Annotated in this window: 391 protein-coding genes, 8 tRNA genes, 3 rRNA genes, 3 pseudogenes and 1 riboswitch (2 of these 406 running past the window's edge); of the genes and pseudogenes, 166 read left to right on the forward strand and 239 right to left on the reverse strand. The window is 64.1% G+C overall.

Annotation, left to right across the window (positions count from 1 at the left end; genetic code table 11):
* Both K5H97_RS26325 and K5H97_RS26330 read left to right on the forward strand, forming a co-directional pair.
* On the forward strand, positions 1-2,125 hold the 3' portion of the coding sequence (locus K5H97_RS26325; protein WP_028690296.1) for a TonB-dependent siderophore receptor. Its footprint begins 104 nt before the window's first position; only the last 2,125 of its 2,229 coding nucleotides appear in the window; the start codon falls outside the window, past its left edge; the stop codon is at positions 2,123-2,125.
* Between the two features lie 68 nt (positions 2,126-2,193).
* Positions 2,194-3,084 (forward strand): alpha/beta hydrolase, encoded by an 891-nt coding sequence (locus K5H97_RS26330; RefSeq protein WP_028690295.1) that lies wholly within the window; start codon positions 2,194-2,196, stop codon positions 3,082-3,084.
* Between the two features lie 4 nt (positions 3,085-3,088).
* Here K5H97_RS26330 and K5H97_RS26335 read toward each other — a convergent pair whose 3' ends face one another.
* The 3 genes and pseudogenes from K5H97_RS26335 to K5H97_RS26345 form a co-directional block, all read right to left on the reverse strand.
* Positions 3,089-3,886 carry a nucleotidyltransferase domain-containing protein gene (locus K5H97_RS26335; RefSeq protein ID WP_028690294.1) on the reverse strand — a complete coding sequence of 266 codons (798 nt, stop codon included), beginning with the start codon at positions 3,884-3,886 and terminating at the stop codon, positions 3,089-3,091.
* A 39-nt stretch (positions 3,887-3,925) separates the two neighbouring features.
* Positions 3,926-5,131 (reverse strand): RtcB family protein, encoded by a 1,206-nt coding sequence (locus K5H97_RS26340; RefSeq protein ID WP_028690293.1) that lies wholly within the window; start codon positions 5,129-5,131, stop codon positions 3,926-3,928.
* A 39-nt stretch (positions 5,132-5,170) separates the two neighbouring features.
* Positions 5,171-6,079: pseudogene (locus tag K5H97_RS26345) on the reverse strand (slipin family protein); the annotation flags it as partial.
* A gap of 1,226 nt (positions 6,080-7,305) precedes the next feature.
* On the opposite strand from K5H97_RS26345, the gene rtcR reads away from it, so the two are divergent.
* Positions 7,306-8,889 carry an RNA repair transcriptional activator RtcR gene (gene rtcR / locus K5H97_RS26350; RefSeq protein ID WP_028690292.1) on the forward strand — a complete coding sequence of 528 codons (1,584 nt, stop codon included), beginning with the start codon at positions 7,306-7,308 and terminating at the stop codon, positions 8,887-8,889.
* 36 nt (positions 8,890-8,925) lie between these two features.
* Positions 8,926-9,067, forward strand: a riboswitch (FMN riboswitch).
* 80 nt (positions 9,068-9,147) lie between these two features.
* The gene (ribB, locus tag K5H97_RS26355; RefSeq protein ID WP_028690291.1) at positions 9,148-9,798 is read left to right on the forward strand and encodes a 3,4-dihydroxy-2-butanone-4-phosphate synthase; all 651 of its coding nucleotides are present in this window, start codon (positions 9,148-9,150) and stop codon (positions 9,796-9,798) included.
* A 63-nt stretch (positions 9,799-9,861) separates the two neighbouring features.
* On the opposite strand, the gene K5H97_RS26360 is transcribed toward ribB, so the two are convergent.
* From K5H97_RS26360 to K5H97_RS26370, 3 genes are read right to left on the reverse strand one after another with little or no spacing between them, the layout of a single operon-like run.
* Positions 9,862-11,055: an SGNH/GDSL hydrolase family protein gene (locus tag K5H97_RS26360; RefSeq protein ID WP_028690290.1), complete on the reverse strand. Its 1,194-nt coding sequence runs from the start codon at positions 11,053-11,055 to the stop codon at positions 9,862-9,864.
* Position 11,056: 1 nt separating this feature from the next.
* Positions 11,057-12,193, reverse strand: a complete 1,137-nt coding sequence (locus tag K5H97_RS26365) for an SGNH/GDSL hydrolase family protein (protein WP_028690289.1) — start codon at positions 12,191-12,193, stop codon at positions 11,057-11,059.
* Positions 12,180-13,595: an MBOAT family O-acyltransferase gene (locus K5H97_RS26370; RefSeq protein ID WP_051555648.1), complete on the reverse strand. Its 1,416-nt coding sequence runs from the start codon at positions 13,593-13,595 to the stop codon at positions 12,180-12,182. The genes K5H97_RS26365 and K5H97_RS26370 overlap by 14 nt, the downstream gene beginning before the upstream one ends.
* Before the next feature lie 220 nt (positions 13,596-13,815).
* Here K5H97_RS26370 and K5H97_RS26375 point away from each other — a divergent pair, with 220 nt between their 5' ends.
* From K5H97_RS26375 to K5H97_RS26390, 4 genes are all read left to right on the forward strand, one after another.
* The gene (locus K5H97_RS26375) at positions 13,816-14,058 is read left to right on the forward strand and encodes an exodeoxyribonuclease VII small subunit (RefSeq protein WP_028690287.1); all 243 of its coding nucleotides are present in this window, start codon (positions 13,816-13,818) and stop codon (positions 14,056-14,058) included.
* Positions 14,055-14,942: a (2E,6E)-farnesyl diphosphate synthase gene (ispA, locus tag K5H97_RS26380; RefSeq protein ID WP_028690286.1), complete on the forward strand. Its 888-nt coding sequence runs from the start codon at positions 14,055-14,057 to the stop codon at positions 14,940-14,942. The genes K5H97_RS26375 and ispA overlap by 4 nt, the downstream gene beginning before the upstream one ends.
* Before the next feature lie 235 nt (positions 14,943-15,177).
* Positions 15,178-17,073 (forward strand): 1-deoxy-D-xylulose-5-phosphate synthase, encoded by a 1,896-nt coding sequence (dxs, locus tag K5H97_RS26385; protein WP_028690285.1) that lies wholly within the window; start codon positions 15,178-15,180, stop codon positions 17,071-17,073.
* Positions 17,074-17,149: 76 nt separating this feature from the next.
* Complete coding sequence (locus K5H97_RS26390) at positions 17,150-19,039, forward strand: TonB-dependent receptor plug domain-containing protein (RefSeq protein ID WP_139121028.1); 1,890 nt, start codon at positions 17,150-17,152, stop codon at positions 19,037-19,039.
* Here K5H97_RS26390 and K5H97_RS26395 read toward each other — a convergent pair.
* The 12 genes from K5H97_RS26395 to nrdR form a co-directional block, all read right to left on the reverse strand.
* The gene (locus tag K5H97_RS26395) at positions 19,017-19,829 is read right to left on the reverse strand and encodes a cobalamin-binding protein (RefSeq protein WP_028690283.1); all 813 of its coding nucleotides are present in this window, start codon (positions 19,827-19,829) and stop codon (positions 19,017-19,019) included. The two genes, K5H97_RS26390 and K5H97_RS26395, sit on opposite strands and share 23 nt — an antisense overlap.
* A complete protein-coding gene (locus K5H97_RS26400; RefSeq protein WP_028690282.1) occupies positions 19,829-20,248 on the reverse strand; it encodes a hypothetical protein in 420 nt (139 codons plus the stop codon). Before K5H97_RS26400 ends, K5H97_RS26395 begins: the two co-directional genes overlap by 1 nt.
* Positions 20,245-20,862, reverse strand: coding sequence for a GTP cyclohydrolase II (ribA, locus tag K5H97_RS26405; RefSeq protein ID WP_028690281.1), 618 nt, complete (start codon positions 20,860-20,862; stop codon positions 20,245-20,247). The genes K5H97_RS26400 and ribA overlap by 4 nt, the downstream gene beginning before the upstream one ends.
* A 144-nt stretch (positions 20,863-21,006) precedes the next feature.
* On the reverse strand, positions 21,007-21,744 hold the full coding sequence (locus tag K5H97_RS26410) for a substrate-binding periplasmic protein (protein WP_028690280.1): 738 nt from the start codon (positions 21,742-21,744) through the stop codon (positions 21,007-21,009).
* A gap of 16 nt (positions 21,745-21,760) precedes the next feature.
* Entirely contained in the window at positions 21,761-22,264 is a 504-nt protein-coding gene (locus tag K5H97_RS26415; protein ID WP_023632630.1) for a phosphatidylglycerophosphatase A family protein, read from the reverse strand.
* Positions 22,261-23,217, reverse strand: coding sequence for a thiamine-phosphate kinase (gene thiL / locus K5H97_RS26420; protein WP_028690279.1), 957 nt, complete (start codon positions 23,215-23,217; stop codon positions 22,261-22,263). Before thiL ends, K5H97_RS26415 begins: the two co-directional genes overlap by 4 nt.
* 18 nt (positions 23,218-23,235) lie before the next feature.
* Positions 23,236-23,736 carry a transcription antitermination factor NusB gene (nusB, locus tag K5H97_RS26425; RefSeq protein WP_028690278.1) on the reverse strand — a complete coding sequence of 167 codons (501 nt, stop codon included), beginning with the start codon at positions 23,734-23,736 and terminating at the stop codon, positions 23,236-23,238.
* Positions 23,733-24,209, reverse strand: a complete 477-nt coding sequence (ribH, locus tag K5H97_RS26430; RefSeq protein ID WP_003255395.1) for a 6,7-dimethyl-8-ribityllumazine synthase — start codon at positions 24,207-24,209, stop codon at positions 23,733-23,735. The genes nusB and ribH overlap by 4 nt, the downstream gene beginning before the upstream one ends.
* A gap of 91 nt (positions 24,210-24,300) precedes the next feature.
* Positions 24,301-25,392 carry a bifunctional 3,4-dihydroxy-2-butanone-4-phosphate synthase/GTP cyclohydrolase II gene (gene ribBA / locus K5H97_RS26435; protein WP_028690277.1) on the reverse strand — a complete coding sequence of 364 codons (1,092 nt, stop codon included), beginning with the start codon at positions 25,390-25,392 and terminating at the stop codon, positions 24,301-24,303.
* Positions 25,393-25,410: 18 nt separating this feature from the next.
* Positions 25,411-26,076: a riboflavin synthase gene (locus K5H97_RS26440; protein ID WP_028690276.1), complete on the reverse strand. Its 666-nt coding sequence runs from the start codon at positions 26,074-26,076 to the stop codon at positions 25,411-25,413.
* Between the two features lie 41 nt (positions 26,077-26,117).
* Positions 26,118-27,245 (reverse strand): bifunctional diaminohydroxyphosphoribosylaminopyrimidine deaminase/5-amino-6-(5-phosphoribosylamino)uracil reductase RibD, encoded by a 1,128-nt coding sequence (gene ribD / locus K5H97_RS26445; RefSeq protein WP_028690275.1) that lies wholly within the window; start codon positions 27,243-27,245, stop codon positions 26,118-26,120.
* Positions 27,246-27,247: 2 nt separating this feature from the next.
* Positions 27,248-27,712: a transcriptional regulator NrdR gene (gene nrdR / locus K5H97_RS26450; RefSeq protein ID WP_009685710.1), complete on the reverse strand. Its 465-nt coding sequence runs from the start codon at positions 27,710-27,712 to the stop codon at positions 27,248-27,250.
* A 105-nt stretch (positions 27,713-27,817) separates the two neighbouring features.
* On the opposite strand from nrdR, the gene K5H97_RS26455 reads away from it, so the two are divergent.
* The 3 genes from K5H97_RS26455 to trxA (K5H97_RS26465) are packed head-to-tail and all read left to right on the forward strand — an operon-like array spanning position 27,818 to position 29,834.
* Positions 27,818-28,270 (forward strand): YbaY family lipoprotein, encoded by a 453-nt coding sequence (locus K5H97_RS26455; RefSeq protein WP_028690274.1) that lies wholly within the window; start codon positions 27,818-27,820, stop codon positions 28,268-28,270.
* The gene (locus tag K5H97_RS26460; protein ID WP_028690273.1) at positions 28,271-28,930 is read left to right on the forward strand and encodes a class I SAM-dependent methyltransferase; all 660 of its coding nucleotides are present in this window, start codon (positions 28,271-28,273) and stop codon (positions 28,928-28,930) included.
* Positions 28,931-28,961: 31 nt separating this feature from the next.
* The gene (trxA, locus tag K5H97_RS26465) at positions 28,962-29,834 is read left to right on the forward strand and encodes a thioredoxin (RefSeq protein WP_028690272.1); all 873 of its coding nucleotides are present in this window, start codon (positions 28,962-28,964) and stop codon (positions 29,832-29,834) included.
* A 26-nt stretch (positions 29,835-29,860) separates the two neighbouring features.
* Here trxA (K5H97_RS26465) and K5H97_RS26470 read toward each other — a convergent pair whose 3' ends face one another.
* On the reverse strand, positions 29,861-30,205 hold the full coding sequence (locus K5H97_RS26470; protein ID WP_028690271.1) for a hypothetical protein: 345 nt from the start codon (positions 30,203-30,205) through the stop codon (positions 29,861-29,863).
* A 135-nt stretch (positions 30,206-30,340) separates the two neighbouring features.
* Here K5H97_RS26470 and K5H97_RS26475 point away from each other — a divergent pair, with 135 nt between their 5' ends.
* The 5 genes from K5H97_RS26475 to K5H97_RS26495 all read left to right on the forward strand — a co-directional run bounded on the left by K5H97_RS26475 (position 30,341) and on the right by K5H97_RS26495 (position 34,276).
* Positions 30,341-30,922, forward strand: coding sequence for a DUF2796 domain-containing protein (locus tag K5H97_RS26475; RefSeq protein ID WP_028690270.1), 582 nt, complete (start codon positions 30,341-30,343; stop codon positions 30,920-30,922).
* Complete coding sequence (locus K5H97_RS26480; RefSeq protein WP_028690269.1) at positions 30,923-31,633, forward strand: ABC transporter ATP-binding protein; 711 nt, start codon at positions 30,923-30,925, stop codon at positions 31,631-31,633.
* Entirely contained in the window at positions 31,633-32,898 is a 1,266-nt protein-coding gene (locus K5H97_RS26485) for an ABC transporter permease (protein ID WP_028690268.1), read from the forward strand. The genes K5H97_RS26480 and K5H97_RS26485 overlap by 1 nt, the downstream gene beginning before the upstream one ends.
* Positions 32,899-32,997: 99 nt before the next feature.
* The gene (locus K5H97_RS26490) at positions 32,998-33,483 is read left to right on the forward strand and encodes a DUF3299 domain-containing protein (protein WP_036985990.1); all 486 of its coding nucleotides are present in this window, start codon (positions 32,998-33,000) and stop codon (positions 33,481-33,483) included.
* 109 nt (positions 33,484-33,592) lie between these two features.
* Positions 33,593-34,276, forward strand: a complete 684-nt coding sequence (locus tag K5H97_RS26495; RefSeq protein ID WP_028690266.1) for an OmpW/AlkL family protein — start codon at positions 33,593-33,595, stop codon at positions 34,274-34,276.
* Here the strand turns inward: K5H97_RS26495 and K5H97_RS26500 are convergent.
* Positions 34,264-35,484, reverse strand: a complete 1,221-nt coding sequence (locus K5H97_RS26500) for an MFS transporter (protein ID WP_028690265.1) — start codon at positions 35,482-35,484, stop codon at positions 34,264-34,266. The genes K5H97_RS26495 and K5H97_RS26500 overlap by 13 nt on opposite strands.
* 104 nt (positions 35,485-35,588) lie before the next feature.
* Between K5H97_RS26500 and K5H97_RS26505 the strand changes: the two genes are divergently transcribed.
* Positions 35,589-36,029, forward strand: a complete 441-nt coding sequence (locus K5H97_RS26505; protein WP_028690264.1) for a winged helix-turn-helix transcriptional regulator — start codon at positions 35,589-35,591, stop codon at positions 36,027-36,029.
* Between the two features lie 74 nt (positions 36,030-36,103).
* Here K5H97_RS26505 and K5H97_RS26510 read toward each other — a convergent pair whose 3' ends face one another.
* Both K5H97_RS26510 and K5H97_RS26515 read right to left on the reverse strand, forming a co-directional pair.
* On the reverse strand, positions 36,104-37,036 hold the full coding sequence (locus tag K5H97_RS26510; protein WP_028690263.1) for an NAD-dependent epimerase/dehydratase family protein: 933 nt from the start codon (positions 37,034-37,036) through the stop codon (positions 36,104-36,106).
* Positions 37,029-37,913, reverse strand: coding sequence for a sugar nucleotide-binding protein (locus K5H97_RS26515; RefSeq protein WP_028690262.1), 885 nt, complete (start codon positions 37,911-37,913; stop codon positions 37,029-37,031). The genes K5H97_RS26510 and K5H97_RS26515 overlap by 8 nt, the downstream gene beginning before the upstream one ends.
* Before the next feature lie 182 nt (positions 37,914-38,095).
* On the opposite strand from K5H97_RS26515, the gene K5H97_RS26520 reads away from it, so the two are divergent.
* Positions 38,096-38,935, forward strand: a complete 840-nt coding sequence (locus tag K5H97_RS26520; protein ID WP_028690261.1) for an alpha/beta hydrolase — start codon at positions 38,096-38,098, stop codon at positions 38,933-38,935.
* 39 nt (positions 38,936-38,974) lie between these two features.
* On the opposite strand, the gene K5H97_RS26525 is transcribed toward K5H97_RS26520, so the two are convergent.
* Complete coding sequence (locus tag K5H97_RS26525; protein ID WP_028690260.1) at positions 38,975-39,787, reverse strand: helix-turn-helix domain-containing protein; 813 nt, start codon at positions 39,785-39,787, stop codon at positions 38,975-38,977.
* Between the two features lie 181 nt (positions 39,788-39,968).
* Here K5H97_RS26525 and K5H97_RS26530 point away from each other — a divergent pair, with 181 nt between their 5' ends.
* Positions 39,969-41,411, forward strand: a complete 1,443-nt coding sequence (locus K5H97_RS26530; RefSeq protein ID WP_028690259.1) for an alanine/glycine:cation symporter family protein — start codon at positions 39,969-39,971, stop codon at positions 41,409-41,411.
* Positions 41,412-41,486: 75 nt separating this feature from the next.
* Positions 41,487-42,476 carry an asparaginase gene (locus K5H97_RS26535; protein ID WP_028690258.1) on the forward strand — a complete coding sequence of 330 codons (990 nt, stop codon included), beginning with the start codon at positions 41,487-41,489 and terminating at the stop codon, positions 42,474-42,476.
* A 95-nt stretch (positions 42,477-42,571) separates the two neighbouring features.
* Here the strand turns inward: K5H97_RS26535 and K5H97_RS26540 are convergent.
* The 8 genes from K5H97_RS26540 to K5H97_RS26575 form a co-directional block, all read right to left on the reverse strand.
* Positions 42,572-42,667, reverse strand: a tRNA-Sec gene (locus K5H97_RS26540).
* Between the two features lie 18 nt (positions 42,668-42,685).
* Positions 42,686-44,596 (reverse strand): selenocysteine-specific translation elongation factor, encoded by a 1,911-nt coding sequence (selB, locus tag K5H97_RS26545; RefSeq protein WP_028690257.1) that lies wholly within the window; start codon positions 44,594-44,596, stop codon positions 42,686-42,688.
* Entirely contained in the window at positions 44,593-46,020 is a 1,428-nt protein-coding gene (gene selA / locus K5H97_RS26550; protein ID WP_028690256.1) for an L-seryl-tRNA(Sec) selenium transferase, read from the reverse strand. Before selA ends, selB begins: the two co-directional genes overlap by 4 nt.
* Before the next feature lie 133 nt (positions 46,021-46,153).
* Positions 46,154-47,074, reverse strand: coding sequence for a formate dehydrogenase accessory protein FdhE (fdhE, locus tag K5H97_RS26555; protein WP_028690255.1), 921 nt, complete (start codon positions 47,072-47,074; stop codon positions 46,154-46,156).
* 4 nt (positions 47,075-47,078) lie between these two features.
* Complete coding sequence (locus K5H97_RS26560) at positions 47,079-47,735, reverse strand: formate dehydrogenase subunit gamma (protein ID WP_028690254.1); 657 nt, start codon at positions 47,733-47,735, stop codon at positions 47,079-47,081.
* Positions 47,732-48,682 (reverse strand): formate dehydrogenase subunit beta, encoded by a 951-nt coding sequence (gene fdxH, locus K5H97_RS26565; RefSeq protein ID WP_028690253.1) that lies wholly within the window; start codon positions 48,680-48,682, stop codon positions 47,732-47,734. Before fdxH ends, K5H97_RS26560 begins: the two co-directional genes overlap by 4 nt.
* A complete protein-coding gene (gene fdnG / locus K5H97_RS26570) occupies positions 48,682-51,750 on the reverse strand; it encodes a formate dehydrogenase-N subunit alpha (protein ID WP_139121029.1) in 3,069 nt (1,022 codons plus the stop codon). The genes fdxH and fdnG overlap by 1 nt, the downstream gene beginning before the upstream one ends.
* Positions 51,751-51,903: 153 nt before the next feature.
* The gene (locus tag K5H97_RS26575; RefSeq protein ID WP_028690250.1) at positions 51,904-52,773 is read right to left on the reverse strand and encodes a DMT family transporter; all 870 of its coding nucleotides are present in this window, start codon (positions 52,771-52,773) and stop codon (positions 51,904-51,906) included.
* 171 nt (positions 52,774-52,944) lie between these two features.
* Between K5H97_RS26575 and K5H97_RS26580 the strand changes: the two genes are divergently transcribed.
* Positions 52,945-53,442, forward strand: coding sequence for a GlcG/HbpS family heme-binding protein (locus K5H97_RS26580; RefSeq protein ID WP_081791553.1), 498 nt, complete (start codon positions 52,945-52,947; stop codon positions 53,440-53,442).
* A gap of 410 nt (positions 53,443-53,852) precedes the next feature.
* On the opposite strand, the gene K5H97_RS26585 is transcribed toward K5H97_RS26580, so the two are convergent.
* The 4 genes and pseudogenes from K5H97_RS26585 to tnpB all read right to left on the reverse strand — a co-directional run bounded on the left by K5H97_RS26585 (position 53,853) and on the right by tnpB (position 59,397).
* Complete coding sequence (locus tag K5H97_RS26585; protein WP_028690248.1) at positions 53,853-56,792, reverse strand: DEAD/DEAH box helicase; 2,940 nt, start codon at positions 56,790-56,792, stop codon at positions 53,853-53,855.
* A 385-nt stretch (positions 56,793-57,177) separates the two neighbouring features.
* A pseudogene (locus K5H97_RS29810) lies at positions 57,178-57,408 on the reverse strand (transposase); the annotation flags it as partial.
* Between the two features lie 44 nt (positions 57,409-57,452).
* Positions 57,453-59,018, reverse strand: coding sequence for an IS66 family transposase (gene tnpC / locus K5H97_RS26595; RefSeq protein ID WP_028692322.1), 1,566 nt, complete (start codon positions 59,016-59,018; stop codon positions 57,453-57,455).
* Between the two features lie 19 nt (positions 59,019-59,037).
* A complete protein-coding gene (gene tnpB, locus K5H97_RS26600; RefSeq protein WP_003460146.1) occupies positions 59,038-59,397 on the reverse strand; it encodes an IS66 family insertion sequence element accessory protein TnpB in 360 nt (119 codons plus the stop codon).
* 727 nt (positions 59,398-60,124) lie between these two features.
* Here tnpB and K5H97_RS26605 point away from each other — a divergent pair.
* Positions 60,125-60,718, forward strand: a complete 594-nt coding sequence (locus K5H97_RS26605) for a hypothetical protein (protein WP_211258411.1) — start codon at positions 60,125-60,127, stop codon at positions 60,716-60,718.
* Positions 60,719-60,815: 97 nt separating this feature from the next.
* Here K5H97_RS26605 and K5H97_RS26610 read toward each other — a convergent pair whose 3' ends face one another.
* The 8 genes from K5H97_RS26610 to K5H97_RS26645 all read right to left on the reverse strand — a co-directional run bounded on the left by K5H97_RS26610 (position 60,816) and on the right by K5H97_RS26645 (position 69,731).
* A complete protein-coding gene (locus K5H97_RS26610) occupies positions 60,816-61,307 on the reverse strand; it encodes a hypothetical protein (protein WP_155952671.1) in 492 nt (163 codons plus the stop codon).
* Between the two features lie 45 nt (positions 61,308-61,352).
* Positions 61,353-62,402 carry a hypothetical protein gene (locus tag K5H97_RS26615; protein ID WP_155952670.1) on the reverse strand — a complete coding sequence of 350 codons (1,050 nt, stop codon included), beginning with the start codon at positions 62,400-62,402 and terminating at the stop codon, positions 61,353-61,355.
* Between the two features lie 86 nt (positions 62,403-62,488).
* On the reverse strand, positions 62,489-62,929 hold the full coding sequence (locus tag K5H97_RS26620) for a hypothetical protein (protein ID WP_081791552.1): 441 nt from the start codon (positions 62,927-62,929) through the stop codon (positions 62,489-62,491).
* A 2-nt stretch (positions 62,930-62,931) separates the two neighbouring features.
* A complete protein-coding gene (locus tag K5H97_RS26625) occupies positions 62,932-64,923 on the reverse strand; it encodes an integrase (protein WP_028690246.1) in 1,992 nt (663 codons plus the stop codon).
* Positions 64,916-66,430 carry a site-specific integrase gene (locus K5H97_RS26630; protein WP_028690245.1) on the reverse strand — a complete coding sequence of 505 codons (1,515 nt, stop codon included), beginning with the start codon at positions 66,428-66,430 and terminating at the stop codon, positions 64,916-64,918. Before K5H97_RS26630 ends, K5H97_RS26625 begins: the two co-directional genes overlap by 8 nt.
* Positions 66,423-67,640: a tyrosine-type recombinase/integrase gene (locus K5H97_RS26635; protein WP_028690244.1), complete on the reverse strand. Its 1,218-nt coding sequence runs from the start codon at positions 67,638-67,640 to the stop codon at positions 66,423-66,425. The genes K5H97_RS26630 and K5H97_RS26635 overlap by 8 nt, the downstream gene beginning before the upstream one ends.
* A 141-nt stretch (positions 67,641-67,781) precedes the next feature.
* Entirely contained in the window at positions 67,782-68,327 is a 546-nt protein-coding gene (locus K5H97_RS26640; RefSeq protein ID WP_028690243.1) for a single-stranded DNA-binding protein, read from the reverse strand.
* Positions 68,328-68,336: 9 nt separating this feature from the next.
* Complete coding sequence (locus K5H97_RS26645) at positions 68,337-69,731, reverse strand: MFS transporter (RefSeq protein ID WP_028690242.1); 1,395 nt, start codon at positions 69,729-69,731, stop codon at positions 68,337-68,339.
* Between the two features lie 129 nt (positions 69,732-69,860).
* Between K5H97_RS26645 and uvrA the strand changes: the two genes are divergently transcribed.
* A complete protein-coding gene (gene uvrA / locus K5H97_RS26650; RefSeq protein ID WP_028690241.1) occupies positions 69,861-72,695 on the forward strand; it encodes an excinuclease ABC subunit UvrA in 2,835 nt (944 codons plus the stop codon).
* A gap of 70 nt (positions 72,696-72,765) precedes the next feature.
* Here uvrA and bfr read toward each other — a convergent pair whose 3' ends face one another.
* From bfr to tyrS, 56 genes are all read right to left on the reverse strand, one after another.
* Positions 72,766-73,230 (reverse strand): bacterioferritin, encoded by a 465-nt coding sequence (gene bfr / locus K5H97_RS26655; protein ID WP_028690240.1) that lies wholly within the window; start codon positions 73,228-73,230, stop codon positions 72,766-72,768.
* Between the two features lie 163 nt (positions 73,231-73,393).
* A complete protein-coding gene (locus tag K5H97_RS26660) occupies positions 73,394-74,833 on the reverse strand; it encodes a catalase (RefSeq protein WP_028690239.1) in 1,440 nt (479 codons plus the stop codon).
* Between the two features lie 170 nt (positions 74,834-75,003).
* Positions 75,004-75,390: a 50S ribosomal protein L17 gene (rplQ, locus tag K5H97_RS26665; RefSeq protein WP_003255451.1), complete on the reverse strand. Its 387-nt coding sequence runs from the start codon at positions 75,388-75,390 to the stop codon at positions 75,004-75,006.
* A 42-nt stretch (positions 75,391-75,432) separates the two neighbouring features.
* A complete protein-coding gene (locus tag K5H97_RS26670) occupies positions 75,433-76,434 on the reverse strand; it encodes a DNA-directed RNA polymerase subunit alpha (protein WP_003255452.1) in 1,002 nt (333 codons plus the stop codon).
* Between the two features lie 22 nt (positions 76,435-76,456).
* Complete coding sequence (gene rpsD / locus K5H97_RS26675) at positions 76,457-77,077, reverse strand: 30S ribosomal protein S4 (RefSeq protein WP_023629185.1); 621 nt, start codon at positions 77,075-77,077, stop codon at positions 76,457-76,459.
* Positions 77,078-77,092: 15 nt separating this feature from the next.
* Positions 77,093-77,482, reverse strand: coding sequence for a 30S ribosomal protein S11 (gene rpsK / locus K5H97_RS26680; RefSeq protein WP_003255454.1), 390 nt, complete (start codon positions 77,480-77,482; stop codon positions 77,093-77,095).
* A gap of 18 nt (positions 77,483-77,500) precedes the next feature.
* Positions 77,501-77,857: a 30S ribosomal protein S13 gene (gene rpsM / locus K5H97_RS26685; RefSeq protein WP_003255457.1), complete on the reverse strand. Its 357-nt coding sequence runs from the start codon at positions 77,855-77,857 to the stop codon at positions 77,501-77,503.
* A gap of 131 nt (positions 77,858-77,988) precedes the next feature.
* On the reverse strand, positions 77,989-78,105 hold the full coding sequence (gene rpmJ, locus K5H97_RS26690; protein ID WP_011531897.1) for a 50S ribosomal protein L36: 117 nt from the start codon (positions 78,103-78,105) through the stop codon (positions 77,989-77,991).
* Positions 78,106-78,135: 30 nt separating this feature from the next.
* Positions 78,136-79,467, reverse strand: a complete 1,332-nt coding sequence (gene secY, locus K5H97_RS26695) for a preprotein translocase subunit SecY (RefSeq protein ID WP_003257108.1) — start codon at positions 79,465-79,467, stop codon at positions 78,136-78,138.
* Positions 79,468-79,902, reverse strand: coding sequence for a 50S ribosomal protein L15 (rplO, locus tag K5H97_RS26700; protein WP_011531896.1), 435 nt, complete (start codon positions 79,900-79,902; stop codon positions 79,468-79,470).
* 3 nt (positions 79,903-79,905) lie between these two features.
* A complete protein-coding gene (rpmD, locus tag K5H97_RS26705) occupies positions 79,906-80,082 on the reverse strand; it encodes a 50S ribosomal protein L30 (RefSeq protein ID WP_028690238.1) in 177 nt (58 codons plus the stop codon).
* A 2-nt stretch (positions 80,083-80,084) separates the two neighbouring features.
* A complete protein-coding gene (gene rpsE, locus K5H97_RS26710; RefSeq protein WP_023629184.1) occupies positions 80,085-80,585 on the reverse strand; it encodes a 30S ribosomal protein S5 in 501 nt (166 codons plus the stop codon).
* Positions 80,586-80,588: 3 nt separating this feature from the next.
* Positions 80,589-80,939: a 50S ribosomal protein L18 gene (gene rplR / locus K5H97_RS26715; RefSeq protein ID WP_011531893.1), complete on the reverse strand. Its 351-nt coding sequence runs from the start codon at positions 80,937-80,939 to the stop codon at positions 80,589-80,591.
* A 10-nt stretch (positions 80,940-80,949) separates the two neighbouring features.
* The gene (rplF, locus tag K5H97_RS26720; RefSeq protein ID WP_028690237.1) at positions 80,950-81,483 is read right to left on the reverse strand and encodes a 50S ribosomal protein L6; all 534 of its coding nucleotides are present in this window, start codon (positions 81,481-81,483) and stop codon (positions 80,950-80,952) included.
* Positions 81,484-81,495: 12 nt separating this feature from the next.
* Complete coding sequence (gene rpsH, locus K5H97_RS26725; RefSeq protein WP_028690236.1) at positions 81,496-81,888, reverse strand: 30S ribosomal protein S8; 393 nt, start codon at positions 81,886-81,888, stop codon at positions 81,496-81,498.
* 209 nt (positions 81,889-82,097) lie between these two features.
* Positions 82,098-82,403 carry a 30S ribosomal protein S14 gene (rpsN, locus tag K5H97_RS26730; protein ID WP_011531890.1) on the reverse strand — a complete coding sequence of 102 codons (306 nt, stop codon included), beginning with the start codon at positions 82,401-82,403 and terminating at the stop codon, positions 82,098-82,100.
* Between the two features lie 13 nt (positions 82,404-82,416).
* Positions 82,417-82,956, reverse strand: a complete 540-nt coding sequence (rplE, locus tag K5H97_RS26735) for a 50S ribosomal protein L5 (protein WP_012316517.1) — start codon at positions 82,954-82,956, stop codon at positions 82,417-82,419.
* A 20-nt stretch (positions 82,957-82,976) separates the two neighbouring features.
* Complete coding sequence (rplX, locus tag K5H97_RS26740; RefSeq protein ID WP_003255476.1) at positions 82,977-83,291, reverse strand: 50S ribosomal protein L24; 315 nt, start codon at positions 83,289-83,291, stop codon at positions 82,977-82,979.
* Positions 83,292-83,302: 11 nt separating this feature from the next.
* Positions 83,303-83,671 carry a 50S ribosomal protein L14 gene (rplN, locus tag K5H97_RS26745; RefSeq protein WP_008089810.1) on the reverse strand — a complete coding sequence of 123 codons (369 nt, stop codon included), beginning with the start codon at positions 83,669-83,671 and terminating at the stop codon, positions 83,303-83,305.
* 23 nt (positions 83,672-83,694) lie between these two features.
* On the reverse strand, positions 83,695-83,961 hold the full coding sequence (gene rpsQ, locus K5H97_RS26750) for a 30S ribosomal protein S17 (protein WP_003255478.1): 267 nt from the start codon (positions 83,959-83,961) through the stop codon (positions 83,695-83,697).
* A gap of 2 nt (positions 83,962-83,963) precedes the next feature.
* Entirely contained in the window at positions 83,964-84,155 is a 192-nt protein-coding gene (gene rpmC, locus K5H97_RS26755; RefSeq protein ID WP_002555481.1) for a 50S ribosomal protein L29, read from the reverse strand.
* Positions 84,155-84,568 carry a 50S ribosomal protein L16 gene (gene rplP, locus K5H97_RS26760; RefSeq protein WP_009397508.1) on the reverse strand — a complete coding sequence of 138 codons (414 nt, stop codon included), beginning with the start codon at positions 84,566-84,568 and terminating at the stop codon, positions 84,155-84,157. Before rplP ends, rpmC begins: the two co-directional genes overlap by 1 nt.
* A gap of 12 nt (positions 84,569-84,580) precedes the next feature.
* Positions 84,581-85,267, reverse strand: a complete 687-nt coding sequence (rpsC, locus tag K5H97_RS26765; protein ID WP_011531889.1) for a 30S ribosomal protein S3 — start codon at positions 85,265-85,267, stop codon at positions 84,581-84,583.
* A gap of 13 nt (positions 85,268-85,280) precedes the next feature.
* Entirely contained in the window at positions 85,281-85,613 is a 333-nt protein-coding gene (rplV, locus tag K5H97_RS26770; RefSeq protein WP_003103908.1) for a 50S ribosomal protein L22, read from the reverse strand.
* Between the two features lie 11 nt (positions 85,614-85,624).
* A complete protein-coding gene (rpsS, locus tag K5H97_RS26775; protein WP_003255482.1) occupies positions 85,625-85,900 on the reverse strand; it encodes a 30S ribosomal protein S19 in 276 nt (91 codons plus the stop codon).
* Between the two features lie 16 nt (positions 85,901-85,916).
* Complete coding sequence (gene rplB, locus K5H97_RS26780; protein WP_027915105.1) at positions 85,917-86,741, reverse strand: 50S ribosomal protein L2; 825 nt, start codon at positions 86,739-86,741, stop codon at positions 85,917-85,919.
* Between the two features lie 14 nt (positions 86,742-86,755).
* Positions 86,756-87,055, reverse strand: coding sequence for a 50S ribosomal protein L23 (gene rplW, locus K5H97_RS26785; RefSeq protein ID WP_003255484.1), 300 nt, complete (start codon positions 87,053-87,055; stop codon positions 86,756-86,758).
* Positions 87,052-87,654 carry a 50S ribosomal protein L4 gene (gene rplD, locus K5H97_RS26790; protein WP_008089819.1) on the reverse strand — a complete coding sequence of 201 codons (603 nt, stop codon included), beginning with the start codon at positions 87,652-87,654 and terminating at the stop codon, positions 87,052-87,054. The genes rplW and rplD overlap by 4 nt, the downstream gene beginning before the upstream one ends.
* Positions 87,655-87,666: 12 nt before the next feature.
* A complete protein-coding gene (gene rplC, locus K5H97_RS26795) occupies positions 87,667-88,302 on the reverse strand; it encodes a 50S ribosomal protein L3 (RefSeq protein ID WP_011531887.1) in 636 nt (211 codons plus the stop codon).
* 80 nt (positions 88,303-88,382) lie between these two features.
* Positions 88,383-88,694, reverse strand: coding sequence for a 30S ribosomal protein S10 (gene rpsJ / locus K5H97_RS26800; protein WP_003103876.1), 312 nt, complete (start codon positions 88,692-88,694; stop codon positions 88,383-88,385).
* 141 nt (positions 88,695-88,835) lie between these two features.
* Complete coding sequence (tuf, locus tag K5H97_RS26805; RefSeq protein WP_182323863.1) at positions 88,836-90,029, reverse strand: elongation factor Tu; 1,194 nt, start codon at positions 90,027-90,029, stop codon at positions 88,836-88,838.
* Between the two features lie 27 nt (positions 90,030-90,056).
* The gene (fusA, locus tag K5H97_RS26810) at positions 90,057-92,204 is read right to left on the reverse strand and encodes an elongation factor G (RefSeq protein ID WP_028692257.1); all 2,148 of its coding nucleotides are present in this window, start codon (positions 92,202-92,204) and stop codon (positions 90,057-90,059) included.
* Positions 92,205-92,234: 30 nt separating this feature from the next.
* On the reverse strand, positions 92,235-92,705 hold the full coding sequence (gene rpsG, locus K5H97_RS26815; protein ID WP_003246741.1) for a 30S ribosomal protein S7: 471 nt from the start codon (positions 92,703-92,705) through the stop codon (positions 92,235-92,237).
* A 106-nt stretch (positions 92,706-92,811) separates the two neighbouring features.
* The gene (gene rpsL / locus K5H97_RS26820; RefSeq protein WP_003255492.1) at positions 92,812-93,183 is read right to left on the reverse strand and encodes a 30S ribosomal protein S12; all 372 of its coding nucleotides are present in this window, start codon (positions 93,181-93,183) and stop codon (positions 92,812-92,814) included.
* 211 nt (positions 93,184-93,394) lie between these two features.
* The gene (rpoC, locus tag K5H97_RS26825; protein ID WP_028692258.1) at positions 93,395-97,594 is read right to left on the reverse strand and encodes a DNA-directed RNA polymerase subunit beta'; all 4,200 of its coding nucleotides are present in this window, start codon (positions 97,592-97,594) and stop codon (positions 93,395-93,397) included.
* A 63-nt stretch (positions 97,595-97,657) separates the two neighbouring features.
* Complete coding sequence (gene rpoB, locus K5H97_RS26830) at positions 97,658-101,731, reverse strand: DNA-directed RNA polymerase subunit beta (protein ID WP_028692259.1); 4,074 nt, start codon at positions 101,729-101,731, stop codon at positions 97,658-97,660.
* Positions 101,732-101,950: 219 nt separating this feature from the next.
* Positions 101,951-102,319, reverse strand: a complete 369-nt coding sequence (rplL, locus tag K5H97_RS26835; RefSeq protein WP_011531883.1) for a 50S ribosomal protein L7/L12 — start codon at positions 102,317-102,319, stop codon at positions 101,951-101,953.
* Positions 102,320-102,397: 78 nt separating this feature from the next.
* Positions 102,398-102,898, reverse strand: a complete 501-nt coding sequence (gene rplJ, locus K5H97_RS26840) for a 50S ribosomal protein L10 (RefSeq protein ID WP_003257082.1) — start codon at positions 102,896-102,898, stop codon at positions 102,398-102,400.
* Positions 102,899-103,096: 198 nt separating this feature from the next.
* Complete coding sequence (gene rplA / locus K5H97_RS26845) at positions 103,097-103,792, reverse strand: 50S ribosomal protein L1 (protein WP_028692260.1); 696 nt, start codon at positions 103,790-103,792, stop codon at positions 103,097-103,099.
* The gene (gene rplK, locus K5H97_RS26850; protein WP_028692261.1) at positions 103,792-104,223 is read right to left on the reverse strand and encodes a 50S ribosomal protein L11; all 432 of its coding nucleotides are present in this window, start codon (positions 104,221-104,223) and stop codon (positions 103,792-103,794) included. Before rplK ends, rplA begins: the two co-directional genes overlap by 1 nt.
* Positions 104,224-104,342: 119 nt before the next feature.
* Positions 104,343-104,876: a transcription termination/antitermination protein NusG gene (gene nusG, locus K5H97_RS26855; RefSeq protein WP_011531880.1), complete on the reverse strand. Its 534-nt coding sequence runs from the start codon at positions 104,874-104,876 to the stop codon at positions 104,343-104,345.
* 9 nt (positions 104,877-104,885) lie between these two features.
* A complete protein-coding gene (secE, locus tag K5H97_RS26860) occupies positions 104,886-105,254 on the reverse strand; it encodes a preprotein translocase subunit SecE (RefSeq protein WP_011531879.1) in 369 nt (122 codons plus the stop codon).
* A 43-nt stretch (positions 105,255-105,297) separates the two neighbouring features.
* Positions 105,298-105,373 (reverse strand) — tRNA-Trp (locus K5H97_RS26865).
* Positions 105,374-105,427: 54 nt separating this feature from the next.
* Complete coding sequence (gene tuf, locus K5H97_RS26870; protein WP_182323863.1) at positions 105,428-106,621, reverse strand: elongation factor Tu; 1,194 nt, start codon at positions 106,619-106,621, stop codon at positions 105,428-105,430.
* A 79-nt stretch (positions 106,622-106,700) separates the two neighbouring features.
* A tRNA-Thr gene (locus K5H97_RS26875) sits at positions 106,701-106,776 on the reverse strand.
* 28 nt (positions 106,777-106,804) lie between these two features.
* A tRNA-Gly gene (locus K5H97_RS26880) sits at positions 106,805-106,878 on the reverse strand.
* Positions 106,879-106,902: 24 nt separating this feature from the next.
* Positions 106,903-106,986: transfer RNA gene (locus tag K5H97_RS26885), tRNA-Tyr, on the reverse strand.
* A 152-nt stretch (positions 106,987-107,138) separates the two neighbouring features.
* On the reverse strand, positions 107,139-107,564 hold the full coding sequence (locus K5H97_RS26890; protein ID WP_028692319.1) for a hypothetical protein: 426 nt from the start codon (positions 107,562-107,564) through the stop codon (positions 107,139-107,141).
* 2 nt (positions 107,565-107,566) lie between these two features.
* Positions 107,567-108,322, reverse strand: a complete 756-nt coding sequence (locus K5H97_RS26895) for a pantothenate kinase (RefSeq protein WP_028692320.1) — start codon at positions 108,320-108,322, stop codon at positions 107,567-107,569.
* The gene (gene birA, locus K5H97_RS26900; RefSeq protein ID WP_028692321.1) at positions 108,312-109,271 is read right to left on the reverse strand and encodes a bifunctional biotin--[acetyl-CoA-carboxylase] ligase/biotin operon repressor BirA; all 960 of its coding nucleotides are present in this window, start codon (positions 109,269-109,271) and stop codon (positions 108,312-108,314) included. The genes K5H97_RS26895 and birA overlap by 11 nt, the downstream gene beginning before the upstream one ends.
* Positions 109,272-109,457: 186 nt before the next feature.
* Positions 109,458-109,573 (reverse strand): 5S ribosomal RNA (rrf, locus tag K5H97_RS26905).
* Between the two features lie 129 nt (positions 109,574-109,702).
* Positions 109,703-112,595 (reverse strand): 23S ribosomal RNA (locus tag K5H97_RS26910).
* A 245-nt stretch (positions 112,596-112,840) separates the two neighbouring features.
* Positions 112,841-112,916, reverse strand: a tRNA-Ala gene (locus tag K5H97_RS26915).
* 24 nt (positions 112,917-112,940) lie between these two features.
* A tRNA-Ile gene (locus K5H97_RS26920) sits at positions 112,941-113,017 on the reverse strand.
* Between the two features lie 86 nt (positions 113,018-113,103).
* A 16S ribosomal RNA gene (locus K5H97_RS26925) occupies positions 113,104-114,640 on the reverse strand.
* Together the 16S, 23S and 5S rRNA genes with 2 tRNA genes alongside form the textbook arrangement of a ribosomal RNA operon.
* A 605-nt stretch (positions 114,641-115,245) precedes the next feature.
* Entirely contained in the window at positions 115,246-116,445 is a 1,200-nt protein-coding gene (gene tyrS, locus K5H97_RS26930) for a tyrosine--tRNA ligase (RefSeq protein WP_028688997.1), read from the reverse strand.
* A 213-nt stretch (positions 116,446-116,658) separates the two neighbouring features.
* On the opposite strand from tyrS, the gene K5H97_RS26935 reads away from it, so the two are divergent.
* Both K5H97_RS26935 and K5H97_RS26940 read left to right on the forward strand, forming a co-directional pair.
* Positions 116,659-118,068 carry a peptidoglycan DD-metalloendopeptidase family protein gene (locus K5H97_RS26935; RefSeq protein ID WP_028688998.1) on the forward strand — a complete coding sequence of 470 codons (1,410 nt, stop codon included), beginning with the start codon at positions 116,659-116,661 and terminating at the stop codon, positions 118,066-118,068.
* Position 118,069: 1 nt separating this feature from the next.
* A complete protein-coding gene (locus tag K5H97_RS26940) occupies positions 118,070-119,161 on the forward strand; it encodes an anhydro-N-acetylmuramic acid kinase (protein ID WP_028688999.1) in 1,092 nt (363 codons plus the stop codon).
* A 60-nt stretch (positions 119,162-119,221) separates the two neighbouring features.
* Here K5H97_RS26940 and erpA read toward each other — a convergent pair whose 3' ends face one another.
* Positions 119,222-119,572 (reverse strand): iron-sulfur cluster insertion protein ErpA, encoded by a 351-nt coding sequence (gene erpA / locus K5H97_RS26945; RefSeq protein ID WP_028689000.1) that lies wholly within the window; start codon positions 119,570-119,572, stop codon positions 119,222-119,224.
* 145 nt (positions 119,573-119,717) lie between these two features.
* On the reverse strand, positions 119,718-120,752 hold the full coding sequence (gene argC / locus K5H97_RS26950; RefSeq protein WP_028689001.1) for an N-acetyl-gamma-glutamyl-phosphate reductase: 1,035 nt from the start codon (positions 120,750-120,752) through the stop codon (positions 119,718-119,720).
* A 140-nt stretch (positions 120,753-120,892) separates the two neighbouring features.
* Here argC and hemJ point away from each other — a divergent pair, with 140 nt between their 5' ends.
* From hemJ to K5H97_RS26985, 7 genes are all read left to right on the forward strand, one after another.
* Complete coding sequence (hemJ, locus tag K5H97_RS26955; protein ID WP_028689002.1) at positions 120,893-121,318, forward strand: protoporphyrinogen oxidase HemJ; 426 nt, start codon at positions 120,893-120,895, stop codon at positions 121,316-121,318.
* Between the two features lie 30 nt (positions 121,319-121,348).
* A complete protein-coding gene (locus K5H97_RS26960; RefSeq protein ID WP_028689003.1) occupies positions 121,349-122,305 on the forward strand; it encodes an NAD(P)H-dependent flavin oxidoreductase in 957 nt (318 codons plus the stop codon).
* Positions 122,306-122,356: 51 nt separating this feature from the next.
* Entirely contained in the window at positions 122,357-123,139 is a 783-nt protein-coding gene (locus K5H97_RS26965) for an SDR family NAD(P)-dependent oxidoreductase (RefSeq protein WP_028689004.1), read from the forward strand.
* Positions 123,140-123,203: 64 nt separating this feature from the next.
* Positions 123,204-123,542 (forward strand): histidine triad nucleotide-binding protein, encoded by a 339-nt coding sequence (locus tag K5H97_RS26970; protein ID WP_028689005.1) that lies wholly within the window; start codon positions 123,204-123,206, stop codon positions 123,540-123,542.
* 66 nt (positions 123,543-123,608) lie between these two features.
* Positions 123,609-124,256: a 2-polyprenyl-3-methyl-6-methoxy-1,4-benzoquinone monooxygenase gene (coq7, locus tag K5H97_RS26975; RefSeq protein WP_028689006.1), complete on the forward strand. Its 648-nt coding sequence runs from the start codon at positions 123,609-123,611 to the stop codon at positions 124,254-124,256.
* A gap of 10 nt (positions 124,257-124,266) precedes the next feature.
* Complete coding sequence (locus K5H97_RS26980; RefSeq protein ID WP_028689007.1) at positions 124,267-125,304, forward strand: hypothetical protein; 1,038 nt, start codon at positions 124,267-124,269, stop codon at positions 125,302-125,304.
* Between the two features lie 2 nt (positions 125,305-125,306).
* On the forward strand, positions 125,307-125,732 hold the full coding sequence (locus K5H97_RS26985; RefSeq protein WP_036985793.1) for a hypothetical protein: 426 nt from the start codon (positions 125,307-125,309) through the stop codon (positions 125,730-125,732).
* Between the two features lie 20 nt (positions 125,733-125,752).
* On the opposite strand, the gene K5H97_RS26990 is transcribed toward K5H97_RS26985, so the two are convergent.
* On the reverse strand, positions 125,753-126,175 hold the full coding sequence (locus K5H97_RS26990) for an OsmC family protein (protein WP_028689009.1): 423 nt from the start codon (positions 126,173-126,175) through the stop codon (positions 125,753-125,755).
* A gap of 189 nt (positions 126,176-126,364) precedes the next feature.
* On the opposite strand from K5H97_RS26990, the gene crp reads away from it, so the two are divergent.
* Positions 126,365-127,009, forward strand: a complete 645-nt coding sequence (gene crp, locus K5H97_RS26995) for a cAMP-activated global transcriptional regulator CRP (protein WP_028689010.1) — start codon at positions 126,365-126,367, stop codon at positions 127,007-127,009.
* A gap of 152 nt (positions 127,010-127,161) precedes the next feature.
* Here crp and K5H97_RS27000 read toward each other — a convergent pair whose 3' ends face one another.
* The 4 genes from K5H97_RS27000 to K5H97_RS27015 form a co-directional block, all read right to left on the reverse strand.
* Positions 127,162-127,866, reverse strand: a complete 705-nt coding sequence (locus K5H97_RS27000; protein WP_028689011.1) for a lipoate--protein ligase family protein — start codon at positions 127,864-127,866, stop codon at positions 127,162-127,164.
* 126 nt (positions 127,867-127,992) lie between these two features.
* Entirely contained in the window at positions 127,993-128,826 is an 834-nt protein-coding gene (gene trpC, locus K5H97_RS27005) for an indole-3-glycerol phosphate synthase TrpC (RefSeq protein WP_028689012.1), read from the reverse strand.
* Positions 128,823-129,872, reverse strand: a complete 1,050-nt coding sequence (gene trpD, locus K5H97_RS27010) for an anthranilate phosphoribosyltransferase (protein WP_028689013.1) — start codon at positions 129,870-129,872, stop codon at positions 128,823-128,825. The genes trpC and trpD overlap by 4 nt, the downstream gene beginning before the upstream one ends.
* 9 nt (positions 129,873-129,881) lie before the next feature.
* Entirely contained in the window at positions 129,882-130,475 is a 594-nt protein-coding gene (locus K5H97_RS27015; RefSeq protein WP_028689014.1) for an aminodeoxychorismate/anthranilate synthase component II, read from the reverse strand.
* Between the two features lie 377 nt (positions 130,476-130,852).
* On the opposite strand from K5H97_RS27015, the gene estP reads away from it, so the two are divergent.
* A complete protein-coding gene (estP, locus tag K5H97_RS27020; RefSeq protein ID WP_028689015.1) occupies positions 130,853-132,757 on the forward strand; it encodes an esterase EstP in 1,905 nt (634 codons plus the stop codon).
* 33 nt (positions 132,758-132,790) lie between these two features.
* Here the strand turns inward: estP and trpE are convergent, their stop codons facing one another.
* The 9 genes from trpE to K5H97_RS27065 form a co-directional block, all read right to left on the reverse strand.
* Complete coding sequence (gene trpE, locus K5H97_RS27025; RefSeq protein WP_028689016.1) at positions 132,791-134,269, reverse strand: anthranilate synthase component I; 1,479 nt, start codon at positions 134,267-134,269, stop codon at positions 132,791-132,793.
* A 70-nt stretch (positions 134,270-134,339) separates the two neighbouring features.
* Entirely contained in the window at positions 134,340-135,158 is an 819-nt protein-coding gene (locus K5H97_RS27030) for a phosphoglycolate phosphatase (protein ID WP_028689017.1), read from the reverse strand.
* A complete protein-coding gene (gene rpe, locus K5H97_RS27035) occupies positions 135,155-135,829 on the reverse strand; it encodes a ribulose-phosphate 3-epimerase (RefSeq protein ID WP_028689018.1) in 675 nt (224 codons plus the stop codon). The genes K5H97_RS27030 and rpe overlap by 4 nt, the downstream gene beginning before the upstream one ends.
* A 118-nt stretch (positions 135,830-135,947) precedes the next feature.
* Positions 135,948-136,775: an ABC transporter permease gene (locus K5H97_RS27040; RefSeq protein ID WP_028689019.1), complete on the reverse strand. Its 828-nt coding sequence runs from the start codon at positions 136,773-136,775 to the stop codon at positions 135,948-135,950.
* Positions 136,776-136,786: 11 nt separating this feature from the next.
* On the reverse strand, positions 136,787-138,034 hold the full coding sequence (locus K5H97_RS27045) for an ABC transporter permease (protein ID WP_028689020.1): 1,248 nt from the start codon (positions 138,032-138,034) through the stop codon (positions 136,787-136,789).
* Positions 138,035-138,198: 164 nt separating this feature from the next.
* Positions 138,199-139,233 carry an ABC transporter substrate-binding protein gene (locus tag K5H97_RS27050; RefSeq protein ID WP_028689021.1) on the reverse strand — a complete coding sequence of 345 codons (1,035 nt, stop codon included), beginning with the start codon at positions 139,231-139,233 and terminating at the stop codon, positions 138,199-138,201.
* Between the two features lie 40 nt (positions 139,234-139,273).
* On the reverse strand, positions 139,274-140,386 hold the full coding sequence (locus K5H97_RS27055) for an ABC transporter ATP-binding protein (RefSeq protein ID WP_028689022.1): 1,113 nt from the start codon (positions 140,384-140,386) through the stop codon (positions 139,274-139,276).
* Between the two features lie 321 nt (positions 140,387-140,707).
* On the reverse strand, positions 140,708-141,340 hold the full coding sequence (locus K5H97_RS27060; protein WP_175406173.1) for a response regulator: 633 nt from the start codon (positions 141,338-141,340) through the stop codon (positions 140,708-140,710).
* A gap of 9 nt (positions 141,341-141,349) precedes the next feature.
* Positions 141,350-143,737: a PAS domain-containing sensor histidine kinase gene (locus K5H97_RS27065; RefSeq protein WP_028689024.1), complete on the reverse strand. Its 2,388-nt coding sequence runs from the start codon at positions 143,735-143,737 to the stop codon at positions 141,350-141,352.
* Between the two features lie 95 nt (positions 143,738-143,832).
* Here K5H97_RS27065 and K5H97_RS27070 point away from each other — a divergent pair, with 95 nt between their 5' ends.
* Entirely contained in the window at positions 143,833-144,831 is a 999-nt protein-coding gene (locus K5H97_RS27070) for an alpha/beta hydrolase family protein (protein WP_028689025.1), read from the forward strand.
* Positions 144,832-144,894: 63 nt separating this feature from the next.
* Here the strand turns inward: K5H97_RS27070 and K5H97_RS27075 are convergent, their stop codons facing one another.
* From K5H97_RS27075 to K5H97_RS27085, 3 genes are read right to left on the reverse strand one after another with little or no spacing between them, the layout of a single operon-like run.
* Positions 144,895-145,659, reverse strand: coding sequence for a TerB family tellurite resistance protein (locus K5H97_RS27075; protein ID WP_028689026.1), 765 nt, complete (start codon positions 145,657-145,659; stop codon positions 144,895-144,897).
* Position 145,660: 1 nt separating this feature from the next.
* Complete coding sequence (gene murU, locus K5H97_RS27080; protein WP_028689027.1) at positions 145,661-146,332, reverse strand: N-acetylmuramate alpha-1-phosphate uridylyltransferase MurU; 672 nt, start codon at positions 146,330-146,332, stop codon at positions 145,661-145,663.
* On the reverse strand, positions 146,329-147,348 hold the full coding sequence (locus K5H97_RS27085) for an aminoglycoside phosphotransferase family protein (RefSeq protein ID WP_028689028.1): 1,020 nt from the start codon (positions 147,346-147,348) through the stop codon (positions 146,329-146,331). The genes murU and K5H97_RS27085 overlap by 4 nt, the downstream gene beginning before the upstream one ends.
* Before the next feature lie 132 nt (positions 147,349-147,480).
* On the opposite strand from K5H97_RS27085, the gene K5H97_RS27090 reads away from it, so the two are divergent.
* The 11 genes from K5H97_RS27090 to K5H97_RS27140 all read left to right on the forward strand — a co-directional run bounded on the left by K5H97_RS27090 (position 147,481) and on the right by K5H97_RS27140 (position 161,393).
* On the forward strand, positions 147,481-150,294 hold the full coding sequence (locus tag K5H97_RS27090; RefSeq protein ID WP_028689029.1) for an LPS-assembly protein LptD: 2,814 nt from the start codon (positions 147,481-147,483) through the stop codon (positions 150,292-150,294).
* Positions 150,275-151,594, forward strand: a complete 1,320-nt coding sequence (locus K5H97_RS27095) for a peptidylprolyl isomerase (protein ID WP_028689030.1) — start codon at positions 150,275-150,277, stop codon at positions 151,592-151,594. The genes K5H97_RS27090 and K5H97_RS27095 overlap by 20 nt, the downstream gene beginning before the upstream one ends.
* Positions 151,591-152,580, forward strand: coding sequence for a 4-hydroxythreonine-4-phosphate dehydrogenase PdxA (pdxA, locus tag K5H97_RS27100; protein ID WP_028689031.1), 990 nt, complete (start codon positions 151,591-151,593; stop codon positions 152,578-152,580). Before K5H97_RS27095 ends, pdxA begins: the two co-directional genes overlap by 4 nt.
* Positions 152,577-153,377 (forward strand): 16S rRNA (adenine(1518)-N(6)/adenine(1519)-N(6))-dimethyltransferase RsmA, encoded by an 801-nt coding sequence (gene rsmA, locus K5H97_RS27105; protein WP_028689032.1) that lies wholly within the window; start codon positions 152,577-152,579, stop codon positions 153,375-153,377. Before pdxA ends, rsmA begins: the two co-directional genes overlap by 4 nt.
* Positions 153,378-153,493: 116 nt before the next feature.
* Positions 153,494-153,874, forward strand: a complete 381-nt coding sequence (gene apaG, locus K5H97_RS27110) for a Co2+/Mg2+ efflux protein ApaG (RefSeq protein WP_028689033.1) — start codon at positions 153,494-153,496, stop codon at positions 153,872-153,874.
* Positions 153,874-154,731 (forward strand): symmetrical bis(5'-nucleosyl)-tetraphosphatase, encoded by an 858-nt coding sequence (locus K5H97_RS27115; RefSeq protein ID WP_028689034.1) that lies wholly within the window; start codon positions 153,874-153,876, stop codon positions 154,729-154,731. Before apaG ends, K5H97_RS27115 begins: the two co-directional genes overlap by 1 nt.
* Positions 154,732-154,744: 13 nt before the next feature.
* The gene (gene glpE, locus K5H97_RS27120; protein ID WP_028689035.1) at positions 154,745-155,074 is read left to right on the forward strand and encodes a thiosulfate sulfurtransferase GlpE; all 330 of its coding nucleotides are present in this window, start codon (positions 154,745-154,747) and stop codon (positions 155,072-155,074) included.
* 282 nt (positions 155,075-155,356) lie between these two features.
* Positions 155,357-157,279 (forward strand): PrkA family serine protein kinase, encoded by a 1,923-nt coding sequence (locus tag K5H97_RS27125; RefSeq protein WP_028689036.1) that lies wholly within the window; start codon positions 155,357-155,359, stop codon positions 157,277-157,279.
* A 119-nt stretch (positions 157,280-157,398) separates the two neighbouring features.
* Positions 157,399-158,670: a YeaH/YhbH family protein gene (locus K5H97_RS27130; RefSeq protein ID WP_028689037.1), complete on the forward strand. Its 1,272-nt coding sequence runs from the start codon at positions 157,399-157,401 to the stop codon at positions 158,668-158,670.
* Positions 158,667-160,235 (forward strand): SpoVR family protein, encoded by a 1,569-nt coding sequence (locus tag K5H97_RS27135; protein WP_028689038.1) that lies wholly within the window; start codon positions 158,667-158,669, stop codon positions 160,233-160,235. Before K5H97_RS27130 ends, K5H97_RS27135 begins: the two co-directional genes overlap by 4 nt.
* A 60-nt stretch (positions 160,236-160,295) precedes the next feature.
* Positions 160,296-161,393 (forward strand): hypothetical protein, encoded by a 1,098-nt coding sequence (locus tag K5H97_RS27140; protein ID WP_028689039.1) that lies wholly within the window; start codon positions 160,296-160,298, stop codon positions 161,391-161,393.
* Between the two features lie 63 nt (positions 161,394-161,456).
* On the opposite strand, the gene folK is transcribed toward K5H97_RS27140, so the two are convergent.
* Positions 161,457-161,966: a 2-amino-4-hydroxy-6-hydroxymethyldihydropteridine diphosphokinase gene (folK, locus tag K5H97_RS27145; RefSeq protein ID WP_028689040.1), complete on the reverse strand. Its 510-nt coding sequence runs from the start codon at positions 161,964-161,966 to the stop codon at positions 161,457-161,459.
* A complete protein-coding gene (folB, locus tag K5H97_RS27150; RefSeq protein WP_028689041.1) occupies positions 161,957-162,313 on the reverse strand; it encodes a dihydroneopterin aldolase in 357 nt (118 codons plus the stop codon). Before folB ends, folK begins: the two co-directional genes overlap by 10 nt.
* 74 nt (positions 162,314-162,387) lie before the next feature.
* Between folB and plsY the strand changes: the two genes are divergently transcribed.
* Positions 162,388-162,957: a glycerol-3-phosphate 1-O-acyltransferase PlsY gene (plsY, locus tag K5H97_RS27155; protein WP_028689042.1), complete on the forward strand. Its 570-nt coding sequence runs from the start codon at positions 162,388-162,390 to the stop codon at positions 162,955-162,957.
* Between the two features lie 24 nt (positions 162,958-162,981).
* Here the strand turns inward: plsY and tsaD are convergent, their stop codons facing one another.
* Positions 162,982-164,007 carry a tRNA (adenosine(37)-N6)-threonylcarbamoyltransferase complex transferase subunit TsaD gene (gene tsaD / locus K5H97_RS27160; RefSeq protein WP_028689043.1) on the reverse strand — a complete coding sequence of 342 codons (1,026 nt, stop codon included), beginning with the start codon at positions 164,005-164,007 and terminating at the stop codon, positions 162,982-162,984.
* A gap of 205 nt (positions 164,008-164,212) precedes the next feature.
* On the opposite strand from tsaD, the gene rpsU reads away from it, so the two are divergent.
* The 9 genes from rpsU to K5H97_RS27205 all read left to right on the forward strand — a co-directional run bounded on the left by rpsU (position 164,213) and on the right by K5H97_RS27205 (position 175,279).
* Positions 164,213-164,428, forward strand: coding sequence for a 30S ribosomal protein S21 (rpsU, locus tag K5H97_RS27165; protein ID WP_003255575.1), 216 nt, complete (start codon positions 164,213-164,215; stop codon positions 164,426-164,428).
* Between the two features lie 281 nt (positions 164,429-164,709).
* Complete coding sequence (gene dnaG, locus K5H97_RS27170; RefSeq protein ID WP_028689044.1) at positions 164,710-166,698, forward strand: DNA primase; 1,989 nt, start codon at positions 164,710-164,712, stop codon at positions 166,696-166,698.
* A gap of 67 nt (positions 166,699-166,765) precedes the next feature.
* Positions 166,766-168,616, forward strand: a complete 1,851-nt coding sequence (rpoD, locus tag K5H97_RS27175) for an RNA polymerase sigma factor RpoD (RefSeq protein WP_028689045.1) — start codon at positions 166,766-166,768, stop codon at positions 168,614-168,616.
* Between the two features lie 120 nt (positions 168,617-168,736).
* Entirely contained in the window at positions 168,737-172,480 is a 3,744-nt protein-coding gene (locus K5H97_RS27180; protein WP_028689046.1) for an EAL domain-containing protein, read from the forward strand.
* 17 nt (positions 172,481-172,497) lie between these two features.
* Positions 172,498-172,574: transfer RNA gene (locus tag K5H97_RS27185), tRNA-Ile, on the forward strand.
* Between the two features lie 227 nt (positions 172,575-172,801).
* Entirely contained in the window at positions 172,802-173,176 is a 375-nt protein-coding gene (locus K5H97_RS27190; RefSeq protein ID WP_028689047.1) for a hypothetical protein, read from the forward strand.
* 183 nt (positions 173,177-173,359) lie between these two features.
* A complete protein-coding gene (locus tag K5H97_RS27195; protein ID WP_028689048.1) occupies positions 173,360-174,061 on the forward strand; it encodes a hypothetical protein in 702 nt (233 codons plus the stop codon).
* Positions 174,058-174,690: a hypothetical protein gene (locus K5H97_RS27200; protein ID WP_028689049.1), complete on the forward strand. Its 633-nt coding sequence runs from the start codon at positions 174,058-174,060 to the stop codon at positions 174,688-174,690. The genes K5H97_RS27195 and K5H97_RS27200 overlap by 4 nt, the downstream gene beginning before the upstream one ends.
* Positions 174,691-174,817: 127 nt before the next feature.
* A complete protein-coding gene (locus tag K5H97_RS27205; RefSeq protein WP_028689050.1) occupies positions 174,818-175,279 on the forward strand; it encodes an Lrp/AsnC family transcriptional regulator in 462 nt (153 codons plus the stop codon).
* A 15-nt stretch (positions 175,280-175,294) separates the two neighbouring features.
* Here K5H97_RS27205 and K5H97_RS27210 read toward each other — a convergent pair whose 3' ends face one another.
* A complete protein-coding gene (locus K5H97_RS27210; protein WP_028689051.1) occupies positions 175,295-175,585 on the reverse strand; it encodes a DUF3077 domain-containing protein in 291 nt (96 codons plus the stop codon).
* Between the two features lie 637 nt (positions 175,586-176,222).
* Between K5H97_RS27210 and K5H97_RS27215 the strand changes: the two genes are divergently transcribed.
* From K5H97_RS27215 to K5H97_RS27255, 9 genes are all read left to right on the forward strand, one after another.
* Positions 176,223-177,905, forward strand: coding sequence for a flavin monoamine oxidase family protein (locus K5H97_RS27215; protein WP_028689052.1), 1,683 nt, complete (start codon positions 176,223-176,225; stop codon positions 177,903-177,905).
* A 16-nt stretch (positions 177,906-177,921) separates the two neighbouring features.
* Positions 177,922-178,704 (forward strand): carbon-nitrogen hydrolase family protein, encoded by a 783-nt coding sequence (locus tag K5H97_RS27220; RefSeq protein ID WP_028689053.1) that lies wholly within the window; start codon positions 177,922-177,924, stop codon positions 178,702-178,704.
* A 52-nt stretch (positions 178,705-178,756) separates the two neighbouring features.
* Positions 178,757-181,072, forward strand: a complete 2,316-nt coding sequence (gene pqqF / locus K5H97_RS27225) for a pyrroloquinoline quinone biosynthesis protein PqqF (RefSeq protein ID WP_028689054.1) — start codon at positions 178,757-178,759, stop codon at positions 181,070-181,072.
* Between the two features lie 171 nt (positions 181,073-181,243).
* Positions 181,244-181,315, forward strand: a complete 72-nt coding sequence (gene pqqA, locus K5H97_RS27230) for a pyrroloquinoline quinone precursor peptide PqqA (protein ID WP_003243383.1) — start codon at positions 181,244-181,246, stop codon at positions 181,313-181,315.
* Between the two features lie 91 nt (positions 181,316-181,406).
* A complete protein-coding gene (gene pqqB / locus K5H97_RS27235; RefSeq protein WP_028689055.1) occupies positions 181,407-182,318 on the forward strand; it encodes a pyrroloquinoline quinone biosynthesis protein PqqB in 912 nt (303 codons plus the stop codon).
* A 27-nt stretch (positions 182,319-182,345) separates the two neighbouring features.
* Positions 182,346-183,083 carry a pyrroloquinoline-quinone synthase PqqC gene (pqqC, locus tag K5H97_RS27240; protein ID WP_211258408.1) on the forward strand — a complete coding sequence of 246 codons (738 nt, stop codon included), beginning with the start codon at positions 182,346-182,348 and terminating at the stop codon, positions 183,081-183,083.
* Entirely contained in the window at positions 183,080-183,355 is a 276-nt protein-coding gene (gene pqqD, locus K5H97_RS27245) for a pyrroloquinoline quinone biosynthesis peptide chaperone PqqD (RefSeq protein ID WP_028689057.1), read from the forward strand. Before pqqC ends, pqqD begins: the two co-directional genes overlap by 4 nt.
* Entirely contained in the window at positions 183,327-184,475 is a 1,149-nt protein-coding gene (pqqE, locus tag K5H97_RS27250; RefSeq protein ID WP_028689058.1) for a pyrroloquinoline quinone biosynthesis protein PqqE, read from the forward strand. Before pqqD ends, pqqE begins: the two co-directional genes overlap by 29 nt.
* Entirely contained in the window at positions 184,456-186,267 is a 1,812-nt protein-coding gene (locus K5H97_RS27255; RefSeq protein ID WP_028689059.1) for a S9 family peptidase, read from the forward strand. Before pqqE ends, K5H97_RS27255 begins: the two co-directional genes overlap by 20 nt.
* A gap of 66 nt (positions 186,268-186,333) precedes the next feature.
* Here the strand turns inward: K5H97_RS27255 and K5H97_RS27260 are convergent, their stop codons facing one another.
* Positions 186,334-186,492 (reverse strand): YqaE/Pmp3 family membrane protein, encoded by a 159-nt coding sequence (locus K5H97_RS27260; RefSeq protein ID WP_009681539.1) that lies wholly within the window; start codon positions 186,490-186,492, stop codon positions 186,334-186,336.
* Positions 186,493-186,649: 157 nt separating this feature from the next.
* Positions 186,650-187,927, reverse strand: a complete 1,278-nt coding sequence (locus tag K5H97_RS27265) for an aspartate aminotransferase family protein (protein WP_028689060.1) — start codon at positions 187,925-187,927, stop codon at positions 186,650-186,652.
* A gap of 208 nt (positions 187,928-188,135) precedes the next feature.
* Between K5H97_RS27265 and K5H97_RS27270 the strand changes: the two genes are divergently transcribed.
* Complete coding sequence (locus K5H97_RS27270) at positions 188,136-189,059, forward strand: LysR family transcriptional regulator (protein ID WP_028689061.1); 924 nt, start codon at positions 188,136-188,138, stop codon at positions 189,057-189,059.
* A gap of 385 nt (positions 189,060-189,444) precedes the next feature.
* On the opposite strand, the gene K5H97_RS27275 is transcribed toward K5H97_RS27270, so the two are convergent.
* The 9 genes from K5H97_RS27275 to bioB form a co-directional block, all read right to left on the reverse strand.
* The gene (locus tag K5H97_RS27275) at positions 189,445-191,223 is read right to left on the reverse strand and encodes an acyl-CoA dehydrogenase C-terminal domain-containing protein (RefSeq protein WP_028689062.1); all 1,779 of its coding nucleotides are present in this window, start codon (positions 191,221-191,223) and stop codon (positions 189,445-189,447) included.
* 135 nt (positions 191,224-191,358) lie between these two features.
* Positions 191,359-192,642 (reverse strand): GGDEF domain-containing protein, encoded by a 1,284-nt coding sequence (locus K5H97_RS27280; protein WP_028689063.1) that lies wholly within the window; start codon positions 192,640-192,642, stop codon positions 191,359-191,361.
* Between the two features lie 378 nt (positions 192,643-193,020).
* Positions 193,021-194,826: a phenylacyl-CoA dehydrogenase gene (locus tag K5H97_RS27285; protein ID WP_028689064.1), complete on the reverse strand. Its 1,806-nt coding sequence runs from the start codon at positions 194,824-194,826 to the stop codon at positions 193,021-193,023.
* A 250-nt stretch (positions 194,827-195,076) separates the two neighbouring features.
* The gene (locus K5H97_RS27290; protein ID WP_028689065.1) at positions 195,077-195,373 is read right to left on the reverse strand and encodes a hypothetical protein; all 297 of its coding nucleotides are present in this window, start codon (positions 195,371-195,373) and stop codon (positions 195,077-195,079) included.
* A 109-nt stretch (positions 195,374-195,482) separates the two neighbouring features.
* Entirely contained in the window at positions 195,483-196,163 is a 681-nt protein-coding gene (gene bioD, locus K5H97_RS27295) for a dethiobiotin synthase (RefSeq protein ID WP_028689066.1), read from the reverse strand.
* Position 196,164: 1 nt separating this feature from the next.
* Complete coding sequence (bioC, locus tag K5H97_RS27300) at positions 196,165-196,989, reverse strand: malonyl-ACP O-methyltransferase BioC (RefSeq protein ID WP_028689067.1); 825 nt, start codon at positions 196,987-196,989, stop codon at positions 196,165-196,167.
* The gene (locus tag K5H97_RS27305; RefSeq protein WP_028689068.1) at positions 196,982-197,713 is read right to left on the reverse strand and encodes an alpha/beta fold hydrolase; all 732 of its coding nucleotides are present in this window, start codon (positions 197,711-197,713) and stop codon (positions 196,982-196,984) included. Before K5H97_RS27305 ends, bioC begins: the two co-directional genes overlap by 8 nt.
* On the reverse strand, positions 197,706-198,878 hold the full coding sequence (bioF, locus tag K5H97_RS27310; protein WP_028689069.1) for an 8-amino-7-oxononanoate synthase: 1,173 nt from the start codon (positions 198,876-198,878) through the stop codon (positions 197,706-197,708). The genes K5H97_RS27305 and bioF overlap by 8 nt, the downstream gene beginning before the upstream one ends.
* 2 nt (positions 198,879-198,880) lie before the next feature.
* Entirely contained in the window at positions 198,881-199,939 is a 1,059-nt protein-coding gene (gene bioB, locus K5H97_RS27315) for a biotin synthase BioB (protein ID WP_028689070.1), read from the reverse strand.
* A 90-nt stretch (positions 199,940-200,029) separates the two neighbouring features.
* Between bioB and K5H97_RS27320 the strand changes: the two genes are divergently transcribed.
* From K5H97_RS27320 to rarD, 4 genes are all read left to right on the forward strand, one after another.
* On the forward strand, positions 200,030-200,767 hold the full coding sequence (locus K5H97_RS27320; RefSeq protein ID WP_028689071.1) for a ComF family protein: 738 nt from the start codon (positions 200,030-200,032) through the stop codon (positions 200,765-200,767).
* 57 nt (positions 200,768-200,824) lie between these two features.
* Positions 200,825-201,589, forward strand: coding sequence for a TOBE domain-containing protein (locus K5H97_RS27325; protein WP_028689072.1), 765 nt, complete (start codon positions 200,825-200,827; stop codon positions 201,587-201,589).
* A gap of 80 nt (positions 201,590-201,669) precedes the next feature.
* A complete protein-coding gene (locus tag K5H97_RS27330) occupies positions 201,670-202,644 on the forward strand; it encodes a serine/threonine protein kinase (protein WP_028689073.1) in 975 nt (324 codons plus the stop codon).
* Positions 202,645-202,708: 64 nt separating this feature from the next.
* The gene (gene rarD / locus K5H97_RS27335) at positions 202,709-203,596 is read left to right on the forward strand and encodes an EamA family transporter RarD (RefSeq protein ID WP_028689074.1); all 888 of its coding nucleotides are present in this window, start codon (positions 202,709-202,711) and stop codon (positions 203,594-203,596) included.
* A gap of 248 nt (positions 203,597-203,844) precedes the next feature.
* Here rarD and K5H97_RS27340 read toward each other — a convergent pair whose 3' ends face one another.
* Entirely contained in the window at positions 203,845-204,363 is a 519-nt protein-coding gene (locus K5H97_RS27340) for a glycine cleavage system protein R (RefSeq protein ID WP_028689075.1), read from the reverse strand.
* 460 nt (positions 204,364-204,823) lie between these two features.
* Between K5H97_RS27340 and K5H97_RS27345 the strand changes: the two genes are divergently transcribed.
* The gene (locus tag K5H97_RS27345) at positions 204,824-207,001 is read left to right on the forward strand and encodes a malate synthase G (RefSeq protein ID WP_028689076.1); all 2,178 of its coding nucleotides are present in this window, start codon (positions 204,824-204,826) and stop codon (positions 206,999-207,001) included.
* Positions 207,002-207,079: 78 nt separating this feature from the next.
* Here K5H97_RS27345 and K5H97_RS27350 read toward each other — a convergent pair whose 3' ends face one another.
* Complete coding sequence (locus K5H97_RS27350) at positions 207,080-207,529, reverse strand: response regulator (protein WP_028689077.1); 450 nt, start codon at positions 207,527-207,529, stop codon at positions 207,080-207,082.
* A gap of 225 nt (positions 207,530-207,754) precedes the next feature.
* On the opposite strand from K5H97_RS27350, the gene K5H97_RS27355 reads away from it, so the two are divergent.
* The 8 genes from K5H97_RS27355 (at position 207,755) to K5H97_RS27385 (ending at position 218,827) form a co-directional block, all read left to right on the forward strand.
* Entirely contained in the window at positions 207,755-209,692 is a 1,938-nt protein-coding gene (locus K5H97_RS27355; RefSeq protein WP_028689078.1) for a putative nucleotidyltransferase substrate binding domain-containing protein, read from the forward strand.
* Positions 209,689-210,399 carry a 3'-5' exonuclease gene (locus K5H97_RS27360; protein ID WP_028689079.1) on the forward strand — a complete coding sequence of 237 codons (711 nt, stop codon included), beginning with the start codon at positions 209,689-209,691 and terminating at the stop codon, positions 210,397-210,399. Before K5H97_RS27355 ends, K5H97_RS27360 begins: the two co-directional genes overlap by 4 nt.
* A 166-nt stretch (positions 210,400-210,565) precedes the next feature.
* Positions 210,566-211,084, forward strand: coding sequence for an RNA polymerase sigma factor (locus K5H97_RS27365; RefSeq protein WP_028689080.1), 519 nt, complete (start codon positions 210,566-210,568; stop codon positions 211,082-211,084).
* Complete coding sequence (locus K5H97_RS27370; protein WP_028689081.1) at positions 211,081-212,025, forward strand: FecR domain-containing protein; 945 nt, start codon at positions 211,081-211,083, stop codon at positions 212,023-212,025. The genes K5H97_RS27365 and K5H97_RS27370 overlap by 4 nt, the downstream gene beginning before the upstream one ends.
* Before the next feature lie 149 nt (positions 212,026-212,174).
* Positions 212,175-214,607 (forward strand): TonB-dependent siderophore receptor, encoded by a 2,433-nt coding sequence (locus tag K5H97_RS27375; RefSeq protein WP_028689082.1) that lies wholly within the window; start codon positions 212,175-212,177, stop codon positions 214,605-214,607.
* 74 nt (positions 214,608-214,681) lie between these two features.
* Positions 214,682-215,794, forward strand: a complete 1,113-nt coding sequence (locus K5H97_RS27380; RefSeq protein ID WP_028689083.1) for a PepSY-associated TM helix domain-containing protein — start codon at positions 214,682-214,684, stop codon at positions 215,792-215,794.
* Positions 215,791-215,967, forward strand: coding sequence for a DUF4175 domain-containing protein (locus K5H97_RS29815; RefSeq protein ID WP_139121049.1), 177 nt, complete (start codon positions 215,791-215,793; stop codon positions 215,965-215,967). The genes K5H97_RS27380 and K5H97_RS29815 overlap by 4 nt, the downstream gene beginning before the upstream one ends.
* A gap of 73 nt (positions 215,968-216,040) precedes the next feature.
* A complete protein-coding gene (locus tag K5H97_RS27385; protein ID WP_028689084.1) occupies positions 216,041-218,827 on the forward strand; it encodes a dermonecrotic toxin domain-containing protein in 2,787 nt (928 codons plus the stop codon).
* Here K5H97_RS27385 and K5H97_RS27390 read toward each other — a convergent pair.
* The 8 genes from K5H97_RS27390 to glnE all read right to left on the reverse strand — a co-directional run bounded on the left by K5H97_RS27390 (position 218,800) and on the right by glnE (position 228,919).
* Positions 218,800-220,242 (reverse strand): lipopolysaccharide kinase InaA family protein, encoded by a 1,443-nt coding sequence (locus tag K5H97_RS27390; protein WP_028689085.1) that lies wholly within the window; start codon positions 220,240-220,242, stop codon positions 218,800-218,802. The two genes, K5H97_RS27385 and K5H97_RS27390, sit on opposite strands and share 28 nt — an antisense overlap.
* Positions 220,242-220,994, reverse strand: coding sequence for a lipopolysaccharide kinase InaA family protein (locus K5H97_RS27395; RefSeq protein WP_028689086.1), 753 nt, complete (start codon positions 220,992-220,994; stop codon positions 220,242-220,244). Before K5H97_RS27395 ends, K5H97_RS27390 begins: the two co-directional genes overlap by 1 nt.
* A complete protein-coding gene (locus tag K5H97_RS27400) occupies positions 220,991-221,725 on the reverse strand; it encodes a lipopolysaccharide kinase InaA family protein (RefSeq protein WP_028689087.1) in 735 nt (244 codons plus the stop codon). The genes K5H97_RS27395 and K5H97_RS27400 overlap by 4 nt, the downstream gene beginning before the upstream one ends.
* The gene (gene rfaP, locus K5H97_RS27405; RefSeq protein WP_028689088.1) at positions 221,725-222,531 is read right to left on the reverse strand and encodes a lipopolysaccharide core heptose(I) kinase RfaP; all 807 of its coding nucleotides are present in this window, start codon (positions 222,529-222,531) and stop codon (positions 221,725-221,727) included. Before rfaP ends, K5H97_RS27400 begins: the two co-directional genes overlap by 1 nt.
* The gene (locus K5H97_RS27410; RefSeq protein ID WP_028689089.1) at positions 222,528-223,652 is read right to left on the reverse strand and encodes a glycosyltransferase family 4 protein; all 1,125 of its coding nucleotides are present in this window, start codon (positions 223,650-223,652) and stop codon (positions 222,528-222,530) included. The genes rfaP and K5H97_RS27410 overlap by 4 nt, the downstream gene beginning before the upstream one ends.
* Positions 223,652-224,710, reverse strand: coding sequence for a lipopolysaccharide heptosyltransferase I (gene waaC / locus K5H97_RS27415; RefSeq protein ID WP_028689090.1), 1,059 nt, complete (start codon positions 224,708-224,710; stop codon positions 223,652-223,654). The genes K5H97_RS27410 and waaC overlap by 1 nt, the downstream gene beginning before the upstream one ends.
* Positions 224,711-225,760: a lipopolysaccharide heptosyltransferase II gene (gene waaF / locus K5H97_RS27420; protein WP_028689091.1), complete on the reverse strand. Its 1,050-nt coding sequence runs from the start codon at positions 225,758-225,760 to the stop codon at positions 224,711-224,713.
* Between the two features lie 225 nt (positions 225,761-225,985).
* Positions 225,986-228,919, reverse strand: coding sequence for a bifunctional [glutamate--ammonia ligase]-adenylyl-L-tyrosine phosphorylase/[glutamate--ammonia-ligase] adenylyltransferase (glnE, locus tag K5H97_RS27425; protein WP_028689092.1), 2,934 nt, complete (start codon positions 228,917-228,919; stop codon positions 225,986-225,988).
* Positions 228,920-229,302: 383 nt separating this feature from the next.
* Here glnE and aceE point away from each other — a divergent pair, with 383 nt between their 5' ends.
* The 5 genes from aceE to K5H97_RS27450 all read left to right on the forward strand — a co-directional run bounded on the left by aceE (position 229,303) and on the right by K5H97_RS27450 (position 238,019).
* Positions 229,303-231,948 carry a pyruvate dehydrogenase (acetyl-transferring), homodimeric type gene (aceE, locus tag K5H97_RS27430; protein ID WP_028689093.1) on the forward strand — a complete coding sequence of 882 codons (2,646 nt, stop codon included), beginning with the start codon at positions 229,303-229,305 and terminating at the stop codon, positions 231,946-231,948.
* A 13-nt stretch (positions 231,949-231,961) separates the two neighbouring features.
* Positions 231,962-233,587, forward strand: coding sequence for a dihydrolipoyllysine-residue acetyltransferase (aceF, locus tag K5H97_RS27435; protein WP_028689094.1), 1,626 nt, complete (start codon positions 231,962-231,964; stop codon positions 233,585-233,587).
* A gap of 301 nt (positions 233,588-233,888) precedes the next feature.
* On the forward strand, positions 233,889-236,582 hold the full coding sequence (locus K5H97_RS27440; RefSeq protein WP_028689095.1) for a putative bifunctional diguanylate cyclase/phosphodiesterase: 2,694 nt from the start codon (positions 233,889-233,891) through the stop codon (positions 236,580-236,582).
* A gap of 150 nt (positions 236,583-236,732) precedes the next feature.
* On the forward strand, positions 236,733-237,401 hold the full coding sequence (gene msrA, locus K5H97_RS27445; protein WP_028689096.1) for a peptide-methionine (S)-S-oxide reductase MsrA: 669 nt from the start codon (positions 236,733-236,735) through the stop codon (positions 237,399-237,401).
* 3 nt (positions 237,402-237,404) lie between these two features.
* Entirely contained in the window at positions 237,405-238,019 is a 615-nt protein-coding gene (locus K5H97_RS27450) for a glutathione S-transferase (protein ID WP_028689097.1), read from the forward strand.
* 188 nt (positions 238,020-238,207) lie between these two features.
* On the opposite strand, the gene creD is transcribed toward K5H97_RS27450, so the two are convergent.
* From creD to rloA2, 4 genes are all read right to left on the reverse strand, one after another.
* Positions 238,208-239,536, reverse strand: a complete 1,329-nt coding sequence (gene creD, locus K5H97_RS27455) for a cell envelope integrity protein CreD (protein WP_028689098.1) — start codon at positions 239,534-239,536, stop codon at positions 238,208-238,210.
* 206 nt (positions 239,537-239,742) lie between these two features.
* Positions 239,743-241,176, reverse strand: coding sequence for a two-component system sensor histidine kinase CreC (creC, locus tag K5H97_RS27460; protein WP_028689099.1), 1,434 nt, complete (start codon positions 241,174-241,176; stop codon positions 239,743-239,745).
* Positions 241,176-241,856 carry a two-component system response regulator CreB gene (gene creB, locus K5H97_RS27465; protein WP_028689100.1) on the reverse strand — a complete coding sequence of 227 codons (681 nt, stop codon included), beginning with the start codon at positions 241,854-241,856 and terminating at the stop codon, positions 241,176-241,178. The genes creC and creB overlap by 1 nt, the downstream gene beginning before the upstream one ends.
* A gap of 108 nt (positions 241,857-241,964) precedes the next feature.
* Positions 241,965-242,465, reverse strand: coding sequence for a retropepsin-like aspartic peptidase RloA2 (gene rloA2, locus K5H97_RS27470; RefSeq protein ID WP_028689101.1), 501 nt, complete (start codon positions 242,463-242,465; stop codon positions 241,965-241,967).
* 182 nt (positions 242,466-242,647) lie between these two features.
* Between rloA2 and K5H97_RS27475 the strand changes: the two genes are divergently transcribed.
* On the forward strand, positions 242,648-243,535 hold the full coding sequence (locus K5H97_RS27475; RefSeq protein ID WP_028689102.1) for an acyltransferase: 888 nt from the start codon (positions 242,648-242,650) through the stop codon (positions 243,533-243,535).
* A 70-nt stretch (positions 243,536-243,605) separates the two neighbouring features.
* Here the strand turns inward: K5H97_RS27475 and K5H97_RS27480 are convergent, their stop codons facing one another.
* The 11 genes from K5H97_RS27480 to pilM all read right to left on the reverse strand — a co-directional run bounded on the left by K5H97_RS27480 (position 243,606) and on the right by pilM (position 258,585).
* Positions 243,606-243,953 carry a YgiW/YdeI family stress tolerance OB fold protein gene (locus K5H97_RS27480; RefSeq protein ID WP_028689103.1) on the reverse strand — a complete coding sequence of 116 codons (348 nt, stop codon included), beginning with the start codon at positions 243,951-243,953 and terminating at the stop codon, positions 243,606-243,608.
* Between the two features lie 115 nt (positions 243,954-244,068).
* Entirely contained in the window at positions 244,069-245,133 is a 1,065-nt protein-coding gene (gene hemE, locus K5H97_RS27485) for a uroporphyrinogen decarboxylase (protein ID WP_028689104.1), read from the reverse strand.
* A gap of 151 nt (positions 245,134-245,284) precedes the next feature.
* Positions 245,285-246,703, reverse strand: coding sequence for an FAD-dependent oxidoreductase (locus tag K5H97_RS27490; protein ID WP_028689105.1), 1,419 nt, complete (start codon positions 246,701-246,703; stop codon positions 245,285-245,287).
* A 106-nt stretch (positions 246,704-246,809) separates the two neighbouring features.
* Complete coding sequence (gene gltB / locus K5H97_RS27495; protein ID WP_028689106.1) at positions 246,810-251,255, reverse strand: glutamate synthase large subunit; 4,446 nt, start codon at positions 251,253-251,255, stop codon at positions 246,810-246,812.
* Between the two features lie 374 nt (positions 251,256-251,629).
* Positions 251,630-253,249 carry an AAA family ATPase gene (locus K5H97_RS27500; RefSeq protein WP_028689107.1) on the reverse strand — a complete coding sequence of 540 codons (1,620 nt, stop codon included), beginning with the start codon at positions 253,247-253,249 and terminating at the stop codon, positions 251,630-251,632.
* 15 nt (positions 253,250-253,264) lie between these two features.
* Entirely contained in the window at positions 253,265-254,362 is a 1,098-nt protein-coding gene (gene aroB, locus K5H97_RS27505; protein WP_028689108.1) for a 3-dehydroquinate synthase, read from the reverse strand.
* Positions 254,363-254,457: 95 nt separating this feature from the next.
* Positions 254,458-254,976 carry a shikimate kinase AroK gene (aroK, locus tag K5H97_RS27510; RefSeq protein ID WP_028689109.1) on the reverse strand — a complete coding sequence of 173 codons (519 nt, stop codon included), beginning with the start codon at positions 254,974-254,976 and terminating at the stop codon, positions 254,458-254,460.
* Between the two features lie 4 nt (positions 254,977-254,980).
* Positions 254,981-256,186, reverse strand: coding sequence for a type IV pilus secretin PilQ (locus K5H97_RS27515; RefSeq protein ID WP_088852014.1), 1,206 nt, complete (start codon positions 256,184-256,186; stop codon positions 254,981-254,983).
* Entirely contained in the window at positions 256,143-257,156 is a 1,014-nt protein-coding gene (locus K5H97_RS27520; RefSeq protein ID WP_051555621.1) for a pilus assembly protein PilP, read from the reverse strand. The genes K5H97_RS27515 and K5H97_RS27520 overlap by 44 nt, the downstream gene beginning before the upstream one ends.
* Positions 257,153-257,692: a PilN domain-containing protein gene (locus tag K5H97_RS27525; protein ID WP_028689111.1), complete on the reverse strand. Its 540-nt coding sequence runs from the start codon at positions 257,690-257,692 to the stop codon at positions 257,153-257,155. Before K5H97_RS27525 ends, K5H97_RS27520 begins: the two co-directional genes overlap by 4 nt.
* Positions 257,689-258,585, reverse strand: coding sequence for a type IV pilus biogenesis protein PilM (gene pilM / locus K5H97_RS27530; protein ID WP_028689112.1), 897 nt, complete (start codon positions 258,583-258,585; stop codon positions 257,689-257,691). The genes K5H97_RS27525 and pilM overlap by 4 nt, the downstream gene beginning before the upstream one ends.
* Positions 258,586-258,754: 169 nt before the next feature.
* Here pilM and K5H97_RS27535 point away from each other — a divergent pair, with 169 nt between their 5' ends.
* Positions 258,755-261,205 (forward strand): penicillin-binding protein 1A, encoded by a 2,451-nt coding sequence (locus K5H97_RS27535; protein WP_371349763.1) that lies wholly within the window; start codon positions 258,755-258,757, stop codon positions 261,203-261,205.
* 95 nt (positions 261,206-261,300) lie between these two features.
* Here K5H97_RS27535 and K5H97_RS27540 read toward each other — a convergent pair whose 3' ends face one another.
* From K5H97_RS27540 to rpmE, 3 genes are all read right to left on the reverse strand, one after another.
* Positions 261,301-262,569: a malic enzyme-like NAD(P)-binding protein gene (locus K5H97_RS27540; protein ID WP_028689114.1), complete on the reverse strand. Its 1,269-nt coding sequence runs from the start codon at positions 262,567-262,569 to the stop codon at positions 261,301-261,303.
* A 179-nt stretch (positions 262,570-262,748) separates the two neighbouring features.
* The gene (locus K5H97_RS27545; RefSeq protein WP_028689115.1) at positions 262,749-263,570 is read right to left on the reverse strand and encodes a thermonuclease family protein; all 822 of its coding nucleotides are present in this window, start codon (positions 263,568-263,570) and stop codon (positions 262,749-262,751) included.
* A gap of 2 nt (positions 263,571-263,572) precedes the next feature.
* On the reverse strand, positions 263,573-263,788 hold the full coding sequence (rpmE, locus tag K5H97_RS27550; protein ID WP_011531746.1) for a 50S ribosomal protein L31: 216 nt from the start codon (positions 263,786-263,788) through the stop codon (positions 263,573-263,575).
* Positions 263,789-263,957: 169 nt separating this feature from the next.
* On the opposite strand from rpmE, the gene K5H97_RS27555 reads away from it, so the two are divergent.
* The 3 genes from K5H97_RS27555 (at position 263,958) to K5H97_RS27565 (ending at position 268,774) form a co-directional block, all read left to right on the forward strand.
* Positions 263,958-266,177, forward strand: coding sequence for a primosomal protein N' (locus K5H97_RS27555; protein ID WP_028689116.1), 2,220 nt, complete (start codon positions 263,958-263,960; stop codon positions 266,175-266,177).
* A 154-nt stretch (positions 266,178-266,331) separates the two neighbouring features.
* Entirely contained in the window at positions 266,332-268,068 is a 1,737-nt protein-coding gene (argS, locus tag K5H97_RS27560; protein ID WP_028689117.1) for an arginine--tRNA ligase, read from the forward strand.
* 1 nt (position 268,069) lies between these two features.
* Positions 268,070-268,774, forward strand: coding sequence for an SPOR domain-containing protein (locus tag K5H97_RS27565; protein ID WP_028689118.1), 705 nt, complete (start codon positions 268,070-268,072; stop codon positions 268,772-268,774).
* A gap of 40 nt (positions 268,775-268,814) precedes the next feature.
* Here K5H97_RS27565 and K5H97_RS27570 read toward each other — a convergent pair whose 3' ends face one another.
* The gene (locus tag K5H97_RS27570; RefSeq protein ID WP_028689119.1) at positions 268,815-269,240 is read right to left on the reverse strand and encodes an NINE protein; all 426 of its coding nucleotides are present in this window, start codon (positions 269,238-269,240) and stop codon (positions 268,815-268,817) included.
* Positions 269,241-269,397: 157 nt separating this feature from the next.
* On the opposite strand from K5H97_RS27570, the gene K5H97_RS27575 reads away from it, so the two are divergent.
* Positions 269,398-270,048 (forward strand): C40 family peptidase, encoded by a 651-nt coding sequence (locus K5H97_RS27575; RefSeq protein WP_028689120.1) that lies wholly within the window; start codon positions 269,398-269,400, stop codon positions 270,046-270,048.
* Between the two features lie 39 nt (positions 270,049-270,087).
* Here K5H97_RS27575 and K5H97_RS27580 read toward each other — a convergent pair whose 3' ends face one another.
* Positions 270,088-271,092 (reverse strand): type IV pilus twitching motility protein PilT, encoded by a 1,005-nt coding sequence (locus tag K5H97_RS27580; RefSeq protein ID WP_028689121.1) that lies wholly within the window; start codon positions 271,090-271,092, stop codon positions 270,088-270,090.
* A gap of 65 nt (positions 271,093-271,157) precedes the next feature.
* Here K5H97_RS27580 and K5H97_RS27585 point away from each other — a divergent pair, with 65 nt between their 5' ends.
* From K5H97_RS27585 to K5H97_RS27625, 9 genes are all read left to right on the forward strand, one after another.
* Entirely contained in the window at positions 271,158-271,844 is a 687-nt protein-coding gene (locus K5H97_RS27585; protein WP_028689122.1) for a YggS family pyridoxal phosphate-dependent enzyme, read from the forward strand.
* A 38-nt stretch (positions 271,845-271,882) separates the two neighbouring features.
* Entirely contained in the window at positions 271,883-272,701 is an 819-nt protein-coding gene (gene proC / locus K5H97_RS27590) for a pyrroline-5-carboxylate reductase (protein WP_028689123.1), read from the forward strand.
* Positions 272,702-272,711: 10 nt separating this feature from the next.
* Positions 272,712-273,302, forward strand: coding sequence for a YggT family protein (locus tag K5H97_RS27595; RefSeq protein ID WP_028689124.1), 591 nt, complete (start codon positions 272,712-272,714; stop codon positions 273,300-273,302).
* 88 nt (positions 273,303-273,390) lie between these two features.
* Positions 273,391-274,530 carry a homoserine O-succinyltransferase MetX gene (metX, locus tag K5H97_RS27600; RefSeq protein ID WP_028689125.1) on the forward strand — a complete coding sequence of 380 codons (1,140 nt, stop codon included), beginning with the start codon at positions 273,391-273,393 and terminating at the stop codon, positions 274,528-274,530.
* Between the two features lie 7 nt (positions 274,531-274,537).
* The gene (gene metW / locus K5H97_RS27605; RefSeq protein WP_011531735.1) at positions 274,538-275,158 is read left to right on the forward strand and encodes a methionine biosynthesis protein MetW; all 621 of its coding nucleotides are present in this window, start codon (positions 274,538-274,540) and stop codon (positions 275,156-275,158) included.
* Between the two features lie 25 nt (positions 275,159-275,183).
* Positions 275,184-275,618, forward strand: a complete 435-nt coding sequence (locus K5H97_RS27610) for a DUF4426 domain-containing protein (RefSeq protein ID WP_028689126.1) — start codon at positions 275,184-275,186, stop codon at positions 275,616-275,618.
* Entirely contained in the window at positions 275,615-276,211 is a 597-nt protein-coding gene (gene rdgB / locus K5H97_RS27615; RefSeq protein WP_028689127.1) for an RdgB/HAM1 family non-canonical purine NTP pyrophosphatase, read from the forward strand. Before K5H97_RS27610 ends, rdgB begins: the two co-directional genes overlap by 4 nt.
* On the forward strand, positions 276,208-277,386 hold the full coding sequence (gene hemW, locus K5H97_RS27620; RefSeq protein WP_051555622.1) for a radical SAM family heme chaperone HemW: 1,179 nt from the start codon (positions 276,208-276,210) through the stop codon (positions 277,384-277,386). The genes rdgB and hemW overlap by 4 nt, the downstream gene beginning before the upstream one ends.
* 9 nt (positions 277,387-277,395) lie before the next feature.
* Positions 277,396-277,722 (forward strand): DUF3392 family protein, encoded by a 327-nt coding sequence (locus K5H97_RS27625; RefSeq protein WP_011531731.1) that lies wholly within the window; start codon positions 277,396-277,398, stop codon positions 277,720-277,722.
* A 328-nt stretch (positions 277,723-278,050) separates the two neighbouring features.
* On the opposite strand, the gene trmB is transcribed toward K5H97_RS27625, so the two are convergent.
* The 4 genes from trmB to K5H97_RS27645 all read right to left on the reverse strand — a co-directional run bounded on the left by trmB (position 278,051) and on the right by K5H97_RS27645 (position 280,323).
* Entirely contained in the window at positions 278,051-278,773 is a 723-nt protein-coding gene (trmB, locus tag K5H97_RS27630; protein WP_028689129.1) for a tRNA (guanosine(46)-N7)-methyltransferase TrmB, read from the reverse strand.
* A 9-nt stretch (positions 278,774-278,782) separates the two neighbouring features.
* Positions 278,783-279,595 (reverse strand): thiazole synthase, encoded by an 813-nt coding sequence (locus K5H97_RS27635; protein WP_028689130.1) that lies wholly within the window; start codon positions 279,593-279,595, stop codon positions 278,783-278,785.
* A 53-nt stretch (positions 279,596-279,648) separates the two neighbouring features.
* Positions 279,649-279,849: a sulfur carrier protein ThiS gene (thiS, locus tag K5H97_RS27640; protein ID WP_028689131.1), complete on the reverse strand. Its 201-nt coding sequence runs from the start codon at positions 279,847-279,849 to the stop codon at positions 279,649-279,651.
* Between the two features lie 102 nt (positions 279,850-279,951).
* Positions 279,952-280,323: a DUF423 domain-containing protein gene (locus K5H97_RS27645; protein ID WP_028689132.1), complete on the reverse strand. Its 372-nt coding sequence runs from the start codon at positions 280,321-280,323 to the stop codon at positions 279,952-279,954.
* Positions 280,324-280,387: 64 nt separating this feature from the next.
* On the opposite strand from K5H97_RS27645, the gene mtgA reads away from it, so the two are divergent.
* Positions 280,388-281,098, forward strand: a complete 711-nt coding sequence (mtgA, locus tag K5H97_RS27650) for a monofunctional biosynthetic peptidoglycan transglycosylase (protein WP_028689133.1) — start codon at positions 280,388-280,390, stop codon at positions 281,096-281,098.
* Positions 281,099-281,182: 84 nt separating this feature from the next.
* On the opposite strand, the gene rpoH is transcribed toward mtgA, so the two are convergent.
* The 4 genes from rpoH to ftsY all read right to left on the reverse strand — a co-directional run bounded on the left by rpoH (position 281,183) and on the right by ftsY (position 285,422).
* A complete protein-coding gene (gene rpoH / locus K5H97_RS27655; RefSeq protein ID WP_028689134.1) occupies positions 281,183-282,037 on the reverse strand; it encodes an RNA polymerase sigma factor RpoH in 855 nt (284 codons plus the stop codon).
* Positions 282,038-282,148: 111 nt separating this feature from the next.
* The gene (gene ftsX, locus K5H97_RS27660; RefSeq protein ID WP_028689135.1) at positions 282,149-283,177 is read right to left on the reverse strand and encodes a permease-like cell division protein FtsX; all 1,029 of its coding nucleotides are present in this window, start codon (positions 283,175-283,177) and stop codon (positions 282,149-282,151) included.
* Complete coding sequence (gene ftsE, locus K5H97_RS27665; protein WP_011531723.1) at positions 283,174-283,845, reverse strand: cell division ATP-binding protein FtsE; 672 nt, start codon at positions 283,843-283,845, stop codon at positions 283,174-283,176. The genes ftsX and ftsE overlap by 4 nt, the downstream gene beginning before the upstream one ends.
* Positions 283,842-285,422, reverse strand: coding sequence for a signal recognition particle-docking protein FtsY (gene ftsY / locus K5H97_RS27670; RefSeq protein WP_028689136.1), 1,581 nt, complete (start codon positions 285,420-285,422; stop codon positions 283,842-283,844). The genes ftsE and ftsY overlap by 4 nt, the downstream gene beginning before the upstream one ends.
* A gap of 234 nt (positions 285,423-285,656) precedes the next feature.
* Between ftsY and K5H97_RS27675 the strand changes: the two genes are divergently transcribed.
* Genes K5H97_RS27675 through K5H97_RS27690 form a run of 4 tightly spaced genes read left to right on the forward strand, consistent with a single transcriptional unit; the run spans position 285,657 to position 290,165 of the window.
* Positions 285,657-287,012: a M16 family metallopeptidase gene (locus tag K5H97_RS27675; protein ID WP_028689137.1), complete on the forward strand. Its 1,356-nt coding sequence runs from the start codon at positions 285,657-285,659 to the stop codon at positions 287,010-287,012.
* Positions 287,005-288,498: a M16 family metallopeptidase gene (locus K5H97_RS27680; RefSeq protein WP_028689138.1), complete on the forward strand. Its 1,494-nt coding sequence runs from the start codon at positions 287,005-287,007 to the stop codon at positions 288,496-288,498. The genes K5H97_RS27675 and K5H97_RS27680 overlap by 8 nt, the downstream gene beginning before the upstream one ends.
* Positions 288,498-289,112: a 16S rRNA (guanine(966)-N(2))-methyltransferase RsmD gene (rsmD, locus tag K5H97_RS27685; RefSeq protein ID WP_028689139.1), complete on the forward strand. Its 615-nt coding sequence runs from the start codon at positions 288,498-288,500 to the stop codon at positions 289,110-289,112. Before K5H97_RS27680 ends, rsmD begins: the two co-directional genes overlap by 1 nt.
* 60 nt (positions 289,113-289,172) lie before the next feature.
* Positions 289,173-290,165 (forward strand): hydrolase, encoded by a 993-nt coding sequence (locus K5H97_RS27690; RefSeq protein WP_028689140.1) that lies wholly within the window; start codon positions 289,173-289,175, stop codon positions 290,163-290,165.
* An 89-nt stretch (positions 290,166-290,254) separates the two neighbouring features.
* Here the strand turns inward: K5H97_RS27690 and K5H97_RS27695 are convergent, their stop codons facing one another.
* Both K5H97_RS27695 and K5H97_RS27700 read right to left on the reverse strand, forming a co-directional pair.
* Positions 290,255-291,109, reverse strand: a complete 855-nt coding sequence (locus K5H97_RS27695; RefSeq protein ID WP_028689141.1) for a sulfurtransferase — start codon at positions 291,107-291,109, stop codon at positions 290,255-290,257.
* Positions 291,110-291,144: 35 nt separating this feature from the next.
* Complete coding sequence (locus tag K5H97_RS27700) at positions 291,145-291,810, reverse strand: TetR/AcrR family transcriptional regulator (RefSeq protein ID WP_028689142.1); 666 nt, start codon at positions 291,808-291,810, stop codon at positions 291,145-291,147.
* 143 nt (positions 291,811-291,953) lie between these two features.
* Between K5H97_RS27700 and K5H97_RS27705 the strand changes: the two genes are divergently transcribed.
* From K5H97_RS27705 to ggt, 6 genes are all read left to right on the forward strand, one after another.
* A complete protein-coding gene (locus K5H97_RS27705) occupies positions 291,954-293,384 on the forward strand; it encodes a coniferyl aldehyde dehydrogenase (protein WP_028689143.1) in 1,431 nt (476 codons plus the stop codon).
* 12 nt (positions 293,385-293,396) lie between these two features.
* Positions 293,397-293,882 carry a hypothetical protein gene (locus K5H97_RS27710; protein WP_028689144.1) on the forward strand — a complete coding sequence of 162 codons (486 nt, stop codon included), beginning with the start codon at positions 293,397-293,399 and terminating at the stop codon, positions 293,880-293,882.
* 23 nt (positions 293,883-293,905) lie between these two features.
* On the forward strand, positions 293,906-295,504 hold the full coding sequence (locus K5H97_RS27715) for a GMC family oxidoreductase (protein WP_028689145.1): 1,599 nt from the start codon (positions 293,906-293,908) through the stop codon (positions 295,502-295,504).
* A 111-nt stretch (positions 295,505-295,615) separates the two neighbouring features.
* Entirely contained in the window at positions 295,616-296,095 is a 480-nt protein-coding gene (gene coaD / locus K5H97_RS27720; RefSeq protein ID WP_028689146.1) for a pantetheine-phosphate adenylyltransferase, read from the forward strand.
* Between the two features lie 109 nt (positions 296,096-296,204).
* Positions 296,205-296,456 carry a YfhL family 4Fe-4S dicluster ferredoxin gene (locus tag K5H97_RS27725; protein WP_011531711.1) on the forward strand — a complete coding sequence of 84 codons (252 nt, stop codon included), beginning with the start codon at positions 296,205-296,207 and terminating at the stop codon, positions 296,454-296,456.
* On the forward strand, positions 296,456-298,138 hold the full coding sequence (gene ggt, locus K5H97_RS27730) for a gamma-glutamyltransferase (RefSeq protein WP_028689147.1): 1,683 nt from the start codon (positions 296,456-296,458) through the stop codon (positions 298,136-298,138). Before K5H97_RS27725 ends, ggt begins: the two co-directional genes overlap by 1 nt.
* Before the next feature lie 60 nt (positions 298,139-298,198).
* On the opposite strand, the gene mutM is transcribed toward ggt, so the two are convergent.
* Together mutM and K5H97_RS27740 are read right to left on the reverse strand one after the other, a co-directional pair.
* A complete protein-coding gene (gene mutM / locus K5H97_RS27735; protein WP_028689148.1) occupies positions 298,199-299,011 on the reverse strand; it encodes a bifunctional DNA-formamidopyrimidine glycosylase/DNA-(apurinic or apyrimidinic site) lyase in 813 nt (270 codons plus the stop codon).
* A 3-nt stretch (positions 299,012-299,014) separates the two neighbouring features.
* Positions 299,015-299,833, reverse strand: coding sequence for an HDOD domain-containing protein (locus K5H97_RS27740; RefSeq protein ID WP_172402408.1), 819 nt, complete (start codon positions 299,831-299,833; stop codon positions 299,015-299,017).
* A 231-nt stretch (positions 299,834-300,064) separates the two neighbouring features.
* Here K5H97_RS27740 and K5H97_RS27745 point away from each other — a divergent pair, with 231 nt between their 5' ends.
* The gene (locus K5H97_RS27745; RefSeq protein ID WP_028689150.1) at positions 300,065-301,261 is read left to right on the forward strand and encodes a class I SAM-dependent rRNA methyltransferase; all 1,197 of its coding nucleotides are present in this window, start codon (positions 300,065-300,067) and stop codon (positions 301,259-301,261) included.
* Between the two features lie 70 nt (positions 301,262-301,331).
* Here the strand turns inward: K5H97_RS27745 and K5H97_RS27750 are convergent, their stop codons facing one another.
* Entirely contained in the window at positions 301,332-303,008 is a 1,677-nt protein-coding gene (locus tag K5H97_RS27750) for a DUF4153 domain-containing protein (RefSeq protein WP_028689151.1), read from the reverse strand.
* A 317-nt stretch (positions 303,009-303,325) separates the two neighbouring features.
* Here K5H97_RS27750 and ilvD point away from each other — a divergent pair, with 317 nt between their 5' ends.
* On the forward strand, positions 303,326-305,167 hold the full coding sequence (gene ilvD, locus K5H97_RS27755) for a dihydroxy-acid dehydratase (protein WP_028689152.1): 1,842 nt from the start codon (positions 303,326-303,328) through the stop codon (positions 305,165-305,167).
* 76 nt (positions 305,168-305,243) lie between these two features.
* Here the strand turns inward: ilvD and K5H97_RS27760 are convergent, their stop codons facing one another.
* Positions 305,244-306,299 (reverse strand): HAD family hydrolase, encoded by a 1,056-nt coding sequence (locus K5H97_RS27760; RefSeq protein WP_197866524.1) that lies wholly within the window; start codon positions 306,297-306,299, stop codon positions 305,244-305,246.
* Positions 306,300-306,546: 247 nt separating this feature from the next.
* Here K5H97_RS27760 and K5H97_RS27765 point away from each other — a divergent pair, with 247 nt between their 5' ends.
* Positions 306,547-307,938: an L-cystine transporter gene (locus tag K5H97_RS27765; protein WP_028689154.1), complete on the forward strand. Its 1,392-nt coding sequence runs from the start codon at positions 306,547-306,549 to the stop codon at positions 307,936-307,938.
* A 34-nt stretch (positions 307,939-307,972) separates the two neighbouring features.
* Here K5H97_RS27765 and K5H97_RS27770 read toward each other — a convergent pair whose 3' ends face one another.
* Positions 307,973-308,491: a dihydrofolate reductase gene (locus tag K5H97_RS27770; protein WP_028689155.1), complete on the reverse strand. Its 519-nt coding sequence runs from the start codon at positions 308,489-308,491 to the stop codon at positions 307,973-307,975.
* Positions 308,492-308,545: 54 nt separating this feature from the next.
* On the opposite strand from K5H97_RS27770, the gene K5H97_RS27775 reads away from it, so the two are divergent.
* Together K5H97_RS27775 and K5H97_RS27780 are read left to right on the forward strand one after the other, a co-directional pair.
* Entirely contained in the window at positions 308,546-309,937 is a 1,392-nt protein-coding gene (locus K5H97_RS27775; RefSeq protein WP_036985800.1) for a DUF2868 domain-containing protein, read from the forward strand.
* Positions 309,930-311,294 carry a GTPase/DUF3482 domain-containing protein gene (locus K5H97_RS27780; RefSeq protein ID WP_028689157.1) on the forward strand — a complete coding sequence of 455 codons (1,365 nt, stop codon included), beginning with the start codon at positions 309,930-309,932 and terminating at the stop codon, positions 311,292-311,294. The genes K5H97_RS27775 and K5H97_RS27780 overlap by 8 nt, the downstream gene beginning before the upstream one ends.
* Before the next feature lie 9 nt (positions 311,295-311,303).
* On the opposite strand, the gene K5H97_RS27785 is transcribed toward K5H97_RS27780, so the two are convergent.
* The 14 genes from K5H97_RS27785 to tagH all read right to left on the reverse strand — a co-directional run bounded on the left by K5H97_RS27785 (position 311,304) and on the right by tagH (position 329,833).
* Complete coding sequence (locus K5H97_RS27785) at positions 311,304-311,720, reverse strand: hypothetical protein (RefSeq protein WP_051555623.1); 417 nt, start codon at positions 311,718-311,720, stop codon at positions 311,304-311,306.
* Positions 311,720-312,622: an NAD synthetase gene (locus tag K5H97_RS27790; protein ID WP_051555624.1), complete on the reverse strand. Its 903-nt coding sequence runs from the start codon at positions 312,620-312,622 to the stop codon at positions 311,720-311,722. Before K5H97_RS27790 ends, K5H97_RS27785 begins: the two co-directional genes overlap by 1 nt.
* Positions 312,623-312,696: 74 nt before the next feature.
* Positions 312,697-313,623: a type VI secretion system-associated lipoprotein TagQ gene (gene tagQ / locus K5H97_RS27795; RefSeq protein WP_028689159.1), complete on the reverse strand. Its 927-nt coding sequence runs from the start codon at positions 313,621-313,623 to the stop codon at positions 312,697-312,699.
* Positions 313,624-313,701: 78 nt separating this feature from the next.
* Positions 313,702-315,468, reverse strand: a complete 1,767-nt coding sequence (locus tag K5H97_RS27800; RefSeq protein ID WP_028689160.1) for a formylglycine-generating enzyme family protein — start codon at positions 315,466-315,468, stop codon at positions 313,702-313,704.
* Positions 315,461-316,663, reverse strand: a complete 1,203-nt coding sequence (locus K5H97_RS27805) for an FtsX-like permease family protein (protein ID WP_028689161.1) — start codon at positions 316,661-316,663, stop codon at positions 315,461-315,463. Before K5H97_RS27805 ends, K5H97_RS27800 begins: the two co-directional genes overlap by 8 nt.
* The gene (locus K5H97_RS27810) at positions 316,663-317,367 is read right to left on the reverse strand and encodes an ABC transporter ATP-binding protein (RefSeq protein ID WP_028689162.1); all 705 of its coding nucleotides are present in this window, start codon (positions 317,365-317,367) and stop codon (positions 316,663-316,665) included. The genes K5H97_RS27805 and K5H97_RS27810 overlap by 1 nt, the downstream gene beginning before the upstream one ends.
* Positions 317,367-320,366, reverse strand: coding sequence for a serine/threonine-protein kinase (locus tag K5H97_RS27815; protein WP_028689163.1), 3,000 nt, complete (start codon positions 320,364-320,366; stop codon positions 317,367-317,369). The genes K5H97_RS27810 and K5H97_RS27815 overlap by 1 nt, the downstream gene beginning before the upstream one ends.
* Before the next feature lie 7 nt (positions 320,367-320,373).
* On the reverse strand, positions 320,374-321,093 hold the full coding sequence (locus K5H97_RS27820; protein WP_028689164.1) for a PP2C family protein-serine/threonine phosphatase: 720 nt from the start codon (positions 321,091-321,093) through the stop codon (positions 320,374-320,376).
* Positions 321,090-321,746 carry a type VI secretion system-associated protein TagF gene (gene tagF, locus K5H97_RS27825; protein WP_028689165.1) on the reverse strand — a complete coding sequence of 219 codons (657 nt, stop codon included), beginning with the start codon at positions 321,744-321,746 and terminating at the stop codon, positions 321,090-321,092. The genes K5H97_RS27820 and tagF overlap by 4 nt, the downstream gene beginning before the upstream one ends.
* The gene (tssM, locus tag K5H97_RS27830; protein WP_028689166.1) at positions 321,743-325,249 is read right to left on the reverse strand and encodes a type VI secretion system membrane subunit TssM; all 3,507 of its coding nucleotides are present in this window, start codon (positions 325,247-325,249) and stop codon (positions 321,743-321,745) included. Before tssM ends, tagF begins: the two co-directional genes overlap by 4 nt.
* Entirely contained in the window at positions 325,246-326,556 is a 1,311-nt protein-coding gene (locus K5H97_RS27835; RefSeq protein ID WP_028689167.1) for a DotU family type VI secretion system protein, read from the reverse strand. Before K5H97_RS27835 ends, tssM begins: the two co-directional genes overlap by 4 nt.
* Positions 326,557-326,562: 6 nt before the next feature.
* Positions 326,563-327,897, reverse strand: coding sequence for a type VI secretion system baseplate subunit TssK (gene tssK / locus K5H97_RS27840; RefSeq protein WP_028689168.1), 1,335 nt, complete (start codon positions 327,895-327,897; stop codon positions 326,563-326,565).
* A 15-nt stretch (positions 327,898-327,912) separates the two neighbouring features.
* The gene (tssJ, locus tag K5H97_RS27845; protein ID WP_028689169.1) at positions 327,913-328,413 is read right to left on the reverse strand and encodes a type VI secretion system lipoprotein TssJ; all 501 of its coding nucleotides are present in this window, start codon (positions 328,411-328,413) and stop codon (positions 327,913-327,915) included.
* Positions 328,414-328,462: 49 nt separating this feature from the next.
* Positions 328,463-329,833 carry a type VI secretion system-associated FHA domain protein TagH gene (gene tagH, locus K5H97_RS27850; RefSeq protein ID WP_028689170.1) on the reverse strand — a complete coding sequence of 457 codons (1,371 nt, stop codon included), beginning with the start codon at positions 329,831-329,833 and terminating at the stop codon, positions 328,463-328,465.
* Positions 329,834-330,230: 397 nt separating this feature from the next.
* Here tagH and tssA point away from each other — a divergent pair, with 397 nt between their 5' ends.
* The 12 genes from tssA to K5H97_RS27910 all read left to right on the forward strand — a co-directional run bounded on the left by tssA (position 330,231) and on the right by K5H97_RS27910 (position 344,658).
* The gene (gene tssA / locus K5H97_RS27855; protein ID WP_028689171.1) at positions 330,231-331,259 is read left to right on the forward strand and encodes a type VI secretion system protein TssA; all 1,029 of its coding nucleotides are present in this window, start codon (positions 330,231-330,233) and stop codon (positions 331,257-331,259) included.
* A gap of 73 nt (positions 331,260-331,332) precedes the next feature.
* A complete protein-coding gene (gene tssB, locus K5H97_RS27860) occupies positions 331,333-331,848 on the forward strand; it encodes a type VI secretion system contractile sheath small subunit (RefSeq protein ID WP_023632506.1) in 516 nt (171 codons plus the stop codon).
* Between the two features lie 11 nt (positions 331,849-331,859).
* A complete protein-coding gene (gene tssC, locus K5H97_RS27865; protein WP_028689172.1) occupies positions 331,860-333,353 on the forward strand; it encodes a type VI secretion system contractile sheath large subunit in 1,494 nt (497 codons plus the stop codon).
* Between the two features lie 92 nt (positions 333,354-333,445).
* A complete protein-coding gene (locus tag K5H97_RS27870; protein WP_028689173.1) occupies positions 333,446-333,934 on the forward strand; it encodes an Hcp family type VI secretion system effector in 489 nt (162 codons plus the stop codon).
* Between the two features lie 72 nt (positions 333,935-334,006).
* Positions 334,007-334,441 carry a type VI secretion system amidase effector protein Tae4 gene (locus K5H97_RS27875; RefSeq protein WP_028689174.1) on the forward strand — a complete coding sequence of 145 codons (435 nt, stop codon included), beginning with the start codon at positions 334,007-334,009 and terminating at the stop codon, positions 334,439-334,441.
* On the forward strand, positions 334,438-334,848 hold the full coding sequence (locus K5H97_RS27880; RefSeq protein WP_028689175.1) for a hypothetical protein: 411 nt from the start codon (positions 334,438-334,440) through the stop codon (positions 334,846-334,848). The genes K5H97_RS27875 and K5H97_RS27880 overlap by 4 nt, the downstream gene beginning before the upstream one ends.
* A complete protein-coding gene (tssE, locus tag K5H97_RS27885; protein WP_028689176.1) occupies positions 334,842-335,357 on the forward strand; it encodes a type VI secretion system baseplate subunit TssE in 516 nt (171 codons plus the stop codon). Before K5H97_RS27880 ends, tssE begins: the two co-directional genes overlap by 7 nt.
* Positions 335,354-337,216 (forward strand): type VI secretion system baseplate subunit TssF, encoded by a 1,863-nt coding sequence (gene tssF / locus K5H97_RS27890; protein ID WP_028689177.1) that lies wholly within the window; start codon positions 335,354-335,356, stop codon positions 337,214-337,216. Before tssE ends, tssF begins: the two co-directional genes overlap by 4 nt.
* Complete coding sequence (tssG, locus tag K5H97_RS27895; protein WP_051555627.1) at positions 337,180-338,229, forward strand: type VI secretion system baseplate subunit TssG; 1,050 nt, start codon at positions 337,180-337,182, stop codon at positions 338,227-338,229. The genes tssF and tssG overlap by 37 nt, the downstream gene beginning before the upstream one ends.
* Positions 338,222-340,897, forward strand: a complete 2,676-nt coding sequence (gene tssH, locus K5H97_RS27900; protein WP_028689179.1) for a type VI secretion system ATPase TssH — start codon at positions 338,222-338,224, stop codon at positions 340,895-340,897. The genes tssG and tssH overlap by 8 nt, the downstream gene beginning before the upstream one ends.
* Before the next feature lie 11 nt (positions 340,898-340,908).
* Complete coding sequence (locus K5H97_RS27905) at positions 340,909-342,837, forward strand: type VI secretion system Vgr family protein (RefSeq protein WP_028689180.1); 1,929 nt, start codon at positions 340,909-340,911, stop codon at positions 342,835-342,837.
* A gap of 153 nt (positions 342,838-342,990) precedes the next feature.
* On the forward strand, positions 342,991-344,658 hold the full coding sequence (locus tag K5H97_RS27910) for an FMN-binding glutamate synthase family protein (RefSeq protein WP_028689181.1): 1,668 nt from the start codon (positions 342,991-342,993) through the stop codon (positions 344,656-344,658).
* Between the two features lie 30 nt (positions 344,659-344,688).
* Here K5H97_RS27910 and K5H97_RS27915 read toward each other — a convergent pair whose 3' ends face one another.
* Positions 344,689-346,008, reverse strand: coding sequence for an OprD family porin (locus tag K5H97_RS27915; protein ID WP_028689182.1), 1,320 nt, complete (start codon positions 346,006-346,008; stop codon positions 344,689-344,691).
* Positions 346,009-346,532: 524 nt separating this feature from the next.
* Here K5H97_RS27915 and K5H97_RS27920 point away from each other — a divergent pair.
* Complete coding sequence (locus tag K5H97_RS27920) at positions 346,533-348,620, forward strand: TonB-dependent receptor (protein ID WP_028689183.1); 2,088 nt, start codon at positions 346,533-346,535, stop codon at positions 348,618-348,620.
* 473 nt (positions 348,621-349,093) lie between these two features.
* Here the strand turns inward: K5H97_RS27920 and aguA are convergent, their stop codons facing one another.
* Both aguA and K5H97_RS27930 read right to left on the reverse strand, forming a co-directional pair.
* Positions 349,094-350,200 (reverse strand): agmatine deiminase, encoded by a 1,107-nt coding sequence (gene aguA / locus K5H97_RS27925; RefSeq protein WP_028689184.1) that lies wholly within the window; start codon positions 350,198-350,200, stop codon positions 349,094-349,096.
* 242 nt (positions 350,201-350,442) lie between these two features.
* The gene (locus K5H97_RS27930) at positions 350,443-353,343 is read right to left on the reverse strand and encodes an aminotransferase (RefSeq protein ID WP_028689185.1); all 2,901 of its coding nucleotides are present in this window, start codon (positions 353,341-353,343) and stop codon (positions 350,443-350,445) included.
* Positions 353,344-353,510: 167 nt separating this feature from the next.
* Here K5H97_RS27930 and rfbB point away from each other — a divergent pair, with 167 nt between their 5' ends.
* The 7 genes from rfbB to K5H97_RS27965 are packed head-to-tail and all read left to right on the forward strand — an operon-like array spanning position 353,511 to position 360,585.
* Positions 353,511-354,593, forward strand: coding sequence for a dTDP-glucose 4,6-dehydratase (rfbB, locus tag K5H97_RS27935; protein WP_028689186.1), 1,083 nt, complete (start codon positions 353,511-353,513; stop codon positions 354,591-354,593).
* Positions 354,590-355,465, forward strand: a complete 876-nt coding sequence (rfbA, locus tag K5H97_RS27940; protein ID WP_028689187.1) for a glucose-1-phosphate thymidylyltransferase RfbA — start codon at positions 354,590-354,592, stop codon at positions 355,463-355,465. Before rfbB ends, rfbA begins: the two co-directional genes overlap by 4 nt.
* A complete protein-coding gene (rfbC, locus tag K5H97_RS27945) occupies positions 355,462-356,010 on the forward strand; it encodes a dTDP-4-dehydrorhamnose 3,5-epimerase (protein WP_028689188.1) in 549 nt (182 codons plus the stop codon). Before rfbA ends, rfbC begins: the two co-directional genes overlap by 4 nt.
* Positions 356,007-356,867: a dTDP-4-dehydrorhamnose reductase gene (gene rfbD / locus K5H97_RS27950; RefSeq protein WP_028689189.1), complete on the forward strand. Its 861-nt coding sequence runs from the start codon at positions 356,007-356,009 to the stop codon at positions 356,865-356,867. The genes rfbC and rfbD overlap by 4 nt, the downstream gene beginning before the upstream one ends.
* Positions 356,868-356,906: 39 nt before the next feature.
* A complete protein-coding gene (locus K5H97_RS27955; protein ID WP_028689190.1) occupies positions 356,907-358,730 on the forward strand; it encodes a sensor histidine kinase in 1,824 nt (607 codons plus the stop codon).
* The gene (locus K5H97_RS27960) at positions 358,727-360,133 is read left to right on the forward strand and encodes a sigma-54-dependent transcriptional regulator (RefSeq protein WP_028689191.1); all 1,407 of its coding nucleotides are present in this window, start codon (positions 358,727-358,729) and stop codon (positions 360,131-360,133) included. Before K5H97_RS27955 ends, K5H97_RS27960 begins: the two co-directional genes overlap by 4 nt.
* Positions 360,130-360,585 (forward strand): thioesterase domain-containing protein, encoded by a 456-nt coding sequence (locus tag K5H97_RS27965; protein ID WP_028689192.1) that lies wholly within the window; start codon positions 360,130-360,132, stop codon positions 360,583-360,585. Before K5H97_RS27960 ends, K5H97_RS27965 begins: the two co-directional genes overlap by 4 nt.
* Positions 360,586-360,716: 131 nt before the next feature.
* Here K5H97_RS27965 and cysQ read toward each other — a convergent pair whose 3' ends face one another.
* Positions 360,717-361,550: a 3'(2'),5'-bisphosphate nucleotidase CysQ gene (gene cysQ / locus K5H97_RS27970; RefSeq protein WP_028689193.1), complete on the reverse strand. Its 834-nt coding sequence runs from the start codon at positions 361,548-361,550 to the stop codon at positions 360,717-360,719.
* The gene (gene nudE, locus K5H97_RS27975) at positions 361,547-362,113 is read right to left on the reverse strand and encodes an ADP compounds hydrolase NudE (RefSeq protein WP_028689194.1); all 567 of its coding nucleotides are present in this window, start codon (positions 362,111-362,113) and stop codon (positions 361,547-361,549) included. The genes cysQ and nudE overlap by 4 nt, the downstream gene beginning before the upstream one ends.
* Positions 362,114-362,177: 64 nt before the next feature.
* On the opposite strand from nudE, the gene yrfG reads away from it, so the two are divergent.
* The gene (gene yrfG, locus K5H97_RS27980; RefSeq protein ID WP_036985805.1) at positions 362,178-362,840 is read left to right on the forward strand and encodes a GMP/IMP nucleotidase; all 663 of its coding nucleotides are present in this window, start codon (positions 362,178-362,180) and stop codon (positions 362,838-362,840) included.
* Between the two features lie 44 nt (positions 362,841-362,884).
* Here the strand turns inward: yrfG and lysM are convergent, their stop codons facing one another.
* Positions 362,885-363,325, reverse strand: coding sequence for a peptidoglycan-binding protein LysM (gene lysM, locus K5H97_RS27985; protein WP_028689196.1), 441 nt, complete (start codon positions 363,323-363,325; stop codon positions 362,885-362,887).
* A 175-nt stretch (positions 363,326-363,500) separates the two neighbouring features.
* Here lysM and fdhD point away from each other — a divergent pair, with 175 nt between their 5' ends.
* The 5 genes from fdhD to K5H97_RS28010 all read left to right on the forward strand — a co-directional run bounded on the left by fdhD (position 363,501) and on the right by K5H97_RS28010 (position 369,209).
* Positions 363,501-364,328 (forward strand): formate dehydrogenase accessory sulfurtransferase FdhD, encoded by an 828-nt coding sequence (gene fdhD / locus K5H97_RS27990; protein ID WP_028689197.1) that lies wholly within the window; start codon positions 363,501-363,503, stop codon positions 364,326-364,328.
* An 8-nt stretch (positions 364,329-364,336) separates the two neighbouring features.
* On the forward strand, positions 364,337-366,682 hold the full coding sequence (locus K5H97_RS27995; RefSeq protein ID WP_028689198.1) for an FdhF/YdeP family oxidoreductase: 2,346 nt from the start codon (positions 364,337-364,339) through the stop codon (positions 366,680-366,682).
* A 253-nt stretch (positions 366,683-366,935) separates the two neighbouring features.
* On the forward strand, positions 366,936-367,415 hold the full coding sequence (locus K5H97_RS28000) for a glycine zipper domain-containing protein (RefSeq protein WP_028689199.1): 480 nt from the start codon (positions 366,936-366,938) through the stop codon (positions 367,413-367,415).
* Between the two features lie 209 nt (positions 367,416-367,624).
* Entirely contained in the window at positions 367,625-368,434 is an 810-nt protein-coding gene (locus K5H97_RS28005; protein ID WP_028689200.1) for a CheR family methyltransferase, read from the forward strand.
* 118 nt (positions 368,435-368,552) lie between these two features.
* A complete protein-coding gene (locus tag K5H97_RS28010; protein WP_028689201.1) occupies positions 368,553-369,209 on the forward strand; it encodes a response regulator in 657 nt (218 codons plus the stop codon).
* On the opposite strand, the gene K5H97_RS28015 is transcribed toward K5H97_RS28010, so the two are convergent.
* The 3 genes from K5H97_RS28015 to hslO form a co-directional block, all read right to left on the reverse strand.
* On the reverse strand, positions 369,199-369,633 hold the full coding sequence (locus tag K5H97_RS28015) for an acyl-CoA thioesterase (RefSeq protein WP_028689202.1): 435 nt from the start codon (positions 369,631-369,633) through the stop codon (positions 369,199-369,201). The two genes, K5H97_RS28010 and K5H97_RS28015, sit on opposite strands and share 11 nt — an antisense overlap.
* 216 nt (positions 369,634-369,849) lie before the next feature.
* Positions 369,850-371,391, reverse strand: coding sequence for a phosphoenolpyruvate carboxykinase (locus K5H97_RS28020; protein WP_028689203.1), 1,542 nt, complete (start codon positions 371,389-371,391; stop codon positions 369,850-369,852).
* Positions 371,392-371,570: 179 nt separating this feature from the next.
* Positions 371,571-372,473, reverse strand: coding sequence for an Hsp33 family molecular chaperone HslO (gene hslO / locus K5H97_RS28025; protein WP_028689204.1), 903 nt, complete (start codon positions 372,471-372,473; stop codon positions 371,571-371,573).
* A gap of 108 nt (positions 372,474-372,581) precedes the next feature.
* On the opposite strand from hslO, the gene K5H97_RS28030 reads away from it, so the two are divergent.
* On the forward strand, positions 372,582-373,382 hold the full coding sequence (locus tag K5H97_RS28030; protein WP_028689205.1) for a phosphatase PAP2 family protein: 801 nt from the start codon (positions 372,582-372,584) through the stop codon (positions 373,380-373,382).
* Between the two features lie 30 nt (positions 373,383-373,412).
* On the opposite strand, the gene K5H97_RS28035 is transcribed toward K5H97_RS28030, so the two are convergent.
* Complete coding sequence (locus tag K5H97_RS28035) at positions 373,413-373,814, reverse strand: RNA-binding S4 domain-containing protein (RefSeq protein ID WP_028689206.1); 402 nt, start codon at positions 373,812-373,814, stop codon at positions 373,413-373,415.
* A 109-nt stretch (positions 373,815-373,923) separates the two neighbouring features.
* On the opposite strand from K5H97_RS28035, the gene rimB reads away from it, so the two are divergent.
* Positions 373,924-374,406 carry a retropepsin-like aspartic endopeptidase RimB gene (gene rimB, locus K5H97_RS28040; protein WP_028689207.1) on the forward strand — a complete coding sequence of 161 codons (483 nt, stop codon included), beginning with the start codon at positions 373,924-373,926 and terminating at the stop codon, positions 374,404-374,406.
* Entirely contained in the window at positions 374,403-375,308 is a 906-nt protein-coding gene (gene rimK / locus K5H97_RS28045; protein ID WP_011531656.1) for a 30S ribosomal protein S6--L-glutamate ligase, read from the forward strand. The genes rimB and rimK overlap by 4 nt, the downstream gene beginning before the upstream one ends.
* Before the next feature lie 44 nt (positions 375,309-375,352).
* Here the strand turns inward: rimK and K5H97_RS28050 are convergent, their stop codons facing one another.
* Together K5H97_RS28050 and ompR are read right to left on the reverse strand one after the other, a co-directional pair.
* Positions 375,353-376,666, reverse strand: a complete 1,314-nt coding sequence (locus tag K5H97_RS28050) for an ATP-binding protein (protein WP_028689208.1) — start codon at positions 376,664-376,666, stop codon at positions 375,353-375,355.
* Between the two features lie 94 nt (positions 376,667-376,760).
* Positions 376,761-377,501 carry an osmolarity response regulator transcription factor OmpR gene (gene ompR, locus K5H97_RS28055; RefSeq protein WP_028689209.1) on the reverse strand — a complete coding sequence of 247 codons (741 nt, stop codon included), beginning with the start codon at positions 377,499-377,501 and terminating at the stop codon, positions 376,761-376,763.
* 229 nt (positions 377,502-377,730) lie between these two features.
* Between ompR and K5H97_RS28060 the strand changes: the two genes are divergently transcribed.
* From K5H97_RS28060 to K5H97_RS28080, 5 genes are all read left to right on the forward strand, one after another.
* Positions 377,731-380,055: a Tex family protein gene (locus K5H97_RS28060; protein WP_028689210.1), complete on the forward strand. Its 2,325-nt coding sequence runs from the start codon at positions 377,731-377,733 to the stop codon at positions 380,053-380,055.
* A complete protein-coding gene (locus K5H97_RS28065; protein ID WP_051555625.1) occupies positions 380,055-380,438 on the forward strand; it encodes a PaaI family thioesterase in 384 nt (127 codons plus the stop codon). Before K5H97_RS28060 ends, K5H97_RS28065 begins: the two co-directional genes overlap by 1 nt.
* 241 nt (positions 380,439-380,679) lie before the next feature.
* Positions 380,680-382,257, forward strand: a complete 1,578-nt coding sequence (gene gshA / locus K5H97_RS28070; protein WP_162175249.1) for a glutamate--cysteine ligase — start codon at positions 380,680-380,682, stop codon at positions 382,255-382,257.
* Positions 382,257-382,898 carry a TetR/AcrR family transcriptional regulator gene (locus K5H97_RS28075; protein WP_028689212.1) on the forward strand — a complete coding sequence of 214 codons (642 nt, stop codon included), beginning with the start codon at positions 382,257-382,259 and terminating at the stop codon, positions 382,896-382,898. Before gshA ends, K5H97_RS28075 begins: the two co-directional genes overlap by 1 nt.
* Positions 382,899-382,969: 71 nt before the next feature.
* Positions 382,970-388,096, forward strand: a complete 5,127-nt coding sequence (locus tag K5H97_RS28080) for a dermonecrotic toxin domain-containing protein (RefSeq protein ID WP_028689213.1) — start codon at positions 382,970-382,972, stop codon at positions 388,094-388,096.
* Between the two features lie 51 nt (positions 388,097-388,147).
* On the opposite strand, the gene K5H97_RS28085 is transcribed toward K5H97_RS28080, so the two are convergent.
* The 8 genes from K5H97_RS28085 to K5H97_RS28120 form a co-directional block, all read right to left on the reverse strand.
* Positions 388,148-388,363, reverse strand: coding sequence for a TOBE domain-containing protein (locus tag K5H97_RS28085; protein WP_008095172.1), 216 nt, complete (start codon positions 388,361-388,363; stop codon positions 388,148-388,150).
* Between the two features lie 29 nt (positions 388,364-388,392).
* Positions 388,393-389,205, reverse strand: coding sequence for an aliphatic sulfonates ABC transporter ATP-binding protein (gene ssuB / locus K5H97_RS28090; protein ID WP_028689214.1), 813 nt, complete (start codon positions 389,203-389,205; stop codon positions 388,393-388,395).
* A complete protein-coding gene (ssuC, locus tag K5H97_RS28095) occupies positions 389,205-390,002 on the reverse strand; it encodes an aliphatic sulfonate ABC transporter permease SsuC (protein ID WP_028689215.1) in 798 nt (265 codons plus the stop codon). The genes ssuB and ssuC overlap by 1 nt, the downstream gene beginning before the upstream one ends.
* 11 nt (positions 390,003-390,013) lie before the next feature.
* The gene (gene ssuD / locus K5H97_RS28100) at positions 390,014-391,162 is read right to left on the reverse strand and encodes an FMNH2-dependent alkanesulfonate monooxygenase (protein ID WP_028689216.1); all 1,149 of its coding nucleotides are present in this window, start codon (positions 391,160-391,162) and stop codon (positions 390,014-390,016) included.
* Positions 391,163-391,222: 60 nt separating this feature from the next.
* Complete coding sequence (locus K5H97_RS28105; RefSeq protein ID WP_028689217.1) at positions 391,223-392,188, reverse strand: sulfonate ABC transporter substrate-binding protein; 966 nt, start codon at positions 392,186-392,188, stop codon at positions 391,223-391,225.
* 94 nt (positions 392,189-392,282) lie between these two features.
* Positions 392,283-392,876, reverse strand: a complete 594-nt coding sequence (ssuE, locus tag K5H97_RS28110) for an NADPH-dependent FMN reductase (protein ID WP_028689218.1) — start codon at positions 392,874-392,876, stop codon at positions 392,283-392,285.
* A 429-nt stretch (positions 392,877-393,305) separates the two neighbouring features.
* On the reverse strand, positions 393,306-393,944 hold the full coding sequence (locus K5H97_RS28115; protein WP_028689219.1) for a peroxiredoxin: 639 nt from the start codon (positions 393,942-393,944) through the stop codon (positions 393,306-393,308).
* A gap of 164 nt (positions 393,945-394,108) precedes the next feature.
* On the reverse strand, positions 394,109-395,452 hold the full coding sequence (locus K5H97_RS28120) for an OprD family porin (protein ID WP_028689220.1): 1,344 nt from the start codon (positions 395,450-395,452) through the stop codon (positions 394,109-394,111).
* Positions 395,453-395,991: 539 nt separating this feature from the next.
* Between K5H97_RS28120 and tauA the strand changes: the two genes are divergently transcribed.
* The 4 genes from tauA to tauD are packed head-to-tail and all read left to right on the forward strand — an operon-like array spanning position 395,992 to position 399,471.
* Positions 395,992-396,963: a taurine ABC transporter substrate-binding protein gene (gene tauA / locus K5H97_RS28125; RefSeq protein WP_028689221.1), complete on the forward strand. Its 972-nt coding sequence runs from the start codon at positions 395,992-395,994 to the stop codon at positions 396,961-396,963.
* A 13-nt stretch (positions 396,964-396,976) separates the two neighbouring features.
* Positions 396,977-397,756 (forward strand): taurine ABC transporter ATP-binding subunit, encoded by a 780-nt coding sequence (tauB, locus tag K5H97_RS28130; protein WP_028689222.1) that lies wholly within the window; start codon positions 396,977-396,979, stop codon positions 397,754-397,756.
* Positions 397,753-398,592: a taurine ABC transporter permease TauC gene (gene tauC, locus K5H97_RS28135; RefSeq protein WP_028689223.1), complete on the forward strand. Its 840-nt coding sequence runs from the start codon at positions 397,753-397,755 to the stop codon at positions 398,590-398,592. The genes tauB and tauC overlap by 4 nt, the downstream gene beginning before the upstream one ends.
* 45 nt (positions 398,593-398,637) lie before the next feature.
* The gene (gene tauD, locus K5H97_RS28140; RefSeq protein WP_028689224.1) at positions 398,638-399,471 is read left to right on the forward strand and encodes a taurine dioxygenase; all 834 of its coding nucleotides are present in this window, start codon (positions 398,638-398,640) and stop codon (positions 399,469-399,471) included.
* A gap of 84 nt (positions 399,472-399,555) precedes the next feature.
* On the opposite strand, the gene betT is transcribed toward tauD, so the two are convergent.
* Positions 399,556-401,517 carry a choline transporter BetT gene (gene betT / locus K5H97_RS28145; protein ID WP_162175250.1) on the reverse strand — a complete coding sequence of 654 codons (1,962 nt, stop codon included), beginning with the start codon at positions 401,515-401,517 and terminating at the stop codon, positions 399,556-399,558.
* Between the two features lie 255 nt (positions 401,518-401,772).
* The gene (gene epsC / locus K5H97_RS28150; protein ID WP_028689226.1) at positions 401,773-402,711 is read right to left on the reverse strand and encodes a serine O-acetyltransferase EpsC; all 939 of its coding nucleotides are present in this window, start codon (positions 402,709-402,711) and stop codon (positions 401,773-401,775) included.
* A 283-nt stretch (positions 402,712-402,994) separates the two neighbouring features.
* On the opposite strand from epsC, the gene tcyJ reads away from it, so the two are divergent.
* The 3 genes from tcyJ to tcyN are packed head-to-tail and all read left to right on the forward strand — an operon-like array spanning position 402,995 to position 405,229.
* Entirely contained in the window at positions 402,995-403,801 is an 807-nt protein-coding gene (gene tcyJ / locus K5H97_RS28155; protein WP_028689227.1) for a cystine ABC transporter substrate-binding protein, read from the forward strand.
* Positions 403,798-404,466: a cystine ABC transporter permease gene (gene tcyL / locus K5H97_RS28160; RefSeq protein WP_028689228.1), complete on the forward strand. Its 669-nt coding sequence runs from the start codon at positions 403,798-403,800 to the stop codon at positions 404,464-404,466. Before tcyJ ends, tcyL begins: the two co-directional genes overlap by 4 nt.
* Position 404,467: 1 nt before the next feature.
* On the forward strand, positions 404,468-405,229 hold the full coding sequence (gene tcyN / locus K5H97_RS28165; protein ID WP_028689229.1) for an L-cystine ABC transporter ATP-binding protein TcyN: 762 nt from the start codon (positions 404,468-404,470) through the stop codon (positions 405,227-405,229).
* A 16-nt stretch (positions 405,230-405,245) separates the two neighbouring features.
* On the opposite strand, the gene K5H97_RS28170 is transcribed toward tcyN, so the two are convergent.
* The 5 genes from K5H97_RS28170 to trxA (K5H97_RS28190) all read right to left on the reverse strand — a co-directional run bounded on the left by K5H97_RS28170 (position 405,246) and on the right by trxA (K5H97_RS28190) (position 410,754).
* Entirely contained in the window at positions 405,246-405,896 is a 651-nt protein-coding gene (locus K5H97_RS28170) for a gamma-glutamylcyclotransferase (RefSeq protein ID WP_028689230.1), read from the reverse strand.
* 320 nt (positions 405,897-406,216) lie between these two features.
* Positions 406,217-407,185, reverse strand: coding sequence for a CDP-6-deoxy-delta-3,4-glucoseen reductase (locus K5H97_RS28175; RefSeq protein WP_028689231.1), 969 nt, complete (start codon positions 407,183-407,185; stop codon positions 406,217-406,219).
* On the reverse strand, positions 407,185-408,651 hold the full coding sequence (gene ubiD / locus K5H97_RS28180; protein ID WP_028689232.1) for a 4-hydroxy-3-polyprenylbenzoate decarboxylase: 1,467 nt from the start codon (positions 408,649-408,651) through the stop codon (positions 407,185-407,187). The genes K5H97_RS28175 and ubiD overlap by 1 nt, the downstream gene beginning before the upstream one ends.
* Before the next feature lie 204 nt (positions 408,652-408,855).
* The gene (rho, locus tag K5H97_RS28185) at positions 408,856-410,115 is read right to left on the reverse strand and encodes a transcription termination factor Rho (RefSeq protein WP_011536308.1); all 1,260 of its coding nucleotides are present in this window, start codon (positions 410,113-410,115) and stop codon (positions 408,856-408,858) included.
* Positions 410,116-410,424: 309 nt separating this feature from the next.
* Positions 410,425-410,754, reverse strand: coding sequence for a thioredoxin TrxA (trxA, locus tag K5H97_RS28190; protein ID WP_028689233.1), 330 nt, complete (start codon positions 410,752-410,754; stop codon positions 410,425-410,427).
* Between the two features lie 243 nt (positions 410,755-410,997).
* Here trxA (K5H97_RS28190) and ppx point away from each other — a divergent pair, with 243 nt between their 5' ends.
* Positions 410,998-412,500, forward strand: coding sequence for an exopolyphosphatase (ppx, locus tag K5H97_RS28195; RefSeq protein WP_028689234.1), 1,503 nt, complete (start codon positions 410,998-411,000; stop codon positions 412,498-412,500).
* Positions 412,501-412,622: 122 nt separating this feature from the next.
* Here the strand turns inward: ppx and ppk1 are convergent, their stop codons facing one another.
* A complete protein-coding gene (gene ppk1, locus K5H97_RS28200) occupies positions 412,623-414,863 on the reverse strand; it encodes a polyphosphate kinase 1 (protein ID WP_028689235.1) in 2,241 nt (746 codons plus the stop codon).
* 19 nt (positions 414,864-414,882) lie between these two features.
* Positions 414,883-415,893 carry a porphobilinogen synthase gene (gene hemB / locus K5H97_RS28205; protein ID WP_028689236.1) on the reverse strand — a complete coding sequence of 337 codons (1,011 nt, stop codon included), beginning with the start codon at positions 415,891-415,893 and terminating at the stop codon, positions 414,883-414,885.
* A gap of 207 nt (positions 415,894-416,100) precedes the next feature.
* On the opposite strand from hemB, the gene K5H97_RS28210 reads away from it, so the two are divergent.
* Positions 416,101-416,745 (forward strand): DedA family protein, encoded by a 645-nt coding sequence (locus K5H97_RS28210; protein ID WP_082750478.1) that lies wholly within the window; start codon positions 416,101-416,103, stop codon positions 416,743-416,745.
* A gap of 501 nt (positions 416,746-417,246) precedes the next feature.
* Here K5H97_RS28210 and K5H97_RS29825 read toward each other — a convergent pair.
* Positions 417,247-417,873 (reverse strand): annotated as a pseudogene (locus K5H97_RS29825) (sterol desaturase family protein); the annotation flags it as partial.
* Between the two features lie 113 nt (positions 417,874-417,986).
* Between K5H97_RS29825 and elbB the strand changes: the two are divergent.
* Complete coding sequence (gene elbB, locus K5H97_RS28220; protein ID WP_028689238.1) at positions 417,987-418,652, forward strand: isoprenoid biosynthesis glyoxalase ElbB; 666 nt, start codon at positions 417,987-417,989, stop codon at positions 418,650-418,652.
* A gap of 234 nt (positions 418,653-418,886) precedes the next feature.
* On the opposite strand, the gene K5H97_RS28225 is transcribed toward elbB, so the two are convergent.
* Positions 418,887-419,339 carry a YaiI/YqxD family protein gene (locus K5H97_RS28225; RefSeq protein ID WP_028689239.1) on the reverse strand — a complete coding sequence of 151 codons (453 nt, stop codon included), beginning with the start codon at positions 419,337-419,339 and terminating at the stop codon, positions 418,887-418,889.
* A gap of 133 nt (positions 419,340-419,472) precedes the next feature.
* Positions 419,473-421,416 carry a cytochrome c/FTR1 family iron permease gene (locus tag K5H97_RS28230; protein WP_028689240.1) on the reverse strand — a complete coding sequence of 648 codons (1,944 nt, stop codon included), beginning with the start codon at positions 421,414-421,416 and terminating at the stop codon, positions 419,473-419,475.
* A 290-nt stretch (positions 421,417-421,706) separates the two neighbouring features.
* Between K5H97_RS28230 and K5H97_RS28235 the strand changes: the two genes are divergently transcribed.
* From K5H97_RS28235 to K5H97_RS28250, 4 genes are read left to right on the forward strand one after another with little or no spacing between them, the layout of a single operon-like run.
* Positions 421,707-423,098 carry a COG3014 family protein gene (locus K5H97_RS28235; protein WP_028689241.1) on the forward strand — a complete coding sequence of 464 codons (1,392 nt, stop codon included), beginning with the start codon at positions 421,707-421,709 and terminating at the stop codon, positions 423,096-423,098.
* Between the two features lie 14 nt (positions 423,099-423,112).
* The gene (locus K5H97_RS28240; RefSeq protein WP_028689242.1) at positions 423,113-423,481 is read left to right on the forward strand and encodes a YcfL family protein; all 369 of its coding nucleotides are present in this window, start codon (positions 423,113-423,115) and stop codon (positions 423,479-423,481) included.
* Between the two features lie 21 nt (positions 423,482-423,502).
* Entirely contained in the window at positions 423,503-424,090 is a 588-nt protein-coding gene (lpoB, locus tag K5H97_RS28245; RefSeq protein WP_028689243.1) for a penicillin-binding protein activator LpoB, read from the forward strand.
* A 3-nt stretch (positions 424,091-424,093) separates the two neighbouring features.
* Positions 424,094-424,837, forward strand: coding sequence for a hypothetical protein (locus K5H97_RS28250; RefSeq protein WP_028689244.1), 744 nt, complete (start codon positions 424,094-424,096; stop codon positions 424,835-424,837).
* Between the two features lie 48 nt (positions 424,838-424,885).
* Here the strand turns inward: K5H97_RS28250 and K5H97_RS28255 are convergent, their stop codons facing one another.
* The 6 genes from K5H97_RS28255 to K5H97_RS28280 all read right to left on the reverse strand — a co-directional run bounded on the left by K5H97_RS28255 (position 424,886) and on the right by K5H97_RS28280 (position 430,913).
* The gene (locus tag K5H97_RS28255; RefSeq protein ID WP_028689245.1) at positions 424,886-426,304 is read right to left on the reverse strand and encodes an efflux transporter outer membrane subunit; all 1,419 of its coding nucleotides are present in this window, start codon (positions 426,302-426,304) and stop codon (positions 424,886-424,888) included.
* Positions 426,301-427,176, reverse strand: a complete 876-nt coding sequence (locus tag K5H97_RS28260; RefSeq protein ID WP_028689246.1) for an efflux RND transporter periplasmic adaptor subunit — start codon at positions 427,174-427,176, stop codon at positions 426,301-426,303. Before K5H97_RS28260 ends, K5H97_RS28255 begins: the two co-directional genes overlap by 4 nt.
* Positions 427,173-427,385, reverse strand: coding sequence for a DUF1656 domain-containing protein (locus tag K5H97_RS28265; protein WP_016392395.1), 213 nt, complete (start codon positions 427,383-427,385; stop codon positions 427,173-427,175). Before K5H97_RS28265 ends, K5H97_RS28260 begins: the two co-directional genes overlap by 4 nt.
* Positions 427,382-429,469 (reverse strand): FUSC family protein, encoded by a 2,088-nt coding sequence (locus K5H97_RS28270; protein WP_028689247.1) that lies wholly within the window; start codon positions 429,467-429,469, stop codon positions 427,382-427,384. The genes K5H97_RS28265 and K5H97_RS28270 overlap by 4 nt, the downstream gene beginning before the upstream one ends.
* Positions 429,466-429,903 carry a MarR family winged helix-turn-helix transcriptional regulator gene (locus K5H97_RS28275; RefSeq protein WP_028689248.1) on the reverse strand — a complete coding sequence of 146 codons (438 nt, stop codon included), beginning with the start codon at positions 429,901-429,903 and terminating at the stop codon, positions 429,466-429,468. The genes K5H97_RS28270 and K5H97_RS28275 overlap by 4 nt, the downstream gene beginning before the upstream one ends.
* Before the next feature lie 197 nt (positions 429,904-430,100).
* Positions 430,101-430,913, reverse strand: a complete 813-nt coding sequence (locus K5H97_RS28280; RefSeq protein ID WP_028689249.1) for a tetratricopeptide repeat protein — start codon at positions 430,911-430,913, stop codon at positions 430,101-430,103.
* 206 nt (positions 430,914-431,119) lie between these two features.
* On the opposite strand from K5H97_RS28280, the gene K5H97_RS28285 reads away from it, so the two are divergent.
* Positions 431,120-431,677, forward strand: a complete 558-nt coding sequence (locus tag K5H97_RS28285; RefSeq protein WP_028689250.1) for a WYL domain-containing protein — start codon at positions 431,120-431,122, stop codon at positions 431,675-431,677.
* Between the two features lie 12 nt (positions 431,678-431,689).
* Here K5H97_RS28285 and K5H97_RS28290 read toward each other — a convergent pair whose 3' ends face one another.
* The 8 genes from K5H97_RS28290 to K5H97_RS28325 form a co-directional block, all read right to left on the reverse strand.
* On the reverse strand, positions 431,690-432,553 hold the full coding sequence (locus K5H97_RS28290; protein ID WP_028689251.1) for an ABC transporter permease: 864 nt from the start codon (positions 432,551-432,553) through the stop codon (positions 431,690-431,692).
* 13 nt (positions 432,554-432,566) lie between these two features.
* The gene (locus tag K5H97_RS28295) at positions 432,567-433,430 is read right to left on the reverse strand and encodes an ABC transporter ATP-binding protein (RefSeq protein WP_028689252.1); all 864 of its coding nucleotides are present in this window, start codon (positions 433,428-433,430) and stop codon (positions 432,567-432,569) included.
* 6 nt (positions 433,431-433,436) lie between these two features.
* Complete coding sequence (locus tag K5H97_RS28300; RefSeq protein ID WP_028689253.1) at positions 433,437-434,456, reverse strand: ABC transporter substrate-binding protein; 1,020 nt, start codon at positions 434,454-434,456, stop codon at positions 433,437-433,439.
* 18 nt (positions 434,457-434,474) lie between these two features.
* Positions 434,475-435,374, reverse strand: coding sequence for a TauD/TfdA dioxygenase family protein (locus K5H97_RS28305; protein ID WP_028689254.1), 900 nt, complete (start codon positions 435,372-435,374; stop codon positions 434,475-434,477).
* 211 nt (positions 435,375-435,585) lie between these two features.
* Entirely contained in the window at positions 435,586-436,962 is a 1,377-nt protein-coding gene (locus tag K5H97_RS28310; protein WP_028689255.1) for an HlyD family type I secretion periplasmic adaptor subunit, read from the reverse strand.
* Positions 436,952-439,108, reverse strand: coding sequence for a type I secretion system permease/ATPase (locus K5H97_RS28315; protein WP_028689256.1), 2,157 nt, complete (start codon positions 439,106-439,108; stop codon positions 436,952-436,954). The genes K5H97_RS28310 and K5H97_RS28315 overlap by 11 nt, the downstream gene beginning before the upstream one ends.
* A gap of 43 nt (positions 439,109-439,151) precedes the next feature.
* Entirely contained in the window at positions 439,152-440,489 is a 1,338-nt protein-coding gene (locus K5H97_RS28320; protein WP_028689257.1) for a TolC family outer membrane protein, read from the reverse strand.
* A 2-nt stretch (positions 440,490-440,491) separates the two neighbouring features.
* Positions 440,492-440,773, reverse strand: coding sequence for a hypothetical protein (locus K5H97_RS28325; RefSeq protein ID WP_139121047.1), 282 nt, complete (start codon positions 440,771-440,773; stop codon positions 440,492-440,494).
* Between the two features lie 64 nt (positions 440,774-440,837).
* On the opposite strand from K5H97_RS28325, the gene K5H97_RS28330 reads away from it, so the two are divergent.
* Complete coding sequence (locus tag K5H97_RS28330; protein WP_222578000.1) at positions 440,838-459,347, forward strand: immunoglobulin-like domain-containing protein; 18,510 nt, start codon at positions 440,838-440,840, stop codon at positions 459,345-459,347.
* Positions 459,348-459,507: 160 nt separating this feature from the next.
* Positions 459,508-459,849 carry a hypothetical protein gene (locus tag K5H97_RS28335; RefSeq protein WP_028693096.1) on the forward strand — a complete coding sequence of 114 codons (342 nt, stop codon included), beginning with the start codon at positions 459,508-459,510 and terminating at the stop codon, positions 459,847-459,849.
* A gap of 58 nt (positions 459,850-459,907) precedes the next feature.
* Here K5H97_RS28335 and lapD read toward each other — a convergent pair whose 3' ends face one another.
* Positions 459,908-461,373 carry the 3' portion of a cyclic di-GMP receptor LapD gene (lapD, locus tag K5H97_RS28340; protein WP_028693095.1) on the reverse strand. Its footprint extends 481 nt past the window's final position, so 1,466 of the gene's 1,947 nt are visible here — the last part of the coding sequence; the start codon falls outside the window, past its right edge; its stop codon occupies positions 459,908-459,910.

The following is a 461,373-nucleotide window of genomic DNA, read 5'->3' on the forward strand; positions in this document are numbered from 1 at the left end:
AAGCCAGAACGTAGTGGCCACCGCCCTGGAGGAGACCAAGCAGGCGCCGGGTGTGTCGGTCATCACCGCCGAGGACATCCAGAAACGCCCACCGGCCAACGACCTGTCGCAGATCATCCGCACCATGCCGGGGGTCAACCTGACCGGCAACTCCACCAGCGGCCAGCGCGGCAACAACCGGCAGATCGATATCCGCGGCATGGGGCCGGAGAACACCCTGATCCTGGTCGACGGCAAGCCGGTCAGCAGCCGCAGCTCGGTGCGCTACGGCTGGCGCGGCGAACGCGACTCGCGCGGCGACACCAACTGGGTGCCGGCCGACCAGGTCGAGCGCATCGAGGTGATCCGCGGCCCGGCGGCGGCACGCTACGGCTCCGGCGCCATGGGCGGGGTGATCAACATCATCACCAAGCAACCGACGGGCGAACCCCACGGCAACATGACCGTGTACCAGAACTTCCCGCAGCACGGTGACGAAGGCGCCACCAAGCGCGTGAGCTTCGGCCTCAACGGCCCACTGACCGACACCCTGAGCTACCGCGTCTACGGCAACGTGGCCAAGACCGACGCGGACGACTGGGACATCAACGCCGGCCACCAGTCCGCGCGCACCGGCACCCAGGCCGGTACCTTGCCCGCCGGCCGCGAAGGCGTGCGCAACAAGGACCTCAACGGCCTGCTGAGCTGGCGCCTGACGCCGGAACAGACCCTGGAGCTCGAAGCCGGCTTCAGCCGCCAGGGCAACCTGTACGCGGGCGATACGCAGAACACCAACTCCAACGCCAACGTCAAAAGCATGCTCGGCAAGGAGACCAACATTCTTTACCGCGAGAACTTCGCCATCACCCACCGTGGCGATTGGGACTTCGGCAGCAGCATGGCCTTCCTGCAATACGAGAAGACCCGCAACCAGCGCATCAACGAAGGCCTGGCCGGCGGCACCGAAGGCATCTTCAGCAACACCGACTTCTACACATCGACGCTGCGCGACCTGACCGCCCACGGTGAGCTCAACCTGCCACTGCACGCCTGGCGCGACCAGACCCTGACCCTGGGCAGCGAGTGGAGCCAGCAGAAACTGGACGACCCCAGCGCCAACACCCAGACCACCAGCGAAGGCGGCAGCGTGCCCGGCCTGGCCAGCAGCGGCCGCAGCACCAGCAGCCAGGCGCAGATCTTCTCGCTGTTCGCCGAGGACAACATCGAACTGCTGCCCGGCACCATGCTCACTCCGGCGCTGCGCTTCGATCACCACAGCATCGTCGGCGACAACTGGAGCCCGTCGCTCAACCTGTCCCATGCGCTGAGCGACACCCTGACGCTCAAGGCCGGCATCGCCCGCGCCTACAAGGCGCCGAACCTGTACCAGCTCAACCCCGACTACCTGCTCTACAGCCGTGGCCAGGGCTGTTACGGGCAGAGCACCAGCTGCTACCTGCAGGGCAACGCGCACCTGGAAGCCGAGACCAGCGTCAACAAGGAACTCGGCATCGAGTTCCAGGACAACGGCTGGGTCGCCGGCCTGACGTACTTTCGCAACGACTACAAGAACAAGATCGACTCGGGCCTGAGCGGCATCGGACAGGCATCCGGCGGCGTCGGCGCCAACGCCAACGCCACCCTCTACCAGTGGGAGAACATCCCCAAGGCGTTGGTCGAGGGCCTCGAGGGTACCCTGACCATCCCGCTGAGCGAACAGCTGAAGTGGAGCAACAACTTCACCTACATGCTGCAGTCGAAGAACAAGACCACTGGCGAGACCCTGTCGGTGACCCCGGCCTACACCCTCAATTCGATGCTCGACTGGCAAGCCGCCGATGACCTGTCGCTGCAGCTGAGCGTGGCGTGGTACGGCAAGCAGACGCCGAAGAAGTACGACTACCAGGGCAAGCGGGTCACCGGCACCGCCAACGACCAGGTGGCCCCTTACGCCCTGGTCGGCGCCAGCGGCACCTATGCGCTCACTAAAAACCTGAGCGTGACCGCCGGCATCGACAACCTGTTCGACAAACGCCTGTACCGGGCCGGCAACGCCCAGGCGGTGAACGGTATCGAGGGCGCGGGCGCGGCCACCTACAACGAACCCGGGCGCACCCTCTACACCAGCCTGACCGCCTCCTTCTGAACCCGTGCCGCCGTTGCATCCGACGATGCCGCGGCGGCCTGTCATGGATGACCTCACGAGAACGCCCGATGAAGATCCTTTTCCTTATCATGACACTGGTGCTGAGCGGTTCGGCCCTGGCCCAGCCGCAACCCGAGCAGAAGATGGACACGACCCTGCTGCAGCGCCAGGACCTGGCCTATCGCTTCAGCCACCTCGACCTGGATTCGCGCGACGGCCAGCGCCATTACCGCCTGTGGATCGGCCAGCCCCGGCGCCCGGCCCCCGCCAGCGGTTACCCGGTGCTATGGATGCTCGACGGCAACGCCGCCATCAGCGCCCTTGAGCCAGAGCAACTGCAGGCGCTGGCCGGCGGCCAGGCACCGCTGCTGGTCGCCATCGGTTACCAGACTGACCACCGCATCGAGCGTGCCGCCCGTACCTACGACTACACCCCCGTGGTGCCCGGGCTGGCCGAGCAACGCGATCCCCTGACCGGCCAGGCCAGCGGTGGCGCCGATGAATTCCTCGATCTGCTGGAGCAACGCATGCGTCCGATGGTCGCCGCTGTGGCGCCCGTCGACCCGCAACGACAGACACTTTGGGGCCACTCCTATGGCGGGCTGTTGACGCTGCACACACTGTTCACCCGCCCGTGGCTGTTCAGCGACTATGCAACGGCCAGCCCATCGTTATGGTGGAACGACGGCGCCATCGTGGCCGAGATGCAAGGGTTGCAGGAGCGGCTGGGCAGCCACCAGCCTAGCCTGCTGCTGATGCGCGGCACGCGGGAACCGGCCAACCCCCGAGGGCCGCTGCAGGGCGATGTGCAACGACCTGCCCGGGCGCTGGTGGCCAGTCTGGCCGGAGTGAAGGGATTGTCAGCGACTTTCCAGCCATTCGACGGCCTGGACCACGGGCCAATGCTGCCGTCATCGCTGTGGTTCGTGATGGACAGGATGTCCAAGTCGGCTCAGTGAGCCGTCATCCAGCCTGGCGCACGGTGTCCCGCAGAAAATCATCCAGCAACCCGGTGTCCCCCCTCGTCACCGGTACTTCCCGCGCCTCTCCTGCCCGCGCCAGCTCGGCCTCGATGAACCCATGCAATACCTCATCCCGCGGTCCGTGCTCGGCCTCGCCGCTGCGGCGCTTCACAACCAGCAGCGCGTCGATCGCCGCCTGCAGTCGCGGGTCATCGACGGTACGCGCCATCAACGCGGCGAACGCCGTCGGCGGCATGCCCAGTCCCTGGTCGATCCAGCGCACCGCCAGCAACGGTCGCAGCACATACAGGTACTTCTTGAAACGCACCGTCTCGCCCATCAGGTAGCCGCGCAGGTTCTTGCGTGCCATCGACAGGTAGTGGTGGCGCACGGCGCGCGGCGAGTAGAAAGCCTCGCCCAGCTCGCGCAAACGCCCGGTAGCTTCGGCGTCGGCGCGGTACACCAGCGGCGAGCCCAGCCACTCGAGCAAGCTCGGGTTGGCGCCGCGCATCAGGCGCAGGGCCTTGCGCAGCTCCCAGCCGCTGATGTCCAGTTCGTCGCAGAGCGGCCGCTCGATCACATCGCGAGGCTCGTCCACCCGCAAGTACCAGTCGTTGCGCGGCACGTAGACAAAGCGCACATCATAATCGCTGTCCGGCGAAGCGAAGCCCCAGGCACGGCTGCCGGACTCGCAGGCATAGAGCACGTTCACCTCGTGCTCGCGCTCGATACGTTGCAATTCATCGAGCACCCGGGCATGCATGGCCTCGGGCAATGGGTGGGGGTCGTCCTGATACATGTCTTCGTTCCTTGTACAGGGCGCCATAGGGCGCCCATTTCAACCTTTCACGCACACCACCTGACGCAGGGTATGCACCACTTCGACCAACTCCCGCTGGGCCTGCATCACCGCATCGATGTCCTTGTAGGCCATCGGGATCTCGTCGATCACATCCTTGTCCTTGCGGCACTCCACATGGGCGGTGGCACGCTGCTGGTCCTCGACGGTGAAGCGGCTCTTGGCCTTGGTACGGCTCATCACCCGGCCCGCGCCGTGGCTGCACGAACAGAACGCCTCCTCGTTACCCAGACCACGGACGATGAAGCTCTTGGCGCCCATGGAGCCGGGAATGATGCCCAACTGGCCCTTCTGCGCCGACACCGCACCCTTGCGGGTCACCAGCACCTCGCGGCCGAAGTGCTGCTCCTTCTGCACATAGTTATGGTGGCAGTTGACCGCCTCGAGGCTGGCCTCGAACGGTTTGCCCAGCACCTTTCGGGTGGCGGCAACCACCGCCTGCATCATCAGCTCGCGGTTGTGCCGGGCGAAGTCCTGCGCCCACTCGACCGCCTCGACATAGTCAGCGAAGTGCCGGCTGCCTTCCTCGAAGTACGCCAGGTCCCGGTCCGGCAGGTTGACCATGTGCTGGCGCATGTCGGCCTGTGCCAGTTCGATGAACAGGTTGCCGATGGCGTTACCGACACCACGCGAGCCGCTGTGCAGCATGAACCAGACCCGGTCGGCCTCGTCCAGGCAGACTTCGATGAAGTGGTTGCCGCCCCCCAGTGTCCCCAGGTGCTGGCGGTTGTTGGTCTTCTCCAGCCGCGGGTGCTTGTCGGTGATCGCCTTGAAGCGCCCGGCCAGGCCGCTCCATACCTGGTCGGCCTGGTTCGGCACATTGTCCCAGGCGCCTTGGTCACGACGACCGAAGGTCTTGCCATGGGGCACGGCTTTTTCGATGGCCGTGCGCAGGCCGTGCAGGTTGTCCGGCAGGTCGCGGGCGTGCAGCGAGGTGCGTGCGGCGATCATGCCGCAGCCGATGTCCACGCCCACCGCCGCCGGAATGATCGCGCCCACGGTGGGGATCACGCTGCCGATGGTCGAGCCCTTGCCCAGGTGCACATCCGGCATCACCGCCAGGTGCTTGAAGATGAACGGCATCTTCGCCGTGTTCATCAGTTGCTTGCGGGCGTCGTCCTCGACCGGCACGCCGTCGGTCCACAGTTTGATCGGCTTGCCGCCCGCCACTTCGAGTATGTTCATTGCCTTGTTCCTTGTTGCGCTACGTCGTGTCGCAAAGGGTCAACCCGCCTTGAGGCTGACCATTCCATTCAATACCTGATCCAGACCACCGAACACCGAAATCCGGTCGATGCGCTCGGCCACCCGCTCCAGGGTTTCCAGCTCCTTCAGGCGCAGGGCCGTCGGGTTGCCTTCCATCACCTTGGCGGTGTTGAGCAGCGAACGGGTCGCCTGGGTTTCCTCACGGCGCCGGATCACGTTGGCCTGGGCGGCCTTTTCCGCCTCCACCACCTGCGCCAGCAGGGTCTTCATTTCGCCCGGCAGGATGATGTCGCGCAGCCCGAGGCTGCCCACCTCCAGGCCACTGCCCGGCAACTGCGCCTGCAGGTGCTCGGTAACGCTGTCGTCGATCAGTTGTTTGTTCTCCAACAGCTCATCGAGGGTGCGGGTACCCACCGCCGCACGCAGGCCGAACTGCAGCTCGCGGTACAGGTGCTCAACTGGCTTGCTCATCTGCCCATGGGCACCGAGCACGTCGGTATAACGCCAGTTGGCCACCAGGCTCAGGCGCAGGTTGACCTTGTCGCGGGTGAGGATCTCCTGGCCGCTCACCTCCAGCGCCTGCAGGCGGGTGTCGACCATCTCCACCGCTACCTGGCTGCCGCAGCGCCAGTAGCCATGCTGCCCGGGCTCGAGCAAACCGGCCACCACGCCGTCAATCTTCAGCACGCCGACATGGAAAGCCGGCACCAGCGCCAGCAGTACATGGTCCATGCCGGCGATTCCAGGACGATTCAGGCGGGTCACCAACTCGGCGTCCAGGCACTGGCCGTGGGTCAGGTCGATACGTTGCAGCTCGTGCCTGGCCTGGTCTTTCCAGTAGGCACGGCGGCTGTCCGGCGGCAGCACTTCGACCAGCTTGCCGTCCTCGAAGCGCAGCCCGACCTCATGCTCGCTCAGGTCCATGCACACCAGGTGCTGGTCCATGCCACGGGCGAGCAACTCCCGGACGTTGACGTCCGAAACCGGGCGACGCGTGTCCACCGTGTCCACCACCACCTGGGCGCCACAGCGCCAGAAGCCGTGCTGCCCGGCCGGCAGCAGGTCGACCACGACACCGTCGATGCGCAGCACACCGACACTGAAGGTCGGCACCGTCACCAGCAGCACGTTGTCCATGCCGGCGATTCCCGGTTTGTTCAGGCGTGCCAGCAGTTCGGCGTCCAGGCGCCGCCCCTGGGCCAGGTCGATCCGCGTCAGGCTCTGCCGGGTCGGGCCTTTCCATTGCAGGCGGCGGCTGTCGGCTGCCAGCAGTTCCTTCAACTGACCATCCTCGAAACGCAGGCCCACTTCGTTTTCGGCCATGTCCAGGGTAAGGAAATACTGCTCGACCAACGCCGGCTCATGTTGGCGCAGATAGCGCTCGAGGGGATAGTCGTGCAGCGGGGAATCCTGGGGGCAGTTCTTCAGCGTCAGCCGCCCCTGCCAATCGAAACGCTTGTACTGGCCCGGCTCGAGGATCGCCTCGAAATCGCCATCGTTCAGCAACAGGCCGTGTTCGTTCTTCTTCACTACAAAGCGCTTCAACATGTTCATCTTGCTCATCCTTTGTTCAATGTCCTTGGTTGCCGGTGGTCGCCAACCCAGCGGGCGTCGCGAGCGAAGCCTGGCGGAGTCCGGGGCCGGGAGCGTTGCTCCAGCGGCCACCCTCGTTGCGCCAAGCCCGGCCGGCGAGCCGGGTGGGCCAGCGGTGGGCCAGGCGTCCTTCGCAGTGACGGGCCGTCCTGGCCCTGCTTGCGTTGCCTGTGCCCCACCGGCGGGTGTTGCGGTTACAGCTACCTTAGGAGGGTAGTGCCGGGGCTTTGCCCGGCGAGCGTCTGCGCCAGCCTTTCCAGGGGCCCAGCGCAGCAATGACCGGTCGTTGCGGCGGCGGCATGCACGACACCGACACCTGAAGGTGGGTACGTGCACCGGCGGGGGGTTCCCCTTTCCCGAGGGCCTGCCTGGCGATGCGGTCGAGAGGGATATAGCGAGCGGCGTGCCAGGTTTTCATTTGGCATAGATAAGATTATTTAACTTATTGTTTTATATAGGGTTATTTTTATCTTATTCATTTGCACACCACTGCAAGCACTCATGGAGATTCTTTTTTTGTATATCATCGGATAGCAATTTATCTTTTAGGATAATCAAGGATGCGCAAGCCTCTCGTCGCCATCGGCTTCCTCGGTACCACCCTCGACCGCAACGGCAAGGGCGCCGCACGCTGGAACCGCTGGCGGCCAACCATCGGCCTGTGCCAGCAAGCCGACCTGCCTCTGGACCGCCTGGAACTTATCCACGGCCCCGGCGCCCGCGACCTCGGCCTGGCCGAGCGGATTCGCGCCGACGTCCAGCAGGTCTCGCCCGGCACCGAAGTGCGCCTGCACCCGCTGGCGCTGCGCAACCCGTGGGACTTCGAGGAGGTCTACGGCGCCCTGCACGACTTCGCCAGCGGCTATACCTTCGACACCGAGCGCGAGGACTATCTGGTGCACATCACCACCGGTACCCACGTCGCGCAGATCTGCTGGTTCCTGCTCACCGAGGCGCGCTACCTGCCAGCGCGCCTGGTGCAGACCTCGCCCTCGCGCAAGCAGGACGAAAACAGTGACCCGGCCGGCATCGCCACCCTGATCGACCTCGACCTGTCGCGCTACGACCCGATCGCCTCGCGCTTTCGCCGCGAGCAGGTCGAGGGGCAGTCGCTGCTCAAGTCCGGCATCGCCACGCGCAACCAGGATTTCAATCGCACCATCGAACAGATCGAACGGGTCGCCCTGCGCTCGAAGGCCCCCATGCTGCTAGTCGGCCCGACCGGCGCCGGGAAGTCATTTCTGGCCCGCCGCGTCCATGAGCTCAAGCGCGGGCGCCATCAGCTGGGCGGGCGCTTCATCGAAGTGAACTGCGCCACCCTGCGCGGCGACGGTGCCATGTCGACCCTGTTCGGTCACGCCAAGGGCGCCTTCACCGGCGCCCAGAACGCCCGCGACGGCCTGCTGCGCGCCGCCGACGGAGGCATGCTGTTCCTCGACGAGATCGGTGAACTGGGCGCTGATGAGCAGGCCATGCTGCTCAAGGCCATCGAGGAAAAACGCTTCTTCCCGCTGGGCGCGGACCGCGAAGTGGAAAGCGACTTCCAGCTGATCGCCGGCACCCATCGCGACCTGCGCGCCAAGGTCGCCGACGGCTCGTTCCGCGAGGACCTGTTCGCCCGCATCAACCTGTGGACCTTCGCCCTCCCCGGCCTGGCCGAACGCCGCGAGGACATCGAGCCGAACCTCGATTTCGAACTGCAGCGCCATGCCCGCGAACAAGGGCGTCAGGTGCGTTTCAACCTCGAGGCCAAGCGCCGCTACCTGGCTTTCGCCCATGCCGGCGAGGCCCGCTGGGCCGGCAACTTCCGCGAGCTATCGGCGTCGATCACGCGCATGGCGACCCTGGCCGACAGCGGGCGTATCGATGAGGAAATGGTCGAGGAAGAGATTGCCCGGCTGCGCTATGCATGGGGCCTGGAGTCGGCCAGCGAGCCACTTTTGGCCGACCGCGCACTCGACCTGTTCGACCAGGTGCAGTTACAGGCGGTGATCGACGTCTGCCGCCGCGCACCGAGCCTGTCAGAAGCCGGGCGTCAGCTGTTCGCGGTATCGCGTCAGGAGAAGGCCAACCCCAACGACGCCGACCGCCTGCGCAAGTACCTGGCCCGCTTCGGGCTGGAGTGGCAGCAACTAAAGTCGTAGGGCTTGCCAGCCCGCTGGCACAGTGCTGTATGCTTGGCCGGTCTTCAGGGCGGGGTGAAAGTCCCCACCGGCGGTAAATCGAAAGATGAGCCCGCGAGCGCCCCGGCCATGCCGGGGGTCAGCAGATCTGGTGCGACTCCAGAGCCGACGGTCATAGTCCGGATGAAAGAAGGCGTTTGGCAGGGGCCGTCCGGGCGCCCCTGCGCGCGCATTATGTTCGCCCCGAGACGTTCATCGATCATTCACGAGGAGCGTTTCATGTCCACCATGCTCAACACGCAATTCCCCAACGTCAGTGCCGCCATCGCCGCCTTCCAGGCCGGGCGCCCCGTGCTGCTGCTCGACGACGACGACCGCGAGGACGAAGCCGATATCGTCGCCGCCGCCGAGAACCTTTCGCTGCAGACCATGGCCATGATGATCCGCGACTGCAGCGGCATCGTCTGCCTGTGCCTGGACGAAGCCACCGTCGACGCCCTGCAGCTGGCGCCGATGGTGCAAAACAACCAGGCCCGCCATGGCACCGGCTTCACCGTAACCATTGAGGCCGCCGAAGGGGTCAGCACCGGCGTGTCGGCACAGGACCGCATCACCACCATCGAGGCCGCGCTGCGCTCGACCGCGCAGGAACGTCATATCGTCAGCCCAGGCCATGTGTTCCCGCTGCGCGCTCGCGATGGCGGCGTACTGACCCGCCGCGGCCACACCGAAGGCTCGGTGGACCTGGCCCGCCTGGCCGGCCTGCGCCCGGCGGCGGTGCTGTGCGAACTGATGAACCCCGACGGCAGCATGGCCCGCGGCGAGCAGGTGGCGGTGTATGCGCGGCAGTACAACCTGCCGGTGCTGACCATCGAGGAACTGGCGCGCTATCGCGAGACGATGGTCGAGTTGCAGGCCGAGCCGGCCTGATACCTGAGCAAGCCCGCCCCCGGCCAGCGTGGGAGCGGGCTTGCCCCGCGATGAGGCCAGGCCTCAACGCAACCCCAGCGGCCCCTTCAGAAACTCGTACAACCCCGCCGCACTCTTGCGATAGCCATCAGCCGTCAGGTGCACCAGATCCGGCCGCGCCAGCCCACCTGCCTGCCAGCCGGCAATCGAGCACGGCCCACCCATGAACCCTTGCCAATCCCAGAACAGCGCCTTGTGCTTGTACGCCATCTGCTTCTGGATACGGATCACCGAGGCCAGCGGTTGCGGCTGGCGCGCCGCACAGCTGCGCGCCTTGCGCTGCTTGATCGAGTCTGGCGGACCGACCAGCAGGATCGCCGCCTGCGGCAGGTCCTTGCGCAGGCCCGTGAGGGTCGCGTCCAGTTGCGTCTGGTACAGCGCCAGGTCGAGCTTGTCGTCGAACGCTTCATTGGTGCCGTAAGCCAGGATCACCAGGTCAGGCCGCACGGCCTTGAGGCTGTCGCGCCAGCCCGGCTGCCACTTGTCCACCACGTCCAGGCGCGCGCCGTTGATGCCCAGCGCCGAGTAGGTCACCCCGGCATGCTTCTGCCCCTGGATGTACCAGCCACCCAAAGCGACACCCCGACCGCCCTCGACACTCAACTGCACCGGCAGGCCGACATTGGCGTAGGCCGGACTGAAGCGCCACTGGCCATTGCTGGCCGGCAGCACGCGGCGCTGGCCGCCATTGACGAAGAGGCTGGCGCTGGTGGTCGACTGGTACAGCGCCGAAACCTTGTAGCGCTGGCGATCCTCGTCCCGCGCCTGCAGCACCACGCTGGCACGATTGGCCAACGGCAGCGACAGGTAGCCCCCCAACGGAAACTGCGAGCTCTGCTGGTTGCGCGCCGACACCAGCTCCCACTGGCGCTTCTCGCTCTTGATGATCACCCGGTCGTTGCGGATCCCCGGCACTGGCGAAGCCGGCACCAGGCCGATGCCACCGTCGCCGTAGCGCGCCTGCAACAGCTTGCGCAGCTCGCCGCTGAACAGGTCGGCGGCGGTATGCGAGTCTCCCAGCTGGACGATGGCGACCGGCGCCCGGCCGGCATTGCGCAGCTTGCCGGCGAGCAAGGCCAGGTTGCCGTCCTGGCGGGTGGCTGGCGCGGCGGCTGGCCGGGCCGTGGGCTGGGCGCTCACGCTGTTGGCGCCGGTGCTGCAACCCGGCGCGGCGCTGATCAGCAGGGCCAGGCCCAGCAGGTGATGCCATTGGCGCATCTCAATGTCCTGTAACGGTCAGGCCCGGAAAACTGATCAGCGACAGAACCTGTTCGGCGATCATCTTCTGGCCTGTGATGGTGAAATGAATGCCGTCGTCGACCCGCACCTTGACCCGCTTGCCCTGCGGTGTCTGCACCGTATACGAGAAGTTGGCGTCGGGGTAGCCGAGGATCGGGTTGGCCGAGACATAGTGCTGGCCGAACAGCGCGGTCTGCTCCTGGTATAGCCCGCTGAGGTAGCCCATGGCCGTGGACAATCGCGCCTTCTCCATGTTCGGCGGCCCGACCCAGATCACCTGCACGTTGTGCGCGCGGGCCTGCTCGAGGATCGAATCGATACGGGCGCGGTAGGCGACCTCCCACTCCGGCGACTTGAAGCGCAGGAACGGCTTGCCCTTGCCCTGGGGCATGTCCCACGGGTCGTTGGGGCCGAGGAACACCACCATCAGGCGCACGTTCGGTTCGTGATCAAGGGTGTCGGCCACGGTCTTCGGCCAGTTGAAGAAGCCCGGGTAAGCAAGGCCGGTGCTTTGCTTGCTGAGGTTGACGGTGCGGATCTGGTAGCGCTTGCGCAGGCTGTTGGCCAGGTGCGGCGCCACGCCCTGCATCAGCGAGTCACCGACCAGGAACACGTCGTCGCCAGCGGCCAGCGAGGCCACGGTACCCGGCTGCAGCAATGCGGGTGCAGGCGCGGGCGGCGCAGGCTGGGCGACAACGACGGGGGCTGGCGCATGAAGCGGCGCAGGCGTCGGCTGCACATGCGCCGGCGTCGACACCGGTGGCAACGGCTTGGCCACGGCCGCCGGGGTTTCCAGATCGACCGTGACCACCGGCTGCGGTGCGGGCAGAACCTCGACCGCCGGCCCCTCGGCCAGTTGCGCCGCGGGCAGCAACTGCTCGAGCAGGTCATCGCGCTGCGCCTCCAGCATGGCCGTCAACTGCGCACCCATGCGCCAGGCCGGCATCTGGCCTAGCAGCGGTATCTCGCAGCTCTGGTGGTATTTCTGCTGGCAGTAGAGCTTGATCGAGTCCTGGTTCAGCCAGAACAGCAATGCGGTGGTGACCACGATCGCATACAAGCCACGGGCGGCGCCCATCTGCACCTGGAACAGCTGTTTGCTATCAGAAGCTTGCATAGATGAACCCCGGCACGCCCGACTGCGAAGCGAAAATCACCAGCGACACGCCGACCCCGAGCGGGATCGGGTACAGCTGCCACGGCAGACGCTGGAACAGCGCGCCACTCTGGCGCAACAGCGCCAGCCACTGTGGATAACTGGCCACGAACAGCACGCAGGCCAACAGCATCAGGCCGGTGGCGCTGTTCAGCCCCGCCAGGCTCAGCTGGCCGATGTCGCCGAGCATCTCAAGCGCGCCATCCAGCGTCGGACTGCGGAAGAAGATCCAGGCGAAGGCCACGTAGTGGAAGGTCATCAGGCGCGCCAGCAGGCCGGAGCCCGGCAGCCGTGCGAAGCCCGGAAACCACTGGCTGAACAGCTTGGAAATGGCCAGGCCGACACCATGCAGCGCGCCCCAGATGATGAAGTTCACGCTCGCCCCGTGCCACAGGCCGGACACCAGCATCGCCAGCAGCATGTTCAGGTTGCCGCGCCATGCGCCCTTGCGATTGCCGCCCAGCGGGATGTACACGTAGTCGCGGATGAAGCGCGACAGGCTGATGTGCCAGCGCCCCCAGAATTCCTTGAGGTTGTGCGCGGCGTACGGCGCGTCGAAGTTGTCCGGCAGGCGAAAGCCCAGCAGCAGGGCGATACCGGTGACCAGGTTGGTGTAGCCGCTGAAGTTGAAGTAGATCAGCAAGCTGTAGCCGTACACGCTCAACAGCACCTGTTCGGGGCTGGCGCTGCCCGGGGTGTCGAACACCGGGTCGACCCACTCGCTGCCCAGCCAGGCGCTGAGGAAGAACAGCTTGACCACCGCCATCGCGATCAACCCCAGCGCCCGCTGCGGCTCCAGCACCTGGCGCATGGCCGGCGGACGGACCTGCGGCAGCATGTGCAGGGCACGGTTGACCGGCCCGGCCACCAGGCTGGGGAAGAACGCCAGGTACAGGGCCAGGTCCAGCGGCGCCGCCGGCGCCAGTTCGCGGCGGTTGATCGACACCAGGTAGCTGACCGAATGGAAGGTATAGAACGACAGCCCGATCGGCACCAGCACTTCCAGCAGCGGCAGCGACACCTCGAACCCGGCCGCCGCCAGGGCGCCCTGGGCGCCGCCGACGAAGAACTCCTGGTACTTGAACAGGTAGAAGCAGCCCAGCACCAGGGTCAGCAGCAGCACGCGACAGAACCAGCGCCCGGGATAGCGCCCCGCCAGCAGGCCGAGCAGGTACACCAGCGCGCTGTAGCCCAGCAGGATGTACAACGACTGCAGGCTGAAGCTCGCCACCAGGCCATAGCTGGCGGTCAGCAGCAGCAGGTTCTGCAACCGCACGCTCCAGCACAGGCTCCAATAAAGAATGAAGAACAGCGTGAAACAGAGGCCGAATTCGATCGAGAGGAAGCTCACAACGTAGTCCATTACATGACGTCGGGAAGAAAGGTCCCTGACCCGCAGGCCAGAGCGCGCGGATTATGGCAGAGGGCCGTCACCCCCACAATTCGATTGCATCGCCGATTGCAAGATGGCTCGCACCGAACAAGTGCAACAAAATGCGACGAACGATAGGCCCATGCAATTTGCTCCCCCTGCCCCGCTCTGCTAGTGTCGCGCCGTTCTGAATGCCACCGAGACAGTCGCCATGGCCCGCAAAAAAACCTCCATCGATTTCGAACAATCCCTCGCCGACCTGCAAGCCCTGGTCGAACGCCTGGAGAACGGCGAACTGTCGCTGGAAGAGTCGCTGGCCGCCTTCGAGCAGGGCATCGCCCTGACCCGCGATTGCCAGGGCGCCCTGGCCCAGGCCGAGCAGAAAGTGCAGATCTTGTTGGAGCGTGACGGCGAACTGGCTGCCCAGCCGTTCGACGCGGAGCCCGAGGCATGATCGCCCAGTACCAGCAGAGCGCCCAGGCACGGGTCGACGCCGCCCTCGAACCGCTGTTCCAGGCACCGTCGAAGGAACTCGAACGCCTCTATGCCGCCATGCGCTACAGCGTGATGAACGGCGGCAAGCGCGTGCGCCCGCTGCTGGCCTATGCCGCCTGCGAAGCCTTCGGTGTGCCTGCCGAGCATGCCAACGGCGCGGCCTGCGCGGTGGAACTGATCCACGCCTACTCGCTGGTGCATGACGACTTGCCGGCGATGGACGACGACGACCTGCGTCGCGGCCAGCCCACCACCCACAAGGCGTTCGATGAAGCCTGTGCGATCCTCGCCGGCGACGGGCTGCAGAGCCTGGCCTTCAGTGCCCTGCTCGACCCTCGCCTGAGCCCGCAGGCCGACGCCATCCGCCTGCAGATGGTCCAGGCCCTGGCCAAAGCCGCCGGCCCCGCCGGCATGGTCGGCGGCCAGGCCATCGACCTCGGCTCGGTGGGCGTCAAGCTGGACCAGCAAGCCCTGGAGTACATGCACCGGCACAAGACCGGCGCGCTGATCGAAGCCAGCGTTCGCCTTGGCGCCCTGGCCAGCGCCCGCGCCGATCAGGCCCAGCTTGATGCCCTGCAGACTTATGCACAGGCCATCGGCCTGGCGTTCCAGGTGCAGGACGACATTCTTGACGTGGAGAGCGACACCGCCACCCTGGGCAAGCGCCAGGGCGCCGACATCGCCCGCGACAAGCCGACCTACCCGGCGCTGCTCGGGCTGGAAGCGGCCAAGGCCTATGCCCTGGAGCTGCGCGACCAGGCGCTGGCCGCGTTGGCAGGTTTCGGCGACAACGCTGAGCCGTTGCGAGCGCTCGCCCGCTATATTGTCGAGCGCCGCCACTAAGGCCTGACACATCCCCCTGTAGGAGCGGCCTTGTGTCGCGAAAGGGCTGCAAAGCAGCCCCAGATTCAGCATCAATGCAGAAATTGCCGGGGCCGCTGTGCGGCCCTATCGCGACACAAGGCCGCTGCTACAGGATATCTGCCGCACCGGTGGCCCTCATACACCCGTCCGAATGGGCAGCTTTTCCTACAATGGGGTAAACTGCCGCGTCTTCACACCTATAACGACACGCCTGATGCCCACGACGTTTCAAGAGATCCCCCGCGAACGCCCGGTCACGCCATTGCTGGACCGCGCCGATACGCCCGCCGGCCTGCGCCGGCTGGCCGAAGCCGACCTGGAGACCCTGGCCGACGAGCTGCGCCAGGAGCTGCTCTACACCGTCGGTCAGACCGGTGGGCATTTTGGCGCGGGCCTGGGCGTCATCGAGCTGACGATCGCCCTGCACTACGTCTTCGACACACCGGATGACCGGCTGGTGTGGGACGTCGGCCACCAGGCCTACCCGCACAAGATCCTCACCGGTCGCCGTGAGCGCATGCTCAGCCTGCGCCAGAAGGACGGCATCGCCGCCTTCCCGCGCCGCAGCGAGAGCGAATACGACACCTTCGGCGTCGGTCATTCCAGCACCTCGATCAGCGCCGCCCTGGGCATGGCCATCGCCGCCCGCCTGCAGAACGACCCACGCAAGTCGATCGCCGTGATCGGCGACGGCGCACTGACCGCCGGCATGGCCTTCGAGGCGCTGAACCACGCCCAGGAAGTGGATGCCGACATGCTGGTCATCCTCAACGACAACGACATGTCGATCTCGCGCAATGTCGGCGGCCTGTCCAACTACCTGGCCAAGATCCTCTCCAGCCGCACCTATGCCAGCATGCGCGAAGGCAGCAAGAAAGTGCTGTCGCGCCTACCCGGGGCCTGGGAGATCGCCCGCCGCACCGAAGAGTACGCCAAGGGCATGCTGGTGCCCGGCACCCTGTTCGAGGAACTGGGCTGGAACTACATCGGCCCGATCGACGGCCACGACCTGCCGACCCTGATCGCCACCCTGCGCAACATGCGCGACCTCAAGGGTCCGCAATTCCTGCATGTGGTCACCAAGAAGGGCAAGGGCTTCGCCCCGGCCGAGGTCGACCCGATCGGCTACCACGCGATCACCAAGCTGGAGCCGGCCGACAAGCCGGTGGCGCCGAAGAAGGCCAGCGGGCCGAAGTATTCCGCCGTGTTCGGCCAATGGCTGTGCGACATGGCCGCCGCCGACAACCGCCTGGTGGGCATCACCCCGGCGATGAAGGAAGGCTCGGACCTGGTCGACTTCAGCGAACGCTACCCCGAGCGCTACTTCGACGTCGCCATCGCCGAACAGCACGCGGTGACCTTTGCCGCAGGCATGGCCTGCGAAGGCGCCAAGCCGGTGGTGGCGATCTACTCCACCTTCCTGCAGCGCGCCTACGACCAACTGATTCACGATGTGGCGGTGCAGGACCTCGATGTGCTGTTCGCCATCGACCGCGCCGGCCTGGTCGGCGAGGACGGCCCGACTCACGCCGGCGCTTACGACCTCTCCTACTTGCGCTGCATCCCCGGCATGCTGGTGATGACCCCCAGCGACGAGAACGAGCTGCGCAAGATGCTCAGCACCGGCCACCACTACAAGGGCCCGGCCGCCGTGCGCTACCCGCGCGGCACCGGCCCGAATGCACCGATCAGCGGCGACCTCGAGCCGCTGGAGATCGGCAAGGGCGTGGTCCGTCGCCAGGGCGGCAAGGTCGCCCTGCTGGTGTTCGGCGTGCAACTGGCCGAGGCCCTGCAGGTGGCCGAGCAGATCGACGCCACCGTGGTCGACATGCGTTTCGTCAAACCGCTGGACGAGGCCCTGGTACTGGAGATGGCCGCCAGCCATGAGCTGCTGGTGACCATCGAGGAGAACGCCATCATGGGTGGCGCCGGCGCTGCCGTCGGCGAGTTCCTGGCCCGCGAGGGCGTGGTCAAGCCGCTGCTGCACCTGGGCCTGCCGGACATCTATGTCGAACATGCCAAGCCTGCGCAGATGCTGGCTGAATGTGGGTTGGATGTGGCTGGTATACAGGCGGCCGTCACTGCCCGCATGACCAAGCTCGGCCTGTAAAAACCGATCGCGGGGCAAGCCCGCTCTCACGAGGCCTGTCTGGTCGTCGTGGGAGCGGGTTTGTCCCGCGATCGCAATGGAACTGCCCATGAAGATCCGCGCCTTCTTCCTGCTCTGCCTCCCCGCCAGCGCCCTGGCCGCCGAACCCTCCCGCGATGACGCCCTGAAGCTTCCCGACGTGCTGATCAGCGCCAGCCGCCAGGTCGAGTCACGCACCGCCACCAGCGCCGCCAACACAGTGTTCACCCGTGCCGATATCGACCGCCTGCAGCCGAGCGGTGTCACCGACCTGCTCGCCCGTGTCCCCGGCGTGCAGGTTGCGCCCACCGGCGGTCGCGGCAGCCTGCCCGGGATCTTCATCCGCGGCACCAAGGCTGCCCAGACCCTGGTGCTGGTCGACGGCGTGCGCATCGCCAATGCCACCTCTGGCGACAGTGGCCTGCAGTTTCTCGACGTCGACCAGATCGAACGTGTGGAAGTGCTGCGCGGCTCGCGTTCGGCGGTCTACGGCAGCGACGCCATTGGTGGGGTAATCCAGATCTTCACCCGTCGTGGCGGCGCCCCGGGCCTGCAACCGCGCCTGCGCCTGGCCGCTGGCAGCAATCAGACCTGGCAACGCAGCCTGGGGCTATCGGGTGGCGACGACACGACCCGCTTCAACCTCGGCGCCAGCCTGGACGAGACCGCCGGCATCGATTCGACCGGGCCGTCGCATGCCAGCGATGGCGACCATGACGCCTATCGCAATCGCTCGCTCAACCTGAGCCTTAGCCATACCTTCAACGAGCGTTTCGAGGCGGGCTTGAATCTGCTCGACAGCCGTGGGCGCAGTGAATACGACAATCCGTATGGACGGCTGGATGAGGTCACCTGGCTGAGTTATCCACAGCAACCCTATACCGACTTCAGTGTCAGCAGTCTTGGCTCCTGGTTCGACGCCCAGCTCAACGACACCTGGCACTCCAGGCTGGAACTGGGCCACAGCGAAAACCGCGACGACAAACGCGACAAGCTCAGCGACCAGCGCTTCATCTACAACACCTACCGTGATCAGGTCACCTGGCAGAACGAGTTTGCCCTGGACGAGCGCAACCAGCTGATGCTGGGTGGCGACTGGTATCAGGACCGCTTCCACGGCACGGCGAACTTCAGCGAGGACAGCCGCTGGAACCGCGCCGCTTTCGCCCAGTACCGTTTCGCGGGGGAACGCTTCTCGAGCGAGCTCGGCGTGCGTCATGACCGCAACCAGCAGTACGGCGAGCAGAACACCTGGAATGCCAGCCTCACCGTCCCCTTAAATCCACGCAACGATGTGCTGGTGTCCTACAGCGAGGGATTCCGTGCGCCGACCTTCAACGACCTGTATGACGTACAGTACGGCAACCCGGACCTGCGTCCCGAGCACTCGAAAAGCTACGAGCTGCAATGGCGCAGCCAACTGGCCAGCCATACCCGACTGGAGGCCTCGCTGTATCGCACCGACCTGCGCGACGCGATCAACTACGACCCCGCCCGCAGGCGCCCCGGCAATGTCGACAATGCACGCATCAACGGCCTGGAACTGTCGCTCATGCAGGAGTGGGCCGGCTGGACCTCTCAGTTGGGCCTGAGCATGATCGATCCGCGAGACCGTGAAACCGGCCAAACCTTGCAACGGCGCGCTCGGCGCACATTGAGCCTGGACCTGGACCGTCAGTTCGAACGCTTCAACGTGGGCGCGAGCTGGCAAGCCGTCAGCGGCAGCTACGACGATCCATCCAACAACAATCGCATCGGTGGCTACGGACTACTCGGCCTGCGCGGCGGCATGGTCCTGACGGACGAGGTGAGGTTGGAGCTGAAGCTGGACAACCTGCTGGACAAGCAATACAGCCGTGCCCTGTACAGCTTCGACGGCAGCCAGTACGGCTATCGTGAAGAAGGCCGCACCTGGCTGCTGAGCCTTACCTGGACCCCGACCCTTTAGCCTCCAGCAGCGCGCACAACCGGGCGGTGGCCTCGATCATCTGCCCGCTGGGCCGCTCCAGGCCCTTGTCCGGTACCACCAGCAAGCCGTCCTCCTGCACGGCGCTCATCTGCGGCCAGCGACGCCAGCTGGCCAGCTGCGCCGCGTCACCCGCCAGGATCACCTCGGGATTGCGCAGCAGCACCGACTCCACGCTGACCTGTGGCGCGGGTTGGGTCAGGTCGTCGAACACATTGCGCGCCCCGCAGACGCGTAAGGCATCGCTGACCACCTGGCGCCCGCCCAGGGTGTACAGCGGATTGTCCCAGACCTGGTAGAACACCCGCAGCGGCGTGTCGCGCCGGTAGCGTTCCCGCAGCGCTTGTAGTCGCTCACGCAGGCCGGCGGCATAGGCATGGCCCCGCTCGTCCCGCCCAAGGCGCCGGGCGATGGCTTCGATCTGCTCGATCAACTGGTCGAGGTCGCCGGGCTCGCCGCTGAACGTGGCGATACCCAGGCGCTTGAGCTGGTCGCGCTGGGCCGGCGCGACACTGCCGGGCCAGAGCAGCAGCAGGTCAGGCTTGAGGCTGAGCAGGCGCTCCATGTCCAGCTGGCCATGGCGCCCGACCGAGGGCAGGGCCTGAAGGCTCGGCGGACGCTCACCCGCGTCCAGCACGCCCACCAATAGGTCGCCGGCCTCCAGTTCGAGGACGATCTCGGTCATCGACGGCGCCAGGCTGACCACCCGCGGCCCGGCCTCGGCCAGGGTACCGAGGCACAACACTGCGAGGGAGGCGAGAAACGCCCGCATCAGCCGAGCTGGCGCGGGATACGGTAGAGGTACAGCACCACCAAGGTGGACAGGGCAAGGAGGATCTGCGGCACCGCCTCCAGCCCGACCAGCACCGACAGCGCCGCGACCCAGGCCGGGAAGCAGGCGAACAGCATGGCCAGGCGCCTGACCCGCGCCAGCTCGATCCAGGCACCGGGTTCGTCCGGCGAGCCCAACTGCTTGTCGGTGGCGATCAACGCCCGCTTGTAGGCGCCAAAGCGCGGCAGGCTGAGGAACATGGTCGCGGCTCCGGCGATGAACAAGGGCATGGCCAGCACCGGAATCAGCGGCTCTCCCCCGCCGAACGCCCAGGCCATTATCGGCAGTGGCATAAGGCCCACGGCCAGGTACTGCCACCAGGCCAGGGCCAGCCGGCGCTTCACCTCGCCTCGGGTCACGCCTGGGGCACCTCGCCCTGGTGCTTGTTGCCCATCATGTGACCGAGCTTGTCGGCCTTGGTGGCCAGGTACAGACGGTTGTGCGGATTGTGACCGGTATGCAGCGGCACGCGCTCGGAGACCTTGATGTTCATGTCGGTCAGCGCCTTGACCTTGCGCGGGTTGTTGGTCATCAGACGCAGCGACTTAACACCCAGGTGCTCGAGCATCGGCAGGCACATGGCGTAGTCGCGCTGGTCAGCGGCGAAGCCCAGGCGCTCGTTGGCCTCGACGGTGTCGGCGCCGCCGTCCTGCAGTTCGTAGGCGCGGATCTTGTTCAGCAGGCCAATGCCACGGCCCTCCTGGCGCAGGTACAGCAGCACGCCACGGCCTTCGCGGGCGATGGCCTGCAACGCGGCTTCGAGCTGCGAGCCGCAGTCGCAGCGCTGGCTGAACAGCGCATCGCCGGTCAGGCACTCGGAATGCAGGCGCCCCAGCACCGGCTCGCCGTCCGCGATGTCACCCAGGCTGAGCACCACGTGCTCGCGGCCAGTGGCTTCGTCGAGGAAGCCATGCATGGTGAAGGTCGCAAAAGGAGTCGGGAGTTTAGAGGCGGCAACAAAGACGACGGGCACGTTGTGCTCCTGGGTAGTAGGATTTTTCAGATCGGCCGATTGTATCAGCAGCCCGGCGCAGGTGCGCAGGAGGAATAGGGTGGCTTAAGATCGAAAAGTTCGATGCTTATGGTGTTGCTGACGCCTGCTCTAACGCCCCGCTACTCAGTGAGGCTGACTATCGCTGGTAAACGGATACGGCTGCTTCCAACGCTCGAAGATCGGCTTCAGCTCGCCACTACGGACCAGTTGCGCCATGCGCCGGTCGAACAGGTCACGCAGGGCCTCGCCCTGGGCACTGCGGGTGAAGGCCAGGTACAGCGGCAGCTCGGCGACGTGGGTGCTGCGAAAACGCTGGGGCTCGGGCGCCTGTCCGAGCACATATTCGACCTCGGTCTGCGCATCGACGTAGAAATCCACCCGGTCATGCTCAAGCATGGGCAGGATCCCTTCGCGGCGCTGGACCTCGCGGAAATTGTGCACGTTCGGCAGGTAGCTGGCGTAGTCATAGCCACGCACCCAGGCCAGGCGGTACTGGCCGATGGTGTCCAGCGTCGGCTGCGGCTTGCCCGCCAGGCCCAGGGCATAGATATGGTCCATGTCGAAATGCCAGCGCGGATAGAGATTGTCGTCGTTCTCTTCCTTGTAGGAGCCGACCCAGGCATCGGCCTCGCCCCGCTTCACCAGGCCGACCGAGCGGCTGTACGGCGCGCTCAGTACCTTGACCTTGACGCCGGCCGGCTCGAACACCTTGCGCAGCACGTCCCAGGCCAGCCCGCTGCCATCGGCGTTGGTGTAGTCTAGCCACTCCTCGCTGACCAGGCGCACCTGCTGCTCCTGGGCCATGACACCGGGCACTGCGCAAAGCAGCACCCACGCCAGCAACACACTCCTCACGGCCATCGCAACGCTCCCTGTATCAGGCCACCGCCCACACCAGAACCTGCATGCCCAACCAGGCGAACACGCCGGCCAGGATATCGTCGAGCATGATCCCGAACCCACCATGCACATGGCGATCGACCCAGCGGATCGGCCACGGCTTGAGGATGTCGAAGAAGCGGAACATCAGGAACCCCGCCAGCAGCCACTGCCAGCCTTCCGGCACCAGCCACAGGGTGATCCACATGCCGACGATCTCGTCCCAGACAATGCCCTCGTGATCGTGCACGCGCAAGTCGTTGGCCACCTTGCCGCACAGCCACACGCCGAACAGCATGCTGATGCCCAGCAGCAGCCAGTAGCCCCAGTCGGGCAGCATCTGCCACAGCGGGATGAACGGCAGCGCCACCAGCGAACCCCAGGTACCGGGGGCCTTGGGCAAAGTACCGGAGCCGAAGCCGAAGGCGATGAAGTGCCACGGGTTGCGCCAGACCGAAGGCGGAACGAACTCCGCAGGCACCTGGTTGGGGTGGTCGGTCACGGTGTCTCCCTGAAATGTTGATAGCCCCGCTGTACGGGGGTGATGTCCAGGCCCTGCGGGTCACGCAGGGTCACGCCCTGCCCTTGCAGCACACGGCCGATGACGTGAACCTCGCGAGCCAGGGAGGTCAGTGCGCTTTCCGGCAGGGTGAAGGCCAGCACGTAGTCGTCGCCACCGGTGAGCGCCGCCTGCACTGCCGCCTCGTGCCCCAGGAAAGCCTGTAAAGGTGCGGACACGGGGACCAGCGCCAGGTTCACCTCCAGCGCAACGCCGGACGCCTTGGCGATATGCCCGCAGTCGGCCAGCAGGCCGTCGGAGATATCCAGTGCCGCCGTGGCCAGGCCGCGCAGGCGCTCGCCCAGTTGCAGCTGGGGCAAGGGCGACCAGTAGTGCTCCAGCAGCGGACCGGCCACCTCGGCAGCCGCCTCGCGCTCGCCCAGCACCAGCGGCAAGGCCCCCGCTGCGTTGCCCAAAAAACCGCCGACGCACAGCAGGTCGCCCGGCTGCGCGCCGCTGCGGCGCAGGGCCTGGCCCGCCGGTACCCGGCCGAACACGGTCACGGTGATGCTCAGCGGCCCACGGGTGGTGTCACCGCCGATCAAGGTCATGCGGCAACGGTGGGCCACGCGGCCGAGGCCATCGGCGAAGGCTGCCAGCCAGCCCGGGCCGAATTCGGGCAGGGTCAGAGCGAGGGTGAAGCCGATGGGCGTGGCGCCCATGGCCGCCAGGTCGCTGGCCGCCACAGCGAGCGAACGCTGGCCCAGCAGCAGCGGATCGCAGACGGTGGGGAAATGCACACCGGCCACAAGCGTGTCGGTGGAGATCGCCAGCTGCTCGCCGGCGGGCAGGTCCAGCAGGGCACAATCGTCGCCGATCCCCAGGGCCACGCCCTCGCCGCCCTGCGCACAAGGCGCGGCGGCGAAGTAGTGACGGATCAGCTCGAACTCACCCATGGCTGGTCAGCGCCGCGATCAGCGCTTGTTCGCCTTGACTTCCGCTTCACGCAGACGCGGAGCCAGCTTGTCCAGCACGCCGTTGACGAACTTGTGGCCGTCGGTGGCGCCGAAGACCTTGGCCAGTTCCACACCTTCGTTGATAACGACGCGGTACGGCACATCGACGCGCATCATGAACTCCCAGGTGGACAGGCGCAGCACGGCCAGCTCGACCGGGTCGAGTTCTTCCAGCGGCGTGTCCAGGCAAGGCTTGAGCGCCTCGTCGATCTCGACCTTCTTCGCCGGGACCCCGTGCAGGATCTCGCGGAAGTAGGCGCCGTCGACATCGGAGAAATCGTTATCGACCCGGAACTGCGCTTCCACTTCGTTCAGCGAGTGCTTGGCCATGTGCCACTGGTAGAGCGCTTGCGTGGCGAGCTTGCGGGCTTCGCGACGCTTGGCGCTCTTCGAGGGCTTGCCGGCATCCGCAGGTTTTGGATCGCGCGGGTTGAAACGATCGCTTTCGTCGCTAATCACTTGGCCTCCAACTGCGCCAGCAGACTGACCATTTCCAGGGCCGACAGGGCAGCTTCGGCACCTTTGTTGCCGGCCTTGGTGCCGGAACGCTCGATGGCCTGCTCGATGGAGTCAACGGTCAGGACGCCGAAGGCCACCGGAACACCGAACTCCATGGACACCTGGGCCAGGCCCTTGGTGCACTCGCCCGCCACGTATTCGAAGTGCGGGGTACCGCCACGGATCACCGCGCCCAGGGCGATGATCGCGTCATAAGCACCCTGCTGGGCGACTTTCTGCGCTACCAGCGGGATTTCGAACGCGCCCGGGGCACGGATGATGGTGATGTCGCTTTCGCTGACGCCGTGGCGTACCAGGGCATCGACTGCACCGCTTACCAGGCTTTCGACGACGAAGCTGTTGAAGCGGCCAACCACCAAAGCATAGCGACCTTTGGGGGCGATGAAGGTACCTTCGATGGTCTTCAGGGTCATTCCGGAGTTCTCATCTTCAAGAGCGAGGCCGCGCTGTGGCGGCCTCGGGAGGGTTTTGACTCGAGTCTAGGGGCGATCAGGCCGCCTCAAGTCACTCGGAGGGCACGTATTCTACAACTTCCAGATCGAATCCGGATATCGCATTGAACTTCATCGGCGAACTCATCAGGCGCATCTTGCGCACACCGAGATCGCGCAGGATCTGCGAGCCGGCACCGACGGTGCTGTAAGTGGTCGGCGCCTTGGGCTGCGTATCGCCGGCGCTCTCGCGGATATGCGCCAGCAACACGTCGCCGTCCAGCGGGTGGCCCAGCAGCAGCACCACGCCGCTGCCGGCCTCGGCCACGGCGCTCATGGCCGCGCGCAGGCTCCAGCGGCCCGGCTGCTTGACCATCAGCAGGTCGCGCAGCGGGTCCATGTTGTGCACCCTCACCAGGGTCGGCTCTTCGGCGCAGATCTTGCCCAGGGTCAGGGCCATGTGCACGTCGCCCTCCACCGCGTCGCGATAGGTGACCAGGTTGAACTGGCCCAGCTCGCTCTCGATCGGCTGTTCGGAGACGCGCTGCACGGTGCGCTCGTGGATCATGCGGTAGTGGATCAGGTCGGCGATGGTGCCGATCTTCAGGCCATGCTCGGCAGCGAACACTTCCAGTTCGGCGCGACGCGACATGGTGCCGTCGTCGTTCATCACCTCACAGATCACCCCGCTCGGCTCGAAACCGGCCATGCGCGCCAGGTCGCAAGCGGCCTCGGTGTGGCCGGCACGGGCCAGGGTGCCGCCGGGCTGGGCCATCAGCGGGAAGATGTGGCCGGGGCTGACGATGTCCTCGGCCTTGGCGTCCTTGGCGGCAGCGGCCTGCACGGTGCGAGCGCGGTCGGCGGCGGAGATGCCGGTGGTGACGCCTTCGGCGGCCTCGATCGACACGGTGAACTTGGTGCCGAAGCCCGAGCCGTTGCGCGGCGCCATCAGCGGCAGCTTCAGTGTTTCGCAGCGCTCGCGGGTCATCGGCATGCAGATCAGGCCACGGGCGTGCTTGGCCATGAAGTTGATGTGCTCGGGCAGGCAGCACTCGGCCGCCATGATGATGTCGCCTTCGTTCTCGCGGTCTTCGTCATCCATGAGGATGACCATTTTGCCCTGGCGGATGTCTTCGACCAGTTCTTCGATGCTGTTGAGCGCCACGCGGCACCCCCTTCTCAATCAGGATTTCAAGAAGCCGTTGGCGGCCAGGAAGCTTTCGGTGATGCCACTGCCTTTGCTCGGCTCGGCGGCCTTGTCGCCCAGCAGCAGACGCTCCAGGTAACGGGCCAGCAGGTCGACCTCAAGGTTCACCCGACGCCCTGCGCGGTAGTCGGCCATGATGGTTTCGGACAGGGTGTGCGGGACGATGGTCAGCTCGAACTCGGCGCCATCGACTTCGTTGACCGTCAGGCTGGTGCCGTCGACGGTGATCGAGCCCTTGTGGGCGATGTACTTGGCCAGTTCCTTGGGCGCGCGCACGCGGAACTGGATGGCGCGGGCGTTATCGGCACGCGAGACGATCTCGCCGACACCGTCGACGTGGCCGCTGACCAAGTGGCCACCCAGGCGGGTGGTGGGGGTCAGGGCCTTTTCCAGGTTGACCCGGCTGCCGCTCTTGAGATCGACCATGGCGGTGCGCTTGAGGGTCTCGACGCTGACGTCGGCCCAGAAGCCGTCGCCGGGCAGTTCGACGGCGGTCAGGCACACGCCGTTGACCGCGATGCTGTCGCCGAGCTTGACGTCGCCCAGGTCGAGCTTGCCGGTCTCTACGTAGACGCGCACGTCACCGCCCTTGGGGGTGAGGCTGCGGATGGTGCCGATGGATTCGATGATGCCGGTGAACATGGTGTTCTCCTAGATACGGGCTGCGCGAGGCAAGCCAGGCATTATACGCCGGGGGGCGGCAGGGGGATGGCAGTGACTCGCCAGTCATCGCCGACCGCGCGCATTTCGGTGATCTTCAGCCGCGGCGCCTCGCTCATTTTCGACAGCGGCCAGTCCAGCAACGGGCGGGCGTCGGAGCCGAGGAAGGTGCCGGCGACGAACAGCTGGTACTCGTCGACCAGGCCCTGGCGGGCGAAGGCGCCGACCAGGCCGGCACCGGCCTCCAGCAGGATTTCGTTGACCCCGCGCCCGGCCAGGGTGCGCAGCAGTGCCGGCAGGTCGACGCGACCCTCGCTACCGGGCAGATTGATCAGTTCATGACCGGCGGCCGCATAGCGCGGGTCTTCACCAGCGGCGGTCACCACCAGCGCCGGGCCGGCCTGGAAGAAGGGCGCGTCCAGTGGCAAGCGCAGGCGCCCGTCGACCAGCACGCGCAACGGCGGGCGCGACAGGGCCAGAGTGGTGAGCGCGTCATCCAGGCCCAGTTCCTCGCCGCGCACGGTCATGCGGGCCTGGTCGAACAGCACGCTCTCGGCGCTGGTCAGTACCACGCTGGAGCGGGCGCGCAGGCGCTGCACCGCGGCACGCGCCGCGGGGCCGGTGATCCATTGGCTTTCGCCGCTGGCCATGGCGGTGCGGCCGTCCAGGCTCATCGCCAGCTTGGCGCGCACGAACGGCAGGCCCTGCTCCATGCGCTTGAGGAACCCCGGGTTGAGCGCGCGGGCCTCGGCCTCGAGCACGCCGCTGGCGACTTCGATGCCGGCCTCGCGCAGGCGCTGCAAGCCGTTGCCGGCCACTTGCGGATTGGGGTCCTGCATGGCCGCCACCACCCGCGCCACCCCGGCCTTGACCAGCGCATCGGCGCACGGCGGCGTGCGGCCATGGTGGCTGCAGGGCTCGAGGGTGACGTAGGCACAGGCGCCGCGGGCGCGCTCGCCGGCCTGGCGCAGGGCATGGACCTCGGCGTGCGGCTCGCCGGCGCGCACATGCCAGCCTTCGCCGACCACCTCGCCGTCACGCACGATCACGCAGCCTACGCGGGGGTTGGGGTGGGTGCTGTACAGGCCCTTGCGGGCCAGTTCCACGGCGCGGGCCATGTAGTGGGCGTCGAGAATGGCTTGGCTGGACATGCTTACTCTTTAGCCGGCTCGCGGGCCAGGCGGTCGATTTCTTCGCGGAATTCGTCGAGGTCCTGGAAGCGCCGGTAGACCGAGGCGAAACGGATGTAGGCCACCTCGTCGAGCTTGCGCAGCTCGGCCATCACCATCTCACCAACCACCAGCGACTTCACTTCGCGCTCGCCGGTGGCACGCAGGCGGCTCTTGATGTGCGCCAGCGCCGCTTCCAGGCGCTCGACGCTGACCGGGCGCTTCTCCAGCGCGCGCTGCATGCCGGCGCGCAGCTTGTCTTCGTCGAAGGGCTGGCGCGTGCCGTCCTGCTTGATCAGCCGGGGCAGGACCAGCTCGGCGGTTTCAAAGGTAGTGAAGCGCTCGCCGCAGGCGACGCATTCGCGCCGGCGACGCACCTGTTCGCCCTCGGCGACCAGACGCGAGTCGATGACCTTGGTGTCGTTGGCACCGCAAAACGGACAGTGCATGGTGGCAGGCAACAAAAAAAGGGAGGGCCATGGTAGCGCATTGCACTGGCAAGACAAGCCAAAGGGTTTACCATCCATGCAAATCTGCCCGTGAAGGACTACCTCATGCACCCTCGAGCGCTCGTCGTGCTGTGTTGCGCCGCCCTGCTCGCCGCCTGCGGCAGCGACCGCCCCAAGCCGGAACAGGCCCCGGCCCCGGTGCCGGCCAAAGTGGCGAAGAAAACCGAACCCCTGGGCCCGCTGCCGGCCTACCAGCGCGAGTTGAGCGGCACCCTGCTGGAAATCCCGGCAGGCGCTGACGTGGAGCTGGCCCTGCTGGTGATCGATGAGCGTGGCCGGCCCCAGCAACTGCTGGCCAGCAGCACCCTGAGCGGCACCGGCCAGGCCCTGCCCTACCGCCTGCGCTTCAACCCCGAAGCCTTCCCCGCCGGCGCCCGGGTCGAACTGCGCGGCCGTGCCAGCCGCTCCGGCCAGCTGATCCTGCACCTGCCGCCGGTTCGCATTGCCCAGGCCCAAACCCAGGCCACCGGTCCGCTGCGTTTCGAAAAGGCACCCTAGATGGCCCCGCCAACCCTGCGACAGGCCCTGAGCGGCCTGATCGGCGAAGCGCGCCTGATCGTCAGCGAACTGCCTGGGTGCGACCTGAAACTCTGGTTGATCGATGAACAGAACATGGACCGTGAGTTCAGCCGCGAGGAAACCCGGCGCATTCTCGAGGAGCCGCCCTACTGGAGCTTCTGCTGGGCCAGCGGCCTGGCCATGGCGCGCTACCTGGCCGAGCATCCGCAATGGGTGCGCGGCAAGCGCGTGCTGGATTTCGGCGCCGGCTCCGGCATCGCCGGGATCGCCGCCGCCCGCGCTGGCGCGCGGGAGGTAGTGGCCTGCGACCTCGACCCGCTGGCCCTGGACGCCTGCCGTGCCAACGCCGCGCTGAACGGCGTGACGCTGAACTACAGCAGCGATTTCTTTGCCGAGGCCGACCGCTTCGACCTGATCCTGGTCGCCGATGTACTCTACGACCGCGCCAACCTGCCGCTGCTGGACGAGTTCCTCAGCCGAGGTCGCCAGGCGCTGGTGGCCGATTCGCGGGTGCGCGATTTCAGCCACCCGCTGTACCGCCCGCTCGGGGTGCTCGAGGCGCTGACCCTGCCTGATCTGGCCGAGCCGCACGAATTCCGCCGGGTCAGCCTGTACCACGCCAGCCGCGAGCCCTTATAGTGGGGGTATTCACCGATTTGCGAGAGTCACGATGAGCCAGGAAACACCCTTTATCTTCGATGCCACCGATGCCACCTTCCAGCAACTGGTCATCGAGAACTCCTTCCACAAGCCGGTGCTGGTCGACTTCTGGGCCGAATGGTGCGCGCCGTGCAAGGCGCTGATGCCGCTGCTGGCGAAAATCGCCGAGGGCTACCAGGGCGAGCTGCTGCTGGCCAAGATCAACTGCGACGTCGAGCAGCAGGTCGTCGCCCAGTTCGGCATTCGCAGCCTGCCGACCGTGGTGCTGTTCAAGGACGGCCAGCCGGTCGACGGTTTCGCCGGCGCGCAACCCGAGTCGGCCATCCGCGCCATGCTCGAACCCCACGTGCAGATGCCCGCGCCGCCCGCCGCCGCGCCGCTGGAGCAGGCCAAGGCGCTGTTCGCCGAAAGCCGATTCAGCGAAGCCGAAGCCCTGCTGCAGGTGCTGCTGGGTGAAGACAACAGCAATGCCGAGGCGCTGATCCTCTATGCCCGCTGCCTGGCCGAACGGGGCGAGCTGGGCGAAGCCCAGGTGGTGCTCGACGCGGTCAAGACCGATGAGCACAAGGCCGCCCTGGCCGGCGCCAAGGCCCAGCTGACCTTCCTGCGCCAGGCCGCCAGCCTGCCGGAAGCCGCCGAGCTGAAGAGCCGCCTGGCGCAGAACCCGCAGGACGACGAGGCGGCCTACCAGCTGTGCATCCAGCAGTTGGCGCGCCAGCAGTACGAGGCCGCGATGGAGGGGCTGCTGAAGCTGTTCCAGCGCAACCGCGCCTACGAGAACGGCTTGCCGCAGAAGGCGCTGCTGCAGGTGTTCGAACTACTGGGCAACGCTCACCCGCTGGTCAGCCTGTATCGCCGCAAGCTGTCCGCTGCGCTGTTCTGAGGCTGTTGGGGCTGCTTTGCAGCCCCTCACCCCACCCAGCGATAAACCGGCGCATCCACGCCGCTTTCCACCTTCACCTCACTGCTGTGGCGCAAGCGCACCAGCAGCCGCTTGCCCGCCGCCACGTTCCCGGCCAGCCCCTCCAGGCGCTCCAGCAGCGCCGGCCCGCTCATCTGCCCCGCCTGGCGCAGCACGTCACGCGCCGCTGCCCATTGTCCGTCATCCTGCCGAGGTGCCGGGCTGGTGGTGACCGGCACCGCCTCGACAGACGCCGGCACTTCCAGTCGACGCCCCAGCTGCGCCCACTCCTCCGGCGCCAGCTCAATGGTCAGGTCCACCGGCCATTCACCGATCTGTCCACGAATTCTCACGATAGGTACCCTGCCTCCAGTCTCGATGCCGCCATGCTCCCACGAACATGAAACCTGTGCCAGGCAGGCTGGCGGGGCAAAGTAAAATTGTTATAACATCACATAATCTTTCCCAAACCGCCTGTGGAGCCGTCCATGCGTCGTCTGTTGCTCGCCCTGCCCTTCGCCCTGCTGCCCCTGGCCGTGGCCCATGCCCACGACGACCACGACCACGATCATGACCACGCCCATGGCTCCCTCGGTGCCCACGAGCATGGCGTGGCCAAGCTCAACGCGGTGCTCGACGGCAACACCCTCGAGCTGGAACTGGACAGCCCGGCGATGAACATTGTCGGCTTCGAGCACGTGGCCAGCAACGATACCGACAAGGCCAAGGTCGCCGCCGCCCGCCAGCAGCTCGAACAGCCCTTGAAACTGTTCGGCGTTGCCCCGGCAGCCGGCTGCAAGGAAGACGCCCAGGAGCTGGAAAGCCCGCTGTTCGGCGACGCCGCCCAGGCCGACGAGGATGGCGACAGCCATGAGCATGAGCACGGTCACGCCGACGTCAACGCCCACTACCAGCTGACCTGCGCCACCCCGGACAAACTCACCCAGATCGACCTCGGCCCGCTGTTCAAGACCTTCCCGCAGACCCAGAAGATCAACGTGCAACTGATCGGCCCCAACGGCCAGAAAGGCATCGAGGCCACCCCCGCCAAGGCCGTGGTCGCGTTCTGAATGAACCAGCCGCTGATCGAACTGCATGACCTGGTGTTCGCCTGGCCCGGCCAGGCGCCGCTCCTGGAAATCCCTGCATTTCGCCTGGAGCCCGGCGAGGCGCTGTTCCTCAAGGGCCCCAGCGGCAGCGGCAAGACCACCCTGCTCGGCCTGCTGGGAGGGGTCAACCGCCCCGGACAAGGCAGCATCCGCCTGCTTGGCCAGGACCTTGCGGCCCTGGGCCTGGGTGCGCGCGACCGTTTCCGGGTCGATCACACCGGCTACATCTTCCAGCAGTTCAACCTCCTGCCGTTCCTGTCGGTGCGGGAGAATGTCGAGCTGCCTTGTCGCTTCTCGAAAAGCCGCGCGGCCCGCGCCGCCCAGCGCCATGGCAGCATCGACCAGGCCGCTGCCCAACTGCTCGCCCACCTTGGCCTGGACAACCCGGCGCTGCTCGCCCGCCGCGCCGACAGCCTGTCGATCGGCCAGCAGCAGCGGGTTGCCGCGGCCCGGGCGCTGATCGGTCAGCCCGAGCTGGTGATTGCCGACGAGCCCACCTCGGCCCTCGACGCCGACACCCGCGAGGCCTTCATCCGCCTGCTGTTCGACGAATGCCGCGACGCGGGTGCCAGCCTGCTGTTCGTCAGCCATGACCAGAGCCTGGCGCCGCTGTTCGACCGGCACCTGTCCCTGGCCGAGCTCAACCGCGCCGCCAAGCCCCGGGAGGCCTGATGTACCTGCTTCGCCTTGCCCTGGCCAGCCTGGCCAACCGCCGCTTCACCGCCCTGCTCACCGCGTTCGCCATCGCCCTGTCGGTGTGCCTGCTGCTGGCCGTCGAGCGGGTGCGCACCGAGGCCCGCGCCAGCTTCGCCAGCACCATCAGCGGCACCGACCTGATCGTCGGCGCCCGCTCGGGGTCGGTGAACCTGCTGCTGTACTCGGTGTTTCGCATCGGCAACGCCACCAACAACATCCGCTGGGACAGCTACCAGCACTACGCCAGCGACCCGCGGGTGAAATGGGCCATCCCCATTTCCCTGGGTGACTCGCACCGTGGCTACCGGGTGATGGGCACCACCACCGACTACTTCAGCCACTACCAGTTCGGCCGCCGCCAGCACCTGGCACTCGACCAGGGCCGGGCGTTCGCCGACGATCCGTTCGAGGTGGTGCTCGGCGCCGAAGTGGCCCAGGCGCTGCACTACAAGCTCGGCGACAAGCTGGTCCTGGCGCATGGTGTAGCCGCCATCAGCCTGGTCAAGCACGACGACAAGCCGTTCACCGTGGTCGGCGTGCTCGAGCGCACCGGCACCCCGGTGGACCGTACCCTGCACATCAGCCTGGCCGGCATGGAGGCGATCCACATCGACTGGCACAACGGCGTGCCGGCCCGTGGCGCCGGGCGCATCAGCGCCGAGCAGGCCCGCACCATGGACCTGCAGCCTGCGGCCATCACCGCCTTCATGCTCGGGCTCAACAGCAAGATCGCCACGTTCAGCCTGCAGCGCGAGATCAACGAATACCGCGCCGAACCGCTGCTGGCGATCCTGCCCGGCGTGACCCTGCAGGAGCTGTGGAGCCTGATGGGCACGGCGGAGCAGGCCTTGTTCGTGGTGTCGCTGTTCGTTGTGCTCACCGGCCTGATCGGCATGCTCACGGCCATTCTCACCAGCCTCAACGAGCGCCGCCGGGAAATGGCCATCCTGCGATCGGTGGGTGCCCGTCCCTGGCATATCGCCGGATTGCTGGTGCTCGAGGCGCTGGCCTTGGCGCTGGCAGGCATCGCCGCCGGGCTGGGGTTGCTGTACGCAGGCATAGCCCTGGCCCAGGGCTATGTACAGGCCAACTATGGGCTATACCTGCCACTGGCCTGGCCGAGCGCCCACGAGTGGACGTTGCTGGCCATCATCCTCGGCGCGGCGCTGCTGATGGGTAGCGTGCCGGCCTGGCGCGCCTATCGGCAGTCGTTGGCCGATGGTTTGTCGATCCACCTTTAAGAGACAGACATGATCCTAGACTTCACCACCCTCTTCGCGGGTAAACCCGCGAAGAGGGCAAGACCGATCATTCAGTATCTGCTGCTCACGATCCTACTGATGACTTCGCTGCCCCTCTGGGCCGCCGACCCGCGCGAGCTGGACTGGCCCGCCCTGATCCCCGAGGGCGCGCCGGTCATCCCGCCACAACTGACGCCCCTGCACGATCTGTCGCAGATCAGCGACGCGCTGTCCGCCGAGGCCGCCCCCGCCGCCCGCCAGCAGGCGCCCAACGCGCCGGTGGTGAAAGCCCTGGACGGCCAGCAGGTGAAGATCCCCGGCTACATCGTGCCGCTGGAAGTCAGCGACGAAGGCCGCACCACCGAGTTCCTCCTGGTGCCCTACTACGGCGCCTGCATCCATGTGCCGCCACCGCCGTCGAACCAGATCGTGCATATCTTCAGCGAGATGGGCGTGCGCATCGAAGACCTGTACCAACCGTACTGGATCGAGGGCACGATGCAGGTCAAGGCCAGCAGCAGCGAACTGGCGGACGCCGGTTACCAGATGGAAGCAGAGAAAATCTACGCTTATGAGCTGAAGTGAGCATTGCGTCACCCCGATAGCACGGCTTCTTTGAGCTGGGTCAAACTTTCTGTTTAGTCAGCTTCGTACCATTGGACTACTCGATTACTCACGTCCTCTGGGAGCTTCCATGAACAAGTCCTTGCTCGGTGCCTCGCTCGTCGCGTTGGCGCTTGCAGCCCCTGTCGCCCACGCCCACCAGGCGGGGGATTTCATCCTCCGCGCCGGCGCCATCACCACCGCGCCCAACGAGAACAGCGGCGACATCAAGCTCGACGGCGCCAAGGTCTCGGGCACCAAGGCGACTCTGGACAGTGACACCCAGCTGGGCCTGGCCTTCGCCTACATGCTCACCGACCACATCGGTCTCGAGCTGCTGGCCGCCACCCCGTTCCAGCACAAAGTCGGCGTCAAGGGCCTCGGCCCTGGCCTGGACGGCAAGCTGGCCGACATCAAGCAACTGCCGCCGACCCTGTCGCTGCAGTACTACCCGATGGCGCCGTCCTCGAAGTTCCAGCCATACGCCGGCGTGGGCATCAACTACACGATGTTCTTCGATGAGGACCTGACCAGCGACCGTAAGGCCCAGGGCTTCAGCAACATGAAGCTGAAGGACTCGGTCGGCATCGCCGGCCAGTTGGGCATGGACTACATGCTCACCGACAACCTGCTGCTCAACGCCGCGGTCTGGTACGTCGACATCGACACCAAGGCCAGCATCGACGGCCCGAGCGCCCTGGGCGTCGGCAAGACCAAAGTCGACGTCGATGTCGATCCGTGGGTCTACATGGTCGGTATCGGCTACAAGTTCTGATCCGCAGGCGCGCCTGCTCCCTCTGGAGCGGGCGCGCCACGCATCGTCTCGACGCTCCAGAGATACCCCCAATAGCCCCAGGCCAGCGCGCTTATCCCCGCCCCCACCCCGCACACCGCCACCCAGCCCCACTGTCCGTAAACCCAGGTCGCCACGACCGCCCCTACCCCGCTGCCGAGCGAATAGCAGCACATGTAGGCGCCGATCAGCCGGCTGGCCATCTCGCCGCGCCCCGCCAGCAGCAGGCTCTGGTTAGTCACGTGCACCGCCTGCACGGCCAGGTCCAGCATCAGAATCCCGACTACCAGCGCCAGCAATGATTGCTCAAGGTAGGCGATGGGCAGCCACGACAGGGTCAGCAGACCCAATGCCCAGCCAGTCACCCGCCGTCCATGTCCGTGATCCGCCAGACGCCCGGCACGCGATGCCGCCAGTGCCCCCGCCACGCCGGCCAGACCGAACAGCCCGACTTGCGTGTGATCCAGTGCCAGTGGCGCGGCGCTCAAGGGCAGCACCATCGCACTCCACAGCACGCTGAACGCCGCGAACACCAGCACCGCGAACACACCGCGCTCACGCAGCAGACGGTCATGTCGATACAGCCGCAGCACCGATGCCAGCAACGCCCGATAGCGCTGCCTCTGCCCCTGCGGCCTGGCGACAGGCAAGCGCCAGGCGAGCAGCCCCGCCATTGCCAGCGCAAGCACCGCCGCCAGGCCATACACACCCTGCCAGCCGAGCAGGTCGGCTACCGCGCCTGATACCAGGCGCGCCGAGAGGATGCCCAGTACCACGCCGCTGGTCACCGTGCCCACTACTTGCCCTTGTTCGGCGGGCGTGGCGAGCGTGGCGGCATGCGCCACCATCACCTGCACCACCACCGCAGCCAGGCCGACCAGGGCCATTGCGGCCAGCAGCACGGCCCAGTCCACGGCAAAGGCTACGGCCAGCAAGGCGCCGGACGAGACGAGCAATTGGCCGAGGATCAGCTGCTTGCGATCAAGCAGATCCCCCAGCGGCACGATCTGCAGCAACCCCAAGGCATAGCCGGCCTGGGTCATCCCCACTATCAAGCCGGCGCGGGCGCTACTCACCCCAAGGCTCGCTGCCATCGACTCCAGCAGCGGCTGGGCGAGATACACCGTGGCCACGGCCAGTGCGCAGGCGGCGGCCAACAACAACGTCAATCCACGGGTGAGCGTCGACATCGAAGACTCCCTTTCAAGTCTGGTTTCAATTTAAAACCACATGACTGGCTTTCTAGCAAAGGTGGTTTTATTCTGCAACCAGATAGACACCCAAGGATCGCGCCATGCTCGACGAGAACAACCAGCAATGCCCTGTGGCCCGCGCCTTGGAGGTGCTCGGCGACCGTTGGGCGCTGATGATCCTGCGCGATGCCTTTGACGGCCTGCGCCGCTTCAGCGAATTGCAGAAGAACCTGGGGCTGGCGAAGAACATCCTCGCCTCGCGCTTGAAGCTGCTGGTGGAGGCGGAACTGCTGGTGCAGCAGCCGGCCTCGGATGGCAGTGCCTACAAGGAATATGTGCTGACCGAACGGGGGCGCTCGGTGTTTCCGATCGTGATCGGCTTGCGCCAGTGGGGGGAGCGCTACCTGTTCACGGAGGGGGAGTCACGCTCGCAGCTGGTCGATGATCGCGGCCAGGGGCTGGAGACGCTGCAGGTGCGGGCCCGGGATGGGCGAGAGGTGGGGCCGGAGGATTGCCGGCGGCAAGTGGTCCGGCATTCGTGATGCCATCGCGGGGCAAGCCCGCTCCCACCAACCCCCATGGCGGCGTGGGAGTGGGCTTGCTCCGCGATGGGGATTCAGACCTTGCCGAGCAACCGCGCCAGCCCCTCGACGAACGGCGTGGGCTCAGGGAACGCGAAACGCGCCAGCAAGCGCGAATTGTCTGCCCGCGAATGGCGGATATCGCCCGAGCGGGCCTGACCGTAGCTGACCGCCGGCAAACCGCCCACCACCTGCTCCAGTGCCTTGAGCAACTGGTTCAGCGAAGTCGCCTGGTTCAGGCCGATATTCACCGCGCCCTCTTCCACCACCGGCTGTTCAAGTGCCTGCACCATCACCTGGACCAGATCGCCGACGAACAGGAAGTCGCGGGTCTGCTCGCCATCACCGAACACGGTGATCGGCGTACCCTGGGTGGCGCGCTCGCAGAAGATGCTGATCACCCCCGAATACGGCGAGGAAGGATCCTGGCGCGGCCCGAAGATATTGAAGAAGCGGAACACCACCGGCTCCAGCCCATGCTGGCGGCGGTAGAAGTCCAGGTACTGCTCGCTGGCCAGCTTGTCCACCGCATAGGGAGTCAACGGTGCCTTGGGCGTGTCCTCGGCAATCGACTGGCCTTCGCCATTGTTGCCGTACACCGCCGCGCTGGAGGCGAACAGCACGCGACGGATGCCATTCAGGCGCATCGCCTCGCAGACATTGAGCGTGCCGATGAAGTTGCTCTGGTGGGTCTTCACCGGATTTTCCACCGAGGCCTGCACCGAGGCTACCGCAGCCAGGTGCACTACCGCCTGGCAACCAGTGGCGGCACGGGCCACCAGGGCGGCGTCGGCGACATCGCCTTCGAGCAGTTCAAGACGCGGATGGCCGAGCTGCAGGTTGCTGCGCTTGCCGGTCGACAGGTCGTCTAGGATACGCACCGCGTAGCCTTTCTCCAGCAACGCATCGCACAGGTGGGAGCCAATGAAGCCGGCACCGCCGGTGATCAGGATGGGGGCGTCAGCCATGTCGGTAGAATCGGTCCAGTAGGGGCGGCAAGCCGGCGCGCCAGGCGCGGGGCTTGATGCCGAAAGTGTGAAGGATCTTCTTGCAGGCCAGCACCGCGTGCTGTGGCTCCTCGCTGGCATCCGGGCGGGCGGCGTGGGCCTGGGCGGTCGGCGCCTGAACGGCCAGCTTGCGCCACTGGGTGGCCTCGGTGAGGATCGCCTGGCCGAGCACCAGCGGCGTGGTAGCCTCGTTGCCAGCATAGTGGTAGGTGCCCCACAGCGGCGCCTGGCAATCGAGCTGCTTGAGCACCGAGAGGATCACCCGCGCGGCGTCGTCCACCGGCGTCGGGTTGCCGCGGCGGTCATCGGCCAGCAGCAATTCCTGGGGCTGTTCGGCGCGGGTCAGGAAGCGCCCGAGCGCGCCGTCGATGCTTTCGTCCAGCAGCCAGCCGAAGCGCAGCAGCACATGCTGCGGGCAGGTGGCGCGCACGCTCTGCTCGATGCGCCAGAGCGCCTGGCCGCGCAGGCCGAGTGGCACCGGCTCGTCCTTCTCGCTGTAGGCAGTGGCGCGCGAGCCATCGAACACACGGTAGCTGGACGGTTGCACAAGGATCATCTCGTGGTGCTGGCACAGCTCGGCGAGCCGCTCCACCGCCCGCTCCTGCTGGGCCAGGCGTTGCTCGCTGACGGACTCGGCCTGGAACCAGTCGAAATAATAGGCCAGGTTGACCACGGCGTGCGGACGTTGCTCGTCGAGCAGCAGGGTCAGGCTGGCCGGATCCCAGCCGTTTTCCGGCGGGCGAGGCGCCAGGAAGGCGATATCTTCCTCGGCCCCAAGACGAATCAGCGCTTGCCCGAGGGCATTGCCACCACCCAACAGCATCAGGCGCATACGCATAGAGTCAACAGGTCCGGTCTGGTCGATGGAGGAAAGGGGTTCATTTTGCTGTTTCCGACAGGGGAAGTCCAACCCAGGCAAGGCCTGGCGCGCGCCGGGTGGCGATTGGCACCGGTCGGGGCGGTATTCCGCCTTTGCCGACAGCTACTTATACTGCGCCAGGCCTGTTCAAGGAGATCAACATGGATGCCGAACTGAACACTGCACAGCGCGCCAGATGGCAATTCGACGAGCCCGCGCCCGGCCCGGAGCGGTTCATTGACGAGGATTTTGCCGACTATCGCCAGCAGGCACGCCTGCTGCTGCCAGACGCCGAGCGTGCCCCCACGGTATTCGTGGTCGGCGGCGCACGCTCCGACTTCACCCGCCTCAACCCGTTGCTCTACCGCCTCCAGCAGCAGGGCATCGGCTCGTTGACCGGCAACCTGTCCGGCCACAGCCTGGCCAGCGAACCAGGGGCCAAGGACGCCTCGTTGGACATCAACCTGCAGGAGGCCTTGCGCTTTCACCGGCATCTGGACACGCGCAGCGACACCCTGGTCGGCCACAGCCTGGGCGCGTCCATAGCCCTGAAGCTGGCCGCCCAGCGCCCCAGCGTGCGCAAGCTGGTGCTGATCTGCCCGGCGGTCTACCCCGACGCGGCCCATGCCGCGCCCTTCGGGCCGGCCTTCAGCGAGGCCATCCGCAAGCCTTATGCCTTCCTCGACTGCGACAGCTACGCCTTCCTGCGCCAGTTCCAGGGCCGCGTGCTGCTGGTGATCGGCGAATACGACGGGCTCAACTCCAGGGTCCACGGCCAGGGGCCCGGCACCTCGGCCGGTACCCGGCGGCTGGCGGGCGTCGAGCGCTACAGCCCGATTCCCGAGGAGGTCACCCACGCGTTGCTGCGCTCGGTGCCGGCGCCCCATGTGGAGTGCCTGATGCTCACCGACTGCGACCACGGCATCGCCGCGCACCTGCGCGCCCGGCCGGAGGTCGCGGACCAGGTGGCCGATGCGGTGGCGGCGTTCATTCTCGACTAGTCCTGCGGCGCCCGCTCCCAATGCGCGGCCAATGATGGCTCACTCGATCTCGAACAACCCGTTGCTGACCATCCCCGCGCTCAGCCGATCACGTATGTCGTCATCGATGCGCGGATCGTCCGGGCGGTACAGCTTGATCTGCCGGTAGGCGTTGATGCGGTTGATCTCCTCGCCCAGGTATTCCCACACCACCCGGGTGCACGCCGGATTGCGCCGGTCACCGCTGGAAACCCCGGTCTTGAGGCCGTTCAGGCGGCTGATGCGGCTCTTGAAGCTGGGGATGAGAATCGTCTGGCTCATCTCGTTGAAGGTCAGCGACTCGTAGTCGATCAGGAACATCCGGTCCTGCAGCTGGAACGCCGCGCCGAGGTAGCGGCAACGCACCTCGGCGTGCTGGTCGAGGCCGCTGCTGCGCTCCTGGCGTTCCTGGCGCTCGAACAAAAAGCTGCCGCGCTCCTCCCACAGATGCACCAGCGACACCAGGATCGAGCCTGGCACCGACATGCAGTTGGAATATTCGAAGTAGTAGCCGCAATAGCGCGACAGGTTGCCGGCTTCTTTATGCAGCGGCCTGAACAGTTCGCTGATCGGGTCGTCCTGAGGACCGACACGCTGTTCCTGGGTGCGTGCGCCGATCAAGCGGGCGAACTGTTCGGCCGGCAGACCCAGCTCGTAATCCTCGACCCCGAAGAAATCGCCGATGCGTTTGAGGTTGTAAGCCGTCGGACGGCTCTGACCGCTCAGGTACTTGTTGAACTGCGCGCGATTGATCGACAGCTGCCGGCAAACCTCGGAGATAGAGCGGTAGTGGCTACAGGCCAATTTGAGGTTGATAGCGAAATGATCGCCCATGATGCGCAGGTCCGGATGATGCGAGTGACGCCATTCTAGCATCAAGTCGCACCAAAACGGAGCAACCCGCGAAATTGTAACCACAGTTGTCATAGCCAACCATGCGCCCCCAATGAAAAGCGGTGCGCCTGCCGCCCGCTGGTCTTTCCACGCGAAGAATAAGAATCGAGGTCATTTTCCAATGCTCGAAGCACTCAACGATTTCCTCTCGGGGAAACTGCTCATCGTGCTGATCGTCGGACTCGGCGGTTACTTCACCATCCGCTCGCGGTTCGTCCAGTTCCGCCATTTCGGCCACATGTTCGGTGTCTTCAAGGAATCCCTTCGCGGCCAGGCAGGCCAACTGAGCTCGTTCCAGGCCTTGATGCTGAGCCTGGCCGGTCGCGTCGGCGCCGGTAACATCGCCGGTGTCGGTATCGCCGTGACCCTCGGTGGCCCGGGCGCCGTGTTCTGGATGTGGGTCACCGCGCTGGTGGGCATGTCCAGCAGCTTCTTCGAATGCACCCTGGCCCAGGTCTACAAGCGCGCCGATGGCGATGGCCTGTACCGCGGCGGCCCGGCGTACTACATCCAGCACGGCCTGAAGCTGAAAAGCATGGCGATCGTGTTCTCGATCCTGCTGCTGGTCACCTACGGCTTCGCCTTCATCGGCCTGCAGTCGTACACCGTGACCCACTCGCTGCAGAACGCCTTTGCCTTCGATCCGAAACACACCGGTATCGTCTTGGCAGCCCTGCTGGCCCTGACCTTCATCGGCGGTATCAAGCGCATCGCCGCAGTGTCCGACCTGCTGGTACCGGTCAAGACCCTGGCCTACATCGGCGTGACCCTGTACGTGATCGGCACCCAGATCGAACACGTCCCGGCCATGCTGGAAACCATCTTCAAGAGCGCCTTCGGCCTCGACCCTGCGTTCGCTGGCCTGCTCGGCAGCGCCATCGTCATGGGCGTGAAGCGTGGCGTGTTCGCCAACGAAGCAGGCCTGGGCAGCGCGCCGAACGTCGCCGCCGTGGCCGCCGTGAAGCACCCGGGCGCCCAAGGCGTAGTCCAGGCCTTCAGCGTGTTCCTCGACACCTTCGTGATCTGCACCTGCACCGCGCTGCTGATCCTGCTGTCGGGCTTCTACACCCCGGGCTTCGAAGGTGACGGCATCGTCCTGACCCAGAACTCGCTGGCCGCCGTGGTCGGTGACTGGGGCCGCATCTTCGTCAGCGTCGCGCTGTCGCTGTTCGTCTTCACCTGCATTCTCTACAACTACTACCTGGGCGAAAACAGCCTGCAGTTCCTCAGCCGCAACCGCTCCGTGCTGATGACTTTCCGCGGCCTGGTACTGGCGCTGGTGGTGTGGGGTTCGACGCAGGACCTGTCGACCGTGTTCGCCTTCGCCGACATCACCATGACCTGCCTGGCATTCGTCAACCTGATCGCCCTGGCCATGCTGTTCAAAGTCGGCCTGCGCGTCATGCGCGACTACGACGCTCAGCGCAAGGCTGGTATCAAGCAGCCAGTGTTCGACTCCAGCAAGTTCACCGACCTGGACCTGGACCGTGCCGCCTGGCCGGCCAATCCGCAGGCTGAAACAGCCACTGACAAAGCCGCCGTTCAGGCGCACGCTCAGCGCTGATATTCTCCCCTGCCCCAGCCGCCCCGTCCGTGGGCGGCTGCCTCTTCCTTCGCTACATCGCTACGGAAAATTCCCATGCGTGCAGTCAAGAATCTTCTCGTCCTTTACACCGGTGGCACAATCGGCATGCTACAGACCGCCGAAGGCCTCGCGCCGGCCGGTGGCTTCGAAGCGCGCATGCGTGACCACTTCGCCAACTGCGGCGACGCGCCAAAGGTGCACTGGTCGCTGCGTGAGCTGAACCCACTGATCGACAGCGCCAACATGCAACAGGCCAACTGGCTGGCGATGCGCGATGCCATCGTCGAGGCGGTCGAGCGTGATGGCCACGACGGCGTGCTGGTGCTGCATGGCACCGATACCCTGGCCTACAGCGCCGCGGCCCTGTCGTTCCTGTTGCTGGGCCTGCCAGCACCAGTGCTGTTGACCGGTTCCATGCTACCGGCCGGCGCGCCGGACAGCGATGCCTGGGCCAACCTCGTCGGCGCCCTGAACCTGTTCGAAAACGGCCTGGAAGACGGCGTGCAGCTGTACTTCCACGGTCAGCTGCTGCACGGCTGCCGCGCCTCGAAGTTGCGCAGCGAGGCGTTCGACGCCTTCACCGTGCTGCCCCGCCATCGCGAGGGCGAACACACTTCTGAGCTGCCGACCCGCCTGGACTACCGTCAGCCACGCCAGCCGGTCAAGCTGGCGGTCATGCCGGTGTTCCCTGGCCTTGCCGCCGAACATCTGCGTGGCCTGTTCGACAGTGGCATCCAGGGGCTGGTGCTGGAGTGCTACGGCAGTGGCACCGGCCCGTCCGACGACCAGGCACTGCTCGACGTGCTGCACGACGCCCGCCAGGGTGGGGTGATGATCGTTGCCATCAGCCAGTGTCCGGAAGGTTCGGTGGTATTCGACACCTATGCCGCCGGCAGCCGTCTGCGTGACACCGGTCTGGTCAGTGGCGGTGGCATGACCCGCGAGGCGGCGCTGGGCAAGCTGTTTGCGCTGTTGGGCGCAGGGTTGGACGTGCAGGCGGCGGAACATTGGTTCGCGCTGGACCTGTGCGGCGAGCGCGCCTGACTCGCAGATCGTCCGTTCGCCATCGCGGGGCAAGCCCGCTCCCACAAATCCGTGGGAGCGGGCTTGCCCCGCGATCGTTTCAGCCTCTGGAAAAGTGGCGGAAGGCAGCGGGAGTCGAACCTGCCCGGGAACGGCTGCCGTCCCCAACCGGGTTTGAAGCCCGGCCGCGCCACCGGGCGCGATTGCCTTCCTTGAAATCAGGGCCCGCGTTACGGTTGGGCCAGGGCGCTGTCGACGCGGATATGACGCAGGTCGCCAACTCGTCGGGTCAAGCCAACGCGGTCGAAATACTCGAGAATCTGCACAGTGCGCTTGCGACCGATGGCCAAACCATCGCGAAACGCCGCGACCTGCACTATCGGCGATGTCTCGGCCTGACGCAACAGCAGCTCTGCCATGCGCTTGAACGTCGTCTCCGGGTAAAACAGGTCACGCACCACCTGGTGCACCAGGCCCAACCGGGCAAGCTTGCGCAACAGCAGGCGCACGTCAGCCTCGTCGCAGCCCTCCTCGCCGGCCAGGGTCCGCACCCAGGGCGGATCGAACTCGCCCGCCAACAGGCGGGGCAACAGACGCGCCCACAACGCGGTATCCGCCTCGCTCAACTGGACCCGGTGATCCGGCAGGTGCAGCCACGGGCCACTGCTGCTGATCGCGCCTTCGCCCAGCAACTCATCCAACAGGCTGACAAACGCAGGCCGCTCCAACGGCAATGCGGTAAAGCGGCGCAGTCGGTCACGGTCCGGGCCAAGCTGATCAGGCTCCTGTTCATGGAACTGCGCCAGGCGCTCCAGCACTTGTCGTTTGAGCGCCTGCCACTGTAGGCAATCGAACAGCAACTGACCTTGACGCGTGGCAATCACCAGCACCGCATCCGGCAACTGCCAGGTCTCACGCAGGCGATTGAACTGACGCTCCAGACGCCGGGGCTCGAGCCCGCCCGGGGCTGCCTCCAGCAAGGCCGGCAACGCCCGCTCGAGGCCGTCGGCATTGCGCAACACCTGCAACTGGCGCAAGCGCGCCTCGCTGCGCCGCTGCCGGCTCGGGGCGAATGGATCGAGCACACGGCCACCACCCAGCGTGCGCTGGGCGCGCTGGTCGCGCAGAACCAGACGATCCCCATGCACTGCCTGCAACGGTGCATTGAGCAGCAGTTGGGCGAACATGCGCTGGCCAGCCTCGAGCCGTTCCCCTTCGAGCAACGCGACCCGGGCAGTGACATCCTGGGTCCCCAGGTGCACGTGCACCGCGCTGAAGTGCTCGAACACGCGTGTTTCTCCGGCCAGCAAGGTGAGGTCGATATCCACTCGCACGCTGGGTGCATGCAACCACTCAGGTAGCAGCCAGTCGCCGCGATGTACCTGTTCGGCCGAGAGCTTTTCCGCGCTGATATTCAATGCCACCCGCTGCCCTGCCTCGGCGACCAATGCCGCCTGGTTTTGCGCGTGCAGGCCACGCACCCGCACCGGTTTGCCTACCTTGCCCAACAGCAAGGTGTCGCCGACGCTGACCCGCCCGGCCAGCGCCGTGCCGGTGACCACCACCCCTGCCCCGGAAACCGCGAAGGCCCGGTCCACGGCCAGGCGGAAACCGCCGCGCACGCTGCGCTGGCGCACATGCGCCTCGGCCGCCAGCAAGGCCTCGCGCAGGGCGTCGATTCCCGCGCCGGACAGGCTCGAAACCGGAAATTGCCTGGCCCCGGCATAGGGCCCAGGCGCGAGCAGTTCGGTGACCTGGGCCTGGACTTCGATCAACCGCGCCGGCTCGACCCGGTCGCATTTGCTGATGACCACCAGCGCCTGGGGAATACCCAGCAGTTCGATGATCGACAGGTGCTCACGAGTCTGCGGCATCACCCCGTCGTCGGCGGCCACCACCAGCAGCACCAGGTCGATGCCATGGGCGCCGGCAAGCATGTTGTGGATAAAACGCTCGTGGCCAGGCACATCGATAAAGCCTGTCAGCGGCGCGCCTTCGGCCAACGGGGCATAGCGGTAGCCAAGATCGATGGTCATGCCCCGGGCACGCTCCTCCTGGCGTGTGTCGCCGGCTTGGCCGGTCAGGGCCTGGAGCAGCGCGGTCTTGCCGTGGTCGATGTGGCCGGCGGTACCGACGATCACTGCACCGGCCCCAACTGCAACGCCGGCAGTTGCGCCAGCCACTGGGCCTCATCGTCCAACTGGCGCAGGTCGAGCCACAGGGCATCGTCATCGATGCGGCCGAGTACCGCCACCGGCAGGTCGCGCAGCGCCCGCTCCAACACATGCAGGCTGCGCCCGCGCAGTTTCTTCGACACCTGCGGGCGCAGGCACAAGGCCGCGCTGGGCAGGCGCGCCACGGGCTGGCTGCCGCTGCCGATCATGCCCAGGGCCGGTTCGACGCTAACCGTCCATTGCGTCCCCAGCCGTGCGGCCAGTTCAGGCGCCAGGCGCTCGGCCTGGGCGGCGATCTCGGCCTGGGGCCGGGTGAGCAGGCGCAGGCTCGGCAGGCGCTCGACCAGGCGGTCCGGGTTGCGATACAGCGCCAGCACGGCTTCGAGTGCCGCAAGGGTGATCTTGTCGACCCGCAGGGCACGCTTGAGCGGATTCTTCTTGATCCTCGCGATCAGCTCCTTGCGCCCGACGATGATCCCCGCCTGCGGCCCGCCGAGCAGTTTGTCGCCACTGAACGTGACGATGTCGGCGCCATCGGCCAGCGCCTGGCGCACGGTCGGCTCGGCCGGCAAGCCCCAACGGGTCAGGTCGAGCAGGCTGCCGCTGCCCAGGTCTTCAAGCAGCGGCAACTCATGAGCATGAGCGATGCGCGCCAGTTCCGCGGTAGGCACCTGGGTAGTGAAACCCTGGATGCTGTAGTTGCTGCAATGCACGCGCATCAGCAGGCCCGTGCGCGGGTTGATCGCGGCTTCATAGTCGCGGGCGTGGGTGCGGTTGGTGGTGCCGATCTCGTGCAGCTTCACCCCCGCGCGCGCCATGATGTCGGGGATGCGGAAGGCGCCGCCGATCTCGATCAGCTCGCCCCGGGAGATGATCCCTTCCTTGCGCGCGCCCAGGCTGTTGAGCGCCAGCAGCACGGCGGCGGCGTTGTTGTTGACCACGGTGACGGCCTCGGCGCCGGTCAGCTCGCGGATCAGGCTTTCGATCAGGTCGTCGCGGTCGCCGCGCTTGCCGGTGTTGAGGTCGAACTCCAGGTTCAGCGGATAGCGGGCGGCGGTCTGCATGGCGTCGATCGCTTCCTCGGGCAGCAAGGCCCGGCCCAGGTTGGTGTGCAGCACCGTGCCGGTGAGGTTGAACACCCGGCGCACCTGGCTGCGCTGCTGGATGGCCAGGCGTTCGCCGGCTCGGCCCAGGAGCACTTCGGCGGTCAGTTCGGTGGCACTCAGTTGGCCGAGGCGAGCAGGCTCGCGCAGGTCGTCGAGCAACTGGCGCAGGGTGGCCAGCGTGGCGTCACGACCGTGTCGGTCGATCAGCGGGGCGCAGGCCGGATGGCGCAGCAAGGTGTCGATGGAAGGCAGGCGTGGGGTGTCGCTGGCGAGGGTTGAAGACATCAGTACTACCTTAAACAAATCCGTTGTCTGTTCCGGCCTCTTCGCGGGCAAGCCCGCTCCCACAGGTACTGTACGCTTCCTGTGAGAGCGGGCTTGCCCGCGAATCAGGCGACTCGGTATTGCAGTGTAGACACTACCCTGGCGCCAACAGCAGGTTCGGCGCCAGCCGATGGAAACCCTCCTCGTCCAGGCGCATGTCCAGCGCCAGGCTCGCCAGGTCGTCGGCCAGCGGCTCGGCCGCGGCGTCGTTCTCCAGGTAGCACTGCTTGAGGTAGCTCTGGCACCCCGGGCAGCACTCGGCGCGCAGCGGCGCCTTGCCCGGCGCGTGGCGGTCATCCTCGAGGTTACTGTAGCGCAGGTCCTTGCTCGACTCGCAGTACACGCACTTGACCCGCACCACATGCCATTCGCAGGCACACAGCGAGCAGGCCAGGTAGCGCAGGCCATTATGCTTGCCACGGTTACGCACTACCCCGGCCATGGCCGGCGATCCACAGGCTGGGCACTGGGCCAGGCTGCCCGCAGGCTTGAGCTCAGGCGCAGGCAAGGCCAGCAGCCAGCTGGACCACGCCGCCTGCAACGCGGCGCCAATGAAGGGCACCAGCGCCGCCGGCACTGCATCGTACTGGCCACCGAGCAGGGCGATAGCCCAGCCCTTGCGCTGGGCATCGTCGCTGCCACGCAACGCATCCAGCGCCTCGGCCAGTGGCCCGTCGGATGCGGTCTCGAAGCGCTCGAGCAACGCCTGCAACCAGACCAACCAAGGCCCTTCACGCACCAGGCTGTCGGCCGCCAGGGGCGGCAAACCATGACTTATACACAGGCGCTGGCGCTCTTCGGCCACCGGTAATCCCGCAGGCGGGTTATCCACAAGCTGCTGCTGAATCCGGCACAGCCGGGCCATCAACCGCAGGTAATCACCCAGGGCGTTACCCTCGGCCAGTTGCTCAAGCCGTGTGGCGCGCACCTCGAAGAGGTGGGCGGCGGGCAGGTGCAGAAACGGCGGCATCACTGCCGACGCTTCGATCTGTCCAGGTTCGAGAATCGTGCTCAAACGGTCATCCTTCTTTTCCACCGTGGTTGTGTGGCGACTTGTCGCCGGTCACTTCCCGGTACCACAGTTCATGGTGCTTGCGCGCCCAGGCGCGGCTCACCCAGCCATGCAGCATGGCGCCGATCGAGCCCTTGATCCAGATCCCGGCATAGATGTGCACGATGATGCTGAGGATCAGCACGAACGCCGCCAGGGCATGCAACAGCGTGGACAGGCGAATGACCTCGATGCCGAACCAATGGCTGAAGTACGCGCGCCAGATCACCACGCCGCTGACCAGCAGCACCAGCATGCAGGCCAGCAAGGTCCAGAACAGCAGCTTCTGCCCGGCGTTGTACTTGCCGACCGGCGGCACGCCCTCTTCCTTGTTGAGCATCACCCGGTCGATGCGGCGCAGCCACAGGCGGTCGTTGGCGGTGATGAAGTTGGCGCGCCAGAAGCGCAGCACCAGCCCGAGGAAGAACACGAACATGCCCACGCCGATGAACGGGTGAAGGATCCGCGTCCACGGCCCGCCGCCAAACAGGTGGCTGAGCCAGAACAGTGCCGGATGGAACAGCGCCAGCCCCGAAAGGCCGGCCAGCACGAACAGGATCGCCACGACCCAGTGGTTGCTCCGTTCGTTGGCGTTGTAGCGCAGGATAGGCTTATTGTCATTCATGGCCGCTGCTCCCCCTGCCCGCCCGGGCGGTTCGGATCATAGACATGCACCGCCGGGTCGACCTCGTGGACCGTGTTATCCACAGGCGCCGGGTGTTCGTCCTCCTCGACCCGCTGCGGCCCCACGCGTACATAGTGGAAGAACCCGGCCAGCACCGCCGCGCCCATGGCCAGCAGCGCCAGGGGCTTGCTGAAGCCCTTCCACAGCCCCACCAACGGGCTGATCACCGGTTGGTCCGGCAGGCCGGCGTAGATCCTCGGCGTGTCGGCGTGGTGCAGCACGTACATCACATGGGTGCCGCCGACGCCATCCGGATCGTACAGCCCGGCGTTCTCGTACCCCCGCGACTTCAGGTCGACGATGCGCTCGTCGGCATGCACCTTCATCTCCTCCTTGCTGCCGAAGACGATCGCCCCGGTCGGGCAGGTCTTCACGCAGGCCGGCTCCAGGCCCACGCTCACGCGGTCGGAACACAGGGTGCACTTGTACGCCTTGTGATCCTTCTGCGAGATGCGCGGGATGTTGAACGGGCAGCCGGTGATGCAATAGCCGCAACCGATGCAGTGGTCCTGGTTGAAGTCGACGATACCGTTGGCATGCTTGATGATCGCCCCCGGGCTCGGGCAAGCCTTCAGGCAACCGGGCTCGGCACAGTGCATGCAGCCGTCCTTGCGGATCAGCCACTCCAGGTTGCCGTCGTCGCGCTCGTGCTCGGTGAAGCGCATCAGGGTCCAGGTCTCGGCGCTGAGGTCCTGGGGGTTGTCGTAGGTGCCGTGGTTGTGGCCGACCTCGTCACGCAGTTCGTTCCACTCCGAGCACGCCACCTGGCAGGCCTTGCAGCCGATACACTTGGTGGTGTCGATCAGCTTGGCGACTTCCTGCTGCTGGCGTACCGAGGGCGGTACGGTGGTGGTGGCCGAGCGGGCGATGATGTCTTGGCTGGCCATCAGAGTTTCTCCACTTTGACGAGGAACGACTTGGACTCCGGCGTCTGCGTGTTGCCATCACCGAGGAACGGCACCAGGGTGTTGGTCAGGAAGCCGTGCCGCGTGCTACCGGTGAACCCCCAGTGCAACGGGATGCCGATCTGGTGCACGGTCTGGTTGTTGACCTGCAACGGACGGATCCGCTTGGTCACCACCGCCACCGCGTCGATATAGCCGCGCTTGCTCGACACCCGCACCCGGTCGCCGGCCTTGATGCCCTTCTCGTTCGCCAGCACCTCGCCGATCTCGACGAACTGCTCGGGCTGGGCAATGGCGTTGAGCCGGCAATGCTTGCTCCAGAAGTGGAAGTGCTCGGTCAGCCGGTAGGTGGTCGCCGCATGGGGGAACTCGTCGTGGGTGCCGAGGGTGTCCCACACCGAATCGAAGATCCGTCCGGCCGGGTTGCTGGTGGCCTTCTTGTTCTGCGGATGCAGCGGGTTGATACCGATCGGCGTCTCGAACGGCTCGTAGTGCTCAGGGAACGGCCCCTCGGCCATCTTGTCGATGGCGAAGAACCGCGCCACGCCCTCGGGGTTCATGATGAACGGATTCATCCCCGCTTCCGGCGGCGAGTCGACCTTGAAGTCCGGCACGTCGGTGCCGGTCCAGGCCTTGCCGTTCCACCACACCAGGCGTTTCTTCTCCGGATCCCACGGCTTACCCTGCGGGTCGCTGGAGGCACGGTTGTAGAGGATCCGCCGGTTGGCCGGCCAGGCCCAGGCCCAGTTCTGCACCTGGTGCATGCCGTACGGGTCGCTGTTGTCGCGCCGGGCCATCTGGTTGCCCTGCTCGGTCCAGCAACCGGCGAAGATCCAGCAGCCCGACGCGGTGCTGCCGTCGTCCTTCATCTGGGCGAAGCCGGCCAGTTGCTGACCGGCCTTGAGCGTGGCGCCGGTGGCGTCGGTGAGGTCGCTGACCGCCCAGCCGTTCATCTCCTTGGCCAGCTCTTCGGGCGAAGGCTCTTCCGGGACCTTGTACGGCCAGCTGAGGTTGAGCATCGGGTCGGGATAGGTGCCGCCTTCGGCCTGGTAACGCTTGCGCAGGCGCAGGAACAGCTCGCTCATGATGTGCACGTCGGTGCGGGTCTCGCCCGGACCGTCGGCGCCCTTCCAGTGCCACTGCAGCCAGCGGCTGCTGTTGACCAGCGAGCCGTCTTCCTCGGCGAAGCAAGTGGTGGGCAGGCGGATCACCTCGGTCTGGATGTTGGCGGTGTCGACGTCGTTGAACGCGCCGGCGTTGCGCCAGAACTCGGAGGTCTCGGTGGCCAGCGGGTCCATGACCACCAGCCACTTGAGCTTGGCCAGGGCCGCGGTGACGCGGTTCTTGTCCGGCAGCGCGGCGATGGGGTTGAAGCCCTGGCACATGTAGCCGTTGACCTTGCCCTGGCCCATCATCTCGAACATGCGCAACACGTCGTAGGCCGGCACGTCGAGCTTGGGCAGCCAGTCGTAGCCCCAGTTGTTGGCGGCGGTGGCGTTGGCGCCGTACCAGGCCTTCATCAGGCTGACGTGGAACTTGCCGTAGTTCTGCCAGTACGACAGCTGCCCCGGCCGCAGCGGCTTGGAGGCGCGCTTGTCGATGTAGGCGGCGTAGTCCTGCTCGGCGTCGCCGGCCAGGGTGAGGTAGCCCGGCAGCGAGTTCGACAGCAGCCCCAGGTCGGTCAGGCCCTGGATGTTGGAGTGCCCACGCAAGGCGTTGACCCCGCCCCCCGGCATGCCGACGTTGCCCAGCAGCAACTGCACCATGGCCGCGCTGCGGATGATCTGCGCGCCGATGGAGTGCTGGGTCCAGCCCAAGGCATAGAGGATCGTCATGGTCTTGCCCGGTGTCGAGCAGGTGGCGATCTCTTCCCAGATCTTCATCATCTGGTCCTGGGGCATGCCGCAAGTCATGCTCGCCAGTTCCGGCGTGTAGCGGCTGTAGTGCTGCTTCATCAGCTGGTAGACGCAACGCGGGTGCTGCAGCGTCGGGTCGACCTTCGCATAGCCGTCCTCGCCCAGCTCGTAGCCCCACCCGGACTTGTCGGCGTACACGCGCTTGGCCGCGTCATAGCCGCTGAACAGCCCGTCCTCGAAGCCATAGTTCTCTTTGACGATAAACGACACGTCGGTGTAGTTGCGCACGTACTCGTGCTGGATCTTGTCGTTGCTCAGCAGGTAATTGATCAGCCCGCCCATGAAGGCGATGTCGCTGCCGGTACGGATCGGCGCGTAGTAATCAGCCACCGAGGCGGTACGGGTAAATCGCGGGTCGACCACGATCAGCCGCGCCTTGTTGTGCGCCTTGGCTTCGGTCACCCACTTGAAGCCGCACGGGTGCGCTTCAGCGGCGTTGCCGCCCATCACCAGGACCAGGTTTGCGTTGGCGATGTCAGACCAGTGATTGGTCATCGCGCCACGGCCATACGTCGGGGCAAGACTTGCCACCGTCGGGCCGTGTCAGACACGCGCCTGGTTATCGAACCCCAGCATGCCCAGCGAACGGATCACCTTGTGCGTCAGGTAGCCCGCTTCGCTGGAAGCGGCGGACGCGGCGAGAAAGCCGGTGGTGAGCCAGCGGTTGACCGTCTGGCCCTGGGCGTTCTTCTCGATGAAGTTGGCGTCGCGGTCCTGTTTCATCAGCTCGGCGACGCGGTCGAGGGCTTCGTCCCAGTCGATGCGGGTCCACTCGTTGCTGCCCGGCTTGCGCACCTCGGGGTACTTGAGGCGGCTGGGGCTGTGGATAAAGTCCAGCAGGCCGGCGCCTTTCGGGCACAGGGTGCCGCGGTTGACCGGATGGTCCGCGTCGCCCTCGATGTGGATGATATTCTGTTTGACGTTCTTGCCCGCGTCACCCTGGCTGTACATGATCAGGCCGCAGCCGACCGAGCAATAAGGGCAGGTGTTACGGGTTTCTTTGGTATGCGCCAGCTTGAAGTGGCGCACCTGCTCGGCGAACGCGGGTGTCGGGGCCATGCCCAACGCCGCAAGGCTCGAGCCTCCAAGGCCGACGGCGGCGACCTTGAAGAATTGCCGACGGTTGAGATCCATCGTGCACTCCTGATCAGGTTCTCGGGCGCGCGGGACTTGGCCGGCGCCTCAGGGACTTCACGGTGGCGGTGGACAGACACCGCCAACTGTTAAGCCTAGTCAAGAATCTGCAAAGCGCGATGATCTGGATCAGGCGCAAGGCAAATCGCCGCCTTATCCATACAGATGCAACAGGACCGCGCCCGCCAGCACCAGGAGCACCCCGACGATCTGCAGCAGGGACAGGCGCTCACGGTAGAACAGGAAGCCGAGAATGGCGGCGATGCCTCCGGACAAGGTACTGATCACCGTGACGACTGCGATCGAGCCATGCAACGCGCCCCAGGAAAACGCCGAGAAGCCTCCCAGGTTGAAAAGGCTGGCTCCACACAAGGTCCCCCAGGTCTTGAGCCTGACCGTAACCTGGTTTCGAAACATTCGCAGTGCTTCAGGCAGCAGGAACAGAACCCCCACCCCGTAGCCCAGCGCCAGCATGTTCACCGGCCCCAGCACTGGCAGGGCGTACTTGCCCTGAACCCAGAAGCTGACGCCATACAGCAGCGCCGCCAGCAGGGCGAAGCCGACCGACAGCCGACCGTCCGCAGGCGCTTGCCCACTGCCGCCCTTTGCCTCACGGCTGGCCAGGACCACACCCAGAAAGCAGGTCAGCAACCCGAAGATCTGCCAGGTGCCCAGCGTCTCGCCGCCCAGCCAGGCGAGCAGCGTGGTGAACACGCCATAGGAAGTCACCAGCGGCGCCACCACCGAGGTCTTGCCGATCGCGAACGCCTTCGAAAGAGCCAACGCGCCGCTCAGGGTACACAGCGCCGCCAGGCAGGCGAGCAGCAGCACGCTCGCCGGGGCCGCGACCATCTTGATGAGTTGCTGGGAAGATACGGCAATGATGAGCCCCATCAATAACAGGCCCAACAACTGTCCGAAGAATACCGCCCGCTTTACCCCGACCGCCCGGGCATTCATGCCGACCAGAAAGTCGGTGGCTCCCCAGAGTACGGCCGCCAGCAGCCCCATGAGCACATCCATGTCTCGGTTCCTGAATGGGAGGAGCGTGACGATAGCCATCGTCAGTTCCAAAGTTCAAGCCACATGACGGCATTCAAGAACAGCACTACGTCGCTATCGGAAACGTACTACGTCGCGAAATATCCTGTGCCTGTTAGGTTAACGGGCCACACATGGACGAGGCTCACGGGCATGAGCATCAAGTACCTTTTGACCACTCTCTTGATTGGCACTTCGGTGTTCCTTCAACCCACCGTAGCGGCGACGGCAGACAATGTTCACACGCCTCCCACCACGCAGCAGATCACAACCGAGCGAGCACGGAGCATGGCCGATGCCGCAGAGCGTGCCGCCCGCGCCCAAGGCTTTGCCATTGTCATCAGCATCGTCGACAACCACGGCAACCTGAAGTACTTCCACCGCATGGATGGCACCAGCAGCGGCAGCATCCAGGTCGCGCAGCTCAAGGCAGAGACATCCGCCCGCTTCCCTCTGTCGACCCGCTCGCTCGGCGAGCGCAGCACCGCGCTGCCGGCCAATCCCTACGCCTCGCTCCCCGGGTTCACCCTGCTGGAAGGCGGCCTGCCGATCATGGACGCGAACGGCAGGCATATCGGCGGCATCGGTATCAGCGGAGCAACGCCGGAACTGGACGCCCAATTTGCCAGAACGGCACTCGAGGAAGGCTGACGCCTTGTCAGAGCACCGGCTTCAGACAAAAAGAAACCCGCTTCAGGTATGAAGCGGGTTTCTTGTTTCAGCTCCGTTTTCGCGGGAGGCAGCCATGGCGCCTCCTGGAAGTATCAGAACGGTAATAAGCACCTTTAAGCCTGGCACCTGCAATAAGACCTTGATTTCTATGATTTTTCTCTGAATCCGTAAAAATTTCTGTAAAATTTAAGCCGTTATCAACCTAAATTCTTTACGTTTGTGGATTGGACCTCATCAAGATCACCCTACTGCTGCTAGAGGGCAGATACCTTCCTGGTGAAGTATCCAGGCACTGTGCCATTCCATGCTACAACCACATGCTCATCCCTAACTCCTTTGATGGCGATTGGGCTGAGTATTCTGCGCCACCAGCCGGCAGCGATCCTAATTCAAACGCTGGTAATGACTCGAATATCCGAGCCGGACACGCCCTTGATATACGCGTAACTGGTGCCGAGCACGGCCAGTTGATCAGCAGAAACCTTACCTGCCGAAATTGCGGGTTGCACGATCACAAAGCGGAACACCATCTCGTGATCATGGCACTTATTGCGTAGTAGCTCCAGATCCGTGGGATCCCCCTTGAGGATCCTGTCGAAGCCTTTGGGCAACGACTGCTGGTAGCGGTGCAACAATCGGTTGAAGAACTTTTCTTCCGTGTGCAACCACTTCACCGAGCGTGATGCCTGACCGCAGACCTCGTAGACGTCGGAAACGCGCGCGCCCGGCCGCGCCTCGCCATCTTGCTGAGGACAATACTTGCAATGGTACAGGTCGACAAAGATAGCGTCCTTGCTTTCCTTGATCGCCACCAGGTCGGCGATCTCACCGGCGCCATCATCGTTGAAAATGAACGTGTAATCGTCCTCGATTCGGCTGTAGGTGAACCCTTGAACGGTGTCCGGGTTTCGGTCCGCCCGCATGGACTCGCTGTGGATCTGAGTCGTGCCCCAATCCCAGGCTTCGATCAGGGCGACCGGTAGCTTCAGGTCCAAACTGTTGGGGGAGAAGTAGCGGTAATTGCCTTCGACCATCGAACCGTCGACGGCAAGTAGCACCAATGGGTTGGTATCCAGGTACTTCTCGAACGAGCCCTCTTCAGCGAAGACGATCTTGACCCCCGAGCAGTAAAATTTGTAGCCGTCATCCAACAGACGGATCTTGATATCAGGCAGTTGACGCTCCGTGCCATCGACTGCTGTTGCACTGATGGGTACTTCCAACGTCCGTGCATCGATTCGCCGGGGTTTGCCCAGTTGGACATCCAGCAGGTTAAACACCTCAGCCAGGTACGCCAACGAGATCTTCTGTTCATTTTCGATCAGGATTGACGCCGGCCAATCTGCATAGAACAGGCCCTCGGGCCACTCTCGCTGGATCTTTTCCGAGCGAATCACATCTTTAAGCACATCAGAGGGGTTGATCGTCGCGTCGTTGAGCTTCTGCGAGGTGCGCTTGCACCACTCGATCCAGTCGTTGATGCTCGAAGCGTTCATCTCCCAGATCTTGCCCTTATGCGAGCAGCCAACGGTGGTGCGCTGGCCATCCTCGTAGCCGGTTGCGAAGATGTTGGACTTTCTTGCCGTACCGTTCTCAATTTCACTGATGACGGTATTGATGTCGCGCCCAACATGCATGGTGAAGCGTAGATCCTTACGCATGCGCGACAGGCCCACGTTCTGCAGCTTCATGAGTTTGATGCCGTGCAGGGTGCGGAAGGTCGGCTCGCCGCTGATGCGCCGCGCATCCTTGGCGATCAGGCTCAGGAATCGATTGGTTTGCGATTCATCCCCGGAAGAATGGACGAACAGCGTCTTGTCGGGCGCGTGGTAGTACGCCAGATAGAGGATCCAGTTGGTGTCCACGATCGTCGACGTCTGCGCCCAGCCAACGGGCATTTCGCGCCGCGTTACCATGATGATGGTGTCGGCTTCGTCATTGATGGACAGTAGCTGCAGCGGCTCTTTCTTCTGCGAGAAGAGCTTGGCCCTCTCGGGCCTCCAGTCGTTGTGCTCCACGTGATAGGCGATCGCACTGATCTTGGGGTTGGGGTTCAAGCCGAAAATGTCCTCGGCATCGGCATCCTCCGGAAACTGTTCGGTGAACGTTTCCTTCTCGATCTCGCGGGCGATCTTGTTCTGGCTGACATCGCGGATCACCGCACTCCAGTCGGCACTTTCCTTGTACAGCACCGCCATCTGGTAATCGACTTTCTGGTTGGCGATGTTCGACACGAACTTGGCGTCACCGAGCGTATCATCGACTCGCGTCAGGCGACCGATAAACTGTAGGGTGACGGCGGGACTACGGTGCTGGTCGTGGATAGCCGCAATTTTCAGCTCCGGCAAGTCGAAGCCTTCCCCCAGCATGTCCACACATACGATGATCTTGTATTTCTTCTCGACGATTTCATCCAGTAGCTTGGCCCGATTCGGCACCCTGCTGTGGATGAGGATGGGCGAAAGATCCTCATGCTGTTTGTACAATTCAAATAGTGCGGCGGCGCGCTTCTGTGACCGTGCACGCACCATCAGCAGGTGGTTGAACCCTTGCGCGCGATCGTTCCGCAACAGCTCGACGGCCTTGTCAGCCACCACCTGGTCAGCCAGTTCCAGGTTGTACTCGCGCACCGGATGGAACTCGATCGCCTTGAAGTAGCCATCAATCTGGGCATCCTTCAGCGGGTAGTTATAGATGATCTTGCCGTCTAATGGCTGGTTGTCCTCACGGAACGGCGTGGCCGTGAACTGTAGACAGGGCTTGTCCTTGAATGCGCTTTTGACCCGGTCCCATGTCAGGGCAGCCACATGGTGCGCCTCATCGATGATCAGGTGGCTGCACAACGCGGCTAAGGCCTCCAAGGCCGGCTGGTCGAAACGTTGTAGCGCTTGCGGCGTGGCAACGATGACGTTGGCCTCGGCTAGCTGCTGGACCCCGTCAGCTGAAAGGCCTGAATTGATCGCCTGCACCACCGGGTTGAGTGCGGTCACCGAAACGGCACCAATCTCCCGTAGTTTCTTCAGTTCAAGGCATTTTTCGACCAACTGCGAACGCAACGGGTCCGAAGGCACCAGCACCAGTGTCCTGGGCAGCCGCCCGGCGATCAGCAGCCCAAGCATGGTGTCGGTCTTCCCGGTACCGGTCGGCATCACGATCGTCGCGGTGGTGGCGGGTGCCATCACTAGGTGCCCCAATGCGGCGTACAGCGCCGCAAGTTGCGGCTTGCGCAAACCCGGCGTCTGGGTTTCCCGGACGGCCAGATTGAAATTGAACAGATGCTGCTGCCAACTGCGATAGACGTCTACGTACTTCCCTGCTTCAACGGCCATTACGGGTACCAGATGGAAGATGAGGATTAGCCTTGCCCGAGCAATGGCCACATGCTACCAGCGAAGCCCCCGCACAGTGTAGTCCTGCCAGGCGCCGCCCCCCCCTGCCTGGCACCTCCTGGGTGTACCTGTGTTGACGCTCCTACGCGAAAAGGCGGTCGAGGCACTGACGGGTTATTGGCCGGTTCTTTATGCAATGCTACAACTGGCAGCGACCGCATCAATTCAATAGCGGGCTGGCTCCCGCTGTTGCTGAGTAAAAGCTTAACGCAGTGTCCGGGATTAGTTGACCACTACACTATTCAAGCTCGACGCTTTCGCAGGCACGCTGCCCCATGAAAGGCCAAAGCAGATCTCGCGCAAGACCGGGCTCAAATTGACAGCCAACCAGGACACCGCGAAACGCCTGAGCAACCGCCGGATCGTTTGGGAAGATCCCCACCACTTCGGTCCGGCGCTTGATCTCGACGTTCAGCCGTTCCAGTGGATTGGTGCTGGAAGCTGCTGCCTATGCGCCTTTGGGAACGCCATGTGATCAGGACTTCTAGCAGCCATCCATGAGCGCGGCGATCCTGGGGTACACTTTGCGCAACTGATCGGCTACCAGGCGCCACTGCTATGTAACCGCTCCATGAACCCCGTCCTGGCGGACGGTTTTTTTCAGGAAGCAGAGGCAGAAGCTGGCGAGCAGTTCCACGGCAGCAGCGCTTCGTAATCCTCGACGCGGCTCGCCGCTGGCAGGCGTTCAAGGATGTGGCGCAACCAGGCGTAAGGCTCTTGCCCGTTGGCTTTGGCAGTTTCGATCAGGCTGTAGATCTGCGCGCTGGCGGTAGCGCCTTTCGGCGTGTCGCTGAACAGCCAGTTCTTGCGGCCGATGACGAAGGGACGGATGGCGTTCTCGGCGCGGTTGTTGTCGATCGGTAGATGCCCGCCTTCGATGTAGCGCACCAGCCTGCTCCAGTTTCTGGCCAAGTAGTTTACCGCCTTGCCCAGGGCCGTCTGCCCAGCGACCTGCGGTTGGGTTTTGTCCAGCCAGGCCTTGAGTTGGTCGATCAGGGGCTGGCTGCGTTGCTGGCGGACGTCGAGGCGTTCGCTATGGTCAGCGTCCTTCAGGTCACGCTCGATGCCGTAGAGCTTGTTGATCAGGCTCAGCGCCACGTCGGCACGCCCAGTCTTGCCCTTGGGCTGCACCTTTTGGGCTTCGACGAACTTGCGTCGCGCATGCGCCCAGCAGCCCAGGCGTTCGATGCCGTCGCGTGCAGCCACGGCGTTGTAGCCGGCGTAGTCGTCGGTCATCAGGTAGCCGCGGTAGCCATCGAGCAGGCGTAGCGGCACCTCCTGCGCGCGGCTGGCTGTGTAGTCGAAAAGGATCACCGGCTTGTCCGGCGGCCCACCGCTTTGCACCCACATCCAGGATTGTGCCGAGGGGTCGCGCCCCGGTTCATGCAGCACCTGTAAGCGCGTTTCGTCGCAGTGCAGCACGGGGTATTCGAACAGTTTGTCGCGCATCAGGTTGAGCAACGGTTGCAGTTGCTCGCCACTTTGGATCACCCAACGCGCCAGGGTCTGCCGTGGGATGTCGACGCCGTGGCGGCTGAGCATCTTTTCGAAGCGGTACAGCGGAATGCCGTCGGCGTACTTGGTGGTCAGCAGCATCGCCAGCACGCTGGGGCTGGCCAGGCTCTTCTCGATCAGTTGTGCCGGTTTATCGGCGGTGACCGGCGCGGTTTCACAGGCCTTGCAGGCATAGGTCTTGCGGATGTGGCGGATGACCCGCACCTGCATCGGGATGATCTCCAGCTGCTCGCTGGTCTCCTCGCCGATCACCTGCTTGCAGGCACCACAGGCGCAGGCGCGCTCATGCTCGGGTAGCTCATGGATGACTTCCACGCGCGGCAGGTTGGCCGGCAGCGGCTTGCGTTTGCCACGGCGCTTGACCGGCGCAACGACTTCTTCGGCTTCGGCTTCGGCTTCGGCTTCGACTGGCTCGGCGGCCGGCGCTTCGATCAGCTCTTCGACCTCGTTGAACATGGCCAACTGCGGTGAGTCGGCGTCTTCAGAGCTGCGCTCGGACTTGGGCGAGAACAGCTTGTGGCGCAGCAAGGCGACCTGTTCTTGAAGTTGTTCTATGCGAGCATCTTTCGCCGCCGCCTGTTCACTGGCCAGCAGCAGTAAATGCTTCAGCAGGATTGGGTCGTCAGGAAGAGATTCGGGCACGGCGATCATGGCCGTGGATTATACCGGCTCAGGTTACGAAGCGCGGCGTCAGTATCTGGTGCGGACGGTTGCGCCACAGGTCGATGCCGTCGAGCAGCCAGTTCAGTTCGTCGACCGTCAGTTCGATGGCTTCGTCACCCGCATCGGGTTTGGTCTTGAAACGCTCGGCTTCCAGTCGCTTGAGCCACAGGCAGAAGCCATTGCGCTCCCAGTAGAGAATCTTGACCTGGCTGCGCGTGCGATTGAGGAACACGAACAGCACCGGGTTGAACACCTCCACCTTGATGTCCAGCTCGACCAGCGCGGCCAGTCCGTTGATGGATTTGCGGAAGTCGACGGGCTTTGGGTAGAGATAGACCTTCTGCACTTTGGCGTCGGGACGCATCATGACGGAACTCCACGGGAAAATAGGGAGCCCAGCATCCGGGATACGGAGAGGTCAGTTGAAGATGGGGTCTATGGAGCGCATACACTGCTATGGCATTCGCTCCGGCTATCCTGGGCGGAAACTGTACATGGCAGCGCCGCCACCATGGTGCTCTGGGCCTTGCCGACATGGGCCATTAGACTGCGCATGAAGTGAAAACCCTGAGATAGAGCAGTCGAAATCAAAAAACGTGGATCTCAGTGTATTTTTCAGTTCTGAATGGCATGATACCCACCCTGGACGCTCACGGTCAGAGACCGAGAAAAGCCAGTAAATACGATCACTCTGACCGGATCAGCCTTTCACAGCCCCTCGAAATTGACATCGGTGTAACGTCAACTAGCATACGGGTGAGATAGGTTGCAGTAGCTGCTAGCGCAGATTGAACTGTGACGCGGCACACGTTTTCTAAGCTGTGTCTCGTAAAAATTTCCGATTAGCTCAGCGACCAGTGGAGGTAACGATGAAGCTCTCAAAGAAGAAAGCAGGTAGACGTGGGTGCGTTCTCGTTCAAGCAGCCTCCTCTGTCAGCTTTGACTCTGAGGGGTTAACAAAGAAACGCTCGGTTCCTAAAGAACGTGCCCAATATGTTCGAATTGTTTCTGAGCGAGCGCTATCTCTCCTTTCAGCATAAAGCTATTACTTTAACGCTCCCATCATTGGGAGCGTTTTTGTTTGGGGATTTTTTGTGAGTCAAAAATGGGTCTTCGAAGCGCTGGTACAAAATGAAAAAGACGGAATAGGTCTCATTGCCTATGCTCTCTACAAACACAAAAAGCATGTTTTAGCTCAGTCGCTTAGAAGCAATGGCGAAGCAGAGCATTATATCCAAGATCAAGTGAAAATCTTTCACGACCAAACCCTACAAAATAACAGCCTCAACGATTACAGAATCAAAGCCGAACAATATTTAAGCGAAGTGTATGGCCAGCTTGAAAATGACATAAAATCTAAATATGAAGAAAAGGAAAAGCAACTTAAACAAGCACATGAAACCCGGGAGACACAAACAAAGAAAGAGTGCGAAGCAAAAATAAAAAAAGAGAAAAGAGAATTTATAAAGTCAGTCCAGGAATATGAAAGATCCAACAAGAGTTTTTTATCTATTTTCTTGGCCTGGCTAATTTCTGGCATACCCGGGGTCATCGCCTCCTTCATAATCACTGCCTTTGTTATCGGCTCCACAGTATTACTCGTCCCACAAGAAAAACGAAAGGAAGTTTTCGCCTCGTTGGCAGCCGAGTATATTGGAATCGAGAACAAGCAGCCCAAAGCAAAGTAACCTAACATACGCCCCCACAAAAGCCACCCATCCAAATACAATGGGCGATAGACTTACCAACTAAACAACGCAAAGAACAAACTATAATTATCCTTTACTACACAGAAGGAGATTCACACCCAAAATTCAACTCCCGTGAAACTGCGGCCACACACCCTAATAAATTATTATATTCACCGTACTGTTGAAAACCAAGTTTCCTACCGAAAGCATCCGAGAACTGATTCGTACACTCCAAGCCGATTTTCGTATAGCCAATATCTTTAGCAAAACTCAATAAAAATCTAATAAAATCAGTCCCGTGGCCTTTCCTGCGATCCTTGAATCCAAACCTAGCAACCACAAGGGTTTCCTCTCCCCAAAACCCTCCTGATGGCGGAGTAACTTTCAGGTAGAGCTCATAAGCTTCCGCATAAAAATTTAAAACATTACCATCGACATAGTGACAACGTCGAGGCTGCTCGCCAAAGCGCTGATATAGATAAGGCGACAATAGTTCAGAAAATCTTCTTGCCCTAATCGCCGCCAACGCCCTTTCTGAATCTTTAGGCTCCAGTATACATATAGAAATCCCATCAAAACCTTTCATCCATCCTCCTCACCGTCAGCTTATGAACTAGCTAGACACCCGAGATTATTGACTTGTTAATTTCTGATAAAGAAGCTCGCGTGAGACAACCCCTTCCTCTTGCTCGCCTGGAAATGCGCCTGATGATGCCATTCTAGATAAATCTTCCGCTGTTGGCAGGGGGAATCCATTCTCGAGGCAATGGTTTGATAACCAGCAATATGTCATTTCGGCTAAATGACTGAGCTGCTCTGCCTGATAGCCTTCTGTGATTTGGGCATTGCTCTTCAACAATAGAGCGGCCAGACGACGATTCATGTCTTGTGTATAAGTTGGGTGAGTCTGCGCGAAACGCTCAGCAATATGCTCAACCAAGCAAACGATATAAGTCATCAAATATGGAAGGCGAGAGTAAAGGTAAGCCCACTGCGTCAGTATTTGATCACCTTGTGAAAATATAAAATTAATATTATAAGACTCTGTCCTTATAGCTTTATGATCAGTAAACAGATGCATTGCCTTGTTGCAGATACTATCGAAGCTATCCCGTGACGCTTTATCATAGCGGAGCCTTGCTATGTAATTAGCGTCCAACCTCGACGCCTCTCCAATGACCTCTAAAACTTTCTCGATTCTACGCGTGTGTCCGTCGATGCCACCTGCATTCTGAGGACGAAGTCTAGCAGGATCTTCAGCGATCATTTTGGCGAACGAGGCTTTATCTGCAACCACCGACTCCAGAAGGTACAAGCTTTCCTGAAATGGTTTTCGTAGAAGCATGTATGCAATTGCGAGTTTCCCTTTCCTCGAGGCCTCCAACGCTTCAAAAATACAATGGAGCATGTCTGACAATACAGCTGGAAATGCGGTTGTGACTAGGACATCCGCTTCATCATTCATACGGCCACTTTTCTTTAGCCAATCTATTAGATCATCAGCCTGCTCGAGATTTACCAGCTCCTTCTCATCGCTAAACGTCAGATTGGTAACAAATATGCCTTGCTTCATCCCCGACACCAATAACTGTGCAACTATGTCATGTGCTGCAAAGCAGAACTCGTATGCATCATGAAATTGTTGTGGCAGGACGGTATTGGCCTCCAAAAGTCGCTTCATTTATTCCCCCTTGGTATTTAACGCAGTTTTGTTCAGCCTGAGGCGACAATATCTAGAGGACATACTCCAGAAACAAAGTAATAAATCTACGCTCTGCTACTTAATCGGCTAATAGTTCTTCCTTTCTCAGCCGAGTCCCGATCAATTTCTGGTAGAGACGCATCAAGTTCCGCCTGAGAAAGTCCACGTTTTTGGGCGTTGTACTGCCAACGAATGAAGCACTCCAGCAGTCGGTTATTCTCAGCCTTCAGACGCTGATTCTCATTTTCCAGACGATGGATGCGTTGCTCCGCAATAGCCAGGCTTTCCGGACGCTTCGTGGGCTTGAAACCCGCTTTCTGCTGGGTTTTCTTATCACCGAACGCGCTCTTGATTCGAGCATGTGCATTGAGGGTCTGCCGTGTTGGGCGTGTACCAATCAAGCCTTCGGCTTCGTTGCACAAAGCATCCCAGGTGAGCTTACCATCCCACCCATCAATCAGGCCGACCAGTAGGTCAATGTCTCTTGTCGTTAGATGCTTGGCCATAACTAGAAGACCCCCAGCAGATTTCGCAGCTCATCAATGCCGGGCTCTGATGAAGGGAGCCTGCGGTAGGACTGGCGGGCAGCAAGCTCTCGCTTCAACGGGGTGTACTCTTGATCATTGCTGAGTCGAATGGCCGTTCCGTCCGGGAGGTCGGGTGATTCAAGTATCTGAATCAACTGATCCAGTCGTTCCAAAGTCTTGATCTGATGCTGGCTCCAGCGATCGGCGCCATAGGTTCCTGAAGTATCTGCCGCCTCGGCCTTTTCAAGTTGCATATGGGTCAAACTACGCTGCTGCCTGAGACGATCAAGCTTGGTCACGTCACCTTTTACGCAAACCTGTTCGGTGCAATTCAAGCAATCCCGATGCTTCTGGCAAGGCAGCATCGAGTAGTCATGTACGCAGAATCCATACTCAGTGACATGGGCGATACCGTCACCTACAGTCTCCAGATCCGCATAGGTAACGGGCATGCTGGCCTGGATCTTGTCGAGTATCCCACCGACGCCGGCATTCCTGGCCAGCTCGACGTACTCGTCGTCGCTCATGTGATTGTACACAGCGTTCTGATGGATGTTGGCCCGCCCTGACCACTTGGCGATGTCTAGCTGCCCCAATGCGCCACGCTGTGCCACGGTATTGAGGAAATGACGCACCTGGTGAGAGGTCATCGAGATTTCACTGCCATCTGGGTTCTTGTAACCGTGTCGCTTCCAGATGCTGCGCTCCTGACCGTCAATGAAGTTCAGGTCAGTGGTAAACGTGCTCTTCCCGGGCCCCCATATCCTGATAGGGCTCGGACTAAAATCCGAACGGAGTTCGTGAGCCCTAAAACAGCAAAGCGCCTCCGAGTACTTGATATTGCGATCCCGGTTCCTCCAAGGCCATCCGACAGGAAGTTGGCTATGACAGTAGTCATTTAGGAATGCCAGCGTCAGTGACTCACCCTTTTTCTTCAAAGCTCCATAGGGTTTGTATTTCGAGAAAAACGAGTCCAATGCCCCTTTCATGGCCTTGATGCCAATCGCCATACAAGCTTGCTCATCAGTTAGTGGCTGGTTGTCAGGAACATGGGGACAGTCTTCATGGCGGTAAAATCTGTCAGGGTGATCTTCATACCATTTTGCCAACGCCCGCCCTGGAGCAGACAACTCGGTCAACCGGCGCACTGCCTCGGTGGCAATATCCTTGAATATGGTCGGAATCCACTTAATATCCGCCCCATAACCTTTGCCGGCATAAAACCGTAGCCCCAGTCTTTCGACACCCTCGCCATCTGTATCAGGATGCAGGCAATTCACCGGCAGGTCTTGAACCTCCGATATCCGAGATGGCGCGCACATCAGCAGTGCAAATACGGACGTGGTAAAACGATCCCGAGCACTTACGAGATCGTTGGCAAACATCTCTGCCATAGCTTCCAACCAGCGATCCTCTGGTAGCTTTTCTGCTCGTTTTCTTTTTCCTTCCGCGTCTGTCCTGTCTATCTCTTTAGGCTTGCGGATGGGATTTCGCCAGGTAATCGAGTCGGGAACGATCCGACTTTCATTGAGGAACCCCATAAGCTTTACCAAGCTCACACCTGCCTGATAGCTCGTGGCCTCATACTCCCTCGCAACTTGACCCGCTGCGTCCATGACGAGTTGATCTACCTGCGTAATGTCCGCTTTGCCCTTGACCGTCAGCAGAGCTTTCTCGATGCAGCGGATCGCCTTGAATTCGTTTTTGAGCTTAGTGGGGGTATGACCCTGCTGGTAGCGAACATAAGCTTTGGCAAAGGGAATGATGTCAGCATTCAGCAGTTGATCAGTCGTGTAGCCCCTCGCAGGCGCCCCCATGACCGTAAAGTTGCCGACCTTGGGCCAGGCATTGGCATACCAGTCTAAATCTGCCCCGAATACCGTCAGGCGGTCACGACACATCGCAATGAAATCGTCCAGATTCTTCTGGCTGTCACGCTGATGCTTGGGGGTGAACAGCAGTAGGTCAGCCATACGCAACCTCTCCCCTGGCCTCTTTGCAACGGTTGATTACGTCACTTACGGCCAAGATTAATCGGTCGTTGGTCGAAGCGATCTTCAGATCTCCGCAGTTGACTCGAACCCGATCCCGCTCCTCGATCAGGCGATCCAAGACCTCTTCGTGGGGGCCATCGAGCCAAGGCTGGAAGTGGGCACATGTGTAACAAGCGATGGGTGCCAATGCGCCACAGAAGCCATAGCTGCCACAGGTGCCTACGTTGGCCCTGCCGTTCGAGATTCGGCTGCTCGGGTCATCGCCTCGGCATGCCTCACGTTCTGATGTAACAAGAACGCCTCGAAACGCCTGGGCAAACGGTGCGAGCTGCAAGGCGACAGCCTTATCGATGCGCTCGACGATCTCAGGGATGTTTTTGACGTACACGCCTACGTTCTGGGTATCGGAGTGATCCAACGCCTCAGCAATGACCAACTCCCCTCTTCCTTCTCGAGCCAGATTCGTGCCAAGCGTGTAGCGAAAGCGATTCGGGTTGAGGGCGATAGGCGCCCCAGTGCGCTCGCTAATGACAGCAATCGTCCTGGCAACTCCCAACATCGCTTGATACACCTCTTGGGTGGGGATATGCAGCCGGTCGCTACCAAGTAGTACCTCAACATCGGAATCGGTCTCAAGGGAATGCGATACGGGAAAAAATGGCAACTCGTCCTGTACTTTCTGAGGCAGCGGACCGCCTGCCTGCTCGGAAAAAGCCGTCTTCACAGACTCCGCTTGCTGCTGCAACAGCAACCAAAGATCCTCAACAATCGCAAAGCGATTGAACGAGGAGCGCCATGGCGTATTGCGCTGCTTAGCCCTGGGGAAGTTGATCCAATAGGCCCCTTGAGCAGTGGAATGCAGGTCTTTGACTTTGAGCGCCGCGATTTGCCCAGGGCGCCGCCCCGTCATGGCTAAGATCATTGATAGACACGTCTCCTCCAAGGAGAGTCGCTGCCCGGTGAATGCATCGACCACAGCAGAGATAACCCCTTGGAGTTCAATATCGGTTAGAGGCCCAGCGTCGGGACACATCGACTGGACAGCGAAACCTTTCTCGTTCCCCTTGATGACCCACTTATTCAGCAGGGTCAAAACCTCATCAGAGATACCTGGATATCCAAGCCGCGACCATTGGCGGATCGCCCCGCGCAATACTCCCATGTACCACTCTGTTTTCCTATCTAGCGATGATCGGTAGGAGATCAACGAAGCGACGGAAAGCAGATCGGAACCTTGCATCTGCTCGCAGTAATGCAAAAAACGATTAAAAATATTTCTCGCATGCGACGGCGCTCCCGCTCTTGCGTAAAACTCCAGAACCCGCCGAAATGAATAATCCCTTTCCCCCAAATACTGCGAAAGCGAGCCAACCGGAATGGCTATATCCTTACTAAGCTCCCATCGAGAGCTATCGAAATTCACGAGATAGCCGTCCCTAGAGTAAAAACGATTAACTACAGCTACCTGAAGAGCATTTTTATTCACCGGCCACCTCATCACTGGACTTTTTCAGGTACTTTCCTTGAAGGGCAAGAACAGCTTCTGCGGCTTTTTGTTTGGTGTGTCGCTTGTTGTAGGTTTGCGCCGTACCAGAGGTTTCTTCCCAGCCCATCAGATAAGAGCGAATTTTTTCTTCTGTCGCGGTGGACATTTCCGAGGCGTCGCTGTGCTGGGAAAAGGTGTAATTCCAGTGATGTCGGAGGGCATGCGCATGCACGCCAGAGTCCTCGATGATAGAGGCGACGCCCAACATCCACTTCTGAAAGGCTGAGATCGAGAGTGGGCGACCTTGAGTCGGGCCTTCCTTGTGGGTCACAAACAAGTAACCATGCCTCTTCGCCCCAGGCAATTTACTCCGATAGCGAAGCACATATTCGTAAATCCGGGTGATGAGTTCCGGCGCAAGTGGAATGGTTCGCTGACGAGTCTTGGCCGTAGGCTGATGGGCCCGTGAATCGCCCCTCGAATCAGGACGCCTCACCACGCGCAGAGTGTTTTTGGCGAAATCCACGTCATCGACCTTGAGGTTCAGCAGCTCCCCCCGACGAAGCCCAGTCAGGCGGAGAATCATGAACATCAATGCATTGCGCACCTGCACTGCCTGATCCTTGGCCGGATTGTGTTCCGAGCCAGGTCTAAGCGCCTGTTCCAATGCCTCCACAACGGCCTCGTCCAGATATCGTTCGTCCTTGTCCGATACTGATTTGTTGGGCTTGCTGGGACGGTTAGCTCTGATTGACGCCACCATCAACTTGATTTCCCTATCACCCCGACTGGATGGGCACAGCCGCTTGGCCAGAAAGCCCAAATAGTCGGCCACAACGGTCAACCTGAAATAGTGATTACTGGTGCCGACCGTCTTTGGACGTCTAGCGATCGGGACAACCTTACTATCTCGGTGCTCGGGAGCGAGAGCAAGCTGCAAGAAGTCGCTTAGCCCCCTCACTCGCTCTTCACCAAGTAGCTCGCCTTGCGAAAACAGTGACATCAGATCGATGCCGACCTGAGCTTCCCAGGCGTATAGAGCCTTGATCGCGTTCAACGCATTCGCAATCGAATTGGCGGCCAGGGAGCGCGACCGCAGATGCCACGTGGTGAAAAGAGTGGGGTAGTAAAGAGGCATACCTGAACCATCGACCAGCACCGCAAACCGCTCGCCGTCAGCAGCCACGAATCTACGCATCGATATGTCCATCACGCCTCCATAATTTACTTTTTTACATGGTGTGCACCAAGTCAAAATCTAACAAGTTATTTTTTACATCCCCAAAACGAAGAAACCCCGCAAATGCGGGGCTCTCCAAGGAAAACTTTACAGTTTCCGCCAAGGTGACCGCTAGAACGGAATATCGTCGTCGAAGCTGTCGAAGTCAGCGGCTGGCTGCGGAGCCGGTTGTTGCGGCGCCGGGCGCTGTGGCGCCTGCTGCGGACGCGGAGCCTGCTGACGAGGAGCCTGGTTGTACTGCTGCTGGCCACCTTGGTTGTAGTTGTTACCACCACCTTGGTTGTATTGGTCACCACCACCCTGCTGACCCTGCGGACGACCGCCGAGCAGCTGCATGGTGCCGTTGATGTCGACGATGATCTCGGTGGTGTAGCGCTTGATGCCGTCCTTTTCCCACTCGCGGGTCTGGAGCTTGCCTTCGATGTAGCACTGCGAACCCTTGCGCAGGTACTCGCCGGCAATCTCGGCAACCTTGCCGAACAGCGACACACGGTGCCACTCGGTACGCTCGACCTTCTGGCCCGACTGCTTGTCGGTCCACTGCTCGCTGGTGGCCAGGCTCAGGTTGGTCACGGCGTTACCGTTGGGCAGGTAGCGGACTTCGGGATCCTGACCGCAGGTACCGACCAGAATGACTTTGTTAACCCCACGGGCCATAACGTTCTCCTAGGCTTCGCACGCCGCAGAGGCTGGGTTCACCAGACGCTCGAGGGTCGCACGGTCCAAAATTTTCGTATCCAGTTTGATATAGATGGCGGCTTCTTCTGCCACCACCACGGCGTCGGTCACACCCGGCACGGCCATCAGGCGCTCGGTCAGCCCGGCTTCCCGGACCGCTTCCGGCGTCAGCTGCATGCGCAGGCTGGTCACGTACGGCGGCTCGTTCATGCGCAACGCAGTGAGCAGCCACAGGACGCACAACACGGCACATCCCAGGAACACCATGCTCAAGCCACCGTGCTGGAACAACCAGCCACCGAGGATGCCTCCCAGTGCGGCGCCGAGGAACTGGCTGGTGGAGTAAACCCCCATCGCCGTCCCCTTGCCACCGGCAGGCGACACCTTGCTGACCAGCGAAGGCAAGGATGCCTCCAGCAGGTTGAATGCAGTAAAGAATACCACGGTGCCGATCACCAGTCCGCGCAAGTTGTCAGCCCACTGCCAGAAGAACACCTCCACCAGCAGCAGGACACTGACCGCGCCGAGCAACACGCGTTTCATCTTGCGCTTCTTTTCCCCGTAGATGATAAAGGGGATCATTGCAAAAAATGAAACCAGCAACGCGGTGAGGTACACCCACCAGTGCTGTTCCTTGGGCAGCCCGCCGCGCTCGACGAACGCCAGGGGCAGCGCCACGAAGCTGGCCATCAGGATCGCGTGCAGCACGAAGATGCTGATATCCAGGCGCAGAAGGTCCGGATTGCGCAGGGTCGGGCCGAGGGCCTGACGGGCGACACCGGACTCACGATGGGTCAACACATTGTGCGAACTGGGCACGACGAAGGCGATCAGGCCGATGCCGAGCAGGGCAAGTCCTGCGGTGGCAAGGAACAATCCTGACAAGCCAAAGGCGCGAGTCAACAGCGGGCCGACGACCATCGCCACGGCGAACGACAGGCCGATGCTCATGCCGATCATGGCCATGGCCTTGGTCCGGTGCTGCTCGCGGGTCAGGTCGGACAGCAACGCCATCACTGCCGCGGAAATCGCCCCCGCGCCCTGCAGGATACGCCCGGCGATCACGCCCCAGATAGAATCGGCCTGGGCCGCCAGCACGCTGCCCAGGGCGAAGATGATCAACCCCACGTAGATCACCGGGCGGCGGCCGATGCGGTCGGAAATCACTCCGAACGGAATCTGCAGCACGGCCTGGGTCAGGCCGTAGGCACCGATGGCCAGACCGATCAGCGCAGGCGTGGCGCCGGCCAGGTCCATGCCGTAGGTGGCCAGCACCGGAAGTACCATGAACATGCCCAGCATACGAAAGGCGAAGACCAGGGCCAGGCCGCTGGCAGCGCGGGTTTCGCTGCCACTCATGCGCTCGTTGTGGGTGTCGTGCATGGATTAACCTCGTGTGAACCGGCGGCGATTCTATCAGTCCGACGCCTTGGCGGCATATACGCGACGCTTTGCCGCGTAATGGCAGCGCGCCGTATACTCCTTTGTTTATGCCCGCCGAGCGAGGCCGTAGTGGACAAGATCCTGATCCGTGGGGCACGTACCCACAACCTGAAGAACATCGACCTGACCCTGCCCCGGGACAAACTGATCGTGATCACCGGCCTGTCCGGATCCGGCAAGTCCTCGCTGGCGTTCGACACCCTGTACGCCGAAGGCCAGCGCCGCTACGTCGAATCGCTGTCGGCCTATGCCCGGCAGTTCCTGTCGATGATGGAAAAGCCCGATGTCGACACCATCGAAGGCCTGTCGCCGGCGATCTCCATCGAGCAGAAGTCGACCTCGCACAACCCACGCTCGACCGTCGGCACCATCACCGAGATCTACGACTACCTGCGCCTGCTCTATGCCCGCGTCGGTACCCCGCGCTGCCCGGACCACGATATCCCGCTGGAGGCGCAAACGATCAGCCAGATGGTCGACCTGGTGCTGGAAAAGCCCGAAGGCAGCAAGCTGATGCTGCTGGCTCCGGTGATCCGCGAGCGCAAGGGCGAGCACCTGGCGGTGTTTGACGAACTGCGTGCCCAGGGCTTCGTCCGCGCCCGGGTCAACGGCAAGCTCTACGAACTCGACGAATTGCCCAAGCTGGATAAACAGAAGAAGCACAGCATCGATGTGGTGGTCGACCGCTTCAAGGTCCGCGCCGACCTGCAGCAGCGCCTGGCCGAATCGTTCGAGACCGCGCTCAAGCTGGCCGACGGCATCGCCTTGGTCGCGCCGATGGACGACGAAGACGGCGAGGAACTGATCTTCTCGGCACGCTTTGCCTGCCCGGTGTGCGGCCATGCGATCAGCGAGCTGGAGCCCAAGCTGTTTTCCTTTAACAACCCGGCCGGTGCCTGCCCGACCTGTGACGGCCTGGGGGTGAAGCAGTTCTTCGACACCAAGCGCCTGGTCAACGCCGAGCTGACCCTGGCCGAAGGCGCGATACGTGGCTGGGATCGGCGCAACGTCTATTACTTCCAGATGCTTGGCTCACTCGCCGCGCACTACGGTTTCAGCCTCGAGGAACCGTTCGGCGAACTGTCGGCCGAGCATCAGAAGGTCATCCTGCAGGGCAGCGGCAAGCAGAGCGTCGATTTCAAGTACCTGAACGACCGTGGCGACATCGTCAAGCGCTCGCACCCCTTCGAGGGCATCGTGCCCAATCTTGAGCGCCGCTACCGCGAAACCGAGTCGGCCACCGTGCGTGAAGAGCTGGCCAAGTTCCTCGGCACCCAGCCCTGCCCCGACTGCCGCGGCACCCGCCTGCGTCGTGAGGCTCGCCATGTGTGGGTCGGCGAGAAGACCCTGCCGGCGGTGACCAACCTGCCGATCGGCGAAGCCAGCAACTACTTCGGCGAGCTGACCCTCACCGGGCGGCGTGGCGAGATCGCGGCAAAGATCCTCAAGGAGATCTGCGAGCGCCTGCAGTTCCTGGTCAACGTTGGTCTCGACTACCTGACGCTGGACCGCAGCGCCGATACCCTGTCCGGCGGCGAAGCCCAGCGTATCCGCCTGGCCAGCCAGATCGGCGCCGGCCTGGTCGGGGTGATGTACATCCTCGATGAACCGTCCATCGGTCTTCATCAACGGGACAACGACCGCCTGCTGGCCACCCTCAACCACCTGCGCGACCTGGGCAACACGGTGATTGTGGTCGAGCACGACGAGGACGCCATCCGCCTGGCTGACTACGTGGTGGATATCGGCCCAGGCGCCGGCGTGCATGGCGGCCAGATCGTCGCCGAGGGCTCGCCCGAAGAGGTCATGGCGCACCCCGACTCGCTGACCGGCAAATACCTGTCCGGGCGCAAGAAGATCGTCGTCCCGGCCAAGCGCACCCCACGCAACAAGAAGCTGTCGCTCAAGCTCAAGGGCGCGCGCGGCAACAACCTGCAGAACGTCGACCTGGAAGTGCCAATCGGCCTGCTGACCTGCGTGACCGGCGTGTCCGGGTCGGGCAAGTCGACGCTGATCAACAACACCCTGTTCCCCCTCGCCGCCACCGCGCTCAACGGCGCGAGCAGCCTGGAGGCCGCGCCACACGCCAGCGTCGATGGCCTGCAGCACCTGGACAAGGTGGTGGATATCGACCAGAGCCCGATCGGCCGCACGCCTCGTTCCAACCCGGCGACCTACACCGGTATCTTCACGCCGATCCGCGAGCTGTTCGCTGGCGTACCGGAGTCGCGTTCCCGTGGCTACGGCCCGGGGCGCTTCTCGTTCAATGTCAAGGGCGGGCGCTGCGAGGCCTGCCAGGGTGACGGCCTGATCAAGGTGGAAATGCACTTCCTGCCGGACATCTACGTGCCCTGCGATGTGTGCAAGAGCAAGCGCTACAACCGCGAAACACTGGAGATCAAGTACAAGGGCAAGAACATCCACGAGGTACTGGAAATGACCATCGAGGATGCCCGCGAGTTCTTCGATGCGGTCCCGGCCCTGGCGCGCAAGCTGCAAACGCTGATGGATGTCGGTCTGTCGTACATCAAGCTGGGGCAATCGGCGACCACCCTGTCGGGTGGCGAGGCGCAGCGGGTCAAGCTGTCACGCGAGCTGTCCAAGCGGGACACCGGCAAGACCCTGTACATCCTCGACGAACCGACCACAGGTCTTCATTTCGCCGATATCCAGCAGTTGCTGGACGTGTTGCACCGCCTGCGTGACCACGGCAATACCGTGGTGGTGATCGAGCACAACCTGGATGTGATCAAGACCGCCGACTGGCTGGTCGACCTGGGGCCGGAGGGTGGCTCCAAGGGTGGGCAGATCATTGCCTGCGGTACGCCGGAAGAGCTGGCCGAGAAGAAACAGTCTTATACCGGACATTACCTCAAGCCGCTGCTGGAACGCGATCGGGCCTGATTTCAGGCCCGAAAAAAACCCTGTGGGAGCGGGTTTGCCCGCTCCCACAGGGGCATCTGCAATACAGAAATTACATCTGCGACTGCAGGTAGTTCTCCAGGCCAATGGCCTTGATCAGCCCCTGCTGCTTCTCCAGCCAGTAGGTGTGATCTTCTTCGGTATCGGCCAACTGCGCGCGCAGGATGTCGCGGCTGATGTAGTCCTTGTGCAGCTCGCACAGCTCGATACCCTTGCACAGCGCGGCGCGGACCTTGTACTCGAGCTTGAGATCAGCCTCGATCATTTCCGGCACGGTGCTGCCCACTTCCAGGTCATCGGCGCGCATGTCTGGGGTGCCTTCGAGCATGAGGATACGGCGCATCAGGGCGTCGGCGTGCTGCGTCTCTTCTTCCATCTCGTGGTTGATACGTTCGTAGAGCTTGGTCAGGCCCCAGTCTTCGTACATCCGCGAGTGAATGAAGTACTGATCGCGTGCTGCCAGTTCGCCCTTCAGCAACGTGACGAGGTAGTTGATTACGTCCGGGTGACCTTGCATCGCCCTGCTTCTCCCTGTGAATACGGCTATGGGACATAGTGTGAACCAGGTTTTGCTCGCGGTCACTGAAAAATGCGCAATTAGAAGCAAATAATCGGCTAAACAGTAGTGATATTCATTGAAAAACCGCCCTAATGAGGGCGGTTCTCCTTATCACTTCCACTTAGCCAAGATTCATCCCCAGGGCCTTAGCAATCCCTTCTCCATAAGCCGGGTCGGCCTTGAAGAAGTACTGCAACTGACGCTGGATAACGTCCTCGCTGACCCCCGCCATGGCGCCGGCGATGTTGCCGATCAACAGCGCCTTCTGTTCATCATTCATCAGGCGGAACAGCGCGCCGGCGTGGCTGTAGTAGTCGTTGTCTTCGCGGTGGTCGTAGCGGTGCGCCGAACCGTTCAGGGCCAATGCCGGCTCTGCATGGCGCGGCGACTGTTTCGGTGCATCCGTGTAGCTGTTGGGCTCGTAGTTCGGAGCACTGCCGTAGGCGCCGGTGGCCATGGAACCATCGCGCTGGTAGCTGTGCACCGGGCAACGTGGCGCATTGACCGGCAAGTGCTGGTGGTTGGTGCCTACGCGGTAGCGGTGAGCATCGGCATAGGCGAACACCCGGCCCTGCAGCATGCGGTCCGGCGACAGGCCGACCCCGGGCACCATGTTGCTGGGACCGAACGCCGCCTGCTCGACTTCGGCGAAGTAGTTGAGCGGGTTGCGGTTGAGTTCCAGCACGCCGACCTCGATCAACGGGTAGTCCTTCTGCGACCAGGTCTTGGTCACGTCGAAGGGGTTCTCGTCACGGCTGGCGGCCTCGGCTTCGCTCATCACCTGGATGCACACGGTCCAACGCGGGAAGTCACCGCGCTCGATGGCCTGGAACAGGTCGCGCTGGGCGTAGTCCGGGTCGCTGCCCGCCAGTCGGGCGGCCTCGGCCGGCGCCAGGTTCTTGATCCCCTGCTGGGTCTTGAAGTGCCACTTGACCCAAGTGCACTCACCCTTGGCGTTGATCAGGCTGTAGGTGTGGCTGCCGAAACCGTGCATATGGCGGTAGCCGTCCGGGATGCCGCGGTCGGAGAACAGGATGGTGACCTGATGCAACGCCTCGGGCGAGTGCGACCAGAAGTCCCACATCATCTGCGCGTTCTTCAGGTTGGTCTGCGGGTGGCGCTTCTGGGTGTGGATGAAGTCGGGGAACTTCAGCGGATCACGAATGAAGAACACCGGCGTGTTGTTGCCGACGATGTCCCAGTTGCCTTCCTCGGTGTAGAACTTCACCGCGAAACCACGCGGGTCGCGCTCGGTGTCCGCCGAGCCGCGTTCGCCACCCACGGTGGAGAAGCGCAAGAACGTTTCGGTCTGCTTGCCGATGCTGTCGAACAGTTTGGCACTGGTGAGTTCGGTAATATCGCGGGTGACGGTGAAGGTGCCGTAGGCGCCGGAGCCCTTGGCGTGCACGCGACGCTCGGGGATATTCTCGCGGTTGAAGTGGGCGAGCTTCTCGATCAGGTGGAAATCGTCGAGCAGCAGCGGGCCGCGAGGGCCTGCGGAACGGGAATTCTGGTTGTCGGCTACGGGCGCGCCGCTTGCGGTGGTGAGAATCTTGCTCATGGGCTCTCCTGATCGGTCTTGAACGGCCGGCTAATCGGCTTGGAGAGAGTATTGTCGACCCATGTTACAAGAACAAATTCATTACCTGACTTACATCAATAGAAAATAACAATTCATGAGGCAACAAAAAACCGGGCCTAGGCCCGGTTCTTTGCAGCAGACAGAACGTCTTACTCGGCAGCTTCTACAGCACCACCGACCGGACGATCAACCAGCTCGACGTACGCCATAGGCGCGTTGTCGCCAGCGCGGAAACCGCACTTCAGGATGCGCAGGTAGCCGCCCTGACGGGTGGCGTAACGCTTGCCCAGATCGTTGAACAGTTTGCCAACGGCGGACTTCGAACGGGTACGGTCGAAGGCCAGACGACGGTTGGCGACGCTGTCTTCCTTGGCCAGGGTGATCAGCGGCTCGGCAACGCGGCGCAGTTCCTTGGCTTTCGGCAGGGTGGTTTTGATCAGCTCGTGCTCGATCAGCGACACTGCCATGTTCTGGAACATAGCCTTGCGGTGAGAGCTGGTACGGCTCAGGTGACGTCCACTTTTACGATGACGCATGATTCATTCCTTACCAAACACTACGTTCGGTGATTACGACGATCAGGCAGTCGCCTTGTCGTCTTTCTTAAGACTTGCAGGCGGCCAGTTGTCGAGGCGCATGCCGAGGGAAAGACCACGGGAGGCCAGGACGTCCTTGATTTCAGTCAGGGACTTCTTGCCCAGGTTAGGAGTCTTCAACAGCTCTACTTCGGTACGCTGAATCAGGTCGCCGATGTAGTAGATGTTCTCCGCCTTGAGGCAGTTGGCCGAACGTACGGTCAGTTCCAGGTCGTCAACCGGGCGCAGCAGGATCGGATCGATCTCGTCTTCCTGCTCGACCACAACCGGCTCGCTGTCACCTTTGAGGTCGACGAACGCGGCCAGCTGCTGTTGCAGGATGGTCGCGGCACGACGGATAGCCTCTTCAGGATCCAGAGTACCGTTGGTTTCCAGATCGATGACCAGCTTGTCCAGGTTGGTACGCTGTTCAACACGGGCGTTCTCGACCACGTAGGCGATACGACGCACCGGGCTGAACGAAGCGTCCAGCTGGAGACGGCCAATGCTGCGGCTTTCGTCTTCGTCGGTCTGACGGGAGTCGGCCGGCTCGTAACCGCGACCACGAGCTACGGTGAGCTTCATGTTCAGGGCGCCGTTGGACGCCAGGTTCGCGATTACGTGATCGGGGTTGACGATCTCGACATCGTGATCCAGCTGAATATCGGCAGCGGTAACCACCCCCGAACCCTTTTTCGACAAGGTCAGCGTAACTTCGTCACGACCGTGCAGTTTGATAGCCAGGCCTTTCAGGTTCAACAGGATTTCAATGACGTCTTCCTGAACACCTTCGATCGCGGAGTACTCATGGAGTACGCCGTCGATCTCGGCCTCGACTACTGCACAGCCAGGCATGGAGGACAACAGGATGCGGCGCAGCGCGTTGCCCAGGGTATGGCCGAAGCCACGCTCGAGAGGCTCGAGCGTGATCTTGGCGCGGGTTGGACTGACAACCTGCACGTCGATGTGACGGGGTGTCAGAAACTCATTTACCGAAATCTGCATGGATGCACCTATTTTCTAGCCCTTACTTGGAGTAGAGCTCGACAATCAGGTTTTCGTTGATGTCGGCGGACAGGTCGCTGCGAGCAGGAACGTTCTTGAAAACGCCCGACTTTTTAGCAGCATCCACATCAACCCACTCAACGCGGCCACGCTGGGCGCACAGTTCAAGGGCTTGAACAATGCGCAGCTGGTTCAGCGACTTCTCGCGAACCGAGACCACGTCACCCGGACGAACTTGGTAGGATGGAATGTTCACAGTCTTACCGTTGACGCTGATCGCTTTGTGCGAAACCAGCTGGCGGGACTCGGAACGAGTCGAGCCGAAGCCCATACGGTAGACGACGTTATCCAGACGGCACTCGAGCAGTTGCAGCAGGTTCTCACCGGTTGCGCCTTTTTTCGAGGCAGCAGCTTGGTAGTAACCGCGGAACTGACGCTCCAGAACACCGTAGATACGACGGACTTTTTGTTTCTCGCGCAGCTGGGTACCGTAGTCGGACTGACGGCCACGGCGCTGGCCGTGGATACCTGGGGCTGCTTCGATGTTGCACTTCGATTCCAGAGCGCGAACGCCGCTCTTCAGGAACAGGTCAGTGCCTTCACGGCGAGACAGTTTGCATTTTGGACCAATGTAACGTGCCATTTATCTGTCTCCTGATTACACGCGACGCTTCTTCGGCGGACGGCACCCGTTGTGCGGGATTGGCGTCACGTCGGTGATGCTGGCGATCTTGTAGCCGCAGCTGTTCAGTGCACGAACGGCGGATTCACGACCTGGACCTGGACCCTTGACGTTGACGTCGAGGTTCTTCAGACCATATTCCAGCGCAGCTTGACCAGCACGCTCAGCAGCGATCTGGGCTGCGAACGGGGTGGATTTGCGCGAACCACGGAAACCCGAACCACCGGAAGTAGCCCAGGACAGTGCGTTGCCCTGACGGTCGGTGATGGTCACGATGGTGTTGTTGAAAGACGCATGGATGTGGGCGATGCCATCAACCACTGTCTTTTTGACTTTTTTACGAGGACGAGCAGCAGGTTTTGCCATGTCTATATTCCTGGGCGATTACTTGCGGATCGGCTTACGCGGGCCCTTACGGGTGCGTGCGTTGGTCTTGGTGCGCTGACCGCGAACCGGCAGACCTTTACGATGACGCAGGCCGCGGTAGCAACCCAGGTCCATCAAGCGCTTGATCTTCATGTTGATGTCACGGCGCAGGTCACCTTCGGTGGTGAACTTCGCGACTTCGCCACGCAGGGTTTCGATTTGCTCGTCGCTCAGATCCTTGATCTTAGCGGCTGGGTTTACACCAGCGTCCGCACAGATTTTCTGCGCGGTAGTGCGACCGACACCATAGATGTAGGTCAGCGAGATAACAGTATGCTTGTTATCTGGAATGTTGACGCCTGCAATACGGGCCATTCAGTGGGACTCCAATTGACAGCTACCTACGCCCCGGAAGCCAAGAAATAGGGCGCGAGATAATATCGCTGTAGAAACGAATAATCAACCCAGCAGCACACTAGCTGCTGGGTTTGAAGCGCGGATCACACTCAGCCTTGGCGCTGCTTGTGACGCGGTTCCGCGCTGCAGATCACGCGCACGATACCTTCGCGACGAATGATCTTGCAGTTGCGGCACAGCTTTTTCACCGATGCACGAACTTTCATTACCGACTCCTCGAACCTTAAGGGGCTAAATCAGCGCAGCAGACCGCTGCCGCCGTAGCCTTTCAGGTTGGCTTTCTTCATCAGGGATTCGTACTGGTGCGAAACGAGGTGCGATTGTACTTGGGACATGAAGTCCATCACAACCACTACCACAATCAGCAACGAGGTCCCGCCAAGGTAGAACGGCACGTTTGCTGCCACCACCAGGAACTGGGGCAGAAGGCACACGGCCATCATGTAAAGAGCACCGAACATGGTCAGACGGGTCAGGACGCCATCAATGTAGCGCGCCGACTGCTCACCAGGACGGATACCCGGAATAAAGGCACCGGACTTCTTCAGGTTTTCCGCTACGTCTTTCGGGTTGAACATCAACGCTGTGTAGAAGAAGCAGAAGAAGATGATCCCTGCACTAAACAGCAGAATGTTCAACGGCTGACCAGGAGCGATCGACTGCGAGATGTCCTGCAGCCAGCCCATACCTTCGGACTGACCGAACCAGGCACCCAGCGAAGCCGGGAACAGCAAGATGCTGCTCGCGAAAATGGCCGGGATTACGCCCGCCATGTTCACCTTCAGCGGCAGGTGGCTGGTCTGCGCAGCGAAGACCTTGCGGCCCTGCTGACGCTTGGCGTAGTGAACGGCGATACGACGCTGACCACGCTCAATGAACACCACGAAGCCGATAATCGCTACTGCCAGCAAACCGATAGCGACCAGGGCGAAAATGTTGATATCGCCTGTACGCGCAGACTCGAAAGACTGCCCGATTGCTCTCGGAAGACCGGCAACGATACCCGCGAAGATCAACATCGAGATACCGTTGCCCACACCGCGCTCGGTAATCTGCTCGCCGAGCCACATCATGAACATCGCGCCCGCCACGAAGGTGGAGACGGCGACGACATGGAAGCCCAGGCCCACAGAAAACGCCACGCCCTGGTTGGCCAGGCCAATGGACATGCCAATGGCTTGGACCAGCGCCAGGATAACGGTGCCGTAGCGGGTGTACTGGCTGATCTTGCGACGGCCAGCTTCACCTTCCTTCTTCAACTGCTCCAGTTGCGGGCTGACAGCGGTCATGAGCTGCATGATGATCGATGCCGAGATGTACGGCATGATCCCCAGTGCAAAGATGCTCATGCGCTCCAGCGCGCCACCGGAAAACATGTTGAACAAGCTAAGAATGGTCCCCTCATTCTGCCGGAACAGATCCGCGAGACGGTCCGGGTTAATGCCTGGCACTGGGATGTGCGCGCCAATCCGATAGACGATGATCGCCATGAACAGAAAGCGCAGACGAGCCCAGAGTTCCGACATCCCGCCCTTACCGAGCGAAGAGAGAGCACCTTGCTTAGCCATTTATTCCTCGAACTTGCCGCCAGCTGCTTCGATAGCCGCACGTGCACCTTTGGTGACGGCGATACCCTTGAGGGTGACTGCGCGAGTGACTTCGCCCGACAGCATGATTTTCACGCGCTGTACGTGCTGGCCGATCACGTTGGCGTCCTTGAGGGACTGAACGGTGATCAGATCGCCTTCCACCTTGGCCAGCTCGGACAGACGCACTTCTGCGCGGTCCATGGCTTTCAGGGAAACGAAGCCGAACTTCGGCAGGCGACGGTGCAGCGGCTGTTGACCGCCTTCGAAGCCTGGAGCGATGGAACCACCGGAACGGGAGGTCTGACCTTTGTGACCACGGCCACCGGTCTTGCCCAGACCGCTACCGATACCACGGCCCGGACGGTGCTTCTCGCGACGGGAACCCGGCGCTGGACTCAGATCATTGAGTTTCATCGATTAACCCTCGACCTTCAGCATGTAGTAAGCCTTGTTGATCATCCCGCGATTCTCGGGAGTATCCTGGACTTCTACAGTGTGACCGATGCGACGCAGACCCAGACCTTTAACGCACAGTTTGTGGTTAGGCAGGCGGCCGGCGGTGCTCTTGATCAGCGTTACTTTTACGGTTGCCATGATCAGATGATCTCCTCAACAGTCTTGCCGCGCTTGGCAGCAATGGACTCAGGGGATTGCATGGCTTTCAGACCCTTGAAGGTGGCGTGAACCACGTTCACCGGGTTGGTCGAGCCGTAGCACTTGGCCAGGACGTTCTGAACACCAGCAACTTCCAGGACGGCACGCATTGCGCCACCGGCGATGATACCGGTACCTTCCGAGGCAGGCTGCATGTAGACCTTCGAGGCGCCGTGGGCGGCCTTGGTGGCGTACTGCAGGGTGGTGCCCTTCAGGTCAACCTGAATCATGTTGCGACGAGCAGCTTCCATGGCTTTCTGGATCGCGGCAGGTACTTCGCGCGATTTGCCACGGCCAAAGCCAACACGACCCTTGCCATCACCCACCACGGTCAGCGCGGTGAAGGTGAAGATACGGCCGCCTTTTACGGTTTTGGCTACGCGGTTAACTTGAACCAGCTTCTCGATGTAGCCTTCGTCGCGCTTTTGATCGTTATTTGCCATAACTTAGAACTCCAGCCCGCCTTCACGAGCAGCATCAGCCAGCGCCTTGACGCGGCCGTGGTACTTGAAGCCGGAACGGTCAAAGGCAACTTGAGATACACCGGCGGCTTTCGCACGCTCAGCTACCAGCTTGCCAACCTTAGTGGCCGCGTCGATGTTGCCGGTGGCGCCATCACGCAGTTCTTTGTCCAAGGTCGAGGCGCTTGCCAGAACCTTGCTGCCGTCGGCCGAGATGACCTGGGCGTAGATGTGCTGCGAGGAGCGGAACACGCACAGACGCACGGCTTCGAGCTCGTGCATTTTCAGGCGTGCTTTGCGAGCGCGACGCAGTCGAGTAACTTTTTTGTCGGTCATTTGCTAGGCCCTACTTCTTCTTGGCTTCTTTACGACGGACTACTTCGTCCGCGTAACGCACACCCTTGCCCTTGTAAGGCTCTGGCGGACGGAAACCGCGGACTTCAGCGGCCACCTGACCCACCAGCTGCTTGTCGATACCCTTGATCAGGATGTCGGTCTGGCTTGGGGTTTCAGCGGTGATACCGGCTGGCAGTTCGTAATCCACTGGGTGCGAGAAGCCCAGGGCCAGGTTCAGGACGGTGCCCTTGGCCTGTGCCTTGTAACCAACACCGACCAGCTGGAGCTTGCGCTCGAAGCCTTGGCTTACGCCTTGGACCATGTTGTTGACCAGGGCGCGGGTGGTACCGGCCATGGCGCGAGCTTGCTGATCACCGTTGCGAGGTGCGAAACGCAGCTCACCAGCTTCTTCGGTAACTTCAACAGACGAGTGAACGTTCAGTTCGAGAGTGCCCTTGGCACCCTTCACCGAAAGCTGCTGGCCGGCGAATTTGACTTCGACGCCTGCTGGCAGCTTAACGGGGTTCTTAGCGACGCGAGACATGCCTATCTCCCCTTAGAACACTGTGCACAGAACTTCGCCGCCGACACCGGCAGCGCGCGCAGCGCGGTCAGTCATCACACCTTTGTTGGTGGAGACGATAGACACGCCCAGGCCGCCACGTACTTTCGGCAGCTCGGTAACGGCCTTGTACTGGCGCAGACCAGGACGGCTGGTACGCTTCAGCTCTTCGATGACCGGACGGCCTTCGAAGTACTTCAGCTCGATCGACAGGGAAGGCTTGGCTTCGCCGGTCACTTCGTAGCTGGCGATGTAGCCTTCGTCTTTCAGTACTTTGGCAACCGCGACCTTCAGGGTGGAAGAAGGCATGCTTACGACAGACTTTTCAGCCATCTGGGCATTACGGATGCGAGTTAGCATGTCCGCTAACGGGTCCTGCATACTCATGGGCTAGATGCTCCTGATACAAGAATTATTAGCCTTGCGGCTATCACAACCACCCGAGCAGGCAGGGCAAAAAACCCAGGCTCAGGTGAGCCGGTCATTCTAGACACAAGGCAGAAACGAAACAAGCCCCATATAGGGGCTTGTTTCGTTGCGAGGTCACCGGCGGTCGGAAGATTGCTCCCCTCACGCCGGCGTCACGCCAACCGGGATTACCAGCTGGCCTTGACCAGACCTGGCACGTCACCGCGCATGGCGGCTTCGCGCAGCTTGTTACGGCCCAGGCCGAACTTACGGTATACACCGTGCGGACGACCGGTCAGGCGGCAACGGTTACGCAGGCGCGAGGCGCTGGCGTCACGTGGTTGCTTCTGCAGGGCGACAACGGCAGCGAAACGCTCTTCAGGAGAGGCGTTCAGGTTGACGATGGTCGCTTTCAGCTCAGCACGCTTCTTAGCGAACTTGGCTACCGTGAGCTGACGCTTCAGCTCGCGGTTCTTCATGCTCTTCTTGGCCATTTTCCTACTCCAATCAGTTGCGGAACGGGAACTTGAAAGCACGCAGCAGAGCGCGGCCTTCGTCGTCCGAACGAGCAGTGGTGGTCAGGGTGATGTCCAAACCGCGCAGAGCATCGATCTTGTCGTAATCGATTTCCGGGAAGATGATCTGCTCTTTCACGCCCATGCTGTAGTTGCCACGACCGTCGAAGGACTTGGCATTCAGGCCGCGGAAGTCGCGAACCCGTGGCAGGGAGATCGCCAGCAGGCGGTCCAGGAACTCGTACATCTTTTCGCGACGCAGGGTCACCTTGACACCGATCGGCCAGCCTTCACGGACTTTGAAGCCCGCGATGGATTTACGAGCGAAAGTCACGACCGGCTTTTGACCGGTGATCTTTTCCAGGTCGGCAACAGCGTGCTCGATGACTTTCTTGTCGCCGATCGCTTCGCCCAGACCCATGTTCAGGGTGATTTTGGTAACGCGCGGAACTTCCATCACGTTCGACAGCTTAAGTTCTTCCTTAAGCTTAGGAGCGATTTCGTTCCGGTAAATCTCTTTCAGTCGTGCCATGGTCTTCTACCTAGCAGTGTTCAAGCATCAACCGCTTTTTGGGTCGACTTGAAGACACGAATTTTTTTACCGTCTTCTACTTTGAAACCAACGCGGTCAGCCTTGTTGGTTTCGCCGTTGAAGATGGCAACGTTGGAAGCGTGCAGAGGCGCTTCTTTCTCGACGATACCGCCCTGGACGCCCGCCATCGGGTTAGGCTTGGTGTGGCGCTTGACCAGGTTGACACCACCGATGACCAGACGGTCGTCAGCGAGAACCTTCAGCACCTTACCGCGCTTACCTTTGTCTTTGCCGGCGATCACGATGATCTCGTCGTCACGACGAATCTTTTGCATGTCGGATCTCCTTAGAGCACTTCAGGGGCGAGCGAGACGATCTTCATGAACTTCTCGGTACGAAGTTCACGGGTCACTGGCCCGAAGATGCGAGTACCGATCGGCTCTTGCTTGGTGTTCAGCAGAACAGCAGCGTTGCCGTCGAAACGAATGATGGAACCGTCAGCGCGACGTACACCGTGACGGGTACGGACGACAACAGCGGTCATCACCTGGCCTTTCTTGACCTTACCGCGAGGAATTGCTTCCTTGACGGTAACTTTGATGATGTCACCGATACCGGCGTAACGACGGTGGGAACCGCCGAGCACCTTGATGCACATGACGCGACGAGCGCCGCTGTTATCGGCCACATCGAGCATGGATTGAGTCTGAATCATAAAATTTCTCCGACCCTTAGCCCTTAGACTTCAACAGCGCGTTCGAGGACTTCAACCAGTGCCCAGGACTTGGTCTTGGCCAGCGGACGGGTTTCACGGATGGAAACCTTGTCGCCGATCTTGCACTGGTTGGCTTCGTCGTGCGCGTGCAGCTTAGTCGAACGCTTAACGTATTTACCGTAGATCGGGTGCTTTACGCGACGCTCGATCAGAACGGTGATGGTCTTGTCCATTTTGTCGCTGACGACACGGCCAGTCAGCGTACGGACGGTTTTTTCAGCTTCAGCCATGATCACTTACCTGCCTGCTGGTTGAGCACAGTTTTCACGCGAGCGATGTCACGCTTAACTTGCGAGAGCAGGTGCGACTGCCCCAACTGGCCAGTTGCTTTCTGCATGCGCAGATTGAACTGGTCGCGCAGCAAGCCGAGCAGTTGCTCATTCAGTTGCTGTGCGGATTTTTCACGAAGTTCATTCGCTTTCATCACATCACCGTCCGCTTAACAAAGGAGGTGGCGAGAGGCAGCTTTGCAGCGGCCAGAGCGAAAGCTTCGCGCGCCAGCTCTTCAGAAACACCCTCGATCTCATACAGGACTTTGCCTGGCTGAATCTGGGCAACCCAGTATTCCACGGAACCTTTACCTTTACCCATACGAACCTCGAGAGGCTTCTTGGTAACCGGCTTGTCCGGGAAGACACGGATCCAGATCTTACCGCCACGTTTTACGTGACGGGTCAGGGCACGACGTGCCGACTCGATCTGGCGAGCGGTGAGACGACCGCGGGCGACAGCTTTCAGAGCGAACTCGCCGAAGCTGACCTTGCTACCGCGCAGTGCCAGACCACGGTTGTGGCCGGTCATCTGCTTGCGGAATTTTGTACGCTTTGGTTGCAACATTTGGCGTACCCCTTACTTAGCAGCTTTTTTACGAGGCGCTGGTGCTTGAGGCTTCAGCTCTTCCTGGCGACCACCAATTACTTCGCCTTTGAAGATCCAAACCTTCACACCGATCACACCGTAGGTGGTGTGAGCTTCGTAGGTGTTGTAGTCGATATCGGCACGCAGGGTGTGCAGAGGCACACGACCTTCGCGATACCACTCGGTACGTGCGATCTCGGCACCGCCGAGACGACCGCTCACCTGGATCTTGATGCCCTTGGCACCAATACGCATGGCGTTCTGTACGGCGCGCTTCATGGCGCGACGGAACATAACGCGGCGCTCCAGCTGCTGGGCAACGCTCTGAGCAACCAGCATAGCGTCGAGTTCCGGCTTGCGGATCTCTTCGATGTTGATGTGCACAGGCACACCCATCTGCTTGGTCAGGTCCTGACGCAGCTTCTCAACATCTTCACCTTTCTTGCCGATAACGATACCGGGACGAGCGGTGTGGATGGTGATGCGTGCAGTTTGAGCCGGACGATGAATATCGATACGGCTTACGGACGCGCTTTTTAGTTTGTCCTGGAGGTACTCGCGAGTTTGCAGATCCTTCAGCAGGTAATCTGCGTAAGTCGCGCCGTCTGCGTACCAGACGGAGGTGTGCTCCTTGACGATTCCCAGGCGAATGCCAGTGGGATGTACTTTCTGACCCATCTGATCGACTCCGTTACTTGTCCGCAACCTTGACAGTGATATGGCAAGACCGCTTGACGATGCGATCAGCACGGCCTTTGGCACGTGGCATGATGCGCTTCAGCGAACGCCCTTCGTTGACGAAGACGGTGGAGACCTTCAGGTCATCAACGTCTGCGCCTTCGTTGTGTTCGGCGTTGGCAACGGCCGACTCGAGGACTTTCTTCATGATTTCAGCGGCTTTTTTGCTGCTGAAGGCCAACAGGTTGAGCGCTTCGCCCACCTTCTTCCCGCGGATCTGGTCGGCGACCAAGCGGGCTTTCTGGGCGGAGATGCGAGCGCCCGACAACTTAGCGGCTACTTCCATTTCCTTACCCCTTAACGCTTGGCTTTCTTGTCAGCCACGTGCCCGCGGTAGGTGCGGGTACCGGCGAACTCGCCCAGTTTGTGGCCGACCATGTCTTCGTTCACGAGAACTGGGACGTGTTGGCGACCGTTGTGTACCGCGATGGTCAGACCGACCATTTGTGGCAGGATCATCGAACGGCGCGACCAGGTTTTAACTGGCTTGCGATCGTTCTTCTCCACCGCCACTTCGACCTTCTTCAACAGGTGAAGATCGATAAAAGGACCTTTTTTCAGAGAACGTGGCACTGTCGTATCCCTCTAGTTACTTGCGACGACGGACGATCATGTTGTCGGTACGCTTATTACCACGGGTTTTAGCACCCTTGGTTGGGAAGCCCCATGGCGATACCGGATGACGACCACCGGAGGTACGACCTTCACCACCACCATGCGGGTGGTCAACCGGGTTCATGGCAACACCACGAACGGTTGGGCGAACGCCGCGCCAGCGTTTGGCACCAGCTTTACCCAGCGAACGCAGGCTGTGCTCGGAGTTCGAGACTTCGCCCAGGGTCGCACGGCACTCAGCCAGGACTTTACGCATTTCACCAGAGCGCAGACGCAGGGTCACGTAGACACCTTCACGAGCGATCAGCTGAGCCGAAGCACCAGCGGAACGAGCGATCTGAGCACCTTTACCCGGCTTCAGTTCGATGCCGTGAATGGTGCTACCTACTGGGATGTTGCGCAGTTGCAGGGAGTTACCGGCCTTGATTGGGGCCAGGGCACCTGCGATCAGCTGGTCGCCAGCGCTCACGCCTTTAGGGGCGATGATGTAGCGACGCTCGCCGTCTGCGTAGCACAGCAGGGCGATGTGAGCAGTACGGTTCGGGTCGTATTCGATACGCTCGACAGTGGCTGGGATGCCATCTTTGTCGTTGCGACGGAAGTCAACCAGACGGTAATGCTGCTTATGACCACCACCAACGTGACGAGTGGTGATGCGGCCATTATTGTTACGACCACCAGACTTCGATTTCTTCTCGAGCAGCGGTGCGTGAGGAGCGCCTTTGTGCAGCTCCTTGTTGACCACCTTGACCACGAAACGGCGGCCAGGGGAAGTCGGTTTGCATTTAACGATTGCCATGATGCACCCCTTCCTTACTCAGCACTGCTGCTGAAATCGAGATCTTGGCCTGGCTGAAGGGAGACGATCGCCTTCTTCCAGTCATTACGCTTGCCCAGACCACGTGCGGTACGCTTGGTTTTACCCAGAACGTTGACAGTCGACACGTTTTCAACTTTTACGTTGAACAGGCCTTCGACAGCTTTCTTGATTTCCAGCTTGGTTGCATCGGTAGCAACCTTGAATACGAACTGGCCTTTTTTCTCAGCCAGAACGGTAGCCTTCTCGGAAACGTGCGGGCCAAGGAGGACTTTGAATACGCGTTCCTGGTTCATCCCAGCAGCTCCTCGAATTTCTTCACGGCCGAGACAGTGATCAACACTTTCTCGTATGCGATCAGACTGACCGGGTCGGAACCTTGAACGTCACGTACGTCGACGTGCGGCAGGTTGCGAGCAGCCAGGTACAGGTTCTGATCAACAGCGTCGGAAACGATCAGAACGTCGTTCAGACCCATGCCGTTCAGCTTGTTCAGCAGATCCTTGGTTTTCGGCGCTTCAACAGCGAAGTCCTGAACCACGACCAGACGGTCGCTACGCACCAGCTCAGCGAGGATGGAGCGCAGGGCTGCGCGGTACATCTTCTTGTTGAGCTTCTGCGAGTGATCTTGAGGACGAGCTGCGAAGGTTACACCACCGCCACGCCAGATCGGACCACGGGTAGTACCGGCACGAGCACGGCCAGTACCTTTCTGACGCCATGGGCGCTTACCGCCACCGGCCACGTCAGAACGGGTCTTCTGCTGCTTGGTGCCCTGACGGCCGCCGGCCATGTAGGCCACGACTGCTTGGTGTACCAGCGTCTCGTTGAATTCGCCACCGAAGGTCAGTTCGGAAACTTCGATCGCCTGAGCGTCATTTACATTAAGTTGCATGTCAGTTTCCCCTTAACCGCGAGCCTTGACAGCCGGACGCACGACCACGTCGCCGCCAGTAGCGCCTGGGACGGCACCCTTGATCAGCAGCAGGTTGCGTTCAGCGTCTACGCGTACTACTTCCAGGGACTGAACAGTCACGCGCTCGGCGCCCATGTGACCGGACATTTTCTTGCCCTTGAATACACGACCAGGAGTCTGGCACTGGCCGATGGAGCCAGGGACACGGTGCGATACGGAGTTACCGTGGGTGTTGTCCTGACCACGGAAGTTCCAACGCTTGATGGTACCGGCGAAGCCTTTACCTTTGGACTGACCGGTTACGTCTACCAGCTGGCCTGCAGTGAAGAGTTCAGCTTTGATCAGATCGCCAGCCTGGAAATCGCCTTCTTCAAGACGGAACTCCCAGACACCGCGACCAGCGGCAACGTTAGCCTTGGCGAAGTGGCCTGCCTGAGCGGCAGTCACACGCGAAGCACGACGCTCGCCGACAGTGACTTGCACTGCACGGTAGCCATCGGTTTCTTCAGTTTTGAACTGGGTGACGCGATTCGGCTCGATCTCGATGACCGTGACCGGAATGGAGACACCTTCTTCGGTGAAAATACGGGTCATGCCCGCTTTTCGACCGACTACACCAATAGTCATGTTGTAAACCTCATGAGTGTACGGGGCTTTCACCCGCTATGGCCGCCCATTTCAGAGCGTTACACGACCAGACCGAAGTCTTAGCCGAGGCTGATCTGCACTTCCACGCCTGCCGCGAGATCAAGCTTCATCAGCGCATCAACGGTTTTATCCGTTGGCTGGACGATGTCCAGAACGCGCTTATGAGTGCGAATCTCGTACTGATCACGCGCGTCTTTGTTGACGTGCGGGGAGATCAGAACGGTGAAACGCTCTTTGCGGGTTGGCAGTGGAATTGGACCACGCACTTGTGCACCAGTACGTTTCGCGGTTTCCACGATTTCCTGGGTGGATTGGTCGATCAGGCGATGGTCGAAAGCCTTCAACCTGATACGGATTTGCTGATTTTGCATTGGATTTCAGACTCCAGGCTGTTCCCATCGGGCGCACTACGCCCGTTAAAAGGAGGCGTGATTCTATAGACGCCCCAAATTAGTGTCAACCCAATAAAAAAAACCCCCGCTGAGCGGGGGTTTTTTCAACCGATCGAGTGATTACTCGATGATTTTGGCCACGACGCCGGCGCCGACGGTACGACCGCCTTCACGGATGGCGAAGCGCAGACCGTCTTCCATTGCGATGGTCTTGATCAGGGTGACAGTCATCTGGATGTTGTCACCTGGCATTACCATCTCAACGCCTTCCGGCAGTTCGCAGTTACCGGTCACGTCAGTGGTACGGAAGTAGAACTGAGGACGGTAGCCTTTGAAGAACGGAGTGTGACGGCCGCCTTCTTCCTTCGACAGGACGTAGACTTCTGCGGTGAACTTGGTGTGCGGCTTGACCGAACCTGGCTTGACCAGAACCTGGCCACGCTCAACGTCGTCACGCTTGGTACCACGCAGCAGAACGCCGCAGTTCTCGCCAGCACGACCTTCGTCCAGCAGCTTGCGGAACATCTCAACACCGGTGCAGGTGGTGGTGGTGGTGTCACGCAGACCAACGATTTCCAGCGGATCTTGAACGCGGACGATACCACGCTCGATACGGCCGGTAACAACGGTACCACGACCCGAGATCGAGAATACGTCTTCGATCGGCATCAGGAACGGCTGGTCGATGGCACGAACTGGCTCAGGGATGTAGGCATCCAGAGTTTCAACCAGCTTCTTGACAGCGCTGGTACCCATTTCGTTGTCGTCTTTGCCTTCCAGCGCCATACGAGCCGAACCGATGATGATCGGGGTGTCGTCGCCTGGGAAGTCGTAGGTGGACAGCAGGTCGCGAACTTCCATCTCGACCAGTTCCAGCAGCTCAGCGTCGTCTACCAGGTCAGCCTTGTTCAGGAAGACCACGATGTACGGAACACCAACCTGACGGGACAGCAGGATGTGCTCACGGGTTTGTGGCATCGGACCATCGGCGGCCGAGCAAACCAGGATCGCGCCGTCCATCTGGGCAGCACCGGTGATCATGTTCTTCACGTAGTCAGCGTGACCTGGGCAGTCAACGTGAGCGTAGTGACGAATGTTCGAGTTGTACTCGACGTGAGCGGTGTTGATGGTGATACCGCGCGCTTTTTCTTCCGGAGCCGAGTCGATCTTGTCGAACTCAACAACGGCCGAACCGAAAACTTCGGAGCAGACGCGGGTCAGCGCTGCGGTCAGAGTGGTCTTACCGTGGTCAACGTGGCCAATGGTGCCGACGTTAACGTGGGGAAGGGAACGATCAAATTTTTCTTTAGCCACGACAGTGAACCTCTTGCCTAAAGGGGATTAGCCTTGTTTTTTAACGAGTGCTTCGACGATGTTCGACGGAGCTTCGGCGTATTTGGAGAATTCCATGGAGTAGCTTGCGCGACCCTGAGACATGGAACGAACGTCGGTTGCGTAACCGAACATCTCTCCGAGCGGTACCTCAGCAGTGATTACCTTGCCGGACACCGAGTCTTCATTACCCTGGATCATCCCGCGACGACGGCTCAGGTCACCCATCACGTCACCCAGGTAGTCTTCCGGGGTTACAACTTCGACCTTCATGATCGGCTCAAGGACCACGCCACCGCCCTTCTGGGCCAGTTGCTTGGTCGCCATCGAAGCGGCGATCTTGAACGCCATTTCGTTGGAGTCGACATCGTGGTACGAACCGTCGAATACGGTAGCCTTCAGGCCGAGCAGCGGATAGCCGGCAACAACGCCGTTTTTCATCTGCTCTTCGATACCCTTCTGGATCGGGGCGATGAATTCCTTAGGAATCACACCACCAACGACTTCGCTGGTGAACACCAGACCTTCGGTGATGTTGCCCTTCTCGTCGACGTCCGGCTCCGAGAAACGGATCCAGCAGTGACCGAACTGACCACGACCACCCGACTGACGAACGAACTTGCCTTCGATCTCGACGTTGGACTTGGTGATCTTCTCGCGGTAGGAAACCTGCGGCTTGCCGACGTTGCACTCGACGTTGAACTCGCGCTTCATGCGGTCAACGAGGATGTCCAGGTGCAGCTCACCCATACCGGAGATGATGGTCTGGCCGGTTTCTTCGTCGGTCTTGACGCGGAACGACGGGTCTTCCTGAGCCAGCTTGCCCAGTGCGATACCCATCTTCTCCTGGTCAGCCTTGGTTTTCGGCTCTACGGAGAGCGAAATTACCGGCTCAGGGAAGTCCATACGCTCGAGGATGATCGGCTTGTCGGCGTTGCACAGGGTGTCACCGGTGGTGACGTCCTTCATGCCGATCAGAGCAGCGATGTCGCCAGCGCGTACTTCTTTGATCTCTTCACGCTGGTTGGCGTGCATCTGAACCATACGACCAACGCGCTCTTTCTTGCCCTTGACCGAGTTGATGACGGAGTCACCGGAGGTCAGGAAGCCCGAGTAGACGCGAACGAAGGTCAGAGTACCCACGAACGGGTCGGTGGCAATCTTGAACGCCAGGGCCGAGAACGGCTCGTTGTCGTCAGCAGGACGCTCATCGTACTGCTCTGGAGTGACTTCATCCTTCGGCACGTCGATCAGGTCAGGGTGGATACCCTTGATCGCCGGGATTTCGGTCGGAGCGGGCAGGAAGTCGATAACGGCGTCGAGAACCAGGGGAACGCCCTTGTTCTTGAACGAGGAACCGCAGACAGCAGGAACGATCTCGCTCGCCAGGGTACGGGCGCGCAGACCAGCCTTGATGTCTTCGACGGACAGGTCACCTTCTTCAAGGTACTTGTTCATCAGCTCTTCGTTGGCCTCGGCAGCAGCCTCGACCATGTTGTTGCGCCATTCGTTGGCCAGGTCCACCAGCTCGGCAGGAATCTCTTCCTCACGGTAGGTAGTACCTTTGTCGTCGTCGTTCCAGTAGATGGCTTTCATCTTGATCAGGTCAACCTGACCCTGGAAGTCGTCTTCTGCACCGATAGCCAGCTGGACCGGGACCGGGGTGTGACCCAGGCGGTTCTTGATCTGGCCGACAACGCGCAGGAAGTTGGCACCAGCACGGTCCATCTTGTTCACGTAGACAACACGTGGAACGCCGTACTTGTTGGCTTGACGCCATACGGTTTCGGACTGTGGCTCAACGCCGGAGGTACCGCAGAACACAACGACCGCGCCGTCGAGCACACGCAGCGAACGCTCTACTTCAATGGTGAAGTCAACGTGGCCGGGGGTATCGATGACGTTTACGCGGTAGTTGTCGTACTGACCACGGGAACCTTTCCAGAAGGTGGTAACGGCAGCGGAGGTAATGGTGATACCGCGCTCCTGCTCCTGCACCATCCAGTCGGTGGTCGCGGCGCCGTCATGCACCTCGCCCATCTTGTGGCTCAGACCTGTGTAGAACAGGATCCGCTCGGTAGTGGTAGTCTTGCCCGCGTCAACGTGCGCGCAGATACCGATGTTACGGTAGCGGTTAATTGCTGTAGTACGAGCCATAAAGCCCTCGCAAAATGATTGATGCTTGAATTAGAAGCGGTAGTGCGAGAACGCTTTGTTGGCTTCAGCCATACGGTGAACGTCTTCACGCTTCTTGACTGCAGCACCCTTGCCTTCAGCAGCATCCAGCAGCTCGCCAGCCAGGCGCAGAGCCATCGACTTCTCGCCGCGCTTGCGGGCGTAGTCTACGAGCCAGCGCATTGCCAGAGCGTTACGACGGGACGGACGAACTTCAACCGGAACCTGGTAAGTGGCACCGCCGACACGGCGGGACTTTACTTCGACCAGCGGAGCGATGGCGTCGAGAGCTTTCTCGAAGATTTCCAGGGGGTCGCTGTTCTTGCGTGCTTTGACGGTATCCAGGGCACCGTAAACGATGCGCTCGGCTACGGCCTTCTTGCCGCTTTCCATCACGTGGTTCATGAACTTGGCGAGGATCTGGGATCCGTACTTCGGATCGTCCAGGATCTCACGTTTTGCTGCTACACGACGTCTTGGCATGATAAGCCCTCAAACGGTCTTCAGGTTAGCCCGGGACGTGGGTCTTCGACCCCTGCCCGACCTTACTCTTATCGACTCAAAAAAATGGATGTCTGCAAACGACCGATTACTTCGGACGCTTGGTACCGTACTTCGAACGACCCTGGTTACGGCCTTTGACGCCCGAAGTATCCAGAGAGCCGCGAACGGTGTGGTAACGAACACCTGGCAAGTCTTTTACACGGCCGCCACGGATCAGGACGACGCTGTGCTCTTGCAGGTTGTGGCCTTCACCGCCGATGTACGAGGAAACCTCGAAACCGTTGGTCAGACGCACACGGCATACTTTACGCAGTGCCGAGTTAGGTTTTTTCGGCGTGGTGGTGTACACACGGGTGCACACGCCACGACGCTGCGGGCAGTTCTGCAGCGCAGGAACGTCGGACTTCTCGACCGAACGCTTACGCGGCTGACGTACCAGCTGGTTGATAGTTGCCATCTACTAGCTCCACTGATTGTCTTGCGACTCTATTGTCTTGCAAGAAAGCCAAAAATTGGCGAGACGGAGCCTCACCAAATTTAAGGGTACAAAAGTCTAAAGAGGATCTTGCACCCAGTCAAGACGAGGCCCCGGCCCTCCTCGCCCGATCATCGGCAACAATTCATGTCGCCGATGATCGCTAGAGGCTTGCCGGGGCCCTGCCCTGCACTTAGTTACCGCTGGAGTTCAGCGCTTCGGTCAGTGCGGCTTCCACCTCACTGGCGCTCACACGCAGCGGCTTGTCGGCATCACGGCGACGCTTGCGCTCGCTGTGGTAGGCCAGACCAGTACCGGCCGGGATCAGGCGACCCACGACCACGTTCTCTTTCAGGCCGCGCAGGTAGTCGCGCTTGCCGGTTACCGCCGCTTCGGTCAGTACGCGGGTGGTTTCCTGGAAGGAAGCCGCCGAGATGAACGATTCGGTGGACAGCGAGGCCTTGGTGATACCCAGCAGCACACGGGTGAACTTGGAGATGAACTTATCTTCGCTGGCGAGACGCTCGTTCTCTACCAGTACCTGAGTCAGTTCCATCTGGTCGCCCTTGATGAAGCTGGAATCGCCCGACTCGGAGATCTCGACCTTGCGCAGCATCTGACGCAGGATGGTCTCGATGTGCTTGTCGTTGATCTTCACGCCTTGCAGACGGTAAACGTCCTGGATCTCGTTGACGATGTACTTCGCCAGCGCGCTCACACCCAGCAGACGCAGGATGTCGTGCGGATCGCTCGGGCCGTCGGAGATGACTTCGCCGCGGTTTACCTGTTCGCCTTCGAAGACGTTCAGGTGGCGCCACTTCGGAATCAGCTCTTCGTACGGATCGCTACCGTCGGTCGGAGTGATGACCAGACGACGCTTGCCCTTGGTCTCTTTACCGAACGCGATGGTGCCGCTGACTTCAGCCAGGATCGAGGCTTCTTTCGGACGACGCGCTTCGAACAGGTCGGCAACGCGTGGCAGACCACCGGTGATGTCACGGGTCTTCGACGTTTCTTGCGGGATACGCGCGATAACGTCACCGACGCCGATCTGGGCACCGTCAGCCACGCCGACAAGGGCGTTGGCCGGCAGGAAGTACTGGGCAGGCACGTCGGTGCCTGGCAGGTACAGGTCCTTGCCGTTGGCGTCGACCATCTTGATCGCCGGACGGATTTCCTTGCCGGCGGCAGGGCGATCCTTGACGTCCATCACTTCAATGTTGGTCAGGCCGGTCAGTTCGTCGGTCTGGCGCTTGATGGTGATGTTTTCTTCCATGCCCACGAAGGTCACGGTACCTTTGAGCTCGGTAACGATCGGGTGGGTGTGCGGGTCCCACTTGGCGACGATGGCGCCAGCTTCGACCTTCTCACCTTCCTTGACCGAAATCACCGCACCGTAAGGCAGCTTGTAACGCTCACGCTCACGACCGAATTCATCGGCAATGGCCAGCTCGCCGGAACGCGATACGGCAACCAGGTTGCCGTCGGCACGCTCGACCTGCTTCAGGTTGTGCAGACGCACCATACCGCCGTTCTTCACCTGGACGCTGTCGGCAGCCGAGGTACGGCTTGCAGCACCACCGATGTGGAACGTACGCATGGTCAGCTGGGTACCCGGCTCACCGATCGACTGTGCAGCGATAACGCCGACAGCTTCACCGATGTTCACCTGGTGACCGCGAGCCAGGTCGCGACCGTAGCACTTGGCGCAGATGCCGTAGCGGGTTTCGCAGTTGATCGGCGAACGCACGACCACTTCATCGATGCTGTTCAGCTCGATGAACTCGACCCACTGCTCATCCACCAGGGTACCGGCCGGAACGATGACGTCCTCGGTGCCTGGCTTGAACACGTCACGGGCGATGACACGACCCAGTACACGCTCACCCAGCGGCTCGACAACGTCACCGCCCTCGATGTGCGGGGTCATCAGCAGGCCCTGGTCGGTGCCGCAGTCGATCTCGGTAACCACCAGATCCTGCGCCACGTCTACCAGACGACGAGTCAGGTAACCGGAGTTAGCAGTCTTCAGTGCGGTATCCGCCAGACCCTTACGAGCACCGTGGGTCGAGATGAAGTACTGCAGTACGCTCAGACCTTCACGGAAGTTCGCGGTGATCGGCGTCTCGATGATCGAGCCGTCCGGCTTGGCCATCAGGCCACGCATACCGGCCAGCTGACGAATCTGGGCAGCGGAACCACGCGCACCGGAGTCGGCCATCATGTACATCGAGTTGAAGGACTCTTGCTCGACTTCCTTGCCCTCGCGGTCGACGACCTTCTCTTTCGAGAGGTTGGCCATCATCGCCTTGGACACTTCGTCGTTCGCCTTGGACCACAAGTCGATGACCTTGTTGTACTTCTCGCCCTGGGTAACCAGGCCGGAGGCGTACTGGCTCTCGATTTCCTTCACTTCGTCGGTGGCGGTACCGATGATGCGGGCTTTCTCGTCCGGGATCACGAAGTCGTTGACACCGATCGAAACGCCGGAAATGGTCGAATAAGCAAAACCGGTGTACATCAGCTGGTCGGCGAAGATCACGGTCTCTTTCAGACCAACCACGCGGTAGCACTGGTTGATCAGCTTGGAGATCGCCTTTTTCTTCATCGACTGGTTGACCACGTCGAACGGCAGGCCGGCAGGCACAACCTGGAACAGCAGCGCACGGCCGACAGTGGTGTCGACAATACGGGTGTTCTTGACGATGGAGCCGTCACGCTCTTTCACGGTCTCGTTGATACGGACCTTGATTTTCGCGTGCAGGGCGGCTTCGCCGGCGCGGAATACGCGGTCGACTTCCTGCAGGTCGGCGAACACGCGACCTTCACCCTTGGCATTGATGGCTTCACGGGTCATGTAGTACAGACCCAGTACAACGTCCTGCGACGGAACGATGATTGGCTCACCGTTGGCTGGCGACAGGATGTTGTTGGTCGACATCATCAGCGCGCGCGCTTCGAGCTGGGCTTCCAGGGTCAGCGGCACGTGAACGGCCATCTGGTCACCGTCGAAGTCGGCGTTGTACGCGGCGCAGACCAGCGGGTGCAGCTGAATAGCCTTGCCTTCGATCAGAACCGGTTCAAAGGCCTGGATACCCAGACGGTGCAGGGTCGGTGCACGGTTGAGCAGTACGGGGTGTTCGCGAATCACTTCGGCAAGGACGTCCCACACCTCTGGCAGCTCGCGCTCGACCATCTTCTTGGCGGCCTTGATGGTGGTCGCCAGACCACGCATTTCCAGCTTGCCGAAAATGAACGGCTTGAACAGCTCGAGGGCCATCTTCTTCGGCAGACCGCACTGATGCAGACGCAGGGTCGGACCAACGGTAATTACCGAACGGCCGGAGTAGTCCACGCGCTTACCGAGCAGGTTCTGACGGAAGCGACCTTGCTTACCTTTGATCATGTCGGCCAGGGACTTCAGCGGACGCTTGTTCGAGCCGGTGATGGCGCGACCGCGACGGCCGTTGTCCAGCAGGGCGTCGACCGCTTCCTGCAGCATGCGCTTCTCGTTGCGCACGATGATGTCCGGCGCCGACAGATCAAGCAGGCGCTTCAGACGGTTGTTACGGTTGATCACCCGACGATACAGGTCGTTCAGGTCGGAGGTCGCGAAGCGGCCGCCATCCAGCGGTACCAGCGGACGCAGGTCCGGCGGCAGTACTGGCAGGACGGTCAGGACCATCCACTCAGGCAGGTTGCCCGAGCCCTGGAAAGCTTCCATCAGCTTCAGGCGCTTGGACAGCTTCTTGATCTTGGTTTCCGAGTTGGTCTGCGGAATCTCTTCGCGCAGGCGGCCGATCTCGTGCTCCAGGTCGATAGCGTGCAGCAGCTCGCGGACAGCCTCGGCACCCATGCGGGCGTCGAAGTCGTCACCGAACTCTTCCAGCGCTTCGAAGTACTGTTCGTCGTTGAGCAGCTGCCCCTTCTCGAGGGTGGTCATGCCCGGGTCGATAACGACATAGCTCTCGAAATAGAGCACGCGCTCGATATCACGCAAGGTCATGTCCATCAGCAGGCCGATACGGGACGGCAGCGACTTCAGGAACCAGATGTGGGCAACCGGCGAAGCCAGTTCGATGTGCGCCATGCGCTCACGACGAACCTTGGCCAGGGCGACTTCAACGCCGCACTTCTCGCAGATCACGCCACGGTGCTTCAGGCGCTTGTACTTACCGCACAGGCACTCGTAGTCCTTGACTGGGCCAAAGATCTTGGCGCAGAACAGGCCGTCACGCTCAGGCTTGAACGTACGGTAGTTGATGGTTTCCGGCTTCTTAACTTCACCGAACGACCACGAACGGATCATTTCAGGCGACGCCAGACCGATGCGGATGGCGTCGAACTCTTCGACTTGACCCTGGTTTTTCAGCAAATTCAGTAGGTCTTTCAAGGCCTTTCCTCCTGGCGGAGCAGGGAGCGGGCATTACCTGCCCACTCCCCTTCGCGTCACGTGTTATTCGGTTTCCAGATCGATATCGATACCGAGCGAACGGATCTCTTTGATCAACACGTTGAAGGACTCGGGCATGCCCGGCTCCATACGGTGATCGCCATCCACGATGTTCTTGTACATCTTGGTACGGCCGTTCACGTCGTCCGACTTCACTGTGAGCATTTCTTGCAGGGTGTATGCCGCGCCGTATGCTTCCAGCGCCCACACTTCCATCTCCCCGAAACGCTGACCACCGAACTGCGCCTTACCACCCAGCGGCTGCTGGGTAACCAGGCTGTAGGAACCAGTGGAACGCGCGTGCATCTTGTCGTCCACCAAGTGGTTCAGCTTGAGCATGTACATGTAACCCACGGTCACAGGACGCTCGAACTTATTGCCGGTACGGCCATCGAACAGCACCATCTGGCCGCTTTCCGGCAGGTCTGCCAGTTTCAGCATGGCCTTGATCTCACGCTCCTTGGCACCGTCGAAGACCGGAGTAGCCATAGGCACGCCTTTCTTCAGGTTGTTCGCCAGGGCGAGGATCTCTTCGTCGGTGAACTCTTCCAGGTTCTCCTGACGCCCACCGATTTCGTTGTAGATCTCGGTGAGGAAGGTACGCAGTTCAGCGGCTTTACGCTGCTCTTCGATCATGCGGTCGATCTTCTCGCCCAGGCCCTTGGCCGCGAGGCCCAGGTGGGTTTCGAGAATCTGACCGACGTTCATACGCGAAGGTACGCCCAGCGGGTTCAGTACGACGTCGACCGGAGTACCGTTGGCGTCGTGCGGCATGTCTTCGACCGGCATGATTACCGAGACGACACCCTTGTTACCGTGACGACCGGCCATCTTGTCACCCGGCTGGATGCGACGGCGGATTGCCAGGTAGACCTTGACGATCTTCAGTACGCCTGGAGCCAGGTCATCGCCCTGCTGCAGCTTGCGCTTCTTGTCTTCGAACTTGTCGTCCAGCAGGCGACGGCGATCGACGATGTACTGCTGGGCCTTTTCCAGCTGCTCGTTCAGTGCATCTTCGGCCATGCGCAGTTTGAACCACTGGCCGTGCTCCAGACCGTTCAGGACGTCATCGGTGATCACGGTGCCTTTCTTCAGGCCCGCGCCACCGTCGACCACCTGGCCGTTCAGGGCAGAACGCAGACGCTCGAAGGTCGCGCCTTCGACGATGCGGAACTCTTCGTTGAGGTCCTTGCGGATCTCGTCCAGCTGCATCTTCTCGATGGCCAGGGCGCGGCTGTCGCGCTCGACGCCATCACGGGTGAAGACCTGGACGTCGATGACGGTGCCCTTGGTGCCGGTCGGCACGCGCAGGGAGGTGTCTTTGACGTCGCTGGCCTTCTCACCGAAGATTGCGCGCAGCAGTTTTTCTTCCGGCGTCAGCTGGGTTTCGCCTTTTGGCGTTACCTTGCCGACCAGGATATCGCCAGCGCCGACTTCGGCACCCACGTAGACGATACCGGCTTCGTCCAGCTTGTTCAGCGCAGCCTCACCCACGTTCGGGATGTCCGCGGTGATTTCCTCTGGGCCAAGCTTGGTGTCACGCGCCACACAGGTCAGTTCCTGGATGTGGATCGTGGTGAAGCGGTCTTCCTGGACCACACGCTCGGACAGGCAGATGGAGTCTTCGAAGTTGAAGCCGTTCCACGCCATGAACGCGATGCGCATGTTCTGACCCAGTGCCAGTTCACCCATGTCGGTGGACGGGCCGTCGGCCATGATGTCGCCACGCTGAACCTTGTCACCCTTGCTCACCAGCGGACGCTGGTTGATGCAGGTGTTCTGGTTCGAACGGGTGTACTTGGTCAGGTTGTAGATATCCACACCTGCTTCGCCGGTTTCCACTTCGTCGTCGGCAACGCGGACAACGATACGGCTGGCGTCGACCGAGTCGATCACACCACCGCGGCGAGCAACCACGCAAACACCGGAGTCACGGGCGACGTTGCGCTCCATGCCGGTACCTACCAGCGGCTTGTCGGCACGCAGGGTCGGTACAGCCTGACGCTGCATGTTCGAACCCATCAACGCACGGTTGGCGTCGTCGTGCTCGAGGAACGGAATCAGCGACGCTGCGACCGAGACTACCTGCTTCGGCGAAACGTCCATCAGGGTGACGTCTTCCGGCGCCTTGACGGTGAATTCGTTCAGGTGACGAACGGCTACCAGCTCATCGACCAGCTGCTTCTTCTCGTTCATCGCGGCCGAAGCCTGGGCGATGACGTGATCGGCTTCTTCGATGGCCGACAGGAACACGATGTCGTCGCTGACAACGCCTTCCTTCACCACGCGGTACGGGCTTTCCAGGAAGCCGTACTGGTTGGTGCGGGCATAGGCCGCCAGGGAGTTGATCAGACCGATGTTCGGACCTTCAGGGGTCTCGATCGGGCACACGCGGCCGTAGTGGGTCGGGTGTACGTCACGGACTTCGAAGCCGGCGCGCTCACGGGTCAGACCACCTGGGCCGAGTGCGGAGACGCGGCGCTTGTGGGTGATCTCGGAGAGCGGGTTGTTCTGGTCCATGAACTGCGAGAGCTGGCTCGAACCGAAGAACTCCTTCACCGCCGCCGCTACCGGCTTGGCGTTGATCAGGTCCTGCGGCATCAGGCCTTCGCTTTCAGCCATCGACAGGCGCTCTTTGACCGCACGCTCTACGCGCACCAGGCCAACGCGGAACTGGTTCTCGGCCATCTCGCCGACACAACGGACGCGACGGTTACCGAGGTGGTCGATGTCGTCGACGATGCCCTTGCCGTTACGGATATCGACCAGGGTCTTGAGGACCTCGACGATGTCTTCCTTGCTCAGCACGCCCGAACCTTCGATCTCGGTGCGACCGATACGACGGTTGAACTTCATGCGACCAACGGCCGACAGGTCGTAACGCTCGGCGCTGAAGAACAGGTTGTTGAACAGGGTCTCGGCGGCATCCTTGGTTGGCGGCTCGCCTGGACGCATCATGCGGTAGATCTCGACCAGCGCTTCCAGTTGGTTGCTGGTGGTGTCGATCTTCAGGGTATCCGAGATGAACGGACCGCAGTCGATGTCGTTGGTGTACAGGGTCTCGACGCGGACAACCTGGGCCTTGGCGATCTTCACCAGCAGGTCGGTGGTCAGCTCGGTGTTGCACTCGGCGATGATCTCGCCGGTGGCAGGGTGCACGATCGCCTTGGCGGTGGTGCGACCCAGCACGTACTCCAGCGGTACGTCCAGCTCTTTCACGCCAGCCTTTTCCAGCTGGTTGATGTGGCGCGCGGTGATACGGCGGCCTTGCTCGACGATGACCTTGCCGCTGCCGTCATGGATGTCCATGACCGCAACTTCACCACGCAGACGCTGAGGCACCAGTTCCAGGCTCAGTTTTTCGCCGGACAGGTGGAACACGTTGGTGGTGTAGAAGGTGTTGAGTACTTCTTCGGTGCTGTAGCCCAGCGCGCGCAGCAGTACCGAGGCCGGCAGTTTGCGGCGACGGTCGATACGCACGAACACGCAGTCCTTCGGGTCGAACTCGAAGTCCAGCCAGGAACCGCGGTAAGGGATGATGCGCGCGGAGTACAGCAGCTTGCCCGAGCTGTGGGTCTTGCCACGGTCGTGGTCGAAGAACACACCCGGCGAGCGGTGCAGCTGAGATACGATCACACGCTCGGTACCGTTGATTACGAAGGTACCGTTCTCAGTCATCAGGGGGATTTCACCCATGTAGACTTCTTGCTCTTTGATGTCCTTGATCGCTTTGTTCGACGATTCCTTGTCGAAGATGATCAGGCGCACCTTCACCCGCAGCGGGACCGCGAAGGTCACACCACGCAGGACACATTCCTTCACATCGAACGCCGGCTCGCCCAGGCGATAGCCGACGTACTCCAGGGCAGCATTGCCGGAGTAGCTGATGATCGGGAATACCGATTTGAAGGCCGCATGCAGGCCGACGTCGCGGAACTGATCCTTGGATGCTCCCGCCTGCAGGAATTCGCGATACGAATCCAGCTGGATGGCCAGGAGGTAAGGCACATCCATGACGTCCGGCAACTTGCTAAAGTCCTTGCGGATACGTTTTTTCTCAGTGTATGAGTAAGCCATCAGCATTCCCCAGCTTGGTCACCTGCTTGTTTGGCATCTCCCGGCGGGAGCAGCCGAAAATCGTGCAAACCTCTTGGTTTGCGCCACCCTCATGGGTGTCTTGCAGCTCGTTATCGGGGCCGACCTGATCGGCCACCAATAACGGAAAAAGGCCGGTGGCATAAGCCACCAGCCATCAGCCCTTCGCTTAACGCTCGGACTGGAGTCGCAAAGTCGAAATTACTTCAGCTCGACTTTAGCGCCAGCTTCTTCCAGCTTCTTCTTCGCGTCTTCAGCGGCTTCTTTCGAAACGCCTTCAGCGATGACCTGAGGAGCGCCGTCGACTTTCTCTTTGGCTTCTTTCAGGCCCAGACCGGTCAGTTCACGAACTGCCTTGATCACGTTGACCTTCTTGTCGCCAGCTTCGGTCAGAACGACGTTGAACTCGGTCTGCTCTTCAGCAGCGGCAGCAGCAACAGCTGGGCCAGCGGCAACAGCGGCAGCAGCGGTAACGCCGAAGGTTTCTTCCATCGCTTTGATCAGCTCAACAATTTCCAGAACGGTTTTCTGGCCGATTGCTTCGATGATTTGCTCGTTAGTCAGAGACATGACTTAAATCCTGTATTGGGGTGACAGCCTACGCAGCCATCAAATTAAACGTATGATTTTGAAAGTGTTGCGCGTGCCTTAGGCAGCAGCAGCTTCTTTCTGGTCGCGCAGAGCTGCCAGGGTACGAGCCAGCTTGCTGGTTGCACCTTGGATTACGCTCATCAGCTGTGCGATAGCCTCGTCGCGAGTTGGCAGGGTTGCCAGCACGTCGATCTGGTTAGCGGCAAGGAACTTGCCGTCAAACGCAGCTGCCTTGATCTCGAACTTGTCCTGACCCTTGGCGAACTCTTTGAACAGGCGGGCAGCAGCGCCCGGGTGTTCGTTGGAGAAAGCAATCAGGGTCGGGCCTTTGAACGCGTCGTTGAGGATCGAGAATTCGGTGCCTTCAACAGCGCGCTTGAGCAGGGTGTTACGTACGACACGTACGTAAACGCCAGCTTCGCGGGCCTCTTTACGGAGTCCGGTCATTGCGCCTACAGTCACACCACGGGCATCAGCCACGACAGCGGACAGAGCGACTTTGGCAGCCTCGTTGACTTCAGCGACGATGGCCTTCTTGTCTTCGAGTTTAATTGCCACGGGTTTACTCCTGGTTTCTACCGTTTCATCTGGCCGAAGCCGGATGTCGTTTTGGTGTCTGATTCGCGAACGAATCGGGAGCACCATCTGCGTAGGCTTGAGGTTTAAGGCTTGCGCCGCCTACGGTCTTGGATAGCCCCCGCCAGGCAGGGACCCCAATTTAGTAGCCGGTGCGACCAAGATCGCACCGACCGAGCATTACACGTTCAGCGAGCTCTGATCGATGATCAGACCTGGGCCCATGGTGGTGCTCAGGGTAACGCGCTTGACGTAGATACCTTTCGAGGAAGCCGGCTTGATACGCTTCAGATCAGCGATCAGGGCTTCAACGTTTTCCTTCAGCTTGCCGGCTTCGAAGCCGATCTTGCCAACGGAGGTATGGATGATACCGTTCTTGTCGGTACGGTAGCGAACCTGACCAGCCTTGGCGTTTTTCACGGCAGTGGCTACGTCTGGGGTCACGGTACCGACTTTCGGGTTAGGCATCAGGCCGCGAGGACCCAGAACCTGACCCAGCTGACCTACAACGCGCATTGCATCAGGCGATGCGATGACGACGTCATAGTTCAGGTCGCCGCCTTTCATTTCGGCAGCCAGGTCGTCCATACCTACGCGGTCAGCGCCGGCAGCCAGAGCGGCCTCAGCAGCTGGGCCCTGGGTGAAGACGGCAACACGTACGGTCTTGCCAGTGCCGTGTGGCAGCACGGTAGCGCTACGAACGACCTGGTCGGATTTACGTGGGTCAACACCGAGGTTGACGGCGATGTCGTACGACTCGACGAACTTGGCAGCCGGCAGCGAAGCCAGCAGGGTTGCGGCTTCTTCGAAGTTGTAGGCCTTGCCTGCTTCGATTTTCTCGGCGATAGCCTTTTGGCGCTTGGTCAGCTTAGCCATTACACACCCTCCACGTTCAGGCCCATGCTACGGGCGGAGCCGGCGATGGTGCGTACAGCAGCGTCCATGTCAGCGGCGGTCAGATCGGCCTGCTTGGCCTTGGCGATCTCTTCCAGCTGAGCACGGGTGACGGTACCGACCTTGACGGTGTTCGGGCGAGCCGAACCGCTGGTCAGGCCAGCAGCTTTCTTCAGCAGAACCGAGGCAGGGGTGCTCTTGGTCTCGAAGGTGAAGCTACGGTCACTGTAGACAGTGATGATCACTGGAGTCGGCAGACCTGGCTCTTGACCCTGGGTACGGGCGTTGAAGGCCTTGCAGAATTCCATGATGTTCACACCGTGTTGACCCAGTGCTGGACCAACGGGTGGGCTTGGGTTGGCCTGGCCGGCCTTTACTTGCAGCTTGATGTAAGCCTGAATCTTCTTAGCCATGAGCTACTCCAAATTCGGGTACGAACGCCTGATGGCTCCCCGTTTGACTTGCGTTTTATCCCAGTGACGACAAAACCCCGCAGCACATAGGGCTGCGGGGTATGGGATGCTGCGTTCTGCTAGACCTTTTCGACCTGGCTGAACTCGAGCTCCACCGGGGTGGAGCGACCGAAAATGAGCACTGCAACCTGCAGACGGCTCTTTTCGTAGTTAACCTCTTCGACACTGCCATTGAAGTCGGCGAACGGACCATCAATGACGCGAACCACTTCACCCGGCTCGAACAGCGTCTTCGGCTTCGGCTTGTCACTCCCGTCGGCAACGCGACGCAGGATGGCCTCTGCCTCTTTATCGGTGATCGGCGCAGGCTTGTCTGCGGTACCACCAATGAAACCCATGACCCGAGGGGTATCCTTGACAAGGTGCCAAGTCCCTTCGTTCATTTCCATCTGGACCAGTACATAGCCAGGGAAGAACTTACGCTCGCTCTTGCGCTTCTGGCCGTTGCGCATTTCGACGACTTCTTCGGTCGGGACCAGGATCTCGCCGAATTCGTCTTCCATGCCAGCCAGCTTGACGCGCTCGATCAGGGAGCGCATTACATGCTTCTCGTAACCCGAGTAAGCATGCACAACATACCAACGCTTAGCCACGAGACACCCTTAGCCAACGATCAAGGAGACCAACCAGCCGAGCAGGGAATCTAGACCCCACAACAGCAGCGCCATGACCAGAACTACAGCCACGACAATCAGCGTGGTCTGAGTGGTTTCTTGGCGGGTCGGCCACACGACTTTACGGATCTCGGTACGAGCTTCCTTCGCCAGCGCAAAGAACGACTTACCTTTGGCGGTCTGCAGGGCAACGAAGCCAGCGACAGCAGCCAGGGCAAGCAGGACAAGCACGCGATACAGGATCGGCGAAGCGGAGTAATACTGATTACCCACGACACCGACGACTACCAATGCGACAACAGCGAGCCACTTGAACAGATCAAAACGCGATTCTTGGGCTTCAGTTTTGGGAGTCATCGAGGAGGATCCTGTGAGAAGAAAGCCATCACACCGAGGTGAATGGCAGGTCAGGAGGGAATCGAACCCCCAACCTACGGTTTTGGAGACCGTCGCTCTGCCAATTGAGCTACTGACCTATAACGCTGTATCAGGCCGGCCATTATACCGGCCTGATCAAGTAAATCAACTACTTATTCAATAATTTTCGCTACGACGCCGGCGCCGACGGTACGACCGCCTTCACGGATGGCGAAGCGCAGACCGTCTTCCATTGCGATGGTCTTGATCAGGGTGACAGTCATCTGGATGTTGTCACCTGGCATTACCATCTCAACGCCTTCCGGCAGTTCGCAGTTACCGGTCACGTCAGTGGTACGGAAGTAGAACTGAGGACGGTAGCCTTTGAAGAACGGAGTGTGACGGCCGCCTTCTTCCTTCGACAGGACGTAGACTTCTGCGGTGAACTTGGTGTGCGGCTTGACCGAACCTGGCTTGACCAGAACCTGGCCACGCTCAACGTCGTCACGCTTGGTACCACGCAGCAGAACGCCGCAGTTCTCGCCAGCACGACCTTCGTCCAGCAGCTTGCGGAACATCTCAACACCGGTGCAGGTGGTGGTGGTGGTGTCACGCAGACCAACGATTTCCAGCGGATCTTGAACGCGGACGATACCACGCTCGATACGGCCGGTAACAACGGTACCACGACCCGAGATCGAGAATACGTCTTCGATCGGCATCAGGAACGGCTGGTCGATGGCACGAACTGGCTCAGGGATGTAGGCATCCAGAGTTTCAACCAGCTTCTTGACAGCGCTGGTACCCATTTCGTTGTCGTCTTTGCCTTCCAGCGCCATACGAGCCGAACCGATGATGATCGGGGTGTCGTCGCCTGGGAAGTCGTAGGTGGACAGCAGGTCGCGAACCTCCATCTCGACCAGTTCCAGCAGCTCAGCGTCGTCTACCAGGTCAGCCTTGTTCAGGAAGACCACGATGTACGGAACGCCAACCTGACGGGACAGCAGGATGTGCTCACGGGTTTGTGGCATCGGACCATCGGCGGCCGAGCAAACCAGGATCGCGCCGTCCATCTGGGCAGCACCGGTGATCATGTTCTTCACGTAGTCAGCGTGACCTGGGCAGTCAACGTGAGCGTAGTGACGAATGTTCGAGTTGTACTCGACGTGAGCGGTGTTGATGGTGATACCGCGCGCTTTTTCTTCCGGAGCCGAGTCGATCTTGTCGAACTCAACGACGGCCGAACCGAAAACTTCGGAGCAGACGCGAGTCAGCGCTGCAGTCAGAGTAGTCTTACCGTGGTCAACGTGGCCGATAGTGCCGACGTTAACGTGAGGCAGCGAACGATCAAACTTTTCCTTAGCCATCGATACAGTCCTCCGCAGAAGAAATTGTCATACAGCCTATAAAACAAAGGCAGATATTTTCATATCTGCCTTGTTTATATGGAGCTCTTGAGCGGATTTGAACCGCTGACCTCACCCTTACCAAGGGTGTGCTCTACCAACTGAGCTACAAGAGCGAAACACTTTGTGCAACAACAGCAAACTTGGAGCGGGTAGCGGGAATCGAACCCGCATCATCAGCTTGGAAGGCTGAGGTTCTACCACTAAACTATACCCGCGGAGCTTGCAGCTCTCGCTAAAACTGGTGGAGGGAGAAGGATTCGAACCTTCGAAGCTCTCGCAACGGATTTACAGTCCGTCCCCTTTGACCGCTCGGGAATCCCTCCAGATGTGGCCGGCATTCTATTTGTCTGCCGCCCTAGTGTCAAGCGTTTTTTCAAATTTTTTCAATCAAATCTGAAACTTAGCTGCTTTGACACCGCTTCGGGCTCTACCACCTCAGTGGTGTTCCCTGTGAAGCGGGCGCCATTCTATCAAGCTATTCAGCAGTTGCAATACCCTCGCACAAAATAATTTTGTGTTTTAAGTCTTTGAAATCCTTGGAAAGAGTCGAGAGCACCGCAGGGTCCAGCAAACGCTCGCTTTCAGGGGCTATCTTGAGCCAGAAGCCCTCGGCGCCCGGCAACTGCCCAACCACCGGCAGGGCGACGATATCCAGGCTGACCAGGCGCTGACGCAGGGCATCGAGCTGCTCGCGAACCGCCAGACCACCCACTACCAAGCATTCGTCGCGCCGCCTGGCAGGTGCCGCGGCCCCGGTCTCGCGCAACAGGCGTATTTCCTGCTGGGAGCCTTTGTACAACGACAACGGGGCGACTTCCTTGACCTTAAGCGGAGCTTCCTGCTGGTGCCACACGTAATAAACGACGTTGAGCACTACCAACAGCAGAAACAACCAGCGCATAGTCACCTCGACTCAATTGGGCAGGCCATGGCCAGGCCGACAAAGACCAGATCCGGCACGATCCGCGCCTGAGGTGCGGCGTCTTGCACCAACGGCGCATCACCCCCGGTCAGGAAGACCGTGAAATCCTCATCCCACAGCGCCCTCGCCTGCTCGATCTGGGTACGGGCAAAGCCCTGGAGCATCAACACGCAACCACGCTCGACCGCTTCGACGGTGGAGCGCCCCGGTGCCAGGCTGCCCAGGGCACGCTCGGCCGAGGCATCGTCATAGCGGATTCGCCGGGTGTGGGTGCGCAACTGGCTACGCATCAACGGCATGCCCGGACAGATATACCCACCAAGGTGCTCACCGTCGGCCGCGACATAGTCGGCCTTGGCCGCAGTACCGAAATCGATGACCAGGCAGGCGCGACCCGCCAGGTGATAGGCGCCCAACGCGCCGAGCCAGCGATCCATCCCCAGGCGCTGGTAGTCCTCGTAGCCATTGCGAACGCCGGCCATTTCCTTCACCGGCTGGGCCACACTCACTTCGACCCCGAACGAAGCCAGGATCAACGCACACAGCGCCGAAGTCTCTTCTTCACTGCGTACGCTGACCATCCGGCAGCCGATCAGGCGCAGGGATGAAAGCGCCGCGACAGCCGCCACCAGCGCCTGGTCGGAGTCGACGATACCGCCACCATTGATGGTGGCGTCAGCCGCATGGATGACGCGCCACTTGATAAAACTGTTTCCGCAATCGAGCTCAAGAATCATCACGCAACCTCAAACTGAGCTCGCCACCGCTGAAGCTCTTTTCCACACCATCCACCTCGAGACGCAAGCCGCCCTGCCCATCCACGCCCAACGCCACCCCATCGATGCGAGTGGTGCCGGCGACCAGCGAAACTTTCCGCCCCTGCCACAGGTGCGCCTGCTCCCATTCTTCCTGGAACGCGGCGAAACCATAGCGGCGATGACGGGCCAGCTCATGCTGCAGTTGCTGACTTAGCTCCGCCACCAAGCGGTTGCGATCCACCAACTGTCCGGTCTCGCCGCGCATGGAGGTCCAGGGTTGGTCGATCCGCTCCCCGCCCTGCATGTTCACGTTGATACCGATACCCAGCACCACATGGCAGACGTCTGCCGGATCGCCGACCAGCTCCAGGAGGATGCCGGTGATCTTGCGCCCGCTAGCCAGGACATCATTGGGCCATTTCAGCCCGACATCCTTCAGGCCGAACGTCTTCAGCGTGCGCATGACCGCCAGGCCAACCACCAGGCTCAATCCCTCGAGCTGGCGCATGCCGCCATCGATACGCAGCACCAGGCTGTAATAGAGGTTTTCAGCGAACGGACTGACCCATTGGCGGCCACGACGTCCGCGCCCAGCGCTCTGGCGTTCGGCCAGCACCAGGAAGGGCGCCGCCTGCCCTTGGGCGGCAAGCCTCAGGCCCTCGGCATTGGTGGAGTCAATGGTGTCATGAATGAAAGCCGGCCACGGCTCGCCCTCCGAAAACCCGGCGATCGCCTGAGATTCAAGCAGGTTCAGTGGCGCTGCCAACTGATAGCCACGGCCGCGGACCTTGTGAATGGTCAGGTTCAGTTCGCTCTCAAGGTGCTGCAGCTGCTTCCAGACGGCGCTGCGGCTTACCCCGAGGGCGGCCCCCAGGGCTTCTCCGGAATGGAACCGGCCATCCTTGAGGAGATTCAACAACTTCAGCATGCCAGTCTCGACTTGGAATAAGGCTGGCATGATAGCCACGCCCCGAGGGCTTGCATAGGAAAAGGGCTACCGCCAGCCCCACAGCCGACGCGATCCCTGTAGGAGCGCCGGTATGGCGTTGATGTTGGAACGCGGAAAAGACAAAACCCCTACCTGCTCGCGCAGATAGGGGTTTTGCGAAATGAATCTCGACGATGACCTACTCTCACATGGGGAAGCCCCACACTACCATCGGCGATGCATCGTTTCACTACTGAGTTCGGGATGGGATCAGGTGGTTCCAATGCTCTATGGTCGTCAAGAAATTCTGTTGCCAGAATGTCTTAGGAACACTCTTGGCTAATTCGGATATGTGAATTTGTGGTCGTACGAACTTTCGGATCTTTCGTCTTCACCACCACAATCTGCGTAGCAGATTGCTTGGGTGTTATATGGTCAAGCCTCACGGGCAATTAGTATTGGTTAGCTCAACGCCTCACAGCGCTTACACACCCAACCTATCAACGTCGTAGTCTTCGACGGCCCTTCAGGGAGCTCAAGGCTCCAGTGAGATCTCATCTTGAGGCAAGTTTCCCGCTTAGATGCTTTCAGCGGTTATCTCTTCCGAACATAGCTACCCGGCAATGCCACTGGCGTGACAACCGGAACACCAGAGGTTCGTCCACTCCGGTCCTCTCGTACTAGGAGCAGCCCCTCTCAAATCTCAAACGTCCACGGCAGATAGGGACCGAACTGTCTCACGACGTTCTAAACCCAGCTCGCGTACCACTTTAAATGGCGAACAGCCATACCCTTGGGACCGGCTTCAGCCCCAGGATGTGATGAGCCGACATCGAGGTGCCAAACACCGCCGTCGATATGAACTCTTGGGCGGTATCAGCCTGTTATCCCCGGAGTACCTTTTATCCGTTGAGCGATGGCCCTTCCATACAGAACCACCGGATCACTAAGACCTACTTTCGTACCTGCTCGACGTGTGTGTCTCGCAGTCAAGCGCGCTTTTGCCTTTATACTCTACGACCGATTTCCGACCGGTCTGAGCGCACCTTCGTACTCCTCCGTTACTCTTTGGGAGGAGACCGCCCCAGTCAAACTACCCACCATACACTGTCCTCGATCCGGATAACGGACCTGAGTTAGAACCTCAAGGTTGCCAGGGTGGTATTTCAAGGATGGCTCCATGAGAACTGGCGTCCCCACTTCAAAGCCTCCCACCTATCCTACACAAGCAAGCTCAAAGTCCAGTGCAAAGCTATAGTAAAGGTTCACGGGGTCTTTCCGTCTAGCCGCGGATACACTGCATCTTCACAGCGATTTCAATTTCACTGAGTCTCGGGTGGAGACAGCGCCGCCATCGTTACGCCATTCGTGCAGGTCGGAACTTACCCGACAAGGAATTTCGCTACCTTAGGACCGTTATAGTTACGGCCGCCGTTTACCGGGGCTTCGATCAAGAGCTTCGCTTGCGCTAACCCCATCAATTAACCTTCCGGCACCGGGCAGGCGTCACACCCTATACGTCCACTTTCGTGTTTGCAGAGTGCTGTGTTTTTAATAAACAGTCGCAGCGGCCTGGTATCTTCGACCGGCGTGGGCTTACGCAGCAAGTGCTTCACCCTCACCGGCGCACCTTCTCCCGAAGTTACGGTGCCATTTTGCCTAGTTCCTTCACCCGAGTTCTCTCAAGCGCCTTGGTATTCTCTACCTAACCACCTGTGTCGGTTTGGGGTACGGTTCCCAGTTATCTGAAGCTTAGGAGCTTTTCTTGGAAGCATGGCATCAACCACTTCGCGCTCTAAAGAGCACTCGTCATCAGCTCTCGGCCTTGAAATCCCGGATTTGCCTAAGATCTCAGCCTACCACCTTAAACTTGGACAACCAACGCCAAGCTGGCCTAGCCTTCTCCGTCCCTCCATCGCAATAACTGGAAGTACAGGAATATTAACCTGTTTTCCATCGACTACGCTTTTCAGCCTCGCCTTAGGGACCGACTAACCCTGCGTCGATTAACGTTGCGCAGGAAACCTTGGTCTTTCGGCGTGCGAGTTTTTCACTCGCATTGTCGTTACTCATGTCAGCATTCGCACTTCTGATACCTCCAGCAAGCTTCTCAACTCACCTTCACAGGCTTACAGAACGCTCCTCTACCGCGTCATCAAAGATGACACCCGTAGCTTCGGTGCATGGTTTGAGCCCCGTTACATCTTCCGCGCAGGCCGACTCGACTAGTGAGCTATTACGCTTTCTTTAAAGGGTGGCTGCTTCTAAGCCAACCTCCTAGCTGTCTAAGCCTTCCCACATCGTTTCCCACTTAACCATGACTTTGGGACCTTAGCTGACGGTCTGGGTTGTTTCCCTTTTCACGACGGACGTTAGCACCCGCCGTGTGTCTCCCATGCTCGGCACTTGTAGGTATTCGGAGTTTGCATCGGTTTGGTAAGTCGGGATGACCCCCTAGCCGAAACAGTGCTCTACCCCCTACAGTGATACATGAGGCGCTACCTAAATAGCTTTCGAGGAGAACCAGCTATCTCCGAGCTTGATTAGCCTTTCACTCCGATCCACAGGTCATCCGCTAACTTTTCAACGGTAGTCGGTTCGGTCCTCCAGTCAGTGTTACCTAACCTTCAACCTGCCCATGGATAGATCGCCCGGTTTCGGGTCTATACCCAGCGACTAAAGCGCCCTATTAAGACTCGCTTTCGCTACGCCTCCCCTATTCGGTTAAGCTCGCCACTGAATATAAGTCGCTGACCCATTATACAAAAGGTACGCAGTCACCTAACAAAGTAGGCTCCCACTGCTTGTACGCATACGGTTTCAGGTTCTATTTCACTCCCCTCTCCGGGGTTCTTTTCGCCTTTCCCTCACGGTACTGGTTCACTATCGGTCAGTCAGTAGTATTTAGCCTTGGAGGATGGTCCCCCCATGTTCAGACAAAGTTTCTCGTGCTCCGTCCTACTCGATTTCACTGGCAAGAGATTTTCGTGTACGGGGCTATCACCCACTATGGCCGCACTTTCCAGAGCGTTCCACTAATCTCAAACCAGCTTAAGGGCTGGTCCCCGTTCGCTCGCCACTACTAAGGGAATCTCGGTTGATTTCTTTTCCTCAGGGTACTTAGATGTTTCAGTTCCCCTGGTTCGCCTCTTGCACCTATGTATTCAGTACAAGATAACCAGCTTATGCTGGCTGGGTTCCCCCATTCAGAGATCTCTGGATCACAGTCTGTTTGCCGACTCCCCAAAGCTTATCGCAGGCTACCACGTCTTTCATCGCCTCTGACTGCCAAGGCATCCACCGTATGCGCTTCTTCACTTGACCATATAACCCCAAGCAATCTGGTTATACTGTGAAGACGACATTCGCCGAAAATTCGCATGTTGCTCATTGCTGAGCAGAACTCACAAATTTTACCTTAGCCTGAATAACCAGCAGTGAAACTGGTATTCAGTCTATCTATCACATATCCGAATTTTTAAAGAACGATCTGACAAAAGTCAGAAATCAACATTCATCACCGAATGTTCATTTCTAAGTTCTGAGCAGTGCTGCGAAACCTGAAAGAGTGGTGGAGCCAAGCGGGATCGAACCGCTGACCTCCTGCGTGCAAGGCAGGCGCTCTCCCAGCTGAGCTATGGCCCCATTTGACCAGCCGCACCAAGTAATTGGTAGGTCTGGGCAGATTTGAACTGCCGACCTCACCCTTATCAGGGGTGCGCTCTAACCAACTGAGCTACAGACCTATAACAGGGTCGCGTTACAGCATCGTCTTTACACAATGAATCAAGCAATTCGTGTGGGAGCTCATCAGCAGGCTGATGTCTTCGATTAAGGAGGTGATCCAGCCGCAGGTTCCCCTACGGCTACCTTGTTACGACTTCACCCCAGTCATGAATCACACCGTGGTAACCGTCCCCCCGAAGGTTAGACTAGCTACTTCTGGTGCAACCCACTCCCATGGTGTGACGGGCGGTGTGTACAAGGCCCGGGAACGTATTCACCGCAACATTCTGATTTGCGATTACTAGCGATTCCGACTTCACGCAGTCGAGTTGCAGACTGCGATCCGGACTACGATCGGTTTTGTGAGATTAGCTCCACCTCGCGGCTTGGCAACCCTCTGTACCGACCATTGTAGCACGTGTGTAGCCCAGGCCGTAAGGGCCATGATGACTTGACGTCATCCCCACCTTCCTCCGGTTTGTCACCGGCAGTCTCCTTAGAGTGCCCACCATAACGTGCTGGTAACTAAGGACAAGGGTTGCGCTCGTTACGGGACTTAACCCAACATCTCACGACACGAGCTGACGACAGCCATGCAGCACCTGTGTCAGAGTTCCCGAAGGCACCAATCCATCTCTGGAAAGTTCTCTGCATGTCAAGGCCTGGTAAGGTTCTTCGCGTTGCTTCGAATTAAACCACATGCTCCACCGCTTGTGCGGGCCCCCGTCAATTCATTTGAGTTTTAACCTTGCGGCCGTACTCCCCAGGCGGTCAACTTAATGCGTTAGCTGCGCCACTAAAATCTCAAGGATTCCAACGGCTAGTTGACATCGTTTACGGCGTGGACTACCAGGGTATCTAATCCTGTTTGCTCCCCACGCTTTCGCACCTCAGCGTCAGTATCAGTCCAGGAGGTCGCCTTCGCCACTGGTGTTCCTTCCTATATCTACGCATTTCACCGCTACACAGGAAATTCCACCCCCCTCTACCATACTCTAGCTCGCCAGTTTCGGATGCAGTTCCCAGGTTGAGCCCGGGGCTTTCACATCCGACTTAACGAACCGCCTACGCGCGCTTTACGCCCAGTAATTCCGATTAACGCTCGCACCCTCCGTATTACCGCGGCTGCTGGCACGGAGTTAGCCGGTGCTTATTCTGTCGGTAACGTCAAAACAGCAAGGTATTAACTTACTGCCCTTCCTCCCCACTGAAAGTGCTTTACAATCCGAAGACCTTCTTCACACACGCGGCATGGCTGGATCAGGCTTTCGCCCATTGTCCAATATTCCCCACTGCTGCCTCCCGTAGGAGTCTGGACCGTGTCTCAGTTCCAGTGTGACTGATCATCCTCTCAGACCAGTTACGGATCGTCGCCTAGGTGAGCCATTACCTCACCTACTAGCTAATCCGACCTAGGCTCATCTGATAGCGCAAGGCCCGAAGGTCCCCTGCTTTCTCCCGTAGGACGTATGCGGTATTAGCGTTCCTTTCGAAACGTTGTCCCCCACTACCAGGCAGATTCCTAGGCATTACTCACCCGTCCGCCGCTGAATCAAGGAGCAAGCTCCCGTCATCCGCTCGACTTGCATGTGTTAGGCCTGCCGCCAGCGTTCAATCTGAGCCATGATCAAACTCTTCAGTTCAATACTGCTTGGGTTTTTAAGAAACCCTAAACTTGGCTCAGCAATCTCAAATGACTATGTGATTTCTCGCATGGCCACTTGTGATGCTGATAATCTTGGCGACTATCAGTCCGTACTCACAAGCACCCACACGAATTGCTTGATTCAATTTGTTAAAGAGCGTTTGGCTGAGAGCGTTTCGTCTCAACCGAGGTGCGCATTCTACGCTTTCCTCATTTACTGTCAAGCGTTTATTTTGAGGTTTTTAACGAAGAACTCGTTTCACTTCAAACACTTGACTCGCTGCGATCTCTCGTAGCGGGAGGCGAATCATACAGCGTTGCAACCTGCTGTCAACTGCCTTTTCCACCGCTGCCGATCGTTAGACCGAAGCACCTCCGCCACCCTCTTCAACAATCAACTCATTGATATTCAAGGAGTTTTTCGTTCCGATGTCGCTGGAAGTGGGGCGCATTATAAGGGGATCTGAAAGCCCGTCAACCGTTAATTTCATAAAAATCAAAAAGATCGCCTCAGAAGCCCTGGTACCTATATAAGCAGCCCCAAAACAAAAGCGGGGAGGCCTACCGGCCTCCCCGCTTCTATATAGCTACACCACCGCGCCATCACTCAGCCTTGAGGCTGACCCGGGCAAACGCCTTTTTGCCCGCCTGGCACACATGGGTCGCACCAATCACGAACATGAAATCACGATCGACCACCGCGCCATCTACCTTGACCGCACCAGCGCCGAGCAAATCCCGCGCCTGCGCCGAGTTCTTCACCAGGCCAGCCCGGTTCAGCACGGCGGCGATCGGCAGATCTTCAGCGGCGACCACTTCGATCTCCGGCAGGTCCTCCGGCAACTCGCCTTCCTTCATGCGATTGCCCGCGGCACGGTGCGCATTGGCCGCAGCCTCTTCACCATGAAAGCGGGCAACGATCTCCTCGGCCAGCTTGATCTTGATGTCGCGCGGGTTGGCGCCATTTTCTACATCCGCTCTGAACTGATCGATCTCTTCCATCGAACGGAAGCTCAACAGCTCGAAGTAACGCCACATCAAGGTATCAGGAATCGACACAAGCTTGCTGTACATCACCCCGGGTGCTTCCTGGATACCGACATAATTGCCCAGCGACTTGGACATCTTCTTAACGCCATCCAGCCCTTCGAGCAGCGGCATGGTGACGATGTTCTGCGCCTCCTGACCGTAGGCGCGTTGCAGCTCGCGCCCCATCAGCAGGTTGAACTTCTGGTCGGTGCCACCTAGCTCGACATCGGCCTGCAAGGCGACGGAGTCGTAACCCTGCACCAGCGGATAGAGGAACTCATGGATCGCGATCGGCTGGTTGGTGGTGTAGCGCTTGTCGAAGTCGTCGCGCTCGAGCATGCGCGCCACGGTGTACTGCGAGGCCAGGCGAATGAAGTCGGCAGGCGTGAGCTTGTCCATCCAGGTGGAGTTGAACGCCACCTCGGTCTTGGCCGGATCGAGGATCTTGAACACCTGCTGCTTGTAGGTCTCGGCGTTGTCCAGCACCTGCTCGCGGGTCAGCGGCGGACGGGTGGCACTCTTGCCGCTCGGATCACCGATCATGCCGGTGAAGTCGCCGATCAGGAAGATGACCTGATGCCCCAGCTCCTGGAACTGGCGCAGCTTGTTGATCAGCACCGTGTGCCCCAGGTGCAGGTCGGGCGCGGTTGGATCGAAGCCCGCCTTGATGCGCAGCGGCTGGCCGCGCTTGAGCTTCTCCACCAGTTCCGATTCGACCAGTACCTCTTCCGCACCGCGCTTGATAAGCGCCAGCTGCTCTTCAACCGACTTCATAGACAGACCCGCAACGCTAGGATTCAAGGGGAGCCAACCATACAAGATCGGCCATCAAATACAAGTTTCGCAAAGGATTGTGACCCGAACGGCGCACCGCAACGTCTACGCGCCCTTGCGTGAGAATGGATTTGGTTATATTTTATACAGTTATTTCATCTTCATCATGTCATTCATCTTTTCCATTTCACCTTTTTCAAAGTCACCTTATCTATGACCAACGAAACGCCTAAAGCGCCCCCGCTTTATCCGAAAAGCCATCTGTTGGCCGCCAGCGGCATTGCCGCCCTCCTCAGCCTGGCCTTGCTGGTCTTCCCTTCCAGCGAAGTGGAAGCCAAGAAAACCACCCTCAGCCTGGAGCTCGAGAGCCCGGCAGAACAGCTCAAGGACGAATCCCGCAGCACCCCCCTCGTAGAGGCCGGGCAGAGCAGCGACTCGCCATTCGCCCAGATCGACGGCGCCGAGCCCGAGACCGCCAAGGCGGAACCGGCCCCTGCCTCCAAACCAGAAGAGAAGACGCCAGGCCACCGTGAAGTGGTGGTCAGCCGCGGCGATACGCTTTCGACCCTGTTCAACAAGGTCGGCCTACCGGCCAACGTCGTGCACGACGTGCTGGCGAGCAGCAAGCAGGCCAAGCAGTTCAGCCAGCTCAAGCACGGCCAGGTGCTGCAGTTCGAACTGGACAAGGATGGACAGCTGACCAGCCTGCACAGCAAGGTCAGCAATCTCGAGACCATCCGCCTGAACAAGACCGACAAGGGCTTCGCCTTCGAGCGCGAGATCAGCAAGCCGGTGGTCCGCACCGCCTACGCCCATGGCGTGATCAAGAGCTCGTTGTCCGCCTCCGCCCAGCGCGCTGGCCTGTCCCACAGCATGACCATGGACATGGCGCGCATCCTCGGCTACGACATCGACTTCGCCCAGGACATCCGTCCTGGCGACGAATTCGACGTGGTCTACGAGCAGAAGATGATGGACGGCAAGGTGGTCGGTACCGGCAATATCCTCTCCGCCCGCTTCACCAACCGCGGCAAGACCTACACCGCCGTGCGCTACACCAACAAGCAAGGCAACACCAACTACTACACCGCCGACGGCAACAGCCTACGCAAGGCGTTCATCCGCACCCCGGTGGACTTTGCTCGCATCAGCTCGCGCTTCTCGGCAGGGCGCAAGCACCCGATTCTCAACAAGATCCGTGCGCACAAGGGCGTCGACTACGCCGCACCGCGCGGCACGCCGATCAAGGCCGCCGGCGACGGTCGCATCGAGCTGGCCGGCCGCCGCGGCGGCTACGGCAACACCGTGATCATCGCCCACGGCAATTCCTACAAGACGCTCTACGGCCACATGCAGGGTTTCGCCAAGGGCATCAAGACCGGCTCCAGCGTCAAGCAGGGACAGATCATCGGCTACATCGGCACCACCGGCCTGTCGACCGGCCCACACCTGCACTACGAGTTCCAGGTCAACGGTGTCCACGTCGACCCGCTGAGCCAGAAGGTGCCGATGGCCGACCCGATCGCCAAGGCCGAGCGCCAACGCTTCAACCAGCAGAGCCAGCCCCTGATCGCCCGCATGGATCAGGAAAAGGCCACCCTGCTCGCCGCCAACAAGCGCTGACATGGCGCTCTACCTGGGGGTGATGTCCGGCACCAGCCTTGATGGCCTGGACATCGCCCTGATCGAACAAGACGAGCAGCTGCGGCTGCTCGCCACCCATTACATCCCCATGCCCGTAGACCTGCGCCAGGACCTGCTCGGCCTCTGCGCCAGCGGCCCCGACGAGATCGCCCGCGCGGCCCTGGCGGAAAACCGCTGGGCCACCCTGGCGGCCCAAGGCATCAATCACCTGCTGGCCGCCGAGGGCCTGGCCCCCGACGCCATTCGCGCCATCGGCAGCCACGGCCAGACGGTTCGCCATGAGCCGGCCCGTGGTTTTACCGTGCAGATCGGCAACCCGGCCCTGCTGGCCGAGCTCACTGGCATCTGCGTGGTGGGTGACTTCCGGCGCCGCGACGTGGCGGCGGGTGGCCAGGGCGCACCGTTGGTGCCAGCGTTTCACGAAGCCCTGTTCAGCCATCTCGGCCAGCGCCTGGCGATCCTCAACGTGGGGGGCTTCAGCAACCTGAGCCTGATCGAGCACGACCAGCCGGTACATGGCTTCGACTGCGGCCCGGGCAATGTGCTGCTGGATGCCTGGATCGAACGCAAGCAGGGTCAAGCGTTCGATGCCGACGGTGCCTGGGCGGCCAGCGGTAGCGTCCGCCAGGACCTGCTGAGCGCCCTGCTGAGCGACCCGTTCTTCGCCGGCAGCGGCCCGAAGAGCACCGGGCGCGAGGTATTCAACCTGCCCTGGCTGGACGCCCATTTGGCGCGCCTGCCGGCGTACCGTGACGAAGATGTCCAGGCCACCCTGCTGGAGCTGACGGCGCGCAGCATCATCGACTCGCTGCGCCAGGCCCAGGACGACACCGAGGCCCTGCTGGTCTGCGGCGGGGGCGCGCGCAACGGTGCCTTGATGGCGCGCCTGGCAACCCTGCTGCCGGCTGCCGAGGTCGCCAGCACCGCCGCACATGGTGTGGACCCCGACTGGGTCGAGGCCATGGCCTTCGCCTGGCTGGCCCATTGCTGCCTGGAGAATATCCCGGCCAATCGTCCCAGCGTGACCGCCGCCCGCGGCCTGCGCATCCTCGGCGCGATCTACCCCGCCTGAACAACCGGCAGAATGCAAAACGCCGCGCAATTGCGCGGCGTTTTCACAGCAGGGTCCAGATCAGATCGAGAACGACGAACCGCAACCGCAGGTGGTGGTGGCGTTCGGGTTCTTGATCACGAAGCGCGAACCTTCCAGGCCTTCCTGGTAGTCGACTTCGGCACCGGCCAGGTACTGGAAGCTCATCGGATCGACGACCAGGGCGACACCTTCACGCTCGACGATGGTGTCGTCATCGGCCACCTCCTCATCGAAGGTGAAGCCGTACTGGAAGCCCGAGCAGCCGCCGCCCGTCACGAACACACGCAGCTTCAGCCGGTCGTTGCCCTCTTCGCTGACCAAGGTCTTGACCTTGTGCGCAGCCCCGGGGGTGAATTCCAAAGCCGTGGGGGTGAAGGTTTCGACACTCATGTTGATTCTCCCGGCGCAGTGCCGCCATAAAACTCGATGGCACGTATTATCCGCTTGTCCGAGAAAATCGGTCAAGAATTGTGCGGCTTTAGTCGCCCCCATGAAAAAGGCCCGCGCGAGGCGGGCCCATGCAACGACTGGCCGCTTACGGCAGCAGGCCGGCGTGGGACAGGCCCATGCGCTCGTCGAGCCCGAACAGGATGTTGAGGTTCTGCACTGCCTGGCCCGACGCGCCCTTGACCAGATTGTCGATTACCGACAGCACCACCACCAGGTCACCGCCCTGAGGCCGGTGCACGGCGATGCGGCAGACGTTGGCACCGCGCACGCTGCGGGTTTCCGGATGGCTGCCGGCCGGCATCACGTCGACGAACGGTTCATTGGCGTAGCGTTTCTCGAACAGTGCCTGCAGGTCGACCGAGGTATCGGCGACCGTCGCGTACAGGGTGGCATGGATGCCGCGGATCATCGGGGTCAGGTGCGGCACGAAGGTCAGGCCAATGTCCTTGCCTGCCGCCTGGCGCAGGCCCTGGCTGATCTCCGGAAGGTGACGGTGGCCCTTGACCGCGTAGGCCTTCATGCTCTCCCCGGCCTCGCAGAACAGCGAACCTACAGCGGCGCCACGACCGGCTCCACTGACGCCCGACTTGCAGTCGGCGATCAGCCGCGACGGGTCGGCCAGACCGGCTTCCAGCAGCGGCAGCAAGCCCAGCTGGGTGGCGGTCGGGTAGCAACCCGGCACGGCGATCAGGCGCGCCTGGCGGATCTTCTCGCGGTTCACCTCGGGCAGGCCGTAGACGGCGTCCTTGAGAAGCTCAGGGGCGCCATGGGGCTGGCCGTACCACTTGCCCCATTCGGCGGCGTCCTGCAGGCGGAAGTCGGCGGAAAGGTCGATGACCTTGGTGCCGGCCGCCAGCAGCTCGCCGGCCAGGGCGTGGGCAACGCCGTGGGGCGTGGCGAAGAACACCACGTCGCAGGCCGCCAGGGCCTTGCTGTCCGGCACGCTGAACGCCAGGCCGTCGTAGTGGCCGCGCAGGTTCGGGTACATGTCGGCAACCGCCACGCCCGCCTCGGATCGCGAAGTGATGACCGCCACTTCGGCCTGTGGGTGCTGCGCTAGCAGACGCAGCAGTTCGACACCGGTGTAACCCGTGCCGCCGACGATACCGACCTTGATCATGACGCTTGCCCCTTATCAACGAGACCACTGGAAAGCGCACGATAATAGGGGCCAAGGGCGCCTGTAACAACTCTTGGGATGACCCTTCGGGCCCTTGGCCTCTACTATCTGACGACCGTGAAAACCTGAAGGAACTCCCCATGCTCTATCTATGGATCAAGGCGCTGCATATCGTCAGTGTGGTCTGCTGGTTCGCCGGCCTGTTCTACCTGCCACGCCTGTTCGTCTATCACGCCCAGAGCCAGGACAGCATCAGCCTCGAGCGCTTCATCACCATGGAGCGCAAGCTGTACCGGGGCATCATGAACCCGGCGATGATCGCCACCTACGTGTTCGGCGGCTGGATGCTGTACTTGAATCCCGGCTGGCTGAGCCAGGGCTGGCTGCATGCCAAGCTCACCCTGGTGGCCCTGCTCACTGTCTACCATCACATGTGCGGCGCCCAGCGCAAACGCTTCGCCGCCGGCACCAACACCCGCAGCCATGTGTACTACCGCTGGTTCAACGAAGCACCGGTGCTGATGTTGCTGGGCGTCGTAATTCTCGTGGTGGTCAAGCCGTTCTGACGATATCAACCCGCCTACAGGAGTTTCGCCATGTCCCTGCCCGCCTCGCTCGAACACTGTTTGCGCTTGCCCCTGGTGGCGGCGCCTATGTTCCTGATCTCCAATCCCCGGCTGGTGCTCGCCTGCTGCGCCAATGGCGTGGTGGGCAGCTTCCCGGCCCTGAACCAGCGTGACAGCGCAGGGTTCAAGGCCTGGCTGGATGAGATCGAGGCCGGGCTGGCCAAGCTGCAGGCGCCCGCACCCTACGCGGTCAATTTGATCGTGCACCCGACCAATCCGCGCCTGCAGGCCGATCTGGCCCTGTGCGTGGAACATCGGGTGCCCATCGTCATCACCAGCCTCGGCGCGGTGAAGGAGGTGGTCGATGCAGTGCACAGCTATGGTGGCCTGGTGTTCCATGACGTGACCACCCGTCGTCACGCCGAGAAGGCCGCCGAGGCCGGTGTCGACGGGCTGATCGCCGTGGCGGCGGGTGCCGGCGGCCATGCAGGGACCTGGAGTCCGTTCGCCCTGGTCGCGGAGATCCGACAGTTCTTCGACAAGACCCTGCTGCTGGCCGGCTGCCTGAACCATGGCCATGAACTGCTGGCCGCGCAATTGCTGGGGGCCGACCTCGGCTACATGGGCACCCGCTTCATCGCCACCCACGAGAGCCAGGCCCAGGACGCCTACAAGCAGATGATCCTGGGCGCCGGGGCCGCCGATATCGTGCATACCCCGGCGGTGTCCGGCATCCCCGCCAGCTTCCTGCGCCAGAGCCTGGAGCAGGCCGGCTACGACCTGGCGGCGCTGAAGAGCGGCCATGACGCCGGCAAGCTCAAGCCCCTGGATGACGAGGCCAAGGCCTGGAAGACAGTCTGGTCGGCCGGCCAGGGTGTCGGCGAGATCCACGACCTGCCCAGCGTCGGCGAGCTGATCGGACGCCTGCAGGACGAATACCGGGCCGCCCTGGCGCGCAGCCAGCAGCTGCGCAGCAACGCCTTGTAGCAAATTGGCCAGGCTGTACACTAGGCGCCCCTTACACCCCAGGAGCCTTGCATGACCCGTTACGCCATGATCACCGGAGCTTCCAGCGGCCTGGGCCTGGCCCTGGCGGAAGCCCTGGCACGGCGCGGGCGCAACCTGATCCTGGTGGCGCGCCAGCGCGAGACGCTGGAGCCGGTGGCCATCGAGCTCACCCAACGCTTTGGCGTGGAAGTGCTGTTCCGTGCCTGCGATCTCAGCCAGCCTCTGCGCCTGTCGGGCTTCGTCCTCGAGCTGGAGGAAGGCGAGCGGCGCATCGACCTGCTGGTGAATTGTGCGGGGCAGCGAACCTACGGGCCGTTCCTGGCCCATGAATGGGCCGATGAGCAGGACCTGTTGGAGGTCAATATCCTCGCCCTGAGCCGCCTGTGCCACGCCATCGGCAACCTGATGGCGATCCAGGGCGGCGGGCAGATCCTCAACGTCGCGGGGCTGGCCGGAGTCGCACCGGGCCCGTGGATGGCCGCCTACGCGGCGAGCAAGGCCTATGTGCTGAGTTTTTCCGAGGCCCTGCGCGAGGAACTGGGGCGCACCGGGATCAAGGTCTCGGTGCTGTGCCCGGGGCCGGTGCGCTCGGCCAGGCGCCGCATCCCACGGCTCGACGGCAACAGCCGCTGCCTGAGCCCCGAGGAGATCGCCCTGGACACCGTCCGCGCCCTGGACCGCAACCGCGCGCTGATCCTGCCCGGCCGGCGCAACCGCTGGCTGGCCTTCGTCCCGCGCCTGCTGCCGCGCTGGCTGACGCGCAAGCTGGCTGGGCTGATCCATCGCCGCTATTGCCCGATCGGCATGGAATAGCCACTGGGCGAGCGGTGCGGGGCTCAGTACACTCATCCCGGACACTCACCATGGAGCAAGTGCTGTGGAGACTATCTTCACCAAGATCATCAACCGGGAGATTCCGGCAAAGATCATCTACGAGGACGACCAGGTTCTGGCCTTCCACGATATCGCCCCCCAAGCGCCAGTGCATTTTCTGGTCATTCCGAAAAAGCCCATCCGTACGCTCAACGACCTGACCGAAGAAGATAAGGGCCTGGCCGGCCACATCCTGTTCACCGCCCAGCGCCTGGCCCGGGAACTCGGCTGCGAAGAGGGCTTCCGCGTGGTGATGAACTGCAACGAGCAGGGCGGCCAGACCGTCTACCACATCCACATGCACGTGCTTGGCCAGCGCCAGATGCACTGGCCGCCGGGCTGATCCAAGGCAAGCCTGCCCAGGGGTATTGAGGTAGACTGTCGGGCATCACTTCAGCGGAGGTGCCCGATGGCTACCGAACGTCACTACTCGCCGCTCGACCGCTTGTTGCTGCAGGCCGATACCGCCATGCGCACCTTGCTGCCCTTCAGCGGCCAACCCGCCCGCCCTTCCCCGGCGATCGTCCAGCCGGACGCCGAACTCGATGAACAACAGACCCGCCATATCGCCGGCCTGATGCGCATCAACCACACCGGCGAAGTCTGCGCCCAGGCGCTGTACCAGGGCCAGGCCCTGACCGCCAAGCTGCCCCAGGTTCGCAAGGCCATGGAGCATGCGGCGGAAGAAGAAATCGACCACCTGGCCTGGTGCGAGCAGCGCATTCGCCAGCTCAACAGCCACCCCAGCGTGCTCAATCCGGTGTTCTACGGCCTGTCGTTCGGCATCGGCGCCCTCGCCGGGCTGGTCAGCGACAAGGTCAGCCTGGGCTTCGTCGCCGCCACCGAGCATCAGGTGTGCAAGCACCTGGACGAACACCTGGAGCAGATCCCCGAGCACGACGGCAAGTCCCGCGCCATCCTCGAACAGATGCGTGTCGACGAGGAGCACCACGCCGAGTCCGCGCTGGAAGCCGGCGGCTACCGTTTCCCGGCCCCCGTGCGCTTCGGCATGAGCCTGCTGGCCAAGGTCATGACCAAGAGCACCTACCGAATCTGAGACGCGCACCATGGAACGTTTCGACGCCAGGGACCTGGCACGCGCCGTGAGCGCCGGCGTGCTGCAGCCGGGGCAGGACCAGGCCTTGCTGGCCTTCCTGCGCCAGCAGCCAGAAAGCCGCGCCAGCTTCCAGCTGGCCCACGTTGCCTTTTACCTCGGCGCCCTGCTGATCATGGGCGCCATGGGCTGGCTGCTCACCGAAGCCTGGATGCGTATCGGCGACGGTGCACTGCTGGCCATCGCCCTGCTCTACATCGGCGGGATCACCCTGTTCGCCCTGTCGCTGCAGCGACGCAACCAGCCTGTCGCGGCCGGCGTGCTGGCCGCCGTGGCGGTCAGCATCGTGCCGCTGGCGGTGTTCGCCATCGAGCGCCTGGCAGGCTGGTGGCCGCTGGACGACGCCCAGGGCGACTACCACCAGTACTACACCTACGTGCAGGGTGGCTGGTTGGCAATGGAGGCGGCGACGGTACTGGCCGGGCTGCTGATGCTTCGCCTGATTCCCTTCCCTTTCATCGTCATGCCAATCGCGGTGGCCCTGTGGTTCATGTCCATGGACCTGAGCGAGTGGTTCCATGGCGACCTGTTCAGCTGGGAGCAACGGCGCACGGTCTCGCTGTGGTTCGGCCTGGGCCTGCTGCTGGTATTCCTGGTGATCGACGGACGCACCCGCCGTGACTATGCCTTCTGGGGCTATCTCGCCGGCCTGGCGGCGTTCTGGGGCGGGCTGACGCTGATGGACAGCGGCAGCGAATGGGGCAAGGCGCTGTACTGCCTGATCAACCTGGGGCTGATGGGCCTGGCCGTCCTGCTGCGCCGCCCGGTGTTCATGGTGTTCGGAGCGATGGGGGTGGCGGCCTACCTGGGGTATCTGTCCTACGAGGTGTTCGCCGATTCCCTGTTGTTCCCGGTCATACTGACCTTGATCGGCCTCGGCGTGATCGGTCTCGGCGTGCTTTACCAGAAGCGACGTGAGGCATTGAGCGAGCAACTGCGGGCACAGCTACCCGAACGCCTGTTGCAGCTGCTGCCGGCATTGCGTCGCTGAACATGGGACGATCGCTCGCCCGGCTGTTGCAGGGCCTTGCCCTGATCCCGGTCGCCTATCTGTTCGTTTGCCTGATGGTCGCCAGTGTCGGGCAAAGCACTTTCAGCCTGGAACTGCCGACACTTACCGACCCTGACAGCAATAGCACCGCCGAGCTGATGCTCGGCACACTACCCGCGCAGCTGCTGTTCCTACTGCTCAGCATGTTTTTTGCCAGCCGCCAACTGTTGGTCGGCACGTTCGTGCTCGCTGGCACATTGGCTGCGTGGCTGCAGTGCCAGGTGTTTGCCGAACACTTCGGCACCACCTGGAGCAGCAACGAGATCCTCATGCTGCTCGGGGTGAATACGCCCTGGCTGGTGCTTGCGCTGACCCCGGGGCTCGCATTGCTGCTAGGTATCGAACGCCTGCACAAGCAAAGCGCCTGACCGGCAGGCGCTGGCTTCGATCAACCGAGTTCGACGATTTCGTAACCGTGCGTGATCTCGACGCCCGCGCGATCCAGCATAATCGAGGCCGAGCAGTACTTCTCCGCCGACAACTCGACCGCACGCTTGACCTGCGCCTCCTTCAACCCGCGGCCCTTGACCACGAAGTTGAGGTGGATCTTGGTGAACACCTTCGGGTCTTCACTGGCGCGTTCGGCCTCCAGGAAGGCCTCGCAGCTTTCCACGGCCTGGCGCGATTTCTTGAGGATGCTGACCACGTCGAAACTGCTGCAGCCACCCAGGCCGAGCAGGAGCATCTCCATCGGGCGCACGCCCAGGTTGCGGCCTCCGGCTTCAGGTGGGCCATCCATGACCACGACATGGCCGCTCCCCGACTCGCCGAGGAACATCGCTTCACCGGCCCACTGGATGCGTGCCTTCATCTATCCGGACTCCCGATTTCGTAAAAGGGTGTCAGCTTAGACCTTGCGAGGCTGTCGGAAAAGCTCAAGCCACGTCGCTTTTGTGCCGATTCAAGTTGAAGTGTCTGATAAGCTGGCGCCAAATGACTGGCGCGTGCTGCCAGGCGTCTCTATAAAAAGCCAATGCGTCGCATCGAACAGGATTTCGTGATGGTCTCCTCAGCCCTGCCACCCAAGATCAAGAACATCGACAAGCTGCTGGCCCACTGCCAACGCCGTCGCTACGCCGCCAAGAGCAATATCATCTGTGCCGGCGACCGGGCCGATACCTTGTCGTTCATCATCAAGGGCTCGGTGACCATCCTGATCGAGGACGACGACGGTCACGAGATGATCATCGCCTACCTCAACAGCGGTGATTTCTTCGGCGAGCTGGGTCTGTTCGAGCCCGCCGGCCAGGAACATCAGCGCAGCGCCTGGGTGCGCGCCAAGACCGAGTGCGAAGTGGCCGAGATCGGCTACGACAAATTCCGTGAACTGGTACGCCTGGAGCCGGAAATACTCTATGCCCTGGGCAGCCAGATGGCCCAGCGCCTGCGCAACACCACCCGCAAGGTCGGCGACCTGGCGTTTTTCGATGTGACCGGCCGGGTTGCCCGTTGCCTGCTCGACCTGTGCAAGCAACCCGACGCCATGACCCACCCCGACGGCATGCAGATCAAGATCACCCGCCAGGAGATCGGTCGTATCGTCGGTTGTTCACGGGAGATGGTCGGCCGCGTCCTCAAGGACCTCGAGGAGCGCAGCCTGGTGCAGGTCAAGGGTAAAACCATGGTGGTCTACGGCACCCGTTAGGCTCTGTACGAAATGTATCTGCACTCGCCCATACTGCGTTGAAACGGGGCTCGGAATGCTCATGTACTCCAGTACAGTCGGGCGCGACCCCGGCCGTTCCTCCCCCCGTTTCGCCTTGTCTGGCCTTCGCGCAGACACATTTCGTACAGACCCTAGTCCTGTGGCAGTTCCGCTAGTACTTGTTCATAGGCCCGGCTCAGACGCTCGAACCAGGGAGCCGCAGGCGCCACCTCGTGCAAGGCGATATGGCTGTCGGCGCGGCAACGCTGATCCAGATCGCAGCACTCATTGAAGCGGTTGACCGCCGCGACCATCGATTCGCGTTCGTTGTCCAGCAACAGCGCGCCATGCACCAACACCACCGGGCGCTTGCCCCCCAGCCCCTGGCGCCAGCGCTGGGCGGTGCCGACCAGCTTGCGACCATTGAGGTTGACGTTGTAGCGGCCATCGCAGAAGGCGCCGTCAATCTCCCCCACCGAGGCGACACCGCCCCATTCGCTAAGGACATCGCACAGCGGCAGGCACAGACGCTCGTAGGCATTCTCGATGCGGCCCTGGTCGCCCTCGCTGCGCGGGGCCACGTAGACCAGCGCCACGTTGACGGTCGCATGGGATTGCGGCACCGGTTCGCCACCGGTTTCGCGCAGCAGCACCGGCCAGCCAGCGATGGCCAGCTCGGCGCAGGCGGCCTCGAAGTTGTCCAGGCGGCTCATGCGCCGGGGCATGACCAGGGCATGGTCGGTCGGACGCCAGAACAGCACGCCACATTCGCGCTCGCCACGGCAGACGGCGGCCAGCAGGTCCTGTTCGGCATGCAGGCCTTGTTCGACGGTGAGGGCCAGGGGTTGATCGGTCATTGATCCACCTTTGATGTGATGTTCACCGGCCTCATCGCGGGGCAAGCCCGCTCCCACGTGGGACTGTCTCGCGATGAAACCCTCGAATACAAAAAAGCCGGCAAACGATGCCGGCTCTCTGTTCGATCAGTCCAGTTGCTGAACGGTCTTCTTCACCTGTTCGGGGAAGAACAGCCGCTGCAGCTCCAACCCTGGCTGCTCGGCGCGCATGAACGCCTCGCCGACCAGGAACGAATACACCTCGTTGATTTCCATCAGCTCGACATCGGCACGGTTGAGGATGCCGCTCTCGGTGATGGCCAGGCGATCGCGGGGGATGCGCGGCAGCAAGTCGAGGGTCGTCTCCAGACTGACTTCGAAGGTATGCAGGTTGCGGTTGTTGACCCCGACCAACGGTGTGTCGAGGATCTTCAACGCACGCTCCAGCTCATCGCCGTCATGTACTTCGACCAGCACGTCGAGACCGACGTCCTTGGCGGTAGCGGCCAGCTCGGCCATCTTCACGTCGTCCAGCGCCGAGACGATCAGCAGCACGCAGTCGGCGCCCAGCGCACGGGCTTCGACGATCTGGTACGGATCGACCATGAAGTCCTTGCGGATCACCGGCAGCGAAACGGCGGCACGCGCCTGCTGCAGGTAGACGTCGGCACCCTGGAAGTAGTCCACGTCGGTCAGCACCGACAGGCAGGTCGCCCCACCCTTCTCATAGCTGACGGCAATCTCCGCCGGCACGAAGTTTTCGCGAATCACGCCCTTGCTTGGCGAGGCCTTCTTGATTTCGGCGATTACCGCCGGCTGCTTGCGCGCAGCCTGCTCGATCAGTGCCCTGGCAAAGCCGCGGGGCGCATCGGCCGCCTTGGCCAGGCGTTCGAGCTCACCCAGGCTGACCCGCGCGCTGCGCTCGGCCACTTCCTGGAATTTGCGGGCGATGATCCTTTCCAGCACGGTTGGTACGCTCATGCTTCGTTCTCCACCTTGAATACCGCGGTAAAGGCGCCCAGCTCCTGCAGTTTTTCCCAGGCCAACCCGGTGTGCAGCACATCGTGGGCCAGTTCGACACCCTGGGCCAGGGTCATCGCGTGGTCGGCGGCATACAGCGCCGCGCCGGCGTTGAGCACGATCATCTCGGCGGCCTTCTGGCCGTTCTCGGTCTTGCGTCGGCCCAGGGCGTCACGGATCAGTTCCAGCGAAGCCTGCGGCCCCTCGACTGCCAGGCCATGCAAGCTCTGGCTCTTCATGCCGAGGTCTTCGGGCTCGACCCAGTATTCGGTGATCTGGTCATTCTTCAGTTCGGCGACGAAGGTCGGCGCGGCCAGGCTGAACTCGTCCAGGCCGTCCTTCGAATGCACCACCAGCACATGCTTGCTGCCCAGGCGCTGCAGCACCTCGGCCAACGGGCGGCACAGGGCCTGGGTGAAGACCCCGACCACCTGGTGTTTCACGCCGGCCGGATTCGTAAGCGGGCCGAGCATGTTGAACAGGGTACGCAGCCCCAGGTCGCGACGAGGGCCGGCGGCGTGCTTCATTGCACTGTGATGGGTCTGGGCGAACATGAAGCCGATGCCGAGGCTGTCGATGCAGCGGGCGACCTGCACCGGGGTCAGGTTCAGGTAGATACCGGCGGCTTCCAGCAGGTCGGCGCTGCCGCTCTTGCCGGAGACGGCACGGTTGCCATGCTTGGCCACGGTGCAGCCGGCCGCGGCCAGGACAAAGGCCGAAGCAGTCGACACGTTGAAGATGTTGGCGCCATCGCCACCGGTGCCGACGATGTCGACCACGCCGTCGAGGGTCTTCAGCTCGACCTTGTCGGCCAGCTCACGCATCACCGACACCGCACCGACGATTTCGTCGATGCTCTCGCTCTTCATGCGCATGCCCATGAGGAAAGCGCCGATCTGCGCCTCAGTGCACTGGCCAGTCATGATCTGGCGCATGACGTCGCGCATTTCCTCGGTGGACAAATCCAGGTGGCCGACGATACGGCTCAAAGCGGTCTTGATATCCATGATCGGTCCTTAACGGCGTCCGCCGGTCTGCTTGAGGAAATTGGCGAACAGCTCGTGGCCCTGCTCGGTGAGGATAGATTCGGGGTGGAACTGTACCCCTTCGACGTTCAGGGTTTTATGACGCAGGCCCATGATTTCGTCGACAGTGCCATCTTCGTGGGCGGTCCAGGCGGTCACTTCCAGGCAGTCGGGCAGGGTTTCACGCTTGACCACCAGCGAGTGGTAGCGGGTCACGGTGAGCGGGTTGTTCAGGCCGGCGAACACGCCCAGGTCGCGGTGCAGCACCGGGCTGGTCTTGCCATGCATCACCTGGCGGGCACGCACCACGTCACCGCCGAAGGCCTGGCCGATGGACTGATGGCCCAGGCAGACGCCCAGGATCGGCAGCTTGCCGGCGAAGTGCAGGATGGCCTCGATGGAGACCCCGGCTTCGCTCGGCGTGCACGGCCCCGGGGAGACGACGATGCGCTCGGGGTTAAGGGCTTCGATCTGGGCGATGGTCATTTCGTCATTGCGAATGACCTTGACCTCCGCACCCAGCTCGCCAAGGTACTGCACGACGTTGTAGGTGAAGGAGTCGTAGTTGTCGATCATCAGTAACATCTGCAACGAACCTCTTGAATACTGACTTTTGATTCGAGCCTTCCGCTGCCGCTCATGAATGCGGCCGAGCCCGCACGGGGCGGTTGACGGAACAAGTGGGGAAGGCAAACAGGGACGGGCCGGGGGAACCGGCAGGAGAAAAAGTCAGGCGCGCCAACGCCAACGGGCGACGGCCTTGATAACGCGCATCAAGAGTTTGCTGACGATCAACACAGGGTAGGTCTCGTTCATACGTTCGGGGACAGTAACCTACCGGGGCGGCGGGTGCAATATGCCCCCTAAACACCGGGAAACCATTGCCATGCTGGGCAAAGACCGGCGATTTGCTATGGTCATGCGGCTTGCCTTCATAAAAACAACGAAAAGGATATTCATGCATGCGCAAGACCCCCTTCCTGCACGCCACCCTCGGCATGCTCGCCCTCGCCTGCAGCCAGGCCACCTTGGCCGCGCCCTCCCCCTACGCGTCGCTCATCGTCTTCGGTGACAGCCTCAGCGACGCCGGGCAGTTCCCCGACCTGACCGGCGGCACGCCAGGCATGCGTTTCACCAACCGCGATGCCAATGGCAACTACGCGCCGGTCTCGCCAATGATCCTGGGTGGCAAGCTGGGCTTCTCCGGTACCAGCCTGGGCCCTTCGACGTCGCTGACCAACCAGCTCCAAGGCACGCCGGATGGCAACAACTGGGCCGTGGGCGGCTACACCACGCAGCAGATCCTCGACTCGATCACCGACACCTCGCAAGCCGTCATCCCACCCGGTCGTCTCGGCGCGGGCACGGTGCTGCGCGAGCGTGACGGCTACCTGGCCAACGGCCTGCGGGCCGATCCCAATGCCCTGTACTACCTGACCGGTGGCGGCAACGACTTCCTCCAGGGCCTGGTCAACAGCCCCGCCGACGCGGCCGCCGCCGGTGCCCGTCTGGCGGCCAGCGCCCAGGCGCTGCAACAGGGCGGCGCGCGTTACATCATGGTCTGGCTGCTGCCGGACCTGGGGCAAACGCCGAACTTCAGCGGCACGCCCCAGCAAGGGCCGCTGTCGCAACTGTCCGGCGTGTTCAACCAGTCGCTGGTCAACCGGCTCGGACAGATCGACGCCGAGATCATCCCGCTGAATGTCCCGGCACTGCTGCGGGAGGCCCTGACCAGTCCCGCCCAGTTCGGCCTGGCCGCCGACCAGAACCTGGTCGGCACCTGCTACAGCGGCGACGGCTGCGTGGGCAACCCGGTCTACGGGGCGAACGGCACGACGCCGGACCCGACCCGGCTGCTGTTCAACGACTCGGTGCACCCGACCATCGCCGGCCAGCAACTGATTGCCGACTATGCCTATTCGATCCTCGCCGCGCCCTGGGAGCTGACACTGCTGCCGGAAATCGCCCACGCCAGCATACGCGCCCACCAGGATGAGCTGCGCAATCAGTGGCAGACGCCCTGGCAGGCGGTCGGTCAATGGCAGGCGTTCGTCGCCACCGGTGGCCAGGACCTGGACTTCGGCAGCCAGCGCAGCGCCGCCAGTGGCGACGGGCGCGGCTACAACCTGACCCTCGGCGGCAGCTATCGGCTGGATGACGCCTGGCGCGTGGGGCTGGCGGCGGGCGTGTACCGGCAAAAGCTCGAGGCCGGCCAGGAAGATTCCGACTACAAGCTCGACAGCTACCTGGCCAGCGCCTTCGCCCAGTTCCGTCAGGATCGCTGGTGGGCCGACACGGCACTGACCGCCGGGCATCTGGACTATCGCGACCTCAAGCGCACCTTCGCCCTAGGCGTTGGTGACCGCAGTGAAAAAGGCGACAGCGATGGCGAGGCCTGGGCAGTCACCGGCCGGGTGGGCTACAACCTGGCGGCCGAGAGCAGCCGCTGGCAACTGGCGCCGTTCATCAGCGCCGACTATGCGCGGGTCAAGGTCGATGGATATGAGGAGAAGAGCGGCCGCTCCACGGCGCTCGGTTTCGACGATCAGGAGCGCACGTCACGCCGGCTGGGGGCCGGCCTGCTGGGGAGCGTGCAGCTCCTGCCGACGACCAGGTTGTTTGCCGAGGTGGCCCGCGAGCACGAGTTCGAAGACGACCAGCAGGACTTGCGCATGCACCTGACCAGCCTGCCGGCGAACGACTTCACCTTGACCGGCTATACGCCGCACAGCAACCTGACCCGCGCCAGCCTGGGGCTGACCCATGAACTGGTGCCGGGGGTGAACCTGCGGGGGAACTACAACTGGCGCAAGAGTGATGAGTTGCGCCAGCAGGGCGTGAGCGTGGCGTTGAGCCTGGACTTCTGAGTTGTCGGGGGCCGCGTTGCGGCCCCGATCCATTTACTTGGAGGTCTGCTCGGCCAGCGCCACCGCGCGGAACATTGCCCGGCGCTTGTTGATGGTTTCTTCCCACTCCAGCGCCGGCACCGAGTCGGCGACGATGCCACCACCGGCCTGCACATGCAGTTCGCCGTCCTTGATCACCGCGGTACGGATGGCGATGGCGGTGTCCATGTTGCCGTTCCAGGCAAAGTAGCCCACCGCGCCACCGTAGACGCCGCGCTTGACCGGCTCCAGCTCGTCGATGATCTCCATGGCACGGATCTTCGGCGCGCCGGAAAGGGTACCGGCCGGCAGGATCGCCCGCAGCGCGTCCATGGCCGTCAGCCCCTCATCCAGCTGGCCGGTGACGTTGGACACGATATGCATGACGTTCGAGTAACGCTCGATTACCATTTTCTCGGTCAGGCGCACGCTGCCGGTGGCCGACACACGGCCCACGTCGTTGCGGCCCAAGTCGATGAGCATCAGGTGCTCGGCGATTTCCTTGTCGTCCGACAGCAGGTCGTCTTCCAGCGCCCTGTCGGCTTCTTCGGTGGCCCCGCGCGGGCGGGTGCCGGCGATCGGCCGCACGGTGACCAGGTTGTCCTCGACCCGCACCAGCACTTCTGGCGAGCTGCCGACCACGTGGAAGTCGCCGAAGTTGAAGAAGTACATGTACGGCGTCGGGTTGAAGCAGCGCAGCGCCCGGTACAAGTCGATGGGCGCGGCCTTGAAGTCGATGGACATGCGCTGGGACGGCACCACCTGCATGCAGTCGCCGGCCAGGATGTACTCCTTGATGCGTCCCACGGCATTTTCGTAGTCGGTTTGTGTGTAGCTGGAGCGGAATGCCGGCTCGGCGGCCATCGGCCCGCTCAGGTCCAGGCCGCGGCGCGGGGTGATCGGTTGGCGCAGGGTGTCCAGAAGCCCCTGCAGGCGGGCCTGCCCTTGCTCGAAGGCCTGCGCCTCGGCCGGGTCGACCAGCACGATGGCGTGCATCTTGCCCGCCAGGTTGTCGAACACCACCACGGCATCGGAGACCATCAGCAGGATATCCGGTACCCCCAGTGGGTCCGGGTTGGGGCTGGCGCCCAGGCGTTTTTCCACATAGCGCACGCAGTCGTAGCCGAAATAGCCCACCAGGCCACCGTTGAAACGTGGCAAGCCAGGAATGTCGGCGACCTTGTAGCGATCCTTGAACGCCTCGACGAAGGCCAGCGGATCCTCGACGTCATGGCTTTCCACCTCGACGCCATCCTGCAGGATGCTGACGTGGTAACCGTGCACGCGCAGCACGGTGCGCGACGGCAGGCCGATCATCGAATAGCGGCCCCACTTCTCACCGCCCTGCACGGACTCGAGCAGGTAGGAGTTGGGTTGGTCGGCCAGCTTCAGGTAGATCGACAGCGGGGTGTCGAAGTCGGCCAGGGTTTCGCAGGCCAGGGGAATGCGGTTGTAGCCGGCAGCGGCCAGGCGCAGGAATTCTTCGCGGGTCATGTGTAGCCTCGGGGCAAGCAGCAATGGGGGCGGGCAAACGGATGTACCGGCAGGCGCCGGTGGGCAGAAGTCAGGCGCGCCAGCGCCAGCGGGCGAGTGCCTTGATGACTTTCATCCAGAATTTGCCGGTAACCACCACGTTGTTGTCTCTGCTTTGCGGGGCTTGAAGGTCCGCCAACGTTATCCCAGTGTCGGTGACTAAGCAACCGGGCAGCAGCAGGCGCAGGTCGTCGATGACCAGGCTGGGCGACTCGTCGTCGATCGGCCGGCCATGGTTGTAGCCGTAGCTCAGGCCGACGCACTGGACGCCGGCGGCCTTGGCCGCCAGCACGTCGCTGCGCGAATCGCCGACAAACAGCGATTGTTCGGCGCTGACACCGGCCATCTTCATGACGAACAGCAGCGCCGCCGGGTCGGGCTTCTTCTGCGCCAGGGTGTCGCCGCCGATGATCCAGCGGAAGTAGCGACCGATCTTCATCTGGTCGAGCAAGGGGGCGACGAAGCGTTCGGGTTTGTTGGTGATCAGCGCCATCTCCACGCCCTGCTTGCGCAGCCAGCGCAGGGTGTCGCGCACGCCGGGGTAGACCACGGTGAGTTCATGGTTGTCGGCATAGGCTTCCATGAACAGTGCCAGCGCGCGCTCGGCCAGCTCGTCGTCCACCGCGGCGTGATCGATATCGCCGGCCAGGGCCCGGCGCACCAGCACCTGGGCACCATTGCCGACCCAGTGGCGCACCGCCTCCAGGCCTGCGGGCGGTCGCCCGAGTTCGAGCAGCATGCGGTCGACGGCTGCGGCCAGGTCGGGTACCGAGTCGATCAGGGTGCCATCCAGATCGAACATCACCAGCCTGGGCAGTGTCCCCGGGAACAGCTGCTCGAAGCCGCTCATGCGCGTGCCAGCGCCATTTCGGCACGCATCTTGTCGATGACTTCCTTGTAGTCCGGGGCGTTGAAGATCGCCGAACCGGCCACGAAGGTGTCAGCGCCGGCGGCGGTGATCTCGCGGATGTTGCCTACGTTGACGCCGCCGTCGATCTCCAGGCGGATGTCGCGGCCGCTGGCATCGATCAGGGCGCGGGCCTCGCGCAGCTTGTCGAGGGTGCCGGGGATGAACTTCTGCCCGCCGAAGCCAGGGTTGACGCTCATCAGCAGGACCATGTCGACCTTGTCCATCACGTACTTCAGCGCATCCAGGCCGGTGGCCGGGTTGAACACCAGGCCAGCCTTGCAGCCGCCGTCGCGGATCAGTTGCAGCGAGCGGTCGATGTGCTGGCTGGCTTCCGGGTGGAAGGTGATGTAGGTGGCGCCAGCTTCAATGAAGTCGCCGATGATGCGGTCGACCGGGCTGACCATCAGGTGCACGTCGATCGGCGCGGTCACGCCGTACTTGCGCAGGGCGCTGCAGACCATCGGGCCGATGGTCAGGTTGGGCACGTAGTGGTTGTCCATGACATCGAAGTGGACGATGTCGGCCCCGGCGGCCAGGACCTTGTCGACGTCCTCGCCCAGGCGGGCGAAATCGGCGGACAGAATGGAGGGGGCAATAGCGTAGGGCTGCATGGCGCACCTGTTGGGCAGAATCACGGTGGCGCGCATTGTAACTCAGGGAAGCCGATGAGGGCTGATTGGTATCAACAGGCGCCCGACAGGGGGCGCCAAGCGCCCCTTTTCGCGGCAGTCAGGCTGGCTGCTGGGTTCTGAGCTTCTCGCTGCGCCCGCGCAACCACTCCAGGGTCAGCAGCAGGATCACCGAGAAGGCGATCAGCAAGGTGGCCGCCGCCGCGATGGTCGGGCTCAGGTTCTCGCGTATGCCGCTGAACATCTGCCGTGGCAGGGTTGCCTGCTCGGGCCCTGCGAGGAACAGGGTCACCACCACCTCATCGAACGACGTGGCGAAGGCGAACAACGCCCCGGAGATCACCCCAGGGGCGATCAGCGGCAAGGTCACCCGACGGAAGGCCAGCAATGGCGAGGCCCCCAGGCTAGCTGCCGCGCGCACCAGGTTGTAGTTGAAACCCTGCAGCGTCGCCGACACGGTGATGATCACGAACGGCACGCCCAGCACCGCGTGCACCAGGATCAGTGAGGTGAAGCTGTTGCCCATGCCCAATGGGGCGAAGAACAGGTAGCTGGCCACGCCGATGATCACCACCGGCACCACCATTGGCGAGATCACCAGCGCCATCACCAGCGACTTGCCGGGGAAGTCGCCCCGAGTCAGGCCGATCGCCGCCAGGGTGCCGAACACCATGGCCAGCACCGTGGCCGCCGGAGCCACGATGATGCTGTTCTTCAGGGCGCGCATCCATTCGGCGGAGGCGAAGAAGTCCTGGTACCAGTGCAGCGAGAAACCTTGCAGCGGGTACACCAGGAAACTCCCGCTGTTGAACGACAGCGGGATGATCACCAGCACCGGCAGTACCAGAAACAACAGGATCAGACCGCACAGAATGCGCAGGCTGTAGAACCACACCCGTTCCACGGGCGACATGTAGGGGCTCAGCATGACAAGGCTCCTCAGCTAAGGCGCAGACGGCTGGCGCCGACCAGCCAGCTATAGATCAGGTACAGCAGCACGGTCGCCAGCAGCAACAGCCCGCCCAAGGCGGTGGCCATGCCCCAGTTGATGCTGGTGTTGGTGTAGAAGGCGACGAAGTAGCTGACCATCTGGTCGTTCGGGCTGCCCAGCAGCGCCGGGGTGATGTAGTAGCCGATGGCCAGGATGAACACCAGCAGGCAACCGGCACCGACACCGGCATAGGTCTGCGGGAAGTACACCCGCCAGAAACTGGCGAAGGGATGGCAACCCAGGGAAATCGCCGCCCGCATGTAGCTGGGCGAGATGCCCTTCATCACGCTGTACAACGGCAGAATCATGAACGGCAGCAGGATGTGCACCATCGAGATGTACACGCCGGTCCGGTTGAACACCAGTTCCAGCGGTTGGTCGATGATGCCGATGGCCATCAGCGCGCTGTTGATCAGCCCACCCGACTGCAGCAATACGATCCACGCTGCCACCCGCACCAGGATCGAGGTCCAGAACGGCAGCAACACCAGGATCATCAGCAGGTTGCTTTGCCGGGTCGGCAGGTTGGCCAGCAAGTACGCCAAGGGATAGGCCAGCACCAGGCAAATGGCGGTGATCACCACGCCCATCCACAGGGTGCGGGCAAAGATATCCAGGTAGATGGCCTGGTCAGGCGTGGCCTTGGCCAGTTCGCCAAGGTCGTCGATGCGATGATCGACCGAGGCCAGCAGGTAGAAGGAGGTGACCGTGCTGGTGTTGCGGCGGATCGCCTGCCAGTAGGCCGGGTCGCCCCAACGCTCGTCCAGCGCTTGCAGGGCATCTTTATAGGACGCGGGCTCTTCCTTGAACGGCAGCGCCCGCGCGGTCTTGGCCAGCAGGCTGCGGTAGCCGGCCAGCTCCATGTTCAGGCGCTTGGAGAGGTCACCCAAGGTCTGGTTCTTGCGCGACTCGGCCAGGTCCTGGCTCAGGGCCTTGTAGACCTCCTCGCCGGGCAGGCTCTTGCCGTCCCATTGCGCCACCGCCTCGACGGTGCGCGGCAGGCCGGCGACCACTTCGGGGTTGCCGACGCTCTTGTACAGCAGCGCCGCGATCGGCACCAGGAACACCAGCAGGAGGAACAGCGCCAGCGGCGCGATCAACGCCTGGGCCTTCCAGCGGTTGACCCGCTCGGCATGCTTGAGGCGCTGCTTGAGGCTTTTACCCGCGCCTTCGTTGAGGGGCACTGCAATGGCCATGGCGAACTCCGGGGGAAACAGGGGTGGGGACTGGGTTGGCGCGGACCCTGGAGGAGCGGCCTTGCGTCGCGATGGGCTGCGAAGCAGCCCCGGCGGGCATGCATGATGCCGAGATCCCGGGGCCGCTACGCGCCCCGTCGCGACACAAGGCCGCTCCTACAGGGTTACTTCTTCGCCGCCCAGGCGTTGAAGCGTTGCTCCAGCTGTTCACTGTTGTCGGCCCAGAAGGCCACGTCGATCTGCACCTGGTTGGCGATGTTCTCAGGCGTGGTCGGCATGTCCTTCTTCACCGCATCGGCCAGCAGCGGGACGGCCTTGGAATTGGCCGGGCCGTAGGCAATATTCTCGGAGTAAGTCTTCTGCTGCTCGGGCTGGACGGTGTAGGCGATGAATTTCTTCGCTTCTTCCACATCCTTGGCGCCTTTCGGGATGGCCCAGGCGTCGAAGTCGTAGATGCCGCCGTTCCACACGACCTTGAGGTTGCTTTCTTTCTGCACCGCGGCAATACGACCGTTGTAGGCCGAGCTCATGACCACGTCACCCGAGGCCAGGTACTGCGGCGGCTGGGCGCCGGCTTCCCACCACTGGATGCTCGGCTTGAGTTCGTCGAGCTTCTTGAAGGCGCGGTCCTGGCCTTCCTTGGTGCCGAGCACCTTATACACCTCTTTCGGCGCGACGCCGTCGGCCATCAGGGCGAACTCAAGGGTGTACTTGGCGCCCTTGCGCAGGCCGCGCTTGCCCGGGAATTTCTTCGTGTCCCAGAAGTCTGCCCAACTGGTGGGCGCGGTCTTGAGCTTGTCGGCGTTGTAGGCCAGGACCGTGGACCAAACGAAGAAGCCCACGCCGCACGGCTGGATGGCGCCTTTCACGTAATCGCTCTCCTTGCCGAAAAGGGCCGGATCGAGCTCCTCGAACATGCCCTCGTCGCAACCGCGCGCCAGCTCCGGCGACTCCACCTCCACCAGGTTCCACGACACGCTCTTGGTGTCGACCATGGCCTTCACCTTGGCCATCTCGCCGTTGTACTCCCCGGCGACGATCTTGCCCTTGCCAGCCTTTTCCCATGGCTCGTAGAACGCCTTGACCTGGGCCGCCTTGTTGGCGCCACCGAACGACACCACCGTCAGGTCCGCGGCCAGGGCCTGCCCGGCTGCGAACAGGCCAAGGGCCAGGGCGGTCAGTTTCAACTGCTTGCGCATTATTATTCTCTCCACAGTTCAGGGTTGGTGAAGCAAACCATCAATGGGCTTCGGCAATCGGGTCGAGCGCGCGGGCGTGCTCCACCGCCCAGCCCAGCGGTACCACATCGCCCACGGCCAGGGCCGGATCGAGCTCGGCGATCGGCTGCTTGACGAAGAAATCGGCCTTGCCGCAAACCTCCAGGCGCACCCGCACGTGGTCGCCGAGGTAGATGAACTCAGCCACCCGGCCGGAGAAGCGGTTCACGCAGCTTTCACTGTGGCCGTTCAGGCGCACGCGCTCCGGGCGGATCGACAAGGTCACCGGCTCGCCGGCCTGGCCGACGTTCACCGCCAGCGCCTCGACCCGCTCGCCCCGGGCCAGCTGCACCTGGCAACGATTGCCGTCACTGGCCAGCAACGTGCCGCTGAGGCGGTTGTTCTCGCCGATGAAGTTGGCGACGAAGGTGTTGCGCGGTTCTTCGTAGAGAGTGCGCGGGTCGGCGATCTGCTGGATCTCGCCCTGGTGGAACACTGCCACCCGGTCGGACATGGTCAGCGCCTCGCCCTGGTCGTGGGTCACGTAGACCACGGTCACGCCCAGGCGCTGGTGGATATGCTTGATCTCCATCTGCATGTGTTCGCGCAGTTGCTTGTCCAGGGCGCCGAGCGGTTCGTCCATCAGCACCAGCTGCGGCTCGAACACCAGGGCGCGGGCCAGGGCCACGCGCTGCTGCTGGCCGCCGGAGAGCTGGCCCGGGTAGCGCTTGGCGAAGGCGTCGAGCTGGACCATGCCGAGCACGCGCTTGACCCGCTCGCTGATGTCGGTCTTGCTCAGGTTGCGCACGCTCAGCGGAAAGGCCAGGTTCTCGGCCACGGTCATGTGCGGGAACAGCGCGTAGTTCTGGAACACCATGCCGATGTCGCGCTTGTGCGGCGGCACGTTGTTGATCGAGCGCCCGGCCAGTTGGATCTCTCCGGCGGTGGGGGTCTCGAAGCCGGCCAGCATCATCAGGCTGGTGGTCTTGCCCGAGCCGGACGGGCCGAGCAGGGTCAGGAACTCGCCCTTGCGGATGTCCAGGTTGAGGTCCTTGACGATCAGCGATTCGCCGTCGTAGCTCTTCTGCACACCTCGGAAGCTGACCAGCGTCTCGTTCGAATTCGCCTCGCTCATGCCCTGCACCTTCTTGTTGGAATGACTGCGTGGGCACAGCGTAGAAGAGGCGCAAGCGCCCGCAAATCGGGGGGGCTGAGAGATTGCCATCATCCGGATGGAGGACTTGCTGTAGGGATTGCCCTACAAGGATGGCGCTTTCAGGACAGACACATTCCGTTGTAGCAGCGGCCTTGTGTCGCGATAGGCTGCAGAGCAGCCCCGGCAATATGTGCATATAAGCTGAAGCCCGGGGGCTGCTTCGCAGCCCTTTCCGACCGGTCCGACGCCTCGGAAAGGCCGCTCCTACAAAGAACCGTGTCAGCCGGGTGCATGTCGCAATCAGACCAGCTTGTGCTCCATCGCATACTTCACCAACTCCGCCAGCGAGTTGACCTTGAGCTTCTGCATCAAACGCGCCTTGTGGGTGCTGATGGTCTTGTTCGACAGCGCCAGCTGCTGGGCGATGTCATTGACGTTGGCGCCCTGGGCCAGGCGCTCGAACACCGAGAACTCGCGCTCGGACAGCAGCGTGTGCAACGGCCGGGTTTCGGTCAGCCCCACCTCGAAGACCATGCGGTCGGCCAGGCTCGGGTCGATATAGCGCCCGCCCCCGGCAACCCGGCGAATCGCGGTGAGCAGCAGCGCCGGGTCGCTGTCCTTGGTGGCGTAGCCCGCCGCCCCGGCCTTCAGCGCGCGCGCGGCCATCTGCGCCTCGTCGTGCATCGACAGCATCAGGATCGCCGGCGGGTTGTTCAATGCCAGGATCCGCGGGATGGCCTCCAGGCCGTTCACCCCTGGCATGGAGATATCCAGCAGCACCACTTCGCAAGGGGTATGGCGCAGGGTCTCAAGCAACTGCTCGCCGTTGCCCGCCTCGCCGGCGACCTGCATGTCCTTGGCCAGGCCAATCAACTGCTTGATGCCCTCACGGACGATGGTGTGGTCTTCCGCCACCAGCACTCGAATCACGATCGTTCTCTCCTACGCCAAAGGAATCGCCACGCTCAGGCTGGTGCCTTCGCCGGGCTCGCTTTCCAGGGTCATGTCGCCGCCCAGCATCAGCACGCGCTCACGCACCCCCACCAGGCCGAACGAAGTCGGTCGGGCCGCATCGACGGCGAACCCCACGCCATCGTCGATGACCGTCATGCGCAACTGCCCACCCTCCTCGACCAGGGCGATCTGCACGGTGTGCGCCCGGGCATGGCGCATGACGTTGGTCAGCGCTTCCTGGAGGATGCGGAACAGGCCGATGGCCTTGGCATCGCTCAAGGGCGGTAGTTGCTCCGGGACCTCGACCAGGCAGGGGATCTGCGTGCGGGCCTCGAAACGCCGTGCCTGCCACTCGATGGCCGAGGCGATTCCGGCATCGAGAATCGGCGGGCGCAACGCAGTGGCGACGTCACGCACCACCTGGAACAGTTGGGCGATCAGACGCTTCATGCTAGCCAGGCGCTCATGCAGCCCGGCATCCAGCTCGGCGTAGGCCAGCTCGCACATCGACACTTCCAGCTTGAGCACCGTGAGCATCTGCCCCAGCTCGTCGTGCACCTCGCGGGCGATGCGGGCCTTTTCCTCCTCGCGCACGCTTTCCAGGTGCGCCGACAACTCACGCAGTTGCTCCTGGGAGGCGGCCAGGGCCAGCTCGGCCTGCTTGCCTTGGGTGATGTCCCAGACCACACCATCCCACACCATGCGCCCATCGGCCAGGCGCCGCGTGGTCGCCTTGATGTCGGCCCAGCGCTGCTCACCCTGGCGAGTGAGGATACGGCCCTGCCACGACCAATCCCGGTCGCTGGCCAGGGCCAGGTCCTGGACCCGGTGATAGTCGGCGCGGTCCTCGGGATGGACCAGGTTGCGCAGCCCCATCTGCGGGTGCTGGATCGCCGCTGGGGTATAACCGACCAACGCCTCGCTGCCTTCGCTGATGTAGGGGAATTCCGGGTCGCCCTCGGCCGGGTCACGCTCCAGGCGGAACACCAGCCCCGGCACATTGCCGGCAATACCCTTGAGCCTTGCCTCGCTTTCGCGCAACGCGGCCAGGTCGCGCCGGCGCTCAGTGACATCGGCGAGGAACACCACCAGGTACTCCGCATCGCGAAAACGCAGGAACGACAGCGACAACTCGACCGGAAACAGACTGCCATCGGCGCGCCGGCACTGGCTTTCGAACTGCTGCTCACTGTCGCCCCCGGTGCGGGCGCGCTTCCACAGCTCCAGCCAGCGATCCATCTTCAGATTCGGCTCGATATCGACCAGCGGCCGCTCCAGCAACGCCCCCTCGGCGAAGCCCAGCATACGCTCGGCGGCATGGTTGGCGTAGCGCACATGGCTGTCCCAGTTGACCCAGAGGATGCCCACCGTGCTCTGGTCGATGGAGAACTGGCTCAGGCGCAAGGCCTCCTCGCGCACCTGACGCTCCACCAGACTCTCCCGGGCCGCCAGCAAGCCCCGCTCCAGGCCGCGCTGCTGGCGACGCTGCCAGAACAGGGTGGCCAGGGCACACAGCAGCAGCAGGCCGAACAGCAGGGCTAGGTTCTGCCAGAAGCCGGCCGATTCGGAAAAACGCGGGTACTTGGGCTGCAGCCAGCGCTGGTGCATTTGCTCCAAGGTCTTGGCCGGCAGCGCCTGCAAGGCGCGTTCGAGGATATCGGCGAGCACGGGCCAGTCGCGTCGCGAGCCGACCCGCAGCAACTGCGGCAAGCCGATATCGCCCACCACCGCCAGGTCTGCAAACTCGCCTTCGCGGGAAAGCCGGCTCAGCTGCGCTTCATCCAGCACGGCGAAGCTGGCCTGCCCGCCCAGCACCAGCTGCAGCGCCTCCCGTTCATTGGGTACGCCCTGCAGGTTGAGATTGCCGTAATTGCTCCGCAGGTAGTCCGCAAGGGCTCCTGGCATGCGCACAGCCACCCGCTCGTTGGCGGTCAGCTTCTCCAGATCCACGGCCACCGCGCCACTGCGCATCCCGACCACCAGTTGCGGCACACGCATATAAGGGTCACTGAACAGCCACAGCCGCAGGCTGGCGGGGGTCTGGGTCAGGCCCGGGGCGAAATCGATCTCGCCCGCCTGCAACGCGTGCTCCAGCGCGGTCTGGTCCGGGAAGCCGCGCCAGGTCAGATCCAGCCGTAATGCCTGGGACAGGGCACCGACCAGTTCGACGTTGGCCCCGTAGAATTGCTGCAGACGGCGGTCGAACTGGGCATAGGGGGCCTGCAGCACCAGGCCGACGCGCAGGCCGCGGTGCTCATCCAGCCACTGCTGCTGGGCCGGCTCCAGCACCACAGGTGGCGGCGCCTGCGGCTTTGCCAGGGCGATCAAGGGTAGACACAACCAGCCGATAACCCACAGGCAACACACTCGCTTCATCTCTACGCTCGTCTTGGCAATGACGGCCGCCTGGCGTGGCCGTCGCGGGCAAATACCATTAGGCTGCCGGTATGATTCTGGCCTTGGATTGATCGATGTTCACACTTTATCGCACGACGCTGGCAATGTTCTGCCTGGCTTCGCTCCTGCCGCTCGGCGTTCAGGCCGCCGACGCCGAAGCACCGCAGGCCGCCACAGAAGCGGCCCCCCCTGCTCCCCGTCCACCGCTGCTCGAACGTAGCCAGGACGATGCCCTGGCCCTGGAGCGCCAGGTGCCCAAGGCCGAGCAACAGACCTTGCAGGCCAATGGCGAGAACTTCTTGGCGCTGTGGAAGCCGGCCAACGACAGCGATCCGCAAGGCGCGCTGATCATTGTGCCCGGTGCCGGCGAAAGCGCCGACTGGCCAACCACCGTCGGCCCGCTGCGCCGTGGCTTCCCCGATGTCGGATGGAGCACCCTGAGCGTGAGCCTGCCCGACCTGCTGGCAGAACGCCCGCAGGCCCGTGTCGAAGCCAAGCCGGTGATCGCACCGAAAAAGGAAGAAGGCGAGTCGGCCCCGGCCAAGGACACGCCAGCCGATGCCAACGCCAATGTCGCCCAGGCCACTGCGCCCGAGGCGGACGCGGCCGACAGCACCGACGCGGTCGAGGCCGACGAGCACACCAGCGAGGAGGATGCCCAACGCATCTTCGCACGCCTCGACGCCGCCGTGGCCTATGCCCAGCAGCAGAAAGCGCGCAGCATCGTGCTGCTGGGCAACGGCAGTGGCGCGTACTGGGCCGCACGCTACCTCAGCGAGAAACAGCCGCCCCAGGTACAGAAGCTGGTGATGGTCGCCGCACAGACGCCGGCAAGGGTGGAGCACGACCTGCTGAGCGTGACGCCGACTTTGAAGGTGCCGACGGCGGATCTGTACTACACAACCCGAACCCAGGATCGCCTGGCCGCCCAACAGCGCCTGCAAGCCAGCAAGCGCGAGAAAAACAGCCAGTACCGGCAGCTGTCGCTGATGGTCGTTCCGGGCAACAAGGCCGCCGAGCAGGAGCAATTGTTGCGCCGGGTGCGCGGCTGGCTGAAGCCCAAGGAAGAGTGAGGCGTATCGAGGGACAAGCCAACTCCAACAATCTGGGAGCGGGCCTGCCCCACGATGGCAAACCTAAAGCCCGCGCCGCTTGCGAATCATGGCATAGGCCTGATGCAACTCGCGGGTATGCTCGGTCGCCTCGCGCACCTTGGCCTCACTGGCACCGCTGCCCACCAACTTGTCCGGGTGATGCCGGCTGAGCAAACGTCGATAGGCCTGCTTGACCTTGTCCGCCTCGGTGTCCGGCTCCACCCCCAGCAGCCTCAATGCCGCCGCATAGGTCATGGCACCGCCTTCGATCGCCGATTTGCGCGGTTCATATTCCAGCGACATGGCCTGCACCTGGTTGCGACTGAGGCCCAACTGCTGCCCCCAGCCCAGCAACAGGTCACGCTCCTGGCGACCTGCCTTGCCATCGGCCCAGACCATCCGCCAGCAGGCACGCAAGGTACCCTCGGGGCCATGAGGCTGCAGCTTGATCCGGCGCAGGTAGTGCCCCAGCCGCCCCTTGCCCGACTTGCCGCGGTTGAACGCGGCAATCGCCCGCATCCGCGCAGGCTCTGCCAGGTCCAGACGCGACATTTCCTGACGCGCCTGCTGGATATGCCCCTCGACCACCCGGCCATCGCTCTTGGCCAGGCGCCCGAGCAGGACGAACAGCAGCTCCTCGTCACGCAGCGCCGGGCGACCGCCCAGACGCTCGCGCACATCCTCCCAGCCCTGCAGTCGCAGACGCCGATCCATGGCCTGTCCCAGCAACGCCCCCAGCAACGCACCCGGAATGCTGGCCACGGCGAAACCGGCACCGGCACCAATCACTGTGCTCGGCCACCACATGTCAGGCACGCTCGCCGATCAGGCGCTCGACATCAGCCAGGCGCTCGAGGGTGCCGACATCGATCCAGTGGCCACGGTAGTGCTCACCACTCACTCGACCGTCGGCCATGGCCTTGCGCAGCAACGGGGCCAGCTTGAACGCGCCGGGCTGGCAGCCTTCGAACAGCACCGGGTCCAGCACCGAGATACCGCTGAAGGTCAGCGTTCCCGGGGCGTCGTCACCATCGCTCACCTGGCCATCCGCCAGGCGGAAGTCGCCACGTCCGTGATGACCGGGATTGTCCACCAGTACCAGGTGTGCCAGCCCTTGCAGGGGAGCATTCAGGCCAGTGAAGTCGTAGTCGGTCCAGACATCACCGTTGACCAACAGGAACGGCGCATCCCCCAGCAGGGGCAACGCCTTGAAGATCCCGCCACCGGTTTCCAGTGGCTCGCCCTCCGCCGAGTAGCGAATGCGCAGGCCGAAGCGGCTGCCATCGCCCAGATGGTCCTCGATCTGCTGGCCGAGCCAGGCATGGTTGATGACCACTTCACGAATACCGGCGCGGGCCAGCGCCTCGAGGTGATACTCGATCAGCGGCTTGCCGGCGGCGGGCACCAGCGGCTTGGGCGTATGCAGGGTCAGCGGGCGCATGCGCTCGCCCTTGCCTGCCGCCAGGATCATTGCCTTCATGAACGCGCCTCGCCCTTGAGCTCGGCAATCAGTTGCCCCAGCTCGGCCAGTTCGGGGCGACGAGCGATCACTTCATCTATATAGGCGAAGAAGCGTGGCACGTCGGTGAGATAGCGCGGCTTGCCGTCACGGTGGCAGATACGGGCAAAGATACCGATGACCTTGAGGTGGCGCTGCACGCCCATCAGGTCGCTGGCGCGGTGGAATGCTTCAAACTCGGACTGCACCGGGATACCGGCGGCGCGGGCCTTTTCCCAATAGCCACGCAGCCAGCCCTCCACGCGCGGCTGCGGCCAGCTGAGGAAGGCATCCTTGAACAGGCAGGTGATGTCGTAGGTCACCGGGCCGTAGACGGCATCCTGGAAATCCAGCACGCCCGGGTTGGGGGCGCTGTGCATCAGGTTGCGCGGCATGTAGTCGCGGTGCACCAGCACCTTTGGCTGGGCCAGGGCGCTGTCGATCAGCACCTGGCTGACCCGTTGCCAGGTGGCCTGCTGCGCTTCGCTGAAGGTCAGGCCGAGCTCACGGCCCACGTACCACTCGGGGAACAGTTCCACCTCGCGGCGCAGCAGGGCAACATCGTAGCTGGGCAGTGGCGCGTCCATCGGCAGGCGCTGGAACGCCAGCAGCGCATCGATGGCATCGGCGAACAGTGCGTCGGCGTTGTCCGAATCAATGATGTCCAGGTATGTCTGGCGGCCCAGATCGCCCAGCAGCAGGAAGCCACGTTCCAGGTCCTGTGCATGAATGACCGGCACGTTCACGCCCGCCGTAGCCAGCAGGTGGTCGATATCGACGAACGGGCGGCAGTTCTCCTGCGGCGGCGGCGCATCCATGATCACGAAGCTGTGGCCGGCGCCCTCCCAGCGGAAATAACGGCGGAAACTCGCATCGCTGCTGGCGGCGGTCAGGCTGCCGGAGGGCACTTCGCCCCAGGCGTTGCTACGGAACAGGCTCTCCAGTTGCCCGGCGAGCCAGGCGGTCAGTTGTTGCAGGCGTACATCGTGATCGGGCATTACGAGGGTTCTCCGACGGCCCTAGCCGTCAAGCGGGTCATGCTTTATTATCCAGCATCTTTTTCAGACCATCGAGAGGCGTGCGGCCCCCACACGCGGGCAGATGGCACGCAGGAAGCCCGGACTAATAAGATGGCATTGAAATCCCCCGCGTTTCGTAGGAAGTTTCCGTTGTTGGTGACTGGCGGTCTGCTGGCCCTGCAACCCCTGGCCACGTCGTACGTGGTGGCGGCCGAGCAGTTCGACTGCCAAGTGTCCGCCGCCGGTGGCTGGGACTGCAAGCCCAAGACCGCCGCCAACCTGCCTCCGCGCCCGGTTCATCCGGGCGCAGCCGCTGCCAGCTCGGGCGCCGAAGCGCCTGGCGAAGTCGCCGCGACCGAGGCCGAGAAGCCGATGCTGGTCACCGAGGCCAAGGGCCGCGGCCTGAAGTCGCGTAGCGAAGACTACAGCCACCTGGACTGGGTCCCGCGCGAGAAGCTCACCGCTGCGCAGCTGGCCGAGACCGGCCCGTACTGCGGCGGCGCCTACATCGAGCCGACCCGCCCGGGCATGAACGACTCCACGCCCAAGGACGAGTCGCCCACCTACATCAACGCCAAGGTCTCCAAGTACCAGCAGGAGCAGCAGATCGCCACCCTCGCCGGTGACGTGGTCATGCGCCAGGGCAGCATGCAGGCCGAGGCCGATGAGGCCAACCTGTATCAGGCCGAGAACCGGGGCGAGCTCAAGGGCAACGTCAAGATCCGCGACAACGGCTCGCTGGTGGTCGGTGACGAGGCGCAGATCCAGCTCGACACCGGCGAAGCCCGGGTCGACAACGCCGAATACGTGATGCACAAGTCGCACATCCGCGGCAACGCGCTGTACGCCAAGCGCGCCGAGAACGCCATCATCCGCCTCAAGGACGGTACCTATACCACCTGTGAGCCGGGCAGTAACGCGTGGCAGCTCAAGGGCAACAACATCACCCTGAACCCGGCCACCGGCTTCGGCACCGCGACCAACGTGACGCTGCGGGTCAAGGATTTCCCGGTGTTCTACACGCCGTACATCTACTTCCCGATCGACGACCGTCGCCAGTCCGGCTTCCTGCCGCCATCGTTCAGCTCCAGCAGCGACACCGGCTTCATGCTGGTCACCCCGTACTACTTCAACTTGGCGCCTAACTACGACGCCACGTTGTACCCGCGCTACATGGCCAAGCGCGGCATGCTGATGGAAGGCGAGTTCCGCTACCTGACCAAGTCCAGCGAAGGTCAGTTCGGCGGCGCCTACCTGAGCGACCAGGATGATGATCGCAAACTGCAGACGGACTATAAGAAAGAACGCTGGATGGTCAACTGGCAGCACAAGGGTGGCCTGGATGATCGCCTGTTGGCCGAGGTGGACTACACCGACATCAGTGACCCGTTCTACTTCCAGGACCTGGAGTCCGACCAGATCGGTGTAGAGAAGCGGGATGTGGTGAATCAGCGTGGAACGCTTACCTACCGCGGCGACAACTACAACGCCCGGCTGAATATGCATGCCTACGAGATGGCCACCATCTCGCAGATCACGCCATATGATCGGCTGCCGCAAATCAACATCAACGGAATGTTGCCGTATCATCCGGCAGGACTCGACTTCACCTATCAAACCGAAGCCGTACGATTTGATAGAGACCTGAAAGACGACTTCGTGCTCAACAAAGATGGTCTTCCTGACAACAGCGGCGGTGGCCTCGGTCGTCGTCTCGACCAAAACGTCTTTGGTATTGCCCGTGCAAACGGCACTCGACTGAATTTAGCGCCGGCCATCAGCCTGCCGATGGAAGCCAGCTACGGTTTCTTCACCCCGAAGTTGAAGTATGTCTATACCCAGTATGACCTGGACCTCGACAGCAAAGGAAAAACCGATGTTGCCGCTTCCGGCGCTGAAACTCGCCGCCTGTTCGGAGATTACAAGAGCAGTCAAAACCGTGACATTCCGGTATTCAGCGTCGACAGTGGCCTGTATTTCGACCGCAATACTCAACTGTTCGGTACGAAGTATCGCCAAACACTTGAGCCTCGCCTGTTCTATCTCTATGTCCCCTACAAGGACCAAGCGGACATTCCGATCTTCGACAGCAGCGAAAACACCTTCAACTATGCCTCGCTGTTCCGTGACAACCGTTTCAGCGGTACTGATCGTATCGGTGACGAGAACAAGCTCTCGCTGGGTGTGACCAACCGCTGGATCGAAGAAAACGGTTTCCAGCGCCAGCGCTTCAGCATCGGCCAGGCGTTCTACTTCAGGGACCGCAAGGTACAACTGCCCGGCATCGACCCGCGCACACGTGTCGACAGCAAATCGGACGTATCGCCGTACGCGCTTGAATACGAGTATGCATTCAATCGCGACTGGAGATTCAACTCAGACTTCAACTGGGATCCCGATACTCGTAGCACCCGCTCGGGCAGCGCGATGTTCCACTACCAGCCTGAAGACAATCCGAACAAGATCGTCAACCTCGGCTATCGCTACCGTAACGACCTGATTACCTACGACTCGATCACGGGTACCTGGAAAGTCGGCGGTGGTGACTACGGTACGCCTGGTAGCCCGAATTACATCAAGGACTATTACAAGATCCAGCAGCACGACTTCTCGGTTATCTGGCCGCTGGTGCCGCAATGGAGTGTTATCAGCCGTTGGCAGCACGACTACAACCGCAACCGGACATTGGAAGCCATGGGTGGCCTCGAGTATGACAGCTGCTGCTGGAAGATCAGGTTGATCAAACGCTACTGGGTTGATGAAGACGACTTCAGTCAGGCCACGCCTGAAAACGAGAAAGGCGACCACGGCATCTTCCTGCAGATCGTGCTCAAGGGCCTCGGCGGTGTAGTCGGCAACAAGGTCGAAACGTTCCTGGACAAAGGCATTCAAGGTTACCGTACACGTGAAGAGCAAGCTTATTGATCGTCTGCGCCCGCTGATGCTGGGCGCCGCAATGCTGAGTGGCGCGGTGCATGCCGCGGTACAGCCCATCGACCGCATCGTGGCCACCGTCGACAACGACGTGGTCATGCAGAGCCAGCTGGACCAGCGCGTGCGCGAAGTGCAGCAGACCATCGCCAAGCGCGGTGGTGGCGTGCCGCCTGCCGCCGCCCTGCAGCAGCAGGTACTGGAGCGCCTGATCGTCGAAAACCTGCAACTGCAGATCGGCGAGCGCTCGGGCATCCGCATTACCGACGAAGAACTGAACCAGGCCGTCGCCACCATTGCCCAGCGCAATGGCATGTCGCTGGAGCAGTTCCGCGCCGCCCTGGCCCACGATGGCCTGTCGTACGACGATGCCCGCGAGCAGATCAAGCGCGAGATGGTCATCAGCCGCGTACGTCAACGTCGCGTGGCCGAGCGTATCCAGGTGTCCGAGCAGGAAGTGAAGAACTTCCTCAACTCGGACCTGGGCAAGATGCAGATGTCGGAAGAGTACCGCCTGGCCAACATCCTTATCCCGACCCCGGAAGGCGCCAACTCGGAAGCCATCCAGGCCGCCGCCCGCCAGGTCGGCGATGTCTACCAGCAACTCCGGCAGGGCAAGGACTTCGGTCAGATGGCCATTGAGCGCTCCGCCAGCGAGAACGCCCTGGAAGGCGGCGAGATGGGCTGGCGCAAGGCCGGCCAGCTGCCACCTGACTTTGCCAAGATGCTCAGCAGCATGGCCATTGGTGACATTACCCAGCCGATCCGCATCCCCAACGGCTTCATCATCCTCAAACTCGAGGAGAAGCGTGGCGGCAGCGAGAGCATCCTGCGCGACGAAGTGCATGTGCGCCACATCCTGATCAAGCCGAGCGAGATCCGCAGCGAAGCCGCCACCGAGCAATTGGCCGAGCGCCTGTACGACCGGATCCAGAACGGTGAAGACTTCGCCGAACTGGCGAAGAGCTTCTCGGAAGACCCGGGCTCCGCGCTCAACGGCGGCGACCTCAACTGGGTCGACCCGAACAGCCTGGTGCCGGAGTTCCGCGAGCAGATGGCCAACGCCCAGCAAGGCGTGGTGACCAAGCCGTTCAAGACCCAATACGGCTGGCATGTGCTGGAAGTGCTGGGCCGCCGCGCCACCGACAGCACCGAGCAGGCGCGCGAGCAGCAGGCTATGAACGTCCTGCGCAACCGCAAGTACGACGAAGAGCTGCAGAACTGGCTGCGCCAGATCCGCGACGAAGCCTACGTTGAAATCAAGCTGCCTGGCGCTGACCAGGCCGCCCAGTGAAGCCCCAGCGCTTCGCCGTCACGCCCGGCGAGCCGGCCGGCATAGGTCCCGACCTGTGCCTGCTGCTCGCCGCCGAGGCCCAGCCCCACCCCCTGATCGCCATCACCAGCCGTGACCTGCTCGCCGAGCGGGCCGCGCAGCTGGGGCTGGCCGTCAGCCTGCTACCCGTCACCCCCGACAGTTTCCCCAGCCTGCCAGCCCCCGCCGGCAGCCTGTACGTCTGGGACACGCCACTGGCCAACCCGGTGCTGGCCGGGCAGCTGGACAAGGCCAACGCCGCGTTCGTCCTGGAGACACTGACCCGGGCCGGCCAGGGCTGCCTCGACGGGCAGTTCGCCGGGATGATCACCGCCCCCGTGCACAAGGGTGTGATCAACGAGAGCGGGATCGCCTTCTCCGGGCACACCGAATTCCTCGCCGACCTCACCCACACCGCGCAAGTGGTGATGATGCTGGCCACCCGAGGACTACGCGTGGCCCTGGTGACCACCCACCTGCCCCTGCGCGATATCGCCGACGCCATCACCGGCGAACGTCTGGAGCGCGTCACCCGCATCCTGCATGCGGACATGCGCGACAAGTTCGGCATCGCCAACCCACGCATCCTGGTCTGCGGGCTCAATCCGCATGCCGGAGAAGGCGGCCACCTGGGCCGCGAAGAAATCGACATCATCGAGCCGGTGCTGCAGCGCCTGCGCGCCGAAGGCATGGACCTGCACGGTCCGCTGCCGGCCGATACCCTGTTTACCCCCAAATATCTGGAGCACTGCGACGCGGTGCTGGCGATGTACCACGACCAAGGCCTGCCCGTACTCAAGTACAAGGGCTTTGGCGCCGCGGTCAACGTGACGCTGGGCCTGCCGATCATCCGCACCTCGGTCGACCACGGCACCGCCCTGGACCTGGCCGGCACCGGCCGGATCGACACCGGCAGCCTGCGCGTCGCATTGGAAACCGCCTACCAGATGGCCGAGAACCGACCATGACCGAGCACTATCAACACCGGGCGCGCAAGCGCTTCGGCCAGAACTTCCTGCACGACGCCGGAATCATCGATCGCATCCTGCGGGCGATCAACGCCAAGGCCGGCGAACACCTGCTGGAGATCGGCCCCGGCCAGGGCGCCCTGACCGAGGGCCTGCTGGGTAGCGGCGCACAGCTGGACGTGGTGGAGCTGGACAAAGACCTGGTGCCGATCCTGCAACACAAGTTCGCCGGGCGCGACAACTTCCGCCTGCACCAGGGCGATGCCCTGAAGTTCGACTTCAACCAGCTGGGCGTGCCTGAGCGCAGCCTCAAGGTGGTCGGCAACCTGCCCTACAACATCTCCACCCCGCTGATCTTCCACCTGCTCAGCCATGCCGGGCTGATCCGCGACATGCACTTCATGCTGCAAAAGGAAGTGGTCGAGCGCATGGCTGCAGGCCCGGGTGGCGGTGACTGGGGCCGTTTGTCGATCATGGTGCAGTACCACTGCCGGGTCGAGCACCTGTTCAACGTTGGCCCTGGCGCCTTCAACCCGCCGCCGAAAGTGGACTCGGCCATCGTCCGCCTGGTGCCGCACGCAGTGCTGCCACACCCGGCCAAGGATGCACGGCTGCTGGAACAGGTAGTACGCGAGGCGTTCAACCAGCGCCGCAAGACCCTGCGCAACACCCTGAAAGGCCTGCTCGACAGCGCGGCCATCGAAGCCGCCGGCGTCGACGGCAGCCTGCGCCCCGAACAGCTGGACCTGGCCGCCTTCGTGCGCCTGGCCGACAAGCTGGCCGAACAGCAGGGCTGACCACGCGCCCGCTCTCTGCGTGGGAGCGGGCTTGCCCCGTGGTCAGTGATAACTGGCCTCCACCCCCGCCAATGGCCTAGACTGCGTTATTGCGTCAGTTCGCCCAAGGCCCTTGCATGTCCGACCCCCGCTATCAGATCGACGTCAGCGTCGTGACCCGCTACCTCAAAGAACAATCCGACCCCGAAAGCAGCCGTTTCGCCTTCGCCTACACCATCACCGTACAGAACAACGGCACGGTCACCGCCAAGCTGATGTCCCGCCACTGGCTGATCACCAACGGTGACGGCGAAGTCGAGGAAGTGCGTGGCGCCGGCGTGATTGGCCAGCAGCCGCTGATCGAGCCCGGCCAAAGCCACACCTACAGCAGCGGCGCGGTCATCAGCACCCGCGTCGGCACCATGCAGGGCAGCTACCAGATGTTCGCCGAAGACGGCAAGCGCTTCGACGCCACAATTGCCCCATTCCGCCTTGCCGTGCCTGGGGCCCTGCACTGATGGCCACCTATGCCGTCGGCGACCTGCAAGGCTGCCTACAACCGCTCAAGTGCCTGCTCGAACGCGTGCACTTCAACCCGGCGGTCGACCGTCTTTGGCTGGTGGGCGACCTGGTCAACCGCGGCCCCGAGTCCCTCGAGACCCTGCGCTACCTCTATTCGATCCGCCAGGCGCTGGTCTGCGTGCTGGGCAATCACGACCTGCACCTGCTGGCGGCCGGGCACAACGTCGAGCGGCTGAAGAAAAGCGACACCCTGCGCGAGATCATCGAAGCCCCGGACGCCGACCAGCTCTTGGACTGGCTGCGCCAACAGAAGCTGCTGCACTACGACGAAGTCCGTGGCATCGCCATGGTCCATGCTGGCATCCCGCCGCAATGGACCCTGGGCAAAGCGCTGGAGCTGGCGGCCGAGGTCGAGGAAGTGCTGCGCGACGACAGCCGCCTGAAGCTGTACCTGGACGGCATGTACGGCAACGAGCCGAACAAGTGGAGCAAGGACCTGGCCGGCGTCGAACGCCTGCGGGTGATCACCAACTACTTCACCCGCATGCGCTTCTGCACCGCCGCCGGCAAGCTCGACCTCAAGACCAAGGAGGGCGCCGACAGCGCCCCCAAGGGCTACAAGCCGTGGTTTGCCCACCCGGACCGTCGCTCGCGCCATGTGAGGATCCTCTTCGGCCACTGGGCCGCCCTCGAAGGCCGTGTCGACGTGCCCGGCGTGATCGCCCTGGACACCGGCTGCGTCTGGGGCGGCGCGATGACCCTGTACAATGTCGACAGTGGTGAACTCCACCGCTGCGACTGCACCCGCGAGGGCACCCCACGCCCGCCGGCGCCACTCAATGAACATCCCTGAAGGAACCGCACCCATGAGCGAATTCAAGCGCATTACCCCCGAGCAAGCCCTCGAATTGCGTGCGCAAGGCGCGGTCGTGGTCGACATTCGCGACCCGCAGGCCTTTGCCGCCGGGCACATCGCCGGCGCCACTCATCTGGATAATCACTCGGTTGCCGATTTCATCCGCAACGCCGACCTGGACGCGCCTACACTGGTTGTCTGCTACCACGGCAATTCCAGCCAGAGCGCCGCCGCCTACCTGGTCGGCCAGGGCTTCTCCAACGTCTACAGCATCGATGGTGGCTTCGAGCTGTGGCGCAACACCTACCCGGCGGAAACCGCCCAGGGCAGCGCCGAATAATTTTTTCATTTTTCCTCCAGCCCGCGCTCGGCGCGGGCTTGCGACCGACCTGACGAACGGTCGCAGGCGTCTTCTCGGCTCCCTGCCCTTGACCTTGCGTATAACCAACTATCCTTAAGCCCAGGCCATCCAAAAAAGGGGAGAGCCGGTACACCGGCGTGCGGGTCATCGGTAGCGTTCCAAGGTGTTCTGGGGGGTATACAGCAATCGGCGAGCCCGGTTGCATGCCAGCATCAGCTGACTGATCCGGCGTCGTCTCCACGTATCGAGCGAGGTGACGTCATGAGCATTTTTAGCCACTTCCAACAACGTTTCGAGTCCACCCGCCAGGAAGAACTTTCGCTGCAGGAGTACCTCGAGCTGTGCAAAGAGGATCGCAGTGCCTATGCCTCGGCGGCCGAGCGGCTGTTGCTGGCCATCGGCGAACCAGAGCTGATCGACACCTCAAGCAACTCCAGGCTGTCGCGGATCTTCTCCAACAAGGTGATCCGTCGTTATCCGGCCTTTGCCGACTTCCATGGCATGGAAGAGTGCATCGACCAGATCGTCTCCTACTTCCGCCACGCCGCCCAAGGCCTGGAAGAGAAGAAACAGATCCTCTACCTGCTGGGTCCGGTGGGCGGCGGTAAATCGTCGCTGGCCGAGAAACTCAAGCAACTGATGGAGAAGGTGCCGTTCTACGCCATCAAGGGCTCGCCGGTGTTCGAATCGCCCCTGGGCCTGTTCAACGCCGCCGAGGACGGCCAGATCCTCGAAGAGGAATACGGCATCTCGCGCCGCTACCTCAACACCATCATGTCGCCCTGGGCCACCAAGCGCCTGCAGGAATTCGGCGGCGACATCAGCAAGTTCAGGGTGGTCAAGCTCTACCCGTCCATCCTCAACCAGATCGCCATCGCCAAGACCGAGCCGGGCGACGAGAACAACCAGGACATTTCGGCCCTGGTGGGCAAGGTGGATATCCGCAAGCTCGAGGAATTCCCGCAGAACGACGCCGACGCCTACAGCTACTCGGGCGCGCTGTGCCGGGCCAACCAGGGCCTGATGGAATTCGTCGAGATGTTCAAGGCGCCGATCAAGGTCCTGCACCCGTTGCTCACCGCGACCCAGGAAGGCAACTACAACAGCACCGAGGGGTTGGGCGCGATCCCCTACTCCGGGATCCTGCTGGCCCACTCCAACGAATCGGAGTGGCATACCTTCCGCAACAACAAGAACAACGAGGCCTTCATCGACCGGATCTACATCGTCAAGGTGCCGTACTGCCTGCGCGTCAGTGACGAGATCAAGATCTACGACAAGCTGCTGGTCAACAGCTCCCTGGCCAAGGCCCATTGCGCGCCTGACACTTTGAAGATGCTGGCCCAGTTCACCGTGCTCTCGCGCCTGAAAGAGCCCGAGAACTCCAACATCTACTCGAAGATGCGCGTGTACGACGGCGAGAACCTCAAGGACACCGACCCGAAAGCCAAGTCGATCCAGGAGTACCGCGACGCCGCGGGCGTCGACGAGGGCATGAACGGCCTGTCGACCCGCTTCGCCTTCAAGATCCTCTCCAAGGTGTTCAACTTCGACCCTCACGAGGTGGCGGCCAACCCGGTGCACCTGCTGTATGTGCTGGAGCAGCAGATCGAGCAGGAACAGTTCCCGGCCGAGGTGCGCGAGCGCTACCTGCGCTACCTGAAGGAATACCTGGCGCCGCGCTACATCGAGTTCATCGGCAAGGAGATCCAGACCGCCTACCTGGAGTCCTACAGCGAATACGGCCAGAACATCTTCGACCGCTATGTGCTGTACGCCGACTTCTGGATCCAGGACCAGGAATACCGCGACCCGGAAACCGGCGAGATCCTCAACCGCATCGCCCTCAACGAGGAGCTGGAGAAGATCGAGAAGCCAGCTGGCATCAGCAATCCGAAGGACTTCCGCAACGAGATCGTCAACTTCGTGCTGCGCGCCCGGGCCAACAACAACGGCAAGAACCCCAGCTGGCTCAGCTACGAGAAGCTGCGGGTGGTGATCGAGAAGAAGATGTTCTCCAACACAGAGGACCTGCTGCCGGTCATCAGCTTCAACGCCAAGGCCAGCAAGGAGGATCAACAGAAGCACAACGACTTCGTCACCCGGATGGTGGAGCGTGGCTACACCGACAAGCAGGTTCGACTGCTGTCGGAATGGTACCTGCGGGTCAGGAAATCGCAATAAAGCGACACGCTACACGCCGTGCGTCCGAGGCTGGCCTTGCCAGCCCGGGCGGCGGCGGCTGCTTTTACGTGCAGCTCGTAGCTTGAAGCGTGCAGCTGTTCCCAGCTACCGGAGGGACCATGAGCTACGTAATCGACCGACGCCTGAACGGCAAGAACAAGAGCACGGTCAACCGCCAGCGCTTCCTGCGGCGTTACCGTGAACACATCAAGAAGGCCGTCGAAGAGGCCGTGAGTCGCCGCTCCATCATGGACATGGAGCATGGCGAACAGATCAGCATCCCGGGTCGCGACATCGATGAACCCGTGCTGCACCACGGTCGCGGCGGCAAGCAGACCATCGTCCATCCCGGCAACAAGGAATTCACCGCCGGCGAACACATCGCCCGGCCACAAGGTGGCGGCGGTGGCGGTGGCCGCGGCAAGGCGGGCAACTCCGGCGAGGGCATGGACGACTTCGTGTTCCAGATCACCCAGGAAGAATTCCTCGAATTCATGTTCGAGGACCTGGAGCTGCCCAACCTGGTCAAGCGCCACCTGACCGGGGCCGACACCTTCAAGACCGTGCGCGCAGGCATTGCCAACGAGGGCAACCCGTCGCGCATCAACATCGTGCGCACCCTGCGCTCTGCCCACGCCCGGCGCATCGCCCTGACCGGCAGCAGCCGTGCCCTGTTGCGCGAGGCGCAAAAGGAACTGGAGCGGCTCAAGGTCGAGGAACCGGACAACTTCACCGACATCCAGGACACCGAGAGCGAGATCGAACGCCTAAAGGCGCGCATCAACCGCCTGCCGTTTCTCGACACCTTCGACCTGAAGTACAACCTGCTGGTCAAGCAGCCCAACCCCAGCTCCAAGGCGGTGATGTTCTGCCTGATGGACGTGTCCGGCTCCATGACCCAGGCCACCAAGGACATCGCCAAGCGCTTCTTCATCCTGCTGTACCTGTTCCTCAAGCGGAACTACGACCGCATCGAGGTCGTGTTCATCCGCCATCACACCAGCGCCCGCGAAGTGGACGAGGAAGAGTTCTTCTATTCCCGCGAGACCGGCGGCACCATCGTCTCCAGCGCGCTCAAGCTGATGCAGGAAATCATGGCCGAGCGTTACCCGGCCAGTGACTGGAATATCTACGCCGCCCAGGCCTCGGACGGCGACAACTGGAACGACGACTCGCCGATCTGCCGCGACATTCTCGCCAATCAGATCATGCAGCACGTGCAGTACTACACTTATGTCGAGATCACCCCACGCGAACACCAGGCGCTGTGGTACGAATACGAGCGCATCGGCGAGGCGTTCCCCGACACCTTCGCCCAGCAGCAGTTGGTATCGGCCGGCGACATCTACCCGGTCTTCCGTGAACTCTTCCAGCGCAGGTTAGCCACATGACCGCCAGAGAGCAGAGACGCCAGCCCATTTCCACCGGTTCCGAATGGACGTTCGAGCTGATCCAGACCTACGACCGCGAGATCAGTCGCCTGGCCGCCCGCTACGCCCTGGACACCTACCCCAACCAGATCGAAGTGATCACCGCCGAGCAGATGATGGACGCCTACGCCTCGGTGGGCATGCCGCTGGGCTATCACCACTGGTCCTACGGCAAGCAGTTCCTCAGTACCGAGAAGTCCTACAGCCGTGGCCAGATGGGCCTGGCCTACGAGATCGTGATCAACTCCGATCCGTGCATCGCCTACCTGATGGAAGAGAACACCATGTGCATGCAGGCACTGGTGATCGCCCACGCCTGCTACGGCCACAACAGCTTCTTCAAGGGCAACTACCTGTTCCGCACCTGGACCGACGCCAGCTCGATCATCGATTACCTGGTGTTCGCCAAGCAGTACATCGCCCAATGCGAGGAGCGCCACGGCATCGATGCCGTCGAGGACCTGATCGACTCCTGCCATGCCCTGATGAACTACGGCGTGGACCGCTACAAGCGCCCCTACCCCATTTCCGCCGAGGAAGAACGCCGCCGGCAGAAGGAGCGCGAAGAGCACCTGCAACGGCAGATCAACGACCTCTGGCGCACCATCCCCAAGGGCGCCGAAAAGGGCGGCGAGAAAGACGACGCGCGCTTCCCGGCAGAACCCCAGGAGAACATCCTCTACTTCATCGAGAAGCACGCCCCGCTGCTGGAGCCCTGGCAGCGCGAAGTGGTGCGCATCGTGCGCAAGATCGCCCAGTATTTCTACCCGCAGCGCCAAACCCAGGTGATGAACGAAGGCTGGGCGACCTTCTGGCACTACACCCTGATGAACGACCTCTACGACGAGGGGCTGATCACCGAAGGCTTCATGATGGAGTTTCTGCAGTCGCACACCAGCGTGGTGTTCCAGCCAGGCTTCGACAGCCCGTATTACAGCGGTATCAACCCCTATGCTCTGGGCTTTGCCATGTACACCGACATCCGCCGCATGTGCGAGCACCCTACCGAGGAGGATCGCCGCTGGTTCCCGGACATCGCCGGCAGCGACTGGCTGTCGACGATCAAGTTCGCCATGAGCAGCTTCAAGGATGAGAGCTTCATCCTGCAGTACCTGTCACCCAAGGTGATGCGTGACCTCAAGCTGTTCAGCATCCTCGACGACGACCAGCGCGACGACCTGCTGGTGCCGGCGATCCATGACGAGGACGGCTACCGCACCATCCGCGAGCAGCTGGCCGCGCAGTACAACCTGGGCAACCGCGAGCCCAACGTGCAGATCTGGAGCATCGACCGGCGTGGCGACCGCTCGCTGACCTTGCGCCACCAGCAGCACAACCGCAAACCCCTGGGCGACTCCACCGAGGAGGTGCTCAAGCACCTGCACCGCCTGTGGGGCTTCGACATTCACCTGGAGACCGTGCAGGGCGATCAGGTGATGAAGACCCACCACATGCCACCGCGCAGCGAGCACAGCGATGCCGGCGACTACGGACGCATGGACCTGGCCGTGGTACACCACCTCTAGCCATCACACACCTCCATTTCTGCCGACAGGGTATCCTGTCGGCAGAAATGGAGGTTTCACATGCAGATCTACAAGGTTGGCGGCGCTGTGCGTGACCGCCTGCTCGGCCGTCCGGTCAGCGACGTCGACTGGCTGGTGGTTGGCGCCAGCGTCGAACAGATGCAGGCCCTGGGCTACCGCCCGGTGGGCGCGGATTTTCCGGTTTTTCTTCACCCCAGGTCCGGTGAGGAGTACGCCCTGGCCCGCACCGAGCGCAAGAGCGGGCGCGGTTATGGCGGTTTCACCTTCCACGCAAGCCCCGACGTCACCCTCGAAGAAGACCTGATTCGCCGCGACCTGACCATCAACGCCATGGCCGAGGACGAACACGGCCAGCTGTACGACCCCTACCACGGCAAGGCAGACCTGGATAACCGAATCCTTCGCCATGTTTCCCCGGCATTCGCAGAAGATCCACTGCGAGTGTTGCGTGTTGCGCGCTTTGCGACGCGCTATGCACCTCTGGGTTTCGAGGTGGCCGACGAAACCCTTGCCCTCATGCGGCAGATCGCCGAGTCGGGCGAACTGCAGGCGCTTACTGCCGAACGCAGCTGGAAGGAGATCGAACGGGCATTGATGGAAAACGAGCCACAGGTGTTCGTCGAGGTGCTGCGCAGTTGCGGCGCACTGAAAGAGCTGATGCCAGAGCTGGAGCACGGCACCGATACACTGACTGCACTGCACCAGGCGGCCAGGCACCAGCAATCCCTGCCTGTGCGTTGGGCTTGCCTGCTGCGCGGATTGGAATCAACGGCGATCAAAGCACTCAACCAGCGCTTCAAGGTCCCACGCGAATGCCAGGAACTGGCGATACTGGTGGGGGAGTTCGCCGAACAGGCCGATCAAGCTCTGGCACTTGAGCCGACAAGCCTGCTGGAAATGCTGCAGAAGTTTGATGTGTATCGTCGGCCGCAGCGTTTCGACGACTTCATTGCCGCGTGTGAAATGGCGGCAGTGGACTCGAGTTATCCACAAGGCAGGTATCTGCGCGATGCAGCTGCGGCGGCTCGGGCCGTGGATGTGAAGCCGCTTGTGCAACAGGGGCTGACCGGCCAAGCCTTGGGGGAGGCGCTGAAGGCGCAAAGGCTTGAGGCGCTGAAGGCCTACACGCAGCAGTGAGCCCATCGCAGGGAGCAAGTCCGATTGGTGGAAGAGGGCTTGCTCCGCGATCGCAAGTGCGGCTCAGACCTGCGTGAGCTGCAGCCCACGCCACTCGAACGGCACCGGCGCCAGTACCTGATCGATGCTCGCCTCTTCCCACAACTGCGCCATGGGCTTGCCGACCCCAGGGTGCACCCGTTGGGGCGCCAGCAAAGACAAGGGCCACAGCACGAACGCGTTCTTCAGGATCTCCGCCCGCGGCAGCACCAAGCCGTTGAAGGTGCCATGCAGATCGTCGTACAGCAGCACGTCGATATCCAGCGGAAGGCCCTTGCGGTCGGGTGCGTAGCGGCCATTTTCCGCTTCGATGAACTTCAGCCGGCGGTCCAGCTCCAGCAGCGGCAGGTCGGTCTTGCCGGTCACCACGAAGTTGATGAATGGCCCGCTCTTGATACCCACTGCCTGGCTTTCGAACGCCGGCGAGCAACGCATGTCGATGAGTATCGCAGCCAGGGCATCGAGCCCGGCGCACAGGTGCCGCTCGCGGTCGATGTTGCTACCCAGCCCGAGATATACGGTACTCAGAGACATCCGCGCTCGATCTCCACGCCAACGCCGCCCCGGGCCGCAGGCACCGCACCCGGTTTGGTCAGTTTCAGCCGCACCCACGGGATCTTGAACTCTTCCATCAGTACGGCCACCAGACGCTCGGCAAAGGTCTCCACCAGTTCGAAGCGCGCCTGCTCGGCGAAGGCCTGGACGCGCGCCGAGACACTGGCGTAGTCCAGGGCCAGCGACAGGTCGTCACCGGCCGCCGCCGGGCGGTTGTCCCAGGCGAAACTCAGGTCAAGGCGCAGGCATTGGCGAATATCCCGCTCCCAGTCATAGGCACCGATGACGGTATCGACTTCCAGGCCTTCGATGAACACTCTGTCCAAGCACTTCTCTCCACAGCACGACAAGGGCGACGGGCGCCGTTAGAATCAGGGCGTCCTCGCCCGGAATAGTTAGCATGTTTTGGTCACTGGCGCTGCTTGCCTACCTGCTCGGCTCTCTGTCCTTCGCCATCGTCCTGAGCCGCCTCAGCGGCAGCCCCGACCCGCGCTCCAGCGGCTCGGGCAATGCCGGCGCGACCAACATGCTACGCCTGGCCGGCCGCAAACTGGCGATCCTGACGCTGCTCGGCGACCTGTGCAAGGGCATGTTGCCAGTACTGCTGGCCCGCCTGGCCGGGCTCGACCAGCAGGAGCAGGCCTGGGTCGGCATCTGCGCGGTGCTCGGCCATCTGTTCCCGGTGTACTTCCGTTTCCAGGGCGGCAAGGGCGTGGCCACTGCCGCCGGCATGCTCATGGCGTTGTACTTTCCCGCCGCGCTGCTGGCCATCGGCGCCTGGCTGCTGACCTTCTACCTCACCCGCACCAGCTCGCTGGCGGCGTTGATCGCCACGCCATTGACGCTGCCGCTGCTGGCCTGGCGCGAACCCGAAGCGCTGCTGCCGATGACGGTACTGACGATCCTGATCGTCTGGCGCCACCGCAGCAACCTGCGCGACCTGTTCGCCGGGCGCGAGCGCCATTTCTGAGACGCCCGCACAAGCCGGCACCTTTCACACCGCCGGCAACTGCTCCATCGGCCAGCGCGCCTGCACGCTGATGGCCAGGTCCTGCCGCTGCCCGGCCAACAGGCGCTGGCAACCGGCATAGGCGATCATCGCGCCGTTGTCGGTACAGAACCGTGGACGGGCGTAATAGACGTTGCCCTTGATGCTGGCCAGCATTTCTTCCAGCGAAACGCGCAAGGCCTTGTTGGCGCTCACGCCACCGGCGATGACCAGGCGTTTGAGGCCAGTCTGCTTGAGCGCACGCTTGCACTTGATGGTCAGAGTCTCCACCACCGCCTGCTGGAACGCCAGCGACACGTCGCAACGGGTTTGCTCGTTGTCGTCCCCGGCGTCGCGGCATTGCTGCCAGGTGTTCAGGGCGAAGGTCTTGAGGCCGCTGAAGCTGAACTGCAGGCCCGGCCGATCGCACATCGGCCGCGGGAACACGAAGCGCCCGGGCGTGCCTTGCTCGGCCAGGCGGGCGATCTCGGGGCCGCCCGGATAATTGAGGCCGATCAGCTTGGCGGTCTTGTCGAAGGCTTCGCCAGCGGCGTCGTCCAGGCTCTCGCCCAACAGCTCGTACTGGCCGATGCCATCGACGCGCACCAGCTGGGTGTGGCCACCGGACACCAACAAAGCGACGAACGGAAATTCCGGCGGCTGCTCCTCGAGCATCGGCGCCAGCAGGTGGCCTTCCATATGGTGCACACCGATCGCCGGAATATCCCAGGCAAAGGCCAGCGCCTGGGCGCAGGAGGCGCCCACCAGCAGCGCGCCGACCAGGCCGGGACCTGCGGTGTAGGCGATGGCGTCGATCTCGGTGGCGACGCAGTCGGCTTCCTGCAGCACCTGGCGAATCAGCGGCAGCATGCGCTTGACGTGGTCGCGCGAGGCGAGCTCGGGCACCACGCCGCCATAGACGCGGTGCAGGTCGATCTGGCTGAACAGCGCGTCGGCCAGCAGGCCGCGCTCGCTGTCGTATAATGCGACGCCAGTTTCGTCGCAGGATGTTTCCAATCCCAGTACTAGCATGGGTCCGTGCCTTGTTGAGGCTGAATTCGAAGGCGCGCATGATAGTCCCCGTGTCCGGTGCCGACCAGCGGTTTTCGATCAGAGGCTTTGCATTCCGGCCAGCTAAGGGTTAACATCCGCAACCCTTGAAAACCGACGTTCTCCAGCACACCTTATGTTTTGCCAGGAGCACGTCTACCCCGGTAATGAATTAAGGTAGCCCTGGATGCCAGCCGTCAAAGTTAAAGAGAACGAACCCTTCGACGTAGCTCTGCGTCGTTTCAAGCGCTCCTGCGAAAAAGCCGGTGTACTGGCTGAAGTTCGTAGCCGCGAGTTTTACGAGAAGCCGACCGCCGAGCGCAAGCGCAAAGCCGCTGCCGCTGTAAAGCGTCACGCCAAGAAGGTTCAGCGCGAACAGCGCCGCGCCGTTCGTCTGTACTAAGTACAGCCGTTCTACGCAAAGCTTCTGCCATGCCCGGCCTCGTGCCGGGCTGATGGCAGCGGTCGCTTCAAACCCTTGGCCATGCGCCTTGGGCGCCCCGGCAAAAGCCATGGGCAACCCGCATCAACGCGTCAGAACTGGTCCTCGACCAGGCGTGCACGTCCTTTCTGACGAGCCCTTCATGGGCTGGTGACGAGCACACTCCTCTTCCTGCGAGATACCCCACGCCAAACCCGCGCACAAGCGTTTAGACTTGCCAGTTGCCAGATGACGAGACTGCCATGGCCGGGCTGATTCCCCAGAGCTTCATCGATGACCTTCTCAACCGCACCGACATCGTCGATGTGGTGAGTTCGCGCGTCCAGCTGAAGAAGACCGGCAAGAACCTGTCCGCCTGCTGCCCGTTCCACAAGGAAAAGAGCCCCTCCTTCACCGTCAGCCCCGACAAGCAGTTCTACTACTGCTTCGGCTGCGGCGCCGGCGGCAACGCGCTGGGCTTCATCATGGACCACGACAACCTGGACTTCCCCCAGGCGGTCGAGGAGCTGGCCCGCGCGGCCGGCATGGAGGTACCCCGGGAAGAGGGCCGCCGCGGACAGAAGCCGCGCCAGCCAACCGATTCACCGCTGTACCCGCTGCTGGAAGCAGCCAGCGAGTTCTATCGCCAGGCCCTGCGCGGCCATGCCACTCGCAAGGCAGCGGTGGACTACCTCAAGGGCCGCGGCCTGTCCGGCGAGATCGCCCGCGACTTTGGCCTGGGCTTCGCCCCGCCGGGCTGGGACAACCTGCTCAAGCACCTGGGCGCCGACGCGTTGCAGCAAAAGGTGATGATCGACGCAGGCCTGTTGATCGAGAACGCCGAGAGCGGCAAGCGCTACGACCGTTTCCGTGATCGGGTGATGTTCCCGATCCGCGACAGCCGTGGCCGGGTCATCGCCTTCGGCGGCCGGGTACTGGGCGACGACAAGCCCAAGTACCTGAACTCCCCGGAAACCCCGGTATTCCACAAGGGCCAGGAGCTGTATGGCCTGTACGAGGCGCGCAAGCACAACCGCAACCTCGACGAGATCATCGTGGTCGAGGGCTACATGGACGTCATCGCCCTGGCCCAACAAGGCCTGCGCAACGCGGTGGCCACCCTCGGCACCTCCACCAGCGAGGAGCACCTCAAGCGCCTGTTCCGCGTGGTGCCCAGCGTGCTGTTCTGCTTCGACGGCGACCAGGCCGGCCGCAAGGCCGCCTGGCGCGCCCTGGAGGCGACCCTGTCGAGCCTGCAAGACGGCCGCCGCGCGCGCTTCCTGTTCCTGCCCGAGGGTGAAGATCCGGACAGCCTGGTGCGCGCCGAAGGCACCGACGCCTTCCAGGCCCGCATCAACCAGCACGCCCAGCCTTTGGCCGACTACTTCTTCGAGCAGTTGAGCAACGAAGCCGACCCGCGCTCGCTGGAAGGCAAGGCGCACATGGTCACACTGGCCGCGCCGCTGATCGAGAAAGTGCCGGGCGCCAACCTGCGCCAATTGATGCGCAACCGCCTGAAGGACATCACCGGGCTTGACCCGCAGCAGATGGAGCAGCTGGCGCAGAGCGCGCCAACGCCAAGCGTGCCGGACTACGACCCCGGCTACGATTACGACGCCATGGCCAGCTACACGCCTGACCATGGCGACATGCACTACCCGCCCGACTATACGCCGCAGCAGCAGGAGCAACGTCCCTGGACGCCAAACAAAGGCGGTAGCAAGAAACAGTGGGACGGCAAGCCATGGGACAAGAAAGGCGGCAAGCCCTGGCAGCGCGACGGCCAGCGCGGCGAAGCCCCGCCACGGGTGCCAGCGCCGGTCGAACCGCCGACACTCTCGGCCCTGCGCACCTTGCTGCACCACCCGCTGCTGGCCGGCAAGGTCGAGGACGCCAGCCACTTCGCCGACGAAGAGCAGATGTACAGCCAGCTGCTGGTGGCGCTGATCGAGGCCGCGCAGAAAAATCCTAAGCTAAGCTCAATGCAGCTGATCGCACGCTGGCACGGCACCGAGCAGGGCCGCCTGCTGCGCGCCCTGGCGGAAAAGGAATGGTTGATCGATGCCGACAACCTTGAACAACAGTTTTTCGACACTATAACTAGTTTGTCAGCTCGCCAGCGCGAGCGCATCTTGGAACATTTGATCAGAAAATCGCGTCAAATCGAGTTGGACGGGGAAGAAACCGCCAAGCTTCGCGAACTGCTCAGACGCAATGTTCCAGCACAAAACCCGACCTCATCTGGCGCGTGAGGTCCAGGTTCGGGTATAATCCTCGGCTTGTTTTTTGCCCGCCAAGACCTTCAGTGGATAGGGTGTTATGTCCGGAAAAGCGCAACAGCAATCTCGTATCAAAGAGTTGATCACCCGCGGTCGTGAGCAGGGCTACCTGACTTACGCGGAGGTCAACGACCACCTGCCTGAGGATATTTCAGATCCGGAACAGGTGGAAGACATCATCCGCATGATCAACGACATGGGGATCAACGTATTCGAGAGTGCTCCGGATGCGGATGCCCTGTTGTTGGCGGAAGCCGACACCGACGAAGCCGCAGCCGAAGAAGCCGCAGCCGCGTTGGCGGCAGTTGAGACCGATATCGGCCGCACGACCGACCCGGTGCGCATGTACATGCGCGAGATGGGTACCGTCGAACTGCTGACCCGCGAAGGCGAGATCGAAATCGCCAAGCGTATCGAGGAAGGCATCCGTGAAGTCATGGGCGCCATTGCTCACTTCCCGGGCACCGTCGACTACATCCTCGGCGAATATGATCGCGTCACCAGCGAAGGTGGCCGTCTGTCTGACGTTCTCAGCGGTTACATCGACCCTGATGACAACATCGCCGCGCCGACCGAAGAAGTGCCGATTCCAGGTGCCAAGGCCGCTGCCGCGAAGGAAGAGGAAGACGAAGAAGACGAAGAAAACGCCGACGGCGATGACGAGGAAGAGGCCGAAAGCGGTCCGGATCCGGTCGTTGCCGCGCAGCGTTTCGGTGCGGTCAAGGATCAGCTGATCGACACCCTCAAGGTGCTGAAAAAGCACGGTCGTAGCCACAAGGACAGCATCGGCGCCATGCAGGCCCTTGCCGACCTGTTCATGCCGATCAAGCTGGTGCCGAAGCAGTTCGACGCACTGGTCGAGCGTGTACGCAGCGCCCTGGACCGTCTGCGCCAGCAGGAACGCGCCATCATGCAGCTGTGCGTGCGTGATGCCCGCATGCCGCGCGCCGACTTCCTGCGCCTGTTCCCGAGCAACGAGACCGACCAGACCTGGTCCGGTGACCTGGCCAAGCGCAACACCAAGTGGGCCGCCGCCCTGGGTGAGAAAGACGCCGCCATCGTCGCCTGCCAGCAAAAACTGATCGACCTCGAGACCGAGACCGGCCTGACCGTCGCCGAGATCAAGGACATCAACCGTCGCATGTCCATCGGCGAAGCCAAGGCCCGCCGCGCCAAGAAGGAAATGGTCGAGGCGAACCTGCGTCTGGTGATCTCGATCGCCAAGAAGTACACCAACCGCGGCCTGCAGTTCCTCGACCTGATTCAGGAAGGCAACATCGGCCTGATGAAGGCGGTGGACAAGTTCGAATACCGTCGCGGCTACAAGTTCTCGACCTATGCGACCTGGTGGATCCGCCAGGCGATCACCCGCTCGATCGCCGACCAGGCGCGCACCATCCGTATCCCGGTGCACATGATCGAGACGATCAACAAGCTCAACCGCATTTCCCGGCAAATGCTGCAGGAAATGGGTCGCGAACCGACCCCGGAAGAGCTGGGCGAACGCATGGAGATGCCTGAGGACAAGATCCGCAAGGTCCTGAAGATCGCCAAGGAGCCGATCTCCATGGAAACCCCGATCGGTGACGACGAAGATTCGCACCTGGGCGACTTCATCGAGGACTCGACCATGCAGTCCCCGATCGACGTGGCCACGGTCGAAAGCCTCAAGGAAGCGACCCGTGACGTGCTCTCGGGCCTGACCGCACGTGAAGCCAAGGTGCTGCGCATGCGTTTCGGCATCGACATGAACACCGACCACACCCTCGAAGAGGTAGGCAAGCAGTTCGACGTGACACGCGAGCGGATCCGTCAGATCGAAGCCAAGGCGCTGCGCAAGCTGCGCCACCCGACGCGAAGCGAGCATCTGCGCTCCTTCCTCGACGAGTAAAGACGAACCCCGGCCCAGGCCGGGGTTTTTCTTATGTGACAGAAGGTCGTTGCCACTGTCTACCCAGCGGGTGGAATGCCCGTCTACACTCGAATCAGACCCCCTGATCGAGAGGCCGCTATGCCCATGATGCCGGCCTTCCTGTTGCTGCTCCTGCTCACCTGGAACACAACGGCCGGCGCCCTGACCCTGACCGACGAGGAACAAGCCTGGCTCAGCGCCCACCCCGAGCTGCGCCTGGGCGTCGATGCTTCATGGCCGCCGTTCGAATTCCGCGACCAGGAAGGTCGCTACCAGGGATTGGCCGCCGATTACATCGCCGTGATCCAGGAACGTCTGGGGGTCACCCTCAAGCCGATCGAGCCCAGCAGCTGGACAGAAGTGCTCGAACAGGCGCGCAGCAATCGCCTCGACCTGCTCCCCGGGATCATGTCCACTCCGGAGCGCCAGAACTACCTGGCCTTCACCCGCCCCTACCTGGACTTCCCGATCGTCATCCTCGCCCACTCCGGCGGCGCGCAACCACGCAACCTCAAGGACCTCTACGGCCTGAAGATCGCCGTGGTGGAAAACTACGCCCCCCACGAGCTGCTGCGCACCCACCACCCCGACCTCAACCTGGTGGCCATGCCCAATGTCAGTTCGACCCTGCAGGCCCTGGCCACCGACGAAGTGGACGCGGTGGTCGGCGACCTTGCCTCGAGCATCTGGAGCCTGCGCCAGCTCAAGCTGGACGGCCTGTATGTCAGCGGCGAGACACCGTACCGCTACCAGCTGGCCATGGCCGTGCCCCGGCAGCAGAAGGTGCTGGTCGGCATCCTCGACAAGGTGATGGCCGACATGAGCAGCAGTGAAGTCAGCCGTATCCAGCAACGTTGGGTGGGCAACGTCGTCGATCAGCGGACCTTCTGGCACGATGTCCTGCTCTATGGCCTGCCGGCGGTGCTGGTGCTGATGGCCATACTGGCGGTGGTGATCCGCATCAACCGGCGCCTGAGCTCGGAGATTTCCCGGCGCATAGCCCTGGAGCAGGAACTACGCAGCAGCGAGTACCACTATCGCGGCCTGGTCGAGAGCCTGTCGGCGGTGGCCTGGGAAGCCGACGCCAACGACTTCAGCTACAGCTATGTCTCGCCCCATGCCGAAGACCTGCTCGGCTACCCCACGGCGCAATGGCTCAAGCCCGGCTTCTGGCGCAGCATCCTGCACCCGGAGGACGCCCTTTGGGCGCAGGCCTACTGCGACAGCGAAACGGCAGCCGGGCGCGACCACAGCCTCGACTACCGGGTGATCCGCGCCGACGGCCACACCCTGTGGGTACGCAATATCGTCAGCATGATCGAGCACGGCCACAAGCCGCTGATGCGCGGACTGATGATCGATATCAGCGAAACCAAGCACACCGAGGATGCCCTGCGCCTGTCAGAGCAGAAGTTCGCCTCGGTGTTCCAGCAGTGTCCGGACATCCTGGTCATAGCCCGGCACAGCGATGGCTGCCTGCTGGAGGTCAATGAAGCCTTCGAGGAGCTGATCGGTCTGAGCCCCACCCAGGTGATCGGTCGCACCGCCACCGAGCTCGGCCTGTGGGGCGTGGCCGGCACCGGCCCGGCGCTGCTCGAACGCCTGCACCGGGGCGGCATTCGCAACCTGGAAATGACCTTCCGCCGCAGCAACGGCGAACTGTTCACCGGCCTGACCTCGGCCGAAACCTTCGAACTGGACAGTATGCCGGCACTGGTGGTAGCGATCCGCGACATCAGCCAGCTCAAGGAAACCCAGCAACAGTTGCAGACCTCCGAAGAGAAGTTCGCCAAGGCCTTCCACGCCTCCCCCGACGGCCTGCTGCTGTCGCGCCAGAGCGACGGCCTGCTGCTGGAGGTCAACGAAGGCTTCTGCCGCCTGACCGGCTACGACATCAGCACCACGGTCGACCAGACCTCGCTGGACCTGGGCATCTGGGTCGACCTCAACGAGCGCCAGCGCCTGGTCGACCAACTGCAGCGCGACGGATTCGTGCGCGATTTCAGCTGCCATATCCGTCGCAGCGACGGGCAGATCCGTCTCTGCGAGCTGTCCGCCCGGCCACTGCCGATCGGCGGCGTCGACTGCATGCTGACCATCGCCCGCGACATCACCGAGCGCCACCTGATGCAGGAAAAGCTGCAGCTGGCCGCCACGGTGTTCGAGAACACCGCCGAGGGGGTGCTGATCACCGACACCGACCAGCGCATCAGCGCGGTCAACCGCGCCTTCAGCGAGATCACCGGCTACAGCGAGATCGAGGCCCTCGGCCAGACCCCGCGACTGCTCGCCTCCGGCCAGCACGACAGTGCCTTCTACGCCGCCATGTGGCACCAGCTGACCGCCGAGGGTCACTGGCAGGGCGAGATCTTCAACAAGCGCAAGAACGGCGAGCTGTACCCCGGCTGGCTGACCATCAGCGCCGTGCGCAACCAGGAGCGCGAGATTACCCACTTCGTCGCCGTGTTCGCCGATATCTCCAGCCTCAAGCACGCCCAGGCCAAACTTGACTACCAAGCCCACCACGACCCGCTCACCGGCCTGCCCAACCGCGCCCTGTTCGAAAGCCGCCTGCAGGGCGCGCTGACCTGCGCCCAGGTGTCCAACCGCCAGGGCGCGGTGCTGTTCCTCGACCTCGACCGCTTCAAGCACATCAACGACAGCCTCGGCCACCCGGTGGGCGACCTGCTGCTCAAGGGCATCGCCCAGCGCCTCAAGGAGCAGGTGCGCGACGTGGACACCGTGGCCCGCCTCGGCGGCGACGAGTTCATCATCCTCCTGCCCGGCCTGCACAAACCCAGCGATGCCAGCGCCATCGCCAACAAGCTGCTGGCCGGCTTCCATGCACCATTCCAGGCCGGCGAGCACGAATTCTTCACCAGCGCCAGCATCGGCATAAGCCTGTACCCGCAGGACGGCACCGATGTCGCCAGCCTGATCCGCAACGCCGACGCCGCGATGTACCGTTCCAAGGCCAAGGGTCGCAACCGCGTCGAGGCCTACACCCGCGAGCTCACCACCCAGGCCAGCGAACGCATTGCCCTGGAACACGAGCTGCGCCGCGCCATCGAGCGCAACGAGCTGAGCCTGTGCTACCAGCCCAAGTTCAGCCTCAAGACCCAGAGCCTGGTCGGCGCCGAGGCGCTGGTCCGCTGGTCCCATCCCACTTTCGGCGAAGTGCCGCCCGAGCAGTTCATCCACTTGGCCGAGGAGAACGGCACCATCCTGCAGCTCGGCGACTGGGTGCTGGAGCAGGCCTGCCGGCAGATGCACGCCTGGAAGAAGGCCTACCACGCCTTCGGCCCGCTCTCGATCAACCTGGCCGGCGCCCAGTTGCGCCAGCCCAACCTGGCCCGGCGCATCGAACAGCTGCTGCGCAGCTACCAGCTCAAGGCCGGCGACCTGCAGTTGGAGATCACCGAGAACTTCATCATGAGCCAGGCCGAGGAAGCGCTGAGTGTGCTGCACCAGCTCAAGCTGCTGGGCGTTCAGCTGGCCATCGACGACTTCGGCACCGGCTACTCGTCACTCAGCTACCTCAAGCGCCTGCCGCTGGACATCCTCAAGATCGACCAGTCGTTCATCCGCGGCCTGCCCGACGATCCCCACGACGCCGCCATCGCCCGCGCCATCATTGCCCTGGGCCGCAGCATGCAACTGACGATCATTGCCGAGGGCGTGGAAAACCAGGCGCAGCAGCGCTTCCTGGCCGCCGAAGGCTGCGAACAGATCCAGGGCTACATCGTCAGCCTGCCGCTGCCGCCGGACGAGTTCGCGGCGACCTTTCTTCGCATAGCACAAACGGATCTTTCGGATGGCACCCTATCGAAACCCTCGTTATAATCCAGCGCTCCTGCTGAGGGCCTATAGCTCAGTCGGTTAGAGCAGAGGACTCATAATCCTTTGGTCCACGGTTCGAGTCCGTGTGGGCCCACCAGAAATGAAAAAGCCGCGCAGTTGCGCGGTTTTTTTTGCATGACGTCCTGCAACTTGCCCGCTTGTGCAGGCGCAAATTTCGTACTTCTCCCATGGCAAGGCAGGCACCGGTGGCAGCGGCAAAATGCCTTTAGCACACCCGTTCTATTTCGCCGCCGATGCCACGTTTCTAGAATCCCTCCATCGCTTCGGCACCGAGTCGGAGCCCAGTGATCGAGGGAACGACACATGAATATCCAAGGAACGCTTGGAGCCCTGCTCATTGCACCCATGCTGGTAACACTTGCCGGTTGCGTGGCGCCGGGTTCCTACAACCAGGGCCAGCAGCCCAGCCAGATGGCCGGCGGCAATGCGCCCTGCACGCCCAGCGCTACCGACAACCTGATTTCCACCGGCCGCAGCCTGCTGAGCATCGCCAACTCGGTGCTGGAAACCAAGCACAGCATGAATGGCACCTCGGCCACCTATGACCAGCGCATGCAGTTGGCGGAGAACGCCCAGAAGGTCAACCAGGGCAACCAGATGCTCGACAACGTCGAGAGCATGACTGTCGGCCTGAAGTCGCCTTGTGCGACCACGGCGCAGACCAGCGCTGCGCGGTGACCATCGACGACCTTTACATTCTCGCAAACATGACAAAACCGCGCATTGGCGCGGCTTTGTCATGTTTGCGAGGATGACAAATGGACACAAGCACTACGCGATAGTCCTTGCTAGGATGACGCCGCCATCACGGCATCTCGCAATGAGGCCTGCCAACACATCGACCCAGACGAAGGAACCGTCATGCTCAACGCCGTACTAGCCGGCAAGAAACGGGGTACCGGCCTACTCGATCAGGCGCTTGCAATCGAACGTAGCGAAGGCGCCGAGGACGTGTTGACGTCCACGCTCTTCGAACGCTTGGCCTACCTGCCTGACGTACAGTTCTGCGCCATCTTCGAAGCGTTGCTTGGTGAGCCGTTCGGCCCACTGGAAAGCATTGCCTTCTGGCCCTCCTGGTACCTACCCGAGGCTAAACGCGTAGAGCCCGACGTGGTTATGAGCGACGGTAAGCGCACCCTTGTAATTGAGGCCAAGCGCTACGATCACTGCCGCCAGCAGGAGCCCGAGCAGTTGGCACGCGAGCTCAGAGCCGGCTGGCACGGCGGCCAGTTGGAAGCAGCCAGCATCCTGCTGACGCTGGGAGGGCTTGAGGATACGTCTACACAGACATGTCAGCTGTTGCTCGATGCACTGCACAATGAACTGAATGGCCAGCCCCAGAAAACATTCAATCTGGTTTGCCGCAGTTGGCAGCAGTTGTTCCAGGTGGTGGAAAACGAGCTGGCAGAAGGATCCACAGGCGGCCAGCGTTTGCTCGACGATCTTTCACGGTGCTATGCCTGGCACAACCTTAAAACCCATCCGGTGCAATGGCTCGACGCCTTGCGACCGGTTCACATTGAAACGCCACCTGGTGCTTTCGCGGCATGGAGCCTTGCATGACCGATCCTCTGAACAACGCACTGCTCGACGTGCGTCGCGCCTATAGATTGCTCGCCGATTATCAACAACGGATGTTCGAGTTGCTGGGCTATATCCGCGACCGTCTGGGCGCCAAGGACTATCACCAAGCGTACGTCCACTCGCTGCCACAAAGCGTGGCCGGCCTTGAAAATCGCACGGCCAGTGGCCTGCGTTACCTGCCGTTTTATGACCTTTCGGTGATCTGGTTACGCTGCCCGCAGAATCAGGCCGATAAACCACACACCCACCTCAAGGGTGACCTGATGTTCGGAGCCTGGGTGCGCAGCGATACGGGGTACAACAAATACACTGGCCAGTTCAGTGACACGCCGGTCGTCGCAACGGAGAGCGAGCTGCTGATTTCGGTAGTCATCTGTGATGTGCCAGCACCGGGCAACTGGTACTGGAACGTCTGGTCGGCTATCAGCTACCCAGCTGATGGAGAGGTCAACGACCAAGACAAGCCAGGCTATCGCTGCTTCGCCAAAGCAGTTCCCCTGGCACAACTAGCGGACAAAGTAGCGATCGACTCAGCGCTGCACCGCTGGTGCCTGGAGGCCAGCCAGAAACTGGACGCAGAAATCACGCTCCACCCCGTACACTCTTGATCCGAGCAATGGGCCACCCTGTAGAAAGCGCGGCCGATTGGGTAATTCAAAGCCGCACTGCCATCTAGCGTCTTGCCCTCCGCGGCCGGTGCTGGCTAGTCTAGCGGGCCCACTGCCGAGACTCGCCATGCCAGACGCCCGCGCCATCACCCTCGACGAAATCGATCGCCAGTTGATCGCCCTGTTGCAGATCAATGCCCGCGAAAGCGTCGCCACCCTCGCCCGCCAGCTGGGCATCGCCCGCACCACCGTGAACTCGCGCCTGGCGCGGCTGGAGAAGAGCAAGGTCATCACCGGCTATGGCGTGCGCCTGGGCCAGCGCCTGCTGGGCGGCGGACTGCAGGCGTACGTGGGGATCAAGGCGCAGCCGCGCTCGGGCAAGGACATCGTGCGCCGCCTGGGCGCCATGGGCCAGGTACAGCAACTGTGCGCGGTGAGTGGCGAGTTCGACTATGTGGCGTGGCTGAACAGTGATTCGCCAGAGCAACTGGACCAGTTGCTCGACCAGATCGGCAGCCTGGATGGGGTGGAGAAGACAACCACGTCGATCATCCTCAGCAGCAAGGTAGACCGCGGCCAGCCGGGCTGACCACGGCCCCAACCATCAAGCCTCCATCGCGTCGAGCAGCCCTTCCAACAGCGCGCGCACCGTTTCCGCCGAATGCAGGATCGACCAGATCATCGCCCGCCCCGCCTCGGGGGCATGGTGCTGGGCGTAGTCGTCGGCGATTTCCTGGATGGCCCGGGCCAGCATGCTGGCATGGACCAGGGCGTCGGCGGCATCGACGCCGGGGCGCACGGTGAAGATGGGGGGATGACTGGACTGGCAGGAGCAGAAGGACTGCTCGGTGGTCGGGTTCAGGGCGAGGGGTGGGTCGGGGACGATCTTTTTCATAGCGCAGTATCCAAGTTGAGCCAGGGATTACTGCCATCTGCATCCTTCTCACGGGAATTGGGTGGCAGCCGTACGCGGGGTGAGAATCCGGCCAACTTGGAAACCGGCCAGGCAAAAGCCTGCCCGCGCAAGGCTGCCATAACGCATGCCTCGGCGCTCAAGTTGGAAGAGGGTTCTCACGCCCGATCACCGAATAGGCGGTGACCGGCTGAAGTTAACCGCCAAGGGTTCTCCCAAACTGCCAGACCGAGGCTACATGGCTCGTAGGATACTTCCTGTTATTACTTGTCTCTGTAGGACCAAGCTGATTCTCGTCAGAAAGACGCGGTCGCTATAGGGGGCGCGCAGGAAACAAAGTTGCAAGCATCACCGGCTGGGGAGCGGGCTTGCCCCGCGATGCGGTGTATGGCACCGGCTTCGCCGGTGATCGCGGGTCAAGCCCGCCCCCACAAAGAGAGCAGCTGATACCGGGTTAAAATCGTCATTTTCTGCAAAAAATAGAACACTATGACGAAACAAATCACATAACGACGCCAATCTGCACCTTAATAACGAACACCCCACTTCATAAAATGGCCACCAGGCATTCTCTATACTCAGGCTCCGCCCCCTGCGCAGCCCCTGGCAAGGTCATTACATGAACAAGAAAAACCGCCACCCCGCCGACGGCAAGAAACCCATCACCATCTTCGGCCCCGACTTCCCGTTCGCCTTCGACGACTGGCTGGAGCACCCGGCCGGCCTGGGCAGCATCCCCAAGGAGCGCCATGGCGAAGAGGTGGCGATCGTCGGTGGTGGCATCGCCGGGCTGGTGGCGGCCTACGAGCTGATGAAGCTGGGCCTCAAGCCCGTGGTGTACGAGGCCTCCAAGCTGGGTGGCCGGCTGCGCTCGCAGGCGTTCAACGGCACCGACGGCATCGTCGCCGAACTGGGCGGCATGCGCTTCCCGGTGTCGTCCACCGCGTTCTACCACTACGTCGACAAGCTTGGCCTTGAGACCAGGCCCTTCCCCAACCCGCTGACCCCGGCTTCGGGCAGCACGGTGATCGACCTGGAAGGCCAGACCTACTACGCCGAAAAATCCGCCGACCTGCCGCAGCTGTTCCACGAAGTGGCCGACGCCTGGGCCGACGCCCTGGAGAGCGGCGCGCAGTTCGGCGATATCCAGCAGGCCATCCGCGACCGCGACGTGCCGCGCCTCAAGGACCTTTGGAACAAGCTGGTGCCGCTGTGGGACGACCGCACCTTCTATGACTTCGTCGCCACCTCGCGCTCGTTCGCCAAGCTGAGCTTCCAGCACCGCGAGGTGTTCGGCCAGGTCGGCTTCGGCACCGGCGGCTGGGACTCGGACTTCCCCAACTCGATGCTGGAAATCTTCCGCGTGGTGATGACCAACTGCGACGATCACCAGCACCTGGTGGTCGGCGGCGTCGAGCAGGTGCCGCAGGGCATCTGGCGCCATGTGCCGGAACGTTGCGCCCACTGGCCGGCCGGCACCAGCCTCAGCGGCCTGCACGGCGGCGCGCCACGCACCGGGGTCAAGCGCATCGCCCGGGCCAGCGACGGGCGCCTGGCGGTCACCGACAACTACGGCGACGTGCGCCACTACGCGGCGGTGCTCACCACCTGCCAGAGCTGGCTGCTGACCACCCAGATCGACTGCGAGGAGTCGCTGTTCTCGCAAAAGATGTGGATGGCCCTGGACCGCACCCGCTATATGCAGTCGTCGAAGACCTTCGTCATGGTCGACCGGCCGTTCTGGAAGGACAAGGACCCGGAAACTGGCCGCGACCTGATGAGCATGACCCTCACCGACCGCCTGACCCGTGGTACCTACCTGTTCGACAACGGCGACGACAAGCCTGGGGTGATCTGCCTGTCATACGCGTGGATGAGCGACGCCCTGAAGATGCTGCCGCACCCGACCGAAAAGCGCGTGCAGCTGGCCCTCGACGCGCTGAAGAAGATCTACCCCAAGACCGATATCGCCGGGCATATCATCGGCGACCCGATCACCATCTCGTGGGAGGCCGACCCGCACTTCCTCGGCGCCTTCAAGGGCGCGCTGCCGGGCCACTACCGCTACAACCAGCGCATGTACGCGCACTTCATGCAGCAGGATATGCCCGCCGAACAGCGCGGCATCTTCATCGCCGGTGACGACGTGTCGTGGACCCCGGCCTGGGTGGAAGGCGCTGTGCAGACTTCGCTCAATGCCGTGTGGGGTATCATGAACCACTTCGGTGGCCAGACCCACCCGGACAACCCCGGCCCGGGCGATGTGTTCCACGAGATCGGCCCGATCGCCCTGGCCGACTGAGCGAAGGAGTAGCGCCATGCGCATCGCCCTGTTCCAGGGCACGCCCAAGCCGTTGGACGTGCCCGGCAATCTCGAGCGCCTGCAGCACCAGGCCCAGCAGGCTGCCGCCCAAGGTGCGCAGTTGCTGGTGTGCCCGGAAATGTTCCTCAGCGGCTACAACATCGGCCTGGACCAGGTGGAACGCCTGGCCGAGGCCGAGGACGGCCCCTCGGCCATGAGTGTCGTCGAGATCGCCCAGGCGCACCGGATCGCCATCGTCTACGGCTATCCGGAACGGGCCGAGGACGGGTCGATCCACAACAGCGTGCAACTGATCGACGTCCATGGCCGCAGCCTGTGCAACTACCGCAAGACCCACCTGTTCGGCGAGCTGGACCGCTCGATGTTCAGCCCGGGCGACGATCACTTTCCGGTGGTCGAGCTGGACGGCTGGAAGGTCGGGCTGCTGATCTGCTACGACATCGAATTCCCGGAGAACGCCCGACGCCTGGCGCTGAACGGCGCCGAGCTGATCCTGGTGCCGACGGCGAACATGGCGCCTTACGACTTCGTCTGCCAGGTGACCGTGCGCTCGCGGGCGCAGGAGAACCAGTGTTATCTGGTATACGCCAACTACTGCGGCAGCGAAGGCGAGATCCAATACTGCGGGCAGAGCAGCATCGTCGGGCCGGATGGTGATGTGCTGGCGATGGCCGGGGACGAAGAGGGGCTGTTGCTGGCGGATCTGCAACGCGAGCGGGTATTGAGAGGTCGGGAGGCGTTTCCCTACCTGGCGGACCTGCGTCGGGATCTGCATTAACAGCGACAGGGCCAGAACAGACAACCTCGGCATTGCACGCTAGCATGGCGTCATGTCCGACGCCATTCGCCACCTCACCCTCGCCAACGGCCTGCACCTGACCCTGCGCCACGCGCCACGCCTCAAGCGTGCGGCGACGGCGTTGCGGGTGCATGCCGGCAGCCATGACGCACCCGCGCGCTGGCCGGGCCTGGCGCACTTTCTCGAACACCTGTTCTTCCTCGGCAACAGGCGTTTTCCGCTGGACGACGGCCTGATGCGCTACGTCCAGGGCCTGGGTGGCCAAGTCAACGCCAGTACCCGCGAACGCACCACCGACTTCTTCTTCGACGTGCCCCCCACAGCGTTGGCCGGTGGGCTGGAGCGTCTGTGCCAGATGCTCGCCGAGCCGGACTTCGCCATCGAACGCCAGCGCCGCGAGCGCGAGGTGATCCATGCCGAGTTCATCGCCTGGTCGCGCAACCCCGAGGCCCAGCGTCAGTTCGCCTTGTTGCAGTCGGTGTCGGCGCGCCATCCGCTCACCGGCTTCCACGCCGGCAACCGGTACAGCCTGCCGCTGGAAAGCCAGGCCTTCCAGCAAGGGCTGAGGCAGTTCCACCACGACTTCTACCAGGGCGGGCAACTCACCCTGAGCTTGGCCGGCCCGCAGCCGCTGGATGAGCTGGCGCACCTGGGCAGGCAGTTCGGTGGTCTGTTCGCCAAGGGCGAAAGCGTCGCCCGGCAACGGCCACCCGCCTTGCTCGACGCGCCATTGCACCCACCAGGCGCATGGGGCAAGCGCCACGACCTGCTGTTCGCCCATGATGGACTGCCGGATGGCGCAGAGCAGGCGCTCGAGCTGCTGCTGGCCCAGCTCACCGACAGCAGACCCGGCGGTTGGCTGGATGCCTTGCGCCAGCGCGGCTGGCTGCTGGGCTGCAAGGCGCAACAACTCCACGCCCATGCCGGGCAGTTGCTCTGGCATGTCCAGCTGGAACTGTCGGACCAGGCCTGCCTGACCGAGACTCGGGAGCTGCTGCACGGCTGGCTGGGTTTTCTGCGCCAACTGGACCACAAGCCGCTAAACGACCGCTTCGCCCGCCTGCAGCAACGCCACGAACAGGCCGCCAGCGCAATGGAACTGGCACAGCGCGACAGTGCCGGCCGGCCTTTCGCAGGGCTGGGGACACAAGGCGTGGAAGCCTTTGCTGCACTGCTGTGGGACCTGCCTTCCTCGAATGCCGGAGACTGGCAATTGCCTCCAGATGAAGTGCTGCTGGCAACCGAACTTCCCATGATCGATACGCCGTTGCCAGCAGGACTTGGTCTCGGTGACTGCCTGCCGCCCTCTCGTCAGTTTGCGAGCCTCAACCTGCGTTGGCACATTCCTTCGCCGCTGCGTCAGCGCATGCAGGTCGTTCTGCAACATAGTCTGCAACCCCTGCGCGAGCGTGCCGACCAGGCAGCGTTGCGACTGGGCTTCGAGGCCATTGGCGATTACTGGCAGTTGCGCCTCGCGGGGTACCCGCTGGCCGTGATCAATGCCACGCACGAGGCCCTGACCTTGCTGCGCACGCCAGCCCAGGAGCATTGGTACTCGCCAGCGGCAGCCGAAGCACCGCTGATACCGATCCGTGCGCTGCTGAAGGCACTGCCGGACGCTTTACTGATGGGTGAAGAGCAACCGCAGCCGGCTTGCACCCTGGACCAGCCGCGGCTCGACGCACTCTGGCAGCAAGCCCGCTGGCAGGGTTTGGCGCAAGGGTTCGCCCCCGCCCAACAGGGCGCCTTGGGCACGGCACTGCAAGGCCTCATGGGACAACCGATCGCCCCCTCGCCAGCGTGCCCGATCCTCGGACGCCACTGGCGGCAGATCCCGACTTCGGGCAGCGAGCCCGCGCTGTTGCTGTTCTTCCCGCTGCCGGCTGATCTGCAGGCCGCCGGTCGACTGCTCGCCCACGTGCTGCAAGGCCCGGTCTATCAGCGTCTGCGCGTCGAGCTGCAGCTGGGTTACGCCGTGTTCAGCGCCTTTCGTCAGATCGAAGGCTACGGCGGGCTGCTGTTCGGCGTGCAATCGCCGCACGCCAGCCACGCACAGATCCTGGGCCATCTGCTGGACCTGCTGCGCGAGGGCGTCGCGCTGGCCCCAGCGGCGCGAGCGCAGCTGGCCGATCAGTTCGACGAGACAGCGATGACCAACGCCGATGTCACGCAATGGGCCTGGCAGGCACATATCGCGACACACAATGCCGACCTGTCGCGCATGCGAAGGTCTATCCTCAATGTCGAACAAGGCCAGCTGGATGCGTTGCTCCAGCAGTTGCTCGATGCCAGGCACGGTTGGTTGTGCCTGGCCAATGCCAGTGCCCCGGACGCCGAATGGCTATGAAAAAACGGTGAGATTGTTACCGCAAATGCAATGGCGCTTTTCGAAGAATTAACCTTTCGGTACAAATTTTTCTTGTAAGATAGCGCAATCTCGGCCAATGGAACCTCTCTCTGCGGGGAGTACCCAATAATGAGCCGACCACCCCAAACCCCATCCGGAAGGAGCAAGCCCATGTGGACCAAACCTGCATACACTGACCTGCGTATCGGCTTCGAAGTGACCATGTACTTCGCCAACCGTTAAACGGCTGCGCAGTTAGACGCCCCGGCCCGCCGGGGCGTTTGTGTTTTTCCGATATGGCTTTCGGGTTAACCTTTCCGGCTAGAGAGTACCCATGTACATCCAGATCCTCGGTTCCGCCGCCGGTGGCGGGTTCCCCCAGTGGAACTGCAACTGCGTCAATTGCAAGGGCTACCGTGACGGTACCCTGCGCGCCACCGCGCGCACCCAGTCGTCCATCGCCCTGTCCGACGACGGCGAGCACTGGATCCTGTGCAATGCCTCGCCGGACATCCGCGCCCAGCTCCAGGCGTTCGCGCCGATGCAGCCGGCCCGCGCCCTGCGCGACACCGGTATCGACGCCATCGTCCTGCTCGACAGCCAGATCGACCACACCACCGGCCTGCTCAGCCTGCGCGAGGGCTGCCCGCACCAGGTGTGGTGCACCGACATGGTCCACCAGGACCTGACCACCGGTTTTCCGCTGTTCAACATGCTCAGCCACTGGAACGGCGGCCTGGTGTGGAACCGCATCGAGCTCGAAGGCAGCTTCGTCATCGACGCCTGCCCGAACCTGCGCTTCACCCCCTTCCCGCTGCGCAGCGCCGCGCCGCCTTATTCCCCGCACCGTTTCGATCCGCACCCGGGCGACAACCTCGGGCTGCTGGTGGAAGACACCCGCACCGGCGGCAAGCTGTTCTACGCACCGGGCCTGGGCCAGGTCGACGCCAAGTTGCTGGAGATGATGCACGGCGCCGACTGCCTGCTAGTCGACGGCACCCTGTGGGAGGATGATGAAATGCAGCGCCGCGGCGTCGGCACCCGCACCGGCCGCGAGATGGGCCACCTGGCGCAGAACGGCGCAGGCGGCATGCTTGAGGTGCTGGATGGCTTCCCGCGCCAGCGCAAGGTGCTTATCCACATCAACAACACCAACCCGATCCTCGACGAAGACTCGCCGGAACGCGCCGAAGTGCAGCGCCGGGGCGTGGAAGTCGCCTTCGATGGCATGAACATCGAGTTGTAAGGAGGCCCTGTGAGCGACGCAACGCCGATGTCCCCTGGCGAGTTCGAGCAGGCCCTGCGCGCCAAGGGCGCCTACTACCACATCCATCACCCCTACCATGTGGCGATGTATGAAGGCCGCGCCACCCGCGAGCAGATCCAGGGCTGGGTGGCCAACCGCTTCTACTACCAGGTCAACATCCCGATGAAGGATGCCGCGATCCTGGCCAACTGCCCGGACCGCGAAGTGCGCCGCGAGTGGATCCAGCGCCTGCTCGACCACGATGGCGCGCCCGGCGAGGACGGCGGCATCGAAGCCTGGCTGCGCCTCGGCCAGGCCGTGGGCCTGGATCCCGACCAACTGCGCAGCCAGGAGCTGGTGCTGCCCGGCGTGCGCTTCGCGGTCGACGCCTACGTCAACTTCGCCCGCCGCGCCAGCTGGCAGGAAGCCGCCAGCAGCTCGCTGACCGAACTGTTCGCCCCGCAGATCCACCAGTCGCGCCTGGACAGCTGGCCGCAGCACTATCCGTGGATCGACCCGACCGGCTACCAGTACTTCCGCACCCGCCTGGGCCAGGCCCGGCGCGATGTGGAGCACGGCCTGGCGATCACCCTGCAGCACTACACCACCCGCGAGGGGCAGGAACGCATGCTCGAGATCCTGCAGTTCAAGCTGGATATCCTGTGGAGCATGCTCGACGCCATGAGCATGGCCTATGAACTGAACCGCCCGCCGTATCACAGCGTCACAAGTGAGCGGGTCTGGCACAAGGGGATCGCCCTATGAGTTTCGACCGTCAACAGGTGCCCGCCTGGCGCCCCGGCTACCGTTTCCAGTACGAGCCGGCGCAGAAGGGCCATGTGCTGCTGTACCCCGAGGGGATGATCAAGCTCAACGACAGCGCCGGGCTGATCGGCGGGCTCATTGATGGCCAGCGCAGTGTCGCTTTGATCATCGCCGAACTCGAGCGGCAGTTCCCCGGTGTGCCCGAAGTCGCCGACGACATCGAGCAATTCATGGAGGTGGCCCGTGCCGAACACTGGATCACCCTCGCCTGAGGTGCCGGTAGGCCTGCCGCTGTGGTTGCTGGCCGAGCTCACCTACCGCTGTCCGCTGCAGTGCCCGTACTGCTCCAACCCGCTGGACTTCGCCGAGCAGGGCAAGGAGCTGAGCACCGAGCAGTGGTTCAAGGTGATGGCCGAAGCCCGCGAGATGGGCGCCGCGCAAATCGGCTTCTCCGGTGGCGAGCCGCTGGTGCGCCAGGACCTCACCGAGCTGATCGGCGAAGCCCGTCGCCTGGGCTACTACACCAACCTGATCACCTCCGGCATCGGCCTGACCGAGCAGAAGATCGCCGCGTTCAAGCAGGCCGGGCTGGACCATATCCAGATCAGCTTCCAGGCCAGCGACGAGCAGGTGAACAACCTGCTGGCCGGCTCCAAGAAAGCCTTCGCGCAAAAGCTGGAGATGGCCCGGGCAGTGAAGGCCCATGGCTATCCGATGGTGCTCAACTTCGTCACCCACCGGCACAATATCGACAAGATCGACCGCATCATTGAGCTGTGCCTGGCCCTGGAGGCCGACTTCGTCGAACTGGCTACCTGCCAGTTCTACGGCTGGGCGCACCTCAACCGCCTGGGCCTGCTGCCGACCCGCGCCCAGCTGGAGCGGGCCGAGCGCATCACCAACGAGTACCGGGACAAGCTCAAGGCCGAAGGCAAGCCGTGCAAGCTGATCTTCGTCACCCCGGACTACTACGAAGAGCGCCCCAAGGCCTGCATGAACGGCTGGGGCAGCCTGTTCCTGACCATCACGCCGGATGGCACCGCGCTGCCGTGCCATGGCGCACGCCAGCTACCGGTGCAGTTCCCCAATGTGCGCGACCACGACCTGCGGCATATCTGGTACGACTCGTTCGGTTTCAACCGTTTCCGCGGCTATGACTGGATGCCCGAACCGTGCCGCTCGTGTGACGAGAAGGAGAAGGACTTCGGTGGCTGCCGTTGCCAGGCCTTCATGCTCACCGGCGATGCCAGCAAGGCGGACCCGGTGTGCGGCAAGTCGCCGGACCATGGCATCATCCTCAAGGCCCGCGAGGAGGCCGAACACGCAACGCTGGAGATCGAACAGATGACCTTCCGCAACGAGCGCAATTCCCATGTCATCGCCCGTGGCTGAGTTCAGCGCCGCCCAGGCGGTGGCCGCTGGCACCGATTTCGCCGAGCTCAAGGTCGGCGCGCAAGGGGTGTTCTGGAACGAGTTCCGCCCCGCCGATGGCGCCTGCCGGGTCTGGCACTGGCGCGATCAGCAGGCCCGCTGCCTGACCCCGGACGGGTTCAGTGTGCGCAGCCGGGTCTATGAGTACGGTGGCGGCAGCTTCTGCCTGGGCGACGACGGGCTGGTGTTCGTCAACGAAAAGGACCAGCAGGTCTACCTGCAGGCCCTGGATGGCAGCCCACCGCGCCCGCTCACCCACGCCGACGACTGCCGCTATGGCGACGTGCAGTGGCAGGCCGGTCAGGTGCTGGCCGTCGAAGAGCAGCATGGCGAACAGGTTGTGCATCGCCTGGTGGGTCTCTCGACGCAGCATCGGCAAATCCTGGCCGAAGGGGCCGACTTCTACGCCTCACCCACGCTGAGCCCCGACGGCTGCCGACTGGCCTGGATCGAATGGAACCGACCTGCCCAACCTTGGACCGTCACCCGCCTGATGTGCCGGGAACGCGAACCTTCTGGCGCCTGGGGCCCGGCATGCTGCATCGCCGGGCAGGACGAATCGCTGCAACAGCCGCGCTTCGATGGGCAAGGCCGCCTGTACTGCCTGTCCGACCGCGACGGTTTCTGGCAGCCCTGGGGCGAACTCGACGGACACTGGCAACGCCTGCCCGCCGCGCCCGCCGATCATGCCGCCGCCCCCTGGCAACTGGGCGCCAGCACCTGGCTGGCCCTTGGCCCGTCCAGCTACCTGGCCAGCTGGTTCGAGGACGGTTTCGGCCAACTGGGGCTGCGCCGCGCCGATGGCGAGGTGGAGCGTTATGCCAGTGCGTACACGCGTTTCCGTGGCCTGGCGCTGGATGACGGACAGCTCTATGCCGTAGCCGCTTCGCCGATCAGCCCACCGGCGGTAATCGCCATCGACCGGCGCAGCCATGAAGTCCAAGTGCTGGCAGGTGGCGCCGAGGTGCTGCCCGCCGAGGACATCAGTCTTCCACAACCGATTCGTTACGCCAGTGGCGAAGGCACCGCCCACGGATTCTTCTACCCCGCCATGCAAGGCACGGGCGGGCCATCGCCGCTGGTAGTGTTCATTCACGGCGGTCCGACTTCGGCCTGCTACCCGGTGCTCGACCCGCGCATCCAGTACTGGACCCAGCGCGGCTTTGCCGTCGCCGACCTCAACTACCGGGGCAGCAGCGGCTATGGTCGCACCTACCGCCAGGCACTGCACCTGAACTGGGGAGCGAGTGATGTGGAAGATGCCTGCGCGGCAGTCGCCCACCTTGCCGGCCAGGGCCTGATCGACCCTGACCAAGCCTTCATTCGTGGCGGTAGCGCCGGCGGTTACACCACCCTGTGCGCCTTGGCCTTCCGGGACGTCTTCCGCGGCGGCGCCAGCCTGTACGGCGTCAGCGACCCCGAAGCGCTGGGGCGGGCCACCCACAAATTCGAAGGCGACTACCTGGACTGGCTGATCGGCGACCCCCGGCGCGATGCCGAGCGTTATCGCCAGCGCACGCCGCTGCTGCACGCCGGGCGGATCAAGGTACCGGTGATCTTCTTCCAGGGTGAGCTGGACGCGGTAGTGGTGCCGGAGCAGACCCGCAGCATGCTTGAGGCGCTCAAGGCCAATGGTATCGAGGCAGAGGGGCATTTTTACGCGGGCGAGCGGCATGGCTTGCGCCAGGCGGCGAACCTGGCGCATGCGCTCGAGGAAGAGTGGAGGTTCTACTGCCGGTTGCTTGGCCGGTAGGGCAAACGTCGTTCCAGGCTTCAACCGGAACGGCGTGGGAGCGGGCTTGCAGAGCGGTCTTTGATCTCAGCGCTTGGCGATGATGTACACCGCATGCACGATCCCGGGGATATAGCCCAGCAAGGTCAGCAGGATATTCAGCCAGAACGCCCCGCCGAACCCCACCTGGAGGAACACGCCCAGCGGCGGCAGGATGATGGCGATGATGATGCGGATGAAGTCCATGTGCTGCGCTCCTTGAGGGTGTATCAACACAGACTAGCCGTGCCTCGCAGAGGTTCCACCAAGCAAAAAAAACGCCCCGGGCCATGTATTTCAGGCCAGGGGCGATGCGCAGGAACGCCAGACGGTTCGTTGAAATTCTGTATGCCGGAGCAATCGGTCAGGCCGGCACTTCGCGGCGGTTGTGCTGCTGGGCATGCAGGCGGGCGAACGCCCGGGCCAGGCGCAGGAGCATCTCGTCGATATTGCCCTTGCTCACGGTCAGCGCCGGCGAGAACCGCACCACGTCGGCCTGCGGCGCATTGAGCAGCAAGCCCTCCTGCAGCGCGGCCTCGACCAGCTGCGCCGCGCTGTCTTCACGCAGTTGCAGACCCCACAGCAGCCCCTGGCCACGCACTTCGCCCTGGCCGTAGCGACCCGCCAGGCGGCTCAGGCCATCGCGCAGGTGCCGGCCACTGTCCAACACCTGCTCGAAGAAGCCCGCCTCCAGCACGGTCTGCAACACGGCCAGCCCTGCAGCGCTCATCAGCGCGTTGCCATGGTGGCTGCCCTCCAGCTCGCCCGGTTCGGCGCAGCAGGCACGGCCACGAGCCAGTAGCGCCGCCAGCGGCACGCCACCGCCCAGGCCCTTGCCGAGAGTGATGATGTCGGCCCGCACTCCGTAGGATTCTTCTGCCAATAGGGTGCCGCAGCGTCCTACACCGGTCTGCACTTCATCGAGAATCAGCAGAATGCCAAGCTCACGGCATAGGCGCTCGACACCCTGGAGGTAATCACGGGTGGCCGGGATCACGCCGGCTTCGCCCTGGATCGGCTCGAGCATGATCGCCACGGTGCGCGAGTCGACCGCCGCGTGCAGCGCCGCCAAGTCGTTGAACGGCACTTTGCTGAAGCCCGGCAAGCCGGGCTCGCAGCGGTTGCACGGCAGCGGATCGGAAGCCGACAACGCCCCAAGGGTGCGCCCATGGCAACCCTGGCTGGCGGTGATGATGTGATAGGCGCCGTTGCGGTGTAGCTGGCCCCACTTGCGCGCCAGCTTGATCGCGCCCTCGCAGGCTTCGGCACCGCTGTTGAGCAGGTAGGCCTGGTCACTGCCAGTGCGCTGGCATAGTAGCTCGACCAGGCTCAGCAGACCGCGGCTGTGATAGCCCGCACCGGGGTTGATCAGCGCCTGGGCCTGGTTGCCCAGCGCCTTGACCAGCACGCTCGGGCTGTGCCCCAGGCTGTTGACCGCGCAACCCTGGGTGAAGTCCAGGTAGGCGTGCCCCTCGCTGTCCCACAACCAGGAACCCTGGCCACGCACGAACACCTGCGGCGCACGCTCGGTGCTGGGCATCAGCCGCTCGCGGGAGAGCTGCGCGCCGGCCGGCTCGATCACCGGAGCACGCTTGGGCTCGGCGACGGCGGGCGCCGAGCGGCGCAGGTTGAACAGGTTCATCGGGGCTCCGGCCAATCACGGGTGGGCGGTCAAGGTTCCGGTCTGGCGCCGGAATCGGATATTTTGCCTTGCCTATCAAAAGTGTTTTTCATTCGGGGTAACAATCGCCTTGAAGACCGCTGTAACCCGTTGGAATACGGCGATAGACTAGGCTTACGGCCAATTTGCGGCCATTTCGTTTTTCCAGCTTTTTCGATAAGTATCACTTATGGATTTCCGACAACTGCGTTACTTCGTCGCGGTCTACGAAGAGGGCCATGTGGGCCGCGCCGCCGAACGTCTGTCACTGTCGCAGCCAGCACTGTCGCAGCAGATCCGCCAGCTGGAACATAGCCTCGACCTGAGCCTGTTCGAACGCAGCAACAAGCGCCTGCTGCCCACGCTGGCCGCCCACACCCTGTACAACCACGCCGTGCCCCTGCTCGACGGTCTGCAACGGGCCCACGAAGCCATGGGCAACTTCAAGGGCCAGTCGCTGCGCACCCTGGCCATCGGCGTGCTGCAGACCGTGCGGCCAAGCCTGGTGCCTCAGTTGCTGGAAAGGGTGCGCAAGGCCCAGCCGCATCTGGTGGTGCAGATCTATGAACTGTCAGGGTCGGAGATCGAGCGGCGCCTGCTCAATGGCAGCCTGGACATCGGCATCAGCTACCTGCCGCCGCGCCAGCCGGGGCTGCATGGTTTGCTGCTGTACGAGGATGAGCTTCAGCTGGTGATCCCCAGGACCCACCCGCTGAAAGACTTCAAGAAGGTCTCTATCCGCCAGGCGGCGGAGCTGCCGATGCTGATGCTCGGCGAGGAGTTCCAGATCCGCCAGATCTGGAAGGCGCAGCTGGCCAGTCAGGGTCGCAGGCCCCAGGTGCAGGCCGAGATGAACAACATGGCGGGGATCCTCGACAGCCTGGCGCACACGGCGCTGGCGACCATCCTGCCGGGCCGAGCCAAGGATGCCGCGCAGGACGACCAGGAACTGCTGTGGAAGCCCCTGAGCGAGCCGCGGGTGCCGCTCAAGGTCGGCCTGGTGTTCCGCGATGCCCAGCGCCAGCAGGCTTCGGTGGAGCTGCTGCGGACCTTGCTGGAAGAGGAAGCCGACCAACGTCAGCTGGGTGCCTCGCCACTGGATGTGCTCGGCTGAAAAATACGCGCACAAAGAAAACCCCGCCTAAGCGGGGTTTTCCAGACTGTTTCCCTTCGACATCCCTATCAACCCGCCGTCCTGGCAGGAAATCCTTCGTGTCCCTGTTCTATCTTTTCGCGCTTCCTGCGCTACTTCCGTGTAAGGCGTCCTGCTCTGTCCATTGCGCGTCCTGCGCTACGTCCATGTAAGAAAGAGTAACCGTGGATCCAATCTTAGGAAAGAGGCGAAACGTCACTACGTCGTGTAAGCCAAAGCTTACAAAAGCAGTCCTTGCACAAACACACCACCCTGACAAAGCAAAAGGCCGCCCCTGCAGAAGGATTGCATCCCCCTGCAAGAGCAGCCTTGAGCCGCAACGGACTGCTATGCAGCCCAGCAATGGTTAGAACTGCGCGGCGTCCAGCAGATAGAGCGACTCGCTCCCCGCCTTCACCGATGCCACCAGCGAGTGAACCCGTGGCAGCAGGCGTGCGAAGTAGAACCGCGCCGTGCCCAACTTGGCACCGTAGAAGTCGGCATCCCCGTCACCGGCCTTGGCCGCCCGCGCCATCAATGCCCACATGTAGGCGTAGGCGACGTAGCCGAACGCGTGCAGGTACTCGACCGAGGCCGCGCCGATTTCGTTGGGGTTGCCCTTGGCCTGGTCCAGCACCCAGGCAGTCAGCTCATCGAGCTGATCAAGGGATGCCGCCAGCGGCTTGGTGAATTCACCCAGCTCGCCGCCGGCGGTGGCGATGAACTGGCGGATCTCGTCGGCGAACAGCGTGTAGTAGGCGCCGCCGCTGGCCACCACCTTGCGGCCGACCAGGTCCAGCGCCTGGATACCGTTGGTGCCTTCGTAGATCTGGGTGATGCGCACATCGCGCACCAGTTGCTCCTGGCCCCATTCGCGGATGTAGCCATGGCCGCCGAAGACCTGCTGGCCATGCACGGTGCACTCCAGGCCCAGGTCGGTGAGGAAGGCCTTGGCCACCGGGGTCAGCAGCGCCACCAGCTCCTCGCTGCGCTTGCGGACCGCGGCGTCTTCACTGTACTTGGCGCTGTCGAGCTGCATCGCCACATAGGTGGAGAACGCGCGACCGCCTTCGGTCAGCGCCTTCATGGTCAGCAGCATGCGGCGCACGTCCGGGTGGACGATGATCGGGTCGGCCACCTTGTCCTTGGCCTGTGGCCCGGTCGGAGCACGGCTCTGCAGACGGTCGCGGGCGTACTCCACGGCGTTCTGGTAGGAGCGCTCGGCCGAAGCCAGGCCCTGGATACCGACCCCCAGGCGCTCGTAGTTCATCATGGTGAACATGGCCGCCAGGCCCTTGTTCGGCTCACCGACGATGTAGCCGACCGCCTCGTCGAAGTTCATCACGCAGGTGGCCGAGCCCTGGATGCCCATCTTGTGCTCGATCGAGCCGCAAGTGGCCGGGTTGCGCGCGCCGAGGCTGCCATCCTCATTGAGCAGGAACTTGGGCACCAGGAACAGCGAGATGCCCTTCGGACCTGCCGGGGCGTCCGGCAGCTTGGCCAGCACCAGGTGGATGATGTTCTCGGTGAGGTCGTGCTCGCCGCCGGTGATGAAGATCTTCGTGCCGCTGATCTTGTAGCTGCCGTCGGCCTGAGGCTCGGCCTTGGTGCGGATGATGCCCAGGTCGGTACCGGCGTGGGGCTCGGTGAGGCACATGGAACCGGCCCAGACGCCGGCGTACATGTTCGGCAGGTACTTTTCCTTGAGCGCTTCACTGGCGTGGGCGTTGATCGACAGGCAGGCGCCGGCGGTCAGCATCGGGTAAAGGCCGAAGGCCAGGCTCGAGGCGTTGACCATCTCCTCGACCTGCGCCGAGACGACCTTGGGCATGCCCATGCCACCGAAGAGCGGATCTCCGCCAACGCCGACCCAACCCCCTTCGGCATAAGTCTGGTAGGCCTCGATGAAGCCCGCCGGGGTACGCACCGAACCGTTGTCCCAGTGGCAACCCTCTTCGTCGGCGGCGCGGCTCAGCGGCGCGATTGTCTTGCCGGTGACCTTGCCGGCCTCCTCCAGCACGGCCATGGCCGTGTCCGCATCGACCGCCTCGGCCAGGCCGGGCAGTTGCGACCAGAGCGTGGCCACGTCGAAGACTTCATTGAGGACGAAGCGCATATCGCGCAGGGGCGCTTTATATTCAGCCATGACAACCTCTCGCTATCGGGGTCGGGGCGGCCCGTCGGGGCCGCGGCACTGGGATGACCGCAGTGTAACCGAACAACTTTTACGAGACATAGGGTCATCATGCGACCGAATAGTCTTACATAGTCACACAACAACTCACGCCATGCGCACGGCGCCGCGCCTCGATTGCTGGCCGAAGGTCATGACGCAGTTACGCCCCGCGCCCTTGGCGCTGTACAACGCCTGGTCGGCAGACTTGAGCACTTCGTCGGGATTGCGGTGCTCGACCTGGCGTTCGGCGACGCCGATGCTGATGGTCACCGACACCGTGGTGTTGGCCCCTGCGCCACGGCGCTGGCGCCCGGTGGAATCATCCTGCGGCCGGCTGTTCTGGTCGCGCAGCTGGATGGCGTAGTTGGCGATCATCTCGCGCACCGCCTCCAGGTGCGGCAGGCACTCTTCGGCGGTCTTGCCGGCGAACACCAGGGCGAACTCCTCGCCGCCGTAACGGTAGGCGCGCCCGCCGCCGGTCACCTTGGAAAGGCGGCTGGCGACCAGGCGCAATACCTGGTCACCGACGTCGTGGCCGTGGGTGTCGTTGAATTTCTTGAAGTGGTCGACGTCGGTCATGGCGATCACATAGTTGCGCCCCAGGCGCTGCATGCGCTCGTTGAGGGCCCGCCGCCCGGGCAGGCCGGTCAGCTCGTCGCGGAAGGCCATCTGGTAGGCCTCGTGGGACACCGCAGCGGCGATCATCAGCATCACCTGGCTGCACATGATGTTCAGGGTGAACGGCAGAATGAAGGTCTTGGGCAGCATCCAGAAGATGCCGATCAGGCCGATGATCTGCGCGGCATGCAACGGCCTTGGCTCGCGCAGGTACTGCACCACCAGCAGGATGAACACCGCCAGGAACAAGGGGTAGGCCAGCTGGATCAGGCTCATCCACTGGCCATGCAGCGCGGGCCAGCGGATCTCGGCCAACCAGCCCAGCAGCGCCTCGGGAAAACTCTGCTCCAGCGCCACCGCCACGCTGCTCACGGCGAACAGCACGGCGAAGCGCGCCAGCAGGTCCTGGGCCAGGTGGGTGCGCTCCTGCCACGCCCCGTACAGGCCGAACAGCGCCGGCAGCAGCAGGCACACCAGGTGGAAGATCACCGCCGCGTCCTCGCGGACCCGGCCGTTGTCGCGGTAGAAATCGGTCTGGGTATCGAGCAGGAAATAGGCGATATACACCGTGACCATCAGGAACAGCTCGCGCTGGCGGCGGTACACGGCGCAGTAGGCGCCACCCAGCAACAGCACCAAGGTGGGTAGAACGTTGAACAGCGATGTGAAGAAGACGCTGAGGTCCCTTACATAGGCTGCCGCAAGCCCTGCCAGCAACAGAATCAGCGAAGGCAGGAAGTGGCTCGCGCGTACAGCGGATAGACGAAACAAGGGTAATCTCCGACCCGGCAGATCAATAATGGCATTGTGCCCCTACTTCATCGGCAGTGCACATAAATAGATGAATACAGATGCCCGCTTTAACGGCAGATCAGGGGCCAAGCTTGAGACTTTCTCGTTACGGGATGCGACACCCGGTAGGATTTTTCCTGTTTACGCGTTCCCTGTGGGAGCGGCCTTGCGTCGCGAAAGGGCTGCAAAGCAGCCCCGGCGATCTTTGCATCAACGCTGGAATCCTGGGGCTGCTCTGCAGCCCTTTCGCGACGCAAGGCCGCTCCCACAGACGACCGCGTAAGTCGCAGCTGAAATCCAGGCGAAAAAAAACCGCCTGCCGGTAAGGGCAGGCGGTTTTTCGTACAACCAACTGGCTTAGATGGACAGACCGAAGTCTTCTTCCTTCATCGCCATCAGGTTGTCGGCGCCGGAGAGAATCGCCGCGACGTGGCTGCGGGTACGCGGCAGGATGCGCTGGAAGTAGAAGCGCGCAGTCTGCAGCTTGGCGGTGTAGAACGCCTCTTCGCTGGTGCCGGCCGCCAGTTTCTCGGCAGCCAGGCGGGCGATGTCGGCCCAGAAGTAGGCCAGGCACGCGTAGCCGGAATACATCAGGTAGTCCACCGAAGCGGCACCCACTTCCTCGCGGTCCTTCATCGCGGCCATGCCGATCTTCATGGTCAGCTCGCCCCACTCCTTGTTGATCGCAGCCAGCGGCTCGACGAACTCCTTGGTGGCTGCATTGCCTTCCTGACCCTGGCAGAACTTGTGGACGATCTTGGTGAAGCCCTTGAGTGCCTCGCCCTGGGTCATCAGCACTTTACGGCCGAGCAGGTCGAGGGCCTGGATGCCGGTGGTGCCTTCGTACAGCATGGAGATACGGCTATCGCGCACGTTCTGCTCCATGCCCCACTCGGCGATGAAGCCGTGGCCGCCGTAGATCTGTACGCCGTGGTTGGCGGCCTCGAAGCCAACTTCGGTCATGAATGCCTTGGCAATCGGGGTCAGGAAGGCCAGCAGGGCGTCGGCCTTCTTGCGCTCCTCCTCGTCCTGGCTGTACTTGACGATGTCCACCTGCTTGGCGGTGAAGTACACCATCGCGCGGTTGCCTTCGGCAAAGGCCTTCATGGTCAGCAGCATGCGACGCACGTCCGGGTGGACGATGATCGGGTCAGCGGCCTTGTCCGGCGCTTTCGGGCCGGTCAGCGAGCGCATCTGCAGGCGGTCACGGGCGTACTTCAGGCCACCCTGGAACGCCACCTCGGCGTGGGCCAGGCCTTGCAGCGCGGTACCCAGGCGAGCGGTGTTCATGAAGGTGAACATGCAGTTCAGGCCTTTGTTGGCCGGGCCGATCAGGTAGCCGGTGGCGCCGTCGAAGTTCATCACGCAGGTGGCGTTGCCGTGGATGCCCATCTTGTGCTCGAGGGAGCCGCAGCTCACGCCGTTGCGCTCGCCCGCACCGCCTTCGGCGTTGGGCAGGAACTTCGGCACGATGAACAGCGAGATGCCCTTGGTGCCAGCCGGGGCGTCGGGCAGGCGGGCCAGGACGATGTGGACGATGTTGTCGGCCATGTCGTGCTCACCGGCCGAGATGAAGATCTTGGTGCCGGAAACCTTGTAACTGCCGTCGGCCTGAGGTTCGGCCTTGGTGCGCAGCATCCCCAGGTCGGTGCCGCAGTGCGGCTCGGTCAGGCACATGGTGCCGGTCCACTCGCCGGACACCAGCTTGGTCAGGTAGGTGTGCTGCTGCTCGGGGGTGCCGTGGGCGGAGATGGTGTTCATCGCGCCATGGGACAGGCCCGGGTACATGCCCCACGACCAGTTCGACTCACCGACCATTTCGCTCAGGGCCAAGCCCAGCGACTCGGGCAGGCCCTGGCCGCCGTGCTCGACATCGTGGGCCAGGCTCGGCCAGCCGCCCTCGACGAACTGCTGGTAGGCTTCCTTGAAGCCGGTCGGGGTCTTCACGCCCGACTCGCTCCAGGTGCAGCCCTCGAGGTCGCCGACGCGGTTCAGCGGGGCCAGCACCTCTTCACAGAACTTCGCGCCTTCCTCCAGGATCGCGTCGACCATGTCAGGCGTGGCGTCCTGGCAGCCCGGCAGGCTCTGATAGTGCGCCTCATAGCCGAGCAGCTCGTCGCGGACGAAGCGGATATCACGCAAGGGGGCTTTGTAATCAGGCATTGCGATGAACCTCTGTGATGAGTTCGGTGGGGAGACCGCGGATACCGACCAGCTCTTGGCGGCTTTCGGTCAAACAGTTGTTTGAAACTTACGTTTAGGTGGCCTCGCTGTCAAGGTGGGCTAGCGACGGCATTTGTGCCGCCGAATATGCCATTTACGCCAACCGCCCTCAAACGCATCGCGGGGCAAGCCCGCTCCCACGGATGGAAGCGGGCTTGCCCCGCGATGTAAGCAAAAGTAATTCAGCGGGTCAGACGTAGGTGTCGATGAACCGACCGAGCATTTCATCGGAAGCCTTGGCGACTTTGGCACCGAGTTCGACTTCGTGCTTGCCCAAGGCCAGTTGCACGGTGCTGGTGGCCAGATCCAACTGCTGGCTGCGGTCGACACCGCGCAGGCGCTCGGCCTGGTATTCGGTGGACTGCCCGCTGGCGCCACGCTCGACAGCGCCGCTGGCGATCTGCTGGGCAGCCTGGTCAACACGGTTCTGGCCGTTCTGGATGGCACCCAGGCCCGCGTAGAAGGCGGAGCTCGCATTGATTTCCATGTCAGGACTCCATGACGCTGGATGAGGAACAGGCCTTATTAAAGCAGCACAGCGGGAAAAAGGCCCGTTTAAATCCCTAATAGCCTAGTGCCAGCTAATAGGCAAAGGCCTAATCCAGCAGGTCCAGCTGCAAATGCGCAGCCACCGCGTCCGCACCAGCCTGCTTCAACCAGGGCACCCGCCCCAGGCAGGGCGCGGGCAGGCGCTCGGCCAGGCTGGATAGGTTTTCTTCCAGGCGCGATGTTCGCGGATCGACGATGTTCGCCACCCATCCCGCCAGTTGCAGGCCGTCCCGGGCAATGGCCTCGGCACTGAGCAAGGCGTGATTGATGCACCCAAGTCGTACCCCCACCACCAGGATCACCGGCAGCTTCAGGGCGATGGCCAGATCCGACAGGTTGGCATGGTCGGACAGCGGCACGCGCCAGCCACCGGCGCCTTCGATCAAGGTGAAATCGGCGTGCTGCGCCAGTACCTGCTGCATGGCATCGCGCAACGCCGGCACGCTCAGCGCCACTCCGGCCTCGCGGGCTGCCACATGCGGAGCGATGGCCGGTTCGAAGGCGAAGGGATTGACCGCTTCATAGGGCAGTTTGACCGAACTTTCGTCGATCAGCGCCAGGGCGTCGCTGTTACGCAGCCCCTTGGCCGTCACCACGCACCCGGACGCCACCGGCTTGGCCGCCAGGGTGCTCAATCCCAGTTGCCGCGCCGCATGCAGCAAACCTGCGGCGATGGTGGTCTTGCCGACATCGGTGTCGGTGCCAGCAATGAAATAGGCCTGGCTCATGTCACTGCTCTCCGTCCGACGGCTTGTGTAAGACGCCGTAGACCACTTGGTAGGTGGCCGGCAGGCCTTGCACCTGGCGGTACTGTTCGTAGGCCTGCAACAGGCCCTGCATCCGCGCCCGACCGGTGAGCCCCGACGGACGCCCTGGGTTGAGGTTGTGCGCACCCAGCGCCTTGAGCTCATGGGTCAGGCTGCGCACATCGGGATAATGCAGCACGTGGGGACGCCGCTCCAGGTCGATCAGCTCCAGTCCGCTGTCACCGCACAGACGCTGGTAATCCTCGAAACGCCGGAAGCGATTGACGTGCACCATGCCATCCACGGCCTGCCAGCTGGCGCGCAATTCATCCAGCGTGCCCACGCACAGGCTGCTGAAGGCCAGCACGCCGCCGGGGCGCAGCACCCGCCGCGCCTCGCCCAGCACGCTGGCGAACTGACCGCACCACTGCACCGCCAGGCTGCTGAACAAAAGGTCAACGCAACCATCGCGCAACGGCAGGTGCTCGGCGTCCCCCGCCACATGATGCCGGGCGCCGCCCTGCTCGCGGGCATGGCGCAGCATGCCTTCGGCGATATCCACCGCCACGCCACTCGATTGCGCGAAGCGCTCGGCCAGCACCCGGCTGAAGTGGCCGGTGCCGCTGCCCATGTCCAGCCAGCGCGCAGGCGCAAGGTTGCTGGGCAGCTTTTCCAGCAGTGCCATGCCCACCGCGCGCTGCAAGGCCGCGACGCTGTCGTAGCTGGCCGCGGCGCGGGAAAACGAAGCCGCCACCTGACGCTTGTCCGGCAGGGTGCCGGGCAGGGGGGGCTGGGAAAGGTCAGTCATCACCACTCTCATGCAGGAAACTCTTGATGCCCGCCGCCAGCTCCTGGGGATACTCCAGCAGGAAAGCGTGGGAACTGTCTTCGACCAGGCCGACTTCCACGTCGGGCAGCAGGTCGCTCAGGGCCTTGGCCGCTTCCACCGGCACCAGCGCGTCACTGCCAGCGAACAGGTGCAGCTGCGGGCCGCCGTATTGCTCCAGGGCGGTGCGGGTATCGAGGCTGGCCAGCACTTCCAGGCCGGTTGCCAGGTACAGCGGATCGGTGTCGGGCACGCCCACGCCCAGCTGCCGCAGCAGGGTGCGCGGTTGCTGCGCGCCCTCGCTGCACAGGGTGCGGAAGCGCTTGAGGGTGACATGGGTATGGCTGCGGCAGCCGTCGAGGAAGGTGCCGAAAGTGTCGGCGGGCATGCCGTGCGGCCAGTCCGGCCGGGCCACGAAGCTGGGGTTGCTGGCCAGGGTGAGCAAGCCGCAGCAGTGGTCGCCCCGTTTGTGCGCCAGGGCGCTGGCGAGCATGCCACCTAGCGACCAGCCGCCCAACCAGACGTCGGTCGGCAGCCTGCGGTCCAGATGGTCGACCCAGGCCTGGACATCGCTGTGAGCCAGTTCCGGCAGCGCCATCAACTCGACCTGCAGGCGTGGATCCTGGGCGCGCAGGCTGGCGGCCAGCGGCTCCAGTGAAGCGGTGCCCAGGCCCCAGCCGGGCAGGAGGATCAGTCGGTTACGCATCGGCGGACTCCAGTTGTGGATAACACTCGGCCAATGCATTCAACAATAGCTGCACCTGCGCCTCACCGTGGGCGGCGCTCAGGGTCACCCGCAGGCGGGCACTGCCGGCGGGCACGGTGGGCGGGCGAATCGCCGTGACCAGCAACCCGCGCTCGCGCAGCAGGTGGGACAATGCCAGCGCCCTCCCCGCATCGCCGATCAGGATCGGCTGGATTGCGGTGTGGCTGTCCATCAGGGTCAGGCCGATCTGCTCGGCACCCGTGCGGAACTGCCGGATCAGCGCCGCCAGGTGCTCGCGCCGCCAGTGTTCGCGGCGTAGCAAGTCCAGGGCCTTGAGCGTGGCGCAGGCCAGCGCCGGTGGCTGGCTGGTGGTGTAGATGTAGGGCCGGGCGAACTGCACCAGCGCCTCGATCAGTTCCTCGCTGCCGGCGACAAAAGCACCGGAGGTACCACAGGCCTTACCCAGCGTGCCGATCAACACCGGCACGTCCTCGACGCCGAGGCCGCAATGCTCGACCAGGCCACCACCCTTGGCGCCAAGGGTCCCCAGGCCATGGGCATCGTCGACCATCAACCAGGCACCACGCTCGCGGGCCACCTTGGCCAGGGCCTGCAGGTCGGCGCAATCGCCGTCCATGCTGAACACACCGTCGGTGACCACCAGGGTATTGCCGGTCGCTTTGTCCAGGCGGCTGGCCAGGCTGGCCGGGTCGTTGTGTAGATAGCGGCTGAAGCGGGCGCCGCTGAGCAGCCCGCCGTCGAGCAGGGAGGCGTGGTTGAGGCGGTCCTGCAGCACCGTGTCGCCCTGCCCGACCAGCGCGGTGATCGCGCCGAGGTTGGCCATGTAGCCGGTGGAGAACAGCAGCGCACGCGGCCGGCCCGTCAGTTCGGCCAGCGCCTCCTCCACCTCATGGTGCGGGGTGCTGTGGCCGATCACCAGGTGCGAGGCACCGCCGCCGACCCCCCAGCGATCGGCGCCGTCGCGCCAGGCCTTGATCACCTCGGGGTGATTGGCCAGGCCCAGGTAGTCGTTACTGCAGAAGGCCAGCAGCGGCTGGCCGTCGACCACCACCTGCGGCCCCTGCGGGCTTTCAAGAAGTGGTCGCTGGCGGTACAGGTCGGCGGCACGCCGTTCGGCCAGCCGCGCGGCAAGATCGAAGGCCATGCTCAGGCCGAGGCTGCGTCGTAGAACAACTCGCTGCTGCGCTGCTCGACCAGCGCCTGCTCGATGGCGGCCTGGTGCACTTCGTCGGCGTGCTCTTCACGAGCTTCCGGCTGGATACCGAGGCGGGCGAACAGCTGCATGTCCTTGTCGGCCTGCGGGTTGCCGGTGGTCAGCAGTTTCTCGCCGTAGAAGATCGAGTTGGCGCCGGCCATGAACGCCAGGGCCTGCATCTGCTCGTTCATCTGCTCGCGACCGGCCGACAGGCGCACATGGGACTTGGGCATGAGGATCCGGGCCACAGCCAGCATGCGGATGAAATCGAACGGATCGACGTCCTCTTCATCGGCCAGCGGCGTGCCGGCGACCTTGACCAGCATGTTGATTGGCACCGACTCCGGGTGCTCGGGCAGGTTGGCCAGCTGGATCAAGAGGCCTGCGCGGTCGTCCAGCGACTCGCCCATGCCGAGGATGCCGCCGGAGCAGATCTTCATGCCGGCATCGCGCACGTAGGCCAGAGTCTGCAGGCGCTCGCTGTAGGTGCGGGTGGTGATGATGCTGGCGTAGAACTCCGGCGAGGTATCGAGATTGTGGTTGTAGTAGTCAAGGCCCGCCTGGGCCAGGGCCTGGGTCTGCTCCTGGTCGAGCTTGCCGAGGGTCATGCAGGTTTCCAGGCCCATGGCCTTGACCCCTTTGACCATCTCCAGCACGTAGGGCATGTCCTTGGCCGACGGGTGCTTCCACGCCGCGCCCATGCAGAAGCGGGTCGAGCCGATGGCCTTGGCCCGGGCGGCCTCCTCCAGCACTTTCTGCACTTCCATCAGCTTCTGTTTTTCCAGCCCGGTGTTGTAGTGACCGGACTGCGGACAATATTTGCAATCTTCCGGGCAGGCGCCGGTCTTGATCGACAGCAGCGTGGAAACCTGCACGCGATTGGGGTCGAAGTGCGCGCGGTGGACGGTCTGGGCCTGGAACAGCAGGTCGTTGAACGGCTGCAGGAACAGGGCCTTGACCTCGGCCAGGGACCAGTCGTGACGTGTGGTTGCAATTGCGCTGGCGCTCATTGGCGTTTCCTTATCTATGGTCTGACTGACGCCGGGACAGGAAAACCCTCCAGCGCATCACGGATAGCTCGCATAGTCACGGAAGGCTCCATGAACTGTCAACCAATCAAGAACATGCTGGTTTACATCTGTACAAATACCGATCAATTCTGTTTGCTCTGCGACGAGCCTAGCGAGCAGCTCTATCCTTTGTGCATTGCCTGCGAGCAGGCACTGCCCTGGCTGGATGAGCAGTGCCGCCGTTGCGCGCTGCCCCTGGCCATGGACGGCCTTCTCTGCGGTGGTTGCCGCCGTCGCCCACCGGCATTCAGCCGGGTGATCGCGCCCTGGCATTACGGTTTTCCCATCGACACCCTGGTCAGCCGTTTCAAGCACAGCAGCCAGTGGCCGCTGGGGCGGCTGTTGGCACAATTGCTCGGCCACAGCCTGACGCACCGCTACAACGAAGGCCTGCCACGGCCGGACCGTCTGTTGCCCGTGCCGCTGGCCAAGCGTCGACTGCGCCAGCGCGGCTTCAACCAGGCGGCGATGCTCGCCCGCTGGCTCGCCGGGCAACTGCGCCTGCCCTGTGACGAGCGCCTGCTCCAGCGTGTGCGCGATACCCCGGCGCAGCAGGCCCTTGGCGCCCGGGCCCGGCACCGCAACCTGCGCCAGGCCTTTGCCCTTGCTCCCGGCTGCGAGCTCGACGGCCTGCACCTGGCACTGGTCGATGACGTACTGACCACCGGGGCGACCGCACAGGCCATCGCCCGCCTGCTGCGCCAGGCCGGCGCCCGGCGGGTCGACATCTACTGCCTGGCGCGCACGCCCAGGCCGGGCCAGGCTTGACTTGCCCCGGTGACGGCGGCAACGTCGCGGGACCTACACCACACCCGATGCCCGCCCATGTCCCTGCCTGCCCTGCTCACCCAGCACATCGTCCGCCGCCCACAGCGCATCGCCCTGTTGCAGCATGTCGCCGAACAAGGCTCGATCACCCGCGCCGCCAAGGCTGCGGGCATCAGCTACAAGGCCGCCTGGGACGCCATCGACGAACTCAACAACCTGGCGGCGCAGCCCCTGGTGGAGCGCAGCACCGGCGGCCGCGGCGGCGGTGGCGCACGGCTGTCCGCAGAAGGCGAGCGGGTGCTGTGCCTGTACCAGCGCCTGCAGGCCCTGCAGGCGGAGATTCTCGAGTCCGCCGAGGACAGCAGCGACCTCGACCTGCTCGGCCGCCTGATGCTTCGTACCAGTGCGCGCAACCAGCTGCAGGGGCGGATCAGAGGGCTGCGCCGCGAAGGCCGGCATGATCGCATCAGCCTGGACCTGGGCGGCGGGCTGGAGATCGAGGCCTTGATCACCCGGGGCAGCACCGAGCGGCTGGAGCTGGCGTTGGGGGGGACGGTGGTGGCGCTGCTCAAGGCTGGCTGGGTACGGTTGCTGGACGCGGCTGAGACGCCGGAGCCAGGGAGCAACTGCCTGAAGGCCAAGGTGGAGGAGGTACTCATCGAAGAGGATGGGCCGGGTGAAGTGCGCCTGGCGCTGGGCAATGGCCAGACCTTGTGCGCCATCGCCGAGGCAGCCTGGCTGGCGCAACGGCAGGTCCAGCCAGGAAGCGCCCTGCGGGTACAGTTTCATCCGTCGTTCGTGTTGCTGGGAGTGCCGGTCTAACCTGGCCGCGAAGCCCAGGCCGGCTTGGCCCGGGGTTTGGGGTAACATGCAGGCCGCAGTCCCCGCGACCGGAGCCTTTCATGTCCCATCCCTTCGACACCCTCACCCCCGACCTCGTACTGGACGCCGTGGAAAGCCTCGGCTTTCTCAGCGACGCACGGGTGCTGGCGCTCAACAGCTACGAGAATCGCGTCTACCAGGTGGGCATCGAGGACGCGCAGCCGCTGATCGCCAAGTTCTATCGCCCTGGGCGCTGGAGCGACGCGGCGATCCTCGAGGAACACGCCTTCACCCGTGAGCTGGCCGAGTGCGAAGTGCCGGTGGTGGCGCCGTTGCTGCACGATGGGCGCTCCCTGTTCGAACACCAGGGATTCCGCTTTACCCTATTCCCACGCCGTGGCGGCCATGCCCCGGAGCCGGGCAACCTCGACCAGCTCTATCGCCTCGGGCAGTTGCTCGGGCGCCTGCACGCGGTAGGCGCGAGCAAACCCTTCGAGCACCGCGAAGCGCTGGCTGTGGACAACTTTGGCCACGCCTCGCTCAAGACCCTGCTCGACGGCGAGTTCGTGCCCCGCGAGCTGCTGCCGGCTTATGAATCGGTGGCCCGCGACCTGCTCAAGCGGGTCGAGGACATCTACGCCCGCACCTCGTACCAGACAATCCGCCTGCACGGCGACCTGCACCCCGGCAACCTGATGCACCGTGACGACGTCTACCACGTGGTCGACCTCGACGACTGCCGCATGGGCCCGGCCGTCCAGGACCTGTGGATGATGCTCGCCGGCAGCCGCGAAGAGCGGCTCGGCCAGCTGGCCGAACTGATCGACGGCTACAACGAATTCCACGACTTCGACCCGCGTGAGCTGGCCCTGATCGAGCCGCTGCGCGCCCTGCGCCAGTTGCACTACAGCGCCTGGCTGGCGCGGCGCTGGGACGATCCGGCGTTCCCGCCGAGCTTCCCCTGGTTCGGCCAGCCGCGCTACTGGGGCGACCAGATCCTCGCCCTGCGCGAACAGATCGCCGCGCTCGATGAACAACCGTTGAAATTGTTCTAGGTCAACGCCGCGCTCTGTCTACAATAGGCGTCGCTTTATTTAGCTACCTAAGCAAGGATTCTGCATGCACGCCGCCAACCCGCGCCGCGGGTACCTCCTGGGCCTTGGCGCCTACATCATCTGGGGCCTGTTCCCCCTGTACTTCAAAGCGATCCAGAGCGTTCCGGCGGTGGAAATCATCGTCCACCGCGTGCTCTGGTCGGCCCTGTTCGGCTCGCTCCTGCTGCTGGTGTGGAAGCACCCCGGCTGGTGGCGCGAACTGCGCGACAACCCGCGGCGCCTGGCGATCCTCGCCCTCAGCGGCACGCTGATCGCCGGCAACTGGCTGACCTACGTGTGGGCGGTGAACAACGGGCGCATGCTCGAGGCCAGCCTGGGCTACTACATCAACCCGCTGATCAACGTGCTGCTGGGCATGCTGCTGCTCGGCGAGCGCCTGCGCCGCCTGCAATGGCTGGCGGTCGCCTTGGCAGCCTTGGGCGTCGCCCAACAGGTGTGGCAGGTGGGCAGCCTGCCCTGGGTGTCGCTGGCCCTGGCGCTGTCGTTTGGCTTCTATGGCTTGATCCGCAAGCAGGCACCAGTGGCGGCGCTGCCAGGGCTGGTGGTCGAAACCTGGATGCTGGTGCCCATTGCCATCGGCTGGTTGCTGCTGCACCCGACGGCCAGCAGCGCCAGCCCTGAGTTCTTCGGCAGCAGCGAAGCGCTGTGGCTGATCGCCGCCGGCCCGGTGACACTGGTACCGCTGGTGTGTTTCAACGCCGCCGCACGCCACCTGCCCTACACAACACTGGGCTTCCTGCAGTACCTGGCACCGACCCTGGTGCTGCTGCAGGCGGTGCTGCTGTTCGACGAACACCTGTCGTCGAGCACATTGATGGCGTTCGCCTTTATCTGGGCGGGGCTGGCTGTCTACAGCGTCGATGCCTGGCTGAGTTTGCGCAAGCGCGCCTGATCAAAAAATGATCATATTGCTGCAAGCCACGGATAACGTGGCCTGCAGCAAGCGCTCCAAAGGTTATCCACACCCTCGTCCCCGCCGTTTGTGCACAAGCCACTGAATAGTGGACGTTTTTTGCTCAAATCTCGCCAGGCCTTGCTGTAACTGGCCTCCAGCGTAGCGCCCCCAGCTTATCCACAGGGGCTTCCCCGCAAAATCGGGATAACCACCTCAGGGCCGCTTCGCGCCCCGGCGATCTCGAATCACTCCTCCGGCCGCAACCGCAACTCCACCATCAGATCATCCGCCAGGCTCTCCAGCCGCGCCTGCAGATCCTCCAGCGACAAGGTCAACGGCAACGCCAGCAATGCATCGGCATGAAACAGCGGCTCGCTGCTCATCGGCGCCGGCCGGACCTCGGTACTCAGGCGCTCGACGTTCACCCCTTGCTCGGCCAGCAAGCGGGTGATATCACGGACGATACCCGGCCGGTCGTTGCCCACCAGCTCCATGGCGATCGGTTTCCAGGTGCAGGACGGCTCGATCCCGCTTTCGGCAATGAGTACACGGATGCCGTGGTCACCCAGTTTCTGCAGCGACTCGACCAGTTCGGCATAGTTCTCCGCCGGCACCGCCACCCGCAGGATCCCGGCGAACTGCCCAGCCATGCGCGACATGCGGCTTTCCAGCCAGTTGCCATTATGATCGGCGATGCACTGGGCGATACGCTCGACCTGCCCGGCCTTGTCCGGGGCGATCACGGTGAGTACGAGATGGTCCACGGGCCACTCCTTCATTCGTCTGCGAAGGCCGCCCCAGGCGACCGGAATACGGGGATCGAATCAGTATAGGCAAGGCGCGGCAACCTGCCGCAGGACAGTCATGGCAATCAATCGTGTACTGTTTCAAGATTTATCTGGAACAATCCACCTGTTTTTTGCGAACATGTCGTCTCCCAGCGTGACCCCATGCGACCAACCGGTCGCAGAGCGACGCTTTTAGTCTGATGTTCACCTGCCTGCTGCTTCATGTAGTATGCGTCGACGCGGACTACAAAACGTCGTTTCGATGTCTGCCAAGGCGCCTGTGAAAATACGCCAACCGCCCGCCGGCCCGTCTGGCGAGCCGCACCCAGCCGCCCCCGGAGCACGTGGGCACGCACTGGTGCCGTGTTTAGAGAAGCGCTACAGGCTTAATACAGAAGAGCGAAAGCGAAATAGCTGAGCAGAGGTGAGGCAAGCAATGACTGGATACGTTCAAGTCGGTGGCCTTCAGGTCGCCAAGGTCCTGTTCGACTTCGTCAACAACGAAGCCATTCCGGGGACCGGCATCAACGCCGAGCAGTTCTGGGCCGGTGCCGAGAAGATCATCAACGACCTCGCTCCCAAGAACAAAGCCCTGCTCGCCAAGCGCGACGAGCTGCAAGCGAAGATCGACGCCTGGCACCAGGCCCGCAAGGGCCAGGCCCACGATGCCGTGGCGTACAAGGCGTTCCTCGGGGAAATCGGCTACCTGCTGCCACAGGCCGAGGACTTCCAGGCCACCACCCAGAACGTCGATGAAGAAATCGCCGTCATGGCTGGCCCGCAACTGGTGGTGCCGGTGATGAACGCCCGCTTCGCCCTGAACGCCGCCAATGCTCGCTGGGGTTCGCTGTACGACGCCCTCTACGGCACCGACGTCATCAGCGACGAGGGCGGCGCCGAGAAAGGCCAGGGTTACAACAAGCTGCGCGGCGACAAGGTCATCGCCTTCGCCCGTGCCTTCCTCGACGAAGCCGCGCCACTGGCCGCCGGCTCCCACGTCGACTCCACCGGCTACCGCATCGAAGGCGGCAAGCTCGTTGTGGCCCTCAAGGGCGGCAGCAACAGCGGCCTGCGCGACGACGCCCAACTGATCGGCTTCCATGGCGACGCCAAGGCACCGACCGCCGTGTTGCTCAAACACAACGGCCTGCACTTCGAAATCCAGGTCGATGCCAGCACCCCGGTCGGCAGCACCGACGCCGCCGGCGTGAAGGACATCCTGATGGAGTCGGCGCTGACCACCATCATGGACTGCGAGGACTCGGTCGCCGCCGTCGACGCCGACGACAAGGTGATCGTCTACCGCAACTGGCTGGGCCTGATGAAAGGTGACCTGGCCGAGAGCGTCAGCAAGGGCGGCAAGACCTTCACCCGCACCATGAACCCGGACCGCGAGTACGCCGCCCCCAACGGTGGCAGCGTCACCTTGCACGGTCGCTCGCTGCTGTTCGTGCGCAACGTCGGTCACCTGATGACCAACCCGGCGATCCTCGACGCCCAGGGCAACGAAATCCCCGAAGGCATCCAGGATGGCCTGTTCACCAATCTGATCGCCCTGCACAACCTCAACGGCAACACCAGCCGCAAGAACACCCGCAACGGCAGCGTGTACATCGTCAAGCCGAAGATGCACGGCCCGGAAGAAGTGGCCTTCGCCGCCGAGATCTTCAGCCGCGTCGAAGACCTGCTGGGCATGCCGCGCAACACCGTCAAGGTCGGCATCATGGACGAGGAGCGCCGCACCACGGTCAACCTCAAGTCCTGCATCAAGGCCGCCGCCGAACGTGTGGTGTTCATCAACACCGGCTTCCTCGACCGCACCGGTGACGAGATCCACACCTCCATGGAAGCCGGCGCCGTTGTGCGCAAGGGCGCCATGAAGAACGAGAAGTGGATTGGCGCCTACGAGAACAACAACGTCGACGTGGGCCTGGCCACTGGCCTGCAGGGCCGCGCGCAGATTGGCAAGGGCATGTGGGCCATGCCCGACCTGATGGCCGCCATGCTCGAGCAGAAGATCGCCCACCCGCTGGCCGGCGCCAACACCGCCTGGGTACCGTCGCCGACCGCCGCCACCCTGCACGCCCTGCACTACCACAAGGTCGATGTGCAGGCGCGTCAGCGCGAGCTGGCTTCGCGCACCCCGGCTTCGGTCGACGACATCCTGACCATCCCGCTGGCCGCCGACACCCACTGGTCGGCCGACGAGATCCGCAACGAGCTGGACAACAATGCCCAGGGCATTCTCGGCTACGTGGTGCGCTGGATCGACCAGGGCGTGGGTTGCTCGAAGGTGCCGGACATCAACGATGTCGGTTTGATGGAAGACCGCGCCACCCTGCGTATCTCGGCCCAGCTGCTGGCCAACTGGCTGCGCCATGGCGTGGTCACCCAGGAGCAGGTGCTGGAAAGCCTCAAGCGCATGGCCGCAGTGGTCGACAAGCAGAACGCGGGGGACGCCCTGTACCGCCCGATGGCGCCGAACTTCGATGACAACATCGCGTTCCAGGCCGCCGTGGAGCTGGTGGTCGAAGGCGCCAAGCAGCCGAACGGCTACACCGAGCCGGTGCTGCACCGTCGTCGTCGCGAGTTCAAGGCGCGTAACGGGGTGTAAGCCACCTGCAACGCATCGCGGGGCCAGCCCGCTCCCACGCCAGTCCAGCGTGGGAGCGGGCTGGCCCCGCGATCGTTTTCAGCCCTGATCCATTCTCAACTCACGTCGCACCAGCTCCAGGAGCTTCCCCAGGTCCACGGGCTTGAGCAGGAAATCCACCACCCCCAGGTGCATCACGTCCACCGCCTCTTTCACATCGGTGTCGCCCGACACCACGATGATCGACAGCGCCGCCCGTTCCGATTCGCGAACCTGGCGGATCAGCTCCAGGCCGTCCTTGGGCTCCATGCGCAGGTCGGTGATCATCAGGGCGATACGCGGCTCATAGTGCAGCTTCAACATCGCCTCCTGCGCACCGTCGGCCGTCATGCAGGCGATGCCCCGGCTCTTCAGGTACAGGCTCAGCGCTTCGCTGTTCACCGGGTTGTCGTCCACCACCAGTACCACGGGCCTGGGCGCGACGGGTGCACTCACCACGGCCAACGCCTCTCGCTCGGCGTCGCTCAGGATGTCGTCATGCTCTGCCATGGTCGTCTCGTCAAAAAAACCCCGTTATTCAAGTTCAGACCGCAAAACCCCCGCATGCAAACTGCCTTTCGTCGGCTATTTGACACCCGAGACAAGCAGCGAAACGTCCGTCGCGCCTTATAGACTTACGTCCAATGGGCACCGCAGAGCCGTCGTCCGACCATGGAGCCCTAGAACAACAAGGTCTGCGCTACATATGCAGACATACTTATCGCGGTCGGTTCCATGAGCAAAAAGGACGCCTACAGCCAGGCGGGCAGGACAGCAGTGCTGCAAAACATCCAGGGCACCCTGCAGTTCCTGCAGCGTTTCCCGCCGTTCAACCAGATGGAACACAACCACCTGGCCTACCTGGTGGAACAGTGCCAGCTGCGTTTCCACGCGGCCGGCGAAAGCATCATCAAGCCTGCCGACGGCCCGGTCGAGCACTTCTACATCGTCAAGCAGGGCCGTGTGGTCGGCGAGCGCCACCATGTCACCAAGCCGGGCACCGAGACCACTTTCGAGATCGCCAGTGGCGAATGTTTCCCGCTGGCCGCGTTGCTCGGCGAGCGGGCCACCCGCACCGAGCACCTGGCCGGCGAGGACACCTTCTGCCTGCAACTGGACAAGGCCGCGTTCATCCGCGTGTTCTCCATGTCCGAGGTGTTCCGCGACTTCGCCCTGCGAGGAGTCAGCAGCCTGCTCGACCAGGTCAACCAGCAGGTGCGCCAGCGCGCCGTGGAAACCCTGGGCACCCAGTACTCGCTGAACACCCCGCTGGGCGAACTGGCGCTGCGCCACCCGGTGGTGTGCGCGCCGGACACACCGCTGCGCGATGCCGTGGGGCTGATGCACGAGCAGCAGGTCGGCAGCATCGTCATCGTCGACGACCAGCGCCATCCCATCGGCATCTTCACCCTGCGCGACCTGCGCCAGGTGGTGGCCGACGCCAGTGCCGAGCTGACCGCGCCGATCGAACGCTACATGACCGCCCGGCCGTTCCACCTAAGCCCCCAGGCCAGCGCCTTCGATGCCGCCATGGCCATGACCGAGCGGCACATCGCCCACGTCTGCCTGGTGGACAACCAGCGCCTGTGCGGGGTGATCTCCGAACGCGATCTGTTCTCCCTGCAGCGTGTCGACCTGGTGCACCTGGCGCGCACCATCCGCCATGCGCCACGCCTGGACAGCCTGGTGTCGCTGCGCGGCGAGATCGGCCAGCTGGTCGAGCGCATGCTCGCCCACGGCGCGTCCTCGACCCAGATCACCCAGATCATCACCCTGCTCAATGACCATACCGTGTGCCGGGTGATCGAACTGGTCATCGCCGAGCGCGGCGACCCGGGCGTGCCATTCAGCTGGCTGTGCTTCGGCAGCGAAGGCCGCCGCGAGCAGACGCTGCACACCGACCAGGACAACGGCATTCTCTTCGAGGCCCGCGACGCCGCCGAAGCCGAGGCCATCCGTGCCCGGCTGCTGCCGCTGGCCCAGCAGATAAACCACAACCTGGCCCAGTGTGGATTCACCCTGTGCAAGGGCAATGTGATGGCCGGCAACCCCGAGCTGTGCCTCTCGCGCAGCGAGTGGACACGGCGCTTCGCCGGTTTCGTGCGCGAGGCGAGCCCCGAGAACCTGCTGGGCTCGAGCATCTACTTCGACCTGCGCGTGGTCTGGGGCGACGAGCAAGGCTGCGAACAGCTGCGCCAGGGCCTGCTGGAGCAGGTCGCCGACAATCGCATCTTCCAGCGCATGATGGCCGACAATGCCCTGCGCCAACGACCACCGGTCGGGCGCCTGCGCGAGTTCGTGCTGACCCGTCAGGGGGACGACAAGGCCGCCACCCTCGACCTCAAGGTGCAAGGCCTGACCCCGTTCGTCGATGGCGCCAGGCTGCTGGCCCTGGCCCATGGCATCAGCGCCTGCAACACCCTGGAGCGCCTGCGCCAGCTGATCGCCAAGGGCATCATCGACCCGCTTGACGGCGCCGCCTATGAAGAGGCCTACCACTTCATCCAGCAGACCCGCATGCAGCAGCACCAGCGCCAGACCCGAGAGAACCAGCCCTACTCCAACCGGCTTGACCCGGACAGCCTCAACCACCTGGACCGGCGCATCCTGCGCGAGTCGCTGCGCCAGGCCCAGCGCCTGCAAAGCAGCCTGGCGCTGCGGTACCAGCTGTGAACCTGTTCCCCTGGTGGCGCCCCGCCGCCCCCGAACTCACCGCCCCGCTGCGTCGTCGTCTGGCCCTGCTGCCAGGGCCGGCGCCACTGGGCGTTTGCTCGTTGCGTGAACAGCGCTGGGTGGTGCTGGACCTGGAGACCAGCGGCCTGAACCTCAATCGCGACCAGGTGCTGTCGATCGGCGCGGTGGCCATCGAGGACGGCGCCATCGCCCTAGGTCGCCCGTTCGAGCGCACCCTGCACCGGCCCGCGCAAAAGACCAACGCCAGCGTGCTGATCCACGGCCTGGGCCCCAGCGCCCTGGCCGCCGGCTGCGACCCGGCCGAGGCGCTGCTCGACCTGATGGACTTCATTGGCGACAGCCCGGTGCTGGCGTTCCACGCCCCGTTCGACCAGCGCATGCTGGCCCGGGCGCTGAAGGACAGCCTGGGCCTGCGCCTGCAGCATCCGTTCCTCGATGTGGCGGAGCTGGCGCCGATGCTCAACCCCGACACCGTGTTGCGTGAAGCCGGGCTGGACGACTGGATCGCCCGCTTCGGCCTTGAAGTCCAGGCCCGCCACCATGCCAGCGCCGATGCCCAGGTGACCGCGGAGCTGGCGCTGATCCTGTTCAGCCAGGCCCGGCGCCAGCAACTGGACAGCCCGTTGCAGCTAGAGCAGCGGGTGCGCCAGTGGCGGCGGCGCAAGGCGCACCATCACGGCCTCTGATCCATGCACGCTCCTACAGGAATTGCACATCACCTGAAGAGAACCGCAAAACGTTTGCGATTGCTGCCGGCAATCCGATAAGCGTCAATTGCGCCATCACCCCCGCCTCTGCCACAATCGCGAATAATTATCGTTAGTTAACGCATTCTTCCTCGGGGATCGCTTCTTGACGCCTGCGCACAGTCCACATGCCGAGCTGGTCGGAGCGCTGTATCGCGACCATCGCACCTGGCTGTTGGCCTGGTTGCAGCGCAGCACCACCTGCCGTCAGCGCGCCGAAGACCTGAGCCAGGACACCTTCGTGCGCCTGCTCGGTCGCGAGCGCCTGGACGCCCCCCGCGAACCCCGCGCCTTCCTGGTCGCCGTGGCCAAGGGCCTGTTGTTCGACCACTTCCGCCGCGCCGCCCTCGAGCAGGCCTACCTCGCCGAGCTGGCCCTGCTGCCCGAGGCCGAACACCCATCGCCCGAGCAACAGCACCTGATCCTCGAGGATCTCAAGGCTATCGACCGCCTGCTGGGCAAGCTGTCGAGCAAGGCCCGCGCGGCCTTCCTGTACAGCCGCCTGGACGGGCTGGGCCACGCCGAAATCGCCGAGCGCCTCGGGGTGTCGGTGTCCCGCGTGCGCCAGTACCTCGCCCAAGGCCTGCGCCAGTGCTATGTCGCTCTCTACGGAGAACCGACATGAACCACGCCCCGGTCTCCAGCCAGGTGCTGGAAGCGGCCATCGCCTGGAAGCTGTGCCTGGACGAAGGTAGCGGTACCCCGGACGAACGCAACGAATTCATGCGCTGGCACGCCGCCAACGAGGAACACGCCCGCGCCTGGCTGCAACTGGGCATTCTCGACCGGCGCGTCAACGCCGCCGCCGGCCCGGTACGCCACACCCTGCTGCAATCAAGGGCCGGGTTGCGCCAGCGCCTTGGCGGCCTGGCCGGCATGCTGCTGCTCGGCGGGCTACTTGCCTGGGCCGCAGCGCCGACCCTGTCGCCGACCTACTGGCTGGCCGACCAGCGCACCGGCACCGGCGAGATGCGCACCCTGCGCCTGGAGGACGGCACCTTGCTGAGCTTGAACAGCCGCAGCGCGGTGGATATCGACTTCCGGGGCGAGCAGCGGCTGATCGTGCTGCACCGCGGCGAGATCTCGGTGGAGACCGGCCACAAGGACAGCCGTCCGCTGCTGGTGCGCACCGAGGATGGCCGCCTGCGCCCGCTGGGCACGCGCTTCCTGGTCAAGCGCGAGGAGGCCGGCACGCGCCTGGAGGTACTGCAGGCCTCGGTGGCCGCCAAGCCGCAGAACAGTGGCGACGAGCAGGTGCTGCGCGAAGGCCAGCAGGTGCTGATGAGCGCCGACGGCCTGGGCCGGGTCGGCTCCGTGGCGGTCGGCAGCGATGCCTGGACCCGCGGCATGCTGGTGGTGGACAACGTGCGCCTGGCCGACCTGGTGGCAGCGCTCGGACAGTACCGCAGCGGCCACCTGGGTGTCAGCGACGAAGTCGCCGACCTGCGCGTGAGCGGCAGCTTCCCGCTGACCGACACCGACCTGGCCCTCGCCTCGCTGCAACCGGCGCTGCCGGTGAAGATCGAGCGGCGTACGCCGTGGTGGGTCACCGTTAGCGCCAAATAGCTTCAGCCACACTGCCCTTTGTGGAAGCCGGCTTGCCGGCTTCCAAAGGCTTCTGCAAATCAGTCGAAATTTTTTCAAAGCCCCCTGTCACTTTCCCAATCTCGCTCGGCAAGGAAGCAGTCAGCACTATTTCGTCGAGGAGCCGCTGCATGTCCCGTGCCGTTGATGCTTTGCTTCGCCCCAGCCTGATGGCCCTGGCCATCGGCCTGGCCGCCCCGTTGGTCAGCACCACCCTGTTCGCCGCCGAACAGGCCGCCCCGCGTGCCTACGACCTGCCCAGCGCGCCGCTGGCCAGCACCCTGAACCAGATCGCCAGCCAGGCCGGGATCGCCCTGGCGCTGGATCCGGCACTGGTCAGCGGACGCAATTCGGCACCCGTCAGTGGCCAGTACGACGCTGTCGGTGCCCTGCAGGCCGCGCTGCGCGGTACCGGCCTGCAGCTGCAGCAGAGCAGCGCCGGCAGCTACAGCCTGGTGGCAGTGAACGAAGGCAGCCTGGCGCTGCCGGAGACCAACATCAACGCCAGCAGCAGCTTCGAGAGCGCCTGGGGCCCGGTGGAAGGCTACACCGCCAAGCGCACCGCCGCCGGCACTAAGACCGACACAGCGCTGGTCGAGGTCCCACGCTCCATTTCCGTCGCCACCCGCCAGCAGATGAGCGACCGCGGCGTGCAAAGCCTGGATGACGCGGTGAAGTACATGCCGGGCATCGTCTCGGCCAGTTTCGGCAGCGATACCCGCTATGACTGGATGCGCGTGCGCGGCTTCGAACCGACCCAGTTCCTCGACGGCCTGCCCCTGCCCCGCGGCGTGTATGCCAACCCGAAAGCTGAAACCTGGAACCTCGACCGCCTTGCGCTGCTGCGGGGCCCAGCCTCATCCGTGTATGGCCAGACCCCGCCCGGCGGTTTGCTCGACATGGTCAGCCGCCGCCCCCAGACCGAGAGCAGCCACGAGATTCAACTGCAGTACGGCAGCGACAACCACCGCCAGATCAACTTCGCCAGCACCGGCAAGCTCGACGAGCAGGGCCAGTTCCTCTATGGCCTCAGCGGCGTGGTACGCGACAGCGGCACGCAGATCGACCATATCGACAACAAGCGCTACAACATCGCCCCGAGCCTGACCTGGAACATCGACGAAGACACCTCGCTGACTTTCCTCAGCCAGTTCACCCGCGACGATACCGGTGCCACCAGCCAGTTCTACCCGATTCAAGGCACCAAGATCGACATGCCGTTCGGCAAGGTCTCCCGCCACAAGAACCTGGGTGACCCGGATTACGACTACTACGACCGCACCTATTACGCGCTGGGCTATGCCTTCGAGCATCGTTTCAACGATGTCTGGCAGTTCCGCCAGAATCTGCGTTACACCAAGTCGGAGCTGTCGTTCCAGACAATCACGGTCAGCAGCTACAACAAAGACTTTCCCCCGGTCACCGATGATGGCATTGCCAATCGCATGTCCACCAACACCGAGGAAAATATCGGCCAGTTCGCGGTCGACAACAACTTCCAGGCCGACTTCGCCACCGGTTCCGTCAGCCATACCGTGTTGATTGGCCTGGATCACCAGCGCACCAATCACGACTACCTGGCGATCTATGGTTTCGACTTACCGCCGATCGACGTCAATAACCCGGCTTATGGCCTGCCGATCACCCGTCCCGCGCGCTCCTCGGCCTATTACGATTACAACCAGAAGACGGTGCAGACCGGCCTCTATATCCAGGACCAGATGGCACTCGACAACTGGCGCCTGACCCTGGGCGGGCGACAGGACTGGGTCCACACCGGCACCAAGTTCTTCAACAAGGGTGATGCCACCAACACCCAGCGCGACAGCAAGTTCAGTGGCAACGCGGCGATCAGCTACGTCTTCGACTCCGGCCTGGTGCCCTACCTGTCCTATGCAGAATCCTTCCAGCCGGCCAGCAGCGCAGACGCGGACCCGCAGAAGACGTTCAAGCCGACCGAAGGCGAGCAATGGGAGCTGGGCATCAAGTACCAGCCACCGGGCTCCAACACCCTGCTCTCTGCCGCGGTGTACGACCTGACCCAGAAGAACGTCCAGGTCACCAACAACATCGGTGGCACACCGGTCACCAGCCAGACTGGCGAAGTGAAAGTCCACGGCCTGGAGCTGGAAGCCGTCTCCGACGTCACCGACAACCTGAAAGTGATCGCCGCCTACACCCTGGCCAAATCCGAAGTCCAGAAAGGGCCGTACAAAGGCAACCGCCTGCAACAAATGCCCAACCAGCAGGCCTCCCTGTGGACCGACTACACCTGGCATACCGGTGTGCTTGACGGCTTCGGCATTGGCCTGGGCGCACGCTACACCGGCAACCGCTACGGTGACGAAGCCAACACCTGGCTTGGCAAGAGCAAGGCCTACACAGTGTTCGACGCCGCCGTGCACTACGACCTGGGCCGCCTGGACAACAGCCTCAAGGGCGCCTCGGTGGCGATCAACGCCAGCAACCTGCTGAACAAGGACTACCTGTCCACCTGCGACGGCTACTACTGCTACTACGGCGACCAACGCAGTGTCGTCGCCAGCGCCACCTACAAGTTCTAAGTGGCCATCACGGGTCAAGCCTGTTCCTGCGGAGCGTGGGAGCGGCTTGACCTGCGATCGTGTAAGGAACCGTGATGAAAAGCCAAACCATCCGCCGCTGGTCAGCGATCCACACCTGGAGCAGCCTGGTCTGCACGCTGTTCCTGCTGCTGCTCGCCCTTACCGGCCTGCCGCTGATCTTCCACCATGAGCTGGAGCACTTGCTGGGCGACGCGCCGCAGCTGCGCGAGATGCCCGCAGGCACCCCGCACCTGGACCTGCAGCAGCTGGTGCTCAAGGCCGAACAGCACCGCCCCGGCGAGGTGATGCAGTACTTCGGCTACGAAGAGGACGAGCCCAACGGCGTGGTGGCGATCATGGCCGCCACCGCCGGCACCCACCCCGACGATTCGCACACCTTCATGCTCGACGCGCGCACCGGCGAGGCCGTGGCCATGCCGGCGGCCAACGGCGGCTTCATGATGCTGATGCTGCGCCTGCACGTGGATATGTTCGCCGGGTTACCCGGCAAGCTGCTGTTGGCGTTCATGGGGGTGCTGTTCATTGTCGCCATCGTCTCCGGTACCGTGCTCTACGCGCCGTTCATGCGCCGCCTGCGCTTCGCCACGGTCCGCCACGACAAGTCGCGGCGCCTGCGCTGGCTGGACCTGCACAACCTGATCGGCGTGGTCACACTGACCTGGGCCCTGGTGGTCGGCATCACCGGGGTGATCAGCGCCCTGTCCGACCTGGTGATCGCCGCCTGGCGCAACGACAGCCTGGCGGCGATGGTCGCGCCCTACCGCGACGCACCGCCGCTCACCGAACGCGCCCCGGCCACGCAGTTGCTGAAGATCGCCGAACAGGCCGCGCCCGGCATGCGTCCTGACTTCATCGCCTTCCCCGGCACGCGCTTCTCCAGCGAGCACCACTATGCGGTGTTCATGAATGGCGCCACGAACCTGACCTCGCACCTGTTCACGCCGATCCTGATCGACGCGCGCACCCTCGAGGTGACGGCCGTGGGTGATCGTCCTTGGTACATGGATGCAATGGGCCTGTCCCAACCCCTGCATTTCGGTGACTACGGCGGCCGGCCAATGCAGATACTCTGGGCCTTGCTCGATGCACTGACCATCATTGTGCTCGTCAGCGGCCTGTATCTCTGGTGGAGCAAGCAGCGCAAACCACAGAGGACCAAACCGTGAGCCACCAGTCGCAGACTACCGGGCGTATTTTCGCATGGCCAAGCGTGATCGCGGCACTGAGCGCGGCAGGGCTGTTCGCAGCCTTGCTTGGCGACGGCGCCTGGGACGTCCTTTCATGGCTGGGGTTGGGCGTACCGGCGCTGCTGGGGTTTCGTGCTCTCCTGCGCAGATGAGGTAATCGGCTAACACGTCCGTCGCCGCCACGCACGCCAAGCTTCACCGCTTCATCACCTCGGAGCGGACTGCATGAGCCTGCAACATTTCCAATCTTTCGACCAACAGCTAGGTACCCTGCTCGCCTCGCCACCCTACCCTGATGCCTCGCTGGGCTGGCTTAACGCCCGCCAGCGTTTTTTTGCCAGCCTTTCCGGCTACTGGCTCGAAACGGGCAGCGGTGCAGAGAGTCGCCAGACTCGGTTGGTCGCATTGCTTCGCCAGCAATTGCTTGCCCAGGTCACCTTGCGTCTAGATGACCACACACTCGGCTCGAACCATGCCGAATTGCTCGAAACGTGTGTGCAGATGCCGTTGCCCTGGCAACGCCAACACCTGCCTGAGGCTCAACGACCGCAGGTCTATCGCCCACTGCTGGATATCGCCACCCCCCACTGGCGCAAATACCTGCCCGGCGTATTCGTGATCGTCGAAGGCGGTCCCGAGGGGGGCACGCCCGATCCCCGGCAAACCAGCAACCACGCTCTATTGTGCAGCCTGTCGCATGGCATAGAAGCGTTCGAAGACCTGGGGCAATTGCATGCCGAGCTGTGCGAGCGGCTCGACGACCCGCAGCAGAGCCGCGCACTGTTGCGGCATATCACCAGCAAAAGAGATCGCGACCTGGCCCGTAACGCTGAGCGCTTACGCTATGAATGGTTCAACGACGACCTGGTGCAGGCCCAGGCGCAATCCCTCATCGACGGACAACACGCCCGTCTGGTCCTGGTCTGGGAGAATGCGGCGCTACAAAGCCCGGTCGACTGGCCAACCCTGCGCGCACGCGTCGCCGAGGCTGGTGACCTGCTGCCCTGGGCCGACAGCCGGTCAGCCCTGCAAACCCGCTATGGGCTGTTGCTGGAAAGAAACTCACCCGCCTGGCTGAAGAACGCGTCTACGCAAGGCCTGACGCATATCATGCAGACCCTGCAGGAGCTGGTGATAGCCATCGACCAGGCGGCCGCACCAGGGATTCTGAACCATGAGCAATTTCTCGACGAGCATGACTTGAACGCCTGGACCTGCGGGCAACTGCGCGCTGCAATGCGTCATCAATACCAGTTCGATACCGATCCGCTTGAGATCTACGTCAGCGTGACGCTGGCCCGGCAACAGGGACCGATGCTGCATCCTGGGCTCACCACCGGCTACGTACCCGTAGCCAGTCGCCGGCAAGTGGGCGACACGGTGGAACTGGTATCACGGACCTACCGCCTCGACCAGTTGGCCAGGCTCAACATCGGCTGGATCGACGTGGACTATTGGCTCACAGCACGCGTGCACCGCAAAGACGGCAGCCAAGTGCCGCAGATAACGCCGCGCCAGATCAAGCACATAATACGCACCCTGAACGTGGGCGAACGCTACAGCGAGTATCTGCGCACGCACCTGCTCGATTCACCCGCCGGGCAGTGGCGCCAAGCGTGCTTTGTCGCCATAAGCAGGGCGCGCATGCGTGCCGAAGCGGCCAAGGCGCGCTATGCCGGCCACTTTCTGGAGGACCCTTTTGAGCGTGGTTACACATGGACGAAAACGGCAATCGACCATCCGGACAGTAGACAACGCCCGAGCGGCAGTGTCCGTCAATGGTTGATAAACAGCCACACGGTCCACGGCGTTTTGCTGGTGACACCCGATACCCCTGGCGTGCATCGTTTAGTTGTGTACACCCCCGACGCGCCGGACCGAAGATCCTGGCGGGAATTTCGCAACGCCCGGCATCTGCTCAGGACACTGCGCGACCAGCCCGCTCTGCGCGAGTATGTGAAGGACCGCGTGCCACTGGCCGACCGCGATGCGATCGAGCGCTGGTTGCTCAAGGGCGGGCTGGCGGCGCGGGTGAACACACCTCGGATCGTCGGGGATTTCCAGCAGGCCCGCTATCGGGCCGAAGTGAGCGCCGCACTCAGCGCAGTGGATTCAGCCACCAACACCAAGCTTGAACTGTTGGGAGAGATGAGCCTGCATGTGCTGTGGATCACGCTCGACCTGCTCAGCCTGGTATTGCCCAACCCCGCGCTCACCGCCTTGTCGTTCGGGCGAGCAGTGCTCTCTGTGCTGGACCTGGAGAAGTCTTGCCGTGAAGCAGACCGCATCGGCGTGCTCAAGCATATGGTCGAGGCCTTTACCCACACCAGCGACGGCATCAACAGCATAAACGGGTCTTCCGTGGTGCGTCGGGCGATCCGTGGCATGCCACCGACACCCGTGCTTAAACTGCCCCTGGAACTGGCCAAGCCTGTAGATACCAGCACATTGCGTTACCGGGTCGATGGCATTCACAAAGAGGGCATCTATGAACAACCTTCGCCTTACCCAGGGCTGACGTTCTACTTCATAAAGAACAGCGAAGAACGCACCTACCAGGTCTCGTACGATGGCTATCGCTGGCGGGTGATCGATCCGCGCAAACCGGACGCCTACACCAAGGTGCCAGTGAAACGACGCAAGGACGGCGAATGGGTCGTCGACTCACCGTTAGTGTGGCATGACGGCCTGCCAGACCTGCAGGCGCTGCTCGACAATTGCCGGCTCAGCTCAATCCCCGCTGGTGTCAAGCATGGCGAGGCGCTTGGGTTGTACCAAGGCAGCAACGGCCTGTACCTGCGGCTGGGCAGTCACGCGCTGCCACTGCGTCTGCACCTGCTGGACAACCACTATCACTTGATAATCGCAGGCCAACGCGAGCTCGGCGGTAACCCCTGGGCAATCCTACGCTGGCACGAGCGACGATGGCAGATCCGCGTGCGCCAGACCGGACGCAGCAGCGAATGGCTCGAGCTGCCCCCGGTTTACTCCCCAAGCCTTGGAAGCAACTGATCGAGGCGCTGGTGCAACGCGCTGCCACTCGGCCAGTTGCGCAGCAGCCGCGCCCGGTCCCGGGCGAAGGCCGGGGCGAAGCTGAGCTGGGTGGCGTGCTGGCACATGGCGTCGAGGTCGATCAGCGACCATTGGCCGTCCTGCCAGAACAGGTTGTGGCCCTTGAAGTCGCCATGGCTGATACGCTCGCGGATCAGCTGCTGCATCACCCGTATCAAGGCCTCGACCTGCTCGTCGGGCGCCTCGCCGCTTTCCACGTAGGGTGCGAAGCATTCGATCAGGTCCGGCCCATCGGCGTACTCGGTCACCAGGTAGGCCGTGCTGCGCAGCCCCATCACCCGCTGCTCCAGCACCGCCAGGGGGCGAGGCGTGGCGATGTCGAGAAACGTCAGGCGATGGCCTTCGATCCACGAATGCCAAGCCCGGCTCGGGCGCCAGAAGCGCTTGAACCAGTGGGCGGTGTTCTTGATGTTGTAGCGCTTGAGCACCAACGTGCGCCCGGCTACCTCGATACGCGCCACGCTGGCCGCGCCACCGGTCTTGTACAGATGGCCCTGGTCGATCAGCGCATCGGCCTGCTCCAGCACCGGACGCATCGCTTCGAGCTCGTTGCGGCAAATCGCCCGCAGCCCGGACAGGTTGCGCTCGACGCTGAACAGCGTGCATTCGCGGCCGGCCTTGTCCAGGTAGTCCTTCAGGCGCCAGGCGCGCACCTTGTCCACCTGCTTGTGCAGCGCTTCCAGCGGCAGCGCGTGCTCGGCATTGGCCAGCACGTAGTGCACCAGCGCTTCCTCGATGAACGGCTCCAGGCGCTTGGGCAACTGGGCGAAGAACACCCCGAGGTTCTCCAGCACGCGCTGGCGCGACAGTTGCTGGGCGGGCGTCTCGGCCTTGATGCCCGCGCCGTCGATCAGGTACAGCTGGCCATCCTGGCGCAGCAGGTTGTCCAGGTGCAGGTCTTCCTGCCACAGGCCCTTGGCGTGCATCTGCGCCACGGCGGTGAGGGCCTCGCCCAGCACCAGGTGCTGCTCGTCGGCCAGCATCGGCAGTTGCTCCACCCGGGCCCAGGCGTCGCCCAGGCTTTCGGCATGGTCGAGGTATTCGAACAACAGCCAGCCGCCCTCGCCTTCCTTGAGGCCATCGGCCAGCAGGCGTGGAGTGGTCAGGCCTTGCTCGGCCATCAGCAGGGCGCCATCGCGCTCACGCTGGAAATGCCGGGCGGCATTGCCACCGACCAGCAACTTGGCCAGCACCTTGGTGCCACGCCAGATACCCGCGCCGACATAACGCTGGCCCGGCAGCACGCGCAACAGGCTGAGCAACTGCAGGTCGGCGCTGCCCGCGGCGTCGGCGAGGGTGACGGTCAGCGGCAGGCTCGGGCTGCGCCCGGCCGCCTTCAATTCGGACAGGCGCATCAGCGGGCCTCTTTGTGACGACGGCGTTGGGTCAGGCGTTGCAGCCAGGTGGATACCGGGGCGCTGTCCGCCGGCTGCTCCAGATAAGCCGCCAGCAGCATGCGAACATCGGCCTCGTCCCAGGCCCGGGCGCGGCGCAGCAACGGCTCGAGGTCCTTGACCCGGTCACGCATGCCAAACAGCAACGGACGGGTCTTTTCCAGGTCGATCAGCTGGGCCTGCCAGCCCTCGCGGCGCTCACGCAGGAAGATGTGCTTGGGGTAGAAGCAGCCGTGCATCTGCCCGGCGGCGTGCAGGGTGCGGGCCAGCCGTCCACAGGCCTGGAGGATCGCCTGGCGCTGCGACGCGTCCATCTGCGCCCAGCGGCCGAGCAGTTGCTCAAGGTCGGTCCACTCGTCCAGCGCCCGGGTCATGAGGATCGCCCGGTGCTCGCCACCCTGCTTGCGCTCGCCATAGAAGACCGCCTGCAGCGCGGGAATCTCGAGCTTCTGGTAGCGGCTGATGTTGCGAAACTCCCGGGCGAAGGTCGGCTCGCCAAAGGGCCGCTGCAGGCTGCGGGTGAAGTAGTCGCTCTGGCGCTTGAGGTAGAAACCCTTGCCCTCGAGCTCCAGGCGGAACACGCTGCTCCAGCCGCCACGGCCGGTATTGGGTTCGTCCACGGCATCCAGCTGCAGGGCCCACAGCGCCTCGAAGTCGCTCAGCCCGTGGCGTTGCAGCAGCGCCTGGTCGGCACTGGCCAGGTAATCGGTCATTCCCTTCCCTCGAAAAAGCCCAGCACCTGGCGAATGCGCTTCTTGTCACGGGCGTTCAGACGCGCGTGTCCGCGGTACTGCAGGTAGAAGCGCAGGCGCTGGGTCGCCGACAGGTGGTACTTGGCCACCTTGTCCAGGCACGCCAAGTCCTTGATCAACCGGTGGCGCAGCATGAAGCCGCGCCAGAAATCGCCGGTCGGGCAGTCGATGAAGAATAGCGTGCCCTGGTCGTCGACCAGCAGGTTGCGCCATTTAAGGTCGTTATGGGCGAAGTGGTGATCGTGCATCACCCGAGTGTGACGTGCCAGCTGGCGGCTGACGTGATCGACCCAGGCGGCGTCGCGCAGGCGCGGATCATTGCGTTCGGCCAACGCCGAGAGGTCTTCGGTGCGCGGCAGCTCGCGGGTGATCATCGCCCCGCGGCCAAAGGCCAGGCCCTGGCGCTCGAGCCCCCAGGCGACCACATCGGCGGTGGGGATGCCCCACTTGGCGAACTGCTTGAGGTTCTGCCATTCGGCCTTGACCCTGGGTCGGCCCAGGTAGCGGCGCATGTGCTTGCCGGCGCCGGTGTAGCGCTTGACGTAGTAGTTGACGCCATCGCGCTCGATGCGGATGACCTCGCTCAGCGGGTCGCGGGTCAGGCGCTCGCCCTGGAGGGCGAACACCGCGTCGATACTGCCGAAATCGGCCGCCAGGTGCGCATACTCGGGCGCCAGGTTCCAGCTCGCCATCAGAGTGCGTCCCCGTAACGTTGCTTGCGGTCGTAGAGTTTCTGCGCCTTGCGCTCCAGCCAGGCGAGCAGCGCGGCTTCGTCCTTGAGCACCTGGCGCAACGGGCGCTGGAAGTAGCCGCGCAGAAAGCGCAGCTTGTCGCGGCGGGTCAGGCCGATGTCCAGGGCCGAGAAATACAGGGCGGCCAGGTCCTTGTCGCGCCAGCGACGGGTGATCTTCGCCCGGGTCTGGGCGCGGTGCAGGTCGATCACCGACAGTTTGAAGTCTTCCGGCGTCACCGGGCGGTCGGTGTGCAGCAGGAAGTGGCAGATGTAACAGTCGCGGTGGTTGACCCCGGCGCGGTGCATGCCGCCGGTCATCTTCGCCACTTCGGCGATCAGCGCGCGCTTCAGGCGCGGCGCTGGCGGCTGCTTGACCCAGTCGATGCTGAAGTCTTCCAGGCTGACAGTGGGCGCCAGCTCCTCGGTAACGATGAACGAGTGCTGGGTGGCCGGATTGCTGCCACGCTCGCCGTAGGCCACCGCGGTCATGGTCGGCACACCGGCTTCATGCAGGCGCTGGATGGCCCGCCATTCCTGGCCGGCGCCGAGCACCGGCAGCTTGGCGCTGAACAGGTTCTTGAAGATCTCGCCCCAGCCGATGCCGCGGTGGATCTTGACGAAGAAGCCCGCGCCATCGACCTCGGTGCGCAGGGTGCGGCGGCCTTCCAGCTCGCGGTACACCTCGCCCTGCAGGGCCTCGACGGCCTCGAAGGGATCGCGCCCGACCCACAGGCGCTTGAACGGTTCGGCCAGTATCAGCTTCATGCGGTCTCCTGACCGAGGATCACATCGGCGGCATGCTGCGGCATGCTGTACAGGTCGGCGGTCTCGGCGAAGGCCACACCGTGGTCCGACCAGGCCGCGCGGGCCCCGGCGTCTTCGAGCATGCGTTGCAGGTAGCGGTTCAACTGCTCCTGCTCGAACGGCTCGTCCAGCACCAGGCCGCTATCGGCCTCGGCGATGTAGTGGGCATAGCCACAGACCTTGGACACCAGCACCGGCAACCCGGCGACCAGCGCTTCGAGCAGCACGGTCCCGGTGTTCTCGTTGTAGGCCGGGTGGATCAGCAGGTCGGCACCGAGCAGAAAACGCGGAATGTCGCTGCGGCCCTTGAGGAACTGCACCTGCTCGCCCAGGCCGAGCGCCGCGCTTTGCACCTGAAACAGCTTGGGGTCGTCCTGGCCGATGACCATCAGCTTGGTACGCTTGCGCAGGGCCGACGGCAACGCCGCCAGGGCCTTGAGGCTGCGGTCCACCCCCTTGGTCTTGAAGCCCGAGCCGATCTGCACCAGCAGCAATTCATCGTCGGCCAGGCCGAACTCCTGGCGGAAGTCGGCGCGAATGGTCGCGGCGTCTGCCGGGCGGCGGCGGTCCTGGGAGATACCCGGCGGCAGCAGGTGGAAGCGCGCCTCGGGGGTGCCGTAGTGCTTGATGAATAGCGGCTGCTGCACCTCGGAAATCATCAGGATCTCGGTATGCGCATCCTTGGCGAACACCGCCCGCTCGTATTCAGCGAAATGGCGGTAACGGCCCCAGCGGCGGTACAGGCCGCCGCGCAGGGTCTGGGCCTTGTCCTCGAAACAGCCGTCGGCGGCGTAGTAGACGTCCAGGCCGGGCATCTTGTTGAAGCCGATCAGGCGATCGACCGGACGCTTGGCCAGGTCGGCTTCCATCCAGGCGCTGAGCTTCTCGTTGCGGCGGTGGTTGAACAGCGCCTTGACCGGCGCCACCAGCACCTCGAAGCCCGGCGGAATGTCACCTTCCCAGATCAGCGTGTACACGCGGATCTGGTGACCCCGCTTCTGGCACTCGAGGGCGATGCGCATGAAGTCGCGCTGCAGCCCGCCAAAGGGGAAATACTTGTAGAGCACAAAAGCCAGTTGCATCAACGAACATCCTCAGCCAGCAGCAGCGCGCTCAAGCGGCCCGCCACATGCTCGGGATTCAGGCGAGTGAAGCACAGCGGCCACTCGCGTTTGAGATCGAACCGGCGCAGGTCCTCGGCGCTCGGTTTGTAGGTGCACTTCTTCTGCAGGCACGGGGCGCAGGGGAAGTCGCTCGCCTGGTGGATCTGGGCGCGTCCGTAGGCGCCAGTCAGACCAGGGTTGGTGGGGCCGAACAGCGAGATGGTCGGCACATCCAGCGCGGCGGCCAGGTGGCCGAGGCCGGTGTCCACCGCCACGCAGGCCTTGGCCGCCGCCAGCACGCGGGCGACGCCGGCCAGGTTCAACTTGGGGAGCACCTGGCAGTTGTTCAAGCCTTGGGCAATGCGCTCGGCGCGGGCCTTTTCCGCCGGGTTGCCCCACGGCAGCATCACCTGCAGCTTGCGCCGGCCCATGCGCTCGGCCAGCTCGCGCCAGTAGGCCTCCGGCCAGTGCTTGGTGGCCCAGGTGGTGCCGTGCAGGAACACCACGTAGGGCGCGGCCGGCGGCAGTTGCAGGCGGTTGAGGTCCAGGCCGTAGTCGCCCAGCCCTTCCGGCAGGTCGTAGGCCAGGGCCAGGGCGAACAGCTGGCGCACGCGCTCCACGGCGTGCTGGCCGACGGCGACCGACAGGCGCCGGTCGTAGAAGCGGCTGGCCCAGCCCTCGCGGGCCGAGTAACGGTCCAGGCCGGCCACCGGCGCTTTCACATAGCGCGTCAGCCAGGCCGACTTGACCAGGCCCTGGGCATCGATCACCAGGTCGTACTTGTGTTCGCGCAGGCGTTGCTTGAACGCCTTCCATTCGCCGCTCTTGAGCGTCTGCCAGAGATTCTTGCGCCAGCGGCGTATCGCCACCGGGATCACCCGGTCGACCGCCGGATGCCAGCTGGGGATCTCGGCGAAGCCTTCTTCCACCACCCAGTCGAAACGGATGCCTGGGATGGCGTGGGCGGCGTCGGTGAGGGCCGGCAGGGTGTGGATGACATCGCCCAGCGACGAGGTCTTGATGATCAGTACCCGCACTCAGTCGACCTCGGCCACGGTATCGATCAGGTTCGGCCCGCCCAGACCCTGCAGCGCGGCGATCACCTTGGCCGGCTCCAGCAGGCGCAGGCAGTTGTAGTGGCCGAAGCGGCAGGTGCGTTCGAAGCAGGGGCTGCACTCGATGCCGGTGCGCACCACCTCCACCTGATCGGCCAGCGGCGGGGTGAAGCCCGGCGAGGTCGAGCCGTACACCGCCACCAGCGGGCGGTTGAGGGCGGCGGCCACATGCATCAGGCCGGAGTCGTTGGACACCACCGCATCGGCACAGGACATCAGGTCGATGGCCTCGGCCAGGGAGGTTTCCCCCGCCAGGTTGCAGGATTCCTCGCGCAGCCCGGGGATCAACCGGTCGCGAATCTGCTCGCCCACCGGATGATCGTTCTTCGAGCCGAACAGCCACACCTGCCAGCCCTGGCGAATCATCGCGTCAGCCACTTCGGCGTAGTGCTCGGCCGGCCAGCGCTTGGCCTCGCCGAATTCGGCGCCGGGGCACAGCGCCAGCACCGGGCGGTCCAGCGCCAGGCCGAACTTGGCCAGGGCCGCTTCGCGGCTCGCGGCTTCGATCTGCAGGCTCGGACGCGGGTAAGGCTTGGGCAACTCGGCATCCGGCGCGTAGGCCAGGGCCATGAAGCGCTCGATCATCAGCGGGTAGCGGGCCTTGTCCAGCTTGCGCACGTCGTTGAGCAGCAGGTAGCGCATCTCGCCGCGCCAGCCGGTGCGCTTGGGGATACCGGCGAAATACGGCACCAGCGCCGACTTGAGCGAGTTGGGCAGCAGGATCGCCTGGTCGTACTGGCCGGCCAGCGACTTGCCGATGCGCCGGCGCGTGGCCAGCTCCAGCGCGCCGTGGCCGAGCGGGAAGCTCAAGGCCTGGCGCACCTCGGGCATGCGTTCGAGGATCGGTCGGCTCCACTCAGGGGCCAGGACGTCGATCACGCAGTCGGGGTGCTGCTGTTTGAGGCACTGGAACAGGGTCTGCGCCATCACCATGTCGCCGACCCAGCTGGGGCCAATGATCAGTATTCTCATGCTTTATCCAGAAACATTCGGGGAGGCTGCAGGCTGCGCTACAACCTGGCCTCCCCTCTTTATATTCAGGCTATGTGGCGGACAGTGTACCACCGGTGGTGAGGCATGAACCTTTGGGGCTGCTTTGCAGCCCTTTCGCGACACAAGGCCGCTCCTACAGGGAACGCAATCCCTTGTAGGAGCGGCCTTGTGTCGCGAAAGGGCCGCACAGCGGCCCCAACAACCTCAAGTCAGACCCAGCTCACTCCAGATCCGCCTTACCTCACGACGCTCATCGACAAACTGCGCCGCATCGATCACCCCTGCCTGCTTCTGCAGGGCCTGGCGGTGCGACGCCGAGCGGAACGCCTTGTACACCTCGCGCAGCAGCACGGCGTCGGCGGCGGGCATCAGCCCGGCCTGCTCCAGCTCTTCGAGGATACGGATGTTATCGGTCCAGCGCAGTATGGCCGGATGGTCGTGGGACCAGGCCAAAGCGGCGTATTGCACCATAAATTCGATATCCACGATACCGCCGGCATCCTGCTTGATATCGAACGGCTGACCGGCCTCGAAGGCATTGCCCGCGGTGCCGGCGGCAGTGAGCTTGGTGCCCAGGTTGTCGCGCATCTTGGCGCGCATCTCGCTGACGTCGACGCGCAGCTTGTCGAGGTCGCGTGGCTGGCCGAGGACCTGCGCCCGCACCGACTCGAAGGCCGTCGCCACCTGCTTGCAACCCACCAATACGCGGGCCCGCACCAGTGCCTGGTGCTCCCAGGTCCAGGCCTCGTTCTGCTGGTAGCGCTCGAAGGCGCCCAGCGAGCTGACCAGCAGCCCCGAGGCGCCGGAGGGACGCAGGCGCATGTCCACGTCGTAGAGCTGGCCGGAGTTGGTCTGGGTGGTCAGCAGGTGGATGATGCGCTGGCCCAGGCGGGTGTAGAACTGCGCGCTGTCGATGGGCTTGGCGCCGTCGGTTTCGGCATTCGGGTCGCCATCATGAATGAACACCAGGTCCAGGTCAGAACCATGGCCCAACTCCAGGCCGCCGACCTTGCCGTAGCCGACGATGATGAAGCCCGGGTCGCACAGGCTGCCGTCGCTGCGCTTGGGCTGACCATGACGCGCCACGGTCTGGCGCCAAGCCAGGGCCAACACCTGGTCAAGAATCGCCTCGGCCAGCCAGGTCAGGTAGTCGCTGACCTTCATCAAGGGCAGGTTGCCGCTGATTTCCGAGGCGGCCACGCGCAGGTTGTGGGCCAGCTTGAAGTGGCGCAGGGCCTCCATCTGCTGTTCCAGGTCATCCTCGGGAATGCGCGTCAGGCGCTCGCGCAGCTCGGCGGCCAGCTCCGGCGCCAACGGCGGGCTGAACAACCGGCCTTCATTGAGCAGTTCGTCGAGCAGCAGCGGGTAGCGGGCCATCTGCTCGGCAATCCACGGGCTGGCGGCGCACAGGGTCAGCAGGCGGCGCAGGGCGCCGGGGTTTTCGGTAAGCAGCACCAGGTAGGCCGAGCGCCGCGCCACGGCCTCGACCAATGGCAGCACCCGCTCCAGCACCAGGTCGGGGTTGTCGTGCTCGACCGCCTGGGCCAGCAGCCGCGGAATGAAGGCGTCCAGGCGCTCGCGACCGATGCGCTGCATCGAGCGCAGGGTCGGGCTGGCCCGCAACGCGGTCAGGCGGCGCAGGGCCTCGGCCGGCTGCCGGAAGCCCGCTTCCTCCAATTGGCGGGAGGCGGCGTCTTCATCCTGGGCCTGCTCCCACAGGGGCGACCACTCGCCGCCGACCACCAGTTCGCCTTCGGCCTCATCTTCATCCGGGTCGGCGATGACCTGGCGGAAATGCCAGTCGATACGCCCACGCCAGTGCATCAATTGGCCGTGGAAGCTGTCCCAGTCGGCGAAGCCGAGCATGTAGGCGATGCGCGCGCGGTCGGTCGGGTCGTCCGGCAGCATCTGGGTCTGGCGGTCGGCGATGGCCTGGATCGCGTGCTCGGTGTAGCGCAGGAATTCATAGCCGTCGCGCAGCTCGGCGACCACGGCCGTAGGCAGGTAGCCCTGCCCTTCCAGGGTGGTCAGGACCTTGAGTAACGGCCGCTGCTGCAGGCTCAGGTCGCGACCGCCGTGAATCAGCTGGAACGCCTGGGCGATGAACTCCACTTCGCGAATGCCACCGGCACCGAGCTTGATGTTGTCGGCCATGCCTTTGCGCCGCACTTCCTGCTGGATCAGCTGCTTCATGGTGCGCAGCGCCTCGATGGCGGAGAAGTCCAGGTAGCGTCGGTAGACGAACGGCCGCAGCATCTCCTGCAACTGCGCGCCGGCCACCTGATCGCCAGCGACCACTCGCGCCTTGATCATGGCGTAGCGCTCCCAGTCGCGGCCCTGATCCTGGTAGTACTGCTCCAGGGCATTGAAGCTGAGCACCAGCGCACCAGCAGAGCCATAAGGGCGCAGGCGCATGTCGACGCGGAATACGAAGCCGTCGACGGTGACCGGATCGAGCGCCTTGATCAGGCGCTGGCCCAGGCGGGTGAAGAACTCCTGGTTGTCCAGCGAGCGCTTGACCCCTTCGGTTTCGCCGCCCTCGGGGAAGGCGAAGATCAAGTCGATGTCGGACGACAGGTTCAGCTCCACCGCGCCCAGCTTGCCCATGCCCAGCACCACCAGGTGCTGGGGCTGGCCGCTGCGGTTGCCGATGGGCGTGCCGAACTGCTGGCAGTGGCGCGGGTACAGCCATTGATAGGCTTCGTCGATGCTGGCGTCGGCCAGGTCGGACAGGTCGCGGCAGGTCTCGGGCAACGCGGCCTGGCGGGTAATGTCGCGCCAGATGATGCGCAGTTGCTGGCGGTTGCGCTCGCGGCGCAGGTTGCGCGCCAACTCGTCCTCATTCTGGGCGGCATCGGCCGCGGCGTTGATCTGCGCACGCAGCTGGCCCGGCGCGTAGGCCTGGCCCATCGTGCCGCTGGCCAGCAGTTCGAACAGCATCGCCGGATCACGCTGGGCCTGGGCCAGGACGAAATCGCTGGCGGCGGCGACCTGGTCGAACTGGCGTCGGTGCTCGGCGCTCAGGCTGTCCAGATCCAGCTCGGGGTGACCAATCAAGGCATCGCGCATGAATTGCTGGTTGCGAGCGACCAGCGGTTGGAGGACAGCAGGCAGATCGAGCGGCAAAGGCAGGCGCATGGTCTATCCTTGATCGGCGTGAAAGAGAGCGGTTGCGCAGGGCAAACGGGGGTTGGACCACGGTTGGACTGTCGTACAAAAGTTGGAAATAGCTGAAATAGACGAAAAATTGGCAAAACCCATCAAGATCTACCTATCAGCGACACACCACCAACCAACATGAACGTTTTTCCTCACAACCCGGGATGCGACCAAACGTCGCATTTGTGTAGTTTTACTACTACTCATGACCTGCCAAAGCATGAAATGAGAAAGCATTTGTAGTAAAACTACACCGCGCCGGATGACTGTCCGGTAATCCAAGAATTCACGACGTCTGCCCATAAGGCCAGTCGCAAACTCAGGCCATCGATTCTGGTGGCCTTTCCGCCCTGGAGCAAGCCATGCAAGACCTCGATCCAATCGAAACCCAGGAATGGCTGGATGCCCTGGAGTCGGTCCTCGACAAAGAAGGCGAAGACCGCGCTCATTACCTGATGACCCGTATGGGCGAGCTGGCCACCCGCAGTGGCTCGCAGCTGCCGTATGCCATCACCACGCCGTACCGCAACACCATCCCTGTCACCCACGAAGCACGCATGCCTGGCGACCTGTTCATGGAACGCCGCATCCGCTCGATGGTGCGTTGGAACGCCCTGGCCATGGTCATGCGCACCAACCTGAAAGACTCGGACCTGGGCGGACACATCTCCAGCTTCGCCTCCAGCGCCACCCTGTACGACATCGGCTTCAACTACTTCTTCCAGGCCCCGACCGAAGAACACGGCGGCGACCTGATCTTCTTCCAGGGCCACGCCTCGCCAGGCGTCTACGCCCGTGCCTTCATGGAAGGCCGCATCAGCGAAGACCAGATGAACAACTTCCGTCAGGAAGTGGACGGCAACGGCCTGTCTTCGTACCCGCACCCATGGCTGATGCCTGACTTCTGGCAGTTCCCGACTGTATCGATGGGTCTGGGTCCGATCCAGGCCATCTACCAGGCGCGCTTCATGAAGTACCTGGAAGCCCGTGGCTTCATCCCGGCCGGCAAACAGAAGGTCTGGTGCTTCATGGGCGACGGCGAGTGCGACGAGCCGGAATCCCTGGGCGCGATCGCCCTGGCCGGCCGCGAGAAGCTGGATAACCTGATTTTTGTCATCAACTGCAACCTGCAGCGCCTCGACGGCCCGGTTCGCGGCAACGGCAAGATCATCCAGGAACTCGAAGGCGTGTTCCGTGGCGGCGGCTGGAACGTCAACAAAGTCGTCTGGGGCCGCTTCTGGGACCCACTGCTGGCCAAGGACACCAACGGTGCCCTGCAGCGCCGCATGGACGAAGTCATCGACGGCGAGTACCAGAACTACAAAGCCAAAGACGGCGCGTACGTTCGTGAGCACTTCTTCAACACCCCAGAGCTCAAGGCCATGGTCGAGGACCTGTCCGACGACGAGATCTGGAAGCTCAACCGTGGCGGCCACGACCCGTACAAGGTCTACGCGGCGTACCACCAGGCTGTGAACCACAAAGAGCAGCCGACCGTCATCCTGGCCAAGACCATCAAGGGTTACGGTACCGGTGCCGGCGAAGCCAAGAACACCGCGCACAACACCAAGAAGGTCGACGTCGACAGCCTGCGTCACTTCCGTGACCGCTTCGACATCCCGGTCAAGGATGCCGACCTTGAGAACCTGCCGTTCTTCAAGCCCGAAGAAGGCTCCGCCGAAGCCAAGTACCTGGCCGAGCGCCGCGCTGCCCTGGGCGGTTTCGTGCCACAGCGCCGTGCCAAGAGCTTCAGCGTGCCGACCCCGCCACTGGAAACGCTGAAAGCGATCCTGGACGGCTCGGGCGACCGCGAAATCTCCACCACCATGGCCTTCGTGCGCATCCTGGCGCAGTTGGTCAAGGACAAGGACATCGGCCAGCGCATCGTCCCGATCATCCCGGACGAAGCCCGTACCTTCGGTATGGAAGGCATGTTCCGCCAGCTGGGCATCTACTCGTCGGTCGGCCAGCTCTACGAGCCGGTCGATAAAGACCAGGTGATGTTCTACCGCGAAGACAAGAAGGGCCAGATCCTCGAGGAAGGCATCAACGAAGCCGGCGCCATGTCGTCGTTCATCGCCGCCGGTACCTCGTACAGCTGCCACAACCAGCCGATGCTGCCGTTCTACATCTTCTACTCGATGTTCGGCTTCCAGCGTATCGGCGACCTGGCCTGGGCCGCCGGCGACAGCCGCACCCGTGGCTTCCTGATCGGCGGTACCGCCGGCCGTACCACCCTCAACGGTGAAGGCCTGCAGCACGAAGACGGTCACAGCCACATGATGGCGGGCACCATCCCGAACTGCCGCACCTACGATCCGACCTACGGCTACGAGCTGGCGGTGATCATCCAGGACGGCATGAAGAAGATGACCGAAGAGCAACAGGACATCTTCTACTACATCACCGTGATGAACGAGTCGTACCAGCAGCCAGCCATGCCGGCCGGTGTCGAGGACGGCATCATCAAGGGCATGTACCTGCTCGAGGAAGACACCCGCGAAGCCGCGCACCACGTACAGCTGATGGGCTCCGGCACCATCCTGCGCGAAGTCCGCGAGGCCGCGAAGATCCTGCGCGAAGAGTTCAACGTCGGCGCCGACGTATGGAGCGTCACCAGCTTCAACGAACTGCGTCGCGACGGCCTGGCCGTGGAACGCGCCAACCGCCTCAAGCCTGGCCAGAAGCCTCAGAAGACCTACGTCGAAGAGTGCCTGGGCGGTCGCAAGGGCCCGGTCATCGCCTCCACCGACTACATGAAGCTGTTCGCCGAGCAGATTCGCCAGTGGGTGCCGAGCAAAGAGTTCAAGGTCCTGGGTACCGACGGTTACGGTCGCAGCGACAGCCGCAAGAAGCTGCGTCACTTCTTCGAAGTCGACCGCCACTTCGTGGTGCTGGCTGCCCTGGAAGCCCTGGCTGACCGTGGCGAGATCGAACCCAAGGTTGTGGCTGACGCCATCGTCAAGTTCGGCATCGATCCGGACAAGCGCAACCCACTGGACTGCTGAGGAGTATTTTTAAGTGAGCGAACTCATTCGCGTACCTGACATCGGCAGCGGTGAAGGTGAAATCATCGAGCTGTTCGTCAAGGTCGGTGACCGTATCGAGGCTGACCAGAGCCTGCTGACCCTGGAGTCCGACAAGGCCTCCATGGAGATCCCCGCGCCGAAGGCCGGTGTGGTCAAGGAACTGAAGGTCAAGCTGGGCGACCGCCTGAAAGAAGGCGACGAGCTGCTGGTCCTGGAAGTCGAGGGCGCCGCTGCGGCGCCTGAGGCTCCGGCCGCCGCGCCTGCCCAGGCTGCGGCTCCCGCGCCTGCCGCCGAAGCCGCCCCTGCTCCCGCTCCGGCCGCAGCCCCGGCTGCCGCCAGCGTGCAGGACATCCACGTGCCGGACATCGGCTCGTCGGGCAAGGCCAAGATCATCGAAGTGCTGGTCAAGGTCGGCGACACCGTCGAAGCCGACCAGTCGCTGATCACCCTGGAGTCCGACAAGGCCTCCATGGAGATCCCGTCGCCGGCTGCCGGCGTGGTCGAGGAAGTGCTGTGCAAGCTGGAAGATGAAGTCGGCACTGGCGACCTGATCTTCAAGCTGAAAGTCGCTGGCGCCGCGCCGGCTGCTGCTCCGGCCCCTGCTGCTGCCCCGGCTCCGGCCAAGGCTGAAGCGGCACCGGCCGCCGCGCCTGCCGCTGCCGCCCCTGCTCCGGTAGCCACCGCACCGGCCGCCGGCAGCAACGCCAAGGTTCATGCAGGCCCGGCCGTTCGTCAGCTGGCCCGTGAATTCGGCGTCGACCTGGGCGCGGTTGCCGCCACCGGTCCGCACGGCCGTATTCTGAAAGAAGACGTTCAAGTTTACGTCAAGGCCATGATGCAGAAGGCCAAGGAAGCTCCAGCCGCCGGTGCTACCGGTGGCGCAGGCATCCCGCCGATCCCGGCCGTGGACTTCAGCAAGTTCGGTGAAGTGGAAGAAGTGGCCCTGACCCGCCTGATGCAGGTCGGTGCCGCCAACCTGCACCGCAGCTGGCTGAACGTGCCGCACGTGACCCAGTTCGACTCCGCCGACATCACCGAGCTGGAAGCCTTCCGCGTCGCGCAGAAGGCCGTGGCCGAGAAGGCTGGCGTCAAGCTGACCGTGCTGCCGCTGCTGCTCAAGGCCTGCGCTTTCCTGCTCAAGGAACTGCCGGACTTCAACAGCTCGCTGGCGCCAAGCGGCAAGGCGATCATCCGCAAGAAGTACGTGCACATCGGCTTCGCCGTGGACACCCCGGACGGTCTGCTGGTCCCGGTGATCAAGAACGTCGACCAGAAGAGCCTGCTGCAACTGGCTGCCGAAGCTGCCGCGCTGGCCGAGAAAGCCCGCACCAAGAAGCTTTCGGCCGACGAGATGCAGGGCGCCTGCTTCACCATCTCCAGCCTCGGCCACATTGGCGGCACCGGCTTCACGCCGATCGTCAACGCGCCTGAGGTGGCGATCCTCGGTGTGTCCAAGGCGACCATGCAGCCGGTCTGGGACGGCAAGGCCTTCCAGCCGAAGCTGATGCTGCCGCTGTCGCTGTCCTACGATCACCGTGTGATCAATGGCGCCGCCGCCGCGCGCTTCACCAAGCGCCTGGGCGACGTGCTGGGCGACATCCGCACCATGCTGCTGTAACGCTGCACGCTGCCCCTCCCCCGGAGGGGCAGCCCCGTTTTCGAGCTGCCACGCTCGTACCTCAACCCCGCCAATTGGCGGGGCTTTTTTTGCCCGCATGAATGTCACGGCCTTGTAGAAACCAGCTTGCTGGCGAACAGGTGGATGGTTCGCCAGCAAGCTGGCGCCTACAGATTTCATGCAACTGGCCGACAACCTGTTCACAGCATCCCCCATGGCCGCTTGCCAGCCCCAGGGACATGATGCAACCTTGCCCGATGCGCCGTGCTCCAGGCCGCGCCCCAGTTCAAGCGAGTCTTCGATGAAAAGCCAACCCGATGCCGCCAGCCGTGTGGCGGCCGAGGTCGTGACGCAGCTTCCCGTGCCCTCGCGGCTCGGCATGCTGCGTTTCGAGCGGCTGAACGAAGCCAGCTGGGCCATGCTTTACCTCGACCCGGCCTGCGACCGCCAGTTCGGCCTGCCCGCCGCCGAGCTCTGCGCCCTGATCGGTTCGCCCTACGCCAGCCTCATGGAGCCAGAAGCACGCTACAAGCTGCACGACGAGATCCAGCTGCAGCTGGCTCAGCGCGGCTACTACCGGGTTAGCTACACCCTGCACGCCTGCCCGGCGCCGCTGCGCCTGCTGGAGGTCGGGGAGAGCTACAAGCAGCACAACCGCCAGCTGCTGCGCGGCTACCTGACGGTGTTCGACGACCACCGCCAGGACACCCCGGACCTCGACGCCAACGACCTGGAGTCGCGCAACAACCGCCTGCAACTGGCCCTGCAACTGAACCAGCGCGCCCAACAAGAGCAACTCGAACACCTGGAGCGGGTTCGCGCCCAGCAGGACCTGATCCTGCGCCTGGCGCGCCAGCGCTACAGCATCGGCAACTCGCTGCTCGAAGCCGCCGAGCTGATCACCCGCAGTGCCTGCGAGATCTACAAGGTCGACTGCGCCAGCATCTGGTACCTGAACGACCAGCGCCTGGAGCCGATCAGCGCGTGGTATAGCCGCGACCAACAGCACCGCATGCCCGAGGCGATCGACGCCAGCCGCTTTCCGGACTATCTGGAAGCCCTGCACGCCAGCCGCGCCATCGACGCCCACAACGCCAGCCACGACCCGCGCACCCGCGAGATGGCCGAATCGCTGTACAGCACCGACGACAACGCCATGCTCGATGCCAGTGTCCGCATCGACGGCCAAGTGGTCGGCGTGCTGTGCCTGGAGCAGACCGGCCAGCCACGGGCCTGGCAGTCGGACGAGATCGCCTTCGCCGGCGAGCTGGCCGACCAGTTCGCCCAAGTCATCAACAACCACAACCGGCGTACCGCCGCCAGCGCCCTGCACCTGTTCCAGCGCGCCGTGGAACAGAGCGCCAGCGCCTTCCTGCTGGTCAACCGCGACGGCGTGGTGGAATACGTCAACCCCAGCTTCACCGCGATCACCCAGTACAGCACCGAGGAGGTCCAGGGCCATCACCTGGCCGAACTGCCGGCGCTGGAAAACTTGAGCGAGCTGCTGTTCGACTCACCGTCCAGCCTGGCCATGGGCAACAGCTGGCAAGGCGAGTTCAAAAGCCGGCGCAAGAACCTCGAGCCCTACTGGGGCCAGCTATCGATCTCCAAGGTGTACGGCGACAACCGCGAGCTGACCCACTACATCGGCATCTACGAGGATGTCACCCAGACCAAGCTGGCCCAGCAGCGCATCGAGCGCCTGGCCTACACCGACAACCTGACCAACCTGGGCAACCGCCCGGCGTTCATCCGCAACCTCGACGAGCGCTTCGCCCGCGACAGCGCCAGCCCCATCTGCCTGCTGCTGGTGGACATCGACAACTTCAAGCGGATCAACGACAGCCTCGGCCACCAGACCGGCGACAAGCTGCTGATCAGCCTGGCCCGGCGCCTGCGCAACAGCCTGGCCAACGGCGGCAGCCTGGCGCGCTTCGCCAGCAACGAGTTCGCCGTGCTGCTGGACGACACCAGCCTGGAAGATGGCCAGGGCGTCGCCCACCAGTTGCTGCGCACCCTCGACAAACCAATGTTCGTCGACAACCAGCTGATCAACGTCACCGCCTCCGTGGGCCTGGCCTGCGCGCCGCTGCACGGCAGCGACCCGGCCACGTTGATGAAAAACGCGGGCCTGGCCCTGCACAAGGCCAAGGCCAACGGCAAGCACCAGGTCCAGGTGTTCACCGAAGTGCTCAACGCCGAGGCCAGCTACAAGCTGTTCGTCGAGAACAACCTGCGCCGCGCCCTGACCCAGAACGAACTGGAAGTGTTCTACCAGCCCAAGCTGTGCCTGCGCAGCGGCCGCCTGCTCGGCCTGGAGGCGCTGCTGCGCTGGAACCACCCCGAGCGCGGCATGATCCGCCCCGACCAGTTCATCAGCGTGGCCGAGGAAACCGGCCTGATCATCCCCATCGGCAAGTGGGTGGTGCGCCAATCCTGCCGCATGAGCCAGCAGTTGCGCGAAGCCGGCTTCGGCAACCTGCACGTGGCCATCAACCTGTCGCCCAAACAGTTCTCCGATCCCGAGCTGGTCAGTTCGATCGGCAGCATCCTCAAGGAAGAAGCCCTGCCGCCGCACCTGCTGGAGCTGGAACTGACCGAAGGCCTGCTGCTGGAAGCCACCGAGGACACCCACCGCCAGCTCGACGAGCTCAAGGCCCTGGGCCTGACCCTGGCCATGGACGACTTCGGCACCGGCTACTCGTCGCTGAGCTACCTGAAGAAGTTCCCGATCGACATCATCAAGATCGACCGCAGCTTCATCAACGAGATCCCCGACAACCAGGACGACATGGAGATCACCTCGGCGGTGGTGGCCATGGCCCACAACCTCAAGCTCAAGGTGGTCGCCGAAGGAATCGAGACGCCCGAGCAGCTGGCGTTCCTGCGCCGGCACCGCTGCGACGTCGGCCAGGGCTACCTGTTCGACCGGCCGATTCCGGGGCGCGAGCTGAACGACAAGCTGCGCCGCTACCCGCGTGGGCCGGTGGACTGACAGCGGCGCCAACCTCGGGCACTATAGGAACCATTCGGGCCTCACCGCCGACAGGCCGGCTCCCACAGTCGAACGCATAACCCTGAGGGAGCCGGCTTGCCGGCGATTGGGCCAACACCTGTCCAACTGAAAAGACACAGAGGAACGGCCATGGTCCTGCGTTCGGAAATCCTGGTGAACAAAAACGTCCTGCCCACCGCGGAACAGGCCCTGCCTGGCCGCGAAACCCCGATGACCCTGCCCGAGTTCCACTACGTGTTCGAAGGCACCCCGCTGCTCGGCCCGTTCTTCGAAGGCGACATCGACTTCGCCATCTTCGGCCTGGGCTGCTTCTGGGGCGCCGAGCGCCGTTTCTGGCAGCGCGAAGGCGTGGTCAGCACCGTGGTCGGCTACGCCGGCGGTTTCACCCCCAATCCCACCTACGAGGAAGTCTGCTCGGGCCTGACCGGCCACACCGAGGTGGTGCTGGTGGTGTTCGACAAGAACCGGGTCAGCTACCGCGAGCTGCTGGCGATGTTCTGGGAGTTGCACAACCCGACCCAGGGCATGCGCCAGGGCAACGATGTCGGCACCCAGTACCGCTCGGCGATCTACTGCACCTCGCCGCAGCAGCTCGATGAAGCAAACGCGAGCAAGGCCGCCTTCCAGGCCGAGCTCGGCAAGGCCGGCTTCGGTGAGATCACCACCGAGATCGCCCAGGCGCCGACCGTGTACTTCGCCGAGGCCTACCACCAGCAGTACCTGGCCAAGAACCCGGAAGGCTACTGCGGCATCGGCGGCACCGGCGTGTGCCTGCCGCCCAGCCTGCAGGGCAACTGAGCCATGATCCTGTTCCATTCGCCGCTGTCGCCATTCGTGCGCAAGGTGATGATCGTGCTGCACGAGACCGGCCAGTTGGACCGCGTCACCGTGCAGGGCGTGAACATCAGCCCGGTGAACGGCGACGCGCAGCTCAACCAGGGCAACCCGATCGGCAAGATCCCAGCCCTGCGCCTGGACGACGGCAGCGTGCTGCACGACAGCCGGGTGATCTGCGAGTACCTCGACAGCCAGCACGTTGGCCTGCCGCTGATCCCCCGCGAGAGCTCGGCACGCTGGCGGCGTCTGACCCTGGCCTCTCAGGCCGACGCGATCATGGATGCGGCAGTGGCCACCCGCTACGAGACCTTCCTGCGCCCGGTGGACAAGCAGTGGGACGGTTGGGTGCAGGCACAGGGCGAGAAGATCCGCCGCAGCCTGGCGAGCCTGGAGCGCGAGCACCTGGCTGAGATCGCCTCGGGGTTCGATATCGCCGCGATCGGGGCGGCCTGTGCGTTGGGGTATCTGGACCTGCGCCAGCCTGAGTTCGATTGGCGTGGGCTGTATCCAGGGCTGGCGGCGTGGTATGCCGAGGTGGCAAAGCGACCGTCGATGGTGGCTACAGCTCCGTTAGCCTGAGACTGCGCCAGCGAGGGCTTCGCCCTCGTTTCGCGACACAAGACCGCTCCTACAGAATTACGCGATCGTCTGTGAGCGGCCTTGCGTCGCGAAAGGGCTGCAGAGCAGCCCCAGAATTCACCTCGGTATCACAGGAAATAGCTGGCCAATCCTCACAGCCAACCAGCGCCCGATCTCTCTATCCTCCCTCATACGCCCCTCCCCACCCGCGACCAGTCCAGCCGACGGGTCAGCACCATGAACACACCCAGCAACCCGAAGCAAAGCAGCGAGCCCATCAGCAGGGCGTAGTCCTCGGCGCTGAGCAGCCCATAGAGCATCGCGTACAACGCCGCCAGTCCGGCCGCAAAGCCCACGCCACGCCCCTGGCTGCGCAGTACATGAACCAGATAGAAGCCGATCAGCAGCACGCATCCTGACGCCGACAGCCCGTAGGCCAGGCCAAACCCCAGGTGCTCGGACAGCGACAGCAACAGCAAGTAGAAGAACGCCAGGGCCACGCCCACCAGGATGTACTGCACCGGGTGCACGCTGAGGTTCTTGAGCACTTCGAACAGGAAGAAGCCGGCAAAAGTCAGGGCGATGAACAGCAGCGCATACTTGATCGCCCGTTCGCTCTTGAGGTACTGGTCCACCGGGTCGACGAAGCTGACGCCAAAAGCACGCTCGTTGAAATCACCGCACTTGCCGACGGTCGCGCAAAGGCGCATGGACTCTTCCAGGTTGGTGGCGAAGAACGAGGTCTGCCAGTGGGCGCTGAAGCCCTTCTCATCGATCGCCCGGCGGCTGGGCAAGTAGCTGCCGACGAAGCTCGGGTGCGGCCAGTTGGCGCGCATGTCTACCGTGGTGCTGCGGCCGACCGGCAGCACCGCCAGCTGGCCGGTGCCCAGCAGGGCCAGGTCGAAGGCGTAGTCGAACTCGCGGGCCTTCTGGTCGCTGAACTGCGGCAGGGCCACATGCACGCCACCGGGCAACCAGTCGACGCCGCTGCCGGCCTCGAACGGCAGGCGCTGGTCATCCAGGGTGAGCTCCAGGCTGTTCTCGATGCCGCGAATGTCGCTGATGCCGACCATCAGGAACGGCTTGTCGAAGCGGTAGTCGTCGTAGTCCTTCTCGATCCCCCAGCGCTCAGGCAGCTTGAAGCGACCGCTGACCTGCCCCTTGGCATGGAACAGGCGCGCCTGGTAGATGCCGCGGGCGCGCAGCTCGGTATCGACACCGACATCCATCGCGAAGGTTTCCGGCAGGAAGTAGAGATTGCCGTGCATCGTGGTGGTCTCCTGGACGCTCGTGCCGTCCTTGTCGATCCAGCGCCGCTCGAACTTGCGATAGGGCACCACCAGTACCGGGCCGCTGACCAGCTGGTCGTAGCTGGAGCTCGCGGCGATCTCGCCCAGCACGTTGTTGCGCAGTTGCTGGCGTTCGTCGATCAGGCCGCCAATCATCAGCAAGGGGATCAGCAGCAGCAGGATCAGCACGGCGATCAGGCCGAGCTTGAAACCTAGGGTCTTGTTCATGGGGTAAGGCTCCGTTTGCGATGGGGGCAGTGTCTGCCCGCCGCGTGGAGCCCTCGGGGAGGAAATGTGGAGATTGTGTGGAGATTGCCTGGATGGCCACGCACCGTGGGAGCGGGCTTGCCCCGCGATGAGGCCCGATCAGGCAGTAATGTTGCCTGGGCTGGCCACATCACGGGGCAAGCCCGCTCCCACAGGGTACCTGCCTCTCAGCTGAGTCGACGCGCAGGCAGCCACAATCTCACCCGCACCCCACCCTCGACGTTGTTCACCGCCAGCCCCCCGCCATGCAACTGCATCACCTCGGCCACGAAGTTCAGCCCCAGCCCGGTGCTCTTGCGCCCGGTCCCGGGCCTTGGCAGCGAATAGAACCGCTCGCTGACCCGCCCCAGGGCGTACTCGGGAATCGGCTGCCCCTGGTTGAACAGGCTCAAGGCCACCCGCTCGCCGTCACGCTCCAGCTCGAAGGCCAGCGCGCCCCGCTCGGGGGTGAAATCCAGCGCGTTGTCCAGCAGGTTGGCCAAGGCCTGACGCATCAGGAACGGATCGCACAGCAACCTGACGCCCGCCGGAATACGCTGGCGCACCTGCAACGCGGCGGTGTCGATCCTCGCGCCATGGGCCAGCAGCAGCTCGTCGATCAGCGCTGCCACCGCCACCTGCTGCTCATCTTCCAATGCCTGCATCTGCTCGACCCGCGCCAGGTTGAGCAGGCGCTCGATCATCTGCTGCAGACGCTCGCTCTCGCGCTCGATGTTGCCGGCAAAGCGCGCTCGCTGCTCGTGCGGCATATCGCCCTGCAGTAGCTCCGAAGCACCTCGGATCGCCGCCAGCGGGCTCTTGAGCTCATGGGTGAGCGTGTGCACGTAGCGCTCGACATAGGCCTTGCCCTCCAGCTGGGTGCGCATGCGCTCCACCGCCGTCGCCAGCTGTAACAGCTCGCCGCCCTTGTAGTGCGGCAGCGCGGCGCGCTCGCCCTCGCTGACCGCCTGGGCGTAATGGGTGAGCCGGCGCAGCGAGCGGGTCAGCCACCACGACAAGGCCGCGCCGACCAGCAGCCCCAGCACGATCAATCCCAGCCCGAGAATGAGCAGGCGCCGCTCGGAGCGGTCGATGTAGGGCTGCAATGAGCTGTTCGGCTTGGCCACGGTGACCACGCCGATGATCTGGCCCTGGTCGAGGATCGGCGCCGCTACATGCATCACCGAAGTGCTTTCGTCGTCCGGATCGCTGCGGGTCGAACGGGCGCCGTACTGGCCGCGCAGGGTCAGGTAGACATCATTCCAGCGTGAATAGTCCTTGCCCAGGTCCTGGCCGCTGGAGTCGAGCAGGACGATGCCCTTGGCGTCGGTCACGTAGATCCGGTGGCTGACCTGGTTCTTCGCCAGCCCCCAGATCTGCGCGCTGGGTCGCCGCTCGCCATAGGAGGCGAGCACCTGCGACAGGCGGCTCTGGTTCAGGGTGGCGTTCTTCACATCGTCGTGAAGGATCTCGGCCAGCAGGTTGGCGGTGTCCACCAGGGTTTCTTCCGATGATTGCCGCACCACCGGGCGTATCTGCTCGCGCACCGTGTTGAGCAGAAAGTAGCCCGCCAGGCCGACGAACAGGAAGTACACCAGGAAGATGCGGATGCCCAGGCGCATCAGGCGTGCTCAGGGCTGTAGCTGTAGCCCAGGCCGCGGTGGGTCTGGATCGCCTCGGCGTCGGGCGCGACCTGGCGCAGCTTGGCGCGCAGGCTCTTGATATGGCTGTCGATGGTGCGCTCGTAGCCGACGTCCGAAGCCACGCCGAGGCCGTCGAGCAGCTGTTCACGGCTGAATACCCGGCGCGGTTGCGCAAGCAGGCTCTGTAGCAGGCGGAATTCGTGGCGGGTCAGCGTCAACGGCTGGCCACGGTAGCTGATGCGCATGGCCAGAGTGTCGAGCTGGAACGGCGTGCTTTCGCTGGCCGCGTCCAACCTGGGCGCCATGCGCTTGAGGATCGCCCGCACCCGCGCCGCCACCTCACGGGGGCTGAAGGGTTTGACCACGTAGTCGTCGGCACCGATCTCCAGGCCCAGCACCCGGTCGATCTCGGCGTCGCGGGCGCTGAGGAACATCACCGGCACCTCGCTGAAGCGGCGCAACTGGCGACAGGTCTCGAAACCGTTGATGTCGGGCAGGCCGATGTCGAGGATCACCAGGTCGGCCGGACGCTGACGCTGCTGCTCGACGGCGGCGCTGCCGAGGGTCACCCACTCGGTGCTGTGGCCGTCGGCCTGCAGGGCGTAGACCAGGGTGTCGGCGATGGCGGATTCGTCTTCGACGATAAGGATGTGGGGCATCTGAGCGGCAAGCCTCAAGCTGCAAGCTTCAAGTGAAAGCGGATCGCGGCAACTTACACCGATCCGCCGTTTCTTGCAGCTTGTCCCTTGTGGCTTGCCGCTGCCGTATCAGCAGTCCGGCTTGCCCGCCGTGAACTTCTTCGCCGGGTTCACCGCCGCCTTGAACTCGCGCAGGGCCTTGGCGCCCACCAGCAGCGGGTAGTTGAAGCTGCTGCGGTCGACCAGGTTGACCTCCACGGTTCGCTTCACATCGCCCAGGCACAGTTCCAGGTCGACCACCGGGCGGCGCGACAACTCGGGCGCGTCGCCTTCGTCTTCCTCGTCGGCGCGGTTCTTGATCTTGCTGATGCGCGCCAGCCTGTGTTCATAGACCTTTCCGTCAGCATCCTTGGTGGCCAGGCGGAAACGCACCCAATCCTCGCCGTCACGGGTGAACTGCTCGATGTCCTTGGCCGACAGCGACGCAGTGTAGGCACCGGTGTCCATCTTGGCCTTCAGGGTTTCACCGATCTCCGGCAAGGCGATGTTCTCGTAGCGGCCATACAGGGTGGGCTCGGCGGCCATCGCCGGCAGCGCCAGAAGGGACAGCAGGGCAAGCAGGGGTTTCACGGGGCAGGCTTCCTTGAGAGGGGTCAGTGCTTAGACTGCGCAGGCAGGATAGGTTCGTTGCAACAGGGTAAACAACACAATGTGAAACATTTGTCCCAGTTAATGGCCGTACGACGTTTGGCTAAGGGCCAGACCCTGCTTATCATTGCCAACCGTTCACCTTACACAACAAGAGTCCCTTTATGCGTCGCCTGCTGACCGGCATCCTCACCCTCACCCTGCTGCTGCTCAACACCTTGGTGCTGATCGGCCCGTTGCTGGTCTTCGCCCTGCTCAAGCTGGTACTGCCCGGCCGTGGCCGCGACTACGCGTCAGCCGCGGTGATGTGGATCGCTGAGACCTGGTCGGAAATCGACAAGGCCATCTTCGCCCTGTGCATCCCCACCCAGTGGGACATCCGCGGCGTGGAAACCCTGCGCCAGGACACCTCGTACCTGTGCATCAGCAACCACCAGACCTGGGTCGATATCCCGGCGCTGATCGAAAGCCTCAACCGCCGCGTGCCGTTCTTCAAGTTTTTCCTCAAGAAGGAGCTGATCTGGGTACCGCTGCTGGGCCTGGCCTGGTGGGGCCTGGATTACCCGTTCATGAAGCGCTACAGCAAGGCCTTCCTCGACAAGCATCCCGAACTCAAGGGCAAGGACCTGGAGATCACCAAGGCCGCCTGCGAGCTGTTCAAGCGCCAGCCGGTGACCGTGGTCAACTACCTCGAAGGCACCCGTTTCACCGAGGCCAAGCGCGAGCAGCAGCAGTCGCCCTATCGCCACCTGCTCAAGCCCAAGGCCGGCGGCGTGGCCTTCGTGCTGGCGGCGCTGGGCGAGCAGTTGGACGCCCTGCTCGACGTGACCATCGTCTACCCGGCCGACAAGGCACCGGGGTTCTGGGACCTGCTCAACGGCAGCATCAGCCGGGTGATCATCGACATCCGCGTGCGCGAGCTGGACCCGGCGTTGAGTGTAGGCGACTACGAGAACGACCCGGCCTTCCGCCAGACCGTGCAGGCCTGGGTGAACCAGCTGTGGGTGGAGAAGGACCAGCGGATCGAGCAATTGCGCGCCGAGATGCGCTGATGCCTATGGCACGCGCCCGTGAACAGGGCTTGTGCCACGAAAGGGCTGCAAAGCAGCCCATCGTCGCCGATCAGTTGATGATCTCGACAATATCTACATCCACTTCGCGACTCATCAGGTGTTTCTCCACCTCGCCGGTCAGCTTGACCTTGGTCTTGTCGTTGAACGGCGTCGGCGGCAGGTCTTCGTCGTCGATCTCGACGGTGATGGTGCCAGTGTTGTCCTTGAACTCGTACTTGTCGTCGTTGTTGATCTTCTTGGTCACGAAGCCCTGCAGCACCACCGGGGTGTCGTCGGCGGCATCGTTGGCGGCGGCGACCGTGGTCACGGCCTGGGCGCCAGGGCCGGTGTAGCCGGCGGCCAGTGCGGCGGTGCTGAACAGTGGGGCGAGGATCAGGGGCAGGTAACGAGCTTTCATGGTGATCGGGTCCTGTTTGCGTTTTGATGGCCCCAGATTACCGACGATCGCTGAATTGAAACTTAATACAACAAAAAGCCCGGCACTTGGCCGGGCTTCTCGCGTTGCACACCGATTACCGGTGGTACTGCGCCGACAACTCATGCACGGCGTTAATGAACACACCAGCGTGCTCAGGATCGACCTCGGGGGTGATGCCATGACCCAGGTTGAACACATGGCCGCTGCCCTTGCCGTAGCTGGCGAGGATGCGCGCCACTTCCTTGCGGATCGCCTTGGGCTTGGCGTACAGCACGGTCGGGTCCATGTTGCCCTGCAGCGCCACCTTGTCACCGACGCGGCGGCGGGCGTCGCCGATCTCGCAGGTCCAGTCCAGGCCCAGGGCGTCGGCACCGGCCTCGGCGATGCTTTCCAGCCACAAGCCGCCGTTCTTGGTGAACAGGATCACCGGTATCTTGCGCCCTTCGTGCTCGCGGATCAGGCCGCTGACGATCTTGCGCATGTAGGCCAGGGAGAACTCCTGGTAGGCCGCCGCCGACAGGTTGCCGCCCCAGGTGTCGAAGATCTGCACGGCCTGCGCCCCAGCCAGGATCTGGCCATTGAGGTAGCTGGTGACCGACTGCGCCAGCTTGTCCAGCAGCAGGTGCAGGGCCTCGGGATTGTCGTAGGCCATGGCCTTGGTCTTGCGGAAGTCCTTCGACGAGCCGCCCTCGACCATGTAGGTGGCCAGGGTCCACGGGCTGCCGGAGAAGCCGATCAGTGGCACGCGGCCGTTGAGTTCGCGACGGATGGTGCTGACCGCGTCCATCACATAGCCCAGGTCCTTCTGCGGGTCGGGAATCGGCAGTGCCTCGATGTCGGCCAGGGTACTGATGACCTTCTTGAAACGCGGGCCTTCGCCGGTCTCGAAGTACAGGCCCTGGCCCATGGCGTCGGGGATGGTGAGGATGTCCGAGAAGAGGATCGCCGCGTCCAGCGGGTAGCGGTCCAGCGGCTGCAGGGTGACCTCGCAGGCGAACTGCGGGTTCATGCACAGGCTCATGAAGTCGCCGGCCTTGGCGCGGCTGGCGCGGTACTCCGGCAGGTAGCGGCCGGCCTGGCGCATCATCCATACCGGGGTGACGTCTACGGGTTGCTTGAGCAGTGCACGCAGGAAACGATCGTTCTTCAGGGCAGTCATGTCGGCATCCGGAAAAAAAGTGCGGGCATTTTCTCAGACGCGGGCACAAAAGGCACGGCCACGGCCATGCGTTTTGTCTATTGGGTGCCTTGGATCAAGCGTTTTTGTATACAAAATACCCTTGGGGCCGCAAAGCGGCCCCAACGATCGATCAGACTTCGAGGTAATCCAGGATGCCCTCGGCAGCGGTGCGGCCTTCGAAAATGGCGGTCACCACCAAGTCCGAGCCCCGCACCATATCACCACCGGCAAACACTTTCGGATTGCTGGTCTGGTGCTTGAACTTACCCTTCTCCGGCGCCACCACGCGGCCCTGGCTGTCCAGCTGGATGCCATGCTGCTCGAACCACGGCGCCGGGCTCGGGCGGAAACCAAAGGCGATCACCACGGCGTCGGCCGGCAGGATCTCCTCGGAGCCCGGGATCGGCTCGGGGCTGCGGCGGCCACGGGCATCCGGCTCGCCGAGACGGGTCTCGACCACCTTCACACCCTCGACCTTGTCTTCGCCAACGATGGCGATGGGCTGGCGGTTGTAGAGAAACTTCACGCCCTCTTCCTTGGCGTTCTTCACCTCTTTGCGCGAACCCGGCATGTTGGCCTCGTCACGGCGATAGGCGCAGGTTACCGACTTGGCGCCCTGGCGGATCGAGGTGCGGTTGCAGTCCATCGCGGTGTCGCCACCACCCAGGACCACGACCTTCTTGCCCTGCATGTCGACAAAGTCTTCCGGCGACTTCTCGAAACCGAGGTTGCGGTTGACGTTGGCGATCAGGAAGTCCAGCGCGTCATGCACGCCCGGCAGGTCCTCACCCGGGAAGCCGCCCTTCATGTAGGTATAGGTACCCATGCCCATGAACACCGCATCGTACTCGGCGAGCAGCTGTTCCATGCTGATGTCCTTGCCCACCTCGGTGTTCAGCCGGAACTCGATGCCCATGCCGGTGAAGACTTCGCGGCGATTGCTCAGCACGGTCTTTTCCAGCTTGAACTCGGGGATGCCGAAGGTCAGCAGGCCACCGATCTCGGGGTTCTTGTCGAACACCACCGGGGTCACGCCCGCGCGCACCAGCACGTCGGCGCAGCCCAGGCCAGCAGGGCCGGCACCGATGATGGCGACGCGCTTGCCGGTGGGCTTGACCTTGGACATGTCCGGGCGCCAGCCCATGGCGAAGGCGGTGTCGGTGATGTACTTCTCCACCGAGCCGATGGTCACCGCGCCAAAGCCGTCGTTCAGGGTGCACGCCCCTTCGCACAGACGGTCCTGCGGGCACACACGGCCGCACACTTCCGGCAGGGTGTTGGTTTGGTGCGACAGCTCGGCCGCGGCCAGGATGTTGCCTTCGGAGACCAGCTTCAACCAGTTGGGGATGAAGTTGTGCACCGGGCACTTCCATTCGCAATACGGGTTGCCGCAGCCCAGGCAGCGGTGCGCCTGCTCCACGGACTGCTGCGGCTTGAAGGGTTCGTAGATCTCGACGAACTCCTTCTTGCGCTGGCGCAGCAGCTTTTTCTTCGGGTCCTTGCGGCCCACTTCGATGAACTGGAAGTCGTTGCTCAGACGTTCAGCCATTTTTCAAAACCTCTTTACCGCAGTTGCCGGCCTTAGGCCGCAAGCTGCAAGACAATCACTTGAGCAGGACGGGCCCCGCAAACGGGGCCGTCACTTGCAGCTGTTCTTACTGCGGGTTGGCACGGGTGCTGGACAGCAGTTGCTTGAGGTTGGCCGCCTTCGGCTTGACCAGCCAGAAGCGCCGCACGTAGTCGTCCAGGTTCTCGGAGAGCTCACGCCCCCACTCGCTGCCGGTTTCTTCCACGTACTCGCCCAGGACCCGTGCCAGGTGGCTGCGGTAAGCCTCCATCGCCTCACCACTGATACGCTGGATTTCCACCAGCTCGTGGTTGAGTTTGTCGACGAAGCTATTGTCCATGTCGAGCACATAGGCGAAGCCGCCCGTCATGCCAGAACCGAAGTTGTAACCGGTCTTGCCCAGGACGCAGACAAAGCCGCCGGTCATGTATTCACAGCAGTGATCGCCGGTGCCCTCGACCACAGCGTGGGCGCCGGAGTTACGCACAGCGAAGCGCTCGCCCGCGGTGCCGGCGGCGAACAGCTTGCCGCCGGTGGCACCGTACAGGCAGGTGTTGCCGACGATGGCGCTGTGCTGGGTTTCGAACGGGCTGCCGGCTGGCGGCACGATGGTCAGTTTGCCACCGGTCATGCCCTTGCCGACGTAGTCGTTGGCGTCGCCTTCCAGGTGCAGGTTCAGGCCACCGGCGTTCCAAACGCCGAAGCTCTGGCCAGCGGTGCCCTTGAAGCGGAAGGTGATCGGCGCCGCGGCCATGCCCTGGTTGCCGTGCAGCCTGGCGATCTCGCCGGAGATGCGCGCACCGATGGAGCGGTCGCAGTTGCAGATGTCGAGGCTGAACTCGCCACCGGCCTGGTCGCGGATCGCCGGCAGGGCCATGGCGACCATCTTCTCGGCCAACTCGCCCTTGTCGAACGGCGGGTTCTTGTCGACTTCGCAGAACTGCGGCTTGTCGGCCGGAATGTGCGAGCTGCCCAGCAGCGGCGACAGGTCGAGGTGATGCTGGCGCTCGGTGTCGCCCGGCAGCACGTCGAGCAGGTCGGTGCGGCCGATCAGCTCACCCAAGCTGCGCACGCCCAGCTTGGCCAGCCACTCGCGGGTCTCTTCGGCGACGAAGGTGAAGAAGTTGATCACCATGTCGACGGTGCCGATGTAGTGATCCTTGCGCAGCTTGTCGTTCTGCGTGGCCACGCCGGTGGCGCAGTTGTTCAGGTGGCAGATGCGCAGGTACTTGCAGCCCAGGGCGATCATCGGCGCGGTGCCGAAGCCGAAGCTCTCGGCGCCGAGGATGGCGGCCTTGATCACGTCCAGGCCGGTTTTCAGGCCGCCGTCGGTCTGCACCCGCACCTTGCCGCGCAGGTCGTTGCCGCGCAGGGTCTGGTGGGTTTCGGCCAGGCCCAGTTCCCATGGCGCGCCAGCGTACTTGATCGAGGTCAGCGGCGAGGCGCCGGTGCCACCGTCGTAGCCGGAGATGGTGATCAGGTCGGCATAGGCCTTGGCCACGCCCGCGGCGATGGTGCCGACGCCGGCCTCTGCCACCAACTTGACCGACACCAGCGCCTGCGGATTGACCTGCTTGAGGTCGTAGATCAGCTGGGCCAGGTCTTCGATCGAGTAGATATCGTGGTGCGGCGGCGGCGAGATCAGGGTCACGCCCGGCACCGCGTAGCGCAGCCGGGCGATCAGGCCGTTGACCTTGCCGCCCGGCAGCTGGCCGCCCTCGCCGGGCTTGGCGCCCTGGGCCACCTTGATCTGCAGCACCTCGGCATTGACCAGGTACTCAGGGGTCACGCCGAAGCGGCCGGTGGCCACCTGCTTGATCTTCGAGCTCTTGATGGTGCCGTAGCGGGCCGGGTCTTCACCGCCCTCGCCGGAATTGGAGCGCGCGCCCAGGCGGTTCATCGCCTCGGCCAAGGCCTCGTGGGCCTCCGGCGACAGCGCGCCCAGGGAGATGCCGGCGGAGTCGAAACGCTTGAGGATGTCCTCCAGCGGCTCGACCTGGTCCAGCGCCAGCGGCTGCTCGGCGACCTTGACCTTGAGCAGGTCGCGGATCATCGACACCGGACGCTGGTCGACCAGCGTGGTGTACTCCTTGAACTTGGCATAGTCGCCCTGCTGCACGGCGGCCTGCAGGGTGTTGACCACATCCGGGTTGTAGGCGTGGTATTCACCGCCGTGGACGAACTTGAGCAGACCACCCTGCTGGATCGGCTTGCGCGCGCTCCAGGCCTCGGCGGCCAGCAGCTTCTGGTCGCTCTCGAGGTCGACGAAACGTGCGCCCTTGATGCGGCTCGACACGCCCTTGAAGCTCAGGCCGACCACTTCCTCGGCCAGGCCCACGGCTTCGAACAGCTGGGCGCCACGGTACGAGGCGATGGTGGAGATACCCATCTTCGACAGGATCTTCAGCAGGCCCTTGGAAATGCCCTTGCGGTAGTACTTGAAGACTTCGTCCAGGTCGCCCAGCACCTCGCCGGTGCGGATCAGGTCGGCCAGCACTTCGTAGGCCAGGTACGGGTAGACGGCCGAGGCGCCGAAGCCCAGCAGCACGGCAAAGTGATGCGGGTCACGGGCGGTAGCGGTCTCGACCAGGATGTTGCTGTCGCAGCGCAGGCCCTGTTCGGTCAAGCGGTGGTGCACCGCGCCAACGGCCAGCGAGGCGTGCACCGGCAGCTTGCCCGGGGCGATGTAGCGGTCGCTCAGCACCAGCTGGGTCTTGTCGCCACGCACGGCCTCCTCGGCCTGGTCGGCGATGTTGCGGATGGCCGCTTCGAGGCCGACGCTCTCTTCATAGTTGAGGTCGATCAGCTGGCGGTCGAAGCCTTCACGCTCCAGGTTCATCAGAGAACGCCATTTGGCGGGCGAGATGACCGGTGAGCTGAGGATCACCCGCGAGGCGTGCTCGGGGGACTCCTGGAAAATGTTGCGCTCGGCGCCCAGGCAGATTTCCAGGGACATCACGATCGCCTCGCGCAGCGGGTCGATCGGCGGATTGGTCACCTGGGCGAACTGCTGGCGGAAGAAGTCGTACGGCGAGCGCACGCGCTGCGACAGCACGGCCATCGGCGTGTCGTCGCCCATCGAGCCGACCGCTTCCTGGCCTTGCTCGCCGAGCGGACGCAGCACCTGGTCACGCTCCTCGAAGGTGACCTGGAACATCTTCATGTATTGCTTGAGCTGGTCGGCGTCGTAGCTGGCCACGCCCTGGTCGTCGGTCAGCGTCGCCTGGATGCGCGTGGCGTGCTGGCGCAGCCAGCGCTTGTACGGATGGCGCGACTTCAGGCGGTTGTCGATGGCGTCGGTGTCGAGGATCTGCCCGGTCTCGGTGTCCACGGCAAGGATCTGGCCAGGGCCGACACGGCCCTTGGCCAGGACTTCCTCGGGCTGGTAGCCCCATACGCCGATTTCCGAGGCGATGGTGATGTAGCCGTTGGTGGTGGTCACCCAGCGCGCCGGGCGCAGGCCGTTGCGGTCGAGCAGGCACACCGCGTGGCGGCCCTCGGTCATGACGATGCCGGCCGGGCCATCCCACGGCTCCATGTGCATGGAGTTGTATTCGTAGAAGGCGCGCAGGTCGGCGTCCATGGTCTCGACGTTCTGCCAGGCCGGCGGCACCAGCATGCGCACGCCGCGGAACAGGTCGATACCGCCGGTGACCATCAGCTCGAGCATGTTGTCCATGCTCGAGGAGTCGGAGCCGACGCGGTTGACCAGCGGGCCGAGCTCTTCGAGATCGGGGATCAGGTCGTTGGCGAACTTGGTGCGACGGGCCATGGCCCAGTTGCGGTTGCCGGTGATAGTGTTGATCTCGCCGTTGTGGGCGAGGAAGCGGAAGGGCTGGGCCAGCGGCCACTTCGGCAGGGTGTTGGTGGAGAAGCGCTGGTGGAACACGCAGATCGCGGTCTGCAGGCGCTCGTCGCCCAGGTCCGGATAGAACGCCGCGAGATCGCGCGGCATCATCAGGCCTTTGTAGATGATGGTCTTGTGCGAGAAGCTGCAGATGTAGTGGTCGGCGTCGTGGGCATTGGCCACGGACGAACGGCGACGGGCACTGAACAGCTTGATGGCGAACTCCTGGTCGCTCAGACCTTCGCCACCGATGAACACCTGCTCGATCTGCGGCAGGCGCTCCAGAGCCAGGCGGCCGAGGACGCTGGTATCGATCGGCACCTTGCGCCAGCCGACCAGCTTGAGGCCGGCGTTGACGATCTCGCGGTCCATGTTGGCGCGGGCGGCCTGGGCTTTGACCGGGTCCTGGTTGAAGAACACCATGCCGACGGCGTACTGCCTGGGCAGCTCGACGGCAAAGTGTTCCTGGGCCACGGCACGCAGGAATTGATCGGGCTTCTGCATGAGCAGACCGCAACCGTCGCCGGTCTTGCCGTCGGCGTTGATGCCGCCGCGGTGGGTCATGCAGGTCAGCGCCTGCATGGCGGTTTGCAGAAGGTGGTGACTCGGCTGCCCCGTCATATGGGCGATCAGGCCGAAACCACAGTTGTCCTTGAATTCTTCGGGATGGTACAGACCTGTTTTCATAGACACTTTCTCACCAGGTTCACCTCTCAACCGGAGGCAAATCTCTTTTTTAACAACCACTTACCATCCACGCCGATCAAACGCCAGCTTTTTTGCGGTGGTCATGGAAAACCATTGTTGCACAGCGACAGCGACGCCCACAAATTTTCATGTCTCACCATTGAAAATTTATGTCGCAATTTTGAATGTTTTTGGGCCATGCGCCGTGGTAACGGCTTAGCTAGAGTCTGAAGCGTTTCAGCCATGACTGCAACACAGGGCTTGTGGCCGGCAGTCTGGGACAGAAAAGCCTGCCGCGCTCGGGCGCAGCAGGCTGATCGAAAGCTAGAAGTCGCTCAGCAACTGGGCGGCGGGGTGGTGCCGCCCGGAAGGTATCAGCGGGCCGTGGCCAGCTCTTGTTGGACGCTGCCGACGGTACGTGGCCAAGGTTTACCAGCCTGGACCTTGGCTGGCAAGTTCTTGATTGCCGCAGCAGCGGCGTCGCGGCTGGCGAAGTTGCCGTAGGTGACGACAAACAGCGGCTTGCCCTGCAGGTTTTTCTTGAAGTAGCGATAGTCGCCACCCTGCGCCTTGACGAACGACTGGGCCGACGCCTCGGAGCTGGTGCCGAAGATCTGCACTACGTAATTGCCCGGTTTCTGGCCGGCATACCAGCTGCTGTTGCCGGCGCCGCCCGTGGCGGTTTTCTCGGCAGGCTTGCTGGCGGGCTTGGCGCTGGCGACCTGGGTTGGGGCCGGGGCGGGCTTGGCAGGTGCAACCGGTTTTACTGGCTGGGTTGCGACAGGCTTCGGCGCAGGCGCAACCGACTGTACCGGAGCGGTGGTTACCGGTTGGGCAGGAGCTGGTGCCGGGCTGGCGGTGGCACCTTGCGGCGGCGCGATGGTGGTCACGGTCGGCGGCACGGCGGCCGACGGCGCGGCAGGCTGCAAAGCGGTATCACCCGCAGGCCCACCCTCTTCGCCCTCGCCCATGCCGGCGGCCTGGGCCAGGGGCTCGCGCATCACCGGCTGCGACTGGCCGACCAGCGGCAGCGGCATCGGTTGCGAGGAACCGGAGAACTCGATGGCGGGCGCGCCGTTGCTGCCCTGCCCCAGTGGCAATTGAGCCTGGGCGGCCGGCGCCTCGGTCGGGGCCTTGTCGCCCTTCTTGGGCATCAGGACCGCCGCGCCAACGGCGACCACGACCACAGCGGACAACGCGAGCACGTGTTTCTTAGGCATTTTGAACCCCATGGATGGTCGCTTGACCGTGGTACGGCTGGCGATCATGGCTTCGATCAAGGTATCGCGGGCGACCTGGTTGATGTTCCCAGGCCAACCGTCGGAGTTTTCGTGGATGTCGACGATCTGCTCGGCGCTGAACACCTCGATGCCCCGGCCGGCGCCTTCCAGGCGCTGTTCCAGGTACTCGCGAGTCTCTTCCTCGCTGTACGGGGCCAGCTCGATGACATGGAAGCGCTCGCCATCGGCATTGAGCTCTTCCAGCCCGGCAATCAGCGAAGGCTCGCCGAACAGGAACACATGCGGGCGCCCTTCGGCCACGCCTGCCGCCAACTCCAGCAACGCTTGGAGTGCCGACTCGTCGAGTTGTTCCGCATCGTCCACCAGCAGATAGACTTCCTGGCCGGTCAGCGCCAGCTGAACCACCTGCGACAGGATCGCCTGCACCTCCGGCTGCGCCACGTTCAGCGACTGCGCCACCTGGCCCAGCACGCTGGCAGCGTCACTGGCGCCACGGGCGGACACCACCACGCTCTGCACCGACTGCTTGTTGGTACTGGCCACCAGGGCCTGGCGCAGCAGGGTCTTGCCGCTGCCCACCGGGCCGCTGACCACCAGCATCAGCTGGCTGTAGCGCGCCAGGTGATGCAACTGGCCCAGCACCGGCTTGCGCTGGGCGGGGAAGAACTTGAAGCCGGGCACCCGCGGTGCGAACGGATCGTGGCTCAACTGGTAATGGTCGAGGAACGCCTCATCGGCATGCAGACTGGTCATTGCGTTGTCACAACCTCAAAGCTGGGCCACGATCGCGCGGTAATCCGCCGCCAGGGTGGCCTGAAGAATCTCTGTCGAATAGTCGTCGGTGACGACGGCCTCGCCCAGCTGGCGCAGCAGCACCAGGCGCAGGCGCCCGTCGAGCACTTTCTTGTCGACCGCCATGTGCTCCATGAAATGCGCCGGGGTCATTTCCTGTGGTGGCACCACCGGCAATCCTGCGTCCTGCAGCAGGCGAATTCCGCGATCGCGCGCCGGCTGGTCGATCCAGCCCAGGCGCATGGACATTTCCAGGGCCATCACCGTGCCCGCCGCCACGGCTTCGCCGTGCAGCCAGACGCCATAGCCCATGTGTGTTTCGATGGCATGGCCGAAGGTGTGGCCAAGGTTGAGCGTGGCACGCACGCCCGATTCGCGCTCGTCGGCACCGACCACGGCGGCCTTGGCCGCGCAGGAGCGGCGGATGGCTTCGGTCAGGGCGGCGGAGTCCAGGGCGCGCAACGCCTGCATATTGTCTTCAAGCCAGGCGAGGAACGGCTTGTCGCAGATCAGGCCGTACTTGATGACTTCGGCCAGGCCTGCGGAGAGCTCGCGCTCGGGCAGGGTCTTCAGGCTAGTGGTGTCGATCAGCACCGCGTTGGGCTGATAGAAAGCGCCGACCATGTTCTTGCCCAACGGGTGGTTGATGCCGGTCTTGCCGCCCACCGAAGAGTCCACCTGGGACAGCAGCGTGGTCGGCACCTGGATGAAGTCGACGCCGCGCTGGTAGCAGGCCGCGGCAAAGCCGGCCATGTCGCCGATCACGCCGCCACCGAGGGCAACCACGGTGGTGCGACGGTCATGGCGGGCGGTGAGCAGGGCGTCGAAGATCAGCTGCAGGGTTTCCCAGTTCTTGTGGGCCTCGCCGTCAGGCAACACCACGGGCAGCACCGAATACGCGCCCAGGGTCTTGCTGAGGCGTTCGAGGTACAGGGGCGCGACGGTCTCGTTGGAGACGATGGCAACCTGCCGCCCGGCAATGTGCGGCGCCAGCAGCTCGGGCTGGTCCAGCAGGCCTTCGCCAATGTAGATCGGGTAGCTACGTTCGCCCAGGTCGACCTTTAGTGTCTGCATGTATCCCCACAATGTGCTTGGACGCGGTGGCGGTTCGGCCCCGCGCGGTGACGTTCAGCCCCGTCTCGGCGTTGGTCGCCGAGGATAGACCCCGCTCAGCGGGGCGGCAACTTCTGCAGGCGCTCGAGGATGTCGAGCACCACCATGCGTGGTGGCCGCTCGTCGGTTTCCACCACCAGGTCGGCGATTTCGCGATACAGCGGGTCGCGCGCCTCCAGCAGGGCGCGCAACGTGGCCTCCGGGTTGGCGGTACGCAACAGCGGTCGGTTGCGGTCACGGGAGGTACGTCCCACCTGCTGCTCCACCGAGGCGTGCAGGTAGACCACCCGTCCGCCGGCGCGCAGCGCCGCACGGTTGGCGTCGCGCATCACCGCGCCTCCGCCGGTGGCCAGGACCACGCCGTCGAGCGCGCTGAGTTCGGCGATCATCGCCTGCTCGCGGTCACGAAAGCCCGGCTCGCCTTCCTTGTCGAAGATCCACGGGATGTTGGCGCCGGTTCGCAGTTCGATTTCCTTGTCGGAATCCTTGAACAGCAGGCGCAGCTCTTTGGCCAACAGGCGCCCGATGGTGCTTTTACCAGCGCCCATGGGCCCCACAAGTATCAAATTTCGCACAGAATCAACGACTCACAGCAATCGCCTGGTCACTCATGATACGCGGAGTCAGGAAGACCAGCAGCTCGGATTTTTTCTCTTGTAATGCATCGCGTCGAAACAGCCGCCCAACATACGGCAGATCGCCAAAAAATGGCACCTTGTCGACCACTTTGTTCTGCGACGTCGAGTACACGCCACCAATCACAATGGTCTGCCCATCGGTGACCCGCACCTTGGCGTTGACCTCGTTCTTGCGGATCGGCGGCACATCGTTAAGGGCATTGATGAAGTCCGGCTCGTCCTTGGTCACCCGCACCGCCATGATCACCTTGCCGTCCGGCGTGATCTGCGGCGTCACCTCCAGCGACAGGGACGCCTCTCGGAAGGAGACCGAAGTGGCGCCACTGCGGGTGGTTTCCTGGTAGGGCACTTCGGTGCCCTTGAGTATGCGCGCGGTTTCCTTGTCGGCCGTGACCACCTTGGGTTGGGAGATGATCTCGCCATTGCCGCTTTTTTCCATGGCGCTAAGCTCCAGATCGAGCAGGATATCGCTGCGCAGCAGCCCCACTCCCAACGCGGCACCTCCCCGCTCGACGCCAAGATCGACGAAAAGGTCGCTGCCCAGCCGGCGGTCCGAGCCATACAGCGGTCCACCCCAGCGCACGCCCAGGGCCTTTTCGTAATCGACATTGGCCTCGACGATCCGTGCCTCGATCATGACCTGGCGCACCGGCACATCCAGCTGAGTGACCAGCCTGCGCAGTTCGGCGAGCCGCGCGGCAGGCTGGGTGGCTACCAGGGTATTGGTGCGAGCGTCCACACTGAGGCTGCCACGCCCGGCCAGGGCACCGTCGTCCGCCAGGCTCGCCAGCAGCAGCTCCGCCAGCTCGCCGGCCTTGGCATGGAAGACAGGGATCAATTCACGCTGCAGTGGCTCGATGCCCTGGACCTGCCCAGCGAGCTCTGCCACAGGAGCAACCAGCAGCACATTCCCCTCCCGGCGCCTGCCCAAGCCCTTGCTGCGCAGCACCAGATCAAGCGCCTGCTCCCAGGGCACGTCTTCCAGGCGCAGGGTAATCCGTCCCTGCACCGAGTCGCCGACCACCAGGTTGACGCCCGCGTGATCGGCCATGACCTGAAGCACCGAACGCAGCTCGACGTCCTGGAGGTTGAGCGACATCGGCTCACCCTGAAACGTCTCGGCCTGCGTCGCCTGAAGCCCCAACATCAATAGCACGCCGCTCAACCATTGCCTCGGTCCCATCCCTGACCTCTCCTTGTTCATGCGTCCCAAGAACCAGATACCTGGGACGTGCTTGCCAGCGCCCATCGATGTAGATCCGCTCCTGGACCTCCACCCGGTCAACCTCAATGGCCACCACGACACTTCCTTCGAGCCCCAGTCGATCGCCTTCCGCGACCCGGTACAGGCGACCTGCGAAGCGCAGCAATGCCTGTCGCCGCCCCGCCTGGGAGAGGCTGCCGACCATCTCCAACCGTGCCAATGGAACATGCGCCAGCCCACTGTCCTCACTCGGGGGCAACCAAGCCCGGAAAGGGTCGAATGCCGTCTTCGACAAGACCGCCTGGGCCGGCTCGTCCGCCAATGACGCCGGGACCGGCAGCTCTTCCCCAGGGTGGTAGGCATGCAATCGCAACTGGGCGGCGATTTGCCCGATGCCCCCATCCTTCAGGGCCAGCCTGAGCCGGTCCACATTCAACAGACGCAACTGCCGCAGCGATTGCTCCAGCCACAGGCGCAGCGCCGGATACTGTCCCGACACCGCGATTTCCAGCGGTTGCACTCGATACGCTGGCGCCTGCTTTGCCTCCTGCACCTCGACTCGCTCGAATACCAGGCCATGTTCCTGCCCCGATAGCGCCAACTGATCGAGTAGCTCGCTCATGCCCTCTCCCGCGGCCAGCCGCCATCGTGTCGCCTGCAAAAGCGTCCGGGCATGTTCAAGCGCCCGCTGCTCCACACCCAGTTCGACGAGGCGCGCCCTGCGCTGCGCCAGTTCATCCTGTAGCTGGAGCTGTTGCCGGACAGACTCGAAATGCCCCTGAACCGGATCACGCAGACGTACCAGGTAGCCCACACAAGCAACCATGAGCGCGAGCGACAGGCACACCACGGACCTCACCACTCCCGACCGACCTGCCAGCGCCTGCCAGTCAAGGAGCCACAGGCGGGTCACGACTCGCCCGCCAGCAATCGCGCCGCCAGCAGGAACGCGTCACCCTCGTCATGACGCCTGAGCTGAACGAGCTCGAGGTCCCGCACCACGCCAACGTGCTCCAGGTCGCGCATGAACTGGGCGACCACCGTCGCAGAGGCAGCCAGACCGCCCAGGCGCAAGCGTCCCGCCTCGACATCCACCTCCGTCAAGCGAGCACCTTCTGGCAGGGCCTGCTCAAGGGCGAGGAACAAATCAGGCATCTGCGACCGCCCTGTGCCGAGTGCAGACAACGCGGCATGCTCGGCCTGTAACGCCTCCCGCCTGCCGCGCAGTTGATCGACCTGCCTCAGCGAGATATCGAGCCGCTCGAGCTCCGCCTGATGCGAGACGACTATCAGTGCTTGTCGGGCCAGGCGCGACCGCGCCATCTGATCGAGCCATGTGACCGCGCCCAGGGCCACCACCAGGGTGACTACGAGCCTGATCTGAAATTGCCGCACAGCCCTGGCCCTGCGGTGCTCGCGCCAGGGCATCAAGTTCAGTCTCACCCTCATGCCCGGCCTCCCATGGCCAAGCCGCAGGCCAGGACCATCGAAGCTGCACAAAGGCCATCATGCTCCCGGAGACCTGCCAGCGGGAGCGGGCAACCCACCTGGCATTTCACATCCAGGCGTTCTCGCAAATGCGCCGCCCGGGCTTCATCGGCAGCGGAGCCGAACAGGACAACGTCAGCGATGGGCGCCTGCTCATCCAACCGCCAGAGGCTATCGACAGCGACATCCCAGTGCGCCGGCGAGCCCAGGGCGAGCCGCTGGCGCTGCGCAATGGGGTCGCCGTGCCAGCGGTGCATGACCACTTCGCCCGGCTCCAACTGCAGCAGCACAGCTGAGCGAGCCTGCGCCTCAGACAGCAACGCTCGCCGTAGCGCGAAGCTGTCCACCTCCACGGCTTCAAGTTGCAATCCGGCCTTGGCAAACACCCGCTCCCACGGATCGAGCTGGCTTTGCCGGCAGGCAACCACCAGCACTTCGAATTGCCCGGGATCATCGGCGCATGCACCCTGCACCCAGTAGTCAAGGGCCAGATCCTCAAGCGGGAAGGGAAACAACTGCTCGGCCTGAGCCAACACGGCCGCTTCGATACCAAGGTCGGCCAGCCCGGCAGGCAACCGGCAACGCTTGCAGATGACCTGAGAGGCGGGCAATGCCAGGGCGACGCGCAACTGCCTGGTTCGACATTGAACATGGGCCCGCCGCAACCCCATCACCAACCCCTGCGCCTCGTCGGATGCCACCCAGCCAGGCGTCGCCGGCTCGAAGCGCTCCTGCGCCCACCCCTGCACACGCCAACCGCCGCGCTGGCGATGCAGGTGCAGCATTCTTATGGAACCGGAGGCAATTTCCACCCCCAGCAGTGAACCGGCGTCCCTGCCAAAGCATCCAAGCATGGCTGTTCCTTTCTGGTCATCGGCAGCCCGCGCCGTAGTGGCGCGAGCGGTCGTCCTACGCCCCGGGCGGTCACCCGGTGGGACGAAAAATGCTTATAATGGCCAGCGTTTTCCTGTCCGCCGGCCCCGCGCGCAATCCACTCCTCAACCTGGACACCCAAAAGCCTTGATACGTCTGCTGAAGTTCTTCTGGTGGTCTCTCGTCGCCGTCATCTGCGCGCTCGTGCTCGGTGTGAGCGGTGCGTTTCTGTATCTTAGCCCCAGCCTGCCCTCGGTCGAATCGCTCAGAAGCGTCCAGTTGCAAATCCCCCTGAGGGTGTACAGTAGCGACGGCAAGCTGATTGCCGAGTTCGGCGAGATGCGGCGCTCGCCGATCAAGTTCCAGGAAATTCCCCCACAGTTCATCCAGGCGCTTCTGTCCGCCGAAGACGACAATTTCCTCAACCACTACGGGGTAGATCCCAGCAGCCTGATGCGCGCGGCATCGCAGTTGCTCAAGTCCGGGCATATCCAGACCGGCGGCAGCACCATCACCATGCAGGTGGCGAAGAACTTCTTCCTCACCAGCGAGCGCAGCTTCTCGCGCAAGACCAACGAGATCCTGCTGGCCCTGCAGATCGAGCGCGAGCTGACCAAGGACGAGATCCTCGAGCTCTACGTCAACAAGATCTACCTGGGCAACCGCGCCTACGGCATCGATGCCGCGGCGCAGGTGTACTACGGCAAGTCGATTCGCGACGTAAGCCTGGCGCAGATGGCGATGATCGCCGGCCTGCCCAAGGCGCCCTCGCGCTTCAACCCCCTGGCCAACCCGGTACGCGCCAAGGAGCGCCGTGACTGGATCCTCGGACGCATGTACAAGCTCGGCAAGATCGACGAAGCCAGCTACCAGGCGGCCCTGGCCGAACCGCTGAACGCCAGCTACCACGTGCCGACTCCGGAAGTGAACGCCCCCTATGTCGCCGAGATGGCCCGCGCCGAGATGGTCGGCCGCTACGGCAGCGACGCCTACACCGAAGGTTTCCGCGTCACCACCACGGTGCCGAGCGACATGCAGCAGATGGCCAACAGCGCGGTGCTCAACGGCCTCAGCGAGTATGACGAACGCCACGGTTACCGCGGCCCCGAGGCACGCTTCCCGGGCAAGACCCGTGCGGCCTGGCTGCAGGAACTGGGCAAGCAGCGCACCCTCGGCGGCCTGGAGCCGGCCATCGTCACCCAGGTCGAGAAGACGGGCCTGAAGGTGATGACCCGCAGCGGGCTGGAAGAGAATGTGGCCTGGGATACCATGAAGTGGGCCCGCCCATACCTCAGCAGCAACTCGCAGGGACGTTCGCCACAATCGCCCGGCGACGTCGCCCAGGTCGGCGACCTGGTCCGCCTGCAGCGCCTGGAGGACGGCAAGCTCAAGTTCAGCCAGGTACCTGGGGCCCAGAGCGCCCTGGTCACCCTCGACCCTTACAACGGCGCCATCCGCGCCCTGGTCGGCGGATTCTCCTTCGAGCAGAGCAACTACAACCGCGCCATGCAGGCCAAGCGCCAGCCGGGCTCGAGCTTCAAGCCCTTTGTCTACAGCGCCGCGCTGGACAACGGCTACACCGCCGCCAGCCTGGTCAACGACGCGCCGATCGTGTTCGTCGATGAGTACCTGGACAAGGTCTGGCGCCCGAAGAACGACACCAATACCTTCCTTGGCCCGATCCGCATGCGCGAGGCGCTGTACAAGTCGCGCAACCTGGTTTCGATCCGCCTGCTGCAGGCCATGGGCGTGGACCGCACCATCGACTACATCGCCAAGTTCGGCTTCAACAAGCAGGACCTGCCGCGCAACCTGTCGCTGGCACTGGGCACCGCGACCCTGACGCCGATGGAGATCGCCACCGGCTGGAGCACCTTCGCCAACGGCGGCTACAAGATCAGCCCCTACCTGATCGAGCGAGTCGAAAGCCGCAACGGCGAAACCCTGTTCACCGCCAACCCGGCACGGGTGCCCCAGGGCAGCCAGGACCAGGCCGGCCTCGCCGCCCCCGAGCAGGCGATCAGTGTCGCGCCGATGCCGGGCGAAGCACCGTCGGCCCTCGGCCAGACCGCCCCGGCGCCGCAGGTACCCGCCGTGGCCGAGCAGATCATCGACGGGCGCACCTCGTACATTCTCACCAGCATGCTGCAGGATGTGATCAAGCGCGGCACCGGCCGCCGCGCCCTGGCCCTCGGCCGCACGGACCTGGCAGGCAAGACCGGTACCACCAACGAGTCCAAGGATGCCTGGTTCTCCGGCTACAACGCCGACTACGTCACCACCGTCTGGGTAGGCTTCGACCAGCCGGAAACCCTGGGCAGACGCGAGTACGGCGGCACCGTGGCGTTGCCGATCTGGATGAGCTTCATGGGCGCGGCGCTCAAGGGCAAGCCTGAGCACGCACCGGCCGAGCCGGAAGGCATTCTCAGCCTGCGTGTCGACCCGGTCAGCGGCCGCGCCGCCACACCAGGCACACCGAATGCCTACTTCGAGCTGTTCAAGGCCGAGGACTCGCCACCTTCGGTAGACGAGCTGGGCAATGGCGCCGTCCCCGGCAGCCCGCTGCCGGCGGATGAAGCGGCGCCGATGGATCTGTTCTGACCACAGCGCGGGACAGCTGCGCGATGCTTTGACAGCGGCAAGCAAAAAGCCCCGACTCTCACGAGCCGGGGCTTTTTCATGACGCTACGACCGGATCAGCCGTTGAACACGTCATCCACGCTTTTCAGCGGGTAGTGCTTCGGATACGGCAGGGTGGCCACGCCGGATTCGATGGCGGCCTTGGCCACGGCATCGGAAACCACGGTGATCAGACGGGCATCCAGCGGCTTCGGAATGATGTATTCGCGGCCGAATTCCAGGGCCTGTACGCCGTAGGCTTCGCAGACTTCCTTCGGCACTGGCTGCTTGGCCAGGTCCTTCAGGGCGATGGCGGCGGCGATCTTCATTTCTTCGTTGATGCGCTTGGCGCGAACGTCCAGGGCACCGCGGAAGATGAATGGGAAGCCCAGTACGTTGTTGACCTGGTTCGGGTAGTCGGAACGACCGGTGGCCATGATCACGTCGCTGCGGGTGGCGTGAGCCAGCTCCGGAGCGATTTCCGGATCCGGGTTCGAGCAGGCGAACACGATCGGGTTGGCGGCCATCGACTTCAGGCCTTCCGGGCTCAGCAGGTTCGGACCGGACAGGCCGACGAACACATCGGCGCCGTTCAGTGCATCAGCCAGGGTGCGCTTGTCGGTGGCGTGGGCGAACTGGGCCTTGTACTGGTTCAGGTCGTCGCGGCCGGCGTGGATCACGCCGCTGCGGTCGATCATGAAGATGTTCTCGACCTTGGCGCCCATGCTTACCAGCAGCTTCATGCAGGAGATGGCGGCGGCACCGGCGCCCAGGCAGACGATCTTCGCCTCCTCGAGCTTCTTGCCGGCGATTTCCAGGGCGTTGATCATTCCGGCGGCGGTAACGATGGCGGTACCGTGCTGGTCATCGTGGAAGACGGGAATGTCGCACTGTTCGATCAGGGTGCGCTCGATCTCGAAGCACTCAGGTGCCTTGATGTCTTCCAGGTTGATGCCGCCGAAGGTGATGGAGATGCGGCGAACGGTGTCGATGAAGGCCTGCGGGCTCTCCGACTCGACTTCGATATCGAACACGTCGATACCGGCGAAACGCTTAAACAGAACACCCTTGCCTTCCATTACCGGCTTGGAGGCCAGCGGGCCGAGGTCGCCCAGACCGAGGATGGCGGTGCCATCGGAGATCACCGCAACCAGGTTGCCCTTGCCGGTGTACTTGTAGGCCAGCTCCGGATCACGGCCGATCTCGCGCACAGGCTCGGCGACGCCAGGGCTGTAGGCCAGGGCGAGGTCACGGGCGGTGGCGGTGGGCTTGGAGAGCTCGACGCTCAGCTTCCCCGGACGGGGCTGGGCGTGGTATTCGAGAGCGGCGGTTTTCAGGTCTGACATGATGGGCATTCCGCTGTTTACTGTTCTGACGGACCGCCGAGGATACGCAAAGAGCCGGGGGGCGACAAGACTGCCCGGTCACTATGTGTCAAGGCCTTTGGCCTACGACTTTACGCTATAACCCACGGGGCTTACGGGACCCAGTGTGTACAATCCAATAGCAAAATGTCTACAACTATTTACCCTGGAACAGCCGCCAACATGCTCGGATCGGTCAATGGCAACAGCCAGCGTCGCTGCCCGGGCTTGAGCCCTCCCTTGCGGGATCGGTCCAACACCCAGCCACGCGCCTCGACCTGGCGTCCCTTGAGGTTAGCGAAGAAGCTGGCGGGGAAGCGCTGCTGCAGACGAGCGGGGACCTGCAGCACCACGGCATCGTCGAGCTCCAGCCAGATACCGCCACGGTTGCGCTCGATACCCTTGATCTTGCCGCCGATCACGGCAAAACCGGACTGCCTGACTTCCCTCGCACGCACTACCGGCGACTGGCGCCACAGCCCGGCTCCGGCGTTGCGCGCCTGCTGCTCGGCTTGTTGCTGGCAGCCCGACAAGGCCACGTTGGGGGCAATGGCGACCCGGTAGCCGAGGCCCTCGCTGAGCAATTGTGCTTCGAGATTGTCGCCAGTACGGCTATAGATGTGCGCCAGGGTTCGACCGTACTTGTCCTTGGGTTCCACGCCCGGGACCAGGCCGACGCGACCATTGCTGGCCTCGACCAGCGCCTGCAGGCGCCGTTTCGCAGCCTCGGCGTAGGGCTCGCTGGTGCGGCCCTTGCGGCCGATCTCGGGCGCATTGATGCCGATCAGCCGCACGTTGCGGCCATCATCCAGGCGCAAGGTGTCGCCGTCGACTACCTGGCGCACCGTCACCTGCTGCGGCTGCTCGGGCAACGGACAGAAGGCCAGGGCCGGAAAATGCCAGATCGCGCCCACAAAAAAGGCGCCCGCAAGGGGCGCCTTCTTTTGCAGCAACGCGAACCTCGAGAGATTCGCCATGCGCATGATTACTTCTTGGTACCGAACATACCGAAGCGATCGGCGAACTTCTGTACGCGACCACCGGTGTCCAGGACTTTCTGCTTACCGGTGTAGAACGGGTGGCACAGGTTGCAAACGTCGATCGCCAGGACGCTGCCCAGGGTCGAACGGGTTTCAAACTTGTTGCCGCAGCTGCAGGTGACTGCAACTACTTCGTAGTTCGGATGAATATCTGCTTTCATGGTCACTTCCTCGAGCTGCGTGCCGCCACCCAACACCTATTGTTGAATACCGCACGTAATTAGGCGGCGAATAATACCAGAGCGCGGCCGCAGCGCAAGTTGTCGCTTGCACCGACCGTCGTCTGCTAGGCTCGCCTGATTTGTGAAACGCCCTCCAGAGACCTTCCGCGTGTCCGACGTCATCCTGCGCCTTGCCCTGCCCTCGCCCCTGCGTCGCCTGTTCGACTACCGGGCGCCCGCGAGCATGGCGCGCCAGGCACTGACGCCCGGCATGCGCATCCGCGTGCCATTCGGCCGCCGCGAGATGATCGGCGTGCTGGTGGAGATCGCCACGCACAGCGAAGTCCCCGCCGACAAGCTCAAGCCGGCCAGCGCCCTGCTCGACCCGGTTTCGCCCGTGCCACCCGCACTGTTCAAGCTGTGCCTGTGGACGGCGCAGTACTACCAGCACAGCCTGGGCGACACCTTGAGCTGGGCCCTGCCGACCCTGCTGCGCCAAGGCGAGCCGGCCGAGGCGCGCCAGGAGCGTTTCTGGCACGTCGCCCCCGGGGCACGCCTGGAGGATCCGCGCATCGCCCGCGCCCCGCGCCAGCGCGATGCCCTCAAGACCCTGTCGCAGCACCCCCATGGCGTAGCCCACAGCCTGTTGAGCAAGCTGGGCCTGAACAAGGACAGCCTCGACCTGCTGCTGGCCAAGGAGCTGGTGAGCGTCGAAGTCCGCCGCCACCTGCCCGCCGCGCGCCACGAGCACTGGCTGGCCCAACCGGAGCTGCCGCTCAACGAGGAGCAGCGCGCGGCGTTCGAGGCGGTGCGCGCGGGCTTCGGCGCCTTCCACGCCTACCTGCTGGCCGGGGTCACCGGCAGCGGCAAGACCGAGGTGTACCTGCAGCTTATTCGCGAAACCCTCGAAGCCGGCAAGCAGGCGCTGATCCTGATCCCCGAGATCAACCTCGGCCCGCAGACCCTGCAACGCTTCGAGCAGCGCTTCAACGCCCGCATCGCCCTGCTGCACTCGGCGGTGGGCGACCGCGAACGCCTGGACGCCTGGCTGGCGGCCCGCGATGGTGACGCCGACATCATCATCGGCACCCGCTCGGCGCTGTTCACGCCGATGAAGAACCCGGGCCTGATCATCATCGACGAGGAACACGACGGTTCCTATAAACAGCAGGAAGGCCTGCGCTATCACGCCCGCGACCTGGCCGTGGTCCGCGCCCACCAGGAGAACATCCCGATCCTGCTGGGCTCGGCCACGCCGTCGCTGGAAAGCCTGCACAACGCCCACAGCGGCCGCTACGGCCTGCTGCGCATGAACCAGCGCGCCGGTGGCGCCAAGGCACCACGTTTCCTGCGCCTGGACGTACGCAGCCTGCCATTGGACAGCGGCATCAGCGGCCCGCTGCAACAGGCCATCCGCCAGACCCTGGAGGCTGGCCAGCAGGTGCTGGTGTTCCTCAACCGCCGCGGTTTCGCCCCGACGCTGCTGTGCCACGACTGCGGCTGGCTCTCCGAGTGCCCGCGCTGCGATGCGCGCATGACCGTGCACCAGCGTTCCGCCGTGCTGCGCTGCCACCACTGCGGCTATGACGAACGCCTGCCGTTGCAGTGCCCGCAGTGCGCCCACGTCGACTTGCGTCCGGTGGGGGCCGGCACCGAGCGCGCCGAAGAGCGGCTCAAGGTGCTGTTCCCCGACTACCCGACCCTGCGCGTGGACCGCGACAGCACCTCGCGCAAGGACGCCATGCACAACCTGTTCGCCACCATCCAGCGCGGTCAACCGAGCATCCTGGTCGGCACCCAGATGCTGGCCAAGGGGCACCACTTCCCCCGCGTCACCCTGGTGGCGATTCTTGATGCCGATGGCGGGCTGTTCTCCGGCGACTTCCGCGCCAGCGAGCGCATGGCCCAGCTGATCGTCCAGGTTGCCGGTCGCGCCGGACGCGCCGAAGAGCCGGGCAAGGTCATCGTGCAGACCCACCTGGCCGACCATCCGCTGCTGGTGCAACTGACCGAGCAGGGCTACTTCGCTTTCGCCGAGCAGGCCCTGAGCGAACGTCGCGCCGCCGGTCTGCCGCCGTTCGCCCACCTGGCCCTGCTGCGTGCGGATGCGCACAAGCCGGGCCAGGCCGAGGGCTTCCTCGACGAAGCCTGCGCCGCCGCCGAGCGGGTCATGGCCGAACAAGGCCTGCATGGCATCGAGCTGCTCGGCCCGGTCCCGGCGCCCATGGAACGACGGGCGGGCCGCTTCCGCGCGCAACTATTGCTCCAGGCCAATGCCCGGGCTCAGCTGCATCGACTGATCAGTGCCTGGTTGCTAGTGTTGGAGCAAATGCCATCGGGGCGGCAGGTGCGCTGGTCGCTGGATGTGGATCCGGTGGACCTGTACTGACTGCTTCAAGGTTACCGTGGGAGCTGGCTTGCCCCGCTATGACAGTGGCCTGGCCCCAAAAGGTTGGCAACCCGTCCCCGGCAACGGATAATGCCCAGTTTTTCCACCTGCGCATCGAAGCGCTCACCGCGCTTGCGGTCGAAAAGAGAATCCCATGAAAGACACCATTCGCCAGCTGATCCAGCAAGCCCTCACCCAACTCGTCACCGACGGTGTGCTGCCTGAAGGGCTGACGCCGGCGATCCAGGTGGAAAACGCCCGGGACAAGACCCACGGCGACTTCGCCAGCAACATCGCCATGATGCTGGCCAAGCCGGCCGGCATGAAGCCGCGCGACCTGGCCGAAAAACTCATCGCCAGGCTGCCGGCCAGCCCCGACATCACCAAGGTCGAGATCGCCGGCCCCGGTTTCCTGAACTTCTTCCAGAACACCGACGCCCTGGCCAGCCGCCTCGACGCAGCCCTGGCCGACGAGCACCTGGGCGTGCGCAAGGCCGGCCCGGCCGAGAAGGTGGTGATCGACATGTCGGCGCCGAACCTGGCCAAGGAAATGCACGTCGGCCACCTGCGCTCGACCATCATCGGCGACAGCGTCGCGCGCGTGCTGGAATTCCTCGGCGATGACGTCATCCGCCAGAACCACGTGGGCGACTGGGGCACCCAGTTCGGCATGCTGCTGGCCTACCTGGAAGAAAACCCGATCACCAGCGACGAGCTGTCGGACCTGGAGAACTTCTACCGCGCCGCCAAGAAGCGCTTCGACGAGTCCGAGGCGTTCGCCACCCGCGCCCGCGGCCTGGTGGTCAAGCTGCAGGCCGGCGACCCTGAGTGCATGGCCCTGTGGACGCGCTTCAAGGACATCTCGCTGTCGCACTGCCAGAAGACCTACGAGCTGCTCAACGTCAAGCTGACCATGGCCGACGTCATGGGCGAGAGCGCCTACAACGCCGACCTGGCCAACGTGGTCGCCGACCTCAAGGCCAAGGGCCTGCTGGTCGAGGACCAGGGCGCCCAGTGCGTGTTCCTCGAGGAGTTCAAGAACGCCGAGGGCGAGCCGCTGCCGGTGATCGTGCAGAAGGCCGACGGCGGCTACCTGTACGCCACCACCGACCTGGCCGCCGTGCGCTACCGCAGCAACACGCTGAACGCCGACCGCGCCCTGTACTTCGTCGACCAGCGCCAGGCCCTGCACTTCAACCAGGTGTTCGAAGTGGCTCGCCGCGCCGGTTTCGTCGGCCACCCGATGAAGATGGAGCACATGGGCTTCGGCACCATGAACGGCGCCGATGGCCGCCCGTTCAAGACCCGTGATGGCGGTACGGTCAAGCTGATCGACCTGCTCACCGAGGCCAAGGACCGCGCCTACGCGCTGGTCAAGGAGAAGAATCCTTCGCTGGCCGAGGACGAACTGCGCCACATCGGCGAGGTGGTCGGCATCGGCGCGGTCAAGTACGCCGACCTGTCCAAGCACCGCACCAGCGACTACAGCTTCAACTTCGAGCTGATGCTCAACTTCGAAGGCAACACCGCGCCGTACCTGCTGTACGCCTACACCCGCGTGGCTGGCGTGTTCCGCAAGCTCGGCAAGGGCTTCGATGAAGTCGACGGCAGCATCGTCCTGCAGGCCGCGCACGAGCAGGACCTGGCCGCGCGCCTGGCGCAGTTCGGCGAGATCCTGAACAGCGTCGCCGAAAAAGGCACGCCGCACGTGCTGTGCAGCTACCTGTACGACCTCGCCGGCCTGTTCTCCAGCTTCTACGAGAACTGCCCGATCCTTTCCGCCGAAACCGCCGAACAGCAGCAGAGCCGCCTGCGCCTGGCTGCCCTGACCGGCCGCACCCTCAAGCAGGGCCTGGAACTGCTCGGCCTGGAAACCCTGGAGCGCATGTAAGTTGGCTGCAAAGAAGAAACCCGCACCCAAGCGCGGCGCCAGCCGCTCCCAGCCGCCTGCCAGCAAGCAGCCGATCCCGGGCTGGGTGTGGCTGGCGGTCGGCCTGACGGTCGGCGCCTTCATCGTCTTCCTGATGAAACTCGAGCCCGGCGGCGGCGACATCAAGCGCACCAAGCCCGAGCAGCAGAAGCCGGAGAAGGTCGCCGAGGCGAGCAAGACCACCACGCCGACGCCACAGCAGCCGGTGAAGCCGAAGTACGACTTCTACACTCTGCTGCCGGAGTCGGAAGTGATCGTGCCGCCCGAGGCGGTGCCGGAGAAGACCCCGCCGGTCCCGGCGCAGCCGCCTGTGCCGAGCACGCCGGTTACGCCGGCAGAAGCGGCGAAGATCGACACCGCCCGCGCCCAGGCCGCGCTGCTGGGGCAGACACCACCACCAGCGCCACCGTTGATCAAGCCAGCGGCCACCACCCAGTTCTTCCTGCAGGCTGGCTCGTTCCGCAAGCAGGCGGATGCCGACAAGGTCCGTGCGCAGATCATCCTGCTTGGCCAGGCGGTCAAGGTGGAGTCGGGCACGGTCAAGGAAGAGACCTGGTACCGCGTGATGGTCGGCCCGTTCAGCAACCGTGAACAGCTGACCGTGGCACAGAAGCAACTGGCCGGGGCAGGCTTCAGCAACCTGCTGCTGCAACAGCGGCGCCAGTAACGAAAAAGGCCTTGCCGCATTCAGCGACGAGGCCTTTTTTTCATACCCGGCGACGCTCGGCGTTAACCTGGGAGATCTGGCTGTTGAGCGTCCAGAAGTCATACAGCACGCCCAGCAGGAACAGACCGCCGGTGAACAGGTAGATCAAGGCACTGATCCACTTGCCCTGGTATAGCCGGTGCACGCCGAAAATGCCCAGGAAGGTCAGCAGGATCCACGCCAGGTTGTAATCCACCCCGCCCGATTCGAAGCGCATGTCCGCCTCACGGTCCATCGACGGGATCAGGAACAGGTCGATCAGCCAACCGATACCCAGCAACCCGAGGGTGAAGAACCAGATCGTCCCGGTGATCGGCTTGCCGTAGTAGAAACGGTGTGAGCCGGTGAAACCGAAAATCCACAGCAGATAGCCGAGGACCTTGCTGTGGGTGTCGTGCGAAGGGACACCCTGTTGATAACCATTCATTCGAAACCCTCGTGGGATAGCCGAAAATTTTCTAACGGAAAATGTGACTTTTCCGTTTTTACCCGACATATGGTACGTGGCAGAGCGACCAACGGATCAAAGTTTGATCAAAAAGCTGTTATAAAGTTGCGCGCCAACACTTATAAGAGCTTCATCTATGCCACCTTTCTTCAAGACATGGCTGACCCTCTGCCTTCTGTTGCCCCTGGCCGCCCACGCCACCAACCGTGAGCAACGTCTTCCCAGCGGATTCACCGGTTACACGACCAACGCCGACGCCACGGTGAAACGCGCCCCGATCCAGTACCGCAGCACCACCAGCCTGCGCACGCGTCCGGCCAATGCCGCCAAGCAGCATGCCGTGGGCATGCAGGCGGTGGCGATGTCGCCGAAGCAGAGCAGCGAAGTGCTCAGCCGTGCGGTGAACGTGCTTGGCACCCCCTATCGCTGGGGCGGCAGCAGCCCGAAGAAGGGCTTCGACTGCAGCGGCCTGGTCAAGTATGCGTTCAACGACGTGGCGGATGTCGACTTGCCGCGCACCTCCAACGCCATGGCCCAAGGCCAGGGCGTCAAGGTGGCCAAGGGCGACCTCAAGCCAGGCGACCTGATCTTCTTCAACATCAAGAGCCGTCGGGTCAACCACGTCGCCATCTACCTGGGCAACGACCGCTTCATCCACGCGCCACGCACCGGCAAGCGGGTGAGCATCGACAGCCTGGAGAAACCTTACTGGCAGAAGCACTACGTGGTGGCCAAGCGCGTGCTGCCCAAGCAGCAGCAACAGGCGCTGAGCCTGGCCAAACGCTGAATCGCCGATCGCGGTGCGCCGGCGCGACTTGCCCCGCGATCAGTTTGAGGCCCTGTCGATAATCCCCCGCGCTTCCAGCGCCTGCAGCGCACCCTCCATCGTGCACATCCCCACAGCCGCACCAGCCTGCATCAGCGAATGAATCTGCGCCAGACGCCCCTCGCGGATCAGGTTGCGCACCGCCGGCGTCGCCACCAGCACCTCCCGCGCCGCGACCCGACCGCCGCCTGATCGCCGAACCAGCACCTGCGCGACCACCAGCCGCAGGGAGTCGGCCAGCATGCTGCGCACCAGCGGCTTTTCCTCCGGCGCGAACACCTCCACCAGCCGGTCGATACTGCTTACCGCCGATCGCGTATGCACGGTGGCCAGTACCAGGTGCCCGGTCTCCGCGGCGCGCATCGCCAGGCGAATGCTGTGCAGATCGCGCAGCTCACCGATCATGATCACGTCCGGGTCCTGACGCAGGGCGCTGCGCAGGGCCTGGGCAAAGTCACGGCTATGCAGGCCGACCTCACGCTGGTTGACCAGGCTGCGCTGGCTGGCGTGGATGAACTCGATCGGGTCCTCGAGCGTGACAATATGCAATGCGTATTCGCGGTTGAGCCGATCGATCAGCGCCGCCAGGGTGCTCGACTTGCCACTGCCGGTGGCCCCGCCCACCAAGATGAAGCCATCCCGGTACTGGGAGATGATTTGAAATACATCTACCAGTTCAAGCACCTCCAGACAGGGCACGCTCGCGGGGATCAAACGCACGCTGGCACTCGGGCCATTGCGCTGGCGGAACAGGTTCAGCCGAAAGCGCCCCAGCCCATCCAGGCTCACCGCCAGGTCCAACTCTTCGCCGGCAGCCCACTGTCGCCGCTGCTCGTCATCAAGCACGGCAGCCATCCCGTCTTCCAGCGTTCCTGCCGTCAGCACCGGCAGGTCCAGGCGCTGCAACACCCCATCCACGCGCAGCAGCGGCCGCTCGCCCGCGGCCAGGTGCAGGTCGCTGGCAGCGGCAGCCAGGGCCCTGCGCAACAGGTCGGTCACATCCATGAGACTCCCCAACGGCGATCAAGCAGGTAGAATGCCGCAGACCCCAAAGCCGTCGGCGACGAATCATGTCCACCCTAGCAGACAACATTGACGCCATTGCCACCCGCATCGACAGCGCGGCCAAGGCCGCCGGACGCGACCCGGCCAGCATCCAGCTGCTGGCGGTGAGCAAGACCAAGCCCGCCAGCGCGATTCGCGAGGCCTACGCCGCCGGGTTGCGCGATGTGGGCGAGAACTACCTTCAGGAAGCCCTGACAAAACAACAGGCACTTTCCGATCTGCCCTTGATCTGGCACTTCATCGGCCCCATCCAATCGAACAAGACCAAGGCCATCGCCGAGCATTTCGACTGGGTACATTCCGTGGACCGCCTGAAGATCGCCCAACGCCTCTCCGAGCAGCGCCCTGCCGGCCTGGCGCCGCTGAACGTCTGCCTGCAGGTCAACGTCAGCGGCGAGGACAGCAAGTCCGGTTGCGCGCCTGCCGAGTTGCCGGCCCTGGCCCAAGCGGTGAACGCCCTGCCCGGCCTGCGCCTGCGCGGCCTGATGGCGATTCCGGAGCCGACCGAGGACCGCACCGAGCAGGAGGCCGCCTTTGCCATCCTGCGCCAGCTCCAGGCGCAATTGGGCCTCGGCCTGGACACCCTGTCGATGGGCATGAGCCACGACCTGGAAGCCGCCATCGCCCAAGGTGCGACCTGGGTCCGCATCGGCACCGCCCTGTTCGGCGCCCGCGACTACGGACAGCCCTGAATCCATGCTTAACTCACTCTTTCCCTCAAGGACCTGACATGAGCAAGACTCGTATTGCCTTTATCGGCGCCGGCAACATGGCCGCCAGCCTGATCGGCGGCCTGCGTGCCCAGGGCCTGGACGCCGCGCAGATCCGTGCCAGCGACCCGGGTGCCGAGACCCGCGCGCGGATCCAGGCCGAGCACGGCATCGAAGCCTTCGAAAGCAACGCCCAGGCCATCGAGGGCGTCGACGTGATCGTGCTGGCGGTCAAACCGCAGGTCATGAAGGCCGTCTGCGAAACGCTGAAGCCGAACCTCAAGTCCGGTCAGCTGGTGGTGTCCATCGCCGCCGGCATCACCTGCGCCAGCCTGCAGGCCTGGCTGGGCGCGATCCCGGTGGTGCGCTGCATGCCCAACACCCCGGCGCTGCTGCGCCAGGGCGTCAGCGGCCTGTACGCCACCGCAGAAGTGTCCACCGAGCAGCGCCAGCAGGCCGAGCAACTGCTGTCGGCTGTCGGCACCGCCTTGTGGCTGGACGAAGAACAACAGCTGGATGCCGTCACCGCCGTCTCCGGCAGCGGCCCGGCCTATTTCTTCCTGCTGATCGAAGCGATGACCGCCGCCGGCGAGAAACTCGGCCTGCCGCGCGAAACCGCCTCGCAACTCACCCTGCAGACCGCCCTGGGCGCCGCCCGCATGGCGGTTGCCAGCGATGTCGACGCCGCCGAGCTGCGCCGCCGTGTGACCTCGCCGGCCGGCACCACGGAGGCGGCGATCAAGTCGTTCCAGGCCAGCGGTTTCGAGGCGATCGTCGAGCAGGCACTTCAGGCCGCGGCGAAACGTTCCGCCGAACTGGCCGAACAACTGGGTAAATAAGGAGCCATTGATGAATGCATTGTCCGGCGCCGCGATCTTCGTGGTGCAAACACTGGTCAGCCTGTACCTGGTGATCGTCCTGCTGCGCTTCGTGCTGCAACTGGTCAAGGCCGACTTCTACAACCCGCTGAGCCAGTTCGCCGTACGCGCCACCCAGCCGCTGCTCAAGCCGCTGCGCCGGGTGATCCCCAGCATCGCCGGCCTGGACACCTCCTCGCTGCTGCTGTCGATCCTTATCCAGGCGCTGCTGATGGCCTTTGTGCTGATGGTCACCTACGGCACCTTCGGCGATATCCTGCACCTGCTGATGTGGTCGATCCTGGGCATCACCTCGCTGTTCCTGAAAATCTTCTGGGTGGCGATGATCGTCATGGTCATCGTCTCGTGGGTCGCGCCGAACAGCCACAACCCGGCCGCCGAGCTGGCCTACCAGATCAGCGAGCCGGTACTGGCGCCGTTCCGTCGCCTGGTGCCGAACCTCGGTGGCATGGACATTTCGCCGATCTTCGCCTTCATCGCCATCCAGGTGATCCAGTCGTTCCTGATGCCCCAGCTGGCGGCCTACGCTGGCATGCCGCAAGAACTGTGGCGGATGATCTGACCCACACTGCATCCAGCGGCAAGCCTTTGCTTGCCGCTGGGGGTAGCGCTCTTTAGACTTACGCCTCCGTCAAGCGTGAGCAGGGTCGATGTCCACTGTCCTTCCCGAAGATTCCGTCGGTCTGGTAACACCACAGATTGCCCGGTTCGATGAACCGCTGGCCCTGGCTTGTGGCCGCTCCCTGGCCTCGTACGAACTCATCTACGAAACCTATGGCACCCTCAACGCCGCCGCCAGCAATGCCGTGCTGATCTGCCATGCGTTGTCAGGCCATCACCATGCCGCCGGCTACCATGCCGCCACCGACCGCAAGCCAGGCTGGTGGGACAGCTGCATCGGCCCCGGCAAGCCGATCGACACCAACCGCTTCTTCGTGGTCAGCCTGAACAACCTGGGTGGCTGCAATGGCAGCACCGGCCCCAGCAGCCTCAATCCGGCCACCGGCAAGCCCTATGGCGCCGACTTCCCGGTGCTGACCGTGGAGGACTGGGTGCACAGCCAGGCGCGCCTGGCCGACCGACTGGGGATCCAGACCTGGGCCGCCATCGTTGGCGGCAGCCTCGGCGGCATGCAGGCCCTGCAGTGGACCATCACCTACCCGGACCGCGTGCGTCACTGCGTGGACATCGCCTCGGCGCCCAAGCTGTCGGCGCAGAACATCGCCTTCAACGAGGTCGCGCGCCAGGCCATTCTCACCGACCCCGAGTTCCACGGCGGCTCGTTCCAGGACCAGGGCGTGATTCCCAAGCGCGGCCTGATGCTGGCGCGCATGGTCGGCCACATCACCTACCTGTCCGACGACTCGATGGGCGAGAAATTCGGCCGCGAACTCAAGAGCGACAAGCTCAACTACGACTTCCACAGCGTCGAGTTTCAGGTCGAGAGCTACCTGCGCTACCAGGGCGAGGAGTTCTCCGGCCGCTTCGACGCCAACACCTACCTGCTGATGACCAAGGCGCTGGACTACTTCGACCCGGCCGCGGCCCATGGCGGCGACCTGGCCGCGACCCTGGCCCACGTCACGGCGGACTACTGCATCATGTCGTTCACCACCGACTGGCGCTTCTCGCCAGCACGCTCGCGGGAGATCGTCGACGCCCTGATGGCCGCGCGCAAGAACGTCTGCTACCTGGACATCGACTCGCCCTACGGCCACGACGCCTTCCTCATCCCGACGCCCCGCTACATGCAGGGCTTCGCGAACTACATGAACCGCATCGCCCTCTGAGGACCGCATGAGAGCCGACCTGGAAATCATCCAAGACTGGATCCCCGCCGGCAGCCGGGTCCTCGACCTGGGCTGCGGCAACGGCGAACTGCTGGCCTCCTTGCGCGAGCGCAAGAACGTCACCGGCTATGGCCTGGAGATCGACGCCGACAACATCGCCGCCTGCGTGGCCAAAGGCGTCAACGTCATCGAGCAGGACCTGGACAAGGGCCTGGGCAACTTCGCCAGCAACAGTTTCGACGTGGTGGTCATGACCCAGGCCCTGCAGGCCGTGGAGTACCCCGACCGGATCCTCGACGAGATGCTGCGGGTGGGTCGCCAGTGCATCATCACCTTCCCCAACTTCGGCCACTGGCGCTGCCGCTGGTACCTGGCGACCAAGGGTCGCATGCCGGTTTCGGACTTCATGCCGTATACCTGGTACAACACGCCGAACATCCACTTCTGCACCTTCGAGGACTTCGAGAACCTGTGCCACGAGCGTCATGCCAAGGTCCTCGACCGCCTGGCCGTCGACCGTCTACACCGTAACGGGTTGGGCGGGCGGCTTTGGCCTAATCTTCTAGGAGAGATCGGTATCTATCGGGTCAGCAGCCCGGGCCTGCAGGAGCATCAGCTCGCGGTCTGACCCTCGCGAACGGAGGAATGGGATCATGCGTCGACTAGCACTGTTTCTGATCAGCCTATGCCTGGCCTTGCCGGTACTGGCTGCCGATGCCGCCAAGCCGGAGCGCAAGGAAGTGTTCGGCGACGTGACGGTCCACTACAGCGCCTTCACCTCGAGCATGCTGCAACCGGACATCGCCGCCGCCACGGGCCTGACCCGCAGCAAGAACCAGGGCGTGCTCAACATCGCCGTGCTCAAGGCCGAAAAGCCTTCGACAGCGGTCGTCAGCGGCACGGTGAAGGACCTGACCGGGCGCAGCAACCCGCTGTCGTTCAAGCAGATCACCGACCAGGGCGCGGTCTACTACATTGCCCAGTTCAAGATCGACCAGGCCGAGACTGTCACCTTCGACATCAACGTCGAAACGGGTGGCGTCAGCCATAAACTCAGCTTCAACCAGGAAGTATTCCCAGGCGAATGATGAATCTTACGCAACTCGTATTGGCCAGCCACAACGCCGGCAAGCTCAAGGAACTGCAGGCCATGCTCGGCGAGTCCGTGCACCTGCGTTCGATCGGCGAATTCAGCCAGGTGGAGCCGGAAGAGACCGGCCTGTCGTTCGTCGAAAACGCCATCCTCAAGGCGCGCAACGCCGCACGCATCTCCGGCCTGCCGGCCCTGGCCGACGACTCGGGCCTGGCGGTGGACTTCCTCGGCGGCGCGCCGGGCATCTACTCGGCGCGCTACGCCGACGGCAAGGGCGACGCGGCAAACAACGCCAAGCTGCTCGAAGCGCTCAAGGACGTGCCTGAAGAACAGCGCGGCGCGCAGTTCGTCTGCGTCCTGGCCCTGGTGCGCCATGCCGACGATCCGCTGCCAATCCTCTGCGAAGGCCTGTGGCACGGTAGCATCCTGTTCGAGGCCAGCGGCGAGCATGGCTTCGGCTATGACCCGCTGTTCTGGGTCCCGGAGCGCAACTGCTCCAGCGCCGACCTCGCTCCGGTCGACAAGAACCAGCTCAGCCACCGCGCCCGCGCCATGGCCCTGCTGCGTCAACGTCTGGGCCTGGCATGACCGAAAAGCTGTTCGTGCAACCGGCGGGCCTGATCCTTCCCGAGCTACCGCCGCTGTCGCTGTACATCCATATACCCTGGTGCGTGCGCAAATGCCCGTACTGCGACTTCAACTCGCACCAGGCAGGCCCCACGCTACCAGAAGCCGAATACATCGACGCCCTGCTGGCCGATCTCGACCAGGAACTGCCTGCCGTCCAGGGTCGTTCCATCAGCACGATCTTCTTCGGCGGCGGCACCCCCAGCCTGTTCAGCGCTGATGCGCTGGGTCGCCTGCTGCGCGGAGTCGAGCAACGCATCCCGTTCGCCCCGGACATCGAGATCACCCTCGAGGCCAACCCAGGCACCTTCGAGCAGGAGAAGTTCAAGGCCTACCGGCAGACCGGCATCAACCGCCTGTCCATCGGCGTGCAGAGTTTCCAGCCTGCCAAGCTCGAGAAGCTCGGGCGCATCCACAATGGTGCCGAAGCGGTACGCGCCGCCGACATGGCCCGTGCGGCAGGCTTCGACAACTTCAACCTGGACCTGATGCACGGCTTGCCGGACCAGTCGCTCGACGACGCCCTGGGCGACCTGCGTCAGGCCATCGAACTGGCGCCGACGCACCTGTCCTGGTACCAGTTGACGGTAGAGCCGAACACGGTGTTCTGGAACCAGCCGCCCGAGCTGCCCGAGGACGACATCCTCTGGGATATCCAGGAAGCCGGCCAGGCGCTGATGGCCGAGCACGGTTACCGCCAGTACGAAGTCTCGGCCTACGCCCAGGCCGACCGTGCCGCGCGGCACAACCTGAACTACTGGCGCTTCGGCGACTTCATCGGCATCGGTGCCGGCGCCCATGGCAAACTGTCGTTCCCCGACGGACGCATCCTGCGCACCTGGAAGACCCGCCTGCCCAAGGACTACCTGAACCCGGCCAAGCCGTTCAAGGCCGGCGAGAAGCTGTTGCCGGCCGATGAGCTACCCTTCGAGTTCCTGATGAACGCCCTGCGCCTCACCGACGGGGTGGAAGCCGAACTGTTCAGCCTGCGCACCGGCCTGCCCCTGGCGCAGCTGGCCGAAGCCCGCCGTGAAGCCGAACAAAAAGGCCTTTTGCGGGTCGAACCGGATCGGCTGGCAGCCACGCCGCGCGGCCAGCTGTTCCTCAACGACCTGCTGCAGTACTTCTTGAATTAAGGATGACCCATGGACCTGGTACTTGACCTGCTCTCGACCGTTTCCCGCTGGAGCCGCAGCAACCTGTCGGAAATCTCGCTGGCCCTGGTGGGCTGCCTGCTGGTGCTGTTCGGCACCGATATCAAGGGTTGGGTGGAAGGCCGCCTGGGTGGTCTGGCCGGCGCCCTGCGGGTGCCGTTCATGGCGCTGCTGGTGATGATCGGCAGCGGCGCGGCACTGATCTATGCGACGCCGTGGATCGTGAAGGGGCTGGGGCAGTTCAACAACTATGCGCTGGCACCGGTGCTGCTGGTGGTGCTGGTATTGATTGGGGTCGTCGCTGATCGGCGGGGCTGACTGCTTGCTAAAAGCCGCCCTGGCGAGCCAGGACGGCTTCTCACCCGACTAACCCTTAGCGGGCATCGTCAAAGTGATCGCGCAGGAAGTCCCTGGCGGTCCTGAAAACGATCAGGATCCGAACCAGCGTCCAGACGCGGCTCAGCGTATTCAGCAAACGCGTCCTGTATTCGAGGCCATCCTAAGATCCAGTTGTGACTGTCTCCAGTGGTGTTCGTGGGATAGGCTTCGTAACCCGAGGCCCGCATAAAAAAACCGCCCTTCTCAAGGCGGTTTTTTTGTACCTGCAATCTCGCAGGCTTGAAGGACAGCGCCGAACGAATCCGGCTCAGCTCACCTTCTCGAACTTCAAGTCCCACACCCCATGCCCAAGGCGCTCCCCACGGCGCTCGAACTTGGTGATCGGCCGTTCTTCCGGGCGCGGTACATAGGCGCCATCAGCCGCCTGGTTGCGATAGCCTGGCGCTGCGCTCATCACTTCCAGCATGTATTCGGCATAGGGCTCCCAGTCGGTCGCCATGTGGAATACGCCACCGGGCTTGAGCTTGCGGCGCACCAGCTCGGCGAACTCCAGTTGAACGATCCGGCGCTTGTGGTGACGGGCCTTATGCCACGGATCCGGGAAGAACAGCATCAGGCGGTCGAGGCTGTTGTCGGCCACGCAGCGGTTAAGCACTTCGATGGCATCGCAATCGTAAACCCGCAGGTTCTTCAAGCCCTGGGTCAGCACGCCATTTAGCAACGCACCGACACCCGGACGGTGCACTTCGACGCCGATAAAGTCCAGCTCCGGCGAGGCGGCTGCCATCTCCAGCAGCGAGTGCCCCATACCGAAGCCGATCTCCAGGGTGCGCGGCGCCGAACGGCCGAACACCTGGTCGTAGTCCACCGGGCTGTCGGTCAGCGGCAGGATGAACAGCGGACCACCCTGCTCCAGGCCGCGTTGCTGGCCTTCGGTCATGCGCCCGGCGCGCATCACGAAGCTCTTGATGCGGCGGTGCGGGCGGGCTTCGCCGTCTTCGGTGATCGGCGTTTCTTGCGATTCAGTCATCTGGGGCTCTTACTTGATCAGACCTTCCAGCGGCGAGGACGCGCTGGCATAGAGTTTCTTCGGCATGCGCCCGGCGAGATACGCCATGCGGCCGGCAAGGATGGCGTGCTTCATGGCCTCGGCCATCAGCACTGGCTGCTGGGCGTGGGCAATGGCCGAGTTCATCAGCACTGCCTCGCACCCCATCTCCATGGCGATGGTGGCGTCGGAAGCAGTACCCACGCCAGCATCGACCAGCACCGGCACCTTGGATTCCTCGAGGATGATCTGCAGGTTGTAGGGGTTGCAGATACCCAGGCCGGTGCCGATCAGGCCGGCCAGCGGCATGACGGCAATGCAGCCGGCTTCGGCCAGCTGGCGGGCGATGATCGGGTCATCGCTGGTGTAGACCATCACGTCGAAGCCGTCCTTGACCAGCACTTCGGCGGCCTTGAGGGTTTCGATCACATTGGGGAACAGGGTCTTCTGGTCGGCCAGCACTTCCAGCTTCACCAGTGTCCGCTCCTCGTGGGACTTGTGCCCGTCGAGCAGCTCACGGGCCAGGCGGCAGGTACGCACCGCCTCGACCGCATCGAAGCAACCCGCGGTGTTCGGCAGGATGGTGTACTTGTCGGGCGACAGCACATCGAGCAGGTTCGGTTCGCCCGCGTTCTGGCCGAGGTTGGTGCGACGCACGGCCACGGTGACGATCTCGGCACCCGAGGCCTCGGTGGCCAGGCGGGTTTCTTCCATGTCACGGTACTTGCCGGTGCCGACCAGCAGGCGCGACTGGAAAGTGCGCCCGGCCAGGACGAAAGGCTTGTCGCTGCGAACGTTGCTCATCGATGTTCCTCTGGAAAGGTTACGGGGCTTCTGGATGAATCGGCGAGACGTGCTCAACCACCGCCAATGGCATGAACCACTTCGACCTGGTCGCCTTCGCTCAATCGCGTGCTCTCGTGCTGGCTGCGCGGCACGATGTCCAGGTTCAGTTCAACCGCCACCCGGCGACCAGCCAGCTCCAGCCGGCCCAGCAGCGCCGCGACGCTCTCGCCGTCGGGCAGTTCGTAAGGCTCACCGTTCAATTGAATGCGCATGCGCACGGCCACCATTGTTCTTTGGGGCCCGCATTCTAGCCCCGATCCACCTCGCAACCCAAGGGCGATGCGCGCCATTAGTCGCGATTGTGGACCGTTCGGTCAGCCCAGGCGCCAGGCGGCCAGGCCCAGGCACAGCCAGCCGGCGAGCAAGCACAGGCCGCCCAGCGGAGTGATCATGCCGAGCTTGCTCAGACCGCTCAGGGTCAGTACGTAGAGGCTACCGGAGAACAGCAGGATACCCACCGCGAACAGACCGCCGGCCCAGCCGACCAGGCGCCCCGGCAGGTGCGCCGACAGCACCGCCACCGCGAGGATCGCCAGTGCGTGCACCAGTTGGTAGCTCACGCCGGTATGGAAGATCGCCAGGTAGTCGGCGCTGAGACGGCTCTTCAGGCCATGGGCGGCGAAGGCGCCGAGGGCCACGCCGGTAAAACCGAAGAACGCGGCGAGCATCAGGAAGCTGCGAAGCATGGGACGACTCCTCGGGAGGGGTCTGTATAATGGCCCGTTCCAACGGTCCGGCCAAGCCATCACCATGCTCTCATCTCTCCTGCGCCGCCTCTCCCGCGCCCTGCTCTGGTTCGCCGCCGGCAGCGCCGCCGTGGTCCTGGTGCTGCGCTGGGTTCCACCGCCCGGCACCGCGCTGATGGTCGAGCGCAAGGTGGAGTCATGGTTCAGCGGCGAGCCCATCGACCTGCAACGCGACTGGACGCCCTGGGAGGACATCTCCGACGAACTCAAGGTCGCGGTCATCGCCGGCGAGGACCAGAAGTTCGCCAGCCACTGGGGCTTCGACATCCCGGCGATCCAGGCGGCGCTGGCCTACAACGAGCGTGGCGGCAAGGTGCGTGGCGCCAGCACGCTGACCCAGCAGGTGGCCAAGAACCTGTTCCTGTGGTCCGGACGCAGTTGGCTGCGCAAGGGGCTGGAGGCCTGGTTCACCGCGCTGATCGAGCTGTTCTGGTCGAAGGAACGGATTCTCGAGGTCTACCTGAACAGCGCCGAATGGGGCAAGGGCGTGTTCGGTGCCCAGGCCGCGGCACGCTACCACTTCGGCGTGGACGCCAGCCGCCTGACGCGACAACAGGCCGCACAACTCGCCGCGGTGCTGCCTAGCCCGATCAAATGGAGTGCCAGCCGGCCAAGCGCCTATGTGGCGAGCCGCGCGGGGTGGATTCGCCGGCAGATGAGCCAGCTGGGTGGGCCGAGCTACCTGATGCAACTGGATACTTCGCGCAGGCTTTGAGGCACGCTCCCACGCGCCACAACACACGAAAAAGCCGCTGTCTCTTGCGAGAACAGCGGCTTTTTCACTCCAGCCAGGCGCCGATCAGATCGTGATCAATGCCTTGACCTTGTTCATCGCGTTCTTCTCCAGCTGGCGAATACGCTCGGCCGAAACGCTGTATTTCTCCGCCAGCTCATGCAGCGTGGCCTTTTCCTCGGCCAGCCAGCGCTGATAAAGGATATCGCGACTGCGATCGTCCAGGCCTTGCAGCGCTTCATGCAGGTTGCTGGTGGAGTTGTCGCTCCAATCGGCGTCCTCCAGCTGCACGGCCGGGTCGTAGCGGTGGTCTTCCAGGTAATGCGCGGGCGACTGGAAGGCACTGTCGTCGTCGGCTTCGGCCGCCGGGTCAAAGGCCATGTCCTGGCCGCTCAGGCGGCTTTCCATCTCGCGTACTTCACGGGGCTCGACACCAAGGCTTTCGGCCACGCGATGCACTTCGTCGTTATTCAACCAGGCCAGACGTTTCTTCTGGCTGCGCAGGTTGAAGAACAGCTTGCGCTGGGCCTTGGTGGTGGCCACCTTGACGATGCGCCAGTTGCGCAGGATGAACTCGTGGATCTCGGCTTTGATCCAGTGCACCGCGAAGGACACCAGACGCACGCCCATTTCCGGGTTGAAACGCTTTACCGCCTTCATCAGGCCGACGTTGCCTTCCTGGATCAGGTCGGCCTGGGCCAGCCCGTAGCCTGCATAGCTACGGGCGATGTGTACGACGAAACGCAGGTGGGCCATCACCATTTGCCGAGCGGCCTCGAGATCCTGCTCGTAATAGAGACGCTCGGCCAGATCACGCTCCTGCTCCGGCGACAGCAATGGGATGCTGTTGACCGTGTGCACATAGGCTTCCAGGTTTGCACCGGGAACCAGGGCATAGGCAGGTTGCAACGATGTGGTCATTCAAGTACCTCCAGCTTACAGACTCGTGCCTTGTGGGCACTGCCAGCATAGACAAGGAACCGTTGTACAAGTTCCAGGATGAAAAATTTGTCAATACTGGCCATGAAACATTTATCGCGGTGCCAGCTCGTTCAAGTGACGAGCGACGGCGATCCATGCACCGATATACCCCAACAACACCGCCCCGATCAAGAGTGAAAGGCCATCCGAGGCCGGTACGCCACCCAGGGCGAAATCACTGCCATACAGCCCGGACAGCCCGACCACCGCGTCGTTCAGCCAGTTCAGGCCGAACGCCAGGATGCCCCAGGCCAGCACGCCCGCACCCAGGCCGTACAGGGCGCCCATGTACAGGAAAGGCCGGCGTACGTAGCTGTCGGTGCCGCCGACGAGCTTGATCACTTCGATCTCGACCCGGCGGTTTTCGATATGTAGACGAATTGTGTTACCGATTACTAACAGCAGAGCGGAAATCAGCATTACCGCCAGGCCGAAGACGAACCGGTCTCCCAGCTTGAGAATCGCCGCCAGGCGCTCGACCCACACCAGGTCCAGCTGCGCCGCTTCCACCCGCGGCAGCTCGGACAGACGCTGACGCAAGGCTTCCAGGGCCGGCTTGTCGACCTCGGTCGGGGTCACCACCACCACGCCGGGCAGTGGATTGTCCGGCAACTCGCGCAGCGCCTCGCCCAGGCCTGACTGCTGCTGGAACTCTTCCAGCGCCTGCTCGCGACTGACGTACTGGGCCTCGGCGACGCCCGGCATGCCCTTGATCTCGTCACGCAAGGCCTCGCCATCACGGCTGCTGGCATCAAGCTTGAGATACAACGAAATCTGTGCCGCGCGCTGCCAGGAACCGCCGAGTTTCTCGACGTTCTTCAGCAGCAGCGACAGGCCCATGGGCATGCTCAGCGCCACAGCCATCACCAGGCAGGTGAAGAAACTGCCGATCGGCTGCTTGCCCAGCCGGCGCAGGCTGTCGGCCAGGCTGGCGCGGTGGCTTTCCAGCCAGGCGTGCAGCAGGGTGCTGAAGTCCGGGCCGTCATCGTCGTGGTCGCCACGCTTCTTCTTCGCCGGTTGCGGGTCGGCGGCTTTCGGCGCCACGCGCTCGGAAACCTTTGGTGTACGTGTGGTGCTCATTGCCCGGCCTCCCCATCGCCGATCAAGCGGCCGCGTTGCAGCGTCAGCATGCGGTGGCGCATGCGCGCGATCAGCGCCAGGTCGTGACTGGCGATCAATACCGTGGTGCCCAGGCGGTTGATGTCCTCGAACACGCCCATGATCTCGGCGGCCAGGCGCGGGTCGAGGTTACCGGTAGGTTCGTCCGCCAGCAGCAGGGCCGGCTGGTGGACGATGGCGCGGGCAATGCCCACGCGCTGCTGTTGGCCGGTGGACAGGTCGGCCGGGAACAGCTCGCCTTTGTCGCTCAGCGACACGCGCTCCAGCGCCGAATCCACGCGCTTGGCGATCTCGGCCTTGGACAGCCCGAGGATCTGCAGCGGCAGGGCGATGTTGTTGAACACCGTACGGTCGAACAGCAGTTGGTGGTTCTGGAACACCACGCCGATCTGCCGGCGCAGGAACGGAATCTGCGCGTTGCTGATCTGGCCCAGGTCCTGCCCGGCCAGCAGCAGCTTGCCGCTGGTCGGACGCTCCATGGCCAGCAGCAGGCGCAGCAGGGTGCTCTTGCCGGCGCCGGAGTGGCCGGTGACGAACAGGAACTCGCCACGACGCGCCCGGAAGCTCAGTTCGTGCAGGCCGACATGGCCATTGGGATAGCGCTTGGCTACCTGTTCGAATCGGATCATGAAGGTTCCCGCTCGGCGAACAGCGCCTTGACGAAGGGTTCGGCCTCGAAGGTGCGCAGGTCATCGATACCCTCGCCCACACCGATGAAGCGGATCGGGATGTTGAACTGCTTGGCCAGGGCGAAGATGACGCCGCCCTTGGCGGTGCCGTCCAGCTTGGTCAGAGCCAGGCCGGTCAGCTCGACGCTCTGGTTGAAGTACTTGGCCTGGCTGATGGCGTTCTGCCCGGTACCGGCGTCGAGCACCAGCAGCACCTCGTGGGGCGCCTCGGCGTCGAGCTTGCCGATTACCCGACGGACCTTCTTCAGCTCTTCCATCAGGTTGTCCTTGGTGTGCAGGCGACCGGCGGTGTCGGCGATCAGCACATCGACGCCACGGGCCTTGGCGGCCTGCACCGCGTCGAAGATCACCGAGGCCGAGTCGGCGCCGGTGTGCTGGGCGATGACCGGGATCTGGTTGCGCTCGCCCCAGACCTGCAACTGCTCCACCGCCGCGGCGCGGAAGGTGTCGCCGGCAGCCAGCATGACCTTCTTGCCTTCCAACTGCAGCTTCTTGGCCAGCTTGCCGATGGTGGTGGTCTTGCCGGCGCCGTTCACGCCGACCACCAGGATCACGTAGGGCTTGCTCTGCGCCTCGATCTTAAGCGGCTGCTCGACAGGACGCAGCAAGGCGGCCAGTTCGTCCTGCAGCGACTTGTACAGGGCGTCGGCGTCGGCCAGTTGCTTGCGGGCGACCTTCTGCGTCAGGTTCTGGACGATGGTCGAGGTGGCCTCGACACCGACGTCGGCGGTCAGCAGACGGGTCTCGATCTCGTCGAGCAGGTCGTCGTCGATGACCTTCTTGCCCAGGAACAGGCTGGCCATGCCCTCGCCGATGCTGGCGCTGGTCTTCGACAGGCCCTGCTTGAGGCGGGCGAAAAAGCCCTGCTTGGCAGGCTCGGCGGCGACTGGCGCAGGTTCGACGGCAGCCGGAGCGACAGGCACTTCGGGTTCAGGCTCAACCACAGGGGCAACCACCACCGGGGCGGGCTCGGGCACCACCACCTCAGGGGCCGGGCGCTCGGGAATGACCGGCGGCGCCTTGGGTTCGAGGTCCGGTACCAATGCAACCGGCTCTTCCGCGACCGGCAGCACCAGGTTGCTCACGGGTGCAGGTGGCGCTGGCTCAACCATGACCGTCGGCAGGTCCGCCGCATTCGCGGGCAAGCCCTCAGTCACAGGAGCCTGCGGCGCGTGTACCTGAACAACAGGCTCAGCCTCGACCACCAGGGCAGGCTCGACCGGGACGTCCACCGGCACGGGCTGGGCGGGTTCAACCACCTGGGTGGGTTGCACCACCTGCGGAGCAACCGGTTCAGGCTCGGCCGGCACGCTGACTGGCGCAGGCTGGGGGGCCTCGGCCAGCGGAGCAGGCTGCTCGGCGGGAGGTTGCTGTACCACCGGCGCCTCGACGGGCGGTTGGGGGGCTTGCGGCTGTTCGGCGACAGGTTGCTCCGGCTTCTTGCGGAACCAGCTGAACAGGCCTTTCTTCTCGCCAGCCGCGGCCGGCGCTTTTTTGTCGTCGTTGGAACCAAACATGGAAGACGGCTATCTCAGGGTAGCGATGCGCCAGCAGTGGCGCACCGGGAATTCTTAACTCACGCAGAACAGACTACTGTGAAGCCAGCGGGTTCATGCGCAACGTTTTGTCGTAAGGGCCTGTGGGCCAGAACGGCGACAGGCATGGTCGCCAGGCAACCGGATCAGTATCCTAGCACCTCCTGGCCCGCCGACGCTAAACCCAAGCGGGCCGCCGAACAGGTTGAACACCGTATGAATGCTCTAGCCCGCCGCGCCGCTGGCCTGTTGCTCGGCACGCTGTGCCTGCCGCTGGCGGCCTTCGCCGCCGATGTGCAACCCACCCACGAATTCATTCTCGACAACGGCCTGAAAGTGGTCGTGCGCGAGGACCACCGTGCGCCGGTGGTGGTTTCGCAGATCTGGTACAAGGTCGGCTCCAGCTATGAGACGCCGGGTCAGACCGGCCTGTCCCATGCCCTTGAGCACATGATGTTCAAAGGCAGCGCCAAGCTCGCCCCCGGCGAAGCCTCGCGCATCCTGCGCGATCTCGGCGCCGAGGAGAACGCCTTCACCAGCGACGACTACACCGCCTACTACCAGGTGCTGGCCCGTGACCGCCTGCCGGTGGCCTTCGAGCTGGAAGCCGACCGCCTGGCCAGCCTGCGCCTGCCAGCCGACGAGTTCAGCCGCGAGATCGAGGTGATCAAGGAAGAGCGCCGCCTGCGCACCGACGACCAGCCCAACGCCAAGGCCTTCGAGCTGTTCCGCGCCATGGCGTACCCGGCCAGCGGCTACCACACCCCGACCATCGGCTGGATGGCCGACCTCGAGCGCATGAAGGTCGAGGAACTGCGCCACTGGTACGAGTCCTGGTACGCGCCGAACAACGCCACCCTGGTGGTGGTCGGCGACGTCAAGCCCGACGAGGTGAAAGCCCTCGCGCAGAAATACTTCGGCCCGATCCCCAAGCGCGCCGTGCCACCCAGCAAGCTGCCGCTGGAACTGGCCGAGCCAGGCCTGCGCCAGCTCACTCTGCACCTGCGCACGCAACTGCCCAGCCTGGTCTACGGCTTCAATGTGCCCGCCCTGGCCACGGCCAAGGACCCGCGCAGCGTCAACGCCCTGCGCCTGATCTCGGCCCTGCTCGACGGCGGCTACAGTGCCCGCATGCCGGCGCGCCTGGAGCGCGGCCAGGAACTGGTGGCCGGTGCCTCGTCCAGCTACAACGCCTTCACCCGCGGTGACAGCCTGTTCATGATCTCGGCCACGCCCAACGTGCAGAAGCACAAGACCCTGGCCGAGGTGGAAAAAGGCATCTGGCAGCTGCTCGACGAGCTCAAGACCACGCCGCCGACCGCCGAGGAACTCGAGCGCGTGCGCGCCCAGGTAATCGCCGGCCTGGTCTACGACCGCGATTCCATCAGCAGCCAGGCCACCACCATCGGCCAGCTGGAGACCGTCGGCCTCTCCTGGAAGCTGATCGACAGCGAGCTCGACGACCTCAAGCGCGTGACCCCGGAAGACATCCAGGCCGCCGCCCGCACCTATTTCACCCGCGAACGCCTGAGCGTTGCCCATGTACTGCCCGAGGAGTCCGCCCATGAGTGATCGCAGCGCACCGCGCTACACCCTGTTCGGCTTGGCGATCATCGTGCTGGTGGTGGCTGTCGCCGCGCTGCTGGCGCGCCCGGCCCAGTCCGACAGCCAAGGCAAGGCAGACACCGCGGCCCGCCCGGCCAACACCCTGCAATCGCTGGCCGAACTGGACGGCAAGGCCCCCAGCCGGCGCCAGCTGAACATCCAGCACTGGTCCACTGCCGAAGGCGCCCGCGTGCTGTTCGTCGAGGCCCGCGAGCTGCCGATGTTCGACCTGCGCGTGACCTTCGCCGCCGGCAGCAGTCAGGACGGCGGCACCCCGGGCTTGGCCACCCTGACCAACGCCATGCTCAACGAGGGCGTGGCCGGCAAGGACGTCACCGCCATCGCCGAAGGCTTCGAAGGACTGGGCGCCGACTTCGGCAACGGTTCGTACCGCGACATGGCCGTGGCGTCGCTGCGCAGTCTCAGCGCCAGCGACAAGCGCGAGCCGGCGCTGAAGCTGTTCACCGAGGTGGTGGGCCAGCCGACCTTCCCCGAGGACGCCCTCAAGCGCATCAAGAACCAGCTGCTGGCCGGTTTCGAATACGAAAAGCAGAACCCGGGCAAGATCGCCGGCAAGACCCTGTTCGCCAACCTCTACGGTAAACACCCCTACGCCAGCCCCAGCGACGGCACCGCCGAAACCATCCCCGGCATTACCCTGGAACAGCTGCGCGGCTTCCACGCCAAGGCCTACGCGGCCGGCAACGCGGTGATCGCCCTGGTCGGCGATCTCAGCCGCGGCGAAGCCGAAGCCATTGCCGCCCAGGTCTCCGCCGGCCTGCCCAAGGGCCCGGCCCTGGCCAAGCCCGAGCAACCGGTCGAGCCCACGCCGGGCACGACCCATATCGATTTCCCGTCCAAGCAGACCCACCTGATGCTGGCCGAGCTGGGCATCGACCGTAACGATCCGGACTGGCCGGCCCTGTCACTGGGCAACCAGATCCTCGGTGGCGGCGCCTTCGGTACCCGCCTGATGAGCGAAGTGCGCGAAAAACGCGGCCTGACCTACGGCGTGTACTCGGTGTTCAGCCCGATGCAGGTGCGCGGCCCGTTCATGATCAACCTGCAGACCCGTGCCGAGCTCAGCGAGGGCACGCTCAAGCTGGTCCGGGATATCCTTGCCGACTACCTCAAGAGCGGCCCGACCCAGCAGGAGCTGGACGACGCCAAGCGCGAACTGGCCGGCAGCTTCCCGCTGTCCAACGCCAGCAATGCCAGCATCGTCGGCCAACTGGGCGCGATCGGCTTCTACAACTTGCCGCTGAGCTGGCTGGAAGATTTCATGCAGCAATCCCAGGCGCTGACCGTCGAACAGGTCAAGGCCGCCATGAACAAGCATCTGGCGGCGGACAAGCTGGTGATCGTCACCGTCGGCCCGAAGGTGGCCCAGCAGCCCCTGCCGGCCCCCACTGACAAACCCGCCGAGCAGCCGCTCGGCGTACCGGAGCACTAATGGCAAGACCCAACACCCCAGCGCGCCCGGCACCGGGCGCCAGCAAGGGCCCCGGCCAGCTGCGCATCATCGCCGGCGAGTGGCGCAGCCGCCGTCTGGCCGTGCCGGAAGGCGAAGGCCTGCGGCCGACGCCTGACCGCGTGCGCGAGACCCTGTTCAACTGGCTGGCGCCGCATATCGAAGGCGCCCTGGTGCTCGACGCCTTCACCGGCAGCGGCGCGCTGGTGCTGGAGGCCTTGTCTCGCGGCGCCGAAAACGCCGTGGCGCTGGACAGCAACCCGGCGGCCATCGTCAATCTCAAGAACAACCTCGAGCTGCTGCGCTGCCCGCGCGGGCAGATCCTGCAGACCGACGCCCTGCGCTACCTGCAAGGCCCGGCCAAACAGCAGTTCGATGTGGTGTTCCTCGACCCGCCGTTCCACCAGGACCTGCTGGCCAACACCTGCAACCTGCTGGAGCAGGGCCAGTGGCTGCGCGAGCAGGCGTGGATCTACACCGAAAGCGAAGCCATGCCCTCCTCGCTGCCGATGCCGGGCAACTGGCGCCTGCACCGCGAGAAGAAGACCGGCCAGGTGCACTACGCGTTGTGGCAACGAGCGGGCACCGACCAATAGCGCAGGTACAGTGGCGGTGTTTCATGGCACTCTAGGCAGGCACACCACGAGTCGCCCAGCATGCCCAGCCTCACCGCCACCTTCCGTCCGGCCACCGGCCTGTCCAACCCTCACCTGCAGACACTGTGGGGGCCTCTCTGGCGCAAGCTCCCGGACCTGCCGCGCAACCGCGAGCGCCTGTGGCTGGCCGACGGCGACTTCCTCGACCTCGACTGGCACGGACCGCACCAACCCGACGCGCCGTTGGTGCTGGTGCTCCATGGCCTCACCGGCTCGTCCAATTCGCCCTACGTCAAAGGCCTGCAACTGGCCTTGCAGGGGCGTGGCTGGGCCAGCGTCGCGGTGAACTGGCGCGGCTGCTCGGGCGAGCCCAACCTGCTGGCGCGCAGCTACCACTCCGGGGCCAGCGAAGACCTGGCCGAGACCATCCGCCACCTGCGGGCGCAGCGGCCGCTGGCACCGCTGTATGCCGTGGGCTATTCGCTGGGCGGCAATGTGCTGCTCAAGTACCTGGGAGAAAGTGGCTCGTCCAGCCAACTGGAAGCGGCGGTGGCGGTGTCGGTACCGTTTCGCCTGGACCAGTGCGCCGACCGCATCGGCCTGGGATTTTCGAAGATCTACCAGGCGCATTTCATGCGCGCGATGATGGCGTACGTGAAGGACAAGCAGCGGCACTTTCGCAATCAAGGTCACCATGAAGGGTTGGCAACCCTCGAGCGCCTTGGCCCATTGCGCAACCTGCGCACCTTCTGGGACTTCGACGGCAAGGTGACCGCGCCACTCAATGGCTTCAGCGATGCCCATGACTACTACCGCCGGGCGTCCAGCCGCTATTACCTGGGAGAAAACCGCACGCCGACGCTGATCATCCATGCCAGCGATGATCCGTTCGTGTTCGGTCACAGCCTGCCGACTGCCGACGAACTGGCGCCACTGACGCAGTTCGAACTGCACAATCGCGGTGGCCATGTCGGGTTCGTCGAGGGCAGCCTGCGCAATCCGGGGTATTACCTGGAACGGCGGATTCCGCAGTGGCTGATGGAAGAGCGATAGTCTCCATCCAGGAATATGGCTGAGGGAAGGCTTCGTGGGAGCGGGCTTGCCCCGCGATAGCATCACCGGGCCCACTCCCACCTCACGAATTACTCACCAGTGGCCACGCCGCGCTGCGGATCGTTGATCCACTCACTCCACGACCCGGCATACAGCCGCCCCAGCGGATATCCCGCGAGCGCCAGGGCAAACAGGTTGTGGCAGGCGGTCACGCCAGAGCCGCAATAGGCCACCAGGTCCTGCGGCGAACGGCCGGCCAGCTTTTCGGCAAAACGCTGCTTCAGCGTGTCGGCCGGCAGGAAACGCCCGTCGGCGCCAAGGTTGTCGGTGAACGCCGCGCACTGGGCGCCCGGAATGTGCCCGGCCACCGGGTCGATCGGCTCCACCTCGCCACGAAAACGCGGCAACCCGCGGGCATCGATCAGGGTCAGCGTCGGATCGTTCAGGCGCTTGCCCAGGTGTGTGGCGTCGATCAGCAGCTTCATGTCCGGCTCGCCACTGAACGTCCCCTCGCGACGCGCGGGCGGGTCGAGGCTCAACGGCAGGTGGGCGGCGTGCCAGGCCTTGAGGCCGCCGTCGAGAATGAACACCGCATCGCGCTTGCCCAGCCAGGCCAGCAGCCACCACGCACGGGCAGCGAAGGCGCCGGGGCCATCGTCGTAGAGCACCACCTGGCTATCGTTGTCCACGCCCCACTCGCGCAGGCGCTCCACCAGCCGCTGCGGATCGGGCAGCGGGTGACGACCGGTGCGACCCTTGACCACCGGCCCGCTCAGATCACGCTCGAGGTCGGCGAAATGCGCCCCGGCGATATGCCCCTCGGCATAACTACGTTGGCCGTAGTCGACATCTTCCAGGGCAAAGCGGCAATCGAGGATCACCAGGCCGGGCGCTTCCAGGCGTTCGGCCAGCTGTTGCGGGGTGATCAGTTGCGCAAGGGGCATGACAATCTCCTGATGAATGGCTCGAAGACCCCGGGTCACTGCTCCAGGGCCTGGTTGAACGGAACGTGGAACTCATCGCACAACGCCTGCACCGCGGCACGCGAGTCTGGAGTGACATACCCCAGTTCCAGCACCACCACCTGATAGACGCCGCGCATGAACGCTTCTTCACCCAGGTGCGCGCAATGCTCGCGGGTGGTGCTGAGAAAACGCACCCAGGAGGTCAGCACGATCCATGCGTTGATAGTCAGCGACTCGATCTGCGGGCCGTCCATGCTCAGGATGCCGGCCTCGACGAAGCCCCGGTAGATCGCCTGCCCCTGCAGCAGGCAGCGCCGCGAAAAGCGCCGATAACGGGCCGCCAGCTCCGGGTCGCTGTCGAGCAGGTGCTCCAGGTCGCGGTGCAGGAAACGGTAGTTCCACATCGCCGCCAGCAACGCCTTGAGGTAGAAGCGCTTGTCCTCGACGGTGGCAATGCGGCCCTGGGGCGGGCGCAGGAAACTGTCGACCAGCTCTTCGTACTGGTTGAACAGCACGGCGATGATCGCCTGCTTGTTGGGGAAGTGGTAGTACAGGTTGCCGGGCGAGATCTCCATGTGCGCGGCAATGTGGTTGGTGCTGACGCAACGCTCGCCCTGCTGGTTGAACAGCTCCAGGCTGCTCTGCACGATGCGCTCTCGGGTCTTCATGCGCGGGGCCATGCTCAGCTCCAGTCTCCAGCTTGATTGATCGAGCCCATCTTACGGCTTCCCGCAGGTCGGGTGCACCGCCGGCCAGGTGAAAATAGTGCACCATCGTACCAATTAGAGTATATACTCTATTCACTTACCACCCCGGAGCCGCCATGACCTCGCCTGCCGTTCTCCCTCCTGTGCAATCCGACCTCGACCTGCAAGCGACGTTCGACGTCCTGCGTCGGGCCTTCGCCGCTAACCCGATGCCCGCCGCCGCGCAGCGTCGGCAGTGGCTGAAAAGCCTGCGCGAGGCGCTGCTGGCCGAGCAGGAGACGCTGATTGCGACCATCGACGCCGACTTCAGCGGCCGCAGCCGCGACGAGACCCTGATCGCCGAGCTGATGCCGTCGGTGCTCGGCCTGCGCGATGCGGAAAAACAGCTGGGGCGCTGGATGCGCGCCTCGCGGCGCAAGGTCGGCCTGGCCTTCCAGCCCGCCAGCGCGCGGGTGGAGTACCAGCCACTGGGAGTGGTGGGGATCATCGTGCCGTGGAACTACCCGCTGTTCCTCGCCATCGGCCCGTTGACCGGCGCCCTGGCCGCCGGCAACCGGGTGATGCTCAAACTCAGCGAATCCACGCCCGCCAGCGGACAGGCCATCAAGGACCTGCTCGGACGGGTGTTCCCCAATGACCTGGTCAGTGTAGTACTGGGCGAGGTGGAAGTCGGCCAGGCCTTTGCCCGCCTGCCGTTCGACCACCTGCTGTTCACCGGGGCCACCAGCGTCGGCCGTCATGTGATGCTGGCCGCCGCGCAGAACCTCACCCCAGTGACCCTTGAGCTGGGCGGCAAGTCACCGGCCATCGTCTCAACCGATGTGTCGTTGGACACCGCCGCCGAACGCATCGCCTTCGGCAAGACCCTCAATGCCGGCCAGACCTGCGTCGCCCCCGACTACGTGCTGGTGCCCCGCGAGCGCCTGGACGCCTTCGCCGAGGCTTACCGGCGCGCCGTGCACCGCTTCTATCCGCGCCTGACTGATAACCCCGACTACAGTGCGATCATCAACGAGCGCCAGCTCGCTCGCCTCAACCGCCTGCTCGACGATGCCCGCGAGCAAGGCGCCCAAGTGATCGATCTCTACCCCGACGAGCCCCGCCAAGGCCGCCATCTGCCGCCACACCTGTTGTTGCAGGTGAACGACGGCATGCAGGTAATGCAGGACGAGATCTTCGGCCCGTTGCTGCCCCTGGTGCCCTACGACCGTCTGGATGACGCCCTGGCCTACATCAACCAGCGTCCCCGACCCCTGGCGCTCTACTATTTCGGCTACGACAAGGGCGAACAGGCACGGGTTCTGCGCGACACCCACTCCGGTGGCGTCTGCCTCAACGACACCCTGCTGCACGTGGCCCAGGACGACCTGCCGTTCGGCGGCGTCGGCCCGTCCGGCATGGGACACTACCATGGCCACGACGGTTTCCTGACCTTCAGCAAGGCCAAGGCCGTGCTGGCCAAGCAGCGCATCAATGCTGCCAAGACGATCTACCCGCCCTATGGCAAGGCCTTGCAGCGCCTGGTCTACAAGCTGTTCATCCGCTGAGCGCCGGCGCACATGCATCGTCGCGACCTGCTCAGGTTCAGCTTCGGCGCCAGCCTGTTTCTGGGTGCCACCAGCCTGGTCGGCTGTGCGCCACAGGCGGCCTCGCCCGGTTATCAGGTCCTGCGCGATGACGACCTGCCTCTGCTGCAGGCCCTGGTACCCGTCGTGCTGGCGGGTACCCAGGCTTCCACCGAATGGGTGCTGCAAAGCCTCGATCACAAGCTGGCGGCGCTGTCGCCCGCCATGCTCAAGCTGACCCGGCAACTGTTCGACGTGCTCACCCTGCCCCTGACCCGAGGACCGCTGACCGGTATCTGGGGCGGCTGGGCCAGCGCCACGGATAGCGAGCTGGAGCGCTTTCTCGAACGCTGGCGGGACAGTTCGCTGAACCTGCTGCGCCAGGGCCATGCCTCGCTGCTGCAACTGCTGCTCATGGCCTGGTATGAGCGCCCCGAGGCCTGGGCGGCTTGCGGCTACCCAGGGCCGCCGAAGATCTGACCCACCGACAAGAGCATCGCCAAATGCCCGTGCCCGACCCGTTTCGCCAAGGCCTCGCTCGAGGCTGGATCACCCACGATGGCTCGCGCCTTGAGGAGGACCTGAGCCTGGAAGCCGACGTCGCCGTGATCGGCAGTGGCGCGGGCGGCGCCACAACCGCCGAACGGCTGAGCGCGGCCGGCCTGAAGGTACTGCTGATCGAGGAGGGCCCGCTGAAGACCAGCAGCGACTTCCACCTGCTGGAGCACGAAGCCTATGCCGATCTCTACCAGGAGGGCCTGGGCCGCCTGAGCAAGGACGGCGCCATTACCATCCTGCAGGGTCGGGCGGTGGGCGGCACCACCCTGGTCAACTGGACCTCGAGTTTTCGCACGCCGCCGCAGACCCTGGAGCACTGGGCCCGTGAACATGGGGTCAAGGGCCTGGACAGCGACAGCCTGAAACCCTGGTTCGAACGCATGGAGCAGCACCTGGGAATCAGCCCCTGGATGATGCCGCCCAATGCCAACAACGATGTGCTGCGTCGCGGCTGCGAGGCGCTCGGCCTGCGCTGGGCGGTGATACCGCGCAACGTGCGCGGTTGCTGGAACCTGGGTTACTGCGGCATGGGCTGCCCGGTCAACGCCAAGCAGTCGATGCTGGTCACCAGCATTCCGGCCACTCTCGAGCAAGGCGGCGAACTGCTCTACCTGGCCCGCGCCGAGCGCTTCAGCCACGATGGGCAACGTATCGACCACCTGCAATGCCAGGCCCTGGACGCCCAGGGGATCGAGCCCACGGGGCGCCAGGTGCGGGTGCGCGCCCGGCATTACGTACTGGCCGGGGGCGGCATCAATAGCCCAGCGCTGCTGCTGCGCTCCGAAGCGCCCGACCCCCACCAGCGCCTGGGCAAACGCACCTTCCTGCACCTGGTCAACTTCAGCGCCGCGCAGTTCGAGGCGAAGATCGACCCGTACTACGGCGCGCCGCAGTCGATCTACAGCGACCAGTTCCAATGGCAGGACGGCGTCGCCGGCCCGGTCGGCTACAAGCTCGAAGTCCCGCCGCTGCACCCGGCCCTGGCCAGCACCCTGCTCGGTGGCCATGGCCAGGACAATGCCCTGCGCATGGCCGAGCTGCCCCATACCCACGTGATGCTGGCGCTGCTGCGCGATGGTTTCCACCCGGACAGCCCCGGCGGCCAGGTGGAGTTGCGTGGCGATGGCTCGCCGGTGCTCGACTACCCAGTCACCGACTACCTTCACGACGGGCTGCGCCGGGCCTGGCACAGCATGGCACAGATCCAGTTCGCCGCCGGTGCCCGCCGGGTGCTGCCGGTGCATGGCGATGCCCGGTATGTCGATAACCCGGAACAGGCCAAGGCGTTGATCGACAGCCTGCCCCTGGAACTGTTTCGCATGCGCCTGGGCAGCGCCCACGTCATGGGCGGCTGCGCCCTGGGCGAGGATCCGCGCCAGGCGGTGTGCGACAGCCTGGGCCGGCATCACCAGCTGGAAAACCTGTCGGTCCACGACGGTTCGCTGTTCCCCACCAGCATAGGCGCCAACCCGCAGCTTTCGGTCTACGCCTTGACCGCCCTGCTTAGCGAAGCGCTGGCTGGCCGCCTGGCACCCAGCGCATGACAGCCAATAGCCATGCTGTCTATAGTGCCATCGACCGGCCACGCGACTTGGCCGGGCGCAGTCGCTGCGCTACCATCCGACTCCCCAACGCACTCCAGCCAGGATGACGCGATGAACCGAGTGTTGTACCCGGGTACTTTCGACCCCATTACCAAAGGCCATGGCGACTTGGTCGAGCGCGCCTCGCGCCTGTTCGACCATGTGATCATCGCCGTGGCGGCCAGCCCCAAGAAAAACCCCCTGTTCCCCTTGGAGCAACGGGTAGCGCTGGCCCGCGAGGTCACCAAGCACCTGCCCAATGTCGAAGTCATCGGCTTTTCCTCGCTGCTGGCGCATTTCGCCAAGGAGCAGAACGCCAACGTGTTCCTGCGCGGCCTGCGCGCGGTATCCGACTTCGAGTACGAGTTCCAACTGGCCAACATGAACCGCCAGCTGGCGCCGGACGTCGAGAGCCTGTTCCTTACGCCCTCCGAGCGCTATTCGTTCATTTCTTCGACATTGGTTCGGGAAATCGCCGCGTTGGGCGGTGATATCAGCAAGTTCGTCCACCCTGCCGTTGCCGACGCGCTGACCGAGCGCTTTCGCAAGTAAGCCGCGCGGTCACGATGTCGCGCCCGCGTGCACTGCGGGCGCGAATCCGGCACAATTGTGCCCATCGCTTTGAACCATGCCCGGGCCCAACGCCCCGGCCGGAGTCCCCATGTCCCTGATCATCACCGACGATTGCATCAACTGCGACGTCTGCGAACCCGAGTGCCCGAACGCCGCCATCTCGCAAGGCGAAGAGATCTATGTGATCGACCCGAACCTGTGCACCCAGTGTGTCGGCCACTATGACGAGCCCCAGTGCCAGCAAGTCTGTCCGGTGGACTGCATCCCCCTGGATGAAGCCCACCCGGAAACCGAAGACGAACTGATGGCCAAGTACCGCCGGATCACCGGCAAGGCCTGATGCCGTTCGTCGCCGCGCTTCGCCACGCAGCCCTCGGCGCCCTCCTGGCGCTGCTGGCCAATGGCGCCCTGGCCGCCAGGCCAGGCCAGGCGGCGATCGCCAGCCCGCACGGTGAAGCCACCGCGGCGGCAAGGCAGATCCTGCAGCAAGGCGGCAATGCCTTCGATGCCGCCGTGGCCATCGGCGCCACGCTGGCCGTTGTCGAACCCTACGGCTCCGGCCTTGGCGGCGGCGGGTTCTTCCTGCTGCGCGAGAGCGCTGACAGCCCACGCTATGCCTTCCTCGACGCCCGCGAGCGCGCCCCGGCCGCCGCCCGGGCCGACATGTACCTGAAGGATGGCAAGGTCCAACCAGGATTGTCGGTCAACGGCCCATTGGCCGCTGCCATCCCTGGCTTGCCCCAGGCACTGGCCGACCTGGCCGCGACCCACGGCAAGCTGCCGCTCAAGGACAGCCTGGCCCCGGCCATCCGCCTGGCCAACCAGGGCTTTGCCGTCGACCGCATTTACCGCGACCGCGCGACCATGCGTCTGAGCACCCTGCGCGACAATGCCGAAAGCGCCCGGTTGTTCCTCGCCGGCAACGACGTACCGGCACTCGGCACGGTGATTCGCCAACCGGAACTGGCCGCGACCCTGCAGGCCATGGCCGAGCACGGCCGCGACGGCTTCTACCGTGGCCCGACGGCCCACCGCCTGGTCGACGGCGTACGTCAGGCCGGCGGTGTCTGGACCCTCGATGACCTCGCCGGCTACCACACCGCCTGGCGCGAGCCGCTGCGCTATCCACTGGCCGACCAGCGCGAGCTGATCAGCAGTCCACCGCCCTCGGCCGGTGGCGTGGCCCTGGCCCAGAGCCTGGCCCTGCTCCAGCGCCTGCCCTGGCAGAGCGCCGAACCGGTGCAGCGCAGCCATTATGTTATCGAAGTGCTGCGCCGCGCCTACCGCGACCGTGGCCTGCTGGGCGACCCGGACTACGTGGCCAACCCCATCAACCGCCTGCTGGCGCGCCAGTACCTGACCGGCCTGGCCGACAGCATCGACGTGCGCCAGGCCACCCCCAGCAGCGCCCTGCCCCCTTCACCGGCCTGGCGCGAAGGCGACCACACCACCCACTTCACGGTGATCGACGCCGACGGCAATGCCGTGTCCGCCACGCTGTCGGTCAACCTGCCATTCGGCGCGGCGTTCAGCGTGCCCGGCACCGGCGTGGTGCTGAACAACGAGATGGACGACTTCGCCGCCGACCCCACCGGCAGCAACAGCTATGGGTTGGCCGGCAGCCAGGCCAACGCGGTGGCGGCGGGCAAGCGGCCCTTGTCGAGCATGAGCCCGACCTTCATCGAAAGCCCCAGCCAGTTCGCCAGCTTCGGCACGCCGGGCGGCAGCCGGATTCCGAGCATGGTGTTGCTGTCGGTGATGGGGTTCCTCGAAGGACGGCCGGTGGCCGAGTGGCCGGCGACGCCGCGCTATCACCATCAGTACCTGCCGGATGTGGTGGAGCATGAGCCGGGAACGTTCAGTTCTGGGCAGATGGCCCAGCTCGAGGAGCGTGGATATCGGCTGAAGGATGTCGGGCGCCAATACGGGAATCAGCAGGTGCTGTACTGGGACAAGGCTGGCGGGACCGTGGAGGCGGCCAGTGACCCCAGGGGTGTAGGGCAGGCGGCGATAGTCGACTGATCCGGCCCTGTCGCGGGGCAAGCCCGCTCCCACGAGAGCGAGCCAACGAGGCCTGCGGCATCAACGCTGGCATTTCGGGCAGAACACGCTCGCCCGCTGCCCCAGCTTCACTTCACGCAACTCGGTGCCACACACCTTGCACGGCTGACCACCGCGTCCATAGACGAACAGTTCCTGCTGGAAGTACCCCGGCTGCCCATCGCCTCCGATGAAGTCGCGCAAGGTGGTCCCGCCCTGCTCAATGGCCGCCGCCAGCACCCGCTTGATCTCGATAGCCAGCTTCAGGTAGCGCGCCCGGGAGATCCCGCCTGCCTCGCGGCGCGGGTCGATCCCGGCGGCGAACAGTGCTTCGGTGGCGTAGATGTTGCCCACGCCCACCACCACGGCGTTGTCCATGATGAACGGCTTGACCGCCATCGAGCGCCCCCGGGACAGCTGGAATAGCCGCTCGCCGTCGAACAGGTCGGTCAGCGGCTCCGGCCCCAGGCGAATCAGCAGTTCATGGTTGAGCGGATCGACGCTCCAGAGCATGGCCCCGAAACGGCGCGGGTCGGTATAGCGCAGCATCAGCCCTGACTCGAGCTCAATATCCACATGCTCGTGCTTGGCCGCCGGCAAGCCCAGTTCGACCAGGCGCAGGTTGCCCGACATACCCAGGTGGCTGATCAAGGTGCCGACCTCAGCGTTGATCAGCAGGTACTTGGCGCGGCGCTCGACGCTGACGATACGCTGCCCCGACAGGCGCACGTCGAGGTCTTCCGGGATCGGCCAGCGCAGGCGCCGGTCGCGCACCACCACGCGGCTGACCCGCTGCCCTTCCAGGTGGGGCGCGATGCCGCGCCGCGTCGTCTCGACCTCTGGCAGTTCCGGCATGACTCAGTGCCCGCCCATTTCGCGGATGTTCTGCTTGAGCTGCTCGAAGTCGTATTCGGTCAGGCCGATGTAATCCAGCACCAGCGGGCCAACCATGTTCCACTCGTGATCGACGCTCTGGTTGCCCAGCACGCGGTAGGAGGCGCAAATGTGCTCGGACATCTTCAGCACCGCCAGCAGGTTCTTCAGCTGGGTCTGGGTATTGCGCGAGGATTCGTCGCGGAACACCGCCAGGGCGTTGTGGTGGTTGGCGATGGCGGCGCTGATGTGCTCCGGCAGGCGCCAGGACTTGGCGGTGAAATAGCCGACCACCGAGTGGTTGGTGTTGAACACGCGGTTCTCGGTGTCCACCACGCGGACCTCGTCATTGGTCTTGGCGTAGGACTCCTCCAGCACTTCCATGTAGTTGGGGAAACGCTTGTGCATCAACGGCACGCCGCAGTCGTGGAACAGGCCCAGGGTGTAGGCCTCGTCCACCGCCTGGATGCCGGTGCGCTTGGCCAGGGTCAGGCAGGTCATGGCCACGTCCTGGGCGGTGTCCCAGAACGGGTTGAGGGTGACGATGGTCTCGTCGGTCATTTCACCCCTGATCGACTGGGCGTTGATCAGGTTGATGATCGAACGGCTGCCCAGCAGGTTCACGGCGCGCTGGATCGAACCGATCTTGTTCGCCAGGCCGAACTGCGCCGAGTTGACCAGTTTCAGCAAGGCGCCGGAAAGGCCCGGGTCCTGGCTGATCAGCTTGGCGATGGTCTCAAGGTCCGGGTCGGGCATGTACTGCTCGAACTGCAGGTCGACCATGATCTGCGGCTGCGGCGGGATGGTGATGCCCTGCAGGGCTTGCTGGATCTGTTCGGCGGTAAGTTCCTGGGACATTCGTGCATTCTCGCTGGGGACGGGGGATTCTAACCCTGTACGCCGGCAGGGTAACTATCAGTGGATCGTTGGATCCCAAAATTTCTTTAGCCATGGGCGCGGACCACTTGGTCGAACCCATCAGCGAACCTGAGGCCAACACGGTATACTCCCGCTCTTTTTTCCCGGAGCGACGTCATGTCCCTGCCCAGCCTTCGCCTCAAAGCCAATGCCGACCGCCGCCTGCGCGCCGGCCATCTGTGGGTTTACAGCAATGAAGTCGACGTCGCCGCGACCCCGCTGCAGGGCCTGAAGGCCGGCCAGCAGGCCATCCTCGAGGCCGCCAACGGCAAGCCCCTGGGCGTAGTGGCGATGAGCCCGAACAACCTGATCTGCGCCCGTCTGCTGTCGCGCGACGTCAAGCTGCCGCTGGACAAGTCGCTGCTGGTGCACCGCCTGAACGTCGCCCTGTCGCTGCGCGAGCGCCTGTTCGACAAGCCGTGCTACCGCCTGGTCTACGGCGATTCCGACCTGCTGCCGGGCCTGGTGGTCGACCGCTTCTTCGACATCCTCGTGGTACAGCTGGCCTCGGCCACCATGGAAGCGCACAAGGACGACGTCATCGCCGCCCTGGTCCAGGTGCTGAAGCCGAGCGGCATCCTGTTCAAGAACGACTCCGCCGCCCGTGACGCCGAAGGCCTCGGCCGCTATGTCGAGACCGTCTACGGCGAAGTGCCAGACTGGGTCGCGCTGGAAGAGAACGACGTGAAGTTCGAGGCTCCGGTACGCGAAGGCCAGAAGACCGGCTGGTTCTACGACCACCGCATGAACCGCGCCCGCCTGGCCCCCTATGTCAAGGGCAAGCGTGTGCTCGACCTGTTCAGCTATATCGGTGGCTGGGGCGTGCAGGCCGGTGCGTTCGGCGCCAGCGAAGTCTTCTGCGTGGATGCTTCCGGCTTTGCCCTCGATGGCGTTGAGCGTAACGCCGCGCTGAACGGCATCAGCGAAAAACTGACCTGCATCGAAGGTGACGTATTCGAGGCCCTGCGCGAGCTGAAGGCCGCCGAAGAGCGTTTCGACGTGATCATTGCCGACCCGCCCGCCTTCATCAAGCGCAAGAAGGACCTGAAGAACGGCGAGGCCGCCTACCGCCGCCTCAACGAACAGGCCATGCGCATGCTCACCAAGGACGGCATCCTGGTCAGCGCCTCGTGCTCGATGCACCTGCCCGAGGACGACCTGAACAACATCCTGCTGACCAGCGCCCGCCACCTGGACCGCAACCTGCAAATGCTCGAGCGCGGCGGCCAGGGCCCGGACCACCCGGTGCACCCGGCGATCGCCGAGACCCGTTACATCAAGAGCATCACCTGCAGGTTGCTGCCCAACAGCTAAGTGGTGCTTGTTCCGGGGCCGCTCTGCGGCCCCAGCTCCCTCAAACGCTCACCCCCATGCGCGCCAACCGCTACCGCCTGAAGTCCGGCACCAGTTCCTGGCCATCGATGCTGAGCGTCTTGTAACGCGGCGCCACCAGTTTCACCGCGCCCTCGCGAATGCCTTTGGCCAGGCCCTCGAGGTTTTCCATGCTGCCGCTCAGGCTGCCCACTTCACGCCACTCGCGCTCCTCCCAGGTGAACACGAACACACTCGATGCATAGGTGTGCCGGGGGATCATCAACACTTCATTGTGCCCATCACCATCCAGATCGACCGCCCACAAGTAGCATCCCTTGCCACCGCACTGGCTTTGAGCAAGCGTCGAATCGGCCAGTGACTCGCTGGTGGACTGCACCGGCCCCAGCCACTCGAACGTCGGACCCTGCGTTTCGACCACTTCCGGCCGACGCACCTGCGCCATCATCCCCAGCAATTGCTCGCGGCGGCCCGCATCGAACAGCTCATCCGTTTCCAGCCGCTTCTCCAGTTGCTCGAAGGCGGCACGCCCAGGCTGACCGAGGTCGCGGTACAAGGTCCCGGCATCGAACTCGGTAATCGGCGTGCGCCCACCGAGCAGGCGCTCGACCTGACTCTTCGCACTCAACACCTGCGGGTCGAGCAACGGTGTATAGAACAGCACTATCAGCACCGCGCTGAGCAGAGCGATCCACGGATTGCTCACGCGCAGACTGTTCAGCCATCCCTGGCGCGAAGCCACCACCGCCCAGACCGCCGCCAAGCCATGTACCAGCATCACGCCCACCAGCAACACCGCCATGATCCTTGAGGGTGTCAAACCGTACTGATCGATGCGTAGCCAACTTGCGTAGGCCGCCAGGCCCACCAGCACCGGCAGGCACACCAGGCTGGCCTCCACCAGGCGCTTGAGCGGCGCAGGGTAGACGCTGGGTTGTCGGCCGTCCTGGAACACCCCGTTGACCAGGAACAGGTTGATGCCTGCCAGTACCAGCAGGAGGCTGGTCGAGTAACCGGTGTCCCACACAGGCTGCAGGCCGGAAAGCGGCAACGTCAGGGTGAACAGCACGGCGATCAGCGCGCTGAGCGGCAACAGGAAGCGGCACAGCGTCAACAGGATGCCGCGCAGCAGGCCGATGATCTTTTCGTTCTCCCGCCCCATGCGCATCCCCAGGGAGAACACCACCGGCAGTACCAGCCAGAGAAACACCGCAGACTCCACCACATCCGTGACCTGCGGTATGCCGAGCATGCCGAACAGCAGCGCGCACAACCACAGCAACTGCCAGAACAGGCCAGTCAGCATTTGCGCCAGGAACAGGATGAACACGTTGTTCCAGGCATGCCGGAACAGGTCCTCATAGCGCGGCGCCACCCCTTCGCGGGTCGGCCAGGCAAGAATGAACGCGGTGCCTATGTAGCCCAGCACGACGGCGGCCAGGAACCAGGTCTGCTGCAGCCAGCCCATACGCTCGCTACCCAGGACCCCGGCACTGATCCCGCTGATCAGCAGGGTCAGGCCCAACACCAGCCAGCCGGTGCCACGCTGGCGCACCGCGCTGCCGAGCAGTTGCAGGTTCACGCCGGCCACGACCACCGCGGCGCACAGGGCTACCGACAGGTTGAAGCCAAGCAGCTCGCCTTGCCCCTTCACGGTGGTGAGCAGCACCAGGCCCTGGATCAGGCCGATGACGACGTAGAACAATAAGGAGCGACTTGGCGCTGGCATTGCAAATCCTTTTGGCCAGTGGAACAGGAAGCGCGCAAGTCTACCCAAACCCGCCCGGACCACGCCAAGGCCTTTACCTTGCGGGCTGGGGACAGCCAATTGTCACAACGCCATTCCCTAGCGGGCGTGGCGGTGTAGAATCGAGCCATTCATCGCCAGACATCCCCGGCGGGTTTATGAGCTCTGGTCGAGCCTGCGGCGATCCCGCGAGGTCTTCGGCCCCCATCCTTGCCAGCGGCAACCGGCCTTCGGCGTTTCAGGACAAGAGAAGCTCACTCCCTATTTACGTGACGTGATTTAGCCGCCAGGAGCGCTCCATGCCTGATTATCGTTCCAAGACTTCCACCCAAGGCCGCAACATGGCCGGTGCCCGTGCCCTGTGGCGCGCCACCGGGATGAAGGACGAAGACTTCAAGAAACCGATCATCGCCATCGCCAACTCGTTCACCCAGTTCGTCCCGGGTCATGTGCACCTGAAGGACCTGGGCCAACTGGTCGCCCGCGAGATCGAACGCGCCGGTGGCGTGGCGAAAGAGTTCAACACCATCGCCGTGGACGACGGCATCGCCATGGGCCATGACGGCATGCTCTACTCGCTGCCCAGCCGCGAGATCATCGCCGACGCGGTCGAGTACATGGTCAACGCCCACTGCGCCGACGCCATCGTCTGCATCTCCAACTGCGACAAGATCACCCCCGGCATGCTGATGGCCGCCCTGCGCCTGAACATCCCGGTGATCTTCGTCTCCGGCGGTCCGATGGAAGCCGGCAAGACCAAGCTGGCCAGCCACGGCCTGGACCTGGTCGACGCCATGGTGATCGCCGCCGACTCCACCGCCAGCGACGAGAAAGTCGCCGAGTACGAGCGTAGCGCCTGCCCGACCTGTGGTTCATGCTCCGGCATGTTCACCGCCAACTCGATGAACTGCCTGACCGAGGCCCTGGGTCTGGCCTTGCCGGGCAACGGTTCGACCCTGGCCACCCACTCGGACCGCGAGCAGCTGTTCCTCACCGCCGGCCGCACCATCGTCGAGCTGTGCAAACGCTACTACGGCGAGAACGATGCGTCGGTACTGCCGCGCAGCATCGCCAACTTCAAGGCGTTCGAGAACGCCATGATGCTCGACATCGCCATGGGCGGCTCGACCAACACCATCCTGCACCTGCTGGCCGCAGCGCAGGAGGCCGAGGTGGACTTCGACCTGCGCGACATCGATCGTCTGTCGCGCAAGGTACCGCAGCTGTGCAAGGTGGCGCCGAACATCCAGAAGTACCACATGGAAGACGTGCACCGCGCCGGCGGCATTTTCAGCATCCTCGGCTCGCTGGCCCGTGGCGGCCTGCTGCACACCGACCTGCCGACCGTGCACAGCCCAAGCATGGAAGAGGCCATCGCCAAGTGGGACATTACCCAGACCGATGACGAAGCTGTGCACACCTTCTTCAAGGCAGGCCCGGCCGGTATCCCGACGCAAACCGCGTTCAGCCAGTCGACCCGCTGGGAAACCCTGGACGACGACCGCGAAAACGGCTGCATTCGCAGCATCGAGCACGCCTACTCGCAAGAGGGCGGCCTGGCCGTGCTGTATGGCAACATCGCCCTGGACGGCTGTGTGGTGAAGACCGCCGGTGTCGATGAGTCGATCCACGTGTTCGAAGGCACCGCGAAGATCTTCGAGAGCCAGGACAGCGCGGTACGCGGCATCCTCGCCGACGAAGTGAAGGCTGGCGACATCGTCATCATCCGCTACGAAGGCCCGAAAGGCGGCCCGGGCATGCAGGAGATGCTCTACCCGACCTCGTACCTGAAGTCCAAGGGCCTGGGCAAGGCGTGCGCGCTGCTCACCGATGGCCGCTTCTCCGGCGGGACCTCGGGCCTGTCCATCGGCCACGCCTCGCCGGAAGCGGCAGCGGGCGGCGCCATCGGCCTGGTGCGTGATGGCGACAAGGTGCTGATCGACATCCCGAACCGTTCGATCAACCTGCTGGTCAGCGATGAAGAACTGGCCGAGCGTCGTATCGAGCAGGACAAGAAAGGCTGGAAGCCGGCCGAAGTGCGCCCACGCAAGGTGACCACCGCACTGAAGGCCTACGCCCTGCTGGCGACCAGCGCCGACAAGGGCGCTGTGCGCAACAAGGCGATGCTCGACGGGCTGTGAGGCTCTGAAGGTAAAAAAACCGGCGCCCTGAGCGCCGGTTTTTTATTCCGCCGAGCCCCTGCGGGAGCGGCGTCGGCTACTGGATCTGCTCCGGCGTCACGATCACCCAGTTCTTGTCCGCCGTCACCGGCAGCCCTTCCCTGGCCTGGGCCGCCGCGTTCTTGGCGATCATGCCGTTCAACTGATCCATGTACTTGGCCTTGCGGTTTATCCACAGGTGGATACCGCCCTTGCCCACATCCACACCGTGGAACTGCATGTAGCCATCGCTGGTTGGGGTGTCGCCGCCCACCAGCACCGGTTTCTTCCACTCATCGATGTAGGTGAGGATGGCCGCTTGCTTGCCGGCCATCCAGGTGGCCGGGGTCCACAGGTAAGGCGTCAGCTCCAGGCCTTCATTGGCCTTGGGATCGTAGTGCCCGGCGGTAATTTGCTTGCGCGCCGTGGTCAGCTGGCCACTGGCGCGGTCCTTGAGCAGCAGGCTTACGCCGATCACGTTCTGCGGTTTGACGTTGTAGCCGTACTTGGGATCGGAGGCGACCATGCGCACCAGCTCTTCGGAGGCCGCGGAAATGACATAAACCTCGATGCCGTTCTCCATCAGCTTGTTGTACAGCTCGGCCTGGCCGGTGAATACCTTGGGCGGCTGCACCTCGATGGTCTTGACCTGATCCCCCTCGAAATAGGTACTGGGGATCGGCTTGCCCGAGGCCATCAGCTCATCGACCTGCTGCTTCAGCTCCTTGAGGGTGAAGCCCGAGAACACTTGGGCTACCCAGGGGTAGCAGACCATGTCGTCGAGCTCGCACAGGCGATAGTAGTAGCTGAACAGGCTCTCCTTGTGCTCGGCGGTGTCCTTGAACGGGATCAGCTTGAGCGAGGGGTCGAGCTTGTCGCGGGTCAGCAGGCCCTTGTTTTCCATGAACGGCAACAGCGCTTCCTCAAGGTCGAAGCGGTAGCTGGTGTTGTCCATGTCGAACACCGCGTAGTTACCCTTGTTGGCGTTGGCGGCAATCATCGCGTCGAGCTTCTGCGCGGCCTCGGCCGGCCAGTGCTTGAGCTCGGTGGCTGCCCAGCTGCTGGCGCTCAGCAACAGGGCCAGGCTGCCGGCAAGGATTCTCGGAGCAGACATCATGTGCGGTTCTCCCAAAGACGTGGCCGCTCAACCCTAGTCCCGAACTGTGACAAACAGCCACGCGTGAGCGACCCCGAGACAACTGCAAACGTCATGTTCATTGCCAAAAGCGACCAGCCGTTATTCCATAAGCGACTATGCAAATTACCTTTAGGTATAAATTCGTTTGTTTTCAGGCTGTTAGCATTTCCGTTCGTAATCGCTCACAGAGGCGATGCCTCTTCCGCCTTTTCCTGGAGCTTCAATGAACCTGCCGCTGTCACTTAACCTGCTGGCGTTCCTGGCCCTGCTGCTGGGCCTGGCGCAAACCCGCCGCACCGACTGGAGCCTGGCCAAGAAAGTGCTGTTGGGCCTGGTGCTGGGCGTGGTGTTCGGCCTGGTCCTGCACACGATCTACGGCGCCGGCCACCCGGTGCTCAAGGCCACCCTCGGTTGGCTCGACCTGGTCGGCAACGGCTATGTCGGCTTGCTGCAAATGATCGTCATGCCGCTGATCTTCGCCTCCATCCTCAGCGCCGTCGCGCGCTTGCACAACGCCTCGAGCCTGGGCCGGATCAGCGTGCTGAGCATCGGCACCCTGCTGCTGACCACCGCCATCGCGGCGCTGATCGGCATTGCCCTGACCAACCTGTTCGGCCTGACCGCCGAGGGGCTGGTGGCCGGCGCCCAGGAAAGCGCCCGCCTGCAGGCCATCCACAACGACTACGCGGGCAAGGTCGCCGACCTCAACATCCCGCAACTGCTGCTCTCTTTCATCCCGACCAACCCGGTGGGCGACCTGGCCCGGGCCAAGCCAACCTCGATCATCAGCGTGGTGATCTTCGCCGTGTTCCTGGGCCTGGCCGCGCTGCAGCTGATCAAGGACGACAAGGACAAGGGCGAGCGCGCCCTGTCTGCCATCGACGTGCTGCAGGCCTGGGTGATGCGCCTGGTACGCCTGGTGATGAAACTCACCCCCTATGGCGTGCTGGCCTTGATGACCAAGGTGGTGGCCAGCTCCAACCTCGAGGACATCCTCAAGCTGGGCAGCTTCGTGGTGGTGTCATACATCGGCCTGGGCCTGATGTTCGTGGTCCATGGGGTGATCCTGGCGCTGACCGGCGTCAGTCCGCTGCGCTTCCTGCGCAAGGTGTGGCCGGTGCTGACCTTCGCCTTCACCAGCCGCTCCAGCGCCGCCAGCATTCCGCTGAACATCGAGGCGCAGACGCAGCGCCTGGGCGTGCCACAGTCGATCGCCAGTTTCAGCGCCTCGTTCGGTGCGACCATCGGCCAGAACGGCTGCGCTGGGCTCTACCCTGCCATGCTCGCAGTGATGGTGGCTCCGGCGGTGGGCATCGACACCTTTGACCCGCTGTGGATCGCCACCCTGGTGGCCATCGTCACCCTGAGCTCGGCCGGTGTGGCCGGCGTGGGTGGCGGCGCAACCTTCGCCGCGCTGATCGTGCTGCCGGCCATGGGCTTGCCGGTGGAACTGGTAGCCTTGCTGATCTCGGTGGAGCCGCTGATCGACATGGGGCGTACGGCGTTGAACGTGAATGGTTCGATGACCGCGGGGGTGGTTACCAGCCAGTTGCTCAAGCAGACTGATCAGCAGGTGCTGAGCGGGGATGAGCATGCTGAGTTGAGTCATTCCTGATAGATCGCTGGGGCTGCTGCGCAGCCCCAGGTTTTCAGACCTTGTCCCAGACTTCGAAGTGATAAACCGGCCCGTGTCCTTCGGCAGGTTGCGGCTCACTCGCGCTCAGTTGCCACTGTCCGCGATCGAACTCTGGGAACCAGGCATCACCCTTGGGAGACAGCTCCACTCGGGTCAGGTACATCCGGCTCACCAGCCCTTTGTCCAGCGCCTGCCCATACAGCTGCGCGCCACCGATCAGCATCAGCTCGCCGACGCCCTGCTCCCGCGCCCACTGCTCGGCGCGCACCAGTGCCTCTTCCAGCGAAGCGAACACCTCGGCCCCAGCCAGTTGCAGGCCCGGCTGACGGCTGACGACGATATTCAACCGCCCCGGCAGTGGCCGCCCCAGTGAATCCCAGGTCTTGCGCCCCATGATGATCGGCTTGCCCAGGGTGGTGGCCTTGAAGTACTTGAAATCCCCCGGCAGGTGCCAGGGCATGGAGTTGTCGATGCCGATCACACGGTTCTCGGCGAGCGCCGCGATCAGGCTGAGGGGGAGTGATGTGTTCATGCCGGCGAGGATAGCACCGGGCACGTGGGTTATGCTTGCGCACTGACCTGTGCAATGGAAGAGCTTGTGACGGCACCGACTCCACTCGACAAGCGCTGGCTAACCGAAGCGATACGCCTGCGCGAGGAACACGCCGGTCCCCTGGAGGACCAGGAAGCCAACCGTCGCGCCCGCCAGCAAGGCGGCGACCTCGCTACGCGCATCGAGGCCCGCGCCTTGTGGCTGGCCGAGCGCGACGGCATGGACACGGCACTGCGCCACTGGAAGCAGGGCGCGCGCCTGGCACTGCTGGCGCTGATGCTCCTGGCCGTGCTCAGCGGCGCCGGCCTGGGGCTGGCGGCCCTGGGCGACGGCCAGCGGCCGGTGAATGTGTTCTGGGCCCTGGGCAGCCTGCTCGGGCTCAACCTTCTGCTACTGCTCGGCTGGGCCGTGGGCTTCTTTTTTGCCGGCGAGCAGGGCGCGACGCTGGGCCGCCTCTGGCTGTGGCTGAGCGAGCGCCTGGCCCGCGACGCCAAGGCCGCGCAGCTGGCCCCGGCGTTGCTGGTGCTGCTGCAGCGCCAGCGCCTGAACCGCTGGTTGCTCGGCCTGCTGGTGCATGGCCTGTGGCTGCTGGCGATGCTCGCCGCGCTGGGCATGCTCCTGGCCCTGCTGGCGACCCGGCGCTACGGGTTCGTCTGGGAAACCACGCTGCTCGCCGCGCAACCTTTCATCACCCTGACCCAGGCCCTTGGCGCCCTGCCCTCGCTGCTCGGCTTCGCCGTGCCGGACGAAACCATGATCCGCGCCAGCGGCGCCACCCTGCCCGCGCTCGACCTGGCGCGCCAGGCCTGGGCCAGCTGGCTGCTCGGCATGGTGCTGGTCTACGGCCTGCTGCCGCGCCTGGCGCTGGCCGCATTGTGCCTGTGGCGCTGGCGCCAGGGTCGCGAGCGCCTGACGCTGGACCTCGACCTGCCCGGCTACGCCCAGCTGCGCGAAGCGCTGATGCCGCGCAGCGAACGCATTGGCGTGCAGGACCCTGCCCCCGACACCCTGCCGCGCTTCGAAGCCGGCCAGCTGGAGAGCGGCAGCAGCGGCGCCTTGCTGGTCGGCCTGGAGCTGGACGACCAGCGCCCCTGGCCACCCGCCCTGCCCAAGTCGATCACCCACGCCGGCGTGCTCGACAGCCGGGAGTCGCGCAACAAGCTGCTCGAACAACTGAGCCGCTTCCCCCCGGCACGCCTGGCCATCGCCTGCGACCCACGCCGCTCGCCGGACCGCGGCAGCCTGGCGTTGCTCGCCGAGCTGGCGCGCAATGCCGGCGCCACCCGTATCTGGCTGCTGCAGGCACAACCGGGCCAGGTCCTGGACGCGGCACGCCTGGGCGATTGGCACGAGGCCCTCGACCGGCTGGGCCTGGCCCACGCCGACACTTCGCCCGTGACCTGGCTGGAGCATGGCCATGACTGAGCCGCTGAAACTGGCCGTGGTCGGCCACACCAACGTCGGCAAGACCTCGCTGCTGCGCACCCTGACCCGCGACGTCGGCTTCGGCGAGGTCTCCCACCGCCCCAGCACCACCCGCCATGTGGAAGGCGCGCGCCTGTCGGTGGACGGCGAGCCGCTGCTGGAGCTGTACGACACCCCAGGCCTGGAAGACGCCATCGCCCTGCTCGACTACCTGGAGCGCCTCGAACGTCCGGGCGAACGCCTGGACGGCCCCGCCCGCCTGGAGCGTTTCCTCCAGGGCAGCGAGGCGCGCCAGCGCTTCGAACAGGAAGCCAAGGTGCTGCGCCAGCTGCTGGCGAGCAACGCCGGCCTCTATGTGATCGACGCCCGCGAACCGGTGCTGGCCAAGTACCGCGACGAACTGGAAGTACTGGCCGGTTGTGGCAAGCCGCTGCTGCCGGTGCTCAACTTCGTCGCCAGCAGCCAGCACCGCGAGCCGGAATGGCGTGAGGCCCTGGCGCGCCTGGGCCTGCATGCGCTGGTGCGCTTCGACAGCGTGGCCCCACCCGAGGACGGCGAGCGCCGCCTCTACGAAAGCCTGGCACTGCTGCTGGAAGATGCCCGCCCGGCGCTGCAACGGCTGATCGACGACCAGCAGGCCCAGCGCCAGGCCCGCCAGCACAGCGGCAAACGCCTGATCGCCGAGCTGCTGCTCGATTGCGCCGCCTGCCGACGCAGCGTCGAGGCAGAGCCTGCCGCCGAGGCACGGGCCATCGAAGCCCTGCGCCAGGATGTACGCCAGCGCGAGCAACGCTGTGTCGAGTCGCTGCTCAAGCTCTATGCGTTCCGCCGCGAGGACGCCAATGCCGGTGACATGCCACTGCTCGACGGCCGCTGGGGCGACGACCTGTTCAACCCGGAAACCCTGAAGCTACTCGGTGTGCGCCTGGGCAGCGGCGTGGCGGCCGGTGCCGCGGCGGGCGCGGGCGTGGACCTGCTGGTGGGCGGCCTGACCCTGGGCGCCGCCGCGCTCGCGGGCGCCATCGCCGGCGGCGCCTTGCAGACCGCGCGCAACTACGGTTCGCGCCTGATGGGCAAGCTCAAGGGCCAGCGCGAATTGACGGTGGATGACGCCGTGCTGCGCCTGCTGGCGTTGCGTCAGCAGCAGTTGGTCACGGCCCTGGAAGGGCGAGGGCACGCGGCGCAGGACAGCATTCGCCTGGCCCCTGCCGACGACAAGGGCTGGCGCGAGGGCAAGCTGCCCGAGGCACTGCGCAGGGCACGGGCGCATCCGCAGTGGTCCACGCTCAATAGCGGGGCGCGGGTCAGCCAGGCCGAGCGGCAGGAGCAGGTGGAAGCCCTGGTGGCAGAGCTGTAGCGCCGTTCGCTAACGCCGCACCTTGCGCAGTTCCACCAACCGCCGGCGCATTTCCCGATGCCGCTGGCTGTTGAAAACCAGCAGCGCGAGCAATGGCAGAGCCAGCAAGATTGCCAGCAACACAGCATTCACACCGCTACCGAGCAAGCTCAACGCCATCAGCAAGGCCACTGTGGGTACAGGGAGCACCACCCATGCTGCCCATGTGAAGCCGCGGACCATCGCGAAATGCCCGGAACATAGCAGCAAGACCAGTACAGCGCTGGACATCATGGTGAACAAGGGGTTGTCCGGGTGATTACGCCAGTGACTGTCGATCCACAGCGTTGCTGACAACGCCGCCGACAGGAGGCAAATGAAAAACCCCAGCAAGAACGTCGGGAAGTAACGGCGCATGAAAGTCTGGAATTGCGCAGGCTTCATCATCACTCGATCTCTTCGTATAGCCCTACGGCGATGCTCTGCACCGTTGCACTCCCGGCCAACCCGAAGGTGGCACCGAGCGAGTCGCGCATCAGGGTCTGCGTGGCGTGGCTGATCTCGGTCGGGGTGTAGCGCTTGGTCATGGTCCCTGCCGCCTGCTGCAACTTGATCTGCTTGGCCGTCAGACTCGGGTGCTTGATCGACAGCAGCTCGTCGGTCAGCGCCTTGCGCTGCTGGCGGCTGAGGCTCTTGGACAACTCCAGCCAGCTCCGCCCCGTGGCGGCCTTGTGTACTTGCAGGTACTTCAACGTACTCAGGCCCGACGCGCCGACCCCCAGCAACGAGACGCCATCGAGCACCATCGAGGCGGCCTGGTACCACTGGTTCTCATCGAGGGCATCGTTGGCCGCTGGGTTGGTCACTTCACGAACCGTGCGCATTACACCAATGCCGCACTGGATGCTGCTGGCGGTGGCGGCGGCGCCACCGATATAGGTCAGTACCAGGCTGGTACCGCCGGAAAAAGGTGCGGCAATGGTGCCACTGAACACCACGAACCAGCCGATCACAGCGCCCGCGCAGGAAAGGGTCGTGTTGACCGCCTCCTTGACCACCCGCGACTCGCGCGGATTGTGCTGCAGCTGCTGGGTGTACTGGTCAGGTGTCTGGTACTTCTTGATCTCGCGCAGGATCACGCGCTTGGGGCGGATGCTGCAGATCGGCTGAAACTCACGCAGGGTGACAATGTTGTATTCGGCGTCGATGTACACCACACCGGCACCGACGATACGCGGGTCGGCGTCGATGGCGGCGAACATCTGCGGCAGGTTGATCCGCGCCTGGATGCGCTGGCGTGCCAGGAACTGGGAGTTGTTGGCCAGGGAGTTGACCAGAAGATCTGTCACGGGGTGGTTTCCTTACACAGATAGCAGCACACCCGTGGGAACAGGTTCACCCGATCCCACAGGCGCTCAAGGCATCACACGTTCGGGCACGGCACCGGCGCCCAGTCACCCATGTCCGGGTTGCGGCACATGGCGTTGACCTGGTCGGTACCGGCCTTGGCCACCTGCTGGGCCTCGGCTTTCTTGCCGTTGGCGTTCTGCAGGGTCTTCTCGGTGGCCACCGCTTCCTGTGGCACCTTGGTGTTGGTCTTGGCCGGCTGGACCTTCTTCACGTCCTTCTTCTTGCCGGTGGTCGCCACTTTCGGCGGCTCGGCCACGGCGACCACGTCGGTGCGCGCGACGCCGACCTGCTTGAGGTCCTGCTCGTAGGCCTGGGTGTAGTTGTTCAGGTTCTCACCCAGGCGGCCGTTGACGGTGGTCAGCAGGTTGTTCGACTCCTGCAGGCCGGCAACGATCTCGGCCAGGCGCTTGCGACCTTCGGTGTCGTTGATGCGGCCGGCCTTGCGGTTCTGGATCAGGCTGGCGAACTCGCGCTGGTAGCAGGACTGCGACGACTTGGCGTAGGCGGTGGTGCGGTCCAGGTCGGCGGCGCTCTTGTCGATATCGGTGGCGTACGAGGCGATACGCTGCTTGTCGTCGCTGATCTGCTTCTGACGCTCGGTGTAGTAGCCGGCCGCGCCGCCGACCAGGGCGCCACCGGCGGCACCGATGGCGGCATTGCGGCCACGGTTTTCCTTGTCGACCAGGGCGCCGGTCAGGGCGCCGCCGACCGCGCCGAGCAGCGCGCCGGTGGCGACCGAGCGGGTCATGTCACCGTCGGTGGAGCGCAGGTGCTGCACCGGCTCGTAGCAGTTGGGGTAGTACTCGACCTTGGTCGTGGCGCCGACCTTGGACACGGGCGAGCTGGCGCAACCGCTCAACAGCACGGTGCTGAAACCGGCTGCCAGCAGCAGCGCGGTACGGGCCTGGGATGCAGTGATCAGGGGTTTGCGGGTGAACATGGTCTGGTTTCTCTTCTTGGGTTTCTCGGTATCCGGAGGCTTCGTGCCACCCGGGAGTCCTTTCTGTCGAAGCTGTCCTTAGGGTCGCGGGGCGGCCGATGCCAGCAGCTCCTTGAGGATCGTCGCCGGATCGGCCCGCCGGTTCTGGCGGTACTCCCCGACGTGGCGGACGAACAGGGTGGCGCGGGTCACCAGGCTGTTGCCCAGGACCGGCTTGCGATTGAGCTCTTCCTTGACCCGCTGGAACTGCGCCTGGATCACCGCGTCGGTGTAGCGCGTGCCACTGGCCAGGTTGTCGATGTAGATCGCCACGGCGCCGTCGAGGGCGGCGCGGCCATTGGCGATGGCGGCGCCGTACATGCGCGCGCTGGTCTGGTCGCCCGAGGCCTCGGCCTTGGCCTGGGTGGCCTGCAGGTTGGTCAGGCGGATGTTGTAGTTGTTGACAGTCTCGGCCACCAGGGCGGCGGACTGGATCAGGTTGCCGGCGGCCTCTTCACGCTGGCGGGCGATCAACGAGACGTTGCGCTTGAGCTCTTCGTTGACCAGGCCGAGCTCGGCTTGCTGGCGCGGGTCGGTGGCGGCGGCGATGATGCTGTCCAGGCGCTTGGTCGGGTCCTGGGCGGCGTCGATGTCGTCGGTCAGGCCGGCCAGCCGGCCTTCCTTCTGCCACTGCTCGAACAGTTCCTGGTAGCGTGAGCGCGGGGCCGACAGGGCACCGATGGCTACGCGAAAACCGGTGGTCTCGTTGCGCTGCTCGGTGCCGTCGGCGCCGAACAGCGGATACTCGCGGCGCATGCCAGTGAAGAGGGTGCCCTCGCCCTCGAGGTAGTTGCCGCCCTTGACCACGAAGCCACCATAGGCGCCCTGCAGGCGCCCGGCGTTGACCAGCTGGAACGACTCCTGGACCATCTCGGCGGCGTTGCCGATCACGTCGAACAAGCCCAGCGGGTTGGGCTGCTTGGTACCGATCGGCATCAGCCGCGCCGCCTGCCCGGTGCCGCCGGCGACCTGGTTGAACACCGCGAAGTCGGCCAGCGGTCCTTCACTGTCGGCGCCTTCGACCTTGCGCGGGAACAACCGTCCTTCCAGTTCCTGGCGGCTGACCGCCGAACCACCACGGGCGGCGAACTCCCACTCGACTTCGGTGGGCAGGCGCACGAAACCGGTGCCACCGTCCTCGGCCTTGCTGCCACGGCCACTGACCGGCAGCAGGTCGCGATGGTGCTTCATCAGCCAAGCACTGTAGACGGCGGCGAAACGTTCGGCCTCGAAGCGCGACAGCTTGACCTTGGGCAGGCGCCCCGCCGCGTCGTTGTTCGCCTCGCAGGCCGGCGCCGCGTCGCCGCCGGCCAGCGACGGCGCCTGGGCCATCACCTGGGCGTACTGGCGGGCGGTCACTTCGTACTTGCCGATGAAGTACATCATCGGCGTGAGCGGGCTGCCTTTCTCGACCTTTGGCAGGCTCGGGCCGACCGCCTTCTGCCACTGCGGCGCCAAGTCCTGCAGGCTGAACTGGCCGTTGATGAAGTCGCGTCGGTAACCGGAGATGAACGACTGTTTGTAGCCGGCCTCGCCTTCGCTGAACGGGTAGCCGAGGTTGACCTCGCGGTCGTCGAGGCTGCCCTGGGCCAGCACATAGACGCTGCGCAGCACCAGTTCGCCGCCACAGGGCAGCGGCAGGCTGACATCGCCCGGCAACGGCTTGGGGTTGTCGAACTTGCTGTCGGCCGCGGCCTGCGACTGCACGGCCGGCTTGGCCTTGTCGTCGCCATCGGCCGGGGAGCAGGCACCCAGGCTCAGCGCGGTGAGGATCAGGGCGGCAGCCCCGAGACGGCGATCAGACATCACGTATTCCTTGGCAAGCCTCGATGCGCGCTACCCGCCAGCCGCCCAGGGCGGCGGCGGCAGTGCTGGCCAGCAGCACGGCACACAACGCAACGAGGTAGTGCATGGGCAGCAGGTGGCTGGCGAACTCGCCGGGCACTTGCATGAAAAGCCGGTTCAGGCCGTGTTCGGCCAGCAGGTACAACAGTCCCGCCACGGCGGCGGCCAGAAGGCCGCTGTAGAGCGCCTGGAGCACCACGAACAACAGCAGCGCGGCGGTGCCGAAGCCCAGCAGGCGCAGCACCGCCAGCTCGCGCTGCTTGCGCTCCACCGCCGCCACCGCGCCCGCGGCGATGGCCGCCACGGCGCCGGCCACGGCCAGGCTGGCGATGATCCAGAACACCAGGTCGAGGTTGCGGCTGAGCGATTGCACCTGGGCGATCTGTGCGGCCTGGGTCGAGACCAGCAGCTTGCGCTCGGCGAAGAACTGGCGCAGTGGCTCGACATCGGCCAGCTCGCGGGCATACAGGCGAAACGCCGGGTATACCCGCTGCGCCAGGGGGCCTTGCGCCTCGCCTTGCCACTCCAGTGCCGGCACCGCGCGGCCATCGCGGTAGTCCTCGACGGCTTCGAGCAACTGCAACGACGCGAAAAGACCATCGCGCTCGAACGCGGCCAGGGGCAACACGCTGATGACCTGAAGGCGCGTCTGCCGCCATTGCATCTGCCCGGCCTGCTGGCGGCTGAAGCTGGCCTGCAGCTCGTCCCCGGCCCTGGCACCGAGCTTTTCCGCGGCGGTAAAGCTCAGCACCACCTGTTGCACCCCCGATGGGGCAGCGACCTGGGCCAGCAAGGGATCGCCCTCGGCGGTAGGCAGCATTTCAACCGTCAGGCCACGCCCGTGGGCGGGCAACAGCAGTTCGGCGGTGGCGGCGATCTGGCGGGTGCGCGGGATGGCGAAGGCCACTCCCGGACGCTGTGCCAGTTCGTCGAGGAACTCGGCGCGAAAGCGCCCGCCGCCCAAGGGAATGATCTCGCGCACGCCCGGGTCGCGCTGCAGGCGCTCGGTGAGGCTGCCGACCAGGCCGAACTTCAGGCCGAACAGCACCAGCAACGGCGCGATGACCGCCACCAGCGCCAACACGCCACACGCCGACAGCCGCGCATCGTTGCGGTAGTCCTGCCAGGCCAGCCCGGCGATCAGCAGCGGGCGCATCAGGCGGCCCGCTCCAGCGTTGCCGTGACGCCGCCGTCGGCCTCGCGCCGGCAAGCCATGCGCAGCACCGTCAGCCCGGCCTGGCGGGCCAGGGCCTCGTCGTGAGTGGCGACCACGCAGGTCACCTGGCGCGCCTCGGCCTCGCGCAGCAACAGTTGCATCACCCGCTCGGCGTTGACCGGGTCCAGCGCGGCGGTCGGTTCATCGGCCAGCAGCAGCGTCGGGGCATGGGCCAGGGCGCGGGCGCAGCTGACCCGCTGACGCTGGCCGAGGGACAGGGCGGCAGGTTTCTTGCCCAGCTGGTCGTGCACATCCAGCGCTTCGGCCAGACGCTCGACGCTGCCGTCATCCCCAAGCCCCAGCAACTGGCGTGGCAGGCGGATGTTGCCGCGCACATCGAGAAAACCCAGCAGCCCACCCGCCTGCAGCACGTAGCCAAGGTGACGGCTGCGCCAGCTGGCCAGGCGGTCGAGCTGACGGCCGCGCCACAGCCCGGCGACATCCTCGCCACCGAGGACGAAGCCCTGCGCCGCATCCGGCGCCAGCACCAGCGCCAGCAGGTCGAGCAAGGTGCTCTTGCCGCAGCCGCTGGGGCCGACCAGCGCCACCCGCTCGCCGACGGCCAGGTGCAGCCGGTCGACTTGAAGGCTGTAGCGCTGGGCATCTTGTCCGCGCGTCTTGCGCACCCCGTCCAGGCGGATCATCACGGCAGCGTCGACAGCGGGACACGGTACAGGGCGTCACCCGGCTCGGCGTTGCCGAAGCGCACCCAGTTGGCCATGTCGTTGTGGAAGGTCTCGTAAAGGCGGATCTTCGAGTCCAGCTCGTCGATGAAGTCCTCCTGCTCGGCCACCGACAGCGACAGCCACAAGTCCTGGGTCATGCTCAGGGATTTGCTGCGGTACGGCAGGCCATCGAGGTACTCGCCGAGCACCCCGCCCTGGGCCAGGTTGGCGCCCTTGCGCAGGGCGCCAGGGTCGCGGCTCATATAGGCGCTGGCGCTGGCGATCTCGTTGAAGAAGTCGCCCGGCGAGCTGCGGGTCTTGCGCGCGGCATCGACGATCAGCTTGAGCGACTGCTGCAAGTCGTTGAGTTGCAGCTTGGTGAGCATCACGCACACCTGCAGGGTGGGCAGCGTCGGGTTGGTCAGGTCGCGGTCGGCGGTCCAGGCACTGACCAGCTGCGGCGCCTGGCTCGCGCCATGGCGGCCGAGGAAGTCCATGTGCATGGCATAGCCGATGGCCTGGGACTTGGCGGCCAGCCCCGAGGCCGAGGTCAGCAGCGGCACCGGCTGTGGTTGCTGGTTGCGCACTTGGTGCACCAGCTCGGCGAAGGTCGAGCCAATCTCGCGCACGCGCTCGCCGAACACGCCGACCTCGCCCCCCGGCACGCCGACGTAGAGGTCGCCAATCTGCGGGTTGCTGTCGGCGGTGAGCACGCGGTACTGGCTTTCGGCCGCGCCGTGGTTCTTTACCCCGGCCGGGGTGCGCAGGTGCAGGGCGTAGATCTTGATCTGCTTGCTCAGCGCGGCCTGGCGCACCTCGGCCTCGTTCATCTGGGTGCCGCTGAACGGGTCGCTCTTGCGCAGTGCGCCGGCATCGCTGACCAGCAGGATGAGGCGCCCGCCGTAGCCGGACCAGTCCATGCCCTCGACGGCCTGCATCACCCCGGCGAAGGCATCTTCGTTGAACGAATGGCTGGAAACGCTGGTGGCCTTGACCTGCGAGGCGGCCTTGAGGAAGCGCGCCGGATCCCGGCCCTCTTCCAGGCTGACCAGCGTCTTGCTCAGGTACTCGAGGCCCGGGGTGCGCTTGATGTTGTTGCGGAAACCCACCAGGCCGAAGCTGACGCTGTCCAGCTCGCCCCGGGCCGCCAGTTGCTGCTGCAGCTCGCTGACCACCTGGCGTACGCGGTCGATATAGGGCTGCATGGACACCGAGGTGTCCACCACCAGGACGATGCCGGTACGGAAGCTGTTGTCACCGACCGCCGCCACGCCGGCCGCCTTGGGCGCGCTGTCGCGGGCACTGGCGCCGGGGTCGATGGAGGCGATGTTGAGCAACTGCACCGGCTGGCCGCCGGCGTCGAAGCTTTCGCGGTAGTCGAAGATCGGCATCAGGTAGAACTGGTTCTGCGGCACGGCGCTGGCCGCCGGCTCCAGGGCCATCACCTGCGGCACCTGGTCGGGGTGGTTCTGCGCCTTGAGCAGGCTGTCGCGGGCCTGGGCGGTGTCGTCGAGCAGGTGCTGCACATCGTCCACCTGACGCATGAACATCACCGGCGAACGGCCCGAGCGCTCGGTGAACTTGAGCACCAGGCTCTGTTTCCAGTCGCTGGTCTGCGCGGCCGGCAGCCAGCCATCGCGCTGGCCGTCGCTGGCGGCGCCGACCTGGACCCAGGCCTGGCCGCCGACATCCTTGCGCTGGTAGACGTAGAGCACGGAGAAGGCCGGCAGTTTCTCGCCCGAGGCATCGCCGGGCTGGGCCACCAGCTGGGCATCGGGCTTGGTCAGCACACGCTGGAACAGGGTCTTCTTACCGGGCATCAGCAATGGGCGGCCATCGTCCGAGGCGGCGACAGGCGTGATCTTGGGTTCGGCGGGAGCCACGCTGTCGGCGGGCGTCTGCGCCACCGGTGTTTCTGGCGCGGGCGCGTCACTGCCGCCGAGCAGCCAGAAGAACGCGCCACCCAATCCCAGCGCCGCCGCGATCGCCACCGCCAGCACGGCCTTGGCCGGTTTGTTCGATCCGGACTTCACGGCGGGAGCAGGCTTGGGTTCGGGCTGCCGTACAGGCTCGGCCACAGGAAGGGCTTGCGGAATGTCGATGGACACCGGTTGCGGGGTGGTGGCCGGCGGCGGGATCGGCAGCGGGCGCACCAATGTGCTGTCGTTGTCCTCGACCGGCGCCTGGACCGTCAGGCGGTCCAGCGCGGCCAGCAACGCCGTCGCATCGGCGAAACGCTCATTGGGGTCCTTGGCCAGCAGGCCACGCAGGATGTCCTGGTAGCGGCCGTGCTCGATGGGCAACTCAGGCAGCGGCTCGGTCAGGTGCGCCAACGCCGTGGACAGCGCGTCGGTGCCGCTATAAGGCAGCTTGCCGACCAGGATCTCGTAGAGCACCACGCCCAGCGCATACAGGTCGGCGCGGCCGTCGATCTCCATGCCGCGCGCCTGCTCCGGGCTCATGTAGCTCGGCGTGCCGACGGCGAAGCCAGCCTGGGTGAACTGGGTGCGGTCATCCAGCGACTTGGCGATGCCGAAGTCCGACAGCACCGCGGTGCCGTCGGCGCGGAACAGGATGTTGGCCGGCTTGACGTCGCGGTGCACCAGGCCCTCGGCATGGGCATAACCCAGCGCCTGGGCGATCTGGCGCACGTAGGCGAGGCCCTGCCCGGGCGTCAGCCCATCGGCGATGCGCTCCTTGAGCGTGCCGCTGGGCAGGTACTCCATGGCCATGTAGTACAGCTCGCCGACATTGCCGATGTCGTGGATGGTGGCGATGTTCGGGTGCGCCAGCCGCGCCAGGGTGCGCCCTTCACGCAGGAAGCGCTCGCAGAAGGTCGGGTCGGCGGCCAGGCTCGCCGCCATGATCTTCAGCGCCACCTTGCGCTGCAGGGAACGCTGGGTGGCGAGGTACACGCTGGCCATGGCGCCTTGGCCAAGCTCGCGCTCGATATCGAATCCGGGGATCTGCATGTCCATGATGTCTTCAGTTCACCTTGACGACCACTGCGGTGATGTTGTCCGGCGCGCCCCGGGTCAGCCCCAGGTGCACCAGGCTGCGGACCACCTCGTAGGGGTCGGCGTGGCCGAGCACCTCGGCGATCTCGTGGTCCTCGGCGGTCTTGTTCAGGCCATCGCTGCACAGCAGGTAGGTGTCGCCAGGCCGCACCTGCAGGGCCACGGCCTGCAGGTCGAGGTCATCCTCGACGCCGATGGCGCGGGTGACGATGTTGCCGCGCGGATGCACCCGCGCCTCGGCCTCGCTGAGCAGGCCGCTGTCCTGCAGCTCCTGGACGTAGCTGTGGTCGTGGCTGAGGCGCTCGATGCGGCCATCGCGCAAGCGGTACAGACGACTGTCGCCGGCCCACAGGCCGATAGCCTGGTCGCCACGCGCCGCCAGCACCACCACGGTGCTGCCCATCATCGCCACGCCACGGCGCACGGTTTCCTCGCGCACCATGCCGTTGACCCAGGCCAGGCCGTCGCGCACCTCGCCGCTGAAGTCGTCGAGCGAGTCGAGCCTCGGCAGGCTGCGCAGGCTGTCCATGGCCAGGCTGCTGACATAGTCGCCCGCCGCATGGCCGCCCATGCCGTCGGCCACTGCCCACAGGCCTGCCCAGGTCAACTCCAGGCAGGCATCCTCGTTGATCTTGCGCACCATGCCGACATGGCTGTAGCTGGCCGCGGTGTACTGCAGGTCGGTCATTCGCTGCGCGCCTCGCTACCCAAGAGAAACCCGGCGAAGTCCTCGCTGCGCGGCAGGCCCGCGCAGCGCATCAGACCCGGGGCGATACGTTCGGAACCCCTGCCCCACCACAGGCTCATGCCCTCGCAGGCGCATTCGGCCAAGGCCAGTGCGCGCCCCTGCGGCGTGGTCGCATCCAAGCGCTGCAACCCACCGACAGTCACTTGAGGTCCCTGTAGGAGCGGCCTCGCGTCGCGAAAAGGCTGCAAAACAGCCTCGAACTCTTCAAAGGCAGCACTCGGTTCAAGCGTCGCCAGCAATGCCTCCTCGACCGCCTCGAACCACTCCTCGGCCCCGGCCACCACAGGCGCCAATGGCTGCCCCGGCTCCAGCACCTGGGCCACGGTCAGCGGAAAATACCGCCCGACCCGGTCGATGCTTGGCATCAGCACGCCGATGACCGCCTCGGGCCCGCACAGCCCCGGCGCCAGGGCGAATCGCCACAAGGGGCTGACCAGGTAGGCCTCGAGCCATCGCTCGGCCAGCGCCTGCTGGCTGGCCTGCATCCCCGCCGCCAGCCACTGGTCCCAGGGCTGGATGAAGCTGTTTGGAAGGCCGCGGCTGACGAAGTCGCCTCGGCTGGCCAGTTTTCCGTAGAAACCCACGTCGTTCACAGGTGCTCCGGCAGGCTGAAACCGCTGAGCACTCGGCTGCGGAACGGGTTGAAAGCGCTGCTGGCACGCAGCTCGTAGGACACGCTGGCGCCATCGACGCGCAGGCGCAGGTTGAAGCGTTCCGGCGAGCTGCCGGCCACCAGGTCGGACTGGTCGAGCAGGCGGAACCAGGCCCAGGGGCCTTCCACGGTCAGGCCGGAACGGCCGGTGGCCGAGGGCGGCGAGATCGACAGGCGCACCACGCCGATGCTGTTGGGGTTCGGCCACTGCAACGCCACCGGCCGGCTCGGACCGTGGTCGTAGCTGACCTGCTGGCCATCGAGGTCGAGCAGGAACTGGGTGATGGTCGCGTCCATCGCCACCGGCTTGAGTTCGAAGCGCACGCCCGGCTGCACGCCGTTGCTGTTGCGGAAGAACGCATCACGAATGCTCGCCGCGCGCTGGAAGGTGTACAGCACATTGCTGTTGATCCCCAGCTTCTGCGCCGCGCCCGGCTGCCAGCTCCACGGCGTGCTCGAGGTGTTGACGTAGGGTTGCAGGTACTTGCGGAAGTAGTTGTCCATCACCCCGCCGACGCCGAAGAACAGGCCGAAGTCCTCCAGGGTGGCGTCCCGCGTGCTGCCGGCCACCAGCGGGTAGCGGCCGCTGAGGGACTGGCGGTAGACGTTCACCACCTCGCTGGTCCAGGCGGCATTGAGCTGGTTGCGCACGCCGCCCATGACGATGTTGTGGGTCGACCCAAGCACCGACCCCACCAGGTTCTGCACCACCTTGGGCTGGCGCGCCGCCCCCAGGGCGACACGCTGCGCGGCGGCCTGGGCCTGGTTCTTGGCCTCGCCCAACAGCGCGTCACCGCTGGCGCCGACCATGGCGCTGACCTGCACGTACAGGGCATTGAGGTCGGTGAGCAGGCCATCGATGGCCGCAGGTTGTCCTTCGCCGGTTTCCACCAGCGCGGCCAGCTCGGCGAAGTGCGCGGTCACCGGGTCCACCTCACGGGCAGCCGGATTGTCGCTGGGCAGCGGCGCATCACCGAGCAGGCCGCCGAGGCGCTGGCGCAGCTGGTCGACACCGGCCTGCTCGGCCTTGGCCTGGACCTTGTCGAGGGTGCTCGGCTGCGCCAGGTTGGTCTCCTTGGCGACCGCCTGCAGCAGTTTCTTCATCGGCGAGGTCGGCCCGGACAGCACCCGCAGCACATCGGCGGCCTGGCCGACGCTGGTGATCGGCACGAAGTCCAGGTCGGTCAGCAGCGCATCCCAATGGCGGATGTAGTCCTGGTAGTACAGTTGCAGCACATCGTCGGCCAGGCGCTTGGCATCGCCCGATTCGCTGGCCTCGCGGCCCAGCACCCAGCGCTCCTCGGCCAAGGTCTCGCTGTGGGCCAGGCTGGCGGCGAGGAATGCCTTGCGGTAGCCCTCGACGGTGAAGATGCCCGGCAGCGGCTCGCTCAGCGGCTTGCCATTCTTGAAGCGGAACACCAGCGCGGCATCGCGGCCGGCGGCGTCGCTGACCCGGAAGTCGCCGACCCCGGTCGGCAGTTTCTGGCGTTTGACCCGGTCGTAGACGCGCTGGGCCACCGGCAGCTGTTGCAGCTGGCGACGGGTGTCGTCGATCAGGCGCTGGTCGAGACGGGCATTGGGCGGGCGCTTGTCGAACAGCGCCGCCAGGTGCTGCTCCAGGGCCTGGCGCAGGTCCGGCGCCAGGTCGCGGGGCAGGCTGCGTTCCCAGTCGAGGGTGACCCAGGCCTTGATGAACTCGGCGTCGTAGTGTTCGCCGTCGGCCAGCATCAGGTAGGCCTTGAGCCCCTCGTAGAGGTAGTCGGACGGGCCGCCGGCATACAGCTGCTCTTCGATGCGGGTGACCAGGCGCGGGGCGAAGATAGCGATCAGCAGCTTGCGGTAGACGCTGTCCGACTCACCTTCGAGCATGTCGCCCTGGTACAGACCGAAGCCTTCGGCCCAGCCGGGCGGATCCTCGGCCAGGCGGCGCACGCCGTTGAGCAACGGCAGGACGTCGACCACGTTGCGCTGGGCCGGGCTCAGTTCCTGCACGCTCTTGCCCAGTGGCTTGAGGCGGCCGTCGACCTCGGCGATGTATTGCTGGTTGGCGCGGTAGCTCAGGGTCCACAAGGTGCCGACCACCAACACCAGGGCCACGCTCAGGGCCAGGGCACCGCGGGCGATCCACTTGCGCCGCTGCTCGACCTTGGGGTTGCTGCCAACCAGGCCGCGTTCGGCGAAGGCCACGGCGCTGAACAGCTTCTCGATGAAGTAGCTGCGCCCGGTGCCGTTCTGCCGCGCCAGGTGGGCACGGTCCAGGCCCATGCTCTGGGCCATGCTGCCGATCAGACGGTCGATGGGGCTGCCTTCCTGGGTGCCGCTGGTGAAGTACACGCCGCGCAGCAGCGCGCGTGCTTCGAAGGCGTTGGGCTTGAAGATGCCGTCGAGGAAGGTCTTGAGATTGCCGCGCAAGGCAGCGAACTGCTGGACGAAGCCGTAGACCAGATCGCGCCGCGCCGGGTCGCGTTCCTGCTGCAGGCGTTCGACCAAGCGCTGGTTGAGGCGCTGTTCCAACAGGGCGAACTCGCTGCCGAACTGGGCCAGCGGGCCATCGCCGTGCTGGCCGTCATCCAGGGGGAAGGTCATGCCCCACACCTGGGCGCGCTCTTCCTTGCTCAGGTTGTCGAAGAACTCCATGAAGCCCGGCACCAGATCGAGCTTGGTCAGCATCAGGTAGATCGGGAAACGCACGCCCAGCTGGCTGTACAACTCCTGGATGCGGGTGCGGATCGCCGCCGCGTGGGCGGCGCGCTCGGCGTCGCTGCCCAGCAGCAGGTCGGACAGGCTGATGGCGATGAAGGCGCCGTCGATGGGCCGGCGTGAACGCTGGCTCTTGAGCAGGTCGAGGAAGCCCAGCCAGGCCGCCTTGTCCACCTGGGCATGGCTGTCCTGGGTGGTGTAGCGGCCGGCGGTGTCCAGCAGCACGGCCTGGTCGGTGAACCACCAGTCGCAGTTGCGCGTGCCGCCCACGCCACGGATGGCGCCCTCGCCCAGCTGCGCCGCCAGCGGGAAGTGCAGGCCGGAGTTGACCAGCGCGGTGGTCTTGCCCGAGCCGGGTGGGCCGATGATCACGTACCACGGCAATTCGTACAGGTTGCGTCGCTCGTCACCGCCCAGGCGCGCCTTCTTCAGCAGCACCAGGGCCTCGTCCATGCGCTGGCGCAGGGTCGCCAGCTCTTCGGCGGTGGCAACGCCGGCAGGGTCCGGCGCGGTCTCGGCAGCCAGGCTCTGCATCACCTTGGCCGCCTGGCGCCGGGCCTGGACGATGCGCCACACGCGGTAGGCGATCCACACCGCGAACAGCAGGACGATCAGCACCAGGCGCGGCGCGGCCGGCACCAGCGCATCGAGCAGCGGACCGAGGAACCAGATGATCAGGCTGAGGGCGAGCAGGCCCAGCACCGGGACCACCCAGCGAATGACAAAACTGAAAAACGCCTTCACTCGACGCCCTCCGCCAGAACGGTGATTTCAACCCGGCGATTCTTCGCCCGGCCCTGCGCGCTGTCGTTCGACGCCAGCGGCTCGGTGTCGCTCAGGCCCTGGGCACTGAAACGCCCAGGCTGGCCGGTGCGGGCGGCGAGCAGGTTCTTCACCTCCTCGGCACGGGCCTGGGACAACGCCCAGTTGGACGGGAAACGCAGCGTGGCGATGCGCTGGTTGTCGCTGTGGCCAGTGACTTTGACGTTGCCCTTGACCTTGGCGACGGCGTCGGCAATGCGCAGCATCAACGGCTCGAAGTCACCCTTGATGCTGGCGCTGGCCGAGGCGAACAGCTCGTCGCCGCGGATGGTCACCACCGAGCGGTCCACCGCGTCCTCCACGGCGACCCGCCCGGCCTTGATGTCCTCGGCCAGGAAACCGGCCAGGCGCGGTCGCTCGACAGGTTTGGGCTGCACCACCGGACGGTCCATGGCCTGCACCGGGATCTCGCCCAGGGCATGGATGCCACGGAACACCGGCTCGGCGTCGGCGGCCAGTTTCAGGCGCAGGCCGAACAGCACCAGCAACAGCAACGCCAGGGCCAGGGCCAGGCCAACCCAGGGCGGCACGAACTGCGCCAGGCGATCACGGGTCACGGTAACGCCGCGCCAGTGCGGCGACAGCTCGCGCTCGATATCGCCACGGGCGCTGCGGATGGTCGCGGCGGTGCGCTCGCGCAGGGCCTCGAGCTGAGCTCGGCCACCGTTCATCACCCGGTAGCGGCCTTCGAAACCAAGGCTGGTGCACAGGTACAACAGCTCCAGCAGGTGCAAGCGCTCACGCGGACTCTGCAGGCAGTGCTCCATCAGTTGGAACACCTTCTCGCCGCCCCAGGCCTCGTTGTGCACGGTGATCAGCAGGCTCTGCTTGCCCCAGTCGCTGGCGCTGCCCCACGGCGTGCTGAGCACGGCCTCGTCGAGCGCGGTGCACAGGGCGTAGCGCGCCAGCAGCACCTCGTTGCGCGCGACCCCGGCGGCCTCGGCGCGCTCCTCGAACTGACGCAGGTAGGCCAGCAGCTGCGCTCGCAGGCTGGCAGGTGCCGGGTGGGCGATGGTGTTGCGCAAGCGGGTGAGCAACGCCAGCAGCGGGCCGGCCGCCTGCTCCAGCGGGTTCAAGCCCACCGCCTGGCCCGGCGCCAGTGGTTCGGCCGGCACGTTCAGTGGCGGCGCTGGCGGCGCCGATGCTGGCGTTGCCGGCTGCGGGCCACGGCCACCGGGGCGCGGCATGAACTGAGTGCGGTCATTGGCCAACGGATCGTCCGATTGCATCGCGGCTTATCCTCGAATGGCCCAGAAGGCCAGGTTCAGGCCGGGGAACTCGCCGGCGACGTAGAAGGCGAAACCACCGGAATGCTGCAGCTGCTTCCAGTGTTCGCTGCCTCGGTCGAGCTCGAAATAGGTGGAGCCGGCATGGAACGGAATCTGCCGTGGCGCCACCGGCAGCGGCAACAGGCCGATGCCCGGCAACTGCAGGTTGACCAGGTCGCGGATGTGCTCCACCGCGCCGATCTTGCTTTGCTGGCCGAAGCGGCTGCGCAGGGTCTCGCTGGGCACATCGGCGCGCACTACCAGGACGAAGCTGGCGCTGTCGAGCAGGCTGCGGTCGGCCAGCATGCCGACATGGATGCCGTAGGCCTTCTCGACCAGCGGGATGGCCACGGCCTTGCTGTCGATCAGCATCGACAGGGCCTCGCGCAGGGCGGCCAGCACGGGTGCAAAGGTGGCCGCCAGGTCGTCGTGTTGATACACCGGGTATGCCTCGGGGCGACGACCTTCGCGGGTGAAGGTGGCGAACTCGCCGGCCAGGGCCACCAGCTCGCTGTACAACCGCTCGGGGTGCAGCGGCGTCAGTTGGTTAAGGTGCTCGACCAGCGGTTGGGCGCGGTTGACCAGTTGCAGCAGCATGAAATCGGCGATCTCCGAGGCACCGCCGTTGGCCGAGGCCACCACGCGCCCGGCCAGGGCCTCGCCGCGCTGGTGCAGCAGGCCGAGCAGCTCGCCACGGAACCCCGACAGCAGGTTGCTGGCGGTTACGTCGAGCAGCGGCGGGATGTAGCCGTCATCCAGCACCAGGGCGCGGTCGGCGCGCTTTTCCCGGATGCGCACCACACCCAACGCGGCATAGTCGCTCAGGCCGTCCTCGGCGCGCAGCAGGCGCAGGGCGCGGCTGCCCAGGGCCAACGGCGCGCGGTTCTCGAACGGGGCGTTGTCGTCGCGGACCTCGCTGATACGGCTGACATAGCGCGCACCGTCAGGCGCTTCACCGTCGTCGACGGTATCGCGGGCACCGGCGCGCTTGAGCGGCAGGCCCAGGTAGATCACGCCATTGCGCAGGTCATCGGGTATCTCCAGCGGCGCGGGTGGCAGGTCGTCACGCGGGATGTCGAACGGCGTACCGTCCGGCAGCAGGCCACGGGCGCTGAGGATCGCCAGCTTACCCTGGGCCAGCAGGCCTTGGTCGACCAGCAGCTCGGAAAAGCCCCAGGCGGCGGCGTGGAGCGGCCGGCTGCGAGCATCGACGAAGTTCTCCAGGTAGCGGTCGTGTTGCTGGAAGTGCTGGGTGGTGATGAACATCCCTTCCGACCAGACCACGCGATTGTTCCAGGACATGGGTTCTCCGATTGCCTAGCGGGCGGGCTCAGGTTGTGGGGTGGCCACGGCGCTGCGCACGGCGCGCACATCGAGGCTGATCTGATAGTCGCGGGGCGGAACCGGCAGCACGCTGCGCCACTGGGCCTGGTCAACCTCGCGGTAGCCGACCACCAGGCCGACCTGGCGCGTGGCCGGGTCGAGCGGACGCTCAAGGCGCAGTTGCTCGCCCGGCTGGAGCAGGACCTCGTCCTGGTCGATCAGGTCGGCGGCCAGGGTCGCCTGGGCGCGTTCTGCCAATGCGAAATAGTCGGCGCGGGCGAAGGCGGCGCTATTCTTCAACTCGTAGATGCGCACCCGCACCGGCGCGGGCGTGCCGCTGGCGCCGGGGTTGAGCCCGGCCGCGGCGCTGAAGTACAGGGTGATACCCGTGGCCGGCGGCGCCGCGTCGGTAACGGCGGGCTCGACCGGGCTGTCCTTGCTGCAGGCACTGAGCAGCACCATGGCCAGGGCTGCGATCAGTCTCGTTGCACTCATCCTCGTCCTCATGACGTTCTGTGTTCTTCCTGTGCTCCGGGCGTTGGCCTCAGGAGCGTTGCATGCGTTGGCTATGGGCCTCGTAGGCGCGGCTGAACTCGCGGCCGAACAGGTCCTGGAAGTCGTCTTCGGTTTCCCGGGAAATCTGGCTATAGAGCTCGGTGAACTGCTGCCAGCAGTGGGCCTGGCGCGAGCCGCCGAACAGCTTGGCCAGCCCGGCGGCGGGCGCCAGGCGCTGCTCCAGGCGAGCGGGTTCGAAGCGTTTGAGCAAGTGCTTGATGGCCGCCTCGACACCCGCCATCACCGCCAGCTGGTGGGCGCGCAGGTCGTCGAAACTGTCGCGCACCGCCTGGTCCGGGGCCATGAACGCCTGGTTGCCCTCGCGCAGCAGCAACAGCAGCGCTTCGTCGGCGTTGGGGGCGAATTTCAGCGGGTTGTTGCGCACCGGGGCGATGGTGGTCTGCTGCATGCGGAACTCGCCCTTCAGGCTGCTGCGCGCGCGCAGCACATCGATCAGGCCTTCGACCATCAGGCGGTAGCTACGCCCGACCGCCTCCATCTGCGCGGCGGCATCGGCCGCATCAATGCGCAGGTGCTCGATACCTGCGCCACGCAGGAAGGCCTGCAGCAACGCATCGCTGGCGTCAGCCGGGCCAGGCGCAGGTGCCGACACGGCAGTGGGCGGCGCAGGCGTGACGACCGGTGCCACCTGCGCTACCGGCTCTGGCAGGGGCGGCGCGATGACAGGCGCAGGCTGGGGAGCAACGGCGGGCGTTTCGTCGAGCAGGTTCCAGTCGTCGGGGATCATGCCCGGCGCGGCGGGCATGGCGGCCGGCACCGGCGCGGGCGGCGGCGCCACTGGCGTGGGCGGGCGAAAGTCATGCTGCTGGGCGGGGACATGATCCGGCTGGCTGGCCGGCGGCACGCTGGAAGGGCCGAGAAAGTCGAACAGGTCCGGCAGGGTGTCGTGGCTCGAGGCCCCCTGCAGAAACGCGGCCGGCGCGCCGACGATGGGCGCGCTCGGGGCGGCCGCCTGGTTGGCCATCAAGGCTTCGAAACTATGGGCCTGCGGCTGCCCGGCAACCGGGATCGACAGGCCGGCATCGATGCGCGCCTGGATCTCGTAATCGCCAATTCGAATAACTTCACCGTCCATCAACGGTTCGCTGTTACCGCGACGCAGGCGAATACCGGCATGCACCAGTTCCACGCCGTTGGTGCTGTTATCGGTCAAGTAGTAGCGGCCGTCCTTGAACTGAATCACACAATGTTTCGAAGAAACTAGGCGTTCGGGATCGGGCAGTACCCAGTCATTATCCGCCGCACGACCTACGCTGATGGCACCGTTTTCCAGCAACTTCTCCGGGCATTGCCCAGGGGTTATCTTGTGATAACTGGTAATGGTCAGGCAAAGTGCCATCACGCCTCCTTGCATATATATGAAACACTCACACATCCATTTGAGTGGATTCGCGAGCCCGACCCCGCTTTCCGGCTAAACCCTTGTAAATACTGGGCATCACACCGAAATTCGCTTCCCGGAAAGGTCGTATTAAACCCTATCGGCAAGGCACTTTGATGGCACCTGACCAATGGACACGACTACCTGCCAACTGGTTCACACTCACCCTTCGCGGCGCGTAGCTTACCTTGACAGCAATTTGGAAATAAACCATAAATGCGCAACTTAAGAGTGCCAAAGTGATATCACTGTGATATCAACTTCGCATTCTTTGACAAGTTTGTGCGCCACTTCACATTTGCAACTTGTCGCGAACAAAGCCCTCACCAAGGGCCGATATGGAGATCGATTTCTGGTGAACTCACCGCAGCTGCTCGCCGCTGTTTCCGCAGACTTCCCGTGCGGCGACGACCTCGAATACGATGCCGATTTCCTGCAACTGGAACGTGATGCCCAGGGGCGCCCCGAGCGCGTGATGGGCGACGCCGTGCAGCCGGCCGAGCCGCCGCAGTGGCGTGACATCGAACAGGCCTGCACCGGCCTGCTGCAACGCAGCAAGGACCTGCGCATCACCCACTTCCTGGTTCAGGCCAACCTGGCCCTGCACGGCTTGCCGGGCCTGGCCGCGAGTCTTGAACTGATCCGCGACCTGCTGGGCGAATACTGGTTGCACCTGCACCCGCAACTGGATGCCGCCGACGACAACGACCCCACCGTGCGCGTCAACGCCCTGGCCGGCCTCACCTGCGACACCAACATCGCCCTGCTGCGCGACGCCGTGCTTGTGCGTTCGCGCGCCTTCGGCCCGGTCACCCTGCGCGCCGCCCTGCATGCGGCAGGCGTGCAGCACTTCGCCAGTGAGCAGTTGAGCGCCGAGGAACTGGCCGCCGCCCTGCGCGACGCCGACTCCGAGCAGCTTGCGCAATGCCGCCAGGCCCTACAGCTGGCCCGCGAAGCCCTGGACACCATCGAGAGCCGGGTCAACGACCAGGTCGGTTCGGCCAGCGGCGTCGACCTATCCGCCCTGCGCCAGCCGCTGCGTCAGGTGCAGCAGGTGCTGGCCGACTACAGCCCGGAAGGCTCGGCGCCCGTCAGCGCGAGCCTGGACGAAGCGACAGCGCCCGGCGCCCATGACAACCCACAGCCCGTCGCCGCGCCACGCCCCGCAGCACGCCCCGGCGAGGTGAACAGCCGCGACGACGTGCTGCAGAGCCTCGAGCGCCTGCTCCAGTACTACGCCCGCCACGAGCCCTCCAGCCCGCTGCCGGTGCTGCTGCGCCGGGCGAAGAACCTGGTCAATGCCGACTTCGCGACCATCGTCCGCGACCTGATCCCCGATGGCATGTCGCAATTCGAGAACCTGCGTGGTCCGGAACACGACTGACGTCGTTCCGGCCGCCTAAACACCGACGCCCGCAACAAGCAGAGCCGCCGTACCGGCGACCAGGAGGAACAACGTGGCGAAAGACAGCTCCCAGAAATTCATCGCGCGCAACCGTGCGCCGCGGGTACAGATCGAATATGACGTCGAGCTGTACGGCGCCGAGAAGAAGGTCCAGCTGCCCTTCGTCATGGGCGTGCTCTCGGACCTCGCCGGCAAGCCCGCCGAGCCGCTGCCGGCCGTGGCCGACCGCAAGTTCCTGGAGATCGACGTCGACAACTTCGACTCGCGCCTGAAGGCCATGAAGCCCCGCGTGGCGTTCAATGTGCCCAACGAGCTGACCGGTGAAGGCAACCTGAGCCTGGACATCACCTTCGAGAGCATGGACGACTTCAGCCCCGCCGCCGTGGCACGCAAGGTCGATGCCCTGAACCAGCTGCTCGAGGCCCGCACCCAGCTGGCCAACCTGCTGACCTACATGGACGGCAAGACCGGCGCCGAGGACATCATCCTCAAGGCCATCAAGGACCCGGCCCTGCTCCAGGCCCTGGCCAGCGCGCCGAAACCTGCCGACACCGAGCCGAAGGCCTGAGGAGACCGACCATGAACGATCCGTTGCGCGACAGCCAGGCCCCCCAGGCGGCCACCCAGGACCCGAGCGAGTTCGCCAGCCTGCTGCTGCAGGAATTCAAGCCCAAGACCGAGCGGGCCAAGGAAGCCGTCGAGAGCGCCGTGCGCACCCTCGCCGAACAGGCCCTGGCGCAGACCAGCCTGGTGTCCAACGATGCCATCGGTTCGATCGAGCAGATCATCGCCGCCATCGACGCCAAGCTCACCGCCCAGGTCAACCAGATCATCCACCACGATGACTTCCAGAAGCTGGAAAGCGCCTGGCGCGGCTTGCACTATCTGGTCAACAACACCGAGAGCGACGAGCAGCTGAAGATCCGCGTGCTCAACATCTCGAAGAACGACCTGCACAAGACCCTGAAAAAATTCAAGGGCACCGCCTGGGACCAGAGCCCGATCTTCAAGAAGCTCTACGAAGAGGAATACGGCCAGTTCGGTGGCGAACCCTACGGCTGCCTGGTGGGCGACTACTACTTCGACCAGTCGCCACCCGATGTCGAGCTACTGGGCGAGGTATCCAAAGTTTGCGCCTCGATGCACGCGCCATTCATCTCCGCCGCTTCGCCGACGGTGATGGGCATGGGCTCGTGGCAGGAGCTGTCCAACCCGCGCGACCTGACCAAGATCTTCACCACCCCGGAATACGCCGGCTGGCGTTCGCTGCGTGAATCGGAAGACTCGCGCTACATCGGCCTGACCATGCCGCGCTTCCTGGCGCGCCTGCCCTACGGCGCCAAGACCGACCCGGTGGAAGCGTTCGCCTTCGAGGAAGACACCGACGGCGCCGACAGCAGCAAGTACACCTGGGCCAACGCCGCCTATGCCATGGCGGTGAACATCAACCGCTCGTTCAAGTACTACGGCTGGTGCTCGCGCATCCGCGGCGTGGAATCCGGCGGCGAAGTCGAAGGCCTGCCGGCGCACACCTTCCCCACCGACGACGGTGGCGTGGACATGAAGTGCCCGACCGAGATCGCCATCTCCGATCGCCGCGAGGCGGAGCTGGCCAAGAACGGCTTCATGCCGCTGCTGCACAAGAAGAATACCGACTTCGCCGCCTTCATCGGTGCGCAGTCGCTGCAGAAGCCGGCCGAATACGACGACCCGGACGCCACCGCCAACGCCAACCTGGCCGCGCGCCTGCCGTACCTGTTCGCCACCTGCCGCTTCGCCCATTACCTGAAGTGCATCGTTCGCGACAAGATCGGCTCGTTCAAGGAAAAGGACGAGATGCAGCGCTGGCTGCAGGACTGGATCCTCAACTACGTCGACGGCGACCCGGCGCACTCCACCGAGACCACCAAGGCCCAGCACCCGCTGGCGGCCGCCGAAGTGGTGGTCGAGGAAGTCGAAGGCAACCCGGGTTACTACAACTCGCGCTTCTACCTGCGCCCGCACTACCAGCTCGAAGGGCTGACCGTGTCGCTGCGCCTGGTGTCGAAGCTGCCTTCGGCCAAAGGGGCCTGATCATCGCGGGCAAGCCCGCTCCCACAGTGGGAGTGGGCTTGCCCGCGATTAGCCACTACTACCGCTAACCGACGCGAAATCCCGAGGACATCATGGCTGTAGATATTTTCATCAAGATCGGCGACATCAAGGGCGAGTCCCACGACAAGGCCCACAAGGACGAAATCGACGTCCTGAACTGGAGCTGGGGCATGTCCCAGTCCGGCAACATGCACATGGGCAGCGGCGGCGGTTCGGGCAAGGTCAACATCCAGGACCTGTCGATCACCAAGTACATCGACAAGTCCAGCCCCAACCTGATGGCCCACTGCTCCAGCGGCAAGCACATCGACAAGGTCAAGCTGACCGTGCGCAAGGCCGGCGGTGAAAGCCAGGTCGAGTACCTGATCATCAACCTCGAAGAGGTGATCGTCAGCTCGCTGAGCACCGGCGGCTCGGGCAGCGACGACCGCCTGACCGAGAACGTGACCCTGAACTTCGCCAAGGTCACCGTCGACTATCAGCCGCAGAAGGCCGACGGCACCAAGGAAGGCGGCCCGATCAAGTACGGCTGGAACATCCGCTCCAACGTCAAGATCTGACCGACCGCGCCCGTGCCGCCCCAGGCGGCGCGGGGGCTCTTCCCCACGCCTCACCCGCCCACGGTGAACATCATGGCCAAGCCTTCTTTCATCAACTTGTGGAATGCCTATCCGAAGGTGTCCTCGCCCTGCGATGGACCGTGGGACAATCAGTGCGCCATCCGCATGAGCATCGCGCTCAACGGCGAGATGAGCCTCAAGGTCAACAAATCGACTTATACCGAACCCAAGTGCGCCCATGGCCATGCCCGTGGCGCCGAATCCCTGGCCAACTGGCTGGAGCGCCAGCTGGGACGCCCGCAGCGCATCGGCGGCAGCGCCCAGGAGCGCGACAAGCTCAAAGCCAAGACCGGGATCATCTTCTACAAGGACTGCTTCGCCCGCACCGGGCAAAGCCAGGAAAACCGCACGGGCGACCATATCGACCTGTGGAACCGCGGCCTGACCAAGGGCTTCTCCGATCAGAACTACCAGTCGAAACAGGTCTGGTTCTGGGAGCTGACATGAAGCGCGTGGCCCTGGTCGGTGCCTTGCTGCTGGCCCTGAGCGCCTGCGCCGACGCCGAACTGCTGAGCCAGGCGAACCTGGGCGGGCAGACCGTGAAGCTGACCGATAACGCCGGCCAGTGCGTGCTCGATCGCGGCGAACAACGCCTGGCGCTGGACATGCCATGGCCCTGCGGCCTGAGCCCCGACCGCGCCGGCAAGGCCCGGGTCGAGCAGTTCGACGGCGTGCCGATCGTGCTGGTGACCCACGTGCAACCCCACCCGACGCTCAAGGGCGAATGCCTGAAAACCTCGCGCGCCGTGCGCCTGACCCCGGCCGGCCTGGAAGCCTCAACGCCCACGCCGAGCGCGTCCTGCGACACCGGCTTCGAAGACCAGAAAATGTTCACAGGGATGTTCCAGTGGTAGCCGAGATCGCCACCCGCGACCGCCTGCAGCCCTCGCTGCTGGATCGCCTGACCGACGACGAGCCGGGCAACCCGCAGGAAGCCCCCGACAAGCGCGTGCTCAGCCTGCAGCAGCTCAAGGCCTCGGTGCTGCGCGACCTGGCCTGGCTGCTCAACACCACCTCGCTGCTCGACACCGGCGCCACGCTGAATTCCCCGGCAGGCGCCTCGGTGATCAACTACGGCCTGCCGGCCCTGGCCGGCAACAGCGCGTCGAACATCGACCTCAACGCGCTCGAACGTATCATCCACCAGGCCATCGCCACCTACGAGCCGCGCATCCTTGCCCATACCCTGAAGGTGCGCGCCCAGGCCGCCCCCGGCGAGATGAACGCCAACGCCCTGAGCTTCGAAATCGAAGGCGACCTGTGGGCCCAGCCGGCGGCCCTGCCGCTGCTGTTGCAGACCGACGTGGACCTGGAGTCCGGGCACGTGCGCGTGGCCCCCGCCGACCGCCGGAGACGCGCATGAACCCGCGCCTGCTCGAACTGTACAACCAGGAACTGCAGCATATCCGCGAGGGTGCCGCCGAGTTCGCCAAGGAATACCCGAAGATCGCCGGGCGCCTGACGCTGTCCGGGATCGAATGCGCCGACCCCTATGTCGAGCGCCTGCTGGAAGGCTTCGCCTACCTCACCGCGCGGGTGCAGCTCAAGCTCGACGCCGAGTACCCGACCTTCACCCACAACCTGCTGGAAATCGCCTACCCGCATTACCTGGCGCCGACCCCGTCGATGACCGTGGTGCAACTGCAGACCGACCCCGACGAGGGCTCGCTGGCCGCCGGTTTCCAGCTGCCCCGCGACAGCGTGCTGCGCGCCAACCTCGGCCGCAACTCGCAGACGCCGTGCGAATTCCGCAGCACCCAGGACGTCACCCTGTGGCCGCTGCAGGTGGCCCGCGCCGAATACTTCGGCAACCCCGGCGCCGTGCTCGGGCGCCTGGCCGCCAGCGAGCCGAAGGCCCGTGCCGGCCTGCGCCTGACCTTGCGCAGCGGCGCGGAAATCCCGTTCAACAGCCTGCCGCTGACGCACCTGCCGCTGTACCTCAATGGCGCCGATGAAACGCCCTATCGCCTGTACGAGCAACTGCTGGGCAGCGCCTGCGCGGTGTTCGTGCGCCAGCCGGGGGCCGACTGGGTCGAGCGCATCCCGGTCGAGCAGGCCTTGCTGCCGTGCGGCTTCGACGATCGCGAAGCGGCGTTGCCGGTGGTGCCCCAGGCGTTCCAGGGCTATCGCCTGTTGCAGGAATACTTCGCCCTGCCGCAGCGTTTCCTGTTCGTCGATTTCGCCGGGCTGGAGCGCGCGGTCAAACGTTGCGACGGCCAGGAACTGGAGCTGCTGGTCCTGTTCGAGCGCTTCGACCCCACGCTGGAGAGCAGCGTGGGCAGCGCGCAGTTTGTGCCGTTCTGCACCCCGGCGATCAACCTGTTCCCGCGCCGGGTCGACCGCATCCACCTGACCGACCGGGTCCACGAGCACCATGTGATCGCCGACCGCACCCGGCCCACTGATTTCGAGATCCACTCGCTGCAGCAGGTCGCCGGCCACGGCACCGGGCCGGACCAGGCGTTTTTGCCGTTCTACGCCGTGCGCGACCCGTCGCGCTACGGCCGTGACCAGGCCTACTACATCGTCCGTCGCGAGCCTCGGGTGCTGTCCAGCGAGCAGCGACGCAACGGCACGCGCTCCAGCTACATGGGCAGCGAGACCTTCGTCAGCCTGGTCGACGGCCACCAGGCACCGTACCGCCACGACCTGCGCCAGCTGGGCATCAGCGCGCTGTGCAGCAACCGCGACCTGCCGCTGTTCATGAACGTCGGCGACGGCCGCAGCGACTTCAGCCTGGCCGACAGCGCCCCGGTGTCCGCCGTGCGCTGCCTGGCCGGCCCCAGCCGACCGAAGGCCAGCCATGCCCACGACAACCGGGCCTGGCGCCTGATCAGCCAACTGTCGCTGAACTACCTGTCCCTGGCCGAACAGGGCCAAGGCGCCGCCGCCCTGCGCGAACTGCTGCGCCTGTACGGCGACCAGCAGGACAGTGCCCTGCAACTGCAGATCGACGGCCTGCGCGAGGTCAGTTGCAAGCCCTGCACCCGGCGCCTGCCGATGCCCGGGCCGATCGTCTTCGGCCGCGGCCTGGAGATCACCCTGACGTTCGACGAAAACGCCTTCCGCGGCACCGGCGTGTTCCTCCTGGGCGCGGTGTTCGAGCGCTTCCTGACTCGCTACGTGTCGATCAACAGTTTCACCGAAACCGTGCTGCGCACCAGCGAACGTGGCGAGATCATGCGCTGGAACGCCAAGCCCGGGCGCAGGCCGACCCTGTGAGCACGCTACAGGCCATGCAGGCGCAGCCCTGGGAGTACGACTTCTTCCAGGCCTTGCGTCGCCTCGAGGCGGAAAACCCCGAGCTGCCGCGCTTCGGCCATTCGCTGCGCCTGGCCGACGAGCCGGTGCGCCTGGGGCAGCGCCTGGACTGCGGCTTCGCCCCGGCGACGCTGGCCTCGGTCACGGCCAACGACGATCAGCCGGCGCGCCTGGAGCAGTTCTTCTTCGGCCTCGGCGGCCCCAACGGCCCGCTGCCGCTGCACCTGACCGAGTACATGCGCGAACGCCAGCGCAACCACGCCGACCCGACCAGCAAACGCTTCCTCGACATCTTCCACCACCGCTTGCTGAGCCTGTTCTACCGCGCCTGGGCCGAGGCCCGGCCGACCGTCAGCCACGACCGCCCCGGTGACGACTACTGGGCCGCGCGCCTGGCCGCCCTCAGCGGCCGCGGCCAGCCGGAACTGCAAGACCAGGGGCCGCTGGCCGACACCGCCAAGCTGCACTGGTCCGGCCACCTGGCGGCGCAGACCCGCTACCCGGACGGCCTGTGCAGCATCCTGTCGAGCTATTTCGGCGTGCCGGTGCAGCTCGAGGAGTACGTCGGCCAGTGGCTGGAGCTGCCCGAGCGCAGCCAGCTCGGCGTGCGCGCCAACCGCCTGGGCATGGACCTGTGCCTGGGCCGCTACGTCTGGGACCGCCAGCACAAGTTCCGCCTGTGCCTGGGCCCGCTGACCCTCGACCAGTACCACGCGCTGCTCCCCGGTGGGCAGGCGTTCGTCGAGCTGGCGGCCTGGGTCGCCGAGTATCTGGGCCAGGAACTGGACTGGGACCTCAACCTCATCCTCGCGCAGGGCCAGGTGCCCGCGCTGCAACTCAATGCCGGTCAGCGCCTGGGGTTCGACACCTGGCTCGGCCGCCCCTCGCACGATGCACGCGACCTGAAGCTGGCCCGGTACTACGCCGACCAGCCGGTCGCCGCGCCCCTCACAAGGAGTCAGGACCATGGGTGAAATCAGCCGCGCCGCGCTGTTCGGCAAACTCAACAGCGTCGCCTACAAGGCCATCGAGGCCGCCACGGTGTTCTGCAAGCTGCGGGGCAACCCCTATGTCGAGCTGGCGCACTGGCTGCACCAGCTGCTGCAGCTGCAGGACAGCGACCTGCACCGCATCATCCGCCAGTTCAACGTCGAGCCGGCACGCCTGGCCCGCGACCTGACCGATGCCCTGGACCGCCTGCCACGGGGCTCGACCTCGATCACCGACCTGTCCTCCCAGGTGGAAGAGGCCGTCGAGCGCGGCTGGGTCTACGGTAGCCTGATGTTCGGCGAAAGCCAGGTGCGCACCGGCTACCTGCTGGTCGGCATCCTCAAGACCCCGAGCCTGCGCAATGCGCTGCTGGGGCTGTCCAGCGAGTTCGCCAAACTGAAGGTCGAGGCGCTGAGCGAGCGTTTCGACGAGTACGTCGGCGACTCGCCGGAAAACAACCTGGCCGCCAGCGACGGCTTCAGCGCCGCGGCGCCGGGCGAGGCCAGCGGCGCCGTGGCCCCGGCGGCGATGGGCAAGCAGGAAGCGCTCAAGCGCTTCACCGTCGACCTCACCGAGCAGGCCCGCAGCGGCAAGCTCGACCCCATCGTCGGCCGTGACGAGGAGATCCGCCAGTTGGTCGACATCCTCATGCGCCGCCGCCAGAACAACCCGATCCTCACCGGCGAGGCCGGCGTCGGCAAGACCGCCGTGGTCGAAGGCTTCGCCCTGCGCATCGTCGCCGGCGACGTGCCGCCGGCACTGAAGGACGTCGAGCTGCGCAGCCTGGACGTCGGCCTGCTGCAGGCCGGCGCCAGCATGAAGGGCGAGTTCGAACAGCGCCTGCGCCAGGTGATCGAGGACGTGCAGGCCTCGCCCAAGCCGATCATCCTGTTCATCGACGAAGCCCATACCCTGGTCGGTGCCGGCGGCGCGGCCGGCACCGGTGATGCCGCCAATCTGCTCAAGCCGGCCCTGGCCCGTGGCAGCCTGCGCACCGTGGCCGCGACCACCTGGGCCGAATACAAAAAGCATATCGAGAAGGACCCGGCCTTGACCCGGCGTTTCCAGGTGGTCCAGGTGGACGAGCCAAGCGAAGCCAAGGCGCTGCTGATGATGCGCGGCGTGGCCTCGACCATGGAGAAGCACCATCAGGTGCAGATCCTCGACGAAGCGCTGGAAGCCGCCGTGAGGCTGTCGCACCGCTACATTCCGGCACGCCAGCTGCCGGACAAGTCGGTGAGCCTGCTCGACACCGCCTGCGCCCGCGTCGCCATCAGCCTGCACGCGGTGCCGGCCGAGGTGGACGACAGCCGCCGGCGCATCGAGGCGCTGGAGGTGGAACTGCAGATCATTGCCCGCGAAGCCGCCATCGGCGTCAGCACCGAGCAGCGCCAAGCCCAGGCCGACAGCCTGCTGGCCGAGGAGCGCGAGCGCCTGGCCGCCTTGGAAAGCCGCTGGGCGGAGGAGAAAGCCCTGGTTGACGAGCTGCTGGCCACCCGCGCGCAACTACGTGAACAGGTCGGCGTGGTCGATCAGGAAGTGGACGTGCAGGGCAGCCATGAACTGCGCGAAAAACTCGTCGACCTGCAGCAGCGTCTGAGCCAGCTGCAAGGCGAGAGCCCGCTGATCCTGCCGACCGTGGACTACCAGGCGGTGGCCTCGGTGGTCGCCGACTGGACCGGCATCCCGGTGGGCCGCATGGCGCGCAACGAGATCGAGACCGTGCTCAACCTCGACAGCCACCTGGCCAAGCGCATCATCGGCCAGGACCACGCGCTGAAGATGATCGCCAAGCGCATCCAGACCTCCCGCGCCGGCCTCGACAACCCGAACAAGCCCATCGGCGTGTTCATGCTCGCCGGCACCTCCGGGGTGGGCAAGACCGAGACCGCGCTGGCCCTGGCCGAGGCCATGTACGGCGGCGAGCAGAACCTGATCACCATCAACATGAGCGAGTTCCAGGAGGCCCACACCGTCTCCACCCTCAAGGGCGCCCCACCCGGCTATGTCGGCTACGGCGAGGGCGGCGTGCTGACCGAGGCGGTGCGCCGTCGCCCGTACAGCGTGGTGCTGCTGGACGAGGTGGAGAAAGCCCACCCCGACGTGCACGAGATCTTCTTCCAGGTGTTCGACAAGGGCGTGATGGAAGACGGCGAAGGCCGCCAGATCGATTTTCGCAACACCCTGATCCTGCTCACCACCAACGCTGGCACCGAGCTGATCGCCAACATCTGCAAGGACCCACAGGCCCTGCCCGACCCGGAGGCCGTGGCCACCTCGCTGCGCAAGCCGCTGCTGGAGATCTTCCCGCCGGCGCTGCTCGGCCGCCTGGTGACCATCCCCTACTACCCACTCAGCGACGCCATGCTCAAGGCCATCACCCGCCTGCAGCTGGAGCGCATCCGCAAGCGCGTGGAAGGCACCCACAAGGTCGGCTTCGCCTACGACGACGGCGTGGTCGAGCTGATCGTCTCGCGCTGCACCGAGACCGAAAGCGGAGGCCGCATGATCGACGCCATCCTCACCAACGGCCTGCTGCCGGACATGAGCCGCGAGTTCCTGACCCGCCTGCTCGAGGGCAAGCCGCTGGCCAGCGTCAGCATCAGCCGTCGTGACAACGACTTGCACTATGACTTCGGCGCCGCCGACTGACAGGACCGACCATGCTGTTCAAGCAGTTCACGCGCCTGGCGCAGATCAACAGCCCCCTGGGGCCGGACAAGCTGATCCTTGCCGAAATGGGCGGCAGCGAGGAACTCGGCCGCCTGTTCGACTTCGAGCTGCAGCTGACCAGCGACGACCCGGCCATCGACCTCAACCAGCTGCTGGGCAAGCCCATGAGCCTGAGCGTGCAGCAGAGCGTCGGCAGCTCGCGGCATTTCCACGGCATCGTCGCCCGTTGCAGCCAGTCGGTGGACCAGGGCCAGTTCGCCAGCTACCGCGTCACCTTGCGTCCGTGGCTGTGGCTGCTGACACGCACCAGCGACTGCCGGATCTTCCAGCACCTGAGCGCGCCGCAGATCATCAAGCAGGTGTTCCGCGACCTGGGCTTCTCGGATTTCGAGGACCTGCTCAGCCGCAACTACCGCGAGCGCGAGTACTGCGTGCAGTACCGCGAGACCAGCTTCGACTTCGTCAGCCGCCTGATGGAGGAGGAAGGCATCTACTACTTCTTCCGCCACGAGCAGGAACGCCACGTGCTGGTGCTGGCCGACGCCTACGGCGCGCACCAGAAGGCCCCCGGCTACGAGACCGTGCCCTACTACCCGCCGGACGGCCAGCACCGCGAGCGCGACCATATCAACGACTGGCACCTGGCCCAGGAGGTCCAGCCCGGCTCCCTGGAGCTCAACGACTACGACTTCCAGCGCCCCAGCGCGCGCATCGACGTGCGCTCGGCGATGCCGCGCCCGCACCAGGCCGGCGACTACCCGCTGTACGACTACCCCGGCGCCTACGAGCAGACCCAGGACGGCGAGCACTACGCCCGCACCCGCCTGGAGTCGCTGCAGAGCCTGCACGAGCGGGTCGAGCTGCGCGGCAATGCCCGGGGCCTGGGCAGCGGCCATCTGTTCAGCCTGAGCAACTTCAGCCGCCAGGACCAGAACCGCGAGTACCTGATCGTCGCCGCCCGCTACTACGTGCATCAGGAGCGCCTGGAAAGCGGTGGCGGCAGCGGTGCGGCGCAGTTCGAGAGCAACCTCAGCTGCATCGACGCGCAGCAAAGCTACCGCCCGGTGGGCAGCACCCTGCGGCCGATCGTCAAGGGCCCGCAGACGGCCGTGGTGGTCGGCCCTGCCGGCGAGGAGATCTGGACCGACCAGTATGGCCGGGTCAAGGTGCACTTCCACTGGGACCGCCACGATCAGTCCAACGAGAACAGCTCGTGCTGGATCCGCGTGTCGCAAGCCACGGCGGGCAAGAACTGGGGCTCGATCCAGGTGCCGCGGATCGGCCAGGAGGTGATCGTCAGTTTTCTCGAAGGCGACCCCGACCGGCCGATCATCACCGGGCGGGTCTACAACGCCGAGCAGACGGTGCCCTACGACCTGCCCGGCAGCGCCACGCAAAGCGGCATGAAGAGCCGTTCGAGCAAGGGCGGCAGCCCGGCCAACTTCAATGAAATCCGCATGGAGGACAAGAAGGGCGCCGAGCAGTTGTACGTGCATGCCGAACGCAACATGGACACGGTGGTGGAGCAGAACCAGACGTTGTCGGTGGGCATCAGCCGGGTCAAGACCGTGGGCATGATCGAGACCGTGACCATCGGCCAGGACCGCCTGCGCTCGGTGCGCCATCGCGACGTCCTGCTGGTCGGTGGCGACAAGCGCGACAGTGTGCACGGCAACTATGTGATGGATGCCGGCGACCAGATCCGCCTGGTCTGTGGCGACAGCGTGATCGAATTGAAGTCCGACGGCACCATCAATATCAGCTGCGCCAAGTTCAATATCCATGCAACGGCGGACGGGATCATCAATACCGATGGCAAGCTCGACCTGAACCTGGGCGGCGGTCCGCAGGCCAAGGCTTCGGGCCAGGGCGACAAGGGCGAAATCGACGGCCGGGTGAAGCAGGTGTTCAAACAGTAACACCGAGGGCCTCATCGCGGAGTTGCCCCGCGATGGGCCCGAAACCGACAAGCTTTTGGTCCTACCCAGGTAATAGTGTTTTACCAATCGCCCTGGTTTTCCGCTGCTGCGCTTTGCCTATCCTAGGCCGGTCACCCTGTCTGCGATGGCCCCATGAAAGACGCACTCCCCAGCCGCTACGCCTGCCTGACCCTGTGCCTGCTGTTCACCCTCGCCAGCCTACCCTTCCTCGCCCGGCACGACGGGCTCTGGCCCTTCACCGTCATCAGCGCCCTGCTCAGCCTGGTCGGCCTCAACGACCTGCGCCAACGCCACCACGCGGTGCGCCGCAACTATCCGATCCTGGGCAACATCCGCTACCTGATCGAAACCGTCCGCCCGGAGATCCGCCAGTACCTGATCGAAGGCGACGACGACAAGCTGCCGTTCTCCCGCGCCCAGCGTTCGCTGGTCTACGCCCGGGCCAAGAACGAAAGCGCCGAGAAAGCCTTCGGCACCCTCAACGACGCCTATAAACCAGGCTTCGAGTTCATCAGCCATTCGATGCTGCCAGTGCCGATGCCCGACCCGGCCTCGTTCCGCATCCGCATCGGCGGCCCGCAGTGCCGTCAGCCGTACTCGGCGTCGATCTTCAATATCTCGGCCATGAGCTTCGGCGCCCTCAGCGCCAACGCCATCGCCGCGCTGAACAAGGGCGCGCGCCTGGGCCGCTTCGCCCATGACACCGGTGAGGGCAGCATCAGCCCCTACCACCGCGAACACGGCGGCGACCTGATCTGGGAAATCGGCAGCGGTTATTTCGGCTGCCGTACCGAAGACGGCCACTTCGACCCTGATCGCTTCGCCGAACAGGCACGCTCGCCTCAGGTGAAGATGATCGAGATCAAGCTCAGCCAGGGCGCAAAGCCGGGCCATGGCGGGATCCTGCCGGGGCACAAGGTCAGCGCCGAGATCGCCAACACCCGGGGCGTGCGCGAAGGCGAGGACTGCATCTCGCCGGCCGCCCACAGTGCCTTCAGCACGCCACGGGAGTTGCTGCAGTTCGTCGCCCGGCTGCGCGAGCTGTCTGGCGGCAAGCCGGTGGGTTTCAAGTTCTGCCTGGGCCACCCGTGGGAGTTCATGGGCATCGCCAAGGCCATGCTGGCCTCCGGCATCACCCCGGACTTCATCGTCGTCGACGGCAAGGAAGGCGGCACCGGCGCGGCGCCCCGGGAGTTCTCCGACAACATGGGCGTGCCCCTGCGCGAGGGCCTGATGTTCGTGCACAACACCCTGGTGGGGCTGAACCTGCGCGAGCGCATCCGCATCGGTGCGGCGGGCAAACTGGTTAGCGCCTTCGACATCGCCAGCGTGCTAGCCATCGGCGCGGACTGGGTGAACTCGGCGCGGGGCTTCATGTTCGCCATCGGCTGCATCCAGTCGCAGAGCTGCCACACCAACAAGTGCCCGACCGGGGTGGCGACCCAGGACCCGCTGCGCCAGCGCGCGCTAGTGGTGCCGGAGAAAGCCGAGCGGGTCGCCAGCTTCCACCGCAATACCTTGCATGCCCTGGCCGAGATGCTTGCCGCCGCCGGCCTGGACCACCCCTCTGAACTCAAGCCCAAGCACCTGGCGCGGCGTATCAGCGCCAGCGAGATCAGCCTGTTTTCGCAGTTGCACACTTTCCTCAAGCCGGGCGAACTGCTCAGCGGCGCGATCGACAGCGAGTTCTATGCACGGATGTGGCGGATGGCGCGCAGCGACAGCTTCGCGCCGCAGACGGGTGAAATCGAGGTGGCGGCGGCGGTCAACGTGCGCCGGAAAGAAACAGCCCCGGCATAGGCCGGGGCTGCGGGTGACGCGGGATCAGGATCAGAAGATGCTGATCGGGTACTCGACGAATACGCGGACTTCGTTGCCGTCGTCGTTGTAGCCATTCTGGCGCACTGCGGTGTTGGTACGCAGGAACGAGCTACGCAGTTTGACGGACAGGTCCTTGGCCGGGCCTTCCTGAACCACGTAACGGATCTGGTTGAAGATCTCGCGCTCTTTACCTTCACCGAAACCTTCAGGTGCACCGACCTTGCGGGTGTTGATGTTGTCACCCACCACATAGGCAAACTTGTAGGTCAGGCCCGGCACGCCGAAGGCGCCGAAGTCCAGGCCGTAGCCCAGCTGCCAGGAACGCTCGTCCTCGGCGTTGAAGTCGGACCAGTAGGAGTTGGCCAGGTAGATGGTCGAACCACCGTCACCCACGCCACCGTCGTTCTGGTACCAGCCGTAGTTGTAGCCGGTGCTGCCGGTGCTGCGCTGATGCGCCAGGGTGAACGAGTGCGGGCCGTAGGCGTAGGTAGCGGCCAGGCTCCAGATGGTGTTGGAGTCGCCGTTGAGCTTGGCGGCACGCACGTACTTGTTGTCGATATCGGACTTGTAGCCGTTGAAGTCCAGGGTCAGGGACTGGTCGCTGGCGATCGGGAAGACGTAGTTCAGGCCCAGGTAGTGCTTCTTCATCACATCTTCGTTGTCGGCGGTGTACAGCGACGCGGTGAAGTTGTCGGTGAACTTGTAGCTGCCGCCGAGCACGTTGATCGACTTCAGGCCACCGCCATCACGACGCTCGGCGCTCTTGCGGGCTTCCTGGGTGAAGCGGCCGGCGTTGATTTCCAGGCCCTTGATCTCCTTGGAGGTGATCATGGTGCCGGTGAAGCTTTCCGGCAGCAGGCGGCCGTCATCGTACTGCAGCACCGGCAGGGCCGGCATCTGGTCACCGTACTTGAGCACGGTGTTGGAGACACGGAACTTCACCGCAGCGCCACCACGGGCCAGGTTGTGCGAAGCGTTGGTCTTTTCACCATCAAAAGTGGGATCGGAGCGCTTGAAGAAGTCGACACCGCCACCCTGGTTGCGGCCTTTGCCGCCATCCAGGCGCAGGGCGTACAGACCGAACGCGTCGACACCGACACCGACGGTGCCCTGGGTGAAGCCGGAGGAGAAGTTGGCAATGACGCCCTGGCCCCACTGGGACTGGTCGTTGGTGCCGTGCTTTTTGTCACGGTTGATGAAGGCGTTGCGCAGCAGGACGTTGGCGTGGCTGTCCTCAATGAAGCCCTTGCTTTCGGCCTGCTCATTGGCCTGTGCCTGGGTCGCGGCGATCATCGCCAGGGCGACCAGGCTGATCCTGGTTTTCAACATGTTGTTTTCCTTATTTCGTATTCAAAAACGCTCTGCATTAGAACGCCAGGAACCAACGCCCCTTCGTAGGTTCGACGCTATGCGGATCCAAGCCGAAAGGCCCGCCAATGCTCTGCAACGGGCCTTGCAGCCGCATGGCCAGATCATGGCCAGCAGGCGTAGAGCCCGAATCCTAGCCCTGCCTGCTTAGACATGTCAAAAAAACGTGAAATACAGGTTGATATAACCAAAAACAAGGTCGGCGCTGGTGCATTTCCATGCATATATGCCGTAGGTCAGCGCAAATTTGTCTCTTTTGTGGAAAGCGGGCGAAATCAATAAAAATGGCATACGCCCATGCCCCTTCCCGCTTCCCGTCACCTGACGCATCCGTACGACAGCCAACCAAGGCTTAACACATTCAAATGGATAGCAACATTTTGAAACATATGTAAAGACAACCCTTTACAAATATCGATGCAACAGCAAATAGCAAGCATTACCATTCGCGCCAAATTTCTCACTCCCTCCCTTGGACGCCTTCGATGCCTGCCCCCTGCCGCCTTTCCCCCCTGACCCTGGGCCTGTCGCTGCTGTTCAGTGTCGGCCTGGCCAGTGCCGCCACCACGACCCTGCCGGAAACCTCGGTGACCGCCGACAGCACCCGCGAAGAGGACAACCGGGTCAAGGACGTGACCACCGCGACCCGTACCTCGACCCCGGCGCGCTATGTGCCGCAGGCCATCGATTCGGTGAAGACCCGCAACGTGCTGGACTATGGCAGCAGCAACCTGGGCAAGGCGCTGGAAGGTATCCCCAACGTCAGCAGCGGCGCCGACACCCGCTTCGACAGCCTGCGCATCCGCGGCTTCGACGCCAGCAACGACTTCTACCTGGACGGCATCCGCGACGACAGCCAGTACACCCGCGACCTGCACAACATCGAGCGGGTCGAGGTGCTCAAGGGCCCGGCGGCGGTGCTCTATGGCCGTGGCAGCCAGGGCGGCATCGTCAATCGGGTGAGCAAGGCGCCGGAGCACGGACGCCGCTCGAGCATCGAGGCACAAGGCGGCAGCCAGGACCTGCGCAGCCTGTACGCCGACCTCAGCGCCGACCCCAGCGATACCCTCAGTCTGCGCCTGAACCTGGGCAACGAGGACAAGAACAGCTTCCGCGACGGCATCGACGGCAACCACCGCCAACTGTTCGCACCGTCCATGAGCTGGCAGATCACCCCCGAGCTGAACTGGCTGGTGCAGTACGAATACAGCCGCTATGACCGCACCCCCGATCGCGGCATCCCCGGCAACCCGCTCACCGGACGCCCGACCGACGTCAGCCGCAAGACCACTTATGGCGACACCCAGCGCGACTACATCAACGACCGCGCCGAATCGCTGCGCTCGCGCCTGAACTACGAGCTGAACGACCAGTGGCAACTGCGCCACACCTTCAGTCTGTTCACCCTGGAAAGCGACTTCGACAACACCTACCTGACCGCCTACCGCCCCGCCACGGGGTTGGTGGACCGCCAGCGCTGGCAACAGGACCTGAGCACCCGCAACCTGTACAACACCGTCGAACTGGAAGGCCATGTAGAGACCTTCGGCCTTGAGCACACCCTGCTGGTTGGCCTGGAAATGGGCGAACAGCGCCGCAACTCGCTGCTGCACCAGGGCGTTGGTGTGCCTTCGGTGCCCCTGCAGGGCGCAACGGCCCGCCAGCAGCACAATGGCACCATGCGGGTGTCCAGCAACAACCACACCGATGTCGAGAGCACCGGGATCTACCTGCAGGACCAGATCCGCCTCAACGACCAGTGGCAACTGCTGGCAGGCGTACGCTTCGACCAGTTCGAGGTGGATACCACCAACAAGCTGCGCAACCTCTCGGAAAAACAGAAGGACAACAGCTTCAGTCCACGCATCGGCGTGGTGTACACGCCCTGGCAAGATCACTCCTTCTATGCCTCCTGGAGCAAGACGTACTCCCCTGTCGGTGGTGGCCTGATCGGCATCACCCCAGGCGCTGCCGGCAACACCAACCAGACCGACCCGGAGCAGACCCGGCAGAAGGAGATCGGGGTCAAGAGCGAGTGGTTCGACGAACGCCTGAGCACCACCCTGGCGATCTACGAACTGGAACTTTACAACCGCCGTACCCGCGACCCGATCATCCCGGACCTGATCCAGCTCAGCGGCCTGCAACGCTCGCGCGGCATCGAGCTGACCGCCACCGGCAACGTCGTGGGCAACTGGTATGTGCGCGGCGGCATCGGCCTGCAGGACGCGACCATCGTCAAGGACAACAACGGCCAGCAAGGCAACCGCATCAACGATGTGGCCAAGCGCAACGCCAGCCTGTTCGTCACCTGGAAGCCGGAGCTTGGCTGGTACGCCGAAACCGGCCTGACCCTGGTCGGCGACCGCTACGCCGACAACCAGAACACCGTGATCCTGCCGGGCTACGGCCGTTGGGACGCGCTGGCGGGCTATCGCACCCACGACTGGGACGTGCGTGCGGCGCTGAGCAACATCACCGACAAGACCTACTACAGCTCGGCCACGAGCGCGGCGCAGATCCAGGTGGGCGATCCGCGCAGCCTGGTGGTGACCGGGACCTACAGTTTCTGATCGTCAGCGCCCATCAGGCCATTCGGGCCCCAAAACGAAAACGCCACCGCAAAAGCGGTGGCGTTTTTTTCTGCGGCGGGTTCCTTCCCGATCAATGCCAGACAGCCAGCAGAGCTTCGAGCTCTTCCTCGCTGATCAGACCTTGAGGGTATCGCCCATCCAGCAGGCGTCGTGGGTCGGTCGTCCTGACCCGATTGTCTCCATGACGTTTCAACCACTGAGCCAGGATTCTGAGCGATTGGTGACAGGCTGCCGTTGCGGGCAAAGCCGACTCACTTGCTGCGTTCATTTCCTCACGTACTCCCCGGGCCTAGTGAGCGGCTAAGTTACTTCAGACGCGTTACAGATTGGCGTAGGCCCATTCGTCTGAAGCACGAGGAAAAATCAATACAATTGCTGTGCCATGCCGCACGACCGACTATCGCGAGCATAAAAAAACCCGTCGCTCGACGGGTTTTTCATTCATTGGCCGGTCAACGTTTTACCGGCGCCGGCTGCTGCTGGGTCAGGCAGTGGATATTGCCACCGCCAAGCAGCAGCTCACGCCCCGGGATCATCACCACTTCGTGATCCGGGAAGACCTTGGCCAGGATCGCTCTGGCCTGCGCATCGGCCGGGTCGTCGAAGCTCGGGGCGATGATGCCGCCGTTGACGATCAGGAAGTTCACATAGGAACCGGCCAGGCGTACCGAAGGATCGCGCTCCTGGCTGCCCACCACGTGATCGACGCCGTCGCATTCTGCCTGGGTGGCATACAGCGGGCCCGGGATCGGCATCTTGTGCACCACGAACTCGCGCCCCTTGGCGTCACGGGTGTTTTTCAGCACCTCGTAGGCGGCGTGGCAACGCGCGTAGTTGGGGTCATTGGAATCATCGGTCCAGGCCAGTAACACTTCGCCGGGGCTGACGTAACAGCAGAAGTTGTCGACGTGGCCATCGGTTTCGTCGTTGTACAGGCCATCCGGCAGCCAGACGATGGTCTCCACCGCCAGGTGCTCGCGCAGGATCTCCTCGATCTGCTCGCGGTTCAGGTGCGGGTTGCGGTTGCGGTTGAGCAGGCATTCCTCGGTGGTGATCAGGGTGCCTTCGCCGTCGACATGGATCGAACCGCCCTCGAGCACGAAGCCCTCGGTGTGGTAGCGCTGCACACGCTCCATTTCCATGACCTTGGCAGCCAACTCCTCGTCGCGGTTCCAGGGGGCGTACAGGCCACCGTCGAAGCCGCCCCAGGCGTTGAAGCCCCAGTCCACGCCACGCACTTCGCCGTGGTCGTTGATGACGAAGGTCGGACCGGTGTCACGCACCCAAGCATCGTCGTTGCTGATCTCGACCACACGGATGTTCGGCAGGTCGAGCTGGCGACGGGCGTTCGCGTACTGGCCGGCGGACACCGCCACGGTAACCGGCTCGAAACGGGCGATAGCCTTGGCCAGGGTCACGTGCGCGGCCTGCGCCGGCTTGCCACCCAGGCGCCAGTTGTCCGGGCGCTCCGGCCAGACCATCCACACCTGGGTTTGCGGGGCCCACTCGGCGGGCATGTGGAAACCGTCGGCGCGGGGGGTCGAGTTGAGCGTTTTCATCGATGACCTCTAATGGCAACTGTCGGTGGTCCGGGGCCCGCTACGCGCGCCTTTCGCGACGCAAGGCCGCTCCCACAGGTCGAACGCTATCCCTGTAGAAGCGGCCTTGCGTCGCGAAAGGACCGCAAAGCGGTCCCGGCTGTTCAATGGCGAACACTTATATCCGATAAATATCGACTTTTAAAGCAAGTCACGAGACCGTTTTCGCATAAGGCGCCATTGAAAATCGATAAGAATCGATTTTATAAGCCCTCACCTAGAATCCGCTCCACGCAGTCGACAAAGTAGTCCACGCTCGCCCGCGTGGTGCACATCGGCGGCTTGATCTTGAGGATGTTCAGGTAGTCGCCGGTCGGCTGCATGAAGATCCCCAGCTCGCGCAGGCGATCGCACAGGATCATGGTCTCCTCGGTCGCCGGCTCCAGGGTCTGGCGATCGCGCACCAGTTCCAGCCCCAGGTAGAACCCGGAACCGTGGGCGGCGCCAGCTAGCGGATATTTATCGACCAACGCCTGCAGGCGTGCCTTGAAGTGGCGGCCGACGTCACGGGCGTTGTCCCACAGTCCTTCGTCGCGCATCACATCCAGCACCGCCATGCCGATGCGGCAACTGACCGGGCTGCCCCCGGCCGAGGAGAAGAAGTAGCCCTCGGCCTCCAACGCCTCGGCGATCTCGCGCCGGGTGATCACCGCGCCCAGCGGCTGGCCGTTGCCCATGCCCTTGGCCATGGTGATGATATCCGGTACCACGCCCTGCTCCTCGAAACCCCAGAAGTACTCACCCAGGCGCCCATAGCCGACCTGCACCTCGTCGGCGATGCACACCCCGCCGCGCTGTCGCACTTTGGCATAGGCCTCGCGCAAGTAGCCCGGCGGCAACGAGATGCCCCCGGCGTTACCGTACACCGGCTCGCAGATCATCCCGGCCAGCTGGCGGCCACGGGTGTCGAGGTCGGCCAGCTTGGCATCGACATCGCGCAAGTAGTCGGCGGCACTGTCAGCGCCCCGGTAACGCCCGCGGAAGGTGTTCGGCGCCTCCACCGGGTGCACCCAGTCCGGGCGGGTCTCCAGGGCCTGGGGGTTGTCGGCGATGGAGGTGGAGATCGCGTCGGTGGCCACCGACCAGCCGTGGTAGGCCTCCAGCACGCTGAGCAGGTCGCGCCCGCCGCTGTAGGCCCAGGCCAGGCGGATCGCCAAGTCGTTGGCTTCGGTGCCGCTGTTGACCAGGAATACCCGGTCGAAGCCTTCCGGAGCCACTTCCAGCAGACGCTCGGAGAACTCGGCAATGGCCGCGTAGTGGAAGCGCGAGTTGGTGTTGACCAGCGACCACTGGCGCGCCGACTCGGCGACCATGCGCGGATGGCCATGGCCGAGCACCGCGACGTTGTTGAGCATGTCCAGGTACGAACGGCCCTGCATGTCGATCAGGTAGTTGCGCCAGCCGCGCTCGATGTGCGGCGGCTGGGCGTAGTAATGCTTCTGCGAGCGGGCGAAACTGGCATCGCGTCGGGCCAGCAGGGCCTGTGGGTCGGCCAGTGGTTCGGCATCGCAGTCAAAGCCCAGCAGGGAGCGCGGTGACGGGCACAAGGCCAGCCAGGCTGCGGCGTGGGACGGCGTGGCAAAGAACGGTGGGCGGGTATCGGCATCCAGGCACAGCTGCACACTGAGGAAGCCGCAGGTCGCACCCAGCGCCTGCCCCTTGAGCAGCGCCTGGCCATCGGCCGGCGCCTCTTCCAGGCCGGCGAGCCACAGGCTCCAGTGCGCGGTCCGCAGGCAACCGCGGCCATCTCCGATGCGTTGCCAGACACCGGCCTCGGGAGCTTGCAGCGGGCTGCCGGGCAACAGGTTCAGCTCCACGCCCAGGGCACAGGTGGCCGGCTCTTCAGGCTGATCGATATGGGTTTGAGACAGGCGGTACTGTCCATGGAGGCTGCACGCAGGGCCCGGCTGGGCGGCGAGCATACGCTGGTCGAAGCCCGGTTGCTCCCAGTTGCCCGCTTCGCAGAGGGGGCTGAGCACGCCCAGGTCGACCCGGGCGACCGGCTGCCCGGCAAGGCTCGGCAGCAACGCGACGCAACCGCTCATGTCCGGCATCACGGGCACCTGGCCCGCCGCGTTCAGGATCGCCGCCTCCATCAACGCGGCGGGTACGGAGCAGGCGGTATCGAAGATCTCCCATTCATGGGCGATGTTGTCGCGGGTGTACTGGTTGTCCGGATCGACCGCCAGCTGCTGTTCGCTGCTGAGCACCAGCACCGCGGCGCGGTTCAGCACCAGCGGCCACAAGGCACGCAGCTCCGCCTCCTGCAGCGGATTCGCCGCGTGGTAGGCGCTGATCGCCGGCAGGATGCGCAACGGGTCGCCCTCGGCGTGGTGCAGCAGGGCCGCGCAGGTCACCGACAGATCGGCGATACGCCAGGTCCGCAGCAGGTCGCCGAAGTCGATGACACCCTGCACCTGCCATTGGCGCTGGTCGTCGCGGGCCCAGACCACGTTGTCGTCGGTGATGTCCAAGTGCACGGCCTGGACCGGCAATTGCCCGACCAGCGGTTGCAGGCGAGCGGCCGCCAACCGTGCGACCTGTACCACCTGCTCGCGACGCTGGATATCCTGCAACACCGGCAACAGGTGCTCGATCAGCACCGAGGCGTGCCGTGGATCCCACTGCAGGGTACGCTCAAGGCCCGGGTGGTCGAAGCCGGCCAGCGCCTTGTCGACCTCGGCGCAGAGCGTGCCGAGCTCGGCCATCACCCGCGCCGGCAGGTGTCCCAGGCGGGTCAGAGGCTGACCATCGATATAATCGAGCAGACGGGCGCGCAATGGTTGGCCATCGATCTCGAGTTCCAGCAGCGGCTCACCCGTGTTCGCCGGGCGCACCACCGGCACCGGCACGCCTTGCCCACGCAGAAACGCCAGGGCCGCATGCTGCGCCTGCAGTTCGATCGCCGCATAGCTGCCATGACAGACCTTGAGCACGAACCGCCCCTGAACGCTGTCCACGCGAAAATTGAGGTCCTGCTGGCTGCCTAGCGCCTGCAGGCTGCCTTGCAGATCGTAATGCGAGCGCAACAAGGCATGAGCATGGGCCTCGCCGAGGGAGGGGCCGGGCTGGCTGGAACGCTGGATCAGGGTACTCAGGGGCATGGACGGGAACCTCGTTTTTTGTCGCCTATATCGCCATCGCGGCTGCCGATAAGCAAGTGGCATCCCTGCACAGACGACAGGCCGTCCTGCATTCACGACTTGCCACAAGCGATGCCAGCCAACAAGCTACGCTCCTGGCAATACGCTTTCCAAACAGGCACCCGTACATGCGCATTCTCGTCACCGGCGGCGCCGGTTTCATCGGCTCGGCCCTGGTTCGTCACCTGATCGATCACACCGATCATGAGGTGCTCAACCTCGACAAGTTGACCTACGCGGGCAACTTGCAATCGCTGCTGCGAGTCGCCGGCAACAGCCGCTATGAATTCGTCCAGGCCGATATCGCCGACCAGGCGAGTGTCAGCGCCGTGCTTGCCAGGTTCCAGCCAGACGCAATCATGCACCTGGCCGCGGAGTCGCATGTCGACCGCTCCATCGACGACTCTGCGGACTTCATCCAGACCAACATCGTCGGCACCTACAGCCTGCTGGAGGCCACCCGCGTCTACTGGAGCACACTGAACGAACAGGCCCGCGGAGCGTTCCGCTTCCATCATGTCTCCACCGACGAGGTCTTCGGCGACCTGCAAGGCACCCACGACCTGTTCGATGAAAACACCCCGTACGCGCCCAGCTCCCCCTACTCAGCGAGCAAGGCGGCAGCCGATCATCTGGTGCGCGCCTGGCACCGCACCTATGGCCTGCCGACAGTGATCAGCAACTGTTCCAACAACTACGGCCCGTATCACTTCCCCGAAAAGCTGATCCCGTTGACCATCCTCAATGCCCTGGCCGGAAAACCGCTTGCGGTGTACGGCGATGGCCGGCAGGTCCGCGACTGGCTGTATGTCGAGGATCACGTGCGCGCCCTGCTTCAGGTCGTGACCCTGGGTGAAGTCGGCCAGACCTACACCGTCGGCGGCCACAACGAGCAGCGCAACATCGACGTGGTGCATGCCCTGTGCACCCTCCTGGAAGAGTTGGCGCCCGACCATCCGGCCGGCGTGACCCGCTACGCCGACCTGATCACCCACGTCCGCGATCGCCCGGGCCATGACCTGCGGTACGCCATCGATGCCGGCAGGATCGAGCGCGATCTCGGCTGGATGCCCCAAGAGACTTTCGCTTCGGGTCTGCGCAAGACCGTGCAGTGGTACCTGGCCAACCTCGAGTGGTGCCGCCAGGTCCAGGACGGCAGCTATCGGGGCCAGCGCCTGGGCAACGCCGACTTCAAGGGCCTGATCGCATGACCAAGGGTATCGTCCTGGCCGGCGGCACCGGCACCCGCCTGCACCCCATCACCCTCGGCGTCTCCAAGCAGCTGCTGCCAATCTACGACAAGCCGATGATCTACTACCCGATCTCTGTGCTGATGCTCGCCGGCATCCGCGACATCCTGCTGATCTCCACGCCTCAGGACCTGCCGCAGTACCGCCAGTTGTTCGGCGACGGCAACCCGTTCGGGATCCGCATCAGCTATGCCGAACAACCCTCACCCGACGGGCTGGCACAGGCGTTCCTGATCGGTGAATCGTTCATCGGCGACGATGCCGTGTGCCTGATCCTCGGTGACAACATCTTCCACGGCCAGGGCTTCAGCGAACAATTGCAGCGCGCGGTGCAACAGCCCTCGGGCGCCACGGTGTTCGGCTATTGGGTCAAGGACCCGGAGCGCTTCGGCGTGATTGAGTTCGACGCCGATGGCCGAGCGCTGTCGATCGAGGAGAAACCCCTACACCCCAAGTCCAGCTACGTCGTGACCGGCCTGTACTTCTATGACAACGACGTGGTGAACATCGCCAAGGGCATTCGTCCATCAGCCCGCGGCGAACTGGAGATCACCGACATCAACAATGCCTACCTGGCACGCGGCGACCTGCGCGTCGAACGCTTTGGTCGTGGCTTCGCCTGGCTCGACACCGGCACCCACGACAGCCTGCTTGAGGCCTCGCAGTATGTGCAGACCCTCGAACATCGCCAAGGGCTGAAGGTGGCCTGCCTAGAAGAAATCGCTTTCCAGAAGGGCTGGATCAGCCGCGAGCAGGTGCTGGCCAAGGCCTGCGAACTACAAAAAACCGGCTACGGCCAATACCTGAGCCAGCTGGCCGAAGAGTACCCATGAACATCATTGCCACCGCGCTCCCGGAGGTCCTGATCATCGAACCCAAGGTGTTCGGTGACAGCCGAGGGTTCTTCTACGAAAGCTACAACGCCCGCGACTTCGCCCTGCAAACCGGCATCGACACGCCGTTCGTCCAGGACAACCACTCCCGCTCAGGTCAAGGTGTGCTGCGCGGCCTGCACTACCAGTTGCAAAATGCCCAGGGCAAGCTGGTCCGCGTGCTGCAGGGCGAGATCCTGGACGTTGCGGTGGACATCCGCGGCCGCTCGCCGACCCTAGGGCAGTGGGTAGCGGTGAGGCTGTCCGCCGACAACCACCGCCAGCTGTGGCTGCCACCCGGTTTCGCCCATGGCTTCCGGGTTCTGGGCGTGTCGGCCGAGGTGCTCTACAAGACCACCGACTACTACAACCCCGACGCCGAGCAGAGCATTCGCTGGGACGACCCTCAACTGGCCATCGACTGGCAGCTGGACGGCCTGCAACCATTGCTGTCGGCCAAGGACCAGGCCGCCACATCATTTGCCGATGCGCAGCTGTTCCCATGAGGATCCTCGTCTGTGGCCGCCATGGCCAGGTCGCGCTGGCACTCCAGGACGCCCTGAGCGGCCTGGGTGATGTGCAGCGGGTCGGTCGCGACGGGCTCGACCTGGCTCACCCGGAACAACTGCGCGCCACGCTGCGCCAGATTGCCCCGGCGCTGATCATCAACGCCGCCGCCTACACCGCGGTCGACCAGGCTGAAAGCGAGACGCGGCAAGCCTACACCATCAACGCCGAAGCACCCCGGGTGCTGGCCGAAGAAGCCGCACGGCTCGGCGCACCGCTAATCCACTACTCCACCGACTATGTCTTCGACGGCAGCAAGTCAGCCCCCTACGACGAAGACGACACCCCCAGCCCGCTGAGTGTCTATGGCCGCAGCAAGCTGGCAGGTGAACTGGCCATCACCGCTGTCGCCGGGGAGCACCTGATCCTGCGCACCAGCTGGATCTATTCGCTGCATGGGCGTAATTTCCTGCTGACCATGCAGCGCCTGCTTCAGCAACGCGCTCAACTGAAAGTGGTGGACGACCAGGTCGGCGCACCGACCTGGGCAGCCACCATTGCCGCCAGTACGCGTGCATTGATCGAGCGCTGGCAGAGCGGCCAGGCCGGCGCCTGGGGCACTTACCACCTGACCGCCCAGGGTGAAACCTCCTGGTTCGGCTTCGCCCAGGCCATCGGCGAACAGCTCAAGGCCCGCGGCCTGCCCTGCGCCGAACTGCTGCCGATCCCTTCCCGCGACTACCCTACACCGGCAAAGCGACCGCTCAACTCACGCCTGGACTGTTCGCGTCTGGCCCGCGAATGGCAGGTCAGCCAACCGCACTGGCACGATGCACTCATCGACTGCCTCAAGTAGCGCATAATTGCGCCAGACCCTACTGGCGCCCTTATCGTAATGATCCCAAGACCCACGCCTCCCCGCCGCCCCCGCCGCCCCCGCTGGCGCAGCCTGGCCCTGCTGGCGCTGTGCCTGGCCCCGCTGCTGTGGCCATTGCACCACCTGGCCGAGCGCTACTACCAGGACGAGCTGGCGTCGCAGAACCGCCAGACCCTCGACCTCTACGTCGCCAACCTGCTGGGCACCCTGCACCGCTACGAGACCCTGCCGCAAATCCTCGGTGACCTGCCAGCGCTGCGTGGCGTGCTGGCCGACCCGTTTCGTCTCGAGGCGGTGACCAACGCCAACCGCCTGCTCAAACACATCACCCAGCAGACCGGCGCCGAGGTGATGTACCTGATGGATGTCAGCGGCAACACCCTGGCCGCCTCCAACTGGGACAAGCAGGACAGTTTCGTCGGCCGCAATTTCTCGTTCCGCCCCTACTTCATCGAAGCAATGGAAGGCCACCTGGGGCGCTTCTTCGGCCAGGGCACCACCTCGGCCAAGCGCGGCTACTTCTTCGCTGCCGCCGTGCACGACCGCGACAAGGTGATCGGCGTGCTGGTGGTCAAGGTCGACCTCGACCACACCGAGACCCTCTGGGGCCGCACCCCGGAACAATTGCTGCTGACCGACCAGAACGGCGTGGTGGTGCTCACCTCGCGCCCGGACTGGCGGTTCCGCGCCACCCGCGAGCTGACCGCGGCCGAGCGCCAGGCCATCGTCGCCATCCAGCCCTACCCGACCCAGGCGCCACAGCCGCTGACCCTCGACCAGGCCGCCTGGCTGATCCAGACCCGCGACATCAAGGAAACCGGCTGGCAGGTGAGCATCCTTGCCCCGCGCCTGCTGGTCGATCGCTCGGTGCAGACGGTCATGGCCATCGGCGGCGGCGCGCTGCTGGTGACCATGCTCCTGGCCGGCTTGGTGATGCAGCGCCGCCGCCACTACATCGACCGCATCGACTTCGAGGCCCGTGCCCGCCAGGAACTGGAGCACCGCGTGATCGAACGTACCGCCGACCTCGAAGGCCTCAACACCCGGCTCAAGAGCGCGGTGCTCGAACGCGAAAACGCCCAGCAGGAGCTGGTACGCGCCCAGGACGAGCTGGTCCAGGCCGGTAAGCTGTCGGTGCTCGGCACCATGTCGGCGAGCATCAGCCACGAGCTCAACCAGCCGCTGGCGGCCATCCGCAGCTACGCCGAGAATGCCGAGATCCTCCTCGATCATCAGCGCACCGAGGACGTACGCGGCAACCTCAAGCTGATCGGCGAGCTGACCGGGCGCATGGCCTCGATCATCGCCCACCTGCGCGCCTTCGCCCGCCGCGACCAGCACGCACCGGAAAGCGTGGCCCTGCAACCGGCCCTGGACGACGCCCTCGCGCTGCTGGCCAAGCGCCGCCGGGCCATGGCCGTCGAGCTGGTGCGCGACCTGCCGGAAGCCACTCTGTGGGTGCAAGCGGGCGAAACACGCCTGCGCCAGGTGCTGGGCAACCTGCTGGCCAACGCCCTCGATGCCCTCACCGAGAAGGCCAACCCACGCCGGCTGTGGCTGAGTGCCGAACGCCAGGATGACTGCGTCTACCTGTACATCCGCGACAATGGCCCCGGTTTCAGCCGCCAGGCCCTGGAGCATGCCAAGGAGCCGTTCTTCACCACCAAGACCCGCACCCAGGGCCTGGGGCTGGGGCTGGCCATCTGCGAAAGCCTGATGCATGCACTGGGCGGTGAGCTGCTGCTGGGCAACCACCCGGAAGGCGGTGCCCTGCTGACGCTGAAACTGCGCGTGGCCAAGCCTGGCGCCAATCTGCAATCTTCGGAGGACACCTCGGCATGACCGAGACACTGATCGACAGCCGCGCCCAGGTGCTCCTGGTCGACGACGACCCGCACCTGCGCCAGGCGCTGAGCCAGACCCTGGACCTGGCCGGGCTCAAGGTGGTGGCCCTGGCCGACGCCCAGGGTCTGGCCGGGCGCATCGAGGAAGACTGGCCGGGAGTGGTGGTCAGCGATATCCGCATGCCCGGCATCGATGGCCTGCAACTGCTGGAACAACTGCATGCCCGCGACAGCGAACTGCCGGTGCTGCTGATCACCGGCCACGGCGATGTGCCGCTGGCGGTGCAGGCCATGCGCGCCGGGGCCTACGACTTCCTCGAAAAACCCTTCGCCAGCGACGCCCTGCTCGACAGCGTGCGCCGCGCCCTGGCCCTGCGCCGCCTGGTGCTGGACAACCGCAGCCTGCGCCTGGCCCTGAGCGACCGCCAGCAATTGGCCACGCGCCTGGTCGGCCAGTCGCCGGGCATGCAGCGCCTGCGCGAGCAGATCGGCGCCCTCGCCGGCACCCGCGCCGACGTGTTGATCCTCGGTGAGACCGGCGCCGGCAAGGAGGTGGTGGCCCGTGCCCTGCACGACCTGTCGAGCCGCCGCGACGGCCCGTTCGTGGCGATCAACGCCGGCGCCCTGGCCGAGTCTGTGGTCGAGAGCGAGCTGTTCGGCCACGAGCCCGGGGCGTTCACCGGCGCGCAGAAACGCCGGATCGGCAAGTTCGAGTTCGCCAACGGCGGCACGCTGTTCCTCGACGAGATCGAGAGCATGAGCCTGGACGTGCAGGTCAAGCTGCTGCGCCTGCTGCAGGAACGGGTGGTCGAACGCTTGGGCGGCAACCAACTGATCCCGCTGGATATCCGCATCATCGCCGCGACCAAGGAAGACCTGCGCCAGGCCGCCGACCAGGGCCGCTTCCGCGCCGACCTGTACTACCGCCTCAATGTCGCGCCGCTGCGCATCCCCGCGTTGCGCGAGCGCGGCGACGACATCCTCGTGCTGTTCCAGCACTTCGCCGACGCCGCCAGCGAGCGCCACGGCCTGCCGCCCCACAGCCTGCAACCGGCGCAGCGCGCCATGCTCCTGCGCCACGACTGGCCGGGCAATGTGCGCGAACTGCAGAACGCCGCCGAACGCTTCGCCCTGGGCCTGGAGCTAGCCCTCGATGGCCAGGTGCCCATGGCGCCCCCTGACATCCAGGTGGCCGTGCCGACCGGCAATCTCAGCGAACAGGTCGAGCAGTTCGAACGCTCGCTGATCGCCGCCGAACTGGGCCAACCGCACAACTCGATGCGCAGCCTCGCCGAAGCCCTCGGCATCCCGCGCAAGACCCTGCACGACAAACTGCGCAAGCACGGCCTGAGCTTCGACGGCGGTGGCGGGCACGACGACCAGGAGGAAAACCGTCCATGAGCACCGACAGCCAGTACCTGCAATCGGTATTGCACAGTGATATTCCGTTGACCCGCGACATGGGGATGGAAGTCCTCGATTGGCAACAGCATTGCCTGCGCCTGAAGCTGCCGCTGGCGCCCAACGTCAACCACAAGAGCACCATGTTCGGCGGCAGCTTGTACTGCGGCGCGGTGCTGGTCGGCTGGGGCTGGCTGCACCTGCGCCTGCGCGAGCTGGGGATCGATGACGGGCATATCGTCATCCAGGAAGGGCAGATCAGTTATCCGCTGCCGGTGACCGGCACAGCGGTGGCACAGTGCCCGGCGCCGGACGAGAAAACCTGGGCGCGGTTCCTGACGATGTACCAGCGTCGCGGGCGGGCGCGGCTGACACTGGAGACGGTGGTGAGCAACGAGGGGAACGACGAGCCTGCCGTGAAATTCAGTGGCCAGTACGTTTTGCATCGCTGAAGGCTTGGGAGCGCTTCACACCCCTTTCCGACCGGTCCGACGCCTCGGCAAGGCCGCTCGTACAGGGAAACGTGATCCCCTGTAGGAGCGGCCTTGTGTCGCGATGGGCTGCAAAGCAGCCCGCGGCTATCTCAAACTCGGATCGCGCCTGCCAGCTCGACCAGCGCCTGCCGCCAGCCGGCAGCCTTGGGCAACGCCAGGAAAAACGGATTGAGCAACGACTCCCGCGCCGGATACCGGAACGGCAACCCATCCAGCCCGATCACCTCGCCCCCGGCCCCTTCCAGCACGCCCTGCGCAGCTGCGGTATCCCACTGAGAAGTCGGCGCCAAGCGCGGATAACAGTCGGCGCTGCCTTCGGCCAGCAGGCAGAACTTCAGTGAACTGCCGATATTGGCCAGTTCCAGCTCACCCACTGCGCCACTCAGCCCGGCCAGCAGGGCCTCCTGTTGCGGGCTGGAATGCCGGCGGCTGGCGACGACGGTGAACTTCGCCCCCTGCGCCGGCGCGTTGCGCACCTGGATCGGCTGCGCGACACCCTCACGCTCCATACGCCAGGCCCCCAGGTCGCGGCCACCGAAATAGCAGCGGCCATTGGTCGGCATTGCCACCACCCCGAATACCACCTCACCGTTCTCGATCAACGCGATATTGACGGTGAACTCCTCGCTACCGGCGATGAACTCCTTGGTGCCATCCAGCGGGTCGACCAGCCACCAGCGCTGCCAGCCTTGGCGGGTGGCCAGCGGGATCTCGCAGTCTTCCTCGGACAGCACCGGTATCTGCGGTGCCAGCGCTTGCAAACCATCCGCGATCACCCGATGAGCCGCCAGGTCGGCAGCGGTCACCGGCGAATCGTCGGCCTTGCTGGTCACCGCCACATCGGCGCGCCAGAACGGCAGGATCGCCTCGCCGGCCAAGCGGGCGAGCGCCACCACGTCCTGCATCAACTGCCGATCGTTCATACGCTCAATACCCCACGCTGGATCAGCAGGTCGCGGGCCAGGTACAACGCCGCCAGCGCCCGACCTTCGGTGAACTGCGGGTGCATGGCCAACGCCGAAAGCTCACGCAGGTTGACCTTGTCGACCCGCATCGGCTCGGGCTCGTCGCCCTCCAGGCGCTCTTCGTACAGGTCCGAGGCCAGCACCACCTGGATCTTCTGGCTCATGTAGCCGGGCGACAGCGACAGCTCGGTGAGGTGCTCCAGCTGGCGCGCGCCGAACCCAGCCTCTTCCTTGAGCTCCCGGTCGGCGGCAGCCAGCACGTCCTCGCCCGGCTCGATCAGGCCCTTGGGCAGGGACAGCTCGTACTCATCAGTGCCGCCGCAATATTCCTCGACCAGCACCGCGTGCTCGGTATCGAGCATGGCCACGATCATCACCGCGCCATAACCGTTGCCACGGCCGACCAATCGCTCGTAGGTGCGCTCGGTGCCGTTGGAAAAGCGCAACTGCACGGCTTCGACCCGGAACAGGCGGCTGCTGGCGACGATCTCGCGGCTGAGAACGGTGGGTTTCTGGCGCATGGGGCGGCTCCTTGGCGTGAACGGGTTACTATACCGTGGCTAGCCGACTGATCGAGAATTTCCCATGCCCGTTCTTCCCTGGTCCGCCATCGATACCGTCCTGCTGGACATGGACGGTACTCTGCTCGACCTGCACTACGACAACCGCTTTTGGCTGGACCACCTGCCCCAGCGCTACGCCGAGCTGCACGGCGTGAGCCGGGCCATGGCCGAGCTCGAGCTGCACCCGCTGTTCGAGCGGCATGCCGGCACGCTCAACTGGTACTGCCTGGATTTCTGGAGCCGTGAACTGCGCCTGCCGATCCGCGAGCTGAAACAGGAGATCGCCGACCTCATCGCCCTCAAGCCGGATGCCGACACTTTCCTGGCAGCCGTGCGCAAGGCGGGCAAGCGGGTGGTGATGATCACCAATGCGCACCGCGACTCGCTGTCGCTGAAACTGGAGCGGGTGGAACTGGCGCCGTATTTCGAACGGCTGATCAGCTCACATGACTACGGCTATCCGAAGGAGAGTCCGCAGTTCTGGGATGCCTTGCAGGCGGACATCGGTTTTGAACCGGCGCGCAGCCTGTTCATCGATGACACTTTGGCGATTCTGCGCAGTGCCCGGCGATTTGGTGTTGGGCACCTGCTGGCTGTACGCCAGCCTGACAGTCAGGCCGGGCCGAGGGACACACAGGAATTTGCCGCTGTTGAGGACTATCGGGCGTTGCTGGCGGGGCTATAGGCCCGCGCCCACCAGCGTGGGAGCGGGCTTGCCCCAAGATGTGATCAATCAGGAATACGCAGCACCTGCCCCGGATAGATCTTGTTGGGGTCCTTCAGCATCGGTTTGTTCGCCTCGAAGATCTTCTGGTACTTGTTGGCATCACCATAGACCCGCTTGGAAATGGCACTGAGGGTGTCACCTTTCTCGACCTCAACGAACCGGGCAGCCTGGGCCACCGGGCCGGTGACGGTGATCTGGTCATCCACCGAGGCCACCCCTGCGATATTGCCGGCAGCCAGGATGATCTTCTCCTTCTCCTCCTGGCTGGCAACCTCACCCTTGAGAATGACCTTGTCACCCTCTACAGTGGCCGAGATGTTCGGGTTGCCCAGACCCACGTCCTGGACATGCTTCTTCAACTGTTCCTCGGCATTGGCATTGCCCGGCGTCAGCAGGTCGATCAACTTCTCGCCGGCTTCCTTCACGAAACTGAACAGGCTCATGTGGCGCTCCTTTGATGGTGAATCCATGGAAGCAGGAGTCTAGGCCAGGATCATCCATCCCGCCCCGCTGCGACCAATCGACGCGCTCTATCACGACATAGACGCTAGCGATTAGACGCCATCGGCACAGGGGCCTAGGCTTGTGGGGTCAAACTGCCAGCCGGTATTCGCCCCGATGAACAGCAAGCCACCGGTCTGCGCGGCGTCCACGCCTCTTGCCCTGCCCGCCGCCAGCAACACCTATGACTACGTCCAGCTAACCGACACGGCCCACGACAGCACCCCGCTGGCCGAGGAAGTAGCGCTGGCCATCGTCTACAACGGCCTGAACCAGGCGGTGATGCTGGTCAGCCCGACCGACCTGGAAGACTTCGCCGTCGGTTTCAGCGTGGGCAGCGGCATCGTCGCCGGTACCGAGGAAATCTACGATGTGAAGCTCTCCGGCAGCGGTTCAGCGCTGTATGCCGACCTGGAGATCTCCAGCCGTGCCTTCTGGAACCTGAAGAACCAGCGCCGTCAACTGGCCGGCACCAGCGGCTGCGGCCTGTGCGGCGTCGAGGCCCTGGAGCAGGCTTTGCCCGAGCTGGACGCGCTGCCCGGGGCGCCGCTGCCGCCCGCGCACTGGCTGAAAGACTTGCGCCAGCGCATCGATGCCTTCCAGCCCCTTGGCCAGCATTGTGGCGCGGTACACGCTGCGCTGTTCATGGACCGCGAAGGCCAGTTGCTGCTGGGCCGCGAAGACATCGGCCGGCACAACGCCCTGGACAAACTGATCGGCGCCCTGCTGCGCCAGCGCATCGACACCGCAGGCGGCCTGGCCATCGTCACCAGCCGCTGCAGCCTGGAGCTGATCCAGAAAGTCCTTCGCGCCGGCATCCAGACCCTGGTCAGCCTCTCGGCACCCACGGGCCTGGCCCTGCAATGGGCGCGCAAGCACAACCTCAACCTCATCCATCTGCCCAAACACAGCGCACCGCGGGTGTTCAGCCCAGCGGCGGAGTAGCAACAGCCGTGACCTCCTACGAAAAACTGCCAGACAACGCCCCCGCCTCCACCCCTCGCTACAAGCCCTACCCCGGCCCCGCCGGCGGTTGGGGGGCGCTGCGCAGCGTGGCCAAGGCCTGGGTGGGCAGCGACAACGCCCTGAAGAACATCCGCGCCCTGCTCAAGACCAACCAGAACGGCGGTTTCGACTGCCCTGGGTGCGCCTGGGGTGACTCGCCCGAGAGCGGCATGGTCAAGTTCTGCGAGAACGGCGCCAAGGCGGTCAACTGGGAGGCCACCAAGCGCCGCGTCGATGCGGCGTTCTTCGCCCGCTACAGCGTCAGCGCGCTGCTCGAACAGAGCGACTACTGGCTCGAATACCAGGGCCGCCTGACCGAGCCGATGGTCTACGACCCGGTCACCGACCGTTACCGCCCGATCGACTGGGACGCGGCATTCGCCCTGATCGCCCGGCACCTGAACAACCTGTCCAGCCCTGACCAGGCGGAGTTCTATACCTCCGGCCGGGCCAGCAACGAGGCGGCGTACCTGTACCAGCTGTTCGTGCGCGCCTACGGCACCAACAACTTTCCCGACTGCTCGAACATGTGCCACGAAGCCAGCGGCGTGGCCCTCGGCCAGAGCGTCGGCGTGGGCAAGGGCACGGTCACCTACGACGACTTCGAGCACGCCGACGCGATCTTCGTCTGGGGCCAGAACCCTGGCACCAACCACCCGCGCATGCTCGACCCGCTGCGTGACGCGGTCAAGCGCGGCGCCCAGGTGGTCTGTGTCAACCCGCTCAAGGAGCGTGGCCTGGAGCGCTTCCAGCATCCGCAGAACCCGCTGGAAATGCTGACCAACACTGACCGCCCGACCAACACGGCATTCTTCCGACCGGCCCTGGGCGGCGACATGGCGCTGCTGCGCGGCATGGCCAAGTTCCTGCTGCAGTGGGAGCGTGAAGCCCAGGCCAAGGGCGAGCCGGCGATCTTCGACCACGCCTTCATCGCCGAGCACGGCCATGGCGTGGACGAGTACCTGGCGGTGGTCGATGCCACTTCGTGGGAGCAGATTCAGGCGCAATCGGGCCTGACCCTCGCCGACATAGAACTGTCGGCGCGCATGTACTGCAAGGGCAAACGGGTGATCATGTGCTGGGCCATGGGCATCACCCAGCACCGCCATTCGGTGCCGACCATCCAGGAAATCGTCAACCTGATGCTGCTGCGCGGCAACCTCGGCGTGCCGGGCGCCGGCCTGTGCCCGGTGCGCGGCCACAGCAACGTGCAGGGCGACCGCACCATGGGCATCAACGAACGCCCGCCGGTGTTCCTGCTCGACGCCCTCGAAAAGCGCTTCGGCTTCCCGGTGCCGCGCCACAACGGCCACAACACCGTCGAGGCGATCCACGCCATGCTCGACGGCCGAGCCAAGGTGTTCATCGGTCTGGGCGGCAACTTCGCCCAGGCCACGCCGGACACCGAACGCACCGCGCAGGCGCTGCGCAATTGCGAGTTGACCGTGCACATCAGCACCAAGCTCAACCGCAGCCACCTGGTCCACGGCAAGCAGGCGCTGATCCTGCCGTGCCTGGGCCGTACCGATATCGACCTGCAGGGCGAAGGCCCGCAGGCGGTAACGGTGGAGGACTCGTTCAGCATGGTCCACGCCTCCAACGGCCAGCTCAAGCCGCTGTCGCGGCAGATGCGCTCGGAGCCGGCCGTGGTCGCCGGTATCGCCGCCGCCACCCTGGGCAAGCAACCGGTGGACTGGCACTGGTTGGTGGCCGACTACGACCGCATCCGCGACCTGATCGCCGACACCATTCCCGGCTTTGCCGACTTCAATGAACGCCTGCGCCTGCCCGGCGGCTTCTACCTGGGCAACAGCGCCGGCAGCCGCCAGTGGAAGACCGCCAGCGGCCGTGCCAACTTCAAGGCCAACCTGCTGCCCGACAGCCTGCTCGACGAACGCGTGCGCGCCAGCGGCCAGGTGCCGGACCTGATCATGCAGTCGATGCGTTCGCACGATCAGTACAACACCACCATCTATGGCATGGACGACCGCTACCGCGGCGTGCGCGGCCAGCGCGACGTGCTGTTCGTCAACGAAGCCGACATCATCCGCCTGGGCTTCCAACCGGGGCAGAAAGTCGACATCGTGTCGCTGTGGGGCGATGACCATGTACGCCGGGTGCAGGGCTTCACCCTGCTGGCGTTCGATATTCCCGCCGGCCAGGCGGCGGCCTACTACCCCGAGGTAAACCCGCTGGTGCCGCTGGAAAGCATCGGCGACGGCAGCCATACGCCGACGTCGAAGTTCATCGCCATCAAGCTGGAACGAGCGCGGGACGACGGGCGCATCATCTGAGCAAGATTGGGCTAGGCGCGCTCCTACAGGGGGCAAGCGCAGATCCCGAGCACCTGCCCACAAAAAAGCCCTGTTCCGCAATGGTTCAGGGCTTCGTCATAAATAGCTCAGACAGCCGAAATTCGCAAAAGTTTCATACATAATTCAATAACTTAGAGAATTGTGTACAACTCGTGCTACTCGTCGGATTCCGATTGCCAGCCGCCTCGGCGAGCCTCAAATTCCGCTTCGTCATCCCTCTGAGGCTCTCTTGATGAAGAAGTACTCCTCGATTCTGTTGTTGTCTTTTGGTCTGCTCAGCGGCGTTGCCATGGCAGGCGGCACCACCGAAGCCGGCATTGGCGGCGCATTGGGTGGGGTACTGGGCTCCGTGGTGGGCAACTCCATCGGCGGTAGCACCGGCGGCGCCATCGGTGCCGGCCTGGGCGGCGCGGCCGGCGGTGCGTTGGGCGCCGACAAGCGCCAGCGCGGCGAGGCCGCCATCGGTGGCGCGCTGGGTGCAGCAGGCGGCAACGTGGTGGGTCGCTCCATGGGCGGCACCACCGGCAGCTACATCGGCGCGGCCGCCGGTGGTGGCGCCGGTGGCGCACTGGGCAACTACATGGGCAACAAGGCCGACGAAGATGAACGCCACGAGCGTCGCTACCGTCGCGACTACGACGATCGCCGCTACTACGACCGTGGCCACCACTATGGCCATCGCAAGCACAAGCGCCACTGGCGCCACGACTGATCGCCAGGCTTACGCCTGAAACCTAAGGCCCTGCCCTCATCGGCAGGGCCTTTTCGTTTGTATACCCGCCAGAGGATTAGGGGCTGCCCCGATATGGAGGCCACTTGCCACTAGTTATCATCGTCGTTTCGATCAAGCACAGGACGCAGGGAATGCGCACGATCATTACCGCCCCCATCTGCCTGCCACGGGCCAGGAGAGGCTGAAGGATGCCAGGCCGCCGCCCGCCACTGCTCGGCGAAGCCAGCTTTGCGTCGATTCGCCAACGGGTCGTGCAGGCCACCGGCGTGCAACTGGCCGACGACCGCCGTGCCGTGGTCGCGGCACGCCTGCACAAGCGCCTCAAGGCCTTGGGCCTTCCCGACTTCGAACACTATCTCGCCCTGCTCGACGGCCCCCACGGCGCGGGCGAACGCGAGCACCTGCTGCGCCTGCTGGTCGCCCATGACAGCTACTTCTTTCGCGAGCATCGTCATTTCGAATGCCTGGCCCGCTGGCTGGCCGAGCTCGACCACCCCGCACGCCTGTGGAGCGCCGCCTGCGCCACCGGGGAAGAAGCCTGGAGCCTGGCCATGGTCGCCGCCGAAAACGCCCGCCATCCCGACTGGCAGGTGCTGGCGAGCGACTTCAACGCGCAACTGCTGGAAACCGCCGCTGCCGGCATCTACGACATCGCCCAGGCACGCTACTTTCCCGAAGGCTGGCTGGCCCGCCACGGCCTGTGCGGGGTAGGCGAGATGACCGGTCGACTGCGGGTCTCGGCGGCCCTGCGCAAGCAGGTGCGCTTCGAAGCGCTCAACCTGATCCGGCCCCTGCCCGAACAGCTCGGCAGCTTCGACGTCATCCTGTTGCGCAACCTGTTGTCGAACCTGGCGCCACGGTACAAGAACGAGGTACTCCAGCGCCTGCTGGCACACCTGCGCCCCGGTGGCCTGATGATCATCGGTCACAGCGAGAGCGTCCATGCCCTGGGCCTGCCCCTGCGTCCACTACTGCCGTCGGTGTTCGAACGCCTATGATAAGAGGCACTGCCGTGCCCATCGGCAGACAAGGACTGATCGCGCAACCGCGCGGCAGTGCGCTTCCGGATCGAGCAGGCCTGCCGCCCCCCTTCCCTTGCGAAACAGGCCCTTATTCATGCCTTGCCGAATCCTGCTTGCCGATCACTCGCCGCTCTTCCGCGCCGGCCTGCGTGCCCTGCTTGAACAGAAGAAAGATTTCGTCGTGGTGGGCGACACCGGCGATGCCATGACAGCCGTGAGCCTCGCGGAAAAACTCAAGCCGGACATCGTGGTGCTCGACATGAGCGGCGAGCTGGACAGCCAGCAGGCCCTGCAGGAGCTGTTCATCCGCGCGCCAGCCTGCCGGGTACTGATGTTTTCGCCACGCTCGGAGCTCGAGCATGTGATGAGCTGCCTGCAGCTGGGCGCCCATGGCTTCCTGCTCAAGAGCGCCACGGTGAGCGAGCTGGAACAAGCCCTGCAGACCCTGCGCGGAGGCGGCCAGTACCTGTCGTCGGCGGTACTGCCGATGGTCATCGGCCAGGCCCTGAAACACAGCCGCAAGCGCGTCGTCAGCCAGGTGCAGACACCGCCGCTGACCAACCGCCAGCTGGAGATCCTGCGCCTGATCGCCCGAGGCGAGACCACCCGCTCCATCGCCGACGGCCTGGGCCTTAGCATCAAGACCGTCGAGGCCCATCGCTCGCAGATCATGCACCGCCTGCAGATCCACGACGTGCCCGGCCTGGTGCTGTTCGCCGTGCGCGAGGGGATCATTCGCCTCAACGATTGAGCGACAGCCCGGCGAGGATCAGCTGCAGCGTCTCCGACAGCGCCACCGGACGTCCCGAGGCCCGCTCGACGAATACCTGCACCACGCTCCCCGCCGCGCAGGCTTCGGCCTCGCCCGGGCGGAACAGCGCCAGGCGGAACTCCACGGTGCTGCCTGCCAGGCGCGTCACGCCCAGGCCCACCTCGAGCACGTCGGGAAATCCCGGCAAGGCGAAGAAGTCCGCCGCCGAACTCACGACGAAGCCGGCCAGCTCACCGTCGCGCAGGTCCAGTTCGGCCTGTTCGACCAGGAAGGCCTGGATGGCGGTTTCGAAGAAGGCATGCACGGTGGCGCCGGCGAGGTGACCGTTGTGGTCGTTGTCCTGCGGACGGGTGAGGATGGGGTGGAAATGGGAGAAGGCGGAGCGTTGGGGGGATTCTGTCATAAGGCATCTGCTTTCTGGTGGGTGCCCTGCAAGTGAAACAGATTCTGGCCTTGCTGTATTGATGCAGCAATCCAGCAGACCTTCAGGAACGGCGTGTAAATCCTATAGAAGCTGGCTTTCCCTGCGATAGCCTCAGTAGACACAGCACCCAAAGCAGGCTTTCAAATACGAAAAAGCCGCCCCGAAGGGCGGCTTTTCATCCGAACCGGCTCCAGCTTACAGCTGCGGACCAGCGGCCTTGATGGCGTCGGAAACGTCGAACTTCTTGAAGTTCTCGGTGAACAGCGTGGCCAGGCCCTTGGCGGCTTCGTCGTAGGCAGCCTTGTCAGCCCAGGTGTTGCGCGGGTTGAGCAGCTCGGTCTCGACGCCTGGAACAGCCTTCGGCACGTCCAGGTTGATGATGTCCAGGTGCTCGGTCTCGGCACCGATCAGGGCGCCGCTCTGGATGGCAGCGATCACGCCACGGGTGGTCGGGATGCTGAAGCGCTTGCCGACGCCGTAGCCACCACCGGTCCAGCCGGTATTGACCAGGTAGACCTTCGAACCGAACGCCTTGATGCGCTTGATCAGCAGCTCGGCGTAGACACCGGCTGGGCGCGGGAAGAACGGTGCGCCGAAGCAGGTAGAGAAGGTCGACTTGATGCCGCCGCCCGAACCCATTTCGGTGGAACCGACCAGCGCGGTGTAGCCGGACAGGAAGTGGTAGGCCGCCTGCTCGTTGTTCAGGATCGACACCGGAGGCAGTACGCCGGTCAGGTCGCAGGTCAGGAAGATGACCGCGTTCGGCTCGCCGCCCAGGTTCTCTGCCGAGACCTTCTCGACGTGCGCCAGCGGGTAGGCGGCACGACTGTTCTGGGTCAGGCTCACGTCGGCGTAGTCGGCGTGCTTGTTGGCGTCGATCACGACGTTCTCCAGTACCGCGCCGTGCTTGATGGCTTTCCAGATGACCGGCTCGTTCTTCTCGGAGAGGTCGATGCACTTGGCATAGCAACCACCTTCGATGTTGAAGACCACGCCCTCGCCCCAGCCGTGCTCGTCGTCACCGATCAGGTAACGGCTTTCGTCGGCCGACAGGGTGGTCTTGCCGGTGCCGGACAGACCGAAGAACAGGGTGACGTCACCCGCTTCGCCGATGTTGGCGGCGCAGTGCATCGGCAGCACGTCGGCGGCCGGCAGCAGGAAGTTCTGCACCGAGAACATGGCCTTCTTCATTTCGCCGGCGTAACGCATGCCGGCGATCAGCACCTTCTTCTGGGCGAAGTTGATGATCACGCAGCCATCGGAGTTGGTGCCGTCACGCTCAGGCACGCACTCGAAGTTGGCGACGTTGAGGATCTGCCATTCGCCACGGCCAGCCGGGTTGTACTGCTCGGGGTTGATGAACAGGCAACGGCCGAACAGGTTCTGCCAGGCGGTCTGGGTAGTCATCTTGACCGGCAGGTAGTGTTCGGCCGCAGCGCCTACGTGAACGTAGGAAACGAAGTGATCCTGGGCGTTGTTGAACGCCTCGACGCGGTCCCACAGGGCATCGAACTTGTCGGCCGGGAACTTGCGGTTGATCGGGCCCCAGCCAATCTGGTCCTGGGTGGAAGGTTCTTCGACGATGAAACGGTCAGCCGGCGAACGGCCGGTGCGGTGACCGGTTTCCACCACCAGCGCGCCAGTATCGGCCAGCACGCCTTCACCGCGGGACAGCGCTTCTTTTACCAGCTCATCGACGCTCAGGTCGGTGTACACGGTGTTGTTGGCTTGCGTCATGAGATACCCCATCCGGCCCGAGGCCGAGTGCTCCAAACGTTTTGTAGTCGTCTCGAAAAAACTACTACAGCGAAAAAAGTGGCCGGATTATGCCAGAAACGCCCAAAAAAAGTAGGCCCCTCCTGTCAGAACTGCGTTTTTGCGCAATTCGACAGGAGATTATCCTGTAGTGAACCGTTTCAGTGCTGAGTTTCTGATGGGGCCTCGGTACCGCCACCGGCAAACAATTGCGCCACATCGCTTGCATCGAAGAGATAGCGTTCGTTGCAGAACTGGCAATCGATCTCGACCCGGCCGCCGCATTCGGCCACCAGCGCCTTGGCATCCTGCTCGCCGAGGCTGACCAAGGCGTTGCCGGAACGCTCGCGCGAGCAACTGCAACGGAAGCGTAGCGGCTGGATATCGAACAGGCGAACCGCGTCCTCATGGTACAGGCGGTGCAGCACGGTTTCGTTGTCCAGGCCGAGCAGTTCATCGACCTTCACGGTGTTGGCCAGCGCCTTGACATGGGCCCAGCTTTCCTCGCGCTCCTCGCTGTCCTTGTGGATCTCGGCCGGCAGCTGCTGCACCAGCAGACCACGGGCGCGGGCGCCATCGGCGGCCAGGGAGATGCAGGTGTTCACTTGCTGCGACATGACGAAGTAATTGGTGAAGCACTCCGACAGGTCCTTGCCGTCCAGCTCGACAGTGCCCTGGTAACGCTGGCCGTTGACCGGAATGATGGTCAACACCAGGTGACCACCCGGCATCAGGTCGGCAAGGCCGGCATCCGCCTTGATCTGGTCGGCCTCGTAGCGCGCCAGGCCACGGATGTCGTGCTCGCTGGTGTACTCGATGGCCAGCAGCGGCACCGGGCCCTGGGACTGCGCCTGGAGTACCAGCAACCCGTCGAACTTCAGGGTGCCGACCAACAGCGCGGCGGCGGCCATCAGTTCACCGAGCAGATGCTTTACCGGCTGCGGGTAGTCGTGCTTGGCCAACACCTCGGCGTAGCTGCGTTCCAGCGCGACCATCTCGCCGCGCACATCGCGGTCGTCGAACAGGAAGCGTTGGGTGAAATCGGTATCTGGCAAGTCGCTCATGGTTGTCTGGCTTTCTAAAAATGATTACAAAATAATTACAGGAGACTGAAAGGTCCGTCGCAGAGCGCTCAGAAAGCACTCATAACCCGCTGGATATCGAGGTATTTTATGGATAATCGACCACTGTTCCAAGCAAGGTGGTCTTGGGGACCGTTGGCAGCCTGCACCCTGTTGCCCGTCGCACTACTGTGTTTCTGGTTGTGGCCCGTTGGCCAGATCCTGTGCCTGACTTTCGACGAGTGGCTGTTCCACAGCCTCAATGCGCCACTGGCCGACAACCTGATCTGGCGGTCGATCTGGGCAGTCGGCAGCCTACGCCCGTTCGACATCCTGGTCGGGCTGATCATGTTGTCGCTGCTGATTCGCGGTGATTGGGTATTCAAGGCCACCCAGGTGCGCCAGGCGTTCTTCGGCTTCCTGGTCACCCTACTCCTCTTAGTGGTGATTCGCGCGCTGTTTTCCAAGTGGGTCAGCGCAATGGGCTGGCAACACAACAGCCCATCGATGGTGTTCGACAACGCCGTGCACCTGAGCGACTTCTACCCGCACCTGGAAGCGAAGTGGGAATTGAAGGACCGCTCCAGCCAGAGCTTCCCGGGTGACCACGCCTCGGTGCTGCTGATCTGGGCGCTGTTCATGAGCCTGTTCAGCCGCCGCCTGGCGCAGCACCTGGTGATCTGGGCGCTGGCCTTGCTGTTCATGCTGCCGCGCCTGGTGGCCGGCGCCCATTGGGGGCAGGACGACTACATCGGCGGTTTGTTGATGGCGGTCCTGGCGCTGGGCTGGAGCTGCCACACGCCCCTGGCGGCCACGGCCAGCGCGGCGCTGGTGCGGTGGACGTCGCCACTGTTCGGTTGGCTCGGCAAGCTGCCGCTGGTCGGACGGATGAGCGTGGTTCGCGCTGCCTGATTGATCACAGGGGCCGCTTTGCGGTCCCTTTCATTCGAAGCTGCCATGCAGTTGATGAATCTGCCGCCGCTGCTTCTTGTTCGGTCGCCCGTCGGTGGTCATGCCCAGGGCGCCGGCCTTGCGCATCTCGGCCGCCTGCTCGCGGCGCTTCACGCTTTCAGCCGTCTCCTCGTAGAGCAGCTGCGCCTCCGGCGCCCCGCGCCGCACCAACGACAGCGCCTTGACCACCACGGTGCGCTCGTCGAAACCGGTGCGCAGCACGAACTCGTCGCCCACCCGTGGCTCCTTGCCCGGCTTGCAGCGCTCACCCCGGCAGTGCACCTTGCCGCTTTCGATCGCCGCCTTGGCCAGGGCGCGGGTCTTGTAGAAGCGCGCCGCCCACAGCCATTTGTCCAGGCGTACCTTGTCATCGTCTTCAGGCTTTTGTGCCATGGTTTTTCCTCGAATTCTGTCTTTCACGGAACTGTACTACCGTGACTGACGGATGCAAAAAATCCGTGCCGTCATTACAGTTCATCTCCATATCCCCAGGGCACGCTTCGTGAAGACATTTGACCACCTGACTGTGATCGGCCTGCGCGAGTGGGTCGCCCTGCCCGAGCTGGGTGTCGCCGGCCTGCGCGCCAAGATCGACACCGGCGCCAGCACTTCTAGCCTGCACGCCACCGAGGTCGAACCGTTCGAGCGCGATGGCCAGCCATGGGTGCGCTTCACCGCGCACCTGGGCTCGGTGGTGCAGTTGCGCCACCGGCGTTGCGAGGCGCCACTGGTGACCATGAAGACCATCAAGAGCTCCAACGGCCAGGCCCAGATCCGCTACGTGATCCGTACGGCCCTGGCGCTCGGCGACCGGGTCTGGGAGGTCGAGTTCACCCTGGCCTGCCGCAAGAGCATGCGCTATCGGCTGCTGCTCGGCTCGAAGGCGCTCATCCATGGCCAGTTGGTGGTCAACCCAGGCCTTAAGTACGTCCAGGACAAACCGGCCTTCCCGGCCACCCTTTCCCCTGTCACAGGTGCTGCATGAAGATCGCTGTGCTGTCGCGCAATCCGCGTCTGTATTCCACCCGCCGCCTGGTCGAGGCCGGTACCCAGCGGGGCCACGAAGTGGTGGTGATCGACACGCTCCGGGCCTATATGAACATCGCCAGCCACAAGCCGCAGATCCATTACCGCGGCAAGCCGCTGGAGGGGTTCGATGCGGTGATCCCGCGCATTGGCGCATCGGTCACCTTCTATGGCTGCGCGGTGCTGCGCCAGTTCGAGATGATGGGCGTGTACCCGCTCAACGAGTCGGTGGCCATCGCCCGCTCCCGCGACAAGCTGCGCTCCCTGCAGCTGCTGTCTCGGCGCGGTATCGGCCTGCCGATCACCGGTTTCGCCCACTCGCCGGACGACATCCCCGACCTGATCCAGATGGTCAACGGCGCGCCGCTGGTGATCAAGGTGCTCGAAGGCACCCAGGGCATCGGCGTGGTGCTGTGCGAGACCACCAAGGCCGCCGAGTCGGTGATCGAGGCGTTCATGGGCCTGAAGCAGAACATCATGGTCCAGGAATACATCAAGGAGGCCGGGGGCGCCGATATCCGTTGCTTCGTGGTGGGCGACAAGGTGATCGCCTCGATGAAGCGCCAGGCCAAGCCGGGCGAATTTCGCTCAAACCTGCACCGCGGTGGCGTGGCCAGCCTGATCAAGATCACACCCGAAGAGCGCATGACCGCGATTCGCGCGGCGAAGGTCATGGGCCTGAGCGTGGCGGGCGTGGATATCCTGCGTTCCAATCACGGGCCGCTGGTGATGGAGGTGAACTCATCGCCTGGGCTGGAGGGTATCGAGGTGACCACCGGCAAGGACGTGGCCGGGATGATCATCGAGCACCTTGAGAAGAACAGCGGGCCGAATCAGACGCGGACCAAAGGCAAGGGCTGAGAGCGACATGATGTCGCGAAAGGGCCGCACAGCGGCCCCGGAAATCACACGGCGTTACGCGGCAGCAGCAACCCCAACGGCAACCTCACCCGTGCTTCAATGCCACCGCCAGAGCGGTTGCGCAATTCCACATTGCCGCCATGCTGCGCGGCGATACGCTTGACGATCGCCAGCCCAAGGCCGGTGCCCTTGCCACCCCGCGCCCGGTCGCCACGGATGAACGGGTTGAAGATGGTCTCCAGTTCCGACTCATCGATACCCGCGCCACGGTCCAGCACGCTGAGCACCACATACGGCGCGCTCTGGTCGCCCGACACATAGGCCGCCACCTCGACGCCCTTGCCAGCGTGATGCAGGGCGTTGCCAATCAGGTTGCCCAGCATGCGCTTGAGCGATACCCGACGCAGCGGGAACGGCGGAATCGGCTCCAGGCACAGCCGCACCTGCTCCTTGTGCTGGTTGTAGGGCGCCACCACTTCGTAGATCAGGTCGTTGAGGTCGACCTCCTCCACCGGTTCGTCGCGCCCGTCCCGAATGAACGCCAGGAACTGGTCGAGAATCGCGTCCATGTCCTCGATGTCGCGGACCATGTCCTCGCTGAGGTCACTGTCGTTGCCTATCAGCGACAGCGAAAGGCGCAGCCGGGTCAGCGGTGTGCGCAGGTCATGGGACACCCCGGCCAGCATCAGCTCACGCTCACGCCCGGCCTGCTCGACATCCTCGGCCATCTGGTTGAACGCGCGGTACACCTCGGTCATTTCGCTCGGGGTGTCGCTGATCGGCAGGCGCACGCTGCGCCCCTGGCCCAGCTGGCGGGCGGCGAACACCAGGCGCTTGAGCGGCTGGTTGAGCTGACGCACGAAGATCCAGGCCGATGCCGTGGACAACAGGCCGATAGCCAGGAACCAACCGAGCACGTTCCAGATCTTCTGCCCACGCAGCGGGTGCGGATACAGCGGCACCTTGAGCCAGCCCGGGCCCAGGCTGGGGGCATTGACCCACAGCGCGGGCGGCGCGTGGATGCGCAGGCGCACCTCGGTGTCATCGCCCAGTTCGGCCTGCATCTGGCGCTGGTAGATCTCGCTGTAAGGCCAGTGCTGCTCGCCCTCCGGCACGCCGGCGCCGGTCACGCGGATCAGGCCGGCCGCCTCGGCGATCTGGTCACGGTTCTCTTCATCCGCGGCCCAGTAGGCGCGCAGCGTCAGGGCCACGCCGTGGCTGTACTGGCGGTCGACCAGCACGTCTTCGTTCATCAGCAGGTACACGAGCGTCAATGCCTTGGAGAACAACACGACGATCAGCACCAGCCAGAGGGTGCGGGCGAAGAAGCTTTGTGGGAACCAGAGAGGCGTTTTCATCGATCAACTACTGTGCTGAAAAGGCCGGCCGTCACAGACGAAAACAGGGCGACCCGCGTGGGTCGCCCTGCTGCACCCTGACGAGCCGACAGGCTCATTTGCCGGCGTTTCCGTCCGGCACGAAGACGTAGCCCACACCCCATACGGTCTGAATGTAGCGTGGCTTGGACGGGTCGGGCTCGATCATCCGGCGCAGGCGCGAAATCTGCACATCGATGGAGCGCTCCAGGGCGTCCCACTCGCGGCCGCGGGCCAGGTTCATCAGCTTGTCGCGGGTCAGCGGCTCGCGGGCATGCATGACCAGGGCCTTGAGCACGGCAAACTCACCGGTGGTGAGCATGTGCGTTTCCTCGCCGCGCTTGAGTTCGCGGGTGGCCAGCGACAGCTCGTAGTCGCCGAAGGTGACGGTCTCTTCCTCGCTGCCCGGCGCGCCTGGCACGCTCGGGGACTGGCGGCGCAGCACGGCCTTGACCCGGGCCACCAGTTCGTCGGGGTTGAACGGCTTGGCCAGGTAGTCGTCGGCGCCCAGTTCCAGGCCCTTGATGCGGCTGAGCTCATCGCCCTTGGCGGTAAGCATGATAATCGGGATCTGGTTGTTCGACGCGCGCAGGCGCTTGCACGCGGACAGACCGTCCTCGCCCGGCAGCATCAGGTCGAGGACCACCAGGTTGAACACTTCACGGGCCAGCAGGCGGTCCATCTGTTCGACGTTGGGCACGGTGCGGACACGGAAGCCCTTGCTGGTGAAGAAACGGTCCAGCAGGCTGCTCAGGCCCGGGTCGTCGTCGACGATGAGAATCTTGTCGCCTTCGGCGGCGTTTGCGGTGCTGGTCATGAATAACTCCTCTGATATCGCCGCGCATTATGGCGTAGCCACTGCAGTGCGTGCCGTGTGCATTGTTAGCAGATTTTTCCCGGCATGCCACTGTCGCCCCGTCGTCGGCTGGCGCCGCGCCATCACCGCAAGCCCGGCGCGATGGGTATAATGCGCGGCTTTCACCCAGCGCCGCCGGGCCAGATCGCCCACCCGCGGCCTTGCATTCACTATTTGTCAGGTGGTTTTCATGGACAGCATCAACAGCCGTATCGCCGAGGAACTGGGCGTGCGCCCACAACAGGTCGAAGCGGCCGTGGGCCTGTTGGACGAAGGATCGACCGTGCCCTTCATCGCCCGTTACCGCAAGGAAGTGACCGGCAGCCTGGATGACACCCAACTGCGCCACCTGGAAGAGCGCCTGCGCTACCTGCGCGAGCTCGACGAGCGCCGCGCCAGCATCCTGGCCAGCATCGAGGAACAGGGCAAGCTGACCCCGGAGCTGGCCCGCGAGATCAAGCTGGCCGACACCAAGACCCGCCTCGAAGACCTGTACCTGCCGTACAAGCAGAAGCGCCGCACCAAGGGCCAGATCGCCCTGGAAGCGGGCCTGGGCGAGTTGGCCGACGGCCTGTTCAACGACCCTCAGCTGGACCCGGAAAGCGAAGCGACACGTTTCGTCGACGCCGAAAAAGGCGTGGCCGACGTCAAGGCCGCCCTGGAAGGGGCCAAGTACATCCTCATGGAGCGCTTCGCCGAGGACGCCGCCCTGCTCGACAAGCTGCGCGGTTTCCTCAAGCAGGAAGCGGTGCTGACTGCCCGCGTGGTCGCTGGCAAGGAAGAGGAAGGCGCCAAGTTCCGCGACTACTTCGCCCACGACGAACTGCTGCGCACCGCGCCATCGCACCGTGCCCTGGCGATCTTCCGCGGGCGCAACGAAGGCGTGTTGAGCGCCTCGCTGAAAGTCGGCGAAGAGCTGCCGGGCACCCTGCACCCGTGCGAGCTGATGATTGGCAACCATGTCGGCATCGAAAACCGCAACCGCCCGGCCGACAAATGGCTGGGTGAGGTGGTGCGCTGGACCTGGAAGGTCAAGCTGTACACCCACCTGGAAACCGACCTGTTCGGCGAACTGCGCGACAACGCCGAAGGCGAGGCGATCAACGTCTTCGCCCACAACCTGCACGACCTGCTGCTGGCCGCCCCGGCCGGTCCGCGCGCAACGCTGGGCTTCGACCCGGGCCTGCGCACCGGCTGCAAGATCGCCGTGGTCGATGCCACCGGCAAGCTGCTGGACCACACCACGGTCTACCCGCATGCGCCGAAGAACGACTGGGACCGCACCATTTCCATCATGGCCGCGCTGTGCGCCAAGCACTCGGTCGAGCTGATCGCCATCGGCAACGGTACCGCCAGCCGCGAGAGCGACAAGCTGGTGGCCGAGCTGGTCAAGAAATACCCAGCGTTGAAGATCACCAAGATCATGGTCTCCGAGGCCGGTGCCTCGGTGTACTCGGCTTCCGAACTGGCCGCTCGCGAGTTCCCGGACCTGGACGTGTCGATCCGTGGCGCGGTGTCCATCGCCCGCCGCCTGCAGGACCCGCTGGCCGAGCTCGTGAAGATCGACCCGAAATCCATCGGCGTCGGCCAGTATCAGCACGACGTGTCGCAGGTGAAGCTCGCTCGCGGCCTGGACGCCGTGGTCGAGGACTGCGTGAACGCCGTGGGTGTGGATGTCAACACCGCTTCCGTGGCGCTGCTGACGCGCATCTCCGGCCTCAACGCGACCCTGGCACAGAACATCGTCGCCCACCGCGACGCCAACGGCCCGTTCGCCACCCGCGCCGCGCTGAAAAAAGTCAGCCGCCTGGGCGAGAAGACTTTCGAACAGGCGGCCGGCTTCCTGCGCGTGATGAACGGCGACAACCCGCTGGACGCCTCGGCAGTGCACCCGGAAGCCTACCCGCTGGTGCAGCGCATCGCCGCCGACACCGACCGCGACATTCGCTCGCTGATCGGCGACAGCGGTTTCCTCAAACGCCTGGACCCGAAGAAGTTCACCGACGAGACCTTCGGCCTGCCGACCGTCACCGACATCCTTCAGGAGCTCGACAAGCCTGGCCGCGACCCGCGTCCGGAGTTCAAGACCGCCACCTTCCAGGATGGCGTCGAGGACCTCAAGGACCTGGAGCCGGGCATGATCCTCGAAGGCGTGGTGACCAACGTCACCAACTTTGGTGCCTTCGTCGATATCGGCGTGCACCAGGACGGCCTGGTACACATCTCGGCGCTGTCGGAGAAGTTCGTCAAGGACCCGCGTGAAGCAGTCAAGGCCGGTGACGTGGTCAAGGTCAAGGTCATGGAAGTGGACATCCCGCGCAAACGCATCGGCCTGTCCATGCGCATGAGCGACACCCCAGGCGAGAAGGTCGAGGGTAACCGCGGTGGCAACCGTGGCAATGGCGGCAGCCGCCAGCATCAGGCGCCGCGCCAGCGCGAGACCAGCACCGCCGCGCCGGCCAACAACGCCATGGCGTCGCTGTTCGCCAACGCCAAGCAGCTGAAGAAGAAGTGATGGACGTACCGAAAGCGTACGTCGAGAGCGCCTTCAGCCAGCTCCTGGGCTGCCGCCTGCAACGCCTGGAAACGGGTGTTGCAGAGGTGGCCCTGGCGCTTGAGCCGCACCTGCGCAACCGTGGCCAGAAGCTGCACGGCGGGGCGATCTTCAGCCTGGTGGACATCGCCATGGGCCTGGCCTGCTCGGCCAGCCATGGCTTCGATCAGCAGAGCGTGACCATCGAGTGCAAAATCAACTACATGCGCGCCGTCAGCGAAGGCGAGGTGCTGTGCACCGCCCGGGTGCTGCACGCCGGTCGGCGCACGCTGGTGGTCGACGCCGACGTGCTTCAGGACGACAAGCTGGTGGCCAAGGCCCAGGGAACCTTCGCGGTTCTCTAGCTGACAGGCCCCCATCTGCGGTATTTTCGGCGTAATGCTGTACACCTGATCGCAGGGCAAGCCCGCTCCCACGCACGCTCACAGGCTCCGTGGGAGCGGGCTTGCCCCGCGATCAGGCGCATACAGGCCAGCGCCGGAACCGCGTAAACCAGGCGACAACGCCAGTTCCTTTCCCAACTACCCTTGTAGACCGTCATCCCTACCCCCATATTGGGGCGACTGACGCGTGAAGGAATCCATCTTGAGCGACCTCCTCAACCGCCGCCTGAGCCTGCTCGGCGACAATATCGACCTGCTCAAGCAGTGCCTGCACGGCATTGAGCGCGAATGCCTGCGCGTGACCAACGACGGTCGCCTGGCCCAGACCCCGCACCCCGAGGCCCTGGGTTCGGCGCTGACCAACGAGCAGATCACTACCGACTATTCCGAGTCGCTGCTGGAATTCATCACCCCGGCCCTGGCGGACCCTGCCAAGGTGCTCGAGAGCCTCGACCAGATCCACCGCTTCGTCTACACCAAGCTGGGCGACGAATACCTGTGGAGCCCGTCAATGCCCTGCACGCTGCCGGCTGAGGAAGACATCCCGATCGCCGAATACGGCAGCTCGAACATCGGCAAGCTCAAGCACGTCTATCGCAAGGGCCTGGCCCTGCGTTACGGCCGCACCATGCAGTGTATCGCCGGCATCCACTACAACTTCTCCCTGCCCGAGGCGCTGTGGCCGTTGCTGCGCGATGCCGAAGGCGGCGAGCAGGACGACCGCGACTACCAGTCCTCGGCCTATATCGCACTGATCCGCAACTTCCGCCGCTACAGCTGGCTATTGATGTATCTGTTCGGCGCCTCCCCGGCCCTGGACAAAGGCTTCCTGCGTGGCCGCCCGCACCAGCTCGAAGAGCTGGATGCCGAGACCCTCTACCTGCCCTACGCCACCAGCCTGCGCATGAGCGACCTGGGCTACCAGAGCAACGCCCAGGCGGGCCTGACGCCCTGCTACAACAACCTGGCCAGCTACACCGACAGCCTGCGCAAGGCCGTCGGCACGCCCTACCCGCCCTACGTCGAGGTCGGCACCCACAAGGATGGCGAGTGGGTACAGCTGAACACCAACATCCTGCAGATCGAGAACGAGTACTACTCGAACATCCGCCCCAAGCGCGTCACCTATACCGGCGAGCGGCCAATCCAGGCCCTGACCTCCCGTGGCGTGCAGTACGTGGAAGTACGCTGCCTGGACATCAACCCATTCCTGCCGGTGGGTATCGACCTGACCGAAGCGCGCTTCCTCGACGCCTTCCTGCTGTTCTGCGCCCTGGAAGAAAGCCCGCAGCTGGACAACGGCGAGTGCGGCCAGTGCACCGACAACTTCCTCACCGTGGTCAAGGAGGGCCGGCGCCCTGGCCTTGAGCTACGCCGTGACGGCCAGCCGGTCGCGCTGAAGACATGGGCGAGCGAACTGATCGAACGCATCGGCCAGCTGGCCGGGCTGCTTGACCGCGCCCAGGGCGGCAACGCACACGCCAAGGCCCTGGAAGCGCAGCAGGCCAAGGTCGACGACCCCGAGCTGACGCCTTCGGCCCAGGTGCTGGCGCGCATGACCGAACACGACGAGAGCTTCGTCAAGTTCTCCCTGCGCCAAAGCCGCCTGCACGCCGAGAGCTTCCGCGAGCAGCCGCTGCCCGCCGAGCGCCAGCAGGCCTTCGAAACCCTCGCCCGTGAATCCCTGGCCGAGCAGTCGCGCCTGGAGCAGCAGGAAGTGGGTGATTTCGACCTGTTCGTCGGGGCCTACCAGGCCAGCATCCTGGCGATCAGCAACTGATGACCCGACCCGCCTCCCCGCGCAAGCCACGCGCCAGCAGCCAGGCCAGGATCGAAACGATCCAGGCCGCGGCCCGCGAGCTGCTGGCCGAGCACGGGGTGGCAGGCCTGTCGATCTACAGCGTGGCCGAGCGGGCGCAGATTCCGCCGTCGTCGGTGTATCACTTCTTCGCCAGTGTGCCGGCCTTGCTGGAGGCGCTGACCGCCGACGTGCACCGGGCTTTTCGCGAGGCCCTGAGCGCGCCCATCGACAGCGCAGCGTTCAGTACCTGGCCGCAACTGTCGCGGCTGATCGAGCAGCGCATGCTCGACATCTACCACGAGGACGCCGCCGCCCGGCAGCTGATCCTCGCCCAGCACGGGTTGAGCGAAGTGGTCCAGGCCGACCGTCAGCATGACCTGGAACTGGGCAAACTGATGCACACGCTGTTCGACCAGCATTTCCAACTCCCGCCGATGCCCACCGAGGTGGACGTGTTCGCCTTGGCCATGGAGCTCAGCGACCGTGTCTATGCCCGCTCGATGCAGTTGCACGAGCAAATCACCGCGCGCATGGCCGAGGAAGGCATGCGGGTGTTCGAGGCGTACCTGGGGCTGTACTTGCCGCCGTTCTTGGCAAAACGCCACAGCAGCAACATGTAACGCAGACCATCCGAGGTCGGACGTTGAAATGAGCGCCTCTATCAGCACTCAGGCCAACGTGGACCACGACCATGACGCAAGCCACTGCTTTCCTTCATACCAACCCAGGCGAATTCGCCGAGTCCGTTACGCCGCCCAGCACCTGGATCGCCGCCGGGCGAGGTAACGCCCTGACCGAGGCGGATCAACGCCGACGCCAGGCCGCCAAGGCATTGCAGAGCCTGTTCGAGCAAGCCCCTTCGACAGGTGCACAGTCGCTCCAGCAGCATTGGGACAGCCGCATGCCCGGCCAGTCGATCGCGCGCCGGGCGTTCGCGCAGCGGCAACTGCGCGTGCATTTCCAGAGCGCGCTCGAGCTCAACCACGGCCTCGATCGCCTCCAGGCCAAGGCACTGGAGCAGTGCCAACTGAGTGACAGCACCCAGTACGCCCAACTGCACTGGCAGCAGCCGGGTCCACCGATCGGCGCCTGCCCAGGGGCCTTGCTGATCCGCCCGACGGCGCCAGGCAACCCCTGGGTTCTCTACCGCCCCGATGCCAACAACCCCATTCGCGCCTTCCAGGACGAAGCGTCGCTCAAGCAATGGGCGCACGAGCACCGCCAGCGCCTGTGGCGCAACCCACCCGTGGCACTGATGGACGACAGCGGCAGCATCGAGGTGATCGCCGGGTCCGCAGACGGCTTTACCGATCTGCTGGACAGCCTGTTGGCCGTTCAGGCACACCCGCTTGAGTTCAAGGCGGAACTCCCGGTGGCATTGAGCCAGGACCTGACGCAACGGGTCAGCGACGACGACGCCCTGGCGCTCGAAGAGGTTCATTTCGACGTGCTGGACGAACGCTTGCCGCTCGGCTGGCGCAAGCAGCGAATCGACCGTCAGGAACAGTTGCTGGCCTCCTACCTGGGGGGCGACACCGAGCCCAAGTCCCCACGCATGGCGACCTTGCGCACGCACCAGGCCAAGCTGGACGAACTGGACAACGCCCTGCAAAAACTGCTGGCCAAGCTCCCAGAGACACAGACGGAACAAACCTGGGGCGAGGCCAACCGCTTCGAGCACCTCAGCCAGCACTTCGCCAACCTCTTATTGCAGGAAGCCGAGTTTCAGCACACGCTGGGCGAGCTTGGCACGCCGCACCTGGCGTGGGTTCACGCATTGCTGGAGCGGCCTGAACCCAGCCTGCAGCGCCCCATCGTGCCAGGCGCCTTGAAGCTGGTGGTGGGCGACCGTACATGGCACCTGACCGGCTACCTCACCCTCAGGGCCCGCGCCGAAGACAACGCAAGCGAGCCCGACACCTCGGTGCTGCTCTACAAGCCGGGCCACGAGGGCGGCCTGATGCGCTTCGAGGATGAGGCGCAACTGTTCCGCCAACTGCTGAACACCGCCCAAGGCGCCTGGCCTGAAACGCTGCTGGAAAGCGCCTGGCCGCAAGACACCAACGCGTTGGTCCAGCGTTTGGACGACCCCGACCTGACGCCGAAGCTGGTCAACCCACCCATCACCAACCATGCCTTCGACTACCTGGTGCAAACCCACCTGGTCCTGCTCACCCAGGCCGATACCACCACGCAATTGCAATTGCGCTGGAAGCTCGGTGCCAGCCGCAATACCGCCAGGACGCAAGCGTTCGAACGGCTCGCCGAACGCAACCGCACCGCCCACCTGAACGCACGCCTGCAAACCCTGAAGCACCTCGATGCCCCCCAACGCGCCGCGCTGGCGGCAGCGTTGGACGCCCTGCGCACCGCCATGCGCGCCTCCAGTGCGCTGCTGGCCAAGGACCTGCCCGAGCGCGAGCGGTTCGCGCATGACCGACTGTACGCCCACCTGCGCACGACCTGCGCACTCACCATCGTCCCCAAGATCACCCTGAACATCGCCGATCGCACGGGCATACAGCGTGTGCCGCTGCCCGAATCCGGCTTCAGCAACGCCTACAAGGAAGTCGTCACCTTCAGCGCCGAGCGCAGCGACGTCGCGCTGGAGCGCTTCCTGCTCTGGGCACTGGATGAAGACCTGCGCCGGCGCCTGGGCAACGCCAGGATCGTGTTCGCCCCCCCTGCCCTCGCCCCCACTCTGCAAGCGCTGACCCACACCGACATCGCCGACCTGGTGAAGACCCTGGACCTGGCCGGCGCCTACGAAAAGCAGATACTCCGCGCCTTCAAGGGTGACCAGCAGCAGTCTGACTGGGAAGCGCAGTGGCGTCAGGAAACCCTGCGCGCACCGTTCGAGCACCAATTGCAGATCCTGGCCCTCAGCCAGCCTGCGGCCCTCGATGAAGAAGGCGCAGACATGTTCCAGCGCTTCTGCCGGGAACAGCTCGACGCTACCGTGACCAAAACGGTCAACCACCTGGGCTTGGACCTGCGGCCAGGCGTTGCGGCCGACGGCAGCGCCCGCAACGTGCCGCTGGCCGGTCTGTTCCTCCTCGAAGCGGCCAGTGGGCCCGTGCTGTTGCTGATGCCGGATGCCCCGAACGGCAGGGTCGTCAGCCAGCACGCCAGCCGTGAGGCTGCGTGCCTGGCCCTGGAAGAGCTGGCCATCGACGATGCCATGCGCAACTTCCTCGCCAGCCGCCCCCTCGACGGGGACAGCCAAACCCACCTGTCCTACATCAACCAGGCCCTGCTCAAGTCGTTCTCCGGGTTCATCGCGGCGGGCACCGTGCGCTCCGAACCCATCGCCGAGGTGCAGGCCAGCCTGTTGATGGGCCGCCTGATCATGGAGCATCGCGCCTCATCCCGCAGCCAAACGGACCTGTTCCTGGAAAACGCAGCCATTAGCCACGGGCGAGTCTACGACTACATCAAGCTGGCCCTGGGCTTCCTGCCTGGGGTCGGTGCGCTGGTGGCCCTGTACGACGGCTGGCACGCCGCCAATGCCAGCGTGGAGGCGTTCCTGCGAGGTGACCCTGGCGAGGGTGTCGAACACCTGAACAGCGTGTTCCAGTCACTGATCGATGCCGTTTTCGACCTCACGCCCACCGTCCTGGCCAGCAACCCCCAGGTCCTGGCACGCACGCGCAGTCGCCAGCAGCTTGCCGGCCTGCGCGCCACGACCGTGACCCGCCAAGGGCGCCCCCAGCCGTTCCAGGGATACGCCAGCGAAGCCCCTGTCGGGCGCTGGACAACTCACCCTGATGCCCACGGCCGAGGCGTGTACCGGCATGTCGAGAGCGGGTACGACTATATCCTGCACCAAGGTGCGCATTACCCCGTGGAATGGGATACCACCTACCTGACCTGGCGTCTCAAGGGCAGCGCATCGCGGACCTACAAACAGCCCGTGCGGCTCGACGAGCTGGGGGGCTGGCAGCCTCATGGGGGCTTGAGCGGGCGCCTGGTGGACGGCGGCCTGGCCGGTGGCGGCGCCTTCCTCGGCCGCCTCTACCAGCAGGGTTGGGAGAATTTGCGTGGCTACCTTGGCCGCCAGCCTGCGCTGCGTTCGCCGCAACAAGTGGCGCTGGATATCGACCAAGGGCGCCTCACTCAGCAGGCCAAGGTAACCGCCAGCCTGGACAAGCTGAAACGCGCCATCGCCGATCACACGGCCAGCTCGGCGGCGCCCATCACCCAATCCAGGGCAGTCCTCCAAGCCCAGCACGCCTATACGGAGCAGTTGCAAACCTTCGTCATCTTCCACGAGCAAAGCCTGGCGCGCCTGCGCAGCAGCCGGGCCCTGTGGGGCCAGATGCCGAGGCAATTCCGCGACGGCCTGGCGTTCAACCTGGTGCACCAGCACCCCAGCCTGATTCGCCAATACCAGTTCCAGATGCAAGGACATTTCGATGAGGTCAGGCGACTGCAGCATGCGCTGGACAGCGACCCCACCGACCCGCTTGCGCAGTTGAAGGCGCTACGCGCCGAGCAAGGCCGCATGGCGCACTCGCTGGAAAAGCTGGAAACAGAGTTCCGCCGCGCAGCCACCCTCAGGAACACCGTCCAGGGCCCACAGCTCACCACCTACCAGTTGGAACTCGACAAGCTGGGCATGCCGCTGGACCCGAACGGCTACCGGGTCGTGCGCCTTTCGATCCAGGCGGCCAATGTGATCAGGTTGCCAGCAACGGCCGGCTACGACTTCTTGCTCGCGTTGCGCCAGATAAACCGGGAGCTCAGCCATCTGCGCAACATGCTGTTCAGCCATCAGGACATGACCTCCGCCGGGCTGAGTCGGGCGCAGGAGCACCGTTTCCTACAACAGGTGAAAGCACGCTATCAGCGCTTCGACAACCAGATGACCAGTTGGCAGGACACCTTCCCCGACTTCGTCACTGCGCAGAGCACCCAAGCGATGCGCGCGGAGTTGACCACGTTGATGGCCGAGGTCGACGCCGCCCTCTCTGCATCGGCACCGGTCAGGACGCCTGCTCGCATCAACCGAGGCGCGAGCAGGCCCCGCCTGTTCGAAACCGTCGACCAACAACTGCTGATTGGCCGCGAGGTCACCATCGACGGGCAACCGCGGATGCAGATCGGCAACCAGCTGGCTCCGGAGTCACAGACCACCTTCTCGCGCACACCCGAAAACCGCTGGCAATCGCCCCGAGCCACACCACCGGTGCCGACGGCGAGCCTGCAGTCCCTGATGGCGACGGCCAGGACACGCCTGGGCAATGTCGCCAACCAGCAGGCCAAGCTGCGCCGATACAAAAACCTGAACATGGCACCGGCCAGCCTGCAGGATCTGGCAGACGGCTATGCCACCACGCTCAAGGACCTGGCCCAGGACATCCTGCGCAAGGGCGGCGACACCCTGAGCGAGGCGCAACACGCCGTGGCGCGCAACCTCGAGCAAGCGGCCACGGGCCTACAAACGCTGGGCAAGCAACTGCGTATCGAGCAGACGAAAGCCACGCCGCAGCCGCTAGCCGGCCACTTGGAGTACCTGCACGCGCAAGAGGAGGTGGATATCAAGTGGTCCCGCCAGCTCGAGCCGGCGAAGAACAAACAGGGGCAGGCGATCGAATACCTGGAGGAATACCGCATCGATGACGCACGCACCGGCGAGCCGCTCTGGTACGCCCACTTCCACTTCAAGAAACGGCCCGGCAACGGCTTCGCCCGTCTGGAGGCCGGACACTTGAAGTTGGCCAGCGAGCGCAACCAGCGGGCCAACGCGTGGCGAGGCCCCCTCAACGAAAGCCAGGCCAGCGCGTTATTCGGCGGGTTGAGACCGACCGAGGGTTGAACCGCTACTGCGGGGCAAGCCTGCGATGGGCCGCACGGCGCCCTGCAGCCATCACAGCTTGGCGATGGACACTTCGGTGGATTTCACGAACGCGATCACTTCACTGCCCACCTGCAGCTCCAGCTCCTTCACGGAGCGGGTGGTGATCACCGAAGTGACGATACCGGAGGCGGTCTGCACGTCGATTTCCGACAGTACCGGGCCTTCGAGGATTTCCTTCACGGTGCCTTTGAATTGGTTGCGAACGTTGATGGCTTTGATGGTCATGGCGTCATTCCTTTTGGGGCTTCGAGGATTCAGTGGGCCCAACGCAACTGCGTGGGCAAGGGGGCTACAGGTTCCGGATCGGGCGGGGTGCCCGGGACGGACAGAACACGGTTGAGCACTTCGCTTTCCAGCGCCGCCAGGCGGTGCGAACCCCGCACCCGTGGCCGGGGCAGGTCGACGACCAGGTCCAGGCCGACGGCGCCGTCTTCGATCAGGATCACACGGTCGGCCACGGCGACGGCTTCGCTGACGTCGTGGGTGACCAGCAACACGGTGAAACCGTGCTGGCGCCACAGGCGCTCGATCAATTGCTGCATTTCAATGCGGGTCAGGGCATCCAGCGCACCCAATGGCTCGTCCAGCAGCAGCAGGCGCGGCTGGTGAATGAGCGCCCGGGCCAGGGCCACCCGCTGTTTCTGGCCGCCGGACAACGCCGCCGGCCAGTCGTTGGCGCGATCGACCAGGCCGACCGCCTCCAGTGCCTCCAGGGCACGGGGCCGCCAGTTGCCGGACAAGCCCAGGCCCACGTTGTCGATCACCTTCTTCCAGGGCAGCAGACGCGCGTCCTGGAACATCAGGCGGGTATCCTCGCGGGCCTCGGCCAGCGGTGCGGCCCCCGCCAGCAGTTGGCCGGCGCTGGGTTGGTCGAGCCCGGCCAGCAGGCGCAGCAAGGTGCTCTTGCCGCAGCCACTGCGACCGACGATGGCGACGAACTGGCCGGCCGGAATGTGCAGGTCGATGCCGCGCAGCACTTCACGCTGGCCAAAGGTGCGACGCAGATCGCGGGCCGCCAGGGGGATGCCACGCAGCAGGCGTGGCGGCTGTTCCTTGAGCACGGTCATCATGCGCCCTCCTTCTTCGCCACCTGGTACGCCGGGTGCCAGCGCAGCCATACCCGCTCCAGGCCCCGGGCAGCCAGGTCGGCCAGCTTGCCGAGCACCGCGTACAGGACGATGGCCAGCACCACCACATCGGTCTGCAGGAACTCGCGGGCGTTCATCGCCAGGTAGCCGATGCCGGCGTTGGCCGAGATGGTCTCGGCGACGATCAGCGTCAGCCACATGAAGCCCAGGGCGAAGCGCACGCCGACCAGGATCGAGGGCAGCGCCCCCGGCAGGATCACCTGGCGGAACAGCGCGAAGCCCGACAGCCCGTAGCTGCGCGCCATCTCCACCAGTGCCGGATCGACGTTGCGGATCCCGTGGTAGGTGTTCAGGTAGATAGGGAACAACGTCCCCAGCGCCACCAGGAAGATCTTTGCCGACTCGTCGATGCCGAACCACAGGATCACCAGCGGGATCAGCGCCAGGTGCGGCACGTTGCGGATCATCTGCACCGAGCTGTCGAGCAGACGCTCGCCCCAGTTCGACAGGCCGGTGATGAAGCCCAGCAACAGGCCGATGCTGCCGCCGATCACGAAGCCCAGGCCGGCACGCCAGCCGCTGATGGCCAGGTGGGTCCAGATCTGGCCGCTACGCACCAGCTCGACACCGGCACTGACCACCGCGCTCGGCGCCGGCAGGATGCGGGTCGACAGCCAGCCCGCGCTGACCGCCAGTTGCCATATCGCCAGCAGCAGGATCGGCAGGGCCCAGGGCGCCAGGCGCTTGGACCAGGTGGTGGTGGATGCACGACTCATGACCCCGGTCCTCAGCTCTGCGACACGGACTTGGGCAGGATGTCGTTGGCGACCATTTCACCGAACGGGCTCACGTAGCCACCGGTCTTCGGCTGCTCCGGGCGCTGCACGTCAAGGTGCGGGAACAGCAGCTCGGCGACTCGGTACGACTCCTCCAGGTGTGGATAACCGGAGAAGATGAACGTGTCGATGCCAAGATCGGCGTATTCCTTGACCCGCGCCGCAACGGTCGGGCCATCACCCACCAGCGCGGTGCCGGCACCGCCACGCACCAGGCCGACACCGGCCCACAGGTTCGGCGCCACTTCCAGCTTGTCGCGCTTGCCGCCGTGCAGCGCGGCCATGCGCTGCTGACCGACCGAGTCGAAGCGCGCCAGCGATGCCTGGGCGCGGGCGATGGTGTCGTCGTCCAGGTGCGAGATCAGCCTGTCGGCGGCGGTCCAGGCCTCTTCATTGGTTTCCCGCACGATCACGTGCAAGCGGATGCCGAAGCGCACTTCACGGCCTTGGGCCGCGGCCTTCTCGCGCACCTGAGCGATTTTCTCGGCGACGGCCGCCGGCGGCTCGCCCCAGGTCAGGTACAGCTCGACCTGCTCGGCGGCCAGGTCCTGGGCGGCCTCGGAGGAACCACCGAAGTACAGCGGCGGACGCGGTTGCTGGATCGGCGGGTAAAGCAGCTTGGCGCCCTTCACCTGGATATGCTTGCCGTCGTAGTCGACCGTTTCGCCTTCAAGCACCTTGCGCCAGATGCGGGTGAATTCCACCGACGCCTCGTAGCGTTCCTGGTGGTTCAGGTGCAGGCCATCGCCGGCCAGTTCGTCCGGATCACCACCGGTCACCAGGTTGAACAGCGCACGGCCGTTGGACAGGCGATCGAGGGTGGCGGCCTGGCGCGCGGCCACGGTCGGCGAAATGATCCCCGGGCGCAGGGCCACCAGGAACTTCAGGCGCTCTGTCAGCGGAATCAGCGACGCCGCCACCAGCCAGGAGTCCTCGCAGGAACGTCCGGTGGGGATCAGCACGCCGCCGAAGCCAAGGCGGTCGGCAGCCTGGGCGATCTGGCTCAGGTAGCCGTGATCGACGGCGCGGGCGCCCTCGCTGGTGCCCAGGTACTTGCCGTCACCGTGGGTGGGAAGGAACCAGAAGATGTTAAGGCTCATTGGAGTTGTCTCCTCAAGGGTGGCTCATGCCGGGGCGGCACCCCGGCGCAGGCGAATCGTTCAAGGCGCGCTGGCGACCTTGGCCGGGGGTGTCCAGATCACGTCCTTGATGCTCAAGGGCTTGGGAATCAGCTTCAGGGCCTGGAAGGTGTCGGCGATCTTCTGCTGCGCGGCGATCACTTCTGGGGTCAGCGGCGCGGCGCCGTAGCCCTGGCGTTTCACCGAGGTCAGGGTGATGTCGGCGGGCAGGCCGAGCAGCGGCGCGACCTGGTCGGTGACCTGCTGTGGGTTGGCCTGGGACCATTCGCCCACGGCACGCACCTCCTCGACCAGGGTGTTGATCACCGCCGGGTGCTGGGTGGCATAGCTGCGGGTGGCCAGGTAGAACTGGTGGTTATCGACCAGGTCCTTGCCGTCACGCAGGGTGCGTGCCTGCAGCTGCTGCTCGGCGGCGGCCTGGTACGGGTCCCAGATCACCCAGGCGTCGACGCTGCCGCGCTCGAAGGCGGCGCGGGCATCGGCCGGTGGCAGGTAGACGGGCTGGATATCGGTGTACTTGAGGCCGGCGTCTTCCAGGGCGCGCACCAGCAGGTAGTGCACGTTGGAGCCCTTGTTGAGGGCGACTTTCTTGCCCTTGAGTTCCTTCACCGACTGGATCGTCGATCCCTTCGGCACCAGGATCGCCTCGCTGTGCGGGGCTGGCGGCTCATAGGCGACGTACAGCAGGTCGGCACCCGCGGCCTGGGCAAACACTGGTGGAGTTTCACCGGTCACGCCGAAGTCGATGGAGCCGACATTGAGGCCCTCGAGCAGTTGCGGACCGCCCGGGAACTCGGTCCACTGCACGTCAATGCCCTGTTCCTTCAGGCGCTTTTCCAGCGAGCCCTTGGCCTTGAGCAGCACCAGGGTGCCGTACTTCTGGTAACCGATGCGCAGGCTTTCGGCCTGGGCTTGAGTGATGGCGCCGAAGGACACAGCCGCCGCAAACAGGGCGACCAGACCGCGACGCAAGAAGATTGTGCGCATGGCGCTCTCCTGTGCGAGTGGGTTCGGGTAGCACCTGCTTGCCTCGTTGACGGGCGAGTAAGGTGGGACAACGGTCAAGCGGTATAGCGAGGAATCAGATGCTCCAACGGGCACTGATCAGGCGTTCGTTGAGCTCGCCCGGCACCACCGGCCGAGGCCGGCGCGCCAGGGCGCTGTGGAACGTTTCCAGCGAATCCTGCAGGCGTTGCTCCAGGGCAGCGGCCAGTTGCGCGGGCCGGGTGCCTTCGCCGTAGGCGACCTGGCTGTCGTCGGCGAAGATCCCCTGCAGGGTCTCCTGCGCCTTGAGCGCCGACAGCACCGGCTTGAGGGCGTAGTCCACGGCCAGCATGTGGGCGATGCTGCCGCCGGTGGCGATCGGCAGGACCACCTTGTGTTCCAGGGCTCGCTCAGGCAGCAGGTCGAGCAAGGTCTTGAGGGCACCGGCGAACGATGCCTTGTACACCGGCGTGGCGACCACCAGGCCATCGGCCTGTGCCACCAGTTCATTGAAGTGACGCACCTGCGGGCTGTCGAAGCGCGCGTGGAGCAGGTCCTCAGCGGGGAATTCCCGCACCTGGAAGGTCACCACCTCGACGCCGCGCTCCTGCAGCCAGTCGCGCGAGCGTTCTAGCAGCACGCCGGAGCGTGAACGAAGACTGGGGCTACCACCGACAGAAACAACCAGCATTGAAAGCGCTTCCTTCGATTCGATTGCAGGGCCGCGAGGGGTTGTCCCCGCTGGATGGAAGTGACATTAACAGTTCGTCATATATATCTATAAATCATATTTTTGCATTTGTTTATTCCATAAATAGATATTAATTCTTATCTCTTTAAGAGATCACCCAGCCCTTCGGGCTACGCTGTCGCGCAGGCAACTATCCCCCTGTGGGAGCGGCCTTGTGTCGCGAAAGGGGCGCGCAGCGGCCCCAGATTCCGAGCCACCATCGACATTGCTGGGGCTGCTGAGTAGCCCTTTCGCGACACAAGGCCGCTCCCACAGGGATCGCGCAAGGCTCAATTTGGCAATACCTGCCTTTCTGCCAGACATAAAAAAGGGCCGTCGAAACGGCCCGAAGATCCCTGCTTGGCTAAGAGCAATGCAACGAGCAATACCTCATCGATTCGGTTGCGGGGTCAGTCGCAGATAGGGTTTCACCGCCCGGTACCCTTTCGGGAAGCGGCGTTTGATTTCGTCCTCGTCCTTGAGCGAAGGCACGATCACTACCTCGTCGCCGTCCTGCCAGTTGCCTGGGGTGGCGACCTTGTAGTTGTCGGTCAGTTGCAACGAGTCGATCACCCGCAGGATCTCGTTGAAGTTGCGCCCGGTACTGGCCGGATAGGTGATGGTCAGGCGCACCTTCTTGTTCGGATCGATGACGAACAGCGAGCGCACCGTCAAGGTGTCGCTGGCGTTGGGGTGGATCAGGTCGTACAGGTCGGAGACCTTGCGGTCGGCGTCGGCGATGATCGGGAAGTTGACCACGGTGTTCTGGGTCTCGTTGATGTCATCGATCCACTTGTGGTGCGAGTCGACCGGATCCACCGACAGGGCGATGGCTTTGACGCCACGCTTGGCGAAGTCTTCCTTGAGCTTGGCGGTCAGGCCCAGCTCGGTGGTGCACACCGGGGTGAAGTCGGCCGGGTGGGAGAACAGCACGCCCCAGCTGTCGCCCAGCCATTCGTGGAAACGGATCTTGCCGGCGCTGGAATCCTGTTCGAAATCGGGGGCGATATCGCCGAGTTTGAGGCTCATGGAAGCGGCTCCTGTGCTGTGTCTGGCCTTGTGGGTTCAATGTGCCTGCTTCCGAATAAAAACAAAAAGAATAGATATCGATTTATTTATAACCATTAAGCATACGGATTCGCAGACACAAAAAAGCCTCGCACTAGACGAGGCTTTCTTGATGCCGCTACGACTTACATGAAGGCGTAAGTGTAGTTGACGATGAAGCGAGTCTGGTCCTGGTCTTTGGTGAACTCGCTGGTCGAACCACCGCTGCCACGGTACACACCCTGGCGCAGGCTGAAGCCCAGGCCTTTGAAGGTACCTTGCTGGATGGTGTAGTCGACGCGAGCGTCACGTTCCCACTCGTTGTAGGTGCCGTGGCCGCTCTTGTAACGAATATCATCACCGCGCAGGTAAGAAACAGACGCTTTCAGGCCCGGCACACCCAGACCGGCGAAGTCATAGGAGTACTGACCGAAGTTGGTGTTCTCGCCAGCACGGGCGAACTGGTTGATCATGCTGTCGGTGAACAGGTAGAAGCTGGAACCACCAGCACCTTCCGAAGTACCGCTGTCATTGACCAGGCTGCCCTGACCCATCCAGACGAAGCCACCGTCGTCACCGACCTGCTGACGGCCGAGCATCAGCGCATGGCCACCCAGGGTGTAGGTGAACATGGCAGACCAGGTCTTGTTGTCGACCTTGCCGGTGTTCTTGGCATAGCCGCCGTTGTTGCTGAAGTTGTAGCTGCTGTCGTGGCCGTTCTTGCCATCGCTGCTGCTGTCGAAATAGCGCAGGTCGGTCTTGAACGATTGATCGTCAGCGATCTTGAAGACGTGGGTCGCGCCCAGGAAGTGCTGCTTGTAGAAATCTTCCAGGTTCGAGTAGTAGTACTGCAGGGTCAGGTCTGGAGTGAGCTTGTAGTCCAGGCCACCGTAGCGGAACTTGTTGCTTTCGGCAGTGGCGCCAGCAACGGACAGACCGGTACGGTTGCTCGAAGCACGGCCCATGGCGTGAGTCAGCTGACCGGCATTGATGGTCAGGTTGTCGATTTCCTTCGACTGGATGGTGCCACCCTCGAAGGTCTGCGGCAGCAGACGACCATCGTTGGAGACCAGAATCGGCAGGTTCGGCGCGAGAGCGCTACCGAAGTGCGCTTCGGTCTTGGAGAAGCGAGCCTTGGCATTGGCGCCGAAACGGGCCCACTGGTCCGCAGCACCTTTGCCGTCATCCGGGAAGAAGCCACCTTTGTGATAACCCTTGCCGCCGTCCAGACGGATGCCCCACAGGGCCTGGGCGTCAACGCCGAAACCGACGGTGCCTTCGGTGAAGCCCGAGATGTAGTCGAGCTTGAAGCCCTGGCCGGACTCACGCTGATCCGGGCGAGGGTTGCCGTGGGCTTCACGGTTGTCGTTGTTGAAGTACATGGTGCGCGAGCTCAGGGACAGCTTGCTGTCCTCGATGAAACCGGCAGCGCCTGCTTGTTGGGCGAGAACCCCCAGTGCCACGGCCAGGGCCAGGCTGGACTTGTACATGTTTTGCTCCTCTACGTTCTAATTTTTGTGCGTCTCAAGCGGCGGGATCTGCTGCCCCACTCGCCCGGATTGGCGATTTAGCACCAATGCGTGACCGCCAAGTCAATCGCTAACGGTCGATCTGCGACTTTGGTCTAACCCGCTGACCTGCGCTACAGGATAATGACAATCCTATAAATCCAAAATGACCGTTTTATGAATCTGTAAGATTTTTACGGAATAACATCGGAACCATTCCTACGAAACGTTGTATCGACGCCGTCAATCATACCTTTAGGTTATGTGCAAACGTTTGCCGAGCTGTCGACCAGCAGTCCCCCCGCAGAAATCGATAAAGACTAGCTGTCTTCAGCGATTGCGCCAGCTTCGCACCGTCCTGTCGAAACGAACCAAGCCAGGGATCACGACGAGCCTGCATCCCGCGCAGGTTCAGAGCGTTTGGCTTTTAAGCTAATTCTAAAAAGTTATTTATTTACTATTTCTTAGATCATCTAGTCTTCTCGCCATCCATCCCAGAATGCCTGACGAGAGGTTCAATCATGATCCCGCACGCTCCGCTGCGCCTGTTCGCCGCCCTGACCCTCGCCAGTGCCAGCTGGCTGGCCCAGGCCGCCGACCTGACCGTCGCCTACCAGACCACCGTCGACCCGGCCAAGGTGGCCCAGGTCGATGGCACCTATGAAAAGGACAGCAAGGCCAGCATCGACTGGCGCAAGTTCGACAATGGCGCCGACGTGATCACCGCGGTCGCCTCGGGCGACGTGCAGATCGGCTACCTCGGCTCCAGCCCGCTGGCCGCCGCCGCCACCCGCAAGCTGCCGGTCGAGACCTTCCTGATCGCCACCCAGATCGGTGCCGGCGAGGCCCTGGTCGCCCGCGACAGCATCAAGACCCCGCAGGACCTGGTGGGCAAGAAGGTCGCCGTGCCGTTCGTTTCCACCGGCCACTACAGCCTGCTGGCCGCACTGAAGAGCTGGAACATCGACCCATCGAAAGTACAGATCCTCAACCTCGCCCCGCCAGCGATCATCGCCGCCTGGAAACGCGGCGACATCGATGCCACCTACGTCTGGGACCCGGCCCTGGGCGTGGCCAAGGAGAACGGCAAGGTGCTGATCACCTCGGGCGAGCTGGCCGAGAAAGGCGCGCCGACCTTCGATGCCTGGATCGTGCGCAAGGACTTCGCCGCCAAGCACCCGGAAATCGTCAAGTCGTTCGCCAAGGTCACCCTCGACGCCTACGCCGACTACCGCAAGGACCCGAAAGCCTGGCTGGCCGACCAGGACAACGTCGCCAAGCTGGTCAAGCTGTCCGGCGCCAAGCCGGCCGATATCCCGGTGCTGCTGCAGGGCAACGTCTACCCGCTGGCCGCCGACCAGGCCAGCGCACTGGGCACGCCGACCACCCAGGCGCTGACCGACACCGCCACCTTCCTCAAGCAACAAGGCAAGGTCGACGCCGTGCTACCCGACTACTCGCCCTACGTCAGTGCCCAATACCTGCCCAACTGATCCGGAGCCCGTCATGGCCTTGCTCGAACTGGAGCGCATCAGCGCACAGTACCCCGGCGCCGCTACCCCGGTGCTGGCCGACATCAACCTGAGTCTGGGCCCGCGCCAGCTGCTGGTGGCCCTCGGGCCGTCCGGCAGCGGCAAGACCTCGTTGCTCAACCTGATCGCCGGCTTCGTCGCCCCCAGCGGCGGGCGCATCAGCCTCGACGGCGCGCCGGTGCAAGGTCCGGGCGCCGAACGTGGCGTGGTGTTCCAGGACGATGCCCTGCTGCCCTGGCAGGACGTGCTCGGCAACGTCGCCTTCGGCCTCGAGCTGGCCGGCGTGTCCCGTGCCCAGCGTGAAGCCAAGGCCCGCGAGATGCTGGCGCTGGTCGACCTGGCCGGCTTCGGCGAGCGGCGTATCTGGCAGTTGTCCGGCGGGCAGAAGCAGCGCGTGGGTCTGGCCCGGGCGCTGGCCGCCGACCCACGGGTGCTGTTGATGGACGAGCCGTTCGGTGCCCTCGATGCCTTTACCCGCGAACAGATGCAGGAGCTGCTGCTGCAAGTCTGGCAGCGCACCGCCAAGCCGGTGTTCCTGATCACCCACGACATCGAGGAAGCGGTGTTCCTCGCCACCGAACTGGTGCTGCTGGCGCCCAATCCGGGCCGCGTCGTCGAACGTCTGCAGCTGGACTTCGGCCAGCGCTACGCCGCTGGCGAGTCGGCCAGGGCGATCAAGTCCGATCCCCGTTTCATCGAAACCCGCGAGCACGTGCTGGCGCGGGTATTCTCGCAACGTCAGGAGTCCGCATGAGCAGCATCGAATTGCCGGCCACCACCAAGCAGGCACAGCGCACACTTCCTGTGGTGAAGCCCCGCAAGCCCTTGTCGACCCGCTGGATCAGCACCCTCACCCTGGCCACCCTGTTGCTGGCGTGGTGGCTGGTGACCGCGGCCGGCTGGATCGAACCGCTGTTCCTGCCCTCGCCCGCCGACATCCTGGCCAAGGGCTGGACACTGCTCACCCAGGGCTACATGGACGCCAGCCTGTGGCAGCACCTGGGCGCAAGCCTGGGCCGTATCGGCCTGGCGCTGGTGGCGGCGACCCTGACCGCCATCCCCGTCGGCCTGGCCATCGGCTACAACCGCGTGGCCCGCGGCATCCTCGACCCACTGATCGAGTTCTACCGGCCGATCCCGCCACTGGCCTACCTGCCGCTGATCGTCATCTGGTGCGGCATTGGCGAGCTGTCGAAGGTGCTGCTCATCTACCTGGCGATCTTCGCCCCGATCGCCATCGCCACCGCCACCGGCGTGCGCACCGTCGACCCGGCCAAGCTGCGCGCCGCGCAGTCGCTGGGGGCCACCCGTGCGCAACTGATCCGCCATGTGATCCTGCCCAGCGCCCTGCCCGACATCCTCACCGGCATTCGCATCGGCCTCGGCGTGGGCTGGTCGACCCTGGTCGCCGCCGAGCTGATCGCCGCCACCAGCGGCCTGGGCTTCATGGTGCAGTCAGCGGCGCAGTTCCTGGTCACCGACGTGGTGGTGCTGGGGATCCTGCTGATCGCCCTGATCGCCTTCGCCCTGGAGATGGGCCTGCGCGCCCTGCAGCGCAAGCTGGTGCCCTGGCATGGCCAGAGCCATTGACCAAATGACCACGCCGGCAACCCGGCACCTGGAACGAGAAAAGACATGAGCCTGACCGTTACCCCCTTGAGCCCAGCCCTTGGCGCGCAGATCAGCGGCGTGGACATCAGCCACGACATCACCCTCGAACAGCGTGACGCCATCGAGCAGGCGCTGCTCGAACACCAGGTGCTGTTCTTCCGCGACCAGCCGCTCACCCCCGAACAGCAGGCCCGTTTCGCCGCCCGCTTCGGCGACCTGCACATCCACCCGATCTACCCCAATGTGCCGCAGACGCCGCAGGTGTTGATCCTCGACACCGCGGTCACCGATGTGCGCGACAACGCCGTCTGGCACACCGACGTGACCTTCCTGCCGACCCCGGCGCTGGGCGCGGTGCTCAGCGCCAAGCAACTGCCGGCCTTTGGCGGCGACACCCTGTGGGCCAGCGGCATCGCCGCGTTCGAGGCGCTGTCGGCGCCGCTGCGCACGATGCTCGACGGCCTGACCGCCACCCACGATTTCACCAAGTCGTTCCCGCTGGAGCGCTTCGGCACCACGCCCGAGGACCTGGCACGCTGGGAGGCGACCCGGCGCAACAACCCGCCGCTGTCGCACCCGGTCGTGCGCACCCATCCGGTCAGCGGGCGCAAGGCATTGTTCGTCAATGAAGGGTTCACCACGCGGATCAACGAGCTGAACGAGCAGGAGAGCGAGGCGCTGCTCAAGCTGCTGTTCGCCCATGCGACGCGGCCGGAGTTCAGCATTCGCTGGCGTTGGCAGGAAAACGACGTGGCGTTCTGGGACAACCGCGTCACGCAGCACTTTGCGGTGGATGACTACCGCCCCAGCCGGCGGGTGATGCATCGGGCGACCATCCTGGGGGATGCGCCTTTCTGAAAGATCCGGGGGAGGCCTTTGGCCTCCTTTCGCTGGCAAGCCAGCTCCCACAGGTTTTGCAACAACCCTGTGGAAGCCAGCGATCTACCTGACCAGATGCAGGTACTGCATATGCCGCTCGTACTGGTCGAGGATGTCGTTGATGATCTGCTCCTTGCTGTAGCCCACCAGGTCGTAGTTCTGGCTGCCTTCGCTCAAGTGCACCTCGGCCCTGTAGTAGCGGCGATTCTTCAACTCCTGCGTCCCCAGCCCACCCAACGCGAACGACGGCGTGAAGTACCCGCGCATCTGTACCTGGTAGATGAACGGCTGCTCCTCGCCATGACCGATCTTCAGGCTGACGTTGTCGTGGCTCGGGTCATCCTGGGTGATCAGCACCAATCCCTTCTGCTCGAACACCTCGCGCACCTCGGCGATCGCCGGACGCACCACGTCGTCCATGAAGCGATACACCTCGTCCCGCGACGGGAAGTGCACAGCCTGGCTAAGACGCTGGCGCCAGCCGCCACGCCCGCGCCGGGACTGGGCGAAGGGCGCCAACGAGTGCATCTGCGCGATCTGCCGCTGGCTTTCCAGGTAGAAGGCCTTGTGCAGCCCCCACATCATGCACAGCAGGATCAGCGAGAACGGCAGCGAGGTCAGCACCACCGCCGACTTCAGCGAATCGATGCTGCCGGCGAACAGCAGCCCGCTGGTGATCAGCGCGGTCATCGCGCCCCAGAAGATGCGCAGCCAGTTCGGACCGTCCTCATCGGCGCCGCCGCCCTTGGCCGACAGCGTCGACAGCACCACCGTGCCGGAGTCGGCCGAAGTGACGAAGAACACGAAGCTGATGAACACCGTCACGGCGATCACCGTCTTGCTCCACGGGTAGGTTTCCAGCAACAGGTACAAGCTCATCGACGGGTTGTCGATGGCCGACTGGCCCAGCGCGGTCATGCCGTGGTTGATCACCTGGTCCAGGGCGCTGTTGCCGAAGATCGACATCCACGCCAGGGTGAAGCCCAGCGGGATCAGCAGCACGCCGAAGACAAACTCGCGAATGGTGCGTCCGCGCGAAATGCGCGCGATGAACAGGCCCACGAACGGCGCCCAGGCAATCCACCAGGCCCAGTAGAACACCGTCCAGCCGCCCAGCCAGTCGCGTTGCTCGCCGTAGGCGTAAACATCGAAGCTCTTGCGCGGCAAGGCGCCCAGGTAGTCGCCCAGGTTCTGGATCAAGGTGTTGAACAAGTGCTGGGTGGGCCCTGCGAACAGCACGAACAGCAGCAGCGCGCAGGCCAGGAACAGATTGATGTCACTCATCACCCGCACGCCCTTCTCCACCCCAGCGACCGCCACGGCCACCGCCGCGCCCATCATCAGGGTAATGAGGATCACCTGCACCCACTGGCTGTGGCTGATACCGAACAGGTAGTCGAGGCCGGCGTTCAGGTGCAACACGCCGAAGCCCATGTCGGCGCCCAGGCCGAACACCGTGGCGATGATGCCGAAGCCGTCCACCGCATAGCCGATCGGACCGTTGATGCGCTTGCCGATCAGCGGGTACAGCGCCGAACGCAGGGCCAGCGGCAGGTTGTGCCGGTAGGCGAAGTAGGCCAGCGCCATGCCGACGAAAGCGAACACGCCCCAGCCGTGCAGGCCCCAGTGCAGGAACAGGATCTGCATCGCCTGACGCCCGGCCTCGGCCGTGCCGGCCTCGCCCTGCGGCGGCTGGAGCATGTGGGTCAGCGGCTCGGAAACGCAGAAGAAGAACAGGGTGATGCTGATACCGGCAGCGAACAGCATGCCGGCCCAGGACAGGTAGCTGAACTCGGGTTCGTCGTGGTCGGCACCGAGCTTGATCTTGCCATAGCCGGACAAGGCGGTGACCACCACGAAGACCAGATACAAGGTCATGGCCAGCATGTAGTACCAGCCGACGGTGTTGGCCGCCCAGTTCTGCGCCGCCAGCAGCCAGTCGCCGGCCGCCTTGGGCTGGGCGATGACGATCAGGCCGAAGACAAGGATGAAGCTTGCCGCGAAGTAGAACACGGGGGGGTTCATGCGGATCTTGCCGTGGGCAAGGTCGGGGGTCGGTGCACTCATTGAACGGGCACCTCGTCGAAGGACGTGAGGTTCGGATTGAACGGGTTCAGCAAAGGCGATTCCTCCTTTTGAACACCGGCAATGGACCAGCGTTTTTCGTTGAACAAGCGTTCAAGTTAAACATGGATCGGATTTCAATGCGACCCGATGCCGCTTCAGGAGCGGTCGAAGCAGGAGCGGACTTGCCCGCTCCCACGCGACTTAACCCTTGAGCTAGAGGGCTTTCTTGTCCTCGCAATCCAACTGCAGGTTAGCCTGGGTAATGTTGCTGTCAGCCGGCACGCTGCGGGTCAGCCACACGTTGCCGCCGATGGTCGAGCCCTTGCCGATGGTGATCCTTCCGAGAATGGTCGCACCCGCGTAGATCACCACATCGTCCTCGACGATGGGGTGGCGTGCCAGGCCCTTGTGCAGGGTGCCCGACTCGTCGCTGGGGAAACGCTTGGCGCCCAGGGTCACGGCCTGGTAGATCCGTACCCGCTCACCGATGATCGCGGTCTCGCCGATCACCACGCCGGTGCCGTGGTCGATGAAGAAGCTCGGGCCGATCTGCGCGCCGGGGTGGATGTCGATACCCGTGGCCGAGTGCGCCAGCTCCGAGCTGATCCGCGCCAGCAGCGGCAGGCCGGCCCGGTACAGGTGGTGGGCCAGGCGGTGGTGGATGATCGCCAGGATGCCTGGGTAGCACAGCAGCACCTCGTCGACGCTGCGCGCCGCCGGATCGCCGTGGTAGGCGGCGAGCACGTCGGTGTCCAGCAGCACGCGCAGGGCCGGCAGGGCCGCGGCGAAGTCCTGGATCAGGCGCAGGGCGTGACCATCGACATCGACCACATCGGTCTTGCCATGGCGCGCCGCGTAGCGCAACTCCAGGCGGGCCTGGGCCAGCAGCGCGGTGAGCGCAGCGTCCAGCGTGTGGCCGACATAGAAGTCTTCGCTTTCTTCACGCAGGTCCACCGGGCCAAGGCGCATGGGGAACAGCGCACCACACAGCTGCTCGAGAATCTGGCGCAGCGCCTCGCGCGACGGCAGCTCGCGCCCGCCCTGCTCGCCGCTGCTACGGCCATTGTTGCTGCGCCACTGCTCACGGGCGCTGCGCAGGCCACTGACGATGGTCTGCAGTTGCCAGTGCCCGGTTGATGGTTGTTCGCTCACGGGTGTTTCTCCTGCCAGGCGGCGTTGTCGATATGCCCACGTCCCCTGGAACGGCCCTTTCGCGGCACAAGGCCGCTCCTACAGGGAGGGTGTAGGCCACGATACGTCAAATCTGCCTCTTGGAAAAAACAACGCTTTATTCCATCCTGAGCTAAGTCGGGCATAAGCGACTGCAAAATGCAGAAACGGGAATAACAATCTTATTTTTTATTATTTCCCGACCTATGAAGCCCACCTCTATAGTCGCCACCTCACTACTTCCACAACAAGCGCGGGGCCTGCCATGACCAAATTCGCCAAACCCCTTCTCAACGCCAGCCTGGCGCTCCTGCTGGGCGCCGGCCTGCTCGGCCAAGCCTTTGCCGGTGAGCAGTTGAAGACCATCCAGGAGAAGGGCGTGATCAACGTCGGCCTGGAAGGCACCTACCCACCGTTCAGTTTCCAGGATGAGAACGGCAAGCTGACCGGCTTCGAAGTCGAACTGTCCGAGCTGCTGGCCAAGGAGCTGGGGGTCAAGGCCAAGGTCCAGCCGACCAAGTGGGACGGCATCCTCGCCGCCCTGGAGTCCAAGCGCCTGGACGTGGTGATCAACCAGGTGACCATCTCCGAAGAGCGCAAGAAAAAGTACGACTTCTCCGAGCCCTACACCGTTTCCGGCATCCAGGCCCTGGTGCTCAAGGGCAGCGATAACGAGAAGAACATCAAGACCGCCGCCGACCTCGCTGGCAAGAAGGTCGGTGTCGGCCTGGGCACCAACTACGAGCAGTGGGTGAAACAGGACGTGCCGACAGCCGATGTCCGTACCTATGAAGACGACCCGACTAAGTTCGCCGACCTGCGCAATGGCCGCATCGACGCCATCCTGATCGACCGCCTGGCCGCGCTGGAGTACGTGCAGAAAACCGCCAAGGACAAGAAACCCACCGCACTGGCCGGCGAGAAATTCTCCAAGCTGGAATCGGGCGTGGCCCTGCGCAAGGGCGAGCCTGAACTGCTCGAGGCGCTGAACAAGGCCATCGACAAGCTCAAGGCCGACGGCACGCTGGCCAAGCTGTCCGAGAAATACTTCGGTGCCGATGTCACCAAATGATCGCTGAAAGCCTGCAACTCGTTGTCGATTCCGCGCCCTTCCTGCTAAAGGGCGCGGGCTATACCGTGCTGCTCAGTGTCGGCGGCATGTTCTTCGGCCTGGTGCTGGGCTTCGCCCTGGCACTGATGCGCCTGTCGAAGATCCTGCCGCTGGACTGGCTCGCCCGTATCTATGTGTCGTTCTTCCGCGGCACGCCGCTGCTGGTGCAGCTGTTCGTGATCTACTTCGGCCTGCCGCAGATCGGCATCGAGCTCGACCCGATCCCGGCGTCGCTGATCGGCCTGTCGCTGAACATGGCGGCGTACGTCTGCGAAATTCTCCGGGCGGCGATCTCTTCGATCGACCGTGGCCAGTGGGAAGCGGCGGCCAGCATCGGCATGACCCGCACCCAGGCCATGCGCCGGGCGATCCTGCCGCAAGCCTTGCGCACCGCGCTGCCGCCACTGGGCAACAGCTTCATCTCGCTGGTCAAGGACACTGCCCTGGCGGCGACCATCCAGGTGCCCGAGCTGTTCCGCCAGGCGCAGCTGATCACCGCCCGGACCTTCGAGGTCTTCACCATGTACCTGGCTGTCGCGGTGGTCTACTGGATCCTCTGCAGCATCCTGGCGCACTTCCAGAACCGCATGGAAGCGCGGGTCAACCAGCACGACCAGGAGCACTGAGATGATCGTAGTAGAAGGCCTGAGCAAGCAGTTCAAGGGCCAGACCGTGCTCAACGGCATCGACCTGACCGTGCAACCCGGCGAGGTGGTCGCCATTATCGGTCCCAGCGGCTCGGGCAAGACCACTTTCCTGCGTTGCCTGAACCTGCTGGAAACCCCCGATGCCGGGCGTATCCAGATCGGCGACATCAGCATCGACGCCAATCGCCCGCTGGGCGGCCAGCAGGGTGCGATCCGCCGCCTGCGCCAGCAGGCCGGATTCGTGTTCCAGAACTTCAACCTGTTTCCCCACCGCACCGCCCTGGAGAACGTCATCGAAGGGCCGGTGATCGTCAAGAAGACGCCCCGCGACAAGGCCATCGAGCTGGCCAGGCGCCTGCTGGCCAAGGTTGGCCTGGCGGGCAAGGAAGACGCCTACCCGCGCCGCCTGTCCGGCGGCCAGCAACAGCGGGTTGCCATCGCCCGCGCCCTGGCCATGGAGCCCGAAGTGATCCTGTTCGACGAGCCCACCTCGGCACTCGACCCGGAGCTGGTGGGCGAGGTGCTGGAGACCATCCGCGGCCTGGCCGAGGAAAAGCGCACCATGATCATCGTCACCCACGAAATGAGCTTTGCCCGCGATGTCGCCAACCGGGTGATCTTCTTCGACAAGGGCGTGATCGTCGAGCAGGGCGAGGCCAAGGCACTGTTCGCCAATCCCAAGGAAGAGCGCACCCGCCAGTTCCTGCGCAAGTTCCTCGGCACCGCCGCCGGCCAGGAATGAGCCCGATGCGCGGGGCTCACACCTCGCGCAGGTTGTGGCAACGCCTGAAGCGGGCTTCCAGGTTGCGATCGGGCATCTGGTGGCTGCGCAGGGCGTTGAGGGTCTGCTCCACGTAATCGCGCGTCGTGCCGTAACGTCCCTTGGCGCTGGCAAGTATCTGGCTGAGCAGGGTGTCCGGCAGGTTGCCCGCGTAGCACGGCAGGTGTCGTTCCAGCACGAAGCCCAGGGCCTGGACCTTGCTGCCATCGCCCAGGCGGCAGCTGAGCCAGTGCGGGCGATAGGCCGGGAACGGCATTTCCCGTTGCCACAGGGCCATCAGCGAATCATCGAGGTTGCTTTCATCCAGGCGGTAGGCGAAACCGCTGCAAGAACCGCCACGGTCCAGACCGAATACCAGGCCCGGGCACTCCGGGGTGCCTCGGTGCTCGTGGGACCACAGGTACAAGCCACGATGGTAGCCATGTACCCGCGCCCGCTGGCGCTCGACCGAATTGCATTCAGGGCGCCAGATCAGCGAACCATAGGCGAACAGCCAGACCGGGCCGCCGTCGTGCTGAGACATGGTTTCCTGCATCGAGCGCTGCAGTTGTTCGCGGGTTAACTGTTGTCCGAAGTCGAGCGACGGCGGATAAGCTACTTGCCAGGATGAACTTTCAAGTGTCGACATAAGATGCCGCCATTAATTCCGGTGAACCACCAAAGTGCGGGTGCCGCGGTACCTGAGGAATGCTATCGCGGGCTACAAGCCCCCAAGATCGCGTGGGCGCGGGCTTGCCCTGCAATTTTCCATGCGCCTAACGTAAGGCAAATTGCACTTTGCACTCAACCCCGAAAACAGGATTTCATTTAACCATCCGCTGAACGGAAACTAATAGTCCGAGTATAGCGAAACTTATTACCCGCGCCGGTAACAATCCCCGCCATATAATCAAATGGAAAACACTTGGTTATTAAATCCGGCACGCCCTTGCAGCGTGCCGTTTGGTTTCACCCACGCGGCGCGTAGGCGAACACGTCGGCGCGCATGCGGTGGGCATCCATGCCGGCCTCGACCAACGCATCGAGGGTGGCATAGACCATGTTTGGCGAGCCACTGGCATAGACATGCACCTGGTTCAGGTCGCCGATGTCCTCGCACACCGCCTCGTGCAGCAGGCCACAGCGCCCTTCCCAGCCGCACAGGTCGCTGACTACCTTGTGCAGGAACAGGTTGGGCAGGCGCTGCCACTCGTCCCAGTGCTCGATCTCGTAGAAGTCTTCAGGCCGACGCACGCCCCAGTACAGGTGCACCGGATGCTTGAAGCCCTGAGCGCGGCAATGCTCGACCAGGCTGTGCATCTGGCCCATGCCGGTACCGGCGGCGATCAGCACCAGCGGACCATCGGGCAACTCCGCCAGGTGGGCGTCGCCGAACGGCAGCTCGATCCGCGCCAGGCCAGTGCGCTGCAACTGCTCGATCAACTGCACGGCACTGCTTTCCCGGGCCAGCACGTGCAGCTCCAGCTCACGGCCACCGTGGGGCGCCGAGGCGAGGGAGAATGCCGCCTTGTCCATGCCCTCGCGCTCGATCATCAAGTACTGCCCCGCGTGATAGCGCGGCGGCTTGCCGGCGGGCGCGCGCAGGCGCACGCGCCAGACGTCACCACCGACCTCGACGCATTCGCTCACGGTACAGGCCAGCTTGCGCACTGGCAGCTCGCCCAGGGCCAGTACACCATCCCACAGCAACACGCAGTCCTCCAGCGGCTCGGCGATGCAGGTGAACAGTTCACCGTGATCGCGGACTTGGCCTTCCTGGCGAACACGGCCTTCCACCAGCAGCGCGGCACACACATGGCAATTGCCGTTGCGGCAGCTGCTTGGGCAGTCGTAGCCCAGGCGCCGCGCGGCATCCAGAATCCTTTCACCCGGTTCGACCGCCAGCACCGCCCCGGAAGGCTGCAAGGTTACCTGCATCAATCTATTCCCAACTGGTCCCACAGCTCATCGATACGGCGGGTGACGGCCTCGTCCTTGACGATGACCCGGCCCCATTCGCGTGTAGTCTCGCCCGGCCATTTGTGCGTGGCGTCCAGGCCCATCTTCGACCCCAGGCCCGACACCGGCGACGCGAAGTCGAGGTAGTCGATCGGGGTGTTGTCGATCATCACCGTATCACGCTTGGGGTCCATGCGCGTGGTGATGGCCCAGATCACATCGTTCCAGTCGCGGGCGTTGATATCGTCGTCGGTGACAATAACGAACTTGGTATACATGAACTGTCGCAGGAACGACCACACACCCAGCATGACGCGCTTGGCGTGGCCTGGATACTGCTTCTTCATGGTCACCACCGCCATGCGGTACGAGCAGCCTTCCGGCGGCAGGTAGAAGTCGGTGATCTCGGGGAACTGCTTCTGCAGGATCGGCACGAACACTTCGTTCAGCGCCACGCCTAGAATCGCCGGCTCATCCGGCGGCCGGCCTGTGTAGGTGCTGTGGTAGATCGGTTTCTGCCGGTGGGTGATGCGCTCGACGGTGAACACCGGGAAGCTGTCCACTTCGTTGTAGTAGCCGGTATGGTCGCCGTACGGGCCCTCCGGGGCCATCTCACCGGGGTGGATCACGCCTTCGAGGATGATCTCGGCGGTGGCCGGCACCTGCAGGTCGTTGCCACGACACTTGACCAGCTCGGTACGGTTGCCGCGTAACAGGCCGGCGAAGGCGTATTCGGAAAGGGTATCCGGAACCGGCGTCACGGCGCCGAGGATGGTCGCCGGGTCCGCGCCCAGGGCCACGGCCACCGGGAACGGCTGGCCGGGATGCTTCTGGCACCATTCGCGGTAGTCCAGCGCGCCGCCGCGGTGGCTCAGCCAGCGCATGATCACCTTGTTGCGGCCGATCACCTGCTGGCGGTAGATCCCGAGGTTCTGGCGGTCCTTGTTCGGCCCGCGGGTGACGGTCAGGCCCCAGGTGATCAACGGCGCCACGTCGCCCGGCCAGCAGTGCTGGATCGGCAACCGGCCCAGGTCGACGTCGTCGCCTTCGACCACGATTTCCTGGCATACCGCGTCCTTGACCACCTTCGGCGCCATGGACACGACCTTCTTGAAGATCGGCAGTTTCGACCAGGCGTCCTTCAGGCCCTTCGGTGGCTCGGGTTCCTTGAGGAACGCCAGCAGCTTGCCGATCTCGCGCAGTTCCTCGGTCGATTCGGCGCCCATGCCCATGGCCACCCGCTCGGGGGTGCCGAACAGGTTGCCCAGCACCGGGATGTCGAAGCCGGTGGGCTTTTCGAACAGCAACGCCGGGCCCTTGGCGCGCAGGGTGCGGTCACAGACTTCGGTCATTTCCAGTACAGGGGAGATGGGAACCTGGATGCGCTTGAGTTCACCGCGCTGTTCCAGACCACGGATGAAGTCGCGCAGATCGCGATACTGCATGCAAGGGCCTCGTATGGGCATGTCGGTCGGGGTGCAGAGTGTAGCGCCGTTCACGCCTTGTTTGGGGGCAAAAATGAACTGGGGCCGCTTCGCGCCCCATCGCGACACAAGGCCGCTCCTACAGGCGAATGAGTAATCCTGTAGGAGCAGCCTTGTGTCGCGATGGGCTGCGGAGCAGCCCCAATCAGTTCCAGCCTGAAACGCTTACTTGCGCTTCATCGACAGGAAGAACTCATCGTTGGTCTTGGTCTGCTTGAGCTTGTCGACCAGGAACTCGATGGCGGCGATCTCGTCCATCGGGTGCAGCAACTTGCGCAGGATCCACATGCGCTGCAGTTCGTCGTCGGCGGTCAGCAGCTCTTCGCGACGGGTACCGGACTTGTTGATGTTGATGGCCGGGAACACACGCTTCTCGGCAATACGACGGTCCAGGGGCAGCTCCATGTTGCCGGTACCCTTGAACTCTTCGTAGATCACTTCGTCCATCTTCGAGCCGGTCTCGACCAGCGCGGTGGCGATGATGGTCAGCGAACCGCCTTCCTCGATGTTACGCGCGGCACCGAAGAAACGCTTCGGCTTCTCCAGGGCGTGGGCGTCGACACCACCGGTCAGCACCTTGCCGGAGCTCGGGATCACGGTGTTGTAGGCACGGGCCAGACGGGTGATCGAATCGAGCAGGATGACCACGTCCTTCTTGTGCTCGACCAGGCGCTTGGCCTTCTCGATGACCATTTCGGCGACCTGCACGTGGCGGGTCGGCGGCTCGTCAAAGGTCGAGGCGACCACTTCGCCGCGCACGGTGCGCTGCATCTCGGTCACTTCTTCCGGGCGCTCGTCGATCAGCAGGACGATCAGGTGGCACTCGGGGTTGTTACGGGTGATGTTGGCCGCGATGTTCTGCAGCATGATGGTCTTGCCCGCTTTCGGCGGGGCGACGATCAGGCCGCGCTGGCCTTTGCCGATCGGGGCGCACAGGTCGATGACGCGACCGGTGAGGTCTTCGGTGGAACCGTTGCCGGCTTCCATCTTCAGGCGCTTGTTGGGGAACAGCGGCGTCAGGTTTTCGAAGAGAATCTTGTTCTTCGCGTTCTCCGGACGGTCGAAGTTGATGGTATCGACCTTCAGCAGCGCGAAGTAACGCTCGCCTTCCTTCGGTGGACGGATCTTGCCGACGATGGTGTCGCCGGTGCGCAGGTTGAAGCGACGGATCTGGCTGGGCGAAACGTAGATGTCGTCAGGGCCGGCCAGGTAAGAGGCATCCGCCGAACGCAGGAAACCGAAACCATCCTGGAGAATCTCCAGCACGCCGTCACCCGAGATCTCTTCGCCGCTTTTCGCATGCTTTTTCAGCAGGGCGAAAATCACGTCCTGTTTGCGCGAACGGGCCATGTTTTCGATGCCCATCTGTTCGGCCATTTCCAAAAGATCGGTAATCGGCTTTTGCTTGAGTTCTGTCAGGTTCATAAGGGGAGTGACGTAATCATGTAAGGAAGGGAGAAATTAAGCGTTGGCTTAATGAGGCCGCGCCGCTAGATGGCGACAGGATCGCGTACTGATTCGAATTAGGGATGCTTCGGCGACGGCGTGCAGAGGGCACTGGAGAAGCAGTGCGAGGCCGAATGTAACACTTGCTTTTTTCGACGTCTAGTGGTTTTGGCCACCGATTTCCGGGGCTATCCGCCTGGATGGGCGCAATAGCGAGGCTCGCCGGCCCTCACGGAAAATGCCTACAGCAGATAAAGAAAAGCCCCGCATTTGCGGGGCTTCATCACATCACAGGCTGGCGTCGAGGAACGCCTTGAGCTGCGATTTGGACAGCGCGCCGACCTTGGTCGCCTCGACGTTGCCGTTCTTGAACAGCATCAGCGTCGGGATGCCACGCACGCCGTGCTTGGCCGGGGTATCGGCGTTTTCGTCGATGTTCAGCTTGGCGATGGTCACCTTGCCCTTGTATTCAGTGGCGATGTCGTCCAGTACCGGAGCGATCATCTTGCATGGGCCGCACCATTCAGCCCAGTAGTCGACCAGCACCGCGCCTTCAGCCTTGAGTACGTCGGCTTCGAAGCTGGCGTCGGTGACATGTTTGATAAGATCGCTGCTCATGGATATCTCCAGGTCGTAAGCACAAAAAACGTTGCCCATCATAGCCGCACCCAGGCGCGACAGGAAGCCACGGACGATTGAGTCTAACTATAGTTGTGCAAGACGCCACGAATCGAAACTGTCATGTCACGGTCATAACATTGCTATGACATTGCCATGCATCAAGCCTTGCCGTGCCGCTCGTTGGCGTATGCCCGCGATCGTGGCACGATTGCCGGGTTAACGACCGAGAACCTCCAGACCATGCCGCAAACCACCGCGAAGAACCTGTCTCTGATTGCCGCCATCGACCTGGGCTCCAACAGCTTCCACATGGTCGTGGCCAAGGCCCATCACACGGAAATCCGCATCCTCGAAAGGCTTGGAGAAAAGGTTCAGCTCGCCGCCGGCATCGACGATGAGCGCAAGCTCAGCGAAGAAGCCATGCAACGCGGCCTGGAATGCCTCAAGCGCTTCGCCCAGCTGATCAACGGCATGCCCCAGGGCTCGGTGCGCATCGTCGGCACCAACGCCCTGCGCGAAGCGCGCAACCGCAACGAATTCATCCTGCGCGCCGAAGCCATCCTCGGCCACCCGGTCGAGGTCATCTCCGGCCGCGAAGAAGCGCGCCTGATCTACCTGGGCGTGTCCCACACCCTGGCCGATACCCCCGGCAAGCGCCTGGTCGCCGACATCGGCGGCGGCAGCACCGAGTTCATCATCGGCCAGCGTTTCGAGCCGCTGCTACGCGAAAGCCTGCAGATGGGCTGCGTGAGCTTCACCCAGCGCTACTTCCGCGACGGCAAGATCACCCCGGCGCGCTACGCCCAGGCCTACACCGCCGCGCGCCTGGAGCTGATGAGCATCGAGAACGCCCTGCACCGCCTGACGTGGGACGAGGCCATCGGCTCGTCCGGGACCATCCGCGCCATCGCCGCGGCGATCAAGGCCATCGGCCAGGGCAGCGGCGAGGTCAACGCCGAGGGGCTGGCGGCGGTCAAACGCAAGTTGTTCAAGCTCGGCGAGACCGACAAGATCGACTTCGAAGGGGTCAAGCCCGATCGGCGGACCATCTTCCCGGCGGGCCTGGCCATCCTCGAGGCGATCTTCGACGCCCTCGAGCTGCAGCGCATGGACCACTGCGACGGCGCCTTGCGCGAAGGCGTGCTGTTCGACCTGCTGGGCCGCCATCACCACGAGGACGTGCGTGAACGCACCCTGAACTCGCTGATGGAGCGCTACCACGTCGACCAGGGCCAGGCCGCGCGCGTGGAGCGCAAGGCGCTGCACGCCTTCGACCAAGTGGCCGCAGCATGGGACCTGGAGGAGGGCAACTGGCGCGATCTGCTGGGATGGGCGGCGAAAATCCATGAAATCGGGCTGGATATTGCCCACTATCACTACCACAAGCACGGCGCCTACCTGATCGAGCACTCGGACCTGTCGGGCTTTTCTCGCGAAGACCAGCAGATGATGGCCCTGCTGGTGCGTGGCCACCGCCGCAACATTCCCAAGGACAAGTTTGCCGAGTTCGGCGACGAAGGCGTCAAGCTGATCCGCCTGTGCGTACTGCTGCGCTTCGCCATTCTGTTCCACCATATCCGCGGCACCCAGCAGATGCCCAAAGTGGAGCTGCAAGCCGGCGACAACAGCCTGGAGGTGGTCTTCCCGGGCGGCTGGCTGGAGCAGAACCAGCTGACCCAGGCCGATTTCGCCAACGAGGCGGAGTGGCTGGCGCGGGTCAATTTCGTGCTTAGCGTGCGCTGAAAGTCCATGGGGGCGCGTTGCGCCCCTTTCGCGACACAAGGCCGTTCCCACAGGGAAATGCGATCACCTGTGGGAGCGGCCTTGTGTCGCGAAAGGGCCGCAAAGCGGCCCTAGCAATCCAACTAGCGTACGTTGAGCACCGGATTGCTCAGCCGCTCCAGCAGCGTCGACTGGGCACTGCGCGGGTTCTGGTTGCCGGTCGGCGTGCTGCGCACGTAGCGCCCGTCCGGCTGCAGGGTCCAGGCCTGGGTGTTGTCGGTCAGGTACCCCTCCAGCTCCTTCTTCACCCGCAGCAGCAGCTTCTTGCCCTCCACCGGGAAGCAGGTCTCGACGCGCTTGTCGAGGTTGCGCTCCATCCAGTCGGCACTGGACAGGTAGATCTGCTCCTCGCCGCCGTTGAGGAAGTAGAACACCCGGGTGTGCTCGAGGAAGCGGCCAATGATCGAGCGCACATGGATGTTGTGCGATACCCCCGGGATGCCCGGGCGCAGGCAGCACATGCCGCGCACCACCAGGTCGATGCGCACGCCCGACTGACTGGCCTTGTACAGCGCCTTGATGATCTTCGCGTCGGTCAACGAGTTGAACTTGGCGATGATGTGCGCCGGCTTGCCTTCCAGGGCGAACTGGGTCTCACGGGCGATCATGTCGAGCATGCCCTTCTTCAGGGTGAAGGGCGCGTGCAACAGCTTCTTCATGCGCAGGGTCTTGCCCATGCCGATCAGCTGGCTGAACAGCTTGCCGACGTCCTCGGTGAGGGCGTCGTCAGAGGTCAGCAGGCTGTAGTCGGTGTACAGGCGGGCGTTGCCGGCGTGGTAGTTGCCGGTGCCCAGGTGCGCGTAACGAACGATCTCGCCTTGCTCGCGGCGCAGGATCAGCATCATCTTGGCGTGGGTCTTGAAACCGACCACGCCGTAGATCACCACCGCGCCGGCGGCCTGCAGGCGGCTGGCCATCTGCAGGTTGGACTCTTCGTCGAAGCGCGCGCGCAGTTCGATCACCGCGGTGACCTCCTTGCCGTTACGCGCCGCGTCCACCAAGGCGTCGACGATTTCCGAGTTGGCGCCCGAGCGGTACAGGGTCTGGCGCACGGCGAGTACGTGCGGGTCCTTGGCGGCCTGGCGCAGCAGGTCGATCACCGGGGTGAACGACTCGAACGGGTGCATCAGCAGCACGTCCTGCTTGCCGATCACGCTGAAGATGTTGTCGGCGTTCTGCAGCAGCTTGGGGATCGCCGGGGTGAACGGCGTGTACTGCAGCTCCGGGTGGCTGTCGAGGCCAGTGATGCTGAAGAGGCGGGTCAGGTTGACCGGACCGTTGACCTGGTACAGCTCGCTCTCGCTCAGGCTGAACTGCTTGAGCAGGTAGTCGGAAAGGTGTTTCGGGCAGGTGTCGGCCACCTCGAGGCGCACGGCATCGCCGTAGCGGCGCGAGAACAGTTCGCCGCGCAGGGCGCGGGCCAGGTCGTCGACCTCTTCCGAATCCAGCGCCAGGTCGGCGTTACGGGTCAGGCGGAACTGGTAGCAGCCCTTAACCTTCATGCCCTGGAACAGGTCATCGGCGTGGGCGTGGATCATCGACGACAGGAACACATAGTTGTCGCCCGGGCCACCGACCTCTTCCGGCACACGGATGACCCGCGGCAGCAGGCGCGGCGCCGGAATGATCGCCAGGCCCGAGTCGCGACCGAAGGCATCGACCCCCTCGAGCTCGACGATGAAGTTCAGGCTCTTGTTCACCAGCAGCGGGAACGGGTGGGTCGGGTCGAGGCCGATCGGGGTGATGATCGGCGCGATCTCGTCGCGGAAGTAACGGCGCACCCAGGTCTTGAGCTTGGGCGTCCAGTAGCGGCGGCGGATGAAGCGGATGGCGTGCTTCTCCAGCTCCGGCAGCAGCACGTCGTTGAGGATCGCGTACTGGCGATCCACCTCCAGGTGCACCAGCTCGCTGATGCGCGCCAGCGCCTGGTGCGGCTGCAGGCCGTCGGCGCCGGCCTGTTCGCGGGCGAAGTTGATCTGCTTCTTCAGGCCCGCCACGCGGATCTCGAAGAACTCGTCGAGGTTGCTGGAGAAGATCAGCAGGAACTTCAGGCGCTCAAGCAGCGGGTACGATTCGTCCAGCGCCTGCTCCAGCACGCGGATGTTGAACTGCAGTTGCGAGAGCTCGCGATGAATGTACAGGCTGCTGTCGTCCAGGCTCGGCACGGCGATCGCAGGGGCCGGCGCAGGCGCGGGTGCCGGGGCGGCTTCGACAACCGCTTCCGGCTCCGCTACCGCTGGCAAATCGGGCGGGGTCTGCACCATCTCTTCGGGCACGGCCTGGGCATCCTTGATCTCGACAGGGGTTAGCACTTCGTTATTCATCTGACGTTCCTGGAGGGCGTTACTGCCCTCTCATCAATTGAGCGGCACGCACGGCGAAATAGGTCAGGATGCCATCAGCGCCTGCCCGTTTGAAAGCGGTGAGGGATTCGAGGATCACGGCCTCGCTCAGCCAGCCGTTCTGGATGGCGGCCATGTGCATGGCGTACTCGCCGCTGACCTGGTAGGCAAAGGTCGGCACCTTGAACTCGGCTTTCACTCGGTGAACGATATCCAGGTACGGCATGCCCGGCTTGACCATGACCATGTCGGCGCCTTCGGCGAGGTCGGTGGCCACTTCGTGCAGGGCTTCGTCGCTGTTGGCCGGGTCCATCTGGTAGGAAGCCTTGTTGGCCTTGCCCAGGTTCAGCGCCGAGCCGACCGCGTCGCGGAACGGGCCGTAGTAGGCGCTGGCGTACTTGGCCGAGTAGGCCATGATGCGCACGTTGACGTAGCCGGCTTCTTCCAGGGCCTGGCGGATCGCGCCGAGACGACCGTCCATCATGTCCGACGGGGCCACCACCTGGGCGCCGGCCTCGGCGTGAGACAGCGCCTGGCGGACCAGGGCCTCGACGGTGATGTCGTTCTGCACGTAACCCTCTTCATCGAGGATGCCGTCCTGACCGTGGGTGGTGAACGGGTCCAGAGCCACGTCGGTGATCACCCCCAGCTCCGGGAAGCGGGCACGCAGGGCGCGGGTGGCGCGCTGGGCGATGCCGTCCGGGTTCCAGGCTTCGGCGCCGTCGAGGGACTTTTTCTCGGTCGGGGTCACCGGGAACAGCGCCAGCGCCGGAATACCCAGCTCCACCCAGCCCTGTGCAGCTTCCAGCAGCAGGTCGATCGACAGGCGCTCGACGCCCGGCATGGACGGTACTTCTTCCCGACGGCCCTCGCCGTCCAGCACGAATACCGGAAGAATCAGGTCATCGACGGTCAGGGTGTTTTCGCGAACCAGGCGACGGGAGAACGCGTCCCGGCGGTTGCGACGCAGGCGGGTGGCAGGAAACAGACGGTTGGCGGGGGTAAAGCTCACGGCAGACTCCTGAGCCCGCGCGGGCGGGCAGCGCGACAGTTATAAGCGGCCATTATGACGCCTGTGTTACATCCTTGGGCAACCCTGCGACTTGTGGCCGCAGCCATTGTCGTTGCAGGGAATCTTCACGTCGAGACACATTTGGACACTTTCCCCAACGCGCCCGAAGGGGTAGGCTGCGCGTTCATTTCGCCAGCACGCCAGAAAATGCTTCAACAATTCCTGAACGATTTCGGCTACTTTGCCCTTTTTCTCGGCACGTTCTTCGAGGGCGAGACCATCCTGGTGCTCGCGGGCTTTCTTGCGTTCCGCGAATACATGGACATCAAGCTGGTGGTCTTGGTGGCCTTCTGCGGCAGCTACGCCGGTGACCAGCTGTGGTACTTCATGGGCCGCCGCCACGGGCGCAAGATCCTCGCCCGCAAGCCGCGCTGGCAGGCCATGGGTGACCGAGCACTGGAGCACATCCGCCGCCATCCGGATATCTGGGTGCTGAGTTTCCGTTTCGTCTACGGCCTGCGCACGGTAATGCCGGTGGCCATCGGCCTGTCCGGCTACCCGCCGCGCCGCTACCTGCTGCTCAACGGCATCGGTGCCGCGGTGTGGGCCCTGGCCCTGGGCCTGGCCGCCTACCACTTCGGCGCCATTCTCGAAGGCATGCTCGGCAGCATCAAGAAATACGAGCTATGGGTGCTCGGCGGCCTGCTGGTGCTGGGCCTGCTGCTCTGGCTGCGCCGGCGTTTTCGCAACATCCGCGCCGAGCGCCGCGCGGCGGCAGAGGGCCAGGCCGCCGAGGCTGAGCAGGCTGTAAACCAGGAGCAGCAACCAGAACACGGGCGTGACCAGCACTAAGCCAAGCGCGCCGGCCAGATACAGCGCCGGCGCATTCGACAGCAGCCGCACGATCTCCAGGCGCCCCGCCCACGGCCGGTCCTCCAGCGCCACGCCCAGCACGAACAGCCCGAACGCCATCACCGTCCAGCCCAGCACCAGGGCCGCGGGCGCCACGTGCTCCGCCACCTCCATCAGATAACTGCCCAGCGCCACGTAGACCGCGAACTGCACGGTGACGTAAAGCTGCTGCGCGCCGCCCAGGGGGATCGCGAACTTGCGAAACGCCGCCAGGTCCTGCTTGGGCTGTGGATCAGCGGCGGCCACATCCGCCGGGCGCCAGCCAGTGGGCATGAACCAGATGCGCAGCTTGTCCCACCAACTGCCGGCGCGACGAGCGTCGTGCCAGAGCTGGGCGTAGAACTGCACGTTGGCCCACAGCGGGTTCCAGCTGGCCAGCGGCGTGGTTACTCCGAAGATCACAGGCTCGCGTTCGTCCTCCTCCTGGAAGGTGCCGAACAACCGGTCCCAGATTATGAACACGCCGCCGTAGTTGCGATCCAAGTACAAAGGATTCTGCGCATGGTGGACGCGATGGTTGGACGGCGTGATGAAGATCCACTCCAGCCAGCCCAGCTTGGGCACATGGCGGGTGTGCACCCAGAACTGGTACAGCAGGTTCAGCGACGCCACGGTGATGAACACCAGGGGCGGCACGCCCAGCAGCGCCAGCGGCAGGTAGAAGATCCAGGAGAACAGGAAGCCGCTGCTGGTCTGGCGCAGGGCGGTGGTCAGGTTGTACTCCTCGCTCTGGTGATGCACCGAGTGCGCGGCCCACAAGACGTTGCGCTCATGGCCCAGGCGGTGCAGCCAGTAGTAGCAGAGGTCGTAGAGCACGAAGGCGACCACCCACACCCACCAGGCATCGGCCGGCAGCCGCAGCCAAGCCACGTGTTCCCAGGCCAGGGCATAGGTGACCAGCCCCACCCCTTTGGTCAGCAACCCGGTGCTGGTGGACAGCGCGCCGGTGCTCAGGCTGTTGATCGAGTCGGCGAGCTGGTAATTGCGCCGGCCGCGCACGCGGTCGGCGATCAGCTCCACCGCGATCAGCACGAAGAAGAACGGCACGGCCAGCAGAATCAGGTCCATGAACGGCCACCTCCAAGGTTGTCCACGAAGATTAGGCCCGCCGAAGGGCAAATCCCATGGCTACATCTGCCAAACTAGAGGACATTTAGCGCCTCGACACTGGAGTATTGAGCATGACAAAAAAAGTTGCGGTGATTCTGTCCGGTTGCGGCGTGTACGACGGCGCCGAGATCCACGAAAGCGTGATCACCCTGCTGCGCCTGGACCAGCGTGGCGCCCAGGTGCAGTGCTTCGCGCCGAACATCGCGCAGATGCATGTGATCGACCACCTGACCGGGGAAGAGATGCCCGAATCGCGCAATGTGCTGGTGGAGTCGGCGCGCATTGCCCGTGGCGAGGTGAAGGACATTCGCGAAGCCAAAGCCGAAGACTTCGACGCCCTGATCGTTCCAGGCGGCTTCGGCGCGGCCAAGAATCTCTCCAACTTTGCCGTCGAAGGCGACAAGTGCAGCGTGCAGCCAGATGTGCTGGCCCTGGCCGAGGCCTTCGCCGAGGCGGGCAAGCCCGTTGGCCTGATCTGCATCTCGCCGGCCCTTGCGGCGAAGATCTACGGGCCGGGCGTGGTCTGCACCATCGGCAACGACGCCAGCACCAGCGCGGCGGTGGTGAAGATGGGCGGCACCCATGAGGAGTGCGATGTGCACGACATTGTCGAGGATACCCAGCGCAAGCTGGTGACCACGCCGGCGTACATGCTGGCCAAGTCGATCAGCGAGGCGGCCGGTGGTATCTACAAGCTGGTGGATCGGGTGCTGGAGCTGACCCACGAGAACGACTGACAGACGCTGGTGCAGGGGCAACTGTCTTGTGCTACCCGTACCGGCCTCATCGTCGGCTACAGGTAAAGCACAAGCCCATAGCCGCTGCGGTCCCTGTGGGAGCGGCCTTGTGTCGCGATGGGCTGCGTAGCCGCCCCGGCGATTTTGCATGATGCCAAGATCCTGGGGCCGCTACGCGCCCCATCGCGACACAAGGCCGCTCCTACAGGCTTGGCGGATGCTTCCGGGATAACGTCAGGCTTTGGACAGGCGAGTGAGAATGCGGTCCAGCGCATTGGCGAACGCCTGCTTCTCGCGCTCGCCATAGGGCGCCTGGCCACCGCCAACCTGACCTTGCTCGCGCAGCTCGGTGAACAGGTTGCGTACCGCCAGGCGCTCGCCCATGTTGCGCTCGTCGAACTCGCGACCGCGCGGATCCAGCGCCGCCACGCCCTTCTTGATCAGGCGATCGGCCAGCGGCACGTCGCTGCAGATCACCAGCTCGCCGGGCTCGGCGTTCTCCACCAGGTAGTCATCGGCCGCGTCCATGCCGCTGGGCACCACGATCAGCCGCACGCAGGCGAAGGCCGGCTTGATCTGCGGCTGGCCGGCCACCATCACCACTTCGAGCTTGCGCTTGAGGGCGAACTTGACGATCAGGTCCTTGGCCGCCTTGGGGCAGGCGTCGGCATCGATCCATACACGCATTGCTTTCGTTTCCTCGCATAGCTGGGAGGGCCGCGCCCTCCTTTCGCGACACAAGGCCGCTCCCACAGAGCTGCCAGTATGCCTGTGGAGTGGCCTTACGTCGCGATGGGCCGCATGACGGCCCTGAAGTATCTCAGCTGGCCGCTGTCCGGCGCTTCTCGGCCAGCCGGCTGCGCCCGTAGAGGAACACGATTGCCAGCAACGCCACGACCTGCGCGCCCAGCGAATAGGCATCGGCATGAATCCCCAGCCAGTCGAACTCGAAGAACGCCACCGGCCGCGTTCCCAACACCCCGGCTTCCTGCAGGGCCTTGACGCCATGCCCGGCGAACACCACCGACAGCGCGCACAACAGCGCCGCGTTGATGCTGAAGAACAACGACAGCGGCAGCTTGGCCGAGCCGCGCAGGATCACCCAGGCCAGGCCCACCAGCAGCACCAACGCCGTGGCGCCACCGGCCAGCACCGCCTGATGGCCAGCCGGGCCGGCCTGCAGCCACAGGGTCTCGTAGAACAGGATCACCTCGAACAGCTCGCGGTACACCGAGAAGAACGCCAGCAAGGCAAAGCCGAAGCGCCCGCCGCCAGTGACCAGGCTGCGCTTGATGTAGTCCTGCCAGGCGGCGGCGTGACGTCGATCGTGCATCCACACGCCGAGCCACAGCACCATCACCGCGGCGAACAGCGCCGTACAACCTTCGAGCAGTTCCCGCTGCGCACCGCCGACGTCGATCACATAGGCCGCCAGGGCCCAGGTGGCGAAGCCGGCGACCAGCGCCAGGCCCCAGCCGATATTGACGCTGCGCACCCCCGACTGCTGACCGGTATTGCGCAGGAAGGCCAGGATCGCCGCCAGCACCAGGATCGCCTCCAGGCCCTCGCGCAGCAGGATCAGCAGGCCGGAGACGTAGCTCAACGACCAGCTCAGGCCATCGCTGCCCAGCAGCTTGGAGGCCTGCTCCAGCCTGGCCTTGGCCTCGGCCAGACGCTGTTCGGCCTGGGCCACCGGCAGGCCGTCCTGCAACGACTGACGGTAGGCCATCAGTGACTTTTCCGTGTCCTTGCGGGCCTGGGCGTCGATGTTGTCGAGCGAGCTTTCCACCAGCTCGAAGCCTTCCAGGTAGGCCGCCACCGACAAATCGTAGGCTTGATCGTGGTCGCCGGCGCGGTAGGCCGCCAGGCTCTTGTCCAGGGTACTGGAGGTGTATTCGAGCAACTGCGCCGGGCCGCGCTTGACCTGCGGCGGCTGCGCGCGCTGGGCGCGGAACGCGGCCACGGCATCCGCGCCTTCGCTGGCGGCGACTTCGGCCGGAGTCTGCCGGGCCAGGTCGGCGATGTTCCAGGTCTTGTCGCCCTTGGCCGCCTGCGGGTCGGCGGTGAAGCTGGCGATGTAGGCCGCCACGTCCCAGCGCTGGCGCTCGTCGAGTTGTTCGGCGAACGACGGCATCTCGGTGCCTTCAATGCCCAGCCCGAGTGTGTTGTACAGGTCGAACAGGCTCAACTGGTCAAGGCGCCTGGTATCGCGCAGGTCGGCCGGCGCAGGCTCCAGGCCGATGCCGGCCGGGCCGTCGCCCAGGCCGGTGTCACCGTGGCAGATCGCGCAGTTCTGCGCATACAGCGCCGCGCCGCGGGCTGGGTCCGGGGTGATCACCGGGGCCTGGCTGACCTCGTAAGCCACTGCCAGACGCGCCCCCAGTTGGCGGGCCTGGCGGGCAACAGCGGCGCCGTCCTGACGCTGGTCGATGGCCTCGCGCAGGCTCTGCACACCCTGCTCGAGGGCACCGTGCTCGGCATGCGCGGGCAGGCCCTTGACCAGCTCGGCCAGCACGCCGCTGAACTCCTGCTGCTCGCGGTATTCCCCGTCGTCCACCACCTTGCCGTCGCGTACGGTCGGCGGGTAGTCGGCACCGATGTAATCCAGCAGGTGCAGCGCCTTGGTCGCCTCGGCGGTTGCTTCGGCCAGCGTCGGGGTGCTGCACAGGGCCAGCACCGGGCCAAACAGCAGGGCAGGCAGCCAGGCAAGCAGACGGGAACGGGAAGTCATGGCCAATCTCGACGGAAATACGAAAGAGAACATTGTTCACTTCCACTCTCCCCTGCTCAAGGCTCATGGGCAGATTTCATGAAAAATCTTGAGACAAATTGACGGAATGCACCGACCGGGAATGCATTTTTCCAACTGATGGCATCGCGCCAAAAATGCGAAGCAATTCGCCATCACCGTACTACTACTTTGGGTATAATCCCGCGCCGCCGTAATAGCCATTAGCAATCAAGGCGCCTCCATCGAGAGGTTCTGGCGATAAAACAGAGGGATCTGCCGCCCCCGCCCACGCGGCCAACCGTTTCAGGGAAAGAAGAAGTCCGATGGTATCCCGCGCCCTCACCCTGGCGACCCTGGTCGCCGCCGTGCAGCTCACCGGCTGCTCGGTGTTCCGCAGCTACGACAGCGAACTGCAGGAGACCAACAAGCAGTTGGCCGCCGGCAACGTCGACGCCGCCCTCGCCCTGCTCGAGAGCAACAACAAGGGCGAGCAGAAAGACCTGCTCTACTACTTCGAAAAAGGCGAGCTGCTGCGCTCCAAGGGTGACCTCAAGGGCAGCCAGGACGCCTGGCGCTCGGCCGACAGCGTGGTGTTCCAATGGGAAGAGTCGGTCAAGCTCGACACCGACAAGTACCTGAGCCAGTTCGGCAGCTACCTGGTCAACGACAAGGTTCGCCGCTACGAAGGCTATGACTACGAAAAAGTCATGCTGACCACGCAGATGGCCCTGAACCTGCTGGCACAGAACGATTTCGACGGTGCCCGCACCGAGATCAAGAAGACCCACGAGCGTGAGGCGATCATCGCCGAGCTGCGCGACAAGGAATACCTCAAGCGCGAGGAAGAGGCCGAGAAGGAAGGCATCAAGACCGAGTACAAGGACCTGCAGGGTTACCCGGTCGCCAGCCTCGACGCCCCAGAGGTGGTCGGCCTGAAGAACAGCTACCAGAGCGCCTTCAGCCATTACCTGTCCGGCTATGTCTACGAGGCCCTCGGCGAGAAGGGCCTGGCCGCGCCGGGCTACCGCAAGGCCGCCGAGCTGCGCCCGAACACGCCGCTGCTCGACCAGGCGCTGCTCGACCTGGACAAGAACAGCGCCAAGGCCGGCGAAAGCGATGTGCTGATCGTGGTGCAGACCGGCCTGGCCCCGGCCCGTGACTCGATCCGCATTCCCCTGCCGCTGCCGATCCAGGACAACCTGGTGATCACCCCGCTGTCCTTCCCGATCATCAAGGAAGACACCTCGACCGCGCACCTGGGCGAGATCCAGCTCAACGACAAGGCCCTGGCCCTGACCGCGCTCAACAGCACCACGGCCATGTCGCGCCGCGCCCTGCGCGACGACATGCCGGGCATCATCCTGCGCACCAGCGTGCGCGCCATCAGCCGCGGCGTGGCGCAGAAGAACCTGAACAAGACCAACCCGATGGCCGGGCTGGTGGTGGGCATCGCCTCCACCGTGCTGGAAGGCGCCGATACCCGCACCTGGCGCACCCTGCCCGACGAAACCCAGGTGGCCCGCGTACGCCTCAAGCCAGGCGAACACCACCTGAGCCTGCCGTCGAGCCTCGGCGAAACCCAGGTCACCGTGAAGGTCGATCGCCCCTACCAGGTGGTCACCCTGCGCGTGGTCGGCAATCGCGTATTCGCTGGCGGCCCGGCCGTCGTCGTCGCACCGCAGGCCGCAGCCACCGCTGTCGCCAGCCTCAAGTAACCCAAGGATCGAACATGCGCAGAACATGCCTCGCACTGGCCGCCGTCGCCCTCCTGGCCGGCTGCGCCACCCCGCCCCCAGCCCCTGGCAGCGCCGCCAGCAAGGTGGTGACCATGGGCCAGCTGGATGACATCGAAGTCGGCCAGATGCGCGTCGCCCGCGAGAACGGCTACCTCACCGTCAACGTGGCGCTGACCAACACCAGCCGCAGCAACCAGACACTCTTCTACCGCTTCGCCTGGCTGGGCAGCGACGGTTTCCCGGTGGCCGACGAGGAGAGCTGGAAAGCCCTGCCGTTGTACGGCAAGCAGGCCAAGTTCCTGCCCGCCATCGCCCCGAGCCCCGCTGCCCGCGACTTCCGCCTCGAAGTCCACACCCGGTAATCCCTTTCAGGAGCACGTTCCATGTTTGCACGCCTTTCCCTCGCCGCCATCGCCATTGCCCTGGTCAGCGGTTGCAGCACCCCGTCGCCGGTACTCGGCGGCAAGAACATCAGCTACGGCGACAGCAAGGCCGTCGAGCTGGTGACCAACGAGTTCGGCTCCACCGACCTGCAGATGATCGCCGAGAGCATGACCCGGTCCCTGGCCCAGTCCGGCGTGCTGCACGGCCGCCCGGTGGTGCAGGTGTACGACGTCAAGAACAAGACCAGCGAGTACATCGATACCCGCGAGATCACCACCTCCATCAAGACCCAGCTGATGAAGTCCGGCGCCGCCCGCTTCGCCAGCGACAACACCGACATGCAGAGCCAGGTCGACCAGCTCAAGCTGCAGAACCAGAGCGGTCTGTACAAGAAGAAGACCGTGGCCAAGACCGGCAACATGATCGCCGCCAAGTACCGTCTGGAAGGCTCGATCAGCTCGATCGTCAAGCGCAGCAGCGACTACAAGGACGTGTTCTACAAGTTCAGCCTGCAGCTGATCGACGTGGAAAGCGGCCTGGCCGAGTGGATGGACGAAAAAGAAATCCGCAAGACCACGGAGCGCTGATCGATGCGTGCATGGATGGCAATCATCGGCCTGGCCTGCGCCTTCGGCGCGCAGGCGGCCCCCAAGGTGGCGGTGACCGACCTGGCCTACCAGGCGCAGGTGGAGGAATACATCCACACCATCAACGCCCAGAGCAGCGGCCAGGCCGGCATGTATCACGCCAGCGGCCAGTCGAGCTACAGCGAGTACGAGAGCCTTAACAGCTACATCGAGCAGACCGAGCTGCGCAAGTTCGGTGGCGACATCAAGGGTGAGATCCTCAAGACCGGCATGTTCCAGCTGGTCCAGGGCCGTCCTTATACCGCCGACTCGAAGGAAGACGTCTACGACGTGATCCGCCGCATCAAGAATGGCGCGTTCAAGGGTGCCGACTACGTGCTGTTCGGCACCCTGTCGGACATCGACTTCCAGCAGGACATCAACTCGCTGGACCACACCGACAGCTATTCGGCGGTACTGGGCCTGACGGTGGTCGCCGACTTCAGCCTGATCAACACCCGCACCTACGAGATCACCTCGGCGTTCACCGCCATGGGTGAGGGGCAGGACACCAAGCTGGTGAAGGGCCAGGACCGCCGCGTGACGCTGAACCGTCCGCGGGTGGTGCGTGATGTGTCGAAGGCGCTGGGCGAGGATGTGGCGCAGCAGCTGGCCGAGCAGTTGGGCGGTTCGGTGCCTGGGCAGACGAAGCAGCCGCGTGGGCGGGACAACCTGCCGCCGGATGAGCCGGCGCGGGTGCTGAACTAACCCACACAATCCCTGGAGCGGCCTTGTGCCGCTCCTACAGGTGAATCATCAAGGCCTGGCACTGTCCTTCCAGCCGCCACCCAAGGCCAGAAACACCCCTATCTGCCCCATCGCCACCTGGCTGTTGGCCGCCGCCAGCTGCGCCCTTACGTCTGTATAGGTCCGCGTCGCCTGCAGGTCCGCCAGGAACGACTCACGCCCCACCTGGTAACGCAGATGCGTCTGGTCCGCCGACTCCTTGGCCGAACGCTCTGCCTCGGCCAGGGCATCGCGCCGATCCAGCAGCGCGCTGTACTGCGCCAGGCGGGTCTGGGTTTCGCGAATGGCGTTGAGCACCACCCCGTCGAAATGCGCCAATGCCGCCTGGGTCGAGGCTTCGGCCATGCGAATGCGCGCGCGGGTGCCGTTGGTGGGGATGTTCCAGCTTATCTGCGGACCGAAGCCCCAACGGTTGGTGGCCGGCTCGCCGAGGTTCTCGAGGATGCCGATGGTGCCCACCTGGGCGCCGATGCTGATATCCGGGTACAGCGCGCCGGTGGCCACGCCGATGCTGGCGGTGGCCGCCGCCAGCTGGCGCTCGGCCTGACGCACGTCCGGGCGGCGCTTGAGCAGGGCCGCGCCGTCACCGACCGGCACCAGCTGCGACAGGTGGGGCAGTTCGGCGCAATCGGCGGTGCCGGCGGGCAGCTGCTCGACCGGCTTGGCCAGTAACGCAGCAAGGGTGTAGAGGCCCGCCTCACGCTCGGCCTTGAAGCGTGGCAGTTCGGCGCGCAGGGACTTGAACTGGGTCTGCGAACGGGTGACCTGGGTCTCGTCGCCACGCCCGGCGTCGCGCAGGCGCTGGGTCAGTTGCACGCTCTGCTGCTGCAGGTCCAGCGACTCTCGGGCGATGTGGTATTCCTCGTTGGCCGAGCACACCTGGGTATAGGCCTTGACCACATCGGCCACCAGGGTGATGCGCGCGGTGTCGGCGGCAGCCTGCACCGCGTCGGCGTTGGCCTTGGCGGCCTCGGTGCCGCGCTTGAAGGTACCCCACAGGTCGAACTGGTAGCTGGCGCTGATGATCGCTTCGCCGATATTGGCCACCGGCACTTTCTCCGGCAGCAGGAACGCTTCGCCGGACTCCTGCAGGCGCTGGGCGCCCAGCTTGACTCCACCGTTGAAGCCCCCCTGGGACTCGGCCACCTCCACCTGGGCGCGGGCCTTGGCGATGTTGGCGGCGGCCACGCGCAGTTCGGTGTTGGCGCTCAGGGCTTGGCGCACCAGCTCGTTGAGCCGTTGATCCTGGTACAACTGCCACCAGTCCTCGGGCACCGGCGCCGAGACCACGCTGTCGGCGTCCTGGCGCAGCGGGCCATTGAGGTCGTCGCGCTGCACGGCGGCGTCCTTGGGCAGCTCGTAGTCAGGGCCGACCATCATGCAGGCCCCCAGGGACAGGCACAGCCCGGCCAGGATCAGCTGTTTCATGGATGCTGGCCCTCGATGATCGACACCGTGGCGGTGCGTCCGGCGATCATGCGGAAGTCTTCCGGCACTTCATCGAAGGCGATGCGCACCGGAATCCGCTGGGCCAGGCGCACCCAGCTGAACGCCGGGTTGACGTTGGGCAGCAGGTTGGCACCGCTGCTGCGGTCGCGGTCTTCGATGCCGGCGGCCAGGCTCTGTACCCGGCCACGCAGTCGGGTGTTGTCGCCCATCACGCGGATCTCCACGGCATCGCCGATATGGATACCGCCCAGCTTGGTCTCTTCGAAGTAACCATCGACATGGTACGAGGCGCTGTCGACCACCGACAGCACCGGACGCCCGGCGCTGACGAACTCGTGGGCACGCGGGGCGCGGTCGTTGAGGTAACCGTCCACCGGGCTGCGCACCACCGAGCGGTCGAGGTTGAGCTGGGCCACATCCACCTGCACCTGGGCCTCGTTCACCGCCGAGCGGGCGCGGGCCTCGCGGGACTGGCTCTCTTCAAGCTGCTCGGCCGCCACCAGGTTGCCCAGCTTGCGGTTGCGCTGCGCCTCGCGGGAGGCCTGGGCCAGGGTTTCCTGGCGCTCGGCCAGGGTCGCCTTGGCCTGGCGCAGGGCCAGGGTGAAGCGGTCCTGGTCGATGGTGAACAGCACGTCACCGCGCTTGATGGTCTGGTTGTCACGCACCTCGACCTTCTGGATCAGCCCGGACACATCCGGGGCGATCTGGATCACGTCGGCACGGATATGCCCATCTCGGGTCCAGGGGGCGAACATGTAGTACACCACCATCTGCCACACGAGCACGGCGGCGAAGGTCACTACCAGCAAGGTCAGGACCACGCGGCCCAGGGTCAGCAAAGGTTTTTTCATGGCAGCATCAGGCTTCGGCAAAAGTGGTCCACCGCGCCAAGCAGCACGGCATAGAGGGCAACGTTGAACAGCGCCCGGTGCCAGACCAGGCGGTAGAAATGCAGGCGCACCAGCACCGCGTGCACCCCGAGGAACAGCAGGTAGGTGCCAAACATCATCACCAGCAGCGTGGGCAGGAACACCCCGCTGATATCCAGTTCACCGATCACAGGGGCGCTCCGTCGAGTCCGGGGGGCAGTTGCGTTTGCTCGGCAGGCTCGAGCATCACTTCCACGCCCGGCAGCAGCGCCAGGCGCAGGCCGCTCAAGGCGTGCAGCAGGTGGGTGCGGGCGTCGCCGCGTTCGTACAATTCGTCCAGGTTCAGCGCCAGGCGCGCACGCTCCATGTTGCGCAGCAGCGCCGCCGGGGCATGCAGGCGCTCGCCGGCACGCAGGCAGGCGGCGTAGTGACTGCCTACCTCCTCGATCACCGTGCGCAGGCGTTCGCGGGCCTCGGCGCCGGCGCGCGGCAGGTAGGCCAGCAGGTCGAGCAGGTTCAGGCCCACGCGCAGGTCGCGCAGGGCCACGCCGCTGTCCTGGCCGGTCTGCGACAGGCGCGGCAGGTGCTGCATCAGGCGGTCGAGCATCTGCACGCCGACTTGGCGGTGCTCGGCCAGGGTGGCCGGCGCGGTCATCTCGACGATGTCGCGCCAGGTGAAGCGGGTCATGCGCTTGGCCGCCAGCTCCACGCCGAACGGGCGCACCACCAGGGTCCAGATGAAGGCGAACAGCAGGCCCACGGGACCGGCCAGGTTGGCGTTGATGAAGGTGAAGAAGTCGGCGTCGTAGGCGCCCTGGATACTGATGAAGGTCGAAGTGTTGACGATGGTCAGCAGGGTACCGAGGTAAAAACGCGGCTGCACGGTCAGGGTGCCGACGCAGATGAACGGCACCGCGAAGGCCAGCACCAGCATCGGAAAGTCGTGCAGGTTGGGCAGTACCAGGAACAGGTACAGGCTGGAGAAGATCACCGACATCAAGGTCCAGAAGAAGAACCGGTAGATCTGCGGCGCCGGGTCGTCCATGGCGGCGAAGAAACTGCACGACACGGCGGCCAGGATCACCGCGCTGGCGCCGTCGTTCCAGCCCAGACCGATCCACAGGCCGCAGGCGACGATGATGGCGGTGACGGTGGAGAACACCGAATAGAGCATCAGGCCACGGTCGAAGAACGGCGTCAGACGGCCCAGGCGCCAGTGACGGTAGACCGCGCGCCAGGGCGTGGCGTCGTCCTTGCGCAGGGCGTGCTGCAAGCTGCAGCAGTCCTGCCAGAGATCGGCCCATTCGGTCAGCCGGTAGAGGGCGTTGGACAACAGCAGTTCGGCGCGCTGGTCGATGGCGCCGGCGCCGGGCTGCAGGCGGTCGATCCGCTCGTGAAGGGCGGTCCAGCGCGCCACCGAGGCGCTGTCGGCAGTGCCCTTGAGCCATTCACGAGCAGCATCGAGTACCGGTTTCAACTGGGCGAACTGGGCCGGGGCGCGGCCCTCGAGGGCGATCAGGGCGTCGTCCAGGGCATCGATCACCGGCAACAGGTGGATCATCCGGCCACGCAGCTCACGGGCATTTTTCAGGGTATGCGGGCCGGCGCCTTCGTGGCCGAGCTGGCCGATCATCAATTCCAGCGAGTTGAAGGTGGCAACCATCGCGCCACGCATGCCGCCGACCTTGTCGGCGCTGGCCTCGCGGGCCAGGTAGGTATCGCTGTAGCGGATCGCCTCGGCGAACCAGTTGCCGGTCGCGCCCACCACCACCGGCGCCAGCCGGCGCGGCCAGAAAATCGCGCCGACCACCGCCGCGCAGACGATGCCCAGGCAGATCTCCTGGGCGCGGGACGAGGCAACGTCGAACACTGCCAGCGGGTTGTCGACCACCGCCAGGGCGATCATCGGCAGGGTATAGCCGGCCAGCATCAGCACGTAGTTGTTGGCCGTGCGCAGGTTCAACGAAAGGAACAGCAAGGTGCCGGTCCACAGGGCGATGGCAATGCTCAGCAGCAGCGGAGACTGCACCAGCGGCGGCACCAGGAGGATCGCTCCGCCGGCGCCCAGCAACGTACCCAGGGCCCGGTAAAGCGCCTTGGAGGTGGTGGGGCCGAGGAACGGGCTGGAGACGATGTACACCGTGGCCATGGCCCAGTAGGGACGCGGCAACTGCATGAGCAAGGCGATGTACAGGGCGATCATCGACGCGGCGAAGGTGCGCACGCCGTAGAACCAGTCGCGGGCCGGGGGCACGGAGCTGAAGAAGCCACTCATGGCATCACGCCCGCGGCTTCGAACGCCTGGATCACCCGCAAGGTGGCGTCCAGGTCGGCCTGGTCGATACCGCCGAGCACCTCACGACGCAGGCGTACCAATTCGCCTTCGATGGACTCCGCCAGGGCGCGCCCCTCGACGGTCAGGCTCAGGGCCTTGGCGCGGCGGTCCAGCGGGTCCTCGCTGCGGCAGACCAGCCCGGCCTTGCACAGCTGGTCGAGCAGGCGCACCAGCGACGGGCTTTCCAGCCCGGCCGCCTGCGCCACTGCCACCTGATGCACACCGTCGCCCAGGCGCACGATCATCAGCAGCGGCACGGCGCAGGCTTCGGAAATGCCGTAGCCGGTCAGGGCGCCCTGGCAAAGGCGCCGCCAATGACGGGCAGCGACGACCATGCCGCTGCTGATTTTCAGGTGCAGTGCGTCGAGGGACATATGGGAACCGAGGATATTCATAGTTTGCTAACTATCAATATACGCCCTGCCCTACCCCTGTCGTCAACCGGGGGTGACGGAGGGAAACGATGAAAGGTTGTTCATCTACCCGCGATCTAGCCGGATAACACGATCCCTGGAGCGACCGGTCCGACGCCTCGGCAAGGCCGCTCATACAGGGATCGCTGAACATTGCCTCACGGCTGGATCTGGTCTTCCAGCTTCATGGTCAGCGCCAGGGTGCTGCCCATCTGGATGGCCTGGTCGCGCCAGCCGAGGTAGCGCGCCGCATCGCGACTGCTGAAATGCACCGCCAACTCCTCGGCCGCCTGCATCACGCCAGTCGCCGCCGCCAGCTCCAGCCAATACAGCCCGGCCTTGGTGTCCGCCTCGACATACACCCCATGCAACAAGCGGTAGCCCACCTCGAAGCGGCAGCGCGTCTCCCCGCGCTGGGCGCCACGCAGGAACCACTGGTACGCCTCGAGCGGGTCGACCTGCCACACCTGGTCGCCCTCGCACACCTCTTCTTCGTACAAATCTCCCAGCGCCGCAGCGGCATGCACCATGCCCCGCTCGAAGGCATGCCGGTAGTATTCGGCCGCGTTGGCGTAGGAGACATCCACACCCTTGCCGAAGTAATGCTGTTGGCCAAGGTTGAACCAGGCCGCGGCATTGCCCTGCAGCGCGGCCATGCGCAACAGGTGGCCGGCCAGCACGGTGTCGCCGCGCCAGTACTTGCCGTTGAGCCAGATCCAGCCCAGGTCATTGAGCGCCGCGACATTGCCCAGCAAAGCCTGGCGGCACAGGTCGTGGTAGACCGCCTGCAGGTCGACCGCCTCGTCCAGCCGATCGGCCAGGCCGAAACGCTCGCCGCTCAAGGCCTGCTGGCTGGGCATGCCGACCCCGGCGAACAGCCTGTGGCGCTGTCCGGGGCGTGCCGGGGCCGGGACGATCCGCTCGGGGAGAAGCCGGGCGAGCAGCGAATGGATATTGCTGGCGGCAGACATGTTCATCCTCATTGAACGACCCACAGCTCCAACCTCCACTGTGGTGAGGCGTGATTCTGCGCGATGCCACGACAAAACCTGTCGCGAACGAATTGATCCCAGGCAACCAATTGCATCTTCCTTGATCTGAGCACGCTGTGGCCAATTGCCATGCCCTACCCGTGCCGCCATCCTATGCCGGCAAGCCTAGACAAGGACGTTTCCTTTTGCCGTTCGCCACCACCCGCGCCACCCTCAGCCGCCAATGGGCCTTGCTCCGTCAATTGCCCAGCCGCTCCCCCGGGATCACCAGTGCCGAACTGGTGTGGCGCCTGCGTGACGTGGGCTTCACCGTCAGCAAGCGCACGGTCGAGCGCGACCTCAACGAGCTGTCGCTGATCTTCCCGCTGGAGCGCAACGACAAGAGCATCCCGTTCGGCTGGCACTGGTCGGCCAATGCCGGTGGCGAGCTGCGTGGGAATTTCGACCTGCAGGGGTACCTGCGCGGCGATACGCTGCAGCCAGGGCAAGGGGAAGGGGTCGAGTTGCAGGCATGGATCAGCGACCTGCTGGCCCGCCGACTGCGCGAAGCGCCGTTGACTGCCGACATGCAACTGACTGCCCTGGAACAGGGGCACCGGCTGCGGGCGACGGTGGCGGACGGCTGGCCCCTGCGCTGGTGGTTGCTGAGCCAGGGGGATGGGCTGGTGGTGGAAGCGCCGCAGGCGCTGCGCGAGGAGATTGCGCGGACGCTGGACAGCGCTGCGGCGCGGTATCGGAATTGAGCTCCGCGAGCCCTAGCGCTGCATCCCCCACCGCCGCACGGTCAGCCGCTCCAGGGTGTTGAACACCAGCCCCTCCACCAGCAGGCCGATAAGAATTACCACCGCCAATCCGGCGAACACCTTGTCGGTATACAGCTCGTTGCGGTTCTGGAAGATGTACCAACCCAGCCCGCCCTTGCCGCTGCTGGCGCCGAACACCAGCTCGGCGGCGATCAGCGTACGCCAGGCGAAGGCCCAGCCGATCTTCAGCCCCGACAGGATCGACGGCAGCGCCGCCGGCACCAGGATATGCAGCACCAGGCGCAGGCCGCGCAGCCCGTAGTTGCGCCCGGCCATGCGCAGGGTCTCGGACACGCCCAGGAAGCCCGCGTAGGTGTTCAGCGCCAGCGCCCACAGCACCGAGTGCACCAGCACGAAGATCAGGCTGTTGTCGCCCAGGCCGAACCAGAGCAAGGCCAACGGCAGCAGGGCGATGGCCGGCAGCGGGTTGAACATCGAGGTCAGCGTGCCCAGCAGATCGCGCCCCACTTGCGTCGAGACGGCGAGGCTGGTCAGGCCGAAGGCCAGGACGATGCCCAGCACATAGCCTTTGAGCAGCACCACCAGCGATACGCCGACCTTGGCCGGCAGCTCGCCGCTGAGCAGCCCGTCCCACAACGCGCTGGCGGTCTGCAGGAAGCTCGGCAGCAGCAGGTCGTTGCCGGTATAGCCGGCAACGGCCTCCCAGACCAACGCAAGCAGTACCAGGATCACGGCCTTGCGCAGCCAGCCCTGTTGCCACAAGCGTTGCACCAGCGGCAGCTCGCGCTCCAGCGGCACACCCGGCAGGGGTTGCAGCTGCACTTCGTATTCCTGGCGTACAGGTGTCGTCGTCATGCCCTGGCTCCCGTCAGTAGGCGATACGGATATCGTTGAAGCCCAGATCGTCCGCTGGCGTCGAGGCATCGGCCTCGTCGAACAACAGCCGGTGGATACGCCGGGCACTGGCCTGGAAATCGCTGGCGCCGAGGCTACCGAGGTCATACTGGTGGCTGTGCACCTCGGCCCGCACCCGCCCGGGATGCGGCGACAGCAGCAGGATGCGATTGCCCACCACCAGCGCCTCTTCGATGGAGTGGGTGACGAACAGCAGGGTGAAGCGCACCTCCTCCCACAGCAGCAGCAGCTCTTCCTGCATCTTGCGCCGGGTCAGGGCGTCGAGGGCGGCGAACGGCTCGTCCATCAGCAGGATCTTCGGCTGCGTGGCCAGTGCCCGGGCGATGGCCACGCGGGCCTTCATGCCACCGGACAGGGTGTGCGGGTAGGCGTCGGCGAAGGCGGCCAGGCCGACTTTCTCGAGGTAATGCAGCGCCCGCTCCTCGGCCTCGGCGCGCTTGAGCTGGCCGGACACCAGCAGCGGGAACATCACGTTCTGCTTCACCGTCTTCCACGGCGGCAACTGGTCGAACTCCTGGAACACCACGATGCGGTCCGGCCCCGGGCCGCGCACCGGCTGGCCCTGGAGCAGGATTTGCCCTTCCCGTGGCTCGATGAAGCCGGCCACGGCCTTGAGCAAGGTGGACTTGCCGCAGCCGGACGGGCCGAGCAAGACGAAACGGTCGGCGCGGTCGACCTCGAAACTGACCTGGTGGGTGGCCCGCACCACGCGCTGGGCGGTGCGGTATTCAAGGCTCAGGTTGTCCACCGCCAGCAGCGGTGGGGTGGCGACACGGCTCAGGTTGCTGGCCGTGTGGCCTGGCAATGGGGCGGTCATCGGCGTTCAGCTCCCCTGCAACGGGCGTTCATCCTGGAAGAAGTAGTCCTTCCACGATTCAGGCTTGTTCTTGATCGCGCCGACCCGGTAGAGGAACTCGGCCAACTTGTAGGTGTTCTTCGGCGTGACGGTGAATTCGTACTGCGGGTTGTCGATCAGCTTGATCAGCGCCTCGCGGTCGATCTTGGCCTTGGTCAAGCGGATGTAGGTGTCGGCGGCGCCGGCCTTGTCCTTCTGGGCATAGTCGGCGGCCTCGGCCAGGGCGTCGACGAAGGCCTTGTAGGTCTTGGGGTTGTCCTTGCGGAATTTCTCGGTGGCGAACAGCAGGGTCGGTGAGTTGGGGCCGAGCAGGTCGTAGCTGTCGAGCACCACGTGCACGTTCTTGTTGGCCAGCACCTGGTCCTGGAACGGAGGGTTGGAGAAGTGCCCGTTGAGCTCGGTGCCGCCGGCCAGCAAAGCCGCGGTGGCGTCCGGGTGCGGCACGGCCAGGGTGTACTTGTCGAGGCGGTTGTACTCCTTGTCGCCCCACTGCCGGGCGGCGGCATACTGCAGGAAGCGCGACTGCACCGAAACGCCCACCGCCGGAACGGCGATACGGTCCTTGTCGGAGATATCGGCGATGGTCTTCACATTGGGGTTGCTGCTGACCAGGTAGTACGGGAAGTTGCCCAGCGAGGCCACGGCCTTGACGTTCTGCCGGCCGCGGGTTCTATCCCACACCGTGAGCAGCGGCCCGACACCGGCGCCGGCGATGTCCACCGAGCCGGACAGCAAGGCGTCGTTGATCGCCGCGCCACCGGACAGCTGGGCCCAGTCGACCTTGATGTCGAGGCCCTGCTCCTTGCCGTGCTTCTCGATCAGTTGCTGGTCGCGCACCACATTGAGCAGCAGGTAGACGATGCCGAACTGTTCGGCGATGCGGATCTGCCCTTCGGCATGGGCCACGGTCGGCGCCGCCAGGCTGCCCAGACCCAAGCTGGCGCCCAGGCCGATACTTGCCGCCAGGCGGCTGATGGATTTGCGCATGATGTGTTTCCTCAGTCGTCAGAACGGGGCATCGCCCTGGATGGTGGTGCGGTACAGCTTGCGGCGCAGGTGCGCGGGGCAACCGGTGGCCAGGTGGATCAGCGAGCGGTTGTCCCAGAACACCAGGTCGTGGGGCTGCCATTGGTGGCGATAGATGTTCTGCTCCAACACGCTCAAGGCGTACAGCTGTTGCAGCACGTCGCGGCTTTCGTCATCCGGCAGGCCGACGATGCGGGTGGTGAAGCCTTCGCTGACGAACAGCGCCTTGCGGCCGTTTTCCGGGTGGGTACGCACCACCGGATGGATAACCTCCTGGACCTGGGCCAGTTGCTCGGCGGTCAGCGTCGGGCGCCAGTTGCCTTCAAACTTGGTCTCGGCGTAACGGGCGGTGTAGGAGTGGGCGGCGCTGCGGCCCTCGACGACCCGACGCAGGGCCTCGGGCAGCGCGTCCCAGGCCTTGTGCATGTCGGCGAACAAGGTGTCACCGCCTTCGCTGGGCAGCTCCTGGGCGTGCAGCATCGAGCCCAGGCTCGGCAGCTCCTTGTACGACAGGTCCGAATGCCAGAACTTGCCGGCATCGCCCAGGCCGACGTTGCGGCCGTCCTCGACGATATTGGAAACGATCAGGATCTCGGGATGGCCGGCGAGCAGGAACTGCTTGAGCACATGGATCTGCAGCTCGCCGAAACGGCGGCTGAAGGCGATCTGCTGTTCGGGGGTAATGCGCTGGTCGCGAAACACCAGGACGTGATGGTCCAGGTGGGCGCGGTGAATACGGGTGAAATCCTCGGCATTGACCGCACGGGCCAGGTCGAGGCCGATGATCTCGGCACCGACGGCGCCGGGGAACGGACGGATGTCGAAGGTTTGCGGCAGGGCGCTGTCGATGGTCAACAAGGCGTTCGAGGCGGCTGGCATTGTTCACTCCCACGCAGTGCGCGACTTCAGGGCGCGCAACGATCGGAAACGCACGGGGATTGCCCGTGTGGGTTCGAGTCGTGCGGCGCGCCGATTGGTCGGCGGGTACGCAGTGGGGTGACTATAAAGTCATAAGAACAGGATTTTAAATACCTTTACGACATATCCATATGAAGGAGCGGCCTTACCGAGGCCGCTCCCACAAGATCGATCAGCGCTCGCGAAGCGCCTCGCTGCGGGCCTTGATGATCGGCTTGAGCAGATAGCTCATGATGGTCTTCTTGCCGGTCATGATATCCACTGTCGCCACCATCCCCGGGATGATCAGCAGCGGCTTCTCGTCCGTGCCCAGGTGGCTCTTGTCGGTACGCAGCTTGATCAGGTAGTAGGTGGTCTTCTTGTCTTCGTCGGTGATGGTGTCGGCACCGATCTGCTCGAGCTTGGCCTTCATGCCGCCGTAGATGGTGTAGTCATAGGCGGTGAACTTGACCGTGGCTTCCTGGCCCGGGTGCAGGAAGGCGATGTCCTTGGGCAGGATCTTCGCCTCTACCACCAGGGTGTCGTCCAGCGGCACGATCTCGATGATGTCGCTGCCCGGCTGGATCACCCCGCCGATGGTGTTGACCAGCAGTTGCTTGACGATGCCGCGCACCGGCGAGGTGACCATGGTGCGGTGCACGCGGTCGTCCAGCGCCTTGCTGGTGGCGGTGGCCTTGTTCAGCTCGGTGCGGGCCTCGTTGAGCTGGGTCAGCGCCTCGCTGCGGAATTTGCCGCGGGTCTCCTCGATCTTGCTCTCGACTTCCTTGATCGCCGCCTCGGCACGGGGGATGGCCAGGGCGGTGGAGTCCATCTGGCCACGGTTCTCGACCTCGGCGCGACGCAGGCGCAGCACCTCGACCTGGGAGATCGCGCCCTGGGCCACCAGCGGCTCGGACATCGCGATTTCCTGGCGCAGCAACTGCAGGCTGTTGGCGTACTGGGCGCGCTTGGAGTTGAACTCGCGCAGCTCCTGCTGCTTCTGCACCAGTTGCTGCTGCAGGCCGCCAAGCTCGTCCTGCAGTTGCTGGCGACGGCTCTGGTACAGCGACTGTTCGTTGGCGGCCTGGCTTGGCGCGGCCTTGCGCAGTTCTTCGTCGATCTGCAGCGGCTTGTCCTCGACCTCGGCCGTCAGGCGCTGCACGCGCAAGGCCATGGCCAGGCGCGAAGCCTCGGTCTCGTCGACGTTGGAGGCGAAGCGGGTTTCGTCCAGGCGCAGCAGCGGCTGGCCGACCTCGACGATCTCCCCTTCCTTGGCGAAGATTTCGGCGACGATGCCGCCCTCGAGGTTCTGGATTTTCTGCACCTTGGACGACGGGATGGCCTTGCCCTCCCCGCGCGTCACCTCGTCGATGGGCGCGACACTGGCCCAGATGATCAGGAACAGGAAGAACGCGATCACGCCCCAGATGGTCAGGCGCACCACCCGTGGCGCGTCCTCGATCAACGCCTTGTTGACCTCGGGTAGCGGCTGGCCGGCCAGCGACTCGGAGCCCTTGAAGTAGCGGCGCAGGTTGTCCTTGAAACGCCCGATATCCAGCTTATGCAACACTGATCTGCCCCTTCTTCAGCGCATCCATGACGGCGGCTTTCGGGCCATCCGCGACAATCTGTCCACGATCGATGACGATCAACCGGTCCACCAGCGACAGCAACGAAGCCCGGTGGGTGACCAGCAGCACGGTCTTGTTCTCGATCACCGCGGCCAGGCGCTGCTTGAGACGCTCCTCGCCGGTGTTGTCCATGGCGCTGGTGGGCTCGTCGAGCAGCAGGATCTGCGGGTTGAGTAGCAGCGCGCGGCCCAGGGCGACATTCTGCCGCTGACCGCCGGAGAGGTTCTGGCCACGCTCGCCGACCTGCAGCTCGTAGCCGTCGGGGTGCAGCCGGGCGAACTCATGCACGCCGGCCAGTTCCGCAGCCTGGAGAATCAGTTCGTCCTCGATGTAGCGGGCACCGCTCACCAGGTTGTCGCGCAGGGTGCCGGCCAGCAGCTGGATGTCCTGGGGCACGTAGCCGATGTTGTGGCGCAGTTCGCTGACGTCGATCTGGCGGATGTCCACACCATCGACCAGCAGCGAGCCGTTGTCCGGTTCGTACAGGCCCACGATCAGCTTGGCCAGGGAACTCTTGCCCGAGCCGCTGCGGCCGATGATGCCGATCTTCTCGCCCGGGCGAATGTTCAGGTTGATGCCCTTGAGCGCCTGGTTCTGCTGATTCGGGTAGGTGAACTCGACCCCACGGAACTCGATGGCGCCCTGCAGCACCTGGCGGCTCAGTGGGCGCTCTTCGAAGTTGCGCTCCTGGGGCAGTTCCATCATCTGGTCGGTGGCGACCATGGTCACCTTGGCTTGCTGGTAGCGGGCCAGCAGGCCGTTCAGCGAGCCCAGCGGGCCAAGGGCGCGACCGCTGAGCATGTAGCAGGCCACCAGGCCGCCCATGCTGAGGTTGCCGTCGATGATCAGGTACACACCCACGCAGATCATCGCCACACCGGCCAGTTGCTGGATCAGCGCGGTGATGTTCATGGCCAGGCCCGACAGTACCTTCACCCGCAGCTCCAGGCGGCTCAGGGTGCCGAGGGTCTGCTCCCACATGTACTGGCGCTCGCTCTCGGCGTTGTTGACCTTGACCGCATCCAGCCCGGCGAGGGTCTCGATCAGGCTCGACTGGCGCTCGGAGGCCAGGGCCATGGTGCGCTCCATGGTTGCCATCAACGGCTTCTGCAGGGCATAGCCGATGCCCAGCGCCAACGGGAAGGCCAGGATCGGAATCCACACCAGGTGCCCACCAATGATGGCGATGACCATGAGGATCAGGAAGGTGAACGGCAGGTCGATCAGACTGGTCAGGGTCAGCGAGGCGAGGAAGTCGCGCAGGCCCTGGAACTCGTGGATGTTCTGGGCGAAGCTGCCGACCCGTGCCGGGCGGTACTTCATCGACATCCCGACGATGCGCTCGAACAGCGTCGCCGAGATGATCAGGTCGGTCTTCTTGCCGGCCAGGTCCAGGCACAGGCTGCGCAAGCCTTTGAGAATCAGGTCGAAGACATAGGCACCGGCAATGCCGATGGCCAGCACCCACAAGGTCGAGGTGGCCTGGTTGGGCACCACGCGGTCGTACACGTTCATCACGAACAACGGCGCGGCCAGGGCAATCAGGTTGATCACCAGACTGGCGGCGATGGCATCGATGTACAGCCACTTGCTACGCAGCAGGGTGTCGCGGAACCACGAGCGCGCGCGCGGGATCAGGTTGCCGTGGTTGACGTCGAACTTGTGCTGCGGCTGGGCGAAGAACACCTTGCCGCTGTAGTCGCCCTGCAGCGCCTCACGGGTGACATGCACCTCGCCACCGTCGCTCTCGCTGAGCAGCAGGCGCGCGGTGTCTTCGTTCTCCCAGCCGAGCAGGACGGCGCAACGGCCTTCCTTGAGCAGCAGCATCGCCGGCATGGCGATGCTGGGGATCTGCTCGAGCTTGCGCTGCAGCAGGCGCCCCTGCAGCCCGGCACGGGCGGCTGCACGGGGCAGCAGCTCGGGGGTCAGGCGCTGCGAGGGCAAGGGCAGCCCGGTGGTCAGCATGGCCCGGCTGGCGGGCTTCTGGTGCAGGACACACAGGGTCAGCAGGCTGTCCAGCAGCGGGTCGTCATGCTGACTGCGTGGATCGTGGCTGAGTTGGACTCGACTGACTTCGGATTCCACGCGGCGCTCTCTTCATCCTTGCGGGGTAGGTTCAAGGCGCCTTTCAGTTCATGCCTGGCAGGTTCACCTTGGGTTTCAGGTCGTTCTGCACAACGGACGCCATCGGTGCTACGACACCCTGGCTCTTGAGCAGCTGACCAATGGTCGCCTTGATTCGATACTGAGTAAACATTTGCGTGTTTTTCACCTCTACCAGACGGCGCTGGGCGGTGAAGGTTTCATTCTCGCTGTCGAGCAGGTCGAGCAGGGTTCGCTCGCCCAGGCCGAACTGCTGCTGGTAAGCGCTGCGCACACGGTTGCTGTGATCGACGTACTGCTGGGCGATCGGCACCTGGGCGTTGGCGTTCTCCAGAGCATTCCATGCCAAGCCTAACTCCTCATTGAGCTGGCGCAAGGCGTTGTTGCGAATGTCCAGTGCCTGGTTGGCCAGGTACGACTTCGATTCCAGGTCGGCCTTGTTGCTGCCACCGGCGTACAAATTGAAGTTCATGCGCAGCATGGCCTGCCATTCGTTGTTGTGGCCGACGGCGCCGTCGAGGTTGTTGTCGGCCGTTCGTCCGAGTTCGGCATCGAAACGTGGATAGAACGTAGACTTCGCCGCTTCGTATTGCTTCTCGGCGGCGGCGATGTCCGACTCGGCCGAGCGCAGGATCGGACTTTGCTCGACCAGCTGGTGGCGGGCCTCGTCGAGGGTGGCCGGCAGCAGGTCGACAAATGGCGCGGGCGTGCTTAACTCGTCGGGCATTTGTCCGACGACGCTCAGGTAGTTGGTGTTGGCATCGGCCAGGTTGGTCTGCTCGGTGATCAGGTTGTTGCGGGCTTGGGCCAGGCGCGCCTCGGCCTGGTCGAGGTCGGCCAGGCGGCCGACGCCGCGGCTGGTGCGCAGCTTGATCTGGTCGAGGATGCGCTCGTGGTTGCGCAGGTTGTCTTCGGCCAGGCGCACCATCTCGCGGCGCGACAGCACGTCCAGGTAGACCTGGGCGACGGTCAGCGCGGTGCGCTCGGAGGTCCCCAGCAGGGAGTAGGCGCGGGCGTTGACGGTGGCCTGTTGACGGCCGACCTCGCTGGAGGTGGCGAAGCCGTCGAAGACCATCTGCCGCAGGCGGATGGCCGACTCGCCACGGTTGAGGGTCTCCCAGCGGTTGCGGGTGCTTGGGCTGTCGGTGCCCTCGCGACCGTAACCGGCGGTCACGTCGACCCGCGGCAAATAGCCGCCCTGGGCAGCGCGCAGCTGATAGTCCGCAGCCGTGCGGGCGTTCACGCCAGCCTGGATTTCCGGATGGACCTCAAGGGCCTTCTGCATGGCTTCGGGCAAGGTTTGTGCTTGAACGAATGTGGCGGCGAGAGCGAAAGGAAGAGCGGTGAACAGTGACGCACGCATTTTTACTGGTTCCCGAGAGAGCTGTTGTCCCAAATCACAGCCGAAGCCGTGCCTGCCTTGGAAAATGGCAAACCCTGATCTTGTATGTAGGAAGCTTCCGAATAGGCAGTGCGATTAATACGAAAGAAAGGGCTTTGCTGGCCAAATATCAATGTGACATTACCTTGGCGATTGTTTAGGATGGCAGCCAGAAGGTCAATAGTTTGGCATAAACTTAATAGCCAGAAATTATAGACGTAAAATTGACGCAAATCAGCGTCAAAAACATATTTGAAACATTCCATCAGTCGCCGCCTCGAACGCCGGCCAGGCATGGAAGCCAACTGAACAGGTAGCCCGGAGAGTCCAATGAGCACTGTTGTCGCCATCGTCAAAAGCATTGTTGGCCAAGTCATCGCAGTTTCCCCAGAAGGCATCCGGCGCGTACTGATCGAAGGCGATCGCCTGCTGGCGGGCGAACAGGTAGACACCGGCGCGGGCGGCGCGGTCACCCTGGAACTGGCCGACGGCCGTGTGCTCGACCTGGGCCGCGACACCCAGTGGAGCGCCGATGCGCCCGACAGCAGCATCGACCTGAACCAGGCCACCGCCCAGGCAGCGCCCTCGGTCGAAGAGTTGCAACAGGCCATCGCCGCCGGTGCCGACCCGACCACCGAGCTGGAAGCCACCGCAGCTGGTCCGGCCGCGGCAGGCGGCGGTTCGGTCGGCGGCGGACACAGCTTCGTCCTGCTCGAAGAGACCGCCGGGGTGGTCGACCCGACCATTGGCTTCCCCACCGGCCCTATCGGCTTCGCCACCGGCCTGGCGAACGAGGAACTGGGCGGACTGGACGGCAACGCTGCCGGCACCAACACGACCAACGTCCCGCTCACCACAGGGCTGACCCTGAGCGCCACCCCCACGATCACCGAGGCGGGTGGCGTCATCGTCTATACCGCCACCGTCGGCCAGCCACCGCTGACCAACCTGACCGTGACCCTGTCCAACGGCGCCGTCATCGTGATCCCGGCCGGCCAGACCACCGGCACCGTCAACGTCAACATCCCGGCCAACGACACGCCCTACATCGATGGCGGCCAGATTTCCGCGACCATTACCGGCACGACTGGCGGTAACGGCCTGATCGTCACGCCGAGCACCACCCCGGCGGTTACCCAGGTCACCGATACCATCGACACCACCACCGCCACGCTCACCGCCACCCCGAGCGTCACCGAAGGCGGCGTGATCACCTATACCGTGACCCTGACCAACCCGGCCCAGACCCCGGTCACCGTCACCCTGTCCAATGGCCAGACCGTCACCATCGAGGCTGGCAAGTCGTCCGGTAGCGTCGACTTCCAGACTCCGGCCAACGACGTCTACAACAATGGCAGCACCGTCAGCACCACGATCACGGGGGCAACGGGTGGCAACTTCGAGAAACTGGAGCCGAACCCGACGCCAGCTGAAACCAAGATCAACGACTCGGTCGACACCACCACCGCCACGCTCACCGCGACCCCGAGCGTGACCGAAGGCGGCGTGATCACCTACACCGTGACCTTGAACAACCCGGCCCAGACCCCGGTCACCGTCACCCTGTCCAATGGCCAGACCATCACCGTCAAAGCCGGCGAAAGCACCGGCAGCGTTGATTTCCAGACTCCGGCCAACGATGTCTACAACAATGGCAGCACCGTCAGCACCACGATCACGGGGGCAACGGGTGGCAACTTCGAGAAACTGGAGCCGAACCCGGCACCTGCTGAAACCAAGATCAACGACTCGATCGACACCACCACCGCCACCCTGACCGCGACCCCGAGCGTGACCGAAGGCGGCGTGATCACCTACACCGTGACCCTGACCAACCCGGCCCAGACCCCGGTCACCGTCACTCTCTCCAATGGCCAGACCGTCACCATCGAGGCCGGCAAGTCGTCCGGCAGTGTCGACTTCCAGACCCCGGCCAATGACGTCTACAACAACGGCAGCACCGTCAGCACCACGATCACGGGGGCAACGGGCGGCAACTTCGAGAAACTGGAGCCGAACCCGACGCCAGCTGAAACGAAGATCAACGACTCGATCGACACCACCACCGCCACCCTGACCGCCACCCCGAGCGTCACCGAAGGCGGCGTGATCACCTATACCGTGACCCTTACCAATCCGGCGCAGACTCCGGTCACCGTCACCCTGTCCAACGGCCAGACCATCACCGTCAAGGCCGGCGAAAGCACCGGCAGCGTTGACTTCCAGACCCCGGCCAACGATGTGTTCGTCAATGGCAGCACGGTCAGCACCAGCATCACCGGTGCCACCGGTGGCAATTTCGAGAAGCTGGAACCCGACACCACGCCGACCCAGACCGTGATCAGCGACAGCATCGACACGGTGAGCGTCAGCATCGCCAGCAATGGCAACGTGACCGAGGCCGAGCAGCCGACCTTCACCGTGTCGGTCAGCCAGAAGCTCGACCATGACCTGACCGTGACCCTGTCCAATGGCGCCACCGTGGTCATCAGCGCCGGCCAGACCCAGGCCACCTACAGCCTGCCGGCTCAGGGCGACGACGTGTTCAAGGACGCCAGCTCGGTGACCCTTGGCGTGACTGATGCCAGCGTGGCGGGCAAGACCTTCGAGAACCTGGAACTGGGTGGCGATGCCACCGTGCAGATCACCGACACCGTCAGCGAAGTCGTTGCGACCCTCACCGCCGACAAGACCACCGTCACCGAAGGCGGCCAGATCACCTACACCGTGACCCTGACCAACGCCCAGGGTCTGCCGGTCAATGGCCACAATGGCCTGACCTTCACCCTGACCGATGGCACCAAGGTGACCATCCCGGCTGGCAGTGCCAGCGGTACCTTCACCATCACCGCGCCGGACGACGTGTTCGTCGGTGGCCAGCCGAGCATCGTCAACAAGATCGAATCGGTTGCCGGTGGCGACAACTTCGAGAAGCTGACCCTCGGCGACAACACCGTCACCACGACCGTGACCGATGAACCTGGCACTGGTACTCCTGGTACCGACAACCAGGGCGACAAGGTCTCCGTTACTATCGTCGGCAAAGGCGATGTCACTGAAGACCAGCAGCCAGCCTTCACCGTCAAGGTCAGCCAGAAGCTCGACCACGACCTGACTGTCACTCTGTCCAATGGCGACAAAGTTGTCATTCCAGCCGGTCAGACCGAAGCCGAGTACAAGGCCAAGGCCCAAGGCGACGACGTCTTCAAAGACGGCGATACCTTGACCGTTGGCATCACCGACGCTGCCGTCGATGGTAAGGCCTTCGAGAATCTGGAGCTGGGCGGCAACGCTTCGGTCCAAATCACCGACACCGTCAGCGAAGTCGTCGCGACCCTCACCGCCGACAAGACCACCGTCACCGAAGGCGGCCAGATCACCTACACCGTGACCCTGACCAACGCCCAGGGTCTGCCGGTCAATGGCCACAATGGCCTGACCTTCACCCTGACCGATGGCACCAAGGTGACCATCCCGGCTGGCAGTGCCAGCGGTACCTTCACCATCACTGCACCGGACGATGTATTCGTCGGTGGCCAGCCGAGCATCGTCAACAAGATCGAGTCGGTTGCCGGTGGCGACAACTTCGAGAAGCTGACCCTCGGCGACAACACCGTCACCACAACCGTGACCGATGAACCTGGCACTGGTACTCCTGGTACCGACAACCAGGGCGACAAGGTCTCCGTTACTATCGTCGGCAAAGGTGACGTCACCGAAGACCAGCAACCAGCCTTCACCGTCAAGGTCAGCCAGAAACTCGACCACGACCTGACCGTGACCCTGTCCAACGGCGATAAAGTCGTTATTCCGGCCGGTCAGACCGAAGCCGAGTACAAGGCGAAAGCCCAAGGTGATGACGTCTTCAAAGACGGTGACACCCTGACCGTCGGTATCACCGATGCCGCCGTTGATGGCAAGTCCTTCGAGAACCTGGAGCTGGGCGGTAACGCTTCGGTGCAGATCACCGACACCGTCAGCGAGGTGGTTGCGACCCTCACCGCCGACAAGACCACCGTCACCGAAGGTGGCCAGATTACCTATACCGTGACCCTGACCAACGCCCAAGGTCTGCCGGTAAACGGCCACAATGGCCTGACCTTCACCCTGACTGATGGCACCAAGGTCACCATTCCGGCCGGTAGCGCCAGCGGCACCTTCACCATCACTGCACCGGACGACGTGTTCGTTGGTGGTCAACCGACCATTACCAACAAACTGGAAAGCGTGACAGGTGCCGACAACTTCGAAAAACTGACCTTGGGTCAGGACGAAGTGAAGACATCGGTCACTGACGAACCGGGCACCGGCACTCCAGGCACCGACAACCAAGGCGACAAGGTCACCGTCACCATCGTCGGCAAAGGCGATGTGACCGAAGACCAACAGCCGGCCTTCACCGTCAAGGTCAGTCAGAAACTGGACCACGACCTGACCGTGACTCTGTCGAACGGCGACAAGGTCGTGATCCCTGCCGGTCAGACCGAGGCCGAGTACAAGGCGAAAGCCCAAGGTGATGACGTCTTCAAAGACGGCGATACCTTGACCGTTGGCATCACCGACGCTGCCGTCGATGGTAAGGCCTTCGAGAACCTGGAGCTGGGCGGTAACGCTTCGGTGCAGATCACCGACACCGTCAGCGAGGTGGTTGCGACCCTCACCGCCGACAAGACCACCGTCACCGAAGGTGGCCAGATTACCTATACCGTGACCCTGACCAACGCCCAAGGTCTGCCGGTAAACGGCCACAATGGCCTGACCTTCACCCTGACTGATGGCACCAAGGTCACCATTCCGGCCGGTAGCGCCAGCGGCACCTTCACCATCACTGCACCGGACGACGTGTTCGTTGGTGGTCAACCGACCATTACCAACAAACTGGAAAGCGTGACAGGTGCCGACAACTTCGAAAAACTGACCTTGGGTCAGGACGAAGTGAAGACATCGGTCACTGACGAACCGGGCACCGGCACTCCAGGCACCGACAACCAAGGCGACAAGGTCACCGTCACCATCGTCGGCAAAGGCGATGTGACCGAAGACCAACAGCCGGCCTTCACCGTCAAGGTCAGTCAGAAACTGGACCACGACCTGACCGTGACTCTGTCGAACGGCGACAAGGTCGTGATCCCTGCCGGTCAGACCGAGGCCGAGTACAAGGCGAAAGCCCAAGGTGATGACGTCTTCAAAGACGGCGATACCTTGACCGTTGGCATCACCGACGCTGCCGTCGATGGTAAGGCCTTCGAGAATCTGGAGCTGGGCGGCAACGCTTCGGTCCAAATCACCGACACCGTCAGCGAAGTCGTCGCGACCCTCACCGCCGACAAGACCACCGTCACCGAAGGCGGCCAGATCACCTACACCGTGACGCTGAGCAACGCCCAGGGTCTGCCGGTCAATGGCCATAACGGCCTGACCTTCACCCTGACCGATGGCACCAAGGTCACCATTCCAGCCGGAAGCGCCAGCGGCACCTTCACCATCACCGCTCCGGACGACGTGTTCGTCGGTGGCCAGCCTTCGATCGTGAACAAGATCGAATCGGTTGCCGGTGGCGACAACTTCGAGAAGCTGACCCTCGGCGACAACACCGTCACCACCACCGTGACCGATGAGCCAGGTACCGGTACTCCAGGCATTGACAACCAAGGCGACAAGGTCACCGTCACCATCGTTGGCAAAGGCGATGTCACCGAAGACCAGCAGCCGGCCTTCACCGTCAAGGTCAGCCAGAAGCTCGACCACGACCTGACCGTCACCCTGTCGAACGGCGACAAAGTCGTTATTCCGGCCGGTCAGACCGAAGCCGAATACAAAGCCAAGGCTCAGGGCGACGACGTCTTCAAGGATGGCGATACCCTGACCGTCGGCATCACCGATGCCGCTGTCGATGGCAAAGCCTTCGAGAATCTGGAGCTGGGCGGCAACGCCTCGGTACAGATCACCGACACTGTCAGCGAAGTCGTCGCCACCCTGACCGCCGACAAGACCACCGTCACCGAAGGCGGCCAGATCACCTACACCGTGACCCTGACCAACGCCCAGGGTCTGCCGGTCAACGGCCACAATGGCCTGACCTTCACCCTGACCGATGGCACCAAGGTGACCATTCCGGCCGGCAGCGCCAGCGGCACCTTCACCATCACTGCACCGGACGATGTATTCGTCGGTGGCCAGCCGAGCATCGTCAACAAGATCGAGTCGGTTGCCGGTGGCGACAACTTCGAGAAGCTGACCCTCGGCGACAACACCGTCACCACGACCGTGACCGATGAGCCTGGCACCGGCACTCCAGGTACCGACAACCAGGGCGACAAAGTCACCGTTACTATCATCGGCAAAGGCGATGTCACCGAAGACCAGCAGCCGGCCTTCACCGTCAAGGTCAGCCAGAAGCTCGACCACGACCTGACCGTCACCCTGTCGAACGGCGACAAAGTCGTTATTCCAGCCGGTCAGACCGAAGCCGAGTACAAGGCGAAAGCCCAAGGTGATGACGTCTTCAAAGACGGTGACACCCTGACCGTCGGTATCACCGATGCTGCCGTCGACGGCAAGGCCTTCGAGAACCTGGAGCTGGGCGGTAACGCTTCGGTGCAGATCACCGACACCGTCAGCGAGGTCGTTGCGACCCTGACTGCGGATAAGACCACGGTCACTGAAGGCGGCCAGATCACCTACACCGTCACCCTGACCAACGCCCAAGGTCTGCCGGTCAACGGCCACAATGGCCTGATCTTCACCCTGACTGATGGCACCAAGGTCACCATTCCGGCCGGTAGCGCCAGCGGTACCTTCACCATCACTGCACCGGACGACGTGTTCGTTGGTGGTCAACCGACCATTACCAACAAACTGGAAAGCGTGACAGGTGCCGACAACTTCGAAAAACTGACCTTGGGTCAGGACGAAGTGAAGACATCGGTCACTGACGAACCGGGCACCGGCACTCCAGGCACCGACAACCAAGGCGACAAGGTCACCGTCACCATCGTTGGCAAAGGCGATGTCACCGAAGACCAGCAGCCGGCCTTCACCGTCAAGGTCAGCCAGAAGCTCGACCACGACCTGACCGTCACCCTGTCGAACGGCGACAAAGTTGTCATTCCAGCCGGTCAGACCGAAGCCGAGTACAAGGCGAAAGCCCAAGGTGATGACGTCTTCAAAGACGGTGACACCCTGACCGTGGGCATCACCGATGCCACCGTTGACGGTAAGGCCTTCGAAAATCTGGAACTGGGTGGCAATGCCTCCGTCCTGATCACCGATACCGTCAGCGAGGTGGTTGCGACTCTCACCGCCGACAAGACCACTGTGTCTGAAGGTGGCCAGATCACCTACACCGTAACCTTGACCAATGCCCAGGGTCTGTCGGTCACCGGCCACAACGGCCTCACCTTCACTCTGACCGATGGCACCAAGGTCACCATTCCAGCCGGAAGCGCCAGCGGCACCTTCACCATCACCGCTCCGGACGACGTGTTCGTCGGCGGCCAGCCTTCGATCGTCAACAAGATCGAAGGCGTCAGCGGCGCGGACAACTTCGAGAAGCTCACGCTGGGTGACAACACCGTCACCACGAGCGTGACCGATGAGCCTGGTACCGGCACTCCAGGCACCGACAACCAGGGCGACAAGGTCGCCGTCACCATCGTTGGCAAAGGTGACGTCACCGAAGACCAGCAGCCGGCCTTCACCGTCAAGGTCAGCCAGAAGCTCGACCACGACCTGACCGTCACCCTGTCGAACGGCGACAAAGTCGTCATTCCAGCCGGCCAGACCGAAGCCGAGTACAAGGCCAAAGCCCAGGGCGACGACGTCTTCAAGGATGGCGATACCCTGACCGTCGGCATCACCGACGCTGCCGTTGACGGCAAGGCCTTCGAGAATCTGGAGCTGGGCGGCAACGCCTCGGTGCAGATCACCGACACCATCAGTGAAGTGGTTGCGACCCTCACCGCCGACAAGACCACCGTCACCGAAGGCGGCCAGATCACCTACACCGTGACCCTGACCAACGCCCAGGGTCTGCCGGTCAATGGCCACAATGGCCTGACCTTCACCCTGACCGACGGCACCAAGGTCACCGTTCCAGCCGGCAGCGCCAGCGGTACCTTCACCATCACCGCCCCGAGCGACGTATTCGTCGGCGGCCAGCCCTCGATCGTGAACAAGCTTGAAGGTGTCAGCGGCGCGGACAACTTCGAGAAACTGACGCTCGGCAAGGAAACACTCACCACCACCGTCACTGATGATCCGGATACCGGCAACAAGGTGTCCGTCACCATCGTCAGCAACGGCGATGTCACCGAAGACCTGCAGCCGTCCTTTACCGTCAAGGTCAACCAGAAGCTGGACCAGGACCTGACCGTCACCTTGAGCAACGGCGCCAAAGTGGTGATTCCGGCTGGCCAGACCCAGGTCGAGTACAAGGCGGATGCCCAGGGCGATGACGTCTTCAAGGATGGCAGCTCGCTGACCGTCGGCATCACTGATGCAGTCGTTGATGGCAAGACCTTCGAGAATCTGGAACTGGGCGGCAACGCCACCGTGCAGATCACCGACACCGTCAGTGAGGTCGTCGCAACCCTCACCGCCGACAAGACCACCGTCACCGAAGGCGGCCAGATCACTTACACCGTGACCCTGAGCAACGCCCAGGGTCTGCCGGTCAATGGCCACAATGGCCTGACCTTCACCCTGACTGACGGCACCAAGGTCACCATTCCGGCCGGCAGTGCCAGCGGCACCTTCACCATCACCGCCCCTGACGACGTGTTCGTCGGCGGCCAGCCTTCGATCGTCAACAAGATCGAATCGGTTGCCGGTGGCGACAACTTCGAGAAATTGACTCTGGGTGACAACACCGTCACCACGACCGTGACCGACGAGCCGGGCACTGGCACTCCAGGCACCGACAACCAGGGCGACAAGGTCACCGTCACCATCGTCGGCAAAGGCGATGTCACCGAAGACCAGCAGCCGGCCTTCACCGTCAAGGTCAGCCAGAAGCTCGACCACGACCTGACCGTCACCCTGTCGAACGGCGACAAAGTCGTTATTCCGGCCGGTCAGACCGAAGCCGAGTACAAGGCCAAGGCCCAAGGTGATGACGTCTTCAAAGACGGCGATACCTTGACCGTCGGCATCACCGACGCTGCCGTCGATGGCAAGGCCTTCGAGAATCTGGAGCTGGGCGGCAACGCTTCGGTCCAAATCACCGACACCGTCAGCGAAGTCGTCGCGACCCTCACCGCCGACAAGACCACCGTCACCGAAGGCGGCCAGATCACCTACACCGTGACCCTGACCAACGCCCAGGGTCTGCCGGTCAATGGCCACAATGGCCTGACCTTCACCCTGACCGATGGCACCAAGGTGACCATCCCGGCTGGCAGTGCCAGCGGTACCTTCACCATCACTGCACCGGACGATGTATTCGTCGGTGGCCAGCCGAGCATCGTCAACAAGATCGAGTCGGTTGCCGGTGGCGACAACTTCGAGAAGCTGACCCTCGGCGACAACACCGTCACCACAACCGTGACCGATGAACCTGGCACTGGTACTCCTGGTACCGACAACCAGGGCGACAAGGTCTCCGTTACTATCGTCGGCAAAGGTGACGTCACCGAAGACCAGCAACCAGCCTTCACCGTCAAGGTCAGCCAGAAACTCGACCACGACCTGACCGTGACCCTGTCCAACGGCGATAAAGTCGTTATTCCGGCCGGTCAGACCGAAGCCGAGTACAAGGCGAAAGCCCAAGGTGATGACGTCTTCAAAGACGGTGACACCCTGACCGTCGGTATCACCGATGCCGCCGTTGATGGCAAGTCCTTCGAGAACCTGGAGCTGGGCGGTAACGCTTCGGTGCAGATCACCGACACCGTCAGCGAGGTGGTTGCGACCCTCACCGCCGACAAGACCACCGTCACCGAAGGTGGCCAGATTACCTATACCGTGACCCTGACCAACGCCCAAGGTCTGCCGGTAAACGGCCACAATGGCCTGACCTTCACCCTGACTGATGGCACCAAGGTCACCATTCCGGCCGGTAGCGCCAGCGGTACCTTCACCATCGCCGCTCCGGACGACGTGTTCGTTGGTGGTCAACCAACCATCACCAACAAACTGGAAAGCGTGACAGGTGCCGACAACTTCGAAAAACTGACCCTGGGTCAGGACGAAGTGAAGACATCGGTCACTGACGAACCGGGCACCGGCACTCCGGGCATCGACAACCAGGGCGACAAAGTCACCGTTACTATCATCGGCAAAGGCGATGTCACCGAAGACCAGCAGCCGGCCTTCACCGTCAAGGTCAGCCAGAAGCTCGACCATGACCTGACTGTCACTTTGTCCAATGGCGACAAGGTGGTCATCCCTGCTGGCCAGACCGAAGCCGAGTACAGGGCCAAGGCCCAAGGCGACGACGTCTTCAAAGACGGCGACACCCTGACCGTCGGCATCACCGATGCCGCCGTTGATGGCAAGTCCTTCGAAAACCTGGAGCTGGGTGGCAACGCCTCGGTGCAGATCACCGACACTATCAGTGAAGTGGTTGCAACCCTCACCGCCGACAAGACTACCGTCACCGAAGGTGGCCAGATCACCTACACCGTGACCCTGACCAATGCCCAAGGTCTGCCGGTCAACGGCCACAATGGCCTGATCTTCACCCTGACTGATGGCACCAAGGTCACCATTCCGGCCGGTAGCGCGAGCGGTACCTTCACCATCACTGCACCGGACGACGTGTTCGTTGGTGGTCAACCGACCATTACCAACAAACTGGAAAGCGTGACAGGTGCCGACAACTTCGAAAAACTGACCCTGGGTCAGGACGAAGTGAAGACCTCCGTCACTGACGAGCCGGGCACTGGCACTCCAGGCACCGACAACCAGGGCGACAAGGTCACCGTCACCATCGTCGGCAAAGGCGATGTGACCGAAGACCAACAGCCGGCCTTCACCGTCAAGGTCAGCCAGAAACTGGACCACGACCTGACCGTGACTCTGTCGAACGGCGACAAGGTCGTGATCCCTGCCGGTCAGACCGAGGCCGAGTACAAGGCGAAAGCCCAAGGTGATGACGTCTTCAAAGACGGCGATACCTTGACCGTTGGCATCACCGACGCTGCCGTCGATGGTAAGGCCTTCGAGAATCTGGAGCTGGGCGGCAACGCTTCGGTCCAAATCACCGACACCGTCAGCGAAGTCGTCGCGACCCTCACCGCCGACAAGACCACCGTCACCGAAGGCGGCCAGATCACCTACACCGTGACGCTGAGCAACGCCCAGGGTCTGCCGGTCAATGGCCATAACGGCCTGACCTTCACCCTGACCGATGGCACCAAGGTCACCATTCCAGCCGGAAGCGCCAGCGGCACCTTCACCATCACCGCTCCGGACGACGTGTTCGTCGGTGGCCAGCCTTCGATCGTGAACAAGATCGAATCGGTTGCCGGTGGCGACAACTTCGAGAAGCTGACCCTCGGCGACAACACCGTCACCACCACCGTGACCGATGAGCCAGGTACCGGTACTCCAGGCACTGACAACCAAGGCGACAAGGTCACCGTCACCATCGTTGGCAAAGGCGATGTCACCGAAGACCAGCAGCCGGCCTTCACCGTCAAGGTCAGCCAGAAACTTGGCCAGGACCTGACCGTCACCCTGAGCAATGGCGACAAAGTCGTCATTCCAGCCGGTCAGACCCAGGTCGAGTACAAAGCCGCAGCCCAGGGCGACGACGTCTTCAAGGATGGCAGCTCGCTGACCGTCGGCATCACCGATGCCACAGTCACCGGCAAGACCTTCGAGAACCTCGAGCTGGGTGGCAACGCCACCGTGCAGATCACCGACACCATCAGTGAAGTGGTCGCCACCCTGTCCGCCGACAAGACCACCGTGTCCGAAGGCGGCCAGATCACCTACACCGTGACCCTGACCAATGCCCAGGGCCTGTCGGTCACCGGCCACAATGGCCTGACCTTTACCCTCAGCGACGGCACCAAGGTCACCATCCCGGCCGGCAGCGCCAGCGGTACCGCCATCATCACGGCGCCTGACGACGTCTTCGTTGGCGGCCAAGCCACCATCAGCAACAAGATCACCGGCGTCACCGGTGCCGACAACTTCGAGAAACTGACCCTGGGTCAGAACGAAGTGCAGACCTCCGTGACCGACGAGCCGGGCACCGGAACTCCAGGCACCGACAACCAGGGCGACAAGGTCTCCGTCACCATCGTCGGCAACGGCAACGTCACCGAAGACCAGCAGCCGTCGTTCACCGTCAAGGTCAGCCAGAAGCTTGGCTACGACCTGACCGTCACCCTGTCCAACGGCGACAAGGTGGTGATCCCGGCAGGTCAGACCCAGACCGAGTACAAGGCCGCCGCACAGGGCGACGACGTGTTCAAGGACGGCAGCTCGCTGACCGTCGGTATCACCGATGCCACGGTTCCGGGCCATACCTTCGAGAACCTCGAGCTGGGTGGCAACGCCACCGTGCAAATCACCGACACCATCAGTGAAGTCGTGGCCACCTTGTCCGCCGACAAGACCACCGTTTCCGAAGGCGGCCAGATCACCTACACCGTGACCCTGACCAACGCCCAGGGCCTGTCGGTCACCGGCCACAATGGCCTGACCTTCACCCTGACCGACGGTACCAAGGTCACCATCCCGGCCGGCAGCGCCAGCGGCACCTTCACCATCACCGCCGCGGACGATGTATTCGTCGGCGGTCAGCCGACCATCAGCAACAAGATCACTGGTGTCACCGGTGCCGACAACTTCGAGAAACTGACCCTGGGTCAGAACGAAGTGAAGACTACCGTCACCGACGAACCAGGTTCGGGCACCCCAGGCACCGGCAACCAGGGCGACAAGGTCTCGGTCACCATCGTCGGCAACGGCAACGTCAACGAAGCCCAGCAGCCGTCGTTCACCGTCAAGGTCAGCCAGAAGCTCGACCAGGACCTGACCGTCACCCTGAGCAATGGCGCCAAGGTGATCATCCCGGCCGGCCAGACCCAGGTCGAGTACAAGGCCAACGCCCAAGGTGATGATGTGTTCAAGGACGGCAGCTCGCTGACCGTCGGCATCACCGATGCCACGGTCACCGGCAAGACCTTCGAGAATCTGGAACTGGGCGGCAACGCCACCGTGCAGATCACCGACACCATCAGTGAAGTCGTGGCCACCTTGTCCGCCGACAAGACCACCGTCACTGAGGGTGGCCAGATCACCTACACCGTGACCCTGACCAACGCCCAGGGCCTGTCGGTCACCGGTCATAACGGCCTGACCTTCACCCTGTCCGACGGCACCAAGGTCACCATCCCGGCCGGCAGCGCCACTGGCACCGCCACCATCACCGCACCGGACGACGTGTTCGTCGGCGGCCAGGCCACCATCAGCAACAAGATCACCGGCGTCACCGGTGCCGACAACTTCGAGAAACTGACCCTGGGTCAGAACGAAGTGAAGACCTCGGTCACCGACGAACCGGGCTCGGGCACTCCAGGCACCGACAACCAGGGCGACAAGGTCTCGGTCACCATCGTCGGCAACGGCGATGTCAACGAAGCCCAGCAGCCGTCGTTCACCGTCAAGGTCAGCCAGAAGCTCGACCAGGACCTCACCGTGACCCTGAGCAATGGCGCCAAGGTAGTTATCCCTGCCGGCCAGACACAAGTCGAGTACAAGGCGCCGGTCCAGGGCGACGACGTATTCAAGGACGGCGGCCCGCTCACCGTCGGCATCACCGATGCTAGCGTGGTCGGCAAGACCTTCGAGAACCTCGAGCTCGGCGGTTCGGCCACCGTGCAGATCAGCGACACCATCAGCGAAGTGGTCGCGACCCTGTCCGCCGACAAGACCACGGTTGCCGAGGGTGGCCAGTTCACCTACACCGTCACCCTGACCAACGCCCAAGGTCTGCCGGTCAACGGCCATAACGGCCTGACCTTCACCCTGAGCGACGGCACCAAGGTCACCATCCCGGCCGGCAGCGCCACTGGTACGGTCACCATCACCGCCAAGGACGACGTGTTCGTCGGCGGCCAGCCGAGCATCGTCAACAAGATCGAGTCCGTCACCGGTGGCGGCAACTTCGAGAAGCTGACCCTCGGCAGCAATACCCTGACCACCACGGTGACCGACGAACCGGGCTCGGGCACTCCAGGCACCGGCAACCAGGGCGACAAGGTCTCCGTTACCATCGTCGGCAACGGCGATGTCAACGAAGCCCAGCAGCCGTCGTTCACCGTCAAGGTCAGCCAGAAGCTCGACCAGGACCTGACCGTCACCCTGAGCAATGGCGCCAAGGTAGTCATTCCGGCCGGCCAGACCCAGGTCGAGTACAAGGCCGCCGCCCAAGGCGACGACGTGTTCAAGGACGGCAGCTCGCTGACCGTCGGCATCACCGATGCCACAGTCACCGGCAAGACCTTCGAGAACCTCGAGCTGGGTGGCAATGCCACCGTGCAGATCACCGACACCATCAGTGAAGTCGTGGCCACCTTGTCCGCCGACAAGACCACCGTTTCCGAAGGCGGCCAGATCACCTACACCGTGACCCTGACCAACGCCCAGGGCCTGTCGGTCACCGGCCACAATGGCCTGACCTTTACCCTCAGCGACGGCACCAAGGTCACCATCCCGGCCGGCAGCGCCAGCGGCACCTTCACCATCACCGCCGCGGACGATGTATTCGTCGGCGGTCAGCCGACCATCAGCAACAAGATCACCGGCGTCACCGGCGCGGACAACTTCGAAAAACTGACCCTGGGTCAGAACGAAGTGAAGACTACCGTCACCGACGAGCCAGGTTCGGGCACCCCGGGCACCGGCAACCAGGGCGATAAGGTCTCGGTCACCATCGTCGGCAACGGCAACGTCACCGAAGACCAGCAGCCGTCGTTCACCGTCAAGGTCAGCCAGAAGCTGACGCAGGACCTGACCGTGACCCTGAGCAACGGTGCCAAGGTGATCATCCCGGCCGGCCAGACACAGGTCGAGTACAAGGCCGCCGCCCAGGGCGACGACGTGTTCAAGGATGGCAGCTCGCTGACCGTCGGCATCACCGATGCCACGGTCACCGGCAAGACCTTCGAGAATCTGGAACTGGGCGGCAACGCCACCGTGCAGATCAGCGACACCATCAGTGAAGTGGTCGCCACCCTGTCCGCCGACAAGACCACCGTCACCGAAGGCGGCCAGGTCACCTACACCGTGACCCTGACCAACGCCCAGGGCCTGTCGGTCAACGGCCACAATGGCCTGACCTTCACCCTGACCGACGGCACCAAGGTCACCATCCCGGCCGGCAGCGCCAGCGGCACCTTCACCATCACTGCCAAGGACGACCCGTACGTCGGTGGCCAGCCGAACATCGTCAACAAGATCGAATCGGTCACCGGCGGCGACAACTTCGAGAAGCTGACCCTGGGCAGCAACACCGTCACCACCAGCGTCACCGACGAGCCGAGCGGCCAGGGCGACCTGACCACCGTCGGCATCAGCGGCGACACCTCGGTGACCGAAGGTGACACCGCCCACTACAACCTGACCCTGAGCAACCCGTCGAAGTCCGAGGTGACCATCACCTTGACCTACAGCGGCACCGCCACCGACGGCCAGGACTTCACCGGCGTGGTCACCGTGAAGATCCCGGCGGGCAGCAGCGGCACCACCTTCGACATCAAGACCATCGACGACAAGCTGGTCGAGGGCTCGGAGAACTTCACGGTCAAGATCAGCGGCGCCGCGGGCGGCGGCTTCGAGAACCTGCAGGTCGACGCCGGCAAGTCCAGCGTCACCACCACCATCATCGACAACGACCACGCGCCGGTGTCGACCGGTGGCGCCGTGACCGGCAGCGAAGACACCGACTACGTGTTCAAGTGGGGCGACTTCAACGTCAGTGACGCCGATGGCAACACCGGCCTGTCGGTGACCATCAGCAAGCTGCCGGACCTGGGCAGCCTGAAGTTCTTCAACGGCACCTCGTGGGTCGATGTGTCGCTGAACCAGAACATCAGCCAGGCCGACATCGCCGCCGGCAAGCTCAAGTTCGTGCCACTGGCCAACCAGTCGGGCGTCGACGGCTATGGTGGCAGCGGCGTGGGCAACAAGCAGGCCGACTACGCGCAGATCAAGTACAAGCCCAACGACGGCACCAACGCCGGCGGCGAAGTGACCATGAAGGTCGATATCGCGCCAGTGGCCGACAAGCCTGACCTGAACATCGGCAACAACAACGTCAACTCCATCGGCCTGCTCAAGGAAACCTGGAACAGCCTCACCGGCCTGGGTAACAACGGCAACGGCATCACCGGCGATGCGCTGAAGAACGTCTTCGCCAACTCCGGCAATGCCAGCAAGAGCGAGACCGTCACCGGCGTCGACACGGTCGCCACCGTGACGCCTGGCACGGGCTCGAAGACCTCCGGCCTGATCTACCTGGAAGCCGGCAAGACCTATGCGTTCAGCGGCACCGCCGACGACAGCCTGCAGATCGTCGTGGGTGGCAAGAACGTCGCCAGCGGCACCTGGGGCTCAGGCAGCGGCGCCATCTCCGGCAGCTTCACCCCGACCACCAGCGGCTACTACACCCTGGAGATCTACAACGCCAACCAGGCCGGCCCCGGCAGCCTGGACGTCAACATCAAGGTGGGCAACGGCGCGGTCACCGACCTCAACAGCTCGAACATCCCGATGTACCCGAGCGTCAAGGACCTGACCAACGCCGGCGTGACCGTCGGCGACCTGCACGGTAGCAACAACCAGGGCTACTACGACGGCTACAAGCTCAACGAAGGCAGTGAGAACGGCGCCCCGGTCAAGCTGGTGGGCATCAGCACCAACCTGACCGACACCGACGGCTCCGAATCCCTGAGCATCAAGCTCAGCGGCATCCCGGCAGGCTCTGTGCTGGCCGACAACGCCGGCCACACCATCACCGTCGGCAAGGACGCGGTGGACGTCACCGGCTGGAACCTGGGTGGCCTGACCATCAAGCCACCGGCCTACTACGCCGGCCAGTTCGACGTGAAGGTCAGCTCGACCTCCACCGAGAGCGTCGGCGGCAGCACCGCGACCAGCGAAGGCACCATCAAGGTCACGGTCTACCCGCAGTCCTACACCACCAGCAACCTGTCTTCGGACAGCGACAACATCACCGGTACCGACGGCAACGATGTGGTGGTGGCCGACGTCACCGGCCTGCACGTGGTGCCAGGCCAGGACTACAACCTCGCCTTCATCGTCGACACCTCGGGCAGCATGGGCTCGTCCGGCGTGGATGCGGCGAAGAAGTCCCTGGAATCGGTGTTCAAGACCCTGGCCGCCAGCGTCAAGGGCGACCAGTCGGGTACCGTGAACATCCTCCTGGTGGACTTCGCCACCCAGGTCAAGAGCAACGTTGCGGTGACCCTGAACGATGCAGGCCTGCAAACCTTGCTCAATGCCCTGAACACGCTCAATGCCAACGGCGGCACCAACTACGAGGATGCCTTCAAGACCACCGCCAACTGGTTCCAGTCTCTCAAGGCCGCAGGGAATACCGGCAGCAACCAGACCTTCTTCATTACCGATGGCCAGCCGACCTACTACCAGGCCAACGAGCAAGGCAACCCAAACCTGGGCACTAGCGGTAACAGCTTCGACAGCTACCTGGCCTCCATCAATTACAAGGCTGGCATGACGGTCAGCAAGTACCTGGACAACACGAACTACATCACCATCGGGAGCGACGGAGCGCTGACCGTACAGACCTATGGCCGGGGAGGCTGGAGTACAACGCTATCGGGTGACATTCGCGCCGACGGTATTGGTGGCTATGAACTGTCGACACGCGGAGGAAGTGGATCCAGCACAAGCACCACCACCACGAACAACTCGCAGGACAGCTTCAAGCTGCTCTCGGGCCTGTCCGAGGTCGAGGCCATCGGCCTCAACAACGGCGTCAACACCAACGACCTGAAACCGTACGACACCGACGGCAAGCCGCAGACCAACATCGACCCGAGCAAGCTGGCCGAGGCGATCCTCGGCCATACCGAAGTCACCCAGCCGGGCAACGACACGGTCAATGGCGGCGACGGCAATGACATCATCTTCGGCGACCTGATGGTCTTCGACGGTGTTGCCGGCACCGGTGTCGAGGCGATCCGCGGCTATGTCGCCGACAAGCTGGGCGTCGACTCGGGCAGCGTGGACGCGCGGGCGATGCACAAGTACATCACCGAGAACTACGCCGAGTTCGATGTCTCGCGTAGCAACGACGGCGCCGATACCCTGCTGGGCGGCAACGGCAACGACATCATCTTCGGCCAGGGTGGCAACGACTACATCGACGGCGGCAAGGGCAACGACATTCTGCTCGGTGGCACCGGCAACGACACCCTGCTCGGCGGCGAAGGCAACGACATCCTGTTCGGCGGTGCCGGCAATGACATCCTCATCGGCGGCAAGGGTGACGACATCATGACCGGCGGCAGCGGTGCCGACACCTTCGTGTGGAAGGCCGGCGACCTGGGCAAGGACGTGATCAAGGACTTCAAGGCCAGCGAAGGCGACCGCCTCGACCTGAGCGACCTGCTCCAGGGCGAGAAGGCCAGCACCATCGACAACTTCCTGAAGATCACCACGGTCAATGGCGAGTCGACCCTGCAGGTCAGCACCGAAGGCAAGCTCAACGCCGCCGGCGGCCTGGCCAACGCCGACGTGACCATCAAGCTCGAGGGCGTGAACTGGTCCAACACCACGATCAACTCGTTGATCAGCGGCGCCGACCCGACCATCAAGATCGACAACTCCAACAGCTGATCCCCCTCCCCGACCACGGCCCGCAAGGGCCGGCGTCGGGGCGCGGGCTTTTCCAGCCATCCCTTCACGCGCATACTCGTGCACCGGGCTTACATGCCCGGTGAACTTTGCCTATGCTGCTGACTACCAAAAAGGATTCATCGTGACGAGGGACGCCGCCATGTTCTACGTGCAACGCGACGCCGAAGGCCAGTTGCTGCGGGTGGAAGCCGCCGCGTTTGACGGTTTTACCGACATGGTCCCGGCAGACAATGCCGAGATCCAGGAATGGTTCGCCGACGACGTTGTCGAGAACAGCCTCAAGCAGCTCAAGCAGAGCGACCTGGACATGATCCGGGTACTGGAGGACCTGATCGAGGTGTTGACCGCCAAGGGCGTGTTCAGCATCACCGACCTGCCACCGGGCGCCCAAGCCAAGCTGCTCAACCGCTCCACCGCACGCAAGGCGCTGGGCGGCCTGAACAACCTGATCGAGGAAGACGAGGACGGCGGGTTGATCTGATCAAACGGCCATTGTTTGCGCCTGTGGTAGTGGCCTGCCCGTTCCCACAGGCTTTAACTTAACGCCAGGGCGCCGGCCCACCGACCAGTTGCCCCTGGATCCCCTGCACACCCATCTCCCGTAGTACCTTCAGCTCCCCTTCGGTCTCTACCCGCTCGGCGATCAACGGCAGGTCGATGCTGTGCGCCGCGCGCTGGATGGCCTCGATGAACAGGCGCTTGTGCCGCTCCTGGTCGATGTTGCGGATGTAGCCACCGTCGATCTTCAGGTAGGCCAGCCCCAGGTGGGCGAGGTTGCCGATCATGCTGAAGCGCCCGCCGAAGCGCTGCAGCGCCAGGCTGAAGCCCAGTGCGCGCAGGCGTCGGGTCAGTTGTTCCAGCGCCGACTGCTCGGGCAATTGCTCTTCGCCGATCTCGAAGGTCAGCCGCCGCCCCAGCGCCCCATGCTGCCCAAGCAGCTCGTAAACCCGCTGCAGCGCCTGGGGGTCGGCCAGGGTCGCGGCCGACAGGTTCAGCGCCAGCGCCTCACCATGCCCCTGCAAGTGCTTGAGCACTTTTTCCAGCACCAGCAGGTCCAGCCGCGCCATCCAGCCGAAGCGCTCCAGCCACGGCAGGAAACGGCCGGCCGCCAGGGCTTCGCCCTGCTCGTCGTGCAGGCGCGAGATGACCTTGTAGTGCAGCACCCGCTCCGGCGCCCTGGCATCCACGACCGGCTGGAAGAACAGCTCGAACTGGCCCTTGCCCAACGCCTGGTCCAGGCGCGTGTGCCAGGCGTGGTGGCTGTCGGCGGCCTGGCCTGCGGCGCCCTGCTCCAAGCATACCCACCCCGGCGCGGGCTGGCTCTCGGCGCGGGCCAGGGCCTCGTCGGCGAGCTTGAGCAACGCTGGCGGGGCATCCCCAGGACTGTAGGGCGCCAGGCCGATGCAGGCCACCGGGTCGACATCGCTGGCGCCGGTCTCGTGCAAGCTCTGCAAGGTGGTTTCCAGGGCCTGGGCCAACTGGATCGCCTCGTCATGCACCATGCCCGGCGCCAACACCGCGAACTCGCCGCCACGGCTACGGGTGATCAGGTCATTGGTTTCGGGGAAGTTCGCACAGGTGCGGCGCAACTGCTCGCCCACCGCCTGCAGCAACTGGTCGGTGCGCTGGCCCCCCAGGCGCGCGTTCAGGCCCGCCAGGTCCTGGACACGCAGCAACAGCAGGTAGCCGGCCCGGGCCTCCTCCAGGTTGCTGACCCGGGCATTGAGCTGCATTTCGAAGTAACGGCGGTTGGCCAGCCCGGTGAGGCTGTCCTGGTACGACTCGGCACGCAGTTTCTCGCTGCGCTCGGCCTGCTCGGTGAACAGCGCCTTGAGCTTCTCGACCATCTGGTTCATCGCCTGCACCACCCGGCGCAGCTCGGGCGTACGCGGCAACTCCGGCAGGCTGAGGAACTCACGGCGGGCAATGGCGTGGGACTGCGCCACCATGTAGTCGAGCGGCCTCAGCTGGCGACGCAGCAGCAGGGCCCCGAGCACCGCGCTCG

Origin of the sequence: Pseudomonas mosselii (assembly GCF_019823065.1) — a bacterium.
Taxonomy (GTDB): Bacteria; Pseudomonadota; Gammaproteobacteria; order Pseudomonadales; family Pseudomonadaceae; genus Aquipseudomonas; species Aquipseudomonas mosselii.

Bases quoted from the DNA above. Each gene is read 5' to 3' on its own strand.
- tauD (WP_028689224.1), top strand. From the start codon at position 398,638: ATGAGCCTGACCGTTACCCCCTTGAGCCCAGCCCTTGGCGCGCAGATC.
- K5H97_RS26525 (WP_028690260.1), bottom strand. From the start codon at position 39,787: ATGGGCGATCATTTCGCTATCAACCTCAAATTGGCCTGTAGCCACTAC.
- coaD (WP_028689146.1), top strand. From the start codon at position 295,616: ATGAACCGAGTGTTGTACCCGGGTACTTTCGACCCCATTACCAAAGGC.
- K5H97_RS26960 (WP_028689003.1), top strand. From the start codon at position 121,349: ATGTCCCTGCCCGCCTCGCTCGAACACTGTTTGCGCTTGCCCCTGGTG.
- K5H97_RS27475 (WP_028689102.1), top strand. From the start codon at position 242,648: ATGCGTCGCCTGCTGACCGGCATCCTCACCCTCACCCTGCTGCTGCTC.
- K5H97_RS26440 (WP_028690276.1), bottom strand. From the start codon at position 26,076: ATGTTCACCGGCATCATCGAATCCATCGGCACCATCCGCAGCCTCACC.
- ribH (WP_003255395.1), bottom strand. From the start codon at position 24,209: ATGACCCTGAAGACCATCGAAGGTACCTTCATCGCCCCCAAAGGTCGC.
- rplB (WP_027915105.1), bottom strand. From the start codon at position 86,741: ATGGCAATCGTTAAATGCAAACCGACTTCCCCTGGCCGCCGTTTCGTG.
- K5H97_RS28020 (WP_028689203.1), bottom strand. From the start codon at position 371,391: ATGACGCAAGCCAACAACACCGTGTACACCGACCTGAGCGTCGATGAG.
- K5H97_RS27115 (WP_028689034.1), top strand. From the start codon at position 153,874: ATGGCCACCTATGCCGTCGGCGACCTGCAAGGCTGCCTACAACCGCTC.
- K5H97_RS27085 (WP_028689028.1), bottom strand. From the start codon at position 147,348: ATGCCCGATCACGATGTACGCCTGCAACAACTGACCGCCTGGCTCGCC.
- rpsN (WP_011531890.1), bottom strand. From the start codon at position 82,403: ATGGCCAAGAAGAGCATGAAGAACCGCGAGCTGAAGCGTCAGCTCACG.
- ssuB (WP_028689214.1), bottom strand. From the start codon at position 389,205: ATGACCGTGCTCAAGGAACAGCCGCCACGCCTGCTGCGTGGCATCCCC.
- K5H97_RS26330 (WP_028690295.1), top strand. From the start codon at position 2,194: ATGAAGATCCTTTTCCTTATCATGACACTGGTGCTGAGCGGTTCGGCC.
- K5H97_RS26410 (WP_028690280.1), bottom strand. From the start codon at position 21,744: ATGGCCGTGAGGAGTGTGTTGCTGGCGTGGGTGCTGCTTTGCGCAGTG.
- rplO (WP_011531896.1), bottom strand. From the start codon at position 79,902: ATGAAACTCAATGATCTGAGTCCAGCGCCGGGTTCCCGTCGCGAGAAG.
- K5H97_RS26585 (WP_028690248.1), bottom strand. From the start codon at position 56,792: ATGGCCGTTGAAGCAGGGAAGTACGTAGACGTCTATCGCAGTTGGCAG.
- K5H97_RS28280 (WP_028689249.1), bottom strand. From the start codon at position 430,913: ATGTCTGCCGCCAGCAATATCCATTCGCTGCTCGCCCGGCTTCTCCCC.
- K5H97_RS27440 (WP_028689095.1), top strand. From the start codon at position 233,889: ATGAAAAGCCAACCCGATGCCGCCAGCCGTGTGGCGGCCGAGGTCGTG.
- K5H97_RS26370 (WP_051555648.1), bottom strand. From the start codon at position 13,595: ATGGACTACGTTGTGAGCTTCCTCTCGATCGAATTCGGCCTCTGTTTC.
- tagH (WP_028689170.1), bottom strand. From the start codon at position 329,833: ATGGCACTTTGCCTGACCATTACCAGTTATCACAAGATAACCCCTGGG.
- selA (WP_028690256.1), bottom strand. From the start codon at position 46,020: ATGTCTTCAACCCTCGCCAGCGACACCCCACGCCTGCCTTCCATCGAC.
- estP (WP_028689015.1), top strand. From the start codon at position 130,853: ATGCGCAAGACCCCCTTCCTGCACGCCACCCTCGGCATGCTCGCCCTC.
- K5H97_RS27580 (WP_028689121.1), bottom strand. From the start codon at position 271,092: ATGGATGTGACCGACCTGTTGCGCAGGGCCCTGGCTGCCGCTGCCAGC.
- K5H97_RS27390 (WP_028689085.1), bottom strand. From the start codon at position 220,242: ATGCGCCTGTCCGAATTGAAGGCGGCCGGGCGCAGCCCGAGCCTGCCG.
- K5H97_RS28270 (WP_028689247.1), bottom strand. From the start codon at position 429,469: ATGAGTGGCTTCTTCAGCTCCGTGCCCCCGGCCCGCGACTGGTTCTAC.
- rplE (WP_012316517.1), bottom strand. From the start codon at position 82,956: ATGGCACGACTGAAAGAGATTTACCGGAACGAAATCGCTCCTAAGCTT.
- secE (WP_011531879.1), bottom strand. From the start codon at position 105,254: ATGACTCCCAAAACTGAAGCCCAAGAATCGCGTTTTGATCTGTTCAAG.
- K5H97_RS26635 (WP_028690244.1), bottom strand. From the start codon at position 67,640: ATGGACATATCGATGCGTAGATTCGTGGCTGCTGACGGCGAGCGGTTT.
- K5H97_RS26505 (WP_028690264.1), top strand. From the start codon at position 35,589: ATGCTCGACGAGAACAACCAGCAATGCCCTGTGGCCCGCGCCTTGGAG.
- ribD (WP_028690275.1), bottom strand. From the start codon at position 27,245: ATGTCCAGCCAAGCCATTCTCGACGCCCACTACATGGCCCGCGCCGTG.
- gltB (WP_028689106.1), bottom strand. From the start codon at position 251,255: ATGAAAACAGGTCTGTACCATCCCGAAGAATTCAAGGACAACTGTGGT.
- K5H97_RS28105 (WP_028689217.1), bottom strand. From the start codon at position 392,188: ATGCGCACAATCTTCTTGCGTCGCGGTCTGGTCGCCCTGTTTGCGGCG.
- tagQ (WP_028689159.1), bottom strand. From the start codon at position 313,623: ATGTTCACCCGCAAACCCCTGATCACTGCATCCCAGGCCCGTACCGCG.
- ssuC (WP_028689215.1), bottom strand. From the start codon at position 390,002: ATGAGTCGTGCATCCACCACCACCTGGTCCAAGCGCCTGGCGCCCTGG.
- K5H97_RS27040 (WP_028689019.1), bottom strand. From the start codon at position 136,775: ATGCTGAGCCCCTACATGTCGCCCGTGGAACGGGTGTGGTTCTACAGC.
- K5H97_RS27760 (WP_197866524.1), bottom strand. From the start codon at position 306,299: ATGTCTGCTCCGAGAATCCTTGCCGGCAGCCTGGCCCTGTTGCTGAGC.
- K5H97_RS27575 (WP_028689120.1), top strand. From the start codon at position 269,398: ATGCCACCTTTCTTCAAGACATGGCTGACCCTCTGCCTTCTGTTGCCC.
- rplV (WP_003103908.1), bottom strand. From the start codon at position 85,613: ATGGAAGTAGCCGCTAAGTTGTCGGGCGCTCGCATCTCCGCCCAGAAA.
- rpsM (WP_003255457.1), bottom strand. From the start codon at position 77,857: ATGGCCCGTATTGCAGGCGTCAACATTCCAGATAACAAGCATACTGTT.
- aceE (WP_028689093.1), top strand. From the start codon at position 229,303: ATGCAAGACCTCGATCCAATCGAAACCCAGGAATGGCTGGATGCCCTG.
- K5H97_RS27805 (WP_028689161.1), bottom strand. From the start codon at position 316,663: ATGCGCCCGCTGCTGATCGCCGGGCTGGCCTGGCAGGACTACCGCAAC.
- K5H97_RS28330 (WP_222578000.1), top strand. From the start codon at position 440,838: ATGAGCACTGTTGTCGCCATCGTCAAAAGCATTGTTGGCCAAGTCATC.
- K5H97_RS27480 (WP_028689103.1), bottom strand. From the start codon at position 243,953: ATGAAAGCTCGTTACCTGCCCCTGATCCTCGCCCCACTGTTCAGCACC.
- rpmE (WP_011531746.1), bottom strand. From the start codon at position 263,788: ATGAAAGCAGATATTCATCCGAACTACGAAGTAGTTGCAGTCACCTGC.
- rplR (WP_011531893.1), bottom strand. From the start codon at position 80,939: ATGACCGACAAAAAAGTTACTCGACTGCGTCGCGCTCGCAAAGCACGC.
- proC (WP_028689123.1), top strand. From the start codon at position 271,883: ATGAGCAAGACTCGTATTGCCTTTATCGGCGCCGGCAACATGGCCGCC.
- K5H97_RS27410 (WP_028689089.1), bottom strand. From the start codon at position 223,652: ATGCAACTGGCTTTTGTGCTCTACAAGTATTTCCCCTTTGGCGGGCTG.
- rpsK (WP_003255454.1), bottom strand. From the start codon at position 77,482: ATGGCAAAACCTGCTGCTCGTCCTCGTAAAAAAGTCAAAAAGACAGTG.
- K5H97_RS28030 (WP_028689205.1), top strand. From the start codon at position 372,582: ATGGATAATCGACCACTGTTCCAAGCAAGGTGGTCTTGGGGACCGTTG.
- K5H97_RS27595 (WP_028689124.1), top strand. From the start codon at position 272,712: ATGAATGCATTGTCCGGCGCCGCGATCTTCGTGGTGCAAACACTGGTC.
- rpsC (WP_011531889.1), bottom strand. From the start codon at position 85,267: ATGGGTCAGAAAGTACATCCCACTGGCATTCGCCTGGGAATCGTCAAG.
- trxA (WP_028690272.1), top strand. From the start codon at position 28,962: ATGAGCCAGGAAACACCCTTTATCTTCGATGCCACCGATGCCACCTTC.
- K5H97_RS27330 (WP_028689073.1), top strand. From the start codon at position 201,670: ATGTCCCATCCCTTCGACACCCTCACCCCCGACCTCGTACTGGACGCC.
- bioF (WP_028689069.1), bottom strand. From the start codon at position 198,878: ATGGCCTTCGATCTTGCCGCGCGGCTGGCCGAACGGCGTGCCGCCGAC.
- K5H97_RS26645 (WP_028690242.1), bottom strand. From the start codon at position 69,731: ATGCACGACACCCACAACGAGCGCATGAGTGGCAGCGAAACCCGCGCT.
- K5H97_RS26985 (WP_036985793.1), top strand. From the start codon at position 125,307: ATGGGACGATCGCTCGCCCGGCTGTTGCAGGGCCTTGCCCTGATCCCG.
- K5H97_RS27490 (WP_028689105.1), bottom strand. From the start codon at position 246,703: ATGGCTGAACGTCTGAGCAACGACTTCCAGTTCATCGAAGTGGGCCGC.
- K5H97_RS27810 (WP_028689162.1), bottom strand. From the start codon at position 317,367: ATGATCCGCCTGGACGGGGTGCGCAAGACGCGCGGACAAGATGCCCAG.
- rpsD (WP_023629185.1), bottom strand. From the start codon at position 77,077: ATGGCACGTTACATTGGTCCAAAATGCAAACTGTCTCGCCGTGAAGGC.
- K5H97_RS26485 (WP_028690268.1), top strand. From the start codon at position 31,633: ATGTACCTGCTTCGCCTTGCCCTGGCCAGCCTGGCCAACCGCCGCTTC.
- rplD (WP_008089819.1), bottom strand. From the start codon at position 87,654: ATGCAACTTAATGTAAATGACGCTCAGGCGATCGAAGTTTCCGAACTG.
- K5H97_RS27285 (WP_028689064.1), bottom strand. From the start codon at position 194,826: ATGCCTGATTACAAAGCCCCCTTGCGTGATATCCGCTTCGTCCGCGAC.
- bioB (WP_028689070.1), bottom strand. From the start codon at position 199,939: ATGAGCGCCAGCGCAATTGCAACCACACGTCACGACTGGTCCCTGGCC.
- pqqF (WP_028689054.1), top strand. From the start codon at position 178,757: ATGTCCGACGCCATTCGCCACCTCACCCTCGCCAACGGCCTGCACCTG.
- K5H97_RS26475 (WP_028690270.1), top strand. From the start codon at position 30,341: ATGCGTCGTCTGTTGCTCGCCCTGCCCTTCGCCCTGCTGCCCCTGGCC.
- K5H97_RS27015 (WP_028689014.1), bottom strand. From the start codon at position 130,475: ATGTTACTGATGATCGACAACTACGACTCCTTCACCTACAACGTCGTG.
- creB (WP_028689100.1), bottom strand. From the start codon at position 241,856: ATGCCCCACATCCTTATCGTCGAAGACGAATCCGCCATCGCCGACACC.
- rpsE (WP_023629184.1), bottom strand. From the start codon at position 80,585: ATGGCAAATAACGATCAAAAGCGCGACGAAGGCTACATCGAGAAGCTG.
- K5H97_RS28250 (WP_028689244.1), top strand. From the start codon at position 424,094: ATGCGTGCATGGATGGCAATCATCGGCCTGGCCTGCGCCTTCGGCGCG.
- rho (WP_011536308.1), bottom strand. From the start codon at position 410,115: ATGAACCTGACAGAACTCAAGCAAAAGCCGATTACCGATCTTTTGGAA.
- rfbB (WP_028689186.1), top strand. From the start codon at position 353,511: ATGCGCATTCTCGTCACCGGCGGCGCCGGTTTCATCGGCTCGGCCCTG.
- K5H97_RS27675 (WP_028689137.1), top strand. From the start codon at position 285,657: ATGAATGCTCTAGCCCGCCGCGCCGCTGGCCTGTTGCTCGGCACGCTG.
- rplA (WP_028692260.1), bottom strand. From the start codon at position 103,792: ATGGCTAAGCTGACCAAGCGCCAAAAGGCTATCGCCGAGAAAATCGAA.
- K5H97_RS28290 (WP_028689251.1), bottom strand. From the start codon at position 432,553: ATGACGACGACACCTGTACGCCAGGAATACGAAGTGCAGCTGCAACCC.
- K5H97_RS26580 (WP_081791553.1), top strand. From the start codon at position 52,945: ATGAGCATCAAGTACCTTTTGACCACTCTCTTGATTGGCACTTCGGTG.
- ilvD (WP_028689152.1), top strand. From the start codon at position 303,326: ATGCCTGATTATCGTTCCAAGACTTCCACCCAAGGCCGCAACATGGCC.
- K5H97_RS26365 (WP_028690289.1), bottom strand. From the start codon at position 12,193: ATGCAAGCTTCTGATAGCAAACAGCTGTTCCAGGTGCAGATGGGCGCC.
- tnpB (WP_003460146.1), bottom strand. From the start codon at position 59,397: ATGATGCGTCCCGACGCCAAAGTGCAGAAGGTCTATCTCTACCCAAAG.
- ppx (WP_028689234.1), top strand. From the start codon at position 410,998: ATGCCGCAAACCACCGCGAAGAACCTGTCTCTGATTGCCGCCATCGAC.
- K5H97_RS27930 (WP_028689185.1), bottom strand. From the start codon at position 353,343: ATGCCCCTGAGTACCCTGATCCAGCGTTCCAGCCAGCCCGGCCCCTCC.
- K5H97_RS26940 (WP_028688999.1), top strand. From the start codon at position 118,070: ATGGCGCTCTACCTGGGGGTGATGTCCGGCACCAGCCTTGATGGCCTG.
- fusA (WP_028692257.1), bottom strand. From the start codon at position 92,204: ATGGCTCGTACTACAGCAATTAACCGCTACCGTAACATCGGTATCTGC.
- metX (WP_028689125.1), top strand. From the start codon at position 273,391: ATGTCCACTGTCCTTCCCGAAGATTCCGTCGGTCTGGTAACACCACAG.
- K5H97_RS28240 (WP_028689242.1), top strand. From the start codon at position 423,113: ATGCGCAGAACATGCCTCGCACTGGCCGCCGTCGCCCTCCTGGCCGGC.
- tssH (WP_028689179.1), top strand. From the start codon at position 338,222: ATGGGTGAAATCAGCCGCGCCGCGCTGTTCGGCAAACTCAACAGCGTC.
- tcyJ (WP_028689227.1), top strand. From the start codon at position 402,995: ATGACCAAATTCGCCAAACCCCTTCTCAACGCCAGCCTGGCGCTCCTG.
- yrfG (WP_036985805.1), top strand. From the start codon at position 362,178: ATGCCCGTTCTTCCCTGGTCCGCCATCGATACCGTCCTGCTGGACATG.
- K5H97_RS27205 (WP_028689050.1), top strand. From the start codon at position 174,818: ATGCCAGACGCCCGCGCCATCACCCTCGACGAAATCGATCGCCAGTTG.
- K5H97_RS27965 (WP_028689192.1), top strand. From the start codon at position 360,130: ATGAGCACCGACAGCCAGTACCTGCAATCGGTATTGCACAGTGATATT.
- K5H97_RS27905 (WP_028689180.1), top strand. From the start codon at position 340,909: ATGCTGTTCAAGCAGTTCACGCGCCTGGCGCAGATCAACAGCCCCCTG.
- K5H97_RS26490 (WP_036985990.1), top strand. From the start codon at position 32,998: ATGACTTCGCTGCCCCTCTGGGCCGCCGACCCGCGCGAGCTGGACTGG.
- K5H97_RS28075 (WP_028689212.1), top strand. From the start codon at position 382,257: ATGACCCGACCCGCCTCCCCGCGCAAGCCACGCGCCAGCAGCCAGGCC.
- fdhD (WP_028689197.1), top strand. From the start codon at position 363,501: ATGAACAGCAAGCCACCGGTCTGCGCGGCGTCCACGCCTCTTGCCCTG.
- K5H97_RS27750 (WP_028689151.1), bottom strand. From the start codon at position 303,008: ATGCCAGCGCCAAGTCGCTCCTTATTGTTCTACGTCGTCATCGGCCTG.
- ubiD (WP_028689232.1), bottom strand. From the start codon at position 408,651: ATGCAGTATCGCGATCTGCGCGACTTCATCCGTGGTCTGGAACAGCGC.
- K5H97_RS27180 (WP_028689046.1), top strand. From the start codon at position 168,737: ATGCCCATGATGCCGGCCTTCCTGTTGCTGCTCCTGCTCACCTGGAAC.
- K5H97_RS27140 (WP_028689039.1), top strand. From the start codon at position 160,296: ATGCAGATCTACAAGGTTGGCGGCGCTGTGCGTGACCGCCTGCTCGGC.
- K5H97_RS27265 (WP_028689060.1), bottom strand. From the start codon at position 187,927: ATGAACCTGTTCAACCTGCGCCGCTCGGCGCCCGCCGTCGCCGAGCCC.
- K5H97_RS28085 (WP_008095172.1), bottom strand. From the start codon at position 388,363: ATGACCATCAAAGCCATCAACGTTCGCAACCAATTCAAAGGCACCGTG.
- K5H97_RS28170 (WP_028689230.1), bottom strand. From the start codon at position 405,896: ATGTCGACACTTGAAAGTTCATCCTGGCAAGTAGCTTATCCGCCGTCG.
- K5H97_RS27880 (WP_028689175.1), top strand. From the start codon at position 334,438: ATGAAGCGCGTGGCCCTGGTCGGTGCCTTGCTGCTGGCCCTGAGCGCC.
- birA (WP_028692321.1), bottom strand. From the start codon at position 109,271: ATGCTGAAGTTGTTGAATCTCCTCAAGGATGGCCGGTTCCATTCCGGA.
- K5H97_RS28010 (WP_028689201.1), top strand. From the start codon at position 368,553: ATGCCTTGCCGAATCCTGCTTGCCGATCACTCGCCGCTCTTCCGCGCC.
- rplL (WP_011531883.1), bottom strand. From the start codon at position 102,319: ATGTCTCTGACTAACGAGCAAATCATCGAAGCAATCGGCCAGAAAACC.
- rpsL (WP_003255492.1), bottom strand. From the start codon at position 93,183: ATGGCAACTATCAACCAGCTGGTACGTCAGCCGCGTAAGCGTTCGGTC.
- trpE (WP_028689016.1), bottom strand. From the start codon at position 134,269: ATGACCCGCGAAGAATTCCTGCGCCTGGCCGCTGCCGGCTACAACCGC.
- ggt (WP_028689147.1), top strand. From the start codon at position 296,456: ATGCCGTTCGTCGCCGCGCTTCGCCACGCAGCCCTCGGCGCCCTCCTG.
- K5H97_RS28325 (WP_139121047.1), bottom strand. From the start codon at position 440,773: ATGGAATGTTTCAAATATGTTTTTGACGCTGATTTGCGTCAATTTTAC.
- K5H97_RS27780 (WP_028689157.1), top strand. From the start codon at position 309,930: ATGACTGAGCCGCTGAAACTGGCCGTGGTCGGCCACACCAACGTCGGC.
- K5H97_RS26640 (WP_028690243.1), bottom strand. From the start codon at position 68,327: ATGGCCCGTGGGGTTAACAAAGTCATTCTGGTCGGTACCTGCGGTCAG.
- K5H97_RS27345 (WP_028689076.1), top strand. From the start codon at position 204,824: ATGACTGGATACGTTCAAGTCGGTGGCCTTCAGGTCGCCAAGGTCCTG.
- ftsE (WP_011531723.1), bottom strand. From the start codon at position 283,845: ATGATCCGATTCGAACAGGTAGCCAAGCGCTATCCCAATGGCCATGTC.
- K5H97_RS28260 (WP_028689246.1), bottom strand. From the start codon at position 427,176: ATGAAAAAACCTTTGCTGACCCTGGGCCGCGTGGTCCTGACCTTGCTG.
- cysQ (WP_028689193.1), bottom strand. From the start codon at position 361,550: ATGAACGATCGGCAGTTGATGCAGGACGTGGTGGCGCTCGCCCGCTTG.
- bioD (WP_028689066.1), bottom strand. From the start codon at position 196,163: ATGAGCCAGGCCTATTTCATTGCTGGCACCGACACCGATGTCGGCAAG.
- rplX (WP_003255476.1), bottom strand. From the start codon at position 83,291: ATGCAAAAGATTCGTCGTGACGACGAGATCATCGTGATCGCCGGCAAA.
- K5H97_RS26965 (WP_028689004.1), top strand. From the start codon at position 122,357: ATGACCCGTTACGCCATGATCACCGGAGCTTCCAGCGGCCTGGGCCTG.
- K5H97_RS26395 (WP_028690283.1), bottom strand. From the start codon at position 19,829: ATGCGGGCGTTTCTCGCCTCCCTCGCAGTGTTGTGCCTCGGTACCCTG.
- K5H97_RS27525 (WP_028689111.1), bottom strand. From the start codon at position 257,692: ATGAGGGTGAGACTGAACTTGATGCCCTGGCGCGAGCACCGCAGGGCC.
- trpD (WP_028689013.1), bottom strand. From the start codon at position 129,872: ATGGATATCAAGACCGCTTTGAGCCGTATCGTCGGCCACCTGGATTTG.
- pilM (WP_028689112.1), bottom strand. From the start codon at position 258,585: ATGCTTGGATGCTTTGGCAGGGACGCCGGTTCACTGCTGGGGGTGGAA.
- K5H97_RS26670 (WP_003255452.1), bottom strand. From the start codon at position 76,434: ATGCAGATTTCGGTAAATGAGTTTCTGACACCCCGTCACATCGACGTG.
- rpoB (WP_028692259.1), bottom strand. From the start codon at position 101,731: ATGGCTTACTCATACACTGAGAAAAAACGTATCCGCAAGGACTTTAGC.
- K5H97_RS28060 (WP_028689210.1), top strand. From the start codon at position 377,731: ATGGACAGCATCAACAGCCGTATCGCCGAGGAACTGGGCGTGCGCCCA.
- K5H97_RS26980 (WP_028689007.1), top strand. From the start codon at position 124,267: ATGGAACGTTTCGACGCCAGGGACCTGGCACGCGCCGTGAGCGCCGGC.
- K5H97_RS27135 (WP_028689038.1), top strand. From the start codon at position 158,667: ATGACCGCCAGAGAGCAGAGACGCCAGCCCATTTCCACCGGTTCCGAA.
- K5H97_RS27050 (WP_028689021.1), bottom strand. From the start codon at position 139,233: ATGCGCAAGCAGTTGAAACTGACCGCCCTGGCCCTTGGCCTGTTCGCA.
- rpoH (WP_028689134.1), bottom strand. From the start codon at position 282,037: ATGACCACATCGTTGCAACCTGCCTATGCCCTGGTTCCCGGTGCAAAC.
- K5H97_RS27725 (WP_011531711.1), top strand. From the start codon at position 296,205: ATGTCCCTGATCATCACCGACGATTGCATCAACTGCGACGTCTGCGAA.
- K5H97_RS27515 (WP_088852014.1), bottom strand. From the start codon at position 256,186: ATGTTGGGGCTTCAGGCGACGCAGGCCGAGACGTTTCAGGGTGAGCCG.
- K5H97_RS27125 (WP_028689036.1), top strand. From the start codon at position 155,357: ATGAGCATTTTTAGCCACTTCCAACAACGTTTCGAGTCCACCCGCCAG.
- K5H97_RS27450 (WP_028689097.1), top strand. From the start codon at position 237,405: ATGATCCTGTTCCATTCGCCGCTGTCGCCATTCGTGCGCAAGGTGATG.
- K5H97_RS27545 (WP_028689115.1), bottom strand. From the start codon at position 263,570: ATGCGCATGGCGAATCTCTCGAGGTTCGCGTTGCTGCAAAAGAAGGCG.
- K5H97_RS28050 (WP_028689208.1), bottom strand. From the start codon at position 376,666: ATGAAAACGCCTCTCTGGTTCCCACAAAGCTTCTTCGCCCGCACCCTC.
- dnaG (WP_028689044.1), top strand. From the start codon at position 164,710: ATGGCCGGGCTGATTCCCCAGAGCTTCATCGATGACCTTCTCAACCGC.
- tssC (WP_028689172.1), top strand. From the start codon at position 331,860: ATGAACGATCCGTTGCGCGACAGCCAGGCCCCCCAGGCGGCCACCCAG.
- K5H97_RS28035 (WP_028689206.1), bottom strand. From the start codon at position 373,814: ATGGCACAAAAGCCTGAAGACGATGACAAGGTACGCCTGGACAAATGG.
- ftsY (WP_028689136.1), bottom strand. From the start codon at position 285,422: ATGTTTGGTTCCAACGACGACAAAAAAGCGCCGGCCGCGGCTGGCGAG.
- tuf (WP_182323863.1), bottom strand. From the start codon at position 106,621: ATGGCTAAGGAAAAGTTTGATCGTTCGCTGCCTCACGTTAACGTCGGC.
- rdgB (WP_028689127.1), top strand. From the start codon at position 275,615: ATGATGAATCTTACGCAACTCGTATTGGCCAGCCACAACGCCGGCAAG.
- K5H97_RS27700 (WP_028689142.1), bottom strand. From the start codon at position 291,810: ATGGCCCCGCGCATGAAGACCCGAGAGCGCATCGTGCAGAGCAGCCTG.
- ssuD (WP_028689216.1), bottom strand. From the start codon at position 391,162: ATGAGCCTTAACATCTTCTGGTTCCTTCCCACCCACGGTGACGGCAAG.
- K5H97_RS26340 (WP_028690293.1), bottom strand. From the start codon at position 5,131: ATGAACATACTCGAAGTGGCGGGCGGCAAGCCGATCAAACTGTGGACC.
- aroB (WP_028689108.1), bottom strand. From the start codon at position 254,362: ATGCAGACACTAAAGGTCGACCTGGGCGAACGTAGCTACCCGATCTAC.
- argS (WP_028689117.1), top strand. From the start codon at position 266,332: ATGAAAGACACCATTCGCCAGCTGATCCAGCAAGCCCTCACCCAACTC.
- K5H97_RS27030 (WP_028689017.1), bottom strand. From the start codon at position 135,158: ATGAGCGGCTTCGAGCAGCTGTTCCCGGGGACACTGCCCAGGCTGGTG.
- rpe (WP_028689018.1), bottom strand. From the start codon at position 135,829: ATGCAGCCCTACGCTATTGCCCCCTCCATTCTGTCCGCCGATTTCGCC.
- K5H97_RS27710 (WP_028689144.1), top strand. From the start codon at position 293,397: ATGCATCGTCGCGACCTGCTCAGGTTCAGCTTCGGCGCCAGCCTGTTT.
- msrA (WP_028689096.1), top strand. From the start codon at position 236,733: ATGGTCCTGCGTTCGGAAATCCTGGTGAACAAAAACGTCCTGCCCACC.
- nudE (WP_028689194.1), bottom strand. From the start codon at position 362,113: ATGCGCCAGAAACCCACCGTTCTCAGCCGCGAGATCGTCGCCAGCAGC.
- argC (WP_028689001.1), bottom strand. From the start codon at position 120,752: ATGATCAAGGTCGGTATCGTCGGCGGCACGGGTTACACCGGTGTCGAA.
- rimK (WP_011531656.1), top strand. From the start codon at position 374,403: ATGAAGATCGCTGTGCTGTCGCGCAATCCGCGTCTGTATTCCACCCGC.
- K5H97_RS26390 (WP_139121028.1), top strand. From the start codon at position 17,150: ATGGAACTGCCCATGAAGATCCGCGCCTTCTTCCTGCTCTGCCTCCCC.
- K5H97_RS27130 (WP_028689037.1), top strand. From the start codon at position 157,399: ATGAGCTACGTAATCGACCGACGCCTGAACGGCAAGAACAAGAGCACG.
- bfr (WP_028690240.1), bottom strand. From the start codon at position 73,230: ATGCAAGGTCACCCGGACGTAATCAACTACCTCGTCACGTTGCTGAAG.
- K5H97_RS26520 (WP_028690261.1), top strand. From the start codon at position 38,096: ATGGATGCCGAACTGAACACTGCACAGCGCGCCAGATGGCAATTCGAC.
- K5H97_RS27815 (WP_028689163.1), bottom strand. From the start codon at position 320,366: ATGGACATGCAGATCCCCGGATTCGATATCGAGCGCGAGCTTGGCCAA.
- K5H97_RS27395 (WP_028689086.1), bottom strand. From the start codon at position 220,994: ATGACCGATTACCTGGCCAGTGCCGACCAGGCGCTGCTGCAACGCCAC.
- K5H97_RS27690 (WP_028689140.1), top strand. From the start codon at position 289,173: ATGCCCAGCCTCACCGCCACCTTCCGTCCGGCCACCGGCCTGTCCAAC.
- hslO (WP_028689204.1), bottom strand. From the start codon at position 372,473: ATGAGCGACTTGCCAGATACCGATTTCACCCAACGCTTCCTGTTCGAC.
- K5H97_RS26535 (WP_028690258.1), top strand. From the start codon at position 41,487: ATGCGTGCAGTCAAGAATCTTCTCGTCCTTTACACCGGTGGCACAATC.
- K5H97_RS27680 (WP_028689138.1), top strand. From the start codon at position 287,005: ATGAGTGATCGCAGCGCACCGCGCTACACCCTGTTCGGCTTGGCGATC.
- K5H97_RS27540 (WP_028689114.1), bottom strand. From the start codon at position 262,569: ATGTCAGACCTGAAAACCGCCGCTCTCGAATACCACGCCCAGCCCCGT.
- K5H97_RS28225 (WP_028689239.1), bottom strand. From the start codon at position 419,339: ATGCGTGTATGGATCGATGCCGACGCCTGCCCCAAGGCGGCCAAGGAC.
- rpsU (WP_003255575.1), top strand. From the start codon at position 164,213: ATGCCAGCCGTCAAAGTTAAAGAGAACGAACCCTTCGACGTAGCTCTG.
- K5H97_RS27715 (WP_028689145.1), top strand. From the start codon at position 293,906: ATGCCCGTGCCCGACCCGTTTCGCCAAGGCCTCGCTCGAGGCTGGATC.
- tyrS (WP_028688997.1), bottom strand. From the start codon at position 116,445: ATGAAGTCGGTTGAAGAGCAGCTGGCGCTTATCAAGCGCGGTGCGGAA.
- K5H97_RS26620 (WP_081791552.1), bottom strand. From the start codon at position 62,929: ATGGCCAAGCATCTAACGACAAGAGACATTGACCTACTGGTCGGCCTG.
- K5H97_RS27785 (WP_051555623.1), bottom strand. From the start codon at position 311,720: ATGATGAAGCCTGCGCAATTCCAGACTTTCATGCGCCGTTACTTCCCG.
- K5H97_RS28320 (WP_028689257.1), bottom strand. From the start codon at position 440,489: ATGCGTGCGTCACTGTTCACCGCTCTTCCTTTCGCTCTCGCCGCCACA.
- mtgA (WP_028689133.1), top strand. From the start codon at position 280,388: ATGCTCTCATCTCTCCTGCGCCGCCTCTCCCGCGCCCTGCTCTGGTTC.
- K5H97_RS27875 (WP_028689174.1), top strand. From the start codon at position 334,007: ATGGCCAAGCCTTCTTTCATCAACTTGTGGAATGCCTATCCGAAGGTG.
- rfbA (WP_028689187.1), top strand. From the start codon at position 354,590: ATGACCAAGGGTATCGTCCTGGCCGGCGGCACCGGCACCCGCCTGCAC.
- rpmC (WP_002555481.1), bottom strand. From the start codon at position 84,155: ATGAAAGCGAATGAACTTCGTGAAAAATCCGCACAGCAACTGAATGAG.
- K5H97_RS26480 (WP_028690269.1), top strand. From the start codon at position 30,923: ATGAACCAGCCGCTGATCGAACTGCATGACCTGGTGTTCGCCTGGCCC.
- K5H97_RS27055 (WP_028689022.1), bottom strand. From the start codon at position 140,386: ATGAGCGAGGCGAATTCGAACGAGACGCTGGTCAGCTTCCGAGGTGTG.
- glnE (WP_028689092.1), bottom strand. From the start codon at position 228,919: ATGCGCCTGCCTTTGCCGCTCGATCTGCCTGCTGTCCTCCAACCGCTG.
- pqqC (WP_211258408.1), top strand. From the start codon at position 182,346: ATGTCCCCTGGCGAGTTCGAGCAGGCCCTGCGCGCCAAGGGCGCCTAC.
- K5H97_RS27305 (WP_028689068.1), bottom strand. From the start codon at position 197,713: ATGCGTAACCGACTGATCCTCCTGCCCGGCTGGGGCCTGGGCACCGCT.
- tsaD (WP_028689043.1), bottom strand. From the start codon at position 164,007: ATGCTAGTACTGGGATTGGAAACATCCTGCGACGAAACTGGCGTCGCA.
- K5H97_RS26575 (WP_028690250.1), bottom strand. From the start codon at position 52,773: ATGGATGTGCTCATGGGGCTGCTGGCGGCCGTACTCTGGGGAGCCACC.
- rplN (WP_008089810.1), bottom strand. From the start codon at position 83,671: ATGATTCAGACTCAATCCATGCTCGATGTGGCCGATAACAGCGGCGCT.
- rsmD (WP_028689139.1), top strand. From the start codon at position 288,498: ATGGCAAGACCCAACACCCCAGCGCGCCCGGCACCGGGCGCCAGCAAG.
- elbB (WP_028689238.1), top strand. From the start codon at position 417,987: ATGACAAAAAAAGTTGCGGTGATTCTGTCCGGTTGCGGCGTGTACGAC.
- K5H97_RS27195 (WP_028689048.1), top strand. From the start codon at position 173,360: ATGCTCAACGCCGTACTAGCCGGCAAGAAACGGGGTACCGGCCTACTC.
- K5H97_RS27775 (WP_036985800.1), top strand. From the start codon at position 308,546: ATGGAAGAGCTTGTGACGGCACCGACTCCACTCGACAAGCGCTGGCTA.
- K5H97_RS26335 (WP_028690294.1), bottom strand. From the start codon at position 3,886: ATGTATCAGGACGACCCCCACCCATTGCCCGAGGCCATGCATGCCCGG.
- rpsJ (WP_003103876.1), bottom strand. From the start codon at position 88,694: ATGCAAAATCAGCAAATCCGTATCAGGTTGAAGGCTTTCGACCATCGC.
- aguA (WP_028689184.1), bottom strand. From the start codon at position 350,200: ATGAAAACGCTCAACTCGACCCCCCGCGCCGACGGTTTCCACATGCCC.
- rtcR (WP_028690292.1), top strand. From the start codon at position 7,306: ATGCGCAAGCCTCTCGTCGCCATCGGCTTCCTCGGTACCACCCTCGAC.
- K5H97_RS27400 (WP_028689087.1), bottom strand. From the start codon at position 221,725: ATGGCGAGCTGGAACCTGGCGCCCGAGTATGCGCACCTGGCGGCCGAT.
- ssuE (WP_028689218.1), bottom strand. From the start codon at position 392,876: ATGCTGGTTGTTTCTGTCGGTGGTAGCCCCAGTCTTCGTTCACGCTCC.
- K5H97_RS28210 (WP_082750478.1), top strand. From the start codon at position 416,101: ATGCTTCAACAATTCCTGAACGATTTCGGCTACTTTGCCCTTTTTCTC.
- K5H97_RS28120 (WP_028689220.1), bottom strand. From the start codon at position 395,452: ATGTACAAGTCCAGCCTGGCCCTGGCCGTGGCACTGGGGGTTCTCGCC.
- lpoB (WP_028689243.1), top strand. From the start codon at position 423,503: ATGTTTGCACGCCTTTCCCTCGCCGCCATCGCCATTGCCCTGGTCAGC.
- K5H97_RS27610 (WP_028689126.1), top strand. From the start codon at position 275,184: ATGCGTCGACTAGCACTGTTTCTGATCAGCCTATGCCTGGCCTTGCCG.
- coq7 (WP_028689006.1), top strand. From the start codon at position 123,609: ATGGCTACCGAACGTCACTACTCGCCGCTCGACCGCTTGTTGCTGCAG.
- K5H97_RS28115 (WP_028689219.1), bottom strand. From the start codon at position 393,944: ATGAGCCTCAAACTCGGCGATATCGCCCCCGATTTCGAACAGGATTCC.
- rarD (WP_028689074.1), top strand. From the start codon at position 202,709: ATGCACGCCGCCAACCCGCGCCGCGGGTACCTCCTGGGCCTTGGCGCC.
- rpsH (WP_028690236.1), bottom strand. From the start codon at position 81,888: ATGAGTATGCAGGACCCGTTAGCGGACATGCTAACTCGCATCCGTAAT.
- apaG (WP_028689033.1), top strand. From the start codon at position 153,494: ATGTCCGACCCCCGCTATCAGATCGACGTCAGCGTCGTGACCCGCTAC.
- K5H97_RS26610 (WP_155952671.1), bottom strand. From the start codon at position 61,307: ATGAAAGGTTTTGATGGGATTTCTATATGTATACTGGAGCCTAAAGAT.
- K5H97_RS28005 (WP_028689200.1), top strand. From the start codon at position 367,625: ATGCCAGGCCGCCGCCCGCCACTGCTCGGCGAAGCCAGCTTTGCGTCG.
- K5H97_RS27765 (WP_028689154.1), top strand. From the start codon at position 306,547: ATGAACCTGCCGCTGTCACTTAACCTGCTGGCGTTCCTGGCCCTGCTG.
- tnpC (WP_028692322.1), bottom strand. From the start codon at position 59,018: ATGATCGCCGTGCCCGAATCTCTTCCTGACGACCCAATCCTGCTGAAG.
- K5H97_RS27745 (WP_028689150.1), top strand. From the start codon at position 300,065: ATGTCCCTGCCCAGCCTTCGCCTCAAAGCCAATGCCGACCGCCGCCTG.
- secY (WP_003257108.1), bottom strand. From the start codon at position 79,467: ATGGCTAAGCAAGGTGCTCTCTCTTCGCTCGGTAAGGGCGGGATGTCG.
- K5H97_RS27190 (WP_028689047.1), top strand. From the start codon at position 172,802: ATGAATATCCAAGGAACGCTTGGAGCCCTGCTCATTGCACCCATGCTG.
- K5H97_RS26510 (WP_028690263.1), bottom strand. From the start codon at position 37,036: ATGGCTGACGCCCCCATCCTGATCACCGGCGGTGCCGGCTTCATTGGC.
- creD (WP_028689098.1), bottom strand. From the start codon at position 239,536: ATGAACAAGACCCTAGGTTTCAAGCTCGGCCTGATCGCCGTGCTGATC.
- ribB (WP_028690291.1), top strand. From the start codon at position 9,148: ATGTCCACCATGCTCAACACGCAATTCCCCAACGTCAGTGCCGCCATC.
- ftsX (WP_028689135.1), bottom strand. From the start codon at position 283,177: ATGAGCACCACACGTACACCAAAGGTTTCCGAGCGCGTGGCGCCGAAA.
- K5H97_RS27045 (WP_028689020.1), bottom strand. From the start codon at position 138,034: ATGGCCATTGCAGTGCCCCTCAACGAAGGCGCGGGTAAAAGCCTCAAG.
- K5H97_RS28305 (WP_028689254.1), bottom strand. From the start codon at position 435,374: ATGCCAGCCGCCTCGAACGCCTTGTTGACCATCGACAGCGCCCTGCCG.
- K5H97_RS26890 (WP_028692319.1), bottom strand. From the start codon at position 107,564: ATGCGCTGGTTGTTTCTGCTGTTGGTAGTGCTCAACGTCGTTTATTAC.
- K5H97_RS27770 (WP_028689155.1), bottom strand. From the start codon at position 308,491: ATGAACACATCACTCCCCCTCAGCCTGATCGCGGCGCTCGCCGAGAAC.
- K5H97_RS26460 (WP_028690273.1), top strand. From the start codon at position 28,271: ATGGCCCCGCCAACCCTGCGACAGGCCCTGAGCGGCCTGATCGGCGAA.
- rsmA (WP_028689032.1), top strand. From the start codon at position 152,577: ATGACCGAGCACTATCAACACCGGGCGCGCAAGCGCTTCGGCCAGAAC.
- rfbD (WP_028689189.1), top strand. From the start codon at position 356,007: ATGAGGATCCTCGTCTGTGGCCGCCATGGCCAGGTCGCGCTGGCACTC.
- tauC (WP_028689223.1), top strand. From the start codon at position 397,753: ATGAGCAGCATCGAATTGCCGGCCACCACCAAGCAGGCACAGCGCACA.
- folK (WP_028689040.1), bottom strand. From the start codon at position 161,966: ATGTCTCTGAGTACCGTATATCTCGGGCTGGGTAGCAACATCGACCGC.
- K5H97_RS27350 (WP_028689077.1), bottom strand. From the start codon at position 207,529: ATGGCAGAGCATGACGACATCCTGAGCGACGCCGAGCGAGAGGCGTTG.
- K5H97_RS27705 (WP_028689143.1), top strand. From the start codon at position 291,954: ATGACCTCGCCTGCCGTTCTCCCTCCTGTGCAATCCGACCTCGACCTG.
- lysM (WP_028689196.1), bottom strand. From the start codon at position 363,325: ATGAGCCTGTTCAGTTTCGTGAAGGAAGCCGGCGAGAAGTTGATCGAC.
- K5H97_RS27625 (WP_011531731.1), top strand. From the start codon at position 277,396: ATGGACCTGGTACTTGACCTGCTCTCGACCGTTTCCCGCTGGAGCCGC.
- rplC (WP_011531887.1), bottom strand. From the start codon at position 88,302: ATGACTATTGGTGTAGTCGGTCGAAAAGCGGGCATGACCCGTATTTTC.
- crp (WP_028689010.1), top strand. From the start codon at position 126,365: ATGGTCTCCTCAGCCCTGCCACCCAAGATCAAGAACATCGACAAGCTG.
- rpoD (WP_028689045.1), top strand. From the start codon at position 166,766: ATGTCCGGAAAAGCGCAACAGCAATCTCGTATCAAAGAGTTGATCACC.
- K5H97_RS26360 (WP_028690290.1), bottom strand. From the start codon at position 11,055: ATGCGCCAATGGCATCACCTGCTGGGCCTGGCCCTGCTGATCAGCGCC.
- K5H97_RS27920 (WP_028689183.1), top strand. From the start codon at position 346,533: ATGCCTGCCCCCTGCCGCCTTTCCCCCCTGACCCTGGGCCTGTCGCTG.
- K5H97_RS27870 (WP_028689173.1), top strand. From the start codon at position 333,446: ATGGCTGTAGATATTTTCATCAAGATCGGCGACATCAAGGGCGAGTCC.
- tauB (WP_028689222.1), top strand. From the start codon at position 396,977: ATGGCCTTGCTCGAACTGGAGCGCATCAGCGCACAGTACCCCGGCGCC.
- K5H97_RS27385 (WP_028689084.1), top strand. From the start codon at position 216,041: ATGAGCCTGCAACATTTCCAATCTTTCGACCAACAGCTAGGTACCCTG.
- ispA (WP_028690286.1), top strand. From the start codon at position 14,055: ATGATCGCCCAGTACCAGCAGAGCGCCCAGGCACGGGTCGACGCCGCC.
- K5H97_RS26935 (WP_028688998.1), top strand. From the start codon at position 116,659: ATGACCAACGAAACGCCTAAAGCGCCCCCGCTTTATCCGAAAAGCCAT.
- K5H97_RS28335 (WP_028693096.1), top strand. From the start codon at position 459,508: ATGTTCTACGTGCAACGCGACGCCGAAGGCCAGTTGCTGCGGGTGGAA.
- tssK (WP_028689168.1), bottom strand. From the start codon at position 327,897: ATGTCCTGGAACAATCGCGTGGTCTGGTCGGAAGGGATGTTCATCACC.
- rplW (WP_003255484.1), bottom strand. From the start codon at position 87,055: ATGAACCAGGAACGCGTATTCAAAGTCCTCCTTGGCCCGCACGTTTCC.
- thiL (WP_028690279.1), bottom strand. From the start codon at position 23,217: ATGGGTGAGTTCGAGCTGATCCGTCACTACTTCGCCGCCGCGCCTTGT.
- waaF (WP_028689091.1), bottom strand. From the start codon at position 225,760: ATGAGAATACTGATCATTGGCCCCAGCTGGGTCGGCGACATGGTGATG.
- K5H97_RS27275 (WP_028689062.1), bottom strand. From the start codon at position 191,223: ATGGCTGAATATAAAGCGCCCCTGCGCGATATGCGCTTCGTCCTCAAT.
- K5H97_RS28230 (WP_028689240.1), bottom strand. From the start codon at position 421,416: ATGTTCTCTTTCGTATTTCCGTCGAGATTGGCCATGACTTCCCGTTCC.
- metW (WP_011531735.1), top strand. From the start codon at position 274,538: ATGAGAGCCGACCTGGAAATCATCCAAGACTGGATCCCCGCCGGCAGC.
- K5H97_RS27270 (WP_028689061.1), top strand. From the start codon at position 188,136: ATGGATTTCCGACAACTGCGTTACTTCGTCGCGGTCTACGAAGAGGGC.
- murU (WP_028689027.1), bottom strand. From the start codon at position 146,332: ATGAAGGCAATGATCCTGGCGGCAGGCAAGGGCGAGCGCATGCGCCCG.
- rpsQ (WP_003255478.1), bottom strand. From the start codon at position 83,961: ATGGCTGAAGCTGAAAAAACCGTCCGTACGCTGACTGGCCGTGTCGTC.
- rplK (WP_028692261.1), bottom strand. From the start codon at position 104,223: ATGGCTAAGAAGATTCAGGCTTACATCAAGCTGCAAGTAAAGGCCGGC.
- K5H97_RS27695 (WP_028689141.1), bottom strand. From the start codon at position 291,109: ATGCCCCTTGCGCAACTGATCACCCCGCAACAGCTGGCCGAACGCCTG.
- K5H97_RS26895 (WP_028692320.1), bottom strand. From the start codon at position 108,322: ATGATTCTTGAGCTCGATTGCGGAAACAGTTTTATCAAGTGGCGCGTC.
- K5H97_RS26495 (WP_028690266.1), top strand. From the start codon at position 33,593: ATGAACAAGTCCTTGCTCGGTGCCTCGCTCGTCGCGTTGGCGCTTGCA.
- K5H97_RS28015 (WP_028689202.1), bottom strand. From the start codon at position 369,633: ATGACAGAATCCCCCCAACGCTCCGCCTTCTCCCATTTCCACCCCATC.
- K5H97_RS27070 (WP_028689025.1), top strand. From the start codon at position 143,833: ATGTTCACACTTTATCGCACGACGCTGGCAATGTTCTGCCTGGCTTCG.
- K5H97_RS27220 (WP_028689053.1), top strand. From the start codon at position 177,922: ATGCGCATCGCCCTGTTCCAGGGCACGCCCAAGCCGTTGGACGTGCCC.
- K5H97_RS27075 (WP_028689026.1), bottom strand. From the start codon at position 145,659: ATGTGGTGGCCGAGCACAGTGATTGGTGCCGGTGCCGGTTTCGCCGTG.
- rfbC (WP_028689188.1), top strand. From the start codon at position 355,462: ATGAACATCATTGCCACCGCGCTCCCGGAGGTCCTGATCATCGAACCC.
- K5H97_RS27065 (WP_028689024.1), bottom strand. From the start codon at position 143,737: ATGAAGCGAGTGTGTTGCCTGTGGGTTATCGGCTGGTTGTGTCTACCC.
- rpmD (WP_028690238.1), bottom strand. From the start codon at position 80,082: ATGGCAACCGTAAAAGTAACGCTGATCAAGAGCACCGCCGGCCGCCTG.
- K5H97_RS26660 (WP_028690239.1), bottom strand. From the start codon at position 74,833: ATGAGCAAGATTCTCACCACCGCAAGCGGCGCGCCCGTAGCCGACAAC.
- tcyN (WP_028689229.1), top strand. From the start codon at position 404,468: ATGATCGTAGTAGAAGGCCTGAGCAAGCAGTTCAAGGGCCAGACCGTG.
- hemW (WP_051555622.1), top strand. From the start codon at position 276,208: ATGACCGAAAAGCTGTTCGTGCAACCGGCGGGCCTGATCCTTCCCGAG.
- K5H97_RS27200 (WP_028689049.1), top strand. From the start codon at position 174,058: ATGACCGATCCTCTGAACAACGCACTGCTCGACGTGCGTCGCGCCTAT.
- rplF (WP_028690237.1), bottom strand. From the start codon at position 81,483: ATGTCTCGCGTCGCTAAGAACCCCGTTAAGCTGCCAGCAGGCGTCGAA.
- K5H97_RS28300 (WP_028689253.1), bottom strand. From the start codon at position 434,456: ATGCGCAAATCCATCAGCCGCCTGGCGGCAAGTATCGGCCTGGGCGCC.
- K5H97_RS26560 (WP_028690254.1), bottom strand. From the start codon at position 47,735: ATGAATGACAATAAGCCTATCCTGCGCTACAACGCCAACGAACGGAGC.
- glpE (WP_028689035.1), top strand. From the start codon at position 154,745: ATGAGCGAATTCAAGCGCATTACCCCCGAGCAAGCCCTCGAATTGCGT.
- thiS (WP_028689131.1), bottom strand. From the start codon at position 279,849: ATGCGCATTCAATTGAACGGTGAGCCTTACGAACTGCCCGACGGCGAG.
- tcyL (WP_028689228.1), top strand. From the start codon at position 403,798: ATGATCGCTGAAAGCCTGCAACTCGTTGTCGATTCCGCGCCCTTCCTG.
- tauA (WP_028689221.1), top strand. From the start codon at position 395,992: ATGATCCCGCACGCTCCGCTGCGCCTGTTCGCCGCCCTGACCCTCGCC.
- K5H97_RS27320 (WP_028689071.1), top strand. From the start codon at position 200,030: ATGAACTGTCAACCAATCAAGAACATGCTGGTTTACATCTGTACAAAT.
- hemJ (WP_028689002.1), top strand. From the start codon at position 120,893: ATGCTCTATCTATGGATCAAGGCGCTGCATATCGTCAGTGTGGTCTGC.
- dxs (WP_028690285.1), top strand. From the start codon at position 15,178: ATGCCCACGACGTTTCAAGAGATCCCCCGCGAACGCCCGGTCACGCCA.
- ompR (WP_028689209.1), bottom strand. From the start codon at position 377,501: ATGACCAGCACCGCAAACGCCGCCGAAGGCGACAAGATTCTCATCGTC.
- plsY (WP_028689042.1), top strand. From the start codon at position 162,388: ATGTTTTGGTCACTGGCGCTGCTTGCCTACCTGCTCGGCTCTCTGTCC.
- K5H97_RS26615 (WP_155952670.1), bottom strand. From the start codon at position 62,402: ATGAAGCGACTTTTGGAGGCCAATACCGTCCTGCCACAACAATTTCAT.
- K5H97_RS27960 (WP_028689191.1), top strand. From the start codon at position 358,727: ATGACCGAGACACTGATCGACAGCCGCGCCCAGGTGCTCCTGGTCGAC.
- K5H97_RS26455 (WP_028690274.1), top strand. From the start codon at position 27,818: ATGCACCCTCGAGCGCTCGTCGTGCTGTGTTGCGCCGCCCTGCTCGCC.
- K5H97_RS27570 (WP_028689119.1), bottom strand. From the start codon at position 269,240: ATGAATGGTTATCAACAGGGTGTCCCTTCGCACGACACCCACAGCAAG.
- K5H97_RS27645 (WP_028689132.1), bottom strand. From the start codon at position 280,323: ATGCTTCGCAGCTTCCTGATGCTCGCCGCGTTCTTCGGTTTTACCGGC.
- K5H97_RS27090 (WP_028689029.1), top strand. From the start codon at position 147,481: ATGGCATTGAAATCCCCCGCGTTTCGTAGGAAGTTTCCGTTGTTGGTG.
- K5H97_RS27255 (WP_028689059.1), top strand. From the start codon at position 184,456: ATGTCATCGCCCGTGGCTGAGTTCAGCGCCGCCCAGGCGGTGGCCGCT.
- rplQ (WP_003255451.1), bottom strand. From the start codon at position 75,390: ATGCGTCATCGTAAAAGTGGACGTCACCTGAGCCGTACCAGCTCTCAC.
- K5H97_RS26500 (WP_028690265.1), bottom strand. From the start codon at position 35,484: ATGTCGACGCTCACCCGTGGATTGACGTTGTTGTTGGCCGCCGCCTGC.
- K5H97_RS27820 (WP_028689164.1), bottom strand. From the start codon at position 321,093: ATGACCGACCTGCAGTACACCGCGGCCAGCTACAGCCATGTCGGCATG.
- trmB (WP_028689129.1), bottom strand. From the start codon at position 278,773: ATGACTGAATCGCAAGAAACGCCGATCACCGAAGACGGCGAAGCCCGC.
- K5H97_RS27210 (WP_028689051.1), bottom strand. From the start codon at position 175,585: ATGAAAAAGATCGTCCCCGACCCACCCCTCGCCCTGAACCCGACCACC.
- erpA (WP_028689000.1), bottom strand. From the start codon at position 119,572: ATGAGTGTCGAAACCTTCACCCCCACGGCTTTGGAATTCACCCCCGGG.
- K5H97_RS28295 (WP_028689252.1), bottom strand. From the start codon at position 433,430: ATGACCGCCCCATTGCCAGGCCACACGGCCAGCAACCTGAGCCGTGTC.
- K5H97_RS27635 (WP_028689130.1), bottom strand. From the start codon at position 279,595: ATGAGCAACGTTCGCAGCGACAAGCCTTTCGTCCTGGCCGGGCGCACT.
- K5H97_RS28000 (WP_028689199.1), top strand. From the start codon at position 366,936: ATGAAGAAGTACTCCTCGATTCTGTTGTTGTCTTTTGGTCTGCTCAGC.
- K5H97_RS28080 (WP_028689213.1), top strand. From the start codon at position 382,970: ATGACGCAAGCCACTGCTTTCCTTCATACCAACCCAGGCGAATTCGCC.
- fdxH (WP_028690253.1), bottom strand. From the start codon at position 48,682: ATGGCCAGCCAAGACATCATCGCCCGCTCGGCCACCACCACCGTACCG.
- K5H97_RS26530 (WP_028690259.1), top strand. From the start codon at position 39,969: ATGCTCGAAGCACTCAACGATTTCCTCTCGGGGAAACTGCTCATCGTG.
- trxA (WP_028689233.1), bottom strand. From the start codon at position 410,754: ATGAGCAGCGATCTTATCAAACATGTCACCGACGCCAGCTTCGAAGCC.
- K5H97_RS27375 (WP_028689082.1), top strand. From the start codon at position 212,175: ATGTCCCGTGCCGTTGATGCTTTGCTTCGCCCCAGCCTGATGGCCCTG.
- rpmJ (WP_011531897.1), bottom strand. From the start codon at position 78,105: ATGAAAGTTCGTGCATCGGTGAAAAAGCTGTGCCGCAACTGCAAGATC.
- K5H97_RS27910 (WP_028689181.1), top strand. From the start codon at position 342,991: ATGAAAGACGCACTCCCCAGCCGCTACGCCTGCCTGACCCTGTGCCTG.
- K5H97_RS27800 (WP_028689160.1), bottom strand. From the start codon at position 315,468: ATGTCTGATCGCCGTCTCGGGGCTGCCGCCCTGATCCTCACCGCGCTG.
- K5H97_RS28065 (WP_051555625.1), top strand. From the start codon at position 380,055: ATGGACGTACCGAAAGCGTACGTCGAGAGCGCCTTCAGCCAGCTCCTG.
- mutM (WP_028689148.1), bottom strand. From the start codon at position 299,011: ATGCCGGAACTGCCAGAGGTCGAGACGACGCGGCGCGGCATCGCGCCC.
- K5H97_RS27380 (WP_028689083.1), top strand. From the start codon at position 214,682: ATGAAAAGCCAAACCATCCGCCGCTGGTCAGCGATCCACACCTGGAGC.
- K5H97_RS28275 (WP_028689248.1), bottom strand. From the start codon at position 429,903: ATGTCCCTCGACGCACTGCACCTGAAAATCAGCAGCGGCATGGTCGTC.
- tssF (WP_028689177.1), top strand. From the start codon at position 335,354: ATGAACCCGCGCCTGCTCGAACTGTACAACCAGGAACTGCAGCATATC.
- K5H97_RS26625 (WP_028690246.1), bottom strand. From the start codon at position 64,923: ATGGCTGACCTACTGCTGTTCACCCCCAAGCATCAGCGTGACAGCCAG.
- K5H97_RS27000 (WP_028689011.1), bottom strand. From the start codon at position 127,866: ATGACCGATCAACCCCTGGCCCTCACCGTCGAACAAGGCCTGCATGCC.
- creC (WP_028689099.1), bottom strand. From the start codon at position 241,176: ATGCGCCTGGGCATCCGCATCTTCCTGGTGTACTTCCTGTTCGTCGGC.
- K5H97_RS27355 (WP_028689078.1), top strand. From the start codon at position 207,755: ATGAGCAAAAAGGACGCCTACAGCCAGGCGGGCAGGACAGCAGTGCTG.
- K5H97_RS27955 (WP_028689190.1), top strand. From the start codon at position 356,907: ATGATCCCAAGACCCACGCCTCCCCGCCGCCCCCGCCGCCCCCGCTGG.
- K5H97_RS28175 (WP_028689231.1), bottom strand. From the start codon at position 407,185: ATGCAGGTAACCTTGCAGCCTTCCGGGGCGGTGCTGGCGGTCGAACCG.
- trpC (WP_028689012.1), bottom strand. From the start codon at position 128,826: ATGAGCGTACCAACCGTGCTGGAAAGGATCATCGCCCGCAAATTCCAG.
- K5H97_RS27370 (WP_028689081.1), top strand. From the start codon at position 211,081: ATGAACCACGCCCCGGTCTCCAGCCAGGTGCTGGAAGCGGCCATCGCC.
- tssJ (WP_028689169.1), bottom strand. From the start codon at position 328,413: ATGAGTGCAACGAGACTGATCGCAGCCCTGGCCATGGTGCTGCTCAGT.
- K5H97_RS26990 (WP_028689009.1), bottom strand. From the start codon at position 126,175: ATGAAGGCACGCATCCAGTGGGCCGGTGAAGCGATGTTCCTCGGCGAG.
- K5H97_RS27500 (WP_028689107.1), bottom strand. From the start codon at position 253,249: ATGACCAGTCTGCATGCCGATGAGGCGTTCCTCGACCATTACCAGTTG.
- K5H97_RS28235 (WP_028689241.1), top strand. From the start codon at position 421,707: ATGGTATCCCGCGCCCTCACCCTGGCGACCCTGGTCGCCGCCGTGCAG.
- rfaP (WP_028689088.1), bottom strand. From the start codon at position 222,531: ATGAAGCTGATACTGGCCGAACCGTTCAAGCGCCTGTGGGTCGGGCGC.
- K5H97_RS27215 (WP_028689052.1), top strand. From the start codon at position 176,223: ATGAACAAGAAAAACCGCCACCCCGCCGACGGCAAGAAACCCATCACC.
- K5H97_RS27915 (WP_028689182.1), bottom strand. From the start codon at position 346,008: ATGTTGAAAACCAGGATCAGCCTGGTCGCCCTGGCGATGATCGCCGCG.
- pqqD (WP_028689057.1), top strand. From the start codon at position 183,080: ATGAGTTTCGACCGTCAACAGGTGCCCGCCTGGCGCCCCGGCTACCGT.
- hemE (WP_028689104.1), bottom strand. From the start codon at position 245,133: ATGACTGCCCTGAAGAACGATCGTTTCCTGCGTGCACTGCTCAAGCAA.
- K5H97_RS27325 (WP_028689072.1), top strand. From the start codon at position 200,825: ATGTCCCTGCCTGCCCTGCTCACCCAGCACATCGTCCGCCGCCCACAG.
- pqqB (WP_028689055.1), top strand. From the start codon at position 181,407: ATGTACATCCAGATCCTCGGTTCCGCCGCCGGTGGCGGGTTCCCCCAG.
- K5H97_RS27260 (WP_009681539.1), bottom strand. From the start codon at position 186,492: ATGGACTTCATCCGCATCATCATCGCCATCATCCTGCCGCCGCTGGGC.
- rpsG (WP_003246741.1), bottom strand. From the start codon at position 92,705: ATGCCAAGACGTCGTGTAGCAGCAAAACGTGAGATCCTGGACGATCCG.
- bioC (WP_028689067.1), bottom strand. From the start codon at position 196,989: ATGACTGACCTTTCCCAGCCCCCCCTGCCCGGCACCCTGCCGGACAAG.
- rplP (WP_009397508.1), bottom strand. From the start codon at position 84,568: ATGTTGCAACCAAAGCGTACAAAATTCCGCAAGCAGATGACCGGCCAC.
- K5H97_RS26515 (WP_028690262.1), bottom strand. From the start codon at position 37,913: ATGCGTATGCGCCTGATGCTGTTGGGTGGTGGCAATGCCCTCGGGCAA.
- K5H97_RS26375 (WP_028690287.1), top strand. From the start codon at position 13,816: ATGGCCCGCAAAAAAACCTCCATCGATTTCGAACAATCCCTCGCCGAC.
- K5H97_RS27290 (WP_028689065.1), bottom strand. From the start codon at position 195,373: ATGGAAATCAATGCGAGCTCCGCCTTCTACGCGGGCCTGGGTGCCATC.
- K5H97_RS27585 (WP_028689122.1), top strand. From the start codon at position 271,158: ATGTCCACCCTAGCAGACAACATTGACGCCATTGCCACCCGCATCGAC.
- ppk1 (WP_028689235.1), bottom strand. From the start codon at position 414,863: ATGAATAACGAAGTGCTAACCCCTGTCGAGATCAAGGATGCCCAGGCC.
- K5H97_RS28255 (WP_028689245.1), bottom strand. From the start codon at position 426,304: ATGAAACAGCTGATCCTGGCCGGGCTGTGCCTGTCCCTGGGGGCCTGC.
- K5H97_RS27835 (WP_028689167.1), bottom strand. From the start codon at position 326,556: ATGCAATCGGACGATCCGTTGGCCAATGACCGCACTCAGTTCATGCCG.
- nrdR (WP_009685710.1), bottom strand. From the start codon at position 27,712: ATGCACTGTCCGTTTTGCGGTGCCAACGACACCAAGGTCATCGACTCG.
- betT (WP_162175250.1), bottom strand. From the start codon at position 401,517: ATGAACCCCCCCGTGTTCTACTTCGCGGCAAGCTTCATCCTTGTCTTC.